Annotated in this window: 444 protein-coding genes, 5 tRNA genes, 2 pseudogenes and 2 riboswitches (2 of these 453 only partly in view); of the genes and pseudogenes, 155 read left to right on the top strand and 296 right to left on the bottom strand. The window is 73.4% G+C overall.

Going from position 1 to position 448,103, the window contains the following annotated elements:
• Nucleotides 1–1,575, bottom strand: partial view of a bifunctional diguanylate cyclase/phosphodiesterase gene (locus QDR37_RS09035; RefSeq protein WP_279713304.1) — the 5' portion only. 720 nt of this gene lie to the left of the window's left edge; the window shows 1,575 of its 2,295 coding nt (coding positions 1–1,575); its start codon is at nt 1,573–1,575; its stop codon lies off the left edge, out of view.
• A 234-nt stretch (nt 1,576–1,809) separates the two neighbouring features.
• Nucleotides 1,810–1,885: riboswitch (cyclic di-GMP riboswitch) on the top strand.
• Nucleotides 1,886–1,898: 13 nt separating this feature from the next.
• Between QDR37_RS09035 and QDR37_RS09030 the strand changes: the two genes are divergently transcribed.
• On the top strand, nt 1,899–2,402 hold the full coding sequence (locus QDR37_RS09030) for a MarR family transcriptional regulator (protein WP_279713303.1): 504 nt from the start codon (nt 1,899–1,901) through the stop codon (nt 2,400–2,402).
• Nucleotides 2,403–2,561: 159 nt separating this feature from the next.
• The gene (locus QDR37_RS09025) at nt 2,562–3,401 is read left to right on the top strand and encodes a hypothetical protein (RefSeq protein WP_279713302.1); all 840 of its coding nucleotides are present in this window, start codon (nt 2,562–2,564) and stop codon (nt 3,399–3,401) included.
• Here QDR37_RS09025 and QDR37_RS09020 read toward each other — a convergent pair.
• Genes QDR37_RS09020 through QDR37_RS08990 form a run of 7 tightly spaced genes read right to left on the bottom strand, consistent with a single transcriptional unit; the run spans nt 3,398 to nt 10,753 of the window.
• Nucleotides 3,398–4,093: an HAD family phosphatase gene (locus QDR37_RS09020; protein WP_279713301.1), complete on the bottom strand. Its 696-nt coding sequence runs from the start codon at nt 4,091–4,093 to the stop codon at nt 3,398–3,400. The two genes, QDR37_RS09025 and QDR37_RS09020, sit on opposite strands and share 4 nt — an antisense overlap.
• 42 nt (nt 4,094–4,135) lie before the next feature.
• On the bottom strand, nt 4,136–5,029 hold the full coding sequence (locus QDR37_RS09015; protein WP_279713300.1) for an acyltransferase domain-containing protein: 894 nt from the start codon (nt 5,027–5,029) through the stop codon (nt 4,136–4,138).
• Nucleotides 5,026–6,066: an ABC transporter ATP-binding protein gene (locus tag QDR37_RS09010; protein ID WP_279713299.1), complete on the bottom strand. Its 1,041-nt coding sequence runs from the start codon at nt 6,064–6,066 to the stop codon at nt 5,026–5,028. Before QDR37_RS09010 ends, QDR37_RS09015 begins: the two co-directional genes overlap by 4 nt.
• Nucleotides 6,063–7,148 carry an ABC transporter ATP-binding protein gene (locus tag QDR37_RS09005; protein WP_279713298.1) on the bottom strand — a complete coding sequence of 362 codons (1,086 nt, stop codon included), beginning with the start codon at nt 7,146–7,148 and terminating at the stop codon, nt 6,063–6,065. Before QDR37_RS09005 ends, QDR37_RS09010 begins: the two co-directional genes overlap by 4 nt.
• Complete coding sequence (locus QDR37_RS09000; protein WP_279713297.1) at nt 7,145–8,077, bottom strand: ABC transporter permease; 933 nt, start codon at nt 8,075–8,077, stop codon at nt 7,145–7,147. Before QDR37_RS09000 ends, QDR37_RS09005 begins: the two co-directional genes overlap by 4 nt.
• Before the next feature lie 2 nt (nt 8,078–8,079).
• The gene (locus tag QDR37_RS08995) at nt 8,080–9,063 is read right to left on the bottom strand and encodes an ABC transporter permease (RefSeq protein ID WP_279713296.1); all 984 of its coding nucleotides are present in this window, start codon (nt 9,061–9,063) and stop codon (nt 8,080–8,082) included.
• A 28-nt stretch (nt 9,064–9,091) separates the two neighbouring features.
• On the bottom strand, nt 9,092–10,753 hold the full coding sequence (locus QDR37_RS08990) for an ABC transporter substrate-binding protein (RefSeq protein WP_279713295.1): 1,662 nt from the start codon (nt 10,751–10,753) through the stop codon (nt 9,092–9,094).
• A 191-nt stretch (nt 10,754–10,944) separates the two neighbouring features.
• Between QDR37_RS08990 and QDR37_RS08985 the strand changes: the two genes are divergently transcribed.
• Genes QDR37_RS08985 through QDR37_RS08970 form a run of 4 tightly spaced genes read left to right on the top strand, consistent with a single transcriptional unit; the run spans nt 10,945 to nt 15,177 of the window.
• Nucleotides 10,945–12,174, top strand: a complete 1,230-nt coding sequence (locus tag QDR37_RS08985) for an ROK family transcriptional regulator (protein WP_279713294.1) — start codon at nt 10,945–10,947, stop codon at nt 12,172–12,174.
• The gene (locus QDR37_RS08980) at nt 12,171–13,133 is read left to right on the top strand and encodes an ROK family protein (protein ID WP_279713293.1); all 963 of its coding nucleotides are present in this window, start codon (nt 12,171–12,173) and stop codon (nt 13,131–13,133) included. Before QDR37_RS08985 ends, QDR37_RS08980 begins: the two co-directional genes overlap by 4 nt.
• Nucleotides 13,133–14,134 carry a Gfo/Idh/MocA family oxidoreductase gene (locus tag QDR37_RS08975; RefSeq protein WP_279713291.1) on the top strand — a complete coding sequence of 334 codons (1,002 nt, stop codon included), beginning with the start codon at nt 13,133–13,135 and terminating at the stop codon, nt 14,132–14,134. The genes QDR37_RS08980 and QDR37_RS08975 overlap by 1 nt, the downstream gene beginning before the upstream one ends.
• Nucleotides 14,131–15,177, top strand: a complete 1,047-nt coding sequence (locus QDR37_RS08970; protein ID WP_279713289.1) for a Gfo/Idh/MocA family oxidoreductase — start codon at nt 14,131–14,133, stop codon at nt 15,175–15,177. Before QDR37_RS08975 ends, QDR37_RS08970 begins: the two co-directional genes overlap by 4 nt.
• A 110-nt stretch (nt 15,178–15,287) precedes the next feature.
• On the opposite strand, the gene QDR37_RS08965 is transcribed toward QDR37_RS08970, so the two are convergent.
• The 4 genes from QDR37_RS08965 to QDR37_RS08950 form a co-directional block, all read right to left on the bottom strand.
• Complete coding sequence (locus QDR37_RS08965; RefSeq protein WP_279713288.1) at nt 15,288–16,907, bottom strand: beta-N-acetylhexosaminidase; 1,620 nt, start codon at nt 16,905–16,907, stop codon at nt 15,288–15,290.
• Nucleotides 16,907–17,950 carry a Gfo/Idh/MocA family oxidoreductase gene (locus QDR37_RS08960; RefSeq protein WP_279713287.1) on the bottom strand — a complete coding sequence of 348 codons (1,044 nt, stop codon included), beginning with the start codon at nt 17,948–17,950 and terminating at the stop codon, nt 16,907–16,909. The genes QDR37_RS08965 and QDR37_RS08960 overlap by 1 nt, the downstream gene beginning before the upstream one ends.
• Before the next feature lie 29 nt (nt 17,951–17,979).
• Complete coding sequence (locus QDR37_RS08955; protein ID WP_279713286.1) at nt 17,980–19,179, bottom strand: Gfo/Idh/MocA family oxidoreductase; 1,200 nt, start codon at nt 19,177–19,179, stop codon at nt 17,980–17,982.
• A gap of 135 nt (nt 19,180–19,314) precedes the next feature.
• Nucleotides 19,315–20,472 carry an ROK family transcriptional regulator gene (locus QDR37_RS08950; protein WP_279713285.1) on the bottom strand — a complete coding sequence of 386 codons (1,158 nt, stop codon included), beginning with the start codon at nt 20,470–20,472 and terminating at the stop codon, nt 19,315–19,317.
• Nucleotides 20,473–20,603: 131 nt separating this feature from the next.
• Between QDR37_RS08950 and QDR37_RS08945 the strand changes: the two genes are divergently transcribed.
• The 5 genes from QDR37_RS08945 (at nt 20,604) to QDR37_RS08925 (ending at nt 26,657) form a co-directional block, all read left to right on the top strand.
• Nucleotides 20,604–21,635 carry a beta-propeller fold lactonase family protein gene (locus QDR37_RS08945; protein WP_279713284.1) on the top strand — a complete coding sequence of 344 codons (1,032 nt, stop codon included), beginning with the start codon at nt 20,604–20,606 and terminating at the stop codon, nt 21,633–21,635.
• 110 nt (nt 21,636–21,745) lie between these two features.
• Nucleotides 21,746–21,886, top strand: a complete 141-nt coding sequence (locus QDR37_RS08940) for a hypothetical protein (RefSeq protein WP_279713283.1) — start codon at nt 21,746–21,748, stop codon at nt 21,884–21,886.
• A gap of 153 nt (nt 21,887–22,039) precedes the next feature.
• Nucleotides 22,040–25,156: an ABC transporter permease gene (locus QDR37_RS08935; protein ID WP_279713282.1), complete on the top strand. Its 3,117-nt coding sequence runs from the start codon at nt 22,040–22,042 to the stop codon at nt 25,154–25,156.
• The gene (locus QDR37_RS08930; protein ID WP_279713280.1) at nt 25,153–25,998 is read left to right on the top strand and encodes an ABC transporter ATP-binding protein; all 846 of its coding nucleotides are present in this window, start codon (nt 25,153–25,155) and stop codon (nt 25,996–25,998) included. The genes QDR37_RS08935 and QDR37_RS08930 overlap by 4 nt, the downstream gene beginning before the upstream one ends.
• On the top strand, nt 25,995–26,657 hold the full coding sequence (locus QDR37_RS08925; RefSeq protein ID WP_279713278.1) for an ATP-binding cassette domain-containing protein: 663 nt from the start codon (nt 25,995–25,997) through the stop codon (nt 26,655–26,657). Before QDR37_RS08930 ends, QDR37_RS08925 begins: the two co-directional genes overlap by 4 nt.
• A 53-nt stretch (nt 26,658–26,710) precedes the next feature.
• Here QDR37_RS08925 and QDR37_RS08920 read toward each other — a convergent pair whose 3' ends face one another.
• Together QDR37_RS08920 and QDR37_RS08915 are read right to left on the bottom strand one after the other, a co-directional pair.
• A complete protein-coding gene (locus QDR37_RS08920; RefSeq protein ID WP_279713276.1) occupies nt 26,711–28,249 on the bottom strand; it encodes an alpha-L-arabinofuranosidase C-terminal domain-containing protein in 1,539 nt (512 codons plus the stop codon).
• A gap of 104 nt (nt 28,250–28,353) precedes the next feature.
• Nucleotides 28,354–29,418: a LacI family DNA-binding transcriptional regulator gene (locus QDR37_RS08915; protein WP_279713275.1), complete on the bottom strand. Its 1,065-nt coding sequence runs from the start codon at nt 29,416–29,418 to the stop codon at nt 28,354–28,356.
• A gap of 257 nt (nt 29,419–29,675) precedes the next feature.
• Between QDR37_RS08915 and QDR37_RS08910 the strand changes: the two genes are divergently transcribed.
• The 4 genes from QDR37_RS08910 (at nt 29,676) to QDR37_RS08895 (ending at nt 34,562) form a co-directional block, all read left to right on the top strand.
• Nucleotides 29,676–31,055: an extracellular solute-binding protein gene (locus tag QDR37_RS08910; protein ID WP_279713273.1), complete on the top strand. Its 1,380-nt coding sequence runs from the start codon at nt 29,676–29,678 to the stop codon at nt 31,053–31,055.
• A gap of 67 nt (nt 31,056–31,122) precedes the next feature.
• Nucleotides 31,123–32,091 (top strand): sugar ABC transporter permease, encoded by a 969-nt coding sequence (locus QDR37_RS08905; RefSeq protein ID WP_279713272.1) that lies wholly within the window; start codon nt 31,123–31,125, stop codon nt 32,089–32,091.
• The gene (locus QDR37_RS08900; RefSeq protein ID WP_279713271.1) at nt 32,088–32,996 is read left to right on the top strand and encodes a carbohydrate ABC transporter permease; all 909 of its coding nucleotides are present in this window, start codon (nt 32,088–32,090) and stop codon (nt 32,994–32,996) included. The genes QDR37_RS08905 and QDR37_RS08900 overlap by 4 nt, the downstream gene beginning before the upstream one ends.
• Before the next feature lie 48 nt (nt 32,997–33,044).
• A complete protein-coding gene (locus QDR37_RS08895) occupies nt 33,045–34,562 on the top strand; it encodes an alpha-N-arabinofuranosidase (protein WP_279713270.1) in 1,518 nt (505 codons plus the stop codon).
• Between the two features lie 85 nt (nt 34,563–34,647).
• Here QDR37_RS08895 and QDR37_RS08890 read toward each other — a convergent pair whose 3' ends face one another.
• On the bottom strand, nt 34,648–35,904 hold the full coding sequence (locus QDR37_RS08890; protein ID WP_279713268.1) for an MFS transporter: 1,257 nt from the start codon (nt 35,902–35,904) through the stop codon (nt 34,648–34,650).
• A gap of 116 nt (nt 35,905–36,020) precedes the next feature.
• On the opposite strand from QDR37_RS08890, the gene QDR37_RS08885 reads away from it, so the two are divergent.
• The 3 genes from QDR37_RS08885 to QDR37_RS08875 all read left to right on the top strand — a co-directional run bounded on the left by QDR37_RS08885 (nt 36,021) and on the right by QDR37_RS08875 (nt 38,910).
• Entirely contained in the window at nt 36,021–36,557 is a 537-nt protein-coding gene (locus tag QDR37_RS08885; RefSeq protein WP_279713267.1) for a hypothetical protein, read from the top strand.
• A 115-nt stretch (nt 36,558–36,672) separates the two neighbouring features.
• Nucleotides 36,673–37,551: a bacteriorhodopsin gene (locus QDR37_RS08880; RefSeq protein ID WP_279713266.1), complete on the top strand. Its 879-nt coding sequence runs from the start codon at nt 36,673–36,675 to the stop codon at nt 37,549–37,551.
• A 9-nt stretch (nt 37,552–37,560) separates the two neighbouring features.
• Nucleotides 37,561–38,910: a serine/threonine-protein kinase gene (locus QDR37_RS08875; protein ID WP_279713598.1), complete on the top strand. Its 1,350-nt coding sequence runs from the start codon at nt 37,561–37,563 to the stop codon at nt 38,908–38,910.
• 16 nt (nt 38,911–38,926) lie between these two features.
• On the opposite strand, the gene QDR37_RS08870 is transcribed toward QDR37_RS08875, so the two are convergent.
• The 3 genes from QDR37_RS08870 to QDR37_RS08860 all read right to left on the bottom strand — a co-directional run bounded on the left by QDR37_RS08870 (nt 38,927) and on the right by QDR37_RS08860 (nt 41,393).
• Nucleotides 38,927–39,628 carry a Type 1 glutamine amidotransferase-like domain-containing protein gene (locus tag QDR37_RS08870; RefSeq protein ID WP_279713265.1) on the bottom strand — a complete coding sequence of 234 codons (702 nt, stop codon included), beginning with the start codon at nt 39,626–39,628 and terminating at the stop codon, nt 38,927–38,929.
• A gap of 58 nt (nt 39,629–39,686) precedes the next feature.
• Entirely contained in the window at nt 39,687–39,866 is a 180-nt protein-coding gene (locus QDR37_RS08865) for a hypothetical protein (protein WP_279713264.1), read from the bottom strand.
• 66 nt (nt 39,867–39,932) lie between these two features.
• A complete protein-coding gene (locus QDR37_RS08860; RefSeq protein WP_279713263.1) occupies nt 39,933–41,393 on the bottom strand; it encodes an FAD-dependent monooxygenase in 1,461 nt (486 codons plus the stop codon).
• A gap of 106 nt (nt 41,394–41,499) precedes the next feature.
• Here QDR37_RS08860 and QDR37_RS08855 point away from each other — a divergent pair, with 106 nt between their 5' ends.
• Together QDR37_RS08855 and QDR37_RS08850 are read left to right on the top strand one after the other, a co-directional pair.
• The gene (locus QDR37_RS08855; protein ID WP_279713262.1) at nt 41,500–41,892 is read left to right on the top strand and encodes a DUF3253 domain-containing protein; all 393 of its coding nucleotides are present in this window, start codon (nt 41,500–41,502) and stop codon (nt 41,890–41,892) included.
• Nucleotides 41,893–41,970: 78 nt separating this feature from the next.
• Nucleotides 41,971–42,432 carry a phage tail protein gene (locus QDR37_RS08850; RefSeq protein ID WP_279713261.1) on the top strand — a complete coding sequence of 154 codons (462 nt, stop codon included), beginning with the start codon at nt 41,971–41,973 and terminating at the stop codon, nt 42,430–42,432.
• Here QDR37_RS08850 and QDR37_RS08845 read toward each other — a convergent pair.
• Both QDR37_RS08845 and QDR37_RS08840 read right to left on the bottom strand, forming a co-directional pair.
• Entirely contained in the window at nt 42,429–43,052 is a 624-nt protein-coding gene (locus QDR37_RS08845; protein ID WP_279713260.1) for a DUF1992 domain-containing protein, read from the bottom strand. The genes QDR37_RS08850 and QDR37_RS08845 overlap by 4 nt on opposite strands.
• A 63-nt stretch (nt 43,053–43,115) precedes the next feature.
• A complete protein-coding gene (locus QDR37_RS08840; RefSeq protein WP_279713259.1) occupies nt 43,116–44,132 on the bottom strand; it encodes a substrate-binding domain-containing protein in 1,017 nt (338 codons plus the stop codon).
• A gap of 167 nt (nt 44,133–44,299) precedes the next feature.
• Here QDR37_RS08840 and QDR37_RS08835 point away from each other — a divergent pair, with 167 nt between their 5' ends.
• Entirely contained in the window at nt 44,300–45,610 is a 1,311-nt protein-coding gene (locus QDR37_RS08835) for an extracellular solute-binding protein (protein WP_279713258.1), read from the top strand.
• A gap of 10 nt (nt 45,611–45,620) precedes the next feature.
• On the opposite strand, the gene QDR37_RS08830 is transcribed toward QDR37_RS08835, so the two are convergent.
• Nucleotides 45,621–46,355, bottom strand: a complete 735-nt coding sequence (locus QDR37_RS08830) for a phosphotransferase (protein WP_279713257.1) — start codon at nt 46,353–46,355, stop codon at nt 45,621–45,623.
• Nucleotides 46,356–46,613: 258 nt separating this feature from the next.
• On the opposite strand from QDR37_RS08830, the gene QDR37_RS08825 reads away from it, so the two are divergent.
• Genes QDR37_RS08825 through QDR37_RS08810 form a run of 4 tightly spaced genes read left to right on the top strand, consistent with a single transcriptional unit; the run spans nt 46,614 to nt 49,998 of the window.
• Nucleotides 46,614–47,510: an ABC transporter substrate-binding protein gene (locus tag QDR37_RS08825; RefSeq protein ID WP_279713256.1), complete on the top strand. Its 897-nt coding sequence runs from the start codon at nt 46,614–46,616 to the stop codon at nt 47,508–47,510.
• A gap of 5 nt (nt 47,511–47,515) precedes the next feature.
• Entirely contained in the window at nt 47,516–48,487 is a 972-nt protein-coding gene (locus QDR37_RS08820; RefSeq protein ID WP_279713255.1) for an amino acid ABC transporter permease, read from the top strand.
• Nucleotides 48,484–49,257, top strand: coding sequence for an amino acid ABC transporter ATP-binding protein (locus QDR37_RS08815; RefSeq protein ID WP_279713254.1), 774 nt, complete (start codon nt 48,484–48,486; stop codon nt 49,255–49,257). Before QDR37_RS08820 ends, QDR37_RS08815 begins: the two co-directional genes overlap by 4 nt.
• Nucleotides 49,258–49,296: 39 nt before the next feature.
• Complete coding sequence (locus QDR37_RS08810) at nt 49,297–49,998, top strand: glutamine amidotransferase (RefSeq protein ID WP_279713253.1); 702 nt, start codon at nt 49,297–49,299, stop codon at nt 49,996–49,998.
• Between the two features lie 10 nt (nt 49,999–50,008).
• Here the strand turns inward: QDR37_RS08810 and QDR37_RS08805 are convergent, their stop codons facing one another.
• Nucleotides 50,009–52,261, bottom strand: a complete 2,253-nt coding sequence (locus QDR37_RS08805) for a glycoside hydrolase family 3 N-terminal domain-containing protein (protein WP_279713252.1) — start codon at nt 52,259–52,261, stop codon at nt 50,009–50,011.
• Between the two features lie 149 nt (nt 52,262–52,410).
• Between QDR37_RS08805 and QDR37_RS08800 the strand changes: the two genes are divergently transcribed.
• The 4 genes from QDR37_RS08800 to QDR37_RS08785 all read left to right on the top strand — a co-directional run bounded on the left by QDR37_RS08800 (nt 52,411) and on the right by QDR37_RS08785 (nt 55,901).
• Nucleotides 52,411–53,502, top strand: a complete 1,092-nt coding sequence (locus QDR37_RS08800) for a Gfo/Idh/MocA family oxidoreductase (RefSeq protein ID WP_279713251.1) — start codon at nt 52,411–52,413, stop codon at nt 53,500–53,502.
• Nucleotides 53,499–54,230, top strand: coding sequence for a ThuA domain-containing protein (locus tag QDR37_RS08795; protein WP_279713250.1), 732 nt, complete (start codon nt 53,499–53,501; stop codon nt 54,228–54,230). The genes QDR37_RS08800 and QDR37_RS08795 overlap by 4 nt, the downstream gene beginning before the upstream one ends.
• A 201-nt stretch (nt 54,231–54,431) precedes the next feature.
• A complete protein-coding gene (locus tag QDR37_RS08790) occupies nt 54,432–55,616 on the top strand; it encodes an MFS transporter (protein WP_279713249.1) in 1,185 nt (394 codons plus the stop codon).
• A gap of 102 nt (nt 55,617–55,718) precedes the next feature.
• Complete coding sequence (locus QDR37_RS08785; protein ID WP_279713248.1) at nt 55,719–55,901, top strand: antitoxin; 183 nt, start codon at nt 55,719–55,721, stop codon at nt 55,899–55,901.
• A 25-nt stretch (nt 55,902–55,926) separates the two neighbouring features.
• Here the strand turns inward: QDR37_RS08785 and QDR37_RS08780 are convergent, their stop codons facing one another.
• Nucleotides 55,927–56,118 (bottom strand): hypothetical protein, encoded by a 192-nt coding sequence (locus QDR37_RS08780; protein WP_279713247.1) that lies wholly within the window; start codon nt 56,116–56,118, stop codon nt 55,927–55,929.
• 201 nt (nt 56,119–56,319) lie between these two features.
• Here QDR37_RS08780 and QDR37_RS08775 point away from each other — a divergent pair, with 201 nt between their 5' ends.
• Nucleotides 56,320–57,120, top strand: coding sequence for a thioesterase family protein (locus QDR37_RS08775; protein WP_279713246.1), 801 nt, complete (start codon nt 56,320–56,322; stop codon nt 57,118–57,120).
• Between the two features lie 16 nt (nt 57,121–57,136).
• Here the strand turns inward: QDR37_RS08775 and QDR37_RS08770 are convergent, their stop codons facing one another.
• A complete protein-coding gene (locus QDR37_RS08770; RefSeq protein WP_279713245.1) occupies nt 57,137–58,246 on the bottom strand; it encodes an acyl-CoA desaturase in 1,110 nt (369 codons plus the stop codon).
• A 167-nt stretch (nt 58,247–58,413) separates the two neighbouring features.
• On the opposite strand from QDR37_RS08770, the gene QDR37_RS08765 reads away from it, so the two are divergent.
• From QDR37_RS08765 to QDR37_RS08755, 3 genes are all read left to right on the top strand, one after another.
• A complete protein-coding gene (locus QDR37_RS08765) occupies nt 58,414–59,724 on the top strand; it encodes a histidine kinase (RefSeq protein ID WP_279713244.1) in 1,311 nt (436 codons plus the stop codon).
• Nucleotides 59,721–60,383, top strand: coding sequence for a response regulator transcription factor (locus QDR37_RS08760; protein WP_279713243.1), 663 nt, complete (start codon nt 59,721–59,723; stop codon nt 60,381–60,383). The genes QDR37_RS08765 and QDR37_RS08760 overlap by 4 nt, the downstream gene beginning before the upstream one ends.
• Nucleotides 60,384–60,452: 69 nt before the next feature.
• A complete protein-coding gene (locus QDR37_RS08755; protein WP_279713242.1) occupies nt 60,453–61,739 on the top strand; it encodes an MFS transporter in 1,287 nt (428 codons plus the stop codon).
• An 18-nt stretch (nt 61,740–61,757) separates the two neighbouring features.
• Here QDR37_RS08755 and QDR37_RS08750 read toward each other — a convergent pair whose 3' ends face one another.
• From QDR37_RS08750 to QDR37_RS08730, 5 genes are all read right to left on the bottom strand, one after another.
• Entirely contained in the window at nt 61,758–61,895 is a 138-nt protein-coding gene (locus QDR37_RS08750) for a hypothetical protein (RefSeq protein WP_279713241.1), read from the bottom strand.
• Nucleotides 61,896–61,970: 75 nt separating this feature from the next.
• Nucleotides 61,971–62,966 (bottom strand): ABC transporter permease, encoded by a 996-nt coding sequence (locus tag QDR37_RS08745; RefSeq protein WP_279713240.1) that lies wholly within the window; start codon nt 62,964–62,966, stop codon nt 61,971–61,973.
• Complete coding sequence (locus tag QDR37_RS08740; RefSeq protein WP_279713239.1) at nt 62,966–63,892, bottom strand: ABC transporter permease; 927 nt, start codon at nt 63,890–63,892, stop codon at nt 62,966–62,968. Before QDR37_RS08740 ends, QDR37_RS08745 begins: the two co-directional genes overlap by 1 nt.
• The gene (locus QDR37_RS08735; protein ID WP_279713238.1) at nt 63,889–65,574 is read right to left on the bottom strand and encodes an ABC transporter ATP-binding protein; all 1,686 of its coding nucleotides are present in this window, start codon (nt 65,572–65,574) and stop codon (nt 63,889–63,891) included. The genes QDR37_RS08740 and QDR37_RS08735 overlap by 4 nt, the downstream gene beginning before the upstream one ends.
• Entirely contained in the window at nt 65,571–67,220 is a 1,650-nt protein-coding gene (locus QDR37_RS08730; protein WP_279713237.1) for an ABC transporter substrate-binding protein, read from the bottom strand. Before QDR37_RS08730 ends, QDR37_RS08735 begins: the two co-directional genes overlap by 4 nt.
• A gap of 135 nt (nt 67,221–67,355) precedes the next feature.
• Here QDR37_RS08730 and QDR37_RS08725 point away from each other — a divergent pair, with 135 nt between their 5' ends.
• Nucleotides 67,356–68,375, top strand: coding sequence for an alcohol dehydrogenase catalytic domain-containing protein (locus QDR37_RS08725; RefSeq protein ID WP_347882095.1), 1,020 nt, complete (start codon nt 67,356–67,358; stop codon nt 68,373–68,375).
• Nucleotides 68,376–68,467: 92 nt separating this feature from the next.
• Here the strand turns inward: QDR37_RS08725 and QDR37_RS08720 are convergent, their stop codons facing one another.
• The 3 genes from QDR37_RS08720 to QDR37_RS08710 form a co-directional block, all read right to left on the bottom strand.
• Nucleotides 68,468–69,430, bottom strand: a complete 963-nt coding sequence (locus QDR37_RS08720) for an aldo/keto reductase (RefSeq protein ID WP_279713236.1) — start codon at nt 69,428–69,430, stop codon at nt 68,468–68,470.
• Nucleotides 69,431–69,513: 83 nt separating this feature from the next.
• Nucleotides 69,514–69,870, bottom strand: a complete 357-nt coding sequence (locus QDR37_RS08715) for a hypothetical protein (protein ID WP_279713235.1) — start codon at nt 69,868–69,870, stop codon at nt 69,514–69,516.
• A complete protein-coding gene (locus QDR37_RS08710; RefSeq protein ID WP_279713234.1) occupies nt 69,867–70,892 on the bottom strand; it encodes an SDR family oxidoreductase in 1,026 nt (341 codons plus the stop codon). The genes QDR37_RS08715 and QDR37_RS08710 overlap by 4 nt, the downstream gene beginning before the upstream one ends.
• Before the next feature lie 162 nt (nt 70,893–71,054).
• Between QDR37_RS08710 and QDR37_RS08705 the strand changes: the two genes are divergently transcribed.
• Nucleotides 71,055–72,263, top strand: coding sequence for an MFS transporter (locus QDR37_RS08705; protein ID WP_279713232.1), 1,209 nt, complete (start codon nt 71,055–71,057; stop codon nt 72,261–72,263).
• A gap of 7 nt (nt 72,264–72,270) precedes the next feature.
• On the opposite strand, the gene QDR37_RS08700 is transcribed toward QDR37_RS08705, so the two are convergent.
• Genes QDR37_RS08700 through QDR37_RS08680 form a run of 5 tightly spaced genes read right to left on the bottom strand, consistent with a single transcriptional unit; the run spans nt 72,271 to nt 76,264 of the window.
• Nucleotides 72,271–72,780, bottom strand: a complete 510-nt coding sequence (locus QDR37_RS08700) for a hypothetical protein (RefSeq protein WP_279713231.1) — start codon at nt 72,778–72,780, stop codon at nt 72,271–72,273.
• The gene (locus QDR37_RS08695) at nt 72,777–74,030 is read right to left on the bottom strand and encodes a DUF58 domain-containing protein (RefSeq protein ID WP_279713230.1); all 1,254 of its coding nucleotides are present in this window, start codon (nt 74,028–74,030) and stop codon (nt 72,777–72,779) included. The genes QDR37_RS08700 and QDR37_RS08695 overlap by 4 nt, the downstream gene beginning before the upstream one ends.
• A complete protein-coding gene (locus QDR37_RS08690; RefSeq protein ID WP_279713229.1) occupies nt 74,027–75,013 on the bottom strand; it encodes a MoxR family ATPase in 987 nt (328 codons plus the stop codon). The genes QDR37_RS08695 and QDR37_RS08690 overlap by 4 nt, the downstream gene beginning before the upstream one ends.
• Before the next feature lie 7 nt (nt 75,014–75,020).
• Nucleotides 75,021–75,515, bottom strand: a complete 495-nt coding sequence (locus QDR37_RS08685; protein WP_279713228.1) for a hypothetical protein — start codon at nt 75,513–75,515, stop codon at nt 75,021–75,023.
• A complete protein-coding gene (locus QDR37_RS08680) occupies nt 75,512–76,264 on the bottom strand; it encodes a DUF4129 domain-containing protein (RefSeq protein ID WP_279713227.1) in 753 nt (250 codons plus the stop codon). The genes QDR37_RS08685 and QDR37_RS08680 overlap by 4 nt, the downstream gene beginning before the upstream one ends.
• Nucleotides 76,265–76,449: 185 nt before the next feature.
• Here QDR37_RS08680 and QDR37_RS08675 point away from each other — a divergent pair, with 185 nt between their 5' ends.
• Nucleotides 76,450–76,656: a cold-shock protein gene (locus tag QDR37_RS08675; RefSeq protein ID WP_279713226.1), complete on the top strand. Its 207-nt coding sequence runs from the start codon at nt 76,450–76,452 to the stop codon at nt 76,654–76,656.
• A 71-nt stretch (nt 76,657–76,727) separates the two neighbouring features.
• On the opposite strand, the gene QDR37_RS08670 is transcribed toward QDR37_RS08675, so the two are convergent.
• The 7 genes from QDR37_RS08670 to QDR37_RS08640 form a co-directional block, all read right to left on the bottom strand.
• Complete coding sequence (locus QDR37_RS08670; protein ID WP_279713225.1) at nt 76,728–77,906, bottom strand: cystathionine gamma-synthase; 1,179 nt, start codon at nt 77,904–77,906, stop codon at nt 76,728–76,730.
• Between the two features lie 16 nt (nt 77,907–77,922).
• Nucleotides 77,923–79,299 carry a cystathionine beta-synthase gene (locus QDR37_RS08665; RefSeq protein ID WP_279713224.1) on the bottom strand — a complete coding sequence of 459 codons (1,377 nt, stop codon included), beginning with the start codon at nt 79,297–79,299 and terminating at the stop codon, nt 77,923–77,925.
• Between the two features lie 77 nt (nt 79,300–79,376).
• On the bottom strand, nt 79,377–80,405 hold the full coding sequence (locus tag QDR37_RS08660; RefSeq protein ID WP_279713223.1) for a 2-oxoglutarate and iron-dependent oxygenase domain-containing protein: 1,029 nt from the start codon (nt 80,403–80,405) through the stop codon (nt 79,377–79,379).
• A gap of 165 nt (nt 80,406–80,570) precedes the next feature.
• Nucleotides 80,571–81,155 (bottom strand): hypothetical protein, encoded by a 585-nt coding sequence (locus QDR37_RS08655; RefSeq protein WP_279713222.1) that lies wholly within the window; start codon nt 81,153–81,155, stop codon nt 80,571–80,573.
• Between the two features lie 11 nt (nt 81,156–81,166).
• Nucleotides 81,167–82,315 (bottom strand): glutathione-dependent formaldehyde dehydrogenase, encoded by a 1,149-nt coding sequence (locus QDR37_RS08650; protein WP_279713221.1) that lies wholly within the window; start codon nt 82,313–82,315, stop codon nt 81,167–81,169.
• 99 nt (nt 82,316–82,414) lie between these two features.
• The gene (locus QDR37_RS08645) at nt 82,415–83,200 is read right to left on the bottom strand and encodes a sulfite exporter TauE/SafE family protein (protein ID WP_279713219.1); all 786 of its coding nucleotides are present in this window, start codon (nt 83,198–83,200) and stop codon (nt 82,415–82,417) included.
• A complete protein-coding gene (locus tag QDR37_RS08640) occupies nt 83,193–83,996 on the bottom strand; it encodes a hypothetical protein (protein WP_279713218.1) in 804 nt (267 codons plus the stop codon). Before QDR37_RS08640 ends, QDR37_RS08645 begins: the two co-directional genes overlap by 8 nt.
• 358 nt (nt 83,997–84,354) lie before the next feature.
• On the opposite strand from QDR37_RS08640, the gene QDR37_RS08635 reads away from it, so the two are divergent.
• On the top strand, nt 84,355–85,305 hold the full coding sequence (locus QDR37_RS08635) for an SMP-30/gluconolactonase/LRE family protein (RefSeq protein WP_279713217.1): 951 nt from the start codon (nt 84,355–84,357) through the stop codon (nt 85,303–85,305).
• 42 nt (nt 85,306–85,347) lie between these two features.
• Nucleotides 85,348–86,781, top strand: a complete 1,434-nt coding sequence (locus QDR37_RS08630) for an MFS transporter (RefSeq protein ID WP_279713216.1) — start codon at nt 85,348–85,350, stop codon at nt 86,779–86,781.
• Here the strand turns inward: QDR37_RS08630 and QDR37_RS08625 are convergent.
• From QDR37_RS08625 to QDR37_RS08610, 4 genes are all read right to left on the bottom strand, one after another.
• On the bottom strand, nt 86,778–87,482 hold the full coding sequence (locus QDR37_RS08625; RefSeq protein WP_279713215.1) for a hypothetical protein: 705 nt from the start codon (nt 87,480–87,482) through the stop codon (nt 86,778–86,780). The two genes, QDR37_RS08630 and QDR37_RS08625, sit on opposite strands and share 4 nt — an antisense overlap.
• Before the next feature lie 64 nt (nt 87,483–87,546).
• Nucleotides 87,547–88,440: a LamG-like jellyroll fold domain-containing protein gene (locus tag QDR37_RS08620; protein ID WP_279713214.1), complete on the bottom strand. Its 894-nt coding sequence runs from the start codon at nt 88,438–88,440 to the stop codon at nt 87,547–87,549.
• The gene (locus QDR37_RS08615; RefSeq protein WP_279713213.1) at nt 88,437–89,306 is read right to left on the bottom strand and encodes a S26 family signal peptidase; all 870 of its coding nucleotides are present in this window, start codon (nt 89,304–89,306) and stop codon (nt 88,437–88,439) included. Before QDR37_RS08615 ends, QDR37_RS08620 begins: the two co-directional genes overlap by 4 nt.
• Nucleotides 89,307–89,375: 69 nt before the next feature.
• Nucleotides 89,376–90,044: a hypothetical protein gene (locus tag QDR37_RS08610; RefSeq protein WP_279713212.1), complete on the bottom strand. Its 669-nt coding sequence runs from the start codon at nt 90,042–90,044 to the stop codon at nt 89,376–89,378.
• Between the two features lie 197 nt (nt 90,045–90,241).
• Here QDR37_RS08610 and QDR37_RS08605 point away from each other — a divergent pair, with 197 nt between their 5' ends.
• The 4 genes from QDR37_RS08605 to QDR37_RS08590 all read left to right on the top strand — a co-directional run bounded on the left by QDR37_RS08605 (nt 90,242) and on the right by QDR37_RS08590 (nt 92,305).
• Entirely contained in the window at nt 90,242–90,736 is a 495-nt protein-coding gene (locus tag QDR37_RS08605; RefSeq protein WP_279713211.1) for a MarR family transcriptional regulator, read from the top strand.
• A 63-nt stretch (nt 90,737–90,799) separates the two neighbouring features.
• Nucleotides 90,800–90,925 (top strand): hypothetical protein, encoded by a 126-nt coding sequence (locus QDR37_RS08600; RefSeq protein WP_279713210.1) that lies wholly within the window; start codon nt 90,800–90,802, stop codon nt 90,923–90,925.
• A 16-nt stretch (nt 90,926–90,941) separates the two neighbouring features.
• Entirely contained in the window at nt 90,942–91,883 is a 942-nt protein-coding gene (locus tag QDR37_RS08595) for a glycerophosphodiester phosphodiesterase family protein (RefSeq protein ID WP_279713209.1), read from the top strand.
• 29 nt (nt 91,884–91,912) lie between these two features.
• Nucleotides 91,913–92,305, top strand: coding sequence for a DUF3054 domain-containing protein (locus QDR37_RS08590; protein ID WP_279713208.1), 393 nt, complete (start codon nt 91,913–91,915; stop codon nt 92,303–92,305).
• Here the strand turns inward: QDR37_RS08590 and QDR37_RS08585 are convergent, their stop codons facing one another.
• Genes QDR37_RS08585 through glyA form a run of 3 tightly spaced genes read right to left on the bottom strand, consistent with a single transcriptional unit; the run spans nt 92,306 to nt 95,466 of the window.
• Nucleotides 92,306–93,235 carry an aldose 1-epimerase family protein gene (locus QDR37_RS08585; RefSeq protein WP_279713207.1) on the bottom strand — a complete coding sequence of 310 codons (930 nt, stop codon included), beginning with the start codon at nt 93,233–93,235 and terminating at the stop codon, nt 92,306–92,308.
• A 9-nt stretch (nt 93,236–93,244) separates the two neighbouring features.
• A complete protein-coding gene (locus tag QDR37_RS08580; RefSeq protein ID WP_279713596.1) occupies nt 93,245–94,123 on the bottom strand; it encodes a tetrahydrofolate dehydrogenase/cyclohydrolase catalytic domain-containing protein in 879 nt (292 codons plus the stop codon).
• Between the two features lie 50 nt (nt 94,124–94,173).
• Nucleotides 94,174–95,466: a serine hydroxymethyltransferase gene (gene glyA, locus QDR37_RS08575; RefSeq protein WP_279713206.1), complete on the bottom strand. Its 1,293-nt coding sequence runs from the start codon at nt 95,464–95,466 to the stop codon at nt 94,174–94,176.
• 74 nt (nt 95,467–95,540) lie between these two features.
• Nucleotides 95,541–95,624, bottom strand: a riboswitch (ZMP/ZTP riboswitch).
• A gap of 35 nt (nt 95,625–95,659) precedes the next feature.
• Between glyA and QDR37_RS08570 the strand changes: the two genes are divergently transcribed.
• The 3 genes from QDR37_RS08570 (at nt 95,660) to QDR37_RS08560 (ending at nt 97,857) form a co-directional block, all read left to right on the top strand.
• Entirely contained in the window at nt 95,660–95,803 is a 144-nt protein-coding gene (locus QDR37_RS08570) for a hypothetical protein (RefSeq protein WP_279713205.1), read from the top strand.
• A gap of 744 nt (nt 95,804–96,547) precedes the next feature.
• On the top strand, nt 96,548–96,730 hold the full coding sequence (locus QDR37_RS08565; RefSeq protein WP_279713204.1) for a hypothetical protein: 183 nt from the start codon (nt 96,548–96,550) through the stop codon (nt 96,728–96,730).
• Between the two features lie 44 nt (nt 96,731–96,774).
• Nucleotides 96,775–97,857, top strand: a complete 1,083-nt coding sequence (locus QDR37_RS08560; RefSeq protein WP_279713203.1) for a hypothetical protein — start codon at nt 96,775–96,777, stop codon at nt 97,855–97,857.
• Here QDR37_RS08560 and QDR37_RS08555 read toward each other — a convergent pair.
• Together QDR37_RS08555 and QDR37_RS08550 are read right to left on the bottom strand one after the other, a co-directional pair.
• Complete coding sequence (locus tag QDR37_RS08555; protein ID WP_279713202.1) at nt 97,805–98,986, bottom strand: DUF58 domain-containing protein; 1,182 nt, start codon at nt 98,984–98,986, stop codon at nt 97,805–97,807. The genes QDR37_RS08560 and QDR37_RS08555 overlap by 53 nt on opposite strands.
• Nucleotides 98,983–99,963, bottom strand: a complete 981-nt coding sequence (locus QDR37_RS08550) for a MoxR family ATPase (RefSeq protein WP_279713595.1) — start codon at nt 99,961–99,963, stop codon at nt 98,983–98,985. The genes QDR37_RS08555 and QDR37_RS08550 overlap by 4 nt, the downstream gene beginning before the upstream one ends.
• A gap of 101 nt (nt 99,964–100,064) precedes the next feature.
• Between QDR37_RS08550 and purU the strand changes: the two genes are divergently transcribed.
• Nucleotides 100,065–100,919 carry a formyltetrahydrofolate deformylase gene (purU, locus tag QDR37_RS08545; RefSeq protein WP_279713201.1) on the top strand — a complete coding sequence of 285 codons (855 nt, stop codon included), beginning with the start codon at nt 100,065–100,067 and terminating at the stop codon, nt 100,917–100,919.
• Between the two features lie 420 nt (nt 100,920–101,339).
• Nucleotides 101,340–101,807 carry an Hsp20/alpha crystallin family protein gene (locus QDR37_RS08540; protein WP_279713200.1) on the top strand — a complete coding sequence of 156 codons (468 nt, stop codon included), beginning with the start codon at nt 101,340–101,342 and terminating at the stop codon, nt 101,805–101,807.
• Between the two features lie 70 nt (nt 101,808–101,877).
• On the opposite strand, the gene QDR37_RS08535 is transcribed toward QDR37_RS08540, so the two are convergent.
• Entirely contained in the window at nt 101,878–103,092 is a 1,215-nt protein-coding gene (locus QDR37_RS08535) for an NADP-dependent isocitrate dehydrogenase (RefSeq protein ID WP_279713199.1), read from the bottom strand.
• A gap of 100 nt (nt 103,093–103,192) precedes the next feature.
• Between QDR37_RS08535 and QDR37_RS08530 the strand changes: the two genes are divergently transcribed.
• Nucleotides 103,193–103,645, top strand: a complete 453-nt coding sequence (locus QDR37_RS08530) for a GNAT family N-acetyltransferase (RefSeq protein ID WP_279713198.1) — start codon at nt 103,193–103,195, stop codon at nt 103,643–103,645.
• A gap of 151 nt (nt 103,646–103,796) precedes the next feature.
• A complete protein-coding gene (locus tag QDR37_RS08525; RefSeq protein WP_279713594.1) occupies nt 103,797–104,120 on the top strand; it encodes an MGMT family protein in 324 nt (107 codons plus the stop codon).
• 133 nt (nt 104,121–104,253) lie between these two features.
• Here QDR37_RS08525 and QDR37_RS08520 read toward each other — a convergent pair whose 3' ends face one another.
• The 9 genes from QDR37_RS08520 to QDR37_RS08480 all read right to left on the bottom strand — a co-directional run bounded on the left by QDR37_RS08520 (nt 104,254) and on the right by QDR37_RS08480 (nt 116,444).
• On the bottom strand, nt 104,254–106,077 hold the full coding sequence (locus QDR37_RS08520; RefSeq protein ID WP_279713197.1) for an ABC transporter ATP-binding protein: 1,824 nt from the start codon (nt 106,075–106,077) through the stop codon (nt 104,254–104,256).
• Nucleotides 106,074–107,822, bottom strand: a complete 1,749-nt coding sequence (locus tag QDR37_RS08515; RefSeq protein ID WP_279713196.1) for an ABC transporter ATP-binding protein — start codon at nt 107,820–107,822, stop codon at nt 106,074–106,076. Before QDR37_RS08515 ends, QDR37_RS08520 begins: the two co-directional genes overlap by 4 nt.
• A gap of 329 nt (nt 107,823–108,151) precedes the next feature.
• Nucleotides 108,152–109,699, bottom strand: a complete 1,548-nt coding sequence (purH, locus tag QDR37_RS08510; RefSeq protein WP_279713195.1) for a bifunctional phosphoribosylaminoimidazolecarboxamide formyltransferase/IMP cyclohydrolase — start codon at nt 109,697–109,699, stop codon at nt 108,152–108,154.
• On the bottom strand, nt 109,696–110,283 hold the full coding sequence (gene purN / locus QDR37_RS08505; RefSeq protein ID WP_279713194.1) for a phosphoribosylglycinamide formyltransferase: 588 nt from the start codon (nt 110,281–110,283) through the stop codon (nt 109,696–109,698). Before purN ends, purH begins: the two co-directional genes overlap by 4 nt.
• A 2-nt stretch (nt 110,284–110,285) precedes the next feature.
• On the bottom strand, nt 110,286–111,467 hold the full coding sequence (locus QDR37_RS08500; RefSeq protein WP_279713193.1) for a DUF6350 family protein: 1,182 nt from the start codon (nt 111,465–111,467) through the stop codon (nt 110,286–110,288).
• A 103-nt stretch (nt 111,468–111,570) separates the two neighbouring features.
• Entirely contained in the window at nt 111,571–112,479 is a 909-nt protein-coding gene (gene sucD / locus QDR37_RS08495) for a succinate--CoA ligase subunit alpha (RefSeq protein WP_279713192.1), read from the bottom strand.
• Nucleotides 112,480–112,497: 18 nt separating this feature from the next.
• A complete protein-coding gene (gene sucC / locus QDR37_RS08490; RefSeq protein WP_279713191.1) occupies nt 112,498–113,661 on the bottom strand; it encodes an ADP-forming succinate--CoA ligase subunit beta in 1,164 nt (387 codons plus the stop codon).
• 75 nt (nt 113,662–113,736) lie between these two features.
• The gene (locus QDR37_RS08485) at nt 113,737–114,162 is read right to left on the bottom strand and encodes a GNAT family acetyltransferase (protein WP_279713190.1); all 426 of its coding nucleotides are present in this window, start codon (nt 114,160–114,162) and stop codon (nt 113,737–113,739) included.
• Nucleotides 114,159–116,444, bottom strand: coding sequence for a UvrD-helicase domain-containing protein (locus QDR37_RS08480; RefSeq protein ID WP_279713189.1), 2,286 nt, complete (start codon nt 116,442–116,444; stop codon nt 114,159–114,161). The genes QDR37_RS08485 and QDR37_RS08480 overlap by 4 nt, the downstream gene beginning before the upstream one ends.
• Nucleotides 116,445–116,557: 113 nt before the next feature.
• On the opposite strand from QDR37_RS08480, the gene QDR37_RS08475 reads away from it, so the two are divergent.
• The 3 genes from QDR37_RS08475 (at nt 116,558) to QDR37_RS08465 (ending at nt 118,748) form a co-directional block, all read left to right on the top strand.
• Complete coding sequence (locus QDR37_RS08475; RefSeq protein ID WP_279713188.1) at nt 116,558–117,112, top strand: hypothetical protein; 555 nt, start codon at nt 116,558–116,560, stop codon at nt 117,110–117,112.
• Between the two features lie 57 nt (nt 117,113–117,169).
• A complete protein-coding gene (locus tag QDR37_RS08470; RefSeq protein ID WP_279713187.1) occupies nt 117,170–117,946 on the top strand; it encodes a Bax inhibitor-1/YccA family protein in 777 nt (258 codons plus the stop codon).
• Between the two features lie 70 nt (nt 117,947–118,016).
• Nucleotides 118,017–118,748, top strand: a complete 732-nt coding sequence (locus tag QDR37_RS08465) for a hypothetical protein (RefSeq protein WP_279713186.1) — start codon at nt 118,017–118,019, stop codon at nt 118,746–118,748.
• Nucleotides 118,749–118,874: 126 nt separating this feature from the next.
• On the opposite strand, the gene guaA is transcribed toward QDR37_RS08465, so the two are convergent.
• Nucleotides 118,875–120,437 carry a glutamine-hydrolyzing GMP synthase gene (gene guaA, locus QDR37_RS08460; protein ID WP_279713593.1) on the bottom strand — a complete coding sequence of 521 codons (1,563 nt, stop codon included), beginning with the start codon at nt 120,435–120,437 and terminating at the stop codon, nt 118,875–118,877.
• Between the two features lie 183 nt (nt 120,438–120,620).
• Here guaA and QDR37_RS08455 point away from each other — a divergent pair, with 183 nt between their 5' ends.
• The 6 genes from QDR37_RS08455 (at nt 120,621) to QDR37_RS08430 (ending at nt 127,453) form a co-directional block, all read left to right on the top strand.
• On the top strand, nt 120,621–121,286 hold the full coding sequence (locus tag QDR37_RS08455) for an NUDIX domain-containing protein (protein ID WP_279713185.1): 666 nt from the start codon (nt 120,621–120,623) through the stop codon (nt 121,284–121,286).
• Nucleotides 121,283–122,755 (top strand): cytosine permease, encoded by a 1,473-nt coding sequence (locus QDR37_RS08450; RefSeq protein ID WP_279713184.1) that lies wholly within the window; start codon nt 121,283–121,285, stop codon nt 122,753–122,755. The genes QDR37_RS08455 and QDR37_RS08450 overlap by 4 nt, the downstream gene beginning before the upstream one ends.
• A complete protein-coding gene (locus tag QDR37_RS08445; protein WP_279713183.1) occupies nt 122,752–123,315 on the top strand; it encodes a cysteine hydrolase in 564 nt (187 codons plus the stop codon). The genes QDR37_RS08450 and QDR37_RS08445 overlap by 4 nt, the downstream gene beginning before the upstream one ends.
• A complete protein-coding gene (locus QDR37_RS08440; RefSeq protein ID WP_279713182.1) occupies nt 123,312–124,298 on the top strand; it encodes an ADP-ribosylglycohydrolase family protein in 987 nt (328 codons plus the stop codon). Before QDR37_RS08445 ends, QDR37_RS08440 begins: the two co-directional genes overlap by 4 nt.
• A complete protein-coding gene (locus QDR37_RS08435; RefSeq protein ID WP_279713181.1) occupies nt 124,295–125,158 on the top strand; it encodes a PfkB family carbohydrate kinase in 864 nt (287 codons plus the stop codon). The genes QDR37_RS08440 and QDR37_RS08435 overlap by 4 nt, the downstream gene beginning before the upstream one ends.
• Before the next feature lie 102 nt (nt 125,159–125,260).
• Nucleotides 125,261–127,453: an acyltransferase family protein gene (locus QDR37_RS08430; protein ID WP_279713180.1), complete on the top strand. Its 2,193-nt coding sequence runs from the start codon at nt 125,261–125,263 to the stop codon at nt 127,451–127,453.
• 21 nt (nt 127,454–127,474) lie between these two features.
• On the opposite strand, the gene QDR37_RS08425 is transcribed toward QDR37_RS08430, so the two are convergent.
• The 4 genes from QDR37_RS08425 to QDR37_RS08410 form a co-directional block, all read right to left on the bottom strand.
• Nucleotides 127,475–127,942: a DUF3817 domain-containing protein gene (locus QDR37_RS08425; RefSeq protein WP_279713179.1), complete on the bottom strand. Its 468-nt coding sequence runs from the start codon at nt 127,940–127,942 to the stop codon at nt 127,475–127,477.
• A gap of 9 nt (nt 127,943–127,951) precedes the next feature.
• The gene (locus QDR37_RS08420) at nt 127,952–128,797 is read right to left on the bottom strand and encodes an SURF1 family cytochrome oxidase biogenesis protein (protein ID WP_279713178.1); all 846 of its coding nucleotides are present in this window, start codon (nt 128,795–128,797) and stop codon (nt 127,952–127,954) included.
• The gene (locus QDR37_RS08415) at nt 128,794–130,452 is read right to left on the bottom strand and encodes a glycerol-3-phosphate dehydrogenase/oxidase (protein WP_279713592.1); all 1,659 of its coding nucleotides are present in this window, start codon (nt 130,450–130,452) and stop codon (nt 128,794–128,796) included. Before QDR37_RS08415 ends, QDR37_RS08420 begins: the two co-directional genes overlap by 4 nt.
• A gap of 164 nt (nt 130,453–130,616) precedes the next feature.
• A complete protein-coding gene (locus QDR37_RS08410) occupies nt 130,617–131,732 on the bottom strand; it encodes a GuaB3 family IMP dehydrogenase-related protein (RefSeq protein WP_279713591.1) in 1,116 nt (371 codons plus the stop codon).
• A 230-nt stretch (nt 131,733–131,962) separates the two neighbouring features.
• Between QDR37_RS08410 and QDR37_RS08405 the strand changes: the two genes are divergently transcribed.
• On the top strand, nt 131,963–133,270 hold the full coding sequence (locus tag QDR37_RS08405) for a glycosyltransferase (protein WP_279713177.1): 1,308 nt from the start codon (nt 131,963–131,965) through the stop codon (nt 133,268–133,270).
• Here QDR37_RS08405 and QDR37_RS08400 read toward each other — a convergent pair.
• The 15 genes from QDR37_RS08400 to groES all read right to left on the bottom strand — a co-directional run bounded on the left by QDR37_RS08400 (nt 133,257) and on the right by groES (nt 153,395).
• Nucleotides 133,257–136,127: a glycoside hydrolase family 2 TIM barrel-domain containing protein gene (locus QDR37_RS08400; RefSeq protein ID WP_279713176.1), complete on the bottom strand. Its 2,871-nt coding sequence runs from the start codon at nt 136,125–136,127 to the stop codon at nt 133,257–133,259. The two genes, QDR37_RS08405 and QDR37_RS08400, sit on opposite strands and share 14 nt — an antisense overlap.
• Nucleotides 136,124–138,220, bottom strand: coding sequence for an alpha-galactosidase (locus QDR37_RS08395; protein WP_279713175.1), 2,097 nt, complete (start codon nt 138,218–138,220; stop codon nt 136,124–136,126). Before QDR37_RS08395 ends, QDR37_RS08400 begins: the two co-directional genes overlap by 4 nt.
• A 70-nt stretch (nt 138,221–138,290) precedes the next feature.
• Nucleotides 138,291–139,226, bottom strand: a complete 936-nt coding sequence (locus QDR37_RS08390) for a carbohydrate ABC transporter permease (RefSeq protein WP_279713174.1) — start codon at nt 139,224–139,226, stop codon at nt 138,291–138,293.
• A 2-nt stretch (nt 139,227–139,228) separates the two neighbouring features.
• Nucleotides 139,229–140,191 (bottom strand): sugar ABC transporter permease, encoded by a 963-nt coding sequence (locus QDR37_RS08385; protein ID WP_279713173.1) that lies wholly within the window; start codon nt 140,189–140,191, stop codon nt 139,229–139,231.
• Between the two features lie 11 nt (nt 140,192–140,202).
• Complete coding sequence (locus tag QDR37_RS08380) at nt 140,203–141,471, bottom strand: extracellular solute-binding protein (protein ID WP_279713172.1); 1,269 nt, start codon at nt 141,469–141,471, stop codon at nt 140,203–140,205.
• 190 nt (nt 141,472–141,661) lie between these two features.
• On the bottom strand, nt 141,662–142,705 hold the full coding sequence (locus QDR37_RS08375) for a LacI family DNA-binding transcriptional regulator (protein WP_279713170.1): 1,044 nt from the start codon (nt 142,703–142,705) through the stop codon (nt 141,662–141,664).
• A 185-nt stretch (nt 142,706–142,890) separates the two neighbouring features.
• A complete protein-coding gene (gene guaB / locus QDR37_RS08370; protein WP_279713169.1) occupies nt 142,891–144,390 on the bottom strand; it encodes an IMP dehydrogenase in 1,500 nt (499 codons plus the stop codon).
• 151 nt (nt 144,391–144,541) lie between these two features.
• On the bottom strand, nt 144,542–146,215 hold the full coding sequence (locus QDR37_RS08365; protein WP_279713168.1) for an APC family permease: 1,674 nt from the start codon (nt 146,213–146,215) through the stop codon (nt 144,542–144,544).
• A gap of 119 nt (nt 146,216–146,334) precedes the next feature.
• The gene (locus tag QDR37_RS08360; protein WP_279713167.1) at nt 146,335–147,111 is read right to left on the bottom strand and encodes an ABC transporter ATP-binding protein; all 777 of its coding nucleotides are present in this window, start codon (nt 147,109–147,111) and stop codon (nt 146,335–146,337) included.
• Nucleotides 147,111–148,025 (bottom strand): ABC transporter ATP-binding protein, encoded by a 915-nt coding sequence (locus QDR37_RS08355; protein ID WP_279713589.1) that lies wholly within the window; start codon nt 148,023–148,025, stop codon nt 147,111–147,113. Before QDR37_RS08355 ends, QDR37_RS08360 begins: the two co-directional genes overlap by 1 nt.
• Before the next feature lie 61 nt (nt 148,026–148,086).
• The gene (locus tag QDR37_RS08350) at nt 148,087–149,073 is read right to left on the bottom strand and encodes a branched-chain amino acid ABC transporter permease (RefSeq protein WP_279713166.1); all 987 of its coding nucleotides are present in this window, start codon (nt 149,071–149,073) and stop codon (nt 148,087–148,089) included.
• A 33-nt stretch (nt 149,074–149,106) separates the two neighbouring features.
• The gene (locus QDR37_RS08345; protein ID WP_279713165.1) at nt 149,107–150,480 is read right to left on the bottom strand and encodes a branched-chain amino acid ABC transporter permease; all 1,374 of its coding nucleotides are present in this window, start codon (nt 150,478–150,480) and stop codon (nt 149,107–149,109) included.
• 102 nt (nt 150,481–150,582) lie between these two features.
• Nucleotides 150,583–151,953 carry an ABC transporter substrate-binding protein gene (locus tag QDR37_RS08340; protein ID WP_279713164.1) on the bottom strand — a complete coding sequence of 457 codons (1,371 nt, stop codon included), beginning with the start codon at nt 151,951–151,953 and terminating at the stop codon, nt 150,583–150,585.
• 109 nt (nt 151,954–152,062) lie between these two features.
• Nucleotides 152,063–153,007 (bottom strand): EamA family transporter RarD, encoded by a 945-nt coding sequence (gene rarD / locus QDR37_RS08335; RefSeq protein WP_279713163.1) that lies wholly within the window; start codon nt 153,005–153,007, stop codon nt 152,063–152,065.
• 91 nt (nt 153,008–153,098) lie between these two features.
• Entirely contained in the window at nt 153,099–153,395 is a 297-nt protein-coding gene (groES, locus tag QDR37_RS08330; protein WP_279713162.1) for a co-chaperone GroES, read from the bottom strand.
• 143 nt (nt 153,396–153,538) lie between these two features.
• Between groES and QDR37_RS08325 the strand changes: the two genes are divergently transcribed.
• Nucleotides 153,539–154,750 (top strand): class I SAM-dependent methyltransferase, encoded by a 1,212-nt coding sequence (locus QDR37_RS08325; protein WP_279713161.1) that lies wholly within the window; start codon nt 153,539–153,541, stop codon nt 154,748–154,750.
• A gap of 3 nt (nt 154,751–154,753) precedes the next feature.
• Here the strand turns inward: QDR37_RS08325 and QDR37_RS08320 are convergent, their stop codons facing one another.
• The 8 genes from QDR37_RS08320 to glmS all read right to left on the bottom strand — a co-directional run bounded on the left by QDR37_RS08320 (nt 154,754) and on the right by glmS (nt 161,278).
• On the bottom strand, nt 154,754–155,077 hold the full coding sequence (locus tag QDR37_RS08320) for a hypothetical protein (protein WP_279713160.1): 324 nt from the start codon (nt 155,075–155,077) through the stop codon (nt 154,754–154,756).
• A 92-nt stretch (nt 155,078–155,169) separates the two neighbouring features.
• The gene (tsaD, locus tag QDR37_RS08315) at nt 155,170–156,228 is read right to left on the bottom strand and encodes a tRNA (adenosine(37)-N6)-threonylcarbamoyltransferase complex transferase subunit TsaD (protein ID WP_279713159.1); all 1,059 of its coding nucleotides are present in this window, start codon (nt 156,226–156,228) and stop codon (nt 155,170–155,172) included.
• Nucleotides 156,225–156,692 (bottom strand): ribosomal protein S18-alanine N-acetyltransferase, encoded by a 468-nt coding sequence (rimI, locus tag QDR37_RS08310; protein ID WP_279713158.1) that lies wholly within the window; start codon nt 156,690–156,692, stop codon nt 156,225–156,227. The genes tsaD and rimI overlap by 4 nt, the downstream gene beginning before the upstream one ends.
• Entirely contained in the window at nt 156,689–157,276 is a 588-nt protein-coding gene (gene tsaB / locus QDR37_RS08305) for a tRNA (adenosine(37)-N6)-threonylcarbamoyltransferase complex dimerization subunit type 1 TsaB (RefSeq protein WP_279713157.1), read from the bottom strand. The genes rimI and tsaB overlap by 4 nt, the downstream gene beginning before the upstream one ends.
• Nucleotides 157,277–157,281: 5 nt before the next feature.
• Nucleotides 157,282–157,737: a tRNA (adenosine(37)-N6)-threonylcarbamoyltransferase complex ATPase subunit type 1 TsaE gene (gene tsaE / locus QDR37_RS08300; protein WP_279713588.1), complete on the bottom strand. Its 456-nt coding sequence runs from the start codon at nt 157,735–157,737 to the stop codon at nt 157,282–157,284.
• A 32-nt stretch (nt 157,738–157,769) separates the two neighbouring features.
• Entirely contained in the window at nt 157,770–158,876 is a 1,107-nt protein-coding gene (gene alr / locus QDR37_RS08295; RefSeq protein ID WP_279713156.1) for an alanine racemase, read from the bottom strand.
• A gap of 181 nt (nt 158,877–159,057) precedes the next feature.
• Entirely contained in the window at nt 159,058–159,414 is a 357-nt protein-coding gene (locus QDR37_RS08290; RefSeq protein ID WP_279713155.1) for a holo-ACP synthase, read from the bottom strand.
• A gap of 7 nt (nt 159,415–159,421) precedes the next feature.
• A complete protein-coding gene (gene glmS, locus QDR37_RS08285; RefSeq protein ID WP_279713154.1) occupies nt 159,422–161,278 on the bottom strand; it encodes a glutamine--fructose-6-phosphate transaminase (isomerizing) in 1,857 nt (618 codons plus the stop codon).
• 62 nt (nt 161,279–161,340) lie between these two features.
• Between glmS and coaA the strand changes: the two genes are divergently transcribed.
• On the top strand, nt 161,341–162,291 hold the full coding sequence (gene coaA, locus QDR37_RS08280) for a type I pantothenate kinase (protein ID WP_279713153.1): 951 nt from the start codon (nt 161,341–161,343) through the stop codon (nt 162,289–162,291).
• A gap of 186 nt (nt 162,292–162,477) precedes the next feature.
• On the opposite strand, the gene glmM is transcribed toward coaA, so the two are convergent.
• The 5 genes from glmM to QDR37_RS08255 form a co-directional block, all read right to left on the bottom strand.
• The gene (gene glmM / locus QDR37_RS08275) at nt 162,478–163,842 is read right to left on the bottom strand and encodes a phosphoglucosamine mutase (protein ID WP_279713151.1); all 1,365 of its coding nucleotides are present in this window, start codon (nt 163,840–163,842) and stop codon (nt 162,478–162,480) included.
• Between the two features lie 22 nt (nt 163,843–163,864).
• The gene (rpsI, locus tag QDR37_RS08270) at nt 163,865–164,347 is read right to left on the bottom strand and encodes a 30S ribosomal protein S9 (protein ID WP_279713150.1); all 483 of its coding nucleotides are present in this window, start codon (nt 164,345–164,347) and stop codon (nt 163,865–163,867) included.
• A 32-nt stretch (nt 164,348–164,379) separates the two neighbouring features.
• On the bottom strand, nt 164,380–164,826 hold the full coding sequence (gene rplM, locus QDR37_RS08265; RefSeq protein WP_279713149.1) for a 50S ribosomal protein L13: 447 nt from the start codon (nt 164,824–164,826) through the stop codon (nt 164,380–164,382).
• 127 nt (nt 164,827–164,953) lie between these two features.
• Nucleotides 164,954–165,841: a tRNA pseudouridine synthase A gene (locus QDR37_RS08260; RefSeq protein WP_279713148.1), complete on the bottom strand. Its 888-nt coding sequence runs from the start codon at nt 165,839–165,841 to the stop codon at nt 164,954–164,956.
• A complete protein-coding gene (locus tag QDR37_RS08255) occupies nt 165,838–166,779 on the bottom strand; it encodes a GNAT family N-acetyltransferase (RefSeq protein WP_279713147.1) in 942 nt (313 codons plus the stop codon). Before QDR37_RS08255 ends, QDR37_RS08260 begins: the two co-directional genes overlap by 4 nt.
• A 93-nt stretch (nt 166,780–166,872) precedes the next feature.
• Here QDR37_RS08255 and QDR37_RS08250 point away from each other — a divergent pair, with 93 nt between their 5' ends.
• Together QDR37_RS08250 and QDR37_RS08245 are read left to right on the top strand one after the other, a co-directional pair.
• On the top strand, nt 166,873–167,925 hold the full coding sequence (locus QDR37_RS08250; protein WP_279713146.1) for an ATP-dependent DNA ligase: 1,053 nt from the start codon (nt 166,873–166,875) through the stop codon (nt 167,923–167,925).
• 76 nt (nt 167,926–168,001) lie between these two features.
• On the top strand, nt 168,002–168,859 hold the full coding sequence (locus tag QDR37_RS08245) for a patatin-like phospholipase family protein (protein ID WP_279713145.1): 858 nt from the start codon (nt 168,002–168,004) through the stop codon (nt 168,857–168,859).
• A gap of 4 nt (nt 168,860–168,863) precedes the next feature.
• On the opposite strand, the gene ligD is transcribed toward QDR37_RS08245, so the two are convergent.
• From ligD to QDR37_RS08095, 30 genes are all read right to left on the bottom strand, one after another.
• The gene (ligD, locus tag QDR37_RS08240; protein ID WP_279713144.1) at nt 168,864–169,886 is read right to left on the bottom strand and encodes a non-homologous end-joining DNA ligase; all 1,023 of its coding nucleotides are present in this window, start codon (nt 169,884–169,886) and stop codon (nt 168,864–168,866) included.
• A gap of 126 nt (nt 169,887–170,012) precedes the next feature.
• Nucleotides 170,013–170,627, bottom strand: coding sequence for a 50S ribosomal protein L17 (gene rplQ / locus QDR37_RS08235; RefSeq protein WP_279713143.1), 615 nt, complete (start codon nt 170,625–170,627; stop codon nt 170,013–170,015).
• A gap of 2 nt (nt 170,628–170,629) precedes the next feature.
• Nucleotides 170,630–171,619 carry a DNA-directed RNA polymerase subunit alpha gene (locus QDR37_RS08230; protein WP_279713142.1) on the bottom strand — a complete coding sequence of 330 codons (990 nt, stop codon included), beginning with the start codon at nt 171,617–171,619 and terminating at the stop codon, nt 170,630–170,632.
• A 175-nt stretch (nt 171,620–171,794) separates the two neighbouring features.
• Nucleotides 171,795–172,196, bottom strand: a complete 402-nt coding sequence (gene rpsK, locus QDR37_RS08225; RefSeq protein WP_279713141.1) for a 30S ribosomal protein S11 — start codon at nt 172,194–172,196, stop codon at nt 171,795–171,797.
• A gap of 57 nt (nt 172,197–172,253) precedes the next feature.
• Complete coding sequence (gene rpsM, locus QDR37_RS08220; protein WP_279713140.1) at nt 172,254–172,634, bottom strand: 30S ribosomal protein S13; 381 nt, start codon at nt 172,632–172,634, stop codon at nt 172,254–172,256.
• A 160-nt stretch (nt 172,635–172,794) separates the two neighbouring features.
• Nucleotides 172,795–172,908, bottom strand: a complete 114-nt coding sequence (gene rpmJ, locus QDR37_RS08215) for a 50S ribosomal protein L36 (protein WP_279713138.1) — start codon at nt 172,906–172,908, stop codon at nt 172,795–172,797.
• Between the two features lie 74 nt (nt 172,909–172,982).
• Nucleotides 172,983–173,204, bottom strand: a complete 222-nt coding sequence (gene infA, locus QDR37_RS08210) for a translation initiation factor IF-1 (RefSeq protein ID WP_087004899.1) — start codon at nt 173,202–173,204, stop codon at nt 172,983–172,985.
• Nucleotides 173,205–173,371: 167 nt separating this feature from the next.
• Entirely contained in the window at nt 173,372–173,965 is a 594-nt protein-coding gene (locus QDR37_RS08205) for an adenylate kinase (RefSeq protein ID WP_279713137.1), read from the bottom strand.
• Between the two features lie 5 nt (nt 173,966–173,970).
• Nucleotides 173,971–175,296: a preprotein translocase subunit SecY gene (secY, locus tag QDR37_RS08200; RefSeq protein WP_279713136.1), complete on the bottom strand. Its 1,326-nt coding sequence runs from the start codon at nt 175,294–175,296 to the stop codon at nt 173,971–173,973.
• 67 nt (nt 175,297–175,363) lie between these two features.
• Nucleotides 175,364–175,879 carry a 50S ribosomal protein L15 gene (rplO, locus tag QDR37_RS08195; RefSeq protein WP_279713135.1) on the bottom strand — a complete coding sequence of 172 codons (516 nt, stop codon included), beginning with the start codon at nt 175,877–175,879 and terminating at the stop codon, nt 175,364–175,366.
• The gene (rpmD, locus tag QDR37_RS08190; RefSeq protein ID WP_279713134.1) at nt 175,879–176,061 is read right to left on the bottom strand and encodes a 50S ribosomal protein L30; all 183 of its coding nucleotides are present in this window, start codon (nt 176,059–176,061) and stop codon (nt 175,879–175,881) included. The genes rplO and rpmD overlap by 1 nt, the downstream gene beginning before the upstream one ends.
• On the bottom strand, nt 176,061–176,771 hold the full coding sequence (gene rpsE, locus QDR37_RS08185; RefSeq protein WP_279713133.1) for a 30S ribosomal protein S5: 711 nt from the start codon (nt 176,769–176,771) through the stop codon (nt 176,061–176,063). The genes rpmD and rpsE overlap by 1 nt, the downstream gene beginning before the upstream one ends.
• Complete coding sequence (gene rplR / locus QDR37_RS08180) at nt 176,768–177,142, bottom strand: 50S ribosomal protein L18 (RefSeq protein WP_279713132.1); 375 nt, start codon at nt 177,140–177,142, stop codon at nt 176,768–176,770. The genes rpsE and rplR overlap by 4 nt, the downstream gene beginning before the upstream one ends.
• Nucleotides 177,143–177,144: 2 nt before the next feature.
• Entirely contained in the window at nt 177,145–177,681 is a 537-nt protein-coding gene (gene rplF / locus QDR37_RS08175) for a 50S ribosomal protein L6 (RefSeq protein WP_279713131.1), read from the bottom strand.
• Between the two features lie 7 nt (nt 177,682–177,688).
• Complete coding sequence (gene rpsH / locus QDR37_RS08170) at nt 177,689–178,087, bottom strand: 30S ribosomal protein S8 (protein ID WP_279713130.1); 399 nt, start codon at nt 178,085–178,087, stop codon at nt 177,689–177,691.
• Between the two features lie 71 nt (nt 178,088–178,158).
• Nucleotides 178,159–178,752, bottom strand: a complete 594-nt coding sequence (gene rplE / locus QDR37_RS08165; protein WP_279713129.1) for a 50S ribosomal protein L5 — start codon at nt 178,750–178,752, stop codon at nt 178,159–178,161.
• Between the two features lie 3 nt (nt 178,753–178,755).
• The gene (gene rplX / locus QDR37_RS08160) at nt 178,756–179,115 is read right to left on the bottom strand and encodes a 50S ribosomal protein L24 (protein WP_279713128.1); all 360 of its coding nucleotides are present in this window, start codon (nt 179,113–179,115) and stop codon (nt 178,756–178,758) included.
• A gap of 3 nt (nt 179,116–179,118) precedes the next feature.
• The gene (rplN, locus tag QDR37_RS08155) at nt 179,119–179,487 is read right to left on the bottom strand and encodes a 50S ribosomal protein L14 (RefSeq protein ID WP_279713127.1); all 369 of its coding nucleotides are present in this window, start codon (nt 179,485–179,487) and stop codon (nt 179,119–179,121) included.
• A 3-nt stretch (nt 179,488–179,490) separates the two neighbouring features.
• Nucleotides 179,491–179,805, bottom strand: coding sequence for a 30S ribosomal protein S17 (rpsQ, locus tag QDR37_RS08150; RefSeq protein ID WP_279713125.1), 315 nt, complete (start codon nt 179,803–179,805; stop codon nt 179,491–179,493).
• The gene (rpmC, locus tag QDR37_RS08145; RefSeq protein WP_279713124.1) at nt 179,805–180,140 is read right to left on the bottom strand and encodes a 50S ribosomal protein L29; all 336 of its coding nucleotides are present in this window, start codon (nt 180,138–180,140) and stop codon (nt 179,805–179,807) included. Before rpmC ends, rpsQ begins: the two co-directional genes overlap by 1 nt.
• The gene (gene rplP, locus QDR37_RS08140) at nt 180,140–180,559 is read right to left on the bottom strand and encodes a 50S ribosomal protein L16 (protein WP_279713123.1); all 420 of its coding nucleotides are present in this window, start codon (nt 180,557–180,559) and stop codon (nt 180,140–180,142) included. Before rplP ends, rpmC begins: the two co-directional genes overlap by 1 nt.
• Nucleotides 180,559–181,302 (bottom strand): 30S ribosomal protein S3, encoded by a 744-nt coding sequence (gene rpsC, locus QDR37_RS08135; protein ID WP_279713122.1) that lies wholly within the window; start codon nt 181,300–181,302, stop codon nt 180,559–180,561. Before rpsC ends, rplP begins: the two co-directional genes overlap by 1 nt.
• Nucleotides 181,302–181,697: a 50S ribosomal protein L22 gene (rplV, locus tag QDR37_RS08130; protein ID WP_279713121.1), complete on the bottom strand. Its 396-nt coding sequence runs from the start codon at nt 181,695–181,697 to the stop codon at nt 181,302–181,304. Before rplV ends, rpsC begins: the two co-directional genes overlap by 1 nt.
• A gap of 24 nt (nt 181,698–181,721) precedes the next feature.
• Nucleotides 181,722–182,003: a 30S ribosomal protein S19 gene (rpsS, locus tag QDR37_RS08125; RefSeq protein WP_279713120.1), complete on the bottom strand. Its 282-nt coding sequence runs from the start codon at nt 182,001–182,003 to the stop codon at nt 181,722–181,724.
• Between the two features lie 11 nt (nt 182,004–182,014).
• Complete coding sequence (rplB, locus tag QDR37_RS08120; protein ID WP_279713119.1) at nt 182,015–182,854, bottom strand: 50S ribosomal protein L2; 840 nt, start codon at nt 182,852–182,854, stop codon at nt 182,015–182,017.
• A gap of 19 nt (nt 182,855–182,873) precedes the next feature.
• Nucleotides 182,874–183,167: a 50S ribosomal protein L23 gene (gene rplW, locus QDR37_RS08115; RefSeq protein WP_279713587.1), complete on the bottom strand. Its 294-nt coding sequence runs from the start codon at nt 183,165–183,167 to the stop codon at nt 182,874–182,876.
• A gap of 14 nt (nt 183,168–183,181) precedes the next feature.
• On the bottom strand, nt 183,182–183,820 hold the full coding sequence (gene rplD, locus QDR37_RS08110) for a 50S ribosomal protein L4 (RefSeq protein ID WP_279713118.1): 639 nt from the start codon (nt 183,818–183,820) through the stop codon (nt 183,182–183,184).
• Nucleotides 183,821–183,822: 2 nt separating this feature from the next.
• On the bottom strand, nt 183,823–184,476 hold the full coding sequence (gene rplC, locus QDR37_RS08105; RefSeq protein WP_279713117.1) for a 50S ribosomal protein L3: 654 nt from the start codon (nt 184,474–184,476) through the stop codon (nt 183,823–183,825).
• A 10-nt stretch (nt 184,477–184,486) separates the two neighbouring features.
• Nucleotides 184,487–184,795 (bottom strand): 30S ribosomal protein S10, encoded by a 309-nt coding sequence (gene rpsJ / locus QDR37_RS08100; RefSeq protein WP_279713116.1) that lies wholly within the window; start codon nt 184,793–184,795, stop codon nt 184,487–184,489.
• 546 nt (nt 184,796–185,341) lie between these two features.
• Nucleotides 185,342–186,247, bottom strand: a complete 906-nt coding sequence (locus QDR37_RS08095; protein WP_279713115.1) for a hypothetical protein — start codon at nt 186,245–186,247, stop codon at nt 185,342–185,344.
• A 218-nt stretch (nt 186,248–186,465) separates the two neighbouring features.
• On the opposite strand from QDR37_RS08095, the gene QDR37_RS08090 reads away from it, so the two are divergent.
• On the top strand, nt 186,466–187,854 hold the full coding sequence (locus QDR37_RS08090; RefSeq protein WP_279713114.1) for an aldehyde dehydrogenase family protein: 1,389 nt from the start codon (nt 186,466–186,468) through the stop codon (nt 187,852–187,854).
• Here the strand turns inward: QDR37_RS08090 and QDR37_RS08085 are convergent.
• The 20 genes from QDR37_RS08085 to QDR37_RS07990 all read right to left on the bottom strand — a co-directional run bounded on the left by QDR37_RS08085 (nt 187,832) and on the right by QDR37_RS07990 (nt 209,890).
• Nucleotides 187,832–188,869 carry a DNA topoisomerase IB gene (locus QDR37_RS08085; protein ID WP_279713113.1) on the bottom strand — a complete coding sequence of 346 codons (1,038 nt, stop codon included), beginning with the start codon at nt 188,867–188,869 and terminating at the stop codon, nt 187,832–187,834. The genes QDR37_RS08090 and QDR37_RS08085 overlap by 23 nt on opposite strands.
• Before the next feature lie 9 nt (nt 188,870–188,878).
• Entirely contained in the window at nt 188,879–189,820 is a 942-nt protein-coding gene (locus tag QDR37_RS08080; RefSeq protein ID WP_279713111.1) for a glycosyl hydrolase family 32, read from the bottom strand.
• A gap of 87 nt (nt 189,821–189,907) precedes the next feature.
• Entirely contained in the window at nt 189,908–191,101 is a 1,194-nt protein-coding gene (gene tuf / locus QDR37_RS08075; protein ID WP_279713110.1) for an elongation factor Tu, read from the bottom strand.
• Between the two features lie 330 nt (nt 191,102–191,431).
• Nucleotides 191,432–193,534, bottom strand: coding sequence for an elongation factor G (fusA, locus tag QDR37_RS08070; RefSeq protein ID WP_279713586.1), 2,103 nt, complete (start codon nt 193,532–193,534; stop codon nt 191,432–191,434).
• Between the two features lie 184 nt (nt 193,535–193,718).
• Entirely contained in the window at nt 193,719–194,189 is a 471-nt protein-coding gene (gene rpsG, locus QDR37_RS08065) for a 30S ribosomal protein S7 (protein ID WP_279713109.1), read from the bottom strand.
• Nucleotides 194,189–194,563, bottom strand: coding sequence for a 30S ribosomal protein S12 (rpsL, locus tag QDR37_RS08060; RefSeq protein WP_120788527.1), 375 nt, complete (start codon nt 194,561–194,563; stop codon nt 194,189–194,191). Before rpsL ends, rpsG begins: the two co-directional genes overlap by 1 nt.
• A 242-nt stretch (nt 194,564–194,805) precedes the next feature.
• Nucleotides 194,806–195,282 (bottom strand): DUF6121 family protein, encoded by a 477-nt coding sequence (locus QDR37_RS08055; RefSeq protein ID WP_279713107.1) that lies wholly within the window; start codon nt 195,280–195,282, stop codon nt 194,806–194,808.
• Nucleotides 195,260–196,375 (bottom strand): hypothetical protein, encoded by a 1,116-nt coding sequence (locus QDR37_RS08050; RefSeq protein WP_279713105.1) that lies wholly within the window; start codon nt 196,373–196,375, stop codon nt 195,260–195,262. Before QDR37_RS08050 ends, QDR37_RS08055 begins: the two co-directional genes overlap by 23 nt.
• Before the next feature lie 98 nt (nt 196,376–196,473).
• Nucleotides 196,474–197,151: a hypothetical protein gene (locus QDR37_RS08045; RefSeq protein ID WP_279713104.1), complete on the bottom strand. Its 678-nt coding sequence runs from the start codon at nt 197,149–197,151 to the stop codon at nt 196,474–196,476.
• Nucleotides 197,148–197,846: a hypothetical protein gene (locus tag QDR37_RS08040; protein WP_279713103.1), complete on the bottom strand. Its 699-nt coding sequence runs from the start codon at nt 197,844–197,846 to the stop codon at nt 197,148–197,150. Before QDR37_RS08040 ends, QDR37_RS08045 begins: the two co-directional genes overlap by 4 nt.
• Nucleotides 197,843–198,889 carry a type IV pilus assembly protein PilM gene (gene pilM / locus QDR37_RS08035; RefSeq protein ID WP_279713102.1) on the bottom strand — a complete coding sequence of 349 codons (1,047 nt, stop codon included), beginning with the start codon at nt 198,887–198,889 and terminating at the stop codon, nt 197,843–197,845. Before pilM ends, QDR37_RS08040 begins: the two co-directional genes overlap by 4 nt.
• A gap of 48 nt (nt 198,890–198,937) precedes the next feature.
• Nucleotides 198,938–199,765: a prepilin peptidase gene (locus QDR37_RS08030; protein WP_279713101.1), complete on the bottom strand. Its 828-nt coding sequence runs from the start codon at nt 199,763–199,765 to the stop codon at nt 198,938–198,940.
• Entirely contained in the window at nt 199,762–201,564 is a 1,803-nt protein-coding gene (locus tag QDR37_RS08025; RefSeq protein WP_279713100.1) for a hypothetical protein, read from the bottom strand. Before QDR37_RS08025 ends, QDR37_RS08030 begins: the two co-directional genes overlap by 4 nt.
• Nucleotides 201,561–202,229: a prepilin-type N-terminal cleavage/methylation domain-containing protein gene (locus tag QDR37_RS08020; protein WP_279713099.1), complete on the bottom strand. Its 669-nt coding sequence runs from the start codon at nt 202,227–202,229 to the stop codon at nt 201,561–201,563. Before QDR37_RS08020 ends, QDR37_RS08025 begins: the two co-directional genes overlap by 4 nt.
• Complete coding sequence (locus tag QDR37_RS08015) at nt 202,229–203,563, bottom strand: carboxypeptidase-like regulatory domain-containing protein (RefSeq protein ID WP_279713098.1); 1,335 nt, start codon at nt 203,561–203,563, stop codon at nt 202,229–202,231. Before QDR37_RS08015 ends, QDR37_RS08020 begins: the two co-directional genes overlap by 1 nt.
• A gap of 77 nt (nt 203,564–203,640) precedes the next feature.
• Nucleotides 203,641–204,096, bottom strand: coding sequence for a prepilin-type N-terminal cleavage/methylation domain-containing protein (locus QDR37_RS08010; protein ID WP_279713097.1), 456 nt, complete (start codon nt 204,094–204,096; stop codon nt 203,641–203,643).
• Nucleotides 204,097–204,486: 390 nt separating this feature from the next.
• A complete protein-coding gene (locus QDR37_RS08005; RefSeq protein ID WP_279713096.1) occupies nt 204,487–205,728 on the bottom strand; it encodes a type II secretion system F family protein in 1,242 nt (413 codons plus the stop codon).
• Complete coding sequence (locus QDR37_RS08000; RefSeq protein WP_279713095.1) at nt 205,725–206,882, bottom strand: type IV pilus twitching motility protein PilT; 1,158 nt, start codon at nt 206,880–206,882, stop codon at nt 205,725–205,727. Before QDR37_RS08000 ends, QDR37_RS08005 begins: the two co-directional genes overlap by 4 nt.
• 33 nt (nt 206,883–206,915) lie before the next feature.
• The gene (locus tag QDR37_RS07995) at nt 206,916–208,442 is read right to left on the bottom strand and encodes a GspE/PulE family protein (protein WP_279713094.1); all 1,527 of its coding nucleotides are present in this window, start codon (nt 208,440–208,442) and stop codon (nt 206,916–206,918) included.
• A 152-nt stretch (nt 208,443–208,594) separates the two neighbouring features.
• Nucleotides 208,595–209,890: a M20/M25/M40 family metallo-hydrolase gene (locus QDR37_RS07990; RefSeq protein WP_279713093.1), complete on the bottom strand. Its 1,296-nt coding sequence runs from the start codon at nt 209,888–209,890 to the stop codon at nt 208,595–208,597.
• 29 nt (nt 209,891–209,919) lie between these two features.
• Between QDR37_RS07990 and QDR37_RS07985 the strand changes: the two genes are divergently transcribed.
• Entirely contained in the window at nt 209,920–211,215 is a 1,296-nt protein-coding gene (locus tag QDR37_RS07985) for an alpha/beta fold hydrolase (protein ID WP_279713092.1), read from the top strand.
• Nucleotides 211,216–211,514: 299 nt separating this feature from the next.
• Here the strand turns inward: QDR37_RS07985 and QDR37_RS07980 are convergent.
• The 29 genes and pseudogenes from QDR37_RS07980 to QDR37_RS07840 all read right to left on the bottom strand — a co-directional run.
• Nucleotides 211,515–211,688, bottom strand: a pseudogene (locus QDR37_RS07980) (carbon storage regulator); the annotation flags it as partial.
• Nucleotides 211,689–211,718: 30 nt separating this feature from the next.
• Complete coding sequence (locus tag QDR37_RS07975; protein ID WP_279713091.1) at nt 211,719–212,867, bottom strand: hypothetical protein; 1,149 nt, start codon at nt 212,865–212,867, stop codon at nt 211,719–211,721.
• Nucleotides 212,842–214,908 carry a flagellar biosynthesis protein FlhA gene (locus QDR37_RS07970; RefSeq protein ID WP_279713090.1) on the bottom strand — a complete coding sequence of 689 codons (2,067 nt, stop codon included), beginning with the start codon at nt 214,906–214,908 and terminating at the stop codon, nt 212,842–212,844. Before QDR37_RS07970 ends, QDR37_RS07975 begins: the two co-directional genes overlap by 26 nt.
• 182 nt (nt 214,909–215,090) lie before the next feature.
• Nucleotides 215,091–215,840: a dienelactone hydrolase family protein gene (locus tag QDR37_RS07965; RefSeq protein ID WP_279713089.1), complete on the bottom strand. Its 750-nt coding sequence runs from the start codon at nt 215,838–215,840 to the stop codon at nt 215,091–215,093.
• Nucleotides 215,841–215,889: 49 nt separating this feature from the next.
• Nucleotides 215,890–216,807 (bottom strand): neutral zinc metallopeptidase, encoded by a 918-nt coding sequence (locus tag QDR37_RS07960; RefSeq protein WP_279713088.1) that lies wholly within the window; start codon nt 216,805–216,807, stop codon nt 215,890–215,892.
• Between the two features lie 18 nt (nt 216,808–216,825).
• Nucleotides 216,826–217,038, bottom strand: coding sequence for a DUF2188 domain-containing protein (locus QDR37_RS07955; protein WP_279713087.1), 213 nt, complete (start codon nt 217,036–217,038; stop codon nt 216,826–216,828).
• Nucleotides 217,039–217,104: 66 nt separating this feature from the next.
• On the bottom strand, nt 217,105–218,181 hold the full coding sequence (locus QDR37_RS07950; RefSeq protein ID WP_279713086.1) for an EscU/YscU/HrcU family type III secretion system export apparatus switch protein: 1,077 nt from the start codon (nt 218,179–218,181) through the stop codon (nt 217,105–217,107).
• Entirely contained in the window at nt 218,181–218,939 is a 759-nt protein-coding gene (locus QDR37_RS07945; RefSeq protein ID WP_279713085.1) for a flagellar biosynthetic protein FliR, read from the bottom strand. The genes QDR37_RS07950 and QDR37_RS07945 overlap by 1 nt, the downstream gene beginning before the upstream one ends.
• Before the next feature lie 10 nt (nt 218,940–218,949).
• Nucleotides 218,950–219,225, bottom strand: coding sequence for a flagellar biosynthesis protein FliQ (gene fliQ, locus QDR37_RS07940; RefSeq protein ID WP_279713084.1), 276 nt, complete (start codon nt 219,223–219,225; stop codon nt 218,950–218,952).
• 8 nt (nt 219,226–219,233) lie between these two features.
• Complete coding sequence (fliP, locus tag QDR37_RS07935; RefSeq protein WP_279713584.1) at nt 219,234–220,058, bottom strand: flagellar type III secretion system pore protein FliP; 825 nt, start codon at nt 220,056–220,058, stop codon at nt 219,234–219,236.
• 26 nt (nt 220,059–220,084) lie between these two features.
• On the bottom strand, nt 220,085–220,687 hold the full coding sequence (locus QDR37_RS07930; RefSeq protein ID WP_279713083.1) for a flagellar biosynthetic protein FliO: 603 nt from the start codon (nt 220,685–220,687) through the stop codon (nt 220,085–220,087).
• A 12-nt stretch (nt 220,688–220,699) separates the two neighbouring features.
• A complete protein-coding gene (locus QDR37_RS07925) occupies nt 220,700–221,425 on the bottom strand; it encodes a FliM/FliN family flagellar motor switch protein (protein WP_279713082.1) in 726 nt (241 codons plus the stop codon).
• 11 nt (nt 221,426–221,436) lie between these two features.
• Complete coding sequence (locus QDR37_RS07920; RefSeq protein ID WP_279713081.1) at nt 221,437–222,324, bottom strand: FliM/FliN family flagellar motor switch protein; 888 nt, start codon at nt 222,322–222,324, stop codon at nt 221,437–221,439.
• A 79-nt stretch (nt 222,325–222,403) separates the two neighbouring features.
• Nucleotides 222,404–223,189: a flagellar motor protein MotB gene (locus QDR37_RS07915; RefSeq protein WP_279713080.1), complete on the bottom strand. Its 786-nt coding sequence runs from the start codon at nt 223,187–223,189 to the stop codon at nt 222,404–222,406.
• A 1-nt stretch (nt 223,190) separates the two neighbouring features.
• Nucleotides 223,191–224,015: a MotA/TolQ/ExbB proton channel family protein gene (locus tag QDR37_RS07910; RefSeq protein ID WP_279713079.1), complete on the bottom strand. Its 825-nt coding sequence runs from the start codon at nt 224,013–224,015 to the stop codon at nt 223,191–223,193.
• Nucleotides 224,015–224,335, bottom strand: a complete 321-nt coding sequence (locus QDR37_RS07905) for a flagellar FlbD family protein (RefSeq protein WP_279713078.1) — start codon at nt 224,333–224,335, stop codon at nt 224,015–224,017. The genes QDR37_RS07910 and QDR37_RS07905 overlap by 1 nt, the downstream gene beginning before the upstream one ends.
• A 200-nt stretch (nt 224,336–224,535) precedes the next feature.
• On the bottom strand, nt 224,536–225,717 hold the full coding sequence (locus QDR37_RS07900; RefSeq protein WP_279713077.1) for a flagellar hook protein FlgE: 1,182 nt from the start codon (nt 225,715–225,717) through the stop codon (nt 224,536–224,538).
• A gap of 178 nt (nt 225,718–225,895) precedes the next feature.
• On the bottom strand, nt 225,896–226,339 hold the full coding sequence (locus QDR37_RS07895; RefSeq protein WP_279713076.1) for a flagellar hook capping FlgD N-terminal domain-containing protein: 444 nt from the start codon (nt 226,337–226,339) through the stop codon (nt 225,896–225,898).
• Nucleotides 226,340–226,355: 16 nt separating this feature from the next.
• Nucleotides 226,356–227,975 (bottom strand): flagellar hook-length control protein FliK, encoded by a 1,620-nt coding sequence (locus tag QDR37_RS07890; RefSeq protein WP_279713075.1) that lies wholly within the window; start codon nt 227,973–227,975, stop codon nt 226,356–226,358.
• Nucleotides 227,975–228,742 (bottom strand): C40 family peptidase, encoded by a 768-nt coding sequence (locus QDR37_RS07885; protein WP_279713074.1) that lies wholly within the window; start codon nt 228,740–228,742, stop codon nt 227,975–227,977. Before QDR37_RS07885 ends, QDR37_RS07890 begins: the two co-directional genes overlap by 1 nt.
• Nucleotides 228,739–229,161 carry a flagellar export protein FliJ gene (locus QDR37_RS07880; protein ID WP_279713073.1) on the bottom strand — a complete coding sequence of 141 codons (423 nt, stop codon included), beginning with the start codon at nt 229,159–229,161 and terminating at the stop codon, nt 228,739–228,741. The genes QDR37_RS07885 and QDR37_RS07880 overlap by 4 nt, the downstream gene beginning before the upstream one ends.
• The gene (locus QDR37_RS07875; protein WP_279713072.1) at nt 229,161–230,489 is read right to left on the bottom strand and encodes a FliI/YscN family ATPase; all 1,329 of its coding nucleotides are present in this window, start codon (nt 230,487–230,489) and stop codon (nt 229,161–229,163) included. Before QDR37_RS07875 ends, QDR37_RS07880 begins: the two co-directional genes overlap by 1 nt.
• Nucleotides 230,486–231,082, bottom strand: coding sequence for a FliH/SctL family protein (locus QDR37_RS07870; protein ID WP_279713071.1), 597 nt, complete (start codon nt 231,080–231,082; stop codon nt 230,486–230,488). The genes QDR37_RS07875 and QDR37_RS07870 overlap by 4 nt, the downstream gene beginning before the upstream one ends.
• Nucleotides 231,072–232,217, bottom strand: a complete 1,146-nt coding sequence (locus QDR37_RS07865; RefSeq protein ID WP_279713070.1) for a FliG C-terminal domain-containing protein — start codon at nt 232,215–232,217, stop codon at nt 231,072–231,074. The genes QDR37_RS07870 and QDR37_RS07865 overlap by 11 nt, the downstream gene beginning before the upstream one ends.
• Nucleotides 232,214–233,863, bottom strand: coding sequence for a flagellar basal-body MS-ring/collar protein FliF (gene fliF / locus QDR37_RS07860; RefSeq protein ID WP_279713069.1), 1,650 nt, complete (start codon nt 233,861–233,863; stop codon nt 232,214–232,216). Before fliF ends, QDR37_RS07865 begins: the two co-directional genes overlap by 4 nt.
• Nucleotides 233,863–234,177, bottom strand: a complete 315-nt coding sequence (gene fliE / locus QDR37_RS07855; protein WP_279713068.1) for a flagellar hook-basal body complex protein FliE — start codon at nt 234,175–234,177, stop codon at nt 233,863–233,865. The genes fliF and fliE overlap by 1 nt, the downstream gene beginning before the upstream one ends.
• Nucleotides 234,177–234,563 (bottom strand): flagellar basal body rod C-terminal domain-containing protein, encoded by a 387-nt coding sequence (locus tag QDR37_RS07850; protein WP_279713067.1) that lies wholly within the window; start codon nt 234,561–234,563, stop codon nt 234,177–234,179. Before QDR37_RS07850 ends, fliE begins: the two co-directional genes overlap by 1 nt.
• Nucleotides 234,563–234,904 carry a flagellar basal body protein gene (locus QDR37_RS07845; protein ID WP_279713066.1) on the bottom strand — a complete coding sequence of 114 codons (342 nt, stop codon included), beginning with the start codon at nt 234,902–234,904 and terminating at the stop codon, nt 234,563–234,565. The genes QDR37_RS07850 and QDR37_RS07845 overlap by 1 nt, the downstream gene beginning before the upstream one ends.
• Nucleotides 234,905–235,046: 142 nt before the next feature.
• Nucleotides 235,047–235,994, bottom strand: coding sequence for a hypothetical protein (locus QDR37_RS07840; protein ID WP_279713065.1), 948 nt, complete (start codon nt 235,992–235,994; stop codon nt 235,047–235,049).
• Between the two features lie 208 nt (nt 235,995–236,202).
• Between QDR37_RS07840 and QDR37_RS07835 the strand changes: the two genes are divergently transcribed.
• Nucleotides 236,203–236,586 carry an HNH endonuclease signature motif containing protein gene (locus tag QDR37_RS07835; protein ID WP_279713064.1) on the top strand — a complete coding sequence of 128 codons (384 nt, stop codon included), beginning with the start codon at nt 236,203–236,205 and terminating at the stop codon, nt 236,584–236,586.
• A gap of 15 nt (nt 236,587–236,601) precedes the next feature.
• On the opposite strand, the gene QDR37_RS07830 is transcribed toward QDR37_RS07835, so the two are convergent.
• From QDR37_RS07830 to QDR37_RS07810, 5 genes are all read right to left on the bottom strand, one after another.
• Entirely contained in the window at nt 236,602–236,901 is a 300-nt protein-coding gene (locus tag QDR37_RS07830; RefSeq protein ID WP_279713063.1) for a hypothetical protein, read from the bottom strand.
• Nucleotides 236,885–237,304, bottom strand: coding sequence for a flagellar export chaperone FliS (gene fliS / locus QDR37_RS07825; RefSeq protein WP_279713062.1), 420 nt, complete (start codon nt 237,302–237,304; stop codon nt 236,885–236,887). Before fliS ends, QDR37_RS07830 begins: the two co-directional genes overlap by 17 nt.
• 11 nt (nt 237,305–237,315) lie before the next feature.
• On the bottom strand, nt 237,316–238,731 hold the full coding sequence (gene fliD, locus QDR37_RS07820) for a flagellar filament capping protein FliD (RefSeq protein WP_279713061.1): 1,416 nt from the start codon (nt 238,729–238,731) through the stop codon (nt 237,316–237,318).
• 98 nt (nt 238,732–238,829) lie between these two features.
• A complete protein-coding gene (locus tag QDR37_RS07815; protein ID WP_279713060.1) occupies nt 238,830–239,660 on the bottom strand; it encodes a flagellin in 831 nt (276 codons plus the stop codon).
• A gap of 131 nt (nt 239,661–239,791) precedes the next feature.
• A complete protein-coding gene (locus tag QDR37_RS07810; RefSeq protein WP_279713059.1) occupies nt 239,792–240,613 on the bottom strand; it encodes a sigma-70 family RNA polymerase sigma factor in 822 nt (273 codons plus the stop codon).
• 272 nt (nt 240,614–240,885) lie between these two features.
• On the opposite strand from QDR37_RS07810, the gene QDR37_RS07805 reads away from it, so the two are divergent.
• Genes QDR37_RS07805 through QDR37_RS07790 form a run of 4 tightly spaced genes read left to right on the top strand, consistent with a single transcriptional unit; the run spans nt 240,886 to nt 244,105 of the window.
• A complete protein-coding gene (locus tag QDR37_RS07805) occupies nt 240,886–241,386 on the top strand; it encodes a flagellar protein FlgN (protein WP_279713058.1) in 501 nt (166 codons plus the stop codon).
• Entirely contained in the window at nt 241,386–242,813 is a 1,428-nt protein-coding gene (gene flgK / locus QDR37_RS07800; RefSeq protein ID WP_279713057.1) for a flagellar hook-associated protein FlgK, read from the top strand. Before QDR37_RS07805 ends, flgK begins: the two co-directional genes overlap by 1 nt.
• Before the next feature lie 3 nt (nt 242,814–242,816).
• Nucleotides 242,817–243,710 (top strand): flagellar hook-associated protein FlgL, encoded by an 894-nt coding sequence (gene flgL, locus QDR37_RS07795; protein ID WP_279713056.1) that lies wholly within the window; start codon nt 242,817–242,819, stop codon nt 243,708–243,710.
• Complete coding sequence (locus tag QDR37_RS07790) at nt 243,707–244,105, top strand: flagellar assembly protein FliW (RefSeq protein WP_279713055.1); 399 nt, start codon at nt 243,707–243,709, stop codon at nt 244,103–244,105. The genes flgL and QDR37_RS07790 overlap by 4 nt, the downstream gene beginning before the upstream one ends.
• A gap of 5 nt (nt 244,106–244,110) precedes the next feature.
• On the opposite strand, the gene QDR37_RS07785 is transcribed toward QDR37_RS07790, so the two are convergent.
• The 3 genes from QDR37_RS07785 to rpoB form a co-directional block, all read right to left on the bottom strand.
• Nucleotides 244,111–244,518, bottom strand: coding sequence for a hypothetical protein (locus tag QDR37_RS07785; protein WP_279713054.1), 408 nt, complete (start codon nt 244,516–244,518; stop codon nt 244,111–244,113).
• Between the two features lie 412 nt (nt 244,519–244,930).
• Nucleotides 244,931–248,779, bottom strand: coding sequence for a DNA-directed RNA polymerase subunit beta' (locus QDR37_RS07780; RefSeq protein ID WP_279713053.1), 3,849 nt, complete (start codon nt 248,777–248,779; stop codon nt 244,931–244,933).
• 53 nt (nt 248,780–248,832) lie between these two features.
• Nucleotides 248,833–252,351 carry a DNA-directed RNA polymerase subunit beta gene (gene rpoB, locus QDR37_RS07775; protein WP_279713052.1) on the bottom strand — a complete coding sequence of 1,173 codons (3,519 nt, stop codon included), beginning with the start codon at nt 252,349–252,351 and terminating at the stop codon, nt 248,833–248,835.
• Between the two features lie 456 nt (nt 252,352–252,807).
• Between rpoB and QDR37_RS07770 the strand changes: the two genes are divergently transcribed.
• Complete coding sequence (locus tag QDR37_RS07770; protein WP_279713051.1) at nt 252,808–253,659, top strand: fused MFS/spermidine synthase; 852 nt, start codon at nt 252,808–252,810, stop codon at nt 253,657–253,659.
• Between the two features lie 97 nt (nt 253,660–253,756).
• Complete coding sequence (locus QDR37_RS07765) at nt 253,757–254,266, top strand: SprT-like domain-containing protein (protein ID WP_279713050.1); 510 nt, start codon at nt 253,757–253,759, stop codon at nt 254,264–254,266.
• On the opposite strand, the gene QDR37_RS07760 is transcribed toward QDR37_RS07765, so the two are convergent.
• Nucleotides 254,256–254,558, bottom strand: a complete 303-nt coding sequence (locus tag QDR37_RS07760; RefSeq protein WP_279713049.1) for a DUF427 domain-containing protein — start codon at nt 254,556–254,558, stop codon at nt 254,256–254,258. The genes QDR37_RS07765 and QDR37_RS07760 overlap by 11 nt on opposite strands.
• Nucleotides 254,559–254,792: 234 nt before the next feature.
• On the opposite strand from QDR37_RS07760, the gene QDR37_RS07755 reads away from it, so the two are divergent.
• On the top strand, nt 254,793–255,305 hold the full coding sequence (locus tag QDR37_RS07755; RefSeq protein ID WP_279713048.1) for a hypothetical protein: 513 nt from the start codon (nt 254,793–254,795) through the stop codon (nt 255,303–255,305).
• Here the strand turns inward: QDR37_RS07755 and QDR37_RS07750 are convergent.
• Together QDR37_RS07750 and QDR37_RS07745 are read right to left on the bottom strand one after the other, a co-directional pair.
• Complete coding sequence (locus tag QDR37_RS07750; protein ID WP_279713047.1) at nt 255,302–255,655, bottom strand: hypothetical protein; 354 nt, start codon at nt 255,653–255,655, stop codon at nt 255,302–255,304. The two genes, QDR37_RS07755 and QDR37_RS07750, sit on opposite strands and share 4 nt — an antisense overlap.
• 51 nt (nt 255,656–255,706) lie before the next feature.
• Nucleotides 255,707–256,249, bottom strand: a complete 543-nt coding sequence (locus QDR37_RS07745; RefSeq protein ID WP_279713046.1) for an NUDIX hydrolase family protein — start codon at nt 256,247–256,249, stop codon at nt 255,707–255,709.
• Nucleotides 256,250–256,309: 60 nt separating this feature from the next.
• Between QDR37_RS07745 and QDR37_RS07740 the strand changes: the two genes are divergently transcribed.
• The 4 genes from QDR37_RS07740 to QDR37_RS07725 are packed head-to-tail and all read left to right on the top strand — an operon-like array spanning nt 256,310 to nt 263,093.
• Nucleotides 256,310–261,055 carry an ATP-dependent helicase gene (locus QDR37_RS07740; protein ID WP_279713045.1) on the top strand — a complete coding sequence of 1,582 codons (4,746 nt, stop codon included), beginning with the start codon at nt 256,310–256,312 and terminating at the stop codon, nt 261,053–261,055.
• Entirely contained in the window at nt 261,048–261,842 is a 795-nt protein-coding gene (locus QDR37_RS07735) for a DNA-formamidopyrimidine glycosylase family protein (RefSeq protein ID WP_279713044.1), read from the top strand. Before QDR37_RS07740 ends, QDR37_RS07735 begins: the two co-directional genes overlap by 8 nt.
• 46 nt (nt 261,843–261,888) lie before the next feature.
• Nucleotides 261,889–262,368: a Cys-tRNA(Pro) deacylase gene (gene ybaK, locus QDR37_RS07730; protein ID WP_279713043.1), complete on the top strand. Its 480-nt coding sequence runs from the start codon at nt 261,889–261,891 to the stop codon at nt 262,366–262,368.
• Nucleotides 262,365–263,093, top strand: coding sequence for an SGNH/GDSL hydrolase family protein (locus tag QDR37_RS07725; protein WP_279713042.1), 729 nt, complete (start codon nt 262,365–262,367; stop codon nt 263,091–263,093). Before ybaK ends, QDR37_RS07725 begins: the two co-directional genes overlap by 4 nt.
• Here the strand turns inward: QDR37_RS07725 and QDR37_RS07720 are convergent.
• A complete protein-coding gene (locus QDR37_RS07720) occupies nt 263,090–263,581 on the bottom strand; it encodes a MarR family transcriptional regulator (protein WP_279713041.1) in 492 nt (163 codons plus the stop codon). The genes QDR37_RS07725 and QDR37_RS07720 overlap by 4 nt on opposite strands.
• A 68-nt stretch (nt 263,582–263,649) precedes the next feature.
• Between QDR37_RS07720 and QDR37_RS07715 the strand changes: the two genes are divergently transcribed.
• The 4 genes from QDR37_RS07715 to QDR37_RS07700 all read left to right on the top strand — a co-directional run bounded on the left by QDR37_RS07715 (nt 263,650) and on the right by QDR37_RS07700 (nt 266,466).
• A complete protein-coding gene (locus QDR37_RS07715) occupies nt 263,650–264,921 on the top strand; it encodes a serine/threonine-protein kinase (RefSeq protein WP_279713039.1) in 1,272 nt (423 codons plus the stop codon).
• Complete coding sequence (locus tag QDR37_RS07710; RefSeq protein ID WP_279713038.1) at nt 264,918–265,070, top strand: hypothetical protein; 153 nt, start codon at nt 264,918–264,920, stop codon at nt 265,068–265,070. The genes QDR37_RS07715 and QDR37_RS07710 overlap by 4 nt, the downstream gene beginning before the upstream one ends.
• Before the next feature lie 68 nt (nt 265,071–265,138).
• Nucleotides 265,139–265,495 (top strand): PRC-barrel domain-containing protein, encoded by a 357-nt coding sequence (locus QDR37_RS07705; RefSeq protein ID WP_279713036.1) that lies wholly within the window; start codon nt 265,139–265,141, stop codon nt 265,493–265,495.
• Between the two features lie 11 nt (nt 265,496–265,506).
• A complete protein-coding gene (locus QDR37_RS07700; RefSeq protein WP_279713035.1) occupies nt 265,507–266,466 on the top strand; it encodes an LD-carboxypeptidase in 960 nt (319 codons plus the stop codon).
• Nucleotides 266,467–266,470: 4 nt separating this feature from the next.
• Here the strand turns inward: QDR37_RS07700 and QDR37_RS07695 are convergent, their stop codons facing one another.
• The 5 genes from QDR37_RS07695 to QDR37_RS07675 all read right to left on the bottom strand — a co-directional run bounded on the left by QDR37_RS07695 (nt 266,471) and on the right by QDR37_RS07675 (nt 272,047).
• Entirely contained in the window at nt 266,471–267,961 is a 1,491-nt protein-coding gene (locus tag QDR37_RS07695; protein ID WP_279713034.1) for an FGGY family carbohydrate kinase, read from the bottom strand.
• Nucleotides 267,958–268,995: an NAD(P)H-dependent glycerol-3-phosphate dehydrogenase gene (locus tag QDR37_RS07690; protein WP_279713033.1), complete on the bottom strand. Its 1,038-nt coding sequence runs from the start codon at nt 268,993–268,995 to the stop codon at nt 267,958–267,960. The genes QDR37_RS07695 and QDR37_RS07690 overlap by 4 nt, the downstream gene beginning before the upstream one ends.
• Entirely contained in the window at nt 268,992–269,897 is a 906-nt protein-coding gene (locus tag QDR37_RS07685) for an NAD(P)-dependent oxidoreductase (RefSeq protein ID WP_279713032.1), read from the bottom strand. Before QDR37_RS07685 ends, QDR37_RS07690 begins: the two co-directional genes overlap by 4 nt.
• Nucleotides 269,897–270,859 carry a sugar phosphate isomerase/epimerase gene (locus tag QDR37_RS07680; protein WP_279713031.1) on the bottom strand — a complete coding sequence of 321 codons (963 nt, stop codon included), beginning with the start codon at nt 270,857–270,859 and terminating at the stop codon, nt 269,897–269,899. Before QDR37_RS07680 ends, QDR37_RS07685 begins: the two co-directional genes overlap by 1 nt.
• A gap of 120 nt (nt 270,860–270,979) precedes the next feature.
• Entirely contained in the window at nt 270,980–272,047 is a 1,068-nt protein-coding gene (locus tag QDR37_RS07675) for a TIGR03617 family F420-dependent LLM class oxidoreductase (RefSeq protein WP_279713583.1), read from the bottom strand.
• 122 nt (nt 272,048–272,169) lie between these two features.
• Here QDR37_RS07675 and QDR37_RS07670 point away from each other — a divergent pair, with 122 nt between their 5' ends.
• Together QDR37_RS07670 and QDR37_RS07665 are read left to right on the top strand one after the other, a co-directional pair.
• Nucleotides 272,170–274,239 (top strand): acyl-CoA dehydrogenase family protein, encoded by a 2,070-nt coding sequence (locus tag QDR37_RS07670; RefSeq protein WP_279713030.1) that lies wholly within the window; start codon nt 272,170–272,172, stop codon nt 274,237–274,239.
• Nucleotides 274,240–274,288: 49 nt separating this feature from the next.
• Complete coding sequence (locus QDR37_RS07665; RefSeq protein ID WP_279713029.1) at nt 274,289–275,722, top strand: LssY C-terminal domain-containing protein; 1,434 nt, start codon at nt 274,289–274,291, stop codon at nt 275,720–275,722.
• Here the strand turns inward: QDR37_RS07665 and QDR37_RS07660 are convergent.
• The 4 genes from QDR37_RS07660 to QDR37_RS07645 form a co-directional block, all read right to left on the bottom strand.
• Entirely contained in the window at nt 275,698–276,231 is a 534-nt protein-coding gene (locus tag QDR37_RS07660; RefSeq protein WP_279713028.1) for a GNAT family N-acetyltransferase, read from the bottom strand. The genes QDR37_RS07665 and QDR37_RS07660 overlap by 25 nt on opposite strands.
• Nucleotides 276,228–277,355 carry an FAD-dependent monooxygenase gene (locus QDR37_RS07655; RefSeq protein WP_279713027.1) on the bottom strand — a complete coding sequence of 376 codons (1,128 nt, stop codon included), beginning with the start codon at nt 277,353–277,355 and terminating at the stop codon, nt 276,228–276,230. Before QDR37_RS07655 ends, QDR37_RS07660 begins: the two co-directional genes overlap by 4 nt.
• 22 nt (nt 277,356–277,377) lie before the next feature.
• Nucleotides 277,378–278,337 (bottom strand): hypothetical protein, encoded by a 960-nt coding sequence (locus tag QDR37_RS07650; RefSeq protein WP_279713026.1) that lies wholly within the window; start codon nt 278,335–278,337, stop codon nt 277,378–277,380.
• 124 nt (nt 278,338–278,461) lie between these two features.
• A complete protein-coding gene (locus tag QDR37_RS07645) occupies nt 278,462–279,346 on the bottom strand; it encodes an NAD-dependent epimerase/dehydratase family protein (RefSeq protein WP_279713024.1) in 885 nt (294 codons plus the stop codon).
• A gap of 84 nt (nt 279,347–279,430) precedes the next feature.
• On the opposite strand from QDR37_RS07645, the gene QDR37_RS07640 reads away from it, so the two are divergent.
• Nucleotides 279,431–280,009, top strand: coding sequence for a helix-turn-helix domain containing protein (locus tag QDR37_RS07640; protein ID WP_279713023.1), 579 nt, complete (start codon nt 279,431–279,433; stop codon nt 280,007–280,009).
• 124 nt (nt 280,010–280,133) lie between these two features.
• Entirely contained in the window at nt 280,134–281,180 is a 1,047-nt protein-coding gene (locus tag QDR37_RS07635; protein WP_279713022.1) for a helix-turn-helix transcriptional regulator, read from the top strand.
• Between the two features lie 10 nt (nt 281,181–281,190).
• On the opposite strand, the gene QDR37_RS07630 is transcribed toward QDR37_RS07635, so the two are convergent.
• The 5 genes from QDR37_RS07630 to QDR37_RS07610 form a co-directional block, all read right to left on the bottom strand.
• Entirely contained in the window at nt 281,191–282,447 is a 1,257-nt protein-coding gene (locus tag QDR37_RS07630) for a DUF2254 domain-containing protein (protein WP_279713021.1), read from the bottom strand.
• Between the two features lie 52 nt (nt 282,448–282,499).
• Nucleotides 282,500–283,651 carry a glutathione-independent formaldehyde dehydrogenase gene (locus tag QDR37_RS07625; RefSeq protein WP_279713020.1) on the bottom strand — a complete coding sequence of 384 codons (1,152 nt, stop codon included), beginning with the start codon at nt 283,649–283,651 and terminating at the stop codon, nt 282,500–282,502.
• Nucleotides 283,652–283,855: 204 nt separating this feature from the next.
• Nucleotides 283,856–285,028 (bottom strand): glutathione-dependent formaldehyde dehydrogenase, encoded by a 1,173-nt coding sequence (locus QDR37_RS07620; protein WP_279713019.1) that lies wholly within the window; start codon nt 285,026–285,028, stop codon nt 283,856–283,858.
• A gap of 34 nt (nt 285,029–285,062) precedes the next feature.
• Nucleotides 285,063–285,824: a hypothetical protein gene (locus QDR37_RS07615; protein ID WP_279713018.1), complete on the bottom strand. Its 762-nt coding sequence runs from the start codon at nt 285,822–285,824 to the stop codon at nt 285,063–285,065.
• A gap of 319 nt (nt 285,825–286,143) precedes the next feature.
• A complete protein-coding gene (locus tag QDR37_RS07610) occupies nt 286,144–287,166 on the bottom strand; it encodes a LacI family DNA-binding transcriptional regulator (protein ID WP_279713582.1) in 1,023 nt (340 codons plus the stop codon).
• A gap of 340 nt (nt 287,167–287,506) precedes the next feature.
• On the opposite strand from QDR37_RS07610, the gene QDR37_RS07605 reads away from it, so the two are divergent.
• The 6 genes from QDR37_RS07605 (at nt 287,507) to QDR37_RS07580 (ending at nt 294,445) form a co-directional block, all read left to right on the top strand.
• Nucleotides 287,507–288,604: a sugar ABC transporter substrate-binding protein gene (locus tag QDR37_RS07605; protein WP_279713017.1), complete on the top strand. Its 1,098-nt coding sequence runs from the start codon at nt 287,507–287,509 to the stop codon at nt 288,602–288,604.
• 136 nt (nt 288,605–288,740) lie between these two features.
• Nucleotides 288,741–289,613 (top strand): sugar ABC transporter permease, encoded by an 873-nt coding sequence (locus QDR37_RS07600; protein WP_279713016.1) that lies wholly within the window; start codon nt 288,741–288,743, stop codon nt 289,611–289,613.
• The gene (locus QDR37_RS07595; RefSeq protein ID WP_279713015.1) at nt 289,610–290,473 is read left to right on the top strand and encodes a carbohydrate ABC transporter permease; all 864 of its coding nucleotides are present in this window, start codon (nt 289,610–289,612) and stop codon (nt 290,471–290,473) included. The genes QDR37_RS07600 and QDR37_RS07595 overlap by 4 nt, the downstream gene beginning before the upstream one ends.
• Nucleotides 290,474–290,536: 63 nt before the next feature.
• Entirely contained in the window at nt 290,537–291,337 is an 801-nt protein-coding gene (locus tag QDR37_RS07590; RefSeq protein ID WP_279713014.1) for a ThuA domain-containing protein, read from the top strand.
• On the top strand, nt 291,334–292,452 hold the full coding sequence (locus QDR37_RS07585; protein ID WP_279713013.1) for a Gfo/Idh/MocA family oxidoreductase: 1,119 nt from the start codon (nt 291,334–291,336) through the stop codon (nt 292,450–292,452). The genes QDR37_RS07590 and QDR37_RS07585 overlap by 4 nt, the downstream gene beginning before the upstream one ends.
• A 139-nt stretch (nt 292,453–292,591) precedes the next feature.
• A complete protein-coding gene (locus tag QDR37_RS07580; RefSeq protein ID WP_279713012.1) occupies nt 292,592–294,445 on the top strand; it encodes a beta-L-arabinofuranosidase domain-containing protein in 1,854 nt (617 codons plus the stop codon).
• 132 nt (nt 294,446–294,577) lie between these two features.
• Here QDR37_RS07580 and QDR37_RS07575 read toward each other — a convergent pair.
• A tRNA-Ser gene (locus QDR37_RS07575) sits at nt 294,578–294,664 on the bottom strand.
• A 95-nt stretch (nt 294,665–294,759) separates the two neighbouring features.
• On the opposite strand from QDR37_RS07575, the gene radA reads away from it, so the two are divergent.
• Nucleotides 294,760–296,085 carry a DNA repair protein RadA gene (gene radA, locus QDR37_RS07570; protein WP_279713011.1) on the top strand — a complete coding sequence of 442 codons (1,326 nt, stop codon included), beginning with the start codon at nt 294,760–294,762 and terminating at the stop codon, nt 296,083–296,085.
• A 115-nt stretch (nt 296,086–296,200) separates the two neighbouring features.
• On the opposite strand, the gene QDR37_RS07565 is transcribed toward radA, so the two are convergent.
• The 6 genes from QDR37_RS07565 to QDR37_RS07540 form a co-directional block, all read right to left on the bottom strand.
• Nucleotides 296,201–298,696: a glycosyl hydrolase family 65 protein gene (locus tag QDR37_RS07565; RefSeq protein ID WP_279713010.1), complete on the bottom strand. Its 2,496-nt coding sequence runs from the start codon at nt 298,694–298,696 to the stop codon at nt 296,201–296,203.
• Entirely contained in the window at nt 298,696–299,457 is a 762-nt protein-coding gene (locus tag QDR37_RS07560) for a beta-phosphoglucomutase family hydrolase (protein ID WP_279713009.1), read from the bottom strand. Before QDR37_RS07560 ends, QDR37_RS07565 begins: the two co-directional genes overlap by 1 nt.
• Before the next feature lie 99 nt (nt 299,458–299,556).
• Nucleotides 299,557–300,066, bottom strand: a complete 510-nt coding sequence (locus tag QDR37_RS07555) for an amino-acid N-acetyltransferase (protein WP_279713008.1) — start codon at nt 300,064–300,066, stop codon at nt 299,557–299,559.
• 101 nt (nt 300,067–300,167) lie between these two features.
• The gene (locus QDR37_RS07550; protein ID WP_279713007.1) at nt 300,168–302,663 is read right to left on the bottom strand and encodes an ATP-dependent Clp protease ATP-binding subunit; all 2,496 of its coding nucleotides are present in this window, start codon (nt 302,661–302,663) and stop codon (nt 300,168–300,170) included.
• A gap of 162 nt (nt 302,664–302,825) precedes the next feature.
• Nucleotides 302,826–303,032, bottom strand: a complete 207-nt coding sequence (locus QDR37_RS07545) for a hypothetical protein (RefSeq protein ID WP_279713006.1) — start codon at nt 303,030–303,032, stop codon at nt 302,826–302,828.
• Nucleotides 303,033–303,146: 114 nt separating this feature from the next.
• The gene (locus QDR37_RS07540) at nt 303,147–303,275 is read right to left on the bottom strand and encodes a hypothetical protein (protein WP_279713005.1); all 129 of its coding nucleotides are present in this window, start codon (nt 303,273–303,275) and stop codon (nt 303,147–303,149) included.
• A gap of 205 nt (nt 303,276–303,480) precedes the next feature.
• On the opposite strand from QDR37_RS07540, the gene QDR37_RS07535 reads away from it, so the two are divergent.
• A complete protein-coding gene (locus QDR37_RS07535) occupies nt 303,481–305,607 on the top strand; it encodes an acyltransferase family protein (RefSeq protein ID WP_279713004.1) in 2,127 nt (708 codons plus the stop codon).
• A 12-nt stretch (nt 305,608–305,619) separates the two neighbouring features.
• Here the strand turns inward: QDR37_RS07535 and lysS are convergent, their stop codons facing one another.
• The 9 genes from lysS to tilS all read right to left on the bottom strand — a co-directional run bounded on the left by lysS (nt 305,620) and on the right by tilS (nt 314,954).
• A complete protein-coding gene (gene lysS, locus QDR37_RS07530) occupies nt 305,620–307,101 on the bottom strand; it encodes a lysine--tRNA ligase (RefSeq protein WP_279713003.1) in 1,482 nt (493 codons plus the stop codon).
• Nucleotides 307,102–307,110: 9 nt separating this feature from the next.
• Complete coding sequence (gene panC / locus QDR37_RS07525; RefSeq protein WP_279713002.1) at nt 307,111–307,983, bottom strand: pantoate--beta-alanine ligase; 873 nt, start codon at nt 307,981–307,983, stop codon at nt 307,111–307,113.
• A complete protein-coding gene (locus QDR37_RS07520; RefSeq protein ID WP_279713001.1) occupies nt 307,980–308,690 on the bottom strand; it encodes a DUF2520 domain-containing protein in 711 nt (236 codons plus the stop codon). Before QDR37_RS07520 ends, panC begins: the two co-directional genes overlap by 4 nt.
• Nucleotides 308,687–310,138 (bottom strand): PH domain-containing protein, encoded by a 1,452-nt coding sequence (locus QDR37_RS07515; protein WP_279713000.1) that lies wholly within the window; start codon nt 310,136–310,138, stop codon nt 308,687–308,689. The genes QDR37_RS07520 and QDR37_RS07515 overlap by 4 nt, the downstream gene beginning before the upstream one ends.
• 5 nt (nt 310,139–310,143) lie before the next feature.
• Nucleotides 310,144–310,653 carry a PH domain-containing protein gene (locus QDR37_RS07510; protein ID WP_279712999.1) on the bottom strand — a complete coding sequence of 170 codons (510 nt, stop codon included), beginning with the start codon at nt 310,651–310,653 and terminating at the stop codon, nt 310,144–310,146.
• Nucleotides 310,650–311,120 (bottom strand): DUF3180 domain-containing protein, encoded by a 471-nt coding sequence (locus QDR37_RS07505; RefSeq protein WP_279712998.1) that lies wholly within the window; start codon nt 311,118–311,120, stop codon nt 310,650–310,652. The genes QDR37_RS07510 and QDR37_RS07505 overlap by 4 nt, the downstream gene beginning before the upstream one ends.
• Before the next feature lie 71 nt (nt 311,121–311,191).
• Nucleotides 311,192–313,210, bottom strand: a complete 2,019-nt coding sequence (gene ftsH / locus QDR37_RS07500) for an ATP-dependent zinc metalloprotease FtsH (RefSeq protein ID WP_279712997.1) — start codon at nt 313,208–313,210, stop codon at nt 311,192–311,194.
• 97 nt (nt 313,211–313,307) lie between these two features.
• Nucleotides 313,308–313,937 carry a hypoxanthine phosphoribosyltransferase gene (gene hpt, locus QDR37_RS07495; RefSeq protein WP_279712996.1) on the bottom strand — a complete coding sequence of 210 codons (630 nt, stop codon included), beginning with the start codon at nt 313,935–313,937 and terminating at the stop codon, nt 313,308–313,310.
• A 15-nt stretch (nt 313,938–313,952) separates the two neighbouring features.
• Entirely contained in the window at nt 313,953–314,954 is a 1,002-nt protein-coding gene (gene tilS, locus QDR37_RS07490) for a tRNA lysidine(34) synthetase TilS (RefSeq protein ID WP_279712995.1), read from the bottom strand.
• 46 nt (nt 314,955–315,000) lie between these two features.
• On the opposite strand from tilS, the gene QDR37_RS07485 reads away from it, so the two are divergent.
• Nucleotides 315,001–315,501, top strand: coding sequence for an inorganic diphosphatase (locus tag QDR37_RS07485; RefSeq protein ID WP_279712994.1), 501 nt, complete (start codon nt 315,001–315,003; stop codon nt 315,499–315,501).
• Between the two features lie 138 nt (nt 315,502–315,639).
• Here the strand turns inward: QDR37_RS07485 and QDR37_RS07480 are convergent, their stop codons facing one another.
• A complete protein-coding gene (locus QDR37_RS07480) occupies nt 315,640–317,034 on the bottom strand; it encodes a C40 family peptidase (protein WP_279712993.1) in 1,395 nt (464 codons plus the stop codon).
• A 246-nt stretch (nt 317,035–317,280) separates the two neighbouring features.
• Here QDR37_RS07480 and QDR37_RS07475 point away from each other — a divergent pair.
• From QDR37_RS07475 to QDR37_RS07465, 3 genes are all read left to right on the top strand, one after another.
• Nucleotides 317,281–317,353, top strand: a tRNA-Glu gene (locus QDR37_RS07475).
• A gap of 31 nt (nt 317,354–317,384) precedes the next feature.
• A tRNA-Asp gene (locus tag QDR37_RS07470) sits at nt 317,385–317,458 on the top strand.
• 30 nt (nt 317,459–317,488) lie between these two features.
• Nucleotides 317,489–317,561 (top strand) — tRNA-Phe (locus QDR37_RS07465).
• A 157-nt stretch (nt 317,562–317,718) separates the two neighbouring features.
• On the opposite strand, the pseudogene QDR37_RS07460 reads toward QDR37_RS07465, so the two are convergent.
• Nucleotides 317,719–318,744 (bottom strand): annotated as a pseudogene (locus QDR37_RS07460) (tyrosine-type recombinase/integrase); the annotation flags it as partial.
• Between the two features lie 608 nt (nt 318,745–319,352).
• On the opposite strand from QDR37_RS07460, the gene QDR37_RS07455 reads away from it, so the two are divergent.
• Nucleotides 319,353–320,618: a PQQ-binding-like beta-propeller repeat protein gene (locus QDR37_RS07455; protein ID WP_279712992.1), complete on the top strand. Its 1,266-nt coding sequence runs from the start codon at nt 319,353–319,355 to the stop codon at nt 320,616–320,618.
• A gap of 44 nt (nt 320,619–320,662) precedes the next feature.
• On the opposite strand, the gene QDR37_RS07450 is transcribed toward QDR37_RS07455, so the two are convergent.
• Nucleotides 320,663–321,220, bottom strand: a complete 558-nt coding sequence (locus QDR37_RS07450; RefSeq protein ID WP_279712990.1) for a CGNR zinc finger domain-containing protein — start codon at nt 321,218–321,220, stop codon at nt 320,663–320,665.
• A 98-nt stretch (nt 321,221–321,318) separates the two neighbouring features.
• Here QDR37_RS07450 and QDR37_RS07445 point away from each other — a divergent pair, with 98 nt between their 5' ends.
• The 3 genes from QDR37_RS07445 (at nt 321,319) to QDR37_RS07435 (ending at nt 325,230) form a co-directional block, all read left to right on the top strand.
• Nucleotides 321,319–322,518 (top strand): Bcr/CflA family efflux MFS transporter, encoded by a 1,200-nt coding sequence (locus QDR37_RS07445; RefSeq protein ID WP_279712989.1) that lies wholly within the window; start codon nt 321,319–321,321, stop codon nt 322,516–322,518.
• A 406-nt stretch (nt 322,519–322,924) separates the two neighbouring features.
• Complete coding sequence (locus QDR37_RS07440) at nt 322,925–324,172, top strand: ATP-binding protein (protein ID WP_279712987.1); 1,248 nt, start codon at nt 322,925–322,927, stop codon at nt 324,170–324,172.
• Nucleotides 324,169–325,230 (top strand): tetratricopeptide repeat protein, encoded by a 1,062-nt coding sequence (locus QDR37_RS07435; protein ID WP_279712986.1) that lies wholly within the window; start codon nt 324,169–324,171, stop codon nt 325,228–325,230. The genes QDR37_RS07440 and QDR37_RS07435 overlap by 4 nt, the downstream gene beginning before the upstream one ends.
• Nucleotides 325,231–325,612: 382 nt before the next feature.
• On the opposite strand, the gene QDR37_RS07430 is transcribed toward QDR37_RS07435, so the two are convergent.
• Nucleotides 325,613–326,485, bottom strand: a complete 873-nt coding sequence (locus tag QDR37_RS07430) for a nuclear transport factor 2 family protein (RefSeq protein WP_279712985.1) — start codon at nt 326,483–326,485, stop codon at nt 325,613–325,615.
• A gap of 245 nt (nt 326,486–326,730) precedes the next feature.
• On the opposite strand from QDR37_RS07430, the gene QDR37_RS07425 reads away from it, so the two are divergent.
• Entirely contained in the window at nt 326,731–327,099 is a 369-nt protein-coding gene (locus tag QDR37_RS07425; protein ID WP_279712984.1) for a hypothetical protein, read from the top strand.
• A gap of 102 nt (nt 327,100–327,201) precedes the next feature.
• Here QDR37_RS07425 and QDR37_RS07420 read toward each other — a convergent pair whose 3' ends face one another.
• The 5 genes from QDR37_RS07420 to QDR37_RS07400 form a co-directional block, all read right to left on the bottom strand.
• Nucleotides 327,202–328,473 carry a YihY/virulence factor BrkB family protein gene (locus tag QDR37_RS07420; RefSeq protein ID WP_279712983.1) on the bottom strand — a complete coding sequence of 424 codons (1,272 nt, stop codon included), beginning with the start codon at nt 328,471–328,473 and terminating at the stop codon, nt 327,202–327,204.
• Between the two features lie 182 nt (nt 328,474–328,655).
• Nucleotides 328,656–329,237 (bottom strand): GNAT family protein, encoded by a 582-nt coding sequence (locus QDR37_RS07415; RefSeq protein ID WP_279712982.1) that lies wholly within the window; start codon nt 329,235–329,237, stop codon nt 328,656–328,658.
• A gap of 30 nt (nt 329,238–329,267) precedes the next feature.
• A complete protein-coding gene (locus QDR37_RS07410) occupies nt 329,268–329,684 on the bottom strand; it encodes a VOC family protein (protein ID WP_279712981.1) in 417 nt (138 codons plus the stop codon).
• Nucleotides 329,685–329,853: 169 nt separating this feature from the next.
• Nucleotides 329,854–330,531, bottom strand: a complete 678-nt coding sequence (locus tag QDR37_RS07405; protein WP_279712980.1) for a hypothetical protein — start codon at nt 330,529–330,531, stop codon at nt 329,854–329,856.
• A gap of 27 nt (nt 330,532–330,558) precedes the next feature.
• Complete coding sequence (locus QDR37_RS07400; RefSeq protein WP_279712979.1) at nt 330,559–331,047, bottom strand: glutathione peroxidase; 489 nt, start codon at nt 331,045–331,047, stop codon at nt 330,559–330,561.
• A gap of 81 nt (nt 331,048–331,128) precedes the next feature.
• Here QDR37_RS07400 and QDR37_RS07395 point away from each other — a divergent pair, with 81 nt between their 5' ends.
• On the top strand, nt 331,129–331,707 hold the full coding sequence (locus QDR37_RS07395; protein ID WP_279712978.1) for a DUF664 domain-containing protein: 579 nt from the start codon (nt 331,129–331,131) through the stop codon (nt 331,705–331,707).
• On the opposite strand, the gene QDR37_RS07390 is transcribed toward QDR37_RS07395, so the two are convergent.
• From QDR37_RS07390 to QDR37_RS07380, 3 genes are all read right to left on the bottom strand, one after another.
• Nucleotides 331,688–332,473: a ZIP family metal transporter gene (locus QDR37_RS07390; protein WP_279712977.1), complete on the bottom strand. Its 786-nt coding sequence runs from the start codon at nt 332,471–332,473 to the stop codon at nt 331,688–331,690. The two genes, QDR37_RS07395 and QDR37_RS07390, sit on opposite strands and share 20 nt — an antisense overlap.
• Nucleotides 332,474–332,550: 77 nt before the next feature.
• The gene (locus QDR37_RS07385; protein ID WP_279712976.1) at nt 332,551–334,101 is read right to left on the bottom strand and encodes a CDP-alcohol phosphatidyltransferase; all 1,551 of its coding nucleotides are present in this window, start codon (nt 334,099–334,101) and stop codon (nt 332,551–332,553) included.
• Nucleotides 334,102–334,162: 61 nt separating this feature from the next.
• Nucleotides 334,163–334,885, bottom strand: coding sequence for a CDP-alcohol phosphatidyltransferase family protein (locus QDR37_RS07380; RefSeq protein WP_279712975.1), 723 nt, complete (start codon nt 334,883–334,885; stop codon nt 334,163–334,165).
• A gap of 78 nt (nt 334,886–334,963) precedes the next feature.
• On the opposite strand from QDR37_RS07380, the gene QDR37_RS07375 reads away from it, so the two are divergent.
• Genes QDR37_RS07375 through QDR37_RS07350 form a run of 6 tightly spaced genes read left to right on the top strand, consistent with a single transcriptional unit; the run spans nt 334,964 to nt 339,282 of the window.
• Nucleotides 334,964–335,944, top strand: a complete 981-nt coding sequence (locus tag QDR37_RS07375) for a zinc-binding alcohol dehydrogenase (protein WP_279712974.1) — start codon at nt 334,964–334,966, stop codon at nt 335,942–335,944.
• Between the two features lie 4 nt (nt 335,945–335,948).
• The gene (locus QDR37_RS07370) at nt 335,949–336,347 is read left to right on the top strand and encodes a 6-carboxytetrahydropterin synthase (RefSeq protein WP_279712973.1); all 399 of its coding nucleotides are present in this window, start codon (nt 335,949–335,951) and stop codon (nt 336,345–336,347) included.
• Nucleotides 336,344–337,339, top strand: a complete 996-nt coding sequence (locus QDR37_RS07365) for a glycosyltransferase (RefSeq protein ID WP_279712972.1) — start codon at nt 336,344–336,346, stop codon at nt 337,337–337,339. Before QDR37_RS07370 ends, QDR37_RS07365 begins: the two co-directional genes overlap by 4 nt.
• Entirely contained in the window at nt 337,336–338,271 is a 936-nt protein-coding gene (locus tag QDR37_RS07360; protein ID WP_279712971.1) for a lysylphosphatidylglycerol synthase domain-containing protein, read from the top strand. The genes QDR37_RS07365 and QDR37_RS07360 overlap by 4 nt, the downstream gene beginning before the upstream one ends.
• Complete coding sequence (locus QDR37_RS07355) at nt 338,268–339,035, top strand: dihydrofolate reductase family protein (RefSeq protein ID WP_279712970.1); 768 nt, start codon at nt 338,268–338,270, stop codon at nt 339,033–339,035. The genes QDR37_RS07360 and QDR37_RS07355 overlap by 4 nt, the downstream gene beginning before the upstream one ends.
• A gap of 49 nt (nt 339,036–339,084) precedes the next feature.
• Nucleotides 339,085–339,282 (top strand): hypothetical protein, encoded by a 198-nt coding sequence (locus QDR37_RS07350; protein WP_279712969.1) that lies wholly within the window; start codon nt 339,085–339,087, stop codon nt 339,280–339,282.
• A gap of 28 nt (nt 339,283–339,310) precedes the next feature.
• Here QDR37_RS07350 and QDR37_RS07345 read toward each other — a convergent pair whose 3' ends face one another.
• Nucleotides 339,311–340,165 carry a DUF1206 domain-containing protein gene (locus tag QDR37_RS07345; protein ID WP_279712968.1) on the bottom strand — a complete coding sequence of 285 codons (855 nt, stop codon included), beginning with the start codon at nt 340,163–340,165 and terminating at the stop codon, nt 339,311–339,313.
• 210 nt (nt 340,166–340,375) lie between these two features.
• Between QDR37_RS07345 and QDR37_RS07340 the strand changes: the two genes are divergently transcribed.
• Both QDR37_RS07340 and QDR37_RS07335 read left to right on the top strand, forming a co-directional pair.
• Nucleotides 340,376–341,191, top strand: coding sequence for a phosphatase PAP2 family protein (locus tag QDR37_RS07340; protein ID WP_279712967.1), 816 nt, complete (start codon nt 340,376–340,378; stop codon nt 341,189–341,191).
• 4 nt (nt 341,192–341,195) lie between these two features.
• The gene (locus QDR37_RS07335) at nt 341,196–342,047 is read left to right on the top strand and encodes a hypothetical protein (protein WP_279712966.1); all 852 of its coding nucleotides are present in this window, start codon (nt 341,196–341,198) and stop codon (nt 342,045–342,047) included.
• A gap of 10 nt (nt 342,048–342,057) precedes the next feature.
• On the opposite strand, the gene QDR37_RS07330 is transcribed toward QDR37_RS07335, so the two are convergent.
• Both QDR37_RS07330 and QDR37_RS07325 read right to left on the bottom strand, forming a co-directional pair.
• Complete coding sequence (locus tag QDR37_RS07330; protein ID WP_279712965.1) at nt 342,058–342,879, bottom strand: SGNH/GDSL hydrolase family protein; 822 nt, start codon at nt 342,877–342,879, stop codon at nt 342,058–342,060.
• 95 nt (nt 342,880–342,974) lie between these two features.
• Nucleotides 342,975–343,835, bottom strand: coding sequence for a nucleoside hydrolase (locus QDR37_RS07325; RefSeq protein WP_279712964.1), 861 nt, complete (start codon nt 343,833–343,835; stop codon nt 342,975–342,977).
• A gap of 61 nt (nt 343,836–343,896) precedes the next feature.
• On the opposite strand from QDR37_RS07325, the gene QDR37_RS07320 reads away from it, so the two are divergent.
• The 5 genes from QDR37_RS07320 to QDR37_RS07300 all read left to right on the top strand — a co-directional run bounded on the left by QDR37_RS07320 (nt 343,897) and on the right by QDR37_RS07300 (nt 347,424).
• Entirely contained in the window at nt 343,897–344,097 is a 201-nt protein-coding gene (locus QDR37_RS07320) for a hypothetical protein (protein ID WP_279712963.1), read from the top strand.
• 81 nt (nt 344,098–344,178) lie between these two features.
• Entirely contained in the window at nt 344,179–344,358 is a 180-nt protein-coding gene (locus QDR37_RS07315) for a hypothetical protein (RefSeq protein WP_279712962.1), read from the top strand.
• A gap of 88 nt (nt 344,359–344,446) precedes the next feature.
• Nucleotides 344,447–345,283 (top strand): undecaprenyl-diphosphate phosphatase, encoded by an 837-nt coding sequence (locus QDR37_RS07310; RefSeq protein ID WP_279712960.1) that lies wholly within the window; start codon nt 344,447–344,449, stop codon nt 345,281–345,283.
• Nucleotides 345,284–345,452: 169 nt separating this feature from the next.
• Nucleotides 345,453–346,046, top strand: coding sequence for a PadR family transcriptional regulator (locus tag QDR37_RS07305; RefSeq protein ID WP_279712959.1), 594 nt, complete (start codon nt 345,453–345,455; stop codon nt 346,044–346,046).
• 106 nt (nt 346,047–346,152) lie between these two features.
• Nucleotides 346,153–347,424, top strand: coding sequence for a M18 family aminopeptidase (locus tag QDR37_RS07300; RefSeq protein WP_279712958.1), 1,272 nt, complete (start codon nt 346,153–346,155; stop codon nt 347,422–347,424).
• On the opposite strand, the gene QDR37_RS07295 is transcribed toward QDR37_RS07300, so the two are convergent.
• The 6 genes from QDR37_RS07295 to QDR37_RS07270 all read right to left on the bottom strand — a co-directional run bounded on the left by QDR37_RS07295 (nt 347,421) and on the right by QDR37_RS07270 (nt 356,578).
• Nucleotides 347,421–347,957: a GNAT family N-acetyltransferase gene (locus QDR37_RS07295; RefSeq protein ID WP_279712957.1), complete on the bottom strand. Its 537-nt coding sequence runs from the start codon at nt 347,955–347,957 to the stop codon at nt 347,421–347,423. The two genes, QDR37_RS07300 and QDR37_RS07295, sit on opposite strands and share 4 nt — an antisense overlap.
• A gap of 2 nt (nt 347,958–347,959) precedes the next feature.
• The gene (gene recQ, locus QDR37_RS07290; RefSeq protein ID WP_279712956.1) at nt 347,960–349,810 is read right to left on the bottom strand and encodes a DNA helicase RecQ; all 1,851 of its coding nucleotides are present in this window, start codon (nt 349,808–349,810) and stop codon (nt 347,960–347,962) included.
• Between the two features lie 116 nt (nt 349,811–349,926).
• Nucleotides 349,927–350,544 (bottom strand): DUF1684 domain-containing protein, encoded by a 618-nt coding sequence (locus QDR37_RS07285; protein ID WP_279712955.1) that lies wholly within the window; start codon nt 350,542–350,544, stop codon nt 349,927–349,929.
• The gene (locus tag QDR37_RS07280) at nt 350,541–352,388 is read right to left on the bottom strand and encodes a DEAD/DEAH box helicase (RefSeq protein ID WP_279712954.1); all 1,848 of its coding nucleotides are present in this window, start codon (nt 352,386–352,388) and stop codon (nt 350,541–350,543) included. The genes QDR37_RS07285 and QDR37_RS07280 overlap by 4 nt, the downstream gene beginning before the upstream one ends.
• Nucleotides 352,389–352,553: 165 nt before the next feature.
• Entirely contained in the window at nt 352,554–353,309 is a 756-nt protein-coding gene (locus QDR37_RS07275; protein WP_279712953.1) for an MBL fold metallo-hydrolase, read from the bottom strand.
• 116 nt (nt 353,310–353,425) lie between these two features.
• Complete coding sequence (locus tag QDR37_RS07270; RefSeq protein WP_279712952.1) at nt 353,426–356,578, bottom strand: efflux RND transporter permease subunit; 3,153 nt, start codon at nt 356,576–356,578, stop codon at nt 353,426–353,428.
• A 237-nt stretch (nt 356,579–356,815) separates the two neighbouring features.
• Here QDR37_RS07270 and QDR37_RS07265 point away from each other — a divergent pair, with 237 nt between their 5' ends.
• Nucleotides 356,816–358,906 carry an APC family permease gene (locus QDR37_RS07265; RefSeq protein ID WP_279712951.1) on the top strand — a complete coding sequence of 697 codons (2,091 nt, stop codon included), beginning with the start codon at nt 356,816–356,818 and terminating at the stop codon, nt 358,904–358,906.
• A gap of 12 nt (nt 358,907–358,918) precedes the next feature.
• Here QDR37_RS07265 and QDR37_RS07260 read toward each other — a convergent pair whose 3' ends face one another.
• Nucleotides 358,919–360,142 (bottom strand): FAD-dependent oxidoreductase, encoded by a 1,224-nt coding sequence (locus QDR37_RS07260; protein ID WP_279712950.1) that lies wholly within the window; start codon nt 360,140–360,142, stop codon nt 358,919–358,921.
• 124 nt (nt 360,143–360,266) lie between these two features.
• Here QDR37_RS07260 and QDR37_RS07255 point away from each other — a divergent pair, with 124 nt between their 5' ends.
• Nucleotides 360,267–360,437, top strand: coding sequence for a DUF3073 domain-containing protein (locus tag QDR37_RS07255; protein ID WP_279712949.1), 171 nt, complete (start codon nt 360,267–360,269; stop codon nt 360,435–360,437).
• Nucleotides 360,438–360,536: 99 nt separating this feature from the next.
• Here the strand turns inward: QDR37_RS07255 and purM are convergent, their stop codons facing one another.
• On the bottom strand, nt 360,537–361,637 hold the full coding sequence (purM, locus tag QDR37_RS07250) for a phosphoribosylformylglycinamidine cyclo-ligase (protein WP_279713581.1): 1,101 nt from the start codon (nt 361,635–361,637) through the stop codon (nt 360,537–360,539).
• Nucleotides 361,638–361,719: 82 nt separating this feature from the next.
• Here purM and purF point away from each other — a divergent pair, with 82 nt between their 5' ends.
• Nucleotides 361,720–363,189: an amidophosphoribosyltransferase gene (gene purF, locus QDR37_RS07245; RefSeq protein ID WP_279712948.1), complete on the top strand. Its 1,470-nt coding sequence runs from the start codon at nt 361,720–361,722 to the stop codon at nt 363,187–363,189.
• A gap of 104 nt (nt 363,190–363,293) precedes the next feature.
• The gene (locus QDR37_RS07240) at nt 363,294–364,679 is read left to right on the top strand and encodes a protein kinase (protein WP_279712947.1); all 1,386 of its coding nucleotides are present in this window, start codon (nt 363,294–363,296) and stop codon (nt 364,677–364,679) included.
• A gap of 295 nt (nt 364,680–364,974) precedes the next feature.
• Here the strand turns inward: QDR37_RS07240 and QDR37_RS07235 are convergent, their stop codons facing one another.
• Both QDR37_RS07235 and QDR37_RS07230 read right to left on the bottom strand, forming a co-directional pair.
• Nucleotides 364,975–365,280 carry a hypothetical protein gene (locus QDR37_RS07235; RefSeq protein WP_279712946.1) on the bottom strand — a complete coding sequence of 102 codons (306 nt, stop codon included), beginning with the start codon at nt 365,278–365,280 and terminating at the stop codon, nt 364,975–364,977.
• Complete coding sequence (locus QDR37_RS07230) at nt 365,277–365,645, bottom strand: sterol carrier family protein (RefSeq protein WP_279712945.1); 369 nt, start codon at nt 365,643–365,645, stop codon at nt 365,277–365,279. Before QDR37_RS07230 ends, QDR37_RS07235 begins: the two co-directional genes overlap by 4 nt.
• 55 nt (nt 365,646–365,700) lie before the next feature.
• Here QDR37_RS07230 and purD point away from each other — a divergent pair, with 55 nt between their 5' ends.
• The 5 genes from purD to purL all read left to right on the top strand — a co-directional run bounded on the left by purD (nt 365,701) and on the right by purL (nt 371,352).
• The gene (gene purD / locus QDR37_RS07225; RefSeq protein ID WP_279712944.1) at nt 365,701–366,966 is read left to right on the top strand and encodes a phosphoribosylamine--glycine ligase; all 1,266 of its coding nucleotides are present in this window, start codon (nt 365,701–365,703) and stop codon (nt 366,964–366,966) included.
• Entirely contained in the window at nt 366,963–367,811 is an 849-nt protein-coding gene (locus QDR37_RS07220; protein ID WP_279712943.1) for a phosphoribosylaminoimidazolesuccinocarboxamide synthase, read from the top strand. The genes purD and QDR37_RS07220 overlap by 4 nt, the downstream gene beginning before the upstream one ends.
• Nucleotides 367,812–367,895: 84 nt before the next feature.
• A complete protein-coding gene (purS, locus tag QDR37_RS07215; protein ID WP_279712942.1) occupies nt 367,896–368,147 on the top strand; it encodes a phosphoribosylformylglycinamidine synthase subunit PurS in 252 nt (83 codons plus the stop codon).
• Entirely contained in the window at nt 368,144–368,842 is a 699-nt protein-coding gene (gene purQ / locus QDR37_RS07210) for a phosphoribosylformylglycinamidine synthase subunit PurQ (RefSeq protein WP_279712941.1), read from the top strand. The genes purS and purQ overlap by 4 nt, the downstream gene beginning before the upstream one ends.
• Before the next feature lie 179 nt (nt 368,843–369,021).
• On the top strand, nt 369,022–371,352 hold the full coding sequence (purL, locus tag QDR37_RS07205) for a phosphoribosylformylglycinamidine synthase subunit PurL (protein WP_279712939.1): 2,331 nt from the start codon (nt 369,022–369,024) through the stop codon (nt 371,350–371,352).
• A gap of 205 nt (nt 371,353–371,557) precedes the next feature.
• On the opposite strand, the gene QDR37_RS07200 is transcribed toward purL, so the two are convergent.
• The 7 genes from QDR37_RS07200 to QDR37_RS07170 form a co-directional block, all read right to left on the bottom strand.
• The gene (locus QDR37_RS07200; protein ID WP_279712938.1) at nt 371,558–372,376 is read right to left on the bottom strand and encodes an MBL fold metallo-hydrolase; all 819 of its coding nucleotides are present in this window, start codon (nt 372,374–372,376) and stop codon (nt 371,558–371,560) included.
• Between the two features lie 87 nt (nt 372,377–372,463).
• Nucleotides 372,464–374,143: a catalase gene (locus QDR37_RS07195; RefSeq protein ID WP_279712937.1), complete on the bottom strand. Its 1,680-nt coding sequence runs from the start codon at nt 374,141–374,143 to the stop codon at nt 372,464–372,466.
• Nucleotides 374,144–374,240: 97 nt separating this feature from the next.
• Nucleotides 374,241–375,443 (bottom strand): MFS transporter, encoded by a 1,203-nt coding sequence (locus tag QDR37_RS07190; protein WP_279712936.1) that lies wholly within the window; start codon nt 375,441–375,443, stop codon nt 374,241–374,243.
• Nucleotides 375,440–376,954: a DHA2 family efflux MFS transporter permease subunit gene (locus QDR37_RS07185; protein ID WP_279712935.1), complete on the bottom strand. Its 1,515-nt coding sequence runs from the start codon at nt 376,952–376,954 to the stop codon at nt 375,440–375,442. The genes QDR37_RS07190 and QDR37_RS07185 overlap by 4 nt, the downstream gene beginning before the upstream one ends.
• Nucleotides 376,951–377,532, bottom strand: a complete 582-nt coding sequence (locus QDR37_RS07180) for a PadR family transcriptional regulator (RefSeq protein ID WP_279712934.1) — start codon at nt 377,530–377,532, stop codon at nt 376,951–376,953. Before QDR37_RS07180 ends, QDR37_RS07185 begins: the two co-directional genes overlap by 4 nt.
• Nucleotides 377,533–377,601: 69 nt before the next feature.
• Nucleotides 377,602–377,925 carry a chorismate mutase gene (locus QDR37_RS07175; protein ID WP_279712933.1) on the bottom strand — a complete coding sequence of 108 codons (324 nt, stop codon included), beginning with the start codon at nt 377,923–377,925 and terminating at the stop codon, nt 377,602–377,604.
• Nucleotides 377,922–378,593 (bottom strand): TetR/AcrR family transcriptional regulator, encoded by a 672-nt coding sequence (locus QDR37_RS07170; protein WP_279712932.1) that lies wholly within the window; start codon nt 378,591–378,593, stop codon nt 377,922–377,924. Before QDR37_RS07170 ends, QDR37_RS07175 begins: the two co-directional genes overlap by 4 nt.
• 103 nt (nt 378,594–378,696) lie before the next feature.
• Here QDR37_RS07170 and QDR37_RS07165 point away from each other — a divergent pair, with 103 nt between their 5' ends.
• From QDR37_RS07165 to QDR37_RS07150, 4 genes are all read left to right on the top strand, one after another.
• On the top strand, nt 378,697–380,211 hold the full coding sequence (locus QDR37_RS07165; protein WP_279712931.1) for an NAD(P)/FAD-dependent oxidoreductase: 1,515 nt from the start codon (nt 378,697–378,699) through the stop codon (nt 380,209–380,211).
• Entirely contained in the window at nt 380,208–381,095 is an 888-nt protein-coding gene (locus QDR37_RS07160) for an alpha/beta fold hydrolase (protein ID WP_279712929.1), read from the top strand. Before QDR37_RS07165 ends, QDR37_RS07160 begins: the two co-directional genes overlap by 4 nt.
• The gene (locus QDR37_RS07155) at nt 381,092–381,925 is read left to right on the top strand and encodes an SDR family NAD(P)-dependent oxidoreductase (protein ID WP_279712928.1); all 834 of its coding nucleotides are present in this window, start codon (nt 381,092–381,094) and stop codon (nt 381,923–381,925) included. The genes QDR37_RS07160 and QDR37_RS07155 overlap by 4 nt, the downstream gene beginning before the upstream one ends.
• Nucleotides 381,926–382,041: 116 nt before the next feature.
• Entirely contained in the window at nt 382,042–383,028 is a 987-nt protein-coding gene (locus QDR37_RS07150; RefSeq protein ID WP_279712927.1) for an NADP-dependent oxidoreductase, read from the top strand.
• Nucleotides 383,029–383,052: 24 nt separating this feature from the next.
• Here QDR37_RS07150 and QDR37_RS07145 read toward each other — a convergent pair whose 3' ends face one another.
• Nucleotides 383,053–384,339, bottom strand: coding sequence for an adenylosuccinate synthase (locus QDR37_RS07145; protein ID WP_279712926.1), 1,287 nt, complete (start codon nt 384,337–384,339; stop codon nt 383,053–383,055).
• 83 nt (nt 384,340–384,422) lie between these two features.
• Between QDR37_RS07145 and QDR37_RS07140 the strand changes: the two genes are divergently transcribed.
• The 4 genes from QDR37_RS07140 to QDR37_RS07125 all read left to right on the top strand — a co-directional run bounded on the left by QDR37_RS07140 (nt 384,423) and on the right by QDR37_RS07125 (nt 389,492).
• Entirely contained in the window at nt 384,423–385,052 is a 630-nt protein-coding gene (locus QDR37_RS07140; RefSeq protein ID WP_279712925.1) for a TetR/AcrR family transcriptional regulator, read from the top strand.
• Nucleotides 385,049–385,669, top strand: coding sequence for a hypothetical protein (locus QDR37_RS07135; RefSeq protein ID WP_279712924.1), 621 nt, complete (start codon nt 385,049–385,051; stop codon nt 385,667–385,669). The genes QDR37_RS07140 and QDR37_RS07135 overlap by 4 nt, the downstream gene beginning before the upstream one ends.
• Complete coding sequence (locus QDR37_RS07130) at nt 385,666–388,026, top strand: YhgE/Pip domain-containing protein (RefSeq protein WP_279712923.1); 2,361 nt, start codon at nt 385,666–385,668, stop codon at nt 388,024–388,026. Before QDR37_RS07135 ends, QDR37_RS07130 begins: the two co-directional genes overlap by 4 nt.
• A gap of 86 nt (nt 388,027–388,112) precedes the next feature.
• Nucleotides 388,113–389,492, top strand: a complete 1,380-nt coding sequence (locus QDR37_RS07125; RefSeq protein WP_279712921.1) for an HNH endonuclease signature motif containing protein — start codon at nt 388,113–388,115, stop codon at nt 389,490–389,492.
• 50 nt (nt 389,493–389,542) lie between these two features.
• Here QDR37_RS07125 and QDR37_RS07120 read toward each other — a convergent pair whose 3' ends face one another.
• From QDR37_RS07120 to clpS, 5 genes are all read right to left on the bottom strand, one after another.
• The gene (locus tag QDR37_RS07120; protein ID WP_279712920.1) at nt 389,543–390,310 is read right to left on the bottom strand and encodes a DUF3618 domain-containing protein; all 768 of its coding nucleotides are present in this window, start codon (nt 390,308–390,310) and stop codon (nt 389,543–389,545) included.
• On the bottom strand, nt 390,307–390,783 hold the full coding sequence (locus tag QDR37_RS07115) for a phage holin family protein (RefSeq protein WP_279712919.1): 477 nt from the start codon (nt 390,781–390,783) through the stop codon (nt 390,307–390,309). Before QDR37_RS07115 ends, QDR37_RS07120 begins: the two co-directional genes overlap by 4 nt.
• The gene (locus QDR37_RS07110; protein ID WP_279712918.1) at nt 390,780–391,820 is read right to left on the bottom strand and encodes a hypothetical protein; all 1,041 of its coding nucleotides are present in this window, start codon (nt 391,818–391,820) and stop codon (nt 390,780–390,782) included. Before QDR37_RS07110 ends, QDR37_RS07115 begins: the two co-directional genes overlap by 4 nt.
• A gap of 245 nt (nt 391,821–392,065) precedes the next feature.
• Nucleotides 392,066–392,542, bottom strand: coding sequence for a DUF2017 family protein (locus QDR37_RS07105; protein WP_279712917.1), 477 nt, complete (start codon nt 392,540–392,542; stop codon nt 392,066–392,068).
• Nucleotides 392,543–392,824, bottom strand: a complete 282-nt coding sequence (gene clpS / locus QDR37_RS07100) for an ATP-dependent Clp protease adapter ClpS (protein WP_279712916.1) — start codon at nt 392,822–392,824, stop codon at nt 392,543–392,545.
• 112 nt (nt 392,825–392,936) lie between these two features.
• Here clpS and QDR37_RS07095 point away from each other — a divergent pair, with 112 nt between their 5' ends.
• The 3 genes from QDR37_RS07095 to QDR37_RS07085 all read left to right on the top strand — a co-directional run bounded on the left by QDR37_RS07095 (nt 392,937) and on the right by QDR37_RS07085 (nt 395,151).
• A complete protein-coding gene (locus QDR37_RS07095) occupies nt 392,937–394,088 on the top strand; it encodes a sensor histidine kinase (RefSeq protein WP_279712915.1) in 1,152 nt (383 codons plus the stop codon).
• Nucleotides 394,085–394,750 (top strand): response regulator transcription factor, encoded by a 666-nt coding sequence (locus QDR37_RS07090; protein ID WP_279712914.1) that lies wholly within the window; start codon nt 394,085–394,087, stop codon nt 394,748–394,750. Before QDR37_RS07095 ends, QDR37_RS07090 begins: the two co-directional genes overlap by 4 nt.
• A 128-nt stretch (nt 394,751–394,878) precedes the next feature.
• The gene (locus tag QDR37_RS07085; protein WP_279712913.1) at nt 394,879–395,151 is read left to right on the top strand and encodes a hypothetical protein; all 273 of its coding nucleotides are present in this window, start codon (nt 394,879–394,881) and stop codon (nt 395,149–395,151) included.
• 76 nt (nt 395,152–395,227) lie between these two features.
• Here the strand turns inward: QDR37_RS07085 and QDR37_RS07080 are convergent, their stop codons facing one another.
• A complete protein-coding gene (locus tag QDR37_RS07080) occupies nt 395,228–395,878 on the bottom strand; it encodes an RNA methyltransferase (protein WP_279712912.1) in 651 nt (216 codons plus the stop codon).
• 29 nt (nt 395,879–395,907) lie between these two features.
• Entirely contained in the window at nt 395,908–396,534 is a 627-nt protein-coding gene (locus tag QDR37_RS07075) for an HAD-IA family hydrolase (protein WP_279712911.1), read from the bottom strand.
• Nucleotides 396,535–396,586: 52 nt separating this feature from the next.
• Here QDR37_RS07075 and QDR37_RS07070 point away from each other — a divergent pair, with 52 nt between their 5' ends.
• From QDR37_RS07070 to QDR37_RS07055, 4 genes are all read left to right on the top strand, one after another.
• Entirely contained in the window at nt 396,587–397,561 is a 975-nt protein-coding gene (locus QDR37_RS07070) for a quinone oxidoreductase (protein ID WP_279712910.1), read from the top strand.
• Complete coding sequence (locus tag QDR37_RS07065) at nt 397,561–398,409, top strand: site-specific DNA-methyltransferase (RefSeq protein ID WP_279712909.1); 849 nt, start codon at nt 397,561–397,563, stop codon at nt 398,407–398,409. Before QDR37_RS07070 ends, QDR37_RS07065 begins: the two co-directional genes overlap by 1 nt.
• Before the next feature lie 202 nt (nt 398,410–398,611).
• Nucleotides 398,612–399,403: an HAD-IIA family hydrolase gene (locus tag QDR37_RS07060; RefSeq protein ID WP_279712908.1), complete on the top strand. Its 792-nt coding sequence runs from the start codon at nt 398,612–398,614 to the stop codon at nt 399,401–399,403.
• Complete coding sequence (locus QDR37_RS07055; RefSeq protein ID WP_279712907.1) at nt 399,400–400,668, top strand: MFS transporter; 1,269 nt, start codon at nt 399,400–399,402, stop codon at nt 400,666–400,668. The genes QDR37_RS07060 and QDR37_RS07055 overlap by 4 nt, the downstream gene beginning before the upstream one ends.
• 13 nt (nt 400,669–400,681) lie before the next feature.
• On the opposite strand, the gene QDR37_RS07050 is transcribed toward QDR37_RS07055, so the two are convergent.
• The gene (locus QDR37_RS07050; protein WP_279712906.1) at nt 400,682–401,635 is read right to left on the bottom strand and encodes an asparaginase; all 954 of its coding nucleotides are present in this window, start codon (nt 401,633–401,635) and stop codon (nt 400,682–400,684) included.
• Nucleotides 401,632–402,183, bottom strand: coding sequence for an orotate phosphoribosyltransferase (gene pyrE, locus QDR37_RS07045; protein WP_279712905.1), 552 nt, complete (start codon nt 402,181–402,183; stop codon nt 401,632–401,634). The genes QDR37_RS07050 and pyrE overlap by 4 nt, the downstream gene beginning before the upstream one ends.
• A gap of 94 nt (nt 402,184–402,277) precedes the next feature.
• On the opposite strand from pyrE, the gene QDR37_RS07040 reads away from it, so the two are divergent.
• Nucleotides 402,278–403,117 (top strand): exodeoxyribonuclease III, encoded by an 840-nt coding sequence (locus tag QDR37_RS07040; RefSeq protein WP_279712904.1) that lies wholly within the window; start codon nt 402,278–402,280, stop codon nt 403,115–403,117.
• Between the two features lie 22 nt (nt 403,118–403,139).
• Entirely contained in the window at nt 403,140–403,694 is a 555-nt protein-coding gene (locus QDR37_RS07035) for a low molecular weight phosphotyrosine protein phosphatase (protein ID WP_279712903.1), read from the top strand.
• Here QDR37_RS07035 and QDR37_RS07030 read toward each other — a convergent pair.
• Nucleotides 403,650–404,570 (bottom strand): AEC family transporter, encoded by a 921-nt coding sequence (locus QDR37_RS07030; protein ID WP_279712902.1) that lies wholly within the window; start codon nt 404,568–404,570, stop codon nt 403,650–403,652. The genes QDR37_RS07035 and QDR37_RS07030 overlap by 45 nt on opposite strands.
• 153 nt (nt 404,571–404,723) lie before the next feature.
• Between QDR37_RS07030 and QDR37_RS07025 the strand changes: the two genes are divergently transcribed.
• Nucleotides 404,724–404,879, top strand: coding sequence for a hypothetical protein (locus QDR37_RS07025; protein ID WP_279712901.1), 156 nt, complete (start codon nt 404,724–404,726; stop codon nt 404,877–404,879).
• 114 nt (nt 404,880–404,993) lie between these two features.
• The gene (locus tag QDR37_RS07020) at nt 404,994–406,355 is read left to right on the top strand and encodes a DUF6421 family protein (RefSeq protein WP_279712900.1); all 1,362 of its coding nucleotides are present in this window, start codon (nt 404,994–404,996) and stop codon (nt 406,353–406,355) included.
• Nucleotides 406,356–406,467: 112 nt separating this feature from the next.
• Here QDR37_RS07020 and QDR37_RS07015 read toward each other — a convergent pair whose 3' ends face one another.
• On the bottom strand, nt 406,468–407,298 hold the full coding sequence (locus tag QDR37_RS07015; protein ID WP_279712899.1) for a DUF3147 family protein: 831 nt from the start codon (nt 407,296–407,298) through the stop codon (nt 406,468–406,470).
• A gap of 114 nt (nt 407,299–407,412) precedes the next feature.
• Between QDR37_RS07015 and QDR37_RS07010 the strand changes: the two genes are divergently transcribed.
• The 3 genes from QDR37_RS07010 (at nt 407,413) to QDR37_RS07000 (ending at nt 410,553) form a co-directional block, all read left to right on the top strand.
• On the top strand, nt 407,413–408,459 hold the full coding sequence (locus tag QDR37_RS07010; protein ID WP_279712898.1) for a low specificity L-threonine aldolase: 1,047 nt from the start codon (nt 407,413–407,415) through the stop codon (nt 408,457–408,459).
• Nucleotides 408,460–408,523: 64 nt separating this feature from the next.
• On the top strand, nt 408,524–409,306 hold the full coding sequence (locus QDR37_RS07005) for a metal-dependent hydrolase (RefSeq protein WP_279713580.1): 783 nt from the start codon (nt 408,524–408,526) through the stop codon (nt 409,304–409,306).
• Nucleotides 409,303–410,553, top strand: coding sequence for an MFS transporter (locus QDR37_RS07000; protein WP_279712897.1), 1,251 nt, complete (start codon nt 409,303–409,305; stop codon nt 410,551–410,553). The genes QDR37_RS07005 and QDR37_RS07000 overlap by 4 nt, the downstream gene beginning before the upstream one ends.
• Nucleotides 410,554–410,555: 2 nt before the next feature.
• Here QDR37_RS07000 and QDR37_RS06995 read toward each other — a convergent pair whose 3' ends face one another.
• The 4 genes from QDR37_RS06995 to QDR37_RS06980 form a co-directional block, all read right to left on the bottom strand.
• Nucleotides 410,556–411,353, bottom strand: coding sequence for an SGNH/GDSL hydrolase family protein (locus QDR37_RS06995; RefSeq protein ID WP_279712896.1), 798 nt, complete (start codon nt 411,351–411,353; stop codon nt 410,556–410,558).
• 48 nt (nt 411,354–411,401) lie between these two features.
• The gene (locus tag QDR37_RS06990; protein WP_279712895.1) at nt 411,402–412,988 is read right to left on the bottom strand and encodes a CoF synthetase; all 1,587 of its coding nucleotides are present in this window, start codon (nt 412,986–412,988) and stop codon (nt 411,402–411,404) included.
• Nucleotides 412,985–414,004 carry a hypothetical protein gene (locus tag QDR37_RS06985; protein ID WP_279712894.1) on the bottom strand — a complete coding sequence of 340 codons (1,020 nt, stop codon included), beginning with the start codon at nt 414,002–414,004 and terminating at the stop codon, nt 412,985–412,987. The genes QDR37_RS06990 and QDR37_RS06985 overlap by 4 nt, the downstream gene beginning before the upstream one ends.
• 106 nt (nt 414,005–414,110) lie before the next feature.
• Complete coding sequence (locus QDR37_RS06980; RefSeq protein ID WP_279712893.1) at nt 414,111–415,163, bottom strand: zinc-dependent alcohol dehydrogenase family protein; 1,053 nt, start codon at nt 415,161–415,163, stop codon at nt 414,111–414,113.
• 134 nt (nt 415,164–415,297) lie between these two features.
• Here QDR37_RS06980 and QDR37_RS06975 point away from each other — a divergent pair, with 134 nt between their 5' ends.
• On the top strand, nt 415,298–415,885 hold the full coding sequence (locus QDR37_RS06975) for a nitroreductase family protein (RefSeq protein ID WP_279712892.1): 588 nt from the start codon (nt 415,298–415,300) through the stop codon (nt 415,883–415,885).
• Between the two features lie 187 nt (nt 415,886–416,072).
• Here QDR37_RS06975 and QDR37_RS06970 read toward each other — a convergent pair whose 3' ends face one another.
• From QDR37_RS06970 to dnaK, 5 genes are all read right to left on the bottom strand, one after another.
• Nucleotides 416,073–418,238, bottom strand: coding sequence for an AAA family ATPase (locus QDR37_RS06970; protein WP_279712891.1), 2,166 nt, complete (start codon nt 418,236–418,238; stop codon nt 416,073–416,075).
• A gap of 78 nt (nt 418,239–418,316) precedes the next feature.
• Nucleotides 418,317–418,742: a MerR family transcriptional regulator gene (locus QDR37_RS06965; RefSeq protein WP_279712890.1), complete on the bottom strand. Its 426-nt coding sequence runs from the start codon at nt 418,740–418,742 to the stop codon at nt 418,317–418,319.
• A complete protein-coding gene (locus QDR37_RS06960) occupies nt 418,739–419,728 on the bottom strand; it encodes a DnaJ C-terminal domain-containing protein (RefSeq protein ID WP_279712889.1) in 990 nt (329 codons plus the stop codon). Before QDR37_RS06960 ends, QDR37_RS06965 begins: the two co-directional genes overlap by 4 nt.
• Before the next feature lie 2 nt (nt 419,729–419,730).
• Nucleotides 419,731–420,330, bottom strand: coding sequence for a nucleotide exchange factor GrpE (locus tag QDR37_RS06955; RefSeq protein ID WP_279712888.1), 600 nt, complete (start codon nt 420,328–420,330; stop codon nt 419,731–419,733).
• Nucleotides 420,330–422,186, bottom strand: coding sequence for a molecular chaperone DnaK (dnaK, locus tag QDR37_RS06950; protein WP_279712887.1), 1,857 nt, complete (start codon nt 422,184–422,186; stop codon nt 420,330–420,332). The genes QDR37_RS06955 and dnaK overlap by 1 nt, the downstream gene beginning before the upstream one ends.
• 225 nt (nt 422,187–422,411) lie before the next feature.
• Here dnaK and QDR37_RS06945 point away from each other — a divergent pair, with 225 nt between their 5' ends.
• A complete protein-coding gene (locus QDR37_RS06945) occupies nt 422,412–423,734 on the top strand; it encodes an MFS transporter (protein WP_279712886.1) in 1,323 nt (440 codons plus the stop codon).
• Between the two features lie 16 nt (nt 423,735–423,750).
• Here the strand turns inward: QDR37_RS06945 and QDR37_RS06940 are convergent, their stop codons facing one another.
• The 7 genes from QDR37_RS06940 to QDR37_RS06910 are packed head-to-tail and all read right to left on the bottom strand — an operon-like array spanning nt 423,751 to nt 429,205.
• Nucleotides 423,751–424,641 carry a rhomboid family intramembrane serine protease gene (locus tag QDR37_RS06940; protein ID WP_279712885.1) on the bottom strand — a complete coding sequence of 297 codons (891 nt, stop codon included), beginning with the start codon at nt 424,639–424,641 and terminating at the stop codon, nt 423,751–423,753.
• Nucleotides 424,642–424,699: 58 nt separating this feature from the next.
• Nucleotides 424,700–425,194, bottom strand: coding sequence for a DUF427 domain-containing protein (locus QDR37_RS06935; protein ID WP_279712883.1), 495 nt, complete (start codon nt 425,192–425,194; stop codon nt 424,700–424,702).
• Between the two features lie 32 nt (nt 425,195–425,226).
• Nucleotides 425,227–426,087 carry a prenyltransferase gene (locus tag QDR37_RS06930; protein WP_279712882.1) on the bottom strand — a complete coding sequence of 287 codons (861 nt, stop codon included), beginning with the start codon at nt 426,085–426,087 and terminating at the stop codon, nt 425,227–425,229.
• Nucleotide 426,088: 1 nt separating this feature from the next.
• On the bottom strand, nt 426,089–426,394 hold the full coding sequence (locus QDR37_RS06925; RefSeq protein WP_279712881.1) for a lycopene cyclase domain-containing protein: 306 nt from the start codon (nt 426,392–426,394) through the stop codon (nt 426,089–426,091).
• Nucleotides 426,391–426,717 (bottom strand): lycopene cyclase domain-containing protein, encoded by a 327-nt coding sequence (locus QDR37_RS06920; protein ID WP_279712880.1) that lies wholly within the window; start codon nt 426,715–426,717, stop codon nt 426,391–426,393. The genes QDR37_RS06925 and QDR37_RS06920 overlap by 4 nt, the downstream gene beginning before the upstream one ends.
• On the bottom strand, nt 426,714–428,324 hold the full coding sequence (crtI, locus tag QDR37_RS06915; protein WP_279713579.1) for a phytoene desaturase family protein: 1,611 nt from the start codon (nt 428,322–428,324) through the stop codon (nt 426,714–426,716). Before crtI ends, QDR37_RS06920 begins: the two co-directional genes overlap by 4 nt.
• A 2-nt stretch (nt 428,325–428,326) precedes the next feature.
• Nucleotides 428,327–429,205: a squalene/phytoene synthase family protein gene (locus QDR37_RS06910; protein ID WP_279712879.1), complete on the bottom strand. Its 879-nt coding sequence runs from the start codon at nt 429,203–429,205 to the stop codon at nt 428,327–428,329.
• Between the two features lie 117 nt (nt 429,206–429,322).
• Here QDR37_RS06910 and idi point away from each other — a divergent pair, with 117 nt between their 5' ends.
• On the top strand, nt 429,323–429,844 hold the full coding sequence (gene idi, locus QDR37_RS06905) for an isopentenyl-diphosphate Delta-isomerase (protein ID WP_279713578.1): 522 nt from the start codon (nt 429,323–429,325) through the stop codon (nt 429,842–429,844).
• Here idi and dcd read toward each other — a convergent pair.
• Nucleotides 429,841–430,446, bottom strand: coding sequence for a dCTP deaminase (dcd, locus tag QDR37_RS06900; protein WP_279712878.1), 606 nt, complete (start codon nt 430,444–430,446; stop codon nt 429,841–429,843). The two genes, idi and dcd, sit on opposite strands and share 4 nt — an antisense overlap.
• 139 nt (nt 430,447–430,585) lie before the next feature.
• On the opposite strand from dcd, the gene QDR37_RS06895 reads away from it, so the two are divergent.
• The 3 genes from QDR37_RS06895 (at nt 430,586) to QDR37_RS06885 (ending at nt 431,912) form a co-directional block, all read left to right on the top strand.
• A tRNA-Gly gene (locus QDR37_RS06895) sits at nt 430,586–430,659 on the top strand.
• A 277-nt stretch (nt 430,660–430,936) separates the two neighbouring features.
• A complete protein-coding gene (locus tag QDR37_RS06890) occupies nt 430,937–431,371 on the top strand; it encodes a DUF4383 domain-containing protein (RefSeq protein ID WP_279713577.1) in 435 nt (144 codons plus the stop codon).
• A 19-nt stretch (nt 431,372–431,390) separates the two neighbouring features.
• Nucleotides 431,391–431,912, top strand: a complete 522-nt coding sequence (locus QDR37_RS06885; RefSeq protein ID WP_279712877.1) for a hypothetical protein — start codon at nt 431,391–431,393, stop codon at nt 431,910–431,912.
• Between the two features lie 8 nt (nt 431,913–431,920).
• Here QDR37_RS06885 and QDR37_RS06880 read toward each other — a convergent pair whose 3' ends face one another.
• The 14 genes from QDR37_RS06880 to QDR37_RS06815 all read right to left on the bottom strand — a co-directional run bounded on the left by QDR37_RS06880 (nt 431,921) and on the right by QDR37_RS06815 (nt 444,162).
• Nucleotides 431,921–433,213 (bottom strand): DEAD/DEAH box helicase, encoded by a 1,293-nt coding sequence (locus QDR37_RS06880; RefSeq protein WP_279713576.1) that lies wholly within the window; start codon nt 433,211–433,213, stop codon nt 431,921–431,923.
• An 8-nt stretch (nt 433,214–433,221) separates the two neighbouring features.
• Nucleotides 433,222–435,174 (bottom strand): cytochrome c oxidase assembly protein, encoded by a 1,953-nt coding sequence (locus QDR37_RS06875; protein WP_279712875.1) that lies wholly within the window; start codon nt 435,172–435,174, stop codon nt 433,222–433,224.
• 137 nt (nt 435,175–435,311) lie between these two features.
• On the bottom strand, nt 435,312–435,611 hold the full coding sequence (locus tag QDR37_RS06870; RefSeq protein WP_279712874.1) for an HU family DNA-binding protein: 300 nt from the start codon (nt 435,609–435,611) through the stop codon (nt 435,312–435,314).
• 103 nt (nt 435,612–435,714) lie between these two features.
• On the bottom strand, nt 435,715–436,020 hold the full coding sequence (gene rpsN / locus QDR37_RS06865) for a 30S ribosomal protein S14 (protein ID WP_279712873.1): 306 nt from the start codon (nt 436,018–436,020) through the stop codon (nt 435,715–435,717).
• A gap of 3 nt (nt 436,021–436,023) precedes the next feature.
• Entirely contained in the window at nt 436,024–436,191 is a 168-nt protein-coding gene (gene rpmG, locus QDR37_RS06860) for a 50S ribosomal protein L33 (protein WP_279712871.1), read from the bottom strand.
• Nucleotides 436,191–436,427, bottom strand: coding sequence for a 50S ribosomal protein L28 (gene rpmB / locus QDR37_RS06855; RefSeq protein ID WP_279712869.1), 237 nt, complete (start codon nt 436,425–436,427; stop codon nt 436,191–436,193). The genes rpmG and rpmB overlap by 1 nt, the downstream gene beginning before the upstream one ends.
• A 168-nt stretch (nt 436,428–436,595) precedes the next feature.
• Nucleotides 436,596–436,976: a transcriptional repressor gene (locus QDR37_RS06850; RefSeq protein ID WP_279712867.1), complete on the bottom strand. Its 381-nt coding sequence runs from the start codon at nt 436,974–436,976 to the stop codon at nt 436,596–436,598.
• The gene (locus tag QDR37_RS06845; RefSeq protein ID WP_279712866.1) at nt 436,973–437,812 is read right to left on the bottom strand and encodes a metal ABC transporter permease; all 840 of its coding nucleotides are present in this window, start codon (nt 437,810–437,812) and stop codon (nt 436,973–436,975) included. Before QDR37_RS06845 ends, QDR37_RS06850 begins: the two co-directional genes overlap by 4 nt.
• Nucleotides 437,812–438,621, bottom strand: coding sequence for a metal ABC transporter ATP-binding protein (locus QDR37_RS06840; RefSeq protein ID WP_279712865.1), 810 nt, complete (start codon nt 438,619–438,621; stop codon nt 437,812–437,814). The genes QDR37_RS06845 and QDR37_RS06840 overlap by 1 nt, the downstream gene beginning before the upstream one ends.
• The gene (locus QDR37_RS06835) at nt 438,618–439,514 is read right to left on the bottom strand and encodes a zinc ABC transporter substrate-binding protein (RefSeq protein WP_279712864.1); all 897 of its coding nucleotides are present in this window, start codon (nt 439,512–439,514) and stop codon (nt 438,618–438,620) included. Before QDR37_RS06835 ends, QDR37_RS06840 begins: the two co-directional genes overlap by 4 nt.
• A gap of 74 nt (nt 439,515–439,588) precedes the next feature.
• On the bottom strand, nt 439,589–440,878 hold the full coding sequence (locus tag QDR37_RS06830; RefSeq protein WP_279712863.1) for a dihydrolipoamide acetyltransferase family protein: 1,290 nt from the start codon (nt 440,876–440,878) through the stop codon (nt 439,589–439,591).
• 10 nt (nt 440,879–440,888) lie between these two features.
• On the bottom strand, nt 440,889–441,869 hold the full coding sequence (locus QDR37_RS06825; protein ID WP_279712862.1) for an alpha-ketoacid dehydrogenase subunit beta: 981 nt from the start codon (nt 441,867–441,869) through the stop codon (nt 440,889–440,891).
• Entirely contained in the window at nt 441,866–442,981 is a 1,116-nt protein-coding gene (locus tag QDR37_RS06820) for a thiamine pyrophosphate-dependent enzyme (RefSeq protein ID WP_279712861.1), read from the bottom strand. The genes QDR37_RS06825 and QDR37_RS06820 overlap by 4 nt, the downstream gene beginning before the upstream one ends.
• Before the next feature lie 65 nt (nt 442,982–443,046).
• On the bottom strand, nt 443,047–444,162 hold the full coding sequence (locus QDR37_RS06815) for a histidinol-phosphate transaminase (RefSeq protein WP_279712860.1): 1,116 nt from the start codon (nt 444,160–444,162) through the stop codon (nt 443,047–443,049).
• A 57-nt stretch (nt 444,163–444,219) separates the two neighbouring features.
• On the opposite strand from QDR37_RS06815, the gene QDR37_RS06810 reads away from it, so the two are divergent.
• Nucleotides 444,220–444,630: a phage holin family protein gene (locus QDR37_RS06810; RefSeq protein WP_279712858.1), complete on the top strand. Its 411-nt coding sequence runs from the start codon at nt 444,220–444,222 to the stop codon at nt 444,628–444,630.
• Here QDR37_RS06810 and QDR37_RS06805 read toward each other — a convergent pair.
• A complete protein-coding gene (locus QDR37_RS06805) occupies nt 444,587–445,999 on the bottom strand; it encodes a lipase family protein (protein ID WP_279712855.1) in 1,413 nt (470 codons plus the stop codon). The two genes, QDR37_RS06810 and QDR37_RS06805, sit on opposite strands and share 44 nt — an antisense overlap.
• Complete coding sequence (locus tag QDR37_RS06800; protein WP_279712854.1) at nt 445,996–446,190, bottom strand: hypothetical protein; 195 nt, start codon at nt 446,188–446,190, stop codon at nt 445,996–445,998. Before QDR37_RS06800 ends, QDR37_RS06805 begins: the two co-directional genes overlap by 4 nt.
• Nucleotides 446,191–446,360: 170 nt before the next feature.
• On the opposite strand from QDR37_RS06800, the gene purB reads away from it, so the two are divergent.
• Nucleotides 446,361–447,743, top strand: a complete 1,383-nt coding sequence (gene purB / locus QDR37_RS06795; protein WP_279712853.1) for an adenylosuccinate lyase — start codon at nt 446,361–446,363, stop codon at nt 447,741–447,743.
• Here purB and QDR37_RS06790 read toward each other — a convergent pair.
• Nucleotides 447,740–448,006 carry a hypothetical protein gene (locus tag QDR37_RS06790; protein WP_279712852.1) on the bottom strand — a complete coding sequence of 89 codons (267 nt, stop codon included), beginning with the start codon at nt 448,004–448,006 and terminating at the stop codon, nt 447,740–447,742. The genes purB and QDR37_RS06790 overlap by 4 nt on opposite strands.
• A protein-coding gene (locus QDR37_RS06785; RefSeq protein WP_279712851.1) for a DUF308 domain-containing protein crosses the window boundary here: on the bottom strand, nt 448,003–448,103 show its 3' portion. Its footprint extends 322 nt past the window's final position; 101 of the gene's 423 nt are visible here — the last part of the coding sequence; its start codon lies off the right edge, out of view — the gene reads right to left on this strand; its stop codon occupies nt 448,003–448,005. The genes QDR37_RS06790 and QDR37_RS06785 overlap by 4 nt, the downstream gene beginning before the upstream one ends.

Below are 448,103 nucleotides of genomic sequence, written 5' to 3'. Positions count from 1 at the left end.
CTCGAGCTGATCCGCGCGCAGCGCCGCGCGGAGGTCCTGGATGGTCTGCAGCCGGTCCGCGGCCGCCGCGTCGTCCTGCATGTCGGCGATGCCGATCGGAGCACGGGCCTGCCGCGCCCTCCGCGACGCACGCTCAGCGCGCCCCAGGAGGAGGTCGGGGTCCGTGCCGCCCCCGGCGCTCGTCGCGATACCGATCGTGGCCATCGCCGCGACCTGCCAGCGGTCGAGCGTCACCGGCTCCTGCAGCGCCGCCTGCAGGGCGCCCGCCGTCTCCTCGGCCTCCGTGCGGGAGGCACCCGGCAGCAGCAGGGCGAACTCGCTCCCGCCGACCCTCGCCAGCCGCGTCCCTGCCGGGGCAGTGCCGACCAGTCGCTTCGCGATCTCCACGATGAGGACGTCGCCGAGGTGCCGCCCGAGCGCGGTGCGCACCTCCCGGACGTCGTCGACGTGGATCAGCAGCACGGCGACCGGGTCGCCTGCCGCGCGCCGGGGCCGGTGCTCGGTGAAGTCGCGGAGGTTGGGGAGCCCCGTCAGCTCGTCGGAGTGGGCCTCGCGCCGGAACACGAGCGCACGCCGCTGCTGCACGAAGGAGATCTGGATCCTCGCCGCCGCGGCGAGCAGGGCCGCCACCGCGAGCACGGCTGCGGGGCCGGCCGATGCGCTCCGTGATGCGACGGCGAGGACGACGACGGCGACGGCGACGACGGTGGAGGCCGCCGGGACGACGACGGCCAGGGACTCCGCCACCCTGGAACGGTCCGGCCGCGAAGCACGACGTCCGAGCCCGATCGTCATCAGCGCCAGTCCCAGGCCCCAGGTCGCGTCGAGCAGGGTCCCGACCATGTAGTCGTCCCTGGCGATGCGCAGGTCGTACACGATGTCACCGAGCAGGAACACGCACAGCCCCGCGAAGAGCGGGGCCAGGGCGACGTTCACCTGCGCGCTCGACAGCGTGGCGATCGCCGCGACCGCGGCGATCAGCACGAGATCGAGCACCGGGTAGGCGAGCGAGATCACGTTGCCCAGCGACAGGGTCCCGTCGGACTCCGCGAAGGTCGGCGCGAGCAGCAGCGCGACGAGCGCCGCGCTCGCGAGGGCGGCGAGCGCTCCGTCGAGCCGGACGCCGCTCCGGCCGCTGCCCGACGAGCGGGCGGACAGGAGCAGGGCGACGAAGACGGCAGGGTAGAAGGCGAGATAGCCGACATCGGCGAGCGACGGCACGGGAAGCCGCGATCCGGCCGCGAGGGCGCTGACGAGGACGAGGTTGCCGAGCGCGAACCCGGTGGCACCGATCGCGGTCCAGACGATCGAGCCGCGCGGTCGGCCGGCGGTCGCCGCCGCCGTCAGCCAGCACACGGCTGCGGGCAGCAGCTGCGTGCCGACGTCGAGGACCCCGTCGACCAGCGGCTCGAACCCCCTGCCGTGCACCAGCAGCAGGACGACGTAGAGCAGGAGCAGCACCCACATCGCGCCCTGCGCGACCCGGAGCGCACGCGAGAGCCCGGCCTCCGTCGGGGCACCGCTGCCGCGCACTGCCGCCGACGTCTTCCCGGCCTCGGTCTCGCGCTCGTCCACGCCCACCTCGTCCCATCGACGCGACCGGTACCGCTGCAGGTGTCAGGCGCCCTTCCGATTGTCCCGCCGCTGCGCGCAGGCGGCCATCCCGTGTGCCCGGGGAATCGTGATCCGCTCGGACGCCCGGAGTGGCGGCCGAGTCCTTCTGGGCCCCGGCAGTAGCGTGCCGCTCGAGTCGTCGCCACCACCGGCCCCCGGTCAGCGGAGCGGACGCCAGCATTTCCTCGCAGCATTCCCCCGAAACGGCAAACCCGGCGCGAGCCGGGGACGCAAAGCCACGGGACCCACGTCGGTCAGCCGGGCTACCGAACGAGAGAGCAGCCATGCCTCCCCTCCGCGACTCCGCGCCGACCTCGGACGCCGTCGCCGTCCTGGTGCACGACCTCCAGGCGCTCGCCCACGAGTACAACGCCCTCGTGCGCCGTTCCTGGCGGCACCTGGCGCTGCGGCCGTCGGAGCTCGAGGCGCTCACGATCGTGGCGTTCGCGACGGAGCCCGTCACGCCGACGCGGCTCGCCGCGGACCTGAACCTCACGACGAGTGCGGTGACCGACCTGCTCGACCGTATGGCCCCCGCGGGCCTGCTCGAGCGCCGACCGCATCCGCAGGACCGCCGCAGCGTCCACATCCGGCTCGCTCCGACCGGGGAGCGACTCGCGGCCGAGCTCGTCGCGGTGCAGGAAGCGGCGGTACGACGAGTGGTCGGTGACCCGTCGCGGGCGGCGGACGACGGACCCCGCTCGCTGCTCGCCCGTCTCGGCTCCGCGCTCCGCGCGGCGAGCGCCCAGGCCCTTCCCGTCGATCCCCTCCTCGTCCGGACGCCATGAGCCCGAGGAGGCGATGGCGCGAGATCGGCGCGAATCCATTTCCGGAATCAACCCCCCGACCGGGATTCCTTCTCGAATATCGAATTCGAATATCCTGAGAACGCATCGGGATATCCGCTGCATCGGGGGCTCCGGGGCCCCTTCACCAGAAAGGTTCCGGTGCGCGTTCCATTCCGGCGGGTGGGGCCGACGATCGTCCTCGCGCTCTGCGTGCTGCTCGCCGAGAGCGCGACCGCTGCCGCCTCCCATCCGCAGACTCCGGGCACGACGGCGGCGCGGCACCGCAGCACGACCGGATGGCGGGATCGGGCCATCACGGTTCCCGCGGCGGCGCAGCCGGTCGGCGCAGCCGGCACGACCGACCTGACGAGCCTGCAGTCCGCCCTCGTCGCGGCGAAGGGCCGCGTGAGCGCCGTCACCGTGCAGCTGAGCGCCGCCCAGGTGCCGGTCGCGCGCCTCACCTCGTCGGTCGGCACCTTCACGGCGAAGGCGGCGGCGCTCTCGCACGACCTCACGTGGGCGACCGCCACGGTCGCCCAGCTCGCACCGCGTGCGGCCGCGCTGCAGGGCCGCATCCAGGCCGACCGCTCCGCCGTCGCCACGGACACCGGGACCACCCAGCAGCGCTTCACCGCCTACAACCACGCCGCTCCCGCCCAGCGCCCGGCCGCGCTGGCGGCGCTGCGGTCCGCCGGCGCGCAGCTGGCGGCCGCGCAGGCCGCGCTCAGCGCCGATGCGAGCGCCTACAGCACGGTCCTGTCCCAGCTGCTCGCCGCTCGGCAGACCGTCGCCTGGGACACACCGCTCCTCGCCGCCGCGGAGGCGAGCGAGGCGTCCTGTGCGACGCAGCTGCGAGCGGCGATCGAGCAGGCGGACCAGCTCGGGCGCGCGCTCATCGTGGCGCAGCAGCAGGTCGCCACGCTCGCGCGACAGGTCGGCGACGCCGAGCAGCGCCTGCGGGCGCTCGGCGCGGCGGGCCGGCCGATCGCCGCCGTCTAGCGCCTCGCGGGCTGCGCTCCGACGCCGTACCGCCCGAGCAGGACGGGCAGCGCGGTCATGTCCGTGAACACCTCCGTGGCGAGCGGCTCGAGCCTCGCCCGCGGCGTGAGCCCGCCGACGTAGCCGAGCACCGCCATGCCCGCTGCCCGGGCCGCGGTGACCCCGGCGACGCTGTCCTCGACGACGACGCAGCGCTCGGGCGGGTACCCGAGCGTCGCGGCGGCGTGGAGGAACAGGTCGGGCGCGGGCTTGCCACGTGCCACCTCGATCGCGCTGAACATGCGCCCGGCGAACCGGGGCAGCAGCCCGGTCAGCGACAGGACGGCATGGAGATGATCCGGCGTGGAGTTGGACGCCACGCACCGGTCGACGTCGAGCCGGTCGAGCGCGTCGAGCACGCCCTCGACGCCCGGCACCGACGTCAGCTCCCGCTCGTAGGCGCGCGTGTACCGGTCGCCGAAGCGCTCGTGCCAGTCGAAGTCGAGCGCGCTGCCGAGGACGCGTGCGAGCTCCGCCGCGAAGTGCTCCCCCGTGCCCCCGGCGAACCGCTCGGCGATCTCCTCGACCGTGAGGTCGACCCCGAGCTCGGCGAACGCCTGCTGCTGGACGCGCGCGTCGACCGCCTCGGTCTCGACGAGCACCCCGTCGCAGTCGAAGACGACGAGCACCCCGTCGGGGCCGCTCTCAGGCATCGTTCGCGCCGCACCGCGCCGGGCGGGCGGGCGGCGCCGCGATCACCGCCACCGGCTCTGGTCGATGGTGCCGTTCCACGAGTTCCAGTGGCCGCCCGCGTCGAGCCGGTCGAGGATCGCGCGCTGCAGCGTGGTGTCGCGGGGCAGGGTCGCCCGGTCGACCTCGCCGCGCTTGCGGAACACGAAGTAGATCGCGTCGGCGTCCGCGACGGTGCCCTCGCCCTCGAGGGTCCACCGCTGCTGGAACCGCACCATGTTCGACTCCGGGTCGAGCACCTCGGCCAGCTGCGGATCGAGCAGCCAGGAGGAGCAGTGGAACCGGTCCGCGGGGCGATCGCTGAAGTGCTCGGCGAAGAAGTCGGTGGCCTGCGCGAAGGACTCGTCGACGGCGGCCGGGGTCAGCGGCCCGGTCTCGGGGATGTGCGTGGAGAGCACCCAGCCGCCGTCGTGCTGCACGAGCTCGTACTGCAGGCGGCCCAGCCAGTAGAGGTTGCCCGACCACGGGAGGGTCTCCCAGTCGTAGGTATCCAGCCCGAAGGCGCCGTACGTGCGCCGGTGCACCCAGATCTGCTGACCGATGTCGGCGAGCGTCCGCTCGGACACCGCCTCCGGGATTCCGCGGGACCGGTGGAAGGCGCGCACGTCGTCGGCCGTCGCGAGCAGCGCGAGCACCGGCAGGACGCCGATGCCGTGCCAGTCGCTCTTGGCGATCGGGGTGTCGAACGGCTGTGGCCCGGAGCCCCCGATCACACCGATGCTCTCCCGGAGCCGCTCCGTCAGCGCAGCGACGTCGGCGAGCCGGTCGTCGTCCTCGAGCGCCGCCGCGACCGCGCGCTGCACGTCGGCGCGGTCGTCCTCCCGGAGGCCCAGCGACTCGAGAGCCGCGTCCTGCGTCGCGTCGACGAGCCGGGAGGACACCTCTGCGGCGGCGCTCACGCGGCGGAGCCCACGAGGTCGGCGGCCCTGCCGAGCTCCTCCGACTCCGCTCCCCGGCCCACCCGGTCGGCCGCGACGTGGCAGGCGACCTCGTGCCGGGGCTGCAGCTCGAGCAGCGGCGGGGTGGTGGTGCGGCACACCTCCTTCGCGAGCGGGCAGCGGTCGGCGAACCGGCAGCCGGGCTTCGGGTCGATCACCTTCGGCGGCTCGCCCGCCGCCTGCTCGGCCGTCATCGTGGGCATGGCGCGCGGATCGGGCACCGCCGCGACGAGCAGCTGCGTGTACGGGTGCTGCGGCGACTGCAGCACCTCGTCGACGGGACCGGACTCGACCACGTGTCCCGCGTACATCACCATCATGCGGTCGGCGATGTAGCGCGCGCTCGCGATGTCGTGCGTGATGTAGAGGAGCGAGACGTGGTCCTCGTCGCGCAGCTTCGCCATGAGGTTCAGCAGCCCGATGCGCACCGAGATGTCGAGCATCGACACCGGCTCGTCGGCGAGGATCACCTTCGGCTTGTAGGCGAGCGCCTGCGCGAACCCGACCCGCTGCCGCTGGCCGCCCGAAAGCTCGTACGGGTACTTCCTCAGCGCCTCGCTCGCGGGCCGCATGCCCACGGCCTCCATGACCCGCTCCGCCTCGGAGCGGCGCCCCTCGGCGTCGAGGTCCGACCGGTGCAGCTTGAGGCCCCGCTCGATGCCGTGCGACACGGGATACGACTGGTTCAGCGAGCTGAAGGGGTCCTGGAACACCATCGGCACCGCGGCGCGGTACCGCATCTGGTCGGCGCGGCTCCGCAGCTTCGTGAGCGGCGTGCCCTCGAAGAGGATCTCGCCCGCGCTCGGCGTGTAGACCTGGGCGAGCAGCCGGGCGATCGTCGACTTGCCGCTACCGCTCTCCCCCACGAGCGCGAGGATCTCGGAGCCTCCGATCGCGAAGCTCGCGTCGTCGACGGCGTGCAGGTCGTGCCGGTTCAGGAACCCGCCGACGCGGAACACCCGGGTCAGGCCTCGCGCCTCGAGGATCGGCGTGCTCACAGGACCTCCTCGTCCGTCACGACGGCGACCACCGGCTGGCCCGCCGGCGGCTGGTGGTCCGGCGAGTGGAGCAGGCAGCGGGCCCGCGACCCGCCGACCTGGTACAGCGCCGGAACGACCGTCTTGCAGTCCTCGTACGCGAACGGGCACCGCGGCTCGTACCGGCACCCGGGCGGCATCGCGTTGAGGGCCGGCGGGGCGCCGGGGATCCCGACGAGCGGCACCTTCGGCCCGCGGATGGACGGGAACGCCTCGAGCAGGCCCTTCGAGTAGGGATGGGCCGGGCGGTCGAACACGGTCCGGGTGGCACCGAACTCCACCTCCTGGCCCGCGTACATGACGAGCAGCCGGTCGGAGAAGTGGCTGACGAGCGACATGTCGTGCGTGACGAAGAGCACCGCGAAGCCGAGCAGCCGCTGCAGCTCCTTGATCTGGAGCATCAGCGAGCGCTGGGCGACCACGTCGAGCGCGGAGGTGGGCTCGTCCATGATGATCAGCTCCGGCGCGAACAGCAGCGCCATCGCGATCATCGCGCGCTGGCGCATGCCGCCCGAGAGCTGGTGGGGGTAGCTGCGCAGGTGGATCCTGTCGATGCCGACGAGGGCGAGCACCTCCTCCGAGCGCTTCGTGATCTCGGCCTTCTCCTTGACCCCGTGCGCGCGCATCGTGTCCGCGTACTGGTCGCCGATGCGCTTCACCGGGTTGAGCGCGTTCATGGCGGACTGCATCACCACGGAGAGGTTCTTCCAGCGGATCGGCGCCAGCTGCTTGTCGTTCATCGCGACGAGGCTCTGGCCGCGGAAGACCACCTCGCCGCCCGCGATGCGGGCCGGCGGGCTGAGCAGCTGCGCGACACCGAAGAGCATCGTCGACTTGCCGCAGCCGGACTCGCCGACGACAGCGACGAACTCCCCCGGGTTCACGGTGAGGTCGACGCCGTCGACCGCGGTGACGGGCCCGCTCGCGGTGTCGTAGACGACCTTCAGACCGCGCACCTCGAGCACGGGGGCGTCCCGCCCGGGCTCGTCGGCGCCCGCGCGCTCCGTCGTGGTGGTCCGGACGTCGGTGCTGGTTCCCGTCACGATGCCTTCCTGGGCCGCCGAACGCGCCGGAGCGCGGGGTTCGAGATCTCGTCGAACGCGTAGTTGAGCAGCGCGAACGCCGCGCCCAGCAGCGCGATGCAGAGGCCGGGCGCGATGATCCACCACGCCTGCCCCGTCTGCAGCGCCTCCGCCGACTGCGCCCAGTGGAGCATCGTGCCCCAGCTGACGGAGTTGGGGCTGCCCAGCCCGACGAACTGCAGGCCGGCCGCGGTGAGCACCGCGTAGAGCGCCGTGCCGAGGAAGTTCGCCGCGATGAGCGAGATCATCGTCGGCAGCATCTCGAAGACGACGATGTAGATCCAGTTCTCGCCGCGCACCCGCGCGGACTCGAGGAAGTCGCGTCGGCGCAGCGACAGCGCCTGCGCCCGGAGCTGCCGGGCGCCGTAGGACCAGCCGGTGACGACGAGCACCGCGATGATGACGGCCAGGTTGCCGCCGTTCGCGTACGCCGCGATCACGATGATGAGCGGGAACGCCGGGATCACGAGGAAGACGTCGGTCAGCAGCGAGAGGGCCTCGTCGGCGACGCCTCCGAGGTACGCCGCCGCCACCCCGATCAGCACCGACAGCACGGTGGCCGCGAGCCCGGTCGCCACCGCGACGATCAGCGTCTCGCGCGTGCCCCAGACCAGCTCGGCCCAGATGTCCTGGCCGAACGCCGTGGTGCCGAGCGGGTGCCCCGGGCCCGGCGGCAGGCTGAGATCGTAGGCGCGCTCGGCCGGGTGGGCGACGCTCGTGAAGAGCTGCGGGAAGACCGCCGCGACCAGGAACACGAGCAGCAGGGCGGCACCGAGGAGCGCCTTGCCGCTGCGGCGGACGGCGTTCCACACGGCGAGCGCGCCACCACCCCGGCGCCGGCGGGCCTTGAGCGCCGGCGGCTTCATCGAGCCGGCTGTGATCGAGACCATGGTCAGCCCTCCGTCCGGGCGCGGGGATCGAGCATCACCGTGAGGAAGTCGCAGATCAGGATCGCCACGAGCACGGTGATCGTGATCATCACGAACATCGCCTGCATGAGCGGGTAGTCCTGGTTGTTGACCGCCTGCAGCAGCATGTACCCGACCCCCGGGTAGTTGAACGTGTACTCGACGAGGATCGCGCCGGAGACGACGAACCCGAGCGACATCGCGAAGCCGGCGAGGTTCGGCAGCACGGCGTTGCGCGCGGCGTAGCCGTACATGATCCGCCGGTTCGACAGACCCTTCGCCCGCGCCATCCGGATGTAGTCGTCGGCGAGGATCGTGACGACGTTGTTGCGCATCGTGAGGATCCATCCGCCGACGGAGATGATGAGGATCGTCACCGCGGGCAGGATCGCGTGGCTCAGCACGCTGCCGATGAAGTCGGCGCTGAAGTCCGGCGCGAGGGTCACGTCGTACGCCCCCGCGTTCGGCAGCACGTTCATCGTGACCGAGAACAGCAGCACGAGCAGCAGGCCCACCCAGAAGAACGGGAGGGCCCCGGTGATCACGAACACCGGTGGCAGCACGCTGTCGAGCACGCCGCCGCGGCGCCAGCCGGCGACGAGCCCGATGAGGGTGCCGACGAGGAACGCGACCACCGTCGTCACCCCCACGAGGCCGATGGTCCACGGCAGCGCGGTGGCGAGCACCTGGCTGACGGGCTGCGGGAAGAACGTGAGCGAGCTGCCGAAGTTGCCGGTGAAGGTGTTGCCGAGGTACTCGATGTACTGCTGCAGCAGCGGCTTCTGGGTGTTGATGCCGAACGCGGCCTCGAGCGCCTTCAGCGCCGCCGGGTTCACCCGCCCGCGGAAGCGCGCCATCATCGCTTCCGCGGGGTTGCCGGGCATGAGCCGCGGGATGAAGAAGTTGATCGTCAACGCGACCCACAGCGTGATCACGAACAGCACCAGCCGGCGCAGGACGTACCTCACGCCGCCCTCCCTCTCCCGCGGCTCAGCATCACTTGCCCTTCAGGTTGATCAGCACCTGCTCGTTGTCCGGGATCGCGTACGGCGCAGGCAGCGCGTACGGGTTCGACGGCGTCGGCCAGCCCGTGAGGCTCTTGGTGCTGTACTGGAACCAGTACGCGGACTGGGTCATCGGGATCGTCGGCACCTGCGTCAGCATGACCTTCTGCAGCTGGCTCACGATGTTGTGCTGCTCCGACTCGGACGCGGCCGAGTAGTCGTTCAGCAGCTTGTCGACCGCCGGGTCGGAGAACCGCATGTAGTTCGTCGTCGCGTTCTGCCCGAGCGGCGCGGAGTTCGCGCTGAGCAGCTCCTGGCGCATCTCGTAGTAGGGCGCCGGGCCGCCGGTCTCCGAGATGTAGGCGAGGTCGAAGTCGCCCTTGTACAGGCGGGTGTTGTAGGTCTGGCCCGCGAGGTCCTGCACCGTGAGGTCGACGCCCACCTGCGCGAGCTCCTGCTTGATCTCCTGCAGCGAGGCGTCCCAGTCGGTGAACCCGCTCACCGTGATGACGTTCAGCTTGAGCGGCTTGCTCGCCGAGTACCCGGCGGAGGCGAGCAGCTGCTTCGCCTTGTCCTGGTTCGGGGTGTAGTCGTACTGCTTGGCGAGGGCGTCGTCGAACCAGGACTGGAACGTCGGCAGCACGATGCCGGACTGGTTCGAGCCCGACTCCTGACCGTTCTCACCGACCTTCGCGACGGTCTTGCGGTCGATCGCGTACGCGAGCGCCTGCCGCACCTTCACATCGCTCGTGACGGGGTGCTTGAGGTTGAACGCGAGGCTCACGTTCGCGACGGCCGGAGCCCAGTAGTGGTTGTGCGCCTTGTCGCGGGCCGCGTAGTACTTGTCGATGTTCGGGATGAACTGCCCGCCCCACTGCGCCTTGCCGGAGGCGAGGTCCTGGTTCGCCGGCGAGTTGTCGGTGTACGCCGGGTAGTTCACCGTCTTCACCGAGGGCTTGCCCTTCATCCAGAAGCCGGTGTTCGCCGCGTACTGGATGTTCTGCGGCGTGCACGACGCGACCTTGTAGGGGCCCGTGCCGACGGGCTTCGAATCGGTGTAGGTCACCGGGTCACCCACCGCGCTGGTCGACCAGATGTGCTGCGGCACGATTGGCGTCTGCCCGGCGATGTAGTAGAGGTAGGGCTGCGACGGCGCCTTGAACTGGAACACGACCTGGTCGGTGCCGGACTTCGTGACCGACTGCAGGCCCGAGGACCAGACCGCGTTGATGTCGAGCCCGGCGTGCTTCTTCAGCAGCTCGAAGGTGAAGACCACGTCGTCGGCGCTGAACGGCTTGCCATCGCTCCACTTGACGCCCTGCCGGGTGGTCACCGTGAGGGTCTTGAAGCCGTTCGACCAAGCCGTCTTCGTCGCCAGCATCGGCGTCTGCGCGGCGTTCTTCAGTGCGTTGACGTAGACGAGGGGCTCGTAGGCGAAGCCGAACGACTCCCCCAGCACCGCCGGGTTGAAGGGGTTGAAGCCGCAGGTCCAGGTCGCGCCGCTCGTGTTGGCGATCGTGACCGAGCCGTTGACACCGCCTGCGCCACCGGAGGATCCGCCGGACGCGCAGCCGGCCGCGAGCAGCGCGACCGCCGCGGCTGTCGCCAGGGCCCCTCCCAGTCGAGGCCAGCGGGGTGTACGGGTGGATCCCATTGCTCGTCCTTCCGGGTTCTGAACGGGCGACGCGCCGGCCCGGGCCCGCAGCGACCTGCGGACACGAAAGCCTCGAACACGTGACCACGTCGGCACGAGCGCACTCTCGCAGCCCCTGCTCCCGGCGGTCAAGTTGCGATGCCGGAATGAAACCTTTCGATGATCGGACTCCGCATGGCTAACATCGCGACATGCATCGTCGCTACCAGGACCGGGCGTCCGCTCCCGGGTCCTTAGGCGACGTGCTGCGCCTCATCCGCTCGCACGGCGCCGTGTCGCGCTCCGGTCTCGCCAGGATGACGGGGCTCGCGCCCTCGACCGTGGCGCTCCGCGTCGACGCGCTCGCGGCGGCCGGCCTCGTGCACGAGGTGGGCTCGATCGGGGCGCTCGGCGACCGCCGCGGCCGTCGCGTGGCCCTCGACGGGTCGCACGGGTTCGTGCTCGCCGTCGACCTCGGCGCGAACCACGTGCGGGCCGCGATCGCCGACCTCACCGGAGCGGAGCTCGCCGACACGGGCGTGCTCGAGCACGGCGTGCCGTTGACGGGTGCCGTGGGGGCCCGCGAGACCGTGGCCCAGCTCTGGCGCCGGTCCGTGACGCTGATGCGGGACTCCGGCCTCGACCCCGCCGCGCTGCGGGCCGTGGCCGTCGGGGTCCCGGCTCCCGTCGCGCACCCGGACGACCGCCTCGTGGCGCCGAGCTTCGCGCCCGACTGGGACGGCATCGTGCTCGCCGACCTCTTCGCCGAGCACACCGCGGTGCCCGTCCTCGTCGAGAACGACGCGAACCTCATCGCGCTCGCCGAGCGGTCCGACCAGCACGAGCCCGAGCAGTCGCAGCTGATCGCGGTGAAGCTCGGCACCCGGATCGGCAGCGGGATCATCGCCCGCGGACGGCTCCATCGCGGCATCGGCGGCGCGGCCGGCGAGCTCGCGCACACCGCCGTCGACGGCACGTCGGCGATCGGCTGCACGTGCGGCGTCCCGAACTGCCTCGAGTCCGTGGCCTCCGGCGGCGCCCTCATCGCGCGGCTGCAGAAGGCGGGGGTCGCGGTGACCTCGACCGCCGACCTCCTCGCGCTGGCGGCGCAGGGCGACCCGGCGGTGGTCGACGAGCTGCGCGACGCGGGCGTCCGCATCGGCCGCGTCCTCGGCGTCGTCGTGAACTTCTTCAACCCCAAGGAGATCGTGCTCGCGGGATCGATGTCCGCCGCTCCCCCGCTCGTGTCCGCGATCCGCAGCGAGCTCTACCGGATGTGCCTGCCGCTCGCGGCGGACGCGCTCGAGGTCCGGGCGAGCCGCGCGGCGCAGGACGCGGCGATCCGCGGTGCGAGCATCCTCGCGCTCGACGAGTTCCTCGCGCCGGCGCGCGTCGACGAGCTCGCCGGTCGTGCCGCCCTGCGGACGGCGAGCGCAGGGTGACGGCGGGCACGCGGGTCCTGATCGCCGTCGACATCGGCGGCACCACCATCAAGGCGGGGCTGTACCCGGAGGACGGCCCGGCGCTGGCCCTGCTCGGCGCCCCGACCTTCCTCGAGGGGACGCCGTCCGATCCTCCCGGCGACCGCGCCGTGGCGGCGGTCCTCGCGGTGGTGGGCGAGCTGGCCGAGCTCGCCGCCCGCGACGGGCACGTGCTCGTCGGCATCGGGGTCTGCTCCCCGGGGGTCGTCGACAGCGGGTCGGGCGTGGTGGTGCTCGCCGTGAACCTCGGCTGGGCCGACGTCCCGATCGCCGCACTGCTCCGGGACCGGTTCGGCGTGCCGGTCGCGCTCGACCACGACGCGCGGGCCGCTTCGCTGGCCGAGCGGCGCGCCCGAAGCCTCCGTGGACGGGACGCGGACGACTTCGTCTTCATCCCGATCGGCACCGGCGTCTCGGCGACCGTCGTGAGCGGCGGCGCCGTCCTCACCGGAGCGGGCGGCGCGGCCGGCGAGTTCGGCCACGTCCCCGTCGTGCCGGGGGGCGAGCGCTGCAGCTGCGGGCAGCGCGGCTGCGTCGAGGTGTACGCCTCGGCGAGCAACATCCTCCGCCGCTACCGCGAGGCCGGCGGCGCCCACGCGGCCGACACCCCTGGCGTCGTCGAGCGCATCGAGACCGACGAGATCGCCGCGCTCGTTTGGCACCAGGCGGTCTCCGCGCTCGCCACCGGCATCGTCATGCTCACGGCGGTGCTCGACCCGACCGCCGTCGTGCTCGGGGGCGGTCTGAGCGAGGCCGGGGACCGGCTGCTCGCCCCCGTGCGGCGCTCGGTGGCCGACCTGCTCACCTGGCGGCCACCGCCGGCGGTCGAGCGCTCGCTCGTCGGCCCCGCGGCCGCACTCGCCGGGGCGGCGCTGCTCGCCGGCACCGCCGCCCGATCCCCTCTGGAACAGGAGACCTGATGTCCCCACCCCGCATCCGCATCGGCCTCGTGGGCGCCGGCGGCATCGCCCGCGCCCACCTGCCGAACCTGCTCCGCCTCGGCGAGGTCGTCGTGCACTCGACCGCCGGCGCCCCCGCTCTCGTCGCGGCCTTCGGCGGCGGCGAGGTGGTGGACTCGCTCGAGGACCTGCTCGAGCGCGTCGACGTCGTCGACGTCGCGGTCCCCACCTTCGCGCACGCCGAGATCGTCCGGGCGGCGCTCGCCGCCGGCAAGCCGGTGATCTCGGAGAAGCCGCTCGCGCTCACCGACGAGGACGCCGCGGACCTCGCCGCGAGAGCGGAGGCCGCGCGGCTGCCGCTCTACCCCGCGCACGTGGTGCGGTACTTCCCCGAGTACGTGCGCCTGAAGGAGGCGGTCGATGCGGGCACCCTCGGCGACCTCGCGGTGCTGCGGTTCTCGCGCTCGGGCGCGTTCCCGATGCACACGCCCTGGTTCGCGGACCACGCGCTCTCAGGCGGCATCGTGATGGACCAGATGATCCACGACCTCGACATGGCCCGCTGGATCGCCGGCGAGGTCGTCCGTGTCTCGGCCGTGACCGCACGGGTCCCGGACGACCGCGACCCCGTCGAGGCCGCGCACGTCCTGCTCACGCACGCGTCCGGCGCGATCAGCCATGTCGCCGGCCTGTGGGGCCCGCAGCACCTGCCGTTCACGACCGAGTACTCGGTGACGGGGACGGGTGGGACCCTCGCCCACTCCTCGGCCGCCGAGCAGAACTACCGCTCCGAGCTCGCCGCGGCGGTCGCCGCCGACGGCTTCCTGCCCGCGGTCGACCCGGCCGAGGACCCGTACTTCGCGGAGCTGCACGAGTTCGTCGACGCGATCCAGGGCGGTCCGACACCTCGCGTGAGCGCCGCCGACGGGGTCGCGGCCGTCGCGCTCGCGAACGCCGCCCGCCGCTCCCTCGAGACCGGCCAGCCGGTCGAGCTCCCCTCGTTCTCGCGGGTCGGCGCATGAGCGCCCTGAGGATCGGCGTGCTGTCGTTCGCGCACGTGCACGCCGTCGGGTACCTCGCCTCGCTCGCCGCCATGCCGGATGTCGAGGTCCGTGGCTCGGATCCGGACGGGACGTCGACCGGCAGATCGGTCGACGAGCTGCGCGGGCGCGCGCTCGCGGACGCACTCGGCGTCGGCTACGCGGACACCTACGAGGAGCTGCTCGCCTGGCGCCCCGATGCGGTCGTCATCACGAGCGAGAACGCCCGCCACCGAGAGCTCGTCGAGCTCGCCGCGGGCGCCGGGGCGCACATCCTGTGCGAGAAGCCGCTCGCGACGAGCTGGGAGGACGGCCTCGCCATGCGCGACGCCGCGGCGTCGGCGGGCGTGCTGCTGATGGTCGCGTTCCCGGTGCGGTTCGCCTCGGTCTTCCAGCGGCTCCGCGCCGAGCACGCCGCCGGGGCCCTCGGACGCCTCGTCTCGGTTCGCGGCGCGAACAACGGCATGCTGCCGACGGCCCGGGACTGGTTCACCGATCCCGCGCTGGCAGGCGGCGGCGCGCTCGTGGACCACATCGTGCACATCGCCGACCTGCTCGACGGCCTGATGGGGTCGGAGCCGCTCACGGTCACCGCCGTCGCGAACCGGGTGCTGCACGCCGGCCGCGCCGCCTCGGAGACCGCGGGCCTCGTGACGATCACCTATGCGAACGGGGTGATCGCCGCGATCGACTGCTCGTGGAGCCGCCCGGACACCTCGCCGGTCTGGGGCGGCCTCACCCTGAGCCTCGCCGGCACGAGCGGCACGGTCGAGATCGACTTCTTCGGTCAGGCCGCGCGCGGCATCGTCGCCGGCACCGGGCGGCCTCTCGAGGCGCGCTACGGGCCGGACTTCGACGACGCGCTGCTCGCAACGTTCGTCGACGCGGTGCGCACCGGGACGCAGCCCCAGCCGGACGTGCACGTCGGGCTGCGCACCCTGTCGATCGTGCTCGCCGCGCAGGAGTCGGCCCGGACCGGGCGGACGGTGCACGTGCTGCGCGAGGAGGCCGCCCCGGCCCCCTGAGCCCCGGGCGTCCAGGCACGGACGCGCTCCTGCCGCGCGCACCGGCCGGACGTGCCCGTCCGCCGCTCGTGCCCGGGGCCCCGCGCCCGGGCACGAGCGGCGAGAGGTGGTCACGACACGATGTTCGCGACCACGCTCCGGATGTAGGCCTCGCGCTCCTCGCGGGTGCTCGGCCGGCCGACGATCCCCGGTCGGCGCTGCCAGGGCAGCGGTCCCGACGACCGGCGGTACTCGACGCCGATCGCGTCGAGTCGCTCGAGGTGCGTCGCGAGCCGTCGCGTGAAGTCGCCGAAGTCGCCGGGCCCCTCCCGCCAGAGCGCCTCGGCCAGCGCGCAGAGGCGCGGGAACACGAGGTAGTCCACGGTCCGCGGGCTGTCCATGTGCTCGGTCCAGACGTTCGCCTGGCCGCCGAGGACGTGGCGGGCCTCGGCCTCGGTGAGCTCCGGCGGCACCGGGTCGAAGCCGTAGACGTCCTCGAGCGACAGGACGATCGACACCGGGATGGGCTCGTCGGGCGAGTCGGACTGCCGGTAGTCGAGGTAGACGAGGTCGTCGGGGCACGACACCACGTCGTGCCCGCGCCGGGCCGCCACGAGCGCCCCCGCACGGCCGCGCCACGACGCGACGGTCGCGCCGGCGGCGAGGCCCCCTTCGAGGATCTCGTCCCAGCCGAACAGCCGGCGGCCGCGCGAGGTGATGTGCTGGTCGAGCCGCCCGATCCACCAGGCCTGCAGCTGCTCCTCGTCGCCGACGCCGAGCTCGCGCATCCGCTCCTGGGTGCGCGGGTCCTCGTGCCACTGGTCCTTCGGGCACTCGTCGCCGCCCACGCCGATGTACGAGGACGGGAACAGCTCCATCACCTCGTCGAGCACGTCCGTGAAGAAGTCGACGGTCGACTCCTCCACGTTCAGCACGTTGTCGTTGATGCCCCAGCGCGTGAACACGTCGTAGGACCTCCCCGCCAGGCCGAGCTCGGGGTAGGCGGCGAGCGCGGCCTGCACGTGGCCGGGCGACTCGATCTCGGGCACGACCGCGATGAAGCGGTCGGCCGCGTACTGCACGATCTCGCGGATGTCGTCCTGCGTGTAGAAGCCGCCGTGCGGGCGCCCGTCCGTCGGCGACTCGCGCGATGCGCCCACCTGGGTCTCGTGCCGCCAGGCTCCGACCTCGGTGAGCCTCGGGTACTTGCGGATCTCGATGCGCCAGCCCTGGTCGTCCGTGAGGTGCAGGTGCAGCGTGTTCAGACGGTGCATCGCCATCAGGTCGATGAAGCGCAGCACGTCGTGCTTCGGCATGAAGTGCCGGACGACGTCGAGCATGACCCCACGCCACCCGAAGCGCGGCCGGTCCTGCACCCGCACCCCGGGGATCCGCCAGGTCTCCCCCGTCACGCGGGCGCGACGGTAGACGGACGGCGGCAGCAGCTGCAGCAGCACCTGGCAGCCGGCGAAGACGCCGGCGGCCGAACCGCCCTCGATCCGGACCCCGGCGGGACCCACCTCGACGCGGAACCCCTCGACGGCGAGTGCCGGATCGATCGCGAGGCGGATGCCGCCGTCGCCGTCGCGCCGGTGCAGCGGCAGGCCGGTCGCGGGCCGGAGGGCCGACTGCAGCCAGGTGAGCACGCCCTCGAGCTCGTCCGAGGCGGCGATGCCCGTGCTCGCGTCGAGGACGAACCCGTCCTCCCCGGTCTCGGACAGCGCGGCGGCCGGGACGAGTGTCGAGACCATCAGATGCTCCTCCCGTTCAGGTGCGCGGGCTGCACGACGGCGCCCGATGCGGCTGCCTCGTAGAAGGCGAGGCAGGCGGACAGGTTCTCCCAGGCGTCCTCGACACCCGCGAGCGGTTCGCCCTCCCGGGCGACGGCCGCGAGGATCGCGTCGACGCCGACGGCGTCGTCCGACGGTGCGGTGAGGTGCACCCAGCCGTCGTACTCGCCGTCCTCGTCGAGCACGGAGAGCAGACCGGTCGCGGTGTCGTGCGAGAGGGCGCCCTTCGTGCCGATGATGCTGGTCGTGATGCGCCACGCGTCGCGCGGTCCGCTCCAGGTGTCCTCGATGGAGGTCATGGTGCCGCCGTCGAAGCGCAGCACGGCGTGGCCCCAGTCCTCGAGCCCGAGGTCGTGATGCACGAGGTTCGCCACCCGCCCGCTGATCTCGGCGACCTCCTCGCCGAGCAGCCAGCGCATCCGGTCGATCTGGTAGAGGCTGTGGTCGATCCAGCCGCCGCCGGGCGCGCGTGTCGGGTCGGTCCACCACCCGGGCGAGTCCGCGCCCGGCCAGGCCTGGGGCAGCGAGCCGCTCAGGCTGAAGGACGCCGAGGTGATGCGCCCGAACCGTCCGCCCGTCACCCAGCGGTGCAGCAGCCGGTTCAGGTCGGAGGTCCGCGACCGCGACTCGGCGGGGACGAAGACGACGCCGGCCTTCCGCACCGCGGCGACGATGGCGTCCGCCTCGGCGAGGCTGCGCGCGAGCGGCTTCACGGACACGATGTGCTTGCCGGCCTCGGCGGCGGCGACGCAGATCTCCGGGTTCTCATCGACGCTCACGAAGCTCGCGATCACGTCGATCGAGGGGTCCTCGATCAGCTGCGCGAGGTCGGACGTCACGGTGCCGGGCCTCGTGCGGGCCGCGATCTCCTCCGCGCGCCCGAGGTCCCGGTCGGCGATGCCGGCGAGCTCGACGTCCGACCGCGCGGCGAGCTCCTCGGCGAGCGGCACGGCCGAGTACCAGTGATCGAGCCCGACGACGCCGAACCGTACGGGTGCGGACATGGTTCCTCCTTGGGTGGGTGCCACGTGCGTCAGAACGTGGTCGCGAGCTCGACGACGCGACCCTCGCGGGAGGAGGTCGTGACGGCGATCATGATCTCGAGCGCGTGCCGGGCGTGCTCGGCGGTCAGCACGTTCGCCTCGCCGTGGAGCAGCACGTCGGCGAGGTGGTCGACCAGGATGGCGCGCTCGAGGAGCGCACGGCGCTCGTCCTCGATCTGCGGCCAGCTCTCGGGCGAGACCCAGCCGTCGAGGCCGGGGGCGATGTCGGTGCGGAACAGGTCGAGCGCGTCGCCCCCGGGGTGGTCGAGGTTGTCGGGTCCGTAGACGTTCAGCACGCCGCGGCGGCCGAAGACCTCGACCTTCGGGCTGCGGGTGGCGAGCACGTTGAAGGTGCCGTCGATCACGGCGAAGGTCGCCCCGCCGAAGTCGAGCATGAAGAGGCAGTTGTCGTCGGCGGTGACGTCGATGACCTTGCCCGCGAAGGGCCCCTCGCCCCGCACGGTGCGGGTCGGCTCGGTGATCCCGGTGAACGCGCTCACCCGCTTCGCCGGCCCGAGCAGGCCGGTGATCTCGTGGATCCCGTACACGCCCATGTCGAACAGCGGGCCGGAGCCGGCCTGGTAGAACCACGACGGGTCGAGCGGCCAGCCCTGGGGGTCGCCGCCCGGGCCGCCGTGCGAGCTGCGGACCCGCGCGAAGGCCACCTTGCCGATCGTGCCGGCGGCGATCAGCCGACGCGCCTCGATGTAGGACCTGAAGAGCATGTCGGGCGGCGCGCAGATGATCGTGAGCCCCTTCGCCCGCGCCGTCTCGATGATCGCGTCGGCGTCCTTGAGGGTCGTCGCGATCGGCTTCTCGACCACGAGGTGCTTGCCGGCCTGCAGGATCTGCATCGCCGTGCGCGCGTGCGCCGGGATGGGCGTCAGGTTGACCACGGCGTCGATGTCCGCGGTCTCGAGCATCTCCTCGAGCGAGCCGTAGCACTCGGGCACGTCGTACTGCCGGGCCACGCGCGTCGCCCGCTCCAGGTCGAGGTCCGCGACGGCGACGAGCTCGACCTTGTCGGCGATGTGGTGCAGGTTGGGCAGGACACCCTCGGGGATCGTGGCGATGCCGCCCGTGCCGAGCACGCCGATGCGCACGCGCCGCGTGGAGCGCGACGCCCCGGTGCGGGGGTCGCCGCCGGCTTCCGCTTCAGCGGGTCCGGCTGAGTCGAGGACGTCGGTCATGGGGTTCCTTCCGTTCGTGATCGTGGAGCGGCGCCCTGCGGGGACCGCGGCGCCGGGTCGAGGTGCGGCGTCAGCCCGGGCAGCGCCGTGCGGCGGTCGTGGTCGTCGCCGGCCGTGCCCTGCCTGTCGCGCGCGTCATGACACCCCGATCAGCGCCGAGAGCACGAGGACCGCGGCACCGAGCAGGACGAGGTCCTCGCCGTCGATCGCCCTGCTGATGCTCAGCTGATCGCTGATGACGGCCATCGTCCGGAGCCGGATCGTCGTGCGGGCGCTCTCGAGCAGCGGCCCCGCGATGATGTCCTCGGGACCGCGCAGCACCACGCGGTTCAGGTTGAGCGCGCTGATCACCGGCGCCAGGGCGATGCCGAGCGCCCGCCCCGCCGCGGCGAGGACCTCGTCGCGCTGCGCCACGCCGGCCACGGACAGCCGCCGCCGGATGTGAGGCACGGCGATCGCCAGCTCGAGGCAGCCGCGCCGGCCGCACACGCAGGGCTCGCCGTCCTCGTCGATCATGACGTGCCCGATCTCGCCCGCCGCCGACTGCTCCCCCTCGAGCAGCGCCCCGCCGAGGACGATGCCCGCGCCGGCGCCCTGCTCGAGGTTGACGACGATCAGGTCGCCGGCGCCGACCCCGCGGAACGTGTTCACCGCGAGGGCGGCGACGTTCGCGTCGTTGCCGACGTGGACGGGCAGCCCGAAGCGGTCGGCGAGCCGGGCGCCGAGCGGGAAGCGGTGCCAGTCGAGGTGCGCGGCCTCGACGATCGTGCCGCCGGGCACGACGATCCCCGGGGTGCCGACCCCGATGCCGAGGACCCGCCGGTCGGTGCGGCCCGCGATCTCGGCGGTGAGCGCGGCGACCTGCTCGAACGCGGCCTGGCCGGTCGCGCCGCCGAGGGAGACCTCGGTGCGGTACGCGACCACCCCGCGCAGGTTGATGACGGCGCCGATGAAGCGGTCGTCGGCCGAGAGGTCGAGCGCCAGGATGTGGGACGAGTCGGCGTCGAGCCCGACGAGCATCCCCGGCTTGCCGACGCCCGTGCGGGCCGCGAGGCCGAGCTCGGCGAGCACGCCCTCGCCGACCAGCTCCGCGACGAGCGTCGACACGCTCGCCCGCGTCAGCCCGCTGGCCCGGGCGATCTCGGCGCGGCTCATCGCCTCGGTCTCGAAGAGCATCTGCAGCACCAGGGACCGGTTGTTGACCCGGCTGTCCTGCGGAAGCGCTTTCGTGGTCACCCGGGGGGCGAGCCGGACGGTGCGTGGCGGCGGGACGGCGCCGAGCGCATCAGTCACGAAGGCGCTCTCCCCTCGGCGTCGTCGCCACGCGACCCTGCTCGGCCGTCGGTGCGGCTAGTACAGCGGGTGAACAAACTCATGTCAAACCGGCTCGGCGTCGTCCCCGTACGCTCGACCGAGGACGACCGATGACCACACAGCCGCAGCAGCACGCCCCGGAGCGGGACGACGCCGTGCTCGTCGCCTGCGCGGGCGACGAGTCCACCGGCGGCCTCTTCCGCCTCTCCCTCCGGGACGGACGGGCGCAGCGCGAGGCGACGATCGCCGCTCTCGCCTGCGTCGTGCGGCACCCCTTCCTCCCCCTCGCCTACACCGTCACCGGTCCGGGAACCGGCGCCCTGCAGACCTGGGCGGTCGGCGACGGGCTCCGGCTGCTCTCGGCACGGCCGACGGAGGGCACGGAGCCCTGCCACCTCGCGGTGCACCCGAGCGGCACGGCGCTCGTCGTCGTGAACTACGGCAGCGGGAGCCTCCTCACCGTCGCGCTCGACGAGCACGGGATGCCCACGGACCCCGCCGCGCTCACCGCGCTGGAGGGCAGCGGCCCCGACACCGACCGGCAGGACGCCGCGCACCCGCACCAGGCCGTCTTCGTCGGCGACGGGCACGTGCTGCTCGTCCCCGACCTGGGCGCCGACCTGCTCCGCGCGTTCGCGCTCGATCCCGTCGATGCGTCGCTCACCGCGATCGGCGCCTCGCCGCTGCCTCCCGGCACGGGGCCACGTCACCTCGCGCTGCCCGCGGAGGGGGTCGTCGCCGTCACAGGTGAGCTCGCGGAGACCCTGTGCGTCGGCGCGCTCGACACGGCGACCGGTGCGGTGACCGCCTGGCGGACGATCCCGAGCACGACGCGGACGCCCACGTCGCGCAACTACCCCGGCGACCTCGTCGCCGTCCCCGGCACGGCCACGGTCCACGTCGCGAACCGCGGCGCCGACACGCTCGCCCGGTTCGACCTCTCGGGCGCCGAGCCGCGCCTGCTCGAGGAGCGGGACGCCGGGGTCGCGTGGCCGCAGCACCTCGCGGTCGCCGGGGACGCGCTGCTCGTCGCGGGAAGGGAGTCCTCCCGGGTCGCCCGCCTGCCGCTCCCGTCCCGAGGCGCGCCGGCGGCGCCCACGGCGCTCATCGAGCTGCCGCGACCCGTGTGGCTCGCGCCCTGAGCGCCTTGCCCGCCACACGCCCGATCGCTGGAGGATCACCTCAGGTGCTGTCGGGCTCCCGTCCAGAACGGGTGGAGGCGTTGCTCAGACCGCCTTCCTACGGTGTCCGGATGCCTGCGACCGAGGTGGAGCGTCTGCTCCTCGCCATCGAGCGGAACCGCGTCCGGCCGTTGCGGTACACGCGGCGGTCGCGTCGCCCCCTGCTCGCGGTCGTCGTCGCGGCGATCGCCCTGCTGCTCCTGCGCCGCTGAACGGATCCGATCGGTCGATCGGCACGAGCGCTCCGGACACGCTGCGCCGCGGACGGCGACGCCCGCTCCCGCTCGATGCTGCATGCTGAGCGATGTCGCTCCTCGCCGACGGGGCCGGGGCGGACGTGCTGAGGGAGGAGGGCGTCCTCCGTCGTGCGGTTGCTGAGTCTCGCCCTCGAGGGTCTGTGGTGGCGCCGGGCCACCTCCGTGATGCTCCTCGTCGTCGCGGCGTGCACGGCCGCCGCCGCCGCTGCCGCGCCGTCCTACGCGGCCTCGGCGAGCGACGCCGTCCTGCGCGCCGCCGTCGCTCGGGCGCCGACGGGCGGCGACGGGACGGGCATCGAGGTGCTGGCGCTGCAGAGCGGTGCGGTGTCGACGTCCGCGCTCGAGTCCGCGGTGCACGACGCCTTCACCGGAGCGGCCGGCACGGCCTATCCGAGGGCCGTGCTGCAGCTCTCCGCGGTGCAGCGACCCGCGGTCCAGCGACCCGGCGGCGTCCAGCGCATCGCGCTCGACAGCCGCAGCGGGTTGTGCGGCGAGCTCCGCGTCCTCGAGGGATCCTGCGTCAGCGAGACCGACCGGACGGGTGTCGTCGTCGAGCGCGCCGTCGCTCGGGCGCTCCACCTCGCCGTCGGGGCGAAGGTCGCCGTCGCGCCGTTCCGCGGGGGTCGCCCGATACCGCTGCACGTGCGCGGCATCGCGGTGCGCCGGGACGCGGCCGCGCCCTACTGGTTCGGCAGCACCCCCGACGTCGGCCAGGTCACCCTCGCCGCGTGGACCCCCGCGTCGTACTTCTCCGCCTTCCGGGTCGAACCGGTCGACGGGGTGACCGCGTCGGCGGAGCTGGCGCTCGATCGGTCGGTCGTGCACGTCGACACGGCGGGGCCGATGCTCAAGGCGGTCGGCGCGGCCGTGCGCCGTCTGCAGGACGGCGGGGCGACGAGCCGGCCGGACGTGACGAGCGCCCTGGAACGGGTCGTGCAGAGCGGGACGGCCGCCGGCTCCCGGCTGATGCTGCCGATCGTGGTGGTCATCGCGGAGCTCCTCGCGCTGGGCTGGTACCTCCTGCACGCCCTGGTCAGCGGATCCGTCGAGGGACGCGGCGCCGAGGTCGCGCTGAGCAAGGTGCGGGGCATGTCCGCGAGCGGCACGCTGGTGCTCGTCCTGCTGGAGCCCGCGCTGCTGCTCGGCGCGGCGATCCCGCTGGGGGTGCTCCTCGCCGCGGCCGGCGAGCGGTGGCTGGCGCCCGCGGTGCTGGGTGCGGGCGTCGACATCCGCATCGGCTGGCTGTCCTGGGCTGCGGCCCTGGTCGCGGCGGCCGGGGGGCTGATCGCGGCGGCCGCCGCGAGCGCCGCCGTGCTCCGGCGCCCAGTGCTCGAGCAGTGGCGGCGCACGAGCCGGGCCGGTTCCCGGCGGAGCGCCGTCGTGGAGATCGTCCTGGTGGCGCTCGCGGCGGCGGGGATCACCCAGCTGGAGCTCTCCGGCTCGCTCGCTGCGGGTTCCGGCGGCGGCATCGCGATCCTCGCGCCGATGCTCCTCATCGTCGCCGGGGCGCTGGTCGCCAGCCGGCTGGTCGTCCTGCTGGCCCGCCTCGGCTTCGGCCCGACGCGCGGCACGGGAGCCGTGTCCGCGTTCGTCGGCCTGCGGCAGCTGGCGCGGCGCCCCGCCGGGCGCCGGACCTTCGGGGTGCTCGTCGTCGCCGTCGCGATGGCCGCCTACGGCGTGAGCAGCGCGGCCGTGCTCGCGCAGAACCGGGACGAGCGCGCGCTCACCGACGTCGGGGCGGCGACGGTGCTGCACATCGCGCCGGATCCGCGCACCGACGCGCGGATCCGCTCCGTGGACCCGACGGGCCGGGCGCTCACCGGCGTCGCCCAGGCGGACATCGGCCTGGCGTCCGACTACAGCGGCTTCGGCACCGCGCCGAGCGCGAACGGCTCGCCGTCGGTGCTCGTCGTGGACCCCCGGACCTTCGGAGCGGTCGCCTACTGGCGCGACGACTTCGGCTCCGCGACGCTCCCCGCCCTGCTGAAGCCGCTCTCCGCGGCCGCGCCGCGGATCGCCGTGATCACCGGCACGCGCATGACCCTCAGCATCACCACGCCGCACGATCCCGGGCTCCTGGGGCTCGCCGCGGACCTGACGGACATCCGGGGCGCGCCGATCACGGCTCGGCTGGGCGTGCTGAAGCGCGGCACGGAGGACTACACCGCCGACGTGAAGGGCTGCGCGGGCGGGTGCCGGCTCCGCCGCATCTACCTCACCCGGCCCATCGACCAAATCGGCGCCCTCGTCATCGACTTCACGATCCGCAGCGTCCACGTCACGGGCGCGGGATCGTCCGCGCAGCCGACGCTCGACGGGATCGGATGGTCCCCGCTCAACCCGACGCCCGTCGGCAGCATCACCGCCGCCGAGAAGGTCACGGCCGAGCCGGACGGGCTCCGCATCGCCGTCTCCGTCGTGGGGGCGCCGAGCGAGACCGCGCCCGGCTTCGGCGTCGTCGCGGGCACCGGGCCCCACCCGCCCGCGCTCGTCGCGGCGCACCTGACGGGCGGTTCCAGCGACGCGACCGTGCAGACGCCGGACGGCGACGCCTTCCAGGTGCAGCGGCACGGTGTCGTCGAGGTCCTGCCCCGGGCCGGGGACGCGGGAGTCGTCCTCGCACGCGACTGGGTGGAGGCGGCGTCGCCCTCCGGGTACTCGCACCTGCTGGAGAACCAGATCTGGGTCGGCCGGGACGCCCCCAGCGGGATCGTCGACCGCCTCCGCGCCGCCGGGGTCCGCGTGCTGTCCGTCGAGACCGCGGCGGATCGCGCGTCGACCCTGGCCTCGACGGGTCCGGCGTTCGCGACGCCCTTCACCGTCGCGGGCGGCGCCGCCGCGGTGCTGCTCGCCGTCGCCGCGGTCGTGCTCGGCATCACCCTGCTCGCGCGGCGCCGGGTGTTCGAGCTCTCCGCCATGCGGGCGCTCGGGATCCGGACGCGCAGCCTGCGCGGATCCCTCCTCGTCGAGCAGGGTGCCCTCATCGTCACCGCGACGGTCTTCGGCCTCGTGCTCGCCGTCGCCGGGGTCCAGCTCGCGCTGCCCGCGCTGCCCGCCTACGTGGACGACCCGGCGTACCCGGCGTTCCTCGTCCACCAGCCGCTCGGGACGCTCGTCGGGGTGGGTGCGGCGATCGCCGCGCTGCTGCTCGTCGCGGTCGCGGCGACCGCCGTCGTCCTCGAGCGGCGGACCTCGGTGGGTGCCCTCCGGGAGGCGGAGCAGTGAGCGTGCTCGTCGACGTGGAGCAGGCGGTCTGCATCCACCGCACCGCGGACAGCGAGGTGGTCGCGCTGCGGGGGGCCGACCTCCTCGTCGAGGAGGGTGAGCTGGTCGCGCTCGTCGGCCCCTCCGGGTCGGGGAAGTCGACCCTCATGGCGCTGCTCGCCGGCCTGCTGCGACCGAGCGCCGGCCAGGTCCGGGTGCTCGGCCGCGACGTCGCCCGCGCGACGGAACGCGAGGCCCTGCTCCACCGGAGCCAGGACATCGGGATGCTGATGCAGGGACCGGAGCGCAACCTGCTGCCCTACGCGACGGTGCGCGCGAACGTCGAGCTCGCGCAGCTGGCCGCCCGCGCGCCCCGCCGGGAGCGCCACCGGCGGGCCGCGGAGCTGCTCGAGGCGGTGGGCATGGGGTCGGCGTCCTCCCGGCGCGCCGGCACCCTCTCCGGCGGGGAGCAGCAGCGGGTGGCGCTCGCGGCCGCGCTCGCCACCGGGCCGCGCCTCCTGCTCGCCGACGAGCCGACGAGCCAGCTCGACCGCGAGAACGCCGCCGGCATCGCCCGCCTGCTGCGGACCGCCCGGGACCGCTGGGGCACCACCGTTCTCGTCGTCACCCACGACGCCGAGCTCGGCGACGCCATGGACCGGCGCCTCACGATGCGCGACGGCCGCATCGGGACGGAGGCCCGCAGCGGCGAGCAGTACGCCGTCATCGGCCGGGACGGCACGGTCCAGCTCCCGGCCGATGTCGCGGACCGGTTCCCCGCGGGCGGGCGCGCCCGGGTCGTCCGCCGGCCGGGCCACATCGAGCTGCATCCGCTGACGGACGAACCGGGGAAGCGGTCATGACCGGCGCGCTGCACGTGACGGCGGCGGGCATCGCGCTCCGCCGCGGTCGCCGGACGATCCTCGACGGCGTCGACGTCGATGTCCCGGCCGGGCGGATCGCCGCCCTCACCGGACCGTCGGGCTCGGGCAAGACCTCGCTGCTGACGGTCCTCGCCGCCCTGCAGGCGCCGGACGGCGGCGAGGTGAAGTACGACGGACGGGTCGTCACGCCACGGTCGCGCGACGACTGGGCCGGGCGGGTGCAGATCGCCCACCAGTCGTTCGGGCTCCTCTCGCTCCTCACCGCCGCGGAGAACATCGAGCTCGCCGCCCAGGGGCTGCCGGGCGCCCGGCGTCCGGGGCGCGCCGCGCTGCGCGCCGCCGCCGCCGACGCGCTGAGCCGCGTCGGCCTGGCGGCACGGGCCGACCACCTCGTCGACGAGCTCTCGGGGGGCGAGCAGCAGCGCATCGCCCTCGCCCGCGCGATCTCCACCGGGCCCGGCCTGATCCTCGCCGACGAGCCGACCGCGCAGCTCGACGCCGAGAACCGCGGGCGCATCACCGACCTGCTGTTCGAGCGGGCCCGGAGCGGCGCCACCGTCATCGTCGCGACCCACGACCGGGAGATCACGGAGCGGTGCGACCTCGTGCTCACCCTGCGCGACGGGGTCCTCCAGTAGCGGATCCCATCCGCCCGCTGCTCGTCGAGCCCTCGCCGGCGCTCCCCTCGGCGTCAGCCGCGCTGCCAGCCACCAGCCAGGCCCGGGTGCCGCCAGCCGGTGCCGGCGGGCGCGGCCGGGAGGCTCGCCTCGAGCCGGCAGAGCGCCACCGAGTGCGGCGGCAGCTCCACCGTGCCGTCCTCCCCCAGCGGGACCTCGACCGGATGCACCGCGTCGGGCGCCGCGACGCCGTTGAAGGCGTCGGGCGAGTCCCCCGCGAGCAGGGTCGCCGGGATGCGGCCGGCGGGCAGCAGGCCGTCGATCCGGATCTCGCACCGGATCGACTGCTCGGGGCTCTTGTTCACGAGCGCGACGGTCACGGCCCGGGTGGCGGAGTCGACGGTCGCGACCGCGTCGACCACCGGCACCTCGTTGCCCGCCGCGAGGAGCGGCGCGCTCCAGACCGCGGTGTCGAGCACCTCGTCGGCGAGCAGGTTCGCGTACATGGCGAGCACGTGGAAGGTGGTGCGCCGTACCACGCCCTCGGGGTGGACGAACAGCGGGCCGCGCGTGTTCACCGTCGGTGCGATGTTCGCCATCCGCACGGAGGAGGCGTGCCGGAGGCACGCGTTCAGGAACGACGCGGAGAAGACGGCGTCGGCCATCGTGTAGGTGCTCTCGTCGTCGTTGAGGTCGCGGGCGGCGATCGACGCGGCGCCGGGCTCCCACGGGTGGTGCCAGCCCCGCAGGTTCCACTCGTCGAAAGCGATGCCGACGTCCTGGCCGCTCGCCCGGATGATCGCCTCCATGCGGGCGATGGCGCGTTCGGGCTCGAGGGTGCGCGCCATCACCTCCTCGTAGCCGGACGGCTCGTTCACCGAGTCGAGGCGGTCCCAGTACCCGTGGATCGAGACGAGGTCGAGGTACTTGCCCGCGCTGCGCAGCAGCGGAAGCGTCCAGTCGAGGTCGTCGAGCGCGGCGGTCATGAGCGTCACGGACGGGTCGGTGCGGCGCATCATCTTGGCCGACTCGGTCACGAGCCGGGCCCAGTCGGGGCCGGACTTCGCGCCGATCTCCCAGTCCCCGTAGTTCTCGTTCCCGATGCTCCAGAACCTGACCCCGTGGGGGTCCGGATGCCCGTTCGCCGCCCGGCGGTCCGCCCACCGGCTGCCCTGCGGCAGGTTGCAGTACTCGAGCCAGTCGGCCATCTCCTCGGCCGTCCCGGTGCCGGCGTTCGTGCAGATGTAGGGCTCGGCACCGAGGCGGCGGCACCACGCGATGAACTCGTCGGTGCCGAACGTGTTCGGGTCCGTCACGCGCCAGGCCTTGTCGTAGCTCGGCTCGCGGTTCGGGCCGACGCCGTCGAGCCAGTGGTAGGCCGACACGAAGCAGCCGCCGGGCCACCGCACGTTGGGGACCCGCAGCTCGCGGAGCGCCTCGAGCACGTCGAGGCGGAAGCCCTGCTCGTCGGCGAGCGGCGAGCCGGGCTCGAAGATCCCGCCGTAGACCTGCCGGTGGAAGTGCTCGATGAAGTGCCCGAACACGTCCCGGCTGTAGCGGACGGAGGGGCGGGCGGCCGCGATGTCGATCCGGGCGGCGGTGGCAGCAGGCATCGGGCTCCTCGTCGTCGAGTGGCCGCTTCCCGACGCCCTGGAGGGGCGGGAGCAACGGCGGCGAGGCGAACGTACAACGTTCTACACGACCTGCCAAACCTTGTTCACGCGCGCGGCGCCGCCGTGGTGCTCCTCGGGACGAGCGTCGGCGCGAGCAGCACGGAGCGCGGCTCGGTGCGCCCCGCCATGCGCTCGAGCAGCAGGTCCGCGGCCCGCATGCCGAGCTCCCCCGCGCCCTGCTCGACGGTCGTCAGCGAGATCGGCGCGAGCATCCCGATGGGCGAGTTGTCGTACCCCGCCACCGACACGACCCCCGGCACGTCGATGCCGCGGGCCCAGAAGTCGCTCAGCAGCCCGAGGGCGGCCACGTCCGCCCCCGCGTGCACCGCGGTCGGCAGCCCCGGACGGCTGAGGAACACCTCCGCGGCGTCGAACCCGCCCTGATGGCTCCAGGCGGTGGTGACGATGTCGATCCGGTCCTCGAGCCCGTGACGACGCATCGCCGCCTCGTACCCCCTCGCCCGCGCGCGGAACGGCAGCGTCGGGTCGTCGCCCGACCAGCCGAGCGTGATGTGGGCGATGTCGCGATGGCCGAGCCCGACGAGATGGTCGACGATCAGGGCGGAGCCGGCCTCGTCGTCCGTCGTGATCGTGTCGTAGCCCTCCGCCGCCCCGCCGCGGGCCACCACGACGACGGGCAGGATCGCGGCGATCCGCTCGAGCTCGGCGCGCGGCACCAGGGGCGTCACGAGGACGAGGCCGTCCATGCGGTGGTCGACCATGCCCTCGACCGCGGCGAGCTCGGACTCCATCGTGGTGCCCGCCGGCGCGATCAGGACCTTGTGGTCGGCGGCGCCGAACACGGGCGTGAGGCCGGACAGCACCTGGTCGTAGAACTGGTTCTGGACGTCCGAGATCACGACCCCGACCGTGAAGGTCTTGCCGCGCATCCCCCGCGCCGAGGTGTTCGGCCGGTAGGACAGCGCCGTCATCGCCTCCTGCACGCGCTCGCGCATCCCGGGGCTCACCCCGTAGGCGCCCCGCAGCACCTTCGACGCGGCCGCGGTCGAGACCCCGGCGCGACGCGCCACGTCGCGGAGGGTCGCACGGCGCGCGAGGCCGGGAAGGTCCGGCACCGGGTCCGCGCCCGTCTCCGCCTGTTCGCTCACGTGCACATATTGCCGCCACCCCGCCGTGATGGAAGCCCCTGTGGACGACGCGCCCCGATCTGGGCCGTTACCGGATCGAGACCTCCGCGAACCCCCGGCCGGGGTGTATGGTCCCGGCGTATAACGTTCTACGAATCGCTTCGGAGGACGCCTCGCGCATGTGGCGGAGGAGCACCGCTCCGCCTCGGCCCCGTAGGAGCAAGCACAGTGACGTGCACGTTGCAGGCGACGTTCACGCCCGTTCGAAGGAGAACGCAGTGAAGCAGACCAGGTCCCTTCTCGCGGCCGCCGCCATCGGCGGCCTCCTCACCGCGCTGGTGGGCTGCTCGCCCAGCGGCGGCGGCGGAGGAGGAGGCGGCGGGGGCGGCAGCGCCGAACACGCCACCAACTGCACCAACAAGATCGTCGTGAAGAGCGCTCCCACCGTCACCGTGTGGGCGTGGTACCCGAACATGGCGAAGGTCGTCGACAACTTCAACAACGCGCACAAGGACGTCCAGGCGTGCTGGCGCAACGCGGGCGCCGGCGGCCCCGAGTACGACAAGTTCCAGACCGCCGTCTCGGCGGGCAAGGGCGCGCCCGACGTGGTCATGCTCGAGGCGGACCACCTCACGAACTTCGAGATCCAGAACGCGCTCGTCGACATCAGCAAGTACGGCGCGGACAAGATCAAGGGCAACTTCAGCGCCGGCGCCTGGAAGGACGTCTCGGCCGGCTCCGCGGTCTACGCGGCCCCGATCGACGGCGGCCCCATGGCGATGATCTACCGCACCGACATCTTCAAGAAGTACGGCATCACGACCCCGCCGAAGACGTGGGCCGAGTACGCCGCCGACGCCGCGAAGGTGAAGGCCGCCGGCGGCCCCGCGTTCGGCGACCTGGGCGGCAACGTCCCGGCCCTGATGATGGCGCTGGAGATCCAGAAGGGCGCGCAGCCCTTCGTCTACGACTACAGCAAGAACCCGAAGGACATCAGCATCAAGCTGAACGACCAGCCGTCGAAGGACGTCCTCGACTACTGGGCCGGTCTGTCGCAGAAGGGCCTCGTCGGCAAGCAGGACCAGTTCACGACCGACTACATCTCGGGCGTCGTGAACGGCAAGTACGCCACCTACATCTCCGCGGCCTGGGCGCCCGGCTACCTCACCGGCGCCGGTGTGGGCAAGGGCACCGACAAGGGCAAGTTCGCCACCGCTCCGCTGCCGCAGTGGGACCCGGCGAACCCGGTCTCGGTGAACTGGGGCGGCTCGGCGCTGGCCGTGACCACCCAGGCGCACGACAAGGCGCTCGCCGCGAAGGTGGCCATGGGGCTCTACGCGGACGACGCCTCGCTCACGGACGGCTGGAAGACGCAGACGATCTTCCCGCTGAACCAGAACGTGCTGAAGTCGAGCGACTTCATCAACGCGAAGATCGACTTCTTCGGCGGTCAGACCGCCAACAAGGACGTCTACGTGCCGGCGGAGAACGCCTACAAGGGCTTCGTGTACCCGCCGTTCACCGTGTACTACTACGCGCAGCTCCAGAACCAGCTGACCGCCATCAACGGCGGGAAGATCGGCGGGGCCGCCGCGGCGGACGCGCTGCAGGCGACGATCGTGAAGTACGCGAAGAGCCAGGGGTTCAACGTCAAGTAGCCCGAGAGGGGCGGGCCGGCATCGGGAGATGCCGGCCCGCCCCGCGATCGGCATCGGAAGGGGACCCATGACTCACACCGCCACCGCGGTCGACACCCGCGGCTCTGCCACCCGCGCAGCCCGCACCACCACCCGGCGCAACCCCTCGCAGCGCCGGGCCGCCCGCCGCCAGGCCCTCATCGGCTGGGCGTTCGTCCTGCCCTTCGCGGTCGTGTTCGCGGTCTTCCTCGTCGCGCCGCTCGTCTACGCCTTCTACCTCAGCCTCTTCACGAAGGGGCTCGCGACCGGCACGCAGTTCTCCCTCGCGGGCAACTACGTGCAGGCGTTCACCGACCCCGCGTTCCTCAAGGGGCTGTGGTTCGTCGTCCGGTTCGTCGTCGTGCTGATCCCGGTCCAGATGGCCGTCTCGCTCGCCGCCGCGCTCGTGCTCGACGCCATCACCACGCGCTTCGCCCGGTTCGCGCGGCTCACGATCTTCCTGCCGTACGCGGTGCCCGCCGTGATCGGGGCGCTCATGTGGGGCTTCCTCTACAGCCCGATCTTCGGGCCGACGCAGCAGCTCGCGGCGCTCGTCGGCGCGAACGCCCCGGTGCTGCTCGGACCCGACACGATCTTCGGGAGCCTCGTCAACGTCGTCACCTGGCAGTGGGCCGGCTACTACATGATCATCATCTACGCCGCGCTCCAGGGCGTCGACGCGACGATCTACGAGGCCGCGCGCATCGACGGTGCGAACGCCTGGCAGCTCGCCTTCCGCATCAAGGTGCCGATGGTCGCGAACTCGCTGGTGCTCATCCTCGTGTTCGCGCTGATCGGCACCCTGCAGTTCTTCAGCGAGCCGCAGATCCTCCGGCCGATCGCGAACGGCTCGATCACGCCGGACTTCACGCCGAACATCTACGCCTACAACGTCGCCTTCTCCTACGCGCAGTTCAACTACGCCTCAGCGATCTCGTTCGCGCTCGGGTTCGTGGTGTTCCTCTGCGTGTTCGTGTTCCTCTTCTTCACGCGCAAGCGAGGGAGTGTCTTCGCATGACCGCCGTCTCATCCAGGGTCCGGCCCGGGGTCGCCGCCCGCGGGTCGCGCGCCCGCCGGCATCCGCGCAACGTCGTCGCGCACCTCTTCCTCGGCGCGCTGATCGTCTACTTCCTGATCCCGCTCTGGTGGCTCGTCGTCGCGAGCTCGAAGGACCCCGTCGCGCTCTTCAGCGGCTCGGGCGCCCTCTGGTTCAGCGGCGCCATCAACTACGTCGCGAACCTGCAGGACCTCTTCACCTACAACGGCGGCATCTACCTGCGCTGGCTCGGCAACTCGGTGCTGTACGCGGTGGCCGGCGGGGCGGGCGCCACCGTCATCGCGGTGCTGGCCGGCTACGGCTTCGCGAAGTTCCGCTTCCCCGGCCGGAACTTCATGTTCGCCGTCGTGCTCGGATCGGTGATGGTGCCGCTGACGGCGCTCGTCATCCCGACGTTCATCATGTTCTCCGACCTGCACCTGACGGACACGATCTGGGCCGTGATCCTGCCGTCCCTGCTCAGCCCGTTCGCCGTCTACCTGATGCGCGTCTACATCGCGGACGCGGTGCCCACCGAGCTGCTCGACGCCGCGCGCGTCGACGGGGCCGGCGAGATCCGGACCTTCGTGTCGGTCGCGCTGCCGCTGCTGCGGCCGATCATCGTCACGGTGCTGCTGCTCGGCGTCGTCGCGACGTGGAACAACTACTTCCTGCCGCTCGCGATGCTGTCCGACTCCGACCTCTTCCCGATCCCGGTGGGCATCGGGCTCTGGGAGGGGCTGGCCGCGAACAACAACGGCGGCGGCCACTCCCTGTGGAGCCTCATCATCGTCGGCTCGCTCATCTCGGTGATCCCGCTCGTGATCGCATTCCTCAGCCTGCAGAAGTACTGGCAGGGCGGGCTGTCCATCGGCAGCCTGAAGTAGCGGCGCGCCGCACCCGACCTCCCGCACCCTCGAACCGGAAGCACAGCCATGCCTGCAGCACGCCTCACCCTCGATCCCGCCTTCGTCGTCACCTCGCTCGACCGCCGCATCTTCGGCAGCTTCGTCGAGCACCTCGGCCGGTGCGTCTACGACGGCCTCTACGAGCCCGGCCACCCCACCGCGGACGGCGACGGGTTCCGCGAGGACGTGGTCGAGCTCGTCCGCGAGCTCGGAGTCTCGACCATCCGCTACCCGGGCGGCAACTTCGTCTCCGGCTACCGCTGGGAGGACGGGGTCGGGCCCCGGGACCAGCGACCGAAGCGCCTCGACACCGCCTGGCACTCCCTCGAGACGAACCAGGTCGGGCTGCACGAGTTCGCGAAGTGGTGCGACAAGGTCGGCAGCGAGCTGATGCTCGCCGTCAACCTGGGCACGAGGGGCGTGCAGGAGGCCGTCGACCTGCTCGAGTACACGAACATCTCCTCGCCGTCGGCCTTCTCGCAGCAGCGGGTGGCGAACGGGGCGGAGAAGCCGTTCGACGTGCGCATGTGGTGCCTCGGCAACGAGATGGACGGGCCGTGGCAGCTCGGCTACCGCAGCGCCGAGGACTACGGCGTGCTCGCGAGCCGCACGGCGAAGGCCATGCGACAGCTGGACCCCGACCTGCAGCTCGTCGCGTGCGGCAGCTCGCACCGGCACATGCCGACCTTCGGCGCCTGGGAGCGCACGGTGCTCGAGCACACGTACGACGACGTCGACTACATCTCCTGCCACGCCTACTACTTCATGAAGGACGGCGACCTCGGCAGCTTCCTGGCCTGCGCCACCGACATGGACGCCTTCATCGAGGAGGTGGCGACGGCCGCCGACCACGTGAAGTCGGTGACGCGCAGCGACAAGACGATGGCGATCACCTTCGACGAGTGGAACGTCTGGTACCAGGAGCGCTACCGCGACGTCGACCGGATCACCGCGCTGGACGAGTGGCCGGAGGCCCCGCGCCTGCTCGAGGACGTCTACTCGGTGGCCGACGCGGTGGTGGTGGGGAACCTCCTCATCTCGCTGCTGAAGCACGGCGACCGGGTCCGCTCCGCGTGCCTCGCGCAGCTCGTGAACGTGATCGCGCCGATCATGACCGAGCCGGGCGGCGCGGCGTGGAAGCAGACGACGTTCTTCCCCTTCGCCCTCACCTCACGCCTCGCGCAGGGCGAGGTGCTGAAGCCGGCCCTCGAGGTCCCGACCTACTCGACCGCGCTCTACGGCGACGTCCCGCTCGTCGACGCCGTGGCGACCCGCGACCCCGAGACGGGTGCCGCGGCCGTCTTCCTCGTCAACCGCTCGACCGAGGAGCCCGTGACCGTCAGCATCGACGTCGAGCGGCTGGGGGCGCTGCGCATCGCGGAGACGCACACGCTCGCCGACGCGGACCCGCTCGCCGCCAACACGCGGGAGGACCAGGAGCGGGTCGCCCCTGCCCCGAACGACACTGCGAGCCTCGACGACGACGGCGTCCTCACGATCGAGCTGCCGCCGGTGTCCTGGACGGTCGTCGCGCTCAGCCGCTGACGGCCGGCGAAGGGCCGGGCACGGATCGACTCCGTGCCCGGCCCTTCGCCGCGTCGAGGCCCCCGACGCTCGTGCCTGAGCGCGGTCAGGCCGCGTCGATCCCCCGGGTGCGGGCGTGCAGCGCGAGCACCGGGAGCAGCAGCACGGCGAGGCAGCCGGCGACGAGGGAGAGCACGGCGTAGCTCGATGCGGCCATGACGACGCCCGAGGCGGCGCTGCCGCCGGCGCCCGCGAGGGCGACGAGCACGTCGATGCCGCCCTGCACCCGCGCGCGATCCGCGTCCGTCGTCGCGTCGACGACCATCGCGGTGCCGGCGATGAGCCCGAGGTTCCACCCGAGCCCGAGCAGCACGAGCGCGAGGATCGTCGACCCGAGGGAGGCGTCGAGGGTCGCCGCCGCGAGCCCGGCGAGCGCCAGGGTGACCGCGCAGGCGACGGCCGTCGGCACCCGCCCGAACCGGTCGACGAGCGCCCCCGTCAGCAGCGACGGCAGGTACATCGCGGCGATGTGCAGGCCGATCACGAGCCCGACCGCGCCCAGCGACTCGTCGTGCAGGCGCATGTGGACGGGCGTCATCGTCATGATCGCCGTCATCGCGAGCTGGCCGACGAGCATCACGGCGGCGCCGGCAGCGACCCCGCCGCGGATGCGGCCGGGAGCCGCGACGGCCGGCGCGGTATCCCCCGTGCGGTCGTGGAGCCGGCGCGCGAGCAGCAGCGGGTCCGGCCGCAGGAAGACGGTGAGCACGAGGCCGGCCGCGAGGTACGCGATCGCCGCGAGCAGGAACGGCCCGACGAGCGCCGGGAGGCCGAGCGCGACGGCGACGGCCCCGGTCGGCGTGACGAGGTTCGGCCCCGCCACCGCGCCGAGCGTCGTCGACACGAGCGCGACGCTCACCGCGGAGCCGCGCCGCCCGGGCGGGGCGAGATCGGTGCCGGCGTACCGGGCCTGCAGGTTCGTCGCGGTACCGGCGCCGTAGACGAGCAGCGACACGAGCAGGAGCACCGGGGAGGCGAGCGCACCGGCGAGCACGACCCCGAGCGCGCCGGCGCCGCCGGCGAGGAAGCCCGCACCGAGCGCCGGGCGCCGGCCGTGGCGCTGCGCGACCCGGCCGACGAGGTAGGCGGTGAGCGCCGACCCGAGCGTGAGGACCGCGGCGGGGAGCCCGGCGTAGCCGGCACCCCCGAGCAGCTGCGCGGCGAGCAGCGCACCGACCGTGACACCGGCGGCGAGCCCCGCACCACCGAGCACCTGGGTCGCGACGACGACGCGGAGCGTTCGGCGCTGCACCGCGGCGGCGTCGACCACGGGCTCCGCCCGCCACGGATCGGTCGTCGTCATCGCACCTCCGCTCCGCAGTGTGCTGCCACGGTTCGGTGCCGTTCAACCCGCGCTCTCGGACGCCCGGCGCACCCTCCCGCCGGGGCCCAGCGCGACCCGGTAGACAGGACCCCGCAATGCCCGTGCTCGCCGTCGTCCTCACCGCGCTCGCGGTGCTCGGCGCCGTGGTGGCCGTGACGGTCGCGCTGCGGGCAGGCAGGTCCGGCGGACGCCCACGGCGCACCGCCACCGCCGAGCGGGGGCGCCTGCGCATCGCCGCGACGGTGCACACCGGCTGGGAGCAGACCGTCCTCGGCCTCGTCCGTGAGATCGGGCTGCCGCTGGAGCCCACCGACCTGCCCTACGGGCGCCTCTACCTGCAGCGCGTGACCGAGGAGCGCACGCTGATCCGCAGCCGCTCCGAGATCGGCCGGGGCTTCCTCGGCGCGATCGACATCACGCCGGCGCGGGGCTCCACGCAGGTGCAGTACGCGATCCTGCGCCTCCCGGGCGACGAGCGGCTGAACACCGCCGTGCTCGACCTCGAGCTGCGCATCGTCTCGGCGCTCCGGCGCGTCGACGCGCACGTCGATGTGCAGCTGTCGGCCGACGCGCTCCGCAACCTCGACGGGGTGCGCCCCACCGACGACCGTCAAGACGGGACCGAGCGGTGAAGCAGGCGCCCCCGTCCGCTGCACAGGAGCCGCCGCTCGGCCGAGGGGCCCTACCCTTCCAGGCGGCCCCAGCACGTCGCCGCGGATCCGCCGCCCGCCTGAGAAGGACCTGCCCATGATCCAGCCGCCCTGGACGCAGTCGCTGTCGCAGTCCGAGCACGACCTCGTGCTGTTCGGGCTCGTCGCCGCAGGGCTGGCCCTGCTCGCCACGCTCGTCCGCATCCGCTTCACCTCCCGCGAGTCGTACGCGACCTACCGGGTCGCGAGCCTCACGGCGAACGCGGTCGTCGCGATCGCCTTCGCGTCGTACGTCGGTCTCGTCGCCGCCTTCCTGCTGGGCTACCGCGCGACCGGGTCGCTCGAGCACGTCGTGTACGTGCCGCTCCCGGCCGCCCGCTACGCGTGGGCGATCCGGTACATGGACTGGGTCGTGACGGTGCCCCTGCTCGTCGTCGAGCTGCTCGCGATCAGCGCGCTCGGCGAGCGCACCCTGCGCAACGCCCGCCGCATCGGGATCGTCAGCGCCATCGGCATGATCGTGAGCGGCTTCCTCGGCGCGTTCGTCATCGCGTCCGGCCGCTCGATCGTCGCCTACACCGTGTTCGGCCTCCTGGGCGCCGCGTTCTTCGGGGTGCTCTACGCGGTGTTCTTCCGCGCGCTCGTGATCTCGCTCCCCCGCCTGCCGCTCGACGCGCGCTCCTCGTACCGCTCCGGGCTCGTGCTGCTGCTCATCACCTGGCTCGCCTACCCGATGGTGTACGGGCTGGTGGGCGCGTTCAGCGGCGCGGTGGTCGTCGTGATCGGGCAGCTCGCGCTGTCGGGAGCCGACCTGATCGCGAAGGTCGGCTTCGGCACGCTCGTGCACCGCACCGCGGTGCTGCTCTCCCGCCACGAGGAGGAGCTCGACCCCGGCCGGCCGCGCCGCCCGCGAGCGCCCGAGAACGAGTCGGTGTACGTGTCCGACATCCGCACCGTCGCGCACGAGCAGGACTGAGCCGTGGCGATGCACGATCCCCGCGCCGGGGACGGTTCCGGCGCGTCCGCGCCGACGGTGCTCGGGGGGCGCTACGAGCTGACCGCTCCGCTCGGCAGCGGCGGCGAGGCGACGGTGTGGGTCGCCCGCGACCTCGTGCTCGGCCGGGACGTGGCGGTCAAGGTCTTCCGCCGGCGGTCCGAGAGCCCCGCGTCCCCCGACCTGCAGACCATCGAGGCGCGGGTCGCCGCCTCGCTGAACCACTACGCGCTCACCACGCTCCTCGACGTCGGCGTCGGAGAGGGCCCGGACCCCTCCCCGCAGCTCTACCTCGTCATGGAGTACATCCGCGGGGAGTCGCTGAAGCAGCGTCTGGCGCGGGGCCCGATGGAGGTCTCGGAGGCGTGCTGGCTCGGCTTCGACGTCGCGGAGGGTCTCGACTACATGCACCAGTCCGGCTACCTGCACCGCGACGTGAAGCCGGCGAACGTGCTCATCGCCGAGGTGCGCAGCGCCCGCCCGGTCGTCGCGAAGCTCACCGACTTCGGCATCACGTCGCGCATCGGCGAGCCCGAGCTCGGCCAGTTCACGGTCGGCACGGCCGCGTACCTGAGTCCCGAGCAGGTCGAGGGCCGCGACGCCACGGCGGAGTCCGACATCTACTCGCTCGGTCTCGTGCTGCTCGAGGCGATCACGGGCCGCGTCGAGTACCCCGGGCCCGTCGAGCGGTCGGCGTTCGACCGCCTGGTGCGCGACCCGGTGGTGCCGGACATCGTCCCGCGGCCGGTGGGCGAGATCCTCGAGCGGATGACGGCGCGGGCGCCGCGCGACCGCATCTCGCTGCACGACGTCGCCGTGGGGCTGCAGCAGTTCCTCGTCGACGACCTGCTGCAGCGGCGCGGGGAGCCGGCGGCGGCCGCCGCAGTGGCGGCGCCGGCCGCGCAGTCCGCGCCGATGTCGCTCGAGGGGCTCACGGCACCCGAGCAGCTCGCACCGCCGCTCGAGCTGGCGACCCTCGCGCTGCGTGCGAGCCGCGCGATGCTCGCCTTCGAGGACGGCACGCTCGTCACCGAGAGCCCGGCCGACGGCAGCCGGATCCGCACCCGCTGGCTGCAGGCCGCGGACGACGCGACCTCGCCCCGGCTCGCGCCGGCGGACCCGGCCGAGCTGCTCGGCGGGCAGGCGGACCCGCGCGGCCTCGTGCTGCAGCGGCCGCTCACCGCCTCGGACGGGCGGCACATCGCCACGCTCACGGTGCTCGGCCGCACCGGGGCACCCCTCGCGCCCGCCGACGACCAGCTGCTCGACCGGGCGCTCGCCGTGCTGCGGCACGACGTCGAGCTGCGCCTCGCGATGCGGCGGGCGCTGTTCCGCGAGTAGCGGGAGGCAGGACCGCTCAGCGGGAGCCGACGAGGGCGCCGCTGCCGTCGAAGTGCAGCCAGTGGCCGCCGGACACCACCTCCGGCTCGGCGTCCGGATCGCGGACGAGCAGCGCACTCGTGTTGTCGAGGTACCAGATCGGGGCGCCGAGCCGCGCCGCCCGCTCCGCCGTCCAAGCGGCGTCCTGGTGGGCGACGAACGGCGCACCGAGATGCGCCAGCAGCACCCAGTCGAAGAGCGGCACCGCCGGCGCGACGGAGTCGAACCCGAACAGCTCGAGCTCCTCGTGGTCGTCGAGGGCGTCGACGGCGGCCGCCTGGTTGCGCGAGAAGATCATCGACCCGGCGCTCATGCCGACGTAGACCTGCGCGTCCAGCAGCTCGCGGAGCACCGGCGAGAGCCCGGACGAGTTCCAGGCGTGCGAGAGCCAGTGGTTGCTGCCGCCGTAGCAGAACAGGACGTCCGCCTCGCGGAGCCGCGACTCGACGAGTCCGCGGGGACCGGCGAACGGGGAGACGACGTCGAACTCGGTCCAGCCGAGGGCGCGGAGGCCCTGCAGGTGCTCGAGCATGCGTCCCTTGTCCCCCGGGAACGGCAGCATCGCGTCGATCACGACGGCGATGCGCGACTCGGCGGTCGGCTTGCCGAGCAGGTCGAGGAACGTCTCCTGGACGGGACCGGGCTCGTTGACGCCGTTGGACGTGAGCAGCATGCGCATGGCCGCATCCTGGCACCCTGCCCGGACGCCCAGGAAGCCGACGACCCCGCGGAACGGGTCAGCGGGCGACTGGTCCGTCGTCCTCGAGGGCGCCGGCGACCGCGCCGCAGCGCCAGCACGGCGCGCGGGCGACCTCGTTGAAGGCGCCGCACCGCTCGCACACGTCCGCGAGCCAGCAGGCGGCCTCGCCGCCCTCCTCCGACGGCGGCAGGCCCACGGGCCGCACCATCCCGTCCACTGCGCCTCCTCGATGCCGGGCGTCCATGGTCGGTCGCGCGGCCGGCGGAGGCAAGGCCGGGGACGGTCAGGACGGCGGGGTGCCGGGACCGAACCACCGCGCGAGCGCGTCGAGCAGGCCCGCGTCGTCGCCGTGCCCGGCCCACGCGACGTGCCCGTCGGGACGCACGAGCACCCCGGTCGGTGCCGGCACCGGCCCGACGAGCGGCAGCTCCCACGGCCCCGCGGCGCGGGCGGCGACCAGCCGCACCCCCGGCGCCCACGCCGGCACCGCCCGGATGCCGCCGCCGAGGTCGAGCAGCAGCGGCCGCGCGTCGTGCAGGAGCGCGTGCACGCGCGTCCGGCCCGCTTCGGTGTCGAGATCGAGGTCCGGCACCCGGCGCCCGACGAGCGGCGACCCGCCGCCGAGGTCGTACGCGAGGTCGAGCCCGTGGATGCGCGCACCGAGCAGCCGCCGGGGCTCGTCGAGGGCGAGCAGCTCGCCGACGGTCGCGGCGAGCGCTGCGGTGCGCGGATCGGCCCGCTGCAGCACGGTCTGCGCCATCGAGTGCTCGAGCGCCCGGGCAGCCGCCGGGTGCCGCTCGGCGGTGTACGTGTCGAGCAGCGCCTCGGGCGACGTGCCGTGCACGACCTGCGCGAGCTTCCAGCCGAGGTTCACGGCGTCCTGCAGCCCGAGGCCGAGCCCCTGGCCGCCTGCCGGGTAGTGGATGTGGGCGGCGTCGCCCGCGAGCAGCACGCGGCCGGCGCGGTAGGTCTCGGCCTGCCTCGTCGCGTCGGTGAAGCGGGAGATCCAGACGGCGCCGTGCACGCCGAAGTCCGTGCCGAAGACCGCGGTGAGCGCACCCCGCAGGTCGTCGAGCGTCGGCTCGTCCGGCGACCCGAGCACCTGCTCGGTCGTCACCACCCGGTACAGGCGGCCGTCGGGCAGCGGGGCGAGGCCGTGCACACCCCGCTCGTCCTGGCGCATCCCCGCGGGCGGCGGCTCGGTGACCTCGACCTCCGCGATCAGGTTGCTCCGGGTCGCGTCGACGCCGGGGAACGGGATGCGCGTGGCCCGGCGGATCGCGCTGCGGCCGCCGTCCGCCCCGACGAGGTACCGCGCGCGCCGGACCGACCCGTCGTCGAGCCGCGCGTCGACGCCGTCCGCGTCCTGCTCCAGGCCGACCACCTCGCGCCCGCGCTCGATCGGAGCCCCGAGCTCCTCGACCCAGCCGGCGAGGATCGGCTCCATCCGGTCCTGCCAGAGGCCCAGCCCGTACGGGTGCCGCGTCGGCAGGTCGCCGATGTCGAGCACCGAGGTGCCGAACCGTGCGGTCTGCGCGATCCGCCCCGCCGCGAGGAACCGATCGGCGATGCCGCGCTGGTCGAGGATCTCGATCGTGCGCGAGTGGAAGCCGCCCGCGCGCGAGCCGACGAGCGCCCCCGTCCCGCGGCGCTCGACCACGAGGACGTCGACCCCGGCGAGTGCGAGCTCGCCGGCGAGCATCATGCCCGTCGGACCGCCGCCGGCGATCAGCACATCGGCCATGGCGGACCTCCTCCGCTGCCCGTGCGCCGAGGGTCGACGCGCGCTCGGCCATGATGCCGTTGCCGGCGCGCGGCAGAAAGCAGCACCGTCCCGCGTTGCAGGAGGCATGGGACGGCAGTCGCGCACGGCGATCGAGGCCTCGGCCGCGGCGCACGCGGAGCGCACCTGCGCGTCGTGCGGGCGGCGGATGCCGCTGTCCGCGGCGCCCGAGTCGACGCACTGCTCCGACGCCTGCCGGCGCCACCGGGTGGACGCGACCGACCGGGCGCTCGAGGCGGCGATCGACTCGCTGCTCGACGCCCGCGCCGCGAGCGCGACGATCTGCCCGTCCGACGCCGCTCGACGGGTCTCCCCCGACGACTGGCGACCGCTCATGGAGCCCGCCCGCCGGGCCGCCCGGCGCATGGTGGCGCGCGGCGAGGCCGAGATCACGCAGGGCGGGTCGGTCGTCGACCCCTCGACGGCGAAGGGGCCGATCCGCATCCGCCGACCGCGCTGACGTATCGGGTGCGAGCCACGGCCTCCGCATCTACGGTGAGGCGAGGGCGCTGCCGCTCGCGCCCGCGAAGGAGCCGTCATGAGCCACACCGTCGACTGGACCGACGTCTCGACCGCGGGACTCGAGTCCTCACCCGTCGCCGAGGCGCTCGCGGGGCTGCGCGCCAACGAGGCGCGCTACTTCAAGAACAAGTACGACCTCGTCTTCACGACCGTCCCCGCCGAGGAGGCGCGGGAGGCGGTCGAGCGGGCCGAGCGCATCCTCAGGGAGGAGCGCGGCATCGAGATCGCGTCGCCGGTGCTCGAGGTCGCCCGCTTCGAGGTCGAGGGCGTCGACTGGACGTACCTCTTCTACGAGAGCGGCCTCTCGATCAACGTGCTCTGGGCGCTCGACGACCAGGGCAAGCGGGCGGTGGGCTTCAAGCTCTCCGACGACATGGAGGTGCCCGAGGAGCTGTCGGCGTTCAAGTTCGCACGGCAGCGCTCGAAGCTCGCGGGCACGATCCGCGGCTCCTACTTCGTGATCAAGGGGCAGTACTAGAGCCGTCGCGGCTCACGGCGCCGCTTCGCCCGCCGGCGCTCCCGCCACGACATCGCGGCGAGCGCCGCGGCCTCCCGCTCGCGCTCCGCGTCGTCCTCGCGCCGGCGCGCCTCGCGGCGCTCGCGGGCCCGCTCGTGCCACGCGGCGACCTCGGCCTCGACGTCGCGGTACGCGACGAGCACGGGAGGGCCGCCGAGCAGCTGCAGCCGCGCCTCGCGCACCCGTCGGTTGAAGTCGACGAGCGCCTCGCGCACCGCGCTCTCCGTGTGGAGCCCGTCGAGCCGCTCGCGGAGCGCCGCGTCCTCGTTGCGCAGCAGCAGGGCGGGCGGACCGAGCCCGGTGAGGCCCTCGCGCTCGATCTTGCGCCGGATCCACCAGTCGGGGTCGTGCACGCGGTCGAGCCCCTCGATCGGCTTGCCCCGGCCGGGCAGGTCCTCGAAGTCGCCACGCCGCATCGCCTGCTGGATCGCGATCTCGACCATCTGCCCGTGCTGGTCGAGCGTCGGCCGGCCCGGATCGGTCTCCTCGCCGGGTGCCTGCTCCTCGGGCGGAGCCGCGTGCTCGACCGCGTAGCGCGCCGCCGCCAGTCGCGCGTCGGGTGGTCGTCGTCTCGTCGTCATGATCGCTGCAGCCCTCGCGGACCACGCTAACCCGGGCGCTTCGACGCCCGGTGCGGGTCCCGCTCAGGCCGCGGGCGGCGCCGTCGACGCCCGGACGACGAGCTCCGTCGCCAGCTCCTCGCGCGGCACGGCGGCGAGGCGACCGGTGCGCACGCGCAGGAGCATCCGCACCGCCGCGGCACCGAGCTCGGCGATGGGCTGCCGCACGGTGGTGAGCGGCGGCGACCCCCACGCGGCCTCCGGGACGTCGTCGAACCCGACGACGCTCAGGTCGTCGGGGATGCGCAGGCCGAGCCGGCGCGCCGCCTCGTAGACCCCGATCGCCATGAGGTCCGAGCACGCGAAGACCGCCGTCGGCCGGTCCGGCACATCGAGCAGGGCCTCCGCCACCAGGGCCGCCGGTTCCCTCCGCCAGTCGGCGTGCTCGACGAGGACGGGGCCGCCGCCGGCCTGCTGCACCGCCGACTGGAAGCCGTCGAGGCGAGCCCGGCTGTAGCGGTGGCCGCGAGTGCCGCCGATCGCGGCGAAGCGACGGTGGCCGAGTGCCAGCAGGTGCTCCGCGGCCACCCGTCCCCCGTCCCAGTTCGTGACGCCCACGCTGGCGACGTCGCTCGGCGGCCTGCTCATCGGGTCGATGAGCACGAGCGGGACACCGCCGGCCCGCAGGGCCGCCAGCTGCGCCGATGTCGGGTCGACGAGCGTGATGATCGCACCCGCCGAGCGTCGCCGCAGCACGTGCTGCACCCACGTCCCGTCGCCACGAGCGATCGTGAGCACCACGTCGTGGCCCGCATCGGTCGCCGCCTCCTCGACGCCCGTGAGGGCCTGGTTCGCCCAGCTGCCGTGGACGTCGCTCAGCACGAAGTCGAGGAGCACGGGCGCGTCCGAGTCCGGGCGCCGGGGCTCGCGGGGCGCGTACCCGACCGACTCGACCGCCGCCATGACCGCGCGGCGCATCGCGAGGGAGACGTCGGTGCCGCCGCGCAGCACCTTCGAGACGGTCGGCACCGACGTGCCCGCGATCGCGGCGACATCCGCGAGCGTCGGCCGCCGGGGCTCGATCGATGAGGGGTTCGGCACGGCCACACGCTAGACGCGCTGGGGAAGTTGCGCAACAAGACGAGCGAGTGTCGGCGTTGCGCCCGCGGATACGAGATGCGAGACTGCCGACGTCGCGGGATACCTCCGTGCCTTGTTTCGCAAGGTCGAGTGGCGACGGCAGTGCTGCCAGCAGAAGGGGAACAACGATGTCCACCTCCAACACCGCACTCTCCCGGCGAGCGTTCGCGGGCCTCGCGGGCGGCTCCCTCGCCTCGCTCGCGCTCGCGGCCTGCTCCTCGGGCGGCGGCTCAGGATCGAGCGGCGGGACGATCCAGTTCTGGAACATGCCCTGGGGCGGCACGGCCTTCAACCCGCTCGACCAGAGGATCACGCTGGCCTACAAGCCGAAGAGCGGGCTGCCCGCGGTGAAGTACCAGGCGATCGCCTGGTCGAACTTCGTCGCGAAGTTCTCCACCTCGGTCGCCTCGCACACGAACCCCGCCGTGAGCAGCGGCGGCGGCACGCAGGCGTTCCAGTTCGCGAAGCAGGGCGCCATCGCGTACGCCGACGACCTGCTGTCGTCGTGGAAGAGCAACGGGCTGTACGACGACTTCCTGCCCGGCACCCTCGAGGCGATGAAGACCGAGCAGGGCACGGTCGCGATCCCCTACAACATCGACATGCGGATCCACTGGTACAGCAAGTCACTGCTCCAGAAGGCCGGCGTGCAGCCGCCCACCGACTGGCAGTCGTTCGAGAGCGCCTGCGCCGCGCTCAAGAAGATCGGCGTGTACGGCCTGGGCCTGAGCGGCGGCTCCGGCGGCAACGCCTTCCAGGGCATCGTCGGCTGGATGATCAACAACGGCGGCGGCATCTTCGACCAGTCCCACAAGCCGAACCTGGTCACGCCCGAGAACATCGAGACGCTCACGTTCCTGCAGGGACTGATCCGCAACGGCTACGCCGATCCGCGCAGCACCGGTTACACGACGCAGAACACGCAGGACCAGTGGAAGGCCGGCAAGTTCGGCATGCAGGTCGAGGGCCCGGGCCTCGCGTCGAACCTCGGCGGCAGGTGGGCGACCGACGTCGTGGTCGGCGAGCCGCTGACGAGCGCGTCCGGCAAGAAGGGCGCGCTCTTCTTCCCGAACAACATCATGCTCTACAAGAACTCGTCGAGCCTGAAGGGCGCCGAGGCGTTCCTCACCTACTACTACAAGGCGATGAAGCCGCTCTGGACGAAGCACACGGGCATCGGCCTGCCGGTGCTCAAGTCGATCGCCGCGACACCCGAGTTCAAGCAGGACCCCAACGCGGTGAAGTGCGTCGAGGCGTGGCAGCCGATCTGCCGCACGTGGGCCGCGCCCGGCGGCCAGGCGCTCTTCGCGAACGTCTCGCTCGTCGACAGCACGACCCCGATGACCGTCTTCGGTCAGGACGTCATGTCGCTGAAGGAGACACCGAAGGGTGCGCTCACGAAGCTGCAGAACACCCTGATGCAGAACCTCAAGGGCTAGGCACAACCGATCAGCACCGCACGGACGCCGCCCACGCGGCGTCCGTGCGATACATCCGGGCGTGCGCGGCGAGCTCGGGCCGCTCCCCCGCGCGCGCCTCCGTGAACGCGGCGAGCTCGAGCAGCCGCTCCGGCACGACCGCGAGCACCGCCTCCGGATCGACGTCGCCGTACGCGGCGCAGAGCAGTGCGAGCCGTCGCCGCAGCTCCGGCGCGGACGGCGCGGGGAGGTCCGGGTTGCCGGGCGACGCGATCGGCACGAGCCGGTAGGCGAGGTAGGCGAGGTCCCACACCCGGGGACCGGGCGACGCGGTGTCGATGTCGATGAGACCGGTGACCCGGCCGTCGACGAAGACCATGTTGTACGGCGCCACGTCGTTCAGGCAGACCACCTCGACGGGCTCGTGCGCCGGCAGCTGCCACGTCCGCCCCGCGAGCTCGAAGCCGGCGGTCGCGTCGTGCACCGCGCGGAGCAGCCGACCGGACGCCTCGAGGTTCTCGTCCGTCCAGACGAAGCCCGGCATCGGGTAGGCGGGCACGACGCCCGGCAGGAACGTGAGCACCTCGCGGCCCTCGTCGTCCATGCCGAGCACCTCCGGGAGCACCACGACGCCCCGGTCGCGGACGTGCCGCAGCAGCGCGTGCACCGTCGGCGTCCACGGTCCTGCGACGCGGTGCACGCGGTCGTCGAACCGGACCGGCGCGTTCATGCTGCCGCCCGCGAGCGGCTCGCCCACCTCCGGCACGTCAGCCCTTCGGGAGGCGCGCGGCGGGGCCCGCCGCGATCCGCGGGACGGTCGGCACGAGGGGCGCAGCGACGGTCATGAGAGGGCCCCGAGCGAGGACGGCAGCGGCATGCGGCCTGTATAGCAACGCGGCGCGCGCACCGCCGCCACGGCCGAGCCGGCGACGGGTGGGCTCCCGCGTGGCACTCCTCGCGCCCGATACGCTCCCCTGGCCCCCTGCATCACATCCCCTGAAGAAGAAGAAGGCCCGACGCACCAATGCGCCCCCGCTCCCTGACCTCCCTCGTCGCTCTGGCCGCCGTGCCCGCGCTGCTGCTCACCGGTTGCGTCGACAACTCGACGCCGTCGTCCGGCTCGACCTCGAACGCGCCCGCGGTGAAGAAGAACACGAGCCTCGCCGACCAGGTGCCGGCGAGCGTCAAGAGCGCCGGCACGCTCTCGATCGGCATGGACGACACGTACCCGCCGAACGAGTACAAGGACGACAACGGCAACCCCACCGGCTGGGAGGTCGACCTCGCGAACGCCGTCGCCGGCAAGCTCGGCCTGAAGGCGACGTTCAACGTCGCGAAGTTCGACAACATCATCCCGAGCATCACGGGCGGCAAGGACGACCTCGGCATGTCGTCGTTCACCGACACCACCGAGCGCGAGAAGCAGGTCGACTTCGTCAACTACTACTCCGCCGGCATCCTCTGGGCCTCGAAGAAGGGGCGCACGATCAACCCCGACGCCGCCTGCGGCCTGAAGGTCGCCGTGCAGGCGACCACGTACGAGGACACGGACGAGGTGCCCGCCAAGTCGAAGGCGTGCATCGCGAAGGGCAAGCCCGCCGTGCAGGCCGTGCGGTACGACACGCAGGACGAGGCCACGAACGCGGTCATCCTCGGCAAGGTCGACGCCCTCAGCGCCGACTCCCCCGTCACGCTCTACGCCATCTCGAAGACCCAGGGCAAGCTGCAGGCCGCGGGCAAGACCTTCGACGAGGCGCCCTACGGCATCCCCGTGCAGAAGGGCTCGAAGCTCGCCCCGGTGCTGCAGAAGGCCCTCCAGGCCCTCATCGACGACGGCACCTACAAGAAGATCCTCGACAAGTGGGGCGTGGCCGACGGCGCGGTGACGAGCGCGCAGATGAACGCCGCCTCCAAGGGCTGACCCGCGTGTCCGAGAGCATCCAGGCGCGGCAGGCGGGCGCGGTCCCGCCGCCCGCCGGGGCTCGGGCCGAGCCCATCGAGGCCGTCAAGCTGCGGCACCCGTGGCGGATCGTCTTCGCGATCGTGCTGGTGCTCGCCGTCGTGCTGTTCCTGATCGACGCGGCGCAGCGCACCGCCTACGGCTGGCCGTTCGTCGGCAAGTACGTGTTCGACAAGCGGATCAGCGCCGCGGCGTTCGTGACGCTGCAGCTCACCGTGTACTCGATGGTGATCGGCGTGGCCCTCGGGCTCGCCCTCGCGGTGATGCGGCTGTCGCCGAACCCGGTCGTGAAGAGCGTCGCCTGGCTCTACGTCTGGATCTTCCGCGGCACGCCCGTGTACGTGCAGCTCGTGTTCTGGGGCCTGTTCTCGCTCATCTACCCGCACGTGTTCCTCGGCGTGCCGTGGACGAGCCTCGGCTACTCGCTGAGCCTCTCGTTCATGCAGAACGCGTTCGTCATCGCCGTGATCGGCCTCGCCCTGAACGAGGCGGCCTACATGGCCGAGATCGTGCGCGCGGGCCTGCTGTCGGTCGACGCGGGCCAGGAGGAGGCGGCCACCGCGCTCGGCATGTCGTGGGGGCAGACCATGACGCGGATCATCATCCCGCAGGCGATGCGCGTGATCATCCCACCGACGGGCAACGAGGTGATCTCGATGCTGAAGACCACCTCGCTCGTCGCGGCCATCCCGCTCACGACCGACCTCTACGGCGTCGCGCGCGACATCTCGGCGGTCACCTACACGCCGATCCCGCTGCTCATCGTCGCCTCGCTCTGGTACCTGCTGTTCACATCGATCCTCATGGTCGGCCAGTACTTCCTCGAGAAGCGGTTCTCCCGCGGCGTGAACGCGCGGCGCCCCGCACGCGGCCGGGCTGCCGGCTCGCTCGCCGCCGCGGGCGCGCCCGACGGCAACGACCTCGGAGGCAAGGGATGACCGCGACCGGCACGCCGATGGTGAAGGCGGAGGGCGTCTCGAAGAGCTTCGGCTCGAACGAGGTCCTGAAGGGCATCGACCTCGAGGTCGGCGCGGGTGAGGTGCTCTGCATCATCGGGCCGAGCGGCTCCGGCAAGTCCACCTTCCTGCGCTGCATCAACCACCTGGAGCGGGTCGACGCCGGCCGGCTGTCGGTCGACGGCGAGGTGGTCGGGTACCGGCAGCACGGGCAGAAGCTGTACGAGCTGAAGCCGAAGGAGGCGGCCCGCCAGCGCCGCGAGATCGGCATGGTCTTCCAGCGGTTCAACCTCTTCCCGCACATGACCGCGCTCGAGAACGTGATCGAGGCCCCGCTGCGGGTGAAGCGCGTGCCGAAGGCGCAGGCGGTCGCCCGCGCCCAGGAGCTGCTCGTGCGCGTCGGTCTCGGCGACAAGGGCTCGTCCTACCCCTCGCAGCTCTCGGGCGGCCAGCAGCAGCGCGTCGCGATCGCCCGGGCGCTCGCGATGGACCCGAAGCTCATGCTCTTCGACGAGCCCACGAGCGCGCTCGACCCCGAGCTGGTCGGCGAGGTGCTCGACGTGATGAAGGGCCTGGCCGCGAGCGGCATGACGATGATCGTCGTCACCCACGAGATGGGCTTCGCCCGCGAGGTCGCCGACGAGCTCGTCTTCATGGACGGCGGTGTCGTCGTCGAGGCGGGCGACCCGCGCGAGGTGCTCGCGGACCCGAAGCACCAGCGCACCCGCGCCTTCCTCTCGAAGGTGCTCTGACCCCGCTCCCCGCCCTCCCCTCAGTCAGGAAGGACCCGCGTGACGCGCACCGCCGTCGTCCTGCAGCACGACCCGAGCATCCACCTCGGCAACATCCGCCCGGTGCTCGAGGAGCACGGCTACACGCTCCGCGTCGTCGACGTGCGCACCGAGGACGTCGACGCGATCGATCCGACCGAGGCCGACCTGCTCGTCGTGCTCGGCGGCGAGATGGGCGCCTACGAGACGGAGGCCTACCCGTTCCTCGCCGCGGAGCAGCGGCTGCTGCGGGCCCGCCTCGGCGCCGAGCGCCCCACCCTCGGCGTGTGCCTCGGCGCCCAGCTCATGGCGGGCGCCCTCGGCGAGCGGGTCTACCGGGGCGACTCGACGCAGATCGGGTTCCGCAGCGTCGAGCCGACCGAGGCGGGCCGGACCTCCCCGGTGCGGCACTTCGCCGGGGTCCCCGTCGCGCAGTGGCACGCCGACACGTTCGAGCTGCCCGCCTCGGCCGTGCGCCTCGCGTCGTCGAACGACTACTCGAACGAGGCGTTCGCGATCGGCGACCACGCGCTGGCGGTGCAGTTCCACCCGGAGCTCACCGACGAGATGCACGAGCAGTGGGTCGCGGACGGCTACAACGAGCTCGACGAGCTCGCCATCGACCCGGACGCGCTGCGCCGCGAGCGCGAGCAGCACTCCGCCCGGATGCAGGAGGCGTCGCGCGCCGCGTTCTCCGAGTGGCTCGACGGGTTGGACCGCTAGCCCGCGGCGCTCACCCCCGGGTGTCGAAGGTCGCGGCGAGGTCCGCGGTCGCGTCGGCGCCCACCCAGACGTCGAACACGGACGCCTCGAGGACGGCGTCGCGCGCGGCGGTCGACCAGTGGCGACGCAGGTCGGGGCCGACCTCGAACCGCACCTCGGCCGACTCGCCCGCGGCGAGCTCGAGGCGCTGGAAGCCCTTCAGCTCGCGCACGGGGCGGATCGCGGAGCCGAAGCGCTGGTGCAGGTACAGCTGCGGCACGGCGATCCCGGCGCGCTCCCCGGTGTTCGTCACCGTGGCCGTGACGATCACGGTGCCGTCGACGGGCACGGAGACGCGGTCGACCGCGAGGTCCGAGTAGGCGAAGGTCGTGGTGGCGAGCCCGAAGCCGAACGGGAACAGCGGCGTGCTCGCCTCGTCCCAGTAGCGCCGGCCCTGGTTCTGCGGCTCGTGCGAGATCGCGTGCGCGTAGACCATCGGCACCTGGCCGACCGTGCGGGGCCAGGTGAAGGGCAGCCGCCCGCTCGGCGCGACGTCGCCGAAGAGCAGGTCCGCCACGGCCGTGCCGCCCTGCGTGCCCGGGTACCAGACGTCGAGGATCGTGGGCACGTGCTCCGCCGCCCAGCGCAGGTCGAGCGGGCGGCCGTTCATGAGCAGCAGCACCGTCGGCGTCCCGGCCGCGACGACGGCCTGGAGCAGCTCGAGCTGCCGCCCGGGCAGCTCGAGCGAGGAGCGCGAGGCGTTCTCGCCGATCATGTTCTGCCACTCGCCGAGCACGACGACGGCGACGTCGGCGCGGCGCGCCGCCTCGACCGCCCGCGCGAGCTCGGCCTGCTCGTCGAAGCCCTCCGGGTCCTCCGGGCGGTTGCCGCCGAACATGTCGAACAGCGACGGGAACTCCCGCTGCACCACGGGGATCCCGCGCGCGTGCTCGACCCGGACGGCGTCCCCGACCCGGTTGCGGATGCCCTCGAGCACGGTGACGGTCTCGTCGAGGTCGAAGTCGAACACCCAGGGACCGATCGTGTCGCGCCTCGAGTCGGCGAGCGGCCCGAGCACCGCGATGGAGGGGGTGCCCGGGTCGAGCGGCAGCAGGCCGCCCTCGTTCTTCAGCAGCACGGCGGAGCGCTGGGCGGCGACCCGCGCGACCTCGCGGTGCGCGGGGTCGCGCAGCACCTCGCGCGCACGCGCCTCGTCGACGTACGGGTCGTCGAGCAGCCCGAGCCGCTGCTTCGCCTCGAGCACGCGGCGCACCGCCGCGTCGAGCGTCGCCTCCGAGACGGCCCCGGACGCGACCGCCTCGGGCAGGTGGTCGAACGCCGGCTCGGCGATCGCCATCTCCATGTCGAGGCCGGCGTTGATCGCGCGCGCCGCCGCGTCGGCCGCGTCCTCCGCGAAGCCGTGGGTCACGAGGCTCTTCACGGCGTTCGCGTCGCTCACGACGAAGCCGCCGAAGCCCCAGCGCTCCCGCAGCACCTCGGTGAGCAGCCAGGGGTTGCCGGTCGCGGGCACGCCGTTCAGGCCCATGTAGGCGCTCATGACGTTGCCGGCACCGGCCGCGACCGCCGCGGCGAACGGCGGCAGGTACACGTTCCAGAGCTGCGGCTCCGACAGGTCGACCTCGTCGTAGTCGCGGCCGCCGAGCGCGGCGCCGTAGCCGGCGAGGTGCTTCGGCCCCGCGATCACGTGCTCGGGCGCCCCCAGCACGTCGCCCTGGAAGCCGCGCACCTGCGCGGCCGCGACGAGGGCGCCGAGGAACGGGTCCTCCCCCGCGCCCTCGATGATGCGGCCCCAGCGCGGATCGCGGGCGATGTCGAGGTTCGGCGCGAACGCCCAGTGGATGCCGACGGCCCGCGCCTCCCTGGCCGCGACGGCCTGCCCGCGCTCGATGGTCTCGAGGTCCCACGACGCCGCCATGGCGATCGGGACGGGCAGGATCGTGCGCAGGCCGTGGATCACGTCGAAGCCGAACAGGGCGGGGATGCCGTGCGGGTTGCCCTCGACCACGAGCCGCTGGAGCCGGTTGATCTCGGCGGGATCCGTCACGAACAGCAGCGAGCCCGCCCCGCCGCGGGCGAGCGCCGCCTCGACCTGGCGCGGCTGCTCGGCCGCGTCCGTCGGGTCGGGCAGCGCCGCGTCGGTGTCGGGCAGCACGAAGTAGAAGTACTGGGTCAGCTGTCCCGCCTTCTGCTCCACGGTCATCGCCGCGAGCAGCGCGTCGATCCGGGCGGCGCCGTCCGCCGTCGTGGTCGAGGGATCCGTCATGGTCGCACGCCCTTCCGCCTCCGCGCGGCCGCGCCGGTGCGCCCGCCCGTCAGCAGGCTCCCACAGCGGGATGGCCCCGCGGTGAGCGCCCGCTCAGGAGCGCACCCCTAGCGTCGAGCGTCGTGCGCCCGATCCCAGAAGGAGCAGCAGTGGCCCTCGAACGAACCCCGCAACCGCTCCGTGTCGGGGTCGTCGGCCTCGGCTTCGCCGGCACCACCGCCCTCGACGCGTTCTCGTCGCTGCCGGGCGTCGAGGTGGTCGCGCTCGCCGGGCAGGAGCAGCCGCGGCTCGACGAGCTCGCGGAGAGCCGCGGGGTGCCGAACCGGTACCACGACTGGGAGGACCTCGTCGCCCGCGACGACCTCGACGTCGTGAGCATCGGCGTGCCGAACCACCTGCACCACCCCATCGCGCTCGCCGCGCTCGGCAGCGGCAAGCACGTCTTCTGCGAGAAGCCGCTCGCCCCGACCGGCGCGCTCGCGCAGGAGATGGTCGACGCGGCCCGCACGGCGAACCGGGTGCTCGAGATCGCCTTCAACCACCGGCGGCGGGCCGACGTGCAGTACATCCGGCGCTACCTGGACGAGCACGACATCGGCCGGATCTACCACGCGCGGTCGAGCTGGCGGCGCCGCGCCGGCATCCCCGGCCTCGGATCCTGGTTCACGAACCGGCAGATGGCGGGCGGCGGCCCGATGGTCGACCTCGGTCCGCACATGCTCGACATCGCCCTGCACCTCATGGACGAGCCCCGGGTCACGAGCGTCAGCGCCGTGGCCTACGAGGAGCTCGGCCGTGCCGGACGCGGCGGCCGCTCGGGCTCGACCACGACCGGCGGCACCCGCACCTTCGAGGTCGAGGACTTCGCGAGTGCCCTGCTGCGCCTCGACACCGGCGGCAGCATCCACCTCGAGACGTCGTGGGCGAGCTACTCCGCGGACGAGGAGGACATCGCCGTCGAGCTGCTCGGCGCCACCGGCGGCGCCCGCCTCTTCGTGCGGAACTACGCCACCGACGACACGGTGCGCCTCTACTCCGACGTCGCGGGCGCGCCCGCGGTGACGGCGCCCGAGGTGCACGTGCCGGCGGGCCACCACCTCGCCGTCATCGAGGAGTTCGTGGCGACCGTCCGCTCCGGCGAGTGGGCGGACGCGTACGGCGACTACGCCCTGCACCGCAGCCGCGTGATCGACGCCGTCTACCAGTCCGCCGCCGAGCACCGGGAGGTCGAGGTCCCGTGAGGATCACGGTCTGGAACGAGCACGTCCACGAGACCCGTGGCGACGAGATCGTCCGCGGCAACTACCCCGACGGCATCCACAGCGCCATCGCCGAGGGACTGCGGGAGCACTTCGGCGCATCCGACGACGTCGTGCGCACGGCGGTGCTGCAGGACCCCGAGCACGGCTTGACCGAGGAGGTGCTCGACGACACCGACGTGCTGCTCTGGTGGGGCCACATCGCGCACGATCAGGTCGCCGACGAGGTCGTCGACCGCGTCCACCGGCACGTGCTCGCCGGCATGGGGCTGCTCGTGCTGCACTCCGGGCACTACTCGAAGATCTTCCAGCGCCTCACCGGCACGACGAACTCGCTGCTCTGGCGCAACGACGGCGAGCGCGAGCTCGTCTGGACGATCGACCACACGCACCCGATCGCCGCGGGCGTGCCCGACCCGATCGTGGTCCCGCGGCAGGAGATGTACGGCGAGCCGTTCGACATCCCGGTGCCCGACGAGCTGATCTTCGTCTCGAGCTTCACGGGAGGCGAGGTGTTCCGCTCGGGCGTCACGTACACCCGCGCGCTCGGACGCATCTTCTACTTCTCCCCCGGCGACCAGGAGTACCCCGTCTACCACCAGCCGGAGATCCGCCAGGTGCTCGCGAACGGCGTCCGCTGGGCGGCGCCCCGGCAGCCGCGGCGCGGCCAGACCGCGATCCACAAGCCCGAGCAGGGCTGGTTCGCCTAGCCGCTGCCGTCAGCGGAGGAGCGCGGCGGCGTCCGGGCAGCACCTCGCGGGCTCGAGCCGCGCCGGGCGGAGCCCCGTGCCGCAACCGGCCTGACGACCGCGGCACGGCGTCCGCCCCGCCTCGTGCGGACCCGACCTCCAGAGCGCGGATGACACCCTGGTGGGGTGCGGCAGCCGACTCGACAGCGACCAGGGGCCGTGGTGGCGGCAGCGGAAGGCCGACGGGAGCGGCTCCCCGCAGCGACCTGGGTGCTCGCCGCCGGCACGTTCCTCATGGGCACGAGCGAGTTCGTCGTCGCCGGGCTGCTGCCCGAGGTCGCTCGCGACTTCTCGGTCGGGATCGCCCAGGCGGGGCTCTCCATCACGGTGTTCGCCCTCGGCATGGTGCTCGGCACGCCGCTGATGGTGCTGCTGACGCTGCGGCTCCCCCGGCGCACGACGCTCGCCGTCGCCCTCGCGGTCTACGCCGTCGGGCATGTGCTCGCCGCCCTGACCGGGGTGTTCTGGGTGCTGCTCGCCGCGCGCTTCCTCACCGCCGTCGCCACGGGCGCGTTCTGGGCGGTCGCCTCGCTCGTCGCGGCGGACACGGCGCCCGAGGGCTCCGGCACGCGGGCGATCGGCGTCGTGCAGGCGGGCGGCATGCTGGCGAACGTCGTCGGCGTGCCGCTCGGCTCCTTCGCGGGGCAGCTGATCGGCTGGCGGGGGCCGTTCTGGGCCCTCGCGGCGCTCGCCGCGGTCGCCGTGATCGCGGTGCTGCGGGTCGTGCCGGCAGGGCACGCGTCGCGCGAGGCGCCGCGGCTCGGACCCGAGCTGCGCGCCCTGCGCTCCGGCCGGCTCTGGCTCGTGCTCGCGACCTGCGGGCTCGTCACCGGCGGGGTGCTCTCGGTGTTCAGCTACATCTCGCCGCTGCTCACCGACCGCACGGGCCTCCCCGAGGTCGCGGTGCCCGGCGTGCTCGTCGTCTTCGGAATCGGCGCGCTGGTCGGCTCGCTCGTCGCCGGTCACCTCGGTGACACGCGACCGGCCACCACGATGCTCGGCACGGCCGCGATCACCCTCCTCACGGTGCTCGCGCTCGCGGCGTGCTCGACGCTGCCGATCCCGACGGTGGCGCTCTTCGCGCTGCTCGGCCTCACTGGCCTGTCGGCGAACTCGATCCTGATCGCCGCCGTCATCCGCTTCGCCGGGTCGGCGCCCACGATCGCCATCGGCATCACCCCGTCGGCGTTCAACGTCGGCACCACGATCGGCACCGGCATCACCGCCGTGGCGCTCGGCGGTCCGCTCGGCGACCTCGCGCCGCTCGTCGTCGGGGCGGTCGCCGCCGCGCTCGTGCTCGTGGTGTTCGGCGGCCTGACCCTCCGCGAGCGGCGCGCGAGCGCGTGAGGTGCCGCACACCGGACGCCCACCGCACGCTCACGCGGGTCGCCGAGACTGCCCGACGGGGTCCGGCACGAGCCGGGCCGCCGCGAACGGAAGGGGATCCCCATGGCCGACTTCGGTGACCTCGGCGGGAAGGCGAACGACTTCCTGCAGTCCGACAAGGGCGAGCAGCTGAGCGACGACGCGCTGCAGAAGGCCGGCGACGCGGTCGACGACCGCACCGGCGGCAAGTTCGACGGCCAGGTCGACAAGGCGGAGCAGGCGGCCGACGACCGCATCGGGCAGTAGCCCCTCGCTGCGGCCCGCACCGTCCTCAGCGGGGCGGTGCGGGCCGCAGCGGTGCCTGCCCCTGACTGACCGCGGACACCGCGGCCGCCACGTCGTGCGTCGCCACCCGGTCGGCCCAGCCGTCGAGCCCGACGATCGACGCGATCACGATGCCGGCCACGATCGCACCGGTGGTGAGCGCCCGCCCGATCCTGCTGCGCGCCGCGATCCTCGTCATCCCTGTCCCTCCCGCCTGCAGCGTGCAGGGGGTCGCTGTGGCGGGTCGATGAGCCGTCGATGAGGAAGCGACGCGTGGACGCCGTCCGCGGGACGACGGCTGGAACGCGCCCCGCCCCGTCGCGCTCCGCGCGCTCCGCGCGCTCCGCGCAGCCTCGTGCATCAGCGGAACCGCAGCGCGCCGCCCACGAGAATGACGACGATGTCCGCTCCCCGCGCCGAGGCCTACTTCGCCCGCACCGGTCCGAACCGCTTCGTCCCCTCCGAGCACGTCGGCGGCGCGTGGAACGAGAACGAGCTGCACTTCAGCCCGCTGGCGGGCCTGCTCACGCATGCGATCGAGCAGCACCCGCGTCCCGCCGGGCTGCTGCTCGCCCGGATCTCGTTCGACATCCTCGGCCGGCTCGACGTCGGCTCCCTCGAGGTCGAGGTCGAGACCGTCCGCAGCGGCCGCACGATCGAGCTCGCCGAGGCGACTCTGCGGCTGCACGGCCGCGCGGCGGTGCGCGCCCGCGCCTGGTACCTCGCGGCGGCCGACACCGCGGCCGTCGCCGAACCGGTCCGGCCGCTGCTGCCGCCGCCCGGCGAGCTCGACCGCAGACCCTTCGACGCGGTCTGGGGCGGTGGCTACGTCGCCTCGCTCGACTTCCGGCCGGTCGCACCGCCCGCGCCCGGCCGCACCACCGCGTGGCTCGCCTCGACGGTCGGCCTCGTCGCCGACGAGGAGGTGAGCGACGTCGCGACCTACCTGGCGCTCGTCGACACCGCGAACGGCATCGCCGTGCGCGAGGACCCGGCACGCTGGCTGTTCCCGAACGTCGACCTCACGATCCACCTGCTGCGCACGCCGCGGGCGCCCTGGGTGGGCCTCGACACCACCGTCACCTTCGGCTCGACCGGGCTCGGGGTGACGAGCAGCGTGCTCCACGACGTGGCGGGACCGGTCGGCCGGGCCGAGCAGTCCCTCACGGTGCGGCCGCGGCCGGCGCCCTCGGCGCCGTAGGCGCGAACGGGCGGGCTCAGGCGGTGCGGAACGCCTGAGCGGCCGGGCAGTCGAACGGATCGGCCGCGCGGATCCCGACGCGGTGCAGGTGCCGGATCACGATGCCGCCGGCGGTGAGCACGTCGTTCTCCTCGTAGGGCACGCCGAGGTCGAGGCAGTGCTGCCGGACGAGGGGACGGACCCGACGCAGGTTCGCGCTCGGCATGTTCGGGAAGAGGTGGTGCTCGATCTGCAGGTTGAGCCCGCCCATGACGTGCTCCATGAGGCGCCCGCCCGAGATGTTGCGCGAGGTGAGCACCTGCCGGCGGAAGTAGTCGACCTTCTCACCGCGCTCGATCACGCGCATACCGGTGTGGTTCAGCGAGAAGGTGCCGCCCATGTAGAGGCCGAAGGCGGCGAGCTGCACAGCCATGAACGCGGCGCCGAGACCCGGACCGAGCAGCAGCACGACGACCAGCGGGAAGCCGAGCAGCCGGATCGCGATCAGGGCCGCCTCCGTGAAGCGGTGCTCGACGTGCTCGCCCGTGACGATCGCCTTGACCGCGTTGATGTGCAGGTCGAGCCCCGAGAGGGCGAGGATCGGCACGAAGTACCACCCCTGGTGGGCCGTGAGCCAGCGCCGCAGGCCGCGCCGCTTCGGCGCCTCCTCCGTGACGAACACGATCGCGCCCGGCACGATGTCGTCGTCGCGGCCGATCGTGTTGGGGTTCGCGTGGTGCCGGCTGTGCTTGTTCATCCACCAGCCGTAGCTGAGGCCGATGCCGAGGTTGCCGATGATGCGGGAGAACGCCTCGCCGACCCGTCCCGAGGTGAAGATCTGCTTGTGCGCGCTGTCGTGCGCGAGGAACGCGATCTGCGTGAACACCACCGCGAAGTAGACGGCCACGAGGAGCTGCCACCAGGTGCGCCCCAGGGTCGCGAGCAGCACGAACCCCCCGGCGAGCAGCGCGGTGAGCACGATCCCGCGCGTGAGGTAGGAGCCGGGGCGCCGCCGCAGCAGGCCGGCCTCCTTCACCTGCTTCGCGAGCGCGGTGTAGTCGCTCGCGTGCAGCGAGCGCGCTTCCCCGACCGGACGCGTTCGGGGCCGGGTGGTGCGCACGCCCGGTGCGTCGACAGTCGTGGTCATGATCGAACGCTACGGAGCGGACGCGTCGGCCGCGTCCCTCCTGGGAGCGCTTCTCTCCCCCTACCCCGGTACTGGGCGGGGGCCGCCAGGAGGCAGAATGGGCTGGCGGTCGACCCGACCGGACGGAGCCCGCGGTGCCGCGCTCGGCTCGCCGGAAGGAGGCCAGGATGGCGGCAGGTGCCGTGCGGCCCCTTCTCGTCCGCGGCCGTCGGCCGCTCGGCGCCGTCGTGAGCGCGGTCGCCCGCGCCCAGCGCGCCTTCGAGGAGACGGTCTCGAGCAGGCCTCTGCAGCGCGTGCGGCTGCGCCGGCTCGCGTTCGCGCTGCTCCTGCTCGCCGCCATCGCGCTGGCCCTCACCGAGCTGCCCTTCGCCGCCGGCGCCTACCGGGTGCCGATCGCGCTCGCGCTGCTGCTCACGGCCCTGCAGGCGGCCTCGCTGCCCCTCGCGGCGCTGCAGCCGCACGTGGCGGCACCGCTGTCGACCGCGGCGTCGCTCGCCCTCGCCGCGATGAGCGCGCGCACCGAGCTCGCGTGGCCGTGGTGGATCGTGCTCCTCGTGGGGCAGGCGGCGGTCCTCGCCGTCGTCGCCGCGCGCGTGCGCTGGTTCCTCGGCCTCGGTCACTGGCTCGTCGCCATGGCGGCGGCCGCAGGGCTGGCCGCCGCGCTCCGCCCGGGGGACGGCGACGAGGTCGCCGTGAACCTCGTCATCGCGGGCGGCGTCACCGGGGCCGTGATGCTGCTGTCCCTGCTGCTGTCCCAGTGGAGCCGCATGGGGGCGCAGCTGCTCGTCGAGCGGCGCGCGAACGAGGGCGAGGTGGCGCGGCGGGTGCTCGCCGAGGAGCGCACCCGCATCGCGCGCGAGCTCCACGACGTGGTCGCCCACAGCATGTCGATCATCACCGTGCAGTCGACGACGGCCCGCTACCGGCACCCGGACCTCGACCAGCGGGCCGTCGACGAGCTCGAGCAGATCGGCGAGCTCTCGCGGCAGGCCCTCGACGAGATGCGCGGGCTGCTCACCGTGCTCCGCGGCGACGACACCGACGCGCCCATGGATCCCCAACCCGGGATCACCGGGGTCCCCGACCTCGTGCAGCAGGCGGAGCGCGCCGGGATGGCGGTGACGCTCGAGCCGCTGCCCCGCAGCGACGCCGCCGCGGTCCCGGACGTGGTCGGTCTCGCCGCCTACCGCATCGTGCAGGAGGCGCTCAGCAACGCCATCCGGCACGCGCCGCACGCCGCGGTCCGGGTGGCCTGCGCGCAGAGCGGCGACACCCTGACGATCCGCGTCGAGAACGGCCCCAGCGCGACACCGCGACTCGTGCCGCCCACACCGCGAGGCCGGGGCCACGGCCTCGTCGGCATGCGCGAGCGGGCGATCAGCGTCGGCGGCCGGCTGACGGCGGAGGCCTCGCCCGACGGCGGCTTCCGGGTCCTGGCCGACCTGCCGCTCCCCGTTCCCGGAGGGACGCCGGCATGACCGTTCGGGTGCTCGTGGCCGACGACCAGGCGATGGTGCGTGCCGGCTTCGTCGCGCTGCTCGCGGCGCAGCCGGATCTCGAGGTGGTCGGCGAGGCGGCGGACGGAGGCCAGGCGGTCGCGCTCGCGCTCGCGGAGCGCCCCGACGTCGTGCTCATGGACGTCCGCATGCCCGTGCTCGACGGCATCGCGGCGACGCGCGCGATCCTCGCGAGCCCGGGCGTCACCGCGCGCATCGTGATGCTCACGACCTTCGACATCGACGAGTACGTGCTCGAGGCGCTCCGCGCGGGCGCCAGCGGATTCCTGCTGAAGGACGCGCGCGCGGACGACCTCGTCGACGCCGTCCGCGTCGTCGCTCGCGGTGACGCGCTGCTCGCGCCGAGCGTCACCCGCCGCCTCATCGAACGGTTCGCCTCCGAGCCGGCCGTGCGGCCCCCGACCACCGACTTCGGGGCCCTGACGCCGCGCGAGCGGGAGGTGCTGACGCTGGTGGCGCGAGGACGGAGCAACGCGGAGATCGGCACCGACCTGTTCATCGCGGAGCAGACGGTGAAGTCGCACGTGTCCCGCCTGTTCGGCAAGCTCGGCGCGCGGGACCGCGTCCACGCGGTGATCATGGCGTACGAGTCGGGCCTCGTCCTGCCGCGCGCCGACTGAGCCGGAGCGAGCGGCCGCACCCACCGCGGCACCGCGTCGCCGTCGGTGCCGCCCGGTACGGTCGAGCGAGTGACCGAGGTGTGGAGCAGCGAGCGCCTCGCGGTCGGGCGCCGCGCCTGGCGCCTCTCGCTCGCCGGCACCCTCGTGTCGTCGCTCGGCAGCGGGCTCACGCTGCCGTTCCTCATCGTGTACCTGCACGCGGTGCGCGGCGCGAGCCTGCCGGTGGCCGGGCTCGTCGTGGCGCTCTCCTCCGTCATCGGCATGGTCTCGAGCGCGGCGAGCGGATCCCTCGCCGACCGCATCGGCCTCGGTCGCATGCTCGCGATCGGCCTGCTGCTGCAGGCGATCGGCACCGGCCTGCTCGCGATCGGCGGCTCCATCGCCGAGGCGGCGATCGCGGTGACGATCAACGGCGCCGGCAACAGCGCCGCATGGCCGTCGATGAACGGACTCGTCAGCAACCAGGTGCCGCCCGAGCGCCGGGCCCGCGCCTACGCGCTGCGGTTCGGGCTGCTGAACGCGGGGCTCGGCGTCGGCGGCATCGTCTCCGGCTCGGTCGTCTCGCTCGAGCACCCGGGCAGCTTCCAGCTCGTCTACGCGGTCGACGCGATCAGCACCGCGGCGTTCGCGGCGATCGTGGTCGTCGGGCTCCGCGGCACCCCCGGCTACCTGCCCGATCCCGGGAGCGTGCACCCGCACGAGGACGCGGGGCCGCGCGGCTACCGGTCGGTGCTCGCCGACCGGCGGTTCCTCGGCTTCCTCGCCTGCGGCCTGCTCTTCTCGACCTTCGGCTACGGCCAGCTCGACGGGCCGTGGGCGGCCTTCGCGACGCTCGTCGCGCACGCGAGCCCGCAGGTCGTGGGCATCGGGTTCGCGGCGAACACGGCCGTCATCGTCGTGCTGCAGCTCGCGGTCGAACGGGCGACGAGACGGTGGCGGCGCAGCCGCATGCTGCTCGTGACCGGCGTGCTCTGGTCGGTCGGCTGGCTCTTCTCGGGCCTCGCCGCGCTGCCGGCCTTCGCGGGGGTGCCGGCGGGCATCGCGCTGGCCCTCTCGCTCGGCGTCTTCGGACTCGGTGAGACCTTCTACAGCCCGGTGAACGGCGCGCTCACGAACGCGCTCGCGCCGGCGCACCTCCGCGGGCGGTACAACGCCCTCGCCTCGAGCACCTGGCCCCTCGGCGGGCTGATCGGCCCGCCCGTCGCCGGCGTGCTGCTCGGCAGCGCGGCGCCCGTGCTCTGGGTGCCGGTCATCGCGGTCGGCACCGCGATCGCGGGTCTCGGCGGGCTCCGCCTCGGCCGCGTCCTGCCGCCCGAGGCCGACCGCCCGCCGCTCGAGCCGGTCGACGCCTCCTGACCGCGCGCCCGGCGGCGCTCAGAACGTCTCGCCGCCCGGGTCGGCGTCGAAGTGGCTGCAGCTGCTGCATTCCCAGAACGGATGCGTGGACCCGCCCAGCCGGCGCATCGGCGCCCCGCAGCTCGGACAGGCCCGGGCCGGGGAGTCGTCGCTCATGGCAGGACGCTACGGCCGCGGGCGCGGCTGCCGACAGTGCGGGAACCACGAACTTCTGAAGGATGCGCGGGCGGCTCAGCCGAGCTGCACGCGGGGGTCGAGCAGGCCGTAGACGATGTCGACGACGAGGTTCGCGATCGTGATGAGGAAGGCGGAGAACAGCGTCACCCCGACGACGACCTGCAGGTCGAGCGCGCCGATCGAGTCGACGAGCAGCGCGCCCATCCCCTGCATCGAGAACACGCGCTCGGTGATCACCGCACCGCCGAGCAGGCTGCCGAGGTCGAGCCCGAAGACGGTCACCACCGGGATGAGGGCGTTGCGCAGGCCGTGCCGCACGATGACCGCCGGCTCGCGCAGCCCCTTCGCCCTCGCGGTGCGGATGTGGTCCTGGCCGAGCTGGTCGAGCAGCTCGGACCGGGTGAGGCGCGCGTAGACGGCGGCGCTGATGATCGCGAGTGCGCACCACGGCAGGATCAGGTGCACGAACCAGCCGGCCGGGTCCTCGGTGAGCGGCTGGTAGCCGCCGGTCGGCAGCCAGCCGAGCCCGAAGCCGAACAGCAGGATCGCGAGCAGCCCGACGAGGTAGGCGGGGGCCGAGACCCCGGCGATCGCGGCGGCCATGACGACGCGGTCGGCGGCGCGGCCGCGACGGATCGCGGCGACGGTGCCCGCGGCGACGCCGGCGAGCAGCCAGAGCACCGCGGCGCCGACCGCGATCGACGCGGTGACGGGCAGCCGGGCGACGATCAGCTCGGTGACCGGGGTGCTGCGCAGGAACGAGTAGCCGAAGCACGGCGCCGCGCAGTCGATCGCGCCGCCGCCCGAGCCGAAGGTGCGGCCGGCGACGATGCCCCTCAGGTAGTCGCCGTACTGCACGTACCAGGGGCGGTCGAGCCCGAGGAAGCGCTTCGCGAGCGCGAGGTGCTCCGGGGTGCACGGCTTGCCGCAGGAGGACTGGGCCGGGTTCGCGGGCAGCAGGAAGAAGATCACGTAGGTCGCCGCGGTGACGACGAGCAGCACGATCACGACCCCGGCCAGGCGGAGCAGCACGAAGCGGAGCAGGCGCATCAGACGAGCTCCTCCGTGGGCACGGGTGCGGTCCGCCGGCGGTGGCTCCCCCGCCTGGAGACGCGCGGGTCGAGCGCGTCGCGGAGGCCGTCGCCGAAGACGTTGAACCCGAGCGTGACGAGGAACAGCGCGGCGCCGGGGAAGACGAGGTAGGCGGGGTCGGTCGAGAACCAGGCGACGGCGTCGCCGATCGATCGGCCCCACGAGGGCGTGGGCGGCGGCACCCCGACACCGAGGAACGACAGGGCCGCCTCGGTGCCGATCGAGGCGGGCACGAGGATCGCGGCGTAGACGAGCAGGGTCGAGAAGACGTTCGGCAGCAGCTGCGTCAGCAGCACGTGCCCGGGGCCGGCGCCCATCGCCTCGGAGGCGACCACGAACGTGCGGCGCTTCAGGGTGAGCACCTGCCCGCGGATGACGCGAGCGACGGCGGGCCAGCCGAAGAAGCCGATGACGAGCACGATGAGCGCGGGCCGCGGGAACGAGGCCGCCACGATCGCGGTCAGCGCGATCATGAAGATGAGGCTCGGGAAGCCGAGCATCACGTCGACGACGCGGCTGACGATCCGGTCGGTCCAGCCGCCGAAGTAGCCGGAGACGAGGCCGACGAGCGCGCCGAGCAGCACCGACACGACGGACGCGGCGATGCCGACCGCGATCGACACCTGCGACCCGTAGACGACGATCGCGAACAGGTCGCGACCGGTGAGCGGCTCGACGCCGAACGGGTGCTGCGCCGAGATGCCGCCGCCGAACCCCTTCGGGGCGCCCGAGCCGTCGAGCGTCGACAGGTGGTAGGTGTACGGGTTCTGCCCGACGACGCCGGTGATGAGCGGCGCGAAGAGGGCCGCGAGCACGAACAGCACCACGACGACGGCGCCCGCGAGGGCCCAGCCGTCGCGGCGCAGGGAGCGCCACACGTTCACCGGACCTCCTCGAGCTGGCGCCACGCCTCGCGCCGCTCGGCCTGCGCGGCCGGATCGGCGACGGGCGCCGCGGCGAGCAGCCGGGCCGTGTACGGGTCGGCGGGCGCGGTGAGCACCTGCTCGGCGGGCCCCTGCTCCACGACACGGCCCTCGCGGAGCACGACCACGGTCGAGGCGAGCTCGCGGACGACGGCGAGGTCGTGGCTGATGAAGAGGCAGGCGAAGCCGAGCCGCGCCTGCAGGTCCTTCAGCAGCTGCAGCACGGCCGCCTGCACCGAGACGTCGAGGGCGCTCGTGGGCTCGTCGGCGACGAGCAGGTCGGGATCGAGGGCGAGGGCACGGGCGATCGCGACCCGCTGGCGCTGGCCGCCGGAGAGCTCGTGTGGGTAGCGGCCGGCGAAGTCGCGCGGCAGCTGCACGTCGTCGAGCAGGCGCGCCACCCGGTCGGCCCGCTTGGCCCGGTCGAGGCGCCCGGCGAGCTGCAGCGGCTCCGCGATGCTCCAGCCGACGGTGTTGCGCGGGTTCAGCGACGAGGCCGGGTCCTGGAAGACGGTGCCGATGCGCCGGCGCACCGCTCGCCGCCGTCCGCGGCCGGCGCCGGCGAGCTCGACACCCGCGACCGTGGCGCGGCCGCCGCTCACCGGCACGAGGCCGAGCAGCGCCCGGCCGACCGTCGACTTGCCCGAGCCCGACTCCCCGACGAGCCCGACGACGCGTCCGGCGTCGACCGAGATGCTCACGTCGTCGACCGCCCGGACGACGGCGCCGCGGCGGCGGTAGGTGACCGAGGCGTGGTCGAGCACGGCGACCGCCCGGTCCGTCGGCGCGGCCGCCGCGGCGCCGGACGCCGCACCGGGTCGCGGCACGGCGCGGAGCGCCGCGAGCGACGGCACCGACGCGAGCAGGGCCTTCGTGTACGGGTGCTGCGGGGCGGTGAGCACCTGCTGCACCGGGCCGCGCTCGACGACCTCGCCGGCCCGGAGCACGAGGACGTCGTCGGCGAGATCGGCGACGACGCCCATGTCGTGCGTGATGAGCAGCACGGCGGTGCCCCTCGTGTCGCGCAGGGCGCGGATGAGGTCGAGGATCCCGGCCTGCACCGTGACGTCGAGCGCGGTGGTCGGCTCGTCGGCGATGAGCGCGACGGGGTCGCAGCTGATCGCCATCGCGATCATGGCGCGCTGGAGCTGGCCGCCGGAGAGCTCGTGCGGGAACGACCGCGCGATCCGCTCGGGCTCGCGGAGGCCGACGGAGGTCAGCAGCTCGACGATCCGCTCGGCCGTCTCGGCTCGGGAGCGCCGACGGCCGTGCGCCGCGAGCGCCTCGGCGATCTGGTCGCCGATCGAGTAGACGGGGTCGAAGGCGCTGCCCGGCTCCTGGAAGACGGTGCCGATGCGGCCGCCCCGCACCTCGCGGAGGGTGCTCGCGTCGGCGCCGAGCAGCTCGCGGCCCTCGAGCCGGATGCTGCCGGTGACCGCGGCCGTCGGAGGCAGCAGCCCGAGCACGCTCATCGCGGTGACGGACTTGCCCGAGCCCGACTCGCCGACGAGGGCGAGCACGCGCCCGGCGCGCAGGTCGAGGCCGACCGAGTGCACCACCCGGTCGGCCTCGTCCTGCCCGAACGCGATCGAGAGGTCGGCGACGGACAGCACCGCCTCGTCCTGCGCGTTCGTGCCGGTCACTTCGTGAGGGTGACCGTCATGTAGTCCGGGTACGCGGGGAACGACGGGATGAAGAAGTTCCCGACGCCCGACCCGTGGAGGAACGACTGCTTCGCGTAGATCAGCGGGACGACCGGGGCGTCCTGCATGATCCGCTTGTCGATCGCCGCCCACTGCGCCTGCGCCTTCGCCTGGTCGACCTCGGCCTGCGCGGCCGCGATCGCCTTGTCGACGCCGGCGTTCGAGTACTGCGAGATGTCGTAGTTGCCGCCGCCGATCTGGTTCGACTCGAACAGCGGGGAGATGTTCGAGTTCGCCGACGGGAAGTCGGGCTGCCAGCTCGTGAGCGAGAGGTCGAACTTCGGGTTCGTGGCGGTGAGGTCCGAGTAGTAGGAGTTCTGGTCCTCCGGCTTGAGCGTCACCGCGACGCCGACGCGCTGCAGGCCCTGCTGGATCGCCTGGGCCTGAGCGAGGGACCCGGTGTCGTTCTGCGTGAGCAGCGAGAGCTTCAGGGCGCCGACGCCCGCGCTCTTCAGCAGCGCCTTCGCCTTCGCGACGTCGCCGCCCGCGGGGGCCGGGTAGAGGTCGTACGGCTGCCGGCCCGCGATGCCGGGCGTGATGAGCGTGCTCGCGAGCACGCCCGCCTGGCTGCCGCCGGAGGCGACGAGGTAGGCCTGCTTGTCGACGGCGTACTCGAACGCCTGCCGCACCTTGAGATCCTTCAGCGCGCCCTTCTGCGTGTTCATCGTGAGGTACTGCAGCGGGCCGGCCTGGCTCGTGGCGAGCCGCGCCTTGGCCGACGCGTTGCGCGTCACGGTCGCGAGGTCGGAGGCGCCGAGGTACTGCACGTCGAAGGCCTTCGCGTACGCGCCCGTGTCCTGCACGAGGTTCTGCACGGCCGTCGTCTGGTTCTGGCCCTCCTGGAACACGACCTTGTCGGCGGCCGCGGTACGGATCGAGTCCGTCTTCCTCGACCAGTAGGGGTTGCGGGTGAGGGTGAGCGCGTTGCCGTCCTTGATGGACTGCACCTTGTAGGGGCCTGTGGTGATCGGCGCCTTCACGTAGGTGGAGGGGCTGCCGTTGCTCTTCTTGACGGGGGTGAAGGCGGGCTGCGAGACGATCCACGGCCAGTCGCCGAACGCCTTGTTCAGGTGGAAGACGATCGTCGTCGCGTCCGGGGTCGCGATCGAGGCGAGCTCCTTGCCGCTGAACGGCCCCTTGTAGGACTCGGCGCCCGCGAGCAGCGTCTTGTGGTACCCGAGGCCGCCCTGCAGCTGGTCGCTGAAGGAGCGCTCGACGCCGTACTTGACGTCGGCGCTCGTCACGGGCGAGCCGTCGGAGAACTTGAGACCGCTCTTCAGTGTGTAGGTCCAGGTCCTGCCGCCGTCGCTGGCAGTGCCGCTGTTCGTCGCGAGGTCGGGCACGACCTTCGCGTCCTTGCCGGGCTTCACGTCCCACGTCGTGAGGCGGCGGTCGAGCAGGCTCAGAGTCGTCGTGGCGAGGTTCTGGCTGGCGGCGGGGTCGAGCGAGATGGTGCTCGCGGGGGTCAGGATCGTCAGCGTGCCGCCCGTGGAACCGGCTTTGCCGCTCGACCCCGTGGGGGAGCAGCCGGCCAGCAGGAGCGTCGCGCCGACGACGGCGGCAGCCGTCGCGGTGAACTTGTGCATGTGTCAACTTTCGCGGATCGCGGCGACGCCTCCGTGCACATGACGACTCATGAAGCGCCTCTGCAGGAACGGAGGATCGCCTTCGGGTATAGGGGGCGAGCGGGTGCGTAGCCTCGGGAGCGGAGCCTTTCGGAGGTGGCGGTGCAGGCGCTCGTGGTGCATGGAGCCGGGGATCTGCGCCTCGAGGAGCGGCCGCTCGAGCCGTCGACGGGGCCGGTCGTCGTGCGGGTCGCGTACGGCGGCATCTGCGGCTCCGACCTCCACTACGTCGCGGAGGGGCGGGTGGGCGCGTTCGCGCTGCGCGAGCCGCTCGTGCTCGGTCACGAGGTCGTCGGGACCGTCGAGGCCGATCCGACGGGCTCCGCGGCGCCGGGGACACCCGTCGCGATCCACCCCGCGACGGCCGACGGCACGTGCGCGGCCTGCCGGTCGGGCGCGCCGAACGTCTGCGTCGCCGGCCGCTACCTCGGCAGCGCGGCGACCCTGCCGCACACGCAGGGCGGGTTCGCCGAGCGGATCGCCGTGCGGGCCGATCAGCTGCGTCCGCTGCCGGACGGGCTGCCGCTCGTCCGCGCGGTGCTCGCGGAGCCCCTCGCGGTCGCCCTGCATGCGATCACGCGGGCCGGCGGGGTCGCCGGACGGCGGGTGCTCGTCACGGGCGCCGGCCCGATCGGCCTGCTCGCGGCCCGCGCCGCGGTCGCGCTCGGCGCCGCGTCCGTGACGGTCACGGACCTGCTCGAACGACCGCTCGCCGCGGCGCGGGCGCTCGGCGCGACCCATGCGGTCCGGCTGCCCGGCGAGGCCGTCGAGCCGGAGTCCGCGGACGTCGTGCTCGAGGCGTCGGGCGCCCCGGCCGCGGTCTCGGCGGCCGTCTTCGCCGCCGCCCGGCACGGCGTCGTCGTGCAGATCGGCATGGTGCCCGGCGAGGCGCGGCCGGTGGCGCTCGCGCCGCTGATCGCGAAGGAGGTCGCGCTGCTCGGCTCGTTCCGCTTCGATCGGGAGCTCGACGACGCGATCGCGCTGCTCGCGCGCGACGGCGGCTTCCACGGCGTCGTCTCGCACGTGCTGCCGCTCGGTGAGGCGGCCGCGGCGTTCGCGCTCGCCGCGGACCCCGCCGCGTCGAGCAAGGTCGTGCTCGAGCTCGCGGGCGGCTGACCGGACGGAGGATCCGTCGCCGCCCTGCCTCGGCATCCGGATCCGGTTCCGTCGGGACGCCGGGTCTTCGTCGTCCGGTCGGTGCCGCTTGTTCAGGACAGCGCGCGGATGAGGCCCTCGGCCTCGAGCTCCTGCCAGAGCGCGTCCGGCACGGCGGCGCGGTCGCGCTGGACCGTCTCGGCGACCTGGTCGACCCCGCGGACGCCGACGACGACCGAGACCACCGCGGGGTGCCGCCGCGGGAACGCGAGGGCCGCTTCCGGCAGGGTCGTGCCGTGCGCCTCGCACACCGCGGCGATGCGGCGAGCGCGCTCGACGCGCTCCGCCGGCGCCGCCGCGTAGTCGTAGGTGGTGTCGTCGGACACGGTCGCCCGGCTCGTGAGGCCCGAGTTGTAGACGCCGACCGCGACCACGCCGACGCTCCGCTCGAGCGCGAGGGGCAGCAGATCGTCGAGGGCGCTCTGGTCGATGAGGGTGAAGCGTCCCGCGAGCATGACGAGGTCGACGTCGGTCTCGCGCACGAACCGGGCGAGCATCGCCGACTGGTTCATGCCGGCACCGACGGCGCGGACGACGCCCTGGTCGCGCAGCTCGATGAGCGCCCCCACGCCGGTGGTCGAGGCCTGCTCCCAGTGCTGGTCCGGGTCGTGCAGGTAGAGCACGTCGAACCGGTCGAGGCCCGTGCGCTCGAGGCTCTGCTCCACGCTGCGGAGCACCCCGTCGCGGCTGAAGTCCCACTCCCGCCGCAGCGTCGCGGGCACCGCGAAGCCCTGGTCGTCGAGCCGGCCGGCGCCGCTCGGGTCCGGCACGAGCAGCCGTCCGACCTTGGTCGAGACGACGACCTCGTCGCGAGGCCGGCGCGCGAGCGCGGCACCGAGCCGACGCTCCGACAGGCCGAGCCCGTAGTGCGGCGCGCTGTCGAAGTAGCGGAAGCCCGCGTCCCAGGCCGCGCCGAGGGTGGCCGCGGCCTCCTCGTCGGTCGCCGCCTCGTAGAGGCCGCCGATCGGTGCGGTGCCGAAGCCGAGCCGTGGGGGACGGAAGCGGTCGGGTCCCATCGGCAGCTCCTCCTCGCGGGCGCCGGCGCCCGGCCCGGCCACGCTACTGGAGGGCGGGTCCGACCGAGCCGGGCGGTCCCCGGTCAGGCGTCCTCACTCCAGGCAGCCGCCAGCTCGGCCGCCGCGAACGTGCTCGCGACCACGCACTGGATCACCGCGGCTCGGCGCCGAGGCGGGTCGAGCAGCGCCAGCAGCACCATCGAGCCGGCGTGCAGCACGTCGACGACGCCGGCCAGCCGGTGCGCGCGGGGTCCGCCGGTGGCGCGGGTGAGCAGCGCCTGCACCACCTGGCGCGCGCCGAGCACGCGGTAGGCGGTCACGGTGACGTCGTCGGCCCGGTGCCCCAGCTCGAGCGGGGCGACCGCGGGCGCGGCGACGAGGTCGACGACGCCGATCGCCGCGCGGACGAGGTCGATGCCGCCCCGCCGCGCGCCGGTCATCGCGCCACCGCCTTCGCGAGCGGCTTCACGACGGCGGGCAGGGCGCGGATGCCGGCCGCGGCGAGCGCCGCGGCGCCCGCGTACACGAGGGGCCGGTGCCGGATCGCCCACGTCTGCGGCGTGATCGACCTCGCGCGCGAGTCGAACCCCCCGTGCGCGCCCCGGTCGCCCGCGTTCGACGGCTCGTAGAGGTTCGGCCGCAGCGTCGTCAGTCCCGGCTCGTCCGTCTGCTGGCCGGAGTAGCCGCTGCGGGCGAGGTACCAGTCAGCGACCCGGGTCGCGAGGCGGTTGCCCACGATCGTGAGCACCGTCGATCCGCCCACCCAGGTGCGGCGCCGCGGGCGCTCGACGACGTCGACCACGACCTTCGCGCAGATCTCGGGCTGGTAGATCGGCGGCACGGGCTGCGCGTGCTTCGGCAGCTTCGACTTCACCCAGTCGAACTGCACCGTGTTCATCGCCGGCATGTCGACCTCCGACAGCGTGACGCCCGACTTGTCGTGCAGCAGCTCGGTGAGCACCGACTCGGTGAAGCCCTTGATCGCGTGCTTCGACGAGCAGTACGCCGACTGCAGCGGGATGCCGCGGTGCGCGAGCGCGGAGCCGACCTGCACGATGGACCCGCGATCCCTGGGCTTCATCCGCGTGAGCGCGGCGCGCGTGCCGTTCACGAAGCCGAAGAAGTTCACGGCCACCGCGCGCTCGAAGTCGTCGGGGTCGGTGTCGAGGAACTCGCTGAACACCCCGGTCATGGCGTCGTTGACCCAGGCGTCGATCGGCCCGAGCTCGCGCTCGACGCGATCGGCGGCGGCCTCGACGGCGGCGCGGTCGGCGACGTCGGTCGGGATCCCGAGCCCGCGGCGGCCCGCCTGCTCGACGTCGCGCACCGCGCCGGCGAGGCCGTCCTCGCCCCGTGCGAGCACGGCGACGTCCCAGCCCCGCGCAGCGAGCTCGCGGACGACGGCCCGGCCGAGACCGGCGCTGCCGCCCGTCACGACGGCGACCCGTGCACCTGCTGTCATGGCACTCCCCTCTCGTGGGCTCCCCATCCAATCCCGTGCGCTTGGGCAACAGTTGCAGAAGGGCGGAGAAAGGCATGGGACGCGGGTGCGCGACCGCACAGCGCCCGTGCCCCACCATTGCAGTGGGGCCGCTCCCGGCGCTCCCCCTTCCCGAGGAACGCCATGACGAAGCACCTGACCGAGCCCTCCCCCGCCCGCACCGGGGTGGCGTGGGGCGCGCTCGCGGTGTTCCTCGTCGCGCTCTGCCTGCGGCCGTCGATCACCGCCGTCGGGCCGCTCGTGCCCGTGATCGGTCACGACGAGCACGTGAGCGAGGGCCTGCTCGGCCTGCTCGGCGCGCTGCCCCTGCTCGCCTTCGCGGCGGTCTCCCCCGTGGTGCACCGCGCCACCGGGCGCATCGGGCCCGAGCGCACCCTGCTCGTCGCGCTCGTGGTGCTCACGGTCGGCACCGCCGTCCGCTCGCTGGGCGGGGTGCCCGGGCTCTGGATCGGCACCGCGCTGCTCGGCGCGGCGATCGCCGTCGGCAACGTGCTCGCGCCGGTGCTCGTGCGGCGCGACTTCCCGCGCCACGTGTCGGTGGCGACCGGCGCGTTCTCGGCGTTCATGGCGATCGCCGCGGCCGTCGCCTCCGCGGTCGCCGTACCGATCGCCACGGCGACCGACTGGCGGGTCTCGCTCGGCATCTGGGCGGTGCTCGCCGCCGTCGTCACCGTGATCTGGCTGCCCCGGGCCCGTGCCCGGGGCGCCGACGACCCCGACGGGCTCGAGCCGGTCGAGCCGCACGCGTCGGTCTGGCGCCGGCGGGAGGCGTGGCTCGTCACCGCCTACATGGGCCTGCAGTCGACGACGTTCTACGTCTTCGTCACCTGGCTGCCCTCGATCGAGCAGTCGCTCGGGGTCGCCCTGCCCACCGCGGGGCTGCACCTCTTCCTCTTCCAGATCGTCGGCATCCTCGGCGGGCTCGTCATCCCCGGCCTCCTGGGGTCCGGCCGTGACCAGCGGCTCGGTGCCGTCGCGCCCGTCGTCGCGGTCGCCGTCGCGGTGCTCGGGCTGCTGCTCGCGCCGCAGCTCGTGCTGCTCTGGGCGCTGTTCGCCGGTCTCGGGCAGGGCGCCTCGCTCGTCGTGGCGCTCACGCTCATGAGCCTGCGTGGGCGGTCGCACACCGACACCGCGCAGCTCTCCGGCATGGCCCAGTCGCTCGGCTACCTCCTGGCCGCGTTCGGGCCCATCGCGGCCGGCGCGATCGCGGAGGCCGCCGGCTGGCCCGCGGCCCTGCTCCTCGTGGCGGGTGTCGTGGTCGCCCACGCGGTCGTCGCCGTGTTCGCGGGCCGTCCGCCGCGCGCCGCCGTCCCGGCCGACGACCGCGCGTAGCCCGGGGTCACCGCGCGACGCGGAGGGCGAGCAGCACCGCGAGACCCGCGAGCACGACCCCGCCCGCGACCGCCGCCACCGGCAGCGCGGCGACGTGCCCGGCCGCGACGAGCACGAGGGCGCCGAGCGCCTGCGCCGGCACCTGCACGAGCACGAGGCCGCGGAGGGAGGGCAGCACGGCCGCGAGCGCGAGCCGTCCGGTCGCCGGGACCGCCGCAGCGAGCGCGGTGAGCACCGCGAGCAGGTGCACGCCGAGCAGCGCGACGAGCAGCGGCCAGCCGATCCGCGGCTGCAGGCCCAGGCCGAGCGCGAGCAGGGCGATGAGCAGCCAGGTCGCGCCGGTGCGCGGCCGGACGGCGGCGACCCCGGTGAGCGCGAGCCCCAGCCAGACGGTGCCGCCGCGCAGCAGCAGGCCGACCAGCACGAGCGCGACCAGGGCGAGCGCGACCCGGAGCGCGACGGCGGGCACGGCGGGTCCGATCGCGAACCGCGGCGCGATCGGCGTCCTGCCGCTCATCGCCGCCCCGGCCGCGCCGCGGCGAGCAGCGCCGCCGCCCGGTCCTCCCCCGCCCACGGCACCACCTCGACGCCGAGCGCGCCGAGCCGGCCGAGTCGCTCGGTCCGCTCGAGCAGCACGATGCGGTGCGCGCTGCGCACGTGCGCGTCGGCGCCGCGCAGGTCGGCCGGCGGCAGCACGTCGATGCCGAGCACGCGGTTGCCGGCCGCGAGCTGCAGCCGCGCGATCCGCAGGGGCTCGTCGTCGAGGAACGTCGAGAGCAGCAGCACGACGGACGCCGAGGGCAGCGGCGGCAGCGCGACGATCCCGGTGTCGCGGGCGCTCGTCGCGGCGACGGCCGCGCGGATGCGCTCGAGCTGCCGCCGGCCGCCGCCCGAGCGCACGGAGCGCGCGCTCGACGCCACGTCGTGGAACGCGACCCGGTCGCCCGCGGCGAGGTATGCGGCGGCGAGCGACACGGCGGCCGACCGCGCGACGTCGAGCGCCGAACGCCCCTTCCGTCCGGCGCGGTTGCGGGACCACTCGGCGATGACGGCGCCGACGTCGACGCGGCTGTCGACGAGGATCACCGCCGCGGCCTCCGCGGTCGCCGCGGTCCGGCGCACGAGCAGGTCGACCGAGGCGAGCCGCGCGGTCGCCCGCCAGTCGATGCGCCGCAGCCGGTCGCCGGGCGTGAACACGGCGAGGTCGCGGAACTCGACGCCCTCGCCCGCGCGGCGCGCGGTGTGGCTGCCGGGGCGGCCGGTGAGCACCGAGGGCAGCGGCAGCGCGGGCAGCGGCTCGGCGTCGACGCCGATCGTGGTGCGGGCGACCGCGGGAGGGAGCACCGCGACCGCGGCGGCCGCCGGCGCGACGAGCGCCGCCTCGGCGCGGAGCACGTCCTGCGGGCCCGAGTGCAGCACCGGCAGCGCGGCGTCGAGGACCGCGTGCGACGGCGGCACGACGAGCACGCGTGGCGGCTCCCCGTAGGCCGCGACCCGGACGACGACGAGCTCGACCCCGGCCGGCGCGACCACCTCCACACGGGCGCGCAACGACCCGCCCGCCCCCTCGACCTCCGTGCGGACGCCGGCGAGCCCGGCCGGCCGGCGGATGCTCCCGGCGGCGAGCAGCACGAGCGGCGCCCCGAGCACCGCGATCTCCGGATGCGCGAGCACGAGGCCCACGGCGAGCAGCAGGACCCCGGTGACCGCGGCCCCGGCCGGCGCGCCCTGCCGTCGCCAGGCCCAGCCGTCCCCGGGTGCCGTCACGCGGGCACCCGGCGTCCGACCGCGGGCGGCCCCGGCACCTCCGCGAGCGCCTGCGCCACGACGGTCGCCGGGTCGGTGCCCGCGGCCCAGGCCTGCGGGGTGAGCGTGAGCCGGTGAGCGAGCACGGGCACCGCGCAGCGCTTCACGTCCTCCGGCGTCACGAACTCGCGCCCGTCGAGCACGGCGAGCGCGCGGGCGACGAGCAGCAGCCCCTGCGAGCCGCGCGGCGAGGCACCCACCTGCACGCGCGTCTGCCGCCGCGTGGCGGTGGCGAGGTCGACGCAGTAGGCGAGCACGTCGTCCTCGACGAACACCGACTCGACGGCGCGCTGCATCGCGGCGAGCGTCGTGGGATCGACGATTGCCTCGACGCTCGTCGCCTCCTGCCGGCGCGCGACGCGGTTGCGCAGCACCTGCGTCTCGCCGTCGCGGTCGGGGTAGCCGACGGAGAGCCGGACGAGGAAGCGGTCGAGCTGCGCCTCCGGCAGCGCGTAGGTGCCCTCGTACTCGATCGGGTTCGCGGTGGCGACGACGTGGAACGGTCTCGGGAGCGGGAAGCTCGTGCCCTCCACCGTGACCTGCCCCTCAGCCATCGCCTCGAGCAGCGCCGACTGCGTCTTCGGCGAGGTGCGGTTGATCTCGTCGGCGAGGAAGAGGCCGGTGAAGACGGGTCCCGGCCGGAACTGGAACTCCTGCCGGTTCGGCAGGTAGACGAACGAGCCGGTGATGTCGGCGGGCAGCAGGTCGGGCGTGCACTGCAGGCGCCGGAAGTCGAGGCCGAGCGCCGCGGCGAGGCTGCGGGCGGCGAGCGTCTTGCCGAGGCCGGGCGCGTCCTCGAACAGCACGTGGCCACCGGCGAGCAGTGCGGCGAGGGCGAGCTCGAGCGGTTCCCGCATGCCGACGACGACGGCGCCGACCCGGTCGAGCACGGTGCGGCCGAGCCGGGCGACCTCGGGCAGCGGCAGGGGGTTCTCGGTCGGCACGGTGCTCCTATCGGATGGGACGGTCGGGATCGGCGAGCACCCGCTCGAGCGCGGCGAGCGCACGGTCGAGCCCCGCGGCGGTGACGGGGCGCGTCCGGTCAGGGCGGAGCACCGCCCAGGCCTCGGCGCCGAGCAGCGCCTCGATCGCCGGCGTGTCCGCGGCGCGTGCGGGATCGAGGCCGGCGTCCTCGAGCCGGCGGGCCGCGAGCCGCTCGACGCGGGTCACGGCCGGCCCCGAGAGCGCGCCCCAGCGCTCGCCGAGCGACCACGCGAGCCGCTCGACCTCGGTGCGGCCACCGGCGGGGCGCTCCTCGGGCGACGCCCAGTCGGCGTCCTCGGCGCCCGCGGTCCGCGCTGCCGCGAGCACCTCGACGAGCGCGCCGGCGGCGGCGCCCAGGGCGACGGCGTGCGGCACGTCGACGCCGATGACGGCGGCGACCGCGAGCACGAGCACGGCGACGAGCACGGCGGCCCCCGCGCGGCCGACCGCGCCGGACCTCATCGGGCCGCCCGAGCGGGCTCGGCGCGCCAGCTGTCCCCGATCGCGGTGAGCGCCTCGCGGGCGGCGGCGGCGTCCGCGGGGGCGACGGGGGCGTCGTCGAACCGCGCCCGCAGGTAGAGCCCGAGCAGGGTGCGCACCGCGGGCTCGTCGGCGCTCGAGCGCGCGAGCACCCGCACCGCGAACTCGGTCGGGGTCTCGGCGGGCGACCGGGCGAGGCCCGACTCCTCCGCGGTCTGCTGCACGCCGAGCCACGCCCGCACGACCGCGTCCCCCGGCTCGCGGTCCTCCGCGAGCACGGCGAGCGCGGCGCGGATGCCGCGGCGGACCGCGGGCGCGTCGACCGTCTCCGCGGCCTCGACGGAAGACCCGCCCTCGAGCGGCGGCGTGCGGGGGCGCCGCCGCAGCCGCGTCAGCCCCTCGAGCAGCGCGCGGAGCAGCACCACGAGCAGCAGGAGCAGCGGGATCGCGAGCAGCAGCCCGAGCAGCGTCAGGAACACCGTCGAGATCACGGGGCTGACCGGGTCGAACGGGATCGGCCGACGTGTCGCACCCGGCAGCCGCGGCACGGCCGGCAGCGCATGGGGCGGACCGTCCGCGCCCCGCATCGTCGGAGGCCCGGCGAGCAGCGCCGCGAGCACGACGACGGCGACGCCCACGAGCACGGCGAGCGGCACCAGCACCCGGCCGGACAGCAGCGCGCGGACTCGCGATCCCCCGCCCGCGCGGGCTGCGGCGAGCGTCTCGGGCACGCGGTGACGCTACCCGGTGGGCCACCGGATCCGGCGGTCGCCGGGAGCGGACGAGATCTGTACCCTGGTCGCGCAAGTCGTGTTGAGCATTCGGTTGGCACGGTCCGGGACCCCGGATCGTGAGGCGGGCGGTTCAGCAGTACTCGAAGCCGCATCCCGCGGCGCCCGACCAGAAGGAGTCCCCGATGCCGAACGGCACCGTCAAGTGGTTCAACGCCGAGAAGGGGTTCGGTTTCATCGCCCCCGACGAGGGCGGCCCCGACGTGTTCGCTCACCACAGCGCGATCCAGACCCGCGGCTACCGCACCCTCGAGGAGAACCAGCGCGTCTCCTACGAGGTGACGCAGGGCCAGAAGGGCCCGCAGGCGGCGAACATCCAGCCCCTGCAGTAGAGCCTCAGCACGAACCGCGAAGCGGCGCGACCCCTTGGGGGCGCGCCGCTTCGTCGTTCCGCGAGGTGGTGTCAGCCGATCGCGACCGGTCTGCCTGCGCCGACTCGCGCCAGCGCGTCCGCGAGGTCCTGCTGCAGATCGGCGACGTCCTCGATGCCGACGGAGAGCCGCACGAGGTCCTCGGGCACCGCGAGCGGCGTACCGCGCACGGACGCGTGCGTCATCGCGCTCGGGTAGCCGATCAGCGACTCGACGCCGCCCAGCGACTCCGCGAGGGCGAAGACGCGGGTGCTCTCGGCGAGGGCGCGGGCCGCGGCCTCGCCGCCGGCGAGCCGTACCGAGAGCATGCCGCCGAACGCGCTCATCTGCCGCGCCGCGACGTCGTGCCCCGGCGAACCGGGCAGGCCCGGGTAGTGCACCTGCGTCACCGCGGGGTGCTCGGCGAGCGTCCGGGCGATCGCGGCGGCGTTCTCGGAGTGCTGCCGCATCCGCAGCGGTAGCGTCTTGATGCCGCGGGTGAGCAGCCACGCCTCGAAGGGCGCGAGCACGGCGCCCGCGGCGAACTGCAGGAAGCGCACCCGCTCGGCGAGCTCCGGCTCGCGGAGCACGACGACGCCGGCGAGCAGGTCGGAGTGGCCGCCGAGGTACTTCGTCGCGGAGTGCACGACGACGTCGGCGCCCTGCGCGAGCGGCTGCTGCAGCGCGGGCGACGCGAACGTGTTGTCGACGACGACGAGCGCGCCGTGGTCGTGGGCCACCGCAGCCACCGCCGCGATGTCGACGATGCGCATCAGCGGGTTCGTGGGGGTCTCGACCCAGAGCAGCCGCACCGGCCGGGCGAACGCCCGCTCGACCTCGTCCGGGTCGCTCAGGTCGACCGCGTCGAGCTCGACGCCGGCGGGCTCGTGGATGCGCTTCAGCAGCCGGTAGGTGCCGCCGTACGCGTCGTTGCCGAGCACGACCCGGTCGCCCGGCTTCAGCACGGCCCGGAGCAGGCCGTCCTCCGCGGCGAGCCCCGACGCGAACGCGACCGCGTCGACGCCGCCCTCGAGCGCGGCGACCTGCTCCTCGAGCGCGATCCGGGTCGGGTTGCCGCTGCGGCCGTACTCGAACCCGTTCCGGAGTCCGCCGATCCCGTCCTGCACGAACGTGGAGGTCTGGAAGATCGGCGGCGTGATGGCGCCGGTGGTGGCATCGGGCGCCTGCCCGGCGTGCACGGCGCGGGTGGCGAAGCGGTGCTGGTCCTCCATCGGGGGTTCCTTCCGTTCAGGCGACGGCGACGTCGAGCAGGTCGGACCGCGTGAGCAGCCCGACGGCCCGGCCACCGAGGGTGACGAGCAGGGCGTCCGCGTCGCGGAGCGCCGCGCGGGCGTCGGCGACGGGCTCGGCGGCGCCGACGAGCGGCGGTCGCGGCCCCGCGAGCGGGCCGACCTCGTCGTCGGCCCCGCCGCCGTCCGAGAACAGGTGGTCGAGGAGGCGGCGCTCGTCGAGGGTGCCGAGCACCTCGCCGATCGCGACGGGCGGCTCGGCGGTGAGCACCAGCAGCTGCGACACCTCGTGCCGGCGCATCGCCTCGATCGCCTCACGGACGGTGGCGGTCGGCGGGACGCCGAGGAGCTCCGGCAGCGGTGCGCGGGCCGCGCGGCGCTTCGCGCGGAGCACCTGGTCGACGTTCGCCTCCTCGGTGAGCTCCTCGAAGCCGTGCACGCGCATCCACGCCGGGTCGAAGATCTTGCCGAGGTAGCCGCGGCCGGAATCCGGCAGCAGCACGACCACGACGTCGTCCGGGCCCAGCCGCTCCGCGAGGCGGACCGCACCGACGACGGCCATCCCGCTCGAGCCGCCGACGAGCAGGCCCTCCTCGCGGGCGAGGCGGAGCGTCATGCGGAACGCGTCGGCGTCGGACACCGGCAGCACCTCGTGCGCCACCTGCCGGTCGTAGGCCTCGGGCCAGAAGTCCTCGCCCACGCCCTCGACGAGGTAGGGGCGCCCCGTGCCGCCGGAGTAGACGGAACCCTCCGGGTCGACCCCCACGATGCGCACCCGCCCGTCGGACACCTCGCGCAGGTACCGGCCCGTGCCGGAGATGGTGCCGCCGGTGCCGACACCGGTGACGAAATGGGTGATGCGGCCGTCGGTGTCGCGCCAGATCTCGGGACCGGTGGTCTCGTAGTGGCTGCGGGGGCCGTTCGGGTTCGAGTACTGGTCGGGCTTGAAGGCGCCGGGGATCTCCTGGACGAGCCGGTCCGAGACGCTGTAGTACGAGTCCGGGGAGTCGGGCGGCACCGCCGTCGGCGTGACGACGACCTCGGCGCCGTAGGCGCGCAGCACCTGCCGCTTCTCCTCGCCGACCTTGTCGGGCACGACGAACACGCAGCGGTAGCCGCGCTGCTGCGCCACGAGCGCGAGGCCGACACCGGTGTTGCCGCTCGTGGGCTCGACGATCGTGCCGCCCGGCCGCAGCCGCCCGTCCCGCTCGGCGGCCTCGATCATGCGGAGCGCGACACGGTCCTTCGCGGAGCCGCCGGGGTTGAAGTACTCGATCTTCGCCAGCACGGTGGGGCGCAGCCCGGCGGCGACGGCGTTCAGCTTGACGAGCGGCGTGTTGCCGATCAGGTCCAGGACGGACTCGGCGTACTGCATGACTTCCTCGATCGGGACGGCGGCGGACGGTGGGCTCAGGTCCCGCGACAGCGTCCGCGCAGCAGCACGAGCCGAGCCTAACCCGCACTCCCCTGCTTCCGCGCCACCAGGTCGGGATGGTGGATCGCGGCGACGTCGGGGTGCGCGCGGAGCCGGTAGCGCAGCGCGTTGTCGCCGTAGACGTCGAGGATCGGGCTGTGCGTCGGGTCGGCGGACAGCCCCCGCGCCTCGGCGGCCAGCTCGGGCGCGAGCGGGATGCGGGGCATCCGGGTGTCGAGCGCCGGGTTGAAGAAGAACGGCACCGAGATCCGGTCGGTACCGGCGGCCGGAGCGACGACCCGGTGCAGGGTGGCGCGGAGGTAGCCGCCCGTGGCGAGCTCGAGCATCTCGCCGATGTTCACGACGAACGCACCGGGCCGGGGGACGACGTCGATCCACTCCCCCGCATGCTCGACCTGGAGCCCCGCCTTGCCCGGTTCGACGAGCAGGAGGGTGAGCACGCCGCCGTCGCGGTGCGCGCCGACGCCCTGCGTGCGGTCGTCAGCCGTCGCCCCGGGGTACCGCACGATCTTCAGCAGGGTGAACGGCCGGGTCGCGAACGCCTCGTCGAAGGCGTCGGCGGGCGCACCGAGCGCCTCGGACCAGGCCCGGAGGAGCCGCAGGGCGACGCGGCCGAGCTCCGCCTGCCAGCGCTCGACGACCGGCCGGAGCTCGGGCAGCGCATCCGGCCAGAGGTTCGGCCCCTCGAGCCGCAGGTAGTCCGGGACGTCCTCGCCCGGGTCGACGGTCGGCCGCTCCGGCGCGATGTCGATCTGCTCCCGCCAGTCGACGTCGCCGTGAGTGCGCTCGCCGCCCACGCGCGTGTAGCCGCGGAACTGCGGGCTGCGCCTGTTCTCGATCGCGAGCTTGTCCTGCTCGGGCAGCGCGAAGAAGCGGCGCGAGAGGCCGAGGATCTCGTCGATCAGTCCGTCCGGCACACCGTGGCCGACGAGCTCGAAGAAGCCGACCTCGTGCGCGGCGCGCCGCAGGTCCGTTCGGAACGCGGCGGCCTCGGCGTCGCCGCGGTCGAGTCGGGAGAGGTCGAGGACGGGCAGCGCATCGGGCACGGGCCAAGCCTGCCCTGGCTCTCCCCGACATCGGGCAGTGTTACGCGCGCGGCACGTCCCGAGCCCCGGCGCGCGACCAGGACACCTGTCCGCCGCCGGGACATCGGTATGGGTTCGAACGCCTGCAGATGTCCCGACGGCATACGGGAGCCCGAGCCGATCGCCTCAGCGGCGCCCCAGCACCGCCTTCGTGAGCCGGTAGCCGACCCAGCCGGAGACGACCCACGGCGCGAGGACCACGACGGGGTCGAGCCACTGGTGCTTCACGTCGGAGCGCCGCTGCCCGAACCGCGAGCGCAGGCCCTCGCCGTGCACCTCGGCAGCGACCACGGCGCCGACCTTCACCGGCAGATCGGGATGCAGCGTCGCGAACGAGCGCACGTGCGCCCCGAACGCCTCGACGCGGTCGCCCACGATGAGCAGCAGCCAGTGCGCGAGCCGCCCCTCGCTGTACCGCGCGTACGCGTACCGCTTGATCGCTCCGGAGACCCCGTGCAGCGGCGCGACCGTGCCGAACACCGGCGGCAGCATGCCGTGCTCGATGGAGCGCTCGCGCGGATACGTCTCCTCCTGACGCTCGGGCAGCTCCCAGTGGGCACCGGTCTCGATGCCGGGCTGCTCCCGCGGGTAGCCCGGCCGGTCCTGCGGGTCGAGGTCGACGCCCCAGCCCGGGATCCGCGCCCGGAGCTGCTCGTTCGTCTCACGCTGCGCCGGCTTGTCCGCCACATAGGGGCGGTGCACCTCGGTCATCTCGGCCTCCTTCAGGCGGCTGCCGGCTCGACGAGCACCTTGATGCAGTTGTCGAGCTTGGCGGAGAACAGGTGGTACGCCTCGGGGATCTCCGACAGCGGCACGCGGTGCGTCACGATCTCGTGCGGCACGAGGTAGCCGTTGCGCACGTGCTCGAAGAGCCGCGGCCACTCCCGCTTCACCGGGGTCTGGTTCATGCGGAGCGTGAGCCCCTTGTTCATCGCGTCGCCGAACTTCACCGCGCTGAAGACCGGGCCGTAGGCACCGGCCACGCCGACCGTGCCGCCCTTGCGCACCGAGTCGATCGCCCAGTTCAGCGCGGTCGGGGACCCGCCCTGCATCTTCAGCTTCGAGCTCGTGAGCGTCTGCACGAGGTCGCCGTCCGCCTCGGCGCCGACCGCGTCGATCGCGACGTCGGCGCCGAGGTAGTCCGTCGTCTGCTTCATGAACACGACGACGTCGTCCACCTGCGTGAAGTTGAGCGTCTCGGCGTAGGCGAACTCACGCGCCTTCTCGAGCCGGTAGTCGAGGTGGTCGACCACGATCACGCGGCCGGCCCCCATGAGCCACGCGGAGCGCGCCGCGACGAGGCCGACCGGTCCGGCGCCGAACACCACGACGGTGTCGCCCTCGCGGATGCCGCCCAGCTCGGCCCCGAAGTAGCCCGTGGCCACGGCGTCGGTGAGCAGCACCGCGTCCTCATCGGCCATCCAGTCGGGGATGATCGTCGGCCCGACGTCGGCGAACGGCACGCGCACGTACTCCGCCTGGCCGCCGTCGTAGCCGCCCGTGGTGTGCGAGTAGCCGTAGATGCCGCCGACCGCCGTCGCGTTCGGGTTCACGTTGTGGCAGTTCGAGTAGAGGCCCCGCGCGCAGAAGTAGCAGGACCCGCAGTACACGTTGAACGGCACCATCACCCGGTCGCCGACCTTCAGGTGCTGCACCGACGACCCCACCTCGTGCACGACGCCGATGAACTCGTGCCCGAACGTCGTCCCGATCCGCGTGTCGGGCATCATCCCGTGGTACAGGTGCAGGTCGGACCCGCAGATCGCGGCGAGCGCGACTCGGATGATCGCGTCGTTCGGATGCTCGATCCGCGGCACGTCCTTCTCCTCGACGCGGATCTTGAACGGCCCCCGGTAGACCATCGCCTGCATGGCGGCCCCTTCCTCCGACCGGACGTCCCGGCTCGTGCCTCGAGCGTCCTCGGGTCCCCTGGACGTCGTCCGGGCTCCCAGCGGATCCGGGCCGAACGGTCAGCGCCGGCGCGACGCCCGGACGGCGCGGACCGCCAGCTGCGCACTGACGGCGAGCAGCAGGATCGCGAAGAGCACCCGGGAGAGGCTCGCGGGCAGCAGGAACGCGAGCGCGGAGCCGCCGATGGACGCGACGGCCGCGGGCGCACCCACGAGCGCTGCGGCGCGCAGGTCGACGAGACCCGCCCGGCGGTTGCGGAGCGTGCCGGTGAACCCGGCGGGCACGATGACGAGCAGCGAGGTGCCCTTCGCGACGAGCTCGGGCAGGCCGAACAGCAGGCCGAGCGCCGGCACGATGAGCACGCCACCGCCCACCCCGAACAGGCCGGAGGCGATGCCGACGGCCAGGCCGACCGCGACGAGCACGACGAGCAGCAGCGGGGTGAGCGGCGCGGGACGTCCGACGGGCACGGCGAGCAGCAGCCGGACGGCGACCGCCACGAGCAGCGCGAGGAACGCCCAGCGCAGCACCGGGACCGGCAGCCTGCGCAGCAGCGCGCTGCCGATCACCGCGCCGACGACCGAGCCGACGATCAGCGCGGCGGCCGCCGGCACGTCGACGGCGCCGCGCGCGAGATAGCTGAGGCAGCCCGCTGCGGACGAGAGCACGAGCGCTGCGAGCGACGTCGCGACCGCCCGCCGCTGGCCGAGGCGGGCCCAGAGCGTGAGCAGCGGCACCATGAGCACGCCGCCACCGACGCCGAAGAGCCCCGACAGCAGCCCGCCGACGAGGCCCGTGAGCACGAGCGGCAGCGGCCGGCCGGCCGCGGGCGCCCCGTCAGGCACAGGGCAGGGTGCCCGAGCGGTCGAGGTGGATCTGCCGCACCGCGGTGGTGGTGCGGCCGACCGCGTCCTTCATCGTGAGCCGGGCGGTGTAGGTGCCCGGCCGGAAGCGGCCGTTCACGAGGGCGTTCCAGTGCACGGAGAACAGCATGCGCCGCACGAGCCGCGGCAGCGGGACCGTGGCGACCGTCGTGCGGCCGGAGGACACCGTCATCGTGCCCGTCGTGGCGAGGGGGCGCTGCGCGGAGTCGCGCATGGTCAGCGGGTGCACGGCCCCCACGTACGCCGGGAAGTCCCACGAGTTCGGGGTCCAGCCGGGGTGGGCGACGGGCGTGCCGTTCAGCACGCTGACGGCCCAGGGCACGTTCCCGCCGCCGCTCGCCAGCACCGTGCAGCCGAACCCCTGCACCGCGAAGCTCGGCGGCAGCACGACGAAGCCCCGCTGCGTGGTCGAGGCGCTGCCGCCGCCACCGCGCGCGACGACGGTGAGCACGGCCGAGCCGCCGGACAGCGTCGAGGTCGGCACCGGCACGATCAGCGAGCCGGTCGTGCTCGAGACGGGGACCGTGGCCTGCGTGCCCCACGTCCGCAGGGTGACGGCGGCGGAGAACGGCACCGGGTCGCCGGCCGCGTCGAGCGCGATCACCTCGACCTGCACGGGGTCCGTCAGATAGGGATCGGCGAGCACCGCGACCACGGAGCGCACGGCGGGCGTCGCCGCGGAGGCCGGCGCGGCCACCGCGGGGCCGGCCGCCAGGACGGAGGCGGTGAGCACTGCCGCGAGAGCGAGTCGGCGCACGGCCTGCCCCTTCCGGACAGGCGTCCCGCTCCTCCCCGGGACGACGCTACGGGCGCGGCGCGGCGGGCCGCTCCCCCACCTTCGGGACGCTCAGCCGAGCGGCGCGACCACGGAGGCGACCACCCACGCGAGCGCGGCGCCCGAGACCGCCAGCACACCGAGCGCGAGGGCCGCGGGGAGGCGATCGGTCTGCTTCACAGGGGTCACTGTGCACCGCGAACCCATAACCCGGCTATGAAGGGCGGGGGAATCGGCTGCGGATCCGAGCGAGCGGATCGCCGGCAGGATCCCGCCTCGGCCGGCGGGGACCCCCTCGCCGTCCTGACCGTCCCGTCCCGCATCCTGCGAGGATCGCCGCATGCAGGAGAGCAGCGGCGCCACCGCCTGGGAGCGCGATCGCACCATCGTCCGGTTCCCCGACCCCGCCATCGAGGTCGTCGACGAGCGCTTCCGGTCGCTCATCGTCTGGCAGGAGGTCGTCGAGCGGCTCTGGACCGGCGGCAGGTGGCTCGAGGGCCCGGTCTGGTTCGGTGACGGTCGTTACCTGCTGTTCTCCGACATCCCGAACGACCGGATGCTCCGCTGGAGCGAGGAGACCGGGCAGGTCACCGTGTTCCGGCAGCCGTCGGAGCACAGCAACGGCAACACCCGTGACCGGCAGGGCCGGCTCGTCACCTGCGAGCACCGCACCCGCCGCGTCACCCGCACCGAGCACGACGGCACGATCACGGTGCTCGCCGACCGCTTCGAGGGCAGGCGGCTGAACGCGCCGAACGACGTGGTGGTCGCCGCGGACGGCGGGATCTGGTTCACCGATCCGGGCTACGGCAGCGACGGCGACTACGAGGGCGACAAGGGGGAGCACGAGCTGCCGCGGTACGTGTACCGGATCGACCCGGACACGCTCGCGCTCGAGCCGGTGGTGCGCGACATGGACCGCCCGAACGGCCTCGCCTTCTCCCCCGACGAGCGCCTGCTCTACGTCGTCGACAAGGACATCCGGGTCTACGACATGGTCGACGGACGACCCGAGAACGGCCGCCGCCACATCGACATGGGCGCCGGCACCTCGGACGGCATGCGCATCGACCGCGCCGGCAACCTCTGGACCGCCGCGTTCGGCGGCGGCGCGGACTACGACGGCGTGCACTGCTTCGACCCCGACGGCGTGCTGCTCGGCCGGATCCACCTGCCGGAGAACACCGCGAACCTCACGTTCGGCGGCCGCAAGAAGAACCGCCTGTTCATCACGGGCGGCCGGTCGCTCTACTCGGTGTTCGTCGACGCGCACGGCGCCCAGACGCCCTGACGCCCTGACGCCCTGACGGTCGCGGGTGGGAGGATGGGACGGTTGCCTGACACCCTCCGCGCCCGGCCCCGATGGGCGCTGCCGCTGCTCGTCGCGGCGGCGTTCTTCATGGAGAACCTCGACGGCACGATCCTGTCGACGGCGGCGCCCGCGATGGGTCGCGACCTGGGGGTGCCGGCCGTCCAGGTGGGCGCGGCGATCACCGCCTACCTGCTCACCGTCGCGGTCCTCATCCCGCTCTCCGGCTGGCTGCCCACCCGGTTCGGCGCCCGGAGCGTGTTCGTCGCCGCCGTGGTCGTCTTCACCGTCGCCTCCGCCGGATGCGCGGCTGCGCCCTCGCTCCCGGTGCTCCTCGTGCTTCGGGTGCTGCAGGGCGCCGGCGGAGCCCTGATGGTGCCGGTCGGACGCCTCGCCGTGCTCGCGGTCACCGAGCGCCGGCACGTCGTCTCCGCGATCGCGTGGCTCACCTGGCCGGCGCTCGCCGCTCCCGTGGTGGCGCCGCTGCTCGGCGGCCTGCTCGTCACGGTCGCGTCGTGGCGGTGGATCTTCCTGATCAACCTGCCGTTCGGCGTCGTCGTCGTGATCGCCGCGCTCGCGCTCGTGCCGGCGGAGCGCGGCGAGGACCGCGGCCGCCTCGACGTGCGGGGCCTGCTGCTGACCGCAGGCGCGATCGCGGCCGTCACCGTGCTCGGCTCCCTGCTCGCCGGTACGGATGTGGACGTACCCGCCGCCCTCGTCGCGGCGGGCGCGGGCGTCGTGCTCGCCGTCGCCGCGACCGTCTCCCTGCTGCGGTCCTCCGCGCCCCTCTTCGACCTGCGCATCCTGCGGGTCGAGACGTTCCGGGTGACGCACGCCGGCGGCAGCCTGTTCCGCCTCGCCGTGAACGGCGTGCCGTTCCTCGTGCCGCTGCTGCTGCAGCTCGGCTTCGGCTGGAGCGCGGTGCAGGCCGGCGCGACCGTGCTCTGGCTGTTCGTCGGCAACCTCGCCATCAAGCCGGTCACGACGCCCGTGCTGGCGCGGTTCGGCTTCAAACCGGTGGTGCTCTGGTCGTCGGCCGGGGTCGCCGCGTCGATCGCGCTGCTCGCCGTCGTCGGCCCGGACGTGCCGGTGGTGCTGCTCGTGCTGCTGCTCGTCGCGGGTGGCGCGGCCAGGTCGATCGGCTTCACCGCCTACAACACGATCGCGTTCGCCGACGTCGAGCGCGCGGAGCTCGTGCACGCGAACACGCTGTCCTCGACCGTGCAGCAGCTCGCGGCGGGGCTCGGCGTCTCGGTGGCGGCCGTCGCGCTGCGGCTCGGGCAGGCCGTGCCGGGCGCCGGGGATCTGCTCCCCTACCGGATCGCGTTCCTCGTGCTCGCGCTCCTCACGCTCGGCGCGGTCGTCGAGGGCGCCCTGATGTCACCCTCGGCGGGCGACCGGATCCGGCCCGCCGCCGGTCGACGCGCCGCTGCCCGATCCGCCGGAACGCGGACCTAGCCCTCCGGCGGCGCGGGGCGCGTCGGGCGGCGCAGGCGGGCCGCCTGGATGGGCTCGGTCTGGTCCGACTCGGACAGCGGGGCGAACAGCCGGTCCATCGCCGCCTGGCGGTCGACGTCGGACTCCTCCTGGACCGGACGCCGCTCGTCACGGCGACGGCGCTCCTCGACCGGCGGCTGGGAGGGCGTCTCGACCGGGCGCTCGGCGCGGCCGAACAGGTTCGACGCGCGCGGCGCGCGGTGCGGCTCACCGGGCTCGGGCTGCCCCGCCTCGGGTCGCGGCGACGGCGCGGCGGTCATCCGCCTCGTCGGCGGCTCCGCGCCGCGGACGGGCTCGGCCGCACGGGCGGGTGCGGGCTCGGCGGGGCGCTCACGCACCGGCTCGGGACGGGCGGGGTCGGCCGAGCGGGTCGGCGCCGGACGCAGCGACGCCACCGGCTCCGGTGCGCGACGCGGCGCGGAGCCCTCGTGCGGGGTCCGCGGCGCGCGCGGCTCGCGCGGCGCGCGCGGCCGCTGCCGGACGGGCCACCAGTAGTGGCGCTCCTCGGCGCCGTGCGACTCCGCCCACACCTGCAGCGCCACGGTGGCGACGAGCATCAGGCGCACGAGCACGATCACCACGACGAGCAGGACCACGAGCAGGATCAGCAGGAACACGAGCCACATGGCGGTCAGCAGGCTCTCGAGCACGATCGGCGGCATGGAGCATCCTTTGAGTCGGAAGGCTCCAGCATCCCACCGGACCCCGCGACATGCCCAGCCGGGGTCAGCTGCCCGCGATCCAGTGGCTCTGCACCTGGGTCGAGGTGAGCACGGTGCTGTTGTAGAACGCTGCGAATCGGACGCTGCCGGTGAAGTAGTTCTTCGTCCCTCCGGTCCAGCCGGAGTCGTCGTCGTAACCGACGCGCCAGTACTGCGAGGACCTGGCCACCAGCGTGGTCGAGACCGGCATCGTGCCGCTCAACGTCATCGTGGCCGCGGCGCCGTCGATGTAGACGGTCGTCGTGCTGCTCGACACGGTGACGACGACGTGGTGCCAGACGCCGTCGTTGAGCTTCGTCTGGGACGTCAGCGTCGCGCTGCTCGAGCTGGTCCTCGCGCCGAAGACGAGGTAGCCGGTGGCGTTCAGGTAGAGCACGCGGTCGAGGGCCGTGGATGTCGAGAGCTTGTTGCTCGCGGACTGGTAGCTGTCACCGATCCCGAGCAGCTGACCACCGTTCGTCGTGCTGGCCGCCGCCTTGAACCAGATCTCCTCACTGAACGGCAGCGCGCTCACGCTCGACAGCGCCGAGTACACGTAGTTGCCCGCGGTGCCGGTCGTCGACACCTGCAGGGCGCCGCCCGTGTCGCGGGCGCACGGCGCGCCCGTCGCGCTCGAGGTGATGGTGGCGCCGTACGTCCCGGCGAGGCTGTGGCCCGACCCGTCGGCGGCGCTCGTTCCCGTGGACTCGTTCAGCGCCCACACGAAGGAGCCGGACGCGGAGCCGTCCGCCGTCGTGGCCCCGGCGCACGTGAAGTACGGCGCGGTGCCGGCGGTGTTCGTGCTGTTCGTCACCTTCGCGACGAACCCGCCCGTCGTGCCCGGTGTGGTGAGCGCGAGGGCGGCGGCGACGACGGCGCCCGCGGCGAGCGCGTAGAGCGGCGCGCGCCCCCGTCTCACGCCGCCTCCCGGTCCGCCTTCGGCGGCCGGATCAGCACCGCGCAGGCGAGCAGCAGCGGCGCCGCGCAGGCGAGCGCGACCCCGGCCCAGCCGACGACCGGGAGGTGCAGGGCGGACTGCAGCGCGAAGTGCCCGGCCGACGCGGTGTCGACCGGGATGTGGAGGCGTCCGACCTGCCCCGGCGTGAGGTCGACGGATCGTCCTCCCCCGCTGACCCGGATGGGCAGCAGGCCGGTGGCGACCACCGTCGCCGTGGCGATCCGATCGGTGACGCCCGTCGAGAGCAGCACCATCCCGGTGAAGGGGTGCAGCCACGCCGCGGCGAGCCCGACGGCGAGGCTGCCGCCGAGCAGCCGGGTCGCGCGCCGGGCGGCCGCTGAGCGGAGCAGGCCGCCGATGAACCAGGCCAGAAGCGCACCCGGGACGATGATCGGCAGCGCGCGGAGGCCCCAACCGATGCCGGGGAGGATCACCGTGACGCGGCCCACGATGTCGCTCGTCCGCAGCTGCCAGCCGTCCGGAGCGCCGTTGATGTCGCCACGGGTCGTGATCGCGCCCGCCGGCGCGATCGCGACGATGCGGTGCGTGTAGAGCTCCTTCGGCGCCGTCGGCGGGTGGAAGGAGACGATGTCGCCCACCGCGACCGCGGCCCGCACCGGCACGTCGAAGACGAGCGAGCCGACCGGCGCCGTGGTGCCCATCGAGGGGGTCTCGACGACGTACCACTGGCCGCCGAGCAGCCGGAAGGTGCCGCCGGCCGCGACCAGCGCGAGCACCACGACCGCGAGGACCCGGAGCGCGACCACGCTGCGCGGAACGGCGCGGGCGTGCCGCACCGCCGCGAGAGCGAGCGTGGTCGCGGTCACCGGTGTCCTCTCAGCCGGAGCGGGAGCGGGAGGAGGGGCGCGGGCCCCTCCTCCCGAGAAGGGGGCGGATCAGCTGTTGAACGTCCAGGTCAGGGGCACCGTGGCCTTGAGGCCCTGGTAGGCGTTCGCGGCGGTACCGGTCCAGCTGTTGTCCATCTGCACGGTGATGACGTAGGTGTTCGAGGTGTTGGCAGCGAGGGTGCCGAGTCCGAGCGCGCCGGTGCCGCCATAGGTGGTCAGCGAGGTCGTCGACGATCCGTACACGGTCGAGCCGCCCTGCAGCGCGATCGTGATGAACATGTGCGCGCAGAGGTCGGTGGCGCTGCCGTTCACCGCTCCGTTGGCGCTCTGCACGCAGGCACCGGGGGTGAGGGTGAACGAGTTCGCAGGCACCGTGCCCGTGTTCTTGATGGTGACGGTCGTCGTCACGATCTTTCCCGGGACGAACTGCAGGTTCCCGCTGAACCCGTCGAGCGTGGTGCAGGTCGCCGAGTTCGTCGACACGGTGGTCGCGTCCGTGCTCGTGCACACCGGCGTCGCGTTCCCGTTCGTGGTCTCCTGCATGGTCAGCACACCGCTCGCGGCGGTGTTCGTGCTGTTCTGGATCGACGCGACGAACCCGGACAAGGTGCCCGTGGTCGATGCGGCGAGGAGGGCGGCGGCGAGCGCGCCGCCGGCGACGACGACCGGTGCGAACCGCAGCCGGCGGAGTGCTGGGCTCTTCGTGAGCTGCGGCATGAGCTTCTCCAAGATGACGGGCCCGAGCGTCGGGCATCCCTGATCGGTGGGCCGAAGGTAGTTCGACGATCGAGCATTCCGGCTCTCCGGCAATCCGTTTCGCGCGCAAACGCCCGTGAACTGGGGGCACGAGGGCGTGTCTCCGCTCCCTAACGTGGACCCGCACGATGCAGGCCTTTGGGGGAAGGGATGCCCGCATGCTGTTCGACACGGTGCCGGTGAGGAACGAGCTCGTCCGCTCGCTCGCCGACTCGGTCCGCACGCTCGACTTCGAGTTCCGGCGGCTGCGCCAGCGGGTCGCCATGAGCGCCCGCATCACGCTCGCCGAGTTCGACGCGCTCGTCACCGTCTCGCAGTCCGACGATCCGGTCACCCCGAAGCAGCTCGCGGCGGTCCTCGGCCTCACGACGAGCGCCACCACCGCCGTGCTCGACCGGCTCGAGGCCGCCGCGCTCGTGGCGCGCCGCCCGCATCCGCACGACCGTCGCAGCCTCGTCGTCGCCCTGCAGCCGCGGGGCGAGGAGATCATGACGGACCTCTACGCGCGCTTCGTCGAGGCCTTCGAGCCGATCGCGGCCGGCGACGCGTGCCCCGGCGACATCGCGGACCTCGTCGCGCTGCTGCGGTGCATCACCACGACCGTCGCCGACGCGCACCTCGAGACCGCCGAGCCCACCCGGCTCGCCGGCTGAGGGTTCTCCCGGCGTTCACACGAGCGACGCGGAGACGACACATGGGTGCACCACGCTTGACGCGTGGACCCGAAGCACACCCCGCCGCCCGTGGAGGACGAGGGCGTCCCGCTTCTCGTCGAGGAGATGGGCCGCCGCCCCCGCGCGCGGCGGCGAGCCCGGGACGACCGCTGGCGCCGGTTCGACTGACCCCGGCGACCCTGCCGTGACTCGGCCCCTCGTGCTCGGGCACCGCGGCGCCTGCGGATACCTGCCGGAGCTCACGTCCCCGGCGCTCGAGCTCGCGCTCGCACAGGGCGCGGACGGCGTCGAGGTCGACGTGGTCGCCTCCCGGGACGGCGTACCCGTCGTGCGGCACGAGCGCGAGCTGTCGGCGTCGACGGACATCGCTGCGCGACCCGAGTTCGCGGACCGGCGGCGAGAGGGCCTCCTCGACGGCGTGCCCGCCGTGGGCTGGTTCGCGGAGGACTTCGACTGGGCGGAGCTCGCGACCCTGCGCGCCCGGGAGCGCATGCCCGCGCTCCGTCCGCGCAGCGCGGCGCACGACGGCGAATCGGCGGTGCTGCGGCTCGCCGACGTCGCCGCGCTCGTCGCGAAGGCCGGATCGCTGCTCGTCGTCGAGCTGAAGGAGCCGGCCTTCTCGGCGGCGCTCGGCCTGCCCCTGCCGGAGCTCGTGCTGGGTGAGCTCGCCGGAGTCCCGGCGTCACCGCGGATCGTCGTCGAGAGCTTCGAGAAGTCGGCGCTCGCGGACCTCGCGGCCCGCGGCGTCGCCTGGCCGCTCGTCTACCTGCTCGACGACCACGGCGCGGCGGCGGACGAGCACGGCCCGGTCCGTCGCACCTACGCCGACGAGCTCGCCGACCTCCGCCCGCTGACCGCGTTCCGCGGCGTGAGCGTGCCCATCCCGCTCGTCACCGACGCGCTCGTCCGCCGCGCGCACGAGGCGGGCCTCGAGGTGTGGACCTGGACGCTCCGACCGGAGAACCGCTTCCTGCCGCACCGCTACCGGCGCGGGACCGACGCCGTCGCCACCGGCGACTGGCGCTCGGCCTGGACCGCGCTGCTCTCCACCGGCGTCGACGCGGTCTTCGCCGACCACCCGGACCTCGCGGTCCGGGCCCGGTCGCACGTGCGCGAGCGCCCCTGACCGTCCGCAGCCCCTGCGAGGATCGGAGCGTGGACCCCCGTATCCGGATCGCCGGCGCCGCCCTCGCCGACCTGGTCCTCGTGCTCGTCTTCGTCGGCATCGGTCGCGAGAGCCACCGCGAGGCGATGTCGGCCGGCGAGCTGCTGGGCACCGCGTGGCCGTTCCTCGTCGGGCTCGCCGTCGGCTGGGCCGTCGCGCGCGCCTGGCGGGCGCCGATCGCGATGGGCCGCACGGGCGTGCCGGTCTGGCTCGGCACCGTCGTCGTCGGCCTGCTGCTGCGGGCGGTCACCGGTCAGGGCGTCCCGGTGCCGTTCCTCGTCGTCGCCACGTTCGTGCTCGCGGCGCTCCTCGTCGGCTGGCGGGCGCTCGTCGAGGTGCTCGACCGTCGCTCCCGTCGGCCGCGGGCGTACCGCCGGTTCTGATCAGGTCGCGGGCAGCAGCCGGATGCCCCACGAGACGACGAGCTGCTCCCCCGGCTCGAGCCAGGTGAGCCCGCGGCCGTTGTTGAGCGCGTCGGGCGCACACGTCATCGGCTCGATCGCGACGGCGTCGATGCGGCCCTCGTCGGTCTCGTAGATGCGGCTCGTGAACACCTGTGCGAAGGCGAACCCCGGGTCGGCGTGCAGCTCGACGGCGCGGCCGTCGGGCGCGACGACGCGGTGCCGCACGCGGCCGTCGACGAGCGCGAGATCGGTGAAGGGGGTGTCGAGGTCGGCGTCCGCGAGCGGGCGTCCCGATCGCAGGTCCTCGGCGGTGCCGTCGACGGGGCGCGTCCCCGTCGGGATGCCACCGTCGGTCTCGAAGACGGTGTCGGCGAGCACCTGCACGGAGAGGTCGCGCATCGGTGTGTCGCCGACCCGCAGGTAGGGGTGCACACCGATGCCGACCGGCGCCCGGCTGTCACCCGTGTTGTGCACGCCGTGGGTGACCGCGATGCCGTCCTCCACGAGCTCGAAGCGCACGGAGACGTCGAGGAGGAAGGGGTAGCCGTGCTGCGGGAAGACGCGCGCCGCGAGGGTGATGGCCGACTCCGAGCGGTCGGTCACCCGGTAGCCGGCGTTGCGGAGCAGCCCGTGGATCGCGTTGCCCGCCTTGGGCTCGGTGAGGTCGAGCTGCTGCGGCTCCCCGTCGAGCGTCCAGCGACCGCCGGCCACGCGGTTCGGCCACGGCACGAGCGTCACGCCCGACGCCTGCGACGGGATGCCGTCGCTCGTGTAGTCCTGCACGATCGGGGTGCCGCCCACCACCAGACGACGGAGGCTGGCGCCCAGCTCGGTGACCGTCGCCGTCACCTCGCCCCCGGCGTTCGGAAGGGTGAGGACGTGCTGCTCGCCGGTCGCCGGGATGCCCATCCCGTCAGCCTAGGAAGGCTCCCCGAGCGCCCGCTCCGCGGCTGACACGACGTTCGCGACGAGCATCGCGCGGGTCATCGGCCCGACACCGCCGGGGTTCGGCGAGAGGACCCCGGCGACGGCGGCGACGTCCGGATGCACGTCGCCGAGCAGGCGCGGGCGTCCCCCCACGGGATCGATGACGCGCGCGGCGCCCACGTCGAGCACCGTGGCGCCCGGTCGGACCCAGTCGGCCTCGACGAGCCACGGCACACCGGTCGCGGCCACGAGCACGTCGGCCTCCCGGGCCACCGAGGCGAGGTCCGGGGTGCGCGAGTGGGCGAGCACGACCGTCGCGTCGATCCCCCGGCGCGTGAGCAGCAGCCCGAGCGGCCGGCCGACCGTGAGGCCGCGGCCGAGCACGACGACACGGCGTCCGGCCACGGCGACGCCGCCGCGCACGAGGAGCTCGAGGAGGCCGGCGGGCGTGCACGGCACCGGGCCGGGCGGCGGCCCGTCGACCGCGAGCACGAGGCGACCGAGGTTCAGCGGGTGCAGGCCGTCGGCGTCCTTCGCGGGGTCCACGGCCTCGAGCACGCGGCGCGCGTCGATCCACGGGGGCAGCGGCAGCTGCACGAGGAACCCGGTGATGCCGGCGTCCGCGTTCAGCAGGTCGACGGCGGCGAGCACCTCCGCCTCGGTGGCGGTGCCGGGGAGGTCGATCCGGTACGAGTCGACACCGACCTCCGCGCAGTCGCGATGCTTGCCGGCCACGTAGGCGCGGGAGCCGGGGTCGTCGCCGACGAGCAGCGTGCCGAGCCCCGGGGCGATCCCCGCGGCGCGCAGCGCGGCGACCCGGACGGCGAGCTCCCGCTTCACCGCCGCGGCGGTGGCGACGCCGTCGAGCAGCCGGGCGCCGGCCCCGCCGCTTCCCGCGGGCGGGACCGGCGCCTCCTGCGTCACCAGTCCTCGAGGCCCTCGTAGAGCGGGAACCGGCCGGCGAGCGCCGCGACCTGCTCGCGCAGCGCGGCGACGTCGGCGCCCGGCGTGAGCGCCTGCGCGATGAGGTCGGCCACCTGCCGGAACTCGGGCGCCGCGAAGCCGCGGGTGGCGAGCGCGGCGGTGCCGATCCGGACACCCGAGGTGGTCATCGGGGGCCGCGGGTCGAACGGCACGGCGTTGCGGTTCACGGTGATGCCGGCCTCGTGCAGCAGGTCCTCGGCAGCGCGACCGTCGATCTCGGAGTCGCGCAGGTCGGCGAGCACGAGGTGCACGTCGGTGCCGCCGGTGAGCACGTCGACGCCGGCCGCGCGGGCGTCGGGCGCCGTGAGCCGCTCGGCGAGCAGCTTCGCGCCCTCGACGGTGCGGCGCTGGCGCTCCGCGAACTCGTCGGAGGCGGCGATCTTCAGGGCCACGGCCTTCGCGGCGATCACGTGCATGAGCGGGCCGCCCTGCTGACCGGGGAACACCGCGGAGTTCAGCTTCTTCGCGTACTCGTCGTCGCGGGCGAGCAGCAGACCGGAGCGGGGACCGCCGAGCGTCTTGTGCACGGTGGTCGAGACCACGTCGGCGTACGGGATCGGCGACGGGTGCAGCCCCGCGGCGACGAGGCCCGCGAAGTGCGCCATGTCGACCCAGAGCTTCGCGCCGACCTCGTCCGCGATCGCCCGGAAGGCGGCGAAGTCGAGCTGCCGGGGGTAGGCGCTCCAGCCGGCGATGAGCACGGCGGGCCGGTGCTCGAGGGCGGCGTCGCGCACGCGGTCCATGTCGATGCGGAACGTCTGCGGGTCGACGCCGTAGGCGACCGCCTTGTAGAGCTTGCCCGAGAAGTTCAGCTTCATGCCGTGCGTGAGGTGGCCGCCGTGCGCCAGCTCGAGCCCGAGGATCGTGTCGCCGGCGTTCGCGAGCGCGGCGAGCACCGCGGCGTTCGCGGTCGCGCCCGAGTGCGGCTGCACGTTGGCGTAGCCGGCGCCGAAGAGCGACTTGGCCCGGTCGATGGCGAGCTGCTCGGCGACGTCGACGAACTCGCACCCGCCGTAGTAGCGGCGCCCGGGGTAGCCCTCGGCGTACTTGTTCGTGAGCACGCTGCCGGTGGCCTCGAGCACGGCGCGCGGCACGAAGTTCTCGCTCGCGATCATCTCGAGGGTCGTGCGCTGGCGGTCGAGCTCCTGCCCGAGCACGGCGGCGATCTCGGGATCGACCTGGCTCAGCGGGTCGGCGAAGGTGGAGGGGCGGACGGCGACGTCGGTCATGACCTGGCTCCTAGGGTTCGAGCGCGAGGCGCTCCGGGTTCGGACGGGATTCGGCGCACGGGTGCGTGCGGTTCGTGGCCGGCCCAGGCGTGCGGCAGGTCCGTCTCAGTCGCTCCCCGGTGGTTTGGTCCACCTGAACGCCAGTCGCGACGAGCCGATCCTACGTGCCCGCGGACGCCGCGCGGCAGGCCGTGTGCGCAGCAGCAGCGACCGCGGCGCGAGCGCGGCCCGAACCCTGGCCGGCAGCGACGCGCGGTCGCGGAAGCCCTCGATCACGGCGTCGACGTCCTCGGGCGCCACGGTCGCGGTGCTGGTGCCGTACGAGGTGCGCTCGTAGGCGCCGCGCACCCGGGCGAGGGCGGGCGCGGCGCGCGGCGCGAGGTCGCGCTGCAGCGCCTGCTCGGCGCCGCGCGGGCTCAGCCCCTTCGGCGGCGGCAGCCCGAGATCGGCACCGGTGTCGAGGATCTCGCGCCAGCCGACCTCGGCGGGCCCTGCCCGTCTCAGCCGGGCGAAGCGGCGGCGCCGCAGCAGCACGCGGAGCAGCGCGGGCAGCAGGAGCAGGACGACCACGCCGGCGCCGATGCCGACGCCGCGGAGCACCGGGAGGACCACGGAGGCCGGGTCGCTGCGGTGGCCGCCGTTCACACCCGAGGCCGCCGCGGTCGGGGCGACGGTCGGCGCGGCGCTGCCGCGCTGCTTCGGGTCGAGGCTCGCCTCGGCGGACTGCTGCGGCACCGGCGCGTAGGTCGGCACCGTTCCCCGCCCGGGTGTCGGCTCGAACCGCACCCACCCGATCGCGTCGAAGTACAGCTCGGGCCACGCGTGCAGGTCGTCGCTCGAGACGGAGTAGGTCGCGGTGCTGTCGACGATGGTGCGCTCCCCCGGCTGGTAGCCGACGACCACCCGGGACGGGATGCCTTCGAGGCGGGCCATGACCGCCATCGTCGACGCGAAGTGCACGCAGTACCCGGCCTTCACCTGCAGGAACTTCGCGATCACGCCGAGGCCGTCACCGTCGTAGCCGTTCTGCGCCGGTGTCTGCTCGTCGTAGAGGAACGTGCCGCTGCGGAGGTGGTTCTGGATGGCGAGCGCCTTGCCGTACGGCGTGCGGGCCGCGCCGGTCCAGCTGTCGGCGGTCTGCCGCACCACCGTCGGCACGTCCTTCGGCATCCGCAGCGTCTCGGGGTCGCCTGACGGCACGGAGGTGCTGGCGCCGCGGAGCGCAGGGGCGCTGGTGTCGACCTCGGCGGTGACGACCGTGTAGTGCTCGATGGGCGCCGACTCGTCGCGCCGCAGGAGGGTCAGCCCGTGGCTGTCCCACGCGAAGCCCTGCACGCCGAGCACCTGCTCGGCCGGGTACGGCAGCGGCAGCCGCTCGCCGATCGCCGATCCGTCGGCGGCGGTGACGCGGGTGACGGCGGTGCGGACGGCCGACTCCTTCAGCAGGCCGGGCGCGGACGGCGCGGCGGTGTCGCCGGCGAAGCGGTCGGCGCCCTGCGGCGACCACGTCGACCCGGTGAAGTCCTCGAGCACGGCGAGCCGCAGGTAGACGTCCTGCTTCGACGTCGTCTCGTACGAGAGCACCGGGGTCTTCGGACCCCGCCGCAGGTTGTCGCCGAGGCGGATGAGGGGGTCGGCGCCCGGCCCGAACAGCGGCTGGAGCGGCAGGCCCTCGGCCGTCTGCACGAGCGGTGCGGGCAGCACGACCTGCGCGAGCAGAGCGAGCACGAGCGCGAGGGCGCCGCCGCCCGCGAGGCCGGAGAGCCGCGGGGCTGCGCCCCGCGCCCAGCGGTCGGCACCGATGACGAGCAGCACCGTCGCGGCGACCGCGACGAGCAGCCAGCCGTTCGTGCCGGTGCGCAACGCCTTGCCGGGCACGATCGCGAGGGCGAGCACGATGAGCATGGCCGGCAGGGGGGCGCGGAGGCCGACGGCGACGAGGTCGACGAGCACCGCAGCCGTGGCCGCGCCGGCCGCGATGAGCAGCTCGATGCCGGGGGTCGCTCCGGCCGGCACGGTGTCGGCGTAGATCTGCGCGGAGGCGTCGGCGAGCGTCTGGTTCACCGTGAGGGAGGACGCCGTCGTCGGCAGCACGAGCAGCAGGCCCTGCCCGGCGCCGTCGACCGCGGTCGCGAGCATCGGGATCGTCGTGAGGCCGAGGATCGCCGCGGCCGCGTGCGTCGCCCCGAGCGCCCGGGAGCCCGCGCTGACCGCGACCGCCACCGCGCAGAAGACGATGGAGAGCGTCCACCAGCCGGTGCCCTGCACGATCGGCAGGAACGAGAGGGTGGCGACGATCACCGCGATGGTGCCCGCGGCGGAGAGCGATCCGGTGCGCTCAGGCACGGGACCACGCCTCCTCCACGGGCCGGCGCGGGTCGAGCACGGTGACCCGCCAGCCGCGCGGCACCCTCACCTGCTGCGACACCGCACCGACCACCGAGACGAGGCCGACGAGACCCTGCCCGGCGGGCGGCAGCTGCTCGAGGTCACCCGCGCCGCGAGCGCCCGTGACCACGTGGAGCACCTGCACGTGCTCGCCGCGCACGCGGCGCACGAGGTCCGCGGGCTTGACGTTGCCGTCGGCGGTGGCGACCGTCGCGAGGGCGAGCAGCGCGGCGTCGCCGTCCGTGGCGATCGGGCCTGCGAGGTCGGTGGCGAGCCGGACGGTCGAGCCGCGGGCATCGACGGCGGCGACGAGCGACGCCACGCACTCGATCGCCCACTCGAACACGAGCGGGTCGTTCCAGATCATCTCGCGCACGTCGAACACGAGCGCGGTCGACAGCGCTGCGGCGGCGGCCTCGGAGCGCACCATGAGCTCGCCTCGGTGGGCGGTGGCCCGCCAGTCGACCTGCCGCATCGGGTCGCCGGCCCGGTACTCGCGAGCGATGATGTCGCGCTGGTCGCCGGTCAGGCCGAACACGGCCACCGCGTCGGGATCGAGGTCGGCGCGGGTCGCGGCGCCGGGGGGCACGAGCTCGTGCACCGTGGGGAGCACGGTGAGGCTCGCGCTGCCGCCGCCCCGCCGCATCGCGACCGCGACGCCGAGCGCGTCGGTGCGCTCGAGGCGCAGCGGCCCGATGGTGGCGATGCCGCGCCGCTTCGGGGTCACGACGTACTCGGCCTCCGTCGCGGCGAGGCCGGCACCGAGGCGCGGCAGGCGGCCCGAGGCCCGGCCGGTGAGCTGCAGCGACACCGGCACGATGTCCGTCCACTCGGATCCCGCGGCCACCGACCCGCCGATCGTGAGCCGCACCGTGACCGGCCGCCGCGGCTCCGTCACGTCGGGCGCGATGCGCCGCTCGACGTCGATGCTGATCGGGGCGAGCATCGTCACGACCACGCCGGCGGCGACCGCGGCGCCGCAGAAGAGGGAGACCGCGAGCAGGGCGGGCCACCCGGCGATGTAGGCGACCAGCAGGCCGACGATCGCGGCGCCGGCGAGCAGCCAGCCGCGCGCGGTGAGCCGTACGGGCGGCAGGTCGTCGAGGCGGGGCCTCGCGAACCGGAGCCTCACTGCAGGGGGACGGGCGTGGTCTTCACCACCCGCTCGACGATCTTGATCGCCGCAGCGGTCTGCCCGTCGCGGGAGTCGACCCCGGTGCGGCGGAGCACGAGCCGGTGCGCGAGCACGGTGGGCGCGAGCGCCTCGACGTCGTCGGGCAGCACGAAGTCGCGGCCGTCGAGCAGCGCGGCGGCCTTCGCGGCGCGCACGAGCTGCAGGCTCGCCCGCGGGCTCGCGCCGAGCCGCACCTCGGGATGCGTGCGGGTGGCGGCCACGATCTCGAGCACGTAGGTCTCGACGGCATGGGAGACGAACACGTCGCGAGCGGCGATCGCGAGCCCGGCGAACCGGCCGGGCGGGAGCACCGGCTCGAGAGCGTCGATCGGGTCGACCCGGTCGTGCGAGCGGAGCATCGCCCGCTCGGACTCCTGGTCGGGGTACCCCATGGAGATGCGGGCCATGAAGCGGTCGCGCTGCGCCTCGGGCAGCACGTAGGTGCCCTCCATGTCGACCGGGTTCTGGGTCGCGACGACCGTGAACGGCTCGGGCAGCGGCCAGGTGGCGCCGTCGACGGTGACCTGGCTCTCCTCCATGCACTCGAGCAGGGCCGACTGCGTCTTCGGGGACGCGCGGTTGATCTCGTCGCCGATGACGACGTTCGCGAACACCGCCCCGGACTTGAACTCGAAGCGTCCGCTGCTCTGGTCGAAGACCGAGACGCCGGTGACGTCGGAGGGCAGCAGGTCGGGCGTGAACTGGATGCGGCTCACGGTGCCGCCGGTGGCGCGGGCGAGCGCCTTGGCGAGCATCGTCTTGCCGACGCCCGGGACGTCCTCGATGAGCAGGTGACCGCCCGCCAGCATGACCGCGAGGGCCGCGCGGATGACCTCGTCCTTGCCGTCGATGACCGTGGCGACCGCCGCCAGGATGCGCTCGGCGATCGGGCGGACGTCCTCCAGCGTCTCGGCATCGAGTGCGGGACGGTCGATGATCGGGCCCTTCTCTTCGTCAGAGTGGGATCACACTAAACGCTCCCGGTGACGCGCCTGCGTCCCACGGATGGAGAAGGGCTGTGGATACAGTGAGCGCCGTGACCGGGAGCACCCACTGGGTCCTGACCCTCGTCTGCCCCGACCGGCCGGGCATCGTGCACGCGGTCAGCGGCGCCGTCGTCGCGGCCGCCGGCAACATCACCGAGAGCCAGCAGTTCAGCAGCGCCGACACCGGCCGCTTCTTCATGCGCCTCCAGGTCGAGTCGGCCGCGACGCGCGAGCAGCTCGCTGCGCACCTCGGCCGGGTGGCCGCCGAGTTCTCGGCCGAGTGGCGGCTCGACGTGGTCGGCCGGCCGCTGCGCACCCTCGTGCTCGTCTCGACCGCGGCGCACTGCCTGAACGACCTGCTGTTCCGGCAGCGCTCGGGGCTGCTGCCGATCGAGATCCCGCTGGTGCTCGGCAACCACGCGACGCTCGCGGGGCTCGCCGGGTTCTACGGGGTCCCGTTCGAGGCGCACGCGGTCGCGGATCCCGCGACGAAGCAGGCCTTCGAGGAGCGCGTGGTCGCCGCGGTCGAGGAGCACGACGTCGAGCTCGTGGTGCTCGCCCGGTACATGCAGATCCTCTCCCCCGCCCTCTGCGAGCGCCTCGCCGGCCGCATCATCAACATCCACCACTCGTTCCTGCCGGGCTTCAAGGGCGCGAACCCGTACAAGCAGGCGCACGAGCGCGGCGTCAAGCTGATCGGGGCGACGGCGCACTTCGTGACGAGCGACCTCGACGAGGGGCCGATCATCGAGCAGAACGTGGTGCGGGTCGACCATGCGCACTCCGTGCGCGAGCTCGTCGCCATCGGTCAGGACGAGGAGAGCCGCACGCTCACGCAGGCGGTGCGCTGGTTCGCGGAGGACCGCGTGCTGCTCGACGGCCGCCGCACCATCATCTTCCGGTGACCTCGGGGCCACCGAGGGGCGGCGCCGGGACGCCGGGTCGAAGGCTGTCCTTCCGGGCCTGCGCCGCGTCCTGAAGCGGGGCGAGTGATCCCTCCCGGCTCGGCCAGGGATCCGGCTCGCGTCCCCGACCCGCTCGACCACGGATGCGGACGACGGCACCCGATCCGGACCCTGGTCCGAATGGGTCGCGGATCCGCCGCTCTGCCGGATCCGCGGCGGCGCGACGCCGTTCCCTCCCGCGGCGCGCCGCGGTCGGTGGCGGCGTCGGCGAGGCATGTCGCTTCAGGAGCGCCTGAAGCATCCTTCGAGTTCGCCAGGACCTGGCACTCCACCACGCCGAGTGCTAACCTCGTGCGTGTTGAGCGAGGTCCGCTCAACCCGGCTCCCACCCCGGGAGCGCAGCGAGCGAAAGGACGAGCAATGGCGATGAACTTCGACCCGTTCCGTGAGCTGGACCGCATGACCACCGCCCTGCTGGGCAGCGCCCAGAGCCCGCGGGTCATGCCGATGGACCTGTACCGCGACGGGGACCACTACGTGCTGAACGCCGACCTGCCGGGGGTCGACCCGGGCAGCGTCGACATCGACGTCGACGGGCAGCTGCTGACCATCCGCGCCGAGCGCACGCTGCGCGACGCGCAGGGCGTGCAGTGGCTCGCCCACGAGCGGCAGAGCGGCTCCTTCCTTCGGCAGCTGAGCCTCGGCGACGGGCTCGACACCGAGCGCATCACCGCCACGTACGAGAACGGCGTGCTGTCGATCACCATCCCGGTGAGCGAGCGCGCGAAGCCGCGGAAGATCGAGGTGTCGAGCACCGGCTCGACCCAGCAGGTCGGCACCCAGCAGGTCGGCACGCAGCAGCAGGGGCAGTCGGCGATCCGGAGCTGACCGCCTCCGACGACGAGCGAGGGCCGGCGGACGCGAAGTCCGCCGGCCCTCGTGCCGTTCCCGTCCGGCCTCAGCCGAGGCGGGTCCTCAGGTTGTCGGCGATCGTCGCGAGGAACTCCTCGGTGGTCTGCCACTGCTGCTCGGGCCCGACGAGCAGCGCGAGGTCCTTCGTCATCGCACCGCCCTCGACCGTCTTCACGACGACGTCCTCGAGCGTGTCGGCGAAGTCGATCAGCGCCTGGTTGCCGTCGAGCTTCCCACGGTGGGCGAGCCCCCGCGTCCACGCGTAGATCGACGCGATCGGGTTCGTCGACGTGGGCTTGCCCTGCTGGTGCTGGCGGTAGTGCCGCGTCACGGTGCCGTGCGCCGCCTCGGCCTCGACGACCTTGCCGTCGGGCGTCGTGAGCACGCTCGTCATGAGGCCGAGCGAGCCGAAGCCCTGCGCCACCGTGTCGGACTGCACGTCGCCGTCGTAGTTCTTGCACGCCCAGACGTAGCCGCCCTCCCACTTCAGGGACGAGGCGACCATGTCGTCGATGAGCCGGTGCTCGTAGGTGAGCCCGGCCGCGTCGAAGCGCTCCTTGTACTCCGCGTCGAAGATCTCCTGGAACAGGTCCTTGAAGCGGCCGTCGTAGGCCTTGAGGATCGTGTTCTTCGTCGACAGGTAGACGGGGTAGTTGCGGGCGAGGCCGTAGTTGAAGCTCGCGCGGGCGAAGTCGCGGATCGAGTCGTCGAGGTTGTACATCGCCATCGCGACGCCGCCGCCCGGCGACTGGAACACCTCGAACGAGCGCGCCTCGCCGCCGTCCTTCGGCTGGAAGCTGATGGTGAGGGTGCCCTCGCCCTCGAACGTGAAGTCGGTCGCGCGGTACTGGTCGCCGAACGCGTGGCGGCCGATGACGATCGGCTTGTTCCAGCCCGGCACGAGCCGCGGGATGTTCGAGATGACGATCGGCTCGCGGAAGATGACACCGCCGAGGATGTTGCGGATCGTGCCGTTCGGGCTGCGCCACATCTTCTTCAGGCCGAACTCCTGCACGCGCGCCTCGTCGGGCGTGATCGTGGCGCACTTGACGCCGACGCCGTGCTTCTTGATGGCGTTGGCCGCGTCGATCGTGATCCGGTCGTCGGTCTCGTCGCGCTTCTCGATGCCGAGGTCGTAGTACTCGAGGTCCACGTCGAGGTAGGGGTGGATCAGCGTGTCCTTGATCGACTGCCAGATGATGCGCGTCATCTCGTCGCCGTCGAGCTCGACGACCGTGCCCTCGACCTTGATCTTCTCCACGCACCGCTCCTTGTCCTGCCGTCCCGCGCATTCGCGGGCGGCGATCACTCTAGTCACGGCGGTGGTGCGGGAACTTCGGGCCCACCACTAGCCTGACCCCATGCCGACGCTCCGCCTCGAGCCGCTCAGCGCCGCGAACATCGTGGCCGCGAACGCGTTGACGCTGAAGAAGGGGCAGGAGGCGTACGCCACTCCCGTCAGCTACTCCACCGCCGAGCACACGGTCAACCCGGCCGCCGCGTGGCCCCGCGTGGTGCTCGACGGCGACGAGGTCGTCGGCTTCATCAAGGGCAACCTCGACCCGGACGAGCCGCGCGAGGAGTTCCGCTGCTGCCTCTGGTCGATCAACGTGAAGGCGAGCGCCCAGGGTCGCGGCGTCGGCCGCTTCGCGGTGCAGGCCCTCGCCGACGAGGCCCGCTCACGTGGGTTCGAGCGCCTCACGGCGATCTGGGAGCGCGGCGAGGGCGGCCCCGAGGAGTTCTTCCTCCGCCTCGGCTTCTCCCCCGTCGGCGAGACGCAGTACGGCGAGGTCCTGGGCGCGACGCACCTGTGAGCAGCGGTCTTCGACGCGTGCACGCGTCGGAGACGTCGTGGGCGGTCCGCCCGGGCTCCCGCGAGGGCCCGGGCTCCCGTTCCCGAGACCGGCTCGCCATCGGGGTTCGGTCGGCGCGGTTCGAGACCAGGGGTGATCCCTCGTGACGCGGGTGTTCTCCGCCTCCGGCGACTACACGGATGCCGTGCTGCAGGTCGTCGCCGAGATCCCGGCCGGACGCGTCATGACCTACGGCGACGTCGCCTGGGTGTTCGGGCGTCCCGGCGCACGCGCCGTCGGCATGGTGCTGCGCTATCACGGCTCCGCCGTGCCCTGGTGGCGGGTGATCCGCGCCGGCGGCCATCCGCCGTCCGGGCACGAGGCCGCGGCGCGTGAGCACTACGAGGCGGAGGGCACACCGCTGCTCCCCGCGCCCACGCCGGCCGGCTACCGCGTCGACCTCGCGAAGGCGTCCTGGTCCCCCGACCGAGCCTGACTCGGCATCGCTCGGGCAGCGGTGCTGGGGGGGGGGGGGGGGCCGGCCCTCCCCAGCCGGGAGCACCGGCTGTGGGCCCAGCGCGGGCCGGGCCGGACTGCTAACGACGTCTTCTGCGCAGAAGACCATGAACTCAGACGAGCGACTCGCGCCAGGCCGCGTGCAGGGAGGCGAAGCGGCCGGTGCCGGCGATGAGATCCTCCGGCGGCCCGTCCTCGACGATGCGGCCGCGCTCCATCACGAGCACCCGGTCGGCGATCGCCACCGTCGAGAGCCGGTGCGCGATGATCAGCGCCGTCCGGTCGGCGAGCAGCGTCTGCAGCGCCTCCTGCACGAGCCGCTCACTCGGGATGTCGAGCGACGCGGTCGCCTCGTCGAGGATCAGCACCGCCGGGTCGGCGAGGAACGCCCGCGCGAACGAGATCAGCTGCCGCTGCCCCGCCGAGACGCGGCCGCCGCGCTTGTTCACGTCGCTGTCGTAGCCGTCCGGCAGACCGCGGATGAACGGGTCGGCCCCGACCGCGCGCGCCGCCGCGACGATCTCGTCGCGCGACGCCCCCGGCTTGCCGAGGGCGATGTTGTCGGCGACGGTGCCCGAGAAGAGGTACGCCTCCTGGGTCACCATGACGACCGCGGCGTGCAGGTCGGCGCTCGAGAGGTCGCGCAGGTCGACCCCGTCGAGCGTGATCCGCCCCTCCGACGGGTCGTAGAAGCGCGCGATGAGCTTCGCGAGGGTCGACTTGCCGGCGCCGGTCGAGCCGACGAGCGCGATCGTCTGCCCCGAGGGCACGTCGAGCTCGAAGCGCGGCAGCACCTCGCGGCCCTCACGGTACGAGAACCGCACGTCGTCGAAGCGCACGTGGCCGTGCCCCGCGCCCGGCACGGACGCGGGCAGCGGCTTCGGAGCGAGCGGCTCGGGGACGCTCGGGCGCTCCTCGAGCACGCCCGACACCTTCTCGAGCGCCGCGGCGGCCGCCTGGTAGGCGTTGTAGAACGTCGCCAGGTCCTCCATCGGGTCGAAGAACCGGCGCGTGTAGAGCACCGCGGCGAGCAGCACGCCGATCGCCATCCCACCGGTCGCGACGCGGAAGCCGCCGATCAGCAGCACCACGGCGACGGTGAGGTTGCCGATGAGCGTGAGGCCGGGGTCGAGCACCGCGAACAGCTTGATCGCGTCCGCGTTGATGCGCCGGTAGTCCTCGGCGAGCGCCCCGTACTCGGCCTCGTTCCGCTGCTCCTTGCGGAACGCCTGCACCGCGCGGATGCCGGTCATCGTCTCGACGAAGAACACGATGAGCTTCGCCGACGCCACGCGCGACTCACGGAACACGGCCTCGCTCCGGCGCTGGAACCAGGCGAGCAGGGCGGCGAGCGGCACGAACGAGCAGGCGAGCACGAGGCCGCTCTCGGGGTCGACGAGCACGAGGCCGACCGCCGTGAACAGCATGTAGAGCACGCTCATGACGAGCTGGTTGATGCCGCCGTCGAGCAGCTCGCGGATGGAGTCGAGGTCGCTCGTCTGCCGCGAGATGATGCGGCCCGAGGTGTACGTCTCGTGGAACTCGAGGCTCAGCCGCTGCGTCTGCAGGAACACGCGCTTGCGGAGGTCGATGAGGATCGCCTGGCTGATCCGCGCGGTCTGGATCGTGTACGCCGCGATGGTGGTGCCCGCGAGCACCCCGGCGACGAGGTAGACGACCACAGCGCCCACGAGCGGCAGCGGGTGCGCCTTCATGAGCGACGGCAGCCCCGTGTCGATGCCCCACGCGATGATCGCCGGGCCGAGCGCCTGCAGCGCCGTGCTCAGCACCACGACGAGCACGGTGAGCACGAGCCGCCCCTTGAGCGGCTGCAGCAGGCTGCCGAGCAGGCGCACCGAGCGTCGGCGCAGCTGCCGTCGCTCCGCCTTCGTCAGGTCCGCGCCGCGCTCCTCGCCGGCGACGCCCAGGACGGTCACGCGCCCACCTCCTCTGGTTCGCGCTCCTCGCGCTCGTCGAAGCTCGAGATGACGAAGCGGTAGCGCTCGCTGCGGGCGAGCAGCTCGGTGTGCGTGCCGACGTCGATGATCCGCCCCTCCTCGAGCAGCGCGACGCGGTCGGCGAGCTGCACGGTCGACGGCCTGTGGGCGACGATCAGCGCCGTCGTGCGGGTCAGCACCCGGCGCAGCGCCGCCTCGACGAGCGCCTCGGTGTCGACGTCGAGCGCCGACAGCGGGTCGTCGAGCACGAGCACGGCAGGATTCGCCGCGACCGCGCGGGCGAGCGCGAGGCGCTGCCGCTGGCCGCCGGAGAGGCTGAGCCCCTCCTCACCGATCCTCGTGTCGAGCCCCTCGGGGAGGTCGTGCACGAACGACGCCTGCGCGATGTCGAGCGCCTCGGCGAGCACGTCGTCGCCCGCGTCCGGACGGCCGAGCAGCACGTTGTCGCGGACGGTCGCCGAGAACAGCGTGGCGTCCTCGAACGCCATCGCGATGTGCGTGCGCAGCTCCTCGCGGGTCAGGTCGCGGATGTCGACCCCGTCGAGACGCACGGCACCGCCCGTCACGTCGTACAGCCGTCCGGCGAGCTCGACCATCGTGGTCTTGCCGCTGCCGGTGAGCCCGACGAGCGCCATCGTCTCGCCCGGGCGGATGTCGAGGTCGACGCCGCGGAGCAGCTCGGCATCCGCCGGCGCGTCCGGGTAGCCGAAGCGCACGCCGTCGAAGGTGAGCCGGCCCCGCGCCTCGGTGAGGTGCTCGGGGCGCTCCGGGTCCGTGATCGTGTTCTCGCTGTCGAACACCTCGTGCAGCCGGTCCGTCGCGGCTCGGGTGTCGAACAGCATGGACATGAGGAAGCCGATCGACTCGAGCGGGAACCGCAGCACGGTGCCGGTCGCGAAGAACGCGACGAGGCCGCCGACCGTGATCGCGCCGAGCGACGCCTGCCAGACGCCGGCGAGCAGGCAGAGCGCGAAGGCGACGTCGGGCACGAGCAGCAGCCAGAGCCAGATGCCCGCGAGCGCCTTCGACTTCTCGATCTCGGTGCCGCGCAGCTCCTCGGCACGCGAGGCGAACTGCTCGAGCGCGGTGCGGCTGCGGCCGAACGCCTTCAGCACGCGGATGCCGTGCACCGACTCCTCGACGAGCGTCGCGAGGTCGCCCGCCTGGTCCTGGCTGCGCCGTGCGACGACCGTGTACCGGCGCTCGAAGCGGAAGCCGTTCACCCAGAGCGGGATGGAGCAGACCGTGAAGAGCGCGGCGAGCAGCGGGTTCAGGACCGCGAGCACGACGACGCCGATCACGACGGTGACGACGTTCACGACGAGGTAGACGACGCCGAACGCGATGAACCGGCGGATGAGGCTCAGGTCGCTCATCGACCGCGACAGCAGCTGCCCGCTCGGCCAGCGGTCGTGGAAGGCGACGGGGAGGTCCTGCAGCTTGCGGTAGAACGCGAGCCGCATCGAGGTCTCGACGCCGGTGGCGGGGCCGATGATGTAGCGCCGCCGGAGCATGTAGAGCAGGGCCTCGACCGCGCCGAGCACGGCGATCAGCACGACCGCGCCGGGCACCGCAGCGGGGTCGCCGGCGCGCAGCGGGCCGTCGACGAGCCGCTGCAGGACCTGCGGGATCGCGAGCGAGACGAGCGAGGCGGCGAGCGCCATCACCATGGCGATGAGCACGCTCGGGATCGCCGGGCGCGCGAAGGGCAGCAGTCGTCGCATCGCCTGGAGGGTCGATGGCGCACGAGGCGGACGGGTCACAGGTTTCCTCTCGTCCTCACCGTGGGCAGGGCACGGCGAGGACCGCTGCGGGACGCCGTCGTCGGCGTCGGCAGGGTGCGCCCGGCGTGGGCGCGGTCGTTCGAGCGAGGGTCGGGCGCTAGGGCCGGACGGGGCGGGCCGCAGCTCCGAGGGGAACGATCATCGCGAGCCTCCTGTCCCTCGGTCGGCCGCGGGCGGCCGGTGCTCCGCACTTCCGGCGAAGCAGCCTTCCACCCTAAGCAGAACCCCCTTCGGGGCACAACCGCGACCAGCGCGGATCGCCTGGGTATTCAGTGGAAGAAGTGGCGCTCGCCCGTGAGGAGCATCGGGATGCCCGCCTGCTCGACCGCGGCGATCACCTCGGCGTCGCGCACCGAGCCGCCCGGCTGCACGATCGCGCGCACCCCGGCCGCGAGCAGCACCTCGGCGCCGTCCGCGAACGGGAAGTACGCGTCGGACGCGGCGACCGCACCACGGGCCCGCTCCCCCGCCCGCCGCACGGCGAGGTGGCACGAGTCGACCCGGTTCACCTGACCCATCCCGATGCCGACGGCGGCGCCGCGGTCGGCGAGCAGGATCGCGTTCGACTTCACGCTGCGGCACGCCTTCCAGGCGAAGACGAGGTCGGCGAGGGTCGCCTCGTCGACCTCCGGGCCCGTCACCTGCCGCCAGGTCGCGGTGTCGAGCGTGTCGAAGCGGTCCGGCTCCTGCACGAGCACCCCGCCGGAGACCTGCCGGAACTCGCGCGTCGGCCGGGCGAAGCCCTGCGGCAGCTCGAGGATGCGGAGGTTCTTCTTCCCCGACAGCACGGTGAGCGCCTCGGGCTCGTACCCGGGCGCGACGATCACCTCGGTGAAGATCTGCGCGACCGCCTCGGCCATGCCGAGCGTCACGGTTCGGTTCGCGGCGATCACGCCGCCGAAGGCGCTCACCGGGTCGCAGTCGTTCGCGCGGCGGTGGGCGGCGGCGACGGGGTCGGGGGCCCGGGGCGGCGCGACCGCGATGCCGCACGGGTTCGCGTGCTTGATGACGGCGACGGCGGGCTCGTCGAAGTCGAGCACGGCGCGGACGGCCGCGTCGGCGTCGACGTAGTTGTTGTACGACATCTCGCGCCCGTGGTGCTGCACCGCCTGCGCCAGGCCGGCGTCGCCGGGGCTGCGCCAGAGCGCCGCGGCCTGGTGGGCGTTCTCGCCGTAGCGCAGCGGCGCGACCTCGAAGCGGTAGGACCCCCGCTCCTCCTGGTCGCCGGCCGGCGCGAACCAGTCGGCGATGGCGCGGTCGTACTCGGCGATGCGGATGAAGGCGGCTGCGGCGAGCGCCCGGCGCTGCTCGAGCGTCGTGCCGCCGGCGGGGAGCGCGGCCACGACGGCGTCGTACTGAGCCGGGGCCGTGACCACGGCGACGTTCGCGAAGTTCTTCGCCGCGGCCCGCACGAGCGCCGGGCCGCCGATGTCGATCTGCTCGACGATCTCCTCGTCGCCCCGCCCCTCGGCGACGGCCCGCTCGAAGGGGTAGAGGCTCGAGACGACGAGCTCGAACGGCGCGATGCCGAGCTCCCGCAGCTGGTCGGCGTGCGCGTCGCGGCGGAGGTCGGCGAGCAGCCCGGCGTGGATCGCGGGGTGCAGCGTCTTCACGCGCCCGTCGAGCGACTCGGGGAACCCGGTGACCTGCTCGACCGGCGTCACCGGGAGGCCCGCGGCCACGAGGGTCGCGGCCGTCGATCCGGTCGAGACGAGCTCGACGCCGGCGTCCGCGAGCGCGCCGGCGAGCGGGACGAGACCGGTCTTGTCACTCACCGACAGCAGCGCGCGGGCGATGCGCACTCGTGCTCGAGTCATGCGGCTCCTTCGAGGTCGAGGGTCCCGTCGGCGACGTCGCGCAGCACCTGCGCGAGCAGCCGCCGCTCGACGGGCTTGATCCGGTCGTGCAGCGTGCCCTCGGTGTCGCCGGGCAGCACCGGCACGCGCTCGCGGGCGAGGACCGGCCCGGTGTCGACGCCGTGGTCGACGAGGATCACGCTCGCTCCGGTCTCGGTCGCTCCGGCCGCGAGGGCGTCGCGGACGGCGTGGGCGCCCGGGAACTCGGGCAGGTAGGCGGGATGCGTGTTGATCAGGCGCGGGCCGAGCGCGTCGACGACCGCATCCGGCAGCAGCCGCATGAAGCCCGAGAGCACCACGACGTCGGGGGCCCACTTGCGGATCTCGCGGAGCAGCGCCTGCCCCCACTCCTCGCGGCTGTCGTAGTACGGGAACGGCACGAGGAAGGTCGGCACGCCGAACTCGTCGGCGTGCACGATCCCCGGGGCGTCACGGTCGGCGCCGACCGCCACGACCCGGGCGGGGAACCCGGCCTCCTCGCAGCGCTGCAGCAGCGCGCGGAGGTTGCTGCCGCCGCCCGAGATCAGGACGACGACCGACAGCACGCTCAGAAGCCTAGCGACGCAGGCTCCTCCGGCTCCGGGGCGGGCGCCGCCGTCCGGACGCGACCGACGAGCGCCCCGAGCGTCGCGGGGATGCCGACCTCGAGCAGCACGAGGCCCGCGACCTGCAGCGCGTCCGGTCCGACGGCGCTGAGCCGGCCGGGCCCGGCGGACCCCGAGGCGAGCGCGGCGAGCACGCCGGCGCAGCAGGCGGCGACGAGCCCGGCGACCGGACCCGTGACGAGCGGCGGGGCGTCGCCGCGGTCGCGGCGCTGCGCGACGAGACCGCAGCCGAACCCGGCGAGCACCGGCACGAGCAGACCGAGCAGCCCGAGCGCGGGATCCGGGTGCGGCAGGGCGCCGAGCAGCGGCAGCGACGGCAGCGGGCCGACCGCGGTCCCGAGCGGCCCGACGGATGAGCCGGCGCCGAGCACGAAGCCCGCGCCGCTGAACCACGCGACGCCCCACAGCACCACGGTGGGCAGGAGCAGCACCTGGAGGGCGGTGAGCGCGACCCCGCCCGCGGGGCCCGCGCCGAGCGACTCGTAGAGCCCGAGGACGGGGGCGAGCGAGAGCAGCAGGAGGGTCGTGACGGCGACGCCCGAGGCGGCGACCACGACGGCGACGGCGCCGGTGCCGGCGCGCAGCCCCGCGCCGAGGCGGCCTCCGGGCAGCAGCGGACCGCGCTCGAGGCGCAGCCCGGCGAGGAGCCCTGTACCGAGCAGGGCGGCCGGCAGCAGCGCGGCCTGCACGAGCGAGGGCCGGACCGCCGGAGCGGTGCCGAGCGCGGCCACGGCGGTGGAGGCCGCGGCGGTCGTGAGCAGGGCGGCGACGGCGGCGGGCGCCGGCGCCCCTGCCGCCGCGCGGCGACCCGCTCGGACCCCCAGCCCGACCGTGACGAGCGCGGGCCCGAGCGCGGCGAGGGTGACCGGGAACGCGTGCCCGGCGACCGTCACCTGGAGGTCGACGCCGTGCCCGAGCAGCCAGGCGTCCGCCGCGGCGCCGACGAACGCGGACCAGGGCGCCGTCGCGCCGAGGGCGGCCCAGGCGATCAGAGCAACGACGACGAGGGCGCCGAACGGAAGGGCGACCGCGGCGAGCGCGTCGACCGCGCCCGCGACGACCGCGAGGACGCGGACGGGCCGGGCGATCGAGGAGCGCGGCGGGGCCGCGAGGTCGGAGGTCACGATGCGGGCGATGCTAGGCAGCGCCCCGCGCGGGACGCGGGACCGACTCCGGCGATGCGCCGATCCGGCCGTCGCTGCTCGCGACGGCCGGATCGCGGCGGCCTCAGGAGGCGGAGGCGCCGATGCCGAGCGAGGCGACGACCTCGCGCATCAGGGAGGCGGTCTCGCTCGGGGTGCGGCCGACCTTGACTCCCGCGGCCTCGAGGGCCTCCTTCTTCGCCTGAGCCGTGCCGGCGGAGCCCGACACGATGGCCCCGGCGTGACCCATGGTCTTGCCCTCGGGCGCCGTGAACCCCGCGACGTAGGCGACGACCGGCTTCGTGACGGACTGCCGGATGAAGTCGGCGGCGCGCTCCTCGGCGTCGCCGCCGATCTCGCCGATCATGACGATCGCCTTCGTCTCGGGGTCGGCCTCGAAGGCCTCGAGCGCGTCGATGTGCGTCGTGCCGATGATCGGGTCGCCGCCGATGCCGACGGCCGTCGAGATGCCGATGTCGGCGAGCTCGAACATCATCTGGTAGGTCAACGTGCCCGACTTCGAGACGAGTCCGATCGGCCCGCTGCCCGTGATGGTGGCCGGGATGATGCCCGCGTTCGACTTGCCGGGGCTGATGACGCCCGGGCAGTTCGGGCCGATGATGCGCGTCGTGCCGCCCTTGCTCTTCGCGAGCGCCCAGAACTCGGCGGTGTCCTTCACCGGGATGCCCTCGGTGATGACGACGACGAGCGGGGTGCCGGCCTCGATCGCCTCGACGACGGCGGCCTTCGCGAACGCCGGTGGCACGAACACGACGGAGACGTCGGCGCCGGTCTCGGCGAGCGCCTCGCGGACCGAGCCGAAGATCGGCAGCGTCGCGCCGCCGATCTCGACGGTCGTGCCCGCCTTGCGCGGGTTCACGCCGCCGACGACCTGCGCGCCCGAGGCGAGCATGCGCGTCGCGTGCTTCGTGCCCTCGGAGCCGGTGAGGCCCTGGACGATGATCTTGGTGTCGGAGCCGATCAGGATCGACATGGTGGTGTCCCTTCCGCCTCAGGCCGCCGCGAGCTCGGCGGCTCGGTCGGCCGCCGCGTCCATCGTGTCGACGAGCGTGACGAGCGGGTGCGCCGCGTCGGTGAGGATGCGCCGCCCCTCCTCGACGTTGTTGCCGTCGAGCCGCACGACGAGCGGCTTGTTCGCCTCGTCACCGAGCTTGGCGAGCGCGCCGACGATGCCGTTCGCGACCGCGTCGCAGGCGGTGATGCCGCCGAACACGTTGACGAAGACGCTCTTCACCTGCGGGTCCGACAGGATCACGTCGAGCCCCGCGGCCATGACGTCGGCGCTCGCGCCGCCGCCGATGTCGAGGAAGTTCGCCGGCTTCACGCCGCCGTGCCGCTCCCCCGCGTAGGAGACGACGTCGAGGGTCGACATGACGAGACCGGCGCCGTTGCCGATCACCCCCACCTGTCCGTCGAGCTTCACGTAGTTGAGGTCGTGCTGCTTGGCCTTGGCCTCGAGCGGGTCGACGTCGCCGGCGTCGGCGAGCGCCTCGTGCTCGGGGTGCCGGAAGGCGGCGTTGTCGTCGAGCGTGATCTTGCCGTCGAGCGCGATGATCTCGCCGGACTCGGTGCGCACGAGCGGGTTGACCTCGACGAGGGTGGCGTCCTCGTCGCGGTAGACGTGCCAGAGCCGCTCGAGGACCGGCGCGACGTCGTCGAGCAGGTCGTCGGGGAACCGGGCCGCGCGGGCGATCTCGCGGGCCTTGTCGAGCGTCACGCCCTCGATGGGGTCGACCTCGACGCGGGCGAGCGCGTCGGGCCGTGTCGAGGCGAGCTCCTCGATCTCCATGCCGCCCTCGTAGGAGGCGAGCGAGAGGTAGGAGCGGTTCGCGCGGTCGAGCAGGATCGAGACGTAGAACTCGCGCTCGATGCGGGCGCCGGCGGCCACCATGAGGCGCTTCACGACGTGGCCCTTGATGTCGAGCCCGAGGATCGCCTCCGCGGCGGCGGCGGCCTCGTCGGGCGAGTGGGCGACCTTGACGCCGCCGGCCTTGCCGCGGCCACCGGTCTTCACCTGCGCCTTGACGACGACGGTGCCGGCGAGCCGCTCGGCGGCGGCCCTGGCCTCCTCCGGCGTGTCGGCGACGACGCCGGCCAGCACCGGTACGCCGTAGTGCTCGAACAGGTCGCGAGCCTGGTACTCGTAGAGGTCCACCGCTGACGTCCTCCCTGCCCGGTTTCGGGCGCCGATCAGCCTAGTGCGCAGCGCCTGCGCCCCTCCTCGGAGGCGTCAGCCGTCGACGACGAGACGCTTGCCGAGCCCGGTCGCGCTGTCGGGGGCGAAGCCGAGGCGGGCGTAGAAGGCGGCGACCGCCTCGTTGCCGCCGCGGATCTGCACGTTCACCTTGGGGCAGCCCATGGCCAGGAGCCGCGACTCGACCTCGGCCATGAGCCGCGTGCCGACGCCGCGGGACTGCAGCTCCGGCAGCACGGCGACGTAGTAGACCCAGCCGCGGTGCCCGTCGTACCCGGCCATGGCGGTGCCCACGACGGCGCCGTCGGCCTCGGCGACGAGGAACAGCTCGGGCTGCACCGCGAGCTTGCGCTCGATGTCGCGCCGCGGGTCGTTCCAGGGCCGGGTGAGCCCGCACGCCCGCCAGAGCGCGACGACCTGCTCGGTCTCCTCCGGCCGGAACGGGCGGACGACGGCGCTCACAGCTTGGTGATCGGCGCGACCTTGATGAGCAGGCGCTTGCGACCGGCCGTGTCGAACTGCACCTCGGCGATGCGCTTCGCCTCGACGCCGGTGACGGCGACGACCCTGCCCTCGCCGAAGTCGTCGTGGCGCACCCGGTCGCCGACGGCCAGCTGGAGGTCGCCGTTGTCGCGCACCTTGCCGGTGACGCGGTTCGCCCACTCGGTCTTCGGCTTCGTCGACGCCGCTTTGTCGCCGGTGCCGCCGGACCACGCGAGGCTGCCGGCGACGCGGGCGCCGGGGCCCGCCATGCCGGGCGCCTGGCGCCACTCGATGAGGTGTCCGGGGATCTCGGCGAGGAAGCGGCTCGGCGCCGACACCGAGGTGTCGCCGAACGTCGTCCTGGTCATCGCGAGCGACAGGTGCAGCCGCTCGCGGGCGCGCGTGATGCCCACGTAGAACAGCCGCCGCTCCTCGGCGGGTCCGCCTGGCTCGTTCGCGCTCATGCGGTGCGGGAGCAGGTCCTCCTCGATACCGGTGAGGAACACGGCCCGGAACTCGAGTCCCTTCGCGGTGTGCAGCGTCATGAGCGACACCGAGCCGGTCGAGTCGTCGAGCTCGTCGGCGGCGGCCACGAGCGAGACGTCGGTGAGGAAGTCGACGAGCGTGCCGTCGGGGTTGTCGCGCTGGAAGTCCTTCGTGACCGCGAGGAGCTCCTCGATGTTCTCGACCCGCGCCTCGTCCTGCGGATCGCGGCTCGCGCGGAGGGCGTCGACGTAGCCGCTGCCCTTCAGCAGCGTGGCGAGGATCTCGAACACCGGCACCGGGGCCATGCCCTCCGCGGGCGGCGCGGTGAGCGCGGTGGCCTCGTCGAGGAGGTCGGACAGGGCGGTGATGGCGCCGGACACCTTCGGCCCGAGGCCGAGCTCGCGGGCGCCGCGCAGCGCCTCGCGGAACGTGAGGTGGTTCTTCTCGGCGTGAGCGGCGAGCTGCGCCTCCGTCGCCGGCCCGATGCCGCGCTTCGGGGTGTTGAGGATGCGGCGCACGGCGAGGGTGTCGGCCGGGTTCGCCACCGCGATGAGGTAGGCGAGGGCGTCCTTGATCTCGGCGCGCTCGTAGAACTTCGTGCCGCCGAGCACCCGGTACGGCACCGCGGAGCGGACGAGGATCTCCTCGAGCGCACGCGTCTGCGCGTTCGTGCGGTAGAAGACCGCGATCTCGCGGTACTCCATGCCCTGCTCGTGCAGCGTCTCGATCTCGTCGGCGACGAACTGCGCCTCGTCGTGGGCCGAGTAGCCGGTGAAGCCGACGATCTTCGCGCCCTCGCCGTCGACCGTGAACAGGTTCTTCGGCTTGCGGTCGAAGTTGTTCGCGATGACCGCGTTCGCCGCGTCGAGGATGGTCTGCGTGGAGCGGTAGTTCTGCTCGAGCAGCACGACCTTCGCGTCGGGGAAGTCGTGCTCGAACTCGACGATGTTGCGGATGTCGGCGCCCCGGAACGCGTAGATCGACTGGTCGGAGTCGCCCACGACGGTGAGCGCGGCAGGCGGCAACCCGGCCGGCGGACGGGTCAGCTCGCGGATGAGGGCGTACTGGGCGTGGTTCGTGTCCTGGTACTCGTCGACGAGGATGTGCCGGAACCGCCGCTGGTACAGCTCGGCGACGTGCGGGAACGCCCGGAACAGGTACACCGTCTGCGCGATGAGGTCGTCGAAGTCGAACGCGTTCGCGGCCGACAGCGTGCGCGTGTACTGCCGGAAGATCTCGAGGAACGTCGCCTCCTGCGGGTCGGCGAGGTTCGCCTGCCGCGCGTAGCTCTCGACGTCGACGAGCTCGTTCTTCAGCTTCGAGATCTTGGCCGCGGTGTTCGCGACGCCGAAGCCGAGCACGTCGGCCTCGAGCTCCTTGATGATCCGCTTCAGCAGCGCGCGGGAGTCGCCCGAGTCGTAGATCGTGAAGCCCTTCGCGTAGCCGAACAGCTCGGCCTCGCGGCGCAGGATGCGCACGCACGCGGAGTGGAACGTCGAGATCCACATGCCGTCGGCGTTCTGGCCCACCAGCTGGCGCACGCGCTCGCGCATCTCGCCGGCGGCCTTGTTCGTGAAGGTGATGGCGAGGATCTGGCTCGGCCAGGCCTCGCGGCTCTCGAGCAGCGACGCGATGCGGTGGGTGAGCACGCGGGTCTTGCCCGAGCCGGCGCCCGCCACGATGAGCAGCGCGTTGCCGCGGTGCAGCACCGCCTCGCGCTGCTGCGGGTTCAGCCCTTCGAGCAGCGCGGACGGCTGTTCGAGGAGCTGCGCCATGGACAGAGATGGTAGGCGCGACCTCGGACGCTCCCGGTCGGGAACCGCTGTCGGCGAACGGTCGCTGCGTGGTGCCGTGGCCGGGACGCCGGCGCCCGGTACCGTTCGGTCCCGTGCCCCGCCTGGTCCCGCGCCGCAACGCGGCCCCGGAGCCGACGTCGCGCCTGCCGATCGCCTGGGGCGACTACTCCGGCCGCTACCTCACCGGCGTCGTGCTGCTCGTCGGCGGCGCGGCGCTCGTCGTGCAGACGACGGCGGCCACGCTCGCCCTCGGGATGCTCGGCTCCCTGCTGCTGCTCGCCAGCTGGGCGGTGCAGCCCGGCCGCCCCCTCGTGCGCGCCGCGGTGGCGCTGCCGTCGTTGCTGCTCTGCTGGTGCACCATCACCGGGCCGAAGTCGATGTGGGTGCTCGCGCTGATCCTGCCGTGCTGGCTGCTCGTGCGCCGCCGGCCGCCCATCACGTACTGGACGACCCTGATCCCACTCGCGCTCGGGCTGCTGCTCGCGTCCTGCACGTCGCTCGTCGCCGACAAGGACGCCACCTTCTGGGTGGTCGTCGGCGGGGTCGTCGCGGCGGCGTGGCTGTCCCGCGAGTACGCCCTGAAGCTCCGGCTGGTTCATACGGATCGCATAGCGAGCCGACCCGGCGGCCGACCCCGGACGCCGTAGAATTCAAGGCTCCCGGGAGCGTGCTCGCTCCCGGATCCCTCCCCTAGAGAAGGAACCATGGCGAATCCCGCCCTCTCCAACAACCCGGCGTTCCGCGGCACCTCCCCGGTGAGCGCGTCGACGCTCGAGGAGATCTACCAGCGCCCGTCGGCGACCCCCGCCGAGACGGGCCGCATGAGCTACGAGGACACCGCGGTCAAGACCGTCGTGCTCTTCGCGGTGCTCATCGCCACCGGCGCCGTCGGCTGGTTCGTGCCCGCGCTCGCGTTCATCGGCGCGATCGGCGGCTTCGTGCTCGCGATGATCAACACCTTCAAGCGCGAGCCGTCGGTGCCGCTCATCGTCGGCTACGCCGCGCTCGAGGGCCTCTTCATCGGCGGCGTCACCGCGATGTTCGAGCGGGCCTACCCCGGTGTCGCCGTGCAGGCGGTGCTCGCGACGCTCGTCACCGTCGGCGTCACGCTCGCGCTGTTCGCGAGCGGCAAGGTCCGCGCCTCGGCGCGCGCCACGCGGATCTTCATGATCGCGTTGGTCTCCTACATGGTGTTCCGGCTCGTCGAGGTCGTCATCACGCTCTTCGCCGGCACGAGCGGCGGCTTCGGCGCCTCGAGCGACGTGCTGGTGTTCGGCATCCCGCTCGGCGTGCTCATCGGCGTCGTCGCGGTCCTGCTCGCGGCGTACTCGCTCGTGCTCGACTTCGACCAGATCCAGCAGGGCGTCCGCCGCGGCCTGCCCGCCAAGTACGGCTGGACCGGCGCCTTCGGCCTGATGGTCACGATCGTCTGGCTGTACGTCGAGTTCCTGCGGATCTTCGCGATCCTGAACCGCCGCTAGGCGGCCGATCCCGAGAGCGCCCGTCCCGGTCCGGGGCGGGCGCTCTCGTCATCCCGGGCGAGGAGGACCGATGCCGGACCGGCGGGACGACCCCCTGCGCGCCCTGCGCGAGCAGGTGTACCGCCGCGACCCGGACCCGGCTGCGGTCGCCCGGTACGCCGCAGCCCTCGAAGCGGCGGAGCGCGAGCGCCCCGGGGCGGACGCCGAGCGGGACGCGCCCGCTCCCCCGCGGCCGCGGCGCCCGCCGCTGCTCGCCGTCGCCGGTGCCGGAGCGGTCGTCGCGGCCGCCGCCGTCGCCGCGTCGATCGCGCCGCACGGCCCCGTCCGGACCACGGCCCCGACCCCCGTCGACACGAAGGTGCTCGTCGCGCCGATCCCGTCGGGGGACGGGCGTGCCGTGCTCCGCACCCAGGTGCTCGGCGACCCGGAGCACCTGGCGGCGCAGGACTACTACGCGTTCTTCCCCGCCGACCTGCCGGAGCCGTTCGGCGTCGCCGGCACCACCCCCCTCGGCTACGAGGCGCTCCACGGCACGGCGACCCTGCCGTTCCCGGTGGCACCGGGCACGACGCAGGCGCTCGTGTCCGTCACCTGCGCCGACGAGGGCGTCGCCTACGCCTGGACCGTGATCGGCCGCGCCGCGAAGAACGCCGGGCAGGAGGTGGTGGCGCACGGCGGGGGCGGGGACTGCCATGCGCTCGCCCCGGCGCCGCTCGCGGTGCCGCGCGGGCTCCGCGACGCCCGCATCGTCGTCACGGTGCCGGACGACGTGCTCTACGCCGTGTCGGTCTTCGAGCACTGAGGCACTGACCGGACGACGGGGAACTCGCGACGCGGGATCGGGATCCCGGGGAGGCGAGCCACGAGGCGCCGGACATCCGCCGAACGGTCGGGGCTCCGCCGCTCCGGGCCGCCGCTCAGAGCGGCGTCACTCCCACTCGATGGTCCCCGGCGGCTTGCTCGTCACGTCGAGCACGACACGGTTCACGTCGGCGACCTGGTTCGTGATGCGGTTCGAGATCCGCGCGAGCAGGTCGTACGGCAGGCGGGTCCAGTCGGCCGTCATCGCGTCCTCGCTCGACACCGGCCGCAGCACGATCGGGTGCCCGTACGTGCGGGCGTCCCCCTGCACCCCGACGCTGCGCACGTCGGCGAGCAGCACCACGGGGCACTGCCAGATCTCGGTGTCGAGACCCGCCGCGGTGAGCTCCTCCCGGACGATCGCGTCCGCCGCCCGCAGCGTCTCGAGCCGCTCCCGGTCGACCGCGCCGACGATGCGGATCGCGAGCCCCGGTCCCGGGAACGGCTGCCGGCCGACGATCTCCTCGGGCAGCCCCAGCTCGCGGCCGATCGCCCGCACCTCGTCCTTGAACAGGGTGCGCAGCGGCTCGACGAGCGCGAACTGCAGGTCCTCCGGCAGACCGCCCACGTTGTGGTGGCTCTTGATGTTCGCGGTGCCGCTGCCCCCGCCCGACTCGACGACGTCGGGGTAGAGGGTGCCCTGCACGAGGAACCGGACCGGCTCCCCCGCCTCGCGCCCCTCGGCGACGATGTCGGTCGCAGCCCGCTCGAACGCACGGATGAACTCGCGCCCGATGATCTTGCGCTTCGACTCGGGATCGGAGACGCCGTCGAGCGCCTCGAGGAACGTCGCGCTCGCGTCGACCACGACGAGGTTCACGCCCGTCGCTGCGACGTAGTCGCGCTCGACCTGCTCGGCCTCGCCGCGGCGCAGCAGCCCGTGGTCGACGAAGACGCAGGTGAGCCGGTCGCCGACCGCGCGCTGCACGAGCGCCGCCGCGACCGCCGAGTCGACGCCGCCGGAGAGCCCGCAGATCACGCGGGAGTCCCCCACCTGTGCACGGATCCGCTCGACCTGCTCGGCGATCACGTTGCCGGCGTTCCAGTCGGCCGCGATGCCCGCGGCGTCGTGGAGGAAGTTCTCGAGCACCCGCTGGCCGTGCGCGGAGTGCCGCACCTCGGGGTGCCACTGCACGCCGTACATGCGCCGCTCGTGGCTCGCGAAGGCGGCGACGGGCGTCCCCGCGCTGCTCGCGAGCACCCGGAACCCGTGGGGCGCCTCGGCGACGGAGTCGCCGTGGCTCATCCAGACGGTCTGCTCGGCGGGCTGCCCCGCGAGCAGTCCGTGCTCCTCGGCCTCGGCCTCCGGCGCGACGCGCACCGCGGTCGAGCCGTACTCGCGGTTGCCGGTGCGGGCGACGCGGCCACCGAGCTGCTGCGCCATCACCTGGAAGCCGTAGCAGATGCCGAGCACGGGCACCCCGAGCTCGAGCACGCCCGGGTCGAGGGCGGGTGCGCCCGGCTCGTAGACGCTCGACGGGCCGCCGGAGAGCACGATGCCGGCGGGCTGCCGGGCCTTCAGCTCCTCCGCGGTGACGCCGTGCGGGACGATCTCGGAGTAGACGCCCGCCTCGCGCACGCGCCGCGCGATCAGCTGCGCGTACTGGGCTCCGAAGTCGACGACGAGCACGGGGTGGGCCTCGCCGGGCGGACGGGCGGGCGGCGGGGTGGGACGGTCCTCGGACTCGGTGCTGGCCACCCCTCCGAGCCTACGGCTCCGTGACGGACGGGGTTCGTGTCAGGGGCACCAGAAGTGCGCTACGCTGCCGTCACTTCGGGTCGATCCGACCCTTACTCCGCTCCGGGAGGTGCGATGGGCGAGCAGCCGGTCGCCGTCGCGGTGTCGACCGTGATCTTCGGGCTGCGGCCGCACGACGGCCGCCTCGCGCTGCACCTGCCCCTCGTCCGGCGCGTGCGCGAGCCGCACCTCGACCGCTGGGCGCTGCCCGGCGGTCCGCTCCTCGCGGAGGAGTCGCTCCGCGAGGCCGCGCGCCGCACTCTGCAGCAGACGACCGGGCTCTCCCCGGAGCACCTCGAGCAGCTCTACACGTTCGGCGCGGTCGATCGCGGCTCCGGCGCGGCCGGTCCCCGCGTCGTGTCGATCGTCTACTGGGCGCTCGTCCGCGCCGACGAGGCCGCGCTCGCCCGCACCGGGGACAACGTCGGGTGGTTCGCCGTGGAGGCGCTGCCACCGCTCGCGTTCGACCACGACGAGATCGTCGGATGGGCCGTGAAGCGCCTCGTCGCGAAGCTCGAGTACACGCACATCTCGCACGCGCTGCTGCCCGACGAGTTCACGCTCGGCCAGCTCCGCGAGGTGCACGAGGCGATCCTCGGCCGGCCCCTCGACCCGGCGAACTTCCGCCGCCGCGTCGAGGCGTCGGGCACCGTCGCGCCCACCGGCGCGCACCAGGCCGGGGTGCGGCACCGCCCGCCCGCCCTCTACCGATCCACCGCCAAGAAGGAGCTCCTGACATGACCGCCGTCGACCCCGCGAGCGCCCCGCCCGCGCCCTCCGGCATCGAGGCCAACGGCCTCAACACGATCGCGGAGGCCGAGCGCAAGGGCCGCGCCCGCGACCTCTTCTGGCCCTGGTTCGCCGCGAACGTCTCGGTGCTCGGCATCAGCTACGGCTCGTTCGTGCTCGGCTTCGGCGTCTCGTTCTGGCAGGCGACCGTCGTCGAGGTCATCGGGGTGGTGATCTCGTTCGCCCTCTGCGGCGTCGTCGCGCTCGCCGGCCGCCGCGGCTCGGCGCCGACGATGCTCCTCTCCCGCGCCCCGTTCGGCGTGCACGGCAACCGCCTCGCCGCGATCATCTCCTGGGTGCTGCTCGTCGGCTGGGAGACGGCGCTCACCTCGCTCGCGGTGCTCGCCACCGCGACCGTGTTCACCGCGCTGGGGCTCGACCTCGGGGCGCTCACGAAGGTGCTCGCGCTCGTCGTCGTGGCTGTGCTCACGGTGGCCGCAGGCGTCATCGGCTTCGACCTCATCATGCGGCTGCAGAAGTGGATCACGGTGATCACGGGCGTGCTCACGGTGGTCTACATCGTGCTCACGCTGCCCCGCGTCGACCTCGGTGCCGTGGGCGCGCTGCCCGCGGGAGGCGTGGCGGCGGTCGTCGGCGCGTTCATCTTCCTGATGACCGCGTTCGGCCTCGGCTGGGTGAACGCCGCGGCGGACTACTCGCGCTACCTGCCGCGCAGCGCGAGCGGTGCGGGCGTCTTCGGCTGGACGACCTTCGGAGGCGCGATCGCACCGGTCTTCCTCGTCGTCTACGGCCTGCTGCTCGCGGGCTCCTCGAAGAAGCTCTCCGACGCGATCGCGGGCGATCCGATCGGCGCGCTCGCGTCGCTGCTGCCCGCCTGGTTCCTCGTGCCGTTCGCGGTCGTCGCGATCCTCGGCCTCATCGGCGGCAGCGTCCTGAACATCTACTCGAGCGGCCTCGCGCTGCTCTCCGCCGGCCTCCGCACCCCGCGCTACGTCGCCGCCGGCATCGACGGCGTGCTCATGATCGCGGGCACCGTCTACGTCGCCTTCTTCGCCCCCGACTTCGTCGGGCCGTTCGAGGGCTTCCTCATCACCCTCGGCGTGCCGATCGCCGCCTGGTGCGGCGTCTTCATTGGCGACGTCGTGCTCCGCCGGCGCCCGTACGCGGAGGCCGACCTGCTCACCGCGCGTGGTCGCTACGGCTCGGTGCGGTGGTCCGCCGTGCTGCTCGTCGTCGTCGGCACCGCCCTCGGCTGGGGCCTCGTCGTGAGCAGCACGCCGGCCTTCGCGTGGCAGGGCTACCTGCTCGGACCGATCGGCGGCCGGAGCGGCGCGTGGGCGTACGCGAACCTCGGCGTGCTGCTCGCGCTGCTGCTCGGGTTCCTCGGCACGCTCGCCTTCACCCGCGGCGCCGTGCGGCGTCAGGAGGAGGAGCCGGTGCGGGAACGGGCCGACGCGTGAGCCCCGCCCTCGTCGGCATCGACCTGCAGGCGGTGTTCGCCGATCCGGCGAGCGCCTGGGCCGCTCCCCGCTACCCGGACGCCGTCGCCGGGGTGCGCCGCCTGCTGCCCGCCTTCGCCGGACGCATCGTGCTCACCCGCTTCGTCGCACCGGCGCGTCCCCAGGGCGCGTGGGTGCCGTACTACGAGCAGTGGCCCGACCAGCTCCGGCCCGAGGACGATCCGATCTGGGACCTCACGGACGGCCTGGGGGCGATCGACGCGCCGGTCGTGACGGCGACGACGTTCGGCAAGTGGGGCGAGCCGCTGCGACGGGCCCTCGGCGACGCCGACGCGATCGTGCTCACCGGCGTCTCCACCGACTGCTGCGTGCTCTCGACGGCGCTCGCCGCGGCCGACGCCGGGATGCCGGTCGCGGTCGTCGCGGACGCCTGCGCCGGCGCGAGCGACGAGGACCACCGGCGCGCGCTCGACGCCATGGCGCTCTACGCGCCGCTCATCACGGTGACGACGGTCGAGCAGGTGCTGCGCGCGCGATCGACCGGCGCCGAGCGCGGGTGACGCCGCGGGAGCGTGCGCTCGGCACCCTGCTCGGGCTCGCGATCGGCGACGCGCTCGGCATGCCCACGCAGACGCTGACCCGCGCGGCGATCCTCGCCGCCGGTGGCGTCGAGGGCATGCGCGCCGCGGCCCCGGACCACCCGCTCGCTGCCGGCCTCCCCGCGGGATCGGTCACGGACGACACCGAGCAGGCGCTGCTGCTCGCCGACGTGCTGCTCGAAGGCGGCGGCCACGCCGACCCGCGGCTGCTCGCGGAGCGCCTCGCGGCCTGGGAGGACGACATGCGGCGGCGGGGCTCGCTCGACCTGCTCGGCCCGTCGACCCGGGCCGCGGTGCAGGCGGTGCTCGCGGGCACCCCGCCCGAGCGGTCCGGACGCGGCGGCACGACGAACGGGGCCGCGATGCGCATCGCCCCGGTCGGGATCCTCATGCCGCCCGACGACCTCGGCGCGCTCGTCGACCGGGTGGCCGAGACGTGCCTCGTGAGTCACGACACGGGCGTCGCGATCGCGGGAGCCGCCGCCGTGGCCGCGGCGGTGAGCGCGGGCGTCGCCGGCGCCGATGCGGACGACGCGGCCGACCTCGCGGCGCGCGCCGCACGGCTCGGCGCCTCCCGCGGCGGTGAGCCGCGCGGGACCGAGGTCGCCGACCGGATCGAGCGGGCGATCCGACTCGGCGCCACGACGCCGGAGGCGGTCCTGCCCGACCGGATCGCGGCGGAGCTCGGCACGAGCCTCGCCACGGCCGAGTCGGTGCCGGCCGCCTTCGCGGTGCTCGCCCGCTTCCCGGACGACCCGTGGCGCGCCTGCCGCGCCGCCGCGGCCCTCGGCGGCGACACCGACACGATCGCCGCGATGGCGGGCGCGATGGGCGGCGCCCGCACCGGTCCGGCGGGGTTCCCCACCGACGTCGCCGCGACCGTGGTCGCGCGGAACCGGCTCGAGCTCTCGTCCCTCGCCGACCGGCTGCTCGCGCTGCGATGACGGGCCGGGTCGTCACGATCGGCAACGCGATGGCCGACGTCGTCGCGGTCGTGCCGCGCCTGCCCGAGCGCGGCGGAGACGTGCTCGCCCGAAGCGGCCGCATCGAGGTCGGCGGCGGCGGGTTCCGTGCCCTGCTCGCCGCCAGCCGAGCGGGCGCCGACGTCGTCTACGCGGGGCGGGTCGGCACCGGGCCCCTCGGCGACCTCGTCCACGTCGCGCTGGAGCGCGCCGGAATCCCCGCGCCGCTCCCGCCCGTGCCGGACGCCGACACCGGGCACGTGCTCACGCTCGTCGAGCCGGACGGCGAGCGCACCTTCGCGACGGTGCCGGGCGCCGAGCAGGCGTCGCCGCTCCCGCTCGACGGCCTCCTCCTGCCGGGCGACGCGCTGCACGTGCACGGCTACGGGCTCACCGCGCCGGCGCGCGCCGCGGCGGTCGCGGCCGTGGTCGCCGCCGTGCCCGCGTCGGTCGTCGTGCTGCTCGACCCGGGTCCGCTCGCGCCGCCCGACGCGCTGCCCCTGCTGCTGCCGCGGCTCGACTGGTGGAGCGGCAACACGCGCGAGGCGGCCGCCTGCTGCGGCATCGCCGACCCGGAGGACGCGGCCCGCGCCATCGCCGGGCGCGTCCGTGCGGGCGCGGTCGTCCGGGACGGCGCGACCGGCTGCGTGGTCGCCGTCCGGGGCGACGATCCCGTGCACCTCCCGGCCCCACCGGTGCGTGCGGTCGACACGACCGGCGCAGGCGACGTGCACGTCGGCACCTTCCTCGCCGCCCTCGTCCGCGGGGCCGGCCCGGTCGACGCGGCCACCGAGGCGAACGCAGCCGCGGCCGCGTCCGTCGCCGCCGTCCGCGAGGGCTAGGGCCGCCTCCAGCGGCGTGTCCCCCGCGCGAGGGACACGGACTGGGCCGACCGCGGCGCGGCGCGGCCGCGCCGCCGCGGCGCTCTTGCAGGATTCCGGCTCGTGACCGTCACCGACCGCCCCCGCACCTCTGCGGCCGCGCTGCCACCGACGACCCGCCCCGTGCCGATCGTCCGGCACGACGCGCACGCTCCCGCGAAGCGGCGCGAAGCCGGCGTCCGGAACGACATCCAGGCGCTGCGCGCCGCCGCGGTCACGATGGTGCTGGTCTACCACCTGTGGCCGAACCGGCTGACGGGCGGCTTCACCGGGGTCGACGTCTTCTTCGTCATCTCGGGCTTCCTCATCACGAGCCACCTGCTCGCGAAGCCCCCGCAGCGGCTCGGCGATCTGCTCGCGTTCTGGTCGCGGCGCATCCGGCGCCTGCTGCCGGCGTCGCTGCTGGTGCTCGTCGTCACGCTCGGCGCCGCGCGGCTGTTCGCGCCGGAGACCGTGTGGAGCACGATCGCGGTGCAGGTGCGCGCCGCCGCCCTCTACGCGGTGAACTGGCGTCTCGCCGACGACTCGGTCGACTACCTCGCGTCGCAGAACGCGCCGACCCCGGTCCAGCACTTCTGGTCGCTGTCGGTCGAGGAGCAGTTCTACCTCGTCTGGCCCGTGCTGATCCTCGTGCTGATCGGGGTCGCCCGCCTGCTGCGCCGCCGCCCTGCCCCCTTCGTGCTCGTCGGGCTCCTCGTGGTCGTCGGCCTCTCGCTCGCCTACTCGGTGCACGAGACCGCCGTCGAGCCGGCCCGCGCCTACTTCGTGACGCCGACCCGCGTCTGGGAGCTCGGCACCGGCGGTGTCGTCGCCGCGCTGCTCTCGCGCCGGGCGCTCGGCCGCACCCGCGACGACGAGGGCGTGCCGCTGCCGCTGCCCGCGCGGTCGCTGCTCGCCTGGGCCGGCTGGGCCGTGCTCGCCGTCAGCGCCGTCGTCTACACGGGCGCCCTGCCCTTCCCGAGCTGGACGGCCGCCGTGCCGGTGCTGGGCGCCGCTGCCGTGATCGCCGCCGCCGCTCGCCCGGGTCGCCTCTCCCCCGACCGGTTCACCCGTCTCCGCCCCGTCCAGTGGCTCGGCGACGTCTCCTACTCCCTCTACCTCTGGCACTGGCCGCTGCTCGTGATCCTGCCGATGGTGCTCGGGCACTCGCTCCGCACCGTCGACAAGCTCGCGGTGATCGCCGGCGCGCTCGTGCTCGCCTTCCTCACGAAGCGGTTCGTGGAGGACCGGTTCCGCACCCCGGCCTGGGGCAGGCCCGTGTGGAAGCCCTACGTCCTCGCCGCCGCGGCGATGGCCGTGGTCGTCGCCGGCGCGCAGCTGCAGCTGACCGAGGTCGCCCATCGCACCGAGGTCGCGCAGCAGCAGCTCGACGCGAAGCTCACCGGGTCGACGGCCTGCTTCGGCGCCGCCGCGCTCGCCGCCTCCTCCGGCGCCTGCCCGGAGATCCGCAGCGGCGCCCTCTACCCCGCCCCGGTCGAGGCGGCGAAGTCGCAGTCCGACGCCTGGGACGTCGGCAGCAGCGGCAAGGACTGCTTCGCGCACCGCCCCTCGTTCCCCGTCACGTCCTGCACGCACGGCGCGGCGACCGCCACCGTGCGCGTCGCCCTCGTCGGCAACTCGCACGCCGCGCAGTGGTACCCGACGCTCAAGGCGGTCGCGGATCAGCGGCACTGGCAGGTGACGACGTTCATCGCCTCGCAATGCGCGCTCGCCGACCTGACGCAGAACATCGACACCCCCGCCCACGACGCGGCCTGCCGGACCTGGGGCCGGAAGGTCGTCGACAAGGTCGTGCACGGCGGGTTCGACCTCGTCGTGATGTCGAACCGGGTCTCGGTGACGGCCGTCGGCGCGGGCTCGAAGCAGGCGAGCCTGCCGCGGTACGAGCAGGGCTACGAGCGGGTGCTGAAGGCCTTCTCCGCCGCGCACCTGCGGGTCGTCGACGTGCGCGACACGCCTGCGCCCGGCGCCCTGATCCCGGACTGCCTCGCGGCGCACACGAGCGACTACACGGCGTGCGACGGCACCCGCGCGACGTGGCTGCCGGCGGACCCGTCGGTGCAGGCCGTGCGGGCGGTGGGCGACCCGCGCCAGCGCGTCGTCGACCTCACCGACCTGATCTGCGGCCCGACCACCTGCCCGGCCGCGGCCGGCTCGGTGCCCGTGTACTTCGACGGCTCGCACCTCACCCGGGTCTACGCCCGGACGCTCGCGCCGTACCTCTCGCCGCGGCTCGCGGCGGCGCTGCAGGGCTGACCCGCCGGGGAACCGCCGGGGTCAGGCGCCGGCGGGCGCCGCGGTCCGCGCGCGCTCCCGCGCCTCGCGCTCGGCGAGGTACCCGGCGACCTCGCGGTGCACCCGCCGCTCCGTGATGAACGACAGCAGCGGCACGACACCGCCCGCCGCGATGACGAGGAAGCGCGTGATCGGGTAGCGCATCACCGTGATCAGCACGAAGTCGCTGACGAGGTAGGCGAGGAACAGGTAGCCGTGCGCGATGAGCACGCCGAGGCTCAGGTTGAGGCCGCCGACGGATGCGGCTCGGCTCGCACCGACGAGTGCGAGAGGACCGAGGGCGCTGCCCGCGACGACCTCGACGCCGAGCAGGTACTTCAGCACCATCTCGAGGCAGACGAGCAGCAGGAACGTGCCCGTCGCGTAGGCGAAGACCTTGTAGAAGAGCAGGCTGCGCCGGATGGTGGGGAAGTCGCGCGTCGGAGGCACGCGGAGCGGTCGGGCTGGCACCGCAGGATCCTACGCTCGGGGCCTCGTCCCGCCGGCCGGGACCGGGTCGTCGAGCAGCTCCTCCTCGTCCTCCGCGGCCCGGTGCTCGAGCTCCCAGCGGTCGCGCACGAGGCGGTACCAGAGGTAGAAGGCGATGCCGGCGAAGAGGATCCACTCGGCCGCGTAGACGAGGTTCTGCAGGTTCAGGGTCACCTGCTCGACGGGTCGCGGCGAGTAGATGGCCGTCAGCCCCGCGGGCGCCCGCGAGAGCGTGAGCACGCCCTCGTAGACCGGCCCCTCGGCGCCGTCGGTCCAGAGGTTCACGAGCTGCGCGGTCGAGACGCGGGTCAGCCGCTCCGGCGGTCCCGACACGCTCGGGCTCGCCGCGTCGCTGTCGATGTAGCGGCCGCGGAGCGGGCCGGGCGCCGGCGGGTCCGCCCGCAGCGCGGCGGCGGCCCGCTCCGCGGCCGTGCGGCTCGCGGTCCAGCCGAGCCCGACGGCGAGCTGCGCCCCCGCCGGCTCGTCGACGATCGCGTGCCCGATCACCCACCAGCCCGACTCGCCGCGGTTCAGCCGGTCGGCGACGACGAGGAAGTCGGGCGCCACCCACCGGCCGGCGGTCGTGACGAGCTGGCCGACGGACGCGTCCGTCTGCTGCGACTGCGGCACCGCGACCGAGCGGAGCGCCACCGCGTGCTCGGTGGGCCGGGCGACGATCGTGCCGTTCTGCACGGCCCGCGACAGCTGCCACTGCGCGAGCCCGGCGAGCCCCGCCGCCACGACGAGCGCGAGCAGCAGCAGCGCGAGCGACCGCGGTCGCACCATCTCCGACAGGAGCGTGCGGCCGGGCCGGCCCGCGGCGGGCGCAGCGGTCACGGCATCCGGACGATCTCGGGCGCCTCCAGCCGCACCCGGTCGGCGGAGATGTCGTCGGGCATCGTCTGGCTGGCCCGCTCGGCGCGGACGCGCTCGAGGTAGGTCTCGACCTCGAGCCGCTCCTGCCGCTCGTCCCAGCCGAGCACCTCGGCCATGAGCCGCGCGGCGACGGGAGCCGCGGAGACGCCGCGGTCCCACGCCTCGATCGAGATGCGGGTGCGCCTCGCGAGCACGTCGTCGAGGTGCAGCGCGCCCTCGTGCGTCGTCGCGTAGACGACCTCGGCCTGCAGGTAGTCGTCGGCGCCGGGCACCGGCGCCGCGAGCTCGGGTCGCTCGTCGATGAGCGCGAGCACCTCGTCGGCGAGCACGCCGAAGCGGTTGAGCAGGTGCTCGATGCGCGCCGGGTGCACCCCGTGCCGCGCGGCGATGGCGGTGCGCTGGTTCCAGGCCGCCTGGTAGCCCTCGGCGCCCACGAGCGCGATGTCCTCGGTCACCGACGCGGGGATCCGCCCGTCGAGCGCCGACACGGCCGCGTCGATCGCGTCCTTCGCCATCACCCGGTAGGTGGTCCACTTGCCGCCCGCGATGACGACGAGGCCCGGCACCGAGTGGGTCACGATGTGCTCGCGGGAGAGCTGGCTCGTCTGCTCGCTCTCGCCGGCGAGCAGCGGCCGCAGGCCCGCGTAGACCCCTTCGACGTCCTCGCGCGTGAGCGGGGTGGCGAGCACCTCGTTCACGTGCTCGAGGATGTAGTCGATGTCGGCCGCGGTCGCCGCGGGGTGCGCCTTGTCGAGCCGCCAGTCGGTGTCGGTCGTGCCGACGATCCAGTGCCGGCCCCACGGGATCACGAAGAGCACGCTCTTCTCGGTGCGGAGGATCATGCCCATCGTCGACTGGATGCGGTCGCGCGGCACGACGAGGTGCACGCCCTTGCTCGCCCGCACGTGGAACTGCCCGCGCTCACCGACGAGGGCCTGCGTGTCGTCGGTCCAGACGCCCGTGGCGTTCACGACCTGCTTCGCGCGGACGTCGAAGCGCTCACCGCTCTCGAGGTCGTGCGCGTGCACGCCGACGACCCGCTCGCCCACCTTGATGAAGCCCTCGACGCGCACGCGGGTGGCGACGTGCGCGCCGTAGTGCGCCGCGGTCCGCGCGACCGAGGCGCCGTAGCGCGCGTCGTCGACCTGCGCGTCGTAGTAGGTGAGTCCGCCGACGAACGCGTCGCGCTTCAGCGACGGGATGGCGCGCAGCAGCTGGCTGCGCGTGAGGTGCCGGTGGTGCGGGACCCCGGGCGGGCGTCCCCCGGTCCAGCTGAAGACGTCGTACATCGCCATGCCCGCGCCGATGTACGCCCGCTCCCACACGTGGTGCGTGAGCGGGAAGAGGAACTTCACGGGCTTCACGAGGTGCGGCGCGATGCGCTGCAGCAGCAGGCCGCGCTCGATGAGCGCCTCGCGGACGAGTGCGAAGTTCAGCTGCTCGAGGTAGCGGATGCCGCCGTGCACGAGCTTGCTCGAGCGGCTCGAGGTGCCCGCCGACCAGTCGCGGGCCTCGACGAGGCCCGTGCTGAGGCCGCGGGTGACGGCGTCGAGCGCGGCCCCCGTGCCGACGATGCCGCCGCCGACCACGAGCACGTCGAGCTCCGTGTCGCGCATCGCGGCGATCGCGGCGCGGCGCTGCTCGGGACCGAGCCCGTCTCGGCCGGATGCGGGGACGACGCGCTGCCGCTCCTCGGCGCCGGCGGGGTTGGCGATTGCCATGGGCGGATCCTCCTCAAGCGGAATGCGAGCGTACCCGCCCCGCATGGACGCACCGCTCGTCAGGCGTGGTACGGCGCGACCACCACCTCGACGCGCTGGAACTCCTTGAGGTCGGAGTAGCCGGTCGTCGCCATCGACCGGCGCAGGGCCCCGGCGAGATTCACGGTGCCGTCGGGGCTGTGCGCCGGTCCGAACAGCACCTCCTCGAGGCTGCCGACCTGCCCCACCCGCACCCGCCGTCCGCGGGGCAGCTGGTCGTGGTGCGCCTCGAGACCCCAGTGCCAGCCGCCGCCAGGCGCCTCGGTCGCACGCGCGAAGGTGGTGCCGAGCATGACGGCGTCGGCGCCCATCGCGATCGCCTTCACGATGTCGCCGGAGTTGCCGAGGCCGCCGTCGGCGATGACGTGCACGTAGCGGCCGCCCGACTCGTCGAGGTAGTCGCGCCGGGCGCCCGCCACGTCGGCGACGGCGGTCGCCATCGGCGCGTGGATCCCGAGCGACGTGCGCGTCGTGGTCGCGGCCCCGCCGCCGAAGCCGACGAGCACGCCCGCCGCCCCGGTGCGCATGAGGTGCAGCGCCGCCGTGTAGGTGGCGGCCCCGCCGACGATGACCGGCACGTCGAGCTCGTAGATGAAGCGCTTGAGGTCGAGCGGCTCGGACGCCTTCGACACGTGCTCGGCCGACACCGTCGTGCCGCGGATGACGAACAGGTCGACCCCGGCGTCGACGACGACCGAGGAGAACTCCTGCGTGCGCTGCGGCGAGAGCGCGGCGGCGACCGGCACCCCTGCGGCGCGCACCTCGGCGAGGCGCTGCCGGATGAGGTCCTCGCGGATCGGCGCGCGGTACAGCTCCTGCATCCGCGTGGTCGCCTCGTCCTCGGGCAGCTCGCGGATCTCGGCGAGCACCGGCTCCGGCTCGTCGTAGCGGGTCCAGACGCCCTCGAGCCCGAGCACCCCGAGGCCCCCGAGTCGGCCGATCTCGATGGCGGTGGCCGGCGAGGTGACCGAGTCCATCGGCGCCGAGAGGAACGGCACGGCGAACGTGTACGCGTCGATCGTCCACGAGGTGGAGACGACCTCGGGATCGCGGGTGCGGCGCGAGGGCACGATGGCGACGTCGTCGAAGGCGTAGACGCGCCGGGCCCGCTTGGCGCGGCCGATCTCGAGGTCCATGCTCACGCGGCCACCCTATCCACGGCCCCCGTCGGTGCCCCGGGCCCCGTCGGCCTCCTCCCTACCGACCGTCGGCACCCCGCCCGCGTGCAGGTGCGACACGCGGGTCCGGGACCTCCACGTGAGCGGATCACCTGCACGCGGTATCCGTCGGGGCTCGCACGCCTCCGAGGGGCTGATCGAGCGGCGCGGCACCCCCGGAACCGGGGGCGCCCGCGGCACGATGGGGTGTGGCCCGCATCCTGATCACGAGCGCCCGGCAGGCGGGGTTCGTGCTCCCGCTCACCGAGATCGCGCGTGCGCTCGTGGCGGCGGGTCACGACGTGCACTTCCTCTCGGGCGAGGCGTTCCGCGGGCGCATCGAGGCCGCGGGCGCGCACTACGTGCGACTGCCCTACGACGAGGGCACGCCGGTGCCCGGCCGCGCTCCCGGCTCGGGCGTGCAGGGCATCGCGAAGCTGCTCGAGTCCCTGTTCCTCGACCCGATCGAGATCGACTTCCGCACGGTCCGCGGACTCGTCGACGCCCTCGGCATCGACCTCGTCATCACCGAGCCGCTGTTCGTCGGCTCCTCGATCCTCGGCCTGCTCCCCCGCGCCGAGCGTCCCGCAGTGCTCTCGGTCGGCCTCTTCCCGCTCATGCTGCCGAGCCCCGACGCGCCGCCGTACGGCCTCGCGCTGCCGCCGATCGAGCCGCCGCTGAACGAGCTGCGCAACGTGCTGCTCGACGCCGCGGCGCGTGCGGTGCTCGCTCCGGTGACGCGGCGCTTCCGCCAGGAGGTGCAGCGGCTCACCGGCGTGCGCCTGAAGGGTCACCTGTTCGAGCTCGCGCTCGAGGTCGACGCGTACGCGCAGCTGACGGTGCCGCAGTTCGAGTACCCGCGCCGGGCGCTGCCGCCGAAGGTGCGCTTCGTGGGACCGCTGCCAGCGCCGGCGTTCGGCGAGCTCCCCGCCTGGTGGGACTACTCGGACCGACGGCCGATCGTCGCCGTCACCCAGGGCACCTATGCGAACGAGGACTTCACCGAGCTCGTCGTCCCGGCGATCCGGGCGCTCGAGGACAGCGGGCTGCTCGTCGTCGTGACGACCGGCGGCCCTCCGCCCGCCGCCGTCGAGGAGGCCTACGGCGGCCCGCTGCCCGAGAACGTCCGCGTCGAGCGCTTCCTGCCCTACGACCACCTGCTCGCCTCCGCGAGCGTGATGGTGACGAACGGCGGCTACGGCTCGGTGCACGCGGCGCTCCGCCACGGGCTGCCCCTCGTGGTCTCCGGCACGAGCGAGGACAAGGGTGAGGTGAACGCGCGCGTGGGCTGGTCCGGCGCCGGCATCGACCTCAAGCAGCAGCGCCCCCGGCCGGAGGCGGTGCGCGAGGCGGTCGACGCCGTGCTCGAGAACGGCCGCTACCGGGCCGCCGCGAGGCGCCTCGGCACGGCGATCGCCGGTACCGATGCGCTGCGCGACGTGCTCGCGGTCGCCGACCGGCTGGTCGCCGACCGCGAGCACGTCGTCGCGCGCCCCTGGTCGCTCAGCGCGGTGTGAACGCGAGCCGCCCCGTCACCCGCCGCGCGTCGAGGCGGTGGCGCGGCAGCACGCCGGGCCCGCACGAGGCGGTGCCGATGCCGTGCTCGGCGAGGTCGAGCACGAGCCGGCAGCGGTCGGTCGCGTCCGGCAGGTCGATCGGATGCGCCGCACCGGCGAGCTCGGCCGACGTCCACGGGCTCGCCGTGAAGCTGAACCCGTCGCCCGTCACGGTGAACCCGCGGCCCGGCGCGCCGACGTCGAGCCGGGTGCAGCCCGAGCGCGACCCGTTCTCCTGCGGCCGCACGTAGTCGGTGTGCAGCTCGAGGAGGTCGCCGACCGTCCACGAGCCGAGGCGCTGCGATCCGCCCGTGTCCGGGTAGCGCTGGCCGGGCCCGTAGCCGTCCCAGGCGATCCCCGCCGGCCGGAACTGCAGCAGCAGCTCGAGCCCGACGCGCGCCCACCCGAAGGGCCAGTCGCCGTGCGGCTCGACCGTGACGTCGAGCCCGAGCGCCGCACCGTCGCTCGTCCAGCGCTCCGTGACGACCACGTGCGCGTCGGTGGCCGCGGGCCCGACGCGGGTCACGACCTCGAGCGCGCTCCCTGCGGCCGTGACCGAGACGAGGCGGCGGCGGAGGCGGTGCAGCGCCTCACGCTGCCAGCCGTCGGCGTCCGACGGGAGTCCCCGGTCGCGGCGGTCGGTGCCGACGCCGCGGTCGTTGTCGGTGGGTGCGCGCCACAGGGTCAGGTCGAGGCCCGGCAGCGGCAGGTCGCCGAGTGCGACGAGACGGCCGGTCGCGCCGTCGAACCGGGCGGGGCCGAGCGTCACCGCGCGGCCGTCGACGACGGGTGCGACGCCCTCCTCGGGCGGCGCGGGCACGGGCTGCGCGCCCGACTGGGCGAAGGTGAGCTCGTGCCCGGCGGGTGCCCAGGGCGACGGCGTCGTCGTGACGAGCCGCACGGTGACCACCCCGTCGCCCCGGGCGGGGTCCGGCAGCGGTATCCGCGCCGTCTCGTGCGGCGCGACGTCCGGCAGCTCGATCGAGCCTGCGGCGTCCGTGCCCTCGACGCGCCACTCGAGCGCGAGGCCCGCGAGGCCGCGGAAGTCGAAGGCGTTCTCCACCGCGACCGCGTCGCCCGTCACGGCGAGGTGCACCGGCTCGTAGGCCTTCTTCACGTCGGCGAGGCCCGGCCGCGGGTGCCGGTCGGCGTCGACGAGGCCGTCGGCCACGAAGTTGCCGTCGTGCAGCGGCTCCCCGAAGTCGCCGCCGTAGGCGAACCACTCCCGGCCGTCGGCCGTGCGGCGGCGGATGCCGTGCTCGAGCCACTCCCACACGAACCCGCCCTGGGCGCGCGGGTACCGGCGGAAGCTCGCCTCGTACTCGTCGATGCCGCCGGGGCCGTTGCCCATCGCGTGGATGTACTCGCAGAGCAGGAAGGGCAGCGCCCGGCGGTGCGCGTCGGCGGCCGCATCGGGCAGCGGCTCCTCCGCCTGCCGGCCGATCGCGTCGACCTCGTCCTGGTGCGCGTACATGCGCGAGTAGACGTCGACGTAGGTGCTCGACCAGTCACCCTCGTAGTGCACGGGCCGCGACGGGTCGAGCTCCTTCGCCCGGCGGGCGGACGCCTCGAGGTTGCCGCCCGTGCCCGCCTCGTTGCCGAGCGACCACAGGATCACGCTCGGGTGGTTGCGGTCGCGGGCGACCGTCCGGGTCATGCGGTCGACGTACGCGGGCTCCCAGTCGGGGTCGTCGCTCGGGTTGCCGCGCCAGCCGACGTGGAGGAAGCCGTGCGTCTCGAGGTCGCACTCGTCGACGAGGTAGAAGCCGAGCTCGTCGGCGAGGCCGGGGAGGTCGGGGTGCGGCGGGTAGTGCGAGGTGCGGATCGCGTTCACGTTCGAGCGCTTCATGAGCAGCAGCTCGTCCCGCATGGTCGCGGCGGGCACGACGCGGCCGGAATCGGGGTGGTGCTCGTGCCGGTTCACGCCACGGATACGGATGCGCTGCCCGTTCACCTTGAGCTGCGCGTCCTCGATCGTGATCGTGCGGAAGCCCGCCCGCAGCGTCGCCGTCTCGGCGCCCGTCGTCACGACGACGTCGACGAGGTCGGGCGTCTCGGCCGTCCACGGCCGCGCGCCCTCGACCCGGTGCGCGACGCCCGGCTCGAGGCCCTCGAGCCCGAGCGACGGGACCGCCACCGTGGCGGTGGCACCGTCCCGGGTGCGGGCGTCGACCCGCAGCAGCCCGGCGCCGTCGGACCAGTCGGCCTGCACGACGACCTCGTCGAGGCCACCGGGGGGCGCGGACTGCAGCGTGACGTCGCGGAAGACGCCCGGCAGCCACCACATGTCCTGGTCCTCGAGGTAGCTGGTCGCCGCCCACTGCGTCACCCGCAGCACGAGGAGGTTCTCCCCCGGCACGAGCGCGGCGGTCGCGTCGAACTCGTGCACGAGGCGGCTGCCCCGGGTCGAGCCGAGGCGGTGCCCGTTCAGCCAGATCTCGCCGGCGGCGTCGACGCCGTCCAGGCGCAGGATCGCGGGACCGCCGTCCCAGGAGAAGGTGCGGCGGAGGTCCCCCACCGGGTTCTCGTCGGGCACGTGCGGGGGGTCGACCGGGAAGGGGAACACCGTGTTCGTGTACGCCGGGGCGCCGTGGCCCGCCATCGGCCAGCTCGACGGCACCTCGAGGGTCCCCCAGGACGAGTCGTCGAACCCCGGATCGCCGACGCCCTGCGGCGCGTCCGCGAGCGATGGGGACAGCAGGAATCGCCACGAGCCGTTCAGCGACAGCACCGGGGCGTCGGTGGTGAATCGGGCGCGCGGCGGCAGGGCCCCGTCGCCGACGATCGAGGCGGGATCGAGCACGGGACCTCCGGTCATGCGGTGAGGGTGAGGAGGAGCGCCTGCTCCGGGTTGAGGATCGGCATCGGCAGCCCGATCTCGGCGAGCACCCGGCCAGGCAGGACGGGCCGGGCATCGATCCAGGCGACGCCAGCGCGCCCGCTGAGCGCGTGCGGGCCCGGCGGCAGCGCGAGCTCGACGCGGTAGGCGCGGTCGGGGTCGAGGCCGCCGAAGCGGACCGGCACGGGCACCTCGTTCAGGCTCGTCGCGAGCGCCGCGACGGAGAACAGCGCCGACGAGCCGTCCTGCGCGACGACGCCCGTGACCTGGAGGGCGGGGTCCGGCGAGTCCATCCGGACCATGCGGCCGGTCGCGATCAGCTCGCGGTGCGCCTTGTGGACGCGGATCGCCTCGGCGAGCCGGGTGCGCTCGTCGTCGCTCGCCTGCCGCACGTCCCACTCGATGCCGAAGTGCCCGAACATCGCCGTGGTCGCGCGGAATCCGATGTCGTGCACGCGCCCCGTGCTGTGCGAGCGGGTCGGTCCCACGTGCGCGCCGACGAGCTCCGGCGGCACGAGCAGCTCGGTCCACCGCTGGATCTGCTGGCGCTCGAGGGCGTCGTTCGTGTCGGAGGTCCAGATGCGGTCCGTGCGGGCGAGGATCCCGAGGTCGACGCGGGCGCCGCCCGACGAGCAGCTCTCGATCTCGACCGACGGGTGGCGCCGCTTCAGCTCGTCGAGCAGCCGGTACGCGGCGAGCGTCTGCTCGTGGGTCGAGGCGCGGCCGCCGGAACCGAGCTCGAGCTGGTCGCGGTTCTGGTCCCACTTCAGGTAGTCGATCGCGTTCTCGGTGAGGATCGCGTCGAGCGCCTCGAGGATGTGCTGCCACGCGGCGGGGTTCGCGAGGTCGACGACCTGCTGGTGCCGCCACTCCTGCGGCATCCGGGTGCCGGGCGTCGAGATCCAGTCGGGGTGCGACCGCGCGAGGTCGGAGTCCTCGTTGATCATCTCCGGCTCGACCCAGAGCCCGAACTGCATGCCGCGGTCCTTGACGTGCTCGATGAGCGGCGTGAGGCCGTCCGGCCAGACCGTCTCGTCGACCTGCCAGTCGCCGAGCCCCGCGCGGTCGTGACGGCGCCCCGTGAACCAGCCGTCGTCGAGCACGAAGCGCTCGACCCCGAGGGACGCCGCCGTGTCGGCGAGCTCCTGCAGGGTGCCGAGGTCGTGGGCGAAGTAGACGGCCTCCCAGGTGTTCAGCACGACGGGCCGCGGGGCCGACGGGTGCGTCGGCCGGGCCCGGAGCCAGTCGTGGAAGCGCGCGCTGACCCCGTCGAGCCCGGCGGGCGACCACGCCGCGTAGACGGTCGGCGCGCGGTAGGTCTCCCCCGGCGCGAGCGCGACCTCGCCCGGCTGCAGCAGCTCGCCCGCGCCGAGCAGGGTGTCGCCGCTGCCGATCCGGTCGACGAAGGCCTCGAAGTCGCCGCTCCAGCCGAGGTGCACCGCCCAGACCTCGCCCGTGCGCCACCCGAAGCCCGCCGTGCCGGCGGCCATCACGGCGGGCGCGTCGTGCCCGGTGCGGCCGTGCCGCCCGCTGCGCACCCAGGTGCCCTGCTGGATCGGCCGGCGCTGCGGCGCCTTCTCACGGATCCACCGGCCGGTGGTGTCGAGCGACTCGGCGGCGTGCGCCGGCACGGGCAGCGCGACCTCGGCGCGGTCGAGCACGTAGTCGCCCTCGCCCGCGTTCGTGACCGCGAGGTCGACGAGCAGCAGCCCGGACGGCGTGAGCGCGAGCCCCACCTCGGCCTCGAGGCGCGTCTCGCCGTCGGCGAGGCGCAGCGTGCACCCCGTCCCGTCGCCCTCGATGCCGGTGAGCGCGAGGCGTGGGGAGAAGTCGCGGCCGCCGCGGCTGCCACGGATCGCAGGCCGCCCCCGCCAGCCGCGGGAGAGCTGCGGCAGCAGGCTCGGGCGCACCGGGTCGTCGAACATCGAGTGCGCGACGGGCGGGAGCAGCAGGGCGGGGTCGAGGTCGACGTCGCCGAGATCGGCCCCCCAGTGCACGACCACGGGGTCGTCACCGGTGGTGTCGAGGTACAGGGCGACGCCGCCGTTCGCCAGGCGGTGCGGTGCGGGCACGGATCCCCCTCGGGTTCGAGCAGCGGGAAGGCGCGGCGGGAACGGATCCCCGCCGCGCCTCCATGGTGGTTCAGCCCTTGTTGGCGCCGAGTGTGAGGCCCGCGATGAACTGGCGCTGCAGCGCCAGGTAGATGATCAGCGTCGGGATCACGGTGATGACCGCCCCGGCCGCGAGCAGGTTGTAGTTCGACAGGAACTGCCCCTGCAGGTTGTTGATCGCCGTCGTGATCGGCAGCTTGTTGCCGGTCTGGATGAGGATCAGCGGCCAGAAGTAGTCGTTGTAGATGAAGATGACCTCGAGCGTGCCGAGGGCCGCGAGCGCCGGCCGGGTGAGCGGCATGATCACCCGCCAGTACTGCGTCCACACGCCCGCGCCGTCGACGCGGGCCGCCTCGGACAGCTCCATCGGGATCGCCTTCATGTAGTTGGACAGCACGAAGGTGCAGAAGCCGATCTGGAAGGCGGTGTTCGCCGCGATCACGCTGTAGAGCTGGTTCAGCAGCGTGCCGGAGTCGGAGATCGAGTACGGCAGCTGCACGAGCTTGAACATCTCGAACAGCGGGGTGGCGAGCACCTGGGGCGGCAGCAGGTTGCCGGCGGTGAACATGATGAGCAGCGTCACGTTGAACCGCCACGAGTAGCGGCTCACCGCGAACGCCATCATCGACGCGAACAGCAGGGTGAGGATCACCGTCGGCACGGTGATGAGCACCGAGTTGCCGAAGTAGGTGATGAACCCGCCCTGGTTCCACGCGTCGATGTAGTTCTGCAGGTTGAACGCGCCGGCGACGCTGAAGTAGCCGTACCTGTCGGTGTCGGCCTTCGGCCGCAGCGACGTGTAGACGGCCCACAGCAGCGGGATCAGCCACATCACCGCCATGACGGTGAGGAACAGGTACGTCGGCCAGACGGTCCCGCCGCGCTTCGAGCGCGTCCGGGCCACCGCCTGGTCCCGCGCGTCGTCCTTCGGCCGCGCGGCGCGGGCCGTCGAGCTGGTGGTCGTCACGGTCACCGCTCCTTCGTGCTGAACGTGCGGGACAGGTAGATCACGATCGGCACGAGCGAGATCACGAGCAGCACCACCGCGAACGCCGAGCCGATGCCGATCACCTGCGTCTCACCGACGAGGTACTGCACGACGAGCACCGACAGCAGCTCGAGCCCGTTCGTGCCGTGGTTGATCACGTAGACGATGTCGAACGCGCGCAGCGACTCGATCACCGTGATCACGACGATGATCACGTTCGTCGGCGCCATGGCCGGGAAGACGACCCGGAAGAACGTCTGCGCCCCGTTCGCGCCGTCGAGCGCCGCCGCCTCGCGCAGCGACGGGTCGACGCCCTTCAACCCCGCCAGGTACAGGATCATGATGTAGCCCGCATGTCGCCAGGTGGCGGCCACGAGCGCCGCCCACAGGTTCACGTGCGAGTTGCCGAACCAGTCGATCGCCCGGGGCGTGCCGGACGTGCCGAGCAGGAAGTTCAGCAGCCCGTTGTCCTGCGAGTAGACGAGCTCCCAGATGATGCCGATGAGCGCGAGCGACAGCATCACCGGCATGAAGAAGATCGTCTGGTAGATGCGCGTGCCGCGGATCTTCGAGTCGAGCAGCACCGCGAGCAGCAGCCCGAGCGGCGTGCCGATCACCGCGAGGAACGCGAGCCACGTGACGTTGTGCAGCACCGCGGGCCAGAACTGCGGCGACTCGGCGAAGACGAAGCGGTAGTTCGTGAGGCCGTTGCCGTGGATGTCGGACAGGGCGAGGCCGTCCCACCTCGCGAACGACAGCGCGATCGACCCGAGCGTGGGCAGCCAGACGAGGACCGCCTGGATGAGCGTCGGGATCGCGATCATCACCCCGAGGACGATGCGGTCCTGGGAGTTCAGCTGGCGCAGGCGCCGGCGCCGGGCCGGGGGCTGCTTGGCCCCCGACCCGACCTCGGTGTCACCGAGCGCGACGAGCGGTGCGGACATCGGCCCGCCGCCTACTGCTGCGCGTACAGCGTCTTGGCCTGCGACTCGATGTTGGCGAGGTTGATCGAGCCCCCCTTGATGAAGTTGAGCATCGCGGGCTCGAGCACGTTCGCCGCCATGGCGGGCAGCGCGTCGCGGTCGAAGAACTGGCTGATCGACTTCGCGTTCGCGATGACGTCGGCCAGCTTCTTCGTGAACGCCGAGTAGCCGGACGTGTCCGCGTCCTTCGCCGTCATGATGTTCGACTTGTCGACCGAGTAGTAGGCCTGCTGGCCGGCGCCGGTTCCGAGGAACGCGAGCATGTCCTTCGCCGCCTGGTTCTGGCCGCCCTTCTTCGACAGCATCAGGCCGTCGATGGGGGCCTCGACCGCGTCGGTGCCCTCGACGGCGACCTCCGGGAACGGGAAGAAGTCGATGTCGTTGAGCACGGCCGGGTCGGTGTACTGCTGCGTGATGAACGAGCCGAGCAGCATCATGCCCGCCTGCTTCTTGCCGACCTTCTGCGCGCCCTCCTGCCAGGTGAGGCCGGCGGCGCTCGGGTCGTAGTAGGGCAGCAGCTCCTTCCAGGTGTCGAACACCTTCTGCACCTTCGAGGAGTTCCAGGCCTCCTTGTGGGCGCAGAGGTCGACGTGGAACTGGTAGCCGTTCAGCCGCATGTTCAGGTAGTCGAACGTGCCGCAGGCGGGCCACTGGTCCTTGTCGGTGAACGCGATCGGGATGATGCCCTTCGCCTTCATCTTCTTCGACACGGCGATCAGCTCGTCGAAGGTCTTCGGGACCGCCCAGCCGTTCTGCTGCCAGAACGACTTCCGGTAGAAGAAGCCCCACGGGTAGTTGTAGTTCGGCACGAAGTACTGCTTGCCGTCGTCCCCGGTCGACGCCTTCTTCAGCGCGTCGGAGTAGTTGCCGCCGATCTTGCTCCACACATCGCTGATGTCGGCGACGAGGCCCTTCTTCGCGTAGTACCGCATGCGGTAGCCGGCGAACCAGGTGAAGGCGTCGTCGGGGCTGCCCTGCAGGTAGTTCGTGATCTTGTCCTGGAAGCCGTTGTGGTCGCTCGTGTTGATGGTGACCTTGTCCTTCGACTTCTTCTCGAAGGCCGAGACGAACGCCGCATACGCCTTCTTCGGCGTCGGGTCGGACGCGTTGGAACCGAAGGTGAGGCTGCCGCCGCCACCGCCGCTGCCGCCGCTGCCGCTTCCCCCGCCACTGCCGCCCGAGCCGCCGGCGCAGGCCGCCAGCGCCGGTGCGCTGATCAGGCCGATCGCCCCGAGACCCATGCCCTTGAGGAGGCTCCGACGGTCGAGGCTTGACCGTCCGGGACCCATCGCTGCCATTGCACTCCCTCGTGATCGCAGTCGCGCCGCCTGTGCCGCGGGCCCGTCAGGGCCTTCGCCACTCCTCTGGGGCGCACCGATGCGAAACGTTCACACCGGCGCTCGCATCATATGACGACGGCCGATCTCCAGGTCAACCGGCGCGGGCGCGCCCATACCCGATCGTGACCTCGGCGGTGCTGCTGCGCACGACCAGGCGGGACGTGAGCGCCGGGTGGCACTGCTGCGGCGCGCCGTGCTCGATCTCGTCGAGCAGGGTCGCGATGGCACGGCGGCCCAGCTCGGCGAAGTCCTGCTGCACCGTCGTCAGCGGCGGCGAGAGGTACCGCGACGACGGGATGTCGTCGAATCCGACGACCGAGAGGTCGCGGGGCACGTCGAGGCCGAGCGCGGCCGCGGCCGCCATCAGCCCGATCGCCATCTCGTCGTTCGCCGCGAACACCGCGGTGACGTCGCGGCCCTCGAGGCCGCGCAGGCCGCAGGCGTAGCCGGAGTCGGGCGTCCACTCCCCCTCCGGTGCGAGGAGCACCTCGAGGCCGTGGTCGCGCATCGTCGCGATGTAGCCGCGGCGCCGCTCCTCGGCCTCCGCCCAGCCGGCGGGGCCCGGCAGGTGCAGGATGCGCCGGTGCCCGAGCCCGATCAGGTGCTCGGTGGCGAGGCGCGCGCCGCCCCGCTGGTCGATGACGAAGCCGTCGACCTCGTCCGGCGAACCCTGCAGCGTGAGCACCGGCACCTCGGCGCCGATGCGGTGGATCGCATCGCGCGCCCGGTCCTGCGGCGCGATCGCGACGATCCCCTCGACACCGTGGGCGAGCAGGGAGTCGAGGGCGCGGGCGATGTCCTCGAGGTCGTCGGAGGCGTTCGGGCTCGCGGACACCGCGTACCCGCGCTCGCGCGCGGCCGCATCGATGGCGAGGAACGAGCTGAACGGCCCGTGCAGGGGCCGGGCGGTGAGCAGCACGCCGATGGTGCGCGACCGGGAGGTGACGAGGGCGCGCGCGGCCCGGTTCGGCCGGTAGCCGAGCTCGTCGATGGCGGTGCGCACCCGCTCGGCCGTCGCGGGCGCGATCCGGGGATGAGCGTTCAGCACCCTCGAGACCGTCTGGTACGACACCCCGGCAGCTTCCGCGACGTCGCGGATGGAGGGCGGCCGCGCCCGGCGCCGTTCCTCGTCCACCGCGCCTCCGCCCTCGGCCCGCATATCCGGTCGCGATGCTAGCCCTGCGGCCGTACCGCCGTCAGCCCTCCCGCGCCGCGCGGCGCACCGGCCTCGCCGATCGCGGATCCGGGCGGCCTCCGACATCCCGGGCGTCGTTCCACGCCCGTCTTGCCGGAACCGGCCCGGATTCCGCGGAGGGAGGGTCAGCGGCGGTAGTTCGGGGCCTCGACGACCATCTGCACGTCGTGCGGGTGCGACTCCTTGAGGCCCGCCGCGGTGATGCGGACGAAGCGGCCGCGGTCCTTCAGCTCGGGCACCGTGCGGCCACCGACGTAGAACATCGACTGCCGCAGGCCGCCGAGCAGCTGGTACACGACGCTCGCCACCGGACCGCGGTACGGCACCTGGCCCTCGATGCCCTCGGCGATCAGCTGCTCGTCGCTCGGCACGTCGGCCTGGAAGTAGCGGTCGCGCGAGTACGACGTCTTCTTGCCGCGGGTCTGCAGCGCGCCGAGCGAGCCCATGCCGCGGTAGGTCTTGAACTGCTTGCCGTTCACGTAGATGAGGTCGCCGGGGCTCTCGTCGGTGCCGGCGAGCAGCGAGCCGAGCATCACGGTGTCGGCGCCCGCGACGAGCGCCTTCGCGATGTCGCCCGAGTACTGCAGGCCGCCGTCGGCGATGACGGGCACGTCGGCCTCGCGCGCGGCGAGCGACGCCTCGTACACCGCGGTCACCTGCGGCACACCGACGCCGGCGACGACGCGCGTGGTGCAGATCGAGCCCGGCCCGACGCCGACCTTCACGGCGTCGACGCCCGCGTCGACGAGCGCCTGCGCGCCGGAGCGGGTCGCGACGTTGCCGCCGATCACGTCGACGTGCGCGGCACGCGGCTCGGCCTTGAGGCGCCGCACGATGTCGAGCACGCCGGCGCTGTCGCCGTTCGCCGTGTCGACGACGAGCACGTCGACGCCCGCGTCGACGAGCGTCATCGCCCGGTCCCACGCGTCGCCGAAGAAGCCGATCGCGGCGCCGACGCGGAGGCGGCCCGCGTCGTCCTTCGTCGCGTTCGGGTAGCGCTCGCTCTTCTCGAAGTCCTTGACCGTGATGAGGCCGGTGAGCCGGCCGTTCGCGTCGACGAGCGGCAGCTTCTCGATGCGGTGCTGCGCGAGCAGGCCGATCGCGTCGCCGGGCGAGATGCCCTCGCGGCCCGTGACGAGCGGGGCCTTCGTCATCACGTCGGCGACCTTCGTCGTCTCCTTCTCGAAGGGCGAGACGAAGCGGATGTCACGGTTCGTGACGATGCCGACGAGCAGCCCTGCGGCGTCGACGACGGGGAGGCCGCTCACCCGGAACTGCGCGCAGAGCCGGTCGACCTCGGCCACGGAGGCGTCGGGCGTCGTCGTCACCGGGTCGGTGATCATGCCCGACTCGCTGCGCTTCACGCGGTCGACGTGCGCCGCCTGGTCCTCGATCGAGAGGTTGCGGTGGATCACGCCGATGCCGCCCTGCCGGGCCATGGCGATCGCCATGCGCGACTCGGTCACGGTGTCCATCGCGGACGACAGCAGCGGGGCCGCGAGCCGGATGCGGCGCGTGAGCCGCGACGAGGTGTCGGCGTCGCTCGGGATGACGTCGGTGTGCCCCGGCAGGAGCATCACGTCGTCGTAGGTCAGTCCCAGGAACCCGAACGGATCGCTCGCCATGCCCCGAGTTTATGAGCCGGGAAGGGCAAGCCCTGCCCGGGCGTCGTGAACAGTCCGGTCGGCCGAACAAGTCGGCCGACCTTCCGGCCCGAAGGTCGGCCGACCTGTGGACTCCGGGGGGTCGGCCGACCTGCTCGACGTGGGTCAGGGCCTAGTGCGCCGGGCCGGGCTCCGACATGAGCTCGTCCTCCTCCATGCGCACCGCGGTCTCCTCGGTGATCCGCTCGATCTCCTCGCGGGAGACGGCCACGTTGATCGCCCAGTAGTAGATGCCGAGGCTGAAGACCGCGACGACGAGGATGTCCCAGCCGAACGTGATCGGCGGGTTCTTGAGCGGGCCCCAGTCGCTGAACAGCACGATGAGGCCGAGCCCGATCAGGTAGACGGGCAGCCACTGCGCCGCCTTCCAGTCGAGGTGGATCGGCGTCGAGTTCAGCCGGAGGACCCGGTTCAGCACGATGACGACGTACCCGAGGATGATCGCGACGCCGAGCTGCCAGTCGGTGGTCCACCCGGTCCACATGATGATCAGGTTCGCGACGATGAACGCGATCGGGGCGAGCACCTGACCCCCGGGCAGCTTGTACGGCCGCTCGACGTCGGGCAGGCGCTTGCGGAACGCACCGAAGGCGAGCGGGGCCCCGGCGTACATGAGCACGGACGCGCTCGTGATGAGGCCGACGAGCGACTGCCAGCTCGGGAAGGGCAGGAAGCAGAGGCAGCCGATGAACCATGCGGCGATGAGACCGAACCAGGGCACGCCGCGGTTCGTGACGGCCTCGAAGATGCGCGGGAAGTAGCCGTTCTTGCTGAGGCCGTACGAGACGCGCGACGTCGCCGTGAAGTAGATGAGGCCGGTGCCGCCGGGCGAGATGACCGCGTCGATGTAGAGGATCGCCGCGAGCCACGCGAGCCCCGCCGCGGTCGCGACGAGCGCGAACGGTCCCGTGAGGAACTGGGCGCCGATGTGCGCCCAGCTGCCCGACATCTTCGACGTCGGGATCGCCGCGATGAAGACGATCTGCAGCGCGAGGTAGATGACGAGGCCGATGACGACCGAGCCGATGACCGCACGCGGGATGTCGCGGCGCGGGTTCGCGCTCTCCCCCGCGAGCTGGTCCGCCTGCTCGAACCCGAGCAGCGCGAAGATGATGCCCGCGTTCGGCATCGCGGCGAGCACGCCCTTCAGGCCCTGCGGGGCGAAGCCGTCGCCGCCGCCGAAGTTGCTGCCGTGGAAGCTGAAGAGGGCGAGCACGAGGATCGCGAAGACCGGGACGCCGATCTTCCACCACGTCGCGGCGCTGTTCGTGTTCGCGAGCGCCTTGACGGACAGGAAGTTGATCGCGACGAACACGATCATGATCACGACGGCGGCGACGAGGCCCGGCGCCGTCAGCACGCCGGTCTTGTCGTCGAGCCAGCCCTTCGCGAACGGCACGTAGCTCGACAGGTAGCCGATCATCGCGCTCACCTCGATGGGCGAGACGGTGACGGCCTGCAGCCACGAGAACCAGCCGAACGACGCCCCCGCGACGCCGCCGAAGGCGAGGTGCGGGAACCGGGCGGTGCCGCCCGCGATCGGGTACAGGCCGCCGAGCTCGGCGTGCACGAGCGCGAGCACGAGGATCGCGGCGCCGCCGATGATCCACGAGAAGATCGCGGCGGGACCGGCTTGGATGATGCCCTTGTCGGCTCCGTAGAGCCAGCCGGACCCGATGATGGAGCCGGCGGAGGCCCACATGAGGCCGATGAACCCGATGTTCCGCTTCAAGCCGGTGTCGGGGACCTTGGTGGCGGCCGGACCGCCGGCGCGTGTGGTGCTCATAGCGAGCGCACTCCTCTCTGAGTGGTCGCTGTCAAGGTCCCAGCGCCTCGGACGGGTGTCAAGTCGGCGCAGCAGGACCGTGGTCTCGGCCCCCGGACACCCCCTCCGAGGACGCCTCGTCAGGCCGGGAGCTCGGTGTCCGTCAGCTGCTCCACGTCCTGCGCGAGGGTACCGAGGTAGAGCTCGATCACCTTCGGGTCGTCGGCGAGCTCCCGCCCGGTGCCGGTGTAGGAGTTGCGCCCCTGGTCGAGCACGTAGCCGCGGTCGCAGATCTGCAGGCAGCGACGCGCGTTCTGCTCGACCATGATCACGGTCACCCCGGTGCGGTTGATCCGCCTCGTCCGGATGAACGTCTCGTCCTGCCGCACGGGCGAGAGACCGGCCGACGGCTCGTCGAGCAGCAGCACCGACGGCTCCATCATGAGCGCCCGCGCCATGGCGACCGACTGCCGCTCGCCGCCGGACAGCCCGCCCGCCCGCTGCCCGCGGCGCTGCGACAGCACCGGGAAGAGGTCGTAGATGGCGTCGAGCCGCTCGGTCAGCTTCTTCGGCCGCAGGAAGAGGCCCATCTGCAGGTTCTCCTGGATGGTGAGCGACGGGAAGACGTTGTTCGTCTGCGGCACGAAGCCGACTCCGGCCTGCACGAGCCGGTTCGCCTTGCTGTTCGTGATGTCGTCGCCGTTCAGCGACACGGTGCCGGAGCGCACCGGCACGAGCCCGAACAGCGCCTTCAGCAGCGTCGACTTGCCGGCGCCGTTCGGCCCGATGATGCCGATCAGCTCGCCGGGGTACGCGGTGAGGCTGCAGTCGTTCAGGATGTTGATGCCCGGCAGGTACCCCGCGACGAGGTGCTGGGCGTCGACGACCGGGGTCCCGATCTGCTGCGTGGCGACCATCAGGCGCGTCCCTCCCGCTCGGCGTCCTCGGCCGCGACCGCCTGACCGAAGTCCTCGTCGAGCAGCGCGTCGTCGCCGAGGTCCTGGTCGTGGTGCGAGCCGAGGTAGGCGTCGACGACGGCCTGGTGCGCCATGACGTTCGCGGGCGGCCCCTCGGCCACGACGCGGCCCTCGGCCATGACGACGACCCAGTCGGAGATGTGCCGCACCATGTGCATGTCGTGCTCGACGAAGAGCACGGTGGTGCCCTGGTCGCGCAGGTCCTGGATGTGTCCGAGCAGCGACTGCGTGAGCGCCGGGTTCACGCCGGCCATCGGTTCGTCGAGCATGATCATCGCCGGGTCGCTCATGAGCGCCCGCGCCATCTCGAGCAGCTTGCGCTGGCCCCCCGAGAGGCTGCCGGCGTAGTCGTCACGCTTCGTGTCGAGCGTGAAGCGCGCGAGCAGGGCGGCCGCCTTCTCGCGGATCTCCGCCTCGCGCTTGCGCCAGGCCGGCCGGAACAGCGCGGTGAGGATGCGCTCCCCCGGCTGGTCCTGCGCGCCGAGCAGCATGTTGTCCATCACCGTCATGCGCTCGAGCGCCTTCGTGAGCTGGAAGGTGCGCACCATGCCGGACTGCGCCACGCGGAACGCGCTCGTCGAGGCGAGCTCGGTGCCCTGGAACACCCACCGCGGCGTGCGCCCCTCCTCCTTCCGCGACGGGCGGTCGAAGCCCGTGATGAGGTTGAAGAAGGTGGTCTTGCCCGCGCCGTTCGGGCCGATGAGCGCGGTGATCGCCCCGCGCTGCACCTCGAGGTGGTCGACGTCGACGGCCGTGACGCCGCCGAAGCGCCGCACGATGTCGTCGACGGCGAGGATCGGCTGGGGCTTCGCGCTGCCGGGCTCCTGCGGCACCTCGGCGAGCTTGCGCCGCAGGGCGGCGCGGTCGTAGTCGTACCCCTCGAGGCGACCGCGAGCGGGGACGGCGGGAGCGGGCTCAGTCACCGAACGACAGCTCCTTCTTGTTGCCGAGGATGCCCTGCGGCCGGAAGATCACGAGCAGCATGAGGCCGATCCCGACCACGATCCAGCCGAACTGCGGGATCTGCTGCTCGTTCATGATCTGCTTCGGCACGAACTGGCTGACCACGTCGTTCAGCCCGATGATGACGATGAAGTACAGCACGGATCCGAGCACCGGCCCGAACACCGTCGCGGCGCCGCCGAGCAGCAGGCAGGTGTACAGGAGGAAGGTCGTCGTGCGGCCGAGGGAGTCGGCCTGCACCGACGACGACAGCACGTAGAGCATGCCGCCGGCCGCACCGATGACGCCGCCGAGCACGAGCGACTGCAGCTTCACGAGGTACACGTTCTTGCCGAGGCTGCGCATCGCGTCCTCGTCCTCGCGGATGCCCTTCACGGTGCGGCCCCACGGGCTGCGCATGAGCAGCCAGACGAGCAGGACGACGATCGCGAGCACGACCCAGCAGACGATGCGGAGGAACCAGCTGTCGCCCGAGGTGAGCGGGTAGTTGTACGGCCCGATCTGGAGCTGCTGGTCCGGGAAGGGCGACAGCGCCGTGAAGGCCCCCTGGTAGACGCGCCCGGGGATGCCCGCGGCGCCGCCCGTCCACTGCGACAGCGACTGGTTGTCACCGACGATCCGGATGATCTCCGCGGCGGCGATCGTGACGATCGCGAGGTAGTCGCCGCGCAGCTTGAGGGTCGGCAGACCGAGGATCAGCGCGAACAGCACCGCCGCGACGAGGCCGACGGCGACCCCGAGGAAGAAGCCGCCGCCGAGCTCGACCGTGATGGCGAGGCCGTATCCCCCGATGAGCATGAAGCCGGCCTGGCCGATGTTGACGAGGCCGGTGTAGCCGAAGTGCAGGTTCAGGCCGATCACGGCGATCGCGAACGCCGCGGTCACCGACGACAGGATCTGCTGCCCGAAGTCGGTGAGCAGCGAGGTGAGGAAGTCCATGCCTTCGTCCTCTCCGTCTTTCCGAGAGCCCGGTCAGCCGACGCGTTCGCGGCGGCCGAGGATGCCCTGGGGCCGGAACAGCAGCACCAGGATCAGGATGAGCAAGGCGGTCGCGTAGCGCAGGTCGCCCGACAGGAACAGGCTCGACACCTGCACGACGAGGCCGATCACGATCGACCCGACGAGCGCGCCGAACGCCGTGCCGAGGCCGCCGAGCGTGGTCGCCGCGAACATGAGCAGCAGGATCGCCTGCCCGGTCGCCCAGTTCACGCCGCCGTAGACGAGGCCGTAGAGGATGCCGGCGAGCCCGGCGAGCGCCATCGAGACGGTCCAGACGAGCCGGATGATGCGGTCGACGTCGATGCCGGAAGCGGCGGCGAGCGCGCGGTTGTCCGAGACGGCGCGGGTGGCCCGGCCGATGCGCGTGCGTTGCAGCGCGAGCCCGACGGCGACGAGCACCACGATCGAGATGAGCATCGCGAGGTACGCGTTCGCGGTGAGGTCGAGCGGTCCGCCCGTCAGCTGGATCGTCGGGGTGAGCGCGTGCACGCCCGCGCCCGCGAAGTACTGGAAGACGTACGACAGCGCGAGCGAGAGGCCGATCGTCACGACCATGAGCTGCGTGAGCCCGAGCCCGCGGCGCCGCAGCGGTCCCCAGATGAGCCGGTCCTGCACGTAGCCGGAGAGGCCGCAGACGAGCACCGTGACGATGCAGGCGACGAGGAAGTTCCACTGCAGCACGGTGCCGAAGGTCCAGGCGAGGATGCCGCCGAGGGTCACCTGCTCGCCGTGGGCGAAGTTCGACAGGCCGGTGGTGCCGTAGATGAGCGACAGCCCGATCGACGCGAGCGCGAGCAGCAGCCCGAGCAGCAGGCCGTTGCTGATCTGGTCCCACAGCATCGTGAGCGGCGTGACCGTCGGGCCGGCGGTGCTCTTCGAGCCGGAGAACGTGCCCGTGAGCGCGAAGGCACCCGGCGTCAGCTGACCGAGCGAGACCTGGACGGTGCGGCTCGGCGCGGCGGCCTTGATGCCCTTCGGCAGGCTCGCGGGCACGAGGGCGAGGCGGTAGGCGCCCGCCTTCTTCACCGTGTAGACGTACGAGCCGTTCGCGTCGGTGCGCGTCGGGACCGCGGTGCCGGACGGCGGCGTGAGTTGGATCGTCACGCCCTTGACCGGGTTGCCGTTGTCGTCGTGCAGGGCGCCGCGCACGCAGGCGGTCGTATCGTTCACGGCGCACGACGCCGTGGCCTCGACGACCGACTGCGTGCCGGAGGTGGGCACGGGGGTGGGTGAGGGGCTGGCGGCCAGCGCGGGCGCGGCGCCGAGCAGGGCGGAGGCGAGGGCCCCCAGCAGCACCGCGCCGGGGAGCGCGGCGAGCAGCCGGCGGGATCGTCGAGGGGAGGGCACGGGGCGTCTGGTCCTTCCGGACGGGCGCGGCGGGGCGCGGCGGGCGGTACGGCCGGGGGCCCGGTCGCTCGGTGCGACCGGACCCCCGGATCCGTCAGCGGATCAGGCGCCGCCCTTGACGGCGTTCACGAACTCCGTCGGGTTGTTGCCCTTGTACCGGTAGACGCTCACGTAGCCCGTGGACGGGTCGTGCTTGTCGTTCAACGGGCCGATGCCGGCGAGGCCCTCGTAGTGGATGGCCTTCTTCTGCTTCAGCAGGCCGACGCACTCCTTGTAGGACTTGCAGACGGTGCCGCCGTTCGCGCCGGAGACCGCGAGCAGGTTCGCCTGGATGGTGGCGGACGACGAGTCGCCGCCCTTCACCGCGGCGAGCGCGAGCAGCGTGGTCGCGTCGTACGACTCCGCGCCGTAGCCGAACGAGGTGATCGTGCCGCCGCCGGCGTTCGAGTACCAGGCCTGGATCTTCTTGCGGAGCTCGGTGTTCGGGTTCACGCCCTGCGCGGTGCCCTGGGCGCCGTTCAGCGTGTTCGCCGGGAGCTTGCCGGTGTAGTCGTTCAGGTTGCCGTCGACGAAGTAGGCCTTCGGCATCTTGAAGCCGGCGGAGACGAGCGCGGGCACGATCTGCGTGGTCTGGTCGAACGCGATGATGACCACCGCGTCGGGCTTCGCCGCGAGCGCCGCCTGGACCTCGGAGCTGAAGTTCGTCTCCTTGCTCGAGAACTCCTGGTTCTTGCCCTTCGCGCCGTAGACGACGGTGCCGCCGTTCGCCTCGATCGCCGCCTGCGTCGAGTCGCGCAGGTTGGTGCCGTACGCGTCGTTGAACACGAGGATGGCGACCTTCGAGTTGCCGTCGGCCACGATCTGCTTGCCGAGCGCGTCGCCCTCGGCCTTGTTCGGGGCCGCGTCGCGGAAGTACCACTTCGAGGCGCCGGAGAGCGCGTCGTCGGTGTTCGCCGGCGAGAACATGACGGTGTTCGAGGCCGACACGGTCGGCAGCACGCTCTCGGTGACGCTCGAGGACTCGGCGCCGAGGATGGCGGAGACCCGCGCCTGCAGCAGCTTCTTCACGTTCGTCGACCCGATGGTCGGGTTGTCGGCGTCGGAGGAGTCGACCGAGATGGAGCAGGCCTTCTGGCCGTTCACGCCGCCCGCGGCGTTGATGTCCTGCAGCGCGAGCCCGCTGCCGCCGATCGCTGCCGGCGCGAGGAACGCGAGGCTGCCCGTGAGCGGCAGGAACGTCCCGAGCTTGAACGTCGTCTTGGGGTCGGAGCCCGACGGGCAGGCCGCGGCGGCGGCGATCTTCGTCGAGGGCGCCGGGGCCGGTGCGGCCGACGTGCTCGAGGAGGAGCTCGAGGACGCCGACGGCGACGATCCGGAGCCCGAGGGCGATGAGCAGGCGGCGAGGGCCACTGCGGTCGCAGCGCCGATCGCCCAAACGGTCGCGAGGCGACCGCGGCGGGGGTGTGCAGGCATTGCACTCCTTCGTCTGGGATCAGGGGCACCGGCCGGGCACGTGCCGCCCCCGCCGGTAGGGGCCAACCTAGGCAGCGGAGGTTCCGAGCGTGTTTCGGGGGCGGCTTCGTTACGGGTCCGTAACCCGGACGGGGGTCAGCGGCACGCGCCTGCGGGCCCGGCCGCCGACGACGAGCCCCTCGACGACCAGCACGAGCAGCGCGATCCAGACGAGCGCGAATCCCGCGAGCCGGGCCGCCGGCATCGCCTCGTGGAGCACGAGCACGCCGACGACGAGCTGCAGGATCGGCGTGAGGTACTGCAGGAACCCGGCGACGCTGAGCGGCAGTCGCTTCGCCGCGGCGGCGAACAGCAGCAGCGGCACCGCGGTGCCGATGCCGGCGCTCAGCAGCAGCAGGGTCGGCGCGAGACCGGCGCGCCCGAACGCGAGATCGCCCGTCGTCGCGACCACGACCACCTGCACCACCGCGACCGGGGTCAGCCAGGCGGTCTCGAGCGTGAGGCCCGACACGACGTCGACGCGGCCGCCGACCCGCTTCTTCACGAGGCCGTAGAGGCCGAACGACGCCGCGAGCGCGAGCGAGATCCACGGCAGCGAGCGCGCCTCGACACCGAGCACGACGACGGCGACCCCGCTGATGCCGACCGCGACCCACTGCCAGGCCCGCAGCCGCTCGCGGAGCACGAACACGCCGAGCAGCACGGTGACGATGGGGTTGATGAAGTACCCGAGCGCCGCGTCGACGACGCGGCCGGTGGTCGACGCGAAGACGTACACCGTCCAGTTGACGTAGATGAGCGCGCCGGCGAGCCCGAGGAGCAGCGTGGCGCGCCGATCGTGGAGCACGCCCGCGAACGACCGCCAGCCGCGGGTGACGGTGAGCAGCAGGGCGCAGAAGACGAGCGAGAAGAGGATGCGCCAGCTGACGATCTCGATCGCGCCCGCGGGCCGCATGGCGAGGAAGTAGACCGGCATCGCGCCCCAGAGCAGGTACGCGAGCAGCCCGAGGCCGAGTCCGGTGCGGGTCTCGGACGGCGCGGGACGGTCGGTCACCGCACGACGCTACCTCCGGCCACCGACGGCACCGGACGACAGAGGGCCCGCACCCCTCACGGGATGCGGGCCCTCTGGAAGGACGGAAGCGTCAGCGGGTGACGACGGCGAGCACGTCGCGGGCCGACAGCACGAGGTAGTCCTCGCCGCCGACCTTGACCTCGGTGCCGCCGTACTTCGAGTAGAGCACCCGGTCGCCCACGGCGACGTCGAGCGGCACGCGGTTGCCGTTGTCGTCGATGCGACCCGGGCCCACGGCGACGACCTCGCCCTCCTGGGGCTTCTCCTTGGCGGTGTCGGGGATGACCAGACCCGACGCGGTCGTCTGCTCGGCCTCGACCTGGCTGATCACGATGCGATCCTCGAGCGGCTTGATGGAGACCGGCACGGTCCACCTCTTCTTTCTTCCGTCGGACGTTCTGCTGGCACCCTAGGCAGCCGAGTGCCAGGAGCCGAGTCTAGGGGCTCGGCTGGCACTCCTGCAATGCGAGTGCCAACGGACCGGCGCGGCCCGGACGTTACGGTGAGGTCGTGGAGCGCGAGGAGCTCGAGCGTCTGCTCACCCCCCGGGTGCTCGCGGCCGTCGACGCGGAGCCCGCTCCGTCCGGCACGGCCGACGTGCTCGCCCGCTCCACCGCGCTGCGCCGCGCGGGCTTCGGCCCCGACGAGACCGCGATCATCCTGACGCAGGCGAAGCTGCGCCGGCGCGCGACGCAGAAGTTCGGCGACTTCGCCGCACGGATGCTCCTCACCCGGGCGGGGCTCGAGCAGGCCACGCGGCTCGACGTGGCGGCGCACCACGCGGCGCGGTTCCGCGCGCTCGGCGTCGACCGTGTCGCCGACCTGGGGTGCGGGCTCGGCGGCGACGCGCTCGCCTTCGCGGCGGTCGACCTCGACGTGCTCGCCGTCGAGCGCGACCCCGTGACCGCCGCGCTCGCCGCGTACAACCTCGCCCCGTTCCCGTCGGTCGACGTGCGCGCCGGCGACGCGGAGGAGGCCGATCTCACGGGGGTCGGCGCCGTGTGGCTCGACCCGGCGCGGCGATCGACGGGTCACGACGACACCCGCCGGATCGCGGCCGATGCCTACTCCCCCTCCCTCGCCTTCGCCTACGGCCTCGCCGAACGCCTCCCGGTCGGGGTGAAGCTCTCGCCCGCGCACGACCGGGCCACGCTGCCCGAGGCGGCCGAGACGCAGTGGGTGTCGTCCGGCGGCGACGTGGTCGAGACCGCCGTCTGGTTCGGCGACCTGCGCCGCGAGGGCGTGCGTCGCGCGGCGCTCGTCGTCACCCCGCGCGGCGCGGCCGAGCTCACCGGCGCCGGCGACGCGGAGGACGAGGAGCCGGGACCGCTCGGCGGCTACCTGCACGAGCCGGACGGCGCCGTGATCCGTGCGCGGCTGCTCGGTGACCTCGCGCGCACCACCGGCACGCATCCGGTGGCCGCGGGCATCGCCTACCTCACGGGCGATCGGCCGCTCGCGACGCCGTTCCTCGCCTCGTTCGAGATCGAGGCGGTGCTGCCGTTCGACCGACTCCGCATCCGCAAGGAGCTGCGAGCGCGCGGCGTCGGCCGGCTCGAGATCAAGAAGCGGGGCGTGGACCTCGACCCGGCCGTCTTCCGCACGTTCCTCGGGCTCTCGGGGGACGCCGAGGCCACGCTGATCGTGACACGCACGACCGAGCGCCGCGTCGCCCTCGTGTGCCGCCGCCTGCCGGGCACCGGTGACCCGGTGCCCGGCTGACGGTCAGTACGAGCCGCTGGAGCGGGCGACCGCGATCCCGATCGCGAAGATGATGACCCAGATGATCGAGAGGGCGATCGCGACGAAACCGGTGATGATGCCGGTGAGCCAGAGCCCCCTCGCCTGCGGCTCGCGCCGGCGACCGAGGAAGCCGAGGACGACGCCCGCGGCGCCGGGCAGGAACCCGGTGCCGAAGACGAACAGCGACAGGACGGCGCCGAGGATGCCGAAGATGATCGCGAGGATGCTGAGGGTCGGCGTTCGCCGCTCCTCGGGGGTGCCGGGGTACGGCGGCGGGGGCGGCGGGACGGGCTGGTAGTCGGTCATGCGGCCTCCTTCGCCGGGCGGGCGCCCGGGCGGCTGCAATGCTCGCGGGCGACCCCCGACGGCGTCAAGACGCGGCGCATCTCCGCGGTCCATCAGACCTGCACGGCGTCGACGGGCAGGGTCGAATCGACGCCGAAGCCGAGGTCGCTCGGCGGGAAGCCGGCCGCGACGCGCATCGCGCCGACGCCCGCGATCATCGCCCCGTTGTCGGTGCAGAGCTCGAACGGCGGGATGCGTACGGCCACGCCGGCGCGCTCGGCGCGCTCGAGGGCGACGTCGCGCAGCCGTCGGTTCGCGACGACGCCGCCCCCGAGCAGCAGGCGGGGCACCCCCGTCTCGGCGCAGGCGTCGAGCGCCTTCGTGACGAGCACGTCGACGACGGCCTCGCGGAAGCTCGCGGCGGTGTCGGCGAGCGCGACGGCGCGTCCGGCGGCCTCCTCGCCCTCGACGTGCCGCGCCACCGCCGTCTTCAGGCCGGAGAAGGAGAAGTCGTAGCGGTGCGCGGCCCGGTCCTTCGCGGCGGTCAGCCCGCGCGGGAAGCGGATGGCGGCGGGGTCGCCGTCCACCGCGGCGGCGTCGATGCGCGGGCCACCCGGGTAGGGCAGACCGAGCAGCCTCGCGACCTTGTCGAACGCCTCCCCCGCGGCGTCGTCGAGCGTCTCGCCGAGCAGCCGGATTCCGCTCGTCAGGTCGTCGACGGCGAGCAGCGACGTGTGGCCGCCCGAGACGAGCAGCGCGATCGTCGGGAGCACGGCGCCGTCCCGCGGGCTGCCGGGCAGGCTCAGCAGGTCGGCGGCGACGTGGCCGACCAGGTGGTTCACGCCGTACAGCGGCTTGCCGAGGGCGGTGGCGAGGCCCTTCGCCGCCCCGACGCCGACCATGAGGGCGCCCGCGAGCCCCGGGCCGGCGGTGACCGCGATCGCGTCGAGGTCCTGCAGGCGCACACCGGCCGTGTCGAGCGCCTGCGTGAGCGCGGGGCCCATCGCCTCGAGGTGGGCGCGCGCGGCGATCTCGGGCACGACGCCCCCGTAGCGGGCCTGCTCCTCCATCGACGAGGCGATGACGTTCGCGAGCACCTCGCGGCCGCGGACGATCCCGACACCGGTCTCGTCGCAGGAGGTCTCGATGCCGAGCACGAGCGGTCCGGTCACGCGGCGCCTCCCGGCGTCAGGTCGAGCCGCATCACCACGGCGTCGACGTCGTCCGGCTGGTAGTAGTGCGGCCGGCGGCCGACGCCGACGAACCCGCGCGTCGTGTAGAGGCGCTGCGCCACGGCGTTGTCGGCGCGCACCTCGAGGAAGACCGTCCGCGCGCCCCGCTCCCCCGCCGCCTCGAGCAGCCCCTCGAGGAGGGCGCGCCCGGTGCCGGCGCCGCGGTCGGCCTGGGCGACGGCGAGCGTGAGCACGTCCGCGTCGGCGGCGCCGCGGGGAGCGAGCACGGCGCCGTAGCCGACGAGGCGGCCGTCGTCCTCGGCGGCGAGCGCGACGGCGTCCGGGCCGTCGAGGGTCTCGCGCATCGCCCGCTCGCTCCAGGCGTCGGTCGGGAAGCTCGCGCGCTCGATCGTCATGATCGCGGCCAGGTCTCCCGGCCGGGCGGGGCGCACCGCGGCGGTCATGGGCGCCTCGCCGAGGACAGCGTCACGTCGGGGCTGCGCAGGTACCGCGCCTCGGGCGGATCGGCGGGCAGGCCGGCGCGGCGACGGAGCGCGGCGACCCGGCCGACGAGCGCCGGGCGGACCGGGCCCCCCGCCTGCGGCAGCGCGGGCGGCTCGCCGACGACCGCGGGCTGCTCGGCCCGGACCGGCAGACCGGAGGCGTCGGCGCCGGAGTAGACGGTCACGTGGTGCTCGCGCCGCTTCGCGTCGGTGACGACCGCGAACCGGCCGGGCGCGCCGTCCTCGATCGCCGCGAGCGCGATCGCGTCATGGCTCAGCACCGGCAGCTCGGGCACGCCGAGCGCGAGGGCCGCGGCACGGGCGGCGGCCATCCCGACGCGGAGGCCTGTGAAGGGGCCGGGCCCGACGCCGTAGGCGACCGCGTCGATGCGACCCGCAGCCGCGGCGAGCACCTCGGCGAGCAGCGGCCCGATCGTCTCCGCGTGGCCACGCGGGTCGTCCGAGACGCGCTCGGCGACCACCGAGCCGTCGTCGCCGACCACCGCGACGCCGGTCGCGCCGGAGGTGTCGACGGCGAGGATCACGCCCCTCAGCCTAGGAGCGGCGCCCCCGCCGCCCAGCGCGGCCCGGTCGCCCGCACCTCGACGGTCCGCGGCTCCGGGGCCTCGTCCTCGTCGTCCTCATCGCCGTGCGCGCCGGCCGGGCGCTCGATGCGGATCTCGAGCAGCGACTCGTTCACGCCCTCGAGCAGCCCCTCGCCCCACTCGACGACGACCACGGCGCCGTCGTAGTCGAGGTCGAGGTCGTCGAGCTCGGCGGCGGAGCGCAGCCGGTAGGCGTCGACGTGGACGAGCGGCGGGCGCCCGTTTGGGGCGGGGTGGGTGCGGGCGAGCACGAAGGTGGGGCTCGTGACCGGCCCGCGCACCCCGAGCGCGTCGCCGATGCCGGTCGTGAGCGTCGTCTTGCCGGCACCGAGCGGGCCGGTGAGCAGCACGAGGTCGCCGGCGCGCAGGACTACGCCGAGCCGGCGTCCGAGATCGCGCATCGCCTCGGCGTCCGGCACCTCGAGGCGCTCGGTCACCGTGGCCGCCGCTGCACGCGGGGCCCGATGCGGGTGACGATCTCGTAGCCGATGGTCCCCGCCCAGGCAGCCCACTCGGCGGCGGAGGGCGCGCCGGTGGCGGGATCGCCGAGGACCACCACCGGCTCGCCGACCCGCACCTCGTCGTCCCCGGTCTCGACGACCAGCTGGTCCATGGCGATCCGGCCGCGCACCGGCCGCCGACGGCCGGCGAGCAGCACCTCCGCCCGGTTCGACGCGGCGCGCGGGATGCCGTCGGCGTACCCCACCGGCACGAGCGCGAGGTTCGTCGGCGCGGGGGCGCGCCAGGTGGAGCCGTAGGAGACCCCGGCGCCCGCGGGCACGCGCCGCACCGCGACGACCCGGGTCGTGAGCGTCATGGCCGGCGTGAGCCCCAGCCGCGCGGCATCGCCGTCGTCGTACGGCGAGACGCCGTAGATCCCGATGCCGGTGCGCACCATGTCGTAGGCGGACTGGTCGCGCCCGATGGCGGCCTCGGTGGCCGCGAGGTGCAGGAGCCCGGGAGCGAGGCCCGCGGCGCGAGCCCGCCGGACGGCGTCGGCGAACCGCTGCTCCTGCAGGGCGTCGTCGTCGCCGGAGGTGTTCGCGAGATGGCTGAACAGGCCGCGCACGCGCAGCGCACCGGCGCGCTCGAGCTCGGCCGCGCGGGCGAACGCGGCGTCCCACGACTCGGGCGGGAGCCCGTTGCGGCTGAGGCCCGTCTCGACCTTCAGCTGGACCGCGGCCCCCGGCGCCGTCGCGGCGATGCGTGCGAGCTGGTCGAGCGTCGAGACCCCGAGGTCGACCGACGCGGCGGCGGCCGGCCCGAAGTCCGCGCCGCCGTCGAGCAGCCAGGCGAGCAGCGGCGCGTCGACCCCGGCGGCACGCAGCGCGAGGGCCTCGGCCGGATCCGCCACGCCGAGCCAGTCGGCGCCGCCCTCGAGCGCGCCCCGGGCGGCGTGCAGGGCGCCGTGGCCGTACCCGTCGGCCTTCACGACCGCGAGCAGCCGCGGCGTGCCCGCGAGCTCGCGCAGGCGCCGGACGTTCGCCGCGATCGCGCCGGTGTCGATCCAGGCGATGCGCTCGGGCTCGCCGACGGTCACGTCGCCCCGAGACACGCGCGCTGGGGCTCGGAGCGACGGCCTGGGCCCACCGCCCCTTCCGGGCGGGGAATCCCGGCCGCTGCCGCGACGCTCCCCGCCCGCACGGCCGCCACGCCGCTGCGCGGCGCGGCGGTACTACCGGCAGGCGCGGGCCCGGCGCTCGGCGCGTGGACGAGCCTGCTCACGACGCCGCCTCGAGCACCACGAACGCAGAAGCGATCCCCGCGTCGTGGCTCATCGACAGGTGCGTGACCGTCGCGCCCATCTCGGCGAGGCGCTCCGCCACGCGGCCGGTGACGCGCAGGCTCGGCCGGCGGTCGGCGTCGCTCGTCACCACCATGTCCTGCCAGCTGAAGCCGGTGGAGTCGCCCGCGGCCTTGATGAGCGCCTCCTTCGCCGCGAACCGCGCGGCGAGCGAGCTGAGCGGCAGACCGCGCTCGCTCGGCGCGAAGATCCGGTCGCGCAGCGGCGGCGTGCGCTCGAGGGAGCGCCCGAAGCGCGCGATGTCGACCACGTCGACGCCGATGCCGAGGATCACGTCGCGCCTACTCGACGGTGACGGACTTCGCGAGGTTGCGCGGCTGGTCGACGTCGAGCCCCTTCGCCGCCGCGAGCTCCATCGCGAACATCTGCAGCGGGGCGACGGCGAGCAGCGGCTCGAACAGCGGGCCGGCGAGCGGGATGCGCAGCACGTCGTCCGCGTACGGCAGCACCGCGACATCGCCCGCCTCCGCCACGGCGAGCACGTGGGCGCCGCGGGCGCGGATCTCCTGGATGTTCGAGATCACCTTCGGGTGCAGGCTGTTGCGGTCGCGCGGGCTCGGCACGACGACGAAGACGCGCTGCCCGGGCTCGATGAGCGCGATCGGGCCGTGCTTCAGCTCCCCCGCCGCGAAGCCCTCCGCGTGGATGTACGCGAGCTCCTTCAGCTTGAGCGCGCCCTCGAGCGCGATCGGGTAGCCGGCGTGGCGACCGAGGAACAGCACGCTGCGGGTGTCCGACATGCTGCGCGCGAGCTCGCGCACCTCGCCGCCCGACTCGAGCACGGTCTGCAGCTGCGCCGGCAGCGCACGCAGGTCGGCGACGAGCCGGCGGGTCTCCTCGGCGCCGAGCGTGCCGCGCTTCTGCGCGAGGTGCAGACCGAGCAGGTAGAGGGCGATGACCTGCGCGGAGAACGCCTTCGTGCTCGCGACGGCGACCTCGGGGCCCGCGCGGGTGTAGAGCACGGCGTCGGACTCGCGAGCGATGGTCGCGCCCTGGGTGTTGCAGATCGACAGGGTGCGGGCACCGCGCTCGGCTGCGTAGCGGACCGCCATCAGCGTGTCCATGGTCTCGCCGGACTGGCTGATCGAGACGACGAGCGTGCCCGCGTCGAGCACCGGGTCGCGGTACCGGAACTCGTGGGCGAGCTCGACCTCGACGGGCACCCCGGCCCACTTCTCGATCGCGTACTTGCCGAGCAGGCCCGAGTACGAGGCGGTCCCCGCGCCGAGCAGCAGGATGCGGGTGATCGAGCGGACGACGTCGTCGTCGATGCCGGGGGCGAGCTCCTCGTCGAGGTCGACCCCGTCGTCGTGGAGGCGGCCGAGCAGCGTCTGCTCGATCGCGTCGGGCTCCTCGCTGATCTCCTTCGCCATGAAGCTCGACCACCCGCCCTTGTCGGCGGCGGAGGCGTCCCACGCGATCTCGTACTCCTCGCCCTGGACGGGCCGGCCCTCGAAGTCCATGAGCTCGATGCCGTCGGGGCGGATCGCGACGATCTCGTCCTGCCCGATGGCGAGCGCCCGGCGCGTGTACTGCACGAACGCGGCGACATCGGAGCCGAGGAACTGCTCGCCGTCGCCGAGACCCACGACGAGCGGCGAGTTGCGCCGCGCGCCGACGACGAGGCCGGGCTCGTCCGCGTGCACCGCGAGCAGCGTGAAGGCGCCGTGCAGGCGGCCGACGACCGCCCGGAAGGCGCCGACCAGATCGTTGGTGCGGCCGTACTCGCGGCCGAGCAGCACCGCGGCGATCTCGGTGTCGGTCTCGCTCGCGAAGGTGTAGCCCTCGGCGGCGAGCTCGTCGCGGAGCGCGGCGTAGTTCTCGATGATGCCGTTGTGGATGAGGGCGAGGCGGCCGTGGTCACCGAGGTGCGGGTGGGCGTTCACGTCCGTCGGGCCGCCGTGCGTGGCCCAGCGGGTGTGGCCGATGCCCGTCTCGCTGCGCGGCAGCGGCTCGGCGACGAGGTCGCGCTGGAGCACCCCGAGCTTGCCCGCCCGCTTGTGCGTGGCGAGCTCGCCGTCCCCGCCGATCACGGCGACGCCGGCCGAGTCGTACCCGCGGTACTCGAGCCGCTTCAGCCCCCCGACGAGCACCTCGATCGCATCGCGTGGACCTACGTACCCGACGATTCCGCACATCGGGGGTCGAGTGTACCGGCGCGTCGGAGGCGCCCAGCGGCCCGTCGGTACGATCGCTCCCGATGTCGGATCGCGCCGGTGGGCTGCACACGGGCCCCCGGAGCCCCTTCCTCGAGATCGAGCGCGCCGACTGGGCGGCCCTCGCGCAGGGCGTGCCGCAGCCGCTCACCGAGGCCGAGCTGCTGCACCTGCGTGGCCTCGGCGAGCCGCTCGACTCCCTCGAGGTGGCGGAGGTCTACCTGCCGCTCAGCCGGCTGCTGAACCTCTACGCCACCGGGGCGCGCCAGCTGCACGCCCGCACGAGCGCGTTCCTCAACTCCTCGACGCGGACCACGCCGTTCGTGATCGGGGTGGCCGGCTCGGTCGCCGTCGGCAAGTCGACCGTGGCGCGGCTGCTCCGCGAGCTGCTCGCCCGCTGGGACGACACCCCGCGGGTCGAGCTCGTGCCGACCGACGGGTTCCTGCTGCCGAACGCCGAGCTCGAGCGGCGCGGACTGCTGCAGCGGAAGGGCTTCCCCGAGTCCTACGACCGGCGTGCGCTGCTGCGCTTCGTCGCGGCGGTGAAGAGCGGCATGCCCGAGGTGCGCGCCCCCGTCTACTCGCACGAGGCGTACGACATCGTCCCCGACGCCTCGGTGATCGTGCACCAGCCGGACGTGCTCATCGTCGAAGGCCTGAACGTGCTGCAGCCGCCGCCGCGCACCGGGCTCGCCGTGTCCGACCTGTTCGACTTCGGCATCTACGTCGACGCCCGCACCAGCGACATCGAGCGGTGGTACGTCGAGCGGTTCCGGCGGCTGCAGACCGCGGCGTTCGCGAGCCCGCGGTCGTACTTCCACCGCTACGCGTCGCTCGACGAGGCGGAGGCGCGGGCCACGGCGTCGTCGATCTGGCACGCGATCAACGAGCCGAACCTGCGCGAGAACGTGCTGCCGACGCGCTCGCGCGCCACGCTCGTGCTGCGCAAGGCCGCGGACCACGCGGTCCGCTCGGTGCTCCTGCGCAAGATCTGACCCGCCCAGCGCCCCGTTCGGGCGGCTTCGGCATGCCCTCGGGACCGCTGCAGGCGGACGAGCGCCGACGAGCGTCCCGACGGCATACGGGCCCCGTCCACGATGCGCGGTAGCCGTGGCGTCGCGCGGTACGCATGCAGACCGCGCGACGCCAGAAGCACCGCGCGACGCCCGCCTCGGCGGCGGTCAGGCCTCGGCGGGCTCCAGGGCCAGACGCTCGCGCACGACGTCGGCGAGGCGCGCGGCCACCGCCTCGGCGGTGTCGTGATCGGCGGCCTCGACCATGACGCGCACCACCGGCTCGGTGCCCGACGGGCGCAGCAGCACCCGGCCGGAGTCGCCGAGCTCGGCCTCGGCGGCGGCCACCGCCGCGATCACGCCCTCGTCGGACTCGACCCGCGCGCGATCGACCTCGCGCACGTTGACGAGCACCTGCGGGTAGATCGTCACGCGCGCGGCGAGCTCGGCGAGCGAGCGGCCGGTGCGCGCCATCTCGGCGAGCAGGTGCAGGCCGGTGAGCAGGCCGTCGCCGGTCGTGGCGTGGTCGCTCATGATCACGTGGCCCGACTGCTCGCCGCCGAGCGAGAGGCCCCGCTCCCCCAGGGTCTCGAGCACGTACCGGTCGCCGACGCGGGTCTCGAGCACCTCGATGCCGGCGTCGCGCATGGCGCGGTGCAGCCCGAGGTTGCTCATGACGGTGGCGACGAGGGTGTGCTCGCGCAGCACCCCGCGCTCCTGCATGCCGGCGGCGAGCACCGCCATGATCCGGTCGCCGTCGATGACCGCGCCGGTCGCGTCGACCGCGAGGCAGCGGTCGGCGTCGCCGTCGTGCGCGATGCCCGCGTCGGCGCCGTGCTCGAGCACCGCGCGCTGCAGCGTCTCGAGGTGGGTCGAGCCGACGCCGTCGTTGATGTTGACGCCGTCCGGGTCGTTGCCGACCACGTGCACCACCTGCGCGCCGGCGAGCGTGAACGCCTCGGGCGAGACCCCCGCCGCGGCGCCGTTCGCGCAGTCGAGCACGATGCGCAGGCCCTCGAGCCGGTGCGGCAGCGTCTCGATGAGATGCACGACGTACCGGTCCTCGGCGTCGGCGAAGCGCCGGATGCGGCCGACATCCGCGCCGGTGGGCGCGAGCGGCGGGCGCTCGAGCGCCGCCTCGATGCGGTCCTCGACCTCGTCGGGCAGCTTCGTGCCGCCGCGGGCGAAGATCTTGATGCCGTTGTCGGGCGCCGGGTTGTGCGACGCGGAGATCATCACGCCGAAGTCGGCGCCGATGTCGGCGATGAGGAACGCGGTGGCCGGGGTGGGGATCACCCCGGCGTCCTCGACGTCGACGCCGGAGCCGGCGAGCCCCGCCGCGACGGCCGCCGCGATGAACTCGCCCGAGACCCGTGGGTCGCGGGCGAGCACCGCGAGGGGCCGACGGCCCTCGGACCGCGGCCCCTCGCCGAGCACGTGGGCCGCGGCCTGCGCGAGCCGCAGCGCGAGCTCGGGCGTCACCTCGCGGTTCGCGAGCCCCCGGACACCGTCCGTACCGAAGAGCCTGGGCATGGAGCGGGTGCCTCGGGTGCGATCAGCGCTTCGAGAACTGCGGCGCCTTGCGGGCCTTCTTGAGACCGGCCTTCTTGCGCTCCTTGACGCGCGCGTCGCGCGACAGGAAGCCCGCCTTCTTGAGACCGGGCCGGTTGTTCTCGACGTCGATCTCGTTGAGGGCCCGGGCGATGCCGAGGCGCAGCGCACCGGCCTGGCCGGAGGGGCCGCCACCCGAGATCTTCGCGATCACGTCGTAGGCGCCCTGCAGCTCGAGCACCGTGAACGGGTCGTTGATGAGCTGCTGGTGGAGCTTGTTCGGGAAGTAGTCCGCGAACTCGCGGCCGTTCACCGTGATGGTGCCGGTGCCCGGCACGAGCCGGACGCGCGCGATGGCCTGCTTGCGGCGGCCGACCGCGGCACCGGGGACGGTGAGCGGCGGCCGGGTGACCGTCGTCTCGGCCGCGGGGGCCGAGTCCGTGGTGAAGGTCGCGGGGGTGTCGATGGAGTCTGCGATGCGTGCCATGTCCGTATGCCTTTTCGAGTCCTGCCGCAGTCCTACTGCGCGACCTGGTCGAGGGTGTAGTTCGTGGGCTGCTGGGCGGCGTGCGGGTGCTCGGGACCCGCGTACACCTTCAGCTTCTTGATCTGGGCGCGACCGAGGGAGTTCTTCGGCAGCATGCCCCGGATGGCGCGCTCGACGGCGCGGGTCGGCTGCGTCTCGAGCAGCTCGGCGTAGCCGACCGCCTTGAGGCCGCCCGGGTAGCCCGAGTGGCGGTACGCCATCTTCTGGTCGCGCTTCGAGCCGGTGAGCGCCACCTTCTCGGCGTTGACGATGATCACGAAGTCGCCCGAGTCCATGTGCGGGACGAACGTGGGCTTGTGCTTGCCGCGCAGCAGGGCGGCGGCGTGGCTGGCGAGCCGGCCGAGCACGATGTCGGTGGCGTCGATGACGACCCAGTCGTGCTGGATCTCGGCAGCCTTGGGGCTGTAGGTGCGCGTCACAATGCGGTCGCTTCCTGGTCGAGGTGGTCGTGAATCCCGCTCCGGTGCTCGTTCCGAGGGCCGGGATCCGGCCGGAACGAGCGGGTGGAGGGCTCGATCGGACCGCGCGGACGAGCCACGCGGACGGTCAAGGGTACCTGATCGCGGGAGCGCCCGGCGCCAGGCGTCTCGCGCGGGCCCGCTCGGCCTGCGCGGCGAGCTCGTCGTCGTCCGGGTAGCCGACCTCGACGAGCGTGAGACCGTGGGCGGGCGCGGTCGCGTACTCGCTCGAGCGACGGTCGGCGTCGAGCAGCTGCGCGAGGCGCTCGGGCGGCAGCCGGCCGAGGCCGACCGCGATCGATGCACCGACGAGCGCCCGCACCATGCCGTGGCAGAAGGCGTCGGCGCGCACGTCGGCGACGAGCACGCCGTCGGGCTCCCGGCTCCAGGTGAGCGCCTGCAGGGTGCGGATGGTCGTCGCGCCGGGACGCGGGCGGCAGTAGGCGGCGAAGTCGTGCAGCCCGAGCAGCCCCTCCGCGGCGGCGCGGATGCGGGCGTCGTCGACCGCGCGCGCGACGGCGAGCGTCCGATGCCGGTCGAGCGGGTTCCGGGCGACGGCCGCGTCGGCGATCCGGTACCGGTAGCGCCGGAACACCGCCGAGAACCGGGCGTCGAAGCCGTCCGGGGCCGGCGTCGCACGGTGCACGACCACGTCGCCGCGCGCGGCGAGCATGCCCGTGAGCCGCAGGGCGAGGCCGCTCACGTCCTGCGGCGGCCGGTCGCGACGGGCGAGGGCGGCGAGCTGCGCGGGCGCGAGGTCGACATGGGCGACCTGACCGGTGGCGTGCACGCCCGCGTCGGTGCGGCCGGCGACGACGAGCCGCGGCGGTTCGCCGCCGGCGCGGGCGGTGGCGGTGGCGAGCGCCGCCTCGAGCACGCCCTGCACCGTGCGCTGCTCCCCCGCCTGCCTCGCCCAGCCGGCGAAGTGCGTGCCGTCGTAGGCGAGATCGAGGCGGACGCGGGTGGCCTCGCTCACTGCTGCAGCGCCCAGACGGTGGCGGCCGAGGCGCGCTCGAAGCCGAGCGACGCGTAGAGCCGATCGGCGTGCGTCGGGCTGTCGCCGTCGACGTCGATCACCACGCACCGCAGTGCGGCGGCGGCGCAGCCCTGCAGCACGTCGGCGAGCAGCGCCCGTGCGGCACCGCGTCCGCGCAGCTCGCGCGCGGTGCCGACCAGGGCGATGTACGCGCGGTCGGGAGCGTCGTCCTCGACCCAGGTCACGACGAAGGCGGCGGGCGAGCCGTCCGGTCGCACGGCGACCCGGGAGAGGTCGCGGCGCAGCTGGGGACCGAGCTGCTTCGCAGCCCAGGTCTCCGGCGTCTCGACGTTCGGCCGCCAGTGGTCGGCGAACACCGCGTTCTTCAGCACCCTGAGCGCGTCGTCGCCGGCCGGCTCGGGAGCCCTCGCGACGAGCCCGTCCGGCAGCTCGGTGGGCGACGGCGGCGGCGCCGCGTCGCGCACCAGGTGCAGGAAGACCCGCTCGGGCACGAATCCGGCGCGGGCGGCGAGCCGGGCGGTCGCGGGCGCGCGCTCCGGCGCCCGCATCGTGAGCGGCTGACCCTCCGGCGCGACCGCCCGGCCGTGCGTCACCTGGGCGGCGAGCAGCGCCCGGCCGATCCCGCGACCCCGCTCGCCCGGCAGCACGCCGCCCGAGAGCCGCACGGGCGACGCGGACCCCGGCCGCTGCACCGCGCCGAAGGCGACGAGCGCGTCGTCCCGCTCGGCGAGCAGCGCGTCCCGCCCGTCGCCCTGCTCGAGCAGTGCCGCGACCGCGCGCTGCGGCGGCACGTTCGCCGGCTCGTCGGCGGCGGCGACCGCGGCGGCGAACGCGGTGACGGCGGCCGTGTCGGCCCCGGTCGCCCGACGCCAGCGCACGCCGGCAGGACCGGTCGGCAGGGGGACGGCGGCGAGCACCGGCCCATCCTGCCCGAGACCTGCGAGGGCCGTCCGCGCCGTCCGCGGAACGCGGGGGCGCGCGGACGGGGGCGAGCGCGCCACGATGGGCGCATGCCGCTCCCCGTGCAGCTCCCCGTCGAACCCATGCTCGCGAAGGCCGTCGCCGAGGTGCCGGTCGCCCCTCCCGACGGGCCGGGGCTCATCTACGAGCCGAAGTGGGACGGGTTCCGCGGCATCGTCGCCTTCGACGGCGAGACGGTGGAGATCGGCAGCCGGGGCGGCAAGCCGCTCACCCGGTACTTCCCCGAGCTGCAGGACGCGCTCGCCCGGATCCTGCCCGGGCCGTGCCTGCTCGACGGCGAGGTGGTCGTGCCCACCGGGGAGCCCGGCGCGCAGCGCCTCGACTGGGACGCCCTCGCGCAGCGCATCCACCCCGCCGCGTCCCGGATCGCGAAGCTGGCGGTGGAGACCCCGGCGTCGTTCGTCGCGTTCGACCTCCTCGCGACCGCGGAGCGGTCGCTGCTCGACGTCCCGTTCGGCGAGCGCCGCGCCGCGCTCGAGGCGTTCCTGCCCGACCCGCAGCCGCCGCTCTTCCGCACCCAGGTGACTCGCGACCCGGATACGGCCACCGCGTGGCTCGCCGAGTTCGAGGGCGCCGGCCTCGACGGGGTCGTCGCGAAGCCGGAGGACCTGCCCTACGCCCCGGGCAAGCGGACGATGCTCAAGGTGAAGCACCACCGCACGGCCGACGTCGTCGTGACGGGCTACCGGGTGCACGCGAGCGGGCACGGGGTCGGGTCGCTGCTCGTCGCCCTGTACACGGTGGCCGGCCGCCTCGCGCAGGTCGGCGGCATCAGCGCCTTCCCGATGCGGACGCGCGACGAGCTCGTCGACGAGCTCGCGCCGCTCGTCGAGCGCGACGAGCACGGGGAGCCGGTGCGGGGCGAGGGCGAGCGCAGCCGCTTCTCCTCGTCGAAGGACGTCTCGTTCGTCCGGCTGCGGCCGGAACGCGTCGTCGAGGTGCGCTACGACCAGATGGAGGGCGACCGCTTCCGGCACACGGCGCAGTTCGAGCGCTGGCGCCCGGACCGCGATCCGCGCTCCTGCACCTTCGCGCAGCTCGAGGTGCCGCACGCCTACGACCTCGGGCGGGTGCTCGCCTGAAGACGGCTCCCTGCCGGTCGCGATAGAACCTCCGGGGCCCGACCGCACCGTGCACCGGGCCGGACGGGAGGACCGGATGCCGGGGACGGCGCTGGTGCTGGGCGGCGGCGGGATCGCCGGCATCGCCTGGGAGACGGGCGTGCTCGTCGGGCTCGCCGAGGCGGGCGTCGACCTGGCCGCGGCGGACGTCGTCGTCGGCACGTCGGCCGGCTCGGTCGCGGGCTGCCTGCTGCGCTCCGGACGGTCCGCGGCGTCCTACGCCGCGGTGGTGGCGGAGGGCGAGCAGGAGGACCGGGAGCACCCGCCCGTCGAGATCCCCGACGTCGAGGGCTTCCGCGCCGCGATGGCCGAGGCCCTGTCGGGCCCCATCGGCTCCGAGCAGGAGGCACGTGCCCGGGTCGGCGCGCTCGCGCTGCAGCTCGACGCCTCGCACCAGCGCGAGCAGGTCGCGGTGTTCGAGGAGCTCGTGGGCGGCGACTACTGGCCCGAGGGCGACCTCAGGATCACGGCGGTCGATGCCGACACGGGCGCCTTCCGCGCCTTCGACCGCGGCAGCGGCGCCGACCTCGCCACGGCGGTCGCGGCGAGCTGCGCGGTGCCGCTCGTCTACCCGGTCGTCGAGCTCGCCGGCCGGCGGTGGATGGACGGCGGCATGCGCAGCGCGACGAACGCCGACCTCGTCGAGGGCGCCGAGCGCGTCGTGGTGCTCGCCTGCAACCCCGAGCCGCCGGTGAGCCCCCTCGGCCCGAGCCTGCCGCAGGCGCTCGAGCGCCTGCGGCGCACCGCCCGGGTGGTCCTGATCGAGCCCGACGCGGGCTCCCGCGCGGCGTTCGGCACGAACTCGCTCGCGCACTCGGTGCGCGTGCCGTGCGCGGTCGCCGGGCACGCGCAGGGGCTCGCCGAGGCCGAGCGGGTGCGGGCGGTGTGGGGCTGAGGCCTCAGACGTTCCGGGCGCGGGACGGCTGGACCCGAGGCGGCTCCCCCGGCATCTTCGGGTAGTCCGGCGGGAACGGCAGCTCGCCGAGCCCGTCCGCGAGGTCCCGCTCCCACCAGCCGAGCAGCACGTCGATGGAGCCGGCGGACTCGTGCATGCCGGCCCACGGGTCGCCGTGCTCGGCGAGCCGGCCCGGCACCGTCCGCACGGTGAACGCCTGCGGATCGACGCCCGCCTCGAGCTCGTCCCAGGAGACCGGCGTCGAGACGGTCGCCAGAGGGAGCGGGCGCGGGCTGTAGGCGCCCGCGATCGTCCGATCGCGGGCGGCCTGGTTGTAGTCGAGGAACACCCGCTCGCCGCGCAGCTCCTTCCACCACGCCGTCGTGACGGTCTCCGGGGTGCGGCGCTCGAGCTCGCGTGCCGCGGCGATCACCGCGTGCCGCACGTCGAGGAACTCGTGCTCCGGCCGGATCGGTGCGTAGCAGTGCAGCCCGCGGTTGCCGGACGTCTTCACGTAGGCGGAGAGTCCCGCCTCGGCGAGCACGTCCCGCATGCCGAAGGCGGCGGACCGCGCCTCCGCGAACGCGGTGCCGGGCTGCGGGTCGAGGTCGATGCGCAGCTGATCCGGGAAGTCGGAGCGCTCGGCCCGGGAGGGCCAGGCGTGGAAGACGACGGTGTTCATCTGCGCGGCCCACACCATCGCGGCCGGCTCGTCGAGCACGAGCTGCGGATGCGTCCGGCTGCTCGGGTACGTGACGACCACCGAGCGGATCCACTGGGGAGCGCCCTTCGGCGGGTTCTTCGAGAAGAACGACTCCCCCGTCACATCGCCGCCGTAGCGCTGCAGGGACACCGCACGGTCGCCGTTCGCCTCGAGGAACGGGCCCGCCACCGCGACGAGGTACTCGGCGAGCTCGAGCTTCGTGACCCCGGCTTCGGGCCAGAGCACCCGGGACGGGCTGGAGACGCGCATCTCGCGCACCCCGGAGGGCCCGTCGACCTCGATCGTGGTCGCCTCGCTCGCCATGAACCGCAGCGTATCGACCCGGCTCCGCAAGTCGGGCAGCACCCGATCGGGCCCCGCTGCGGAACGGCCGGGAGACGGCGACAGGGCCGCCCCGCTGCTGCGGGACGGCCCTCTCGTGGGCGACGGTCAGGAGGCGGCTTTGCCGCTCTCGTCGTCGGACTTCGTGGCGGCGTCGGCCTCGACCTCGGCGGAGGCCGGCGTCGCGGTCTCGGCCTCGACGGGCGCCGACTCCTCGACGCGGTCCGTGGCCTCCACGGGCACGTCGGCGGGCGACGACTCGTCCTCGGCGGCGGCCGGGGCGACCTCCGGAGCGGAGGCCTGCGTCGGGGCGACGTCGCTCGCGGCGGGCTCCGCGGCGCGACGCGCGGGGCGCTTCGCGGTCACGGGCTCGAGCACGAGCTCGATCACGGCCATGGGGGCGTTGTCGCCCTTGCGGTAGCCGGTCTTCGTGATCCGGGTGTAGCCACCCGGACGGTCGGCGACGAGCGGCGCGATCTCGGTGAACAGCTGGTGCACGACACCCTTGTCACCGATGGTGCGGAGCACCCGGCGGCGGGCGTGCAGGTCACCGCGCTTCGCGAACGTGACGAGACGCTCGGCGAGCGGACGCACCCGCTTCGCCTTCGCCTCGGTCGTGGTGATCGCACGGTGCTCGAACAGCTGCGAGGCGAGCCCCGCGAGCAGCAGCCGCTCGTGCGCCGGTCCGCCCCCGAGGCGGGGACCCTTCGCTGGTCTGGGCATGATCAGGCCTCCTCGTCGTCGTAGGCGGAGTAGAAGTGCGCACCGTCGAACCCGGGCACGGCGTCCTTCAGCGACAGGCCGAGCTCGGTGAGCTTGTCCTTCACCTCGTCGACGGACTTCTGCCCGAAGTTGCGGATGTTCATGAGCTGCGTCTCCGAGAGGGCGACGAGCTCGCTCACCGTGTTGATGCCCTCGCGCTTCAAGCAGTTGTAGGAGCGCACGGAGAGGTCGAGGTCCTCGATCGGCATCGACAGCTCGCTCGAGAGCACCTGGTCGACCGGGGCGGGCCCGATCTCGATGCCCTCGGCGGCGCTGTTCAGCTCGCGGGCGAGGCCGAACAGCTCGGTGAGGGTGCGACCGGCCGACGCGATCGCGTCGCGCGGGCTGATCGCGGGCTTCGTCTCGACGTCGACCACGAGACGGTCGAAGTCGGTGCGCTCACCGGCACGGGTCGCCTCGACCCGGTAGGTGACCTTGAGCACGGGCGAGTAGATCGAGTCGACCGGGATCTGGCCGGCCTCGCTGAACTCGCTGCGGTTCTGCGTCGCCGACACGTAGCCGCGGCCGCGCTCGATCGTGAGCTCGAGGTCGAAGCGCGCCTTGTCGTTCAGCGTCGCGATGAGCAGGTCGGGGTTGTGGATCTCGACGCCGGCGGGGGCGGAGATGTCGGCGGCGGTCACCGGGCCCTCGCTCTGCTTGCGCAGGTAGGCGGTGATCGGCTCGTCGTGCTCGGAGGAGACCACGAGCTGCTTGATGTTCAGGATGATCTCGGTGACGTCCTCCTTCACACCGGGGATCGTCGTGAACTCGTGCTGCACACCCTCGAGACGGATCGAGGTGACGGCTGCGCCCGGGATGGAGGAGAGCAGCGTGCGACGGAGGGAGTTGCCGAGGGTGTAGCCGAAGCCCGGCTCGAGCGGCTCGATCAGGAACCGCGAGCGGAACTCCGAGATCGGCTCCTCGGTGAGGGTGGGGCGCTGTGCGATGAGCACTGGTGGTTTCCTTTCGTGTCCGCCATATGACACAGAGGGGTTCCGGCCGAACGCGGCCGGCGCGGATCAGCGCCGAGGCGCTGAAGCGTGCTGCACGCGCCGGTGCGTGCGGAGGATGGACGGCATCGGCCGGCCCCGGCCGCGCGGGCGGCGCGGCGGGGTCGGCCGGGACGCGCTAGACGCGGCGGCGCTTGGGCGGTCGGACGCCGTTGTGCGCCTGCGGCGTCACGTCGTTGATCGAGCCGACCTCGAGGCCTGCGGCCTGGAGGGAGCGGATCGCGGTCTCGCGACCCGAGCCCGGGCCCTTCACGAACACGTCGACCTTCTTCATGCCGTGCTCCTGCGCCTGACGCGCGGCCGACTCGGCCGCGAGCTGCGCCGCGAACGGCGTGGACTTGCGCGAGCCCTTGAAGCCGACGCCGCCCGAGGACGCCCAGCTGATCACGGCACCCGTGGTGTCGGTGATCGAGACGATCGTGTTGTTGAACGTCGACTTGATGTGGGCCTGGCCCATCGCGACGTTCTTCTTCTCCTTGCGGCGGGGCTTGCGGCCCGCGCCGGCCTTCGGTGCTGCCATGAGGTTCTCCTACGAGGTCTGTGTCGGTGCGCGCGGCGGGACGACCGCGCGAGGGCGCTACTTGCGCCCGGCCTTCTTCTTGCCGGCCACGGTGCGCTTCGGGCCCTTGCGGGTGCGCGCGTTGGTCTTCGTGCGCTGACCGCGCACGGGGAGGCCGCGGCGGTGGCGGAGGCCCTCGTAGGAGCCGATCTCGACCTTGCGGCGGATGTCGGCGGCCACCTCGCGGCGGAGGTCGCCCTCCACCTTGTAGGAGCCCTCGATGTGGTCGCGGAGCGCGACCAGCTGGTCGTCGGTCAGGTCGCGGACGCGGACGTCCGGGCTGATGCCGGTAGCGGCGAGCGTCTCGGCCGCACGGGTGCGACCGACGCCGTAGATGTAGGTGAGTGCGACCTCCACGCGCTTCTCGCGCGGGATGTCGACGCCGGCGAGACGAGCCATGCGTCTGCTCCTTGTCGTTCCTGGAGGTGTGAGCGGCGCCGGTGCCCGGGCCTCCGTCCCGAGGTGTCCCCCGCACATGTGCGGGTTCTGGCGCCGCCAGAGTCTGTTCAGTTGTGGAGGGGCTGCTCGGCCCGCGTGCGGTCCGAGCAGCCGGACGCCATCAGCCCTGACGCTGCTTGTGGCGGACGTTCTCGCAGATCACCATCACGCGACCGTGCCGGCGGATGACCTTGCACTTGTCGCAGATCGGCTTGACCGACGGGTTGACCTTCATGGGTTCCTTCTCTCGCTGTCCTCGTACCGGGAGACCCGGCCGTTACTTCTCAGCAGACGAGGTGGTCCGGCCGCTCACTTGTAGCGGTAGACGATGCGACCACGGGTCAAGTCGTACGGGCTCAGCTCGACGATGACCCGGTCCTCGGGGAGGATGCGGATGTAGTGCTGCCGCATCTTGCCCGAGATGTGCGCGAGGACCTTGTGCCCGTTGCTCAGCTCCACGCGGAACATGGCGTTGGGGAGCGCCTCGATCACCGAGCCTTCGATCTCGATGACTCCGTCTTTCTTGGCCATAGCCTCACTTCGTTACACCGCCGTGGACGCGCCACAGCGGACTGCTGGTCATGCGGGGATGATCGCGTCCGATTCAGCCCGGACCCCACGGCCCAGGGCGAGCCGCGCGGATCGCACGGCAGAACGCCGACGGACGATCCTAGCCCACAACTCCGGGGGCAGTGAAATCATTCCGCCGAGGCGGCGCCGCTCCCTCGCAGCACGGCACCGTCGAGGGCGTCGTGGATGCGCTGCGTCACGGTCTCCATCGGCCCCTGCGCGTCCACGCTGAGGAGCAGCCCGCGCTCCGCGTAGACGGCGATCAGGGGATGCGTCTGCTCCTGGTAGACCGCGAGCCGGTGACGGATGACGTCCTCGGTGTCGTCGCTGCGCCCCTGGTCGGCGGAGCGCTTGAGCAGCCGCCGCACGACCTCCTCGGGCTCGACCGCGAGCTGCACGACGACGTCGAGCCCGGAGTCGCTCTGCTCGAGGCACTCGTCGAGGGTCGACACCTGCGCGAGCGTGCGCGGGAACCCGTCGAGCAGGAACCCGTTCGCGACGTCGTCCTGACCCAACCGGTCGAGCACGAGCGCGTTCGTCAGCTCGTCGGGCACGTAGGCGCCCCGGTCGATGTAGTCCTTCGCCTGCAGCCCGAGCGGCGTGCCCTCGGCCACGTTGGCGCGGAAGATGTCGCCCGTCGAGATCGCGGGGATGTCGTAGAACCTCGCGACACGTTCGGCCTGGGTCCCCTTGCCCGCGCCCGGGGGACCGATGATCAGCATCCGCATCAGCGGAGCAGGCCTTCGTAGTGGCGCTGCTGCAGCTGCGAGTCGATCTGCTTCACGGTCTCGAGCCCGACGCCGACGACGATCAGGATCGACGTGCCACCGAACGGGAAGTTCGAGTTCGCGCCGATCGCCACGAAGGCGATGAGCGGGATGAGCGCGACGAGGCCGAGGTAGATCGAGCCCGGCAGCGTGACGCGCGTCAGCACGTAGTCGAGGTACTCGGCGGTCGGCCGACCGGCGCGGATGCCCGGGATGAAGCCGCCGTACTTCTTCATGTTGTCGGCGACCTCCTCCGGGTTGAAGGTGATCGCGACGTAGAAGTACGTGAACCCGACGATGAGCACGAAATAGAGCGCCATGTAGAGCGGGTGGTCGCCGGAGGTGAGGTACGTCTGGATCCAGGTCACCCACGGGGCGGGCGCACCGCCGTTCGCCGGCTGGTTGAACTGCGCGATGAGCGCCGGCAGGTACAGCAGGCTCGAGGCGAAGATGACCGGCACGACGCCCGCCATGTTCACCTTGATCGGGATGTAGGTGTTGTTGCCGCCGTACGTGCGGCGGCCCACCATGCGCTTCGCGTACTCGACGGGGATGCGCCGCTGCGACTGCTCGACGTAGACGACCGCGCCGACGACGAGCACGCCGATCAGCACGACGAGGACCGCGACCTCGATGCTCTGCGACTGCCCGATCGCGATGATCGACTGCGGGAAGCGGGCGGCGATCGAGGTGAAGATGAGCAGCGACATGCCGTTGCCGACGCCGCGCTCGGTGATGAGCTCGCCCATCCACATGATGAGGCCCGTGCCGGCGGTCATGGTGATGACCATGAGCACGACGGCCCACCACGCCTGGTTCGCGATGAGGTTCTGGCAGGCGCTCACGTTCGAGGAGCCGAAGAGCGCCCCGCTGCGCGCGACCGTGATGAGCGTCGTGGACTGCAGCACGCCGAGCGCGATCGTCAGGTAGCGCGTGTACTGGGTGAGCCTCGCCTGCCCCTCCTGGCCCTCCTTGTAGAGGACCTCGAAGCGCGGGATGACCACCCGGAGCAGCTGCACGATGATCGACGACGTGATGTACGGCATGATGCCGAGCGCGAAGATCGACAGCTGCAGCAGCGCTCCGCCGCTGAACAGGTTGACGAGCTGGTAGAGCCCGCTCGCCCCCGTCTGCTGGCTCGAGATGCAGGCGCGCACGTTCGCGAAGTCGACGAACGGCGCCGGCACGAACGAGCCGAGCCGGAACAGGGCGACCAGCGCGAGGGTGAAGAGCACCTTGCGGCGGAGGTCTGGGGTGCGGAAGATCCGCCCGACGGCACTCAACACCAGTGGTTTCCTACGCTTTCGTTCCGCGGGCTCCGGAGGGTGCCGGAGCCCGCGAACGGAACTCCGATCAGCGGACCGAGCCGCCGGCGGCGACGATCTTCTGCTCGGCCGAACCGGACACCTTGTCCACGGTGACGTTCAGCCTAACCGCGATCTCGCCGTTGCCGAGGATCTTGACCCGCTCGTTCTTCTTCACGACGCCCTTGGCGACGAGATCGGCCTTCGTGACGTCGCCGCCCTGCGGGTAGAGCTCGCCGAGCCGGTCGAGGTTCACCGGCTGGTACTCGACGCGGAACGGGTTCGTGAACCCGCGCAGCTTCGGCGCGCGCATGACGAAGTTCAGGTTGCCGCCCTCGAGGCCCGCACGCACGCCGTAGCGCGCCTTCGTGCCCTTCGTGCCGCGACCCGCGGTCTTGCCCTTCGAGCCCTCACCGCGGCCGACGCGGGTGCGGTCCTTCTTCGCCCCGGGAGCGGGACGCAGGTGGTGCACCTTCAGCAGCGAGGCCGGCTTCTCGGCCGGGGCCGCGGCGGGCTTGCTGCTCGAGGCGGCCGGGGCCGCCTTGGTGTCATCGATGTTCGCCATCAGTCGATCTCCTCAACCTTCACGAGGTGGGCGACCGCGCGCACGTAGCCCCGCAGCTGCGGGGTGTCCTCGCGCTCGACGGACTGGCCGATGCGGCGCAGCCCGAGGGTGCGGAGGGTGTCGCGCTGGTTCTGCTTCTCGCTCACCTTGGACTTGATCTGGGTGACGCGCAGGGTGGCCATCAGGCGCTCGCCTTCTGCTCGGCGGCCGCGCGCTGCACCTGCAGGATGCGGGCCGGGACCACGTCGTCGACGTCGAGACCGCGGCGGCCGGCGACCGCCCGCGGCTCCTCGAGCCCCTTCAGGGCCTCGACGGTCGCGTGGACGATGTTGATCGTGTTGCTCGAGCCGAGCGACTTCGACAGCACGTCGTGGATGCCCGCGCACTCGAGGACGGCGCGCACCGGGCCGCCCGCGATGACGCCGGTACCGGCGGACGCGGGACGGAGCAGGACGACGCCCGCCGCAGCCTCACCCTGCACGGGGTGCGGGATGGTCGCGCCGACGCGAGGGACGCGGAAGAAGTTCTTCTTCGCCTCCTCGACGCCCTTGCTGATCGCGGTCGGGACCTCGCGCGCCTTGCCGTAGCCGACCCCGACGGTGCCGTTGCCGTCACCGACGATGACGAGCGCCGTGAAGCTGAAGCGACGGCCGCCCTTGACGACCTTCGAGACGCGGTTGATCGTCACGACGCGCTCGAGGAAGTTGCTGTCGCCGCTGCGGTTGTTGTTGCGGTCGCGGCTGTCGCGGCCGCCGCGAGCGTCGCGCCCACCTCGGCCACGGCCGCTGTCGCGGCTGTCGCGGCTGACGGAGTCGGTGCCCGCAGCGGTCTCGACGGGCGCCTCGTTCAGCGCGTCACCCGCTCCGGTGTTCGTGTTGGTCGTGTCGGTCACAGGCTCAGCCCACCTTCCCGGGCGCCGTCGGCGATCGCCGCCACCCGGCCCGCGTACTTGTTGCCGCCGCGGTCGAACACGACGGAGTCGATGCCGGCCTGCTTCGCACGCTCGGCGACGAGCTCGCCGACGCGGTGCGCCTTGGCCGTCTTGTCGCCCTCGAAGCCGCGCAGATCGGCCTCGAGCGTGGAAGCCGAGGCGAGCGTGCGGCCGCCACCGAGGACGGAGTCGTCGACGACCTGCACGAAGACGTGCCGGGCCGAGCGGTTGACCACGAGCCGGGGCATCGTGGCGGTGCCGGTGATGTGCTTGCGCAGGCGCGCGTGCCGCCGCTCGCGGGCGGCCGAACGGCTGCTCTTCTGGGTAGCCATGCCTACTTGCCTGCCTTCCCGGCCTTGCGGCGGACCACTTCGCCGGCGTAGCGCACGCCCTTGCCCTTGTACGGCTCGGGCTTGCGGATCTTGCGGATGTTCGCAGCCGTCTCGCCGACGGCCTGCTTGTCGATGCCCGACACGGTGAGGCGGTTGTTGCCCTCGACCGTGAAGGTGATGCCGGCGGGCGGCTCGACGACCACGGGGTGCGAGAAGCCGAGCGCGAACTCGATGTTCGCGCCCCGGGCCTGCACGCGGTAGCCGGTGCCGACCACCTCGAGGCCCTTCGAGTAGCCCTGCGTCACGCCGAGGATGTTGTTCGCGATGAGGGTGCGCGTGAGGCCGTGCAGCGACTTCGAGCGGCGCTCGTCGTCGGGACGGGACACCACGACGCGGCCGTCCTCGACCGCCACGGTGAGCGGCTGCGGGACGGTGTGCGCGAGCGTGCCCTTGGGGCCGGTGACGGTGACGTCGTTGCCGTCGACCGCCACGTCGACACCCGAGGGGATGTCGATGGGGAGTCTGCCGATACGGGACATCGTTACCTCACCACACGTAGGCGAGGACTTCCCCGCCCACGCCCTTCTTCGTCGCCTCGCGGTCGGTCAGCAGACCGGAGGACGTGGACAGGATCGCGACGCCGAGGCCGCCGAGCACCTTGGGGATCTCGGTCGACTTGGCGTAGACGCGCAGGCCGGGCTTCGAGACGCGCTTGATGCCGGCGATGGAGCGCTCGCGGTTCGGGCCGTACTTGAGCGACAGCGTGAGCGTCTTGCCCACGCGGGCGTCGGCGACGGACCAGTCGGCGATGTAGCCCTCCTTCTTCAGGATGTCGGCGATGTGCGCCTTCAGCTTGGAGGAGGGGAGCTCGATGGTCTCGTGGTAGGCCGAGTTCGCGTTGCGGATCCGCGTGAGCAGGTCCGCGACCGGATCGGTCATCGTCATGGTGGACTTCTTCCTCGCCCGGTATCGCGCGGATCGCGCGACCTGGAGCGGTCAGGACGCTCTGGGGAGCGTCAGGCGGTCTGGTTGGCGGTGCGGAACGGGAAGCCGAGCGCGCGGAGCAGCGCGCGGCCCTCGTCGTCGGTCTTCGCCGTGGTGACGACGGTGATGTCGAAGCCGCGGACCCGGTCGATGCGGTCCTGGTCGATCTCGTGGAACACGCTCTGCTCGGTGAGCCCGAACGTGTAGTTGCCGTTGCCGTCGAACTGGCGGTCGGAGAGCCCGCGGAAGTCGCGGATGCGGGGCAGCGCGAGCGACAGCAGGCGGTCGAGGAACTCCCACGCCCGGTCGCCCCGCAGCGTGACGTGCGCGCCGATGGGCTGGCCCTCGCGCAGCTTGAACTGCGCGATGGACTTGCGGGCGCGGGTCACCTGCGGCTTCTGGCCCGTGATCTTCGTGAGGTCGGCGACCGCGCCGTCCATGATCTTGCCGTCGCGCGCGGCGTCGCCGACGCCGGTGTTCACGACGACCTTCACGAGGCGCGGGACCTGGTTCACGTTCGCATAGCCGAACTGCTTCGTGAGGTCCTCGACGATGCGGCTCCGGTACTGCTGCTTGAGGCGCGGCTGAACTTTCTCAGCCGGCGCGGCAGGAGTGGTGGTGCTCATGGGTTACAGGTCCTTCCCGGACTTCTTCGCGTAGCGCACGCGGACGTTCTTCGTGACGCCGTCCTTCGTGACCTGCTCGACCCGGTGGCCGACGCGGGTCGGCTTCTTGGTCTCGGGGTCGACGAGCGCGACGTTCGAGATGTGGATCGGCGCCTCGGTCGTCTCGAGGCCGCCCGTGCGCGAGCCGCGCTGGGTCTGGCCGACCCGCACGTGACGCGTCACGAAGTTGACGCCCTCGACGAGGACGCGGTTCTTCTCGACCAGCACCTCGAGCACCTTGCCCTGCTTGCCGCGGTCGCCGCCGCGGGCCTGGGTGGCGCCCGAGATCACCTGGACGAGATCGCCCTTCTTGATCTTCGCCATGGTTCAGATCACCTCCGGTGCGAGCGAGATGATCTTCATGAAGCGCTTGTCGCGCAGCTCACGACCGACCGGCCCGAAGATGCGCGTGCCGCGCGGGTCGCCGTCGTTCTTCAAGATCACCGCCGCGTTCTCGTCGAAGCGGATGTAGGAGCCGTCGGGACGACGGGTCTCCTTGACGGTGCGGACGACGACCGCCTTGACGACGTCGCCCTTCTTCACGTTGCCGCCGGGGATCGCGTCCTTGACGGTGGCGACGATCACGTCGCCGAGGCCGGCGTAGCGCCGGCCCGAGCCGCCGAGCACGCGGATGGCGAGCAGCTCCTTGGCGCCGGTGTTGTCGGCGACCTTGAGCCGGGTCTCCTGCTGGATCATCGGTTACTTCGCCTTCTCGAGGATCTCGACGAGACGCCAGCGCTTCGTGGCCGAGAGCGGCCGCGTCTCGCTGATGACGACGAGGTCGCCGACGCCGGCAGCGCCGGTCTCGTCGTGGGCCTTGACCTTGGACGTGCGGCGGATGACCTTGCCGTAGAGGGGGTGCTTCACGCGGTCCTCGACCTCGACGACGATGGTCTTCTCCATCTTGTCGCTGGTCACGTAGCCGCGACGCACCTTGCGGTAGCCGCGCGAGGTGGCGGCGGTCGCCGTCGCGGTGGCCTGCGGCTCCGCGGGCGCGGGCGTTGCCTTCGCCATTACTTCGTCTCCTCGGGAGTGGTCTCGGCCGGGGCCTCGGTCGCCGACTCGTCGGCGGCCTTGCGGGACCGGGCCTTCTTCGGCGCCGCAGCCGGGGTGGCGGCGGGAGCCGGCGTGGCACGGATGCCGAGCTCGCGCTCGCGCATCACGGTGTAGATGCGGGCGATGTCGCGCTTGACCGCGCGCACGCGCCCGTGCCCCTCGAGCTGGCCGGTGGCCGACTGGAAGCGGAGGTTGAACAGCTCCTCCTTGGCCTTCCGCAGCTCCTCGACGAGCCGGCTGTTCTCGAACGTGTCGAGCTCGGCCGGGGCGAGGTTCTTGGATCCGACGACCATCAGGCGTCCCCCTCCTCGCGCTGGATGATGCGTGCCTTGAGCGGCAGCTTGTGGATGGCCCGGAGCAGCGCCTCGCGGGCGAGCTGCTCGTTGACGCCGGCGACCTCGAAGAGGACGCGACCGGGCTTGACGTTGGCAACCCACCACTCGGGCGAACCCTTCCCGGAACCCATGCGGGTCTCGGCGGGCTTCTTCGTGAGCGGGCGGTCCGGGTAGATGTTGATCCAGACCTTGCCGCCGCGCTTGATGTGGCGGGTCATGGCGATACGGGCGGACTCGATCTGCCGGTTCGTCACGTACGCCGGGGTGAGCGCCTGGATGCCGAACTCGCCGAAGGTGACCTTCGTGCCGCCGGTGGCCTGGCCGCTGCGGCCCGGGTGGTGCTGCTTGCGGTGCTTGACGCGTCGAGGGATCAGCATCAGGCGTTCGCTCCTTCCAGGGCCTGGTCGCGACGGCCGCCGCGACGGTCGCCGCGCTCGGGCCGGCGGCCGGGCTGGCTCGCCTGCTCGCGCGCGAGCTCCTTGTTCGTGATGTCGCCCTTGTAGATCCAGACCTTCACGCCGATGCGGCCGAAGGTGGTCTTGGCCTCGTAGAAGCCGTAGTCGATGTTCGCGCGGAGCGTGTGCAGCGGCACCCGGCCCTCGCGGTAGAACTCGCTGCGGCTCATCTCCGCGCCGCCGAGGCGACCGGACACCTGCACGCGGACGCCCTTGGCGCCGGCGCGCTGGGCGCTCTGCAGGCCCTTGCGCATCGCGCGGCGGAAGGCCACGCGGGCGGAGAGCTGCTCGGCGATGCCCTGGGCGACGAGCTGCGCCTCGGCCTCGGGGTTCTTCACCTCGAGGATGTTCAGCTGGATCTGCTTCTTCGTCAGCTTCTCGAGGTCGCCGCGGATGCGCTCGGCCTCGGCGCCGCGGCGGCCGATGACGATGCCCGGGCGGGCCGTGTGGATGTCCACGCGGACGCGGTCGCGGGTGCGCTCGATCTCGATGCGGGCGATGCCGGCACGGTCGAGGCTCTTCGACAGCAGCTGGCGGATCTTCACGTCCTCGGCGACGAAGTCGCTGTACCGCTGACCGGGCTTGCGCGAGTCCGAGAACCAGCGCGAGACGTGATCGGTGGTGATGCCGAGGCGGAAGCCGTACGGGTTGACCTTCTGGCCCATCAGCGGTTCCTCGCCTTCTTGGGTGCCCGCACGACGGACTCCTCGTCCGGGGTCGCGAGCACGACGGTGATGTGACTCGTGCGCTTGTTGATGCGGAACGCGCGGCCCTGCGCCCGCGGCTGGAACCGCTTGAGCGTGGTGCCCTCGTCCACGAACGCGCGGGCGACGACCAGGTCGCGGTCGTCGAGGTTCGTGCTGGCCGCGTCGGCCTTGACCCGGGCGTTCGCGATCGCCGAGGCGACCAGCTTGTACACCGGGGTGGCCGCGGCCTGCGGCGAGAACTTCAGGATCGCCAGGGCCTCCTCCGCCTGCTTGCCGCGGATGAGGTCGACGACGCGACGGGCCTTCTGCGGCGTGATGCGGACCTGCCGCAGCCGCGCGCTGGACTCAACCATTCGTCTGCTCCTTCAGCCCCCGCGTCAGCGGCGGCGACCCTTCTTGTCGTCCTTCTCGTGGCCGCGGAAGGTGCGGGTGGGGGCGAACTCGCCGAGCTTGTGCCCGACCATCGCCTCCGTCACGAAGACGGGGATGTGCTTGCGCCCGTCGTGCACGGCGATGGTGTGGCCGAGCATCGCGGGGATGATCATCGAACGACGCGACCAGGTGCGGATGACCTGCTTCGAGTTGTTGTCGTTCTGCTTGTGGACCTTCGTCAGCAGGTGCTCGTCGACGAAGGGGCCCTTCTTCAGGCTGCGAGGCATCTCGGCAACTCCTACTTGCGCTTCTTGCCGACGGTCCGGCGGCGGACGATGAGCTTGTCGCTCTCCTTGTTGGGGTGCCGGGTGCGACCCTCGGCCTGACCCCACGGGCTGACGGGGTGGCGACCACCGCTCGTCTTGCCCTCGCCACCGCCGTGCGGGTGGTCGATCGGGTTCATGGCGACACCGCGCACGGTCGGGCGGACGCCCTTCCAGCGCTTGCGGCCGGCCTTGCCCCAGCTGATGTTCGACTGCTCGGCGTTGCCGACCTCGCCGACGGTCGCGCGGCAGCGGACGTCGACGTTGCGGACCTCGCCCGAGGGGAGGCGCAGCTGCGCGTACGGGCCGTCCTTGGCGACGAGCCGCACCGAGGCGCCGGCGGAGCGGGCCATCTTGGCGCCGCCACCCGGGCGGAGCTCGATGGCGTGCACCACGGTGCCGACGGGGATGTTGCGGAGCGGCAGGTTGTTGCCCGGCTTGATGTCGGCCTCGGGCCCGGTCTCGACCGTGTCGCCCTGCGAGAGGCGGGTCGGCGCGAGGATGTAGCGCTTCTCGCCGTCCACGAAGTGCAGCAGCGCGATGCGCGCGGTGCGGTTCGGGTCGTACTCGATGTGCGCGACGCGGGCGTCGACGCCGTCCTTGTCGGCACGGCGGAAGTCGATGACCCGGTACTGGCGCTTGTGACCGCCACCGATGTGACGGGTGGTGATGCGCCCCTGGTTGTTGCGACCGCCGGTCTTCGACAGCGGACGGAGGAGGCTCTTCTCGGGCGTCGACCGGGTGACCTCGGCGAAGTCGGCCACGGACGAGCCGCGACGGCCCGCGCTCGTCGGCTTGTAGTTGCGGATTGCCATTGCTGTTCCTCCTGCGCGCCTAGCCGACGGCCGTGAAGATGTCGATGGAGCCGGACTTCAGCGAGACGATGGCGCGCTTCGTGTCCTTGCGCTTGCCGGTGCCGAAGCGGGTCCGGCGCGTCTTGCCCTGCCGGTTCGCGGTGGTGATGCTCGCGACCTGGACGCCGAAGATCTTCTCGATGGCGAGCTTGATCTCGGTCTTGTTCGCGCGGGGGTCGACGAGGAAGGTGTACTTGCCCTCGTCGATGAGCCCATAGCTCTTCTCGGACACGACGGGACGCAGGATCACGTCACGCGGGTCCTTGTAGTTGATCGCGCTGGTGTCGCTCACGCGCTGGCCTCCTCATCGGTGGTCGCCGCGCCCTGCGCGCCGCCCTTGGCAGCGACGAAGGCGTCCATGGCGGCCCGGGTGAACACGACGTCGTCCGCGAGCAGCACGTCGTAGGCGTTCAGCTGGTCGACGAACAGCAGGTCGACGGTCTTCAGGTTGCGCACCGAGAGGAGCGCGACCGACTCGTCGCGGCCGACCACCACGAGCTGGCGCTTGCCGCCGCGGGTGGCGGCGAGGGCCTCGGCGGCCTGCTTGGTGGACGGGCGCTCGCCGGTGCCCAGGCCCTCGAGCACGTGCACGCGGCCGGCGCGGGCGCGGTCCGAGAGCGCGCCGAGCAGCGCGGCGGCGATCATCTTCTTCGGGGTGCGCTGCGCGTAGTTGCGCGGCACGGGGCCGTGGACGACGCCACCGCCGCGGTGCTCCGGCGCGCGGACCGAGCCCTGACGGGAGCGGCCCGTGCCCTTCTGCTTGAACGGCTTGACGCCCGAGCCGGACACCTCGCCGCGGTTCTTGGTCTTGTGCGTGCCCTGGCGCGCGGCGGCGAGCTGCGCCGTCACGACCTGGTGGAGGAGCGGGACGTTCGTGGGGACGTCGAACAGCTCTGCGGGCAGCGTGCCCTGCGTGACCTCGGCCATGCTCAGGCTCCCTTCACGGCGTCGCGGACGAAGACGAGTCGGCCGCGGGCACCGGGCACCGCGCCCTTGACGAGCAGGAGGCCCCGCTCGGCGTCGACGGAGTGGACGACGAGGTTCAGCACCGTGGTGCGCTCGTTGCCCATGCGGCCCGCCATGCGCATGCCCTTGAACACGCGGCTCGGCGTCGACGAGGCGCCGATCGAGCCGGGCTTGCGGTGGTTGCGGTGCGAGCCGTGGCTCGCGGAGACGCCGCGGAAGTTGTGGCGCTTCATGACGCCGGCCGTGCCCTTGCCCTTGCTGGTGCCGACGACGTCGACCTTCTTGCCGGGCTCGAAGACGTCGACCGCGATCTCCTGACCGAGGGCGAACTCGCCCGCGTTCGCGGTGCGGATCTCGGTGAGGTGGCGGCGGGGCGTGACGCCGGCGGCGGCGAAGTGGCCGGCGGCGGGCTTGTTGGCCTTGCGCGGGTCGATGCGGCCGGCAGCGATCTGGACGGCGCTGTAGCCGTCCTTCTCGGGCGTGCGGATCTGGGTGACGACGTTCGGCGTCACCTCGATGACGGTGACGGGCACGAGCGTGTTGTTCTCGCCCCACACCTGGGTCATGCCGAGCTTGGTGCCGAGCAGCCCGGAGAAGGTCCGTGTCGCGGTGGACATGTGGCGTTCCTTAGAGCTTGATCTCGATGTTGACGTCGGCGGGCAGGTCGAGGCGCATGAGCGAGTCGACCGCCTTCGGCGTCGGGTCGATGATGTCGATGAGCCGCTTGTGGGTGCGCATCTCGAAGTGCTCGCGGCTGTCCTTGTACTTGTGCGGCGAGCGGATGACGACCACCACGTTCTTCTCCGTGGGCAGCGGCACCGGGCCGACGACCTGGGCGCCCGCACGGGTGACCGTGTCGACGATCTTGCGGGCCGAGCTGTCGAGGCCGGCGTGGTCGTACGACTTCAGTCGGATGCGGATCTTCTGTCCCGCCATGGATTCCTCAGCTTCCGTGCGTGCCGCCTGATGAGGGCTGCTCGCCGTTCGTGGGTTGGTTCTCCGGCCGACTCGTGCCCGCACCCGTGCCGGGTGGAGCGCGATCCGCACCGCTGTTCTGCTGTCGGGGCACGGCGCACCGCGGACGGCATGCAGCGCTTCATGCGAATCGGGTTCGCGCGCGTCGATGCCTGCCCGTTCCGCTGCTGCGGAGCGAGGCGCCGAGTGTTCTGCTGTCCGCGGCCTAGCCGGAGGGCTATGCACTGCCTGACAGTGATCCGGGCTCCGACCGCGCTGCGGCAGGTCGTCCCCGGAATGTGGAACTCGAAGATTTTGCCATACCCCCGGAGGGGTTGCAACTCGGGCGTGTCGCGCCCGGGTGCCCGTGCTTCCGAGGGTGCAACGGTCGCGCCCCGCGCGGTGTTCCCGCGCCCGCGCTGCCGTGCCCGCGTCGCCGCGCCCCCGTCCAGGCCGCATCCCGTTCTTCCGCGTCGCGCGGTACTTGTGGCGTCGCGCGGTAGGCATGCGTACCGCGCGACGCCAGAGCTACCGCGCGACGCGCTTCGGCACGCCTGCGGCCACAAGGATGCGCTCAAGGCGCCCAGCACGCAGGTCGCGCCAGTCCCACCGCGCGAAGCGCGGCATCACCCGGCGCATCCGGTTCTCCCGGTTCTTCTCGCGTACGACGACGTCCTCGACGGATCCGCCGAGCCGGTAGCGGTCCTCCCGGTACTTCACCTCGCCGTCGAACTCGCCGAGCGCCCGGACTTCAGGCCAGCCGAAGTCGCCGAACTCGCTGCGCCCGCCGGTCACGACCTCGAACTGCAGCATCGGAGCGATGAACCCCGATTCGTGGATCTGCACCCGGCTGACCGACTCCCCGGGCGAGCCGGACAGCCCGTTCGCAAAGGCGAGCACCCGCGCGAGGCGTGCGTGGCCGCGCCGGTGGCCGTACCACTCCGCGATGTCGGACAGCTGCTCGCGCACTCCTGGGTGGAGCCGCAACGCCGCGTCCGCGACGACCACGGCATCGACGAACGGCCGCGCCAGAGCCAGGTCGAACACGGTTCGAGCCGGCGAGGTGACGAGCACGCCGTCGATCCACACCGGATCGGCCCTCTCGAGTCCGACGCAGTGCCGCCGGATGTCGAGCTGGGACCGTCCTCCCGAGCGGCGCTCCTCGAGGAGGTGGACCTCCCGGGGCCAGCACAGCACGGGCAGGCCGAGCAGGACCGCCGCGGACTCGTGCGAGAAGAGCCGTGGCCCGGCCAGTGTGCGGTCCGCGGCCAGGACATGCCGTCGGTACCGCGCGGCGGCGTCCTGATCGGCGCCGGCGATCGCGTACACGCCCCGCCGCACCCGCTCGAGGCCGGTGCCCGCTGTCCGGTCGGGCCGCTCCAGCCCTGTCGTCGCGAGCGCGCGTCGGTCGAACAGCCGGTCCTCGGATGCCATGGCGGGGATCCTGGTCCGGCGGACTCGCACGCGCACACGCGCGGGTCGCGTCCGGGCCCGCGATGCCTGCTGAACGTCCCTGGGGAGGAGACGATCGGATCGACCTGCACCTATCGCGCGATGGTTGTGGCGTCGCGCGGTAGGCATGCGTACCGCGCGACGCCACAGGTACCGCGTAAGACGGGTCGGCGCGAAGGGCGGGCGCGTAGCGTCGGAGCGTGGCGCAGAACGGGGAGGCGGCCGCCGACGTGGTGGCGCGGCTGCGGCGGGCGCACGAGCGCGGCACGACGCGGCCGCTCGCATGGCGGCTCGGGCAGCTGCAGGCGCTCGAGCAGCTGCTGCTCGAGGAGGGGCACCGGTTCGAGGAGGCGCTGCGCGCCGACCTCGGCAAGGCGCCCCCCGAGTCGCAGGTGACCGAGATCGGCGTGCTGCTGCAGGAGCTGCGGCACACGCGGCGGTCGCTGCGCAGCTGGTTGCTGCCGCGGCCCGCCCCGGTGCCGGCGCAGCTGCAGCCGGCGGCGGCCTGGACCGTGCTCGAGCCCCTCGGGGTGGCGCTCGTCATCGCCCCGTGGAACTACCCGCTGCTGCTCGCCCTCTCCCCCGCCATCGGCGCCCTCGCGGCCGGCGACGCGCTCGTCGTGAAGCCGAGCGAGATCGCGCCCGCGACGAGCGGGCTCCTCGCCGAGCTGCTCCCCCGCGCGCTCGACGCCCGCCTCGTCGCCGTCGTCGAGGGCGGGCCGGCCGAGACCACCGAGCTGCTCGCGGAGCGCTTCGACACGATCTTCTACACCGGCAGCGGTCGTGTCGGCCGGATCGTGCTCGCGGCCGCCGCGACGCACCTCACGCCGGTCACGCTCGAGCTCGGCGGCAAGTCCCCCGCCTGGGTCGATCCGTCGGCGGACCTCGACGTCGCGGCCGACCGCCTCGCGTGGGGCAAGTTCGTGAACGCCGGCCAGACCTGCGTCGCCCCCGACTACGTGCTCGCGACGCCTCGGGTCGCAGCGGACCTCGTGCCGCGGCTCGACCGGGCCCTGCGGCGGCTCTACGGGGACGACCCGCTGCAGAACCCGGACTACGGGCGCATCGTCGACGAGCGGCACTTCGCGCGGCTCTCGGCCCTGCTCGACGACGGCCGCATCGCGGTGGGCGGGGCCACGGACCCGGCCACGCTGAAGATCGCCCCGACCGTGCTCACCGGCGTCGACGGCGACGCGCCCGTGATGCGCGAGGAGATCTTCGGTCCGATCCTGCCGATCGTGGAGGTGCCGGACGAGGCGGCGGCGCTCCGCTTCGTCACCGAGCGGGACAAGCCGCTCGCGGCCTACGTCTTCAGCCGCGACGCAGGCGTGCGCCGCCGCTGGGCGGAGCGGACGAGCTCCGGCGCGATCGGCTACGACGCCCCCGTGCTGCACCTCGCGGTACCCGGGATCCCCTTCGGGGGCGTCGGCGCCTCGGGCTCGGGCGCCTACCACGGCAGGCGATCGCTGCTCGCCTTCAGCCATGAGAAGGCCGTGTTCGCGAAGCCCGGGCGCCCCGAGACGCTCGGGCTGATCGCGCCGCCCTACACCGCGGCGCGGGAGCGGGTCATCCGGCGGCTGCTCCGCTGATCGGCTCGTCCGGCTCCTCGAAGAGCAGGGTCCGCAGCTCGGACTCCGCCGAGCGGACCCGGTCGGGGTCGATCGTCTCACCGGCGCGGTAGTGGTCGACGACCCGCGGGTCGACGTAGCTCGCCTTCGCGATCGTCGGGGTGTTCGAGAGCACCGCGGCGGCGTCGCGCATCGCGTCGGCGATCGCCTGCTTCTGCTTGCCCTTCTTCGGCTCGGGGCCGTGCTTCGCGAGGCTCACCGCAGCCGTCACGCTGCCGCGGAGCGTCCGGAAGTCCTTCGCGGAGAACCGCCCGCCGGTGCGCTTCTTCACGTAGCGGTTCACCTCCTGCGGGGCGATCGCATGCCACGAGCCGTCGTCGTCCTGGTACGACATCAGCCGGTCCTCGGGGGCGTGCTGCTGCAGCTCCGTCAGCACCGCGGCGAGGTCGGCGTCGACGATCGTCTGGTCCCAGACCTTGTGGCTCTTCGCGGGGAAGCGCAGGTGCACGGTCGCGCCGTCGACCCGCACGTGCTCGCGGTGCAGGGTCGTGAGCCCGTAGCTGCCGTTGTCCTCCTCGTAGCGCGAGGAGCCGATGCGCAGGCCGCCGGCGTCGAGCATGCGGAACGCCGCGGCGAGCACGCGCCGCTTCGTCATCCGCTCGTCGCGGAGGTGCTTGGTCACGGTGCGGCGGGCGCCCGGCAGCGCTTCGGCGAGCTCGAGCATGCGCGCGAACTTGTGCTTGTCCTTCCGCTCACGCCACGCCGGGTGGTACCGGTACTGCTTGCGGTTCGCGGCGTCGTAGCCGACGGCCTGGATGTGCCCGTTCTCGTAGGGCGCGATCCAGACCTCGGTCCAGGCGGGCGGGATCGCGAGCGCGTCGAAGCGGGCCCGCAGCTCCGGGTCGCGCACGGTGCTGCCGTCGGGCCCGCGGTAGCTGAAGCCGGAACCGCTGCGCACGCGGGTGTAGCCCTTGCCGAGCGGGTTGCTCTTGCGCAGCCTCGTCCGGGCGCGGGCGGTCGCCACGTCATCGGTCATCCAGCGAGGCTAGGCGTCCCCACCTCGAAGTCCGGCGGGCGGCACCTGCAGCAGCGCCTTGAGCGGGACGGGGTCCGCGATCCGGCCACCGAAGCCCTGCGCGGTCTCGTTCTCGAAGGCGAGCAGCACCGGCTCGCCGCGCCGATCCCGCACGACGCGCCCCGCGTAGCGGGAGGCGTCCGTGATGAGCCGGGCGGAGGCGAGGTCGAACGGCCCGAGGGGACCCGCCGCCGGCGCGACCCAGATGCCGCCCGGGGAGCCCGCGTGGCGATCGCCGAGCTCCGGTGCCAGGCAGCTGAAGACGAGCAGCGACGATCCGTCCACCTCGACGACCTGCGGCACCTCGAGCTGCCCGAAGCCGAGGCCCGGTTCCGAGAGCGGCGGCATGACGGTCCACGACTCGAGGTCGTCCGAGACCGCGTGCCCGAGCACCCCGTCCTCGGTGCTGCTCGCCGCCGGCGCCCGTGCCGTGACGAGCATGTGCCAGCGCCCGTCCGGCCCCCGGGGCACCCAGGGATCACGGAACGTCTCGTCTCCCGCCGTCCGCCCGGTCGCATACCAGCGGGGGTCCGCGACCACGACCGGCTCCGGTCGCCTCGTCCAGGTGACGAGATCGGCGGACACGGCGACCCCGATCCGCTGCGTGCAGGGCACCGGGTCGTCCGAGAGGCCCGTGTAGAAGAGCCGCCAGAGCCCGTCGTCGCCCCGGACCACGGAGCCGGTCCAGGTGGCGACGTCGTCGAACGCGGGCGGCTCCGCCCGCACGAGCGCGTCCGGCAGCCGCCGCCACCGACGGAGGTCGGTCGACACGGCGTGGCCGATGGACGCCCGCCGGTGCCGCAGGTCGGGGTCGCGCAGCGCGCGGGACGCGAAGAGGAAGAAGAGGTGGTGCTCCTCGGCGGTGTCGGCGAGCCACGAGTCCCACACCCACGCGTCCGGCAGCTCCAGCACGGGGCGACGCTAGCCCTGTCGCCGGCGGGAACGACGAAGGGCCGGACCCTCCGGGTCCGGCCCTCGCCGAGCGATGTCGCTAGACGATCACTTGATGATCTTCGTCACCGTGCCGGCACCGACGGTGCGGCCACCCTCGCGGATCGCGAAGCGGAGGCCCTCCTCCATGGCGACGGGCTGGATCAGCTCGACGCTCATCTCGGTGGTGTCACCGGGCATGACCATCTCGGTGCCCTCGGGCAGCGAGATGACGCCGGTCACGTCCGTGGTGCGGAAGTAGAACTGCGGGCGGTAGTTGCCGTAGAACGGGTTGTGACGGCCACCCTCGTCCTTCGACAGGATGTACGCGTTCGCCTCGAAGTTCGTGTGCGGCGTGACCGAGCCGGGCTTGACCACGACCTGGCCGCGCTCGACCTCCTCGCGCTTCGTGCCGCGGAGCAGCAGACCGACGTTCTCGCCCGCGCGGGCCTCGTCGAGCAGCTTGCGGAACATCTCGATGCCGGTGACCGTGGTCTTGAGGCTCGTCGGGCGGATGCCCACGATCTCGACCTCGGTGTTCACCTTGAGCGTGCCGCGCTCGACACGGCCGGTGATGACGGTGCCACGACCGGTGATCGTGAAGACGTCCTCGATCGGCATGAGGAACGGGCGGTCGGTGTCGCGCACCGGCTCCGGCACGAACTCGTCGACCTTGTCCATGAGGTCGGCGACCGTGGCGGCCCACTTCTCGTCGCCCTCGAGCGCCTGCAGCGCCGAGACGCGCACGATCGGGGCGTCGTCGCCGTCGAACTCCTGGCTCGACAGCAGCTCGCGGACCTCGAGCTCGACGAGCTCGAGGATCTCCTCGTCCTCGACGACGTCGGCCTTGTTCAGCGCGACGACGATGTAGGGGACGCCGACCTGACGGGCGAGCAGCACGTGCTCACGCGTCTGCGGCATGGGGCCGTCGGTGGCGGAGACCACGAGGATTGCGCCGTCCATCTGCGCCGCGCCGGTGATCATGTTCTTGATGTAGTCGGCGTGACCCGGGGCGTCGACGTGCGCGTAGTGGCGCTTCTCGGTCTGGTACTCGACGTGCGAGATGTTGATCGTGATGCCGCGCTGGCGCTCCTCGGGAGCGTTGTCGATCTGGTCGAACCGGCTCGCGGTGTTGAGAGCGGGGTACTTGTCGTGCAGCACCTTGGTGATGGCAGCGGTGAGCGTCGTCTTGCCGTGGTCGACGTGACCGATCGTTCCGATGTTGACGTGCGGCTTGGTGCGCTCGAACTTGGCCTTGGCCACTGATGTCCTCCTCAGGACTGTTGGTCGAGGTGTCCCACCTCGGTCGCAGGGCGCGGGAGTGCGCGTTTCGACCGGTCGAGGATACCGGGTTTATTTCGGGAGGGTTTCGCCGCCCTCAGGCGGCGGGGGCGCTCCCGCGCCCTGGTGGGTCATGAGAGCTGGTCGTGCAGATCGTGCTGAGCAGGCGCCGGGCGTTCAGCGCCCGGCCGCCGGCTCATGCCGGCGTGCTGTTCGCAGGGCGCATGAGCGCCCTGCACGTCCCGGCGCGGAGCGCCGGGACGAGGGGTGCGGTCGGGGGCAACGCAGCTGCTCGCGACCGCACCCCTCCGATCACTCGGCCTTGTTCTTCTGGACGATCTCGTCGGCGACGTTCTTCGGCACCTCGGCGTAGCTGCCGAACTGCATCGAGTAGACGGCGCGGCCCGAGGTCTTGCTGCGGAGGTCGCCGACGTAGCCGAACATCTCGGACAGCGGCACCTGGGCCATGATCACCTTGACGCCGGACGCGTCCTCCATCGCCTGAATCTGACCGCGACGCGAGTTCAGGTCGCCGATGACGTCGCCCATGTACTCCTCGGGCGTGCGCACCTCGACGGCCATGACCGGCTCGAGGAGCGTCGGCTGCGCCTTGCGGGCCGCCTCCTTGAACGCCATGGAGCCGGCGATCTTGAACGCCATCTCGGAGGAGTCGACCTCGTGGTAGCCGCCGTCGAGCAGCGTCGCCTTGATGCCGACCATGGGGTACCCGGCGAGGACACCGACCTGCAGGGCGTCCTGGATGCCCGCGTCGACGCTCGGGATGTACTCGCGCGGGACGCGGCCACCCGTGACCTTGTTCACGAACTCGTACGAGGTCTCAGCGGTGACCTCGAGCGGCTCGAGGGCGATCTGCACCTTCGCGAACTGGCCGGAACCACCGGTCTGCTTCTTGTGGGTGTAGTCGTAGCGCTCGACCGCGCGCTTGATGGTCTCGCGGTAGGCGACCTGCGGCTTGCCGACGTTCGCCTCGACGTGGAACTCGCGCTTCATGCGGTCGACCAGGATGTCGAGGTGGAGCTCGCCCATCCCCTTGATGATGGTCTGGCCGGTCTCGCGGTTCTGCTCGGTGCGGAAGGTCGGGTCCTCCTCGGCGAGCTTCTGGATGGCCTGGCCGAGCTTGTCCTGGTCGGCCTTCGTCTTCGGCTCGATGGCGACCTCGATGACGGGCTCCGGGAACGTCATCGACTCGAGGACGACCTGCTCGTTCGGGTCGGCGAGGGTGTCACCGGTGGTGGTGTCCTTGAGGCCGATCACCGCGTAGATGTGGCCCGCGGAGACGCCGTCGACCGGGTTCTCCTTGTTGGAGTGCATCTGGAAGATCTTGCCGATGCGCTCCTTCTTGCCCTTGGTGGAGTTGACCACCTGGGAGCCGCCCTCGATGTGCCCGGAGTAGACCCGGACGTAGGTGAGGCGGCCGAAGAACGGGTGCACCGCGACCTTGAACGCGAGCGCCGCGAAGGGCTCGGAGGCGTCCGCGTGGCGGAGGATGACCTTCTCCTCGTCGCGCGGGTCGTGGGCCTCGATCGCCGGCACGTCGAGCGGGCTCGGGAGGTAGTCCACGACGGCGTCGAGCATCGGCTGCACACCGCGGTTCTTGAACGCGGAGCCGCAGAGCACCGGGTAGATCTCGCTGTTGACGGTGAGCTTGCGGATGGCGCCCTTGATCTCGGCGACCGTCAGCTCCTCGCCCCCGAAGTACTTCTCGAGCAGCGCGTCGTCGGTCTCGGCGACGGTCTCGACGAGGCGGTGGCGGTACTCGTTCGCCTTCTCGACGAGGTCGGCGGGGATCTCCTCGATGGCGTACTTGGCGCCCATCTGCACGTCGCCCTTGGCGTCGCCGCGCCACGTGAGGGCGCGCATCTCGACCAGGTCGACGACACCCTCGAAGGTGCTCTCCGAGCCGATCGGCAGCTGGATGACCAGCGGCTTCGCGCCGAGGCGCTTCACGATCGTGTCGACCGTGAAGTAGAAGTCGGCGCCGAGCTTGTCCATCTTGTTGACGAAGCAGATGCGCGGGACGTTGTACTTGTCGGCCTGACGCCAGACGGTCTCGGACTGGGGCTCGACGCCCTCCTTGCCGTCGAAGACCGCGACGGCGCCGTCGAGCACGCGCAGCGACCGCTCGACCTCGACCGTGAAGTCGACGTGGCCGGGGGTGTCGATGATGTTGATCTGGGTGCCGTTCCAGAAGCACGTCGTCGCGGCGGACGTGATCGTGATGCCGCGCTCCTGCTCCTGCGCCATCCAGTCCATCGTCGCGGCGCCGTCGTGCACCTCGCCGATCTTGTGGGTGATGCCCGTGTAGAAGAGGATGCGCTCGGTCGTCGTCGTCTTGCCGGCGTCGATGTGCGCCATGATGCCGATGTTGCGGACCTTGGTGAGGTCGGTCAGCACGTCCTGTGCGACTGCCACTGTGGTGAGCCCTTTCGTCAGGGATGTTCGAGTACGTCGACATGCACAACGCTCGACGGCGTCGTTTCATGCCGTCGAGCGTGTCGGGGGAGGGACCGGATCGGGATGCCCCGGTGCGGCCGGCCGGTGCCGCGGGTGGGTCCTCGAGGAGGACCCACCCGGCGGATCACCAGCGGTAGTGGGCGAAGGCCCGGTTCGACTCGGCCATCTTGTGCGTGTCCTCGCGGCGCTTCACCGCGGCGCCGAGGCCGTTCGACGCGTCGAGGATCTCGTTCGTGAGACGGTCCGTCATGCTCTTCTCGCGACGGGCCTTGGCGTAGCTCGTGAGCCAGCGCAGCGCGAGGGTGTTCGCGCGGTGCGGCTTGACCTCGACCGGCACCTGGTAGGTCGAGCCACCGACGCGGCGGCTCTTCACCTCGATGGTGGGGCGGACGTTGTCGAGCGCCTTCTTGAGCGTGGTGACCGCGTCCTGGCCGTTCTTCGAGGCCACGTTCTCGAGCGCGCCGTAGACGATGCGCTCGGCGAGGCCCTTCTTGCCGTCGACCAGGATCTTGTTGACCAGCTGGCTGACGACGGGGGCGCTGTAGACCGGGTCGGCGACGACCGGACGCTTCGGGGCGGGACCCTTGCGGGGCATTACTTCTTCTCCATCTTCGCGCCGTACCGGCTGCGGGCCTGCTTGCGGTTCTTGACGGCCTGGGTGTCCAGGGCGCCGCGGATGATCTTGTAGCGGACACCCGGGAGGTCCTTCACACGGCCGCCGCGCACGAGCACCATCGAGTGCTCCTGCAGGTTGTGGCCCTCGCCCGGGATGTAGGCGGTGACCTCGGTGCCGTTGCTGAGCTTCACGCGGGCCACCTTGCGGAGGGCCGAGTTCGGCTTCTTCGGGGTCGTCGTGTAGACGCGGGTGCACACGCCCCGCTGCTGCGGGTTCGCCTTCAGGGCGGGCGCCTTGGTCTTCACGACCTTCGGGCTGCGGCCCTTGCGGACCAGCTGCTGGATGGTGGGCACTGCTCTACTCCTCGTTCCGCCGCGCTCGCACGGCGGCCTGCGCACCGGCTCGGGGCCGACGCGGGGCGGATGTCGTCGATGGTCGGATGGGTTCCCATCCGGTTCGGCCGCCGGCACCGATCGGTGCCGGGAGCGGCACCGCGGGACAGCGGGGCGGTGCGCTGAAGCGGCGCACACACCCCGGCATGTTACCCCACCGGAGGCGCAAGTCGAACCGGGTCGGCGCGCCGCGGGCGGCTGCGTCAGGGCTCGTCGCGTCCCTCCCACGGCCAGCGCGGCCGTGTCGCGCCGAGCGAGCGGGCCCGCAGGACGAGCACCTGCACGGCCCCGGCGACGACGGCGAGCGCGGCGTCGAGCAGCGTGAAGGCGCTCGTGCCCGCCGAGAGCAGGGCGAGCAGCGCGTCGGCGGCGGCGCCGCGGATCATGGCGTAGCCCACCGCCTCGACGACGACGACGACGACGTACACGACGACGCCCGCGACCGGCGCCACCCAGAGGGTCGCCCCCGCCCGCACGCGCGCGAGCAGCACGAGCAGCAGCACGGCCGCGACGAACCCGGCCGTGATGACGAGCACGGGGCCCGCGTCGGGGAGGGCGACGGCCTCGGCGCCCGTCAGGAGGCTGAGGAAGCCGTCGCCCGCGACGACGAAGGCGCCCCAGGCCAGCGCCACGAACAGCGCGAGGCCGGGTGAGCGATCAGGCCGGGGCGCCTGATCCATCCTGCGCCCGCACCTCCTGCTCGTACTGCTCGCGGGCGGCGCGGTTGCGCTGCCGCACGCGCCGACCGCGCGCTCCGATCGCATGCCCGGTCCAGAGCATGACCTCGCGGGCGACGAGCCCGACGATCAGGAACTCGGGATCGACGAGCGCGCGGCCGAGGCTCGCCTCGTTCGCGAGCCCGCCCTGCTGCATCGCGAGGAACAGCACGGTGAACAGCAGCCAGACGACGGCGCCGACCACGAGGCTCGCGACGGTGTACCCGAAGGGCCGGGTGCGGTTGAGCAGCAGCACCGTGAGCTCGAACAGCAGGAAGAACAGCACCACGGGCAGCCACGCGAACTGCGAGCGGAGCACCTGCTGCATCGCCTGCGGCACCGCGCTCGCACCGCCCGCGAGCAGCACGTACAGCGCGATCCCGACGAGGAGCAGCACCTCGAACACGCCGGAGGCGAGCAGCACCCAGGCGGTGCCGGCGAGGCGGTTGCTGCGCTGCTTCGGCGGGGGCGGCGCCGCGGCGGCGTCCATCGGACGCGGCGGGGCGGCCGCCGCGGGCGGCGGAGCGAGGTCGCTGCGCGGCGTCGCGACCGGCGGCGCGACGGGAGCAGGCGGCTCCCCCGCCTCGGCGTCGGGGGCGTCCGCCTCGGCGCGGGCGGCCCGCTCGTCGGCTGCGGCGGCGCGCTCGGCGTCGGCCTCCGGACTGTGGGCGGGCTCGGCGGGCAGCGGCGCCGCTGGAGCGTCGTCCTGCGCGGTCGTGGCCCCGACCGGCTCGTCGGTCGGCGCCGCCGTGCCGGCGTCCTCGGAACGCCGCGCGTGCACGTCCGCCGCGACGGCGGGTGCGGCCGGCGTGCCGACGCCCTCGCCGCTGCCGGTGGCCCCGCTGCCGGCGGCCTCGATCGGGCGCGCGGTCGCGCGCTCCACCGGAGCCGCGCCGGCGTCGGGCTCGCCGGTCGCCGCTGCGTCGGGCGCGGCCGCGCGGGCCGTGGCGGGCCGGTCGCCGTCGGGCGGGATCGGCGCGGCGTGCTCGCCGTGCTCCTCCGCCTCGTCGGCGACGGGGACGTCGGTCCCGTCCCGTCCGTCGTCGATGCGTGCCATGGGCCGTCCTTCCGCTTCGGTCGGCGACGAGCCTAGGCAGCGAGCACGGACGGCGGCTGGACCCCGGGGTCCGGCCGCCGTCCGCGTGTCGCTCGGGCTCAGCCCTTCAGGGCGTAGACGTAGCCCTTCAGGGTCGCGGCCACGCCGCTGCCGGCCGCGCTCTGCGTCGTGCTGAAGCCGTTCACGAGGAAGGTCCGCTCGTCGTTCTGGATGTCGTGCGTGAACTGCAGCGTCTGCGCCATCGTCCCCTGCACGGAGAGGGTCACCGGGATCACGACGAGGTCGCTCGCCGTGATGAGCGGGTCGGTCGCAGCGGTGGTCGGCACGACGGGGGCCGCGGGGGTCGCCGCGCTCGGTGCGGGCGTCGGGGTCGCGGTGGGCGTGGCGCCCGCGACCGCGCCGGTCGCGACCACGGCGGGCGCGGGCGACGTGTAGGCGACGGCGTCACCGGGCACGATCGAGCCGACCTTCAGGCCGTCCCTCGCTGCGACGGCGTTCACACGACGGATGAACGCCTCGGCGTCGAGCCGCGACGGCACCGCGAGCTCCCCCGCGGCCGCCTTCGCCTTCAGCGCGTCCATCTGCTGGGAGGCGGCCTGCAGCTGCGCCAGCTGGAAGCGGGTGAGGCGGGCCTGCTGGTCCGCGCTCGCCTTCGTGGAGTCCGCCTGCGCGGCGGAGGCGAGCAGCGGGGCGGCGCCGAGCACGTACCCGCCGCCGAGGAGGGCGACGATCACGATGACGCCGCCGAGGAGCCAGAGCCGGACCGTGGACCTCACGAGCGCGCCCCCTTCTTCAGCGGCGTGATGTAGAGCGCGTCGGTCACGTGCATCGTCACCGAGACGGTGTAGCCGCTGCCGTCGCCGGCGGTGACCGACGGCGTCGCGTCGGCGTAGCCGCGCAGCTGCGACAGCGCGGCGAGCCAGGAGGGCAGCGCCGTGATCGACGCGGTGTGCGCCGTGATGATCACGGTGCCGACGCGCGCGCCGTCGAGCGGCGTCGCCCCCTGCGGGTACGCGGCGACCGCGGAGGCCGAGTCGGCGGTGATGGCGGTGATCGTGAAGCCCTGCGGCGCGCTCCACGCCACGTGCTTGAGGAACGACTGCCAGTCGATCTGGGGCGACGAGCCGACCCGCTTCGCGGCGTCGGACAGCGCGACCCGGTGCTGCAGCGCCTGCACCTCGGTGTATCGGCCGAGCTGCGCGGTGGCCGCCGCGCTCGCGGAGGTCGCCTGGTCGGCGGCGGACTGCGCGGTGATCGCGTAGGCGCCCGCGCCGCCGACACCGGTGACGGTGACGGCGAGGGCGATGAGCAGCGCCGCGATCATCCGCTGGCGGACGCGCCGCTCGTGCGCCTCGCGCTTCAGCTCCGCGGGGAGCAGGGAGACGCGCGCCGGGCCGAAGCCGCCGCGCTTCACGTGGGGGCGCTTCGCGGCCTCGGGCCGCTGGCGCCTGCTCTGCTTCGTCAGGGTCACGCCGGGCTCCTCATGGTCAGGCCGAGCGCCACGGTCGGGGCCGGCCCCGCGGCGAAGAAGGACTCCTGGTCGACGCGCGGGCCGACCGAGAACTTGACGCCCGCCGCGACGCTCATCACGGGCAGCCCGACGGCCGCGCCGAGCGCGTCGGCGAAGCCGATCAGCGCACCGCCGCCGCCGGAGAGGACGACGCCGCCGAACGAGGCGGCCGGATGCGCGTTCGTGTAGAAGGCGATGGTCGAGCGGACGGCTCGGACGAGCTCCGCGGCGATCTCCCCCGCCACCTTCGCGGCGGTCCGCGCCGCGGGGTCGGTGCCCTCGGCCATGCCGACCCGCCGCTTCAGCGCCTCGGCCTCCGCCTCGTCGATGCGCAGGCGCTCGGCGATCGCCTCGGTGATGTCGGCACCGCCCGCGGGCAGGGTGCGGACGAACTGCGGGATGCCGCCCTCGGCGACCACGATGCTCGTCGACTGGGCCCCGACGTGCACGAGCACCTCGGCGCCGGGACCGTCGTGCTCCTCGAGCTGCACCCGGCTCACCGCGAACGGGATGAGGTCGACGTCGATCACGCGCAGGCCGGCCGCGGCGATCGCCCGCGTGTTCGCGGTGACCGACTCGCGGGTCGCGGCGACGAGCAGCCCGCGCAGCTGCGGGCCCTCCTCGCCCTCGACCTCCTCGAGCGGGAAGAAGTCGAGCAGCGCCTGCTCGACGGGCAGCGGCAGCAGGTCCTGCACGCGGAACGGCAGCGTCTCGCGCAGCTGCTCGAGCGGCATCCGGGGCAGTGCGAGCTCGCGGGTGAGCACCTGCTGGCTGCCGATGCCGATCACGACGGAGCGGCTCTTGAAGCGCGCCTCCGACCAGAGCCGCTTCAGCGCGGCGACGACGACCTCCTCGTCGGCGACCACGCCCTCGTTGATGGCCGAGGCGGGGACGGCGACCTCCGCGTAGCGGTGGAGCTGCGGCCGGCCCTTGGGGTTCGGCTGGACCTCCGCGGCGCGGATCACGCCGGAGCCCAGATCGAGACCGATCAGTGTGCGGGGCATGCGGGCTTCTTTCGAAAGCGGGACTGCGAGGGACGAGGAGGTCTGAGGTCAGGCGAGCCCGGCGAGGGCGAGGTAGGCGGTGGCGAGCGGAGCGCCGAACAGCACGCCGACCCACGCCCCCGCCAGCATCCACGGTCCGAACGGGATCGCCGTGGATCCCGCGCCGCGTCGCGAAAGAAGAATCACGACGCCGAAGAGACCGCCGCCGAGGAAGGCCGCGAACGTGCCGACGACGAGGGCGGGGACGCCCACCTGTCCGAGGAACAGGCCGAGCACGCCGGCGAGCTTCACGTCGCCGTACCCCATCGCGCCGGGCTTCACCCAGGCGAGCGCGTAGTAGAAGGCGAAGGAGCAGGCGGCGCCCGCCGCGGCGGTGACGGCCGCGACCGCGTCGCCGCGGAGCAGGTCGGCGGCGCCGAGGAAGACGGCGCCCACGAGGTAGGCGGGCAGCACGATGCGGTCGGGCAGGCGGCGCACGTCGAGGTCGATCGCGGCGAGCGCGACCGAGATCGCGGCGAGGTAGCAGTACGCCGCGAGCTCGAGCCCGGCGGCGAGCGCGGTCCGCGCGTCGGTCGCCCGCTCGAGCGCGGGCAGGAACGGGGCCGCGGCGACGACGAACGCCACCGCGGTGAGCGCCTCGACGAGCGGGTAGCGCACCGGGATCGGCATCCGGCAGGTGCGGCACGCGCCGCGCAGCAGCGCCCACGAGACGAGCGGGACGTTGTCGCGCGCCGCGATGCGGCTCCCGCAGCCCGGGCAGGAGGACGCGGGCGCGACGACGGAGAGCCCGAGGGGCACCCGGTGCACCACGACGTTGAGGAACGACCCGACGAGCAGCCCGAGCAGGGCGACGGTCGGCAGCAGGACGGCGCTCAATGGGCGCTCCCGTCGGCGTTGAAGGCGGTGGTGGTGGTCGCGTACCGGACGACGCCGTAGGTGATCCTCACCGGCTCGAGGTACCGCGGCGGGGTGGTCAGGGCGAAGCGGGGGTCGTACGTGTAGCTCTTCGCGTAGCCGGTGACCAGCGCGCCCTGCGCGTTCCCGGCGCCGATCTGGCCGCGGTACCGCTGCGCGATCGAGCCGAGCACGGTGAGGGTCCCCCGCACCGAGCCCCATCCGGGGTTCTGCACCATGAAGGTGTGGGCGACCGACAGGATCGCCGCGTCGACGGTGCGGCCGCTGTCGGTGAGCATCGTCTGCGGGCTGCTCGCCGAGCCGGTCACCGGGTTCCAGACGATCACCGCGTTGTTGCCGACGAGGCCGAGGATGTCGCTCGTGGTGCTCGTGTAGACGAGGTCGCCCGTGACGTACACGTAGTTCTCGGCCGCGACCGTCATGGCGCCCTTGAAGGTGCCCTTCACGAACACGTCGCCGTTGCGGCAGCCGTAGGCGGGGTTCGTCGACGTCCACGAGTTCGTGTTCGAGGCCGAGTCGTGGATGAACCAGCCGTCGGCCGGCGCCTCGGTCGAGCCGCCGATCGTGGCCGGGTAGGCGGCGCCCCCGTACGACCAGCCCGCGCCGGAGTAGGTGCAGGTGAAGTTGCTCGGCACCGCCGCGGAGTAGTTCGGGTCGGAGGTGCTCGCCGGCACGTTCTGCACGTAGACGAGGTTGCTCGGCAGCGTCGCGACCGTCGCGCCGCTGCTCGACTGCAGCTGGCTGATCGAGCCGCACATCGCGGGGCTGCTGCTCGCGACACCGCTCGTGTAGGACGGGTTCGTCACCTTCGTCCACGGCGAGACGACCGTCATCGTGCCGCCCGCGTTGAAGGTGATGGTGGTCGGACCGGTGTAGAGGCAGCCGGGCGAGCCGCCGACGGTGCTGCCCGCGTAGGTACCCGCCTTCATCGAGGTGTTCGTCGCGGGCATCGTGACGGGGGCCTCGTAGGTGGGCGCGCCGCCCGCGCCCTCGTACAGGGGCGCGGCGCACCCCGACGGGACGGTCAGCGTGCCGCTCGGCGCGGACGTCGTGACGGTGCCCTTGAAGTCCGTGCCGCAGGCGCTGACCGAGTCGTTGGAGTGCACGGGACCGCGCAGCACGTCGCTCGCGCCGAACTGCACGTTCGTGCACGCCCCGGAGCGCGACGGCGTCGCCCAGAGGTATGCGTTGCAGCTCGACGTGACGCGGCTCACCGCGGGGTCGAGCGTCTCGAAGTCGGTGAAGTAGAGGTAGTCGATGAAGCCGCGCTGGTGCACCGTCGCGATCACGCTGCGCGTCGTGCTGCCGGCGCGGCCCGTCGCCCGCAGGCGGACGAGGCCGCTCGCGGCGTACTGCGTGTTGTCGACCTCGTACCGGAAGGACTCGGTGGCGGACTGCCCGGACGGCACGGGCACGGTCGCCCAGGTGCCCGACGTGCCGAGGCCGAAGGCGGGGTTCGCCGCGGCGCCGGTCGGCAGGGTGACGGCGCTCCCCGCGCTCCACGTGGAGGCCGGGTTGCCGAACGACTCGTAGTCGGCGTTCGAGTTGAGGCGGCTCTGGTACTCCTGCACGCCCGCGTACGCCGCATCGAGCGCCTGCGCGGCCTGCTGGTCCGTGCTCGAGCGGAGCAGGGTCGAGGAGGTGAGCTGCAGGCTCGACGCGACGAGGATCAGCATGACGACGGCGACGCCGATCACGACGAGCAGCGCGGAGCCGCGCTCGCGCGACTCGCGGAGGGCGCGGAGGCGGGCGGCGATCACGAGGCGCTCCCGTTCAGGAGGAGGTTCGGCATCGCGATCGTGCGCACGACGGCGACCTCGTTCGCGGCGGGGATGCTCGGCTTCGACACGGCGAGGTTCACGCGCACCGCGGTGACGGTGGCGAGCTGCGCAGCGGTGAGGGTGCCCGAGCCGGTGCCGACGGTCGCGCCGGTGGCCGTCAGGTAGGTGAGCAGCGGCGTGCCCGACGTGTCGAACGGGCCGTGGAACGTGACGCTGCTGGCGGTGCCGGAGAAGCCCCAGGTGCCGGACCCCGCCACGCCGGTGACCCGCTGCTCGACGAGGTTGCTGCTGCCGTCGAGGGAGAAGGTGACCTGCACGGGCACCGGTGACGCCGCCGCCTGGTCGGGCAGCGCGGTGAAGGTGATCGAGCTCGCGGACGCGGCGCTGATCGCGGGCGTCGGCGTCGCGCTGCCGCTGACCGCGATGGGCACGGCGAAGCCGAGCATGTTGCCGAGCTCGTCCGCGGCGTTCGAGGCGCTGCCGACCGCCGAGCTCGAGTCGCGGCCCGCCGCGGTCGACTTCGTGACGGCGAGGAAGAACGACGCGACCATCGCGAGCACGATGCCGGTGAGCACGAGCGTGACGAGCATCTCGACGAGCGAGAAGCCGGCGTCGTCGTGCCGGACCCGCCTGAGGGCGCGCATCACGGCGTCCTCGGGTCGAGGGTGATCTGGTTGCCCGTCGCGACCGTCGTGTACGAGTTGTAGATCGTGATGTTGCCCGCGGCGACGGGCGTCGTGGTCGCGCCCGAGGTGGCGCCCGTGTAGAGGTTCCACGTGCCGTAGGGCAGCTGGAAGTAGTTGGTGCCGGAGTACGACCCGAAGGTGTAGGTCATCGCCGTCGGGCAGCCGGGTTCGCCGGCCGGGGACCCCGGGCTGTCCTGCGAGACGGCGGTGAGGTAGGCGGCCGAGCCGCTGATCTTCACGCTGAAGCCGCCCATGGGCACCGCGATGCTCGTGCTGCCGCCCGGCGCGGCGGTCACCGGCGCGTTGCGGGCGCCCGCCTTGAGGATGGTGCCGGTGAGGCTCTGGGCCCACTGCGCCGGGTCCACCGCGGGGCAGCCGCCCGACGTCACGGTGCCGAGCGCGCCGCCGATGGCGCTGTAGCCCGACGGGAACGGGTAGAACGTGAGGGCCGCCGACGAGCTGCGGGGGTAGGTCGCCGAGCCGGTCGCGAACGTGAGGTCGAGGTTCGAGGGACGGTTCGCCGCGTTGCTGCCGTTCACCGTCGCGTACGTCGGGCTCAGCGTGATGGCCGCGTCGTACTGGAACGGCGGCGCCGCGACCGTCTGGCCGGCGACGACGGTGACCGTCGTGGACGGCGAGGCGTTCAGGTTCGCGTCGACGTAGCCGCTCTTCGAGACGGCGATCGAGTAGGTGCCGGGGACGACCTGGAGCGCGTAGCTGCAGCCGTTCGCGTCGGTCGCGGGCGGCTGCGAGGCGAGGGCCGCTCCCCCGGAGGTCGGCGACATGCTGACCGTGACCCCGGAGCGCGGCGTGCCGTCGGCACCGAGCACGGAGACCATCACGGTGCCGGTCGACGGGTCCGTGAGGCGCGACGGCGCGGAGACGATCGTGTCGGTCGAGACGCCCGGGGTGACGGCGAGCTTGCCGGCCCAGGTCACCGCGACGTCGACCCGCTTGTAGGTCGGCGCGGTGCCGGTCGCGGAGCAGCCGGTGTCCGTGCCGGCGACCCACGCGACGGTCCGCGTCACCGTGTAGGTGGTCGCACCGACGGTCGTGCTCCACGTCGTGCTGCCGAGGCTCGTCGGGTCGACGGCGCTGCGGACGCTCGCGAGGTCCGACGCGGCGAGGTTCACGGCGACCTCGCGGGCGCGGCCGTCGCGCGAGAAGCCCTGGATCGAGGCGATGCCGGCGACGATGCCGGCGGAGACGAGGGCGAAGACCAGGACCGCCACGACGACCTCGATGAGCGACACGCCCGCGTCGGCCCGGGGGGCCTGGAGCTTGTTCGTCATCATCGCGATCCTCGACACGTGCTTGGACGAAAGGAACGGTGGGCGGCCGTGAGGCCGCCCACCGGAGAGGGTTCCGACTACCAGTTGGTGTCGGCAGCGGGGCAGGCGCCGGAGGCGACCGACCCGGAGCGGGTGATCGAGAACTGGTTGCCGGCGGCGCTCGTCTCGACGATGCAGAAGGCCGTGCCCGACGCGCTCAGCGTGTAGGTGGTGGCCGTGGTGCCGGTGGACGTGGTCCAGCCGTACGAGGCGAGGGTCGAGCCGCCGACGGCGGTCGCACCGGTCGCGCCGGTCGCGGGCAGGGTGCCGTTGTTGTTCGTCGAGGCGGCGACGACGGCGACCTTGTCGTTCGTGAGGTCCGACTTGGCGGCCGAGTCCTTGGCGCTGTTCTGCACGCCGAGGTAGACCGGGATCGCGATCGCGGCGAGGACGCCGATGATGATCACGACGACCAGGAGCTCGATGAGGGTGAAGCCGGCCTCGCGGTCGCGCAGGGCGTCGCGGCGGGCCTCGAGGGCGGTGGAGATGGACATGACGGGTCTGGTTTCTCTTCTCGGTGGATGAGGTGGTTCCGGGTCCCCGGATCCACCGGGAACTCGTCGGGGTACACGCTACGCGCGGGGAAAGTGCCTGATCAGACCCCGTAAGGGGGCGAATCCTCAGGTTCGCGACCCCACTTGGAGGGGCCCCGTGTCCCGACCGGTCCACCCCTTGCCCGGGCCCGGTCGGAGCAGCATGGCGTCAGCGCCCAGCGGCGGATCACGACGCGCCGCGCCGGCGCGGTGCAACGCCCCGAAGTGGGGGCGCGGAGCGCCGGCGCCTCCCGCCGGCCGCTCCCCCGCCCCTCCCCCAGGCGCACGACGACGGCGAGGCCGGGCACCGCGAGCGGGTGCCCGGCCTCGCCGGGAGCTCTCGTCGAGCGTCTAGTGGACGACGCTCGCGATCGTGAAGATCGGCAGGTAGAGGGCGACGACCATGCCGCCGACCACGACGCCGAGCACGCTGATGAGCAGCGGCTCGATGAGGCTCGTGAGGGCGTTCGCGGTGGCCTCGACCTGGTCGTCGAACACGTCCGCGACCTTCGCGAGCATGTCGTCGATCGCGCCGGACTCCTCGCCGACGGCGATCATCTGCACGACCATCGGCGGGAACAGCTTCTCATCGGCCAGCGGCGCGGCCATGCTGCGCCCGAGCCGCACCGATTCGGCGACGCGGTCCGACGCGCGCTCGAGCACGTAGTTGCCCGAGGTCTGCCCGACGACCGCGAGCGCCCGCAGGAGCGGCACGCCGGCGGCGGTCATGTTCGAGAGGTTCCGCGCGAAGCGGGCGACCGCCACCTTGCCCATGAGCGGGCCGAAGATCGGCACGCGCAGCAGCAGCGGATGCACCCGGCGGCGGAAGCCCTCCGTGTCCTTCCGCGCCTTGTAGTACATCGACGCCGCGAAGAACGCGACGAGGAGCACCGGCAGGATCCACCACATCTGGTCCGACAGGACCACGAGGATCTCGGTCGGCAGCGGCAGCTGGCCGCCGAACTGCGCGAACATGTTCTTGAAGATCGGGACGATGAAGATCAGCATCGCGATCACGGCGATGAGCGCGATCGCGAGCACCGCGATCGGGTAGGTCATCGCCGACTTGATCGTGGCCTTGAGCTTCGCCTCCTTCTCGAAGGTCGTCGCGACCGAGTTGAGCGCGGTGTCGAGGAAGCCGCCGGTCTCCCCCGCACGGAGCATGCTCACCATGATCGGCGGGATCTCGAGCGGGTGGTGGGCGAGCGCGTCGGAGAGGTTGCTGCCGGTCTCGACCTCGCGGGCCACGTCCTGCAGCACGGCGGCGAGCTTCGGGTTCGACGTCTGCTCGCCGACGATCGTGATGGAGCGCAGCAGCGGCAGACCGGCGGCCGTCATCGTGGCGAGCTGCCGCGACGAGCCCGCGAGGTCGCCGATCTTCACCTTCTTGGTGAGCAGCGGGATCTCGATCTCGCGGTCGAACCCGGTGCCCGCGATCCGCTCCTGCACGGACACGGGCGAGAGGCCCATGCCGTGCAGGCGCGCGACGGCGACGGTCTCGCTCGGCGCCTCGACGAAGCCCTTGACGAGGCGGCCGCCGATGTCGCGGCTGCGGTGCGCGAACGTGCGCGCGCCGACGGCGGTGGCGCTCACGCGAGCACCGGCTTCCGGGCGCGGCCGAAGCCCTCGAGGTCGTCGTCGAGCGAGCCGATCTTCGGCCGGCCGACGAGCTGGCTGAACGACGCGAGGTCGTGCACCTTCGCCTCGGCGGCGTCGTGCGTGACGACGCCCTCGGCGACGAGCTGCGCGAGGTGCTGGTCCATGGTCTGCATGCCGACGTCCATGCCGGTCTGCATGGCCGTGAGGATCTGGCTCGTCTTGCCGGCGCGGATGAGGTTCGCGACGGCGGGCGTGATCTTCAGCACCTCGGCGGCGACGGCGCGGCCGACGCCGCTCGCGCGGGGCACGAGGGTCTGGCACACGACACCCTGCAGCGTCAGCGAGAGCTGCATGCGCACCTGCTGCTGCTGGTGCGCGGGGAACACGTCGATCATGCGGTCGATCGACTGCGACGCGTCGGACGTGTGGAGCGTCGCGAACACGAGGTGGCCGGTCTCCGCCGCGGTGAGGGCGACCGAGATCGACTCGAGGTCGCGGAGCTCGCCGAGCAGGATGATGTCGGGGTCCTGGCGCAGCACGTGCTTCAGCGCGTTCGTGAAGCTCATGGTGTCGGTGCCGACCTCGCGCTGGTTCACGAGGGCCCGCTTGCTCGTGTGCACGAACTCGATCGGGTCCTCGATCGTCATGATGTGGTCGGCGCGGCGCTCGTTCGCGCGGTCGATGAGCGCGGCGAGCGTCGTCGACTTGCCGGAGCCCGTGGGGCCGGTGACGAGCACGAGGCCGCGCGGCAGGTCGGCGAAGTGGCCGATCGACTCGGGCAGCCCGAGGTCGTCGAGCGACTTGATCTTCGTGGGGATGAGGCGGAACGCCGCGCCCCACGCGTCGCGCTGCCGGTACACGTTCACGCGGAAGCGGGCGTCGGCCGAGAGCGTGTAGGCGAAGTCGAGCTCGAGGTCGCGCTCGAAGCGGTCGCGCTGCGCCTCCGTCATCGCGGAGCCGACGATCGCGCGGACGTCGTCGGCGCTCCACACGTCGCTCGTGTCGAGCGGCTGCAGCGAGCCGGCGAGGCGCACGGCGGGCGGGCGCCCGGCGGCGACGTGGAGGTCGGAGGCGCCGAGCTCGACGACCGCCGTCAGGGCGCGGTCGAGGCGGCTCGTGTCGCCCTCGGCAGGGGTGGTGCGGTCCATTGCGGTTCCCGGTAGGTGGTGGCGCTCCTGTCGTCAGACGATGACGCGGAGCACCTCTTCGATGGAGGTGAGGCCGAGGCAGACCTTGTTCCAGCCGTCCTGGCGGAGCGAGATCATCCCCTGCGCGATGGCGGTGCGGCCGATCTCGGACGCCGTGGCGCGCTCGACGACCTGCCGCTCGATCTCCTCGGAGACCGTCATGACCTCGTGGATGGCGACGCGGCCGCGGTAGCCGGTGTGCGCGCACGAGGTGCAGCCGACCGGCACGTAGACCGTCTCGTCCTCCTCGATGAGCAGGCCGATCTTCGCGAGGTAGTCCTCGTCGTAGGTGGTGGGCTTCTTGCAGCGGTCGCAGAGCCGGCGCGCGAGGCGCTGGGCGACGACGGTGACGAGCGCGGAGCTGACGAGGTAGGGCTCGATGCCCATCTCGACGAGGCGCGTGACGGCGGAGGGCGCGTCGTTCGTGTGCAGGGTCGAGAGCACGAGGTGACCGGTGAGGGCCGCCTCGATCGCGATCTGCGCGGTCTCCTCGTCGCGGATCTCACCGATCAGCACGACGTCAGGGTCGCTGCGGAGGATGCTCCGCAGCGCCGACGCGAACGTGAGGCCCGCCTTCGGGTTCACCTGCACCTGGTTGATGCCGGGCATCCGGTACTCCACCGGGTCCTCGACGGTGATCACGTTGACGCGCGGGTTCGAGACCTCCTGCACGGCCGTGTACAGGGTCGTCGACTTGCCGGAGCCGGTCGGGCCCGTGACGAGGATCATGCCGTTGGGTCGCGTGTAGCCGGCACGGAACGCGGCGAGGTTGCGGCCGAGCATGTTCAGGTCGCCGATCGTGCGGGCGCTGCCGCTCGTGTCGAGGATCCGCATGACGACCTTCTCGCCGTGCACGGTCGGCAGCGTCGCGACGCGGAGGTCGATCTTGCGCCCCTCGTGCAGCACGGCGATGCGGCCGTCCTGCGGGCGGCGGCGCTCGGCGATGTCGAGGTCGGCCATGATCTTCAGGCGCGAGATGACGCCGGCCTGGATCGAGGTCGAGACGGACTGCGTCTCGGAGAGCACCCCGTCGATGCGGTAGCGGACGCGGAGCGCGGTCTCCCCCGGCTCGACGTGGATGTCGGACGCGCGGTCCTGGATCGCCTGCGAGATGAGCAGGTTCACGAAGCGGACGATCGGCGCGTCGTCGTCCTCGGGCACGTCGCCCGAGAGGTCCGCTGCGGCGTCGCTCTGCTCGGTGAGCACGGTGGAGAGGTCCGAGAGCTCGTCGTCGGCGCGGTGGTAGCGGTCGATCGCGGCGGCGAGGTCGTCGGGCGCGGCCTGCACGCGGCGCACCCGGGCGCGGGTGGCGGCGGCGACGTCGTCGAGCGCGACGATGTCGTCCGGGTCGGCCATCGCGACGACGAGGGTGCCGCCCTCGCGGGCGATCGGCAGCAGGCGGTGGCGGCGGCAGAGCGAGGCGCTCACGCTGAGCGCGGCCTCGCGGTCCACGGGGTAGTCGAGCAGCTCGACGAGCGGCACCCCGAACGTGCTCGTGTCGGTCGCGTCGATCATCGACATGGTTCGGCCCTCCCCGCCGGCCTCACGCCCCCCGGCGTGCACCGAGCATGGATGCCCGGTCCGCCTACCGTAGAGATGGCTCGCGGATCGAGGCATTCCCCAGTCCGGGGCGCCCGCGGGCGGGGGCCAGGGGATCCGGGGCGCGGAAGCGGTCAGCCGGTGAGGAGCGCCCGGAAGAACGCGACCCCGGCTTCGAGCGCGTCGACGCGCAGCCGCTCGTCGGTCCCGTGGATGCTCGCGAGCTCGTCGCGGTCGATCGCGAACGGGGCGAACCGGTAGACGGGCCGCCAGCGCTCGGCGAAGAAGCGGGCGTCGCTCGCCTGCACCATCAGGTACGGCACGGCGGTCGCCCGCGGGTGCGAGACGGCGAGCGCCCGGGTGAGCCGGTCCCAGCCCTCGCCCTCGGCCGGCGACGGCGGCGCGGGATCGGCCCCGTCATCGAGCTCGACGGCGACCGCCCGGTCGCGCACCACGCGGCGCAGGCGCCGCAGCACCTGCTCGACCGAGTCGCCGGGCGCGATCCGCACGTTCAGGCGGGCCTCCGCGGTACCGGGCAGCACGTTGGCGGCCGTGCCGGCGGCGAGCCCGGTGACGGCGACCGTCGTGCGCACGAGCGCCGCGGGCAGGCCGCCGGCCCGGCCGAGCACCGGTGCGAGCAGCGCCGCGGTCCGGGCGGGTGGCAGGGCCGCGAGTGGCCGGGGCAGCCGGGGGCCGAGCGCGGCCACCATCGCGGTGAGGGCCGGGTTCGTGCGGGCAGGCGCGGGGCGACGCTCGATCCGGAGCAGGGCGCGGGCGAGCCGGGCCGTCGCGCTCCCCCGCGCGGGTGCCGAGGCGTGCCCCGCCGTCGCGGACGCGACGAGGCGCACCCTGGCGACGCTCTTCTCGGTGAGGCCGACGAGCGCGAGCGGACCCCGCACGCCCGGCACCATCCCCGTGACGACCGCGCCGCCCTCGTCGAGCACGAGCTCGGGGTCGATGCCGCGCTCCGCGAGCAGGGCCGCGACGGCTCGGGCGCCCGCGCCGCCGACCTCCTCGTCGAGCCCGATGGAGACGAGCACGTCGCCGCTCGGCGCCGTCCCGTCGCCGAGCAGCGACTCGACCGCCTCGAGCACCGCGACGAGGGCGCCCTTGTCGTCGAGCGCGCCCCGGCCGTGCACCGCCCCGCCCTCGATCGCGCCGCCGAACGGGTTCCGCGACCACGCCTGGCCGTCGACCGGCACGACGTCGCCGTGCGCCATGAGCACCACCGGACGCCCCGGGCCGCCGCGCCAGGTGAGCAGCAGCGCCCGGGCGGCGACCTCCTCGACCTCGAGCGCTCCGAACGTCCGTGGGTAGAGCCGCTCCAGCGCCGCCCGGAACGCGGCGAACGCGCCCTCGTCGCGACCCTCGGCGCGGGAGACGGTCGGGATCCGCAGCAGCTCCCCGAGGTGCTCGGCCGCGGTCGTCATGCCGCGACGCTAGCGGCCAGGATGAGGCCATGGCCTCGTCGATCCCCGGTCTCGCCGTCACCGAGCACACCGTGTCCGTCCCGCTCGACTGGGCGGGGGACCCCGACGGCCCGACGATCGACGTGTTCGCCCGCGAGGTCGTCGCCGCGCACCGCACCCGCGATGAGCTCCCGCTGCTGCTGTTCCTGCAGGGCGGCCCCGGCGGCAAGTCGCCGCGGCCCCTCGACGCCTCCGGCTGGCTCGGCGCGCTGCTCGAGCGGTACCGCGTCGTCCTGCTCGACCAGCGCGGCACGGGCCGCAGCACGCGCGTCGACGGCGCCCGGATGGCCGGGTTCGACTCGGGCGAGGCGGGAGCGGCGTACCTCCGCCGCTTCCGGGGCGACTCGATCATCCGCGACGCCGAGCACCTCCGCCGCACCGTCTACGGCGGGCGCCGCTGGTCGACGCTCGGGCAGAGCTACGGCGGCTTCCTCACCCTCACCTACCTCTCGATGGCGCCCGAGGCGCTCGCGTCGTGCCTCGTGACCGGCGGCCTCGCCTCCGTGCGGCCGAGCGCCGCCGAGGTGTACCGGCGCACCTACCCGCGGGCGCTCGCGAAGAACCGCGAGTACGAGCGGCGCCACCCGGACGACGTCGCGCTCATCGGCCGGATCGCCGACCGCCTCGCCGCCGAGGACGTGCGGCTGCCCGACGGCGACCGGCTGACCGTGCACCGCTTCCAGCACCTCGGCAACGGGTTCGGCATGGGGCCGGGCTTCGAGGAGCTGCACTGGCTCGTCGACGAGGCGCTCACCGGCACGGGCGGCACCTTCTCCGACACCTTCCTCGCCGAGGTGCTCAGCTGGACCTCGTTCGCGGACGGCCCGCTCTGGGCGGCCCTGCAGGAGGCGATCTACGGCGACCCCGACTCCGGCCCGACCGCGTGGGCGGCCGCGGCGGAGCACGCGCGGCACCCGGAGTTCGCCTCCGACGCCCGCCCGCTGAGGTTCACCGGAGAGATGATGTACCCCTGGATGTTCGAGGAGATCCGGCTGCTGAAGCCCTTCCGGGCCGCGGTCCAGGCGCTCGCGGGGTTCTCCGACTGGACGCCGCTGTACGACCGCGAGCGGCTCGCCGCGAACGAGGTGCCGCTCGCCGCCGCGGTGTACCACGACGACCTCTACGTGCCGGCGGACCTGCAGCTCGAGACCGCGGCGGCCGTCGGCAACGCGCAGGCGTGGGTGACGAACGAGTGGGAGCACGACGGCATCCGCGCGAGCGACGACCGCGTGGTGCGCCGCCTGCTGCAGCTCGTCGACGAGCGGGGCGGCCCGCTGCCCTCCTGACCCCTGCGGGATGCGGGCGCGTTCCGACGAAGCGGGCGCGGAACGACGCCCGGGATGTCCGAAGTCGCCCGGTTCCGGGAGGAGCCGGGTCAGGGGCGCTTCGGCGGGGTGGGCTTCGGGGTGCCGCCGCGAGGCCGCGGGGCGGGCGGCTGCTGCGACGACGCCGGCTGCTGCGACGACGCCGGCTGCTGCGCCTCTGGCGCCTGCTCCGCCGCGCGCCGGCGCGGCTCGCCCTCCGGGCGGGCGGCCGCGGCGAGCAGCCCGACGAGCCGGTCGCCGGCGTCGGCGGTGGTGCCGGCGGCCTGCGTGTTCGCCTCGGTCACCGCGGCGAGCACCTCGGCCCGCTGGATCGGCACGCCGCGCGGGGCGTCGAAGCCGATGCGCACGCCGTCGCCGCGGATGTCGATCAGGGTGATGACGATGTCCTCGCCGATGAGGACCCGCTCACCCTTCTTCCTGGTCAGCACGAGCATGCGGTGTCCTCCCCTGGCTCCCGGCCCAGCCTAGGAGGTCGCGTCCGCCCACGCGGGAGGAAGCCCCAGCGCGGCGACGGGATCCGGTCCGCCCTTGGCGCCGACCCGGGCGACCGCGTCGACCTGCAGCCGGCCGCGCAGCCGCCCGGCCCACGCGAGCGTCTGGTCCTCGGGGCGCGCGCCGTCGACGACGAGCCACGACTGGTCGGAGTCGATCGTGAGCAGCCCGGCGAAGCGCGGGTCGAGCAGGTCGCCGTCGCCGATGCCGTAGGCGACGATCACCGGCTGATCGCTGCGCACCCCGTAGGCCCGCGCCGCCATCGCGCCGCGCCGGTCGTCGACCCGGCGGCGCGTGAAGCCCTCGACCGATCCGCCGTCGCAGACGTAGCCGCGCTGCAGCCGGTCGCGCACCGCGTTCGCGACGCCGACCGCGTCGTCGTGCAGGCCGACGAGCAGCAGCAGGTCGCCGGCTCGGGTGCGCTGCGGCGGCGGCGCACCGGGCACGGTGCGCCCGACCCGGGAGCGCGGCGTCGGCGTCGCCCACACGGTGGCCTGCACCGCCGCGGCCTCCGCCTCGGCGACGAGCGAGGGCGGCGCCACGACCTCGGTGGTCATCCTGAGGGGCGCCGCGGGCGCGATGGGCGGCGCGGTCCGCGGCAGCACGAGCGGGCCGGTGCGTCGCGGCACGAGCGCGGTCGGTGCGGTCTCGGGCTTCGCGGCCCAGTCCGGACGCGCCGTGCTCGGCTTCTGCGGCGCCCGGGCCGGGGTGCCGCCGCCCTGCGTCGGCACCGCCTCCGTGTCGATGCGGAGGGCGTCGAGCACCGAGGCGAACTCGCCGCCCTGCGTCGACACCTCGGGGCCGGCCGCGCCCCCGGGGTTCAGCAGCTCGAACGGGTCCTCGGCGCCGGCGGGACCGAAGTCGCGGGCGTCGGCGTCGTCGAGGAGCGCCGCGAGCCCGACGCGCTTCGCCATGTCGAACTCGTGGCTGCCGTCGACCGCCTCCTTGTCGGGGAGGTCGACCGTGACGTCGACGACCTTGCGCCCGAAGAGCCCAGCGAAGCCGCCGATCACCGTCTCCTCGGTGTCGACGATGCGCGCGTCGGGACCGTACTCGCGGCGCACCTGCTCCGCGAGCCCCGACAGCGTGGGCTTGTCAAGCCGAAATCGGATCGAGGGCACGAACCACTCCAACGGTCTCGATGGTGACGTCGGCGGACGTCACCTCCTGGTACGACAGCACGGGCAGGCCGTTCGTCTGCGGCGCGACGAGGCGGCGCACCGCGGGCCGGAGCGCGGGGGCGCAGACGAGCACCGGCGACCAGCCGCGCAGCTCCGCGGTCTGCACCGCGTGCTTCAGCGACTCGATCACGAGGCCGAGCCGCTGCGGGTCGACGACGATCTGCGTGCCGTGCTCGCTCGGCCGCAGGCCCTCGAGCATCGACTGCTCGAGCACCGGGTCGATCATGATCACCCGCAGGGTGCGGTCCTCGAGGTGCGGCGCGACGACCACGGGGCCGAGGGCGCTGCGGGCCGCCTCGATCAGCCCCTCGGGGTCGGTCGAGACGCGCGCGCGGAGCGTGAGCGCCTCGTAGATGCGGGGCAGGTCGTTGATCGGCACCCGCTCCGCGAGCAGGCCCTGCAGCACCCGGTGCACCTCCGCGAGGGTGAGCAGGTTCGGGATGAGCTCCTCCACCACCGCGGGGCTCACCTTCTTCACGCCCTCGGTGAGCACGCGCACGTCCTCGCGCGAGAGCAGGCGGGCGGCGTGGTCGGTGATGACGCTCGAGAGGTGGGTGACGAGCACGGAGCCGCGGTCGATCACCGTGGCGCCGAGCAGCTCGGCGGAGTGCCGCATCTCGGCGGGCACCCACTTGCCGGCGAGGTTGAAGACCGGCTCGATCGTGGGGGTGCCGGGCAGCGCGTCGAGGCCGTCGCCGAGCGCGAGCACCTTGCCCGGGGGCGCGATGCCGCGGCCGACCTCCACGCCGGCGACGCGGAGCACGTAGGTGGCGGGCGGCAGGTCGACGCTGTCGCGGGTGCGCACGGGTGGCACGACGACGCCGTACTCGAGCGCGATGCGGCGGCGCAGCGACTTCACCCGCGCGAGCAGGTCGTCGCTGACGCCCGAGACGAGGTCGACGAGGTCGGGCGCGAGCTGCACCTCGAGCGCGTGCACCCGCATCTGCTCCATGAGCTCCTCGGGCGTGTCCGACGGCACCGCCTGCTCGGCGACGGCGCTCGCGGCGAGCTCGGCCTGCGCCTTCACCCGCTCGGCGCGGGCGAGCCGCGTCGAGACGAACACGAGCAGGCCGCCGACGAACGCGAAGGGCAGGAACGGCATGCCGGGGATGATCGCCATGCCGCAGGCCGCGACGCCGGCGATGAGCAGCGCGAGCCGCGACTGGGCGAGCTGCTTGCCCGCGGTGGCGCCGAGCTCCGACTCCGCGTTGGAGCGGGTGACGATCATGCCCGTCGACACGGCCATGAGCAGGGCAGGCAGCTGGGCGGTGAGGCCGTCGCCGATCGTGAGCAGCGTGTAGGTGTTGATCGCGTCGACGAACTGCTGGCCGTGCATGAGCACGCCCGTCGCGATGCCGCCGACGATGTTGATGACCGTGATCACCATGCCGGCGATCGCGTCGCCCTTCACGAACTTGCTCGCGCCGTCCATCGCGCCGTAGAAGTCGGCCTCGGCGGCGACGTCCGCGCGGCGCTGCCGCGCCTGGTCCTCCGTGATGAGGCCCGCGTTCAGGTCCGCGTCGATCGCCATCTGCTTGCCCGGCATCGCGTCGAGGGTGAAGCGGGCGCCGACCTCGGCGACGCGCTCGGCGCCCTTCGTGACGACGACGAACTGGATGACGACGAGGATCAGGAAGACGACCGCGCCGATGATGAGCGAGCCGCCGACCGCGACCTGCCCGAACGCGTGGATGACCTCGCCCGCGTAGCCCTGCCCCAGCACGAGGCGGGTCGACGCGACGTTCAGGCCGAGGCGGAACAGCGTCGCGATGAGCAGCAGCGACGGGAAGACCGAGAAGTCGAGGGGCCGCTTGGCGAACATCGTCGTCAGCAGGATCACGAGCGCGAACAGGATGTTCACGGTGATCAGCAGGTCGAGCACGAACGACGGCACCGGCACGACGAGCAGCACGATGATCCCGACGAGGCCGATGGGCACCGCGAGCGGGCCGAGGGTCGACCCCAGCTTTCTTCGGCGCACGGCACTCCTCGTCCCTCGTCGCCGTCCGGCTGCGGCCGGCGACGCCGCGGCACCGGCTCGTCCGGCGCCCCTGTCGCTACGGCCCGGGGGCCGCCCGGCCAAGTCTCCGGCCTGGACCCCGTTCGGGGCGGCTGCGACACCCCTTCGGGGGCTTCCGCGTTCCGGAGGCGGTCGATCCGGGGCTACGCCGGAGGCGCGCTCAGGGCCGTGCGGAGGAAGGCGAGCGTGCGGTGCCACGCGTCGGCGGCGGTCGCCGCGTCGTACGTGTGCCGGTTCGTGTCGTTGAAGAAGGCGTGCCCGACGCCCTCGTAGACCTGCGCCTCGAAGTGGACGCCGGCGTCGGCCATCGCGGAGACGACAGCCGGCAGCGCGGCGACCAGCCGCTCGTCCTTCCGGCCGTAGAAGCCGAGCACGGGCGCCCGGATCGCGGCGACGTCCGTCGCCTCGGGCGGTGCGCCGTAGAAGGGCACCGCGACGCGGACCCGCGGGTCGGCCGCGGCGAGCGCGAACGAGTAGGTGCCACCGAAGCAGAAGCCCACGACGCCGATGCGGCCGTCGACGTCGGGCATCGCGGCGAGCGCGTCGACGCACGAGCGCAAGGAGGCGATCGCCTCGCCGGAGAACCCGGGGGCCCGGGTCGGCGCGAGCGCCGCGCGGAGGCGCGGCTGCCCCTCGCTGCGCACCCGCTCATCGTCGCTGAACAGGATCTCCTGCAGCTCGACGCCGAGGTGCGGGCCGATGCCGACCGGGCCGAGCAGGTCGGGCGCGACGACGCGGAAGCCCTCGGCGGCGAAGCGGTCGGCGACGTCGGTGATGTGGTCGACGAGGCCCCAGATCTCGTGGATCAGCACGAGACCGCCTTCGACCGGCCGGTCGCCGGGCGGGTCCGCGAGGTACGCCTCGACGCCGCCCGGATCCGCTCGGTGCCCCATGGCCGTCCCTCCCGCTCGCCTCGCCGGTCTACCAGCGGCGCGCTGACCGTCAGCCGAGGTCGGCGACGGCGAAGGTGTCGCAGCGACGCGGGTCGCCCGAGCGGTACCCGGTGAGGAACCACTGCTGCCGCTGCGCGGAGGTGCCGTGGGTGAAGCTGTTCGGGTCGACGGCCCCGCCCCCGAGGTTCCGCTCGATGTAGTCGTCGCCGATGCGCGCGGCGGTGTCGAGCGCGCGGGCGATGTCCTGCTGCGTGATGTCCTGGATGAGCGGCGCCCCGGACGCGTCGGGGACGGTCTCGGCGTGCTCCGCCCAGACGCCGGCGTAGCAGTCGGCCTGCAGCTCCAGCCGCACGCTGCCGCCCTTCGCGCCGGTCGCCCCGGCGGGCACCTTCGCGCTCGTGCCGAGCAGGTCCTGCACGTGGTGGCCGTACTCGTGCGCGAGCACGTACGCGTCGGGGAACGTGCCGCCCTCGGCGCCGAACCGGGTGCGCAGCTCGTCGTAGAAGCTCAGGTCGATGTACACCTTCGCGTCGGCCGGGCAGTAGAAGGGCCCCATGCCGGAGTCGGCGGCGCCGCAGCCGGTGCTCGTCGAGCCGGAGAAGAACACGGTGTCGCTGCGGGTGTAGCGCGAGCCGAGCACCCCCGCCCAGTAGTCCTGGATCGACTCGATGTCCGCGACGACCGCGCACTCGCGCTTCGCGTTCGCGTCGGCGCCGGTGCGGCACGACTGCCGCAGGTCGCCCGCGGTGGCGGTCTGCCCCGAGCCGAGCCCCTCGAGCACGCCGGCCTGCTGGCCCTGGCCCGACGAGCCGTCGCCGCCCCCGCCGCCCAGCAACTGCACGAGCAGCAGCACGATCACGCCGACGACGCCGAGCCCGCCGCCCCCGAGGGCGATGGCGCCCCCGCCGATCCCCCGCCGGTCCTCGACGTCGGAGGTGTCGAGGTTCGCGTCGTCCCGGTAGCGCATGCCCTGCTCGCCTCCGGATCAGGCGCCGTCGCCGGACGCGGGGTCGGTGATGTCGCCGGTCGGCTCGGTCTCCTCGACGAGGTGCCGACCGCCGGTCTCGCGGGCGATCGCCCGCCCCGCCTCGATCGCCTCGTCGCGGCTCGTGAAGCCCGCCGAGCGGGCCGGGTCGCCCTCGACCTCGTTCACCCACTGGCCCTGCTTGTCGATCGTCCGCACGTCACCCGCCGACATCCCCGCCCCTTCCGCCGCTGCTGCTGCAGCACTCCAGCAGGTCCGGCTGGGGGAAGGCCGGTCCGGTCAGCTCGCCATGCGGTGGACGCCGAGCGCGGCGCCGCGGCGCTTCAGCGACATGACGAACGCGAGCACCCGCGCGACCGCCGCGTAGAGCTCCTCCGGGATCTCCTGGCCCACGTCGCACGCCGCGTAGAGCGCCCGGGCCAGGGGGATGTCGTGCACCATCGGCACGCGGGCGTCGGCGGCGCGCTCGCGGATCTTCGCCGCGACCGCGCCCGCGCCCTTCGCGACCACCCGCGGGGCCGACTTGCCGGGCTCGTACTTCAGCGCGACGGTGATGTGCGTCGGGTTCAGCAGGACGACGTCGGCGCTCGCCACCGCGGCGATCATCCGGTTGCGGGTGAGGGCGAGCGCGCGGGAGCGCCGCTGCGACTTCACGAGCGGGTCGCCCTCCGTCGACTTGTTCTCGTCCTTCACCTCCTGCCGCGTCATCCGCGTGTGCTTCCGGTTGCGGCGCACCACCACCATGAGGTCGACGAGCGCGAGGCCGATGCCGGCGACGATCGCGGACTGCAGCACCGCGGTGATCACGCCCGAGGCCGTGGCGACGAGCGCGGTGAGGGGCATCGCGCCGCTGCTGCCGAGCAGCGGCATGATCCCCTGGATGGCGAGCCAGACGGCGACACCCACGACGCCCGTCTTCAGCAGTGCCTTCGCGCCCTCCCAGAGGGCCTGCTTGCCGACGAGCCGGCCCGCACCGGTCACCAGGTTGAACTGCTTGAACGACGGCTTGAACGCCTTGACGTGCACCCCGCCCTGCGCCACCACCCCGACGATCGCGCCGGCGACCGACGCGCCGAGCATCGGCAGCACGATCGGGGGCACCGCGCCGAGCGCGGCGAGGAGGTACCGCTCCGCCCCGCCGGCGGTCGGGGCGAGGATCACGGCGCGAAGCCCCAGCACGAGACCGGTCAGCGCGGTGGTGCCGTTGCCGAGCACCGCCGGCAGCACGAGGGCGGCGCCGGCCATCGAGATCCAGCCCGTCATGTCGCGCGAGGTGGTGAGGCGGCCCTCCCGACGCACCTCGCGCATGCGCTTCTCGGTGGCCTGCTCGGTGCGCTCGCCGGTGGTGTCCGCCATCAGTGCAGCGCCCCCATGAGGCCGAGCGCGTCGTCGGTGAGCGTGCCGACGACGCGGGGCAGCGCGAGGAAGATGACGCCGCCGAAGAGCAGCGTGATGAGGATCTTCAGCGGGAAGCCGAGCTGCAGCGCGTTCAGCGACGGCGAGACGCGGGTGAGGATGCCGAGCCCGACGTCCGCGAGGAACAGCACGACGACGACCGGTCCCGCGATCTGCGCGGCGGCGATGAACAGCTGGCCGAGCCCAGGCAGCAGCTTCAGCCCGATCGCCGGGTCGAGCACGCCGGTGACGGGCAGCGCGTCGAACGTGCGGAACAGGCCGTTCAGCAGCAGCTCCGCGCCGCCGGAGACGAAGAGCAGCGCGAGAGCGACCATCTGCATGAGCCGCGTGAGCTGCGCGCCGTTCACGTGCATCTGCGGGTCGTACGCGGAGGAGAGCTGGAAGCCCGCGAACTGGTCGATGAGGTTGCCGGCCGACTGCACGGCGGCGAAGACCATCGCGCAGAGGAACCCGAGCAGGCCGCCGACGACGAGCTGCTCGATCAGGGCGAGCAGGAACGGTCCGGTGTCCATCGACACGGGCGTGCCCCCGGCGGCACGCGGGGCGACGAGCAGCGAGAGCGCGACGGCGAGCATCCCCTTGATGCGCAGCGGGAAGCCGGAGAACGAGAACGGCGGCGCGAGCACCAGGAACGCGATGATCCGCACACCGGCGAGCAGCGCGGCCTCGAGGAAGGCGAAGTCGAGCGGGATGCTCACGGCTTCGGCCCTACTTCGTGCCGAGGTACGTCGGGATGGAGTGGAACAGCTGCTGCGTGAACGTGACGGACTCGGAGATCATCCAGTGGCCGCAGACGAGGAGCGCGATGGCGACCGCGATCGCCTTCGGCACGAACGAGAGCGTCGCCTCCTGGATCTGCGTGATCGACTGGAACACGCTGATCGCGAAGCCGACGACCAGGGCCGTGACGAGCAGCGGCGCCGCCAGCTCGCCGGCGAGCAGCATCGTGTGGAGCGCGAGGTCGATGACCTGGTTCTGCGTCATGGGCGCCCCTACGTCGCGTAGCTCTGCACGAGCGAGGTGACGATCAGGCCCCAGCCGTCGACGAGGACGAAGAGCAGGATCTTGAACGGCAGCGCGATCATCGTCGGCGGGAGCATCATCATGCCCATCGCCATCAGGCCGGACGAGACGACGAGGTCGATCACGAGGAACGGCACGAAGATGACGAGGCCGATGATGAACGCGGCCCGCAGCTCGGAGAGCATGAACGCCGGGATGAGCGTGACGAGCGGCACCGAGGCGGGGTTCGCGGGGTTCGCCCGGCCCGCGGCGCGGGTCATGAGCGCGATGTCGCTCTCCTGCGTGTGCTTCACCATGAAGTGCTGGAGCGGCACGGACGCGGAGGCCACGGCCTGGCCGAAGTCGATCTTCCCGGCGAGGTAGGGCGCGACGGCCGACGAGTCGATCTGCGTGAGCACCGGCCACATGATGAACAGCGACAGGAACAGCGCGAGGCCCGCGAGCACCTGGTTCGGCGGGATCGTGTTCAGGCCGATCGCGTTCCGCGTCATCGCGAGCACCACGAAGATCTTCGTGAACGACGACATCATGAGCAGCAGCGCCGGCGCGATCGACAGCAGCGTGATGCCGAGCAGCACGAGGATCGACGTCGACGGGGCGCCGTCGGGGCCGTTGATCTTGATCGAGATCGAGCCCGAGCCGGCCGACGGGGTCGGCGTCGGCACGACCGGCGCGACCGGGTCGGCGTGCGCCGCGAGCGGCGAGGCGAGCACGAGCCAGAGCACGACGAGCACGCCGATCGCGGCCGCGACGAGCAGCGGCAGGGCTGCGCGGAAGCGCGCCGGCCCCTGCACGGGGCGCGGCGCCGGGAGGGCGCGGCTCACCGCAGGTGCTTCAGGGCGTCGACGGTCTGCCGCCAGGTGGCGGGCGAGAGCACGCTCCCGGCGAGCGGGCCGGTGGCCTGCTGCACCTTGGCCTGCTCGGCCTCCCGGGCGGCGCGACGGCTCTGGTAGCCCGTCGAGGGCGGCAGCGTGATCGTCTGCGTCGGGAGGCCCGCGGGGCCCGCCTGCGGGGGCAGCACGGTGACCTCGCCGGTCGCCGTCGCGATGCGCAGCTCCTCGTCGAACGCGAGCAGCGTCGCGGCGTCGTCGATCGGCTCGACGACGGGGCTCTGGATCGCGACGGGGGCGGTCGACACGACCTGCAGGCCGCGGGCGGCCCCGCCGTCGCCCGCGTCCAGCCGGTCGAGCACCGTCACGGCGTGCTCGGTCACGCCGAGCAGGTAGCGCCGTCCACCCGCGTCGACGACGGCGACACCGGCCTTCGCGCCGAGGCCCTGCCGCGCGACGACGCCGATGGCGCGGGTGCGCGCGGCGCGGCCGCCGCCCTTGCCCTTGACGAACCAGCGGTGCGCGAACCACAGCGCGCCGAACACCGCCGCCAGGGAGACGACGACGCGGAGCGCGAGGAAGACGGTGTCCATGGAGGGTGCGGCTCAGCCCTCGTCGACGGTGTCGAGGACGCGGGTGATGCGGACGGCGAAGCGCCGGTCGACGACGACGATCTCGCCGGTGGCGATGAGCCGGCCGTTCAGCAGCACGTCGGCGTCGGCTCCGACCGCGCGGTCGAGCTCGATGACGGTGCCCGGCTGCGCGTCGAGGAGGTCGGCGACCGAGACGCGGGCACGGCCGATCTCGACGGTGAGGCTCATCTCGACGCCGCTGATGCGACCGAGGCGCGAGGTGACGTCGCGGCGGGGCGCCGCCGGAGCCGCCTGCTCACGCAGCTGCACCGCGAACCAGCCGGCGATGCCGGTCTCGCCGATGAGGTCGAACACGACCGTGTCGGGGGCGTCGAGGAGCGCCGCGGGCACGCCGTCGACGGCCTCGCCGAGCATGCCGCCGCCGATCACGGCGGTGGCGTGCTCGAGCGCGGGGCGGAGCACGTCGACGATGCGCACCGTGGTCGGGTCCGCGCCGCCGGCGGCGAGCAGCTCGCCGCGGTCGAGCAGGATGAGGCCGAGGTCGGCCGAGGCCGCGCCGACGTACGACGCCGAGACGCCGGCCTCGAGCGCCGCGCCCGGCAGGGGCGCGCCGACGTGGCGCTGCGCGAGCAGCGGGGCGCCGGGCAGCGCCGCGACGAGGGCGTCCGCGATGGCGGCCTCGGCGGTGCCGTCGGTGCCGGTGGTCCGGGCGTCGGGCAGAGCGGTCTGGAAGGTCATGGCCGGCCTCCTTACGAGTCCACGACGACGCAGGCGAGGCGGTCGCCAGTGCCCCCGACGGCGGCGCGGACGACGGGGGTGCCGTCGAGCGCGACCGTCAGCGGGCGGTGCTGCGGGTGCGTGAGCGGGATCAGGTCGCCCTCGGCGAGCCCGAGCACGGTGGCCGGGCCGACGAGGGTGGGATCGAACGCGACGGACACCTCGACGGGCGCCTCGGCGACGTGCGCGGCGAGCAGCTCGGCGACCGTGTCGGCGGTCTGCGGGTCGGCACCCGCGCCGATGCGGTCGAGCACGGGCTGCGCGGGGAGCGCCACGGCGAGCACGGCGTCGCCGTCGCGGCGCTGCACGCCGAACGCGGCGCAGAGCATCAGCTCGTCGGGGGCGGTGCGGTCGGCGGAGAGGTCGTAGGCGAACGACTCGACGACGGCCTCGGGGACGAGACCCCGGAGCGCGAGCTGGAGCTCGTCGACGTGGTCCTCGGTCATGCGCCAGACGAGGGCGCGCTCGACCGCGGTGAGGCGGTGCTGGCCGCCGGCCTGGGCTCCGGACCCGCCGACCATGCGGGAGGCCCAGAAGCGGGCCTCGTCCGCGGGCACCCGGTAGACGATGCGGGACGGCTCGTCGTCCATCGCGGCGAGCAGGAAGCAGCAGGGCTCGTCGTCCTGCGCGGCGAAGAGCCCGTGCGGCAGCGCGACGAAGCCGCGGTACTCGAGGTCGACGACCGAGCGCGTCTTCGCGGTGATCTGCAGGCCGGCCTGCCGGGCGAAGGCCTCGAACGCGAGGTCGAGCCGCTCGCGGGCGGTGTCCGAGAGCACCTCGGGGCTCTCGAAGTCGTACGGGCGCGCGTCGACGGCACCGGGGGCGAAGACCCGTGCGCGCGGCGTCCGACGATCGGTCACGCCCGGATTATGGGCAGAAGGGGGTGCCGATCCTCGCACGACACTCGGATGGGGGCCAGAGCGGCCCCCATCCGAGGGGTCAGTGGTGCGCCGCCTCCCCCGCGGCCGAGGCGCTCGGCGCGGGCGAGGGCGCCGGAGCGCCGGATTTCGCCGACACGGCGTGCAGCACGATGTCGACGCGGCGGTTGCGCGTCGCGGTGTTCGCGCCCGAGGTGACCGGCCGGCTCGAGCCGTACGAGACGGCCGAGATGCGGTCCCCGGGCACCCCGTGGTCGACGAGGTAGGTGAGCACGGTCGTCGCCCGGGCCGCGGCGAGCGCCCAGTCGTTCGAGTACTCCCCCGCCGAGCCGTGCGGGTCGGCGTGGCCCTCGACGGTCACGGAGCCGGCCTGCTCGCCGAGCACCGGGGCGATGACCTTGAGCGACGTGAACGCGTCCTGGCGGAGCGAGGCGTCGTCGGGCCCGAAGTAGGCGATCGAGCCGACGAGCCCGATCGTCACCGTCGTGCTCGTCGTCGTGACCTGCGCCTTCGAGGTCGAGCCGGCCTTCTTCAGCGCGGCGTCGAGCTTCGTCTTCAGGTCCTGCGCGATGGCGGTCGTCGTCGTGAAGCCGGTCCCCTTCTTCTTCACGAGGTCCTTCGGCACGACCACGCCCTTCGCCGTGTCGACGGTCTGGCTCGGCGTCTGGCCGAAGCCGGTGGCGAGCGAGTTCGCGAGCGTCTTGAACTTGCTCGCGTCGATCGTCGACATCGCGTACAGCACGATGAAGAGGCACATGAGCACGGTGATCATGTCCGCGTAGGACGTCATCCACCGCTCGTCGAGATGGAACTCGGCGTGGCCGCCCTTCTTCCGTCTGCTGCTCACGTCAGGCCGCCGCGGCGGCCTGCGGCGCGGCCGCCTTCTTGCCGCCGGCCTTCGCCCCCTTGGCCGCACCCTTGCCCTGCTCGTGCACGGGCACCATGGCGAGGAGCTTCTCGCCGAGCACGCGCGGCTGCGCGCCGCCCTGCACCGCGAGGACGCCCTCGATGACGATCGCGAGCCGCTCGGACTCGAGGTCGGTCATCTTGCCGATGCGGCCGCCGATGGGCAGCCAGATGAAGTTCGCGCTCATGACGCCCCAGAGGGTCGCGACGAACGCGCCGGCGATCGAGTGGCCGAGCGTCGCGGGGTTCGAGAGGTTCTCGAGCACGTGCGTCAGCGACACGACGGTGCCGATGATGCCGACGGTCGGCGCGAAGCCGCCGAGCGAGTTGAAGAACTTCGACGAGGCGCGGCCGACGCGGTCGCGGGTCGCGGCCTCGTCCTCCATCACCGTGCGCAGCTCGTCGGCGTCCATCCCGTCGGCGGTGTTCTGCAGCGCCTTCTTCAGGAAGTCGTCAGTGATCTTCGCGGCCTCGGCCTCGAGGGCGAGGAGCCCCTGCTTGCGGGCGACCTCGGCGAGCTCGACGAGCTGGTCGATCGTCTTCGTGGCCGCGACGCGCTTGTAGAGGAACGCCTTCGGCAGCGTCTTCACGGCGTTGATCGCCTCGGGCAGCACGGTGCTCGCAAGGCCCACGCCGATGGACCCGCCGAAGACGAGGATCATCGGCGCCGGCAGGATGAGCGCCATCGGGCTCGCGCCCTCGAGGAACGCCATGACGAGCAGCGAGCCGAAGGCGACGAGGATGCCGCCGATGGTCGCCGGATCCATCAGGACCTCCCTGGCGTGCGCACGGCGGCCTCGGCGCTGCGCGTCGGGGCCTTCGCGCCGTCGACGACGCCGAACCGGCGGCCGCCTCGCGGCGGCGCCGGGACGTTGGCGGACTGCTCGGCGGCCATCGTGTGGGCGAGCGCGATGACGCGGGCGCGGTACTGCGCGATCTCGCCGATGACCTCGTCCACCGTCTCGGTGACGATGTAGGTGGTCCCGTCGACGAGCACGACGGTCGTGTCGGGCGTCTCCTGGATCCGCTCGACCAGGTCCGGGTTGATCGCGAACGTGCTGCCGTTCAGGCGCGTGAGAAGGATCATGGTTTCCCCCCATCCATGGGTCCGGCACGTCCCGTCCGTGGGACGGTTCGATCGCCGTCTCTAGATCTATCGGGAGTTCTGCGCCGGCCGTCAGGGGCCGCCCGACCCCAATACGGGTGAGCACGCCGGGGAAGGGAGCAGAGCGCGGGGGGGGAGGTGCCCGCGCGGCGGAGGGGGGATCCGCGCGGGCACCCGGGGCACTACTGCTTCAGCTGCGTGAGCTGCTGGAGGATCTCGTCCGAGGTGGTGATGATGCGGGCGTTCGCCTGGAAGCCGCGCTGGGCGATGATCAGGTTCGTGAACTCCTGGCTGAGGTCGACGTTCGACGCCTCCAGGGCGCCCGCGACGACCGCGCCGTAGCCCGGCGAGCCGGCGGTGCCGAGCGTGGCGGTGCCGGAGTTCAGCGTGGCGCGCAGCTCCGAGTTGCCGGTCTTCTCGAGCCCCTGCGGGTTGGTGAAGCCCGCGAGCGCGAGACGGGCGAGCGGGATCGTGTCGCCGTTGCTGAAGGTGCCGGAGAGCGTGCCGTCGGAGCCGAGCGACACCGACAGCAGGGCGCCCGCCTTGTTGCCGTTCTGGCCGGCCATCGCGACGGTCGTGTCGCCCGCGTAGCCGGACAGCTTCGAGAGGTCGAGCGTGATGCCGTCGACCACGGGGTTGGTGTCGCCCGTCACCGGGTCGGCCCCGGTCGTCAGGACGCCGCTCGTCGGCGTGCCCGTGCCGTCGTCCACGGAGTAGGACCACTGCTTGCTGCCCGCGGCGCCCGCCGTGAAGGTGATCGCGAGCGTCTTCTGCGAGCCGTCGCCCGCGTACACCGTGATGTCGCGCTCGACGCTGGTGCCGGCGGCGGCGTCCGAGGGCAGGTTGCCGACCATCCGCGCGGCCGTCGTCGTCTTCGCGGGGGCGGTGGTGCCCTGCGGCAGGGTGATGTTCGAGGGCTGCACGCCGGTCTGCACGACGCCGCTCGTCGCGGGCCAGCCCTGCACGAGGGCGCCGTCCGGCGTCGCGAGCCGGCCCTGCGAGTCCCAGTGGAACGAGCCGTTGCGCGTGAAGAGCGTCTCGCTGCCGACGTGGGCGACGAAGAAGCCGTCGCCCTGGATCATCGCGTCGAGGTTGTTGCCGGTGGTCTGCTCCGACCCCTGCGCGAGGTTGGTGCTGATGCCGGAGACCCGGACGCCGAGACCGACCTGGTTCGGGTTCGTGCCGGCTTTGTAGCTCTCGGGGAGGCCCGCGGCGGAGAGGGTCTGCGAGAGGGCGTCCTCGAACTGCACCGACGACGCCTTGAACCCGGTGGTGTTCACGTTCGCGATGTTGTTCGAGGTCACGTCGAGCATCGTCTGCTCGGCCCGGAGGCCGGAGATGCCGGAGTAGAGGGAGCGGAGCAAGGAAGGCCCTTCTGAACGGTCCGCGCGCCGGGGCGCCGGTCGCGTCGGGGGTCGGCCGTCCTGGCCTGCTGATCGCCGTCATGGCTGGTGCCGCGGAAGCCGCGGCGGTTGGAGTCGAGGTGGAGTCTCGCGGGCGTCCGCACCGCGGTGCGGGAGGCCTGCGGGACCAGTTCGGGGGTCAGGCGGCCGAGGCGGAGCCCGTCTCGGTGACGCCGGTGACCTCGGACAGCGACACGGTGGCGCTGCCGACGGTGAGGGTCGGGGTGGTGCCGGTGAAGCCGACCGCGGTCACGGTGCCGGACTGCGCGGAGCCGTCGGCGCCGGTCCACGTGACCTGCTTGCCGAGGACGTTCGCGGCGGCGCTGCGCATCTGCAGGTCGTAGCTGTTCGTCGTGGCCGACGACAGGTTCGTCAGCTGCTCCATGGAGGCGAGCTGCGAGGTCTGGCTGATCATCTGGCCACTGTCCATGGGCGAGCTCGGGTCCTGGTTGCGCAGCTGCGTCGTGAGCAGCTTCAGGAACATCTGGCTGTCCATGGTCTGGTTCGGCTTCGCCTTCGACGTCGCCGAGGTGTAGATCGACGACGCGGCCGGCGCTGCGGTGGCCGGGGTCACGCTGGTCATGGCTGTCCTTCCTGCTCTACGCGAGCACGTCGAGGCCGCCGGCGGAGGCGCCGGCGGGGATGCGGGCGGTGCGCGGGGCGCCGTAGCCGCCGCTCGCCGTCGCCTGCCGCTGCGGCAGGGGCAGGCGGGCGTCGCCGCGGGTCCCGGAGCCGCCGTCCCCGGTCGCGGGGCGGCCGTCGCGGCCGCCGTCGGCCGGGGCGTCACCGGTGCCGAGCCCCAGCGAGGTCGAGCCGGCGCCCGACGAGCCGAGCTCGCGCTTCAGGTCGGGCAGCATCGAGGCGAGCGCGTCCCGCGCCGCGGCCGAGCCGGCGAACAGCTCGACCCGCAGGTCGCCGCCCGCGACGTGGGCCCGCACGGTGACGGGGCCGAGGTTCTCCGGCGTGACCCGCACGGTGACGATGTGCTCGCCGTTGCCGACGGCGCGGAGCGCCGCGATCGGCGGCGCGAGCTGCGCGCTGAGCGGCTGGTCGGGCACCTGGTGGGCCGGCGCGACGGGTGCGGCGGCGGGGGCGTGCAGCGGCGCGGGCGGCGCCGCGGCGACGACGGGCACGCCGAGCGACAGCGGCTGCTGCGACGACTGCGCGGGGTCCGCGGGGAGCGCCTGCTGCGCCGACGCCGCGACGGCTGCAGCGGGATCGGGCGCCGGCGCGGATCCCGGCACCAGCGCGGCACCGAGGCCGTCCAGGGCGCTCGGACGCGCGCGCTCGGAGGTCGAGGCGGCAGCGCTGCCACGGCGGTCCTGCTCGTCGCCCGGGCGGCCGCCGTCGCGGTCGGACGGGTCCTGGCCGGCGACGGGCGCGACGGGCACGCCGGTCCCGGCGGGCGAGGTCGAGACGGCCGTGCCCGTGCCCGGCGCAGCGGCTGCCGCCGGCGCGGTCGGCGCTGCCGGCGGTGTCGGCGGTGTCGTCGATGTCGGCGGTGTCGTCGCTGTCGGCGGTGTCGTCGGTGTCGGCGGTGTCGGCGGCGGCTCGGTGGGCGCCGCGGCGGGAGCGGCAGGGACCGCGGGCGGGAGGACGGCGGGGACCGCGGGGGCGGTCTGCTGGAGCGCGATCGGAGCTGCCGGTGCTGCGGGCGCAGCGGACGCGGCGGACGGCGCAGGCGCGGCCGGTATGCCGGGAGGCAGCGACGCGTCCCCACCCGTGGAGCCGTCCGCGACGGACGTGACGAGGCCCTGGACCCCGGGAGCCGAGGCGCCGATGGCGGTCCCGGCCTGGGCGCGGGCCGGCGCCGGCGGTCCGGCCGGCCCCGTGGCCGCCGTCGGCGGGGTCGGCGGCGCCTGGGGCAGCGCCGCGGCGAGCGCGGCAGCGTCGGGGGTCGCGGCGCCGGTGGTGGCGGCTGCAGCCGCGGGAGGCTGCGCCGCGGGATCAGCGGGCGCCGGGGCGGACGCGGTCGGGGCGACGGTGCTCGCGTCGTCGGCCGAGGGGTCGCTCGCCCCCTCGCCGGCGGTCCGACGAGCGGGCGCGCGGTGGCCGGTGGCGTGGGGCGCGGCGGGATCGGGCCGCCCGGGCGCGCGGTCGGCTCCGGTCTGGGCGTCGAGGACGTCCTGGAACGCGGCGGCGCCGCCGCTGCCGCTCGAGGACGCCGGAACTGGCGCGGGGGCGGCGGGCAGGTCGCGGAGCGCGGAGACGGCGGCCATCAGCTGCTCGCCCCGGCGAGCGCCGCACGGGCGGCGAGCAGCTGCGACGCGGTGCCGCTCGAGGCACCCGAGGTGCCGAGCGAGCTCATGAGCGACGAGAGCGAGAGGCCCGACGAGCCCGAACCGGTCGAGCCGCCGAGCACGTCGGAGAGCTGCGCGAGCGCGGCGGCCTGCGTCGACGAGACGGATGCCGCGTCGGCGCCGGTGCTCGGCACGACACGGCGGATCGAGGTGACGTCCTTGTCGGTGAACCAGATCTTCTCGACGCCGACGGTGCGACCGGCGTACGGCGCCTGGAGGACCTGGTCGTTGCCGGCGTAGATCGCGATGTGGTCGCCGCCGTTCAGCACGATGAGGTCGCCCGGCTTCGCGTCCTTCAGCGAGCCGACCTTCTGGCCGACCGTCGCCTGCTCCTGCGAGGTGCGGGGCACGGAGACGCCCAGGTCGGCGAACGCCTTCTGCACGAGTCCCGAGCAGTCCATGCCGCTCCTCGACTCGCCGCCGAACACGTAGGGCACGCCCTCGTACTGCTTCGCCGCGGCGAGCACGTCCTCGCCGGTGACGCCGGCGTCGATCGTGGTGCCGTCGGTCGATGCGGTCGTCGACCTGACCGGCGCTCCGCTCGAGGCGGAGTCGAGCGCGCTCGCGAAGGACGTCGCGGACGCGGCCGACGTCGCCGGCGAGGCGGTCGGCGCCGCGACGGCGGAGAGCTGCGCGAGCTGGGCCTGGATCTGCTGGATCGACCCGACCATGTCGGTGAGGGTCACGGCTCCTCCGTGGGGGTCCGGCGGCGGGCGGCGATCTCGTCGAGCGCCGCCTGCTCCGCGGCGAGCTCGGCCGCACGGGTCTGCGCGTCGAAGCGCTCCTCGAGCTTCTCGACCGACCGGGTCGCGCGACGGGCGGCGGCATGCGCGGCCTCGGCCTCGGCGACGCGGCGCTCCTCGGTCGCGCGGAGGGCCTCGAGGTCGGCGAGCATCGTGGCGCTCGAGGCACGGGCGGCCGACAGGTAGTGGATGCCCCGCACGTCGCGGGCGTCGTGCCCGTGGTCCTCGAGGGCGTCGAGCAGCTGGTGCCGCTGCCCCGCGAGCTCGGACGCGCGCGACCGGGCGAAGCCGACCTCGCTCGCGGCGCGCTCCTCGGCGAGGCGCCGGAGGCGCAGCAGACCGGCGAGGTTGAACACGGCCATCAGACGGCTCCCATCCGGGCGACGAGGGCACCGAGCGACGCCCAGGCCCGGGGTGCCGGCGTCACGTCGTCCATGGGCTGCGTGAGGAAGGCGGTGATCGCGTCCCCGTGCGCGACGGCGGCGTCGACGCGGGGGTTGGCGCCGTGGGCGTACGCGCCGACGTCGAGCAGGTCCTGCACGTCGCGGCGCGCGGCGAGCACGCGCCGCAGCGCGGTGGCCGCGGCCCGCTGCTCCGCGGTCGTGACGCGGGAGGCGACGCGGGAGACGGAGCCGAGCACGTCGATCGACGGGAAGTGCCCGCTGGTCGCGAGCCGGCGGTCGAGCACGACGTGGCCGTCGAGGATCGACCGCGCGGTGTCGGCGATCGGCTCGTTGTGGTCGTCGCCGTCGACGAGCACCGTGTAGATGCCGGTGACCGAGCCGACGGGTCCGGTGCCGGCACGCTCGAGCAGCCGCGCCAGCAGGCCGAAGACGCTCGGCGGGTAGCCGCGGGTCGCGGGCGGCTCCCCCACCGACAGGCCGATCTCGCGCTGCGCCATCGCGACGCGGGTGAGCGAGTCCATCATGAGCACCGCGTGGGCGCCCTCGTCGCGGAACGACTCGGCGATCCGGGTGGCCGTGAACGCGGCGCGGGCGCGCGTGAGCGCGGGCTGGTCGGCGGTCGAGACGACGACCACGGACCGGGCGAGCCCCTCGGGGCCGAGGTCGTCCTCGAGGAACTCGCGCACCTCGCGGCCGCGCTCGCCGATGAGCGCGATGACCGTGACCTCGGCGTCGCTGCCGCGCGCGATCATCGACAGCAGCGACGACTTGCCGACGCCGGAGCCGGCGAAGAGGCCGATGCGCTGGCCGCGGCCGACCGGCGTCATGGTGTCGAGGGCGCGCACGCCGAGCCCGAGCGCGGTGTCGATGCGCGCCCGCTCCATCGCGGCGGGGGCGTCGGCCTCGACCGGCACGCGCGGCCCGGAGGCGAGCGGGCCGCGGCCGTCGATCGGGCGGCCCGTGCCGTCGAGCACCCGGCCGAGGAGGCCGGCGCCCGTCGGCACCGTCATGCGGCGGCCGGTGGCGCGGACCGGGTCGCCGACGCGGAGCCCGTCGAGCGGGTCGATCGGCATCACCGTCGTGCCGCCGGCGCCGACGGCGACGACCTCGGCGCGCGCGGCGTCCTCGCCCACGAGCAGCAGGTCGTGCAGGGCGGCGGAGACACCGGTCACGCGGACACCGAGGCCGGCGAGCGCGGCGACGCGGCCGACCCGCTCGGGGCGGGCGGCGTCGAGGAGCGCGGCGAGGGCGTCGGGACGGAGCCGGCCGGGAGCGACGGCCGTCACCGGTCGGTCCCCGCGGCGAGTGCCCGGAGGCGCTCGACCGCGGCGCCGATGCGGGCGTCGACGAGGCCGTCGGCGAGCACGGCGACCGCGTCGCCGCGCTGCAGGCCGGGGTCCGCCTCGAGCGGCACCGTCACGTCGGTGACGGCGGCGACGACCTCGAGGTCCTCGGGAGCGAGCCGGATCGTGACGACCGGGGCGGGGTCGGCGGCGGCGAGCGCGCGGCGCACCGCGGCGACCGCTGCCCCCTCCGTGTCGGCGAGCTCGTGGCCGACCAGGGCGGTCGCGAGCGTGACGGCGGCGGCGAGCAGGTCGTCGTCGTGCACGACGAGCGCGGCGTTCGTGCGGGCGTGCAGCCCGCTCGCGGCGGCGGTCAGCGCGGCCGCGGCGGCGCGGACGCGGGCGACCTCGGCGTCGAGGAGCGCGGCGGCGGCCTCCTCCTGCGCGGCGCGGTCGGCGGCGAGGATCCCGGCCGCCTCGCGGCGCCCGGCCGCGTATCCGGCGGCGTGGCCCTGCACGCGGGCGCGCTCGACCGTCTCGGAGACCTCGTCGGTGACGAGCGAGGGGAACACGAGGGGGGCGAAGTCAGTCGACATACTCCTCCTCCGGCTCCGCGGTCGCCTCGTCGTTCCCCTCGGCCTCGCTCACCGCGGCGGCACCGCCCGCGGGCTTCAGGTCGAGGCCGTTCGCGGCGAGGGCGCGCAGCGCGCGGACGACGCCCTGGCGGGCCTCGTCGACGCGGCTCCTGAGCACACGGCCGAGCTCGGTCGTCTCCTCGGCGAGCGCCTCGCGGTTGCGCTCCGACATGTTCGCGCGCACGGCGGCGGCGACGTCCTCGTGCGCGCCCTTCAGCGCGACGGCGAGGGTCGGGATCGCGATGCCGCGCAGCAGCTGCTGCAGGTCGCGGTCCTGGAGGCGCGGCAGGTCCTCGAACGCGAGCATCTTCGCCCGCACCTCGTCGGCGAGCTGCTTGTCGCGGCCCTGCAGGCCGGCGAGCAGCTCGCTCTCGGCCGCGGGCTCGGCGTGGTTCATGATGTCGACGAGCGGCTGCACCCGGAGCGGCGCGGGGGCCTCGGGGTCCTCCTCGTCGAGCGCGGTCGTCGGGGACGCGGCGGCGGCGCGGGCCCGGCGGCGGAGCACGTCGGCGACGATGCCGCCGGCCTCCGGCACGGGCGTGCCCATGGTGGCGACGCACTGCGCGATGTCGAGCTTCCGCTCGGGGTCCTGCAGCATGAGGATCTTCGCGGCCAGATCCGGCCCGAGCTGCACGAGCACGAACGCGACCGTCTCTGCGGTCTCGGCGGCGAGCAGCGGCACGATCGCCGACGGCTCCAGCGACTCGAGGAACGCGAACGACGCGCTCGACTCGCTCGTCGCGATGCGCTCGAGCAGGCCTGCGGCGCGCTCGGGCTCGAAGGTGGCCTGGATGAGGTCGGCGGCGACCTGCTTGCCGGAGCGGGCGGCGGCGCCCGGCGTGCGGCCGGACACCTGCTCCTGGAACTGCCGGATCGCCTCCTCGGCGTCGCGGCCGTCGGTGGAGCGCATCCGCGCCATCTCGGCGGTGATCTCCTCCGCCTCGGCCTCGCCGAAGCTGCGGAGCACGACGGCGGCGCGCTCGGTGCTCATGTTCATGAGCACGAGCGCGGCCTTCTGCACGCCGGAGAGCGTGCGGACCGCGACGTCGGAGCCGGGCCGCGACGGCTCGGGCGCGACGGGGGTGCGCGTGCTCACGAGGCCACCCGGTCAGCCATGAGGGCGCGGAGGTAGTCCGCGGTGCCCTCGGGGTCGGCCTCGGCGAGGGCGTCGACCTCGGCGCGCATCTGCCCGAACGGGCTCGCGTCGTCGGGTCGCGGCTGCCGCGGCAGCGCCATCGTCGGCATCGCGACGGTCGGCAGCTCGGCCGGCCGCTCGGCGGCGGCGAGCCGTACGGTCGGGTCCAGGCCGCCGAGCGGGTCGCCGGCGGGCGAGCCCGGCACGACCGACATGCGGCCGCCGTCGAGCGCCCCCTCGGACTCCGGCCGCTTGAACAGCTTCTTCAGCAGGATGAAGAAGACGATCAGGGCGACGAGGCCGCCCGCGACCCAGATGGCCGCGGTGATCATCTTCGACTGGTTGTCGGCCGACTGCGCGGCCTGCTGCTGGGCGAGCGCGGCCTTCGCGCTCTGCGCGGCGGCGTTCGAGAACGACGCGGCGGCGACCGTGACCGAGTCGCCCCGGCCCGTGTTCACGCCGGCGGCGGCCGCGACGAGGCTCTGGATGGTGCTCGTCGGCACCTTGAGCGCCGCGGAGTTCACGGCGACCGCGATCGTCTGTCGGTTCAGCGTGCCGGGCGTGATCGTCTGCGTCGTCCGCGTCTCGTCGATCGCGTTGTTCGTGACGCCCTGCTTCGAGACGTACGAGCCGCCGGTGCCGGTCCCCGTGCCGTTCGCCGCGGTGGTGCCGTTCGTGGTGTCGGTGCCGAGCACGCCGGACGCCGCGCCCGCGGCGCCGGCACCCGTGTACGTCTGCGTGTTCGAGCTCTGCGACAGCACCGGGTTCTTCGCCGGGGTCGTGTAGGTCTTCGTCGTCTTCGTGCCGCTCGACTGGCTGATGTCGGCCGACACCGTGACGGTCGAGTTGCCCGGGCCGAGCAGGCGGTCGAGCATCGTCTGCACCTGCGTGCGGGTGGTGGCCTCGTAGTCCGCGGCCTGCGTGGAGGCGCTGCCCGCGGCGCCGCCGCCGACGGACGAGAGGGTCTCGCCCTTCTGGTCGACGACCGAGACGTTCGTGTCCTTGAGGCCGGGGTACCCGGCGGCGACGAGGTGGACGATCGCCTGCACCTGAGCGGTGGTGAGCGGCGTGGTCTCGTTGATGAACACGGAGGCCGTCGGGTCCTGCTGGTTCTGCGTGTAGACCGACTGCTGCGGGATCGCGAGCTGCACCGAGGCGGAGGCGACGCCGCCGATCGATTCGATCGTCTTCGCGAGCTCGCCCTCGATGGCGCGCTTGTACGTGACGTTCTGCTGGAAGTCGCTCGCGGTGACACCGAGCGTGTCGAGCAGCGAGTATCCCGTGGTGCTCGAGCTCGGCAGGCCGGCCGAGGCGGCCGCGAGGCGCTCGGCGTCGACCTTGTCGGCGGGGACGAGGATCGTCGCGCCGCCGTCGGAGAGCTGGTAGTCGACCTTGTCCTTCTGCAGCTGGGCGACGACGCCGCTCGCGTCGGAGGACGAGAGGCCGGTGAACAGCGGCGAGTAGGTGGGCCGGCCGAGCCAGCTCGAGAGCGCGAAGCCGCCGAGCGCGAGGATCGCGACGCCGATCACGGCGAGGGTCTTCTGGGCGACGGTGAAGTCGCCGATCGTCGCGAGGAGCCGCCTCGCCGCACCGTTCATGCTCTTCATCAGGCCTGCATGTTCATGATCTGGTTGAACGCCTCGATGCCCTTGTTGCGGACCGCGGAGACGAGCTGCATCGTCACCTGGGCCCTCGTGGCGGCGAGCGTCGCCTGGTGGATGTCGGTGAGGTCACCGCTCGTGACGGCCTTGATGGCCGCGCTGTCGGCGGTCGCCTGCACGGACGAGAGGTTGTCGACGGCGTTCGTGAGGACGTTGCCGAAGCTCGTGCCGGACGTCGGGGAGACGCCGGAGGTGGCGGGGGTCGTGGGGAGCTGGATCCCCGCGGCACCCGAGATGCCGGGGATGGCGGCGATGGCCATCAGCCACGTCCGATCTGCAGGGCTGCCTCGTAGGTGGCCTTGGCCCGGTCGACGACGGAGGCGTTCGCCTCGTAGCCGCGCTGCGCCAGGATGAGGTCGCTCATCTGCTCGCCGAGGTCGATGTCGGGCATGCGGACGTAGCCGTCCTTGTCCGCGACGGGGTTCGAGGGGTCGTAGACGAGGCGGCCGACGGCGCTGCCGTGCTGCACGCCCCCGACGGCGACGCCGTTGTTGCCGGCGACCTCGTTGGCCTGGATGTACTCGGCCTGGAACGCGCTCTGGCTCGGGTTCTTCGCGTCGTTGATGTTCGCGATGTTGTTCGAGAGCGCGTTGAGCCACGCCTGGTGCGTGTTGAGCGCCGTGGCGGCGATGTTGATCGCGTCCATCAGTTCGTCCCGAGGGCCGCGGAGGTCGCGTCGAAGTCCATGTTGATGGCGCGCGTCGCGAACTGGTAGCGGAGCACGGTCTCGATGTTGTTCAGCGTCTCGGAGTCGAGGCTCACGTTGTTGCCGTTCTGCTGCGTCGGGGCGTCGGAGACGGACTCGGTCGCGGAGACCACGCCGCTGCCGTTCGCGACGGAGGCGCTGAGCGCGTTCTCGAAGCTGACGACCTTCGCGTGGTAGTTCGGCGTGTTCACGTTCGCGATGTTGTTCGCGATGACGTTCTGCCGTTCGGCGAGGCCGTCGAGCGCACTGCTCAAGGCGTTGATGGTGACCGAATCGAACACGGGCGCGATCCATCCGAGGAGGAAGAGTGGAAAGCGGCCGAATCCATGGCCTGGGAGAAGCTCCGAGCGATCCGTGCTCCGGAGAGTTGTGGTGACACTAAGCGGCCGATCACGCGGATCCCGGTTGCAACACCGTGCCCCGTTAGCACGTTTTTGACCCCCTCTTCGGGGGCCATGACCCCCGGGCGAGCGCCTCCCGCCGCGACCACGCCCACCACGCCGAGGGGCTGCACGCGGAAGCCCCGGTCAGCGGCAGAACTACGCAGGCAGTGTCGGACCCCCGTGACAGGGTCTGGGCATGGAGTCGACAGCTGTGGTGAAGCGCCTCACGGGCGCTGCGCGCGCGCTGAGCGGCGCCGATCGTCGCTCCACCGACAGCGATCTGCTCGCCGATGCCGCCGCGTGGGAGGAGCTCGGCCGCATCGTCGACGCCCGGCGCATCGCGGTCGCCGCCGAGATCGAGCACCGATCGCGGCCGGCGCTCGGCACCGAGAGCCTGGCGGCCCGGCAGGAGCAGAAGGGCGGCAAGGAGCTGCTCGCCGAGCGGCTGCTGATCAGCACGAGCGAGGCGAAGCGGCGCATCTCGCTGGGCAGCGCCCTCGCCCCGCGGTGGTCCTTCACCGACGAGCCGCTGCCCGGGCGGGCGCCGATGCTGGCGGATGCCGTGCAGCAGGGGTCGGTGCCGCTGGAGTCCGCGCGGCTGATCCTCGTCACCCTCGACAGTGCTCGGCGCCGGGCGGCGGACGAGGACCTCGAGGCCGCGGAGGCATTCCTGACGAATACCGCGCGCACCGCCCCGGTGGATGTGCTCGCGGTGGTGGCACACATGTGGACCCAGGCGCTGGATCCGGACGGGGCGGAGCCGGATGAGCGGGAGCAGCGGCGCAAGGAGTCCCTGAAGCTCGGTCGCGTCCGTGCCGATGGCTCGTCGACCCTGTCCGCCGTGATCTCGGCGCAGACCCGCGCTGAGATCGAGGCGTTCCTCGACGCCCACCGCCGCGGCACCACCTTCGTCCGCAATCCCGACGACGGGGAGGACCTGGAATGGCACGAGGCCGCCCAGGACGGCCGCACCCGCGCCCAGCACCACTCCGACGCCCTCTGGTCGGCCTTCCGCGCCGGCGTGCGCGCCGAGCAGGAAGGCACCGGCGGATCGCCGGCGAGCCCGCATGAGGTGATCACCGTGATCACGATCGACGAGCTCGAGCGGCGGCAGGGCGCCGGCTCACCCCGATGGAGTCCTGGCCCGCTTCTCGGTGCCGACGGTGGAGCGGCTGCAGTGCTCCGGTACTTCGCGCTTGCTCGTCACCGACCTCTCCGGCGAGCCCCTCGCCCTCGGCCGCAGGACCCGGCTGTTCTCAGCGGCGCAGAAGAAGGCCCTCGCCGCCCGCGACGGCGGCTGCGCCTGGCCCGGCTGCACCGCACCGTCCGCCTGGTGCGACGCGCACCACATCGCCTGGTGGAACCGCGACGCCGGCGCCACCGATCTCGAGAACGGCGTGCTGCTGTGCAGCCACCACCACCACCTCATCCACGAACCGCTCAGTCGATGGCAGATCGTGGTCCACGACGGCGACCGGTACCTCATCCCCCAGCTCTGGCAGGGCGACCCGCTCCCGAAGCACCGGATGCAACGCCACCGATGGCACGCGCGAGGCGGACCGGCGACCGAAGCCGCGTAGCCGGTGGTCGACCGGCTAGAGCGCCTGGTCCACGTACACCGCGGGCTTGTCCGCCGCGCGGTAGCTCGCGCGGTGCATGGTGCTGCGGGCGTGCGCGGCCCGCGTGCTGCGGACGCGGAGGACGTCTCCGAGTCGAGCCTGGCGCTCGGCGATCACGGCGGCGCGCGCGGACTCGTCCGCCGTCATCGCCGGCAGGTCCTCAGCCGGGGCCGTCCAGCCGGCAAGACCGGACAGGTCGCCGGCCTCCGCGGCGGCGAGGCGGGCGTCGAGATCGTCGAGGACGATCGCCCAGGCGAGGTCAGCCGGCAACGGCATCGCGGCGGTGCGCCGCCTCGGTCATCGACACCTGCAGCGCGGCCTCGTGCCACGCGGTGCGCAGCGGCTCGAGCAGGCGGATGCACTCGCGGGTCTTGCCGATGTCGCGGCGCACGTTCGCGGCGACCATCTGCTGCTGCACGTACACGTAGAGGGCGAGCAGCGCCGGTCCGCCGTCCCACAGCTCGGGCTTCAGCGACGTCATGAGCTCGGTGACGATGTCCTGCGCGTGGATCAGGTGCGGGCCGGCGTTCGGCCACTCCTCCGCGCGCTGCGCGACCTCGGCCCGCTGCAGGTCGAGCAGCAGCCGGTCGTAGAGCATCGTGAGGATCTTCGCGGGGGACGCGGAGAGCACCGAGTCCCGCTGGTACATGCTGCGGGCGGCGGCGAAGTTGTTGCGCATCGGAGGAACCTTCAGGGCTTGCTGCTGGAGGTGGACAGGCCGTTGATCTGGGATGTGAGCCAGGACGACTGCGCGGAGAGGTTGCTGAGCGCCGCCTCCATCGCGTTGAACTCGTTCGTGTACTGCGTCTGGATCGTCGCGAGGCGGGCGTCCCAGTCGCTGATCTGCGAGGAGAGCTGCGACTCCTGCCCCTGCTCGGAGGTGATCTTCGTCGAGAGGGTGCCGGTGTAGGGCGCGGAGATCGTGTTCGCGGCATCCGCGACCCGCTGCGCGACCGCCTGGAAGGTCGACATCGTGCCGGCCGGGTCCGACTGCATCGCCTTCGTGAAGGCGTCCTGGTCGAACGTGATCGTTCCGGTCTTCGTGAGGTTGATGCCGATCGACGACAGCGAGGCGCCGTTCACCGGCGCGGAGACCGCGCTGAGCAGCTGGCTGTTCACGTCGCGGACGAAGGAGTCGCCGGTGAAGACGCTGCCGCTCGTCGACGTGCTCGTCGTACCGCCGCTCGTGTTCGACGAGGTCGAGATCGCCGACTGCGTCGCGATCGTCGAGAGCAGCGAGACGAGGCTCCCCGTGAGCGACTTGGCGCTCGCGACGGCCTTGCTCGGGTCCGACGCGATGGTGAGCGTGACGGGCGTGCTCGACGTGGTCGTGACCGTGACGCCGACGCCCGTCAGGAGGTTCGAGAAGGTGTTCGACGACGAGGTGACGGTCTGCTGCGCGGCGGTGCCGCCGTAGAGCGTGATGCTCGCGTCGGCGGCGGTGGTGACCGTGGTCGTCGGCAGCGCGGGGCCGGAGGCTGAGCCGCCCTCGGCGACCGAGAAGGCGTTCGCGGTGCCGGAGCTGTTCGAGCGGAGCTGGAGGCGGTACTGCGGGTTGCCGGAGGCGTCCGTGCCGGCAGCGACCTTGGTCGCGGTGACACCCGTCGCACCGCCGTTGATGGCGGCGACCACGTCGTCGAGGTTCGCCGATTTCGCGGTCACCGGGACGGACTTGGCGGTCGCGCCCGTGCCGGTCGTGATGGTGATGCTCGGCGTCGCCGACGAGGTGTCGGGCCAGGAGGTCATCGCATCGGTGACCGACGTCTGGGCGGCGGCGACGGCGCCGACGGTGAAGGTGAGGCTGCCGACGTTCGCGGTCGCGTCGGCGGACGCGCTCACGGTGGTCGAGTCGGTGGTCGCCGTGAAGGCGTTGAGGCCGCCGGGCGTCGACGCGGTGCTGGCCGCGGACGCGATCGAGGCGAGCTGCGAGTTGATGCCCTGCAGGGCGGCTCGGTAGGTGGAGAGCGTCGAGAGCCGGGTCTTCAGCGCCGTCTGCGGCGCCTGCTCGATCGACATGAGCTTCGACACGATGCTGCTCGTGTCGAGACCGCTCGAGAGCCCGGTGAGGCCGAGCCCCGACAGGGACGTGGTCGAGGTCGTGACCATGCGGTGCTCCTCCCCTGCTCCGGGTGGTCGGGTACGTCAGACGACGGTGGCGCGGGAGCGAGCTCCCGCGCCACCGTGCGTTGGTGATGCGGCTGCGACTACTGCAGCAGCTTCAGGATGCCCTGCGTGCTGGCGTTGGCCTGCGCGAGCATGGCCGTGCCGGCCTGCGACAGCACGTTCGACCGCGAGTAGTTGACCATCTCCTGCGCCATGTCGACGTCGGTGATGCGGCTCTTCGCAGCGGACAGGTTGGTGATCGACGTGCTGATCGTCGACACCGCGCTGGCGAAGCGGTTCTCGAGCGCGCCGATGCTGGCGCGCGCGGTGGAGACCGTCCCGAGGGCGGTGTCGATCGCCGTGATCGACGACTGCGCCGCCGACGCGCTGGCGTAGGAGTTGCTGGCGAGCGTCGTCGCGATGCCGCCCAGGTTCGCGCTGGACAGGTTCACCGCGATCTGGTTGTCCGCACCCGCGTCCGCACCCACCTGGAAGGTGAGGGCCGTGGCGGTGCCGTCGAGCAGCGCGGTGCCGTTGAACTTCACGGCGGTGCTCAGGCGGGTGAGCTCGTTGGTGATGCTCGTCGCCTCCGTCTGGATGGCGGTACGAGCCGTGGCGCTGTTCGAGTCGTTGCCCGCCTGCACCGCGAGGTCACGGAGACGGCCGAGGAGCGACTGGGCCTGCGAGAGGCCGCCGTCCGCGGTCTGCACCACCGAGACACCGTCCTGGGCGTTGCGGCTGGCCTGCTGGAGGCCGGACACCTGCGAGCCGAGGGCGGTCGAGATCGTGAGGCCCGCCGCGTCATCGCCGGCGTTGTTGATGCGGAGACCGCTCGACAGCTTGGCGAGGGACGACGACAGCGAGTTCTGCACGTTCGTCAGGTTCCGATACGTGTTGAGCGCATCGATGTTGGTGTTGATTGCGAATCCCATTGCTTCCTCCGTGATGTCTGGGGTTCTGGTGTTGTTGTTCGCGGTCCATCCGTGGTCCGACGCGAATACCGATCGGCTCCGGTTCCGCCGCCGTTAGCGGTTTTCCCGAAGAGGGGTCAACGGCAGCCGATTCATCCCGCCGCGGAGAGCATCCCCGGGGCGGAAGCGGGAGGCGCGGTGCGCATCGCCGCGGTCGCAGTCTCGGCGAGACGTGCAAGGTAGGCGGCACGACGCGCCGGGGCGAGCTTCGAGTGCGCCTCCTCCGCCGGCTGCGCGGCGGCGTAGTGGCGCTCGAGACCGTCGCGCATGAGCCGCACGGCCTCCGTGCGCTGCTGCGAGACGGCGGAATGCGTGAGCCCGAGCTCCTCTGCCAGCTCCCCCACCCCGCGGTCGTGGAAGTAGATCTGCTCGACGATGTAGCGCATCCGCTCGGGCAGCGAGGCGACCGCGGCGCGCACGTACCGGGTGCGCTCCGTCTCCAGCACGACGTCCTCCGGTGTGGCTGCGTCGGCGGCGACGAGGTCGGCCACGCCCTCGTCGAGCGACGCGACGGACCGGGTCGAGTCCGCGATCGCCGACTCGACGCTGCGGCGGTCGACGCCGAGCGACTCCGCCATCTCGTCCGTCGACGGCGCCCGCCCCAGGGCGTTCGTCAGGGCCTCCTGCACCTGTAGCGAGTCCTTGATCCGCTTGCGAGCGGTGCGGCTCGCCCAGTCGGCCGCGCGCATCTCGTCGGCGATCGCGCCGGTGATGCGCCGGCGCGCGTATGCACTGAAGGGGACGCCGAGGGCGGGGTCGAACGACTGCGCCGCGAGCAGCAGGCCGAGGGCGCCGGCCGACGCGAGGTCGTCGCGGGAGACGTGGGGCGCCTTGCGGGCGACCTCCTGGACGATGTAGCCGACGATCACCAGGTGCTCGCGCACCAGGGCGTCGCGCTCGGCGCGTGCGGTCATGGGGTCCCCCAGCGGTGTTCGACGGAGCTGCAGACCGGATCCCTCCGGCGGTCGTGAGCGTAGGAAGCGGTTCGTCAGAGGCGGCGGACGCGGACCGGTTCGGCGTCAGCCCCGCGACTCCCCCAGTTCGGGGACGGCCGCGCCTCCCGGGCCGCGGAACTGCGCGCCTCTACACTCCGAGCGACCGGGGCCGGGCGCGGCGCGCGCTGACCGATCGGCGCGACGTGCCGATAGGTCCCGGGGTACCGCGGAGTCGAGCCGGGAGGAGCGGGATGAGCGCGAACGAGCTGTCGAACCTGCTCTGGCGCGAGCGCGAGCTGCTCGAGCTGCTCGTGTTCAAGCTCGAGGAGGAGCAGCTGCTGCTCACCGCGGGCCGCTCGAAGTGGCTGCACCACGCCACCCGCGAGGTCGAGGCGGTGCTCGGGCACCTGCGGACCGCTGGCATCGAGCGCACCGTCGAGGCCTCCGCCGTCGCGGTGGAGTGGGGCCTGCCCGAGGACGCGACGCTGCGGCAGCTCGTCGAGGGCTCCCCGTCGGACCTGTGGCGCGACCTCTTCTCCTCGCACCTCGCCGCGCTGACGGCGCTCACCGCGCAGATCGCCGACGTGCGCGACACGAACCTCACGTACCTGCGGGCCGCGACGCGCGCGACGCAGGAGACGCTCGCCACCGTCGGCGCGGGCGCGCCCGCGGGCAGCGGCTACGACGGGCGCGGCGCCGCGACCGGCATGCGCTCGGGCGCCTTCGCGCACCTCTTCGATCGGCAGGGCTGATGGCCGGCACGTTCGGGATCCTGGGCACCGCGTACAGCGGCCTCGCCGCCGCGCGTGCGGCGCTCGAGGTGACCGGGCAGAACGTCTCGAACGCGAACACCGTCGGCTACACCCGGCAGCGGGTCGACCAGGCCGAGGTCGCGGTCGCGCCCGCCGCCTCCTTCCGAGGCGACCAGGTCGGGCAGGGCGTCAAGGTGACCGGGATCTCCCGCATCACCGACGAGATGCTGAACGCCCGGGTGCGCACCACGGCGGGCACGAGCAGCTACTGGTCGACGACCGCCTCCGCGGTGTCCTCGGTCGAGGGCTCGCTGAACGAGCCGGGGACCACCGGCATCTCCTCGGCGCTGTCGGACTTCTGGGCCGACTGGCAGGGCATGGCGAACGATGCCGGGTCGACGCAGACCTCGGCGGCGCAGGCGGCCGTGCTGATCGGTCAGGGGCAGCTGGTCGCCAACCGGATCAGCGCCGGCTACACCGCCGCCACGAACGCGTGGAGCGGCTCCCGCACCGCCCTCTCGACCACCGTCGCCACGATCAACGCGGCGGCGAAGCAGGTCGCGACGCTGAACGACCAGATCAACCGCACGCAGCTCTCGGGCGCGGGCGCGAACGAGCTGATCGACCAGCGCGACACCGCGCTCGGCACCCTCGCGACGCTCGCCGGCGCCACGACGCGGGTGAACACCGACGGCACCGTCGACGTCTCGATCGGCGGCAACGCGATCGTCTCCGGCGTCACAGCCCGGTCGCTCCGCGTCGCCGGGACGAACGACCTCGCCGCCGCGGGCACCGACCCGGTGCGGCTCGAGTGGACGGACACCGGACGCACCGCCGCGGTCGACGGCGGCGAGGTCGCCGCGCGCCTCAGCACCCTCGCCGGTCCCGCGGCCGGCGGCTCCGGCGGCGTCTACGCGGAGGCGGCGAAGGTCTACAACGACCTCGCGACCTCGCTGGCGAGCCAGGTGAACGCGCTGCACCAGCAGGGCAGCACCACCTCCGGCGCGACGGGCCTCGACTTCTTCAGGGTCGGCACCACCGGCCCCGCGGCGCTGAGCCTCTCGGTCGTGCCGACCGACGCCACCGGCATCGCGGCCGCCGACCCCGCGAAGGGCACCGCCGACGGCAGCATCGCCGACGCGATCTCGCAGCTCGGCTCGGCCTCCGGCTCCCCCGACGCGGCGTGGACCTCGTTCGTGTCGAAGATCGGCGTCCAGTCGCAGAGCGCGACGGCGCAGTCGAGCCTCGCCGACTCGGCGTCCAAGGCGGCGACCACCGCGCAGACCTCGGAGAGCGGCGTCGACCTCGACGAGGAGACGGCGAACCTCGTGACCTTCCAGCACGCCTACCAGGCCGCGGCCCGGGTGCTGACGACGGTCGACTCGATGCTCGACACCATCATCAACAAGATGGGGATCGGGGCGTAACGCATGATCGGCCGCGTCACCAGCCAGCAGATCTACCAGTCGTCGCAGCAGCGCATCTCGACCGCGAAGGTGCGCCTCTCGCAGCTGCAGGACGAGTCGAGCTCCGGCTCGCGGATCACGAAGCCCTCGGACGACCCGACCGCGGCCGCCGCGGCGCTGCAGGTGCGCGCCCAGCAGCGCGCGACCGCGCAGTACGGCACGAACATCGCGGACGGCCTGGGCTGGCTCGCGACCGTCGACGCGTCGCTCACCTCGTCGGAGAACGCGCTCCGGCAGGCCGTCGACCTGACGGTGCAGGGCGCGAACGGCGCCACCCTGTCGCCCGCGAGCCGCGAGGCCCTCGCGACGCAGCTCGACGGGCTGAAGGCCGACCTGCTCGGGCAGGCGAACACGAAGTACCTCGGACGCACCGTCTTCGCCGGCAACTCCGACTCGGGGGCCGCCTTCGACGGCACGACCTACGCGTACAGCGGCGCGAGCGGCAGCACCGTCGACCGGCGGGTGTCAGCGACCGAGACCGTGCCGGTGTCGGCTGACGGCGCCGCGGCCTACGGCACCGGGTCGTCGTCCGTGTTCGCCACGATCGACTCGATCTCCGCAGCGCTGCGCTCGGGCGACCAGGCGGCCGTGACGAACGGCCTGACGGCCCTGCAGACGGCGACGACGAGGCTGAGCGCCGAGCACGCCGTGGTCGGTGCGCACTACGCTCGCCTCCAGCAGGCCAAGACCGAGAACGGCAACACCTCCACGGCGCTCGAGACCCAGCGCTCCGGCATCGAGGACGCGGACGCCGCTCAGGTCCTCATCGACCTGAAGAGCCAGGAGCTCACCTACCAGACCGCCCTCGCCGTGACCGCGCAGAGCCTCCAACAGACCCTGATGAACTACCTCCGATGAGCCTTTCCGCACCTGTCAGCAACGCCCTGCGCCTCACGTTCACCGCTCCCCCGCCGGGGCTCGCCCCGCTCGTCGAGTTCGAGCTCGCGCCCGTGCCGGGCGGCGTCGGCCTCTACACCCTGCGTGACCTGGCGGGCGCCGACCTGCGCCTGTTCCTCGTCGACCCGCGCTTCTACGTGCCGGAGTACGCCCCCGGCATCCCCGCGGAGCAGCTCGCGCGCCTCGGCGCTGCGAGCCCTGCGGAGCTCGACGTCTACGTCGTCGCGACGCTCGCCGCCGAGGCGCCCGTCGTGAACCTGCTCGCGCCGATCCTCGTGAACGCCGGGTCGGCCAGCGCGACGCAGGTGATCCTCGAGGAGGACTGGCCGCTGCAGGCCGAGCTCATCGCCGCTTGAGGCGGCTACTCGCCGCAGAGCTCCTGCAGCAGCCGGTCGGCGAGCTCCTGCACCCGCGGCTCGACGTAGGCGTCGATGGTGCGGAGGATCTGCGACCGCTGCCGCCCGACGCACGCCGCCGCGTCCGACCGGAGCCGGCTGCGCAGCCCGTCGACGTCGTCCTGGCCGAGGAACGGCTGCAGGGCGAGGGAGCGGCGCACGTGCTCCGTGACGAGCCCGTCGAGGGCGGTCACGAGGGCGTGCAGGGCACCGTGCGGGACGTCGGTCAGGTCGAGCTCGTCCGCCCAGGACGGGCAGGCGGGACAGAGGCCGTCGCGCCGGCGGGCGGCGGCGGGGTCCCAGCGGGGGAGCCACGCGAGCCACTGGGCGACGGCGCGGTCGAGCTCGCGCTCGAGACGGTAGGGACGGAGCATCAGCGGATCCGTCCGGCTTCGGACTGGGGGGCTCGGGACGCGCTCGGGCGAGCGGCACGGGCCACGGGAGGCAGCGTGGTCACGGGGTTTCCGTACGGGGGTAGGGAGCGCGTCGGGGGAACGCGGCATACCGGCTGGGTGACCGGTGCCTCCCCACGCTAGGTGTCGCACCCCTGCGGCTCCACCCCCCAATGAGGTCACATCCCTCTTCGCGGATCCGGACTTCCTGCGCGGATCCGGACTTCTCGGACGACGCGCCGTCCAGAGGGGCGGAGCGGCGGCGTGTCGCGCGATTTCTCCGGATCCGCGAGCCGTGCTGGATCGGCGCACGGCGTGATCGTCTCCGGCAACGGAAAGGGCCCCTGGGAGGCGCTCAGCGCTTCCCAGGGGCCCTCTCGAAGGGAGACCTACATCACTGGTAGGTGCCCGGCGAGTAGTCGTCGCTCGAGAACGAGTCGAAGTCGACGAACGACAGATCGGCCTCGTTGAAGACCGACTCGTCGCCGAAGGACCGCAGCGGGTACCGCTCGGCCTTCGCCTCCTCCGTGGGCTCGACCTTCACGTCGCGGTACTTCGCGAGGCCGGTGCCCGCCGGGATCAGCTTGCCGATGATCACGTTCTCCTTGAGGCCGAGCAGCGGGTCGGACTTGCCGTCCATCGCCGCCTGCGTGAGCACGCGGGTGGTCTCCTGGAACGAGGCGGCCGACAGCCACGACTCGGTCGCGAGGGACGCCTTCGTGATGCCCATGACCTCCTGGCGCGCCGACGCGGTCTTGCGACCCTCGGCGAGCGCCGCCCGGTTCACGTCCTGGTACCGCGAGCGGTCCACGAGCTCACCGGGGAGCAGGTCGGTGTCGCCGTGGTCGACGACGGTGACCTTGCGGAGCATCTGGCGGACGATGACCTCGATGTGCTTGTCGTGGATCGGCACGCCCTGGCTGCGGTAGACGCCCTGGACGCCCTCCACGAGGTGCAGCTGCACGGCGCGGACGCCCTTGACGCGCAGCACCTCCTTCGGGTCCAGGTTGCCGACGTGCAGCTGCTGGCCGAGCTCGACGTGCTGCCCGTCCTCGACGAGGAGGGTGGCGCGCTTCAGCACCGGGTAGGCGTGCGGCTCGTCGCCGTTGTCGGGCGTGAGGATCAGCTTCCGCTGCCGGTCGGTGTCCTCGATGGTGATGACACCGGCGGCCTCGGCGATCGGGGACGCGCCCTTGGGGGTGCGGGCCTCGAACAGCTCCTGCACGCGGGGCAGACCCTGCGTGATGTCGTCCGCCGAGGCGACACCACCCGTGTGGAAGGTGCGCATCGTCAGCTGCGTGCCGGGCTCACCGATCGACTGGGCGGCGATGATGCCGACCGCCTCGCCGATGTCGACGAGCTTGCCGGTCGCGAGCGAACGGCCGTAGCAGGCGGCGCAGACGCCGACCGCGGACTCGCAGGTGAGCACCGAGCGCACCTTGATGTGCTCGACACCCGCCTCGACGAGCTTCGCGATGAGCACGTCGCCGACGTCCTCACCGGCGGCGGCGAGCACCTCGCCGGCCTCGCTCACGACGTCCGTCGCGAGCGTGCGGCCGTAGACCGCGTTCTCGACGTTCTCGCGGGTGGAGAGGTCGAGACCGCGCGACGTGCCGCAGTCGTCCTCGCGGATGATCACGTCCTGGCTCACGTCGACGAGACGACGGGTGAGGTACCCGGAGTCCGCCGTGCGGAGGGCCGTGTCGGCGAGGCCCTTGCGGGCGCCGTGGGTGGAGATGAAGTACTCCGCCACCGTCAGGCCCTCGCGGTACGAATGCACGATCGGGCGCGGGATGATGTCGCCCTTCGGGTTCGACACGAGGCCGCGCATACCGGCGATCTGACGGACCTGCATCCAGTTGCCGCGGGCGCCCGAGGACACCATGCGGTTGATGTTGTTGCCGGCCGGGAGGTTCGCCTCCATGGCCCGCGCGACCTCGGCGGTGGCGCGGTTCCAGATCTCGATGAGCTCCTGGCGGCGCTCCTCGTCGGTGATGAGGCCCGTCTCGTACTGCGACTGGACCTTCGCGGCCTGCTTCTCGTAGCCCGCGAGGATCTCGGCCTTGGTCGGCGGCGTGAGCACGTCGGACAGCGCGACCGTGACGCCGGAGCGCGTGGCCCAGTAGAAGCCCGCGTCCTTGATCCGGTCGAGCGTCGCCGCGACCTCCACCTTCGGGTACCGCTCGGCGAGGTCGTTGACGATCGACGAGATGCGGCCCTTGTCGGCGAGCGCGTCGACGAACGGGTAGTCCGTCGGCAGCGCCTCGTTGAAGAGCGCGCGACCCAGGCTGGTCTCGAGCAGGATCGTGTCGCCGTCGGCGAAGCCCTCGGGGGCCTGGCCCTCGGGCGGCACGATGCCGGAGAGGCGGATGCGGACCTTCGCGTTGAGGTCGAGCGTGCCGGCGTCCTTGGCCATGATCGCCTCGGAGACCGACGAGAACACGCGGCCCTCACCCACGGCACCGGGCTTGATCGTGGTCAGGTGGTGCAGGCCGATGATCATGTCCTGGCTGGGCAGGGTCACCGGACGGCCGTCGGACGGCTTCAGGATGTTGTTCGAGGCGAGCATGAGGATGCGCGCCTCGGCCTGGGCCTCGACGGACAGCGGCAGGTGCACGGCCATCTGGTCGCCGTCGAAGTCGGCGTTGAACGCCGAGCAGACGAGCGGGTGCAGCTGGATGGCCTTGCCCTCGACGAGCTGCGGCTCGAACGCCTGGATGCCGAGGCGGTGCAGGGTCGGCGCGCGGTTCAGCAGCACGGGGCGCTCGCGGATGATCTCCTCGAGCACGTCCCACACCTGCGGGCGCGAGCGCTCGACCATGCGCTTGGCGGCCTTGATGTTCTGCGCGTGGCTCAGGTCGATGAGGCGCTTGATGACGAACGGCTTGAACAGCTCGAGCGCCATCTGCTTCGGCAGGCCGCACTGGTGCAGCTTCAGCTGCGGGCCGACGACGATGACCGAGCGGCCCGAGTAGTCGACGCGCTTGCCGAGCAGGTTCTGGCGGAACCGGCCCTGCTTGCCCTTCAGCATGTCGGACAGGCTCTTCAGCGCCCGGTTGCCGGTGCCCGTGACGGGACGGCCGCGGCGGCCGTTGTCGAACAGGGCGTCGACCGCCTCCTGCAGCATGCGCTTCTCGTTGTTCACGATGATCTCGGGGGCACCGAGGTCGAGCAGGCGGCGGAGCCGGTTGTTCCGGTTGATGACGCGGCGGTACAGGTCGTTCAGGTCGCTCGTGGCGAACCGGCCGCCGTCGAGCTGCACCATCGGGCGCAGCTCCGGCGGGATGACCGGGACGACGTCGAGCACCATCGCGGCCGGCGAGTTGCCGGTCTGGATGAACGAGTTGACGACCTTGAGCCGCTTGATGGCGCGGATCTTCTTCTGGCCCTTGCCCTCGGCGATCTGCTGGTGCAGCAGGTCGCTCTCGGCCTGGAGGTCGAAGGTCTCGAGGCGCTTCTTGATCGCCTCGGCGCCCATGAACGCCTCGAAGTAGGTGCCGTAGCGGTCGACGAGCTCGTTGTAGATCGCGTCCTCGGGCTTGAGGTCGCCGACCTTCAGGTTGCGGAACTCCTCCCACACCCGCTCGAGCTGCGCGACCTGGTCGTCGAAGGAGCGGCGGATCTGCGCCATCTCCTTCTCGCCGACGTCGCGGGTGCGGCGCTTCTGGTCGCTCTTCGCGCCCTCCTCCTCGAGCGCCGCGAGGTCCTGCTCGAGGCGGGCGAGGCGGTCGTTGATGCGGGCGTCGCGCTGGTCGGTGAGCGTCTTGATCTCGAGGCGCAGCTCGTTCTCGAGGTCGGGCATGTCGTCGTGACGGCCCTCGTCGTCGACCTCGATGATCATGTACGCCGCGAAGTAGATGACCTTCTCGAGGTCCTTCGGCGCCATGTCGAGCAGGTAGCCGAGCCGGCTCGGCACACCCTTGAAGTACCAGATGTGCGTGACCGGCGCGGCGAGCTCGATGTGGCCCATTCGCTCGCGCCGCACGGAGGACTTGGTGACCTCCACGCCGCAGCGCTCGCAGACGATGCCCTTGAAGCGGACGCGCTTGTACTTGCCGCAGGCGCACTCCCAGTCGCGGGAGGGCCCGAAGATCTGCTCCCCGAAGAGGCCGTCCTTCTCCGGCTTCAGGGTGCGGTAGTTGATGGTCTCCGGCTTCTTGACCTCGCCGTAGGACCAGCGACGGATGTCGTCGCCGGTGGCGAGGCCGATGCGGAGCTCATCGAACGTGGTGACGTCGAGCACTGAATCTCTTCTCTACTTGCGATTCGAGTCGTTTGTCTTCGGGTGGGCGCGGATCAGATGTCGTCGATCGAGGACGACTCGAACCGGGCGGAGATGTTGATGCCGAGCTCCTCCGCCGCGCGGAACACCTCGTCGTCGGTGTCGCGCAGCGAGACCGCCGTGCCGTCGGCCGCGAGGACCTCGACGTTCAGGCAGAGCGACTGCATCTCCTTGATCAGCACCTTGAAGGACTCGGGGATTCCCGGCTCCTGGATGTTCTCGCCCTTGACGATCGCCTCGTACACCTTGACGCGGCCGAGGATGTCGTCGGACTTGATCGTGAGCAGCTCCTGCAGCGCGTACGCCGCGCCGTAGGCCTCGAGCGCCCACACCTCCATCTCGCCGAAGCGCTGGCCGCCGAACTGCGCCTTCCCGCCCAGCGGCTGCTGGGTGATCATCGAGTAGGGGCCGGTCGACCGGGCGTGGATCTTGTCGTCCACCAGGTGGTGCAGCTTCAGGATGTACATGTAGCCGACGCTCACCGGGTCGGGGAACGGCTCACCCGAGCGGCCGTCGAACAGCACCGTCTTGCCCGTGCTGTCGATGAGACGATCGCCGTCGCGGGTGGGGTTCGTCGAGTCGAGCAGACCCGCGATCTCCTCCTCCGCGGCACCGTCGAACACCGGGGTGGCGAGCTTCGTGCCGGCGGGGGCGCTGTACGCGTCCTGCGGCAGGCGGCGCGCCCACTCGGGCTCGCCCTCGACCTGCCAGCCCTGCTTCGCGACCCACCCCAGGTGCGTCTCGAGGACCTGGCCGAAGTTCATGCGGCCGGGGATGCCGAGCGGGTTCAGGATCACGTCGACCGGGGTCCCGTCGGCGAGGAACGGCATGTCCTCGACCGGCAGGATCTTCGAGATGACGCCCTTGTTGCCGTGACGGCCGGCGAGCTTGTCGCCCTCGGTGATCTTGCGCTTCTGGGCGATGTAGACGACCACGCGCTGGTTCACGCCGGAGCCGAGCTCGTCGTCGTTCTCCGCCGAGAACTCCTTGACCGCGATGACCGTGCCCTGCTCGCCGTGCGGCACCTTGAGGGACGTGTCGCGCACCTCGCGGCTCTTCTCGTTGAAGATCGCGCGGAGCAGGCGCTCCTCGGCCGACAGCTCGGTCTCGCCCTTCGGCGTGACCTTGCCGACGAGGATGTCGCCGGGGCTCACCTCGGCGCCGATGCGGATGATGCCGCGCTCGTCGAGGTCGGCGAGCAGGTCCGGCGCCACGTTCGGCAGATCGCGGGTGATCTCCTCCTTGCCGAGCTTGGTGTCGCGGGCGTCGACCTCGTACTCCTCGATGTGGATCGAGGAGAGGACGTCGTCCTTCACCAGGTTCTGGCTGAGGATGATCGCGTCCTCGAAGTTGTGGCCCTCCCACGGCATGAACGCGACGAGGAGGTTCTTGCCGAGCGCGAGCTCGCCGTTCTCCGTCGCGGGGCCGTCGGCGAGCACCTGGCCGACCTCGACGCGCTGGCCGGCGTCGACGATCACGCGGTGGTTGTACGACGTGCCCTGGTTCGAGCGGTCGAACTTGCGCAGGTAGTACGACTCGGTGCCGCCGTCGTCGAGCTGGACGGTGACCGCGTCGGCCGAGACCTCGGCGACGACACCCGCGTTGTTCGCGGTGACGACGTCGCCGGCGTCGATCGCGGCGTAGCCCTCCATGCCGGTGCCGACGACCGGGCTCTCGCTGCGGAGCAGCGGAACGGCCTGGCGCTGCATGTTCGCACCCATGAGGGCGCGGTTCGCGTCGTCGTGCTCGAGGAACGGGATGAGCGAGGTCGCCACCGACACCATCTGGCGCGGCGAGACGTCCATGTAGTCGACCCGGTCCTTCGCCACGAGCTCGACCTCGCCGCCCTTCGGGCGCACGAGCACGAGGTCCTCGGCGAAGGACATGTCGGCGTTCAGCGGCGCGTTGGCCTGGGCGACGAGGTGCTCGTCCTCCTCGCTCGCCGTGAGGTAGTGGATGTCGTCGGTGACGACACCGTTCTCGACGCGGCGGTACGGCGTCTCGATGAAGCCGAACGAGTTGATGCGGGCGAACGACGCGAGCGAGCCGATCAGGCCGATGTTCGGGCCCTCGGGGGTCTCGATCGGGCACATGCGGCCGTAGTGGCTCGGGTGCACGTCGCGGACCTCGACGCCGGCGCGCTCACGGGACAGACCGCCGGGGCCGAGCGCCGACAGGCGGCGCTTGTGGGTCAGCCCCGCGAGCGGGTTGTTCTGGTCCATGAACTGCGACAGCTGGCTCGTGCCGAAGAACTCCTTGATCGCGGCCACGACGGGGCGCACGTTGATCAGGGTCTGCGGCGTGATCGCCTCGATGTCCTGCGTGGTCATGCGCTCGCGGACGACGCGCTCCATGCGGGACAGGCCCGTGCGGACCTGGTTCTGGATGAGCTCGCCGACCGCGCGGATGCGGCGGTTGCCGAAGTGGTCGATGTCGTCGACGTCGAGCCGCACGTCGACCGAGCCGCCGTCGCGCTGGCCGTCGATCGCGTAGATGCGCTCGCCGACCTGCTTGACGGCCGGGGCGGCCGTGTCGTGCAGGGCCACGAGGTAGCGGATCGTCGCGATGATGTCGTCGACCGTGAGCACGGTGTCGGTCAGCGGCGCGTCGATGCCGAGCTTGCGGTTGATCTTGTAGCGGCCGACCTTCGCGAGGTCGTAGCGCTTCGGGTTGAAGTAGAAGTTGTCGAGCAGCGCGCGGGCGGCCTCGGCGGCCACCTGCTCGCCCGGACGGAGCTTGCGGTAGATGTCCTTGAGCGCCTCGTCCTTCGTGAGGATGTTGTCCTTCTCGAGGGTGAGCTCGATCGACGAGAAGCCCTGGAACTGCTCGAGGATCTCCTCGCTCGTGAGGCCGAGGGCCTTCAGGAACACCGTCACGGACTGCTTGCGCTTGCGGTCGATGCGCACGCCCACCTGGTCGCGCTTGTCGATCTCGAACTCGAGCCACGCGCCGCGGCTCGGGATGATGCGCGCCGAGTAGACGTCCTTGTCGGAGGTCTTCTCCTGGGTGCGCTCGAAGTAGACGCCGGGCGAGCGGACGAGCTGGCTCACCACGACGCGCTCGGTGCCGTTGATGATGAAGGTGCCCTTGTCGGTCATGAGCGGGAAGTCGCCCATGAAGACCGTCTGGGTCTTGATCTCACCCGTGAGGTGGTTCATGAACTCGGCCTCGACGTACAGCGGCGCCGCGAACGTCTTGCCGCGCTCCTTGCACTCCTCGATCGAGTACTTCTTCTCCTCGAGGAACGGGTTCGTGAAGCTCAGCTGCATCGTCTCGCTGAGGTCCTCGATCGGGGAGATCTCCTCGAAGATCTCCTCGAGCCCGCTCTGCGCGGGGAGGTCGTTGCGGCCGGCTGCCTGCGCCTCGGCGACCCGGGCCTTCCAGGCGTCGCTGCCGACGAGCCAGTCGAAGCTCTCGGTCTGCAGGGCGAGGAGGTCGGGGACCGTCAGGGTGTCGGCGATCTTGGCGAAGGAGAGGCGGGACGCCCCTCGGCCGTTCACAGGGGTGGTGGGAGCGTTCGGCGCGGAAACCAAGGAGATGGGACCTTTCGGTCAGGATCGCGGCCGGAGCTGGACGCGGTCCTGATTCCTGTCGTGTCGGTTGAGGAGGGAGCGGCGTGTCCGCGCGCTCGAGACCGCCCGGCGCACCACGCTCTTGCTTCGAGCGAGAGCAGGCGCACGGGATCGCCGACCGCAATATGAGGGCGAGAAGTCGACTGGTGGCAGGGGCCGACCAGTGAGCGCAAGGGACAAGCATAGACCCGGATACGGGACATGTCCAGCCGGATGCTTGACCCCGTCCCCCGGCCTGCGCTATAACCGCGCGCTGCCCGCGATCACTGGGCTCATCCTCGCGCCGCCGCTGCTGCGGCGCCAGGTCGCCGGCAGTCCGGCCGGCCGAGCTGGGCCCACAGCCGGTGTTCCCGGCTGGGGAGAGCGCCCGGCCTCCCGACCCAGCACGCCCCACCGCGCGTCGCCTAATCTCGCGGCGTGGCGACCTCCGACTCGGTGCTCCTCTCCGGCGGCCAGGTCGCGACGATCGAGCGCGACCGCTGGAACCCCGAGCGCTACGAGCTCGTCGTCGACGGCACGCCGCAGTCGAGCGTGAACCCGGTCGATCCCACCGACCTCGCCTTCGAGTACGTCGCGCGCATCGGGCACGTCATCGACCTGCTCGCCGAGCCCCGGGCGCCGATCACCGCGGTGCACTTCGGCGCCGGCGGCCTCACGCTGCCGCGCTACGTCGCGTGGACCCGGCCCGGGTCGCGGCAGCAGGTGATCGAGCTCGAGCGGGCGCTCGTCGACCTCGTCCGCGAACGGCTGCCGCTGCCGAAGGGCGAATCGATCCGCATCCGCTACGGCGACGCCCGCGACGTCGCCGAGCGCATGCCGGAGGGCCTCACCGGTGCCGCGGACCTCGTGGTCGTCGACGTCTTCGCGGGGTCGCGCATCCCCGCGCACGTGACGACGGTCGAGTTCTACTCGCTCGCCGCCCGCCTGCTCGCGCCCGACGGGGTGCTCGCCGTGAACGTCGCGGACGGCGCCGGCCTGCCGTTCGCCCGCGGCCAGCTCGCGACGCTGCAGGCCGTGGTGCCGCACGTCGCGGCGCTCGCCGAGCCGCAGGTCCTGCGCGGGCGGCGGTTCGGCAACCTCGTGCTGCTCGCCTCACCGGGGCCGCTGCCGCTCGAGTGGCTGCCGCGCCTCCTCGCCGCGGGACCGCATCCCGCCCAGGCGGTGTCGGGCGACGAGCTCGACCGCCTCGTCGCGGGCGCGAAGCCCGTGACGGACGCCTCGGCGACCGGATCGCCGGAGCCGGGTCGCGGCGTCTTCCTCGAGCGCTGAGATCCGCTCCTCCCCAGGCACGGGCGAGCGGCGCGCAGCGACACGGGGAGCGCGGCCTGCCCCGGCAGCGACGGAGGGCCGCCGTACAGTACGCGGCATGGTCGACGCCGCGGTCGTGACGGACATCGCCGAGGGGCTGCTCGCCGCGCACCTCGGAGGCGGCGGCTGGTCCTTCGGCTTCGACAACGCCCGACGGCGGGCGGGCGCCTGCGACTACGCGCGGCGACGCATCACGGTCTCGCGGTACCTCGTGGCCAAGGCGTCGGAGGACGAGGTGCGGCAGGTGCTGCTGCACGAGGTGGCGCATGCGCTGGCCGGCCACGCCGCCGCGCACGGCGCCCGGTGGAAGACCGCGGCGAGGCGCATCGGGTACACGGGCGCCCGCCTCCACCCCGGCTCGATCGCCGACGAGACGGCGCCCTGGGTGGGCACCTGCCCGTCGGGCCACGTCCACTACCGCTTCCGGCGGCCGACGGCCCCGCTGTCGTGCGGGCTCTGCGGCACGCGGTTCTCGGCCGCCACCCTGATCGAGTGGCGGCCGCGGCCGGCGCAGGCGCACGCCGCGCCGGCCGCGCGGGCCCTCATCGGATCCGGGTCTAGTCGGTGACCCGGACCTCCTTCCAGAACGCCACGTAGTCGCTGAAGTCCTTGCCGACGCGGTCGAACGCGCTCGGGTACGGGTGCGGGTAGCTCCACGCGCGGTCCTGCAGGCGCTGCCCGTCGCTGCTCACCGTGAAGTACTGGCACTCGCCCTTCCAGGGGCAGGTGTACGGCGTCGGGCTCTTCTCGAGCAGGTCCGACTTCACGCTCGCGGGCGGGAAGTACCAGTTGCCCTCGATGGAGATGAGCTCCTCCTTCGGCGCCTCTGCGATCACGGTGTCGCCCAGCACGGCCTTCATGCGGTTCCTCCTGTCGTTCGCGGCCGGCGCGCGCCGGCCCGTCCGGGGCAACCCCCGTCGTCGCGGCCCGCATTCCCGCGGGGTGTCCCCCACAGCGATTCCGCAGCCCGCCCTGCTCCGGAGCCGTGCCGCTTCGGCCGGCGGGGAGCGGCGAGGATCCGGAGCAGCGGCGGTGATCAGGGGTGGACGGCCGGGGGGACGCGCAGGAGTCGCGCCGATACTGGCCGGATGCGGATGACCGTGATGTTGAAGGAGCGGCTCGAGTGCCGGCCCGACGCCGCGTGGCGCGCCCTGCGATCCCCCACGGTGATGCGCGAGGTGGCGGGGCCGTGGCTCGGCTACACCTCGCTCGAGGACAGCGGCTTCCCCTCGATCTGGGAGCCCGGCGGCCACCCCGTGCGGCTGCTCGCGGGCGGCCTCGTACCGGTGGGCGAGCAGGACATCGACATCCGGCTCGACACGACGAGCCACGACGGCGTGCGCATCGTCCGCGACGCCGGGCACGGCATGGCGGGGGTGCCCGCGACGATCCGCTCCTGGTACCACCGCATGGCGGTCGCGCCGCATCCGGACGACCCGGGCGCCACCCTCTACCGCGACCGGCTCGAGTTCGACGCGGGCGCGCTGACACCGGTGCTGTGGCCCGGCATGTGGAGCCTCTGGCAGTGGCGGGGCGCGCGCATCAAGGCGCTCGCACCCGGGTTCGACGAGCTCCCGTCAGCGGGCGAGGACGAGCAGGCGGCCTAGCCCGGCCGCACCACCGTGAGCACCGCGGTCGCGCCGTTCACGACGACGGCGGCCGCGGTGAGCCAGCGCAGGCCGCCGCGGGCCGAGCGCAGCAGGAGCAGCACGAGCAGCACGACCTCGAGCGGCACCGTGAGGTAGAGCACCGGGATCGTCGTCGAGACGAACGGCTGCACCGGCCGGAACGTCGCGACGAGCAGCAGCAGCCCGAGCACGAGCTCGACCACCGCGATCAGGGCGCCGCTCGCGGGGCGCCGGAACCGGATCGCGGCGTCGGCGACGGCGAGGACGGCGCCCGCGACCGCGGCGATCGGGAGGACGGCGACGGGGATCGTCGGGACGGCGGCGAGCACGGGGAGCGACGCTACCGACGGGCCCGGACTCCGCGCGGCGCCCCGCCGGGCTCAGCCGAGGACGCCCACCGAGGCGAGCGCCGCGCGCACGAGCGATCCGCGGCCGCCCTCCATCTCGGCGGCGACGGAGGCGCTCGCGGCCTCCTCCGGCGACATCCAGGTGAGCTCGAGCGCGTCCTGCCGCGGGTCGCAGGTGCCGGTCACCGGCACGACGTAGGCGAGCGCGACGGCGTGCTGCCGCTCGTCCGTGTACTGGGTCAGGGTGGGCGGCGGGAAGTACTCGGCGACCTGGAAGGGCACGGGGCTCGCCGGCAGCTGCGGGAACGCCATCGGACCCAGGTCCTTCTCGAGGTGCCGGAACAGCGCGTCGCGGAGCGTCTCGCCGTAGAGCACCCGGCCCGACACGATCGTGCGGGTGATCGTGCCGCTCTGGCCGACGCGCAGCAGCAGCCCGACCTCGGTCACCCGGCCCATGCCGTCGGTGCGCACCGGGACCGCCTCGACGTAGAGCAGCGGGAGGCGGCGCCGGATCGCGGCGAGCTCGTCGTCGCCGAGCCAGCCCGGGTGCGGGTCGGGGGTGCGGACCGTGGCCATGCCCCCCTTTCTACAGCCCGACCCGAGGCTGTCTGCTGCGGGGTGCAGAATCACCGGACCATGCACGGGGTGCTCGATCGATTCGGAGCCGCGACCAGGGAGTGGTTCGTCGGCGCCTTCCGCGCGCCCACCGCCGCCCAGGCGGGCGCCTGGGACGCCATCGCGCAGGGCCGTCACGCGCTCGTCGTCGCGCCGACCGGATCGGGCAAGACGCTCGCGTCGTTCCTCTGGGCCATCGACCGCCTCGCCGCCCGGCCCGCCGACGCGGCACCCGGCACCCGCGTGCTCTACGTCTCGCCGCTCAAGGCGCTCGCGGTCGACGTCGAGCGCAACCTGCGCAGCCCGCTCGTCGGCGTGACGCAGACCGCGAAGCGGCTCGGGGCGGTGCCCCCACCCATCCGCGTCGGGGTGCGCTCCGGCGACACGAGCCAGGCCGAGCGCCGGGCGCTGTCGACCGATCCGCCCGAGATCCTCATCACGACGCCCGAGTCGCTGTTCCTCATGCTCACCTCGGCCGCCCGCGAGACGCTGCGCACGGTCGAGACCGTCATCGTCGACGAGGTGCACGCCGTCGCCGGCACGAAGCGCGGCTCGCACATGGCGCTCTCGCTCGAGCGGCTCGACCAGCTGCTCGAGCGCCCGGCGCAGCGCATCGGCCTCTCGGCCACGGTGCGGCCGGTCGAGGAGGTCGCCCGGTTCCTCGGCGGCCGCTCCCCCGTCACCGTCGTCGCGCCGAAGGCGCAGAAGACCTTCGACCTCTCCGTCGTCGTGCCCGTCGAGGACATGGCCGACCCCGACCTCGGCAGCGGCTGGCCTTCTGAGGGCGAGCAGCGCGAGGGCTCCGCGGCCGGCGACGTGTTCGACCCCGACGAGCCGATGCCGCAGCGCACCGGCTCCATCTGGCCGCACGTCGAGAGCGCCGTCACCGACCTCGTGCTGCAGCACCGCGCGTCGATCGTGTTCGCGAACTCCCGGCGGCTCGCGGAGCGGCTGACCGCGCGCCTCAACGAGGAGTACGCCGAGCGCCTCGAGGCCGAGGCGGCCGGCGTCCCGGTGCCGGAGGAGGAGCTCGTGGTCGTGGGCGGCGACTCCTCGGCCCCGAGCCCCAGCGCGCTCGCCCCGCGCGGGACCACCGCCGACGTCGCGATGAGCGCGCAGGCCGGCGCGACCAGGGGTGCCGCGCCGCTGCTCGCGCGGGCGCACCACGGCAGCGTCAGCAAGGAGCAGCGCGCCGACATCGAGGACGACCTGAAGTCCGGGCGGCTGCGCTGCGTGGTCGCCACCTCGAGCCTCGAGCTCGGCATCGACATGGGCTCGGTCGACCTCGTCGTGCAGGTGGGCGCCCCGCCGTCGGTCGCGAGCGGCCTGCAGCGTGTCGGCCGGGCCGGCCACCAGGTCGGCGAGATCAGCCGCGGCGTCGTCTTCCCGCTCCACCAGGCCGACCTCATCCACGCGGCGGTCGCCACCGACCGCATGCTGCAGGGCCAGATCGAGGCCATTCGCGTCCCGGCGAACCCGCTCGACGTGCTCGCGCAGCAGACCGTCGCCGCGTGCGCCCTCGACTCGATCGACGTCGAGGGCTGGTTCGACACCGTGCGGCGCAGCGCGCCCTTCGCCGGGCTGCCCCGCTCGGCGTACGAGGCGGTGCTCGACCTGCTCGCGGGCCGCTACCCGTCCGACGAGTTCGCCGAGCTGCGGCCTCGCCTCGTGTGGGACCGCGACGCGGGCACGCTCACCGGACGGCCCGGCGCCCAGCGGCTCGCCGTCACGTCCGGCGGCACGATCCCCGACCGGGGGCTGTTCGGCGTCTTCCTCATGGGCGGCGACAAGGGCGGGGCGCGCGTCGGCGAGCTCGACGAGGAGATGGTCTACGAGTCGCGGGTCGGCGACGTCTTCAGCCTCGGCGCCACGAGCTGGCGCATCCAGGAGATCACCCACGACCGGGTGCTCGTGCTGCCGGCGTACGGCGAGCCCGGCAAGGTGCCGTTCTGGAAGGGCGACGGGCTCGGCCGCCCGGCCGAGCTGGGCCGGGCGGTGGGCGAGTTCCAGCGCCGGCTCGCGTCGGCGAAGCCCGACGAGGCCCTCGCCGTCGCGCAGCGCATCGGCCTCGACGAGCGCGCCGGCCGCAACCTGCTGAAGTTCGTCTCCGAGCAGGCCGAGGCGACCGGCAGCGTGCCGAGCGACCGCACCCTCGTGCTCGAGCGGTTCCGCGACGAGCTCGGCGACTGGCGCATCGTGCTGCATTCCCCCTTCGGCATGCAGGTGCACGCGCCCTGGGCGCTCGCGGTCGGCGCCCGGCTCGCCGAGCGGTACGGCATCGAGGGCGGCGCGATGGCCGCCGACGACGGCATCGTGCTGCGCGTGCCCGACATGGAGGCCGAGCCACCGGGCGCCGACCTGTTCGCGTTCGAGCCCGACGAGCTCGACTCGATCGTGACCACCGAGCTCACGGGCTCCGCGATCTTCGCGTCGCGGTTCCGCGAGTGCGCCGCGCGCGCCCTGCTGCTGCCGCGGCGCAACCCGGGGCGCCGCTCGCCGCTCTGGCAGCAGCGGCAGCGCTCGGCGCAGCTGCTCGACGTCGCGAAGAAGTTCCCGACCTTCCCGATCATCCTCGAGACCATCCGCGAGGTGCTCCAGGACGTCTACGACCTGCCCTCGCTGAACGCGCTCGCCCGCGACCTCGACGCGCGCGCCGTGCGCATCGTCGAGGTCGAGACCCCGACCGCGTCGCCCTTCGCCCGCAGCCTGCTCTTCAGCTACGTCGGCGCGTTCCTCTACGAGGGCGACAGCCCGCTCGCCGAGCGCCGCGCGCAGGCGCTCGCCCTCGACTCCACGCTCCTCTCCGAGCTGCTCGGCCGCGCCGAGCTGCGCGAGCTGCTCGACCCCGCCGTGCTCGAGCGCACCGAGCAGGAGCTGCAGCGACTCGCTCCCGACCGCCGCCTCGACGGCGTCGAGGGCGCCGCCGACCTGCTGCGCCTGCTGGGGCCGCTCACCGTCGACGAGGTCGCGGCCCGTCTCGAGGGCGGGACGGAGGGCGGCGTCGCGTCCCCGGACACCGCCCGGGCGCTGCTCGACGGGCTCGTCACCGCGCATCGCGCCATCGCCGCGACGTGGGCCGGGCATGAGTGGTACGCCGCGATCGAGGACGCGAGCCGGTTGCGGGACGCGCTCGGCGTGCCCCTGCCGATCGGCGTGCCGATCGCGTTCGTCGAGCCCGTCGCCGACCCGCTCGGCGACCTGATCGGCCGCTACGCCCGCACCCACGGCCCGTTCGCCGCCACCGGCCCCGCCGAGCGGTTCGGTCTCGGCGTCGCGGTCGTCACCGACACCCTGCGCCGCCTCGCGGATGAGCGGCGGGTGACCGAGGGCGAGTTCCGTCCCGGCGGCACCGGCTCCGAGTGGTGCGACGCCGAGGTGCTCCGCCGCCTCCGCCGCCGCTCGCTCGCCGCGCTCCGAAAGGAGGTCGAGCCGGTCGAGCAGGCCGCGTACGGCCGCTTCCTGCCCGAGTGGCAGCACGTCGCCCCGATCGGCGGTGGCCCGGCGCGCGGCGCCCTCCGCGGCGTCGACGGGGTCGCCACCGTCATCGAGCAGCTCGCGGGGGTCCCGATCCCCGCTTCCGCGTGGGAGACGCTCGTGCTGCCCTCCCGGGTGCGCGACTACTCCCCCGCCATGCTCGACGAGCTCACGGCGACCGGCGAGGTCGTCTGGTCGGGCGCGGGACGGCTCGCGGGCAGCGACGGCTGGATCGCCCTCCACCTCGCCGACGCCGTGGCCGTGACGCTGCCCGAGGCCGAGCAGGCCGAGCGCTCGCCGCTCGAGGTCGAGGTGCTCGCCGCGCTCGGCGGCGGCGGCGCGTTCTTCTTCCGTCAGCTCGCCGACGCGGTGGGCGCCACCGTCCCCTACGGCTCGGCCGTCACGTCTCTGCGCGACGCGCCGGAACCGGCCTCCGTGGGCCCAGACTCGCAGCTGCAGGACGCGCTCTGGAACCTCGTGTGGGCCGGGCTCGTCACGAACGACACCTTCGCGCCCGTCCGCGCCCTCACCGGGGGCGGCGGCACCGCCCACCGCACCCAGCGCCGCGCGCCACGGACCCGCGCGTACCGGGGCCGCGGCCGGCCGGTCATGCCGTCGCGGGCCGCGCCCCCGGCCGCAGCCGGTCGCTGGGCGATCCTGCCGCTGCCCGAGTCCGACCCCACGGTGCGCGCCGCGGCCACCGCCGAGGTGCTGCTCGATCGCTACGGCGTCGTCACCCGCGGCGCGGTGCAGGCCGAGCAGGTGCCGGGCGGCTTCGCGGTCGTCTACAAGGCGCTCGCGGCGCTCGAGGAGGCGGGTCGCGCCCGGCGCGGCTACTTCGTGGAGCACCTCGGTGCCGCGCAGTTCTCGACCTCGGGCACGGTCGACCGGCTGCGCGCCGCATCCCGCGACCCGAACGCGGAGGCCGTCGACGCGCCCGCCCTCTGCCTCGCCGCCACCGACCCGGCGAACCCCTACGGCGCCGCCCTGCCGTGGCCGCCCGGCGAGGGCCACCGGCCCGGCCGGAAGGCGGGCGCCCTCGTGGTGCTCGTCGACGGCGAGCTCGTCGCCTACGTCGAGCGCGGCGGCCGCACCGTGCTCGTGCTCGCCGACGACGAGGCCGTCCGCGAACGCGCGGCCCACGCGATCGCCGACGTGGTGCGGGGCGGCGGGGTGCCGCAGCTCACGGTCGAGCGCATCGACGGCGAGTTCGCGCTCGGCACCCCCTTCGGGCAGCTGCTCGAGCGGGCCGGCTTCGCGCCGAACCCGAAGGGCCTGAAGCTCCGTGCCTGAGGGCGACACCGTCTACCGCACCGCCAAGAACCTCTCCTCCGCGCTCGCGGGCTCGGTGCTCACCCGCTGCGACGTGCGCGTGCCGCGGTACGCCACCGTCGACCTCGCGGGGCAGACGGTCGACTCGGTCGCGAGTCGCGGCAAGCACCTGCTCATCCGAGTCGGCGACAGCGTGATCCACAGCCACCTGAAGATGGAGGGCTCCTGGCACCTCTACCGGCCCGGATCCCGGTGGCGCCGGCCCGCCTTCGAGGCGCGGATCGTGCTCGGCACCGCCGAGTGGCAGGCGGTCGGCTTCGCGCTCGGGCTGCTCGAGATCCTGCCGCGGGAGCAGGAGGACGACGTCGTCGGATACCTGGGGCCCGACCTGCTCGGCCCCGACTGGGACGCGGCCGAGGCCGAGCGGCGCATCCGGCAGCAGCCGGAGCGGGCCATCGGACTCGCGCTGCTCGACCAGCGCAACCTCGCGGGCGTGGGCAACGTCTACCGCAACGAGCTCTGCTTCCTGCGCGGCGTGCTGCCGACGCGGCCGGTCGCCGAGGTGTCGGACCTCTCCCGCATCATCGACCTCGCGAAGCGCACGCTCGAGGCGAACAAGAACCGGGTCGAGCGCACGCTCACCGGCGACACCCGGCGCGGGCGGCAGGACTGGGTCTACGGGCGCTCCGGCAAGCCGTGCCGGCGCTGCGGCACCGCGATCCGCGGCGGCACCCTCGGCGATCCGGTGAAGCCCGGCGAGGGCGCCCTGGACCGCGAGATCTACTGGTGCCCGCGCTGCCAGTCGTGACCCCGGGCTCGGGTGCGCCGGTAGACCGCCGGGTAGCGTCGCCGTCGTGAGCAGAGGGCCCGGCACCCCCGCGACGAAGGCCCTCGAGGCGGCCGGCATCCCGTTCACGCCGCGCCCGTACCCGCATGATCCCGCGTCGGCCGACTACGGGAACGAGGCCGCGGCCGCGCTCGGCGTCCCCGCGGAACGAGTCCTGAAGACCCTCGTCGCCGACGTCGACGGGGCGCTCGTCGTGGCGGTCGTGCCGGTGTCCGGGTCGCTCGATCTCAAGGCCCTCGCCGCGGCGGTGGGCGGCAAGCGGGCGGCCCTCGCCGACCCGGCGGTGGCGGAGCGTCGCACCGGCTACGTCGTCGGCGGTATCTCCCCGATCGGGCACCGCACCCGGCTGCCGCTCGTGCTCGACGCCTCGGCGCTCGATCACCCGACGGTGCTCGTCTCCGGCGGTCGCCGGGGCTTCGACCTCGAGCTCGCGCCCGCCGACCTGCTGCGCGCCACGGGTGGCACGACCGCGGCGGTCGGCCGGTGAGGCGGTTCCTGCTCGCCGCCGCGGGTGCCCTGCTCCTGGCGGGAGCCGCGGTGGGGCTCGAGCGCCGGAGGCGCCGCTGGGTGACCGTGCTGAACGCCCGGATCCCCGCGCACCACGTGCACTGGCAGCAGCGCGGGCGCGTCGATCCGGAGGCCGTGCTCTACGTCGCGCTCGGAGACTCGGCCGCGCTCGGTCTCGGTGCCTCCGATCCCGACCGCGGGTACGTCGGCCTCGTGGCCGAGCGCATCGCCGCCGTCACCGGGCGCCGGGTGCGGGTGCGCAACCTCGCGATCGACGGCGCGACGCTCGCCGTCGTGATCCGCGACGAGCTGCATCGGATGCGCGGCCTCGAGCCCGACGTCGTGACGCTCGGCGTGGGTGCGAACGACGTCTGGCGGTTCGAGCCCGGCCGCTTCGAGCGCGAGCTCGACGAGGTCTGCGCCGCGCTGCCGCCGGGATCGATCGTGAGCGAGCTGCCCAGCTTCAGCGTCCTGCCGGTCGCCGGGCGGGTGCGTGCCGCGAACCGCATCGTGCACGAGGTCGCCGACCGGTACGGGTTCTGGGTCGCGCCCCTGCACGCCACCACGGGTGCAGGAGGCCTCCTCGACGCGCTGCTCGGCGCCGCAGGCGACCTCTTCCACCCGAACGACCGCGGTCACCGCCGCTGGGCCGAGGCGTTCCTGCCCGGCGTGCTCGCCGCGCTCCGGGCGAAGGGGCTCGCCTAGGCCGGGACGGGGGCGGGCGCGGCGAGCGACTCGGCCATGCGCCGGAGGAAATCCGTGACGACCTGCACCTCGGCCGGCTCGAGCGACGTGACGACGTCCATCATGCGGCGATGCATGTCGCCGAGCGTGGCGCGCACCTCCTCGTCGGAGTGCCCGGTCGGCACGAGCAGCGCGGCGCGATGGTCGGTGGGGTGCGGCCGGCGCTCGAGGTGCCCGGAGCGCACGAGCCGGTCGACGAGCACCGACACCGACGCGGGCGTGATGCCGAGCCGCCGCGCGAGGTCCTTCGCGGTGACGTCGCGCCCCGCGCTGCGCTCGGCGAGGAGGAAGCGGAGGGCGGCGAGGTCGTTCTCGTTCATGCCCATCGAGTCGCGCGTGCGCCGCCGCATGGCCTGCTCGGCGGAGCGGTAGTCGCGGAGGGCGTTCAGCAGGTCGATCGCCGTCGCCCGGTCCTGCTCGTACCAGTACGCGCCTTCGCCCACCGCCATGTCGTCACCACCTCTCCGCGATCCTCATGTAGTTTACCCAACTAAGCGATCGAGAGGGCCACTGAGTGATGGCGTACCCACCCTCGACGTCCGGCTTCCAGGCCACGGGCGTGAGCGGCACGAGCACGGCCGCGACGGCGCCGGGCCGCTACGAGCTCGGCGTCCGTCTCGGGACGGGCGGCATGGCGAGCGTCCACCGCGCGGTCGACCGCGTGCTCGGCCGCGAGGTCGCCGTCAAGCGGTTCGACCGCTGCCCGCCGGACGCCGGCGCGGCGCGGGTGCGCGACGCGGAGGGCCGGATGCACGCGTCGCTGCGGCACCCGGGCCTCGTGACCCTGCTCGACGCGGGGATCGACGGCCAGGGCGTCCCCTTCCTCGTGCTCGACCTCGTCGACGGCGCCGACCTGCGCAGCCGCATCCGCCGCGAGCCCTTCGACCTCCCGGCGGCCGCGTACCTCGGCCTCGATGTCGCCGAGGCGCTCGACTACCTGCACTCCCGGGGCGTCGTGCACCGCGACATCAAGCCCGCGAACGTGCTGCTCGGGCCGGGCAGCGGCATCCGCCCGTTCCGCGCCCGGCTCGCGGACTTCGGCATCGCGGTGCCCGTCGCCGAGTCGATCGAGGCCGACCCGCAGACGACCACCGGCACCGCCGCCTACCTGAGTCCCGAGCAGGCGAGCGGCCGGCCCGTCGGCCCCGCCTCCGACGTCTACTCGCTCGGCCTCGTGGTGCTCGAGGCGATCACCGGCCACGTCGAGTTCCCGGGTGACGCGCTCACGAGCGCGTTCGGTCGGCTCGAGCGCGACCCCGAGCTGCCGGACGGCCTGCCGGCGGCGTGGCGCCACCTGCTCGCCGGCATGACCGCCCGCTCGCCGCAGCAGCGCCCGACCGCGGGAGAGGTGATGCTCGCCTTCCGGCAGCTCGTCATCGACGCCGACGCCCCGGAGCGCGACGAGCTCGAGGCACCCGGTGCGCTCGGGCGCCTCGCCGCGCTCGCCCGCCGCATCGGCGGGGCGCGCGCGGCGAGCGTGACCGTGCTCGATCAGCGCCGCGCCTGGGTGCAGGTCGCCGCCGACGCCGCGGAGCGGGACCCCCTCGCGGCAGCGGTCGCCGAGGCGGACGCCGCCGGCCTCGCCCTGCACGGGCCCGTCGGGGGAGAGATGCCCGACCTGAGCCTGCCGATCACGGGTTCGGACGGCACGCTCCTCGGCGTCTGCCGCGTCTTCGGCGCCGCCCCCGCGGCGCTTGCGGAGGCGCTGCCGGCGCTGGCCGCGGTGACCGAGATCGCCGCCCACGACGAGGAGCTCCGCCGGGTCGCGCGGCGGCTGATGCGACGATGATCCGCCGCGCCACCGGCGTCGAGCTCGCCGACTGCCCCTTCTGCGGCTTCGCCGTGCGGATGCCGCCCGAGGAGAACGACCTGTTCGGCTGCGCATCGTGCGGGGCCGTCGCCCGTCGCGTCGGCACCCTGCAGCAGCACACCGGTTGAGCGGACGCTCGGACGGCTCACAGCCGCGCCCGCGAACGTGGGCACGACCCCTGGAAGGAACGAACCGCATGAGCTTCCCCGCCGAGAACATCCGCGACTGGCGCAACCACGACGTCGTCGACATGAACGGTGACAAGATCGGCTCGCTCGAAGCCGTGTACTTCGACACGGGCAGCGACCAGCCCGCCTTCGGCACGGTGACGCAGGGGCTGCTCTCGAAGCGACTCGTGTTCGTGCCCCTGAACGGCGCGGTCGTCTCGCCCTCGTACCTGAAGGTCGCGGTCGACAAGAAGTCGGTGAAGGACGCGCCCTCCATCGACCCGGACGGCGAGCTCACCCGCGAGCGCGAGCCGGAGGTGTACGCGCATTACGGCATCGCGTACGAGCCGGGTGCAGGCGGCGAGCGGCGACTCGGCCGACGCTGACCGCGCAGCCGGTGGCGCCGCTGCTGCGTCCCCGTGCGCTCCGCGCCGGGGACGTCGTCGCGATCGCGGCGGTGTCGGGCGGCCTCGAGCCGAACGAGGCGCCGCTGCTCGAGCACGGGCGGCGCGAGCTCGAGCGGCTCGGCTTCGTCGTCCGCGTCTCGCCGCTCGTGTCGCTCGACCTGCGGCACTGGTACGGCCCGGCGACCCCGGCGGAGACCGCGGCGGAGCTGAACGGCCTGCTCCGCGATCCCGCGGTGCGCGCGGTGTTCGCGCTGACCGGTGGGCGCGGCGCGCTGCCCCACCTCGACCTGCTCGACCTCGCGGCGGTGCGCGCCGACCCGAAGCCGCTGATCGGGTTCAGCGACATCGGCGTGCTGCACCTCGCGCTGCACGCCGCCACCGGCCTCGCCGGCGTGCACGGCGACCTCGTCACGCACGGCTTCGGCTACTGGCACGAGGACGAGGCGTGGTCGTCGCGGCTCGCGGCGAGCTACCGCGCCGTGCTGACGGGCGAGGCCGCCGGCGCGCTGCCCGCCACCGGCGCCGAGCAGTGCTGGCGTCCGGGCCGGGCGGAGGGACCGCTCGTCGGCGCGATGCTGAACCGGCTCGTGCGCATGCAGGCCACGCGGTTCGCGCTCCCGCCGGAGCGCTTCGACGGCGCGATCCTCTTCTGGGAGGAGACGGCGGCCGTGTCGCAGGTCTGGAACGACCTGCAGGTGCTGCGTCTCGCCGGCGTGCTCGCGCGGATCGCGGGCATGGTCGTGGGGCCGCTCGCCACGATCGAGGCGCCGGAGGGCGAGCCCTCGGTGCAGGACGTCGTCCTCGCGGCGCTCGGCGACCGCGACGTGCCGGTGCTCGCCGACGTCCCCATCGGTCATGAGCCGCCCGACTGGCCGCTGCCCCTCGGGGTTCGCGCGGCGCTCGACGCCGACGCCCGCACGCTGTCCCTCGTCGAGCCGGCGGCGGTCTGACGGTTCAGCGGAGCGCGGCGAGGTCGCGGAACACCTCGCGGAGCGCCGGGTAGGCGCTCCGGTAGACGGCGAACCGGGCGTCCCCGTCGCCGTTCCCGGCTGGGCGCACGGTCGCCGCGATCCGGCTCATCCGGCGCGCGAGTGCGGCCGGGTCGCCGTACCCGACCCCCGTGCCCGCGAGGATCGCCGCTCCGAGGGCCGCGGTCTCGACCTCGGCGGCCACGGCGAGCTCCCGGCCGAGCGCGTCCGCGACCGCCTGGAGCAGCAGGGCCGAGCGGGCGCCGCCGCCCATCGCGGTGACACGGTCGAGCCGGATGCCGCGCTCCGCCTCGATCGACTCGACCTGCAGCCGCACCTCGAGCGCGAGCCCCTCGAACACCGCCCTGGCGAGGTGGGCGCGCGTCGTGTGGTCGGCGAGGCCGATGAAGGCGCCGCGCGCGGCCGGATCCCAGTAGGGGGTCTCTGCGCTCGTGAGGTAGGGCAGGAACAGCACACCGCCCGCGCCGGCCGGCGACGAGGCCGCGAGCGCCTCCACCTCGGCGACGCCGTCGACCGTGTCGGGCAGGCCGAGCACCCGCTCGCGGAGCCACGCGAGCGACAGCACGCCCGACGCGACGAGGGCCTCGAGCGTGTACTCGCCTGCGATCGGTGAGGTGAGGGTGCGGAAGGCCGGCGCGATCGCGGGGGCGGCCGACGTGGTGCCGAGCGTGATGGAGGTGCCGAGGCTGAGATACGCCTCGGTCTCGCCGACCGCGGCCGCCCCGAGCCCGGCGACCTGGCCGTCGCCGCCTCCGGCGACGACCGGCAGGCCCTCGGGCAGCCCGGTGCGGGCCGCGGCGGCCGGCGTCACCCTGCCGATCGTCGTTCCGGGCGGGACGAGCTCGGGCAGCTGCGACGCCGTCACCCCGGCGAGCCCGAGCAGCTCGGGTGACCAGTCGAGGGTGCGCACGTCGAGCAGAGCGGTGGGATCGGCGCTCGCGACCGAGGTCGCGAAGCGGTCCGTGAGCGAGTGCACCAGCACGGCCCCGGTGTCAGCGATCCGCGTCGTGCGCGCGAGCACGTCCGGCTCGTGCTCACGCACCCAGAGCAGCTTGTAGAGGCTCGGGGTCGTGCTCGGCGGCTTGCCGGACAGCTCGTGCAGGCGCCGCGACCCCGCGCGGGCGACGATGGCGCCGGCGCGGGTGTCGAGCCAGAGGATCGCGGGCCGGACGGGCGCGCCGGTGACGTCGAGGCAGGCGAAGCTCTCGCGCTGGTGGGTGATGGCGAGCGCGACGGGCACCGCGTCCCGCTCCGCGAGCCGGGCGCTCAGCGCGCGCAGCGCCGCATCCGCGGCCGCCGTCCAGTCGCGCGGGTCCTGCTCCGCCCAGCCCGGGCGTGGCGAGGTGCGGCCGAGCGGCGCCCGCGCCTCCGCGACGGCCGAGCCGTCGAGGTCGAAGGCCACCGCCTTCACGGCGGTCGTCGACGCGTCGACGCCGACGAGGACGTCGTCGCTCACCGCACGGGAGCGGGCAGGGCGGCCGCGGCGAGGCGGCCCGCGGGGTCGGCCGCGCCGTCGACGAGCGCCTCGATCGCACCGAGCAGCGGCACGGCCTCGGCCGGCAGCAGCTGCGCGGCGAGCGCCGTCGCCATCCGGAGCGCGGGGACGCCCTCGACGGTCTGCTCCGCGGCCGCCATGGCCGCCAGCGCCTCCGCAGCCCGCTCGCCCCGGCCGAGCCGCTCGCCGTAGGCGCGGTTGCGACCAGACAACGCGGTGACCTGGAGGTCGCCCGTGCCGGCGAGCCCCTGCACGGTCTCGGCGCGACCTCCGGCGGCGACGGCGAGCGCGGCCATCTCGGCGACCGCCTGCGCGAAGACGGCGGACTTCAGGTCGTGCCACGGCTCGCCACCGCGGGCGGTGAGCCCGTCGAGCACGCCGAGCGCGATCGCGTAGACGTTCTTCAGCGGCGCTGCGAGCTCGAGGCCCACGAGGTCGTCGGTGACGGCGACGCGGTAGTCGTCGGTCTGGGCGATGCGCGCCGCGGCGCGGGCCGCCTCGACGCAGCTCGCGCCGTAGACGGTGGCGGTCGGCCGCGCGGCCGCGACCTCGTTCGCCTTGCACGGACCGCCGATGCCGACGAGCGCCGGTGGCCGCGAGAGGCCCGCGAGCGCCTCGCCGACGACGTCGGGCAGGATCCGCACCGGTCCGTCGCCGTCGCGGAGCAGTCCTTTGCTCGTGATGCCGAGCAGCGGCACGCCGTCGAGCGCCGGCGCGGCCTGCGCGATCGTGCCGCGCACCCCCTCGGAGGAGACGGCGAGCACCGCGAGGTCGGCCCCGTGAAGCGCGTCGGCGAGCCGTGGGGCGGGGAAGGTCCGCACGCCCTCCGGTGCGGGGACACCGGTGCGCGGATGGGGCCGTCCTGCCTCGACCGCGGCGAGCAGCGCATCGTCGAGATGGGTGCCCCAGAGGCGTACCTCGTGGCCGCGCACCCGCAGCGGGGTGGCGAGCGCCGAGCCCATGGCGCCGGCGCCGAGGATCGTGACGACGGTCACCGGGGATCCGCCCCGGCCCGACCGGCGAGCGCGGTGATCGAGTCGTCCTCGCTCGCGTAGCCGCGCGCCATCATCAGCAGGTAGGCCTGCTCGGCGGCGGCGGCCACGGGGGCGACCGTCCCGGCCTCGCGGACGAGGTCGTGCACGATCCCCATGTCCTTCGAGATCACGTCGAGCCGCGAGCGCAGCTCCGGCGCCTGCCCCCGGAGCTGCTCGATGATGCGCGGACCGCGGTCCGCGAGCATGAACGAGGCCGCGGCCCCCTGCCCGAGCACCTGGAGCACCCGATCGAGGTCGAGCCCGAGCGCGTCGGCGAGCGCGAGGGCCTCGGCCGCAGCGGCGGTGTGGATGCCGCAGAGCAGCTGGTTGACGGTCTTCATCGTCTGCCCGTCGCCGGGGTTCGGCCCCGCCACGAACAGGGTGGAGGCGAGCCGGTCGAGCACGGGCTCCGCCCGCGAGAGGACCGCATCGGACGCGCCCGCCATGATGAGCAGGTCGCCGTTCCTCGCGCGGACCGCGCCGCCGCTCACCGGCGCGTCGAGCAGGTCGACCCCCGACTCCTGCAGCCGCGCGGCGGCCGCGACGACCGCGCCGGTGCCGACGGTGGAGGTGAGCACCACGACGGCGCCGGGGCGGAGCACGGCGGCCGCCCCCTGCTCGCCGAACATGGACGCCTCGAGCTGCTCCTGGTTGCGCACGCCGATCACGACGACGTCGGCGCCCTCGGCGGCTGCGGGCGCGCTGCCCGCGCGGGTGGCGCCGCCCTGCTCGGCGAGCGCGATGCGGTCCGGCACGACGTCGAAGGCCCGCACCGGCAGCGTCTCGGCGAGCCGGGTGGCCATGGGCAGGCCCATCGCGCCGAGGCCGAGCACGGCGACCTGCGGAGCACGGGTGTCGGTCATCAGCGCACCTCCGGGGACGCGGCGTCGGAGAGGTCGAAGCGGAGGAGCCCCCGCAGGTAGTCGCGGTTGCGGGCGGCGACGGCGAGCCCGTCGCCGCCGTAGTGCTCGACGCAGAACGGGCCGGTGTAGCCCGCCTCGAGCGCCATCTTGATGGCGCGGCGGTAGTTCATGCTGCCGGAGTCCATGGGCGCGGGCGCGGTGAGCACGGTGCCGGACGGGAAGTCCTCGAGGCGCAGGTAGCTCTTCACGTGCCAGTAGTTCGAGTGGGGCAGGCACTTCGCGAGCGCGTCGAGGAACGGCTCGATGGGGCGGTGCAGCCGGTAGAGGTTGCCGAGGTCCGGGTTCAGCCCGACCGCGTCGGAGCCGATGTCGGTGACGAGGCGGACCGCGCTGTCGGCGCTCCCGAGCAGCGTGTCCTCGTACATCTCGAGCGACAGCTGCACGCCGACCGATGCGGCGTGATCGCCGAGCTCGCGCAGTCGGCTGACCGCGCGCGACCAGGTCTCGGGATCGTCCGAGTCGCGGGGGCCGTCGACGGTCCAGAACCAGTGGGCCTTCTGCTGCTCGGGCAGCAGCGGCCGGTGCAGGCCGACGCTCACGACGGCGCAGCCGAGCGCGGCACCCGCGTCGATGGTGCGGTGGCTGTAGGCGAGGTTGTCGTCGGCGCTGTCGGGGTCGATGACGCTGCGTCGGATGGCGCTGATCGCGGGGGCGGTGAGGCCCGCACTCCGGATCGCTCCGGCGAGCTCGTCGAGCCGCTGCGGGGTGAGATCGCCGGGGCGGACCCAGGAGTCGGTGAGGTCGACCTCGGTGAAGCCGGCGTCGGCCACCTCGGCGAGGGCGGCGCCCCAGACCTCGCCGGGGGCGTCCTGCACCGGGGTGCCCGAGGTGGTGGTGCCGAGGAACGGCAGCATCGCCGCCGCGATCGGCCAGGTGTCGGCGTCCGGTCGGCTGTCGCTCATGGTCCTCCTCGGCGGGGGCGCCGCGGCGCGCCTTTGTCGCGGTCCGCAGCATATTGAGGCCGCCTGGAGGGCGGCCCCGGCCGATCTGTGCGTTGCTGCACCAGCGTCCCGCGTCCCGCGTCAGGCGACGGAGCCGATGGCCTCGAGCCACCCGCCGCGGTCCACCCCGCTCGGCACGCCGAGGACCACGCGGTCGGCGAGCCCGTCGTACCGCTGCCGCAGCAGGCCGGGCACGTCGGCGGCCCGCTCGGCGACCACCGCGAACGAGGCCAGCACCTCGTCGTCGACGAGGGCCGCCATCGCGGCCCAGCGTGCGGGGTCCCTGGAGACCGACAGCTCGTGCAGCCGGTCGGCGAGGTTGCCGCGGCCGTCGATCTCGAGCACCCCGCGGTAGGCGGGCGTGCTGCCGTAGAACGCGATCTGGGCGCGGACCGCGGCGGCAGCGGCGGCGCGCTCCGCATCGTCCCTGCCGGTGACGACGAACGCCGGCGCGACGACCGCGAAGCCGTCGCGGTCGCGCCCTTCGCGCGTGAGGCCGCGCGCCGCAGCGGGCGCGACGACCTCCTCGAGGTAGCGGGGCGTGCAGAACACGTGCGCGATGACGCCGTCGGCGACAGCCCCGGCGGTCTCGGCCATCCGGGCCCCGACCGCGGCGAGGTGCACCGGCGGCAGGCCGTTCGGGGCTGGGCCGGGCGAGAACGCGGGGGTCATCAGCGTGTGCCGGTAGTGCTCCCCCTGGAACCGCAGCCTGCCGTCGCCCTCCCACGCCTGCCAGATGGCGCGGACCGCTCGCACGAACTCCGCGATCCGCTCCGCCGGCGGCCCCCACGGCATCGAGAAGCGACGGGTGATGTGCGCCTCGACCTGCGTGCCGAGCCCGAGCACGAAGCGGCCGCCGGAGAGGTCCTGCAGGTCGCGGGCCGCGACGGCGACGCTCATCGGGTTCCGCGCGAACGCCACCGCGATCTGGGTGCCCACGTCGGCGGTCCGGGTGCCGGTCGTCGCGAGCGTGCAGGTGAGGAACGGGTCGTGGGTCAGCTCGGTGGCGTGCACCCCCGCGTAGCCGAGCCGCTCCGCCGTGGCGGCCTGCTCGGGGACGGTCGCGAACGGCTCACCCAGCACGGCGTCGAATCGCATGTCGCCTCCGCGGTCACCGTAGCCCCCGTCCGGGCGCCGCTTTGGAGGGATGCACCAGACCCGGGTGTCCCGGCGGCGCCGGCGGCGTGAGGTCCCCTACCAGCGCTGCGGCGTCCCGTTGTGGATGGGCTACCGTCCCGGCGACGGATTCCAGCGACGGCATGGAGGTCTTCGTGGGCGAGCAGAGCACGACGGTGGACGAGCGCCTGGCGCCCGGTGAGCGGGAGACGATCGTCCTGCCGCCCGAGCCCGCGCCGGCCGCGCACGCGCCCTCCCCGGAGGCGGCGGTACCGCCGGCCGCCCCGCTCGACCCGACTCGGATGCGCGACCTGCTGCTCGGGCGCTGGGCGGAGCGGCGGCTGCCGGCACGGCAGGCGATGCTCGACCCGCGCTTCCACCTCGCCGACGACGAGACGGTGGCGCAGCAGCGGGCGCGGGTGACGGAGGGCCTCTCCGACCTGCTCGCCACCGGCGCCCCGCGGCTGCCGTTCCCGCCCGAGTTCGGCGGCAGCGGCGATGCGGGAGGCAACCTGGCGGCCTTCGCCGAGATCGTCGCCGGCGACCCGTCGCTCCAGATCAAGGCGGGCGTGCAGTGGGGCCTCTTCGCCGCCGCGATCCTGCACCTCGGCACCCGCGACCACCACGAGCGCTTCCTCGGCGACGCCGTCGAGCTGCGCGTGCTCGGCGGGTTCGCGATGACCGAGACCGGGCACGGCTCCGATGTCGCTTCGATCGCGACGACCGCCGTCTACGACCCGGCCACCGAGGAGTTCGTGCTCCACACCCCGTTCCGGGCGGCGTGGAAGGACTACATCGGCAACGCGGCGCTCGACGCCCGCGCCGCCGTCGTGTTCGCGCAGCTCGAGACCCGTGGCGAGCGGCACGGGGTGCACGCGTTCTACGTGCCCATCCGCGACGTGTCCGGCGCGTTCCTGCCGGGCGTGGGCGGCGAGGACGACGGTCCCAAGGGCGGCCTGAACGGCGTCGACAACGGCCGCCTCCACTTCGACGGTGTGCGCGTGCCGCGGACGAACCTGCTCAACCGGTACGGCGACGTCGCGGCCGACGGCACCTACTCCTCCCCCATCGCGAGCGCGGGCCGGCGCTTCTTCACGATGCTCGGCACGCTCGTGCAGGGCCGGGTGTCGCTCGCGCTCTCGACGAACGTCGCGGCGCAGCTCGCCCTGCAGATCGCGGTGCCCTACGCGGACGAGCGACGCCAGTTCGCGGGCGCCGGCACCGACGAGACGGTGCTGCTCGACTACCCCCGGCACCAGCGCCGCCTGCTTCCCCGCGTCGCGACGAGCTACGCCACGTCGTTCGCGCTGAACGAGCTGCTCACCGACTTCCACCGCGTCTTCACCGGGGAGCACGACACCGACGAGGCCCGGCAGGACCTCGAGACGTTCGCCGCCGCGATGAAGGCGGAGAGCACCTGGTTCGCGCTCGAGACGATCCAGGAGTGCCGCGAGGCGTGCGGCGGCGCCGGGTTCCTCGCCGAGAACCGGTTCCCGCGGCTGCGCGCCGACCTCGACGTCTACGCGACGTTCGAGGGCGACAACACGGTGCTGCTGCAGCTCGTCGGCAAGCGGCTGCTCACCGACTACGCGAAGCGCTTCAAGGGCGCCCCGCCGGTCGCCGTCGCCGGGATCCTCGCGAAGCAGCTCGCCGGGGTCGCCGCCGGCGCGGCCGGCGCGACCGCGCTCGCCCAGCGGGTGGCGGACCGCGGCTCGAGCGCGGGCGCGGTCCAGGCGCTGCGTGACCGCGACGTGCAGGAGGGGCTGCTCACCGATCGCGTCGACGTCGCCGTCGCCGAGCTCGCGGCCCGCCTCCGGCCCGCGTCGGGCCTGCCCGCGGACGAGGCCGCCGCGCTGCTCGGGCGCAACCAGCACGTGCTCATCGAGACGGCGCGCGCCTGGGCCCGGCTGCGGCAGTGGCAGGCCCTCGACCGCGCTGCGCGCGGGGCGGGCGCCGGAGCGGAGCGCTCGACGCTCGAGCAGCTCCGCGACGTGTTCGCGCTCTCCGCCGTCGAGCGCGACCTCGGCTGGTACCTCGTCCGCGGCCGGCTGGACCGGCAGCGGGCCCGCGCGGTGCCGGTGGCGCTCGACGCGCTGCTCGCGGCGCTCCGCCCGCAGGCGGGCGCGCTCGTCGCGTCCTTCGGCTACGAGCAGGGTCACCTGCGCGCCGCGATCGCGTCGGGCGCCGAGCAGCGCCGCCAGGACGAGGCGCGCGCCGCCCGGTAGGCCGCAGGAGGCCGAGGAGCGCCATCCGGGCCCCGGGTAGGTTGCCCGGATGGCCGACGACGCACCCGCATCGCCGGGCCTCGCCGTCCGGTGGGAGCGCAGCGACGTTCCCCGGTCGTGGCCCGCGGTGCTCGTCGTGCTCGACGGGCTCTTCTTCCTGCTCGGTGCCGCGGCCGCCGCGGCCCTCGCCGTGCTCACCGTGCGGCGGATCGTCCTCGGCGGCATCGCCGACTGGTGGCTGCTCCTCGTGCTCTGGCTCGTGCTCGCCTACCTGCTGCTGCCGCGGATCCACTCGGCCCTCGCGCTCGTCTACGTGCCCGACTACTTCATCGGGCGCAGCCGCACGTACGAGGGGCTGCTCGCGGACCCGGTGAACGTCGCGCTGCTCGGGACGGAGATGGAGGTGCACACGGCGATGAGCCGGGCGGGGTGGCGCCTCGCCGACGAGCTCGGGTTCCGCAGCGGCCTGCGTACGGTCACGACGACCCTCACCCGGCGCACGTACCCGACGGCGCCGGTGAGCCCGGCGTTCCTCTTCGGGCGCATGCAGGACTTCACGTACCAGCAGGAGGTCGAGGGCACCCCCGCCAGGCGGCACCACGTGCGGTTCTGGCACGTGCCCGACGACTGGTTCCTGCCCGGCGGTGCCCGCGTCGACTGGCTCGCCGCCGGCACCTACGACAAGCGCGTCGGCCTGTCGGTGTTCACGCTGCAGGTCACCCACAAGGTGGCGATCGAGACCGACCGGGAGCGCGACCACATCGTCCGCACGGTGCTCGAGGGGAACCCGGACGCCACCGCCGCCGTCCTGCCCCACTTCTCCTCCGGCTACCACTCCCGCAACGGCGGTGGCGACTCGATCTCGACGGACGGCGACCTGCCGGTGCTCGACCTGACCGCGCTGATCGACGAGCCGGCCGGGCTCCCCGCCACCGCCGTGCGGGTGGGACGCTCGCCCGGCGCCCGGGCCCGCGTGGTGCTGCAGACCGTCCGCGACACCGCGTCGTCGAACCGCATCAAGCGACCGATGACCGTCTACGTCGGCTACGGCCTGCTGCTGCTCCGCGCGGCCGCGGGCGTCACCGCCGCGGTGCTCGGGTTCCTCGGTGTGCCCGGGGTCGGCCTCGCCGCAGTGCTCGACGGCCTGCCGCCGCTGCTCGGGCGCCCCGGCCTCGTCCTCGTCGTGGCGGGCGCGGCCGCGGTGGCGCTCGTCGCACTCGGCCAGCTGACCTTCGCAGGGTCCGCGATCGCGCGGATGCTCGCCCTCACCGCGAGCACCGCCGCCATCCTCGCCGCGCTCCTCGCCGGTCCCGCGGCGTCGGCCGGCCTCGGCGCGCAGGTGTGGCTCGTCGAGCTCGTGCTCGACATCGGGGCGCTCATCACCCTCTCCTCGGGCGACGTGCGCGACTTCGACCTGCGGATGCTCGAGCGGCGCCGCGACCTCCGGGCCCGGAGGCGTCAGCCGCGCAGCGGCTTGCGGTAGACGACGAGCACCGCGGGCACCAGCAGGCGCTCCACGAGCTGCGGGTAGTGCTCGCCGAGCGACTCCTCCGCCGTCACGGCGTAGCCGAGGCGCCGGTACCAGCGGTCGAGCCGGGCCTTGTCGGGCGACGGCGGATCGCTCGGCGTGAGCACCTCGAGCTGCATCGCGGTCCCACCCGCCTCGGTCGTGATCCGGTCCGCCTCCTCGAGCAGCAGGGTGCCGATGCCTGCGCCGCGGGCCGCCGGCTCGACGGCGAGCATCCCGAGCCGGCCGACGCGGTGCTCCACCGCGATCCGCAGGACGCCTGCGAGCCGCCCGTCGACCGTGGCGGCGAGCAGCTCACCCGCCGCGACGGCGTCACGGACGTCGTCGGCGTCGGTGCGCGACGTGCCCGGACGCCAGAAGCCTGCCTCCGCGACCGCGTAGACCCGGTTCACGAGCGCGACGACCTCGTCGACGAGCCCGTCGACGGCGGAGCGCGGGGGCACCGGCGCGACGGTGGCGGTCACCCTTCCGTCCTCCTGGGCCGTTCGCGCGCCACGAGCCGGAGGATCGCGTCCCGCGTCGTGAGGCCCGCGTCGCCGGCGGGGACGAGGATGCGCGATGCGAGCGGCGCGGTGAGCTGCCCGAGCCGCACGGCCGCGCGCTGCGCGCGCTCGTATCCGGCGAGCGCCGCCGGCAGGTCGGACGAGTCGTCGATCGCCGCGGCGAGGATGCTCGCCCCGGCCACGGCCGCGCTCGATCCGTCGCCGAACAGCGACACGCACGAGGCCGCGTCGCCGAGCAGCACGACCGGCCCCCTCGACCAGCGGGGCACCCGCACGCGGGAGACCGCGTCGAAGTACGTGTCGCCGGCGGCGCGATAGGCGGCGAGGAGCTCCGGGACGCGCCAGCGGAGCGAGCCGTAGCGGGCGGTGAGCAACGCGTGCGCCGCGCCGCGGTCGCGGACGTCGATGCGCTCGCGGGACCGGAACAGGAAGAACGCGCCGGGCGTGCCGGCGCCCGGATGCAGCGCAGTCGCCGCACCCGCCGCGTTGTGCAGCAGCACGGTGTCCGGTCGCAGCCGGAGGCCGGGGATCGGCACGGTCGCCGCGTACAGCCCGAGCGACGACACGAACGCCGGCTCGGGCCCGAACACCAGGCGGCGGACCTGCGAGTGGAGCCCGTCAGCGCCGACGAGGAGGTCGAACCGCTCGGGGCCTCCTCGCTCGCAGCGGACCAGCGCGCCCGACCCGTCGGGCTCGACGTCGACGACGGTGTCGTCGAACCGGACCTCGGCAACCGTGCGCGCGGCGTCGAGGAGCACCGCGCTGAGGTCCGCCCGCGGCACCTCGAGCTCGCGCTCCCCCCGGCGCGTCGGCACGCCTGCGCGTGGGCGTCCGAGGTCGTCGACGATGACGAGGCGCCGGACCTGCGTCGCGACCTCGGCGAGCCGCGGCAGCAGCCCGAGCCCCTCGACCACGTCGAACGCGCGACCGCGGACGTCGACCGCGTTCCCGCTCGACCGGACGCCCTCGTCCCGTTCGACCACGACGACGGCGTGCCCGGCGCGGCCGAGCAGCACGGCGAGCGCGGCGCCGGCGACCCCGGCCCCGCAGATCAGCACCCGCAGCGGAGCCCGCGTCGTCGCCATGACCCGATCATCCAACGCCGCTTCAGGTGCGGCGGTAGGTCGCCCAGTAGAACGGCGTGCCGGTGCTCGTCGAGAGCCGCAGGCCGCTCGGGACCATGCCCTTCGGCACGACGACCCGGGCCGTCTGCAGCAGACCGCCGGCGGACGTGCCGAGCACGGCGGCCACGGCCTCGGGCGGGCCGCCCGCCGACGGGACGGCGTAGACGGTCCAGCGCCAGTCGGATCGGTGTCGCAGGATCAGCACGAGGTCGAGCGTCCCGCCGCTCGGCGACCGCCCGCTCACGACGATCGGCGCGCTCGACGGGTTCTCCTCCGGGGTGCCGTCGACGCTCGCGCCACCGACGACCGTCGCACGGGCCGTGATCCCGGGCCCGAGCCGGTCCTCGATCAGCGCGTCGAGCTCGGTGCCCGCCTCCTCCGTCCTGCTCGTGGCCGGCTGCCGGAACGCCTCCGCGACCAGCTGCTCGACCTGGAAGGCGGGCCCCGACCGCACCTGCAGCGCGTGCGCCGACACGGAGGGCACGGGCCGGGCGACGGCATGCGGCAGAGCGACAGCGGCGGCGGCGCCCACCACTCCGACCGCGAGCACCGTGGCACCGATCAGGACGAGTGGGCGCCGCCGAGCGCGGTGCCCGGCTGCGGCGGTTCCGTGCTCCGGCTCGGCCGCCGCCGGCAGCGCCTCGGCGAGCGCCGCCCGCGCGACCTCGCGCTCCTCGCGCAGGCGTCGCTCGAGATCCGCGTACCGGGCTCGGGCTCGGCCGTCGGGATCGGGGCGGTACAGCCCGGCCCGCAGCTCGAGCAGCGCGGCGAGCGGCGGCGGGGCGCCGCTCGGTGCCGCGGCGGCCGGATGCGCCAGCCAGAAGAGCGCGTCCCCCGCGTCGTGCGGCCCGCGGTACGCGGCGCGGAACACGGCGGCGACCCCGCGTCGGCCCAGCACCTCGTCCGTCACCGACGGGGTCTCGAGGTCGTCGTCGGCGGGCACGGGCTGCACGGTAGCCGCTCGCGGCGGAAGCGGCGTGTGCTCCGGATACCGGGCGGCCGGCGACGAACCGCTCGGATCACGAGCGCTCCCGACGCTCTGACTCCTGCTCTGCCGACCGGCCGAGTCACGCGACGAGGTGCTGCTCCAGGTCCTCGAGCAGGCTCGGCCGCGTCGGCACCCAGCCGAGCTCGGCGCGCGTGATCGCGCTCGAGGCGGGCTGGTCCGCGGCGAACACGGGCCCGATCGGCCCGAACGTCTCGACGGGCACCTGCTGGACCTCGAGGCCCAGCTTCCGCCCGATGACCGTCGCGATGTCCTTGACGACGTCGCCCTCGTCCGCGACCGCGTGCCACGCCGTGCCGGCCTGCGCGCGCTCCAGCACCAGCCGGAACAGCACTGCGGCGTCGAGCGAGTGCACCGCCGGCCACCGCTGCATCCCGGTGCCCGGGTATCCGGCGACCCCGGCCTGGCGCGCGACCTGCGCGAGCAGCCCGGCGAAGCCGCCGCCCCCGTTCCTGTGCACGGTGCGGGGCAGCCGGACCGCGGCGGTCCGGACGCCGCGAGCGGCGAGACCGAGCGCGCGAGCCACCGTTGCACTGCGTCCACCGACGGGCCCGTCGATGGGCAGCGGGTCGGTCTCGACCGAAGGGCGCCCCGGGGCTGCGGGGGTGCCCGACACGATCACGAAGGGCCGCCCGCTGCCGATCAGCGCCTCGCCGATCGTGTCGATCGCCGCCGTCTCCTCGGCGATGTCGGCAGCGAGCGCCTGCGGGCTCGAGAAGTCGTTGCCGAACGCGAGATGGACGACACCCTCGGATGCCTCCGCCGCTCGGCGGATGGCCCCGAGGTCGGCGAGGCCGCCCCGGACGACGGCCGCGCCCGCGGCGCGTGCGGCTGCGGCCGAGGAATCCGAGCGGGCGAGCGCGGCGACGCCGTGGTCGTGGCGGAGCAGCTCGGCGACGACGGCGGACCCGATGTTGCCGGTCCCGCCGGTGATGAAGACCTGCATGCGGTTCCTCCTCGAGTGATGCGACCGTTGTCTCATCACGGTAGCACCTGACGGGACAGGTGTCCCATCACCTAGCATGAACCGGTGGGACGCTGGGAACCGGGCGCACGGGAACGCCTCGTGCTGGCCGCCGTCGACCTGTTCCATGAGCAGGGCTACGACGAGACCACCGTCGCGCAGATCGCGGAGCGGGCCGGCGTCACGAAGAGCACCTTCTTCCGGCACTTCCCCGACAAGCGCGAGGTGCTCGTGGCCGGCCAGGCGGCGCTGAGCGCGCTGCTCGCCGAAGGCATCCGCGAGGCGCCCGCAGGCGCGGCGCCGCTCGATGCGGTGGCTGCGGGGCTGCGGCGCGCCGCGACGGCATACGGGCCGGTGAGCCGCGAGATCGCCCCCCGCCTCGAAGCGGTCCTCGCCGCGAGCGAGGAGCTCCGCCGGCGCAACGCCCAGAAGGCCGTCGGGATGGCGGCGGCGATGGAGGAGGCGCTCGTCTCCCGGGACGTCCCGGCGGTCACCGCTCGCCTTGCCGCGGAGCTCGGCGTGCTCGCGCATCACGCCGCCTTCACGCGCTGGGCCGCCGAGCCCACGGCGCCGTCGGAGGCGATGGCGGACTACTCCGTCGAGGCGCTCACCGAGCTGCGCCGAGCCGCCGCCTCCCTGGCCTGACCGGCGGAACGCGACCGCGGCACACCCCTCGAGCAGGACCGCCGAGCCTGCGGCACCGGCGGTCGCCCATGCACAGCCGGGCAGCCGGACGCAACCCCTTACCGGTCCCCTCCTCTGCTCCACCATGGACCTCAGGGCGGTCCGCGATGTCGTGCCGCCCGGGGAGCGCGACATCGCCATCCACGCGGAAGCCGAGCTGGCCTGGCTCGCCTCGACGGCGGGTCCGCTGGCCGACCGCGCCCACGGGATGCTGCTGGCCCTCGGGCAGCTCGTCCCGTTCGACGCCGCGTGGATCGCGGGGCTCGACGGCAACCGCTACGTGTCCCTCGCCAGCACCGGTCTGGACGATGGGATCGTCGACTACCTGAGCGGGCCACGGATGGCCCACGACATCGCGCTGACGGGCGTCAACCGGCACCAGCCGCCGCTCAGCGTCTCCGACCTGACCTACCCGGCGTCGGAGCTGCGTACGTGGTCCGAGTGCCTGCTCCCCGCCGGGCTCGGCGAGGCGCTCTCGGTCGCCCTCTTCGAGCCGGGCGGCCGCCACATCGGGTTCCTCACCGTGCTCTCCGTGGACCCGGAGCCTCCGGCAGCCGCCGCACGGATCGCCCTCGCGAGCGTGTCCGAGCTGCTGGCGCACGGCATCGATCCGCTCACCTCGCTCACGGCGGCAAGCCGGCTGGTCGGGGACGCGTTCGCCGGCGTCCTGCTGCTCGACCACGAGCGGACCGAGGCGCTGCCTGGACTGCCCGGGCACGAGCTGCTCGCAGCGCACTCGGCGATCCTCGACACGGTCCGCGCACGACTGCTCTCCCAGGAGATGCACCTGACCTTCCTCTGGCCGCACACCGCCCACGACGGGAGCACGGGTCACGTGCGTGCCACGTATCTGACCGTGACGAGCGCGCCGTTCCCGAGCCTGGTGGGCGTCGTGCTCCTCTCCCCGGCCGGTCCGCTCCACGGGCTGACCGCGCGCGAGCTCGAGGTGCTGGGGATGATGGTCGACGGCTTCTCGAACCAGCAGATCGCCCGGCAGCTCGTCGTGACCGCGCGGACCGTCGCGACCCACGTGGAGCACATCCTCGCGAAGCTCGGCTCTCCGACCCGCACCCACGCAGCCGTGCATGCGCAGCGGGAGGGCCTCTACGTCCCCCCGACCGCTCGGGGCTGAGCGCCGACCGTCATCCCCTGCCCCTGAGGTCCGAGCCCGAACCGAGGCCCTGCACGTCGGGAACCAGCGGGATGTCCTCCTCCCGGACCTTCGCGATCAGCCGACGCCGCTGCTCCTCGAGCGGAGCGCGGCGCTCGGGCGGCGCCACCGCCACGAGGTCGTCGAACGCGGCGAGCAGGCGCCGCGCGACGAGCGGTGACGAGGCCCCGAGCACGACCGCCTCGCCGAAGGCGATCGTGACGTACCCGTCCCACGAGAGCTCCCGGGTCACGAGACGCAGACTCCCGCCCCCGTCGTGATGCTCCGCATCCGGGAGGCGGCGGAAGCAGAGCTGCCGCACCGCGTCGTGCAGCCGGTCGACCGCCTGCACCGCGGTCGCGGGGTCGTCGTGCGGGCTGGAGGCGATGCTGCGCTCGGTGATGTCGACGAGCTTGCGGAAGCCGTACGCGGCATCCCCGATGTGGCTGCGCGCGTTGTCGAACAGGACCAGCCGCCGGATCGCCGCCCCGTCGAGCGTCCTCCCGCGTCGGCTGCGCAGGAGCGGGGCGCCCCGAGGGACGAAGTCGCCGACCATGACGAGCATCTCGATGCAGTCGTCGGAGCGCCGGGCCAGCTCGACGAGCCCCTCGACGTCGAGCAGCACCACGACCCCCGCCTCTCGCGCGGGGACGGCGCCCTCCTCGATCGGCGCGGCGCCCTGCTCCGGGAACGACCGCTCGATCTCCGCCTGCAGGTTGTCGCCCACGAGATCGACCAGCCCCGCGACACGGAGCGACTGCCCCGCGTGATGGACGTAGGCGACGAGCGTGACGAGGCTGGCGAGCAGCAGCAGGTAGGCGAACGCGACGGTCACGCTCGGCACCGAGTGGCCCGTCGATCCCTTGTCGTTCACCTTCGCCACGGCGACCATGCAGAAGAGGAACGTCCCGGCGAAGAGGCCGTGCGCCAGCTGGCTGCGGCGGTCGTCGAGCAGCGCCCGCACGATGCGCGGGGAGAACTGCTGCATCGCGAGCTGGACGCCGAGCGTCATCACCGTCAGCACGATCGTCGTCAGGGTCAGCATCGACGACGCGGCCGTGCTGAGGATCGTCTGGGCCGCGCTCGGCGTCCCCAGCACACCCTGCGGCAGCCGGTCGTACCCCACGATGCCGTCGAGCGCGAGCGTGAGCGCCGCAGCGACCGCTGCGGCCAGGATGCAGAACAGGGGGACCAGCCACAGGCTGTTCGCCCGCCGCCGGTACGCCCTCAGGTGCCGTCGGCCGGTCACCGGGGCGCCTCGACCTGACGGTCGGCCGCCGCGTCGAGGCGCCCCGACGGCATCAGGCCGCCATCCCGGGCTTCATCACGACCTTCGTCCAGCCGTCGTCGCGCGCGTCGAAGTGCTGATAGGCGTCCGGCGCTCCCTCGAGCGGGATCTCGTGGCTGACGATGAACGACGGCGTCGCCTTGCCGGCCGCGATCAGGTCGCGCAGCTGCCGGTTGTAGCGCTTCACGGGCGCCTGACCGCTGCCGATGTGCTGACCCTTGAACCAGAACATCCCGAAGTCGAACGCGATCTGCCCCTGCTTCGCGAGCTGGTCCGTGGCGCCCGGATCCTGTGGCACGAAGACGCCGACCGTGCCGATCTTGCCCGTGAACCGCACCGAGCCGACGAGCCGGTTCATGGTGAGGTTCGGGTGCTCCTCGCCGCTCGGGTCGTGGGCCTGGTAGCCCACGCACTCGCAGCCGTTGTCGGCGCCGAGCCCCATGGTCTGCTCCAGCACGGCCTGCACCGGGTCGACCTTCGAGTCGTCGATCGCGATCGCGCCGATGGACTCCGCCAGGGCGAGCCGGTCCGGCTGACGGTCGACGACCATGACCTTGCTCGCGCCCCGGATCGTCGCGGACAGCGCGGCCATCAGGCCGACGGGACCCGCCCCGTAGATCACGGTCTGATCGCCCGGCTTCACCTCGGCGAGCTCGGTCGCGTGGTACCCGGTGGGGAAGATGTCGGCGAGCATCACGTAGTCGGTCGACCGCTCGTCCGCGTCCTCGCCGAGCCGGAGACAGTTGAAGTCGGCCCACGGCACCCGCAGCAGCTCGGCCTGGCCGCCGGCCCACGGCCCCATGTCGGCGAAGCCGTACGCGGCCCCTGCCATCGCCTGCTCCGGCTGCGCCGTGAGGCAGTAGTTGGTGAGGCCCCGCTCGCAGTTCTTGCAGTGCCCGCAGGCGACGTTGAAGGGCATGACGACGCGGTCGCCCACCTTCAGCTTGTCGACGCCGTCACCGACCTCGATCACCTCGCCCATGTTCTCGTGGCCGAACCAGCGGCCGGTCTCGAAGTCGGTGCGGCCCTCGTACATGTGCAGGTCCGACCCGCAGATGTTCGTGGTCGTGATCCGCACGAGCGCGTCGGTCGGGCGCTCGATCCGGGCGTCCGGGACGTCCTTGACGGTCACCTTGCGCGGCCCCTCGTAGACGACGGCTTTCATGACGCTCTCCCTTCGAAGACGATCGGCGCGGTGCCGGACGACACGCACCACCGCGGTCGGATCCCCGCCGCGGTCCTCCCATCACAGGGGCCGGGTACGGGCCGGCGCATCGGCAGACCTGCCGATATCGGCGCCCGGTCAGCGCACGCACAGGCAGCGGCGGTCCTGGTTCCCCGGACTGCGCCGCTGCCTGTGGTCCCGCGATCAGGCCGAGAGCACGACCTTCGTGCACTCGTCCTGCTTCTGCTTGAAGATCTCGTAGCCCCGCGGCGCCTCCTCGAGCGGCAGCCGGTGCGAGATCACGAAGCTCGGGTCGATCTCCCCGCGCTCGATGCGGTCGAGCAGCGGACGGGTGTACCGCTGCACGTGGCACTGGCCGGTACGCATCGTGATGCCGCGGTTCATCCAGGATCCGACGGGGAACTTGTCCATCAGGCCTCCGTAGACGCCGATCACGGACACGGTGCCGCCGTTGCGGCACGAGGTGATCGCCTGCCGCAGGGCGGGCCCGCGGTCCGTCTCCGCCCGCACCGCCTGCTTGGCGCGGTCGTAGAGCTGCAGCGGCGCGAGGTCCGTGTGCGCCTCCATGCCGACCGCGTCGATGCACGCGTCGGGCCCGCGACCAGCGGTGAGGTCCTTCAGCACCTCCTCGACGTCGACCTTCTCGTAGTCGATGGTCTCCGCGCCCACCTCGGCCGCGGCCTTCTGCAGGCGGTAGTCGAAGCGGTCGATCGCGATGACCCGCTCGGCGCCCAGCAGGCGCGCGCTCGCCATCGCGAGCAGGCCGACGGGGCCGGCGCCCCAGACCGCGATCACCTCGCCGCCCGTGATGTCGCACATCTCCGCGCCCATGAAGCCGGTGGGGAAGATGTCGGAGAGGAACAGCACCTTCTCGTCCGGCAGGTCGTTCTCGATCTTGATCGGCCCGACGTCCGCGAAGGGCACCCGCGCGTACTGCGCCTGGCCGCCGGCGAACCCGCCCGTGAGGTGGGAGTAGCCGAAGATGCCGGCACCTGCATACCCCCACAGCTTCTCGGCCATGCCCGCGTTCGGGTTCGAGTTCTCGCACACGGAGTAGAGCCCCGCGGCGCAGGCGTTGCAGGCGCCGCACGCGATCGGGAAGGGCACCACGACCCGGTCCCCCGGACGCAGGTCGCCGACCCCGCTCCCCACCTCGACGACCTCGCCCATGAACTCGTGCCCGAGCACGTCGCCCTTCTCCATCGTCGGGATGAACCCGTCGTAGAGGTGCAGGTCCGACCCGCAGATCGCGGTCGACGTGATCTTCACGATCGCGTCCCGCTCGTTCAGGATCGTGGGATCCGGGACGTCCCGCACCTCGACGCTCGTCCGGCCCATCCAGCAGTTCGCTCGCACGTTCTCCTCCTTCGCTCTTCCTCGCCTGCCGGCGCTAGGACTTCGCGCCCACCGGTTCGGCGCTGCGCTGCTTGCGGGTGCGCGGAGCGCTCGTGCCCTCCGGGCTGCCCTCCGACCGCACGACCTCACCGGTCTCGAGCACCTGCTTGAACCGGCGGATCGCGTCCGAGAGCTGCCGCCCCGGGTCGGTGCCGGTGACGGCTCCGACGGCCTTGCCGACCGGGCCGCCCGAGCCCTTGTCGAGCACCGCCCGCACCTCCGTGCCGCGCCCACCGGGCGCGGGGGCGAAGGTCACCGTCGCCTCCGTCGACAGGGGCGGGTCGGCCTCCGGCAACCGGGACCGCACCTCCGCCTCCTCGAGCCGGATCGTCACCGCTGCCTTGAACACCATCTGCCGTCTCCTCTCCTCGCTGTGGGCGCCCGTAGCGGAGCGGGTCGCCCGGATCGCTGCCGCCACGTCGGCCGCCGTGACCGCGACGAGGAAGGCGGTCACGCGCGCCATCCGCGCACGCTCCCCGCCGGACTTCCTCACGGTCGTGACGGAGGCGAGCGGCACGTCGATCACGTCCTGCGCCACGCGGGCCCAGAGCCAGGCGGGCCGTCTCGTCGCGAGCAGCCCGGTGCCGACGGCGAGCTCGCGGACGCCGACCGCCCGCAGCACGCCGCGCACAGGCGGACGCGTGCTGAGCCCGGCGACCCGCGCCACCGCCCGCGGAGCGACCAGGGGCGCGGCGCCGAGCGCGAGGCTGAAGGCCCCGAGTCCGACGTGCAACGCCTGCGTCCCTCTGCTCGCCATGGTTCCTCCTCCGCGCCCGGGCCGCTGATCGCGGCCGGCACCATTGCAAGCCGTGCCCGCTCCCCCGCGCATCGGCAGATCTGCCGATGCCGAGCGATGCGCAGGAACGACGGAGCGCCGGGAGCCGGATCTCCACCGGGGCGCCACAGCCGAGCGAGCTCCAGAGTTGCGCCGACGCCGGCTTACGACGTCGCTTGCGACTCGCCGCTCGCCACTGTGCTGAAGCGCATGGCTCTGGCCCGCGGAGCAGGCGAACGGTGTTCAGCGGCGGCGAGCGAGCGCATGGACCCGCATCGTCGGCGCGCTCCGACGCGAGCGCTTACGAGGACGGAGCGAGCGCGCGCCTGCCCGGAGAGGGGGGCGCGACCGAGGCGCCTTCACGACGGAGGCAGGGGATCAGAAGCTGGGTGGGCGCGCACTCCGGATCCCGCAGCCGGCGGATCAGTGCTTCCGTCGCGCGGCGCCCCATCTCCGCCCCGGGGCCGTCCCATCTCGTGATCGGAGGCTCGAGAAGCGCGACCGCGCCCGTCGTGCTGATGCCGACGACGGACAGGTCCTCCGGGATCCGTACGCCTCGGCGCTGCGCCCAGCCGACGAGGCGAGCGAGCGCTGTCGCGTGCATGCCGATGACGGCGGTCGTGTCCGGCGCCTCCTCGGCCATGCGTCTCAACAGGTCCTCCTGATCCGGCCCGATCGGCGACCTGAGGACCGCGCCGATGAGGCCGCGCCGAGCGATCGCCTCGCGGAAGGTCTGCTCGACCCGAACCGGCGGGCTGTAGCCGGCGAGGGGAGTGCCCGCGAAGTCCTCCAGAAGCAGCGTCAGGTGTCGGTGTCCGAGGTCCGCGAGCTCGTCGACCACGTCGCGCGTCGTCTGCTCGAAGTCCATGTCGACGTAGTCGACGCCGGACACATCGCGCGTGCGTCCGATGAGCGCGAAGGGGGCTTGGTCGGAGCGGAGGTTCGTGACCCGCTCGTCGTCCTGCTGCACCTCGAGCAGCAGGATGCCGTCGGCGATCCCGGCCTCGATCACCGAGGCCACCTCGTGAGCGCCCTCGCTGTTGCGCATGGGCCAGAGCATGAGGTCGTAGCCGGCGTCTCTGGCGGCGTCCGCGGCGGCCGCGATGAACGAGCTGAGGTCGTGGTCGAGGATGGGCAGCAGCAGACAGAGGATGTGCGATCGCCTGCTCGCGAGCGCCCTCGCCATCGCGTTGCGGCGGTACCCGAGGTCGTCGATGGCCTGCAGGATCTTGCGACGGGTCTCGGGAGCGACCGGCTTCGTGCCGTTGACCACGAACGAGACCGTGGAGATGGAGACGTTCGCCCGGTCGGCGACCTCCTGCATCGTGGCCACGTCCGATGCCCTTCTCGTGCTCGCCCCTGACGAAGTATGACAGTCGAACCGAGACATCAAAGCGCTTGACCTGCCGTCGGCTCGTCGCCTACAGTCCCCCGCAAGCACCTGCCGAAGCTTCACCGAGGAACTTCGGCCTCACTTTTGAGTCAGCGGTCAAGCGCTTGACCAGAAGTCAGGCGGCAGGGCCACGCAGCGAAGGAGCTCGTCGATGAAGATGTCGAAGACCGTGGCCGTCCTGGCGGGAGCAGCGCTCGCATCGCTGGCTCTCGCCGGATGCTCGAGCGGGTCAGGAGGGTCCGGACCCGGCTCAGGGGGTGGCAGCAAGTCCTTGACGATCGAGGACTACTACCAGGCGAACTACAACCCGATCTATCAGAAGTGCGCGAAGCAGGTCGGCGCCAAGGTCACGATCAACCACGTCGCCGGCGCGGGACTCATCGCGAAGGTCCTTCAGCAGGCCTCGTCGCGCACGCTGCCCGACGTGCTGATGCTCGACAACCCCGACATCCAGCAGATCGCAGCATCGGGCGCCCTGTCGCCGCTGACCGACTACGGCCTCAGCGGCAAGGGGGATGTTCCGGCCGTCACCGCAGCCGGCAGCTACAAGGGCAAGCTCTACGGCCTCGAGCCGGTGACGAACTCCATCGCGCTCTACTACAACGTCAAGATGCTGAAGGCTGCCAACGTGACGCCGCCGAAGACGTGGGACGAGCTGCGAGCGGCCGCGAAGAAGCTCACCAAGGGCAAGACCTACGGCTTCGCGATGAGCAACATCAACACCTACGAGGGCACGTGGCAGTTCCTGCCCTTCTTCTGGTCCAACGGCGGTGACGAGAAGAACATCGCGACGCCGCAGGCCGCGCAGGCCCTGCAGTTCGACCTCGACCTGCAGAACGACGGCTCGATGTCGAAGAGCTCGATCAACTGGGCCCAGGCGGATGTGAACAACCAGTTCATCGCCGGCAAGGCCGCGATGATGATCAACGGTCCCTGGCAGCTGCCGGCCCTCAAGGCAGCGAAGGGCCTCGAGTTCGCCAGCGTGCCGATCCCCACGCGGACCGGGGATGCGCCGGTGGCGCCGCTCGGCGGGGAGGCGTTCACGGTGCCGCTCACGAAGAGCAAGGACACGATGGCGCTCGCAGGCAGGTTCGTCGGCTGCCTCAACACCCCGTCCATGCAGACGTACATCGCGGGAGTCACCGGCAACGTCCCGACGAACGAGGTCTCGGCCGACGCATGGGCGAAGACCCACTCGGACGTGGCGGCCTTCGTGACCACGACGAAGACCGCCCGAGCGCGGACCGGTGAGCTCGGACCGGACTGGCCGAAGGCGGCCACGAAGATCTACACCGCCGTCCAGGCGGCCCTGACCGGCAAGGCGTCGCCCACGGCGGCGCTGCAGCAGGCCCAGTCCCAGAGCCAGTGAGCCGGTCGGTGGGGGGCGGCGCACCGCCCCCCACCGCTCCAGGGAGGAGGGACCGATGAGCGCGTCGGTCGAGGCAGCGGTCGGGAGTCGTCCCGCGGCCGTCGTGGCAGGACATCCGGGACGACCGAGGGCGCGGGTGCTGAGCAGCCTGTCGCGGTGGCTGTTCATCGCGCCGGCGGTGCTCTACGTCGCCGTGTTCTTCGGGTATCCGGTCGTGAAGAACGTGGTCATGTCCTTCCAGGACTACTCGACCCGCACGTTCTTCACCGGGGAGGCGCCCTGGGTCGGTTTCAAGAACTACGCGGCGACGTTCGGGAGCAGCCTGTTCACGACCACGGTCGTGAACACGGCGCTGTTCACGATCGGCTCGATCGTCGCGCAGTTCGTGATCGGTCTCGGCCTCGCGCTGTTCTTCAAGCGGAGCTTCCCGCTGAGCGGCTTCCTGCGGGGCCTGCTGCTGCTGCCGTGGCTGCTGCCGCTCATCGCCTCCAGCGCGGTGTGGAAGTGGATGCTCGACCAGGACAGCGGGGCGGTGAACCAGTTCCTCGGCCTCTTCGGGATCCCCGCGGTGCCGTGGCTGGTGAGCCCGAACCTCGCGCTCGTGGCGGTGATCGGGGTGAACATCTGGCTGGGGATCCCGTTCAACACGACGATCCTGTACAGCGGCCTGCAGAGCGTGCCGCAGGAGCTCTACGAGGCCGCGTCGCTCGACGGGGCGGTCGGCGTCCGTGCCTTCCGCTACATCACCTGGCCGAGCATCCGGTCCGTCGTGAGCGTCGTGATCGTGCTCGGCGTCGTCTACACGCTGAAGGTCGTCGACATCATCCTCGGCCTCACGGGCGGCGGCCCCGCGAACTCGACACAGACCCTCGCGACGAACGCCTACCACCAGTCGTTCGTGAACTTCCAGTTCGGTGAGGGCGCCGCCGTCAGCAACGTGCTGATCGTCGTGTCGTTCGTCTTCGCCATCGTGTACATCTCCCTCTCCCGGAAGGCGGTCGACGAATGACGACCTCGGTAGGCGCACTGCCGGCGCGCGTCGCCGCTCCGCGCCGTCCTCGTAGCGGGGGCCGCTCGCTGCTGATGAGCGCGCTCGGGGTGCTGTTCCTGGCGCTGATGATCTTCCCCGTCTACTGGATGGTGAACAGCAGCCTGCAGGGGGCCCAGGGTGCTGCGTCGATGACGTGGTTCCCGACGAGCCCGACGTTCGACGGGTACATCGCCGCCTTTCAGCAGCAGAGCCAGAACTTCCTGACCAGCATGATCGTGAGCCTGGGCTCGGTCATCGTGACACTGGTGTTCGCGACCCCGGCCGCGTACGGGCTCGCCCGGTTCCGGATGCGCGGCACGGGAGCGTTCCTGCTGGTGCTGCTCGTGACGCAGATGATCCCGACGATCGTCATCGCGAACGCGCTCTACACGCTCTTCAACGACGTGGGGCTGCTGAACAGCTATCTCGGGCTGATCCTGGCCGACGCCGCGGCGCAGATCCCGTTCTCGATCCTGCTGATGCGGGCGTTCATGGAGTCGATCCCGTCGAGCCTCGTCGAGGCGGCGCTCGTGGACGGCGCGAACAACTTCCGCGCCTTCATCTCGATCGTGGTGCCGATCAGCCGCAACGCGATCGTGACGGCCGCCCTGTTCACATTCCTCGGCGCGTGGGGGGACTTCCTCATCGCGCTCACGCTCACGTCGACGACCGCGGTCCGACCGATCACGCTCGGCATCTACAACTACATCGGCTCCAACGTCACCAACTGGGGTCCGGTGATGGCCACCGCCGTCCTTGCGTCGCTGCCCGCCGCGGTGCTGCTCGTGATCGCGCAGCGCTACATCGCCGCCGGCGCGCTCGGCGGCGCGGTCAAGTAGCTCGGATCCCGTCTCCGGGATCGTTTCCCTTCCAGTCCGTCCATGAAAGGACCAGCGCAGCCCATGCCTGCTTCGAATCGACCGCTCAACGTCCTCGTGTGGGGTGAGAACCGGCACGAGCAGACCGAGCCGCACGTGCGAGAGCTCTACCCGGACGGTATGCACGGCGCGATCCGGGCCGGCATCGAGGAGAACCTCGGCGAGTCGGTCTCCGTGCGCACCGCGACCCTCGACGAGCCGGAGCACGGCCTGAGCGAGGAGGTGCTCGCCGGCACCGACGTGCTCACCTGGTGGGGCCACGCCGCCCACGGCGAGGTCGACGACGAGGTCGTCGAGCGGGTGCACCGCCGGGTGCTCGAGGGGATGGGCCTGATCGTGCTGCACTCGGGGCACTGGTCGAAGCTCTTCGTCAAGCTGATGGGGACGACGTGCACGCTCCGCTGGCGGAGCGAGCACGACCGCGAGCTCGTCTGGACGGTCAACCCGAGCCATCCGATCGCCCGAGGCGTCCCGCACCCGATCGAGATCCCCGAGCAGGAGATGTACGGCGAGCAGTTCGACATCCCGGTACCGGATGAGCTCGTCTTCATCAGCTCGTTCTCGGGCGGCGAGGTCTTCCGCAGCGGCTGCACCTTCCGCCGCGGTAACGGCAAGATCTTCTACTTCAGCCCCGGTGACCAGGACTTCCCGGTGTACCACCACCGGGACGTGCGGCGGGTCATCGCCAACGCCGTCGAATGGGCCGCTCCCACGCGTCCCGAGCCCGCGCTCCCAACGCTGCTCCGCTACGAGACCGGCGACTTCTTCCATGGCCACGGCTACCAGGGCGCCCTCGACGCCGAGCACCGCGGCGGCCAGGCATGACCGCCCCGCTTCCGGTGATCCAGGTCGGAGCGGGGGCGATGGGGCGGGCGTGGCTCGACGCGATCACGCGGTCACCCGATGTCGAGCTCGTCGGGGTCGTCGAGCTCGACGCCGCCATCGCGGAGTCGGCGCTCGCCGAGCTCGGCCAGGACGTACCCGTCGGCACCGACGCCGCCGAACTCGCCGAGCGCACCGGGGCACGGGCCGTCGTCGACGTCACCGTGCCCGGAGCGCACCTGCCGGTCAACCTCGGCGCCCTCCGCGCCGGGCTCGCGGTCCTCTGCGAGAAGCCCGTCACCCCGACCGTCCGCGATGCGCTCGTCCTCACCGCGGCCGCCGAGGTGAGCGGGAAGCTGCTGATGGTGAGCCAGTCGCGCCGGTACTACGCCGCACTCGCGACACTCAGGCAGCGCGCCGCCGGCCTCGGCGGCGTCGAGTTCCTCAGCACCGAGTTCATGAAGGCTCCGCACTTCGGAGGATTCCGCGAGGAGATGGACCACCCCCTCCTCGTCGACATGGCGATCCACGCCTTCGACGTCGCGCGCTACCTCCTCGGCAGCGCCCCCGTGAGCGTCACCTGCCAGTCGTTCAACCCCTCCTGGAGCTGGTTCCGCGGAGACGCGGCCGCCAGCGCGCTCTTCGAGTTCGCAGGCGGAGCGCGCTTCCAGTACACCGGCAGCTGGGTCGCCCCGGGGCTCGAGACCTCCTGGAACGGTTCCTGGCGCGTCGGAGGAGCAGAGGGCACGGCGAGCTGGGACGGCGAAGCCGAGGTCGTCGTGCAGACGGGGTCGGGCGATGCGGAGCGACTCGTCGTCCCACCGGGGCCGGCGGAGTCGATCGACGGCTCGCTCGCCGACTTCGTGCAGGCGGTCCGCACGGGAGGGACCCCGACCTCGGGGGAGATCCACGAGAACGTCCTCACGCTCGCGATGGTCGAGGCCGCGGTGCGGTCCGCCTCGAGCGGCGAACGCGTCGAGATCGCCCGCCTCCTCGACGAGGCGTGGCACGAGGCGTTGCAGCGGGATCTCGCACCCGACCATCGCGCGGCGATGACGAGTTGGGGAAGCGCGGCCGCGCACCTCGGGCTGCGTGACTCGACGGCGACGACTGTATGAGCCGGCGCGAAGGCGCACGGCCCGCACCGATCCGATCTGATCGACCTGCCCGGGCCGGCTCGTCTCATGAGGCTTCGCCGGGCACGTTGCCTCCGTCAGCCACCCCACGCCACGGCTCGATCGAGCCAGGGAGATATCGATGAGCACCGTTCAGGACCTCCGCCACCCGACCGCGCTGAGCACTGACGCAGATGTGGTCCTCCGCCCGCTCGACGTGAAGGACGCCGAGATCACCGGCGGGTTCTGGCTGGACCGGCAAGCGGTGAACCGGGACAGCTCGATCCCCGACGGCCTCCGTCGACTGCACGAGTCGGGCGTGATCGACAACTTCCGGACGGTTGCGACCGGGTCGGGCGAGGCCCGAGGCCCGATCTTCGCGGACTCGGACGTCTACAAGTGGCTCGAGGCCGCGGCCTGGGAGTACGGGCGGCAGCCGGACGAGCGGCTGCTGGCCGAGCAGCTCGAGATCACGCGCATCGTCGCCGCGGCCCAGGAGCCGGACGGCTACCTGGACACGGTCGTGCAGCTGCGACGGGGCGTGCGCTACAGCGACCCGGCCCACGATCACGAGCTGTACTGCGCGGGGCACCTCTTCCAGGCGGCGGTCGCCCAGCGCCGGGCCACGGGCCGCACGGAGCTGCTCGACGTCGCCATGCGGCTGGCGGATCATCTGGTGCGGGAGTTCGGCCCGGGAGGCCGCCCCCACGTGGAAGGGCACCCGGTGGTCGAGATGGGGCTGGTCGAGCTCTACCGCGAAACCGGCCGCGACGACTACCTGCAGCTCGCATCCCGCTTCGTCGAGGAGCGAGGCCATGGGCTCCTCCACGAGCAGGACCCGTCCTTGGACCTCACCTACTTCTCCGACCGCGTCCCCGTTCGAGAGACCAGGAGCCCGGAGGGACATGCCGTCCGGGCGGTCTATCTGGCGGCGGGCGCGGCGGACGTGGCGGCCGAGACGCGCGACCGCGACCTGGTGGATGCGCTGGCGGAGCAGTACACGGGCATGACGACGGCGAAGCAGTACGTGACCGGGGGCCTCGGCGCTCGCTGGGAGGGGGAGGCGTTCGGCGACCCGTACGAGCTGCCGCCGGACCGCGCCTATGCGGAGACGTGTGCGGCGATCGGCGCCGCCCAGTGGGCCTGGCGGATGCTGCTGTCGACCGGCGAGGCGCGCTACGCGGATCAGATCGAGCGGATGCTGCTGAACGCGATGCTGCCGGGGGTGTCCCTCGGAGGCCAGGAGTTCTTCTACGTCAACACGCTGCATCTTCGAGCGGATGCGAGTCCGGACACGGAGCGCAGCGCGGCGAACGGACGCCGCCCTTGGTTCGACGTGGCCTGCTGCCCGCCCAACGTCATGCGCACCGTGGCCAGCATCGCCGGCTACGTGGCGACCGGGTCGGACGACGGCTTGCAGCTGCACCAGTACGCGACCGGGCGCTTCGCCGGCCGCGGGCTCTCGATCGAGGTGCAGACGGGCTACCCGTTCGACGGGACCGTCGACATCGCGGTGCACGAGGCGCGAGAAGGGGCCACGCTCGCCCTCCGCGTCCCTGAGTGGGCGGCCGGCGCGACGCTCGACGGAAGGAGCATCGAGCCCGGCGCATACGCGCTTGTCGACCGGCCCCTGCACCCGGGCGACCGGGTGGCGCTGCAGCTTCCTATGAGGGCCCGCCTGACGGAGGCCGACGACCGGGTGGATGCGGTGCGGGGGGCCGTGGCGATCGAGCGAGGACCGCTCGTCTACGCCCTCGAGCAGGTCGACCAGCCTGAAGGCGTCGTCCTCGACGACCTCCGGCTGAAGGGCCCTCTCGAGATGGCGGAGGTGCCGGGGCCAGGCCTCGTGGAGGGCGACATCGCCCTCCGCTTCGAGGCGGTCCAGATCGGGCGGGGAGGGGCCCCGGATCGCGGGGTGACCGCGACTGCCGTTCCCTATTTCGAATGGGCGAACCGAGGCGTGGGACCGATGCGCGTCTGGATGCCTCGCGTGTGACGCTTGCGGCGCGGGTATGCCCCGCGTGAGGCCGCGCGATCTCCGCCGCACCGCCGCCAGCCGCGCGATCCAGTCCGACGACAGAACCGCCGCGGTCCCCTGATCACTGGGGACCGCGGCGGTTCTGTCCGGCGGTGGCGGTGGGATTTGAACCCACGGTGGAGTCACCCCCACACATGTTTTCGAGACATGCTCCTTCGGCCGCTCGGACACGCCACCGCGGACGAGTGTACGGGAACTCGCGCGGCCGGGCCTCGCGCGGCTCGCCGCGCCGCCCTCCCGGTGCTGTCGGTGCTCGCACGTACCTTCGAAGCATGCCGACCGCACGCACACGCCCCACCCCGCAGGGCTTCCGCTGCTCCGAGTGCGGCTGGCGGACCACCAAGTGGGTCGGCCGCTGCGCCGAGTGCCAGGGCTGGGGCACGGTCGCCGAGGTCGAGGCCGCCCTCGGTCGCGTGCAGCCGGCCGCGGTGCCGCCGTCCCGGCAGGCCCGCCTCATCAGCGACGTCCCGGCCGACGCCATGCGGCGGCGGCCGAGCGGCGTCGCCGAGTTCGACCGCGTGCTCGGGGGCGGCATCGTGCCGGGCGCCGTCATCCTGCTCTCGGGCGAGCCCGGCGTCGGCAAGAGCACGCTGCTCCTCGCCGTCGCCGCGCACGTCGCGAGCAAAGGCGCCAAGGTGCTCTACGTGAGCGCCGAGGAGTCGACGTCCCAGGTGCGCCTCCGGGCCGAGCGCACCGGCGCGCTGCACCCGTCGCTGTGGCTGTCGTCCGACACCGACCTCGCCGTCGTGCTCGGCCAGATCGACCAGGTGCAGCCCGACCTCGTCATCGTCGACTCGGTGCAGACCGTCGCCTCCGCCGAGACCAACGGCTTCGCCGGCGGCCCCGGTCAGGTGCGCGAGGTCGCCGTGTCCCTCACTCGGGTCGCGAAGGAGCGCGACCTGCCCGTGCTCCTCGTCGGACACGTCACGAAGGACGGCCAGATCGCGGGCCCGCGCGTGCTCGAGCACCTCGTCGACGTGGTCTGCCAGTTCGAGGGCGACCGGCAGACGGCGCTCCGCTTCGTCCGGGCTGTGAAGAACCGCTTCGGCCCGACCGACGAGGTCGGCTGCTTCGAGATGACCGGCGACGGCATCGCCGAGGTGCCCGACCCGAGTGGCCTGTTCCTCTCCCGCAGCGTCGGCGCCGAGTCCGGCACCTGCGTCACGATCGCGATGGAGGGCCGCCGGGCCCTCCCCGTCGAGATCCAGGCGCTCGTCATCCCCACGAAGTCCGCGCAGCCGCGCCGTGTCGTGAACGGGGTCGACGGCAACCGGGTCGCCATGCTCCTCGCGGTGCTCGAACGGCACGCGAAGGTCAAGCTGTCCGAGTCCGACGTCTACGTGTCCACCGTCGGCGGGGTGCGGCTCACCGAGCCCGCCGCCGACCTCGCGATCGCGCTCGCCCTCGGCTCCGCGGCCCGCGACGTGGCGCTGCGCACGAACCTCGCCGCGTCGGGCGAGATCAGCCTCGCCGGTGAGATCCGGCCCGCCGCGCAGAGCAGCCGGCGCGAGAACGAGGCACGGCGCCTCGGCTACGGCACGCTGCTCGGTCCCGACATCGCCACGCTGCGCGACGCGATCGGCATGGCGATCGCCTAGCCGCGCCGCGGCCCGCAGGCACGAGAACCGGGGGGGTTCCGACATTCCGGGCGCGAATACTCGCCCGCTTCGTCGGAACCCGCCCGGTGTCTGCGCGAAGGGGTCGGGCCGCGGCTCAGCTCGCGGGGTCGGTACCGCTCGTGCTCCACTCGTCGCCGCCCACGATCGGCACGGTCGCCGTCATGAGCGAGCCGTCGTCGCGGCGCGTCGCGCTGAGCCGGTCGGCGCTCGGCCGTCCGTGCAGCAGCGGCCCCTGGCCGACGAGCGGCACGCGCGCCGGCAGCCCCGCGGCCACCGAGACGCGCTGGCCGCGCACCGTGAACTCGACCGGGTCGCCCGAGAGCACCTGCGCGACGAGCTCCGTGGCCGAGACCGTGACCTTGAGCCGCGAGCCGTGCCACTGGATCCGGAAGCGCAGCTCGGGCCAGTCGGCGGGCAGCCGCGGGTCGAACGTGAGGTGGCCCCCCGCGTCGCGCATGCCGCCGAAGCCGTAGACGAGCGCGCTCCACACACCGCCGGTCGAGGCGACGTGCACGCCGTCGCTCGCGTTGTTGTGCAGGTCGTCGAGGTCGACGAACGCCGCGTGGTGGAAGTACTCGAGCGCGAGGTCCCGGTACCCGATCTCCGCCGCGATGATCGACTGCACGACCGCGGAGAGCGTCGAGTCACCCGTCGTCAGCGGGTCGTAGTACTCGAAGTCCGCCCGCTTCATCTCGTCGGAGAACTCGTCCGAGAGCAGGAACAGCGCGAGCACGACGTCGGCCTGCTTCAGCACCTGGAACCGGTAGATGACGAGCGGGTGGAAGTGCAGCAGCAGCGGCAGCTTGTCCGGCGGCGTCGCCTTGAGGTCCCAGACCTCGCGGTCGAGGAAGTGCACGTCCTGCGGGTGGATGCCGAACGACTCGGAGAACGGGATCACCATCGCCTCGGCGGCGCGCTCCCACTCCCCGATCTCCGCCTCGTCGAAGCCGACGCGGTCGACCATCCGGGCGTAGGCCTCCGGGAACTGGTCCGCGACGATCCGCACCGACTCCGCCGCGTAGCGGAGGTTGAAGCGCGCCATGACGTTCGTGAAGAGGTTGTCGTTCACGACCGTCGTGTACTCGTCGGGTCCGGTCACGCCGTGGATGTGGAACGTCGCCCCGCCGGTGCGGCGCCAGAAGCCGAGCGTCGTCCACAGCCGCGCGGTCTCGACGACGACGTCGATCGCTCCGCGCGCGAGGAAGTCGGCGTCGCCGGTGGCCCGCACGTACTTCGCGATGGCATAGGTGATGTCGGCGTTGATGTGGTACTGCGCGGTGCCGGCGGCGTAGTACGCGCTCGCCTCCTCGCCGCTGATCGTGCGCCACGGGAACAGCGCTCCGCCCTCGTTCAGCTGGCGGGCGCGGCGCCGGGCGGCGGGCAGCATGCGCTGGCGCATGAGCAGCGCGTTCCGTCCGAACAGCGGGTTCGTGTACGTGAGGAACGGCATCACGTACACCTCGGTGTCCCAGAAGTAGTGGCCGCTGTAGCCGCTTCCGGTGACCCCCTTCGCCGGCACGCCCTGCCCGTCGGCGCGGCCCGCGGCCTGCGCGAGCATGAAGAGGTTCCAGCGGGTCGCCTGCTGCAGCTCGGGCTGCCCGACGATCTCGACGTCCGACTTCTCCCAGAAGTCGGTGAGCCAGTCCCGCTGCGCCCGGTGCTGCGCGACCGCGCCGGTCTCGATCGCCCGGTCGAGGAGCCGGTCGCCGCGGTCGAGCAGCTCCCGCGGCGGCACGCTGCGGCTCGTGTGGTACGCCGCGAACTTGGTGAGGCGCACGGGCACGCCGGCGCGGGCGCGCACATGGAACTCGTGCTTCGCGCTGTCGGGGCCGACGGAGCCGGTGGTGCGCGAGTCGTTGTCGGTCTCGAGCACGTGGTCGACCATCACCGAGAGGGTCATGTGCGAGTGCGTCACGCGGTAGCCGAGGCCGCTGCGCGTCCCCGTCTGCCAGTGCTCGACCGGCTGCAGCACGCGGTCGGCGAGGCGCTCCGCCCGGCGCGGGTCGAAGCCGGCGAGCGCCTTGCCGCCGTCCTGCTCGGGCAGGGCGAACTCGTCCTCGCCGTCCTGCCGGTTCAGCACCTGGCTCGAGATGACGACGTTCGCGTCGGCGTTCTCGACGACGACCTCGAACGACATGACGGCGAGGTGCCGCTCGACGAACGACACCATGCGGTCGGAGCGCACGCGCACCCGCTTGCCGGCGGGCGTCAGCCAGAGCAGCTCCCGGCGCAGGACGCCGTCGCGGAAGTCGAGCGCGCGCTCGTACTTCAGCAGCTCGGCGATGTCGAGCACGAGGGGCTCGTCGTCGACGTAGAGGCGGATGATCTTCGTGTCGGGCGCGTTCACGATCGTCTGGCCGACCTCGGCGAAGCCGTAGGCCTGCTCGGCGTGCCGGATCGGCCACACCTCGTGCAGGCCGTTCACGAAGGTGCCGTGCTCGTGCGCGTTGCGACCCTCGGACGAGTTGCCCCGCATGCCGAGGTAGCCGTTCGCGACGGTGAAGATCGTCTCGGCGAGGCCGAGGCGGTCCTCGCTGTAGATGCGCTCGACGAGGCGCCAGGGGTCGATGGGGAACCGGTCGCGGTCCATCAGGATCGGGGTCCTTCCGAAGCAGAGGAGGGGAGCAGGTCGGCGAGGTCGGGCACGACGACGTCGGCGCCCGCGCGGAGCAGGGCGTCCGCGCCGGCGCCGCGATCGACGCCGACCACGAGACCGAAGCCGCCTGCGCGGCCGGCCTCGACGCCGGAGATGGCGTCCTCGACGACGACCGAGCGCCCGGGCTCGACCCCAAGCCGCCGAGCGGCCTCGAGGAAGATGTCGGGCCGCGGTTTGCCCGGCAGGCCGTGCTCCGCGGCGACGACCCCGTCGACGACCACGGGGAAGCGGGGCAGCAGGTGCGCTGCCTCGAGCACGGGGACGGCGTTCTTCGAGCTCGAGACGACCGCGGCGGGCACGTCCTGCTCGGCGAGCCGGTCGAGCACAGCGACGGATCCCGGGAACGCCGCGATCCCCTGTCGCTCGAGCAGCGCGTTGAACACGGTGTTCTTGCGGTTGCCGATGCCGCAGACGGTGTCGGCGTCGACGGGATCGCCCGGGTCGCCGTGGGGCACATCGATGCCGCGGGACGCGAGCACGAGGGCGACGCCCTCGTAGCGGGGACGGCCGTCGAGGTACCGGAAGTAGTCGTCGTCGGTGTACGGCTGCGTGACCCTGAACTGCACGAAGAGCGCCTGGAACATCTCCGCCCAGGCCTGCATGTGCAGCTCGGCGGTGGGCGTGAGCACCCCGTCGAGGTCGAACAGCACGGCGGCCGCCGAGAAGAACCGCGACCGGCTGTCGTCGAGCGCCACGAGCCCTCCTCGCACTGCGGCTCATGGTGGAGCGGCCGGTGACCGCTGTGCCGGGCCCGCGGCGGACAGCCTAAGTCGCCGCGACGCGCCGAGCCCGCATCACAGGTGCTTCAACATGCGGGTGTTGCCGAGCGTGTTCGGCTTCACCCGGGCCAGGTCGAGGAACTCGGCCACGCCCTCGTCGCCCGATCGGGCGAGCTCGGCGAGCGCGTCCGGCGGCACGAGCCCCTCCCCCACGGTCGTGAAGCCGTGCCGGGTGAAGAACTCGACCTCGAAGGTCAGGCAGAACAGCCGCGTGACGCCGAGCTCGAGCGCGTCGACCTCGAGCCGCTCGAGCAGCGCGTGGCCCACCCGGCGACCGCGCCAGGCGGGGTCGACGGCGAGCGTGCGGACCTCTCCGAGGTCGTCCCACATCACGTGCAGCGCGCCGCAGCCGATGACGGTGCCGTCCTGCGCCTCCGCGACCCGCATCTCGGGCACGGCCGCGTAGAGCACGGCCAGGTCCTTGCCGAGCAGGATCCGCTCCGCCACGAGCGGCGCCATCAGCTGCTCGATCCGCCGCACGTCGGCCGTGCGCGCGCGGCGGACGGTGAACGGCGTCTCGGTCATCCGGCCATCCTGCCGAAGGGTCGCGCCGTCCCCGAATCGGGAGGACGACGAAGGGGCGCCCACCCGTCGGGTGGACGCCCCTCTCGTCTGGAGGCGGAGGACTACTCCCCCGCGGGACCGCCGTCCGTGATGACGCCGGCGGCCGCACCGACGAGCTCGTCACGCTTGCCGGTGGTGAACACGAACTCGCCGTTGTCGAAGTCGACCTTCACGTGGTCGCCGCTGTTCAGCTCGCCGTGGAGGATCTTCTCGGACAGCCGGTCCTCGATCTCGTGCTGCACCGCGCGACGCAGCGGCCGCGCGCCGAGCGCCGGGTCGAAGCCGAGCTCGATGAGCCGCTCCTTGGCCGGGACCGACAGCTCGACCGTCATGTCGCGGTCGAGCATGCGCTGCCCGAGCCGCTTGACGAACAGGTCGACGATCTGCAGCAGCTCGGGCTTGCTGAGCTGCGGGAAGACGATCATCTCGTCGACGCGGTTCAGGAACTCGGGCTTGAAGTGGCGCTTCAGCTCCTCGTTGACCTTCGCCCGCATGCGGTCGTAGCCGGTCGAGGTGTCGCCCTCGGCGACGAAGCCGACCGGACCGCCGGAGATGTCGCGGGTGCCGAGGTTCGTCGTCATGATGATGACGGTGTTCTTGAAGTCGACCACGCGGCCCTGACCGTCGGTGAGGCGGCCCTCCTCGAGGATCTGCAGCAGCGAGTTGAAGATGTCGGGGTGCGCCTTCTCGATCTCGTCGAAGAGCACCACGCTGAACGGCTTGCGCCGCACCTTCTCGGTGAGCTGGCCGCCCTCCTCGAAGCCGACGAACCCGGGAGGGGCACCGAACAGCCGCGAGACGGTGTGCTTCTCGCCGTACTCGCTCATGTCGAGCGAGATGAGGGCGCCCTCGTCGTCGAAGAGGAACTCGGCGAGCGCCTTGGCGAGCTCGGTCTTGCCGACGCCCGTGGGGCCCGCGAAGATGAACGACCCCGACGGGCGGCGCGGGTCCTTGAGGCCGGCACGCGTGCGGCGGATCGTCTTCGCGAGGACCGAGATGGCCTCCTCCTGACCGATGACCCGCTCGTGGAGCGCCTTCTCCATGAAGATGAGCCGGCTCGACTCCTCCTCGGTGAGCTTGAACACCGGGATGCCGGTCGCCTGGGCGAGCACCTCGGCGATCAGGCCCTCGTCGACCTCGGCGGTGGTCTTCACGTCACCGGAGCGCCACTGCTTCTCGAGGCGCAGGCGCTCGGCGAGGAGGTTCTTCTCCTCGTCGCGGAGGCCGGCGGCCTTCTCGAAGTCCTGGTCCTCGATCGCGGCCTCCTTGGCGGCGCGCACGAGCGAGATCTTCTCGTCGAACTCACGCAGCTCGGGCGGCGCCGACAGGATCGACAGGCGCAGGCGAGCGCCGGCCTCGTCGATCAGGTCGATGGCCTTGTCGGGCAGGAAGCGGTCGGAGATGTACCGGTCGGCGAGGTTCGCCGCGGCGACGATCGCGCCGTCGGTGATCGACACCTTGTGGTGCGCCTCGTAGCGGTCGCGGAGGCCCTTCAGGATGTTGATCGCGTGGGGGAGGCTCGGCTCCTGCACCTGGATCGGCTGGAAGCGGCGCTCGAGCGCGGCGTCCTTCTCGAAGTGCTTGCGGTACTCGTCGAGCGTCGTGGCGCCGATGGTCTGCAGCTCGCCGCGGGCGAGCAGCGGCTTGAGGATGCTCGCGGCGTCGATCGCGCCCTCGGCGGCACCCGCACCGACGAGCGTGTGGATCTCGTCGATGAAGGTGATGATGTCACCGCGGGTGCGGATCTCCTTCGTCACCTTCTTGAGGCGCTCCTCGAAGTCGCCGCGGTAACGCGAGCCGGCGATGAGGCTACCGAGGTCGAGCGTGTAGAGCTGCTTGTCCTTCAGCGTCTCCGGCACGTCGCCGCGGACGATCGCCTGCGCGAGGCCCTCGACGACCGCGGTCTTGCCGACGCCGGGCTCGCCGATCAGCACGGGGTTGTTCTTCGAGCGGCGCGACAGGATCTGCATCACGCGCTCGATCTCCTTCTCGCGCCCGATGACCGGGTCGAGCTTGCCGTCGCGCGCGGCCTGGGTGAGGTTGCGGCCGAACTGGTCGAGGATCTGCGAGCCCTGGGCGGCCTGCTGCTGCTCGCCGCCGACGGCGACCTGCTCCTTGCCCTGGTAGCCCGACAGGAGCTGGATGACCTGCTGGCGCACGCGGTTGAGGTCGGCGCCCAGCTTGACGAGCACCTGGGCGGCGACGCCCTCGCCCTCGCGGATGAGGCCGAGCAGGATGTGCTCGGTGCCGATGTAGTTGTGGCCGAGCTGCAGCGCCTCGCGCAGCGACAGCTCGAGCACCTTCTTGGCGCGCGGGGTGAAGGGGATGTGGCCGGTCGGCTGCTGCTGGCCCTGGCCGATGATGTCCTGCACCTGCTCGCGCACCGCGTCGAGCGAGATGCCGAGCGACTCGAGCGCCTTGGCGGCGACGCCCTCACCCTCGTGGATGAGGCCGAGCAGGATGTGCTCGGTGCCGATGTAGTTGTGGTTCAGCATCTTGGCCTCTTCTTGGGCCAGGACGACGACTCTGCGGGCTCGATCGGTGAAGCGCTCGAACATGCTCAGCTCCTGAAGGATGTCGGGCCGGCCTGGGCCGGTGCCCGACGACGGGATCACGGTGGAGCGCAGGATGCGCGCCGCGTGGTGTACCGAGGCTAACCAGCGACCCTGCGGGCCTCTGCCGCTGTTCGCCCCAGGCTTAGGGCGTGGCGGGCAGGCGCATCAGCGGCGCGACTCGTCCTCCGGCTGCCGGTCGGCCCGCTCGGCGGCGTGCCGCGCCAGGACCTCGGCCTCGTACCTCGCCTGCGCGGCGCGCTCGGTGCGGTCGGCACGGATGATCGCCCGCATGACGAACCAGAACAGCAGGACCACGAGGATCGTCGGCAGGATGGCCCAGAGCCCCTCGTCCCACCCGCCGATCGCGCCCATGACCTCAGGGTACGTCGCGCGGACGGCGGCGCCGCGCGCGGCTGTCCGCGGCCTCGGCTCGGCGACCGGCTGGGACGGCCTGCGCCCCGCTCGGGGTACCGGCCGTCCGCTCCGTCAGGCGGCGCGGAGCAGGGCGGGCGAGCCGCCGAAGACGAGCAGCCAGCTCAGGTACAGCTCGAAGACGATCTTGCGCACGGTGTCCCCCTCACCCGATCCCACCCCCGCGGGAACGGATATGAGCATCGCGGCATACGACCGAGCGCGCACGATCCCAGTCGGGGTGCGACCCCCGGGAGTGCGACCCCGAGGGGTGCGGCGCGGTCGGGTGCGACCCGGACGAGGCGCCGCCCGTTCCGGGGGCACCCGGCACCGACTGTTCACGCGACGTCAACCGCGGCGTCGACGGCGATGCGACGGGAACGCGCGGCCCCGGTGACACCGTCGAGGGGTGCAGCCGACCGACACCCTCAGCCGACCTGCCACCCCTGCCCGCGGCGCCGCTCCGTCGGACGCCGCGGTCGCCGGCACCGAGCCGGCCGCAGAGCGACCGCGCCCCCTGCGGCTCGAGGTGCAGACCCTGCGGGCGATCGCCGTGACGCTCGTGGTGGTCTACCACCTGCGCCCCGCCTCGCTGCCGGGCGGCTACGTCGGCGTCGACGTCTTCTTCGTGATCTCCGGCTTCCTCATCTCAGGGCACCTGCTCCGCGAGGCCGAGTCGACCGGCGGGGTGAGCCTCACCGGGTTCTGGGCGAACCGGGTCAGGCGCATCCTGCCGGCGGCGCTCGCGACCGTCGCCGTCGTCACCGTCACCGCGTCCATCGCGCTGCCCCGCACCGCCGCGGCCGAGGTCGGGCGCGCGGCCGTCTGGTCCGCCCTGTCGGCGGCGAACTGGCTGTTCGCCGCGCAGTCCGTCGACTACCAGGCGCAGTCGCCCGACGCCTCACCCTTCGAGCACTTCTGGTCGCTCGGCGTGGAGGAGCAGTTCTACCTGCTCTGGCCGCTGCTCGTCCTCGGACTCGCGCTGCTCGCCCGGCGGCGGGCCGCCCTCATCCGCCGGTGGGCGCCGCTGCCGTTCGGACTCGTGCTCGTCGCCTCGCTCGCGTACGGCGTCTGGCTCACCGCCTCGGGGTCCGAGGCGGCGTACTTCATCACGCCGACCCGCATGTGGGAGCTCGCCGCGGGCGGCCTCCTCGCCGCGCTGCTCGGCGAGCGGCGGCTGCCTCCGGCCGCCGCCGCCGTGGTCCAGGCGGGCGGTGTGGGGGCGATCCTCACCGCGGCGATGGTGTTCACCGCCGCGACCCCGATGCCGGGTTGGGCCGCGGCACTGCCGGTGCTCGGCGCCCTGGCGGTGATCGCGGGCGGAGACGCGCCGGTCCTCCGACGCGTCTGGGCCCTCCGCCCGGTGCGGTTCGTCGGAGACGTGTCGTACTCCCTGTACCTCTGGCACTGGCCCCTGCTCGTCTTCTCGCGCGCGCTCACGGGGCACGCGCCCGGCCGGCTGCAGTCCGCAGCGCTCGTCCTCGGCGCGCTGGGGCTCGCCTTCCTGTCGTACCGCTTCATCGAGCAGCCCTTCCGCCGCGCCCGGATCCGGCGGCCGCTCCGGTTCGTCTCGGCCGGGCTCGTCGCCGCCCTCGTCGCGGCCTCCCTCGGCGGCGCCCTCGTCCTCCGCGACCGGATCGCGGCGGACGCGGACGCGGCGGCCGGCCGGGTCGTGCTGACGCCCTCGGCGGGAGCCCCGATCGGCTGGCCCGCGCTCGACGCGGCCGCCGACCGCACCTGGGTGCGCCCGCAGCACGTGACCGTGCCGGAGCCGGCGCAGGCGGGGAACGACATCCCCTTCCCGCGGTGCACGACAGGTCATCTCGATCCCCGCTCGCCGGTGTGCGTGCTCGGCGACCCGAGAGGCGACGTCACGGTCGCGTTCGTGGGCGACTCCCACGCCGTGATGTGGAGCGGTGCGATGGACCTGCTGGCGAAGCAGGAGCACTGGCGGCTGCTCACCCTGATGCACAACTCGTGCCCGTTCAACCTCCGCCCCCGCGAGATGGAGCGCTCGGGGCACTCGAACTGCACCACCGCTGTGCGGTACGGCATGGAGGTCCTGCGCAGCCGGCACGTCCGGGTGGTGCTCACGACCGGCTGGCGCGGGGACTTCCCGCGCGAGGTGCGGGGCGCGGCGGACGGCTACTCCTCGCTCTGGCGCACGCTGCAGCAGGAGGGCATGGCGGTCGTCGCCCTCGGCGACACCCCGGCGCCCCCGTCGGCGACGGGCGGGACCATCCCCGACTGCGTCGCGGCCCACGATCCGGCGACCTGCGGGCGGTCCCGGAAGGCCGCGGAGTCGTTCCAGCCCGATCCGCTGCTCCGGGCCGCCGCCGAGACCCCCGGCGTCGGCGTGCTCGACCCGGTGGACGCGTTCTGCGGCACCACCTGGTGCCCCGGCGTGATCGGCAACGTGCTCGTGTACCGGGACCTGAACCACATCACCGACACCTATGCGCGCACCACCGTCCCGTGGCTGCGGCGCCACCTCGCACCGATCGTGCAGCAGCGGCTGGCGGGCGCGACCTCCTGACCCGGCGCCGCCCTACTTGACGAGCGGGAAGAGGATCGTCTCGCGGATGTTCTCGCCGGTGAGCACCATGAGCAGCCGGTCGATGCCCATGCCCATCCCGCCGGTGGGCGGCAGCCCGAACTCGAGGGCGCGGAGGAAGTCCTCGTCGATCCGCATCGCCTCGGGGTCGCCCTGCGCCGCCAGCGCGGCCTGCTCCACGAACCGCTGCCGCTGGATCACCGGATCCGCGAGCTCGGAGTAGCCGGTGGCCAGCTCGAACCCGTGCACGTAGAGGTCCCACTTCTCGACCACGCCGGGGATCGACCGGTGATCGCGCACGAGCGGCGAGGTGTCGACGGGGAAGTCCATGACGAAGGTCGGACGCTCGAGCGTCTTCTTGACGAAGTGCTCCCAGAGCTCCTCGACGTACTTGCCGCGGATCGGGTGCGGCACCTCGATCTCGAGGCGATCCGTGAGCGCGACGAGCTCGGACAGGGGCGTCTCGGGCGTGATCTCGATGCCGGACGCCTCGCTGAGCGACGGGTACATGCTGATCCGGTCCCAGGTGCCCCCGACGTCGAAGCGGGTGCCGTCGAACCACTCGATCTGCTCGGACCCGCCGGCGGCGAGCGCGGACTGCTGGACGAGCTCCTGCGTGAGGTCGGCCATCCCCTGGTAGTCGGAGTAGGCCTCGTACGCCTCGAGCATCGCGAACTCGGGCGAGTGCGTGGCGTCCGGGTTCTCGTCGCGGAAGTTCCGGTTGATCTCGAAGATGCGCTCCAGGCCGCCGACCGCGGCCCGCTTGAGGAAGAGCTCGGGCGCGATGCGGAGGAACAGGTCGGTGTCGTAGGCGCGCGAGGCGGTGCGGAACGGGCGCGCGGACGCACCGCCCTGCTGGGTCTGCAGCATCGGGGTCTCGAGCTCGATGAACCCGCGACGGGCGAACGTCGCCCGGAGCGACGAGACGGCGGCCGCGCGGGCGTGCACCATGCGGCGGGCCTCGGGTCGCACGATGAGGTCGAGGTAGCGGCTGCGCACCCGCGTCTCCTCGGAGAGCTCGCTGTGCAGGTTCGGCAGCGGCAGCAGCGCCTTCGCGGCGATGCGCCACTCGTCGACCTGGATCGACAGCTCACCGCGGCGGGACGTGATCACGTCGCCGGCGACGAACAGCTGGTCGCCGAGGTCGACGAGCGCCTTGAAGTCCGCGAGCGACGTGTCGCCGACGGAGTCGAGCGCGACCATCGCCTGGATGCGGCTGCCGTCGCCCGACTGCAGCGCTGCGAAGCAGAGCTTGCCGGTGTTGCGGAGGTGCACCACGCGGCCCGCGACGCCCGCGCGCTCGCCGGTGCGGGTGTCGGGCTCGAGCTCCGGGAAGCGCTCGCGGAGCGACCCGATCGTGGTCGTGACGGGCACACCGACCGGGTAGGCCTCACCCTGCTCGAGGAGGCGCTGCCGCTTGCCCAGCCGGACCTCGCGCTGCTCGACGGTGTCCGTGGCCTCGGCGGCGTCGGTCATGCGGCTCCTTCAGGGGCGCTCGGGCTGGGGGGCCTCGCGCAGCACGACGGCGGCGTTGTCGAGCAGCCGCGTGCCGCCGAACCGGGCGGCGAGGAGCACGAGGGCAGGGCCACGATACCGGTCGTCCACCGCGTCGAACGTGGCCGGATCGACGATCGCGACGTAGTCGACGGCGACACCGGCCACGGCCGAGAGCACGGCGCGGGCGGCGTCGGCGGCGGCCTGCGCGCCCTGCGGCGCGGCCTGCGCGGCCGCGGCGAGCGCGTCCGGCATCGCGCGGGCGGCGGCGCGCTCCTCTCCCGACAGGTAGCGGTTGCGGCTCGAGCGGGCGAGCCCGTCGCCCTCGCGCTGGATCGGCACGACGCGCACCTCGACGGGGAGGTCGAGGTCGCGCACCATGCGCTGCACGAGGAACACCTGCTGGGCGTCCTTCTGCCCGAAGAGGACGACGTCGGGCTGCACGATCGAGATCAGCTTCGCCACGACGGTGAGCACGCCGTCGAAGTGGCCGGGACGCACCGCGCCCTCGAGCAGCTCGCCGACGGGCCCGGCCGCGACCCGCACCGTGACGGGGCCGTCGGGGTACATGTCGTCGACCCCGGGCGCGAACACGAGGTCGACCTCGGCGGCCTCGAGGGCGGCGCGGTCCGCCTCGAAGGTGCGCGGGTAGCGCTGGAAGTCCTCGTTCGGCCCGAACTGCAGCGGGTTCACGAACACCGACGCGACCACCGCGTCGGCGGACTCGTGCGCTGCGGCGACGAGGGCGAGGTGGCCGTCGTGCAGGGCCCCCATCGTCGGCACGAGCGCGACGCGGCCGCGATCGCGCAGCGCACGCACGGCCGCTCGTGTCGCGGGGATCTCGTAGACGACCTCGATGCTCACGCTTCCTCCTTCGGTTCCGGCCGGACGCCGCGGGCGGCGACGAGCGCGCGCTCGAGGGCCGATCGCGCGACGGGACCGAGCACCCGGTCGGGCTGGTCGATGCCGAGCCCGGCGAGCAGCCCGGACGCACGGCGCACGGCGTCCTCGAGCGGCGCGGCGACCGTGCTGAGCGCCGCGGCCCACGCCGGTCGGTCGCCCTCGGCGACGACGATGGGTTCGCAGCCCATCTCGACGGCGAGCGCCTGCCCGATCGGCAGCACCGGTGCCGGGGCGGTGACCGCGCACCACGCCTCGCGGAGCCGGGCGAGGTCGATGCTCGTGCCGGTGAACGCCATCGCGGGCGAGAGCGCGAGCGGGATCGCGCCGGCCGCCGCCGCGGGGCGGAGCACGTCGACGCCGCTGCCGGGAGCGGTGTGCACGACGAGCTGCCCTGGCACCCAGGCGCCGACATCGGCGAGGCCGCGCACGAGGCCAGGCAGCTCGAGGTCCGGCACGGCGATCAGGACGAGCTCGCTGCGCTCGACGAGCACCGGCGGGTCGAGCCGCGGGGCGCCCGGCAGCAGCGCCTCCGCGCGGTCCCGGCTCGCGTCGGAGACGGCCGCGACGCCGACGAGCGCGTGCCCCGCTCCCGCGAGCGCGGCGCCGAGCACCGGGCCGACGCGGCCGGCGCCGAGGATGCCCACGCCGAGGCGCCCGGCCGCGGTCACGCCGGTGCCTCCTCGACGCTCGCGGCCCAGCGGTGGGAGGTGTCGGCCGAGCGCGCCTGCTGCCCCTCCACGTCGAGCTGCACGAAGAGGGCCACCGCCCGCGGCTCGTCGATGAGCCCGAGGCGGGTGCGGACGGGACCGTGGACGACGTGCGGCTCGATGGTCGCGACGCCGAGCAGCCGCTCGGCGGGCCCCTGGTGCAGGGCGACGCTCTGGATGCGGGCCTCGGGCACGATCGTGAGGTGCCGACGCAGGAAGCCGCCGCGGAGCAGCACGGCGCCGTCGGTGACGAGGAACCCGGTGCGCCGCCAGGCGAGGGGCCGCAGCCAGCGGGCCCGGCGCGGCGCGGGCACGAAGTCCTCGTCGTGCCCGCGCCCGGTGAGACCGGCGGCGAGCACCGCCCCCGCCGCGGCGAGACCGGGCACGAGGTGCGGCACGAGGGCGAGCACCTCCTCCCGGGACGCGACCGGCGCGATCGAGCGTTCGAGCTCGGCGTTGCGGCGGCCGCCGATGCGGCCCGCGCGGTTGACCGACACGCGCCACCAGCCGGCAGGGCGCCACAGCAGCGGCTGCTCGATGCGGACCGCGTGGATGCGGCCCGGCGGCACGGCCTCGTTGCTCGTGCTGAGGATGCCCGCGCCGATGCGCACGCCGTCCGGCGTGGCGGTCACCGAGTACCGCAGGTTCCGGGCGGTGCGGCGGGCGGCCACCGTGACCGCCGCGATGAGCAGCGGACCGAGGGAGATCCCCGCGGCCGGCGCCGCGCCGACGGCGGTGAGCACGGGGATGCCGATCGCGGTGACGAGCACGACGATGAGGGTCGGCTCCGACAGCAGCACCGAGCCGAGCGCGCGACCGGGACCGATGGCGAGGATCGGGACCCCCGCCTCAGCGGCGGGCTGCTCGGCGACCGCCTGCCGCTGACCCGAGGCGAGCCGCAGCACGTCGCGGCGGAGCTCCTCGGCGGCGCCGCTCGAGAGGTACTCGAGGCGCACGTTCGCGTCGTGGCCCGCGACGTCGAGCTCGACCCGGGCCGCGCCGACGAGGCGCGCGAACAGCGGACGGGAGATCGTGACGCCCTGGATGCGGTCGAGCTTCGCCGTGCGGGTGGTGCGCAGCAGGATGCCGTGCCGCACGGTGACCGCCTCGCCGTCGATGCGGAACGTGCTCGCCCGCCACGCGAACCAGAAGAGCACGATGCCGACGACGAGCACCCCGGCGACGATGAGCGCGCCGATGCCGAGCAGGTGGTGGCGCGAGAGCGCGTCGAGCGGGTCGCCGCCGCTGTCCGGCAGGCCGAAGACGAGGGCGACGAGCCGTTCGCGGAGGTTCGCGCCGAGCCAGAGCAGCACGGCGAGCAACCCGATGCCGCCGCGCAGCAGCGGGGTGGCGGGGTGCAGGCGGTGCCAGGCGCCGTCGAGGTACTGGCCGCCCGGGGCGGCCGGCATGCCGGTCAGAGTCCCACGCGCCGTTCCTCGGCGCGCTCGATGAGCCGGTCCCGCAGCTCGGCGGCGACCGCCTCGGGGAGCCCCGGGATCGTGACGGCCGAGGTGGCCGCCGCGGTCACGAGCCGCAGCTCGGCGAGCCCGAGCAGGCGGGCGACCGGTCCACGGGTGACGTCGACGAGCTGCATGCGCCCGTACGGCACCGCGACGAGGCGCGAGTAGAGGATGCCGCGGCGGAGCACCAGGTCGTCGTCGCGGAGCACGTAGCCGATCGACCGGACACGGGCGCGGGCGATGACGAGACGGATCATCGTGACGACGGCGACCGCGCCGCCGAGCACCCAGCCCGCGGTCGGGTTCGCGAAGCCGACCCCGACCCCCACGGCGACGCCGACGAGCCCGGCGAGCAGGATGCCGGTCACCTCGACGGCGAGGAGCCTCGACGACACCCGGTGCCAGCCGGAGATGCCGGCGTCGAGACCGCGCCGACGGGGACGCCGGGGCGCCTCGAGGGTCACCGGCGCTCCATCACCTGGTCCGGCGCCGCCTCGTGGTCCTCGGGCGGGATGCGGCACCAGCCCTCGACGAGAAGGCCCGCGACCGCGAGCACGAAGGCCGCGACGAGGGCGAGCACGTCGGGCCAGAGACCGGCGGGCACGGCCGCGCGGGTGAGGGCGTAGAGCACGAAGCCCGCGGCGGCACCCGTGAGCAGCGCGCCCGTGAGGCTCGACGCCTTCGAGAACACGACCACGCGCATGGCGACGAAGGGATCGATGCGGCGGGTGCGCTTGCCGTGCATCATCTGGCGGATTGGCCAGCCGAGCCCGATCAGGAGCGCGGCGATGCCGAAGAGCACGACCGACAGCGTCACCGGCGCCACGAGCGTCGGCGAGCCGCCGGCGGCGAGCGCCATCTGGCCGAGCCAGGAGACGACCGCGCCGACGAGGGCGAGCGCGATCAGTCGAGGGATGCTCGTGCGCTGCACCGGGTCCTCACCTCTCTCACACCGTTCCGCGTGCAGGTGCCGGAGCACCTGCACGCGGTCGTGGCCGTGGGTCAGGCCGTGGCCGGCCGCGGCTTGATCCGCGGGGCCCGCTTGCGCTCGGGCTTGGCGCCGTCGCCGGAGTCGACGCCGCCGTCGACCGCGCCGGCGTCGATCGGCGCCTTCGGCTGCGGCACGGCGACCGCCGGGAGGTCGGAGACCGGACGACGCTCGCTCGAGAGCCACTGGGGCCGCGGCGGCAGCTTCTTCACGTCCTTGAAGATCTCGGCCAGCTGGTTCTGGTCGAGCGTCTCCTGCTCGAGCAAAGCGGCCGCGAGCCGGTCGAGCACGTCGCGGTTCGCGGTGATGAGCTCGTACGCCTCGTCGTGCGCCTTCTCGATGAGCTCGCGCACCTCCTTGTCGACCTGCTCGGCGAGCTCCTCGGAGTAGTCGCGGCTGTGACCCATGTCGCGACCGAGGAACATCTCCCCGGACGAGGCCCCGAGCTTGACGGAGCCGATGATGGCGCTCATGCCGAACTCGGTGACCATGCGGCGAGCGGTGTCGGTCGCCTTCTCGATGTCGTTGGAGGCGCCGGAGGTGGGGTCGTGGAACACGACCTCCTCGGACACCCGGCCGCCCATCGCGTAGGCGAGCTGGTCGAGCAGCTCGTTGCGGGTGACCGAGTACTTGTCCTCGAGCGGCAGCACCATGGTGTAGCCGAGGGCGCGCCCGCGCGGCAGGATCGTCACCTTCGTCACCGGATCGGTGTGGTTGAGGCTCGCCGCCACCAGCGCGTGCCCGCCCTCGTGGTAGGCGGTGATGAGCTTCTCCTGGTCCTTCATCACCCGACTGCGGCGCTGCGGGCCGGCGATGACGCGGTCGACGGCCTCGTCGAGGGCCCGGTTGTCGATGAGCTGCGCGTTGCTGCGGGCCGTGAGCAGGGCCGCCTCGTTCAGCACGTTCGCCAGGTCGGCGCCGGTGAAGCCCGGCGTCTTGCGGGCGAGCACCTCGAGGTCGACGCCCGCGGCCAGCGGCTTGCCCTTCGAATGCACCTCGAGGATCTTCTGCCGGCCCTTGAGGTCGGGTGCGTCGACGCCGATCTGGCGGTCGAAGCGGCCCGGGCGGAGCAGCGCGGGGTCGAGGATGTCGGGGCGGTTCGTCGCCGCGATGAGGATGACGTTGGTCTTGACGTCGAAGCCGTCCATCTCGACGAGCAGCTGGTTCAGCGTCTGCTCGCGCTCGTCGTGCCCGCCGCCGAGGCCGGCGCCGCGGTGGCGGCCGACCGCGTCGATCTCGTCGACGAAGATGATGGCCGGGGCGTTCTGCTTGGCCTGGTCGAACAGGTCACGGACGCGGCTCGCGCCGACACCGACGAACATCTCGACGAAGTCCGAGCCGGAGATCGAGTAGAACGGCACGCCCGCCTCACCCGCGACCGCGCGGGCGAGCAGCGTCTTGCCGGTGCCGGGAGGGCCGTAGAGCAGCACGCCCTTCGGGATGCGGGCACCGACCGCCTGGAACTTCGCGGGCTCCTTGAGGAAGTCCTTGATCTCGCCGAGCTCCTCGATGGCCTCGTCGGAGCCGGCCACGTCGTTGAACGTGACCTTGGGCGTCTCCTTCGACACCAGCTTGGCCCGCGACTTGCCGAACTGCATGACCCGGTTCCCGCCGCCCTGCAGGCCGGACATGATGAACCAGAAGAAGACGCCGACGATGATGAGCGGCAGCAGGAACGAGCCGATCGACAGCAGCCAGCTGGGCTGCGGCACCTCGTCGTTGTACTTGACGCCGTACTTCTGTGCCGCGCTGTTGACCGCGTTCACAATCTGCTGGCCGCGCGGCGCGACGTAGTAGAACTGCACCTGCGTGCCGAGCGCCTGGTCCGGCTTGCTCAGCGTCAGGTCGACGCGCTGATCGGTGTCCACGATCTTCGCGGTGGCGACCTTGCCGTCCTTGAGCAGCTGAAGGCCCTGCTCCGTCTGCACCTGACGGAAGCCCGAGCCGGTGAGCAGGCTCGAGCCCACCCACACCACGATGACCGCGATCACGATATAGAGGAGCGGACCGCGGAAGATTCGCTTGAAGTCCATAGTCCGGCTAGGGTAACGCCCCCCATTCCCGGCGGTAGCGGCTGTTCGCTCTGGGCGGCCCTCCTTCGATCACGCTCCGGTAACTCTTGGCGTGTATTCAGCCTTCTCCGGCTGGGACGCCCCCGTCCTCCTGCTCGTCGAGCTCGACGGCGTCCGTCTCCTCGTGCTCGTAGACGTGCCGGGCGAGCACGCCGACGGCCCGCAGGTTGCGGTACCGCTCCGCGTAGTCGAGCCCGTAGCCGATGACGAACTCGTCCGGGATGTCGAAGCCGCAGTAGGTGACGTCGACGGCGATGCGCTGCGCCTCGGGCTTGCGCAGCAGCGCGCACACCTCGACCGACCTCGGCCCGCGGCTGCGGAGGTTCTCGACGAGCCAGGAGAGCGTGAGCCCGGAGTCGATGATGTCCTCGACGATGAGCACCCGCCGGCCGGCGAGCTCGGTGTCGAGGTCCTTCAGGATCCGCACGACGCCCGACGAGCGCGTGCTCGAGCCGTAGGAGCTGACCGCCATCCAGTCCATCTCGACCGGGATGCGCAGCTCGCGCGCGAGGTCGGCCATCACCATGACCGCGCCTTTCAGCACGCCGACGAGGAGCAGCGGCTGCTCGTCGAGGGCGGCCGCGTCGTCGGCCTCGATACGGCGGCAGAGCTCGGCGATGCGCGCCTGGATCTCGGCCTCCGTGTGGAGCACCTTCGTCAGGTCGCCTGCGACGTCCTCCGGCTGCACCGCACCCCCACATGTCTAGGGGCGCGCCGCCCGGAAGACGATGCGCCCGCGCTGGCGCTCCACGATAACGCCGGGGAGGTGCACCGGCCCCTGCCCGTGCCAGTCCGTCGCGAGCCGCATCACGGCGAGCGTCTGCGTCCGGCTCAACGAGGTACCGAACTCGCCCTCCACGGCGAGCCGGACGAGACGGTGCGCGAGGCCCGCCGGGTTCGCCGCGAGCGCGTCGGCAGGCAGCGCGAGACCGCCCTCGGCGAGCTCGACGAGCTCGGGCGCGAGCTCCTCGGCGAGCGCGTCCAGGGCGGCGGCGTCCTCGCGGAGCTGCTCCGCGGTGCGGGCGAGCGCGGCGGCGACACCGGGGCCGAGCGCCGACTCGAGCGCCGGCAGCGCGTCGAGCCGCACGCGCACCCGGGCGAAGCGGCGATCGGCGTTGTGCGGGTCGGTCCACGGGTCGAGCCCCTGGTCGGCGCACGCCTGCACGGCCGTCGCGCGCGGCAGGGCGAGCAGCGGCCGCAGGTAGGGCGGGGAATCCGCGCGCATCCCGGCGAGCGCGTCGGGCCCGGACCCGCGGGCGAGCCCGAGCAGCACGGTCTCCGCCTGGTCGTCGAGGGTGTGCCCGAGCAGGAGCCGGGTCGCGCCCGTCTCCGCGAGTGCGCCCTCGAGCGCCGCACGGCGGGCGTCCCGCGCCGCCGCCTCCGGACCTCCCCGGTCCCCCACCTCGACCTGGCGGACGAGCACCGGCGCGAGCCCGAGGGCCCCAGCCTGGTCGGCGGCCGCCCGGGCGACCGCGGCCGAGCCCTCCTGCAGCGCGTGATCGACGACCACCGCGCCGATCCGGCGGCCGGCCCGCGGCCCCTCGAAGGCGGCCGCCGCGGCGAGCGCCAGCGAGTCCGGGCCGCCGGAGAGCGCGACGAGCGCCTCCGGTCCCTCACCCTCCCCCGCGGGGATCGCGGGCAGGATCTCGCGCACCGCACGGCGGACGTCGGCGACCGCGGGCGTCAGTCGGGGCCGATCCGGCATCCGATAACGTTATGGCCGCTTCCAGCCGAACCCGAGAGGACGCCTCATGGCCGACTACGACGTCGTGATCGAGATCCCGCGCGGGAGCCGCAACAAGTACGAGGTCGACCACGTCACCGGCCGCGTCTACCTCGACCGCGTGCTCTTCACGGCGTTCGTCTACCCGGTCGACTACGGCTTCTTCGAGAACACGCTCGGCCTCGACGGCGACCCGGTCGACGCGCTCGTGCTGCTCGAGTACCCGGTCTTCCCCGGCGTCGGCATCAAGGTGCGTCCGGTCGCGGTGCTGAACATGAGCGACGAGGCCGGCTCGGACGCCAAGGTCATCGCCGTGCCCTACAAGGACCCGCGCTGGCAGCACATCCAGGACATCGACGACGTGCCCGAGCAGACCCGCAAGGAGCTCGAGCACTTCTTCGCCCGCTACAAGGACCTCGAGCCGGGCAAGTTCGTGAACATCGAGGGCTGGGGCGGCGCCGCCGAGGCCGACCGCATCGTGCAGGAGGGCCTCACCCGCCTGAAGGACGCGGGCGCGAACCACTCCTGACCCGGGTCCGCCCTTTCGCGGATCCGGATTCCTTTCGCGGATCCGGATTTCTTCCGCGACACGCCGTGCAGATGAGCGCCGGGACGGCGTGTCGTCGAGTTTCTCCGGAACCGCGAGAGGGCTGGACGTCCGTGGAGGTCAGGCGGTGGGACGGGCGACCATCGACATGAGGTCGTAGCTGCGCACCGCCACCTCGCGCACGGGAACGCCCGCGTACGGCGCCTCGATCATCATGCCGCTGCCCGAGTAGATGGCGACGTGGTAGATGCTGCTGCCGTCGCTGTAGAAGACGAGGTCGCCGACCTGCGCCTGCGAGTAGGGCACGAGCTGCCCGAGCGACGCCGCGTGCTGGTACTGCCAGGTGGTCGAGTGGCCACCGATCGAGATGCCGACCGAGCCGTAGGCGGCCATGGTGAGGCCGGAGCAGTCGTAGGAGCTCGGACCGGCCGACCCGAAGACGTACGGGTCGCCCTCCTGCTCCCGGGCGAACGCCACCGCGGACGCCGCCTGCTGGCTGTTGCCGCCGGAGACCTGGCCTCCTGACGTCCCGCCGGAGGTGCCGCCCGACGAACCGTCCGAGGAGCCCCCGGACCCGGAGCCCCCGGACCCGGAGCCGCCGGAGGAGCCACCGGATGAGCCACCGGATGAGGATCCGCCGGACGAGCCGGAGCCCGACGACGACCCGGACGACGCGGCCTTCTGCGCCGCTGCCCGCTGCGCGGCCGCGGCCCTGCGCTGCGCCTCGGCCTGCGCCGCGGCGACGTCGCGGGCGTGCTGCACGCCGGCGACGTACTGGGCGGCGACGCGCGTGCTGGTGTTCTGCAGGCTCGCGAGCTGCGCGACGAGCTGGTTGGCGTGCTTCTGCTGCTCCGTCACCGCCGCCTGGGCCGCGGATGCGGCCTGCTGCGCCGAGGCGAGGGCCGCGTCGGCCGCGCGCGAGCGCTGCTGCAGCTCGGCCTCCGCGGCGTCAGCCTGCGCGGTGAGCGACTTCGCCGTGTTCTCGTCGGCGACGGCCTTCTTGTAGATGGCCTCGGTCTGGGTCGAGATCTCGGACATCGTGCTCAGCTGGTAGAGCATCTGCTGCGCGCTCGAGCCGTTCAGCATGAGGTTCACCGAGAGGTCCCCGCCGGTGCTGCGCGCCATGTGCGCGGCGAGGAGACCCGCGCGCATCCGCGAGGTGCGCGCCTTCGCGCTCGCCGCGTTCGCCTCACCGACGATCTGGTCGTGCCGCTGCCGCGCGGCGGCCTCCGCGGCCTTCGCGGTGATGGCTCGCTCGGCCGCGATCTGCGCGGTGCGGCCGGCCCGGTCGGCCTTGTCCTGCAGGTCGCCGAGGATCGTCGTGATCCGGGCGACCTCGGCCTTCTTCGCGGCCTCGTCGGCCTTCGCCTGCTGGACGTCCTGCCAGCTCGGGTAGGTGGGCTCGTCGGCGACGGCGGGCGTGATGGTGAACGCGGCGGTGACCGCCCCGAGGGTCACGGCGCCGATCGCGGCGCCCATCGGCGTCCCCATCCGCTTCTTCGTCGCTGCAGCCACGGCTTCCTCCCCCCGAATCGGCCGACGTCCACGGTCGCGCGCTCGCCGTCGAGCCGCACGTCCCAATGGAGGTGGCACCCGAACGCTCCCCCGGGCGGCCCTCTCGGATGCGAAGCGGTCAGGGTACCCCGGCTGTTCCGACGCGCCGGGACTCGGGCGGCCTTCCCCGGCGCGTCGCCACCGCGTTTGGGAAACACGGGAAGTCCTCGTACACTGGTCCGTCGGTGAGCCCGGAGTCGGGATCTCGGCCCCATCGTTTAGCGGCCTAGGACGTCGCCCTTTCACGGCGATAACACGGGTTCGAATCCCGTTGGGGTCACAGCCAACGGGCGAAGGTTCACCACATGCAAGGCCCTGTAGCGCAGTTGGTTAGCGTGCCGCCCTGTCACGGCGGAGGTCGCGGGTTCAAGTCCCGTCAGGGTCGCGGAAGCGGCACCGGAAGGTGTCGCGCCATGGCTCTGTAGCTCAGTTGGTAGAGCGTTCGACTGAAAATCGAAAGGTCACCGGATCGACGCCGGTCGGAGCCACCCTCGAAAGCCCCGGGCGACCGGGGCTTTTTCTTTTGCTTGCGGGCATGTGCGCGGCCGCCGAGGGCGCGAGCAGGCACAAATCAGGCACACCCTCTTGCGACGCCACGCGATCCAGTGCGTCCGCGACGGACTCGAGGTCGTCGTCGAAGAGCGCCGCGTAGGTGTCGAGCGTCATCGCAGCCGACTTGTGGCCGAGCATCCGCTGCACCGCCTTCACGTTCGCGCCTGCCGAGATCGCGAGGGATGCGGCGGTGTGCCGGAGCCCATGCGGCGTGACCTTCGGGAACGTCTCGTCAAGGGCTCGCACACGACGGACCGCCGGATCGAAGACGCGCTGCCGCCAGTTGCCGTTCCGCAGCACGCCGCCGTCGGCGCCGCAGAACACGAGCGCCTCGCGGGCTTTGCCCGTGCACCTCGCCTGCAGCAGCGGCACGAGCAGCGCCGGAAACGCGACCATGCGCCGCTCGTGCGTCTTCGGCGTCGACCACACGAGCACACCGCGGGGATCCGCGACCGCCTCGGCGACCTCGAGGCGCCGGCGGGCGAAATCGATCCGGCCCACCTTGAGTGCGGCCATCTCCCCCCACCTCAGGCCGGTATAAGCGAGGAACCGGACGATGTCCCCATCGCTGCCGACTTCGGCCGCGAGACGGGTGACCTGAGCGTGCGAGAGGTAGGCGCGCTCCGCCTGCACGAGCTTCGGCAGCTCGACGCCATCGCAGACGTTCCGGCTGAGCCGCTGGCTGCGCACGGCATAGGCGAGCATCATCCGCAGCACGAGGAACGTCTGCCGAGCCGCCGAGGGCCCGAGGTGCCGGCTAAGGCCGACTACCCACGCCTGCACGTCCTCGTGCGTGACCTCGGACAGCCGTACGTCCTTCCACCGCGGCAGCACGTGCTTGTCGAGCGAGTGGCGGTACCCGGACAGCGTGGTGGCCTTGCGAGCCGCCTTGCTCGCGTACCAGCTGACCGCCCACTCACCCACCGTCGTCCTCGCGAGGCTCGGATCGATCCAGTCGCCGCGCTCCTTGGACGTCGTCTGCGCCGCGAGATAGGCCTGCGCGTCCCGCTTCGTGCGAAAGCCCGATTTCCGCGCCTGCTGCCGATTCGGCTTCCGATAGCGGACCGAGTAGCGCACCTCACCCGTCGCCGTCGTATACCGCTCGATCGCTCCGCTCATCGCCCGCACCCTCGACGGACACGCACCACCTGCACCTCGTCCACCGCCGCTTCGCCCCTCCGCTCACCAGCCCTACGACCGCACCCGATCACGCTCCTCCGACCATCGCCCCATTTCCGCTCGCTCACCACTCCTCGTCACTCCACCTGACACTTCTGCACCGTCCCCCTTTGCCCATCCCGCCCTTTCCGCTCTCCCCCTTTCATTTCTTCTCTTGCCCTGTTCTGGCCTGCCACCTGCACTCCCGAACCACCCGCTCACAACTTCAAGTTGTGTGTGGGTGGTTCGGGAGCGGCGCCAGCCGAGGTGGCAGGCCAGGACAGGGCAAGACGCACCAAGACCCCTCGCAAGACCCATCGCACCGAACGAGGCATCTCACGAGGGGTCTTGCGAGGGGTCTTCACTTCTGTGCGCGTCGAATCGACACCCATCCGGGAGGACCTGACTTGAACTCCGGCTAATGCAGCCTGGGTTGTCGGAGCGCCGTCAGGTGACCTGTGCAATTCCTGGCTGAAGGTTCCGCAATTCCTCTAGGCTCCGGAACTGCGGGCCACCCACCCGTGTCGGCGCTGTCCGACCTTGGCACTGCCGCCTTCCCCAGGAGCGCGATGTCTCCCCTCGTCCGCCGCACCGCTCTCGTCGCGCTGGTTCTGACCGCGACCGTCTCGCTGATGTCCGGGCTGCCGGCATCCGCCACGACGACCGGCATAGTTCCGACCCATCTGCCGTATCCGACGGGAGGCACGAAGACCGTCGGGCCGGGCATCGACTCCGCAGGCCAGAACGCGCAGCTCGCCGACTCCCTCGGCGCCGCGATCAAGCCGAGCTGGCACTCCGAGCCACCGGTGTGCCCCTCATCGGGCGACACGAACGCTGTCGCGTCCGCCACCGCCGGCTACTACACGGTCGTGGCGTACCGCGAGTACGAGTGCGGCTACGTCGCGGCCTACCGCTCCGATACCGGCGTAAAGGTGTGGCAGCACTCGATCAGCGCCGCGACGAACCCCTACCACTACATCGACGCCGTCACCGGCATGGTCTCGGACGGCACCAACGTGTACGTCGCCAGCCAGTCGTACCTGTACGCCTTCAACATCGTCACCGGCACCCGCCTCTGGACCACGGACTACGTCGGCGGCCTCGGCATCCAGCTCTCGGCGGGCAACGGCCTCGTGGTGTACCAGAACTACGCGCAGGACGCTAAGACCGGCAAGAACCGCTTCGACCTGATGACGCAGATATGGGGCGGCGACTGCCAATCCATGATGGCCGGCACCCGCATCTACTTCAGCTGCGGTGGAGACATCGAGGCGTTCGACCTCACGGGGAAGCGCCTTTGGAGGTACAACACCGGCGACGGCACGAACAGTCGCGTTCCGCAGCTCCACGGCGGCCTGCTCTACATCCCCGGCAGCTGGGCACCGACTCGCATGACCACAGTGCTGAACGCGGCGACCGGGGTGTTCGTCCGCAAACTGGCGCCCAGCAGACTGCCCATCGCCTTCGACGGGCACGTGGGCTTCTTCACCGACATCCCGTGGCAGCCCGGCGCGGCCAGCGTCAGCGCGGTCGACCTCACCACCGGGACGACCTACTGGACCCACACCTTCGCCGTGACCGGAACCAGCCCGAACTTCACCTACACCAACCCGAACGCCGCACCAGTCGTCGAGAACGGGATCGTGTGGGTGTTCCTCGCCCGCGACACGCTCTCACCCGGGCAGATCGCCGCGCTCGACGAGGTGACAGGTGCGACCCGCAGCTTCACGACCGAGGCCGGCACGATCAACAGCGGCGGGGGAAGCTTCGAGATCGCCCGCCACAGGATCTTCGTCGACAGCGGATCCGGGCTCCAGACCTACGTCGCGAAATGAGCTTCGATCAAGCTTCGATCATCTGAAAAGTCGGGGTCCAGCGCTCAATGCCGGGCGGTTCCGGTGGAGGTTCTGGCTGCCCTGCGCTGCATCTTGAGGACGTTGCCGCAGCCCTCCATCGAGCACCATCGCCGTGAGCGGTTGCGAGAGGTGTCGTAGTAGGCCCATAGGCAGCTGGAGCGTTCGCACGCTTTCAGTCGGTCCCAGATCCCGGCGGTCTCGCATCGGCGGACGGCCTCGAGCAGGCGCAGGACCACGAGGTCGAAGGTGGTGTCGCCGGCCGAAACGAGCACGGTGCCACCGAGCCCGAGCGAGGTCATGGGCGCTAGGGAGGCCAGCACAGACTGCATCCGCTCCACCGCAGCGTGGCTTGCTTCGTGCCCCGCGTGCTGCATCAGCAGGCTCCGCAGTCCCTCCCTCAGATCCTTCGCGCGCTGCAAGCACAGTGCGTCGAGCCCATCGGGACCAACGGAGTACTCGTGATCAGCGAGCCACTGCTGCAGCGCGGCGGGCGTTCCCCACGACTCCTCGTCCGTCTGCGGCTCGAAGCTGTTGACGAAATCGCGCACCACCGCCGCTGGCGCAGGAACGGTCACATCCACGCGACTCCTCTCACTTCCACCGTAAGCGGTTGACCGGAACACCTTCGCGCTGCCAAGGTCGACACCAGTCATCCGCAATGACCGGTGTCCGGAGTGGAATGAGCAGCAAACCCGCACGACCGCGGTTTCCCATACGCGTACGGCTGATCGTGGTGCTCGGGCTCGTCGATGCGCTTGGACCGGTCTCCATCGACCTTTACGTGCCGGCGTTCCCCGAGTTGCAACGTGACTTCGGCCTGACCGATCTCGGAGTGCAGCTGACACTCGCATCGATGACTGCCGGTTTCGCGCTCGGCCAAGCGGTTGTCGGAACCTGGAGCGACCGGGTCGGACGCAGACGTCCGCTGCTGCTCGCCACCGGCCTCTACATCGCAGGCGCGATCACCTGTACTACGGCGCCGTCGATTGAAGCCCTGCTGGTGGGACGGGTCGCGCAGGGCATCGGCGCGGCCGGAGGGGCGGTGCTCGTGCTGGCCATCGTGCGGGACCTCACGGAGAACGACCGGTTCGTCACTCTGCTCAGCAGAGTGGTTCTGATCACGACCACGACGCCGCTGCTGGCCCCCGTGACCGGGGCCCTCCTGCTCCCCCTCATCGGCTGGCGCGGGCTCTTCGTCCTGCTCACACTGACCGGCATCGGGCTTCTCTTCGCCGTCGCGACCACGGTCCCGGAGACCCTCGTCCCGTCCAGTCGTCCACCTGCGTATCGACTGAGAGCAGTGCTTAGCGACCGGCAGTTTGGTGCCGCCACCGTGATCGGCGCCTGCACTTACGCCAGCGTCTACACCTACGTAGCAGCATCCCCGCTTCTGCTGCGCACCGTCCTGGGGCTCAACCCTCCTCAGTTCGCCGCGGTCTTCCTCGTCGCCACCGTCGCTCTGATCGGCGGCGTGCAGGCCGGGGCCGCCCTCGTGAAGCGCGTCGGCGCTCGTCCCGTGCTCCTGGCAGCCACCTCACTGGCTCTGATCGTGGCCATCGCGCTCGTCCCCGCTCAGCGCCTCGGCATCGACGGAGTCGCTCCATGCCTTTGGGCCTTCGCAGCCGCCTGCGGCGCTTGCTTTCCCGCGGCAGCGAGTACGGCGCTCGAGAACCAGGCGGATCAGGCCGGGACCGCGACGTCCGTCTACGGATTCACCACGTTCGCCTTCGCCGCAACTGTCTCCCCGATGCCCGGACTGTTCGGGATCACCGGGACCCCGCCACTGGCCATCGTCCTTGCTGCCACCGCCGGGACCGCACTTCTCGTGTCCGCTCTCGCGCTCAGGCAGGCCGAGTCCAAAAGCCCCGTCGAGTCGTGAGGCGGCGTTCCTGGAGACCGTAGTTCGGCCGCGGCCCTGACCACCCTTGACAACAGCGCACCGAGACAAGCCCTGAACACGTGCCACTGGATGGGTCGACCGGGCAGGAGCGCACGCCACTCTCGTGCTCGGTCACCACGACCTCTCGATCTCGCGACAGGCCATTTAACGGTGCGCCACGACCCGATATGTCGGGCTGAGCACGGCGTAGTCCTGCCGATCGAGAGCCAGAGGACGCGTCTGCTCATCCGTTTCAGCGACCTGGGCCGCCGCTAACCCACCTGCGGGCCCGCGCGGTGACTCAGTGACGGCGCTTCAAAGCGGCTGCGGAGCCGCGCAGCCAATCCAGCCTCGCTCCCCGGTCAGGGGTCGTGCGATTGGATGACCGCTTACCTAGCCTCGCCGCGTGGATGAATCACTGATCGATGCGCTCCGGGTCGCAGTGACGGCGAATCCCGAGCAGGTGTCGCTTCGGCTTCACCTGGCACGCCTCTTGCACAAGGCGGGCGACCGGGAGCGTGCCGACGAAGCCGTGGCCGTGGTGGCGGCCGTCCTCGCAGTCGACCCGCGCAACACGGACGCCCGGCAGCTGCTCGCCATGCTCCTCGCGCCGTCGGATGTCGAGGTGCCCACACCCATGTCCGGCCCTGCTTCGGCCCCGATCGATGCCTCGGAGACCTCCGTACCGGGACCGATGCAGCCGGAGCGTGACGAATTCGATTGGCACGCCGCGGAGTTCGACCTCTCCCCCGTATCGACACGGGACGACCGGTTCGACATCGAGCGTCCGGCGACACGCCTCGCCGACGTCGGCGGCATGCGCGAGGTGAAGCAGCGCATCGAGGCCGCCTTCCTCGCGCCGTTGAGGAACCCCGAGCTCCGCGCCCTCTACGGCAAGAGCCTCCGTGGTGGCCTGCTGCTCTACGGCCCTCCCGGATGTGGAAAGACCTTTCTCGCCAAGGCGCTGGCCGGCGAGCTCGACGCAGGGTTTCTGTCGATCGGCATCGCCGACGTGCTCGACAAATGGGTCGGCGCAAGTGAACGCAACCTTCGCGCGGCGTTCGACGCGGCTCGCGCCGCAGCACCGTGCGTGCTCTTCATCGACGAGCTGGACGCCATCGGGCAACGCCGGTCGCAGACGCGCGGCTCCGGCTTGCGCGGCGTCGTGAACGAGTTGCTGCAGGAGATGGACGGGATCGGCGCAGAGAACGAAGGCGTCTTCGTGCTGGCCGCCACGAACCAACCGTGGGACGTGGACCCCGCGCTGCGACGCCCCGGCCGCCTCGACCGCACACTCCTCGTGCTGCCACCCGACCTTGAAGCGAGGGAAGCGATCCTGCGCGACCGCATCGCGGCTCGCCCCGCGGAAGCGATCGACACGCGTCGACTCGCCAATGCGACCGAGGGCTTCTCCGGCGCCGATCTCGCCCACGTCGTCGAGAGCGCCGCCGAGATCGCGCTGCTCGACAGCGTGCGCACTGGCACGGCCCGGCCGATCAGCGTGCGAGACCTCGACACCGCCGTCCGCGCGATCACCCCGTCGACGGGCCCTTGGCTGGAGTCGGCGAGGACCGTCCTCGAGTTCGGTGAGGACGACGGCACCCACGCCGACTTGAAGCGCTACCTCGCCCAGCGGAAGCGGAGCCGGCGATGAGCGACGCAGTCGCGCTCGCGGAGCGCTACCTCGAGCTGAACCGTCCGGCAGAAGCGGCAGCCCGGATCGCTGCGCATCTGGCCCAGGAGCCCGAGGACGTCCGCGCCCTGTGTATGAGTGCGATCATCGCGCTGCGGAACCGCGATGATCTGGGCGCCGAGAGCGCGGCGCGCCGTGCTGCTGCCCTCGCGCCGGAGTTCGAGTGGCCGGTACGCCTGCTCTCGATCGCCCTCAGCCGACGCGGGCGAGCCAGGGCGGCCATCCGTGCCGCTGACCGTGCCGTCGAGATGAATCCGTCCGCCTGGGAGGCGCACGCCAACCGAGCGAACGTAGCGGTGACGGTGGGTCGTGCGGACCGCCGCGCGCTGAGGGCCGCCGAGCAGGCGGTTCGCATCAGTCCTGATATCCCGGACACCCACAACGCGCTCGGGTGGGTCCAGGCGCGCATGCGCCGCCTCGACGAGGCCCGCCGGACCTTCGAGCGCAGCCTCGCGATCAATCCCGCGGACGACGAAGCGAAGCGCGGGCTCGCGTTGATCTCGATCCGCCGGCTGGCGCCATGGCGGGCGTGGCGTCCCTCACGCGACGAACTCGGCCGGAACCCCAACGCATGGGAAGCCGCCGCGGTGCTCCGGCTCGCGGCGCACCGGACGATCTGGGTCGCCGGCATTGCGACCGTGATCTGCGCGCGTATCGGGTACTCCGCCCTGGACCACGCCGTGCTCTACGGTGAACCCTCGAGCGGCACGCTCCCAGCTGTGCTGCTCGCGGCCGTCGTCGCACTCGTAGGTGGCTGGCTCGGGCTCGCTATCGCCCGCTCCGGCGGCGGCTGGAGGGCAGTGCGCGGCGCCGTCCGCGTGCACCCGATCCTCCGCTGGTGGGCACTCATGCTTGCGGTCGCCGTGCTGCTCATGGCCGCACCCGCGATGCTGCCCCCGGCTGAAGGCAGGTCTGCCTACGAGGGAGCGGGGTTCCTCGCCATGGCCGGGATCTGGGTGAGTCTGGCCGGCATGCGCCGCGAGCGTAAGCGGGCGACCTCTCCCCGACGGCCCGCTTAGGCCGGTGCTGCCCTGGCTCGAGTAGGTCGGCTACCGCGAATCCGACCGACCTTTCGATCTCGCGTCAGGGAGCAGACCCTAGGACCAGGCACAAAACAGGCACACTTCTCGCGACACGCCGCGCTATCCAGTGCGCCGACACGATATGTCGGCTGCACCCGAACTCCTGATCAGTGGGCGCTCTCGCCATCTATCGATAACTCGCCGTCACCCTCGGCGGCCTCTGAAAATCGAGAGGTCACGGGATCGACGCCCGTCGGAGCCACCCTCGAAAGCCCCGGGCGACCGGGGCTTTTCCTTTCGCCCCTGGGCCGGTGACGACGGTCGCACGGGCGGAGCGGCACAGAGCAGGCTCACCCGGGCCCGCTGGCTCCCGGCGCTCCTAGGCGAGCCGCTTCCCTGCCCAGTCCCCCCGGGTGGCATGCGTCGCGGTCTTGTTCACGATCTGCCAGATGCCGTCGATCCGGAGGAGCGAGTGCACGTCCAGCCACGAGTCCTCCGGCCCGCCCGGCGCATCGAAGCCCAGGACCACGGTCGCGAGGTCCCCGGCTTGGGTGAGAGCGACGATCCGTCCGCTGATCGGTGTCGGCCAGTGCGCCCAGGGCTCGTAGCCCTCCGTCATCGGTCCCTCGTGGAGCTCGCCCTCGGCGTTCGTGTACGAGATGCGGGCGTGAGGGTGGAACGCCTCTCGGAACATCGCCTCGTCGTCTGCGCCCATCCCGTCGGTGTAGAGATGCACGACGCGGGCGATCGCGTCTCGATCGGGTGCAGCCCCGAGGCCGAACCGCGGCTCGGCACCCTGCGGTTCATCGCCCTGACGCCTGGCCGGTACTCCCGCCCAACCCGCGCGGGTGGCGTGCGTGGCGGTCTTGTTCATGATCTTCCACTCGCCGCCGAGGCGGAGCAGGGAATGCGCGTCCACCCAGTTGTTGGAGTCGGTCTGGTCGAACGCGAGCAGCACGGTCGCGACGTCCCCGGCCTGGGTCAACGACAGCACCCGACCGGAAGCGGTGACATCCGACGCCGCCCATCCCTCGAACTCCTCGGCGATGAGGTTCTCGAAGAGCCGGCCGTCGGGCCAGGTGAAGAAGATCCGAGCCGTGGGATGGAACGCCCGGCGGAACAGCCCGGTGTCGTGCCCACCGAACCCCGCCACGTACTGCTGCACCACCCGGACGATCTCGTCACGGTCCGGCGCCGAGCGTGCGTCGACCCTGGGCACCTCACTACCGCCCTGCTGCTCGGTCGTCGTCATCGACGTCGCCCTCCCGCCCATCGCGTCACGCGGATCGGAGAGGCCGCCCCGTCGGTGCCGCTGCTGAGCGCATGGTCCACCGCTCGGCGCGCCGTGTCCAGGTACCGAAGACCGGTCTGTCGACCGATCTCGGCTCGGGGGCCCGGAGCGGCTCCGCCGCGGGTGCAGACGTTGCCGCACCGCCAGGAGCACGGCCCAGCCTTTGGACCCCTCCCGGGGCGGAGGCCGCCGGTTACCGTCTCGCCATGTCTGCGCCGGAGATCCTTGTGAGCCGGGTGCACAGCTTCGCCGACTCGGCGGGCGGCATCGTCGTGGTCGTGCAATCGGATCGCGATCTCTCCCTCGTGGCCCAGGGCTGCACCACGCTCCGGTTCCGAACCACGCCGGACACGCTTCGCGCGCTCCCGGGAGCACGATCTCCGGAGGGCGCCGACCGCCAGGGGTGGCCACGTCTCGTCCGCGCGGTAGCGGTCGCGCCGGCGGAGCGCAGGTCGGGCTCCCTCTACGAGGCCGTGTTCGACGCGCCCGTGCACCTGACGGGTCCGAGCGACACCATCACCGTGCGCGTCGGGTCGGATCGGCTCGAGGAGGTGGCCGCGTTCGCCAGGCGCTAGGGCACCCGGAATCGCGACCTTCCGATCCGGCGTCACCGAGCGACTGCACGCACCAGGCACAAGAACGGCACGCCGTTCAGGACACGTGACCCGAAGCACCGATCAGTGGTCACGCTCTCCATCTCCGGCATCGTCGGCGAGCGCGGTCGTCGGACCGGTGTCCCGGTGGTCGGCGTCGGGGGGCGCGCCGCGGGCCCGGCCGAGCGACGGCGTACCGCGGAACGGGTCGAGTCGGGCGCGACGCTCCTGCTCCGCGCGCTCCGCCGCCTCTCGCGCGAGCCGGATCCGCTCCCTGCGCGGGTAGTCCTCGCCGAGCCGGATCTGGCGCCCTGCGGCCTCGGCCGCCGCCACCCGCTGCGCGATCCGCAGGTTGTGCGTCTGGTCCCGCAGCGGCACCTGGATCAGGACCTCCGCCTCGATGCCCTGCCGCAGCTGGCGCAGCCGCACCACCTCGGTATCGATGCTCGCGCCGAAGACGAGCACCAGGTTCGACAGATAGAGCCACAGCGTGATGACGAGCGCGCCGGTCAACCAGCCGTACACCCGGTAGCGACCGATGCCCGCCGCGTAGACGGCGAAGCCGGTGCTGAAGATCGCCCATCCACCGATCGCGATGAACGCGCCGTAGCTGATCGGACTCGCGCTGCGGCGACGCACGTTCGGCGTCCAGCGGTACAGGGCGCCGAGCATGAGCGCCAGCACGACGAGCAGGACAGGCCATTTGCCGATCTGCCAGGCGACGTTCAACGGCGGGTCCACCTGCGCCGCGTCGGCGACCGCCGTGCCGATCCGCGGCGTGGTCAGCACGATCGTCGCCACCACGGCTCCGCCCGCGCCGAGGGGCACGCTCAGCAGCAACCCGTTCACGCGCGTCCGCCAGAACGAACGGCCCTCCGCCACCTCGTAGAAGCCGTTCAGCACCCGACCGAAGCACGCCGCGTACGCCGAGATCGTCCAGAGCGTGAGGACGACGCCGATCGCGAGCGCCAGCCCGGGCAACGGGATGCTCGAGAGCTGGCTGAGCGGCCCGCTGAGGGCCTCGACCCCGGCGGGCGGGGCGACGGCGGAGATCACCTCCAGGATGATCCGGTCGGCGCCGGGCCTGCCGGTGATGAGCGCGAGCGCGGACACGGCCGACAGCGTGATGGGGAACAGCCCGAGGAACGACAGGTACGTCAGCGCGGCCGCCGAGTCCACGCCGCGCTGGCGGTCGAAGCCGAGCAGCGCGCGGAAGAGGACGAACCGCCAGTCCGAGCCGCGAGCCAGCACGTGCGCGCGGCGGCGGACGGGTGCGCTGCCGGCGACCTCGCGGGTGGGCACCGCGCGCCGGCCCGCATCCGCGGGCCCGACCCCGTCCGCGTCGTAGGGAGCCACGCATCACCTCACCGGGCCGCGTGTCGCGGGCGCCGCCGGACGTCGCGGGAACCTCGCGCGAAGTGTACGTCCGAAGGGCCGTCAGGCGCGGGGGAGAAGCGAGGGCTCGACGCCGGCCGGAGCCCCTTGCCGAGGCCCCGGGAGGCGGCGGTCCTTCCCGTTCCTGCGGCGGCCGTCGCGCCTCAGTCCCGGCGGAACGGCTCGCGCCACTCGTCGGCCAGCGCGGCGAACCAGAGCACGTCGCATCGCTGGCCCTGCCACACGGCGTGCGAGCGCATGGTGCCCTCGTACAGGTATCCCGCTCGACGGGCGACGGCGGCGGACCCCTCGTTGCCGCTGACGATCGTCAGGACGACGCGGGCTGCTCCCCGCTCGAACAGCCAGGCCGTGAGCAGGACGACGTCGCGGGTCGCGAAGCCGCGGCCGCGTGCCCAGGGGGCGATCCAGTACCCGATCTGCGCGACGTCCTCGTCGTTCCAGCTGTCGACGCCGCAGCACCCCGCCGCGGCCCCGGAGCCGGCGTCCGCGACCACGAACGCCACGCCAGCGGCCGTTCCCGAGGCCTGGAACCGCTGCCAGTCCTCGGTGAACCGGTCGATGGTCGCTTCGGCGCCCGCCGGCGTCAGCGGCGCCGCGGGACGCCCCTCCCGGTCGTGCGGGCCGTTGTACCGACGGATTCCCGGATCCGCGAACGCCTCCGCCATGAACGGTGCGTCGTCCCTCGACCAGGCGCGGAGGGCGACCCGGCCGTCGGACGGGTTCACGGACGGACCCGCCGCGTCTCAGGGGCCCGCTCAGGCGGCCGAGGCGGCGATGTTCACCAGCCAGGTCACTCCGTAGGGGTCGACGAGCATGCCGAAGCGGTCGCCCCAGGGCGACGCCTCGAGCGGCTGCAGCACCGTCGAGCGCTCGGCGAGGCCGTCCCAGTAGCCCTGCAGCTCGGCCCGCTCCTCGCCGCCGAGCGAGACCGCGATGCTGTCGCCCTGCGTGTACGGCATGCGATCCGGCCGGTCCGCGCCCATGAGCACCAGCCCGCTCCTCGTCGTGAGCTTCGCGTGCATGACCAGGTCGTCGTCGCTCGGGTCCTCTGAGGCGTGGAAGTCCTTGAAGGTGGCGAGCTCGAGGTCGCCGCCGAGGGCGTCCCGGTAGTACTCCATCGCCTCGCGGGCGTTGCCGCGGAAGCTGATGTAGGGGTTCAAGACGGTCGACATCGGCGCTCCTCTGCTCGGGTGGGTCCCCCGCAGTCTGGCCTCCGGGCACGACATCGCGGCAGGGGAGGGCGCGAGGTCGGCCCTGCCCGCCGACGAGCAGGGGAACGGCGGTGACCGACCTGCCGTCGCGCCCTGCTACCCGCGCGGCGCCCCCGGCGGCGCCCGCCGTTCACAGCCCCTTCGGCCAGACGAACTTCGCGGGCGGCTGCGGCGTCGCCGCGCCGTGGGTGACGACGAGGTCGATGTCCTCGTGCCCGGTGAGCGCGATCGACCGCGGATCGCCCGTGTAGCGGTGCTGGTTCACGAACACCGTCAACGTCGCACCGTCCTTCCCGTCCACGTACGGGCCGATCGCGTGCTTCGCGAGACGCACGTCCCACTCGGCGAAGACCTGGTCGAGGTGGAAGGTGCGCACCTCGGGCGACTCGACGTGGATGATGCCGGACGCGTCGTGGGTGTGGACGGCCGAGATGCGCTGCGCCTGCTCATCGATGCCGATGAAGGCCGGCACCTGGACGGCCTTGCCGTCCACCGTCACCGTGAGGTGCTGGTGGATGTGCAGCGCGGTGCCCTCGGCGGTCAGCATCCCGAGGCCGGCGGCCTTCACACGGGCCTCGACGTCGGCGGGGGCGCTCCACGGCGGAGGGCTGGTGCGGCCGTCCGCGTTCGCGGCCGGCGACGCCGTGGCGGCGACGATCGCGGCGGTGCCACCGCCGAGCACCGCGACCGCAGCCGCGACGATCGCCGCGATCGTGATGCCGCGCCGCCGTGCGCGCCGCCGCTGCTCCTGCCGGCGCTGCTCGGCCGCGTGGGCCCGCGCCGCCTGCCGCCGATCGGTTCCCGCCATCGTCGTCCCCTCGTCTCGTGCTTCGGATCAGGCGGCCGACCGGAGGGCCGCCTCGATGCGGTCCGTGATCGCTGAGTCGTCGGGTCGCACGGCCGAGCGGAACCGCACGGTCCGACCATCCGGCGTCAGGAGGAACTTCTCGAAGTTCCACCGCACGTCCCCCGCCTCGCCGTCGAGGTCCGCGGCCTTCGTGAGCTCGGCGAAGAACGGATGCCGGTCCTGCCCGTTCACCGCGACGCGGGCGAACATCGGGAACGAGACGCCCCAGGTGGTGCTGCAGTACTCGGCGATCGCCGCCTCGCTGTCGAGCTCCTGCGCGAACTGATCGCTCGGGAAGCCGAGCACGGTGAAGCCGCGGTGGGCGTAGCGCCGCTGCAGCGCCTCGAGCTGCTCGTACTGCGGCGTGAGGCCGCAGCGTGACGCGACGTTGACCACGAGGATCGTCTCCCCCGCGTACTCGGCGAGGGACGTCTCCCGCCCGTCGATCGTGGTCAGGGCGACGTCGTGGAGGCTCATGGCAGCGGAACCCTACCGGGGCCCCGGGTGTTCCCCGGCCGCCGGCGGCTCGGGGGGCGACCGTGATGCCACGATGGCGCCGTGGACGACGACGACGCGAAGGACGCCCTCCTGCACGAGCTCCGCGACGCGCGGCAGGCGCTCGTGACGCAGCTCGACGGGCGCTCCGAGTACGAGGTCCGCAGACCGCTCGATCCGAGCGGCACGAACCTGCTCGGGGTCGTCAAGCACGTCGCGCTGTGGGAGGCGTACTACTTCGGCCCGGTGTTCGAGCGGCCGGTCGCCGGGCTGCCCGACTGGCGCGACGACGCCGCGGTCGACGCGCACCTGTGGGCGGCCGAGCACGAGAGCAGGGCCGAGGTCGTCGAGCGGTACGAGGCGGCCGGGGCCCGGTCCGACCGGGCGATCGCCGAGCTGCCGCTCGACGCCCCGGGATTCGTGCCGTGGTGGCCGCGTCCGCACGTCACGCTGCTGGCGGTGGCCCTGCACGTGCTCAGCGACACCGTCTGGCACGGCGGGCAGACCTTCGCCCTGCTGGAGCGGAACGGTGGCGCGGACATCGGGGCGGAGCCCTCCGCGCATCTCGCGGAGCTGGAGCGCATCGCGCGGGCGATGGGGCGATCGGACGCCGGAGCGGTCTCTACGCCCCGCCGAGCGTGACGATCGCGTCGGTGGCGAACCCCGCGAAGAGACCGGCGAGCACCCCGTACGCGACGAGGTCGTTGCGGTGGGCGCGGGCGGCGATGCCGAGCAGCTGGATGATCACGTAGAGGATCGATCCGGCTGCCAGCGAGAGGAACAGCACGCTGAGCACGGTGCTCGAGTACGCCCAGCCGATCGCAGTACCGAGGAAGGTCGGCACGCCGCCGATGGCGCCGAGCAGCAGCAGGAAGCCCCAGGAGGGCCGCTGGGCGTCGGCGGCGAGCGGCGCGACGATGCCGAATCCCTCGGTGGCGTTGTGCAGCGCGAAGCCGACGACGAGCACGACCATCAGCCCGAGCGCTCCAGCCGCTGCGGACTGGCCGATCGCGAGGCCTTCGGCGAGGTTGTGCACGCCGATGCCGATCGCGACGAGCACCGCGAGTGGCCGGCTCGCCTGGATGCCGTCCGTCGCCGCGGCGCGTCGACGGTTGAGGAAGCGCTCGTACGAGACGACCGAGAGCAGTCCCGCGCTGATCCCGAGGACGAAGAGCACCGCCAGTCCCGCGAGCGAGCCGGTGTGCGTCGCGCCGCTCAGCTCCGCGTCGATCGGCTCCCATGCCGCGGTGAGCACATCCCAGACCAGGAACAGCAGCACGCCGACGGCGCCCGCGCTGAGCAGCACCCGCAGCGACTGCGCCGGCGCCTTGATGCGACCGACGGGCAGGCCGAGGACGATCGTGCCGCCTGCGACGGCGCCGAGGGCCAAGGTGCTACCGAAGTTCACGTGCTGCTCCTTCTTCTGAGGTAAGGCTTTCCTTACCACTGTACGGGAGCGGATCGCCAGGTGCATGCGAGCGGCGCCTACTCGCGGTCGAAGGCGCCCAGGAACCGGTCCCGGAGCGCATCCATCCGCCAGACCGGCCTCGTGTCGGACGGCCGCAGCCCTGCCGACCAGTGCCAGGTGGTCACCGCGCTGAGGACAGCCGGGTCGGATGCGATCAGCGAGACGGGCACGTCGTGGCTCGCCCCGTCACCGCTCACGATCCGGGCGGGCTGATGGTCGCCGACCATCAGCACCACCAGATCACGCTCGTGCGCTGCGGCGACGAAGCGGGTGACCGCGTCGACGGAGTACCGGATCGACCGGCCGTAGAGGGCCCGCACCGTCTCGGGGCGCCGCCACGCGACCTCGGCCGCGAGGCCCTTCGCGGGCATCGGGTCGAACACGGAGCCGTCCCCGAGCGCCGCGGGGTCGACGAGGCGCGGCAGCGGGGTCCACGGGGTGTGGGACGACACGAGGTCGACCTCCGCCATCACCGGCGCGTGCCCCGGGCCCAGCTCGGTCGCGGCGAGGTGCGCGAGCGTCCACTGGTCCGGGATCCTCGCGTAACCGAACCGCGGACCGCGGTAGCCGACGTTCGTCGCGTCGAGCATCCGATCGAAGCCGTAGAAGCGCCGCCCCTCGGGCCACGCTCCGCGGTCCGACGGCACGTCCGAGACGGTGCGCCAACCGGCCTCGCCGAAGGCCCGCGTGAGGGTGAGGCGCCGGCTCGAGAGCAGCCGGTCGTAGGACTGCTGGTCCGGCACCCAGAGGCCGGACTGCAGGGTCCCGTGCGCGAGCCAGCTGACGCCGCCGAAGGTGGGCGACGTGAGCATCGCGCTGCGCGCCGACCATCCCGCCGCGGCGAGGCGCCGGGTGTCCTCAGCGAGGGCGGCGTCGACCGCGCCGGCGATCGAGGAGCGGTGCACCGCCACCTCGCCGTAGCTCTCGACGAACAGGACGAGGACGTCCTTGCCGCGCAGCGGACCCGCCGCGAGTCCGGAGGAGGAGGACACGGGATCCGTGCTCCGCAGCGCGGTCGAGAAGGTGCGATCGGCGGAGGCGGAGGCGACGGCGCGGCCGACGACGCCGGCGGCGAACCCGGTCGTGCCGGCCGACGCGAACGGCGTGCGGGCCGCGGCGAGCACGAGCCACGCGGCCGCGAGCGCGGCGAGCACCCGCAGCGCGCTCGGGCGGTGCTCCCGCAGGACCGCGGCGAGCGCGCGCACGGCCGCGACGAGCGCGACGACCACGAGCACGGCGACGACCGCGGCGCCCGCGAGCACCACCTCGACGGGCACCGAGAGCGCATCGGCGAGCACGCCGGCACCCGAACCGAGGCTGGGCAGGTCCGAGACGAGGTCGAGAGGGCGGCCGAGGCTCGGCTCCACGGCCGCGTTCGCCGCCTTGACGAGCGTGAGCAGCGCGAGCACCACACCGGCGCCGGCGGCCGTGGGCGCCACGAGCCGCCGCGGCAGCACCGTGAGCAGGGCGGCGAGCACCACCCCCTCGACGGGCAGGCGGAGGAACGCGTCCGGTCGCAGCTCCTCGAGCGTCGCCGGGACCAGGAGCGCGGCCGTCACCGCACCCACGGCGGCGACGCGACCCGCGCGACGCAGGATCGGGGCCGACCGCTTCGGGCGGCGAGGCGCGTCACGCATCGACGGGTGCGGCCACGGGAGCCCGCGTCGGCCCGGGCGCGAGCAGCGATGCGATCTGCGTGCCGAAGGACCAGGCGAGCGCGAGCGCTGCCGCAGCCGCCACGCCGACGGCGAGCGGCGGTGGCAGCAGCCCGGAGGCCACCGCCGTGAGCACGATCCCCTGCACGGCGGCGACGGCCTTGCGCCAGAGTCGCGGCGGCGTGGGGGCGGCCAGTCGCGGCACGACCAGCGCCGCGACGAGCAGGAGGTACCGTGCCGCGCCGACGAGCAGCACGCAGGTGCCGACGCGCGGCGCGGCTGCGGCGCTCAGCGCGAGCACGAGCGAGGCGTCGACCTCCATGTCGAAGCGGGCGCCGAAGGCGGAGACCGTGCCCGTGGCGCGGGCGACCCGGCCGTCGATCCCGTCGAGCAGCAGCGCGACGGCGGCGAGCGCGGCGAGCGGGAGCGCCGCGCCGGGCGGCGGAGCGACGGCGAGCGCGACGACGGCGCCGACGAGCACGCAGCGCGCCCAGGTCACCGCGTTCGCCGGGCCGACGCGAACGGCACCGCTCCGCCGCAGTCCGCGGTCGATGAGGGCCGCGCAGAGCACGGCGTAGCCGGCGCCGGCGGCGGCTCCGGCGGGGCTGACGCCGCCCGTCCCGAGGAGCAGCGCGAGCGACGACGCCTGCGCGAGCAGCGCGGCCGCGATCCCGTGTCGAACCGGAGAGCCCTGCATCTCGTCTCCTTCTTCAAGAGGGACCACGAGCGGCTGTGCCGTGCGGTTCACCGGCGGTCGACGGAGATCGGAGCGGAGATGGCAGGCGGCGAACGCGGGTTCTGGATCCGCGAGCCGGGCATCGGCGAGATCCGTTCGGAACCGGCGCGGGATCCGGGCCCGGGCGAGGTCCTCGTCCGCACGCGGTGGTCGGGCGTCAGCCGCGGGACCGAGCTGCTCGTGCACGGCGGACGGGTGCCGCCCTCGGAGCGGGCCCGGATGCGCGCGCCGTTCCAGGAGGGCGAGCTGCCTGGACCCGTGAAGTACGGCTACCTCAACGTGGGGATCGTCGAGCAGGGGCCGGCCCCCCTCCTCGGTCGCACCGTGTTCGCCCTCGCACCGCACCAGACCGCGAGCGTCCTCCCCGTCGCGGCGGTCGTCCCCGTGCCGGCGGAGGTCCCGCCGCGGCGCGCGGTGCTCGCCGGCGTCGTCGAGACCGCCCTGAACGCGCTCTGGGACGTGCCGCCGCTGATCGGCGACCGGATCACCGTCGTGGGTGGCGGCCTGATCGGCTCGTGCGTCGCGCGACTGGCCGTGCGGCAGCCCGCGACCGCGGTGACGGTCGTCGACATCGACCCCGCCCGCGCCGGGACGGCGGCGGCACTGGGCGCTCGCTTCGGCGGTCCCGACGACGCGGAGGGCGAGCAGGACGTGGTGTACCACGCGAGCGGGACGGGCGCCGGGCTCGATCTCGCGCTCACCCTGGTGCGCACCGAGGGGACGGTCGCCGAGCTCAGCTGGTACGGCGACGTCGTGGTCGCGGTCCACCTCGGGGGCGACTTCCACGCTCGACGCCTCACGATCGCGTCGAGCCAGGTGGGCCTCGTGGCGCCCGCGCGACGGGGCGTCCGCACGCCGCACGACCGGCTCGCCCTCGCGCTCGAGCTGCTGCGCGACCCGGCCTTCGACGCGCTGCTCGCCCCCGCGCGGCCGTTCGACGAGCTCCCGGCGCTCCTCGCCGAGATGGCCCGCGGCAGGAGCGACGGCCTCTGCCAGCTGATCGAGTACGGAGGCGGATGACGCCATGTTCAGCATCACGGTCCGCGACCACGTGCTGGTCGCGCACAGCCTCACCGGCGATGCCTTCGGTCCCGCCCAGCGCCTGCACGGCGCCACGTACGTCGTCGACGCGACGCTGCGCCGCCGCTCCCTCGGCCCGGACGGCACGGTCGCCGACCTCGCCGCGGCGGCCGCGCTGCTGCGGGCGGTGCTCGACCCGCTCGACCGCCGCAACCTCGACGACGATCCCGCGCTCGCGGGCGTGAACACGACGACCGAGGTGCTCGCCCGGGTCGTCGCGGACCGCCTGCACGAGCGCATCGCGGACGGTGCGCTCGGCGACGACGGGAGCGCGATCGAGGCGATCGCCGTCACGCTGGCCGAGTCCCCCGTCGCCTCGGCCACCTACGAGCGCGACCGATGAGCGCGTTCACCTTCCTCGTCCCCGCCGGGGTGCACGATCCCCGCCGGCCGAGCGGCGGGAACCGGTACGACGTCGAGCTCGCCGCGTCGCTGAGCGCCGCCGGATGGTCCGGCCGCCTGATCGAGGTCGCGCCCGGCCCGGGAGCGCTCCGGGCCGCGCTCATCGCTGCGGCCCCGGATCGGCCCGTGCTCCTCGACGGGCTGCTCCTCGAGCAGCCCGGTGCGGAGGGGGCGCTGCCGCACGACCACGTCGTGCCGCTGCTCCACATGCCACCGCGCGACGGCACCGTGCTCGAGGGCCTGCGACACGCTCCGGCGGTGGTCACGTCGAGCCGGTGGACCGCCTCGCAGGTGCGCGCGCTGCTGCCGCCCGGCACGACGGTCGCGGTCGCACCGCCCGGGGTGCGGCCGACGCGGCTCGTGAGCACCTCGCCGAGCGGCAGGAGGATCCGGTGCGTCGCCGCCCTGCAGCCGCACAAGGGGCAGGACGTGCTGCTCGTCGCGCTCGGCGGCCTCCGGCGGCAGGAGTGGCGCTGCGAGCTCGTCGGTCCGGGCGAGCCCGAGTTCGTGCAGCGGCTGAGGGCGCTCGCGGGCACGTCCGGCATCGCGGGCAGGGTCGCGATCACCGGACCGCGGCCCGGCAACCCGATCACCGGCCTGTACGCGGGGGCGGACGTGCTGGTGCTGCCGTCGCGGTCGGAGAGCTACGGCATGGTGCTCGCGGAGGCGCTCGCATGCGGCGTCCCCGTGATCGCCGCCGATACGGGCGGGGTCCGCGAAGCGGTCGATCCTGCGGCGACCCTCCTCGTCCGGCCGGGGGATCCGGAGAGCCTCGCCGCGGCGCTGCGCGCCTGGTTGCTCCGTGCGGACCTGCGGCACCACCTCACCGCCGCGGCGCGCGACCACGCGGGGCGCCGGCGGACCTGGGCGGCGACCGCCGAGACCGTGGCCGATGCGCTCGCGGCGACCGCGGTGGAGAAGGCGATCCGGTGAGCGCGGGATGCCGAGCCGCGCTGCGCTGGGCGATCCGCGGCGCGGGGGTCGCGGTGCTCGCCCTGCTCCTCGTCCGCGTCGGCGCCGCGCCGTTCGTCGACGGCCTGCGACGGCTCACCGGGCCGGTGGTGCTCGCCGCCGTCGCCGCGACGGCGCTGACGACGTTGCTGTCCGCGTTGCGCTGGCAGGCGCTCGGCCGTCTCCTCGGGACGCCCCTGCCCCTCGACGCCGCGTTCGCCGCGTACTACCGGTCGCAGCTGCTGAACACCGTGCTGCCCGGCGGCGTCACGGGCGATGTGGAGCGGGCGCTGCGCCGAGCCCCCGCCGGGGAGCGTCTGCGCCGGCTGCGCGTCGTCGCCTGGGATCGGGGTGCCGGCCAGGCCGTGCAGCTGGTGCTGCTCGCCGCGGCGCTCCCGGCCCTCCCTCCCCCGGTCCGCCTTCCCGGCTGGATCGTGCTCCTCGCGGTCGCAGCGCTCGTGGCGGCGGCGCTCGCCGCGTGTGGCGGACGCGCACCCACGGCCGGCCCGGCACGGCTGCTGCGCACCGACCTGCGGCGGCTGGCACGGCGGCCCGTCGTGCTCGCGCTCGTGATCGTCCTGTCCGTGGCGGTGGCGCTGCTGCACGCGGGCGTGCTCGTGCTCGCGGCGGTCGCGACGGGGGCCCCTCCCGATCCGGGTCGGCTCCTGCCGCTCGCTGTCGCCGTGCAGGTGGCGATGGCCGTACCGATCGGGTTCGGCGGCCTCGGTGCACGGGAAGGTGCCGCCGCGGTCGTCTTCGCCGCGGCGGGGTTGGGCACGGCGGCGGGTGTCAGCGCCGGCGTCGCCTACGGGGCGCTCGCCCTGATCGCGGTCCTCCCGGGGATCGTCCCGCTGCTGACCCCCGCAGCGAGGCGGCTCCCGGTGCGGCGCGCCCGGAGCGGAGCGGCCCGATGACCGAGCGCCCGTACACCGTGCTCAGCTGCTGCATCTCGCTCGACGGGTACCTCGACGACGCCACCGACGTGCGCCTTCGGCTCTCGAACGATCTCGACTTCGCTCGGGTCGACGCGCTGCGCGCCGGGTGCGATGCGATCCTCGTCGGCGCCACGACCGTGCGGCGCGACGACCCGCGGCTGCTCGTGCGCGCATCCGCCCTCCGTGCCGCACGGGTCGCCGCGGGGCGCCAGCCCTCCCCGATCAGGGTGACGGTGACCGGCACGGGAGCCCTCGACCCGGGTGCCCGCTTCTTCACCGCGGGCGACGCGGCCCGCGTCGTCTACTGCGCCCACGCCGCGGCGGGCCGACTCGGCCGGCGGCTCGGGCCGCTCGCGACCGTCGTCGATGCGGGTCCGCGCCCGTCGATGGACCGCGTCGTCCGCGACCTCGCGACCCGCGGCGTCGGCCGGCTACTCGTGGAGGGCGGCGGAGCGGTCCTGACGCAGTTCCTCGCCGACGGGCTCGCGGACGAGCTGCAGCTGTCGGTCGCCCCGGTGCTCGTCGGGGACTCCCGCGCCCCGCGCTTCGTCGGCGACGGCCGCTTCCGATGGGCCCCGTCGAGCCGCGCGGTGCTGCTCGACGCCGGTGCGATCGGGGACGTCGCGCTGCTCCGCTACGCCCTGTCGGCCCGCTGCACGCGAGCGGCGTCGACCGCGCCGGGCGGGGCGGCCGTCGCGCCGCTCGCGGCCACCGCTGGCGCTCCCCCGCACCCGGGAGCATGATCGGCATCTCGGCCGCGGCACGACCGCCGGTCGCACCAGGAGGCACGGCGTGCGCAGGAAGCACCGGTCATCGCTCGCGGACAAGCCGTGGGTGCACCTCACGGAGGACAAGCCGTTCGACCAGACCAACGGGGTCGTCGACTTCGACGTCGAGCCGCAGCACGACGACGAGGACGTCGCGGGCGACCTGATGGCCAAGGGCTTCACCTCGAACACCGTCAACGCCGGCTTCTTCGGCGGGTTCTAGCCCGCGGCGGCTGCTCGGGCCGCAGCGATCACCGCATCCGGGCGCGCGCCGCCCGCACGAACCCGTAGACGCCCGAGGCGAGCCAGCCGGCGGCGATCAGCGTGAGCACGAGTCGGCCGGAGGGCAGCTCGGCGGCGGATCGCAGCGCGGCGTCGAGGCCGTTCGCGCGCGCCGGGTCGGCCGTGAGCGCGGCCGCGACGACGAGCGCGCCGACGGTGCCCAGCGCGACGCCGCGCGCGACGTACCCGAGCACCCCGAGCGCGATCACCGGCCGCTCCGGCAGGTCGTCGGGCAGGTCGATGTCGTCGCGGAAGCCGCGGCGCACCCCTTTCTGCACGAGGTAGCCGGCGACCGCGATGACGCCGAAGCCGACGACCGCGAGCAGCGCCTGACCGCCGGGCATCCGCAGCAGCGCGGCGCTCAGGTCGTGGGTGCTCGCAGCGGAGTCGTCGGTGCCACGGACGAGGACCGTGAGCGCCGTGCCGGCGAGCCCGAGGTAGACGAGCGCCTTGAAGCCGTCCCCGAGGCGCAGGCTGCGGGCGCGCCCGCCGGCGGTCGGGCGACGCAGCGCCGCGGACAGCGCGAGCCACAGCCCGAGCGCGGCGAAGCCGACGATGCAGATGCCGAGCAGCAGCGGTCCGCCGGGGGCGCGGGCGATGTCCTCGAGCGCGCCCGACTGATCGGCCTGGCCCTCGTGGGCACCGTAGGCGACCTGGAGCGCGATCACCCCGATCATCAGCTGCACGAGGCCGCTCACGGCGAAGCCGACGCGGGCGGCGATGTGCCACGGCGCGCTGCGGTGGGCCTTCCGCGCCGCTCTGGCCGCTCCGGCGACGACGGCCGCGGGCTCGTCGCGCTCGGCGACGACGGTCTCCTCGCTCACCTGCTCCGCCTCCGCTGCATTCCGATGGGTGCATGGATGCTCGCGCAGACGACGGCACCGCGCCAGGACCCGATCCGGGGGATACGCGCGCAGGCCGCGGGCGCGCAGGATCCGGGTTCGACGCGGGGCAGGCCGCGCCCGAGCTCCTGGCCCTATGGTGCTGCCAGCGCGACGTGCAGCGGTGTCGCCGCCGTCCCGAAGGAGCCGAAGGTGAAGTCGTCCGTCAAGACCGATTCGGGCAAGCGACCGTGGCGGGAGCGGTTCTTCGCCGAGGCCCGTCCTCGCACCGAGGCGCAGCGCCGCCACCTGTTCGTGCTCGCGGCGGTGCTCGCCGTCGTCGGACTCGCCGGCTTCCTGCTGCTCCTCTTCGACGTGACGAACCACACCGGCCTGTCGGTGGTCGACCGTCCGGTGCAGCGGACGATCGAGCACTTCCGCTCCCCCGGCCTCACCGGGTTCATGATCTTCCTCGCGATCATCTTCGGGCCGATCGCGATGCCGATCGTCGTGGCGATCACGGTGGTCCTCTGGTTCCTCATCGGCAAGCACGGCTGGCGTCCGCTGCTGCTCGCCGCGGCGATGATCACGGGGGTCGTGCTCGCCGAGACGATCGCGCACCTCGTCGGCCGCCCGCGGCCGCCGCTCGGGCAGATGCTCTTCGGGCCCGACCACACCGCGTCGTTCCCGTCGGGCCACGTGCTCGGCGTCGCGAACTACATGCTCACGGGCGGGTACCTGGTCGTCTCGAGGATCGGCAACCGCAAGGTGTCGATCCTGATCTACGCGATCGCGGTCGTCTTCCTGCTCACGATGGCCTTCAACCGGGTCTACCTCGGATACCACTGGCCGACGGACACGCTCGCGGCGGTCTCGCTCGCCCTGCTCGAGCTCGGCGTCGTGATCGCGATCGACACGTGGCGCACGGTGGAGACCCCGCAGCACCGGTCGACCGCGGAGACCCGCGGCGCCGAGTCCGAGCCGTCGGCCGGCGCGACGACCGGCTCCGCCACGAACCCCGCGAGCTGATCCCGTGGCCGAGCACGCCGTCGAGGTGGCGGTGCTCGGCCCGTGGTCGCTCGAGACGAGCCGCCGGTTCTGGGAGGGGTTCCGCCCGACGGCGCTGCAGGGCCAGGAGCCGGGCGCGCTGCGGACCACCTTCCTCGTCGAGGCCGACTGGTCCCGGGCGGAGGCCGTGATCCGGCAGGACGGGGACCACGCCCTGCTCGCGCTGTCCGGCTCCGGCGACCTCGAGGCAGCTGCGACGCAGACGGCGCGCTTCCTCGCGATCGACGTCGACGGCGGCGGCTGGCCCGCCGTCGGTGACCGCGACCCGGTGATCGCCGACGCGCAGCGCGCGCTGCCCGGCTTCCGGCCCTGCGGCTTCTTCTCCCCGTACGAGGCGGCCGCGTGGTGCGTGCTGTCGCAGCGGGTCCGCGTCGAGCAGGCCGCCTCGCTGCGGCGGCGCCTCGTCGCGGAGCACGGGGACGACGGCGCCTTCCCGGCGCCCGAGCGGATCCGCGGGCTCGACCTCGGTCTGCCGGGCCGCAAGACGGAGTACCTGCACGCCGTCGCGGACGCCGCGCTGGACGGGCGCCTCGACGGCGCGGTGCTGCGGGCGCTCGATCCCGCAGAGGCGGTCGCCGCGGTGCAGGAGGTGAAGGGGCTCGGCCCGTTCGCGGCCGAGCTCGTCGTCGTGCGGGGCGCGAACGCGCCGGATGCGCTGCCGGCGCACGAGCCGCGCCTCGAGGAGGAGGTCGCCGCGCGCTACGGCGACGACGCGCGGCTCCCGGTCGTCGCCGAGGGCTGGCGGCCGTACCGCACCTGGGCGGCCGTGCACCTCCGCGCGCTGCGCGACGAGCGGCTCGCCGCGACGAGCGGCTGACTCCGGCGTCTCAACCGGCGAACGGCCCCGCGCCCCACGCGACCTGCGCGAGGAGCTTCTGCCCCGCGATGCTCGGGTGGAAGTAGTCGACGGTGCTCACCTGCGCGGTCGTGAACGCGACCTTGTACGTCGCGTAGTTGTCCCACCGGCACTGCGGGTTCGCCCCGCACACCTGGGCGAGCACGTCGTTGTCGGCCTGCAGCTGGGCGAGCACGGTCTGCCGCTGCGCCTCGGTCACGGTGGACCCGAGCATGTTCTGGCACACCCCGTAGATCGACCACGCGAACCGGGCCGACCCGTTCGTGTGCAGCAGCGACCAGAGCGTGTACACGTTCGGGATCGAGGAGACGAACACGGTGGCGTTCGGTCGGGCGTTCGTGAAGTCCGCGAGCGCGGTCGCGAACTCGCTCCTGAAGGTGCCGGTGGGGGTCATGCCGGCGACGGTCTTGCCGCACACGTCGTTCGCACCCATGAGCACCGTGACGTAGTCCGCGTGCTGGGCCGGCGAGGCGGCGGTGGCGAGCTGCGCGTCGAGCGCGGACATGTTCGCGCCCGTCTTCGCGTCGTTGTACACCTGACCCGCGAGGGCCGGGTCGATCGCGAGCAGCCGCTGCGCCTCGCTCTGCACGGTGCCGTCCGTGCCGGTGGACCACGACTCGGCGGGCGCGTCCGAGAGGAAGTGCGACCCGTTCACGTCGAACGCCCGCGTGATCGAGTCGCCGGCGGCGGCCATCGCACCCGGGAGGGGCGCCGTGGCCGCTCTCGCGGGTGCGGCGACGAGCACCCCACCGAGGAGCAGCAGGGAGGTGGCGGCGAGCACGCGACGCAGCATGCGGATCTCCTTCGATCGCACGGATGCGCGCAGCGTGCCCCCTGCCGAAGACGGCCGACCAGGGTCCAAGGACTCAGGGACTGATCGCAGCCGGGTCAGCGCGTCGCGGCGAGGATCCGGGTGAGGATCTCCTCGCGCACCGCATCCGCGTCGAGGTCGACGGCGACCCGGTGCGGGCCCGCCGGATCCTCGGTGAGGGAGACGCGGCCGGCAGCGTCCCCGGCCGTCTCGACGTCGATGCGGCCCCGGCGGAACTCGAACAGGTCGGGCTGCAGCAGGGTGAGCACCGCGATCGGGTCGTGCGGGGAGCTCCTCGCCTCCCCGAGGAACCGCCAGAAGGTGCGGATCTGCGCCGCGAGCAGCTCGCCGAGCAGTCCGGAGGAGGCGATGCGGCCGACCTCCGCCTCGCCGAGCGACACGCGCTCGGTGACGTCGAGCCCGGCGATCGTCAGCTCCAGCCCCGACCGGAGCACGAGGTCCGCGGCGGCGGCGTCCGATCGGAGGTTGTGCTCCGGACGCGCCTCGGGTCCGAAGTCGCCGCCCATCAGCGTCGCGCCGGCGAGCGAGCAGCCCGGCTCCTCGACCGCCGCCGCGAGGTCGGTCAGCGGACCGATCGCGACCACGTGCTCCGCGGCGGCGAGCAGCGCGACCGCGTCGTCGTGCTCGTCGATCCGCTCCTCGTCGAGGCCCTCGAGGCCCTCGCCCTCGTGGCCGGCCCACCACACCTCGCGGCCCGATCGGGGCTGGGCGAGGCCGGGCACGATGGACGGCGGCGTGCGGCCGGCGAGCCGGAAGGCTCGCGCGGCGATCCTCGCCCGCAGCGCCGTGTCGCCGTAGACCGTCGTCACGCCGGTGATCGTCACCTCAGGCGAGCCGAGCAGCACGGCGAGCGCGAGCAGGTCGTCGACGTCGCTGCCGAGGTCGGTGTCGAGGACGAGCGGCGGGAGCGCGGGCATGCCGTCATGCTCCTCCTCCGCGCTCACCGGGCACTCAAGGAGACGGGCGACGGTGGAAGGCATGAGCGATCCACTGCACCGCGACGACGGCACCGGCATCGAGGCGGACGACGCGGACGTGCTCGAGCAGGCCCAGCCCCTCGCTGCCGAGCCGGCGGCCGAGAGCCTCGACCGGGCCGCGACCGCGACTCCAGAGCTGCCTCCGCAGGACGAGCTCGAGGGCTCCGTCGCCGACGGGATCGAGCAGCGCCAGGAGCCGTGACCGGAGCGCCGTCGCGGCCGAGCCGCTCCCGGTAGCCTGGGCGGCGACCGCCGACCGAGCGGCCGGTCGAAGGAGGACCCCATGGGCAACGCCATCGCCGCGGTGATCGCCGTGATCGTCTTCATCGCGGGCGTCGTCATCCTCGGTGCGGGGTTCGGCGCGGCCGACGTGGTGCAGCCGTTCACCTACATCGGTGGAGTGATGCTCATCACGCTGTCCATCGGGGGCCCGATCCTGCTGCTCGACAAGCTCGACCGCTGATCGTCCGCCTGCGGCGCGCCGTGCGAAGGATCAGCGTCTCCTTCGCGCCACGCCGACAGAATGGGGTTCCGCCTTCCGACGGGACCCCATGAACCTCATCTCCGCAGTGATCCTCGGCATCGTCGAGGGCCTCACCGAGTTCCTCCCGGTATCGAGCACCGGACACCTCACGATCGTCGAGAAGCTGCTCGGCCTGAAGGTCGACGACGTCGGCGTGACCGCGTTCACCGCGATCATCCAGATCGGCGCGATCATCGCCGCGATCGTCTACTTCCGCCGCGACATCGTCCGCATCATCACCGCGTGGGTGCGGGGGCTCCGCGACGGCTCCCAGCGATCCGATCCTGACTATCGGCTCGCGTGGTACGTCATCATCGGCACGATCCCGATCGGTGTCATCGGCCTCGCCGCCCGGCACCTCATCTCCGGGCCGCTCCGCAGCCTCTGGGTCGTCGCCGGCGCGCTGATCCTCTGGAGCGTCGTCATGTTCATCGCCGAGCGCGTCGGCACCAAGCGGCGCGGCGAGGCCGACCTCACCCTCAGGGACGCGATCGTCATCGGGCTGATGCAGTGCATCGCGCTCATCCCCGGTGTCTCGCGCTCGGGCGCGACCATCAGCGCCGGCCTGTTCCGCGGTCTCGACCGCCTCGCTGCGACTCGCATCTCGTTCTTCCTCGGGATCCCGGCGCTCGTCGCCGCCGGCGCGTTCGAGGCGGCGACCGCGGCGAAGGACATCTCGCACACCGTGGGCTGGGGACCGACCGCCGTCGCGACGGTCGTGAGCTTCATCGTCGGCTACGTGTCGATCGCCTGGCTGCTGCGGCTCGTCGTCCGGCACCCGATCTCGGTCTTCATCGCCTACCGCGTGCTGATCGCGGTGCTCGTCATCGGCCTCCTGCTCGCCGGGGTCATCACCGCGACCTGAGCCGCGACCAGCGCACCAGGGCCCGGCCTCCGCACGGAGGACCGGGCCCTTCGTCGTTCCGCCTCGGAGAGGCCCGTCCGCTGTGCGCGAACGGGTTGCTTCTTCGACTGTCGCCGATATATCGTGATGCAGCGCCTATAGGAGGCGCAGCGATCGGAAGGACACGACCATGCATGCATTCCCCTGGGATCCCCACGGATCCGACTCCCGCCGCAGCGCGCGGCGGCATCCAGGACCCTCCGCCTGGGAGGGCTTCCCGCACCGCGGACCCCGAGGCTTCGGCCCGGGATTCGGCCCCGGCTTCGGCGCGGGCTTCGGCCCCGGCGGCCCCCGCGCCCGGCGCGGCGACGTCCGCTCGGCCCTGCTCGGGCTGCTCGCCGAGGGCGCCTCGAACGGCTACGGCCTCATCCGCGCGATCGCCGACCGCACCGAGGGCGCCTGGACGCCGAGCCCCGGCTCGGTGTACCCGACGCTCGCGCAGCTCGTCGACGAAGGCCTCGTCTCGCAGGCCGACGGCCCGCGCGGCGCGTACACGCTGACGGACGAGGGCCGGAAGTACGTCGAGGAGAACGAGGACCAGATCGAGACGGCGTTCGAGAACGCGAGCCGCGGTCGCCGTGAGGACGACCTCGGCCTCGCCTTCAAGAAGCTGGCGGGCGCCGTGATGCAGTTCCGCGCCGGCGCGACGCCGGAGCAGCGCGCCCGGGCCACCGCCCGCCTCGACGAGCTGCGCCGCGAGCTGTACTCGATCCTCGGCGAGTGACGCCGGACCGCGGCTCCGCCCCCGCCCTGCCCGACGCAGGCGGGGGCGGCGTCGTCTGCGCGGTCCCGGCAGGAAGCGACGCCGATGCCCGTGGTTGCATGGGCGCATGGACGCCCGCCGCCACATCGACGACCTCGCCGCCTTCGTCACCGCGTCCCCGAGCTCGTTCCACGCCGGCGCCGAGGTCGCCCGGCGCCTGACCGCCGCCGGCTACGCGGCGCTCGACGAGGGCGCCGACTGGTCCGGGATCGTGCAGCCCGGCGCTCGCGTGGTCGTGGTGCGCGACGGCGCGGTCGTCGCCGTCGCGGTGCCGGGCGACGCCACCGCAGCGACGCCCTTCCGCGTGCTCGGCGCCCACACCGACTCCCCCGGCTTCCGGCTGAAGCCCGCGCCCTCGTTCTCCTCGAACGGCTGGCTGCAGGCCTCCGTCGAGGTCTACGGCGGTCCCATCCCGCCGTCGTGGTTCGACCGGGAGCTCGAGCTGGCGGGACGGCTCGTCGACCGCGCCGGATCCGTCACCCTCGTCCGCACCGGGCCCTTCGCCCGCATCCCGCACCTCGCCATCCACCTCGACCGCGAGCTGAGCACCTCGTTCGCGCCGGACCGGCAGCGCGACCTGCAGCCGGTCTACGGTCTCGGCGACGCCGGCGACCTGCTGCCGCACCTCGCCCGGCTCGCCGGTCTCGCCGCCGACGAGGTCGCCTCGTGGGACCTGATCACCGTCGACACGCAGCCGCCGGCGGTCTTCGGCGCCGACGAGGCGCTCTTCGCCTCCCCTCGGCTCGACAACCTCAGCTCGGTGCACGCCGGCGTCGTGGGACTGCTCGACGCCGAGCCGGGCGCGGCGATCGCGGTGCTCGCGGCGTTCGACCACGAGGAGGTGGGCTCCGAGAGCCGGTCGGGCGCGGCGGGACCGCTGCTCGAGCACGTGCTCGAACGCGTCGTCGCAGCGCTCGGCGGGAGTCGCGGCGACCTCCTGCGGTCGCTCGCGTCGTCGTGGTGCCTGTCCGCGGACGCGGGTCACGCGGTGCACCCGAACCGGCCCGACAAGCACGACCCGGTCGACCGCCCGGTCGCCGGGGGCGGCCCGCTGCTGAAGATCAACGCGAACCAGCGCTACACGACCGACGCGGTCGGCGCCGCCCTGTGGGCCCGCACCTGTGCAGCGGCGGACGTGCCGTGGCAGCCGTTCGTGTCGAACAACGCCGTGCCCTGCGGCTCGACGATCGGGCCGATCACGGCGACGCGGCTCGGCATCCCGACGCTCGACGTGGGCACGCCGCTGCTGTCGATGCACTCGGCGCGCGAGCTCTGCGCCGTCGCCGACCCGGTGCGGCTCGCCGCCGCGAGCGCCGTGTTCCTCTCGGCCGCGGCCTAGGCGCGGTCGCGCCCGATGCGGTAGAGCACGTGCGGCCGCATCGGGTGCCCCTCGGGCAGACCCGGGTGGTCGAAGTCGTCGCGCTCGTCGTGCGTCATGCCGATGCGCTCCATGACCGCCCGGGACCGCGTGTTCGCGGGCACCGTGAACGAGACGATCTCGTCGAGGCCCGCGTCGCCGAAGCCGACCGCGAGCGCCGCCCGTGCGGCCTCGGAGGCGTAGCCCGCGCCCCAGGCGGACCGGGCGAGGCGCCACCCGACCTCGACCGCGGGGGTGAAGTGCGCCTCGAACCGCGGCACCGCGAGCCCGGTGAAGCCGAGGAACTCGCCCGTGTCCCGCCGCTCGAGGGCCCAGAGGCCGTAGCCGTGGCGGTCGAAGTGCTGCTCGATGCGATCGATCAGCGCGTCGGACTCCTCGCGGGACAGCCGGGCGGGGAAGTGCCGCATCACCTCGGGGTCGGCGTTCAGGGCGGCGAACGGCGCGCGGTCGTCGTCGCGCCAGCGGCGCAGCAGCAGCCGCTCGGTCTCGGGCACGCTCAGGCCGCCGTGATCGCGAGGACCGCCTCGCCGTAGCGCTCGAGCTTCGCGGCGCCGATGCCGCTCACGTCGCCGAGGGCCGCCAGCGACGTGGGCCGCAGCGTCGCGAGGGACCGGAGGGTGGCGTCGCCGAACACGACGTAGGCGGGCACTCCCTGCTCCTTCGCCTGGCCGGCGCGCCAGGCGCGCAGCCGCTCGAACAGCTGCTGCGCCTCGGGCTCGAGATCGGCGGCCACGGGCTTCGCCTTGCGGCTGCCGCCGCCGGAGCGGCTGCGCTCGAGGTCGTGCCGGAGGCGCACCGGCGACTCGCCCCGCAGCACCTCGGCCGCACGGCTGCCGAGGGACAGCGTGCCGTAGCCGTCGTCGGCGACCGCCACCACGTCCTGCGCGATGAGCTGCCGCAGCACGCTGCGCCAGGTGCGCTCGTCGAGGTCGGCGCCGACCCCGAACGTCTTCAGCTGGTCGTGCGCGTGCTGCTCGACCCGGGGGCTGCGCTTGCCGCGCAGGATGTCGATGATCTGCGTGCCGCCGAAGCGCTGGTTGCGCTCGCGCTGCAGCCGCACGATGGTCGACAGCAGCTTCTGCGCGGGCACCGTGCCGTCCCACGTGTCGACGGGCTCGAGGCAGGTGTCGCAGTTGCCGCAGTCGTCGGCGAGCTCCTGGCCGAAGTAGGCGAGCAGCTGTCGGCGCCGGCAGGTGACGGTCTCGCAGAGGGCGAGCATCGCGTCGAGGTTGGCCGCTTGCCGCCGCCGGTGCGCCGCGTCGCCGACGCCGCGGTCGATGAGCCGCCGCTGCTGCACGACGTCGGCGAGGCCGTAGGCGAGCCAGGCGGTGGCGGGCAGCCCGTCGCGGCCGCCGCGGCCGGTCTCCTGGTAGTACCCCTCGACCGACTTGGGCAGGTCGATGTGCGCGACGAAGCGCACATCGGGCTTGTCGATGCCCATGCCGAAGGCGATCGTGGCGACCACCACCACCCCGTCCTCGCGGAGGAACCGCGCCTGGTTGCGCGCGCGGATACGGGCGTCGAGGCCCGCGTGGTAGGGGATGGCGTCGACGCCGTGCTCGGCGAGCCAGTCGGCGGTCGACTCGACCGACGCCCGCGACAGGGCGTAGACGATGCCGGCGTCACCCTGGTGCTCGCTGCGGATGAACTTCAGCAGCTGCTGCTTCGGGTCGTCCTTCGGCACGATGCGGTACTGGATGTTCGGGCGGTCGAAGCTGGCGACGAACTGCCGCGCCTTCCCGAGGTGCAGGCGGGTGGCGATCTCGCGTCGGGTGGCGTCGGTGGCGGTCGCGGTGAGCGCGACCGTGGGCACGCCCTCCCACCGGTCGACGAGATCGGCGAGCTCGAGGTAGTCGGGCCGGAAGTCGTGGCCCCACTGCGACACGCAGTGCGCCTCGTCGATCGCGAGCACCGACAGGCCGGGGCCCGCCGCGACGCGGTCGAGGAGCCGCCTGGTGCCCTCGAGGGCGAGGCGCTCGGGGGCGATGTAGACGAGGTCGACCTCGCCGGCCTGCAGCGCGCGCTCGACCTCGGCCCGCTCGTCGGGCCCCTGCGTCGAGTTGAGGAACTCGGCCCGCACGCCCACGGCACGGAGCGCGTCGACCTGGTCGTGCATGAGCGCGATGAGCGGTGAGACCACGAGGCCGGTGCCGCGGCGGACGAGGGCGGGGATCTGGTAGCAGAGCGACTTGCCCGCACCGGTCGGCATGAGCACGACGGCATCGCCGCCGTCGACGATCGTCTGCACGACCTCGCCCTGCAGCCCGCGGAACCCCGTGTAGCCGAAGACGCGCTGCAGCACCTCGGTGGCGGAGCCCACCGCGGGGCCCGGCAGGACGCTCGTCACGCCAGGGAGGGTACCGGGGCCTTCGGACAGGCGTGCGTCGTCCGTGCACCCACGGACCGGAGGGCCGGGACGGCGCCCCGCGCGATCCCCACGCGGAGCCGGGAGGTCGGCTCCGCTCAATGCCCGAACGCGCGCTCCCCCACCGGCACGGCCACCGGCAGCACGTTGCCGGCCGGCGCGAGCGGGCAGGCCCACTCCGGGTCGTAGGCGCAGGAGGGGTTGTAGGCGAAGTTGAGGTCGAGCACGAGCCGGCCGTCGCGACCGCCGAGGTCCGCGCCCTTCACGGTGTCGAGCAGGTAGCGCCCGCCGCCGTAGGTGCCGCCGGGCCGTCCCGCCGATGCGTCCTTGACCGGCACGAACAGGCCGCCCCCGTAGGAGCGCAGCGCCCAGACGTCGAGGCGTCCGACGTCCGGCAGGGTCACGGCGCCGATCCGGTCGAACGGCACGACGCCGTCCGTGCCGGTCTCGACGTCGAGACGCGCCGGTTCGGCCGGCTCGAGCACCGCCTCGAAGCGCCAGGCGGCGTCGTACGGCGCCACGTCGAGGCCGCGGAAGCCGGCCCGGTCCTCGGGCAGGAGCGCGGTCACCGGCGACTCCGCGAACAGCCGGTCGCGGCGCATGCGCCACTCGGCATGTGCTGCGGCGGGATCGTCGGACGCCCGCACCGCGGCGTACAGCGCGGCGACCTCCCGCCGCCAGTCGAGCAGCGCGAGCGCGTCCTGCGGGGTGCTCATCGCGCGAGCGCCGCGATCGGGTCGTCGCCCGTGTGCACGGGCACGAAGTCGGCCTCGATGCCGGCGCGGTCGAGCAGCTCGGTGAAGCGGCGACGACGACGGGCCGGCAGGAGCGTGACGACGGTGCCTGCGGCGCCGGCACGGCCCGTGCGACCGGAGCGGTGGAGGTAGGTCTTGTAGTCCTCGGCCGGGTCGGCGTGCACGACGAGCTCGACGTCGTCCACGTGGATGCCGCGCGCCGCGACGTCGGTCGCGACGAGCGCCTTCACGCGGCCCTCGGAGAACCGGGCGAGGTTGCGGCTGCGGCGGGCCTGGTTCAGGTCGCCGTGCAGGCTCTCGACCTCGATGCCCGCGTCGTCGAGCTCGTCGGCGAGCTGCTCCGCGAACGCCCTGGTGCGGGCGAAGACGAGGGAGCGGCCGGTCGACTCGAGCAGTGCGGTGAGCACCCGCAGCTTGTCGCCCTGGTCGAGCACGAGCACGTGGTGCTCCGCGGTGCCGGTGCCCTCGGGGTCGGCGACCTCGTGCACGGCGGGCTCCGGCAGGAACTGCCGCACGAGCTGGTCGACGGCCGCGTCGAGCGTCGCGGAGAACAGCAGCCGCTGCCCGGAGGCGGGTACGAGCGACAGGATGCGCTGCATCGGCTCGAGGAAGCCGAGCTCGGCCATGTGGTCGGCCTCGTCGAGCACGGTCACCTCGATCGCGGACAGATCGAGGCGGCGCTGCTCGTGCAGGTCCTCGATGCGGCCGGGGGTGCCGATGACGATGTCGACGCCCTTCGCGAGCGCACCCACCTGGCGGCCCTGCGGCACCCCGCCGACGATCTGCGTCGTGAAGAGGCCGAGCGCACGCGCGATCGGCTGGACGGTGCGGTCGATCTGGAGCGCGAGCTCGCGGGTCGGGGCGAGGATCAGCGCGCGCGGCGCCCGGCCCATGCGGCGACCGGTGCCGGCACGGCCGGACTCGTGCCAGTTGCGCATGAGGCGCTCGACGAGGGCGGCGCCGAAGGCGATCGTCTTGCCGGAGCCCGTGCGGCCGCGGCCGAGCACGTTGCGGCCGGCGACGGCGTCGGGGATGGTCGCGGCCTGGATCGGGAACGGCGAGGTGGCGCCCAGCTCGCCGAGGGCGCGGATGATGCCGTCGCCGAGCCCGAGGTCGGCGAAGGTGAGGTGGCCGACCTCGTCGGCCGTGACGACCTCGCCCTCGAGCCGCTCGAGCACGACGTCCTCCGGCGGCGTCCACCGCTCGTGGGGCTCGGCGTGCTCGGCGCGGAACGGGCGCTCGGTGCGCGGGCGGTCGTCGAAGCCGTGGCGCGGCCGGTCGCCGGACCGCTCGACGCGAGGCCGGTCGGTGCGGCGCTCCGGGCGGTCGAAGCGGTCCTGCCGGGGACGCTCGGCGCGCTGCGGGCGGGCGTCCCGCTCGACGCGCTGGGGACGGTCGTCACGGTTCGATCGCTCGAACCGGTCGCTGCGGTCGAAGCGCTGCCCGCGGTCGTCGCGGTGGGGTGCGCGGTCGCGGTCGGCGCGCTCGACGCGGTCCGCGCCGGGGCGCTCCGGGCGGCGCTCGTCGCTCGCTCGCTCGCCGTAGCCGCGGCGGGGGCGGTCGTCGCGGCCGAAGCGGTCGCGGCCGCCGGAACGCTCGTCCTGCGTGCGGCGGCGCGGGTCGGTGCGCGGCCCCGGGTACCAGTCGACGCGGCGGTCGGGGCGGGCCGGGCGCGCGGTCTGCTCGTCGGCGGCGGGACGGCGCGGGGTCCGGGCGCCGGGCTCGGCGCGCCGGGCGCGGTCGTCGGCGCTCCAGCGGCGCTTGGCACCGCTCTCGGTGCGGTTGTTGCGGGCACGCGGGTTCATGCGGGCTTCTCTCGGGGGACGGCGCGCGAGGAACCGGATCGCTTCGCAGCGATCAGAAGGCGGCGCGGCCTGGTGGGACGGCGCCCGCAGCGGTGGGCGCCCAGCAGGCCTGATGCGGACACCACAAGCACTGCAGTCCGAGGCCGACGGCCGGAGTCTACCGGATCAGCTCGGACCCGCCGCTCGAGCGCTCGCGACCGCCGCCTCCGCGCCCTGCCTCCACGGCTCGCCGTGCCCCGGCAGCAGCACGCGGGCGCCCGTGGCGGCGAGCTCGCCGAGCGAGTCGAGGGCGAGCGCCGAGTCCGCCGTCGCCGCGCCCGCGACGATCCGCGGTCCGCGGAACCCGGTGTACGGGTCGAGGGTCACGAGGGCGTCGCCCGCGATCACCGCGGAGACGTCGGGCAGCGCCAGCGCGCAGTGGCCGAACGTGTGCCCCGGCGTGAAGAGCACGCGCGGGTGCCCCGGCAGGTCGAGCGTGGCGCCGGGCTCGTAGTAGCCGAGCTCCTCGACGCCGCGGACCGCGAACGCGCCGGCGGCCGCCATCCGCCCGAGGATCGGCACCCCGCCGGGGTGGCGGACCGGGTAGAGCAGGCGCGGGTTCTCGTGGGCGTACGAGTACGGGTGCCGCGCGAGCGACTCCTCGGCGGGATGCGCGAGCACCGGCACCTCCCACTCCTCGCGGATGCGCCGGGCGAAGCCGAGATGGTCGAAGTGCGCGTGGGTGAGCACGAGCGCGCGGACGTCTTCCGGCTTCCGGCCGATGGCGGTGAGCGCCTTGCCGAGCAGGGGCCAGGTGCGCGGGAACGCCGCGTCGACGACGGTGACGGCGTCGGACTCGACGAGCAGGTAGCAGTTCACGTCCGCGTGCCCGAGGCGGTGCACGCCCGGCACGACGTTCCGGGTGAGGGTCGCCCTGGCCATCCGGCGACGCTAGCCACCCTCCCTGACCGAACGACGGACCTTCCGGGACGCGCAGCCGGGCGCGGACCGTCCCGGGGTCGGATCGGACCGCACCCCCGTCGTTCGGTCAGGGCACGTCAGGAGCCGGCCGGGATCGCGGCCGCCGCCGCGGCGCGGCGCTCGGCTCGGCGCTCCCGGCGCACGACCGCGCGCTCGCGGCGGCCCTCGACGAGGAAGTAGAGGGTCGGCAGCACGAGCAGCGTCAGCACCGTCGACGAGACGAGGCCGCCGATCACGACGAGCGCGAGCGGCTGCGAGATGAAGCCCCCGTTGCCCGACAGGCCCGTCGCGGTCGGCACGAGGGCGAGGATCGTCGCGAGCGCCGTCATGAGGATCGGCCGGAGCCGCCGCGTCGCGCCGTCGAGCACCGCGTCGCGCACGGTCTCGCCCCGGGCGCGGTACTGGTTCACGAGGTCGATCAGCACGATCGCGTTCGTGACGACGATGCCGACGAGCATGACGACGCCGATGAGCGAGGCCGCGCCGAGCGGGATGCCCGAGGCGAGCTGCAGCAGGATCGCGCCGGTCGCGGCGAACGGCACCGACACGAGCAGCTCCAGCGGCTGCCGCAGCGAGCGGAACGTGGCGACCATGACCGTGTAGACGATGAGGATCGCGGCGAGCAGCGCGAGCCCGAGCTGCTGGAACGTCGTGTTCTGGTCGCTCGTGAGGCCGCCGAGCGACGCCGAGACGCCCGCCGGCAGGGTCACGCCGGCGAGCGCCTTCGCGACCGCGGCGCTGGCCGCGCCCGTGTTCGACCCGGCCGGGGTCGCGGAGACGGTGGCGCTGCGCTTCGCGTCCGCCGTCGTGATGCCCGCGGGTTCCTTCGCGATCCTGATCGTCGCGAGCGAGTCGAGCCGCTTCGTACCGGTCGGGGTCGGCACGTCGAGCGCCGCGAGCTGCGAGCGCGTCGTCGGGGCCTTCCGCGCGGCGAGGTAGACCGTGAGGTCGTCGTCGCCGATCGTCACGCTGCCGATGGACGCCGGCTGCGACGCCCGCGCCACGACCTGGGCGAGCGCGACCTCGCTGTAGCCCGCCGCGGCCGCCTTGGCGGCGTCGATGTCGACGGCGAGGTACGCCTGCGAGCTCGCGAGGTTGCTCGAGGCCTGCGACACCTCGGGCAGGTGCTGGACGGCGCGGAGCACCTGGTCGGCGCCGGCGCGCAGCGCGCTCGCGGTGCCGGCCGTCACGTCGATCTGGATGTCGGAGGCGGCACCGAAACCCTGGCTCGCCGCGAGCGTGAACGTGCCGCCGCCCGGGAGCGTGTCGACCGCACGGCGGATGCGGCGCTGCAGCGCGTCCTGCCCCGCCTTCGGGTCGGTGGTCACCGAGTAGGTGATGCGGGTGCCGGACGACGCGTTGAAGGCGTCGCGGAACGGGTTGCCGCTCGTGCCCACCGAGGCCTCGACGATGCGGACGCCCGGCACAGCCCGGATCGCCGAGCCCGCGGCGCGGGCGCGCACGGTCTGCACCGCGAGGCTGGTGCCGTCGGGCACGGTCTCGGTGACCGTGAGGGTGTTCTGGCCGCTCGAGCCGAGGTAGTTCGTGGGCAGCAGCGTCGCGAGGAAGCCGCTGCCGGCGAGCACGAGCACCGCGGCGATCGTCGTCAGCCAGGGGTGCGCGAGCGTCGCGCCGAGCACCGGCCGGTACGCGCGCTGGAGGAGGGGCCGCCGCGCGGGCCTCCCGTCGACCCGTCGAGGCCGGAGGAACCAGTACGCGAGCACGGGGACGATCGTGAGCGCCACGAGCAGCGAGGCGCCGAGCGCCAGCGTGACCGTGAGCGCGAAGGGCCGGAAGAGCTCGCCCGCGGTGCCGCCGACGAACGCGATCGGCACGAAGACGGCCACGGTGGTGACGGTCGAGGCGGTGACGGCGCCGGCGACCTCGCGGGTCGCGGCGAAGATCGACGCCCGGCGCCGCTCGGCGGGCGTCCCCTCGTCGGCGGGGTCCTCCTCGTCCTCGCGGAAGTGCCGGGCGATGTTCTCGGTGACGACGATCGAGTCGTCGACGACGCGGCCGATGGCGATGGTGATGGCGCCGAGGGTGAGGATGTTCAGCGAGTAGCCGACCGCCTGCATGCCGATCAGGGTGATGAGCAGCGAGACGGGGATGCTCACCGCGGTGACGAGCGTGGCGCGCAGCGACAGCAGGAACACGAGGATCACGAGCACCGCGAACGCGAGGCCGAGCAGGCCCTCGTCGCGGAGCGAGGCGATCGACTGCTCGATGTAGGGCGCCTGGTCGAACACGGGCGTGAACCGCCCGTTCGGGCCGAGCGCCGGCTGCAGGCGGGCGAGCTCGGCGCGCACCTCGCGGGAGACCGTCACCGTGTTCGCCGACGGCAGCTTCGTCACCGCGACGGTGAGCGCGGGGCGCCCGTTCACGAGGGACACCGTGGTCACGGGGTCGTGGTTCGTGGCGACGGTCGCGACGTCGCCGATGGTCGGGACCCGCGTCGAGGTGCTGAGGGGGCCGTTGTACTGCGCGGCCGTCACGCCCGCGAGCGGGAGAGCGGCGATGTCGGACGTCGAGCCGAGCTCGGTGCCGACCTGGATCGAGCGCGTCGTGCCACCCTCGGTGACCGAGCCGGCCGGCACGAGCACGCCGCTCGCCTTCAGCGTGTCCTCGATCACCGTCGGCTGCAGCCGGTGGTCCTCGAGCGCGGCCTTCGGCGTGATGGTCACGCGCGCCTGCGGGGCTCCGGCGAGGTTCGCGGCGCGCACGCCCGCGAGCTTCTCGAGGTCGGGAACGACGGACGCGCGCAGGGTGGAGGCGAGCTGATCGGCCGAGCGGTCGCCCGTCACCGCGAGCACGGTGACGGGGATGTCCGCGAGGCTGCCGGCGATGATCTGCGGGTCGGTGCCGTCGGGGAGGGTCGCGCGGATGCGGTTGATCGCCGAGCCGATCTTCTGCTCGGCGGCGTCGAGGTCCGTGCCGTAGGTGAAGCTCGCGGTGACCGTCGACGAGCCGCTGCTCGAGGTCGACGCGCTCGACTCGAGACCGGCGATGCCGCGGATCGCCTGCTCGATGGGCAGGCTGACGCGCTGGTTCACCACGGTCGGGGTGGCGCCCCGGTAGGTCGTGACCACGGCGAGCTGCGGGAACTGCACCGAGGGGATGAGCTCCTCCTGCAGCCCGCCGGCCGCGAGCAGGCCGAAGACGGCGGCGACGACCGTGACGAGGGCGATGAGGGCCCGGTTGCGCAGGCTGAACGCCGCGAGCAGGTGCACCGCAGGATCATCCCCCGTCCCGACGACGTCCGCGCGCGTCGGGCCCCGGGTGGCGGGGGCCTCGGCGGGCGCGCGGGCCCCTCCCGGGCGAGGCTGCAGGTGGGAGCAGCCTGAATGGCGCGGGTGATGAGGGCGGCCCAGGTCGGGCCGGCGGTGGACGTGCCGTCCAGGCTTCCCCGCGTCTCCCGCCATGACGGCGGTTTGACAGGGTGCGCGGCGTGAGTACGCTGCCCCGTCGTGACTTCGGCACCCGAGGACGAGGGCCTCTCGGTCAAACGGCTGATCCTCGGCGAGAAGCTGCCGAGCGACAAGCTCGACGACCAGCTCCTGCCCAAGCTGCTCGCCCTCCCCATCTTCGCGAGCGACTGCTTCTCCTCCGTGGCCTACGCGCCGCAGGAGATGATGCTGATCCTCACGCTCGGCGGCCTGTCCTTCCTCTCGTTCACCCCGTGGGTGGCGGCGGTCGTCGTGCTGCTGCTCGTGGTCGTCGTGCTCTCGTACCGGCGGCTCATCAAGGCGTACCCGTCGGGCGGCGGCGACTACGAGGTCGCGCAGAAGAACCTCGGCGAGAAGGCGGCGCTCGTCGTCGCCTCGGCGCTGCTCGTCGACTACATCCTCACCGTCGCGGTGTCGGTCGCGTCGGGCGTCGACAACGTGATCTCGGCGGTGCCGCAGCTCGCGGGGATCCGCGTCGAGATGGCCTTCGCGATCGTCGTGCTGCTCTGCGCGGTGAACCTGCGCGGCGTGCGCGAGTCGAGCAAGGCCTTCGCCCTGCCGACCTACGTGTTCATCGGCAGCGTCTTCCTGACGGTCGTCGTCGGCCTCGTGCGCACGGCGCTCGGCTCCGCCCCCGTCGCGGCGAGCGCGCAGTACACGGTGCACGGCGACCAGGTGGCGCAGGCGGGCCTCGTGCTGCTGCTGCTGCGCGCCTTCTCGAGCGGCTGCTCGGCGCTCACCGGCGTCGAGGCGATCGCGAACGGCGTGCCGGCCTTCCGTCGCCCGAAGATCCAGAACGCCCAGATGACCCTCGTCGCGATGGGCTCGGTCGCGATCGTGCTGTTCGTCGGGCTCGTCGCCATCGCGCTCATCGCCCGCGTGCACTACGTCGAGAACCCCTGCGACCTCGTGGGCTGGAAGCAGTGCGCCTCCGCGCCGCAGCCGAGCCTCATGGCGCAGGTCGCCGCCGCGGTCTTCGGCGGCACGTCGCTGCCGTTCTACATCGTGCAGGCGGCGACCGCGCTCGTCCTCCTGCTCGCCGCGAACACCGCCTTCAACGGCTTCCCACTGCTCGGCAGCGTGCTCGCCCGCGACGGCTACGCGCCGAAGGCGCTGCTCACCCGCGGCGACCGGCTCATCTACAGCAACGGCGTGATCCTGCTCTCGCTCGCCGCGGGCCTGCTGCTCGTCGTCTACCGGGCGAACGTCACGGGCCTCATCCAGCTGTACATCATCGGCGTGTTCGTCTCGTTCACCCTCGGCCAGACGGGCATGGTGCGCCACTGGCTGCGGCTGCTGAAGCAGGGCGTCGACAACCGCACCGAGGTGGTGCAGAGCCTCGTCACGAACGTCGTCGGGCTCACCCTCACCGGCCTCGTGCTCGTCATCGTCACCGTCACGAAGTTCACGCACGGCGCGTGGCTCGTGTTCGTGTTCATGCCGATCCTCTGGTTCCTCATGCTCGGCGTGCACCGGTACTACCGCGACGTCGAGAAGGAGATCGAGGTCGATCCGCACACCACCTTCGGGGCGCAGGGCGACCACGCGGTCGTGCTCGTCGGGCGCATGCAGAAGCCGGTGCTGAAGGCCCTCGACTACGCGATCGCGGCCAAGCACGAGTCGCTCGAGGCCGTGCACGTCTCGATCGACGACGCGGCGACGCAGCGCCTCGTCGAGGAGTGGTCGTCGATGAACATCGCGGTGCCGCTCAGGGTCGTGCCGTCGCCCTACCGCGACATCAGCGTGCCCCTCATCAAGTACATCAAGGCCCGCCGCCTCGACCACGGGCCCGAGGTCGTCACCGTCTACACGCCCGTCTACATCGTCGGCCACTGGTGGGAGCAGCTGCTGCACAACCACAAGGCGCGGCGGATCCGGCAGAAGCTCATGCTCGTGCACGGCGTGACGATCGCCCTCGTGCCGTGGCTGCTCGACTCGTCGCAGCTCGTCTACGGCCGCCGGTCGCGGCCGATCCCCGGGCAGGACCGCCGCGGCGAGCCCGTGCGCCCGAACCCGGTGCCGCGCCGGCACCACAAGGGCCCGGGCGGCACCGCCGAGCCGCAGGGGCGCACGGCGCCCGACGACGACCGCCGCGTCCAGACCCGGGTCTAGCCGCGCCTCGGGTCAGGCGTCGGTGAAGAACCGCGCCATCAGCTCGGCGACGTGGTCGGCGGGCTCCTCGGGCCGGTCCTGCGACGGCGCGTGCGGCCCCGCCACCACGGGCAGCACCTCGGTCGTCGGCGCCTGCACCGGGACTGGTGAGGTCGAGAGGCCGAGCGCGGAGAAGACCTGGCGCGCCAGGGTGCGCCCAGCGCGGTTCGCGCCGATCGTGCTCGCGGTCGGGCCGTAACCGGCGAAGAAGATGCGCGGATCGCGTTCGACGGCGCCCGTCGTCACGGCGACGCCCCCCGCCGCGTCGCGGAGCTTCAGCGGCGCGAGGTGGCGCAGGTCGGGCCGGAACCCGGTCGCCCAGATGATCGCGTCGATGCGCTCGCGGGTGCCGTCGGGCCAGACGACCGCGGAGGGCTCGAGGTGGTCGAACATCGGCCGCTGATCGAGCAGCCCCCGCTCGATCGCCGCGGCGATGCGGCGGGTCCTCGGCACCCCCGTGCCGCTCACGATCGACGGCAGCGCCTTGCCGGCACGCGCGGCCGAGTCCTGCTGCTGCACCGCGTTGACCGCGCTCGCGAGGTCGAGCTCGCCGTGGTCGCGGTAGTCGACGGGGCGCCGGGTCGCCCAGAAGGTCTTCGCGGCGACGCCCTCGAGCTCGAGCAGGAACCCGATGGCCGAGGTGCCCCCGCCGACGACGAGCACCCGCTTCCCCGCGAGCTCCTCGGCCGAGCGGTAGGTGGCCGTGTGCACCTGCGTGCCCTGGAAGTCGCGCATCCCCGGGTAGTAGGGCACGAACGGCGCGCCCCACGTGCCCGTCGCGTTCACGAGCACCCGTGTCGCGACGTCGCCCTGGTCGGTGCGGACCACGAGGTCGGCGCCCCGGTCGAACACCGCCGTCACCGAGGTGGGTCGGCGCACGTCGAGGCCGTAGAAGCGCTCGTAGTAGCCGTAGTACTCGGTCACCACGTCCTTCGCGGGCCGCGTGCGATCGGCGGTCTCGAAGCTGATGCCGGCGCGGCGCATGCCGGGCAGGTCGTGCACGCGGTGCGCCGAACCGAGCCGCAGCGCCTCCCAGCGGTGCTGCCACGCGCCGCCCGCCTCGGGTCCCCGGTCGAGCACGAGCTGGTCGACGCCGGACCGCACGCCGAGACGCTGCAGGTAGTAGGCGACCGACAGGCCCGCCTGCCCGGCACCGACGATGACCACGTCGATCCGAGATGGAAGCGCCACCGGCATCTCGACTCCCCCCGCCCGGTTCCATCCTGCCGCACATGCCCGTGTTACGATGAGCGCCAGTTTTCGCACCTATTTCCCGCGTCGTCACCCACTGCGCGGTGACGATGTTCAGAGGGGGTCACGCATGGGGCGCGGCCGTCAGAAGGCGAAGCACACCAAGGTCGCTCGCGACCTGAAGTACTTCAGTCCTGACACCAACTACTCCGACCTCGAGCGCGAGCTCTCGGGCGGCTCTGGTGATCAGCACGCGGGGTGGTCCGAGGAGGACTTCGCCGAGGAGGACTCCCGCCGCTAGGCGCGAGATCGCTCCCCCGCATCCGGCCCGAGCGGCATCGGACCCGCGCCGGTTCGGCCCGGTCGTCGAGTCGCGCCCGGACGCCGACGCGCTCGGTCGTCAGCGCCAGGTGCCGACGAGCCGGACCGCGCCGCCGTCGACGCCCTTCGCGCCGCGCTCGTAGCCGTCGCCCTCGGGGCTCCCGGCGGTCACGGTCGCCACCGGCGTCGTCGCGATGCCGGTGCCCGTGAGCTCGGCGGCCACCGCGCCGGCCGCAGCCGCGTCGACGACCGCCAGCATGCCGAGCCCGAGGTTCCAGGTGCCCTCGGCCTCCTGCAGCCCGAAGCCGCCGAGCCGCGCGAGCACGCCGAACACCGGGTGGGGCGTCCAGGCGCCGCGGTCGATCTCGGCGGCCGTGCCCTGCGGCAGGACGCGAGCGAGGTTCGCGGCGATCCCGCCCCCGGTCACGTGGCCCAAGGCGTGCACCGCCGCACCGTTCGGGCCGTCGAGCACCTGCAGCAGCGGCATCGTGTAGAGCCGGGTCGGGGTGAGCAGCGTCTCGCCGATCGGCCCGGCGATGCCCTCGACCTCGTCGGTGAACTCGACACCGGCGTCGGCGAGCACGCGCCGCACGAGCGAGAAGCCGTTGCTGTGCAGCCCCGACGACGCCATCCCGAGCACGACGTCGCCCGGCCGCACCCGGTCGGGGCCGAGCAGCGCGTCGGCCTCGACGACGCCGACCGCGGCGCCCGCGAGGTCGTACTCGTCGGGGCCGAGCAGGTCGGGGTGCTCCGCGGTCTCTCCGCCGAGCAGGGCGGTGCCGGTCTCTCGGCAGGCGTCCGCGATGCCGGCGACGAGGGTCGCGATGCGCTCGGGGACGACGTGCCCGCACGCGATGTAGTCGGTGAGGAAGAGCGGGCGGGCGCCGACCACGACGAGGTCGTCGACGATCATCGCGACGAGGTCCTGGCCGACCGTGTCGTGCCGGTCGAGCGCCTGCGCGATCGCGACCTTCGTGCCGACGCCGTCCGTCGAGGTGGCGAGCACCGGCCGCCGGTACGCGGCGAGCGCCGAGGCGTCCCAGAGGCCGGCGAAGCCGCCGATGCCGCCCAGCACCTCCGGGCGCCGCGTCGACGCGACGCTGCGCTTCATCAGCTCGACGGCGCGGTCGCCGGCACGGGTGTCGACGCCGGCGCGGGCGTATGGGTCGTTCGCCAGGATGTCCTCCGTGCAGCAGGGCTCGTCCGAGGTGGCACACTGAACCCCGGCCGTTTCAGCGTAGGGCAGGGGCTTTCTTCCGTTCATGTGCGGCATCGTCGGCGTCTCCGCCGCCTCGCCGGTCAACCAGCTCGTCTACGACAGCCTGCTGCTGCTGCAGCACCGCGGTCAGGACTCCACGGGCATCGTGACCGACGACGGCGGCTCGTTCCATTCCGTCAAGGCGCGGGGGCAGGTGCGCGAGGCGTACCGCACCCGCGACATGCGCAGCCTCCTCGGCAACACGGGGCTCGGCCACGTGCGCTACGCCACCCGCGGCTCCGCGGCGAGCGAGCAGGAGACGCAGCCGTTCTACGTGAACGCGCCGTACGGCATCGTGCTCGTGCACAACGGCAACCTCACGAACACGCGCGAGCTGAACGCCGACCTGTACAACATCGACCGGCGGCACCTCAACAGCGACTCCGACACCGAGCTGCTGCTCAACGTGCTCGCGAACGAGCTGCAGGCGCAGCTGTCGGGCACCGAGCTCGATCCCGACCAGGTCTTCACCGCCGTCCGGCGGGTGCACGAGCGGGTCGAGGGCTCGTACGCGGCGATCGCGCTCATCGCGGGCCGGGGGCTGCTCGCGTTCCGCGACCCGTTCGGCATCCGGCCGCTCACGCTCGGCCGGCGCTCGTCGGACCAGCTGCCGGGCGTCAGCCGCGACGAGTGGATGATCGCGTCGGAGTCGCTCGTGCTCGAGAGCAACGGCTACGAGTACGTCCGCGACATCGCCCCGGGTGAGGCCGCCTTCATCGATGTCGAGGGCACGCTGCACCTCGAGCAGTGCGCGGTGGCGCCGCGGCTCGTGCCGTGCTCGTTCGAGTACGTCTACCTCGCCCGTCCCGACTCGACGATGTCGGGAATCTCGGTCTACGACGCCCGCCTGCGCCTCGGCGCCCGGCTCGCCGACACCGTCGCCCGGTACGCCACGGACGGCGACATCGACGTCGTCATGCCCATCCCGGACAGCGCCAGGCCCTCGGCGATGCAGCTCGCGCAGAAGCTCGGCATCACCTACCGCGAGGGGTTCTACAAGAACCGCTACGTCGGCCGGACGTTCATCATGCCGGGGCAGGCGGTCCGCAAGCGCAGCGTGCGGCAGAAGCTGAACGCGCTCGGCACGGAGTTCCGCGGCAAGAACGTGCTCATCGTCGACGACTCGATCGTGCGCGGCACGACGAGCGCGCAGATCGTCGACATGGCGCGGAACGCGGGGGCGAACAAGGTGCTCTTCGCGTCGGCGGCGCCGCCCGTGCGGCACCCGCACGTGTACGGCATCAACATGCCCACGCGGCGCGAGCTCGTCGCCGCCGGCCGCCGCATCCCGGAGATCGCGCGGGAGATCGGCGCCGACGCCCTGCTCTACCAGGAGGTGGCCGACATGGAGGCCGCGATCCTCGAGGGCTCCGACGTCGACGGGCTCGAGATGAGCTGCTTCACCGGCGACTACGTCACCGGCACCGTCACCCCCGAGTACCTCGAGTGGGTCGAGGCGAACCAGCTCAGCTGACCCCCGGCATCGCTCGATCCGTCACGTACCCTGATCGGGACGGCGCCCGCCGTCGACGGACAGGGCTGGCTCGGAGGGCTCCGCAGCAGCCGGGAGGGGCGTCCATGTCGCTGGTCTCGGACCCCGGCGCGCTGCCCGCCCCGGGCGAGCCCGCCCTCGGCACGCTCGTCGGCGGCCGCTACCGCCTGCTCGGCGTGCTCGGCCGCGGCGGCGCCGCGATCGTCTACCGCGCCGAGGACCAGCTGCTCGGCCGCCCCGTCGCGCTGAAGCTGTTCACCGCGGGCTCGACCTCGGTCGAGGAGCTGCAGGCGCACCAGCAGGAGGCGCGCACCCTCGCGCCGCTCAGCCACCCGGCGCTCGTCACGCTGTTCGACACCGGCATCGAGCGCGGCGGCGTCCTCCCCCGCGTGTACCTCGTGCTCGAGCACGTCGAGGGCACCGACCTGCGTCACCGGCTGCGCACGGGGCCGCTCACGCTGCGCCACGCGGCCCACCTCGGCTTCGACCTCGCCGAGGCGATCGACTACATCCATGGCCGCGGCATCGTGCACCGCGACGTGAAGCCCGCGAACGTGCTGCTCGTCGGCCAGGACGAGGTGCACCGCCCGCGCGCGAAGCTCGCCGACTTCGGCATCGCCGCGCTCGTGGCCTCGACGATCGACGAGGAGTACACGACCGGCACGGCCGCCTACCTGAGCCCCGAGCAGGCCGCCGGCGAGCCCGTCGGCCCCTCGACCGACGTCTACTCCCTCGGCCTCGTGCTGCTGCAGGCGCTCACCGGCGAGGTGGCGTTCCCCGGCGGCGTGCTCGAGTCCGCGCTCGCGCGGCTCGACCGCGACCCGGTCGTGCCCGAGGAGCTGCCGCGGCCCTGGCGCCAGGTGCTGACCGCGATGACCCGGCGTTCCGGCGCCGAGCGGCCGACGCCCGCCGAGCTCGCGATCGTGTTCCGGCAGTTCGTCATCGACTCCGAGACGGCGCCGGAGTCGTCGGAGCAGCTCGACGAGGAGTCGCGGCTCGCGACACTGCAGCGCTACGACCTGCTCGACACCCCGCCCGAGGGCGCCTTCGACCGCATCACGTCGCTCGCGGCGCGCACCATCGGCGCACCCGTCTCGACCGTGAGCATCGTCGACCGCGACCGCATCTGGTTCAAGTCGCACCACGGCATCGACGCCGAGCAGATCGCCCGCGACCCCGGCCTCTGCGCCCGGGTCGTGCAGAGCGGCGAGGTCGTCCACGTCCCCGACGGTCGCCTCGACCCGATCGCGAGCGGCAACCCGCTCGTGACGCAGCTCGGCGTGCGCTTCTACGCGGGCGTGCCGCTGCTCGCGTCGGACGGCCATGTGCTCGGCTCGCTCAGCGTGCTCGGCTTCGAGCCGCGGGTGCTCTCGCCCAACGAGCTCGCGATCCTCCGCAGCCTCGGCGAGATGGTCACGCACGAGATGGAGCTGCGCCTCGCGACCCGCAGGGCCCGCTCGCTGGAGCAGTAGCCCTGCCTCCGCATCGCCGCTCGTCCGCCGTCGGGACGACGGGACGGTTGTAGCCCGACGTCCGCAGACACGCGTCCCGATGGCAGACGTACGCCGACGGGACTCCCGGGCGCGCGGGCCGGTTCGGCCCCGAGGGGCGACTCCTCGCGCTCGCGATGCGGAAGACGTCGCAGACAAGCCCAGCCCGGGCGCGTGTATCCCGCCGGGACACCTGTAGGCGTACGAGCGCGGACGAGCGTTCCGGCGGCAGACGGAAGGGGACTGCCGGAAGCGGCCGACCCGCGGGTGCGGCGGGTCAGGCGTCGGGGTCGCGCTCCGCGGGCTCGGCGTCACGGAACCGCTCGGCCTGCAGCACACGCGCGCGCCGCGACGAGAGGGCGTCGACGGCCACCGCGACGAGGCCGCCCAGCAGAGCGCCGACGGCCGCGAAGATCACGGCGAGGAAGCCGAGCACCTGCCCCGTCGTGTAGGTGCCGCCGGCCGGCAGCACGAAGGCCGCGATCGCGGCCGCGAGCACCCCGGCGACGGCACCGGCGAGCAGGAAGACGCCGAGCCTCGGCGAGCGGCGCACCCGCACCTCACGGCGCTCCGGGGCGCTCACCGCCGCACCGGTGCCCGCCACACCGGCACCCGCCCGGTGAGATCGGCCCGGCTGCCCGAGGCCCGCACCTCGCCCGCCTCGCGGGCATCGGCCCACGGTCGCTCCCCCGTCGCGACGGCGAGCCAGACGGCCGGATCCATCTCGACGACGTTCGGCGGCGTCCCCCGCGTGTGCTTGGGGCCCTCGACGCACTGGACCGCGCCGAACGGCGGCACCCGCACCTCGACGCTGCCGCCCGGGTGCCGCTCCGCGAGCAGCTGCAGCAGGTAGCGCACCGCGGTCGCGAGCGCCGTGCGGTCGCCGCCCGCGAGCGCGGCGGCCACGGCGGCGTCGCCATCGGCGTCCGGGATGCGGGAGCGCGCCATGGATCCAGGGTAGGGCCGCGGATCCGGCACCCGGGCGCTCGCTAGCATCGGCACGGTGCGCATCCTGATCCTCGGCTCGGGCGCGCGGGAGCACGCCATCGCACTCGCCCTCGCCCGTGAGGCCGCGGGGCACCACGTGGTCGTCGCGCCGGGCAACGCCCTGATCGGCCGCGTCGCGACGCTCCTGCCGCTCGACCCCACCGACCCCGCCGCGGTCGCCGCGGCCGCCGCCGAGACCGGCGCCGAGCTCGTCGTCGTCGGGCCGGAGGCGCCGCTCATCGCGGGGGTCGCCGACGCGGTGCACGAGCGGGGCGTGCCGGTGTTCGGGCCCGACCGCGCCGCAGCGCAGCTCGAGGGCAGCAAGGCGTTCGCGAAGCGGATCATGGCCGCTGCGGGCGTGCCGACCGGCCGCGCGCGCGACGTGCTCACGGTCGACGACCTCGACCCGGCCCTCGACGAGCTCGGCGCGCCCCACGTCGTGAAGGCCGACGGCCTCGCCGCCGGCAAGGGCGTCCTCGTCACCGACGACCGCGCGGCGGCCCGCGCGCACGCGCTCACCTGGCTGGAGCGCGGTCCCGTGCTCGTCGAGGAGCACCTGGGCGGCCGCGAGGCGTCGCTCTTCTTCGTCTCCGACGGCACCCGCTGCGTGCCCCTCTCCCCGGCGCAGGACTACAAGCGGCTCCGCGACGGCGACACCGGCCCGAACACCGGGGGCATGGGGGCGTTCTCCCCGCTGCCGTGGCTCGAGGAGGCGTTCGGCGACGAGGCCGCGTTCGTCGACCACGTGCGCACCGCGATCGCGGAGCCCGTGCTCGCGCGGCTCTCCAAGGAGGGCACGCCCTTCGTCGGCCTGCTCTACTGCGGGCTCATCGTCGACGGGCGCGACGTGCGCGTGATCGAGTTCAACGCGCGCTTCGGCGACCCCGAGACCCAGGTCGTGCTCCCCCGCCTCGAGACGCCGCTGTCGGAGCTCCTGCTCGCCGCGGCTCGCGGCACCCTCGACGCCGTGCCGGCGCCCCGCTTCAGCGAGGACGCCGCCGTCGGGGTCGTGCTCGCGAGCGCCGGCTACCCGGACGAGCCGGAGCTCGGCGCAGCGATCCCCGGCGTCGACGACGCGGAGGCGCTCGAGGGCGTCACCGTCGTGTCGGCCGCGGTGCGCGAGGCGGACGGCGCGTTCGTCACGGCGGGCGGCCGCGTCCTCACCGTGGTGGGCACCGCCCCGACCCTCGCCGAGGCCCGCGACCGCGCGTACGCGGGGGTCGAACGGGTCCGGTTCGACGGCGCGCAGGTGCGGGGCGACATCGCGGAGGACGTCCGATGACCACGATCCCCGGTTTCCGTCCCCTCGCCTCCGGCAAGGTGCGCGACCTCTACGTGCCGGAGGACGACGACGGCACGCTGCTGCTCGTCGCGAGCGACCGGGTCAGCGCCTTCGACGTGGTGCTCGAGCCCGGCATCCCGGGTAAGGGCGCGGTGCTCACCTCCCTCACCCGGCGCTGGTTCGCCCTGCTGCCGGAGGTGCCGAACCACCTCGCCGCGGACGAGTCGGCGGTGCCGGAGGACCTCCGCGACCGGGCGATGCTCGTGCGCCGCCTCTCCATGCACCCCGTGGAATGCGTCGTCCGCGGCGTGATCACGGGCAGCGGGTACGCGGAGTACCGCGAGCGCGGGTCGATCAGCGGGGTGCCGCTGCCGGCGGGGCTGCAGGACGGCGATCTGCTGCCGGAGCCGATCTTCACCCCCGCCTACAAGGCCGAGCAGGGCGAGCACGACGAGAACATCGCCTTCGACCGGGTCGTCGAGCTCGTCGGGGGCGACACCGCCGAGGCGCTGCGCTCACGGTCGCTCGAGGTGTACGCCCGGGCGCGGCAGCTGGCGGCCGAGCGCGGCCTGATCCTCGCGGACACCAAGCTCGAGTTCGGCGACGACCCCGCCACGGGCGAGCTCGTGCTCGCCGACGAGGTGCTCACCCCCGACTCGAGCCGCTACTGGGACGCGGAGGCCTACGCGGCCGGGAACCGGGGCGTGAGCTTCGACAAGCAGATCGTGCGCGACTGGTTGAAGGCGCACTGGGACGGCTCGGGTGCGCCCCCTGCGCTTCCCGCGGACGTGGTCGAGCGCACCGCGGGGCGCTACCGCGAGCTGCAGGACCTGCTCGGCGCGTAGTCGCCCCGCGCGCCGTCGGCCCTCGGTGGAACCGCCGGGCTCGGTAGGCTCTCCGGGTCCCGTCCAGGAACGCGAGGAGTCGCCGTGCCCGTGATCGTCGTCGAGGTGATGCCGAAGGCGGAGCTGCTCGACCCCCAGGGCAAGGCCGTCGTCGGTGCGCTGCACCGGCTCGGCAAGGCGGGCTACTCCGGGGTCCGGGTCGGCAAGCGGTTCGAGCTGCAGGTCGACGGCCCTGTCGACGAGCAGGCCCTCGCCGACGCCCGCCAGGTGGCCGAGGAGCTGCTCGCGAACCTCGTCATCGAGGACGTCGTGAGCGTTCGGGAGGCCTCCTCGTGACCCGGGTCGGCGTGATCACGTTCCCGGGCTCGCTCGACGACGGCGACGCCCGCCGAGCGATCCGTCTCGTCGGTGCCGAGCCCGTGCGGCTCTGGCACGGCGACCACGACCTCGCGGGCGTCGACGCGGTGGTGCTGCCCGGCGGCTTCAGCTACGGCGACTACCTGCGCTGCGGCGCGATCGCCGCGCACTCGCCGATCATGCGCGAGGTGATCGACGCGGCCGACGGCGGCCTGCCGGTCCTCGGCATCTGCAACGGCTTCCAGATGCTCACCGAGGCGCACCTGCTGCCCGGCGGCCTCGTCCGCAACGACCACGGCGCCTTCATCTGCCGCGACCAGCGCCTGCGGGTCGAGCAGACGGCAACGGCGTGGACGAGCGGGTTCGAGGCCGGCGAGGAGATCGTCGTGCCGCTGAAGAACGGCGAGGGCGGCTACGTCGCCGACGCCGACACGGTCGCGCGGCTCGAGGACGAGGGCCGGGTCGTGTTCCGGTACGTCGACGTCGACCCCAACGGCTCCGTGCACGGCATCGCCGGTGTCGCGAACGAGCGCGGCAACGTGGTCGGCCTCATGCCGCATCCGGAGCACGCGGTCGAGCCGGGCTTCGGTCCCGACACCGACGCTGCGATGCGCTCGGGCGTCGACGGCCTGCGCGTCTTCCGCTCCGCCCTCGAAGGGGCCCTCGCGCGCTGACGCGTCACTCCGGTCGCACTCCGGGTCGGCATCCGCACCCCGAAGCGACGCCGAGTGCGACCTGAGCCCCGTGGATCGACCCGAGTCGCGACGGGAGCCGGTGTCGGAGCCGCGCCGGAGCGGCCGGCGGCCGCCCGATACCCTGGCATCCGGCCTGCAGAAGGGGACGGACCAGCAGCATGAGCGCCGAGACCGCCGCGACCACGACGCCCGTCATCGACTCCGTGCAGCGCGCGGGCGAGACCCCGGACCGCGTCCAGCCCTACGAGGCGCTCGGGCTCACCGACGACGAGTACGCGCGCATCCGCGAGATCCTCGGCCGGCGGCCCACCTCGGGCGAGCTCGCCATGTACTCCGTCATGTGGAGCGAGCACTGCTCGTACAAGTCGAGCAAGAAGTACCTGCGTCGCTTCGGCGAGAAGGTCACCGACCGCATGCGCGAGCACCTCATGGTCGGCATGGGGCAGAACGCGGGCGTCGTCGACATCGGGCGCGGCTGGGCGGTCACGTTCAAGGTCGAGAGCCACAACCACCCGTCGTACGTCGAGCCGTTCCAGGGCGCCGCGACGGGGGTCGGCGGCATCGTGCGCGACATCATCTCGATGGGTGCGCGCCCCGTGGCCGTCATGGACCAGCTGCGCTTCGGCGCGCTCGGCGACCCCGACACCTCGCGCGTCGTGCACGGGGTCGTGTCGGGCATCAGCTTCTACGGCAACTGCCTCGGCCTGCCGAACATCGGCGGCGAGACGGTGTTCGACCCGGTGTACCAGGGCAACCCGCTCGTGAACGCGCTCTGCCTGGGGGTGCTCCGTCACGAGGACCTCCACCTCGCGAACGCCCGCGGCGCCGGGAACAAGGTGGTGCTGTTCGGTGCCCGGACCGGCGGCGACGGCATCGGCGGCGCGAGCATCCTCGCCTCCGACACCTTCAGCGCGGGCGGCCCGACGAAGCGCCCAGCGGTGCAGGTCGGCGACCCGTTCGCGGAGAAGGTGCTCATCGAGTGCTGCCTCGAGCTGTTCGCGGGCGACCTCGTCGAAGCGATCCAGGATCTCGGCGCGGCCGGCATCAGCTGCGCGACGAGCGAGCTCGCTGCGAACGGCGACGGGGGCATGCGCGTCGACCTCGACGCGGTGCTGCTGCGCGACCCCACGCTCACGGCGGAGGAGATCCTCATGTCCGAGAGCCAGGAGCGGATGATGGCGGTCGTCACCCCCGACAAGCTCGCGGGCTTCCTCGCCGTCACCGAGCGGTGGGAGGTCGAGACGAGCGTGCTCGGCGAGGTCACCGACACCGGCCGGCTCGAGATCACCTGGCGCGGCGAGACGATCGTCGACGTCGACCCGACCACGGTCGCGGTCGACGGACCCGTCTACGACCGGCCGGTGGCGCGGCCGGCCGGCCTCGACGCCCTGCAGGCGGACTCGGCGGCCGCGCTCCCCCGACCCGAGAGCGGCGACGAGCTGCGCCGCACGGTGCTCGCCCTCATCGGCAGCCCGAACCTCGCCGACGTCGGCTGGATCACCGACCAGTACGACCGCTACGTGCTCGGCAACACCGCGCTCGCCTTCCCCGACGACGCCGGCATGATCCGCGTCGACGAGGAGAGCGGCCTCGGGGTCGCGATCGCGACGGACGCGAACGGGCGGTACTGCCAGCTCGATCCGCGGCAGGGCGCGCAGCTCGCGCTCGCGGAGGCGTACCGGAACGTGGCCGTCACGGGCGCCGTGCCGCTCGCGGTCACGGACTGCCTGAACTTCGGCGCGCCCACGAACCCCGAGGTCATGTGGCAGCTCGCGGAGGCCGTCGAGGGCCTCTCCGACGCCTGCCTCGCCCTGGAGGTGCCGGTGACGGGCGGCAACGTGTCGCTCTACAACCAGACCGGCTCGCAGGCGATCCACCCGACGCCCGTCGTCGGCGTGCTCGGCGTGATCGACGACGTCGCGCGGCGCATCCCGTCGGGATGGCAGGACGAGGGCCTCAACCTCTACCTGCTCGGCGAGACGGCGCTCGAGCTCGACGGCTCCGCCTGGGCGCAGGTCGCGCACGGGCACCTCGGCGGTCGCCCGCCGGCGGTGCGGCTCGACGCGGAGCGCGCGCTCGCGGGCCTGCTCGCGGCAGCCGCGGAGGAGGGCCTGCTGTCCGCCGCGCACGACCTCGCGGAGGGCGGCCTCGCCGCGACGCTCGCCGAAGGCGTGCTGCGCTTCGGCGTCGGGGCGCGCGTCTGGCTCGACGGCATCGTCGATCGCGACGGCGTGGACGCCGCGACCGCGCTGTTCAGCGAGTCGACCGCCCGAGTGCTCGTGGCCGTGCCCCGTGAGGAGGACGTGAAGTTCAACGGCCTCTGCGCCGGACGCGGGGTGCCGGCGCTGCGCATCGGCGTCACGGACGCGGCGAGCGGGACGCTCGAGGTGCAGGACCGCTTCGAGATCCCGGTCGAGGAGCTGCGACGCACCTCACGGGCCACGCTGCCGCAGGCGCTCGGCCACGGGGCCACGTCCGCCGGTTCCTGAGCGCCGCGCAGCGGCGGTCAGGCCGAGCCGCTGGGAGAGGTGGCCGCCCGCGGCGAGCGACGGCTGCTGCTGCGGAAGCCGCCCGACGTCGCCTCGGTCCGCGCGGTCGGCGACAGCCGGAGGTCGGGTTCCGGCCCCTCCGGGCGCTGGTCCTTCGCGACGCGCTCGGTGCTGATGCCCGGGAGACCAGGGCGCTCCGCGGGCCTCAGGTGCGGTCGTCGAAGTCGCCCCGCACCCAGCGGATGTAGCGGGCTGCAGAGCGCTGCACGACGGCGCCCGCGTCCTCGCGGATCTGCTGCCCGAAGTTGTCGATCAGCCGCGCGAACCGGAGTGCGCCGAGCGCGTCCGCGATGCGCCCGACGACCGCCGCGGACAGCGGGAGGTGGTTCGGGTAGCTGCGCTGGAAGGTGCACCAGCGGTCGGGCGTGACGAGCACCGTGTCGCCGGAGAGCAGGAGACCCCGGCCGTCGGCGTCGCGCAGGGAGGCGACCGCGCTGCCGGGGAAATGGCCGCCGATGCGGTGCAGCACGACGCCCGGCAGCACCTCGGTGCGGTCGTCCCAGAACCGGACCGCGTCGCCGCCCCGCTGCAGCCACTCGCGGTCGGCAGCAGCGACGTGCACCGGCGCGTCCGCGAAGCGGCGCGACCACTCGAGCTGCACGCCGAACATGTGCGGGTGGCTGGACGCGATCGCGGCGACCCCGCCCCGCTCCGCGACCTGCGCGGCGAGCCGGTCGTCGACGTAGCCCGAGGGCTCCCAGAGCAGGTTGCCCGCGGGGGTCGCCACGAGCAGCGACGTCTGCCCGATGCCGACCTGCGGCTCGATCGTGATCCCGGTGATGCCGGGCTCGAGCTCCGTGAGCACACCCTGGCGTCCAGCGCGGGTGAGCTCGTCGAGCGTGGTCCACACCTGACCGGAGGGCGGCACGTACTGCCGCTCGTCGGCGCAGATCGGGCACACCGCGGGCAGCGACCCTTCGCCGGGCTGCTCGACGGCGCACGTGGCGCAGAGGCGGACCGTCATCGGCTCTCCCGGGATCCGGATCGAGGAACGCCCCGCTTCCCGCCCTGACTCGGTCGAGCAGGGCGGGAAGCGGGGCGTCCGGAGGCCTCAGGCCTGCGCGAGCTGCGGCTCGGCGGCGACGCGGACGTGCTCGTTGGGCACGCAGTGCGTCATCTGCAGGCCGGCGACGTCGCGGGAGCCGTTGTTCCCGAGGTTCGCGAGGCGCTGCTGCTCCTCGTCGGAGAGGGTCTGCGACTGCAGCGGCGGCAGGTGCCGCACGTCGTCCGCGGTGATGCCGAGCCCCTCGCCGACGCGGCGGCCGAGCTCGTCCTCGACGAGGAAGAAGTGCCACACCATGCGCTCCTGCACGGGACGCGTGGCCTGCCCGATCAGGTTCACGAGGTTCGCGACGAGGTCGTCCTGCTCCCACGGCTCGAGCAGCAGGTAGCGCTGGCCCGCCTGCGTGTAGTCGTTCGTCCTCGGGATCCGCTTGCGCGTGAGGCGACCGACGATCTCGGGGCCCTGCTCGTCGTGCGTCGGGTACTCGGCCTCGCGGAGGCCGCCCATGATCGACGGCTCGTAGTTGACGTGCGGGTTCTCGCCGACCTGGTCGACGTAGTAGGCCATCTGGCCCCCCTGCTGGTTCGTGCGCACCTGGGCGTTCTTCGGCCGGTTCACCGGCAGCTGCAGGTAGTTCGGCCCGACGCGGTAGCGCTGGGTGTCGCTGTACGAGAAGGTGCGGCCGACGAGCATCTTGTCGTCCGAGAAGTCGATGCCGTCGACGAGGACACCGGTGCCGAACGCGATCTGCTCGTTCTCGGCGAAGTGGTTCGAGACGTTGCGGTCGAGCACGATGCGGCCGACGGGCTTCGCCGGGAACTCGTTCTCGGGCCAGACCTTGGTGTCGTCGAGCGGGTCGAAGTCGAGCTCGGGGTGCTCGTCGTCGGTCATGACCTGCACGCGCATCTCCCACTCGGGGAAGTCGCCGCGCTCGATCGCCTCGTAGAGGTCGCGCGAGGCGTGGCCGAGGTCACCGGCCTGGATGGCGGCCGCGTCGCGCTCCGTGAGGCTCTTCACCCCGATCTTCGGGATGAAGTGGAACTTCACGAGATGCGTGACCCCCTCGGCGTTCACCCACTTGTAGGTGTTGACGCCGAAGCCCTGCTGCGTGCGGTAGTTCGCCGGGATGCCGCGCGGGCTGAAGAGGTTCATGAGCATGTGCATCGACTCGGGCGTCTGCGACATGAAGTCGAAGATGCGCGCCGGGTCCTGCCGGAACGTGATGGGGTCCGGCTTCAGCGAGTGGATGACGTCGGGGAACTTGATCGCATCGCGGATGAAGAACACCGCGAGGTTGTTGCCGACGAGGTCCCAGTTGCCGTCCTCGGTGTAGAACTTGACCGCGAAGCCGCGCGGGTCGCGCGCCGCCTCGGACGAGTCGCGGCCGCCGATGACGGTGGAGAAGCGCAGCGCGATGTCGGTGCGCTTGCCCTGCTGCTGGAACAGCTTCGCCCGCGTGTACGCCGCGATGGGCTCGTCGCCCCAGGTGCCTGTGGCCTCGAAGTAGCCGAAGGCCACGGCGCCGCGCGCGTGCACCACGCGCTCCGGGATGCGCTCGCGGTCGAAGTGGCTGATCTTCTCGAGGAACTGGTAGTTCTCGAGCGTCGCCGGGCCGCGGGCGCCGACGGTGCGCTGGTTCTGGTTGTCGTAGACCGGGTGCCCCTGCCGGTTGGTGAGCACGGGTCGGTCGTCCCCCGCCTCGGGCGACTGCGATGCGACGTCGGTCATGGCTCTCCCCTTCCCCGGAGGCGTCGCCTCCGGCCGGAACATCCTGAACGGCCCGTCCCGCGGTTTCCTGTGCACCGGCGGCAGGGCTCGCCCCAGGCTAGAGGTGGTCGCGCTCGCCGGACCGGCGAGGGACGAGCGGCAGGGCCGCCGCCGGGGTGGTCGCGACCACGAGGAAGGCGAGCGGGAAGCCGACGAGCGCGACGAGGGCGCCCACGACGGGCCCGACCGCGGCGGCGGCGAGGAACTGGCCGGTGTTCTGCACGCCCAGCGCCCGGCCGGCCCAGAAGCCCCCCGCGGCCTCGGCGACCGCCGTGAAGGCGAGCCCGTTGTCGGCGACCGAGATCGTCGCGGCGAGCACGTAGGCGACCACGGCGACGGCGGTCGGGCCCGTCGCGCTCACCGCTGCGAGCGCGACCATGAGGACGAGGGCGACCAGCGCGACGAGACGGAGCGGGCCGACCCGGCTGCGAGCGCGGTCGCTCAGCGCACCGACGGCGAGGCGACCGAACGCCCCGGTGAACTGCGCGACGCCGACGACGAGCCCCGCCGTGAGGGCCGGCACGCGCAGCGCACCGACGAGCCAGACGAGGCCGAAGGTCGACAGCGTGAACTGCGGCACGACGAGCAGCGCCGAGACGAGGTGCACCCGGAGCAGGAACGCGTCGCGCCGGTACGGGTTCGCCGTCGCGGCGGCGGTGCGCGTCGCCCGGGGCGGGTCGACGACGACGAGGGCGACGAGCACGGCGGAGGCGGCGCAGAGCGCCGCGGGCAGCAGCAGGGCCGCGCCTGGTCCCGCCGCGGCCCCGATCCCGGGCACCGTGAGCGCGGCGATCGTGACGCCGAGGGGCTGGCACATCTGCCGGATGCCCATGGCGAGGCCGCGGCGCTCCCGCGGGAACCAGCCGACGACGACGCGGCCGCTCGCGGCGTTCGCGCAGCCGGACGCCGCGCCCGCGGCGAGCAGCGCCACCCCGAACCCGACCGGTCCGGCGGGCACCGCGGCGAGCAGCGCGCACGCGGTGCTCAGCAGGAGCCCGACGACGAGCACGACCCGCTCGCCGAAGCGGTCCGCCGCCGCGCCCCAGGCCACGAGGGTGAGCACGAGCCCGAGGTTCGGCGCCGCGGCGAGGAGCCCCGCCTGCGGCAGCGGCAGGTGCCGGTCGATCGAGAGGACGGGGATCAGCAGCGCCGGCGCGCTGACGAGCACGGTCGTCGCGGTCTGCGCGAGCACGCCGACGGCGAGCACCGCCCAGGCCCGGCGCGTCGAGATGCGCCGGACCGCGGCGGTGGCCGCCGTCACGCCTGCGTCACCGCCTCCGGCCGCTCCTGGCCGCCCTGCGTCGCAGGGGCGCCCCACGCCGCCATCCGGGGCCGTGCGAAGAACACGACGGCGATCGCGCCGATCAGGATCACGAGGGCGGGCAGGACGAGTGCCTCGGACATCGCCTTCGTGAACCCGTCGTGCAGGAACGCGGGAAGGGTCGCGCCGAGCGTGAAGTCGCCCGACGAGGCCGAGCCGCCGGGTCGGGCCGGCAGGTCGGCGGTGAGCCGCGACTGGATCAGCACCGCGATGGCCGCGCTGCCGATGACCGCGCCGATCTGCCGGGTCGTGTTGTAGACGCCGGAGCCGGCACCGGCCTCGCGCGGTGGCAGGCCGCGGGTCGCGGTGCTCGACACCGGTGACCACGTGAAGGCGTTCGCGAAGCCGAGCACGACCGCGGGCAGCAGCAGCCAGCCCCACGCGATGTCGGGCGCGAGCATGCGGGAGTAGAGGAGCAGGGCGGCGCTGAACAGCAGCAGCCCCGGCACGGCGAGCAGGCGTGGGTGCACCCGGTCGACGAGCCGGCCGACGACCGGCGCGAGCCCGATGTTCAGCACGGCCATCGGCGCGAGCATGAGCGCCGACTGCGTGGGGGTCATGCCGCGGACGACCTGGAAGTAGAACACGAGCGGCAGCGACAGGCTCGTGACCGTGAAGCCGACCGCGGTGATGGCGATGTTCGCCACCGAGAAGTTGCGGTCGCGGAAGAGGTGCAGCGGCACGAGCGGCTCGCGCCGCGTCAGCGCCTGCTGCACGACGAAGGCCGCGAGCACGACGACGCCGGCGACGATCAGCGACCAGACCGAGATCGGGCCGGTGATGGTGCCCCAGTCGTACGTCTGCCCCTCCTGCAGGCCGAACACCAGCAGGAACAGGCCGACGGCCGAGAGCACGACACCGAGCACGTCGAAGCGGTGAGGGTGCGTCTCGAGGGCGGGCACGTTGCGCATCGCGAGCACGAAGGCGACGACCCCGATCGGGACGTTCACGAAGAAGATCCACTGCCACCCGAGGCCGTCGACGAGCAGCCCGCCGAGGATCGGGCCGACGAGCGTCGCCACGCCGGCCGTCGCGCCCCAGAGCCCGAGCGCCTGGCCACGCCGCTCGGGCGGGAAGATCCGCGTGATGACGGCCATCGTCTGGGGCGACATGAGCGAGCCGCCGAGCCCCTGCACCGCCCGCGCCGTGATGAGCAGGCCGATCGTGCCGGCGAAGCCGCACCAGGCGGAGGCGAGCGTGAAGATCACGAGGCCGGCGAGGTAGAGCCGCTTCGGGCCGAACCGGTCGCCGAGGCGTCCGGTGATGAGCAGCGGCACGGCGAAGGCGAGCAGGTAGGCGCTCGTCACCCAGATGACGGTGTCGATGTCGGCGTGCAGGCCCCGCAGGATCGCGGGGTTCGCGACCGACACGATCGTCGTGTCGATCAGGATCATGAAGAAGCCGATGATGAGCGACCAGAGGGCCGGCCACGGCTTCGTCTCGTGCGTCACGGGGTTCCTTCGTTCGGGGGCTCGGGGTCGGGCCAGGGCAGATCGCCCGACTCGATGCGGTCGGCCAGGGCCGTGAGGTGGTCGATCTCGGCGGCGAGCATGCGCCGGGCGAGCGGGAGGTCGACCCAGTACCGCTCCGCGACGGCGCGAGCCGCCACCTCGGTGAGGCCCGCCTCGAGCTCGGCGTCCTGGCCGCGGAGGGCGGCGACGCGACGACGCAGCAGGGTGACCACGTCGGCCTTGGGGAGGTGGTGCGCCGCGCTCAGCGCGAGCGGGAAGCGCGGGTACTCGGGCTCGGGCACGGCGATCGAGCGCCCAACCCAGTCCTGCATCGCGGCGATGCCCGCGGGCGTGATCGCGTACGTGGTGCGCTCGGGACGGTTGCCCGCGCGCTCGCTGCCGATGGGCTGCACGAGCCCGTCCGCGTGCAGCCGGTCGACCACGTGGTACAGCGAGCCCGGCCGCACCTTGACGAGCCGGTCCTCCCACCGCGCGAGCAGCAGCTGGACCATCTCGTACGGATGCATCGGGCGCTCGAGCAGGAGCCCGAGGGTCGAGACGGCGAGCGGTCCGATCACGCCCCCACCTCCCCCGCGCCGATTATTCCGAGTGGAACAATACGGCAGGGTTCGGGCCGGCGGCAGGGGTCAGCTCCGGGCGTGGTCCTCGGCGATGCGCTCGTGGTGATGGATGACCTCGGCGACGATGAAGGCGAGGAACGCCTCGGCGAAGGCGGGATCGAGGTGCGACTCCTCCGCGAGGGCGCGGAGGCGCGCGATCTGCTGCTGCTCGCGGTCGGGGTCGGCGGCGGGCAGCCCGACCGCGGCCTTGAGGTGCCCCACCTTCTGCGTGAACTTGAACCGCTCCGCGAGCAGGTGGACGAGCGCGGCGTCGACGTTGTCGATGCTCGCGCGGAGGGCGCGGAGCTCGGCGACGGCGTCGTCGTCCGCGGGCAGGGGCGCGGCGGTCATGCTCGAAGCGTACGGTCCGGGGCGGGGTAGAGGACCGCGAGCCAGACGCCCGCGAGCAGGTCGAGCACCCCGTGCTCGGCTGGCGCCGGCGACTCCCCCGACACGACCGCGGCGAGCACGCGCTCGTTCAGCAGGTTCAGCGCGAGCGCGGCCTCCCGCGCGTCGAGGCCCGGCGCCGCGGCGCCGCGCCGCCGTTCCCGCTCGAGCACGGCGGCGGTGCTGCCGACCCAGCCCTCGAGCAGGTCGGCCCATTCCGCGCGGAGCCGGGGATTCGTGGCACGGGCCTCCGCGAGCACGCGGGAGACGGCGCGGTGGCCGAGGAAGACGTCGACGAAGACCCCGAGCACCTGCCGCCACCACGCCGGGGCGTCGTCCCCCGGCTCCGGCGGCAGGGCGGCGAGCCGCTCGCCCACCTCCGCCGCCATCCGGTCGAGCAGGGTGAGGAGCACGTCCTCCTTGCCCCCGAAGTAGAAGTAGAAGGTGGGCCGCGAGATGCCCGCGCCCCGGGCGAGGTCGTCGATCGAGATCGCGGCGAGCGGCCGCTCCTCGAGCAGCCGCTCGGCGGTCTCGAGGATGGCGCGCTGCCGATCGTCGCCGGAGGGCCGCCGCTCGTCGCCCCGCCCCACGGGCGCCCGCCGGCCGCGCACCGCGCCGCCCGTCCCGCTCACGACACGAACCTAGCCACCGCCGGCCACCGTGTCGACGCGCCGTCGAATCGCTCGACAGGGTGTTGATACCCTCCGACGCAGCGGAGTCGAGGGGGACGAGGGCATGACGGAGCACCTGGACGTGGTGATCGTCGGGGCGGGGTTGTCGGGCATCGGCGCCGCCGCGCACCTGCAGCGCGAGCGACCCGGCACGTCGTACGCGGTGCTCGAGTCCCGGAGCGCGATCGGCGGCACCTGGGACCTCTTCCGCTACCCCGGGGTGCGCTCCGACTCCGACATGTACACGCTCGGCTACGCCTTCCGACCGTGGACCGATCCGAAGGCCATCGCCGACGGCGACGCGATCCGCCGCTACGTGCGCGACACCGCCGAGCAGGAGGGTGTCTCCGCCCGTGTGCGGCTGCGGCATCGGGTCGTCGCCGCGGCGTGGGACTCGGCGGCGGCGCGCTGGACGCTCACCGTGCACCGCCTGCTGCGGACCGACGGCGAGTGGCGCGAGGGCGACCCCGCCGAGGAGCTGTCGATCACCTGCTCCTTCCTCTTCGTCTGCTCCGGCTACTACCGCTACGACGAGGGGTACACCCCCCAGATCGCGGGACTCGACGACTTCGAGGGCGCGGTCGTGCATCCGCAGCACTGGCCCGACGACCTCGACGTCACGGGCCGCAGGGTCGTGGTGATCGGCAGCGGCGCCACCGCCGTCACGCTGCTGCCGTCGCTCGCCCGGAACGCGGCGTCGGTGACGATGCTGCAGCGCTCCCCCACCTACATCGGCGCGGTGCCGTCGACCGACCGCGTCGCGGACTCGCTGCGGCGCCGGCTCCCCGGGGCCCTCGCCTACCGGGCCGTCCGCTGGAAGAACGTGCTCAAGGCCATGGCGGTGTACCAGCTGTCGCGGCGCCGGCCCGACACGATGCGGGCGCTGCTGAAGCAGGCGCAGGTCCGCGCGCTGCCCGAGGGCTTCGACGTCGAGACCCACCTGACCCCGCGCTACGGGCCCTGGGACGAGCGGCTCTGCGCGGTGCCGGACGGCGACCTCTTCCGCGCGATCCGCCGCGGCCGGGCCGACATCGTCACGGACCGCATCGAGCGCGTCGAGCGGGATGGGCTCGCCCTCGCCTCCGGCGCCCGGCTGCCCGCCGACGTGATCGTCACGGCCACGGGCCTCAACGTGCTCGCGATCGGCGGCATGCGGCTCTCGGTCGACGGCCGGGCGGTCGAGCTCGCCGAGACGCTCGCGTACAAGGGGATGATGCTCTCCGGCGTCCCGAACTTCGCCCTCACCATCGGCTACACGAACGCGTCCTGGACGCTCAAGGCGGATCTCGTCGCCCGGTACGTCTGCCGACTCCTCGCACATATGGAGCGCCGGGGCATGGCGGTCGCCGTGCCGGAGGCCCCCGCGCTCGACCCCGCCTCGACGGTGCCGCTCATCGACCTCGCCTCGGGCTACGTGCGCCGCGGGGCGCACCTGCTGCCCCGTCAGGGTCCCCGGACGCCCTGGCGTCTGCACCAGAACTACCTGCGCGACCTCGCCCTGCTCCGGCTCGGCCCGGTCGGCGACGGCATGCGCTTCGCACGGGCGCCCCGGCCCGCACCGCTCGAGGCCCTGCGATGACGGGGACGGACACGGCCGCCGCCGAGCTGCGCCCGCCGGGCACCGGGTACGTCGAGGTCGACGGGCGGCTCGTGCGGATCCGGCGCGCCGGCACCGGTGAGCCGCTGCTGCTGCTCCACGGCATCGGCCGCAGCCTCGAGGACTGGTCGGAGCAGTTCGACCGGCTCGGCGACCGCTTCGCGCTCATCGCGCTCGACCTGCCGGGGTTCGCGCACTCCGACCGCCTGCCGCAGGCCGCGACGCTCGAGGCCTACGCGGCGTTCCTGCCCCGCCTGCTCGACGCGCTCGGCGTGCACGGTCCGGTGCACGTCGCCGGCAACTCGCTCGGCGGAGCCGTCGCGATGACGCTCGCCGCGTCACGCCCCGACAGCGTCCGGTCCCTCGTGCTCGCGAGCAGCGCGGGCTTCGGCCGCGAGGTGACGCTCGCGCTGCGCCTGCTCGCGATCCCGCCGATCGGCCGACGCCTGCTCGTGCCGAGCCGCGACGCGTCAGCCCGCGCCGAGCGGTCGATCTTCGTCGATCGCACCCTCGCCACCGACGACCGGGTGGCATGGGGCCTCGCGCTCGCCTCCCGCCCCGACCACGCCACGACGCTGCTCGAGGTGGCGCGCTCCCTCGGCACCTTCCGCGGCGTGCGTCCCCGCTGGCGCAGGCGTCTGCTCGAACGGCTCGCGACGCTGCAGATCCCGACCCTCGTGCTCTGGGGCGAGGGCGACCGGGTGCTGCCCGCGGCGCACCTGCCCGCCGCCGCCGTGGCGCTGCCGTCCGCCGAGACGCACCTGTTCGCAGGCACCGGGCACATGCCGCAGATCGAGCGACCGGACGCGTTCGCCGACCTCGTGAGCGCATTCCTCGAACGGCATCCGATCGGAGGCGACCGATGACCCCCTACCGGTACCGCGGCGGCACCGCGCTCGTCACCGGCGCAGCGAGCGGCATCGGGGCCGCGCTCGCCGTCGACCTCGCGAGCCGCGGCAGCGACCTCGTGCTGCTCGACCGCGACGAGGAGGGCCTCACCCGGATCGCGGCGCTGGCGCGCCGGCAGCCGGTCGCCGTCGAGACGGTGGTCGCCGATCTCGCCGACCGGGCGGGCACGAGGGAGATCGGCGCACGCCTCGCGCGCGACTACCCGGAGGTGACACTGCTGCTCAACGTGGCGGGCGTGGCCCTCGGCGGCCGCTTCGAGGACGTCACGCTCGACGAGTTCGAGTGGCTGCTCGACATCGACCTGCATGCGCCGATCGCGCTCACGGCGGCGCTGCTGCCGGTGCTGCTCACGCATCCGGGCTCGCACCTCGCGAACGTCTCCTCGATCTTCGGCATCGTCGCGCCCCCGGGCCAGGCCGCGTACGCCACGGCGAAGTTCGGCCTGCGCGGCTTCACCGAGGCGCTCGCCGCCGAGCTCGCCGGCCGCGTCGGGGTGACCGTGGTCCACCCGGGCGGCATCAGGACCCGCATCGCGGAGTCCGCGCGCCTCGCCGCACGGCTCGACCCCGCCGAAGCGGAGCGGGGCAGGCGGGCGATCGCGCGCGTGCTGCGGATCCCACCGCGGGTCGCCGCCGAACGGATCCTCGAGGGCGTCGAGCGCCGGCGCCCTCGGGTCCTCATCGGTGCGAGCGCGGTGCTGCCCGACCTCGCAGTGCGGATCGCACCGGTGACGACGCAGCGCCTGTTCGCCCGCGGCGTCCGCCGGGCCGGCGCCCCCGGCCTCTGAATGTTGCACAACAGCGACACAGGCGTTCGTCAGCGAACAGCCAGGTCGCTCCGCTCGCTTCTCCGCCTGTCGCGCAGCCCGTCCCGCGACCCTGCCGCAGAGGGAAGGACGCGACCATGCGCGCAGGCAAGGCGGTGGAGTACGACCGCTTCGGCGGAGCCGAGGAGCTGCACTTCGTCGAGCAGGTGAGACCGACGCCCGGACCGGACGAGGTCGTGATCGAGGTCGTCGCGGCGGCGCTCAACCACATGGACGAGTACGTGCGGCGCGGGGACTTCGCGGACGAGGTGCCGATCGCGTTCCCGGCCCGGCAGGGATCGTGCTTCGCCGGCATCGTGCGGGCCAGGGGTTCGGCGGTGAGAAGCCTCTCGGTCGGTCAGGCCGTGCTCGGCCACGACCCGCGCCACGCGGCGCACGCCTCGTACGTCACGGTGCCGGTCGGCGCCGTGGTGCCGAAGCCGGAGTCGGTGCCGTGGGAGGTCGCGGGTGCCCTCTACCTCGCGGGGACCACCGGGTACACGATCGTGCAGTCGCTGCGGCTCGGGCCGGACGACACCGTCGTGATCTCCGCCGCCGCGGGCGGGGTGGGGCACATCGAGGCGCAGCTCGCCCGGCTCGCGGGCGCCCTCGTGATCGGCATCGCCGGCGAGGACAACCAGGACTACCTGCGCTCCATCGGCGCGAAGGCGGTGCTGCACGGCGAGGGGCTCGAGCAGCGCATCCGCGACGCCGCGCAGGGCCGGCCCGTCACGGCGTTCATCGACAACTACGCGGGCTACGAGGACCTCGCCGAGGCCCTCGGGGTGCCGCGGCAGCGTTTCGTGCCGAGTGCCAAGCGACGCGAGGTCGAGCTGCGGTTCTACAACGCGCCGGGCGACGACCCCGAGGTGCGCATCGTGCTCGGGGACCTCGTCGAGCTCATCGCGACGTGGGGCCTGCGGGTGCTCATCTCGGGCTTCTACGCCTTCGACCAGCTGCCCGAGGCCATCGCGGAGCTCGACCAGCGGCACAGCCGGGGCAAGGTGCTCGTCGGCATGCACACGAGCGCTCCGGCATCGTCGTACCTCGGTCAGCGCACCCGGTTCTTCAAGCCCGCCGCCTGATCCGCGGCCACCCGCGATCCCGGATCAGGCGAGCAGGTCGCGCCGCACGACGACCGCGTCGCGAGCCGGGCCGACCCCGATCACCGAGATCGGCGCGCGGGAGAGCTCCTCGAGCGCGAGCACGTAGTCGCGTGCCGCCGGCGGCAGGTCGTCGAACGACCGCGCGCCCGAGATGTCCTCGTCCCAGCCGGGCAGCTCCTCGTACACGGGCACGGCGTGGTGGAAGTCGGACTGCGACACCGGCATCTCGTCGACCCGGCGCCCGTCGATCTCGTAGGCGACGCACACCGGGATGCGCGGAAGCCCGGTGAGCACGTCGAGCTTCGTGAGCACGAAGTCGGTGACGCCGTTGATGCGCTGCGCGTACCGGGCGATGAGGGCGTCGTACCAGCCGGTGCGACGGGGCCGCCCCGTGGTCGTGCCGAACTCGAAGCCTCGTGAGCGGAGGAACTCGCCGGACGCGTCGTTCAGCTCGGTCGGGAACGGTCCGGCCCCGACGCGGGTCGTGTACGCCTTCGCCACGGCGAGGATGCGGTCGAAGCGGTTCGGTGCGACCCCGGAGCCCGTGGCCGCGCCGCCGCTCGTCGCGTTCGACGAGGTGACGAACGGGTACGTGCCGTGGTCGACGTCGAGCATGGTCGCCTGCCCGCCCTCGAAGAGGACGGTGCGCCCCTCGTCGAGCGCGCGGTTCAGCTCGAGCGAGGTGTCGGCGACCATCGGGCGGAGGCGCTCCACGTAGCCGAGCAGGTCGTCGACGACCTCGTCGACCGCGATCGCTCGCCGGTTGTAGACCTTGAGCAGCAGGTGGTTCTTCTGGTCGAGGGCGCCCTCGACCTTCTGCCGCAGGATCCCGGGGTCGAAGAGGTCCTGCACCCGGATGCCGACCCGGTTGATCTTGTCGGCGTAGGTCGGGCCGATGCCGCGGCCGGTCGTGCCGATCTGCCGCTTGCCGAGGAAGCGCTCGGTGACCCGGTCGATGGTGCGGTGGTACTGGGTGATGACGTGGGCGTTCGCGCTCACGCGCAGCCGCGAGACGTCGACCCCGCGGGCCGAGATCGCCTCGAGCTCGCCGAAGAGCACCTCGAGGTCGATCACCGCGCCGTTCGCGATGACCGGCACGACTCCGGGGCTGAGGATGCCGGACGGCAGCAGGTGCAGGGCGAACCGCTCGTCGCCGATCACCACCGTGTGGCCGGCGTTGTTGCCGCCGTTGAACTTCACGACGTGGTCCACGCGGCCCGCGAGCAGGTCGGTGGCCTTGCCCTTGCCCTCGTCGCCCCACTGGGCGCCGATCAGCACGATCGCCGGCATGAGGCTCCCTCCGCGTCAGCACCACAACCCTATGCCCCGTCGATCTTGCACACCTGTGTGCAAGATATGCGTAGGATGCCGGCATGACCGCCGATCGACCGCGCGCACCCCGGCGCGACGCCACGGAGAACCGCGAGGCGCTGCTCGAGGCGGCCCGCCGCATCCTGAACGAGGACCCGGAGGCGTCGCTCGACGCCATCGCGGCCGGGGCCGGGCTCTCCCGCCGCGCCGTCTACGGGCACTTCCCCTCCCGCAACACGCTCGTCGCCGAGCTCGCCGAGCGGGGCGCCGCGCGCGTCGCCGCCGCGATCGAGCGCGCCACCGCGGAGGACCCGGCGCTCGACGTCGCGCTGCTCGGCCGGGTCGTCTGGGACGAGGTCGAGCACGTGCGCGCGATGACGAGCACGATCGTCCACGGCCCGCTCCGCGAACGCATCGGCGCCGCCCTCGGGCCGATCCACGGGCGGCTCGTCGCCGACGCCCGCCGCGCGGGCGAGCAGGGTGGCCGCACCGACCTCTCCCCCGAGACCGTGGCGCGGCTCATCGAGGGCGCGGCCTTCACGGTGCTCGACGAGAGCCTGCGCTCCCCGCTCTCGCGGCGGGACGGCCGCCGGCTCGTCGTGCTCGCCGGGCTCGGTGCCCTGGGCCTGTCGTGGCGCGAGGCCGGCGAGCTGCTCGACCGGAACGCGGCGCTGCTGATGGAGGACCGATGAGGCTCGAGCTCGACGGGATCGGCGTCGGCGACGAGGCGACCCCGGTGCTCGCCCCGCTCACCGCGGTGCTCACGGACGACGCGCCCGCCGTGGTCGCGGTCGACGGCGAGCGCGGGCCCGTCGTCGCCTCGCTGCTCGCGGCGGGCCGGATGCGCGCCGACCGCGGCCGCGTGGTGCTCGACGGCGAGGACGACCCGGCCGCGGTGCGCCTCGCGGTCGCGCTCGTCGACACCCCCGTCGTCGCCGAGCCGCCCGCCGTCCTGCCGGTCGGCGACGTCGTGCGCGAGGAGCTCCGCTTCGCCGGCCTCCGCGCCTCCCGCAGCGACGCCGTCGCGGTGCTCGCCGACCTCGGACTCGAGCGCTGGTACCGCGCGCCGATCGCCGACCTGCCCGGCGCCGACCGGGTCCGCCTGCTGCTCGCCCTCGCGGCGGCCCGCCCCGGCGTCCGCGCCCTCGTCCTCACCGCGCCCGAGCGGCACGGCGTCGCCGCTGCCGACTGGCTCGCGCTCGCCGCCGCCACGACCGAGCAGGGCGTCCCCGTGCTCGTGATCGGGGGCGCCGCCCTCGCCGACCACGCGACCGCGCTCCGCCTCCCCGCCGATCCGGAAGACCGATGACCGTCCTCACCCTCCTCCGCTCCGAGCTGCGCCGGCTCACCGCCACACGCCTCGGCGTCGTCGCCTTCGTCGCCCTCATGGCGGTGCCGCTGCTCTACGGCGGCCTCTACCTCTGGGGTAACCGCGATCCGTACGGCGCGCTGTCGCACGTGCCCGCCGGGCTCGTCGTCGCCGACGGCGGCAAGACCGTCGACGGGCGAGGCGTGGACTACGGGCGGCGGGTCGCCGACCGCCTCGAGCGCGACGGCGCGTTCGACTGGCACGAGCTCTCGGCGGCGGACGCCGCCCGCGAGCTGCGCACCGGCGGCGTCGACTTCGTCCTCACGCTGCCCACCGGCTTCTCGCACGACCTCGCCTCCGCCGCGACGTCCTCGCCCACGCGGGCACGCGTCGAGCTCGCCACGAACGACGCGAACGGGTACCTCGCCGGCACGATCGCGAGCCAGGCCGCGAACGCGGTCCGCGCGAGCGTGGCGCAGCAGGTGGGCTCCGCCGCCGCGTCGCGGTTCCTCGTCGCGCTCGCCGACGTGCGCTCGAGTCTCGCTGCCGCGGCCTCCGGGGCCCACACCCTCGCCACCGGGACCGCGAAGGCGGCCTCGGGCGCCGCCGCGCTCGAGACCGGGACCGGGTCGCTGTCGGGCGGGGCCGCGCAGGTCGCGGCGGGTGTGGGATCCGCGGACAACGGCGCGCGGGAGGTGGCGACGGGAGCCGCCTCGGCCGCCTCTGGCGCCCGCACGCTGTCGGCCGGCGCCTCGTCGGTCGCATCGGGGGCGGCCCGCGTCGCCGGCGGCCTCGACGCGCTGCGCAGCGCCACCGCCGACCTGCCTGCGCAGACCGCCGCCCTCGCCGACGGCGCCGAACGCACCGCAGCCGGCGCGCGGTCCATCGCGTCCGGCGCCTCCGCAGTCGGGAGCGGTGCCACCGCGGTGGCGGGGAGCGCGCGCGACCTCGCCACGGGCGCCTCGGCCGCTGCGACGGGCGCGGGCCGGGTCGCCTCGGGGTCGAGCGACCTCGCGGCCGGGCTCGCCCGGATCGATGCCGGCTCGGCGACGACCGCCGCGGCGCTCTCCGCGCGGCTGAAGGGGGACGGGCTCACCGACGTGCAGGTCGCGCAGGCGCTCGCCGTGCTCGCGCCCGGTGCGGCGGCCGTGCACGACGCGGCCGCGAGCTCGACGACGCTCGCGACCGGGGCGCAGCGCGTCGCGAGCGGTGTCGGCGCCGTGTCGACGGGTGCGAGCCGCCTCGCCTCCGGAGCCGACGGGGTGGCGTCCGGCGCGGCGCGCGTCTCGTCCGGCGCGAGCACCCTCGCTACCGGCGCCGGCCGCGTGGCCACGGGCGCGGCGACGCTGGACCGTGCGGCGCCGGCGCTCGCCTCCGGCATCCGCACCGCGGACGACGGCGCCCGCCCGGTCGCCTCGGGCACGGCGCGGGTCGCGAAGGGATCCGCGGATCTCGCCTCGGGCACGACGACGCTCTCGACCGGCGCCGGCCGGGTCGCCTCGGGGCTCGATGCGCTGCGCACCGGCTCCGCGAGCGTCGCGGGTGGCGCCCGGCAGGCCGCGTCGGGCGCGCGGTCGCTCGCCTCGGGCACCGCATCGCTGCGATCGGGATCCGCCACCCTCGCCACGAGGCTCGCCTCCGGCTCCTCGCGGATCCCGGCCACCACCGCCGACGAGCGCAGCCGTCAGGCCTCGGCGATCGGCGATCCCGCCGCCGTCGCCCGGACGAAGGTGATCGATGCCGGCACCTACGGCGCGGGCCTCGCGCCGTTCTTCCTGAGCCTGTCGACCTGGATCGGCAGCTACGCCCTGTTCCTCATCCTGCGACCGCTCTCCCGGCGCGCGCTCACCGCGGTGCGCGCACCGATCCGCGTCGCGCTCGCCGGCTGGCTCACCCCCGCCCTCCTCGGCGCGGTGCAGGTGCTCGGGCTCCTCGCGATCGTGACCCTCGCACTCGGCTTCTCCGTCGCGCATCCGATCGGCACCCTCGGTGTCCTCGTGCTCACGGCGGGAGCCTTCGCCGCGATCCTGCTGCTGCTGAACGCGGCGCTCGGCAGCGTGGGCCAGTTCCTCGGGCTGATCCTCATGCTCGTCCAACTCGTCACCGCCGGCGGCACGTTCCCGTGGCAGACGCTGCCCGGTCCGCTCGCCGCCGTCCACGCCGTGCTGCCGATGTCGTACGCGGTCGACGGGCTGCGCCAGACGATGTTCGGCGGCGACCTCGCCCGCGCCGCCGGCGACGCCGGGGTGCTCGCGATCTGGCTCGTCGCGGCGCTCGCGCTCACCACGGCGGTCGCCGCGCGGATGACCGCGCACCGCACCCTGCGCGACCTGCAGCCGAGCCTGATCGGCGGTTAGCGCCGCGCCGCGGACGCAAGCGTTGAACCGCTGATCAAGGGGCACGATTACGTAGGACTGTCGGACCCCTCTGACACGATCTCCGCATGGGACGAGCCGCGGCGATACGCCATCTGGCAGCCGCCGCGCGCGCTCTTGCGGCGCCGGATCGGCGAGACACCGACGGCGAGCTGCTGGCGGACGCGGCTGCCTGGGAGGAGCTCGGTCGCCTCACCGACGCCCGCCGGATCGCGGCGGCCGAGGTGGAGTGGCGCTCGCGGCCTGGCATCGGATCCGAGGGCCTGGCCGCCCGCGAGGAGCAGAAGGGTGGCAAGGAGCTGCTCGCCGAGCGGCTGTCGATCAGCACCGGCGAGGCGAGGCGGCGGATCACGCTGGGGACTGCGCTCGCAGGCCGATGGTGGTTCACCGATGAGCCGCTGCCCGGGCGGGCGCCGATGCTCGCGGACGCCGTGACGGAGGGCCGGGTCCCGTTGGAGTCCGCCCGCCTGATCCTCGCGGCGCTCGACAGCGCGCGTCGCCGGGCTGCGGATGACGACCTTGCAGCGGCGGAGGCGTTCCTGACCAACACCGCGCGCACGGTGTCGGTCGATGTGCTCGCCGTGGTGGCGCAGATGTGGACGCAGGCGCTCGACCCGGATGGGGCGGAGCCCGACGAGAAGGAGCAGCGGCGCAAGGAATCCTTGAAACTGGGCCGCGTCCGTGTCGATGGCTCCTCGACCCTGTCGGCCGTCATTTCCGCCGAGACCCGGGCGGAGGTCGAGGCGTTCCTGAACGCGCACCGCCGCGGCACCACCTTCGTCCGGAACCCGGACGACGGGGAGGACCTGGAATGGCACGAGGCCGCCCAGGACGGCCGCACCCGCGCCCAGCACGACTCCGACGCGCTCTGGTCGGCCTTCCGCGCGGGCGTGCGCGCCGAGCAGGAAGGCACCGGTAGATCGCCGGCGAGCCCGCATGAGGTCGTCACCGTGATCACGATCGACGAGCTCGAGCGGCGGCAGGGCGCCGGGCACCCCGATGGAGTCCTGGCGCGCTTCTCGGTGCCGACGGTGGAGCGGCTGCAGTGCTCCGGTACGTCGCGCTTGCTCGTCACCGACCTCTCCGGCGAACCACTGACCCTCGGCCGCAGGACCCGGCTGTTCTCAGCGGCGCAGAAGAAGGCCCTCGCCGCCCGCGACGGCGGCTGCGCCTGGCCCGGCTGCACCGCACCCGCCGCCTGGTGCGAGGCGCACCACATCGCCTGGTGGAACCGCGACGCCGGCGCCACCGATCTCGAGAACGGCGTGCTGCTGTGCAGCCACCACCACCACCTCATCCACGAACCGCTCGGCCGGTGGCAGATCGTGGTCCACGACGGCGATCGCTACCTCGTCCCACAGCTGTGGCAGGGCGCCCCGCTCCCCCAGCACCGCATGCAACGCCACCGGCGCCACGCCCGAGGGCGACCACCGCTCGAAGCGGCGTAGACGACGAAGGGCGCCGCGGCCGAAGTCGCGACGCCCTCCATCGATAGCGATCAGGACCGCAGGTTGTCCCTCGCGTCCTGCGCCTGGCCCTTGAGGTCCTGGCCGGCGCCCTGCGCCTGGCCCTTGATCTGCTGGGCCGCGTCCTGGGTCTGGCCCTTGACGGTCTGGGCGGAGTCCTGCGCCTGGTCCTTCACGTCCTGCGCGGCGTCCTGGGCGGTGCCCTTGACGTCCTGCGCGGCCGCCTGCGCCTCGCCCTTGACGGTCTGCGCCGCGTCCTGAGCGGTGCCCTTGACCGACTGCACCGCGTCCTGCGCGGCGGGCTTCAGGTGCTCGGCGACCTCCTGGCCGGCGTCCTTCGCGACCTCCTTCACCTTGTCGGTGAGCGGAGCGGCCTTGTCCTTCGCGGCGACGGCGAGCCGCTGCTCGGACTCCGTCGAAGGCAGGAGCGAGGAGAGCAGCCAGCCGAGGCCGAAGGCGATGCCACCGACCACGAGCGGGTGGCCCTTCGCCGTGCTCACCGCGTTGGAACCGGCCGCGGAGGCCGCGTCCCGGACGTCGGAGGCCGTGCCGGAGGTGCCGTGACCGACCGAGCGCGCCTTGTCGGCCACGCTGCTGCCGGCGCCGGCGATGTGGTCGCGGGCGTCCTCGACGCTGCCCATGATCGACTCCTGCACGCCGCGGAGGCGACCCTTGACCCGCTCGGTCTGCCGGTGGGCGATCTGGTGCGGGCTCACCTTGTCGGCGAGGGCATCGACGTTCGTGCTGAGGTTCGCCCGCGTCGCTTCGATCTCGGCGCGGATGGTGTCGGGGTCGCTCATGCGTGGCCTCCAGGCTTCAGGGTCGGGGGGATCTCTTTAACGGTCTCGGCGGTCTGGGGCAGACCCTTGATCTCCTGCAGGTCGCGCCGGCCGCGAGCGGCGAGCACGGCCGCGACGATCCCGTAGATCACCGCGACGATCAGGGCGGACCAGATCAGGCCGGCGGGGAACTCGAACAGCACCCCGAGGCCCCACCAGACGAAGATCGAGACGAACAGGAGGGCGAAGTAGCCGGCGACGGCTGCTCCGGTGAGGAAGCCCGCCCCCTTGCCCGCCTTCTTCGCCGAGTCGGTGATCTCGGCCTTCGCGAGCTCGACCTCCTGGCGGATGAGCTGGGAGAGGTCACGGCTCACGTCGGCGAGCAGCTCGCCGATCGGGGTGGTCGCGGCCCGCTCCTCCGCGACGGGATCGGTCCCACGCGGGTTGACCGAGACGGCGGGGTTGGTGCCCCGCGGGTCGCCCGGGATGCTCATCGGGTGCGTCCGGTCGTGCCGTAGCCGTCGTCCTCGGTGCCGTAGCCGGTGCCGGGCAGCACGCCGCCCTCGTCGACCGCGCCGGCCTCGGTGTCGTAGCCGGTGCCGTACTCGGACTCGAGCGGCTGGGCGCCCGTGGCGTAGCCGGTCTCGTACCCGGCGGGCTCGATCGTCTCGACGGTCTCGTAGCCGGCGCCCGCGACGCCCGTGCCGTAGCCGGGCTCGGGCACGATCACGTCGGTGCCGTACGGCTCCGCGCCACCCACGTAGGTGCTGCTGCCGTAACCGGTCTCGTACCCGGTCGCGCCGTAGCCCGTGGTGCCGGACGCGCCCTGGTCGTTGTGCGACTCGGCGACGAGCGCCTTCGTGAGCCGTGCGGCGACGACGCCGGCGGTCGCGGCGAGCGCGATGAACAGGCCGGGGCGGCGGGCGGCGAAGCGGCGCACCTCGTCGACGACCTCACGGGGCTCGCGGGTCTCGAAGAACTCGGCGACGCGATGGGCGCGCTGCGAGAGGTTCTGGACCACCTCGGACGCGAGCCCGGAGTCGACCTGCTCGCCGCGGCCCATCCGCTCGAGGTCGTGGCCGAAGGTGCGGATCGTCTGCGCGAGACGGTCCTGCTGCGTCGAGGCCTGCGAGGACAGCTCGGTCGTGGCCTGCCCGTACAGCTCGCGGGCCTGGTTGATCGCGTCGGAGGCGACGCGCTGCGCCTGCTCCTTCGTGGTCCCGGCGACCTGGCGCCCCGCGTCGGCGGCGGTGCCCGCGACCTGCTGGCCCGCCTGCTTCGCGGTGCCGGCGACCTGGGCGGCCTGCTCCTTCGCCTGGCCCGCGGTCTCCTTGACCGTGCCGGCCGCCTGGCTCGCGGTGCCGGTGACGGTGTCCTTCGCCTGGCTCGCGGTGGCCTTGGCCTGCTCCGTGCGGGAGCCGGATCCGCCCGGCGTCGTGGCGGGCTCGGCGAAGTCCGGGGTCGCGATGACGGCCTCGTCGTAGATGGGGGTCGCCGGGTAGACCCTGTCGTCAGTGGGGTCGCTCGTCATGATGTCTCCTGATCCGAGAGGCGTGCGGGCCGCCGATATGCGGCAGGCAGGCGTGCGCCTCGTTCGACCCCCTACCGGACCATCCCCCTCTGGGTGCCTCCCGACAAGCAGCGGGGAGGCGGGTCCCCGTCGCCTGGACAGTGACTGGGGAGGGGCGTTCTGCGGCGATATCGGCCCAGTAGCGCCGCGGACGCGGCGTCCTGCTGCTCGCCGGAGAAGTCAACGGCCTTGCAGCAGCCGCCCGGTCACGCGTCGACGGCGTCGATGAGGCTGCCCTGCAGCCAGGTGAGCCACGCGTAGAGCATGCCCTGCGGCGTGTGGACGCCGCGCTGCACCTCGTCGATGCCGACCCGTTCGGCGAGCGCGAGCCGCAGGTCGCCGAGCGCCTTCAGCCAGACCACCGCGTCGTCGGGGCCGAGCCGCAGCACCCCGCCCGGGGCCGCCTCGAGGTCGGCGGGCAGCCTGCGCAGCCCCTCGACCTTGCCCTCGGCGAGCCGCTCGCGGGTCGCGTCGGCGAACTCCTCGGCGGCGACGGGGTCGTCCGCGTACGCCGCGGGCAGCAGACGGGCGACGACCGGGTCCTGCAGCGCCCCCGTCCCGCCGACGTCCTCGAGGGCGGATGCGGTGGTGACCGCGAGGTTCGCGATCATGCGGCGCTCCGACTTCGTGAACCGCCGCTCGATCACGTCCCCGTGGCGCTGGAACTCGCCGAGGACCCGCATTCAGTCGACCTGCTGCAGGGTCGCCTGCAGCCCGTAGCCGTGCATCGCCTCCACGTGGCGCTCCATCTCCTCGCGCGTGCCGGACAGGATCGCGGCCTTCCCCTCGGTGTGCACCTGCATCATGAGGCGCTCCGCCTTCGGCTTCGGGAAGCCGAAGTAGCTCCGGAAGACCCACGTGACGTACGTCATGAGGTTCACGGGGTCGTCCCAGACCACGAGCGTCCACGGCTTGCCGAGCTCGAGGCGCTCCTCGAGCCGCGTCTCCTCGAGCACGTCGGTCACCCCTCCAGGGTGGCACCGCCCGGACACGCTCCGCACCCGCTGCTCCCACCGAGCGGTCGGTCTACTCCCTGTGGAGGATGCCGGCGGGGGCGCGCGTCGCTAGCGTGCCGCCGTGGACGCGTGCGCACATCGAGCGGCGACGCCTCCCTCCCCGGATCCCGCGCTGCCGCGCCGGCGGTTCACCTGGCCGCTCGCGCCGGCGCTGCTGCTGCAGGCGGGCGCTGCGGGATGGACCGCCTCGCACGGTGCCCCGGGGCGCGCCGTCGCCTACCTCGCCTGCGCGCTGCTCGGCACCGCGGCCCTGCTCGTGCTCGGACGCCGCGCGCCGGGCCCGGCCGTCGTCGTCGCCGGGACCACCTCGATCGCGGGTCTGCTCCTCGTGCCCGTGCCGCCGTTCGCGCTGCTGCCGTTCCTCGTCGGGGTCGTCGCGGCAGCCGCGCAGGGGGCGCGATGGTGGGCCCTCGCGGCCGCGGGGGGCGCCCTCCTGCTGCCGGTGCTCCAGCTCGTGCTCACGACGGACCCGCTGGCGGCCGTCCGCGCGCTCGGCGAGGTCCTGCTGCTCGTCGTCGCGGTCGGGATCGGCGAGGGCGTGCGCGCCCGCGTCGCCCGCGGCCGGGAGCGGGCGGCAGCCGAGTCGGCGCGGCGCCGGATCGTGGCGGAGCAGGAGCGGGTGCGCATCGCCCGCGAGCTCCACGACGTGCTCGCCCACTCGCTCAGCTCGATCACGGTGCAGGCGGGGGTGGGCCTGCACCTCGCGAGGGCGCGGCCCGAGGCCGCCGTCGAGGCCCTCGAGGCGATCCGCGGCGCGAGCCGCGAGGCCCTCGACGAGGTGCGCGCCGCGCTCGCGGTGCTCCGCGGCGACGAGGACGCGCCGCGGCGCCCAGAGCCCGGCCTCGCGGCGCTGCCGGCGCTCGTCACCGAGTCGGTCGCGGCCGGTGAGCGGGTGACGCTCGACGACCGGCTCGAGCCGCGACCGCCCCAGCCGGTGCAGCTCGCGCTGTTCCGGATCGTGCAGGAGTCGGTGACGAACGCGCGGCGGCACGCCCCCGGGACCGCCGTCGCCGTGGAGCTCTGCCGCGAGGGCGACGCCGCGGTCGCCCGGATCCGCACGAGCGGCGGCGTCCGGCCCGCGCCCATCGCCGAGGGCAACGGCATCACCGGCATGCGCGAGCGCGCAGCGCTGCTCGGCGGGACCCTCGACCTCGACCCCGCGCCCGACGGGCTGCTCGTCGAGGCGCGCCTCCCCCTGCCGGAGGCCTCGTGATCCGCGTCGGGATCGCGGACGACCAGGCGCTCATCCGGGCGGGCTTCCGGGCGCTGCTCGCCGCCGAGCCGGATCTCGAGGTGGTCGGCGAGGCGGCGACGGGCGACGGGGCCGTCGCGCTCGCCCGCCGCGAGCGGCCCGACGTGCTGCTCATGGACATCCGCATGCCGGGCATGGACGGCCTCGAGGCCACGCGGCGCATCGTCGGCGACCCGGCGCTCGCCGGCTGCCACGTGGTGGTCGTCACCACCTTCGAGCTCGACGAGTACGTCGCCGAGGCCGTGCGCTCGGGTGCGAGCGGCTTCCTCGTGAAGGACACCGAGCCGGCCGACCTGCTGCGGGCCGTCCGGGTCGTCGCCGCCGGCGACGCGCTGCTCAGCCCCGGGCCCACGCGGCGGCTCCTCGAGCGCGCCGCCGCCGGGCTGCGGGCGCCGGAGCGGCCGGAGCGCCTCGACGTGCTCACCGAGCGCGAGCGGGAGGTGCTCGCGCAGGTGGGCCGCGGGCTCACGAACGACGAGATCGCGCAGCGGCTCTTCCTCTCGCCGCTCACCGCGAAGACGCACGTATCGCGCATCCTCACGAAGCTGCAGGCCCGCGACCGCGCGCAGCTCGTCGTGGTCGCCTACGAGACCGGGCTCATCCGGGCCGGCTGGAGCGACTGACCCTGCACGCCGTGCTCCCCGGGATGCAGGCCGGATGACTCCCGGCGGCGGATGCCGTGCCGGCGTCGGCGCGGGAGCGTTGCCTCGCGGCCGACCGGTCGCGTCTCGATCTCCCGAAGGAACCGCTCATGCTCCCCCTCGCCGCCGTCCATCCCGGATGGCCCTTCTTCCCCTTCTTCTTCCTGATCCCCCTGCTGTGGTTCACGCTGATCGTCGTGGTCGTCCTGCTCGTGGGCCGGGGTGCGAGGCGCCGCTGGGCGGCCGCCGGCGGCCCGCCGTGGGCGCAGGGCCGCAGCGCCGAGCAGGTGCTCGGCGAGCGGTTCGCGAACGGCGACATCGACGAGCGCGAGTACCGCGCCCGCCTCGAGGTGCTCCGCGGCACCCGCGAGCCGCGCCGCTAGCCCCGCCTCCCACCACTTCCTGCGACCCCGAGGGCCTCCAGGTCGCAGGAGGTGGCGACTCCCTGCGGAGTCCTCCTCAGGAGGGGCGGGCCCAGCGGCGGATCCACTCGTGCATGACGATCGCCGCCGCCGCGGAGGCGTTGATCGACCGGGTGGAGCCGAACTGCGGGATCTCGACGAGCGCATCGGCGCCCGCGACCGCCTCCTCGGTGAGCCCGGGCCCCTCCTGCCCGAAGAGCAGCACGCAGCGCTCGGGCAGCGCGAAGGTCTCCACCGCCACCGCGCCCGGCACGTTGTCGACCGCGACGATCGGCAGGTGGCGCTCGCTCGCCCACGCGCGCAGGCCGCCGATCTCGTCGTGGTGGACGACGTACTGGTAGCGGTCGGTCACCATCGCTCCGCGCCGGTTCCATCGCCGCCGGCCGACGATGTGCACCGTCTCGGCCGCGAACGCGTTCGCGGTGCGCACGATCGAGCCGATGTTCAGGTCGTGCTGCCAGTTCTCGATGGCGACGGAGAACGGGTGCCGGCGGGTGTCGAGGTCCGCCACGATCGCGTCCATCCGCCAATAGCGGTAGCGGTCGATCACGTTGCGGGTGTCGCCGCGCTCGAGCAGCTCGGGGTCGTAGCGCACGTCGTCCGGCCACGCCGCGCGGCCGCCGGGCCACGGTCCGACACCGTGCGTCGTGAGCTCGGGCGTCGGTGCGGGCTGCTCCGGACCGTCCATACGCCGACGGTAATGCGTCCGCGCAGGGCTCAGCGGTCGGCGAGAGCCGCGTGGATCGCCGCGAGCGTGCCGGGGTTGTCCTCGTGCAGGTGCGCGCGGATCCCGAGCGCACGGGCCGCGTCGACGTTGGCGGGCGCGTCGTCGACGAGCAGCACCTCCTGCGGCGCCGCGCCCAGCGCGTCGAGCGCGGACGTGAAGGCCTCGGGGGACGGCTTCACGACGCCGGTCTCGTGGCTGTACCGGATGGGCGCGAAGAGCCGCGAGAAGCCGTACCGCCGCTCCTCCTCCTCGCGGGCGCCGTCGCCGGAGTTCGACAGGATCGCGAGCCCGACGCGACCGCGCAGCGCGGCGAGCGCGGCGAGCAGCTCGGTGTTCGCGGTGCCGCAGTAGGCGTCCCAGAAGTCGGCGCGCATCTCGACGAGCAGCGGGCCCGAGGCGCCGACGGCGGTGCCGAGGCGCGTCCACCACTCCTGCTCGACGCCCGATCGCGTCGTGGAGTCGGGCAGGTGGGCGCCCGCGCGCCGGCGGTCGAACTCCTCAGGAGTCAGGCCGAGGCGGGCGGCCCAGCGGTCGCGGTAGCGGCGCGGCCAGTCCCCGTCGTCGACGAGCTCGAGCACGCCGCCGATGTCGAGCAGCAGCCAGCGGACGGGTGGCACCGGCCGATGCTAGGCGTCGGGCCCCGGCCGGAGCCGCGCCAGACTGGGAGGCATGGCGGAGCGGATGCAGGTGGTGCAGGCGTCGCGGGCGGGTGGACCCGAGGTGCTCGAGGTCGCCGAGCGCGACGTGCCGGAACCCGGCGAGGGGGAGCTGCTCGTCGAGCTCGCGGCGACCGGCGTGAACTTCGTCGACGTGTACCGCCGCACCGGCACCTACCCGGTGGCGTTCCCGCACGTGCCGGGCACCGAGGGCGCGGGCCGCGTCGCCGCCGTCGGCCCCGGCGTGGCGGGCTTCGCCGTCGGCGACCGCGTCGCGACCGCCGAGGGCCGCGAGACCTACGCCCGCTTCGCGATCGTGCCGGCGGCGGCCGCCGCGCACGTGCCGGACGGCGTCGACGACGAGACCGCCGCCGCCCTGCCGCTGCAGGGCCTCACCGCGCACTACCTCCTCACGTCCGTGCACCCCGTCGAGGCGGGTACCACCCTGCTCGTGCACGCCGGCGCGGGCGGCGTCGGGCTGCTGCTCATCCAGCTCGCGAAGGCTCGCGGCGCGATCGTGTTCACCACGGTCGGCAGCGACGCCAAGCGCGACCTCGCGCAGGCGGCCGGCGCGGACGCGGTGGTCGAGTACGACGGCTTCGCGGACCGGGTCCGGTCGCTGAACGGCGGCAACGGGGTCGACGTCGTCTACGACGGCGTCGGTGCCACGACCGTCGACGGGTCCCTCGCGAGCCTCCGCCCGCGGGGGCTCCTCGCGCTGTTCGGCGCCGCGTCCGGCCCGGTGCCCCCCATCGATCCGACGCGGCTCATGCGCGGCGGCTCGCTCGTGCTCACGCGGCCGACCATGGGCGACTTCCTGCAGACGCCGGAGGAGCGTGCCTGGCGCTACCGCGAGCTGTTCGGCGCGGTGACGGAGGGCCGGCTCGACGTCCGTGTCGGCGCGACGTTCGTGCTGCCCGACGCCGGCGAGGCGCACCGCGCCCTCGAGGGCCGGCGCACGACCGGCAAGGTGCTGCTCGAGGGCTGATGCACTGGTCGCCGAACGGCCCGGACCTCGTCGTGCACGGCGACAACCTGCCCGTGCTCACCGCCCTGCCCGACGCCTCGTTCCGGCTCGCGTACCTCGATCCGCCGTTCAACACCGGCGTCCGGCGCGAGCGGCACCGGGTGACGAGCACCCGCTCCGACGGCGGGACCGCGGGTTTCGGCGGCACGGCGTACGAGCGCGTCCGCACGCTCGCCGCCGCCTTCGACGACCGGTTCGCCGACTACTGGGGCTTCCTCGAGCCGCGCCTCGAGCAGGTCCACCGGCTGCTCGACGCCCGCGGCACCCTCTACCTGCACCTCGACTACCGCGAGGCGCACTACGCGAAGGTGCTGCTCGACGCGCTCTTCGGCCGCGACTCGTTCCTGAACGAGATCGTCTGGGCCTACGACTACGGCGCCCGCACCACGCGGCGGTGGCCGCCGAAGCACGACACGATCCTCGTCTACGTGAAGGACCCGGAGCGGTACCACTTCGACGCCGCTGCGGTCGACCGCGAGCCGTACATGGCGCCCGGCCTGCAGACGCCCGAGCGGGCCGCCCGCGGCAAGCTGCCCACCGACGTCTGGTGGCACACCATCGTCTCGCCGACCGGCGCCGAGAAGACCGGCTACCCGACGCAGAAGCCGCTCGGGATCCTGCGCCGCATCGTCGCGGCCTCGTCGGAGCCCGGCGACTGGGTGCTCGACCCCTTCGCCGGCAGCGGCACCACCGGCGCCGCCGCGGCAGCGCTCGGCCGCCGGTTCGTGCTCGTGGACGAGAGCGCCGACGCCGTGGCCGTGATGGCGGAGCGGCTCGGGCAGGTCGCGGTCACCGCAGCGCCGAGGTGAGCCGTGGCGAGGTCGTCAACGGTGACCTGCTTCGCGTGCAGGATCGCCGGCCCGGGGTAGCGGTGGATGCGCACCCCCGATTCGAGCAGGGTGCCGCAGTACGAGTGCTGGGACGAGCATCGCGGACTGCGGATGGCCGGCGAGCGCGCCCATCGCCCCCTGCTGGCACATCGGCCTGCCCGTCCCGCTAGCGTCGACAGCCGTGACCGTGCGGCGCGACGACATCGACTGCTGGCTGACCGACATGGACGGCGTGCTCGTGCACGAGAACCAGGCCGTGCCGGGCGCACCCGAGCTGATCGACCAGTGGACGCGGCAGGGCAAGCGGTTCCTCGTGCTCACGAACAACTCGATCTTCACGCCCCGGGACCTCGCCGCGCGGCTGAAGGCGTCGGGGCTCTCGGTGCCGGAGGAGTCGCTCTGGACCTCGGCGCTCGCGACCGCCGACTTCCTCAAGGCGCAGATCCCCGGCGGCAGCGCGTTCGTGATCGGCGAAGCGGGCATCACGACGGCGCTGCACGAGGCCGGCTTCATCATGACCGAGACGGCTCCGGACTTCGTCGTGCTCGGCGAGACCCGCACCTACTCGTTTGAGGCGATCACGAAGGCGATCCGGCTGATCGATCGCGGCGCCCGGTTCATCGCGACGAACCCGGATGCGACCGGTCCGAGCCCCGAGGGTCCGCTGCCCGCGACGGGGGCGGTCGCCGCGATGATCACCCGCGCGACGGGCCGTGAGCCGTACGTCGTCGGCAAACCGAACCCGATGATGTTCCGCAGCGCGATGAACCGCATCGGCGCGCACAGCGAGAACACCGCGATGGTCGGCGACCGCATGGACACCGACATCCAGGCGGGCATCGAGGCGGGGCTGCACACGATCCTCGTGATGACCGGCATCAGCAGCAGGTCGTCGATCGAGCGCTACCCGTTCCGCCCCGACGAGGTGCTCGACTCGGTCGCCGACCTCGTCGATCCCGTGCCGGACCGGTGAGCCTCCCGCCGCTCCCGCCCGCGCCCGCCGGGCGGCGGCTGCGCCTGCCCGTGGCGCTGCGCGAGGAGCCGCAGTTCCGGCTGCTCTTCACGGGCCTCGCCCTGTCGATCTTCGGCGACCGCGTCACGATGCTCGTGCTCCCGTTCGCCGTGCTCGCCGTCGGCGGCGGGGTGGGTGAGGTCGCCGCGGTGTCGGTCTCGCAGTTCGTGCCGTTCGTGCTGCTCGCCCTGCCCGCCGGCGTCTGGGCCGACCGGTTCGACCGCAAGCGGATCCTCGTCACCACCGACACGGTCCGCTGCCTCGTGCAGGCCGTGGGCGCGGTGCTGCTGCTCACCCACGTCGCCGTCGTGCCGGAGCTCGTCGTGCTCGCCGCGGTCTACGGGGCGGCCGACGCGTTCGCCTCCCCCGCGATGACGGGCCTGGTCCCCGCGGTCGTGGCGCCCCGGAACCTGCAGAGCGCGAACGCGCTGCGCGGCACCACCTACTCCGTCGGCTCGATCGCCGGACCCGCGGTCGGGGGCCTGCTCGTCGCCCTCGCGGGGCCCGGCGCCGGCTTCGCGTTCGACGCCGTCACCTTCGCGGTCATGGTCGCCGCGGTGTCGCGGCTCCGTCCCGCCGCGGTGGCCGCATCGTCGGAGCAGGCGCCGGGGTTCCTGGAAGGGCTCCGCGGCGGCTGGCGGGAGGTGCGCACCCGACCCTGGGTGCTCGCGTTCCTCGCCGGCTGGAGCGCCTACTCGGTGCTCGTGCTGCCCTCGATCTTCGTGCTCGGGCCGGTGCTCGCGGAGCGCGACTTCGGCGGCGCCGCCGGGTGGGCGGTCATCACGAGCGCGTTCGGGATCGGCTCGCTGATCGGCGACCTGGTCCTGCTCCGCTGGCGACCCCCCAGGGCGCTGCGCATCGGCGCCCTGGCGCTGCTCGGCGCCTCGACGCAGGCGGCCGTCATCGGCAGCGGCCTCGGCGTCCCGGTCGTCGCGGCGCTCGAGCTGCTCGCCGGGATCTGCGTGACGGGCTGCTTCACCCTGTGGGAGACGAGCCTGCAGGAGCACGTGCCGCCGCAGGCGCTGTCGCGGGTGTCCAGCTACGACTACCTCACGAGCACAGGGCTCATCCCGGTCGGGAACGTGCTCGGCGGCGGCCTCGCCGCGCTGCTCGGGCTGCGGCCCGCGCTCGTGGCGATGTCGGTCGCCGGGGTCGCGGCAGCGGCGTGCGTGCTCGCCGTGCCGGCGGTCCGCGCCCTGCCGCGCGGACCCGTCGAGGAGGCCTGAACCGGCCGAGGGCCTAGAGGACCTGGATCCTGCCCACGGCACGCCCGCCGCCCTCGACGACGAGTGCCCGGTCGTCGAGGTACGCGTCGGCGTCGTCGCGGTCGATCGCGCCCACGGCGGCGAGCAGCGCGACGGCGATCGCGGCGGGCGCGCGCCCGGAGCCGTCGAGCACCTTGACGGCCGCGGTCGTCCCGTCCGGAGCGACGGCGGCGAAGACGCCCTCGGCCCCCGACTTCGCGACGACGCCGACCGCGGCGATCGCCCGGCTCGTCGGGGTCCCGCGCCCCTCGATCACGTCGGGATGCGCACGGATCGCCGCGGCGAGCGCCCGCTCGCGGGCGAAGAGGCGCCGGTACCCCGCCGCGAGCGCCGTGAGCGGGATCGCCCACACCGGGCCGCCGCAGCCGTCGACGCCCCGATGCGCGGGGCCCACCCCGCCGTGCTCCGCGATCACGTCGCCCGCGAGCGCGTGGATCGGGTGCCCCGGGTCGAGGTAGTCGTGCACGGACCAGCCCGCCGCGACGCTGCCGGCGAGCATCCCGGCGTGGTTGCCGGAGCAGTTCATGACGATGCGGGCGGGGCCGAGGCCCTGCCGCACGCGGTCCCGGGCGGCCTCGGTCGACGACGGCCACGCCTCGGGCGTCTGCAGCGCCGACTCGTCGAGCCCCGCATCGGCGAGCACCTGCCGCACGAGGTCGACGTGCATGGGGGTGCCCCCGTGGCTCGAGGTGACGACCACCGCCTGGGCGTCGGCGAACCGCGCCCCGGCCCGGAGCGCGGCCACGGTCTGGAACGGCTTCAGCGCGCTCCGCGGGTAGACGAGCCGCTCCGGGTCGCCGACGCGGCGCAGCTCGCGGCCGTCGGCGTCCTGCACGACGGCCGCGCCGACGTGCACCGACTCGGGGAAGCCGCTCCGCGTCACCAGGGCGAGCGGTGCCGACGCCCCCGCGTCGAGGGGGCGGGTCACCCCTCGAGGCCGAGGTCGGCGAGGTCGAGCGCTGCGAGGTAGCGGTAGCCGGCCTGCTCGATCACCTCGCGCGCGCCGGTCGACCGGTCGACGACGACCGCGACGGCCGCGATCTCGGCGCCCTCGCGCTCGAGCGCCTCGATGGCCTTGAGCGGCGAGCCGCCGGTGGTCGAGGTGTCCTCGACCACGATCACGCGCTTGCCGCGCACGTCGGGGCCCTCGACCTGGCGTCCGCGACCGTGGTCCTTCGGCTCCTTGCGCACGACGAAGGCGTCGAGAGCGGCGCCGCGGGCGACGCCCTGGTGCAGGATCGCGGACGCGATGGGATCCGCGCCCATCGTGAGGCCGCCGACCGCCGCGACATCCGGCACGCCCGCGACGAGGTCGAGCATCACCCGGCCGATGAGCGGGGCGACGCGGTGGTCGAGGCTCACGCGGCGCAGGTCCACGTAGAACGACGCCTTCTTGCCCGAGGTCAGGGTGAAGTCGCCGTGGAACACCGCCTCGGAGCGGATGAAGTCGATCAGCTGCTCGCGGTCGCTCGGCACGCCCCCATGCTACGGACGACGCCGGACGCGGCCGGCGGGCGCCCGTCAGCCTCCTGGCTCCCCGGTCAGTGCGCGTTCGCTAGCCTCGCGACTCGTGCGCATCGCCACCTGGAACGTGAACTCGATCCGGGCCCGGACCGCTCGTGTCGTCGACTGGCTGCAGCGGGCCGACGTCGACGTGCTCGCGCTGCAGGAGATCAAGTGCCGGGACGACCAGTTCCCGCACGAGGCCTTCGAGCAGGCGGGCTACGAGGTCGTGACGTACGGGCTGAACCAGTGGAACGGCGTCGGGTTCGCGAGCCGCATCGGCCTCGCGGACGTGACGCGTGACTTCCCCGGCATCCCCGGCTTCGGCAAGCCCCTGCCCGACGGCACGCTGCCGATCGAGGCCCGGGCGCTCGCGGTGACCGTCGGTGACGGCGTGCGGCTGTCGAGCCTCTACGTGCCGAACGGCCGCGAGCTCGGGCACCCGCACTACGACTACAAGCTCGAGTGGCTGGCGCGGCTGCAGGAGGACACCCGGCGGCGCCTCGAGGCCGAGCCGCAGACGCTGCTCGCCCTGATGGGCGACTGGAACATCGCGCCGCTCGACGAGGACGTCTGGGACATCCGGGTCTTCGACGGCGCCACGCACGTCTCCGAGCCGGAGCGGGAGGCGTTCCGCTCCTTCGAGGCGCTCGGCCTGCGCGACGTCGTCCGGCCCCTCGTGCCGAAGGGCTACACGTACTGGGACTACAAGCAGCTCCGTTTCCCGAGGAACGAGGGCATGCGGATCGACTTCGTGCTCGGCTCCCCCGCCTTCGCCGGCGCGGTCACGGGCGCCTCGATCGAGCGGAACGAGCGCAAGGGCGACGCACCGAGCGACCACGTGCCGGTGCTCGTCGAGCTCGACGCGGACTCCCCGCTCGACGACGACCGACCGATGATCTTCTGATCCTGTGCAGCCGTACCGCGTCATGACCGTCTGCACCGGCAACATCTGCCGGTCGCCGATGGCCGAGGTCGTGCTCCGCGACCGGTTCGAGGCGGCGGGGCTCGGCGACCGCGTCGAGGTCGACTCCTCGGGCGTCTCGGACGAGGAGTCCGGCAACCCGATCGACCCGCGCGCGGCGAGCGTGCTGCGGGAGGCGGGCTACCCGGTGCCCCGGCACCGGGCGCACGGGATCACGGCCGACGAGCTCGGCTGCCGCGATCTGCTGCTCGCCATGACCGCCCGCCACGCCCGCACGCTCCGCACCCGGGCGGCCGACGGCCCGACGGCCGCCCGGGTGCGCATGTGGCGCTCGTTCGACCCGTCGGCGCCCCCCACGAGCGGCCCGGACGCCGTCGCCGACGAGTCCGACCTCGACGTCGCGGACCCCTGGTACGGCGGCCGCGACCTGTTCGTCTCGACCCTGCAGCAGGTCGAGGCCGCTGCCGACGGGATCGTCGAGTTCGTCCGCCGCGAGCTCGCGGCCCGCGACGGCTCAGGACGGCACGAGGACGGCGACGAGCAGCAGCACCGGCAGTGACCCGAGCGTCGTGAGCAGCACCGTGTCGCGGGCGATCAGCACGCTGCGGTCGTAGCGCATCGCGTAGACGAGCACGTTCTGCGCGGTCGGCAGGCCGGCGAGCACGACCGCCGCGTGCAGGGTGCGCTGGTCGAGCGGCAGGACGAACGTGCCGAGCAGCCATGCCGCCGCGGGCATGCCCAGCAGCTTCAGCGCGGTGACGAGCAGCACGTCGCGCCGCCCGCTGCCCGGCTCGAGCACGCGCTGGCCGTGCAGCGACATCCCGAAGCCCATGAGCATCAGCGGGATCGCGGCGCCGCCGATCAGCACGAACGGCTCGAGCACGGGCTGCGGCAGGTGCACCCGCGTCAGCGCGAGGATCGCGCCGAGCAGGGTGCCGAGCAGCAGCGGGTTGCCGAACGAGCGCAGCACCGTCCGCCACGGCACGCGGCCGCCGCGGGCGAGCTCGAGCACCAGCAGCCCGGTCGGGGCGTAGACGAGCAGCTGCAGCAGCACGACGGGCGCCGGGTACGCGGCGTTCCCGAGCACGTAGATCGCCACGGGCAGCCCGATGTTGTTCGCGTTCACGTAGCCCGCGGCGAACGCCGACACCGTGGTCTGGGCCACGGGCCGGCGCCAGACGAGACGGCTGACGAGCACCGTGACGACGACCACGGTGAGCGCCGAGCCGGCCGACACCCCGAGCAGCGGCGAGACGAGCACGTGCGGGTCCGCCTTGGCGAGCACCGTGAAGAGCAGGCAGGGCGAGGCGGCGAAGAAGACGAAGCGGGAGAGCACCGTGCGGGCCGAGGGCCCGAGCACGTCGGAGCGGCCGAGCAGGTAGCCGGCGGCGATGACGACGGCGATGATCGCGAACCCCGTCAGCACGCCCAGCACGGCGCCCATCCTTCCGCGGTGCCCGCTGCCGTCCCGGCATGCCGACGGTGCCGGACCGCCCGCGGCGGCGCTGGCGCACGTGCTCGCCGGTGCTGATGGTGACGCTCGTCGTGCGGTGCCCGGTCCTCGGCTTCGCCCGGGGCGTTCGACGGCATGCTGTCGGCCTCGTGCGACGGCCGCTGCGACGACGGGCTGCTGCAGGCGGGCGTGCACGTCGCGTCGCTCGGCCAGGTCGTCGTGGCGGTCGCCTCCGTCGTGCTGCTCCTCGGCGACCGCCTCGTGCACCTCGCGCTGCCGGTCGTCGCCTGACCCCCGCCCGGTTCCCCCTGCAGGTTCCTTGCGTGACGGGCAAGGGAGCGCTCGGTGGGTGCAGGAAAACCGCGCCGGACGCCGGATATCGTCGAAGCGAACGATTGGAGACGCATGTCGCTGCTCGAGACCACGCACACCGAGGTCGGTGCCACCACGCCCACGTGGCTCGCGCTGAAGGAGGCCGTGACGGCGTTCCGCCCGCTGCAGCAGCGTGACGGCGCCCTCATCGACGGCGCCGACCGCGACGAGGCCGGCCGGCTGATCGAGCGGGTGCGCGAGGCCGTGCGCGAGCTGGCCCCCGCGTTCCCCGCCGACACGGCCTACCTCGAGGCGCTCGACGTCGACCTCGCCGACTGGGCCGCGAGCGGCTTCGACGTCCCCGACTTCGCCAGGTCGCTCGCGGCGTTCAACCCGCAGCGCGACCGCGTCGACGGCCTCCGGCACCTCGTGGTCTTCCCGATGACGACCCAGAACGGCAGCCCCGACCGGCTGCTCGAGGCCGTGCTCATCGATGTGGTCTGGCCCGAGTTCGTCGACCGGCTCGAGCGCGAGCGGTACTCGAACCCGCTCTTCGTGCCGATCCGGTTCGTCGACTTCACGGGCGGCTACGACACGAACGCCGCCGTGCTGTTCCCCGAGACCGTCGCGATGAAGGAGCTCATCCCGTTCACCTGGGGCGCGATCTTCGCCGACCGCGAGGCGGCCCGCTACCGCCGCGTCGTGAAGGCCGCGGTCGACATCACGAAGCTCGAGCCGACCGACGAGATCCGCCGACTCCTCGAGGACCAGCGGCTCACCGAGGAGACCTTCGTGCTCTGGGACCTCATCCACGACCGCACGCACATGCGGGGCGACCTGCCGTTCGACCCGTTCATGATCAAGCAGCGGATGCCGTACTTCCTGTACTCGCTCGAGGAGCTGCGCTGCGACCTCACCGCGTACCGCGAGGCCGTGCGGCTCGCCCGTGACGAGGAGGTCGACGAGGTCACGCGCGACCGCGCCCGGCTCGGTCAGGTGGCGATCCTCTTCGACCGGCTGTTCCGCTTCCCGCTCACCGGCGGGCGGGTGCGCAACTACGACGGCCTCGGCGGGCAGCTGCTCTTCGCGTGGCTCCACCAGCACGACGTGCTGCACTGGACCGACACGCAGCTCGCGTTCGACTGGGAGCGCGTGCCCGATGTCGTGGTCTCGCTCTCCGACGAGATCAACACCCTCTACTGGGCGTCGATCGACCGGCCGAAGATCGCGCACTGGCTCGCGGCCTACGACCTCGTCCGCTCGGTCGTGCCGCCGCACCCGGCGTCGCGCTGGGCGAGGGGCCTGCCCGACGAGGTGCTGCTCGGCGCCCCCAAGGGCATGACCGACGCCGTGCTCGACGACGAGTTCCCGCTGTCCATGTTCTACGAGGCGCTCGGCAAGAAGCTGCGCCCGACGATCGACTCGACGGCGGGCATCACGGGCGAGACCGCCTGACCCGATCCGCGTCGTCCCGATACCGCGTGTAGGTACTTCGTCCGGGTGTAGGTGCAGAACCGCGTTCTGCACCTACACGAGGGCGGATCACCTACACGCGGTGTGACCGTGTTCAGGCGGGCGTCTCCCCCGCCTCCTTCGGCTCGTCGCCCCCGAAGCCCGCGAGCCAGGCGAGGCCGTACGCCGCGAGCGCCACGACCGCCCAGGCGACGGCTGCGAGCAGCAGCACGAGCGGCCACGGCAGCGCGACGAACAGGGTCGTGCCGACGAGCGCGAACGCGAGCAGCCCGACGGCCCCGAAGGCGGCGCCCCTGGCGTCGTCGCGGGCGCGGGCGGCACCGTCCTCCTGCTTCACGAGGGTGAGGCTCGCGAGCAGGATCGCGGGGAAGGCGAGGAACACGCCTCCCGGCATGGGACCAGCCGCCGCCGAGACGATCCCGGCGATCGTCGACGTGCCCGCGCCGAACGCGAAGCGGATCGCCCAGTCGCGGGGCTTCGCCTCGAGGATCTTGTGCGGCTTCAGCTCGAGGTGCGGCCGCTCGCGCTCCTGCTGCCGGTGCCCGGCTGCCGCGACGGCGAACCGTCCCGCGGAGGCCGGCGCGATCACGGCGAACGCGACCGCGGCGACCGCTGCCCAGCCGAGCAGCGCGACCGCGGCCCCCTTGATCGAGCCGATGCGGCCCATGAGCACCGGTGCGAGCAGGCCGTAGGCGACGAAGCCGAGCGCGCCCGCGACCATGCCGGCGCTCGCGGAGCGGGCGTCGAACGCGTCCTTCATCAGCAGGGTGACCACGAGGCTCGCGAGCGCGATCGACGGTGCTGCGGCGAGCACGCCGGCGAAGCGCTTCGGCGCGAGGCCCTCGGCGAGCAGCGCGAAGACCACCACCAGCACGCCGCCCGCGATCGCCTTCAGCACCACCTCGAGCACCGCCTGCAGCATCATCGCCGCAGCGTAACGAAGATGAACGGCGGGTGAACGGGGGATGAACAGGATCAGGGAGCGGGCGAGCAGCGGCGCGCGGTCCGGGGCGCGCCCGCCGTCCGGAAGGATGGACCGGTGAGACTGCACGACCCGAACGCCCGCACCTTCGCCTCCGACAACTACGCCGGCGTCCTGCCCGAGGTGCTCGAGGCGGTCGCCGACGCGAACGGCGGCCACCAGATCGCCTACGGCGAGGACGTGTACACGGCGCGCCTCGGCGAGGTCGTCCGACGCGAGCTGGGCGAGCAGGCGCAGGTGTTCCCCGTGTTCAACGGCACCGGCGCGAACGTCGTCGCGCTCACGTCGCTGATGCCGCGCTGGGGCGCGGTGATCGCCACGGGCACCGCTCACATCCACACCGACGAGGCCGGGGCACCCGAGCGGGTGAGCGGGCTCAAGCTGCTCGTGGTGCCGCAGGTCGACGGCAAGCTGACGCCGGAGGCCATCGAGACCGAGGCGTGGGGCTGGGGTGACGAGCACCGAGCGCAGCCCCTCGCCGTCTCGATCACGCAGAGCAGCGAGCTCGGCACGGTCTACACGCCCGACGAGGTGCGCGCGGTCGCCGACTTCGCGCACGAGCGCCACATGGCCGTGCACATGGACGGGGCACGCATCTGGAACGCGGCGGCCTCGCTCGGCCTGCCGCTCAAGTCCTTCATCACCGATGCGGGTGTCGACGTGCTGAGCCTCGGCGGCACGAAGAACGGTCTCCTCGGTGCCGAGGCGATCGTGGTGCTCGACCCGTCCCGGGTCGACGGGCTCGTCTACCTCCGCAAGCTCTCGATGCAGCTGTCGAGCAAGATGCGCTTCGCGAGCGCGCAGCTGCTCGCGCTGTTCGAGGACGACCTCGGGGTGCGCACCGCCGCTCGCGCCAACGCGATGGCGCAGCGGCTGCGGGCCGGCCTCGAGCGCATCGAGGGCGTCTCGTTCAGCCACCCCACGCAGGCGAACGCGGTGTTCGCGGAGCTCGACCTCGACGCGGCCGACCGGGTGCGCGAGCGCTACCGCTTCTACGACTGGGACCGCGCGAAGCGGCAGGTGCGCTGGATGTGCGCCTTCGACACGACCGAGCAGGACGTCGACGCCTTCGTGGACGCCGTGCGGGAGTCGCTGCACCGCTGAGCGGAGCGACCTCGGCGCGCCGACCCCCGTCCGGGGCAGCGCGTCATCCACGATGCTGCCCGTGATGGGCATCAACCACGCCACGAGCGGCGCGGCGGTGTGGTTCGCGGCGACCGCGACCCTGCCCGTGCTCGGCACCGACCTGTTCCCGCTCGACCCCGCGGGGGTGCTCGTCGGCGCGTTCGTCTGCGCGGGCGCCGCCCTGCTGCCCGACGCCGACCACCACAGCGGCACGATCGCCCACTCGGTCCCCGTGCTCGGCCGGCTCGCCGCGGAGGCGGTCGAGACCGCGAGCGGCGGCCACCGCCACGGCGCCCACACGCTCGCCGCAGGCGCGCTCGTGACGGCCCTCGCCGTGCTGGTGGGCCGGTTCACGACGGTCGTCCCGGTGCTCGGGCGCGTGCCGGTCGGCCCGGCGATCGCCACCGTGGCCCTCATCTGCTTCGCGCTGAAGGCCCGCGGCCTCGTGAAGCGCTGGGCGACCGCGTGGCTGCTCGGCCTGGCCGCGGCCGTCGCGGTGCTGATGCTCTCCCCGGACACCGCCGTCTGGTTCCCCGTCGCGGTGGGCCTCGGCTTCGTCACGCACATCGCGGGCGACCTGCTCACCGTGGAGGGCGTGCCGAACCCCCTCTGGCCGATCCAGCCGAAGCCCCCGCGCGCCTGGGACGCGACGCCGCTGCTCCGCGACGTGTGGAAGCGCAACGGCTACATCTCCGTGCCGGTGCTCGGGCACGCCGGCTCGGTCCGGGAGACCCTGCTCGGCATCGTGCTCGGGCTCTACTGCGTGTACGCGTTCGGGACGGTCGCGCTCCAGGCGAGTCACGTGCAGCTGCTGCTGTCGTTGTGAGCCGCCTGCGGGGCCTCCTCGCGGCGCTCCGGCCCGACCTCACGCCCCTGAAGGCCTCCCGCGACTACCGCCTGCTCTACACGGCGAGCGCCGTGAGCCTCTTCGGCTCGATGGTGACCGCCGTCGCGGCACCCCTGCAGCTGAAGGAGCTGACGGGCTCGGCCCTCGCGGTCGGCCTGCTCGGCGCGGCCGAGCTCGTCCCCACGGTCGTGCTCGGGCTCTGGGGCGGCGCGATCGCCGATGCGCTCGACCGCCGTCGCGTCCTGCTGCTCACCGAGGTCGCGGCCCTCGTGTGCTCGCTGCTGCTCGCGGGCAACGCGCTGCTGCCGCACCCGACGGTCGCCCTCGTCTACGTCGCGGCCGCGGGCGCCGCGGGCGCCTCCGCCCTGCAGCGGCCGAGCGCGGAGGCGATGCTCGCGCGGCTCGTGCCCGCCGAGCAGCAGGCCGCGGCCGCGACCCTGATCGGCCTGCAGGGCACCGCCGGGATGATCCTCGGGCCCGCGATCGGGGGCGTGCTCGCCGCGGCGAGCCTGCCGGCTGCCTACCTGGTCGACGTCGCGAGCTTCGCCGCGTCGCTCGCCCTGCTCGTCCGGGTCGCACCGATGCGGGTCGTGGAGGGCGCGGAGCGCGTCTCACTCGGCTCGATCGCCGCGGGGCTCCGGTACGCCCTGTCGCGTCGCGACCTCCTCGGCACCTACCTCGTCGACATCGCCGCGATGGCGTTCGCGATGCCCGAGGCGCTCTTCCCCTTCCTCGCCGATGAGCTGCACGCGCCCGGCGCGCTGGGCCTGCTCTACTCCGCCGGCGCGGTCGGCAGCCTGCTCGTCACCGCGACGGGCGGCTGGATGAGTCGCGTGCGCCGGCAGGGCCGGGCGATCGTGCTCGCCGCCGCCGGCTGGGGCGCCGCGATCGCGCTCGCGGGGATCGCGCCCTCGCTCTGGCTCGTGCTGCTCTGCCTCCTGCTCGCCGGGGCCGCGGACGGGGTCTCGGGCGTCTTCCGCGGCGCCGTGTGGAACCGCACCGTGCCCGACGCCCTCCGCGGTCGCCTCGCGGGCATCGAGCTGCTCTCGTACACGACCGGCCCGACGCTCGGCAACGCCCGCGCCGGGCTCATGGCCCAGCTGACGGGGATCCGCCCGGCGATCGCCCTCGGCGGCCTGCTCTGCACCGCGGCCGTGACCGGCGTGACGCTGCTGCTGCCCGCGATCTGGCACACGGACACCGATCGCGAGGCGTCGCCGATCTGAGCTCAGACCGCGAGCAGCCGCTCGAGCCGGTCGGCGACGGCGCGCATGCCCGCCGCGTTCGGGTGGAACGGCGGCCGGCCGTGCGCGCCGGTCACCCAGGGCTCCGCGCTGCCGAGCGCGTGGCCCTCCTCGGCCGAGACCGCGAGCAGGTCGGCGCCGGTCCGTTCGGCGGCACGGGCGAACGCCTCGGCGATCCGGTGGGCGAGCGCGCGGAACGCGGCGATCTGGTCGGGCGAGAAGGGGGCGTCGGGCGTCGGCTTGGTCTCCGGCCCGAGCACGGGGAGGTAGTCGACGAGCACGATCCGGGCCGCGGTGGCGCGGCGGCGCACCTCGTCGACGATGCGGGCGAGCGCGTCGGCCGTGCGCTCGACGTCGGCCGTGGTCGGGACCGGAACGCCTGAGCCGCGGAGCCGTCGGGACGCGGGACGCGTGACCGGCGACACCGCGAGCCGTGCGGCGATCGCGTGGCGCGTCATGCTGCCGATGTAGTCGAGGTCGTTGCCTCCCGCCGTGACGGTGACGAGGTCGGCGTCGGCGGGCAGCCCGCGGATCTGCGGCGGGAAGCGCCGCAGCAGCCGACGCTGCGGGATGTCGAGGACGGTCGCGGTCGTCGCGCCCGAGACGGTGAGGTCGGTGAGCCGCGCGCCGAGCCGCGCCGCGAGCAGCGACGGGTAGTTCACCCGCGAGCGGCCCGCGGAGCGCACGGCCATCGGCCGGATGCCCGGACCCGACGCGAACGAGGCGCCGAGGGCGGCGATGTGCCGGATGCCGCTGCCGGCCTCGCCCGAGCGGATCTCCACGCCGCAAGCCTAGGGAGGGTGCCGCGCTGCTCCCGCCCGGGAGCCGGGTCAGGCCTGCCGGCGCGGCGCCAGGTGCGAGCGGTCGAGCCCCCACTCTTCGACCGCGTCGGCGGGCAGCTGCCAGACGTACTCGTTCTTCAGCTTCGCGCCGTCGCCGCGGAACGGGCCGGTGCGGTAGCCGTAGAAGGCGATGCTCGGCAGCGTGCCGTCGGGGGCCGTCTTGATGGCGTTGTCGAAGTCGCCGTTGCGCCGCCGCAGGTCGGCGAGCACGTGGGCCGACAGCGCCTCGGTGTCGAGCGCGGGGCCGGCGGTCGCCGCCGCCGTGAGCTGCAGGGCGATGTGCAGCTGCCGGTCGCCGCGCTCGTCCTCGAAGCTGATGAGGCGGTGGTTCTCGACGGCCTCGAGCAGCGCCGGCTCGCTGTAGACCACGTCGCGGAGCGCGTCCGGGCCGATGACCGCACCGTTGTAGTCGATCGACATGTCGGACCGGCCGTAGTGGAGCAGCAGCGGCAGGTCGAGGAACTGCTCCTCGATCACCTCGCGGTGCCCGAGCTCCTCGAGGATCGGCGTGAGCTCGCGGATGCGCATCACGTGCCCGCGGTCATGGATGTTGTACCGGATCCGCGGGTTGATGTTCTGGTTCCGCACGATGGTGACGACGAGCTCGCCGGAGGCGTTCGTCTCGACGAGGTAGTCGAACGGGTTGAACTGGAAGATCATCGGCAGCACGCCGTACTCGGCCTGCTTCGTGATGCGCGCGGCGAGCCGCGGGTCGTCGGCGATCGCCCGGCGGAGCGCCACTGTGTACTCCGTCTCGATGCCGAGGTTGATCTCGAGGTCGGAGGCGCCGTAGGAGCCGAAGGCGGTGTGGGCGTACCTGAGGATGTGCGAGCGCATCGTCTCGCTGATGCCCTCGCCGCCGAACGCGGCGACGATGTCGTAGTCCCGCCAGTCCAGGCGGTCGTCGTCGAACAGCGCCTTCAGGAACGGCGGGTAGCTGATGATGATGTACGTGTAGCCGGTGCCGAACTCCTGCATCGTGCGGATGATCTTGTCGCGGTCCGGGCCGATCGACTTGATCATCGTCACCTCGGTGAGCGACGAGGTGACGTTCATCCCGGTCGCCCATGCGCCGAGCGAGAAGGCGTTCAGCACGAACGGCTGCTTCGGCAGCCGTGACGCGGTGCGGGCGAAGCCGACCTGCAGCAGGTGCCGGGTCGCCGAGCGCTCGTGGCGTCCGCGGACCCAGCTGGTCGGCGTCCCCGAGCTGCCGGACGACTCGTCGACGACGACGCCGCGCCGGGGGAGCCGCCCGCCGGTGCTGCGCTCGGGGATGCTCCAGCGCTTGATGTACGAGTCCTTGTCCATCTCGGGCAGCGCGGCGAACGCCTCGCGCACCGAGCCCTCGACGCGCAGGCGTCGCGGCACCCCCCGCTCGCGGAGGAACGCGCGGTAGGCGGGCACCCGCCGCGCGGCGAGCTCGAACGTGTGCCACGCACGCAGCTGGCCGAGCCACCAGCGCAGCGGCTCGATGCCCGGCCCGAGGAGGACCTTGTGCGTGTGGACGCTGACCGTGAGGGGCCGCACGACGGCGTCGACCGCGGTCACGAGCGCGAACGCGAGCGCGCGCCTCATGCTGATGCCGGGAGGAGCATGGCGGCCGCCGGACGGCGGTGCGCGACGGGCGGCGGGCTGCTGTAGCCGAAGCGGAAGAGCATCCAGGCCATCCGGTCGCCGCCCTCGTCGGCCGAGACGGCGTCGGCGAAGACGCGGTGCGAGCCGGGGTTGGTGATGACGGTGCCGAACGGATGCAGGTGCACGTCGGCGGCGGCGAGCGCGAGCCAGAGCCGCATGAACGTGCGGCCCGCCTCGATGTGGTCGGCGGGGGCGCCGAACGGCCCTTCGAGCCAGCCGAGCTGCCGCACGCCGCGCATCGTGTTCAGGTACATGGTCCGGATGCCGGCCCCGACGACCGGCGCGTGCCAGAGGCCCCGGTGCCCCATCGCGAAGCGGAGCAGCGGACCGGGCATCAGCATCGCCTCGGCGGAGAGCCCGTCGGCCCGTTCGGCCGCCTCGCGGCGGCTGAACCGCAGCCAGGTCATGATCTCGTCGTAGACGGCGTCGTTCTCGAGGTCCGAGAAGAGCGTCGCCTGGTTGACGCGGACGACCCGGCGCACGATCGCGGGATCCGAGGTCGTGCGGAAGTCGTGACCGGCCGCGGCGGCGAGCGCGGTGAGCGGTGCGAGCACGTGCTCGGGCACGAGCCGGTCCTCGTACGGCCGCCTCGACGTGCGCCGCGCGAGGAACACGCGCAGCCGCTCCTCGTCCTCCGGCGACACCGTTCTGGGCTCGAGCCGGACGACGCCGAGCGGGTGCAGCCGGTCGGTGCTGCCGAAGTCCATCGGGCGGGTGTCGAGCGACTCGACCACCGTGGAACCGAGCCCAGCGGCGACTACGGCGAGCGACTCGAGGAAGACCCCGGCGCACACGTGCGCGAAGGGGATCCCGAACGACTCCGCCGGCAGCCCGAGGTCGAGGTCGTAGTAGAGCGCGGCGCTCGTGTCGTCGAGGGGCCGGAGCTTGATCGGCTGCGAGTTGTGCGGCGACGGGTACAGGCGTGCGCGCTCCACGATCTCGTCCCAGACCCGCACGCCCCCGCCTCTCCGCTCCGTCGGTGCGGCGTCAGAGTAGGGCAGCGGGCGCCTCGGGCGAGAGCCCCCGTTCAGCCGGTTGAACGGGGGCGGGGCAGCGGCCGGGTCAGGGCCGGAGCAGCACCTTGATCGCGCGGCGCTCGTCCATCGCGGCGTAGGCCTCGGCCACGTCGGAGAGCGGCAGCTCGAGGTCGAAGACCTTGCCGGGCTGCAGCCGCCCGTCGAGCACCTCGGGCAGCAGCTCCTCGATGTAGCCCCGTACCGGGGCCACGCCACCTGCGACACCGACGTTCGAGCCGAACATCGTGCGGATCGGCAGCTCGGCGCCCCCGTTCGGCACGCCCACGTAGCCGACCACGCCGCCGGGCCGCACCGAGCGGATCGCCTGGTCCATCGACTCCTTCGTGCCGACGCACTCGAGCACGGCGTCGGGGCCGATGCCGTCGAAGAGGTCCTTGATGCGGGAGATGCCCTCGTCGCCGCGCTCGGCGACGATGTCGGTCGCCCCGAACTCGGTCGCGAGCGCCTGGCGCGAGGCGTGCCGCGACATGGCGACGATGCGGGCCGCCCCGAGCCGCTTGGCGGCGAGCACCGCGCAGAGCCCCACGGCGCCGTCGCCGACGACCGCGACCGTGGTGCCCGCGGTGACGCGGGCGGCGCGCGCGGCGTGGTGACCGGTGCCCATCACGTCGGAGAGCGTGAGCAGCGAGGGGATCAGCTCGGGGGCGGGCTGGCCGCCGGGCACCGCGACGAGCGTGCCGTCGGCGTGCGGCACGCGGACGAGCTCGCCCTGGCCGCCGTCGGCGAAGCCCCCGAGGCGATCCTGCGCACCCCACCATCCGCCGTGCAGGCAGGACGTGCTGACGCCGTTGCGGCAGTTGGCGCAGGTCATGTCGCAGTCGTAGAAGGGCGCGATGACGAAGTCGCCGGGCCGGATGCGCGTCACGTCGTTCCCGACGGCCTCGACGACGCCGATGAACTCGTGACCGATGCGGTGGGGCTCCCGGGTCGGGGTGACGCCGCGGTAGGGCCACAGGTCTGAGCCGCAGACGCATGCGGCGACGACGCGGACGATCGCGTCACCGCCCGTCGAGAGCTCGGGGTCGGGCACGGTCTCGAACCGGATGTCGCCGGGGGCGTGGATCAGCGTCGCCTGCACGGCCTGGAAGCCTAGGACCCCCTCCCTCGAGGATCCCGACCGCCCTGGGAACACGGGGCAGGATGGATGCGTTCGCATCATCGGACGCAAGGGCGCGTCGACCATCCGCACTCCACAGGAAGGGCACGCGCCGCATGACGCTCCTCACCGACGACCGCCGCGCCGAGACCTCGGCCCCGCTCCACGACCTGCTCGCCGACCGCTGGTCGCCGCGCTCCTTCGACCCGGCGTACGAGGCCGACGAGGAGACCGTCGCCGCCCTGCTCGAGGCGGCCCGCTGGGCGCCCTCCGCGGCGAACCTCCAGGCCCGCCGCTTCGTCGTCGCCCGACGCGGCAGCGAGGCGTTCCAGGCGATCACCGACTCGCTCGCCGAGGGCAACCGCCCCTGGGCGGTCGACGCGTCGCTCCTCGTCGTCACGATCGCGCTGACGACGTCGCCCGAGGGCAAGCCGTTCCGCTGGGCGGACTACGACGCGGGTCAGGCGATCGCGCACCTCACGGTGCAGGCCCACGCGCTCGGCCTGCACGTGCACCAGATGGGCGGCTTCGACCCCGAGGCGCTCGCCCTCGCCTTCGACCTGCCCGACGAGGCGGTCCCCGTCACCGTGACGGCCATCGGGCGCGCCGCCTCCGCCGACCGTCTGCCCGAGCGCTACCGCGACCGCGAGAGCGCGCCGCGCACGCGCCTGCCGCTGTCGGAGCTCGTCCTCGTCCGCGACTGACCGCCCTGTCGCGGATCCGGATTTTCCTCGCGGATCCGGAAGAACCGCTCGACACGCCGTCTCCGGCCCGCTCGGAGGCGGCGTGTCCCACGAGAGATCCGGAACGGGGCAAGAAATCCGGATCCGCGTCAGAGACCGAGAAGGGGCCCGGGAGCAGCGCTCCCGGGCCCCTTCTTCCGTCCGCGGGTCAGCCGACCGGCACCTCGAAGCGGCCCACCACGAGCGCGTCGCCGACCGGCGCGACGTCGACCCGCACGGTGTCGCCGTCCCGGACGTCGCCCGCGAGCAGCGCCCGCGCGAGCCGGTCGTCGATCTCGCGCTGCATCAGCCGGCGCAAGGGCCGGGCGCCGTAGTTCGGGTCGTAGCCGCGCTCCGCGAGCCACCGCCGAGCGGCGGGGGTGACCGCGAGCTCGAGCCGCCGGTCGGCCAGCCGCCGCCCGAGGCGGTCGATGTACAGCTCGACGATCTCGCCGAGCTCGGTCTCCGACAGGGTCTGGAACACGACGATGTCGTCGAGCCGGTTCACGAACTCGGGCTTGAACACCTGCCGGACGAGCGTCTGCACGGCGTCCTCCTTCTGCTCCTGGCTGAGCGTCGGGTCGATCAGGTACTGGCTGCCGAGGTTCGACGTGAGGATGAGGATCGTGTTGCGGAAGTCGACCGTGCGGCCCTGACCATCGGTGAGCCGGCCGTCGTCGAGCACCTGCAGCAGGATGTCGAACACCTCGGGGTGCGCCTTCTCGACCTCGTCGAGCAGCACCACCGAGTAGGGCCGCCGCCGCACCGCCTCGGTGAGCTGGCCGCCCTGCTCGTAGCCGACGTACCCGGGAGGGGCGCCGACGAGCCGCGAGACGGAGAACTTCTCGCCGTACTCGCTCATGTCGATGCGCACCATCGCGTGCTCGTCGTCGAAGAGGAACTCGGCGAGCGCCCGGGCGAGCTCGGTCTTGCCGACACCGGTCGGGCCGAGGAACAGGAACGATCCCGTCGGGCGAGCGCCGTCCGCGATGCCGGCCCGCGTGCGCCGCACCGCGTCCGCGACGGCCCGGACCGCCGCGCGCTGCCCGATGAGGCGCCGCCCGAGCTCGGTCTCGAGGCGCAGCAGCTTCTGCGTCTCGCCCTGCATCAGACGGCCGACGGGGATGCCGGTCCACTGCGCGACCACCGCGGCGATGTCCTCGTCGGTGACCTGGTCGTTCACCATGCGCGGCTCGTCGGTGTGCTCCTCGGCCTGCTCGGCCGCGGCGAGCTCGCGCTCGATCGCCGGGATCTCGCCGTAGAGCAGGCGGGACGCCTCCTCGAGGTTGCCCTCGCGGGCGGCGCGCTCGGCGCGCATGCGCAGCGCGTCGACCTTCTCCTTGAGGTTGCCGACGCGGTTGAGGTCGGCGCGCTCGCGCTCCCACCGCGCCTCGAGGTCGCGGAGCACCGCTTCACGTGAAGCGAGGTCGTCGCGCAGCTTCTGCAGCCGATCCTTCGACGCCTCGTCCTTCTCGCGCTTCAGCGCGAGCTCCTCGAGCCGCAGCCGGTCGACGGCACGGCGCAGCTCGTCGATCTCCATCGGCGCCGAGTCGATCTCCATGCGGAGCCGGCTCGCCGCCTCGTCGATGAGGTCGATCGCCTTGTCCGGCAGCTGCCGCGCGGGGATGTAGCGGTTCGACAGCGCCGCCGCGGCCACGAGGGCCGAGTCGGCGATCGCGACCTTGTGGTGCGCCTCGTAGCGCTCCTTGAGGCCGCGCAGGATCGCGACGGTGTCCTCGACGGACGGCTCGCCGACGAACACCTGCTGGAAGCGGCGCTCGAGCGCGGCGTCCTTCTCGATGTGCTGCCGGTACTCATCGAGGGTCGTCGCCCCGATCATCCGCAGCTCGCCGCGGGCGAGCATGGGCTTCAGCATGTTCGACGCCGCGACGCTGCCCTCGCCGCCACCCGCGCCCATGAGGGTGTGCAGCTCGTCGATGAAGGTGATGATGCGGCCGTCGGAGTCGTTGATCTCCTTGAGGACGGCCTTCAACCGCTCCTCGAACTCGCCCCGGTACTTCGCGCCCGCGACGAGCGCGGCGAGGTCGAGCGACACGAGCTGCTTGTCCTTCAGGCTGTCGGCGACGTCGCCGGCGACGATGCGCTGCGCCAGCCCCTCGACGACGGCGGTCTTGCCGACGCCCGGCTCGCCGATGAGCACCGGGTTGTTCTTCGTGCGCCGCGTCAGCACCTGGCTGACCCGGCGGATCTCGGAGTCGCGGCCGATCACCGGGTCGAGCTTGCCGGCCCGCGCGATCTCGGTGAGGTTGATGCCGTACCGCTGCAGGGCGCTGCCGGACTCCTCCGGCGCGCTCGCGCCACGCATGTTGGCCATGTGCAGTCCTTTCGAAGCCGCTGGACGAGGACGTCCACTCGAGTTGAGTCCGAAGGGCTCAGCGTTATTCCACGCGGGTCAGTCCACGCGCGTCGGCCGCCACACGACGACCTCGGTGCGCCGCTGGGCGCGCACACCCTGGCGCAGCGGCAGCACGTCGCCGTTCGCGGTCGAGGCGAACACGCGCGAGCCGGGGCGGTTCAGCAGCTCGGTGGTGAGCGCCGACTCGAGCTCGCGCACCCGGGTCCGCAGGGCGGCGGCCTCGTTCTCGAGCTCGAGGATGCGGCGGATGCCCTCGAGCGAGACGCCCTCGCCCGAGAGCCGCTGCACCTCGCGCAGCTGCGCGACCTCGCGGAGCGAGTAGCGCCTCGACTTGCCCGCGGTGCGTCGCGGGACGACGAGGCCGAGCCGGTCGTACTGCCGCAGCGTCTGCGGGTGCATGCCGGCCAGCTCGGCCGCGACCGCGATCGTGAGCACCGGGTCGTCGGCGTCCACGTCGATCACCCCCGGGCCTTCGCGAGCAGGTCGTCGCGCGGGTCCTCCTCGGGGCTCGCCGCGGCGAACGCCTCGAGCGCCTCGCGCTGCTTCGCGCTCAGGTGGCTCGGCACCGCCACGTCGAGGCGGACGAGCAGGTCGCCCGTGCCCTTCGGCGTGGTGACGCCGCGACCCTTCACACGGAGCACGCGACCGCTCGACGTGCCCGGCGCGACCTTCAGCCGCACCGTCTCGCCGCCGAGCACCGGCGCCTCGATGGTGGCGCCGAGCGCCGCCTCGACGAAGGTGACCGGAACGTTCACCTTGAGGTTGAGCCCCTCGCGCTCGAACACGGGGTGCGGCTCGACCTTGACGGTGAGCACCAGGTCGCCCGGCTCGCCGCCGTCGGGGCTCGGCTCGCCCTTGCCGCGCAGCTTCAGCTTCTGCCCGTCGACCACGCCCGCCGGGATGCGGGCGGTGACCGGCCGGCCACCCTCGCCCTGCAGCGTCACGGTGTCGCCGCGGGTGGCGGTGAGGAAGTCGATCGTGGTGGTCGCCGCCACGTCGCGACCCGGGGTCGGGCCGCCGAAGCCGCGGAACCCGCCGGTGGTCTGGCCGAAGCCGCCGTTGCCGAAGAGGCCACCGAGGATGTCCTCGAACCCACCCCCACCGGCACCGCGGGACCCGGTGCGGGTGCCGCGGGCGCCGTTGAAGACGGAGCCGAAGACGTCCTCGAAGCCACCGGCCGCACCGGGGCCGGCGGCCGTGAACCGGGCGCCGGACCCCATCGCGCGGACCTGGTCGTACTCGCGCCGCTGCCCCTCGTCGGAGAGGACGCTGTACGCCTCGCTGATCTCCTTGAAGCGCGCCTCGGCCTTCGCGTCCCCCGGGTTGGAGTCCGGGTGGTACTGCCGGGCGAGCCGTCGGTACGCCTTCTTCAGGTCGGCCTGCGAGACCGACTTGTCCACGCCGAGGACCTTGTAGAAGTCCTTCTCGAACCAGTCCTGGCTGGCCATGGTCAGGAGGCGGGGGTGTCGACGACGACCTTGGCGACGCGGAGCACCGTGTCGCCGATGCGGTAGCCCCGCTCGACGACGTCGGACACCGTGGCGCGCTCGACCGCCGGGTTCTCGCGCTGGAAGATCGCGTCGTGCTCGCGCGGGTCGAAGGCCTGCCCGGTCTCGCCGAACGGCGTGAGCCCGAGCTTGCCGACCGCGCCGCGCAGCTTCTGCGCGATCGTGGTGAGCGGACCGCCCTCGGCGAGGTCGCCGTGGGCCTCGGCCCGGTCGAGGTCGTCGAGCACCGGCAGGATGGCGCGCGCGGCGTCGCCCACGGCGCGCTCGCGCTCGACCACGCGGTCGCGCTCGACGCGGCGCCGGTAGTTCGCGTACTCCGCGGTGACCCGGCGCAGGTCCTCGAGGTGGTCCTCGCCCGGGGCGGGGGCCGCAGCCGCCGCCTCGGACGAGAGGCCGTCGAGGAAGGCCTGGTCGGCCGCGCTGAACGGGCCGTCGTCGGTGCTCGGGGTCTCGATGTCGGGCCCCTCGGCTGCGGGCAGGTCGGTCGGGGTGCCCGGCTCGCCGCCGGGCACCTCCTCCGGGTCCTCGTTCCGGTTCGCCATCACGCCGCCGGGTTCTCGTCGTCGACGACCTCGGCGTCCACCACGTCGTCGTCACGGCCCTGCGAGGCGCCGGCGCCGGCGTTCGGGGCCTGCTGCTCGCCCTGCTGCTGCGAGGACGAGTAGATGGCCTGACCGAGCTTGGTCTGGCTCTGCGACAGCCGGTCGAACGCGGTCTTCACCGCGTCGTCGTCGCTGCCCGCGAGCGCCGTCTTCAGCGAGTCGACGTCGCCCTGCACCTCGTCCTTGACGTCGGCGGGGAGCTTCTCGTCGTTCTCCTTGATGAGCTTCTCGATCGAGTAGACGAGCTGCTCGGCCGAGTTGCGCACCTCGGCGGCCTCGCGGCGCCGCTTGTCCTCGGCGGCGTGCTCCTCCGCCTCGCGGACCATGCGCTCGATGTCGTCCTTCGGGAGGCTCGAGCCGCCCGTGATCGTCATCGACTGCTCCTTGCCGGTGCCCTTGTCCTTCGCGGAGACGTGCACGATGCCGTTCGCGTCGATGTCGAAGGTGACCTCGATCTGCGGGATGCCGCGCGGCGCCGGCGCGATGCCGGTGAGCTCGAACGTGCCGAGGTTCTTGTTGTCGCGGGTGAACTCGCGCTCGCCCTGGAACACCTGGATCGCGACGGACGGCTGGTTGTCGTCGGCCGTCGTGAAGGTCTCGCTGCGCTTCGTCGGGATCGCGGTGTTGCGGTCGATGAGCTTCGTCATGATGCCGCCCTTGGTCTCGATGCCGAGCGAGAGCGGGGTGACGTCGATGAGCAGCACGTCCTTGCGCTCACCCTTCAGCACGCCGGCCTGGAGGGCGGCGCCGACGGCGACGACCTCGTCCGGGTTCACGCCCTTGTTCGGCTCCTTGCCGGTGAGCTGCTTCACGAGCTCGCTGACGGCCGGCATGCGGGTCGAGCCGCCGACGAGCACGACGTGGGCGATGTCGGCCACCTTGATGCCGGCCTCGCTGATGACGTCGTTGAACGGCTTCTTCGTGCGGTCGAGCAGGTCGGAGGTGAGGTTCTCGAACTGCGCCCGGGTGAGGGTCTCGTCGAGGTTCGCCGGGCCGTTCTGCGTGAGCGACAGGTAGGGGAGCTGGATCGACGCCGTGGTCGAGCTCGAGAGCTCCTTCTTCGCCTGCTCCGCGGCCTCCTTGAGGCGCTGCAGCGCGATGCGGTCCTTCGAGACGTCGACGCCGGTCGAGTCCTTGAAGCGCTTGATGAGGTGCTCGACGATGCGCTGGTCCCAGTCGTCGCCGCCGAGGCGGTTGTCACCGGCCGTCGCGCGGACCTGGATGGTCGAGAAGCCCTCGTCCTTGCCCACCTCGAGCAGGGACACGTCGAACGTGCCGCCACCGAGGTCGAAGACGAGGATCAGCTCGTCCTCGCGGCCCTTGTCGAGGCCGTACGCGAGCGCGGCCGCGGTGGGCTCGTTGATGATGCGGAGCACGTTGAGGCCCGCGATCTCGCCGGCCTCCTTCGTGGCCTGGCGCTCGGCGTCGTTGAAGTACGCGGGCACGGTGATGACGGCGTCGCTGACCGTGTCACCGAGGTACTGCTCGGCGTCGCGCTTCAGCTTGCCGAGGATGCGCGCCGAGATCTCCTGCGGCGTGTACTTCTTGCCGTCGACCGTGGTGGTCCACGTGGTGCCCATGTGGCGCTTCACGGACGCGATGGTGCGGTCGACGTTCGTCACGGCCTGGCGCTTCGCGGTCTCGCCGACGAGCACGTCGCCGTCCTTCGTGAACGCGACGACGGACGGCGTGGTGCGGAAGCCCTCCGAGTTCGCGATGACGACGGGGTCGCCGCCCTCGAGCACCGACACCACCGAGTTGGTGGTGCCGAGGTCGATGCCTACGGCACGAGCCATGGGATCTTCTCCTTCTTCCGATGACGATCGGGATGGTCTGCGGGAGGACTTGCGTCCTGATGACTCAAGATTACGGGACGACGCCGACGCTGTCGAATCGTCGAGACCGAACTTGAGTTCTCCTTACTCAACCTCAAGGCGCCTGGAACATTCCCGAGGCCCACGGCGACGATCCCCCCGATCGTGGCGGTGACGGGGCTGCGGCGCGCCCCTACCCTGGCGCTCGTGACGATCAGCGTCCCGCCGGTCCGACGTGTCGTGGCCTGGGCGGCCTGGGACTGGGGCGGCGCGGCGTTCAACGCGGTGATCACGACCTTCGTCTTCACCGTCTACCTGACGAGCGACCTCTTCGTCGACCCCGCGCTGCCCGCGGGCTCCGCGGCGTTCCGCGGCGCGAAGGCCGACCTGTCGACGCGCCTCGGCCTCTGGCTCGCGGTCGCCGGCCTCGTCGTCGCGGTGCTCGCGCCCGTGCTCGGGCAACGATCCGACGCCACCGGCCGCCGTCGCCGGCCCCTCGCGATCGGCACGGCCGTGGTCGTCGTGGCGATGCTCGCGATGACGCTCGTCCGGCCCACGCCCTCGGCGTTCCTGGCGGGCGTGCTGCTCGTCGCCGTCGGCACGATCGCCTACGAGGTGGCGACCGTGCACTACAACGCGATGCTGCCCGCCGTGAGCACGCCGCGGTCGATCGGCCGGATCAGCGCCGTCGGCTGGGCTGCCGGGTACCTCGGCGGCATCGTGCTGCTCCTGCTCCTCTACGTCACGCTCATCCCGCAGGGCCCGCAGCTGCTGCACCTGCCCCAGGCGGACGGCCTCGGCGTGCGGCTCTGCGCCCTCGTCTGCGCGGTGTGGGCGGCGGTCTTCGCGGTGCCGGTGCTGCTCGCCGTGCCCGACGAGCGCCCCGCGGCGGATCTGCCGCGCCGCGGGATCCTGTCGGCGTACCGCAAGCTCGGGGCCGACGTGGCGCACCTCTGGCGCACCGACCGGCCGCTGCTCGGCTTCCTCGTCGCGAGCGCAGTGTTCCGCGACGGCCTCACCGGGGTCTTCACCTTCGGCGCGGTGATCGCTTCGACGGTGTTCGGGTTCGGCTTCGGACAGGTGCTGATCTTCGGCGTCGCCGCGAACGTCGTGGCGGGCGCGAGCACGCTCGTGTCCGGCCGGTTCGACGACCGGTTCGGGCCGAAGGCGGTCATCGTCACCGCCCTCACGGGCCTCGTGATCACCGGGCTCGCGGTGTTCCTCGCCCGCGGGGCGGGCCAGGGCGCCTTCTGGATCTGCGGCCTGCTGCTCTGCGTGTTCGTCGGTCCCGCGCAGTCCGCGAGCCGCTCGCTGCTCGCGCGGCTCGCGCCGCCGCAGCGCCAGGGCGAGCTCTTCGGGCTCTACGCGACGACGGGCCGCGTCGCGACGTTCCTCGCCCCGGCGCTGTTCGCGGCGTTCACCGGGCTCGCCGGCGACCAGGCGTACGGCGTGCTCGGCATCGTCGCCGTGCTCGCCGCGGGGCTCCTGCTGCTGCTGCCGATCCGCACGCGGGCCGCGGTCCGCGCCTGACCGCGCGGCGCGGCGGTCATGACGCGGAGAGCGCCGCCAGCACGGCGAGCAGCGCGCTGCCGCCGATCAGGATCGTCTGCGGCGTCCACGGCTTCGGCAGCGGGCGGTCGTCGTTGCGCCGGAGCAGCGCGAGGGCGCCGGCGCCGCCGAGCAGGCCGCCGACCACGGTCGCGAGCCCCGAGCCGCCGAGCAGGAGGATGAGCAGCAGGTTCACGCCGATCATCACGAGGAACCGGGTGCGCGTCGGCACGTCGCTCCAGACGATCACGAGCGTCGCCGCGAACACGCCGAACAGGGGCCCCGAGAGGCCGTAGGCCGCCTGCCCGGACAGCAGCGCCGCCGCGGAGCTGAGCACGGTCGAGACGCCGAGCACCGCGAGGAACCGCCGCACGCCGATGATCCGCTCGGCCTGGGGCGCGGTGAGGGCCCAGAACAGCGCGGTCAGCGCGAAGCCCACGATGCCGCTCAGGCCCGAGGGGGACACGAGGGGCGCGGTCACGAAGCGCCACAGCTGCCAGCCGTACGGCTCGTAGGCGGCCAGCAGGCGCACGGGGAGGTCGGCCGTGACGAAGCCGATGACCCACAGCGCGGCCGCGACCCCGAGCACGGTCCAGGCGGCGGTCGGCCGCCCGCTCCCGCTTCCCGCGAGGACGCGGCGACGGGTGCTCGTCCGCTTCAGGACCGCGGGGCGCCGCTTCGGGGCCGGCCGGGATGCCGCCGGCTGCCACTGCACCGAGCCGCCGGTCTCGGCGACGCACACCGCGCAGTTCACCCCGCCGGGCGACAGGATCTGGCACTCCGGGCAGATCGTGCGCCCGCAGCGGTCGCAGAGCGTCCAGCTCGTCCGGTCCGGATGGCGGTAGCAGGCGGACGGGTCGATGCCGAGCTGGGTGCGATCGGTGCTCACGGCAGAGGATTCTCCCGCCTTCTCACGCGCCCGTCGTGCGGAGCGCCGCGATCCGCCGTCACCAGCCGAAGGTGCCGGCGCCGCCCTTGAAGGGTCCGACGACCTTCGCGGTGATCCAGCCGCCGTAGAAGTCCCCCTCCTGCGGCGTCACGGTCTCGCCGGCGACCTCGCAGCGGTCCATGCGCGACGGGTAGACCGCGATGCGGCCGGCGAGCGACTCGTAGCCGCGGGACGGCGACGGGTACGTCCAGGCGGCGCCCTCGGCCCGGGCGTCGCCCGCCGTGAGCGTGAGGTAGCGCGCGGCGCCCTTGAACTCGCAGAAGCTCGCGCCCGGCGCGGGCGTCAGCTCGGCCGTGAACGCCTCCCGCGGCAGGTAGTACACGGGCGGGTGACTCGTCTCGAGCACCCGCAGCGCGTCGGTCGTGTCGGCGATCACCCGGCCGCCGAGCTCGATGCGCACGCGGTCCGCGACCGGCTCGACCCGCGGCGGCCGCGGGTAGTCCCACACCGACTCCTGCCCCGGACCCGGCTCGACGCGGCGGCGGTTCCCCATGGAACCCATTCTGCGCGCGGGAAGGACCGCGGTCAGCCGTAGACGCTCGCGGCGAGCGCGAGGATCGTGACGAAGGCGCCGGCGCCGTAGTTGATGCCGAGGAACCGCCGCCAGCCGCGGTTCGCCCGCTCGGCCGTGCCGTCGTCGATCGAGAGGAACGGCACCACCATCGCGAGGTAGGGGATCGCGAGGAGCGCGGTGAGGGCGGTCGGCCAGCCGGAGAGCAGCGCGAGGACGCCTGCGACCGCGTAGAGCGACGCGGCGAACGCGACCGTCCGGCGGGCGCCGAGCACGGTCGCGATCGAGTCGATCCCCGCCTCGCGGTCGGCGGGCACGTCCTGCACCGCCCCGAACGCGTGGCTTGCCATCCCCCAGGCGAAGAACGCGGCGAGGAGCAGCAGCGCGCGGGCGTCGAGGGGCCGGTCCGCGAGCGCGGCGGCGTAGACGGCGGGGCTCACGAAGTGCGTCGCCGAGGTGATCGAGTCGAGCACGGGCCGCTCCTTGAAGCGGAGGCCGGGCGCGCTGTAGGCGACGACCGCGAACACGGAGACGAGGAGCACGATCCGCGACGGCCAGCCGCCGAGCAGCAGCAGCGCGACGAGGAACGGCACGTTCGTGACGACCGAGGCGACGAGCACGGTGCGGTGCAGGCGCGGCGCGAGCACGGCGCCCTCGACGCCGCCCTTGCGCGGGTTGCGCAGGTCGGACTCGTAGTCGAAGACGTCGTTGATGCCGTACATCGCGATGTTGTAGGGCACGAGGAAGTAGACGACGCCGAGCACGAGCAGCACCGGGTGAACGGGTCGCTCGAGCAGCAGCAGCGCGAGGGCGAAGGGGTACGCCGTGTTCACCCAGGACAGCGGCCGCGACGAGGTGAGCACCTGCTGCAGCACGTCACGACCTCCGGTGCGCACCGAGCACGGTCCAGAGCGCGGGGATCCCGAGCGCGGCCGCGACGGGGTACGCGAAGTCCTCGACGGGCGCCGCGCCCACCCGGAGGCCGAGGATGCGCGACCCGTCGTAGCCGACGATGCCGAGGCCCACGATCACCGAGTCGAAGCAGGCGGTGAGCACGAGCAGCACGGCGAGCGCCGCGAGCGCCGGCAGGAGCACGGGCCGCCCGGCGCGCACCAGCACGACGAGCGACACCGCCCCGACCGGCACGAGCACGCCGAGCGCGAGGAGCAGGTAGGTGGTCACCGCACGCCGTCCCGTCGCTCGAGCAGCCGGGCGGTGACGGCGAACGCCTCGAGCGCGGTCAGGGTGAGCAGCAGGAGGAAGAACACCTCCTCGAGCGGCAGCTCCGGCGCGAGGTCCACGCCGACGAGCAGCGCCCGGTTCCCCTCGAAGAAGATGCCGAGCGCGATGCCCGCGAGGTCCCAGGCGAGGAAGCCGGCGATCGCGATCGCGAGCACCACGGCCGCACGGCGGGGGAACCGGAAGACGGCGAGGCGCAAGCGCGCGTCGAGCGCGAGCAGGCCCGCGCTCGAGACCGCGAGGGCCGCGAGGTACAGGACGTTCACGGCACGGGCAGCGGCTCGGCGGGCACGACCGCGGAGCGGAGCGGCTCGGGCAGCGGCCCGGCGCTCGTGTCGCCGCGGAGCCGCTTCACCACGAGCTCCGCACTGATGACGCACATCGGCAGGCCGATCCCGGGGATGGTGGAGCCGCCCGCGAAGTAGAGGCCGCCGACGCGGCGGCTCGCGTTGCCGGCGCGGAGCAGCGCGCTCTGCGCCAGCGTGTGCGCCGGGCCGAGGGCGGTGCCGTGCCAGGCGGCGAGGTCGCCGGCGAAGTCGCCGGGCCCGATGGTGCGGCGCACGACGACGCGCTCGCGGAGGTCGGGCACCTCGAGCCAGTCGGCGATCTGGTCGATCGCGGCGTCCGCCACCCGCTCGACCTCCGGGGAGCCGCCGCCGTCGACGCCGCCGCGCCCCATGCCGGGGTCGGCGCGGACGGGGACGAGCACGAAGAGGTTCTCGTCGCCCTCGGGCGCGACGTCGTCGGTGGCGCTCGGGCGGCAGACGTAGAGCGACACCCGGTCGGGCAGCGGCGGCACGGGACGCCCACGACGGGGCATGACCGCGGCGAAGTTCGACCGCCAGTCGTCCGTGAAGAGCAGCGTGTGGTGCAGCAGCTGCGGCAGCCGCCCGCGGACGCCGAGCAGCAGGAGCACGGCGCTCGGGCCGGGGGTGCGCTTCGCCCACCAGTCGGCGTCGTACGTGCGCAGGGCGGGCGGCAGCAGGGTGCGCTCGGCCGCCTCGAGGTCCATCGCCGACACGACGACGTCGGCGGGCAGCTCGTCGCCGTCGACGGTGCGGACCCCTGCCACGACCGGGCGCCCGCCCACGGTGCCGCGGGTGAGGATCCGCGCCGCAGGCGTACCGGTGCGGATCTCGACGCCCCGCTGCACCGCGACCCGCTCGACGGCGTCGATGAGGGCGCGGATGCCGCCCTCCGGGTAGAGCACGCCGCCCTCGAGGTCGAGCGCGCTCATCAGGTGGTACATGCCGGGGGTGTCGTACGGCGAGCTGCCGAGGAACACGGCGGGGTACTGCAGGATCCGGGCGAGCCGGCTGTCGCTGAAGCGCCGCGTGACGAAGCGGTGCAGCGACAGCGCGAGCATCGGCACGAGGCGCGGCAGGCCGCGCACCACCTCCGGCACGAGCAGCGGCTTCAGGTCGGCGAAGGTCGTGTAGAGGAAGTAGCGCTTCGCGGTGTCGTACACCCATCTCGCCGAGTCGAGGTACGCGGCGAGGCGCGGGCCGGCACCCGGCTCGAGCCGCTCGGCCATGGCGAGGTTGCGCTCACGGTCGCCCTCGACGTCGACGACCTCGGCGCGGCGGCCGTTCCCGGGCTCGAACACGACCCGGTAGCCGGGGTCGAGCTTCCGCAGCCGCAGCTGCTCGTCGGCGCTCGTGCCGAGCAGCCGGAAGAAGTGGTCGAACACCTCGGGCATGAGGTACCACGACGGGCCCGTCTCGAAGCGGAAGCCGTCGTGCCGCCACTCGCCCGCGCGGCCGCCGACCGACTCGGCCGCCTCGAGCACCGTGACGGCCCAGCCCTCCTCGGCGAGCAGCGCGGCGGTCGCGAGCCCGCTGATGCCGCCGCCGATGACGACCGCGCGCCGCACGCTCACGAGGCCCTCGGCAGGCGTCCCGCGACGGCGAGCACCGCGAGGCGCGCCTTCACGGGGTCGGGCACCCGGACGCGCCGCCGGCGCAGCTCATGGGCGGGCGTCGCACGGAGCCGATCGGCGAGCTCGGCGAACAGCGCGTGCGCGAGGCCCACGGCCCGGCGTGGTCCGGGCTGCAGCAGCGGCAGGGCGGCGGCGGCCGCCCTGAGGTCGTCGTCGATGTCGTCGAGCAGCCGCCGCTTCTCCGCCTCGTCGAGCCGATCGGGCTCGACGCCGGGGAAGTAGGCGCGCCCGAGCCCGTCGGCGTCGGCCGCGAGGTCGCGCAGGAAGTTCACCTTCTGGAAGGCGGCCCCGAGGCGGCGCGCACCCGACTCGAGCCGCGCCAGCTCGTCGTCGCTCGGCCGTGGCCCGGCGGCGCAGAAGACACGGAGGCACATGAGCCCGACGACCTCGGCGGACCCGTCGACGTAGCGGGAGAACGACTCGGGCGTGTGCGCCGTGAGGTCGACGTCCATGCGCATCGAGGCGAAGAACGGCCGCACGATCCGCTCCTCGATGCCCACCGCGCGGGCCGTCGCGCCGAAGGCGTGCACGACGAGGTTCGTGCTGTAGCCCGTGCGCATCGCGCGGTACGTGTCCTCCTCGAGCGCGTCGAGGGCGGCTGCGATCTCCTCGGCCGGCAGGCCGCACTCGTGCGCGACCCCGTCGACGACCTCGTCGGCGAGGCGGACGAGCGCGTAGACGTTGCGGATGTGCGCCCGCGTCGCCGCGGGCAGCAGCCGCGTCGCGAGCCCGAACGAGGTCGAGTACTGCCGGATGACGACGGCGGCGGACCGGCCGGCAGCGCGGTCGTAGCGCTGCAGAGGACTCCCGCGCACCGGTCAGGCGCCCCGCGCCGGACGCGGACCCGTGCCGGTTACCCTCGGAGGCACGGCGAGCCCCCGACCGGGGGCGCGCCGAGTGGTCACGAGGGCAAGGGTACAGCGGTGCGCACGGTGAGCGGCGGGGAACAGGTGGTGCTCGTCGCGGACGACGGCACGGTGCTCGGCACGACCGACAAGGCGACCGTGCACGGCCCGGACACGCCCCTCCACCTCGCCTTCAGCTGCCACGTCTCCGACGGCGAGGGCCGGCTGCTCGTCACGCGCCGGGCGCTGTCGAAGCGCACGTGGCCGGGCGTCTGGACGAACTCGTTCTGCGGTCACCCCGGTCCCGCCGAGGACCTCCGCGACGCCGTCGCGCGACGCGCGCTCGACGAGCTCGGCGTCACCCTCACCGACCTCGAGCTCGCGCTGCCCGGCTTCCGCTACCTCGCGACCGACGCGGCGGGCATCGTCGAGAACGAGCTGTGCCCCGTCTTCACCGCCCGGACGGACGACGAGCTGCTGCCGGACCCCGACGAGGTCGTCGAGTACCGCTGGGTCGACCCCGGCGAGCTCGCGAGCGCGGTCGCGGCGGCGCCCTGGGCCTTCAGCCCCTGGCTGACCCTGCAGCTGCCGGCGCTCGCGGCCCGCTAGGAGGCGTCGGGCGCGCCCTCGCGCTGCCGCGTGTCGGTGCGCAGGAAGTTCAGGTACGACCGCGACGCGGTCGGACCGCGCTGGCCCTGGTACCGGGAGGCGTACTCGCCCGAGCCGTAGGGGCGCTCGGCCGGCGAGCTGAGCCGGAAGAAGCAGAGCTGGCCGATCTTCATGCCCGGCCAGAGCTTGATCGGCAGCGTCGCCACGTTCGAGAGCTCGAGCGTGATGTGTCCCGTGAATCCGGGGTCGACGAACCCGGCCGTCGAGTGCGTGAGCAGCCCGAGGCGCCCGAGCGAGCTCTTGCCCTCGAGCCGCGCGGCGATGTCGTCGGGAAGGGTGACCGCTTCGTACGTCGACCCGAGCACGAACTCACCCGGATGGAGGATGAACGGCACGTCGTCGCGCGTCTCGACGAGCCGCGTGAGCTCCGGCTGGTGCTCCGCCGGGTCGATGACCGCGTACTTGTGGTTGTCGAACAGCCGGAAGAAGCGGTCGAGGCGCACGTCGAAGCTCGACGGCTGCAGCAGGCCGGGGTCGTACGGGTCGAGGACGACGCGGCCGCCCTCGAGCTCCGCGCGGATGTCGCGGTCGGAGAGCAGCATGCCTGCGAATCTACCGGTGCGGCCACGGGCGGTTCCGGCCGGGACGGCCGACCGTTCCCGCCCGCGGCGGCCGGGCTGGTCCGTCCGCGCCGTCGTGGCGCTAGTCTTGGCGACCGATGCCCGTCAGGGCGTCGCCGTCGCGGGCGTAGTTCAATGGCAGAACTCCAGCTTCCCAAGCTGGTAGTGCGGGTTCGATTCCCGTCGCCCGCTCCACTCACTCCCGCGCCCATGCGGGCTCGCACTGTGGACGGCGGCGGTGCCGCGGCCGCAGAGACCCGATATCGGACCGATATCGATCTCCGAGCGGTCCCCGAGGTTAGCGTTCAGCAACCTTCAACCTTTGCTGCGATCCTTGCCGCCTCATCGACGTTCGTTGGGAGCAAACCGAACACCCGCATGCTCCGAACGCCCTGATGCACGGCCCCTCTGCCGTGCAGACCCCAAGGAGGCAATCCCCATGACCGCAGCGCGAACCGCCACCGGTCCCACCATCGGCTCCTCGCCGAACCGACTGCTCGCGACGATCTTCGGTGCCGTCTACCTGCTGGTGGGCCTGATCGGCTTCTTCTGGACGAGCGGCGTGCCGTTCGCCGGCCCGGGCAACGGCTCGAGCAACCTCATCCTCGGCATCTTCGAGGTGAACCCGCTCCACAACGTGGCGCACCTGCTGATCGGCGCGGCCCTGCTCATCGCCGGCACGAGCAACGTCTCGGCCGCGAAGGCGACCAACACCACCATCGGTGCCGCCTACCTGCTCCTCGGCATCGTCGGCTTCTTCCTGTCGGCGAACCACAGCAGCGCGATCAACTTCCTCTCGCTGAACGTGCCGGACCACTTCCTGCACCTCGCGAGCGCGATCGTGCTCCTCGCCGTCGGGCTCGGCGCCGACCGCGCCGTCCGCGGCTCGCGGGCGGCCACGGTCTGAGGCCGGGAAGGGCACCGGCATGTCCACGCTGATCCGCACGTGGCTCGGACTCGCCGCCATCGGCGCGGGCCTCGTCCACCTCGGCGTGGCCGCCGGTGCCCCCATCCCGACGCTCCTCGTCTACACGCTCCTCGGCGCCGCCGAGGTCGTGTGGGGCGTCGCCGCGCTCGCCCGCGAGACCCTGCCGCTGCCGCGTGCGGCGCTCGGCGGCGCGGCGCTCGCCCTCGTCGTCGAGCTCGTCTCGCTGCTCGCTCCCGCCTCGGCGGAGCACGGCGGCATGCACATGAGCGGTGGCCCGATGGGCGCGGCGGCGCTGCCCACGGCGTCCCTGCTCGGGGCGGCCGTGCTCGACCTCGCCGTGGCCGCGGGGCTCGCCGTCGTCGTGCGCCGTGGGCGCCGCTCGCCGAGCGCCTTCCCGCCGGCGTGGCTGTACCTCGCCGGTGTCGTCGTCGGCGCGGCGATCGTCGCCGCGATCACGACGTCGAGCCTCGGTGCCGCGCCGGTCGGCGAGCTCGCGATGCGCGGCATGCACATGGGCTAGCGTCGGGCCTATCCGCCCGCGGCCGCCTTCGCCGCACGCCGCTCCGCGACCCACCGCTCCACGTGGGGATCGACGAACACGTCGCCGGGCACGAGCGGCCTCGTCAGGTAGAGCCCGTCGATCGTGCGCAGCCGACTGAGCGCCACGTACGTCTGGCCCGGGCTGAAGGCCTTCCGCCCGAGGTCGATCCGCGCCGCGTCGAAGGTGCTGCCCTGCGCCTTGTGGATCGTCACCGCCCAGCCGAGCCGCACCGGCAGCTGCCGGAACTCGGCCACCACCTCGCGCACGAGCTCGTTCTTCTCGGGCGAGTACGTGTAGCGGTGGCGCTCCCAGGTGACGGGCTCCACGTCGTGCCCCACGCCGTCGATCTCGACGGTGAGCCGGCCCGGCCGCAGCCGCGAGACCACGCCGCGCGACCCGTTCACCCAGCGGCCGTCCGCGTCGTTGCGGAGCATCATGACGTGCGCGCCCTCCTTGAGGCGCAGCGCCTCGTCGGCGGGGAAGGAGCGCCCCGTGAACTCGCCCTCGACCTCGGCCAGGCTCGTCGCCTCGCGGCCGGGCAGTGCCGCGAGCGCCGACGCGTTGATCGTCGACACCGTGTCGTTGCGGCTCGCGAGCGTGAGCGGCGGGTCGGCCGGCAGCGGGCGGGCACCGGCGCGGTTCAGCCGCGCCGCCATGTCCGCGGTGACGTGCCCGTGCCGCACGGCGGTGAGCAAGGCCCGGAACTCGTCGTCCTGCTGCCGGTGGATGAGCGCGAGCTGCGCGACCTCGAGGTCGGTCTCCTCCCACACGTGGGCGTCGAAGAACCACATCGACCGGTACTGCTGCGCGTAGAAGGCCCGCTCCTCCGGACCGCCCGGCACCGGGGCGAGCTGCCAGGGGTCGCCGAACAGCACGACGGGGACGCCGCCGAAGGGCTCCTTGCGGTTCCGCGCCATCCGCAGCGAGCGGTCCATCGCGTCGAGCAGATCGGCGCTCACCATCGAGACCTCGTCGACGATGAGCACCTCGATGGCGCCGAGCAGACGCTGCAGCTGCCGGTCCTGCGTGAGCGGAGTCGGCCCGATGAGCCCGATCGGCAGCTTGAAGAGCGAGTGGATCGTCTGGCCACCCACGTTCAGGGCCGCGACGCCGGTCGGGGCGCAGACCGCCACGTTGCGCTTCTCGCCGGCCACGAGATGCTGCAGCAGCGTCGACTTGCCCGTACCCGCCCGCCCGGTGACGAGCAGCGGACCACCCGTCCCCTCGTGGATGCGGTCGACGACGGCCTGCTGCGCCGCGGTGAGCTCGACTGCGGCGATCTCGCCGGTCACGCCCGCCCGCGCTCGAGGTTCGCAAGCATGTCGTTGTACGCCTGCAGCTCGGCGTCGCCGGAGCGGTCGGCGGCGCGGTCGCGGCGGCGGCCCTCGCGCTCGTCGCTGCGCGCCCACGTGACGGCGACGCCGATCGCGAGCACGAGCGTCGGGATCTCGCCCACGCTCCAGGCGATGCCGCCGCCGGTCTGCTGGTCGCTCAGGGCGCTCGTCCCCCAGCCCATCGCGCCGTACCAGCCGGACAGCAGCAGCCCGTCGCCCTCGATCAGCGAGAGCCCGAAGAAGGCGTGGAACGCCATCGTGGCGAGCAGCACGATCAGGCGGAACGGGAACGGCGCGCGCGGCACCGGGTCGACGCCGATGAGGGCCTGCACGAACAGGTACCCCGTGATCAGGAAGTGGGCGGTCATCCACTCGTGGCCGAGGTGGTCGGTGGCGGACCAGCTGAACAGCGGCGAGTAGTAGAAGACCACGAGGGAGCCGGCGAAGAGCACGGCGGCGACGACGGGGTTGGCGAGCAGGTTCGCCACCCGCGAGTGCACGAGCAGCAGCAGCCACTCACGCGGTCCGCGCGTGCCGTCCTTCCGCGCGGGGATCGCACGGAGGGCGAGGGTCACCGGTGCCGCGGGCACGAGCAGCAGCGGCACGACCATCGTCAGGGTCATGTGCAGGAGCATGTGCGCCGAGAAGAGGAACTCCTCGTAGGTCGCGAGGCCGCCGTTCGTGAGGAAGAAGAGCACGATCACGCCGGCGGTCCAGCAGATGGTGCGTCCCACGGGCCAGCGGTCGCCGCGGCGGCGGAGCCGCAGCACCCCGAGCGGGTAGAGCACGAGCAGGAACGCGCAGATCAGCGCCCACAGCACGTCGAGGTGCCACTGGGTGAGGAGCGTGAGCGCTGTCATCGGCGGCGGCAGCGGCAGCCCGGTGAGGATCTCGGCGGGCGACGCGAGCGTCGGCACCGGCAGGTCGGGCGGCGCCGAGAGGCTGAGCGCCGCGGCGAAGCCGGAGGCGACGCCGAGCACGACGAGCTCGCCGGCGACGAAGGCGAGGAACGGCTTCAGCGCGCGCGCACCGGCGAGCCGGGGGATGAGCACCAGCCGCTGGACGGCACCGAACGCGCCGGCCGCGAGCAGCGCCAGCGTCTTCACGACGATCAGGGAGCCGTACGCGGTGAGCAGGTTCCGCCAGGTACCGAGACGGATCGCGGCGGAGAGCACGCCCGTGATGCTGACGACGAGGAAGCAGATGAGCGCGAGCGCGGAGTAGCGGGTCACGAGGTCGGCGAGGCCCCGGCCGCCGGCGCGGGCGGCGAGCAGCACCACCGCGACGAGGCCGCCGACCCACACCGCGGCGCCCGCGATGTGCAGGCCGAACGCGATGATCGCGTTGCCGTGGTCACCGGGGGCGTTCGCGGCGTGCCCCGTCAACGCCATCGGCACGAGCGCCGCGAGGGCGAGGACCGCGAGCACGGCCGCGCCGGTGTGCGAGCGGACGGCGATGACGAGCGCGGTGAGCAGGGCCGCCGCGAGCGTGGTCGCGAGCCAGCACTGCCCGACCGCGATGGACGTGAGGAAGAAGAGGAACTGGGAGCCGAAGTCGGGCGACGTGACGGTGAGCGGCGCGGACTCCGAGAGGAAGGAGAAGAAGCCGGTCGCCGCGGCCGCGACGGTCCAGACGGCCGCGGAGGCGGCGGCCGTGTCGAGCAGGCCGTTCCAGCGGGGATCGCGCGGCGAGAGCGCGAACACGGCCACGACCAGGGGCCCGACCGCGAGCGACGCGGCGAGGTTCACGAGCAGCTGCGCGACCGGCTGCCCGTACCGCACGATCGCGCCGGGGTCGGAGACGGCCTGCGGCGCGGCCCCGCCGCCGATCGCCAGCGCGGCGAGCAGCGACACGAGCGCGGCAGCGGTGAGCAGGGCCGGCGAGGCGACCCGCGCGGCGCGGTTCATCGTGGATCCAGGGTACGCCGCGCCCCACCACCGCCTGCGGCGAAGCGGCGACCGGCGCGAAGCGGCGCCACCGCCGAGAGCACGAAGCGCCGACCCGGTTCCCCGGATCGGCGCTTCGTCGTGCTGGCGGAGCCGACCTACTTGGCGGCGGCCTTCAGCTTGCTGCCGGCGCTGATCTTGACGCCGGTGCTCGCGGCGATCTCGATCGGCTCGCCGGTCTGCGGGTTGCGGCCCGTGCGGGCGGCCCGCGAGGTGGTCTCGACAGCGAGCCAACCCGGGATCGTCACCTTGGTGCCCTCGCCCACGTACTCGGCGAGACTGGTCAGCAGCGCGTCGAGCACGGCGTTGACCGCGTTCTGGGGCTGACCCGTCTCGGCCGCGATGCGGCTGACGAGGTCGCTGCGGTTGGCGGTCTTCTTCTCGGTGGCGGTGCTCATCTAGTCCTCCTCGGACCTGTTCTCAGCCGGCCCCACTCGCAGGAGGGGCCGTATACCTGACGTCTCGGTCCGACGCGGGCAGTGCGCCGCGACCAGGAGCAACCTACCAGGATGACTTCGTGATACCAGGAAGTTCGCCGCGGTGGGCCATGTCGCGGAACCGGACGCGCGAGATGCCGAACATCCGGAGGTTGCCGCGGGGGCGCCCGTCGATCGCGTCACGCTGACGCAGACGCACCGGCGAGGCGTCGCGCGGCAGCTTCTGCAGGCCGACGCGAGCGGCCTCGCGCTGCTCGTCGCTCGAGCTCGGGTCGATGAGCGCCTTCTTCAGCTCGAGACGGCGGGTGCGGTACCGCTCGACGACCTCGGCGCGCTGCTGGTTGCGCGCGATCTTGCTCTTCTTCGCCATGGATCAGCGCTCCTCGCGGAATTCGACGTGCTTGCGGACCACCGGGTCGTACTTCTTCAGCACGAGCCGGTCGGGGTTGTTGCGACGGTTCTTGCGGGTGACGTACGTGTACCCGGTGCCCGCCGTCGAGCGGAGCTTGATGATGGGGCGGATGTCCTGCTGGCGGGCCATCAGATCTTCTCCCCACGGGCGAGGATCGACTTCACGACGGACTCGATGCCGCGCGCGTCGATCACCTTGATGCCCTTGGCCGAGACCGTCAGCGTGACGTTGCGCTTCAGCGACGGCACGAAGTACGTCTTCTTCTGGACGTTCACGTCGAAGCGGCGACGGGTGCGCCGGTGCGAGTGCGAGATGTTGTTCCCGAAGCCGGGACCGGCTCCGGTCACCTGGCAGACTCCTGCCACGATTCCTCCTCTACCGTGAGCCGCGCCGGACGGCGTCGGGCTCACCCAAGATCACTTGTCTGCGGACGGCTCCGAGGAGCAGCCCACTGCCGCGGACACGGCCGACCGTCGAGCCTACACGACCGGCCGCACGGGGCCGTGCTCGTCGTGAAACGCGGGCGTTCCCCCTCAGGAGCAGCGATCGCAGACGGCGAAGACGTCGACGACGTGCTGGGGATCGCGGAAGCCGTGCGCCGCGGCGGTGCGGGCCGCCCACTCCTCGATCGCATCCGCCTCGATCTCGACGGTGCGTCCGCAGACGCGGCAGATGAGGTGGTGGTGGTGCCCGGGTGAGACGCAGGCGCGATAGAGGTTCTCGCCCTCGGCGGACTGCAGGCTGTCGGCGTCGCCCTCGCCCGCGAGGTCCGACAGGGCGCGGTACACGGTGGCGAGGCCGATGGGCGAGCCCGCCGACCGGAGCGCGGTGTGCAGCTCCTGGGCGCTCACGAAGCCGTCGCGGGCGCTCAGTGCCTCGCGGACCGCGGTCCGCTGCCACGTGTTGCGCTTCACGGCGCTTCAGCGTACGCGCGGCCCCGGCGACGGCCGAGCAGCCGGCAGACGAGGTAGATCGCGAAGGAGATCGTCGTGACGTACGGGCTGATGGGGATCGAGCCACCGAGCGCGAGCAGGATCCCGCCGACGACCGAGGCCACGGCGAAGGCCGTGCTGAGCAGGCTCACCGCGAGCGGCCCGGACGCCACGCGCACGGCGGCGGCGGCGGGGGTCACGAGCAGGGCGAGCACGAGCAGCGCCCCGACGGTCTGCACGGCGAGCGAGACGGTGAGCGCGAGCAGCACCATGAACAGCATCGAGAGCCCGCGGACGGGGACCCCGCGGGCGACCGCGACGTCCTCGTCGACGCTCGCGAACAGCAGGGGGCGCCAGACGAGCAGCAGCACGACGAGCACGAGGACGGCGACGACCGCGAGCACGAGCACCTGCGGGGTGTCCACGGCGACGACCTGCCCGGTGAGCAGCCCGAAGCGGTTCGCCGAGCGGCCGCCGTAGAGCGCGAGGAACAGGATGCCGAGCCCCAGCCCGAACGGCATGAGCACGCCGATCACCGAGTTCCGCTCCCGGGCCCGGACGCCCAGCACCCCGATCAGCAGGGCGGCGAGCAGGGATCCGACGATCGAGCCGGTGACGACGTCGGCGCCGATCAGCAGGGCGCCCGCGCCGCCCGCGAACGAGAGCTCGCTGATGCCGTGCACGGCGAACGGCAGATCGCGGGCGAGCACGAAGAAGCCGATGAGGCCGCCGACGACCCCGAGGAGCGCCCCGGCGATCAGCGAGTTGGTGACGAGCCCGAGCAGCGCGCCGTAGTCGGTGAAGTCGAAGAGGCGCATCAGCCGCGCCCCCGGCCGACGTGCTCGTGCTCCTCGTGCCCGCTGCCGGCGCCCACGACGACGATGCGGTCGTGCACGCGGATCACGTCGACGTGGGTGCGGTAGAGGTCCGACAGCACCTCGGAGGTGAGCACCTCGCGCGGCGGGCCGATGCGGAACCGCCCGTCGACGAGGTAGACGACGCGGTCGACCATCGGGAGCACGGGGTTCACGTCGTGGGTGACCATCAGCACCGCCGCGTCCCGTTCGCGTCGGTGGCGGTCGAGCAGGCCGCTCACCACCGCCTGGTTCGCGAGGTCGAGCGAGATGAGCGGCTCGTCGCAGAGCAGCAGGGGCGGGTCGTCGGCGATCGCCTGGCCGACCCGCAGCCGCTGCTGCTCGCCGCCGGAGAGCAGCGCCGCGGAGCGTCCGGCGAAGGCCTCGGCGCCGACCGCCTCGACGAGCGAGGCGACGCGCGCGCGGTCGCCCCGGGAGGGCAGGGGCAGCCCGAAGCGGCCGCCGGAGACGCCGAACCCCACCAGGTCGACGCCGCGAACCGGGGTCGACTCGTCGAGCAGCCGCTGCTGCGGCACGTACCCGATGCGCCGGTCGCCGCGCCGCGGCGGGCGCCCGAGCACCGCGAGCGTGCCTGCGGACAGCGGCTGCAGCCCGAGGACGGCACGGAGGAACGTCGTCTTGCCCGAGCCGTTCGGGCCGAGGACGGCCACGAACTCGCCCGCGGCGACGTCGAGGTCGAGGTCGCGCCAGAGCACCCGGCCGTCGAAGGCGAGTGCCGCCTTCCGGAACGAGACGACGGGCGCGGCGCTCATCGCTCGACCGCCCGGCGGACGTCGGTGAGGGTCTGCGCGATCCACCGCACGTACCCCGTCCCCGGGGGCAGCGTCTCGCGGAAGGCGACGACCGGCACCGCTGCGTCGTGCGCGGTCCGGACAGCGAGGTCGCCGGCGGGGGTGTCGGTCTGGACGTTCTCCGCGAGGAGCGCCACGCGCCGGGCCCGCAGCAGGTCGAGCTGCCGCTGCAGCACGGCGGGGGCCGGATCGGATCCCCCCTCGATCGCCGCGGCGAACGCCGGCGGGGTGCGGTCGACGAGCCCGCACGCGGCGGTCAGGTAGAGGGGAACGGGTTCGGTGATGGCGACGCCGCGGCCCGCGGCGACCCGGCGGATCGCCGCCTCCTGCTCCCCGAGCCGGTCGAGCTGCCGGTCGAACGCCCGCAGCCGGGCGGAGAAGCCCGCTGCCGCGTCCGGCGCACGACGGCTGAGCGCCGTGGCGAGCGCCGCCGCGACCCGGCGCACGGTGGGCAGGTCGTACCAGAGGTGCTCGTTGAAGTCGGCGCCCTGCGGCCGGCCCGACAGCGCGGCCACGTCGAGCACGGTCCTCGGATGCGCGGCGTGCGCCAGCTGCACGAGGAAGTCGTCGTAGCCGCCGCCGTTCTCGAGCAGCAGATCAGCGCGGTCGACGGCGAGCTGGTCGCGCACGCTCGCCTGGAAGTCGTGCGGGTCGCGGCTGGGATCGGCGATGAGGGACGTGACAGCGACCTCGTCGCCGCCGACGCGCTGCGCCACGTCCCCCCACACGTCCGTGGAGGTGACGATCCGGATCCGGGTGTCGGCGGCCGCCGGCTGCTCCGGCGCGCAGCCGGCGAGCAGCACGACCGCGAGCGAGGCGGCGACGACGGCGAGGGGCGTGCGTCGATGCGTCATCCGGTCCTCCTCGCGGTCCGCGTCGGAGGCTACGGCTTATCGAGAACGATTGTCAAAATCGCTCGGCGACGTGCTCAGTCGAGCAGGAGCGCGGGCTCCTCCATGACGCTCGCGACGTCGGCGAGGAAGCGGCTCGCGACGTCGCCGTCGACGACGCGGTGGTCGAAGCTCGCGCCGATCGTGGTCACCCACCGGGGCACGACGACCCCGTCGACGACCCACGGCTTCTGCCGGATGGTGCCGAGCGCCACGATGGCGACCTCGCCGGGGTTGAGGATCGGCGTGCCCGTGTCCATGCCGAAGCTGCCGAGGTTCGTGATGGTGATCGTGCCGTCGGCCATCTCGGCCGGCTGCGTCTTCCCGTCCCGCGCGGTCACGACGAGGGTGTCGAGCGCCTTCGCGAGCTCGCGCATCGACATGGCGTGCGCGTCCTTGACGTTCGGCACGATGAGGCCGCGCGGGGTCGCCGCGGCGATGCCGAGGTTCACGTAGTGGTGCACGACGATCTCGCGGTCGGTCCACGTCGAGTTGACGCTCTGGTTGCGCCGCACCGCCCAGATGACCGCCCTGGCCATGACGAGCAGCGGCGACACCTTCACGCTCTGGAAGTCGGACGAGGCCTTGAGCCGCCGCACGTACTCCATCGTCCGGGTGGCGTCGACGTCGACGAAGACGCTCACGTGCGGCGCGGTGAATGCGCTCGCGACCATGGCGGCGGCGGTCGCCTTGCGCACCCCCTTCACGGGGATGCGCTCCTCGCGGTCGTCCGGCCACGCCGGCGTCTCGACGTTGCGGAACACGCTGCGCTGCTGGTGGGTGCGCAGCACGTCCTCACGGGTCACCTCGCCCGACGGGCCCGAGGGCTGCACCGTCGCGAGGTCGACCCCGAGGTCCTTCGCGAGCTTGCGGATCGGCGGGCGGGCGGGCGCGGCGACCGCGCGCCGCGCGGGCTCCGTGCTGCGGCCCCGACGGCCGGCGCGGCGGCTCGCGGCATGCACGTCGGTGCCGTAGCCGACGAGGACCGACCCGGACGGCTCGGGCTCCGCCGGGTGCTCGCGCACCTGCACCTCGCCGGGCAGCGCGGCCTGCGCGGGCGTCGACAGGGGGCCCGCGAGCTGCTCGTCGCCCGAGGCGACGGCCACGATGGGCGTGCCCACCTGCACGGTCTCGCCCTCCTGCACGAGCAGGGCGTCGACGCGGCCCGCGTACGGCGACGGCAGCTCGACGAGCGACTTCGCCGTCTCGATCTCGACGAGGATCTGGTTGACCGACACCTCGTCGCCCTCGGCGACCTTCCACGAGACGATCTCGGCCTCGGTGAGGCCCTCGCCGACGTCGGGGAGCGCGAAGCGCGAGATGGACATGGTCGCCTTCCTAGTACGCGAGGGCGCGGTCGACCGCGTCGAGCACGCGGTCGGCGTCGGGGAGGTAGAGCTTCTCGAGCTTCGCCGGCGGGTAGGGCACGTCGTAGCCCGTCACGCGGAGCACGGGGGCCTCGAGCGAGTAGAACGCCCGCTCGGTGATGCCGGCGGCGATCTCGGCACCCATCCCGAGGAAGCCGGGCGCCTCGTGGGCGACGACGGCACGACCGGTCTTCTCGACGGACGCGACGACCGGCTCCCAGTCGACGGGCGAGAGCGAGCGCAGGTCGACGACCTCGAGGCTGCGCCCCTCCGCCGCGGCGTTCTCGGCCGCGGCGAGCAGCACGCTCACCATCGGCCCGTAGCCGATCAGGGTGGCGTCCGTGCCGGTGCGGACCACGCGGGAGGCGTGCAGCGGCACCGCCGGCTGGTCGAGGTCGACCTCGCCCTTCGGCCAGTAGCGGCTCTTCGGCTCGAAGAAGATGACGGGGTCGGGCGAGGAGATCGCCTGCTGGATCATCCAGTAGCCGTCGTTCGGGGTCGACGGGGTGACGACGCGGAGCCCCGGCGTGTGCGCGAAGTAGGTCTCGGGGCTCTCCGAGTGGTGCTCGATCGAGCCGATGTGGCCGCCGTAGGGCACGCGGATCACGACCGGGAACGACTGCCGTCCCTCGAGCCGGTTCGTCAGCTTCGCGAGCTGCGAGGTGATCTGGTCGAATCCGGGCCAGATGAAGCCGTCGAACTGGATCTCGCACACCGGCCGGTAGCCGCGCAGCGCGAGCCCGATCGCGGTGCCCACGATGCCGGACTCCGCGAGCGGGGTGTCGAGCACCCGGTCCTCGCCGAACGTCGCGAGCAGCCCGTCGGTGATGCGGAACACGCCGCCGAGGCGCCCGATGTCCTCGCCCATGAGCAGGACCTTCGGGTCGTCCTCCATCGCGCGTCGCAGGCCCGCGTTCAGCGCCTTCGCGAGCGGCATCGACGTGGTGGTCATGCCTGCTCCCCGTAGGACGCCTCGTACTCGGCCTGCCACGCCTGCTCGGCGGCGACGAGCGGGTGCGCCTCCTGGTAGACGTGCGCGAACATCAGCGAGACGGGCGGGTCCTGCAGCGTGAGCACGCGCCTGCGCAGGTCGGCGGCGAGGTCCGCCGCCTCCGCGTCCACGCCTTCGAACAGCTCCCGGCCGACGCCCCGCCCCTCGAGGTGCCGTCGCAGCCGCAGGATCGGGTCGCGCTCGGTCCAGGTCGCGAGCTCCTCGGCCGTGCGGTACCGGGTGGGGTCGTCGGCGGTGGTGTGCGCGCCGACCCGGTAGGTGAGCGCCTCGATCAGGGCGGGACCACGTCCGGCGCGGGCGTCGTCGAGCAGCGCGCCGGTGACCGCGAGCACCGCGAGCACGTCGTTGCCGTCGACCTGCACGCCGGGCATGCCGAAGCCGGCGGCGCGGCGGTACAGCGGCGTGCGCGACTGCCGCTCGACGGGCACCGAGATGGCCCAGTGGTTGTTCTGCAGGAAGAACACCTGGGGCGTGTTGTAGCTCGACGCGAAGACGAGCGCCTCGTTCGTGTCGCCCTGCGCGGTCGCGCCGTCACCGAAGTAGACGAGCACGGCCTCGTCGCGCTCGGGGTCCCCGGTCGCCGTGGCCTTGTCGAACTGCGCGCCCATCGCGTAGCCCGTCGCGTGCAGCGTCTGCGACCCGATGACGAGCGTGTACTGCCGGAAGCCGCCGTGCTCGGCCGGGTCCCACCCGCTGTGGGTGAGTCCGCGCATCATCCGGACGAGGTCGAGCGGATCGACACCGCGCACGAGCGCGACGCCGTGCTCGCGGTAGGCGGGGAAGATCGCGTCCTGCGGGCGCGTGGCGCGACCGGAGCCGATCTGCGCCGCCTCCTGGCCGTAGCTCGGCGCCCAGAGCGCGAGGTGCCCCTGCCGCTGCAGGTTGGCCGCCTCGACGTCGACCGCGCGGGTGCGCACCATGTCGGTGAGCAGGCCGAGCAGCGCCTGCTCGTCGAGGGCGGCGACCCGGTCCACGTAGGGCTCCGCCGGCGGGGTCGGCGCGAGCGCGCCGTCGTGCGACAGGATCCGGACGACGGGATCGGTCGAGGCCACGCTCCTCCTCGCCCCGGCCCGCGTCGAGCGCGCCGGAATCGGGTTCGGGCCGCTCCGGCCCCGCATCACGATATCCGGGGCCCGGAGGACGAGGACTGGAGCATTCCTCCAACCTCCCGCGCCGCACGCAGCAGGTTCTCCACCGACTCCTGCTCCGCGATCGTCACGCGGAGCCCCTCGCCGGGGAAGGCGCGGGCCGTGATGCCCGCGCTCGCGAACACGTCCGCCGCGGCGTCGGTGGCCGCGCCCGTCGCGAGCCACACGAAGTTGCCCCAGGGCCGCGGGACGCGCCAGCCCTGCTCGGTGAGCGCCTGCCAGACGTCGTCCCGGCGGGCCGCGAGGTGCGCGACCCGCTCGAGCAGCTGCGCCTCGTGGTCGAGCGAGACGAGCGCCGCGACCTGGGCCTGGTCGGTGACCGACAGCGGCACCGCGGTGGCGCGGGCGCCGTCGAGCACACGCGGATCACCGAGGGCGTACCCGATGCGGAGCCCCGCGAGCCCCCACGCCTTCGAGAAGGTGCGGAGCACCACGACGTTCCGCTGGAGCCCCTCCCGCTGGCGGATCACGACGGCGTCGCCGTCGGCCCCGCCCGCGCCGGTGGCGAACTCGCGGTACGCCTCGTCGAGCAGCACGAGCACGTCGGAGGGGAGGCCGGCGAGCAGTCGGTCGAACTCGGCCTGCGCCACGACCGGCCCCGTCGGGTTGTTCGGGGTGCAGACCAGCACGACGCGCGTGCGCTCCGTGACGGCGGCGAGCATCGCATCGACGTCGTGCGCGCCGTCCCTGCTGTTCGGGACCGCGACGCTCGTCGCTCCCGCGACCGCGACGAGACCGGGGTACGCCTCGAAGCTGCGCCAGGAGTACAGCACCTCGTCGCCGGGACCTGCAGCGGCGGCGATCAGCTGGGCGAGCAGCGCCACCGAGCCGGCGGCCACGTGCACCCCCTCGACCTCGACCCCGTGCCGAAGCGCGAGCCGTTCGCGCAGCGCGGTCGCGGAGGCGTCGGGGTAGCGGTTGAAGGCCGCGGCGGCCGTCACCGCCTCGACCACCTCGGGCAGCGGCGGGAACGGGTTCTCGTTCGACGACAGCTTGAACCCGCCGTCGGCCGCGGCCCTGCCCTGCCGGTAGGGGGCGAGCGCGGCGACCTCCGGCCGGAGGCGGACGGGGGCGGGATCGGTCACGGCACGGCAGTCTAGGGAGGCCGGGACCCGCGGATCGCCGGATGCCATAGTTGGGGGATGCGTCGGTTCGTGGTGCGGGTGGTCGGCAACGCCATCGCGCTCTGGCTGACGACGCTCGTCTTCGCCGCCTTCGGCCTGAGGACGGTCCGGGTCGTCCCGTACTCGCCCGACCCGATCGGCGTCGTCCTCACCTATCTGCTGCTCGGGCTCCTCTTCGGCATCGTGAACGGCGTGCTCGGCACCGCGATCCGCATCGTCGCCTTCCCCGTCTACCTGCTCACGCTCGGCCTCATCTCGCTCGTCGTGAACGGCCTGCTGTTCCTGCTCGTCGCGTGGATCACCACCTTCTTCGGCTTCGGCCTCGAGGTCGCCGACTTCTGGTGGGGCGTGCTCGGCGCCGTCGTGCTCGGGGTGCTCGGCTGGCTCATCGGCCTGCTGCTGCGGCCCCTCTCGGGCGCGCAGGCCTGAGCGCGGCGCCGGGCACCCGATCCGCCCGCACCTGCAGCGCGACGCCGTGCCGTGCGTCGAGGAACGGCGCCAACCCATGCCGGAAGCGGTCGACCCTGGGGTCGCCCGACCGCTCCGCCAGCGCCGTCGTGAGCACGTAGGAGGCGACGGCGTGCGTCGGCAGCCCGGGTCCGAAGCCGACCGTGCCCGGCATCGTGGGCAGCGTGTCGCCCGCCGCGGACCGCTGCACGACGATCCGTCGTCGGCCCGCCTCCCCGGCGGCGGGCAGCCCGGGCAGCGCCGGGACGAGATCGTCGTCGTGCTCGATCGCGAGCACGGGCACGTCCTCGGGCAGCGCGATCTGCCCGGTCGGTCCGCCGAGCGTCACGACCCCGGCGACCCGGAGTCCGGACGACTGGGCGATGCGGGTCGCGACCAGCGCGCCCTGCGAGTGGCCCACGAGCAGCACGGGGTCGTCCTCGCCGACGCCGGCCTCCCGCATCGCCTGGAGGACCGCCCGCTCCGAGTCGGACGGGCGACCGGCGACGCCCTCCAGGTCGGCGCGGGCGTCGAACGGCTCGTCGCCGGAGTCCGGCGAGAAGGAGACCGTGCCGGCGAGGTAGACGATGAAGCGGCGGCCGCCAGACGGGTCTCCGTAGGCCTCGATGCGGATCTGGGGAGCGCCCGCGGGTGGTTCGGGAACGCGTGCCGCGAGTCCCGCCAGACCACCCGGGCCGGCGACGACGTCGCGGTCGACCACGGTGGTCCGCAGGGTCCCGGGCTGCCGCGGCAGGAGGTCGGCGGCATGCCCGGCGAGCGATGCGGTGCCTCCGGGAGCGTCCGGGTCGTCGTGCGCGAGGTCGGCCGGCGTCTCGTGCGCCTCGAGGCCGCGGAGCAGGTCGTCCGACGACGACACCGCGAGCCGGAGCGCCCGCAGCACCACCGGATCCATCTGGGGCCCCATCCGGCCGGTGGTCGCGATCTCGCCGAGGAGGGCGAGGACGAGGCCCCCGCCGACGAGGGACGACTCGCCGAGCGGCACGACCGGGCCGAGCACGGCGGTCTCCGCGCCGAGCGCCACGGCCTGGACGGCGGCGGTCGTCGTGAGCAGACGGGTGACCGCGTCGTCGGCCGCGCCGTAGCGCAGGGATGCCGTCCGGAGGCCGCCGGCCGCGTCGCTCGCGTACCGCTGCGCCGCCCGGCACTCGCGGAGCGCCGCACCGAGCGGGATCGCGGCGGCCGCCACCTGCGTGGCGGCGGCGTCCAGGCTCGCAGCGAGCCTCGAGAGGTCGTCGGCGGCCCGCTCCAGCACCCGGGCCGCGGCGAGCATCGAGGTCGTGTCGACAGCGAGCGAGCCGCCGCCCGAGATGCGGACGCCGACGTCGGTCATCGGACCGCCGCCTCCGCCGCCGCGATCGCCTCGCGCATCCCGGCGAGCGCCGTACGGAGCCGGAGCACCGCGAGGGCGTACTCCTCGGCGACGAGGGACACCCAGCCGTCGAGCACGAGCGGCGGCTCCGGCACCACGGCGGCACGGGTGCGCAGAGCCGCGAGCTCCGCGCGCTGCAGCACAGGGTCCATGGCGCCTCCCGTGATCGACCGGCGGCATCGTGCCCGCCTCGACGGTCCCGGCCGTCGTCGGGCGCGCAGGAGCCGGGCGCCGCGGCGTCCCGGCGGGCCTGGGGAGGAGCGGATGCCCGGCGGGCGAAGTGGTCCGGGAGAATGGGGATCCCCGACCCCAGGAGGCGCGCGTGCCGCTGATCGATGAGCCGCTGTCCCCCCTCGACGGGCGCTACCGCGCCGCGGCCGCTCCGCTCGCCGAGCACCTGTCCGAGGCCGGCCTGAACCGCGCCCGGATCCGGGTCGAGGTCGAGTGGCTGATCGCCCTGACCGACGCGGGTGTCGCCGGCACGGCGCCGCTCGCCGAGCACGAGCGGGCGTCGCTGCGCGAGCTGGTGGACCGCTTCGGCGCCGACGAGGTGGCCGAGCTCGGCCGGCTCGAGGCGACGACCCGGCACGACGTGAAGGCCGTCGAGTACCTCGTCCGCGCGCACCTGGCGGCGGTCGGGCTCGAGCGGCTCGCCGAGCTCACCCACTTCGCCTTCACGAGCGAGGACGTGAACAACCTCGCCGTCGCGCTCACGGTCCGGGACGCCGTGCACGACGTCTGGCTGCCGGCGGTCGACCGCGTCCTCGAGCGCCTCACCGCGCTCGCCCGCGACTGGGCAGGGGTGCCGATGCTCGCCCGCACCCACGGGCAGCCGGCGACACCGACGACGACGGGCAAGGAGCTCGCCGTGTTCGCCGCCCGGCTGCGGCGCCTGCGCGACAAGGTCGCGGCCGTCGAGGTGCTCGGCAAGTCGAACGGGGCGAGCGGCGACTACGCGGCGCACGTCGTCGCGGCACCCGACGTCGACTGGCAGGCCCTCTCGCAGCGCTTCGTCGAGGGGCTCGGTCTCACGTGGAACCCGCTGACGACGCAGATCGAGTCGCACGACTGGCAGGTCGAGCTCTACGGCCGGATCGTGCACCTGAACGGGGTGCTGCACAACCTCTGCACCGACGTGTGGCTCTACATCGCCTTCGGCTACCTGAAGCAGGTCCCCGTGGCCGGCGCCACGGGCAGCTCGACCATGCCGCACAAGGTGAACCCGATCCGGTTCGAGAACGCCGAGGCGAACCTCGAGCTGTCGAACGGGGTGCTCGGCACGCTGTCGGCGACCCTCGTCACGTCCCGGCTGCAGCGCGACCTCACCGACTCGACCACCCAGCGGAACATCGGCGTGGGCCTCGGGCACTCGCTCGTCGCCCTCGACAACGTCGCCCGCGGCCTCACCGAGATCGACGTGGACGCCGCGCGGATGCGGGAGGACCTCGAGTCGAACCAGGAGGTGCTCGGCGAAGCGGTGCAGACGGTCGTGCGCGCCGAGATCGCTGCGGGCCGCAGCGCGCTCTCCAACCCGTACGAGCTGCTGAAGGACCTGACGCGCGGGCGTCGCATCACCGCGGAGGACCTTCGGACGTTCGTCGCCGGCCTGGGTCTCGAGCCCGCCGCCACCGAGCGGCTCACCGCCCTGACGCCCGCCACCTACACGGGTCTCGCGGCGAGGCTCGTCGAGCACCTCGGCGACTAGCCGCGCGGCCTCCGCGGAGGCTTCGGCTTCAGCAGCACCGGTCCGTCGGCGCCGCGGTCCTGCGGTCCGCTCGTCGAGAGGAGCGCGAGCATGGCGAGGGCGAGCAGCGACACGATGAAGGCGACGAGCGCGAACACGGCGGCGAACTCGAGCTCACCGCGGGTGACGACGACCACGACGACGCCGATGACGACGCCGACGACGGCGGCCATGCCGACGAGCTCGGCGGGCTTCAGGCGCTCCCGCAGCGACGGCGCGGTCATGCGTCCCGCCGTGGGCGGGGCGGCGTGAGCGCGGCGATGCCGAGGTAGACCGCGACGATCGCGCCCCAGGCGGAGAGCACGCCGACCGCGAAGATCG

This window comes from Amnibacterium sp. CER49, assembly GCF_029846255.1.
Lineage (GTDB): Bacteria > Actinomycetota > Actinomycetes > Actinomycetales > Microbacteriaceae > Amnibacterium.
The sequence above is the reverse complement of the archived record's forward strand: the minus strand, read 5'-3'. Positions and strand labels throughout refer to the sequence as shown.

Bases quoted from the DNA above. Each gene is read 5' to 3' on its own strand.
- QDR37_RS07320 (WP_279712963.1), top strand. From the start codon at position 343,897: ATGAGCGATCCACTGCACCGCGACGACGGCACCGGCATCGAGGCGGAC.
- QDR37_RS06800 (WP_279712854.1), bottom strand. From the start codon at position 446,190: ATGGACCCTGTGCTGCAGCGCGCGGAGCTCGCGGCTCTGCGCACCCGT.
- QDR37_RS07015 (WP_279712899.1), bottom strand. From the start codon at position 407,298: ATGATGCTGCAGGCGGTGCTCGAGGTGGTGCTGAAGGCGATCGCGGGC.
- QDR37_RS07070 (WP_279712910.1), top strand. From the start codon at position 396,587: ATGGCGGAGCGGATGCAGGTGGTGCAGGCGTCGCGGGCGGGTGGACCC.
- QDR37_RS07950 (WP_279713086.1), bottom strand. From the start codon at position 218,181: ATGGCGGACACCACCGGCGAGCGCACCGAGCAGGCCACCGAGAAGCGC.
- QDR37_RS07565 (WP_279713010.1), bottom strand. From the start codon at position 298,696: ATGGACCGCGACCGGTTCCCCATCGACCCCTGGCGCCTCGTCGAGCGC.
- QDR37_RS07300 (WP_279712958.1), top strand. From the start codon at position 346,153: ATGGACGCCCGCCGCCACATCGACGACCTCGCCGCCTTCGTCACCGCG.
- QDR37_RS08665 (WP_279713224.1), bottom strand. From the start codon at position 79,299: ATGCAGTACGCCGAGTCCGTCCTGGACCTGATCGGCAACACGCCGCTC.
- QDR37_RS08400 (WP_279713176.1), bottom strand. From the start codon at position 136,127: ATGACCGGAGGTCCCGTGCTCGATCCCGCCTCGATCGTCGGCGACGGG.
- QDR37_RS07615 (WP_279713018.1), bottom strand. From the start codon at position 285,824: ATGGCGAGCAGAGGGACGCAGGCGTTGCACGTCGGACTCGGGGCCTTC.
- QDR37_RS06790 (WP_279712852.1), bottom strand. From the start codon at position 448,006: ATGACCGCGCCGTCGCTGCGGGAGCGCCTGAAGCCCGCCGAGCTCGTC.
- QDR37_RS08465 (WP_279713186.1), top strand. From the start codon at position 118,017: ATGCCGGACCGGCGGGACGACCCCCTGCGCGCCCTGCGCGAGCAGGTG.
- QDR37_RS08720 (WP_279713236.1), bottom strand. From the start codon at position 69,430: ATGGGACCCGACCGCTTCCGTCCCCCACGGCTCGGCTTCGGCACCGCA.
- QDR37_RS08470 (WP_279713187.1), top strand. From the start codon at position 117,170: ATGGCGAATCCCGCCCTCTCCAACAACCCGGCGTTCCGCGGCACCTCC.
- QDR37_RS07380 (WP_279712975.1), bottom strand. From the start codon at position 334,885: ATGCAGGGCTCTCCGGTTCGACACGGGATCGCGGCCGCGCTGCTCGCG.
- QDR37_RS08530 (WP_279713198.1), top strand. From the start codon at position 103,193: ATGCCGACGCTCCGCCTCGAGCCGCTCAGCGCCGCGAACATCGTGGCC.
- rplX (WP_279713128.1), bottom strand. From the start codon at position 179,115: ATGGCGAAGATCAAGAAGGGCGATCTCGTCCAGGTGATCTCGGGCGCC.
- dnaK (WP_279712887.1), bottom strand. From the start codon at position 422,186: ATGGCTCGTGCCGTAGGCATCGACCTCGGCACCACCAACTCGGTGGTG.
- QDR37_RS08760 (WP_279713243.1), top strand. From the start codon at position 59,721: ATGACCGTTCGGGTGCTCGTGGCCGACGACCAGGCGATGGTGCGTGCC.
- QDR37_RS08860 (WP_279713263.1), bottom strand. From the start codon at position 41,393: ATGGCCGATGTGCTGATCGCCGGCGGCGGTCCGACGGGCATGATGCTC.
- QDR37_RS08360 (WP_279713167.1), bottom strand. From the start codon at position 147,111: ATGGTCGCCACGCAGCAGATCGGGACCCCGGTCGTCGACGCCCAGCAC.
- rplR (WP_279713132.1), bottom strand. From the start codon at position 177,142: ATGGCTACCCAGAAGAGCAGCCGTTCGGCCGCCCGCGAGCGGCGGCAC.
- fliF (WP_279713069.1), bottom strand. From the start codon at position 233,863: ATGAAGAGCATGAACGGTGCGGCGAGGCGGCTCCTCGCGACGATCGGC.
- QDR37_RS08875 (WP_279713598.1), top strand. From the start codon at position 37,561: ATGCACGATCCCCGCGCCGGGGACGGTTCCGGCGCGTCCGCGCCGACG.
- rplQ (WP_279713143.1), bottom strand. From the start codon at position 170,627: ATGCCCAGACCAGCGAAGGGTCCCCGCCTCGGGGGCGGACCGGCGCAC.
- QDR37_RS07065 (WP_279712909.1), top strand. From the start codon at position 397,561: ATGCACTGGTCGCCGAACGGCCCGGACCTCGTCGTGCACGGCGACAAC.
- QDR37_RS07960 (WP_279713088.1), bottom strand. From the start codon at position 216,807: ATGCGCTACCGGGACGACGCGAACCTCGACACCTCCGACGTCGAGGAC.
- QDR37_RS07020 (WP_279712900.1), top strand. From the start codon at position 404,994: ATGTCGCTGCTCGAGACCACGCACACCGAGGTCGGTGCCACCACGCCC.
- rplV (WP_279713121.1), bottom strand. From the start codon at position 181,697: ATGGTTGAGTCCAGCGCGCGGCTGCGGCAGGTCCGCATCACGCCGCAG.
- QDR37_RS08385 (WP_279713173.1), bottom strand. From the start codon at position 140,191: ATGTCCGCACCGCTCGTCGCGCTCGGTGACACCGAGGTCGGGTCGGGG.
- QDR37_RS07365 (WP_279712972.1), top strand. From the start codon at position 336,344: ATGAGCGCGTTCACCTTCCTCGTCCCCGCCGGGGTGCACGATCCCCGC.
- rpmG (WP_279712871.1), bottom strand. From the start codon at position 436,191: ATGGCCCGCCAGCAGGACATCCGCCCCATCATCAAGCTCCGCTCGACG.
- QDR37_RS06825 (WP_279712862.1), bottom strand. From the start codon at position 441,869: ATGACCACCACGTCGATGCCGCTCGCGAAGGCGCTGAACGCGGGCCTG.
- QDR37_RS07220 (WP_279712943.1), top strand. From the start codon at position 366,963: ATGACCACGATCCCCGGTTTCCGTCCCCTCGCCTCCGGCAAGGTGCGC.
- pilM (WP_279713102.1), bottom strand. From the start codon at position 198,889: ATGCCCCGCACACTGATCGGTCTCGATCTGGGCTCCGGCGTGATCCGC.
- rimI (WP_279713158.1), bottom strand. From the start codon at position 156,692: ATGACCGCCGCGGTGCGCCCCGCCCGGCCGGGAGACCTGGCCGCGATC.
- QDR37_RS08850 (WP_279713261.1), top strand. From the start codon at position 41,971: ATGAGCCACACCGTCGACTGGACCGACGTCTCGACCGCGGGACTCGAG.
- QDR37_RS08750 (WP_279713241.1), bottom strand. From the start codon at position 61,895: ATGAGCGACGACTCCCCGGCCCGGGCCTGTCCGAGCTGCGGGGCGCCG.
- purH (WP_279713195.1), bottom strand. From the start codon at position 109,699: ATGACTCGAGCACGAGTGCGCATCGCCCGCGCGCTGCTGTCGGTGAGT.
- QDR37_RS07435 (WP_279712986.1), top strand. From the start codon at position 324,169: ATGAGCGACGCAGTCGCGCTCGCGGAGCGCTACCTCGAGCTGAACCGT.
- QDR37_RS07595 (WP_279713015.1), top strand. From the start codon at position 289,610: ATGACGACCTCGGTAGGCGCACTGCCGGCGCGCGTCGCCGCTCCGCGC.
- QDR37_RS07275 (WP_279712953.1), bottom strand. From the start codon at position 353,309: ATGGCCAGGGCGACCCTCACCCGGAACGTCGTGCCGGGCGTGCACCGC.
- QDR37_RS08015 (WP_279713098.1), bottom strand. From the start codon at position 203,563: ATGACGAACAAGCTCCAGGCCCCCCGGGCCGACGCGGGCGTGTCGCTC.
- fliE (WP_279713068.1), bottom strand. From the start codon at position 234,177: ATGGCCATCGCCGCCATCCCCGGCATCTCGGGTGCCGCGGGGATCCAG.
- QDR37_RS08965 (WP_279713288.1), bottom strand. From the start codon at position 16,907: ATGGTCTCGACACTCGTCCCGGCCGCCGCGCTGTCCGAGACCGGGGAG.
- QDR37_RS07125 (WP_279712921.1), top strand. From the start codon at position 388,113: ATGGGACGAGCCGCGGCGATACGCCATCTGGCAGCCGCCGCGCGCGCT.
- QDR37_RS07145 (WP_279712926.1), bottom strand. From the start codon at position 384,339: ATGCCGGCGATCGTGCTGATCGGCGCCCAGTGGGGCGACGAGGGCAAG.
- fliD (WP_279713061.1), bottom strand. From the start codon at position 238,731: ATGGTCACGACCTCGACCACGTCCCTGTCGGGGCTCGGCCTCACCGGG.
- QDR37_RS08675 (WP_279713226.1), top strand. From the start codon at position 76,450: ATGCCGAACGGCACCGTCAAGTGGTTCAACGCCGAGAAGGGGTTCGGT.
- rpsH (WP_279713130.1), bottom strand. From the start codon at position 178,087: ATGACGATGACCGATCCGGTCGCGGACCTGCTCACGCGGATCCGCAAC.
- QDR37_RS07910 (WP_279713079.1), bottom strand. From the start codon at position 224,015: ATGGATCCGGCGACCATCGGCGGCATCCTCGTCGCCTTCGGCTCGCTG.
- QDR37_RS07130 (WP_279712923.1), top strand. From the start codon at position 385,666: ATGACCGTCCTCACCCTCCTCCGCTCCGAGCTGCGCCGGCTCACCGCC.
- QDR37_RS08785 (WP_279713248.1), top strand. From the start codon at position 55,719: ATGGCCGACTTCGGTGACCTCGGCGGGAAGGCGAACGACTTCCTGCAG.
- QDR37_RS06885 (WP_279712877.1), top strand. From the start codon at position 431,391: ATGTCCACGCTGATCCGCACGTGGCTCGGACTCGCCGCCATCGGCGCG.
- QDR37_RS08815 (WP_279713254.1), top strand. From the start codon at position 48,484: ATGACCGCGACCGGCACGCCGATGGTGAAGGCGGAGGGCGTCTCGAAG.
- QDR37_RS07280 (WP_279712954.1), bottom strand. From the start codon at position 352,388: ATGAACCCGCGTGCCCGCAACAACCGCACCGAGAGCGGTGCCAAGCGC.
- QDR37_RS07680 (WP_279713031.1), bottom strand. From the start codon at position 270,859: ATGAGCGACAGCCGACCGGACGCCGACACCTGGCCGATCGCGGCGGCG.
- QDR37_RS08855 (WP_279713262.1), top strand. From the start codon at position 41,500: ATGGGACGGCAGTCGCGCACGGCGATCGAGGCCTCGGCCGCGGCGCAC.
- rplF (WP_279713131.1), bottom strand. From the start codon at position 177,681: ATGTCCCGTATCGGCAGACTCCCCATCGACATCCCCTCGGGTGTCGAC.
- QDR37_RS08700 (WP_279713231.1), bottom strand. From the start codon at position 72,780: ATGAGCGGCAGGACGCCGATCGCGCCGCGGTTCGCGATCGGACCCGCC.
- QDR37_RS07540 (WP_279713005.1), bottom strand. From the start codon at position 303,275: ATGCTCATATCCGTTCCCGCGGGGGTGGGATCGGGTGAGGGGGACACC.
- purL (WP_279712939.1), top strand. From the start codon at position 369,022: ATGAGCGCCGAGACCGCCGCGACCACGACGCCCGTCATCGACTCCGTG.
- flgK (WP_279713057.1), top strand. From the start codon at position 241,386: ATGGCCGGCACGTTCGGGATCCTGGGCACCGCGTACAGCGGCCTCGCC.
- QDR37_RS07740 (WP_279713045.1), top strand. From the start codon at position 256,310: ATGCACGGGGTGCTCGATCGATTCGGAGCCGCGACCAGGGAGTGGTTC.
- QDR37_RS06830 (WP_279712863.1), bottom strand. From the start codon at position 440,878: ATGTCCATCTCGCGCTTCGCGCTCCCCGACGTCGGCGAGGGCCTCACC.
- QDR37_RS07005 (WP_279713580.1), top strand. From the start codon at position 408,524: ATGGGCATCAACCACGCCACGAGCGGCGCGGCGGTGTGGTTCGCGGCG.
- QDR37_RS07025 (WP_279712901.1), top strand. From the start codon at position 404,724: ATGCTGTCGGCCTCGTGCGACGGCCGCTGCGACGACGGGCTGCTGCAG.
- QDR37_RS07810 (WP_279713059.1), bottom strand. From the start codon at position 240,613: ATGACCGCACGCGCCGAGCGCGACGCCCTGGTGCGCGAGCACCTGGTG.
- rpmD (WP_279713134.1), bottom strand. From the start codon at position 176,061: ATGGCCACCCTGCGCGTCACCCAGATCAAGTCCAAGGTGAGCGAGAAG.
- QDR37_RS07410 (WP_279712981.1), bottom strand. From the start codon at position 329,684: ATGTCGACCGTCTTGAACCCCTACATCAGCTTCCGCGGCAACGCCCGC.
- QDR37_RS08050 (WP_279713105.1), bottom strand. From the start codon at position 196,375: ATGGCACGCATCGACGACGGACGGGACGGGACCGACGTCCCCGTCGCC.
- QDR37_RS08835 (WP_279713258.1), top strand. From the start codon at position 44,300: ATGTCCACCTCCAACACCGCACTCTCCCGGCGAGCGTTCGCGGGCCTC.
- QDR37_RS09030 (WP_279713303.1), top strand. From the start codon at position 1,899: ATGCCTCCCCTCCGCGACTCCGCGCCGACCTCGGACGCCGTCGCCGTC.
- QDR37_RS07590 (WP_279713014.1), top strand. From the start codon at position 290,537: ATGCCTGCTTCGAATCGACCGCTCAACGTCCTCGTGTGGGGTGAGAAC.
- rpmC (WP_279713124.1), bottom strand. From the start codon at position 180,140: ATGGTCGTCGGATCCAAGAACCTCGCCCCGGCCGAGCTCGACACGTTC.
- QDR37_RS06970 (WP_279712891.1), bottom strand. From the start codon at position 418,238: ATGGCCAACATGCGTGGCGCGAGCGCGCCGGAGGAGTCCGGCAGCGCC.
- QDR37_RS07165 (WP_279712931.1), top strand. From the start codon at position 378,697: ATGACGGAGCACCTGGACGTGGTGATCGTCGGGGCGGGGTTGTCGGGC.
- QDR37_RS07080 (WP_279712912.1), bottom strand. From the start codon at position 395,878: ATGGACGGTCCGGAGCAGCCCGCACCGACGCCCGAGCTCACGACGCAC.
- guaB (WP_279713169.1), bottom strand. From the start codon at position 144,390: ATGGCGAGCGATCCGTTCGGGTTCCTGGGACTGACCTACGACGACGTG.
- rplN (WP_279713127.1), bottom strand. From the start codon at position 179,487: ATGATCCAGCAGGAGACCCGGCTCAAGGTCGCCGACAACACCGGCGCC.
- QDR37_RS08805 (WP_279713252.1), bottom strand. From the start codon at position 52,261: ATGACGGATCCCTCGACCACGACGGCGGACGGCGCCGCCCGGATCGAC.
- QDR37_RS07260 (WP_279712950.1), bottom strand. From the start codon at position 360,142: ATGCCGGTGGCGCTTCCATCTCGGATCGACGTGGTCATCGTCGGTGCC.
- QDR37_RS08055 (WP_279713107.1), bottom strand. From the start codon at position 195,282: ATGGATCAGGCGCCCCGGCCTGATCGCTCACCCGGCCTCGCGCTGTTC.
- QDR37_RS08775 (WP_279713246.1), top strand. From the start codon at position 56,320: ATGTCCGCTCCCCGCGCCGAGGCCTACTTCGCCCGCACCGGTCCGAAC.
- QDR37_RS07445 (WP_279712989.1), top strand. From the start codon at position 321,319: ATGAGCAGCAAACCCGCACGACCGCGGTTTCCCATACGCGTACGGCTG.
- flgL (WP_279713056.1), top strand. From the start codon at position 242,817: ATGATCGGCCGCGTCACCAGCCAGCAGATCTACCAGTCGTCGCAGCAG.
- QDR37_RS08650 (WP_279713221.1), bottom strand. From the start codon at position 82,315: ATGCAGGCGATGGTCTACCGGGGGCCGTTCAAGATCCGCGTCGAGGAG.
- QDR37_RS07515 (WP_279713000.1), bottom strand. From the start codon at position 310,138: ATGCCGGCCGCCCCGGGCGGCCAGTACCTCGACGGCGCCTGGCACCGC.
- QDR37_RS07255 (WP_279712949.1), top strand. From the start codon at position 360,267: ATGGGGCGCGGCCGTCAGAAGGCGAAGCACACCAAGGTCGCTCGCGAC.
- QDR37_RS08845 (WP_279713260.1), bottom strand. From the start codon at position 43,052: ATGACGACGAGACGACGACCACCCGACGCGCGACTGGCGGCGGCGCGC.
- rplB (WP_279713119.1), bottom strand. From the start codon at position 182,854: ATGGCAATCCGCAACTACAAGCCGACGAGCGCGGGCCGTCGCGGCTCG.
- QDR37_RS08985 (WP_279713294.1), top strand. From the start codon at position 10,945: ATGCATCGTCGCTACCAGGACCGGGCGTCCGCTCCCGGGTCCTTAGGC.
- QDR37_RS07330 (WP_279712965.1), bottom strand. From the start codon at position 342,879: ATGCTGCGTCGCGTGCTCGCCGCCACCTCCCTGCTGCTCCTCGGTGGG.
- QDR37_RS08250 (WP_279713146.1), top strand. From the start codon at position 166,873: ATGCCGCTCCCCGTGCAGCTCCCCGTCGAACCCATGCTCGCGAAGGCC.
- QDR37_RS07455 (WP_279712992.1), top strand. From the start codon at position 319,353: ATGTCTCCCCTCGTCCGCCGCACCGCTCTCGTCGCGCTGGTTCTGACC.
- coaA (WP_279713153.1), top strand. From the start codon at position 161,341: ATGTCGGATCGCGCCGGTGGGCTGCACACGGGCCCCCGGAGCCCCTTC.
- QDR37_RS07105 (WP_279712917.1), bottom strand. From the start codon at position 392,542: ATGCGGGTCCTCGGCGAGTTCCAGCGCCACGGGGACGTGATCGAGCGG.
- QDR37_RS08890 (WP_279713268.1), bottom strand. From the start codon at position 35,904: ATGACGACGACCGATCCGTGGCGGGCGGAGCCCGTGGTCGACGCCGCC.
- QDR37_RS08205 (WP_279713137.1), bottom strand. From the start codon at position 173,965: ATGCTGATCATCGGTCCCCCGGGCGCGGGCAAGGGGACCCAGGCCGAA.
- QDR37_RS08885 (WP_279713267.1), top strand. From the start codon at position 36,021: ATGCCCGTGCTCGCCGTCGTCCTCACCGCGCTCGCGGTGCTCGGCGCC.
- fliQ (WP_279713084.1), bottom strand. From the start codon at position 219,225: ATGACGCAGAACCAGGTCATCGACCTCGCGCTCCACACGATGCTGCTC.
- QDR37_RS08010 (WP_279713097.1), bottom strand. From the start codon at position 204,096: ATGTCCATCTCCACCGCCCTCGAGGCCCGCCGCGACGCCCTGCGCGAC.
- QDR37_RS08745 (WP_279713240.1), bottom strand. From the start codon at position 62,966: ATGCGCCTGCTCCGCTTCGTGCTGCTCCGCCTGGCCGGGGTCGTGATC.
- QDR37_RS07555 (WP_279713008.1), bottom strand. From the start codon at position 300,066: ATGACCGAGACGCCGTTCACCGTCCGCCGCGCGCGCACGGCCGACGTG.
- tilS (WP_279712995.1), bottom strand. From the start codon at position 314,954: ATGCCGGATCGGCCCCGACTGACGCCCGCGGTCGCCGACGTCCGCCGT.
- QDR37_RS06990 (WP_279712895.1), bottom strand. From the start codon at position 412,988: ATGAGGCGCGCGCTCGCGTTCGCGCTCGTGACCGCGGTCGACGCCGTC.
- QDR37_RS07580 (WP_279713012.1), top strand. From the start codon at position 292,592: ATGAGCACCGTTCAGGACCTCCGCCACCCGACCGCGCTGAGCACTGAC.
- rpsM (WP_279713140.1), bottom strand. From the start codon at position 172,634: ATGGCTCGTCTCGCCGGCGTCGACATCCCGCGCGAGAAGCGCGTGGAG.
- QDR37_RS07710 (WP_279713038.1), top strand. From the start codon at position 264,918: ATGATCCGCCGCGCCACCGGCGTCGAGCTCGCCGACTGCCCCTTCTGC.
- QDR37_RS07830 (WP_279713063.1), bottom strand. From the start codon at position 236,901: ATGCCGTTGCCGGCTGACCTCGCCTGGGCGATCGTCCTCGACGATCTC.
- purF (WP_279712948.1), top strand. From the start codon at position 361,720: ATGTGCGGCATCGTCGGCGTCTCCGCCGCCTCGCCGGTCAACCAGCTC.
- QDR37_RS07760 (WP_279713049.1), bottom strand. From the start codon at position 254,558: ATGAAGGCCGTGCTGGGCGACACCGTGATCGCAGAGGCGCCGAAGGAG.
- QDR37_RS07425 (WP_279712984.1), top strand. From the start codon at position 326,731: ATGTCTGCGCCGGAGATCCTTGTGAGCCGGGTGCACAGCTTCGCCGAC.
- QDR37_RS07035 (WP_279712903.1), top strand. From the start codon at position 403,140: ATGACCGTCTGCACCGGCAACATCTGCCGGTCGCCGATGGCCGAGGTC.
- QDR37_RS07545 (WP_279713006.1), bottom strand. From the start codon at position 303,032: ATGGGCGCGATCGGCGGGTGGGACGAGGGGCTCTGGGCCATCCTGCCG.
- QDR37_RS07550 (WP_279713007.1), bottom strand. From the start codon at position 302,663: ATGTTCGAGCGCTTCACCGATCGAGCCCGCAGAGTCGTCGTCCTGGCC.
- QDR37_RS08990 (WP_279713295.1), bottom strand. From the start codon at position 10,753: ATGGGATCCACCCGTACACCCCGCTGGCCTCGACTGGGAGGGGCCCTG.
- QDR37_RS08350 (WP_279713166.1), bottom strand. From the start codon at position 149,073: ATGGACTTCCTCACCTCGCTGCTCACCGACTTCGGGCAGCAGATCCTG.
- tsaE (WP_279713588.1), bottom strand. From the start codon at position 157,737: ATGCGCGATCTCGGACGCCGGCTCGGCGTAGTCCTGCGCGCCGGCGAC.
- QDR37_RS08780 (WP_279713247.1), bottom strand. From the start codon at position 56,118: ATGACGAGGATCGCGGCGCGCAGCAGGATCGGGCGGGCGCTCACCACC.
- QDR37_RS07815 (WP_279713060.1), bottom strand. From the start codon at position 239,660: ATGGGATTCGCAATCAACACCAACATCGATGCGCTCAACACGTATCGG.
- QDR37_RS07925 (WP_279713082.1), bottom strand. From the start codon at position 221,425: ATGACCTTCCAGACCGCTCTGCCCGACGCCCGGACCACCGGCACCGAC.
- QDR37_RS08245 (WP_279713145.1), top strand. From the start codon at position 168,002: ATGCCGGGGACGGCGCTGGTGCTGGGCGGCGGCGGGATCGCCGGCATC.
- QDR37_RS08940 (WP_279713283.1), top strand. From the start codon at position 21,746: ATGCCTGCGACCGAGGTGGAGCGTCTGCTCCTCGCCATCGAGCGGAAC.
- infA (WP_087004899.1), bottom strand. From the start codon at position 173,204: ATGGCCAAGAAAGACGGAGTCATCGAGATCGAAGGCTCGGTGATCGAG.
- QDR37_RS07665 (WP_279713029.1), top strand. From the start codon at position 274,289: ATGGCCGACGACGCACCCGCATCGCCGGGCCTCGCCGTCCGGTGGGAG.
- QDR37_RS08825 (WP_279713256.1), top strand. From the start codon at position 46,614: ATGCGCCCCCGCTCCCTGACCTCCCTCGTCGCTCTGGCCGCCGTGCCC.
- QDR37_RS06975 (WP_279712892.1), top strand. From the start codon at position 415,298: ATGACGCTCCTCACCGACGACCGCCGCGCCGAGACCTCGGCCCCGCTC.
- QDR37_RS07985 (WP_279713092.1), top strand. From the start codon at position 209,920: ATGGCCTCGTCGATCCCCGGTCTCGCCGTCACCGAGCACACCGTGTCC.
- QDR37_RS08625 (WP_279713215.1), bottom strand. From the start codon at position 87,482: ATGCCGCCGATCGTGCTCGAGAGCCTGCTGACCGCCATGTGGCTCGTG.
- QDR37_RS06840 (WP_279712865.1), bottom strand. From the start codon at position 438,621: ATGAGCGCCGCGCCCGTCGTCTCGTTCCGGAAGGCGGCACTCGCCTTC.
- QDR37_RS08870 (WP_279713265.1), bottom strand. From the start codon at position 39,628: ATGCGCATGCTGCTCACGTCCAACGGCGTCAACGAGCCCGGTCCCGTC.
- QDR37_RS07175 (WP_279712933.1), bottom strand. From the start codon at position 377,925: ATGACCGCCGCGCCCCTGCCCGCGGACGACGACGCCGTCGCCGAGCTC.
- QDR37_RS06960 (WP_279712889.1), bottom strand. From the start codon at position 419,728: ATGGCCAGCCAGGACTGGTTCGAGAAGGACTTCTACAAGGTCCTCGGC.
- QDR37_RS06870 (WP_279712874.1), bottom strand. From the start codon at position 435,611: ATGAGCACCGCCACCGAGAAGAAGACCGCCAACCGCAGCGACCTCGTC.
- QDR37_RS07790 (WP_279713055.1), top strand. From the start codon at position 243,707: ATGAGCCTTTCCGCACCTGTCAGCAACGCCCTGCGCCTCACGTTCACC.
- QDR37_RS07805 (WP_279713058.1), top strand. From the start codon at position 240,886: ATGAGCGCGAACGAGCTGTCGAACCTGCTCTGGCGCGAGCGCGAGCTG.
- rpsN (WP_279712873.1), bottom strand. From the start codon at position 436,020: ATGGCGAAGAAGAGCAAGATCGCGCGCAACCAGCAGCGCGCCGAGGTC.
- QDR37_RS07115 (WP_279712919.1), bottom strand. From the start codon at position 390,783: ATGAGCATCCCGGGCGACCCGCGGGGCACCAACCCCGCCGTCTCGGTC.
- QDR37_RS08925 (WP_279713278.1), top strand. From the start codon at position 25,995: ATGACCGGCGCGCTGCACGTGACGGCGGCGGGCATCGCGCTCCGCCGC.
- QDR37_RS07085 (WP_279712913.1), top strand. From the start codon at position 394,879: ATGCTCCCCCTCGCCGCCGTCCATCCCGGATGGCCCTTCTTCCCCTTC.
- QDR37_RS07995 (WP_279713094.1), bottom strand. From the start codon at position 208,442: ATGTCGATGATCGACGCGACCGACACGAGCACGTTCGGGGTGCCGCTC.
- QDR37_RS08410 (WP_279713591.1), bottom strand. From the start codon at position 131,732: ATGGACCTCGAGATCGGCCGCGCCAAGCGGGCCCGGCGCGTCTACGCC.
- QDR37_RS07370 (WP_279712973.1), top strand. From the start codon at position 335,949: ATGTTCAGCATCACGGTCCGCGACCACGTGCTGGTCGCGCACAGCCTC.
- QDR37_RS08880 (WP_279713266.1), top strand. From the start codon at position 36,673: ATGATCCAGCCGCCCTGGACGCAGTCGCTGTCGCAGTCCGAGCACGAC.
- rpsS (WP_279713120.1), bottom strand. From the start codon at position 182,003: ATGCCTCGCAGCCTGAAGAAGGGCCCCTTCGTCGACGAGCACCTGCTG.
- lysS (WP_279713003.1), bottom strand. From the start codon at position 307,101: ATGACCGACGCCGCCGAGGCCACGGACACCGTCGAGCAGCGCGAGGTC.
- QDR37_RS08365 (WP_279713168.1), bottom strand. From the start codon at position 146,215: ATGAGCACCACACGCGCCGGCGGTCCGGCCGCCACCAAGGTCCCCGAC.
- glmM (WP_279713151.1), bottom strand. From the start codon at position 163,842: ATGCCCAGGCTCTTCGGTACGGACGGTGTCCGGGGGCTCGCGAACCGC.
- fliS (WP_279713062.1), bottom strand. From the start codon at position 237,304: ATGCGCAACAACTTCGCCGCCGCCCGCAGCATGTACCAGCGGGACTCG.
- radA (WP_279713011.1), top strand. From the start codon at position 294,760: ATGCCGACCGCACGCACACGCCCCACCCCGCAGGGCTTCCGCTGCTCC.
- rplP (WP_279713123.1), bottom strand. From the start codon at position 180,559: ATGCTGATCCCTCGACGCGTCAAGCACCGCAAGCAGCACCACCCGGGC.
- QDR37_RS08000 (WP_279713095.1), bottom strand. From the start codon at position 206,882: ATGGACCGCACCACCCCTGCCGAGGGCGACACGAGCCGCCTCGACCGC.
- QDR37_RS07850 (WP_279713067.1), bottom strand. From the start codon at position 234,563: ATGGACGCGATCAACATCGCCGCCACGGCGCTCAACACGCACCAGGCG.
- rpsK (WP_279713141.1), bottom strand. From the start codon at position 172,196: ATGGCAGCACCGAAGGCCGGCGCGGGCCGCAAGCCCCGCCGCAAGGAG.
- QDR37_RS08920 (WP_279713276.1), bottom strand. From the start codon at position 28,249: ATGCCTGCTGCCACCGCCGCCCGGATCGACATCGCGGCCGCCCGCCCC.
- QDR37_RS08955 (WP_279713286.1), bottom strand. From the start codon at position 19,179: ATGACCGACGTCCTCGACTCAGCCGGACCCGCTGAAGCGGAAGCCGGC.
- QDR37_RS07895 (WP_279713076.1), bottom strand. From the start codon at position 226,339: ATGACCAGCGTGACCCCGGCCACCGCAGCGCCGGCCGCGTCGTCGATC.
- QDR37_RS07135 (WP_279712924.1), top strand. From the start codon at position 385,049: ATGAGGCTCGAGCTCGACGGGATCGGCGTCGGCGACGAGGCGACCCCG.
- QDR37_RS07705 (WP_279713036.1), top strand. From the start codon at position 265,139: ATGAGCTTCCCCGCCGAGAACATCCGCGACTGGCGCAACCACGACGTC.
- QDR37_RS07285 (WP_279712955.1), bottom strand. From the start codon at position 350,544: ATGAGCACCCCGCAGGACGCGCTCGCGCTGCTCGACTGGCGGCGGGAG.
- QDR37_RS08960 (WP_279713287.1), bottom strand. From the start codon at position 17,950: ATGTCCGCACCCGTACGGTTCGGCGTCGTCGGGCTCGATCACTGGTAC.
- QDR37_RS07400 (WP_279712979.1), bottom strand. From the start codon at position 331,047: ATGAGCCTCCACGACGTCGCCCTGACCACGATCGACGGGCGGGAGACG.
- QDR37_RS07155 (WP_279712928.1), top strand. From the start codon at position 381,092: ATGACCCCCTACCGGTACCGCGGCGGCACCGCGCTCGTCACCGGCGCA.
- QDR37_RS07120 (WP_279712920.1), bottom strand. From the start codon at position 390,310: ATGAGCGACCCCGACACCATCCGCGCCGAGATCGAAGCGACGCGGGCG.
- QDR37_RS08480 (WP_279713189.1), bottom strand. From the start codon at position 116,444: ATGGCGCAGCTCCTCGAACAGCCGTCCGCGCTGCTCGAAGGGCTGAAC.
- QDR37_RS07635 (WP_279713022.1), top strand. From the start codon at position 280,134: ATGGACCTCAGGGCGGTCCGCGATGTCGTGCCGCCCGGGGAGCGCGAC.
- QDR37_RS07150 (WP_279712927.1), top strand. From the start codon at position 382,042: ATGCGCGCAGGCAAGGCGGTGGAGTACGACCGCTTCGGCGGAGCCGAG.
- QDR37_RS08635 (WP_279713217.1), top strand. From the start codon at position 84,355: ATGCAGGAGAGCAGCGGCGCCACCGCCTGGGAGCGCGATCGCACCATC.
- QDR37_RS07720 (WP_279713041.1), bottom strand. From the start codon at position 263,581: ATGGCGGTGGGCGAAGGCGCGTACTGGTACGAGCAGGACCGGGCGACG.
- glyA (WP_279713206.1), bottom strand. From the start codon at position 95,466: ATGACCGACGTCGCCGTCCGCCCCTCCACCTTCGCCGACCCGCTGAGC.
- rplD (WP_279713118.1), bottom strand. From the start codon at position 183,820: ATGGCCGAGGTCACGCAGGGCACGCTGCCCGCAGAGCTGTTCGACGTC.
- rplC (WP_279713117.1), bottom strand. From the start codon at position 184,476: ATGTCCACCGCGACACGGACCTTCTCCGGGCTGCTCGGCACCAAGCTC.
- QDR37_RS07755 (WP_279713048.1), top strand. From the start codon at position 254,793: ATGACCGTGATGTTGAAGGAGCGGCTCGAGTGCCGGCCCGACGCCGCG.
- QDR37_RS08455 (WP_279713185.1), top strand. From the start codon at position 120,621: ATGGGCGAGCAGCCGGTCGCCGTCGCGGTGTCGACCGTGATCTTCGGG.
- QDR37_RS08380 (WP_279713172.1), bottom strand. From the start codon at position 141,471: ATGGGTCTCGGGGCGATCGGCCTGATCAGCGCACCGGCGCTGGCGGCC.
- QDR37_RS07990 (WP_279713093.1), bottom strand. From the start codon at position 209,890: ATGACGACCGCGGCCGAGCACCTCGGGGAGCTGCTGCGGATCCCGACC.
- QDR37_RS08685 (WP_279713228.1), bottom strand. From the start codon at position 75,515: ATGAGGTCCGGCGCGGTCGGCCGCGCGGGGGCCGCCGTGCTCGTCGCC.
- QDR37_RS08435 (WP_279713181.1), top strand. From the start codon at position 124,295: ATGACGGGCCGGGTCGTCACGATCGGCAACGCGATGGCCGACGTCGTC.
- QDR37_RS08710 (WP_279713234.1), bottom strand. From the start codon at position 70,892: ATGACAGCAGGTGCACGGGTCGCCGTCGTGACGGGCGGCAGCGCCGGT.
- ftsH (WP_279712997.1), bottom strand. From the start codon at position 313,210: ATGGACTTCAAGCGAATCTTCCGCGGTCCGCTCCTCTATATCGTGATC.
- sucD (WP_279713192.1), bottom strand. From the start codon at position 112,479: ATGTCGATCCTGATCGGCTCCGACACCAAGATCATCGTCCAGGGCCTC.
- rpsJ (WP_279713116.1), bottom strand. From the start codon at position 184,795: ATGGCGGGACAGAAGATCCGCATCCGACTGAAGTCGTACGACCACGCC.
- QDR37_RS08340 (WP_279713164.1), bottom strand. From the start codon at position 151,953: ATGCCTGCACACCCCCGCCGCGGTCGCCTCGCGACCGTTTGGGCGATC.
- QDR37_RS08945 (WP_279713284.1), top strand. From the start codon at position 20,604: ATGACCACACAGCCGCAGCAGCACGCCCCGGAGCGGGACGACGCCGTG.
- QDR37_RS07195 (WP_279712937.1), bottom strand. From the start codon at position 374,143: ATGACCGACGTCGCATCGCAGTCGCCCGAGGCGGGGGACGACCGACCC.
- QDR37_RS07310 (WP_279712960.1), top strand. From the start codon at position 344,447: ATGAACCTCATCTCCGCAGTGATCCTCGGCATCGTCGAGGGCCTCACC.
- QDR37_RS07685 (WP_279713032.1), bottom strand. From the start codon at position 269,897: ATGACCGACACCCGTGCTCCGCAGGTCGCCGTGCTCGGCCTCGGCGCG.
- QDR37_RS08565 (WP_279713204.1), top strand. From the start codon at position 96,548: ATGGCGAGCGCCTTGCCGTACGGCGTGCGGGCCGCGCCGGTCCAGCTG.
- QDR37_RS07715 (WP_279713039.1), top strand. From the start codon at position 263,650: ATGGCGTACCCACCCTCGACGTCCGGCTTCCAGGCCACGGGCGTGAGC.
- QDR37_RS07870 (WP_279713071.1), bottom strand. From the start codon at position 231,082: ATGTCGACTGACTTCGCCCCCCTCGTGTTCCCCTCGCTCGTCACCGAC.
- QDR37_RS08085 (WP_279713113.1), bottom strand. From the start codon at position 188,869: ATGACCGATGACGTGGCGACCGCCCGCGCCCGGACGAGGCTGCGCAAG.
- QDR37_RS08975 (WP_279713291.1), top strand. From the start codon at position 13,133: ATGTCCCCACCCCGCATCCGCATCGGCCTCGTGGGCGCCGGCGGCATC.
- QDR37_RS08605 (WP_279713211.1), top strand. From the start codon at position 90,242: ATGCTGTTCGACACGGTGCCGGTGAGGAACGAGCTCGTCCGCTCGCTC.
- QDR37_RS07610 (WP_279713582.1), bottom strand. From the start codon at position 287,166: ATGCAGGAGGTCGCCGACCGGGCGAACGTCTCCATCTCCACGGTCTCG.
- QDR37_RS08515 (WP_279713196.1), bottom strand. From the start codon at position 107,822: ATGCGACGACTGCTGCCCTTCGCGCGCCCGGCGATCCCGAGCGTGCTC.
- QDR37_RS07200 (WP_279712938.1), bottom strand. From the start codon at position 372,376: ATGACGGTCCGCCTCTGCGCCACGTGCGCCGTCGAGCAGCCCGGCGAA.
- QDR37_RS07955 (WP_279713087.1), bottom strand. From the start codon at position 217,038: ATGTCGGCGGGTGACGTGCGGACGATCGACAAGCAGGGCCAGTGGGTG.
- QDR37_RS09000 (WP_279713297.1), bottom strand. From the start codon at position 8,077: ATGGTCTCGATCACAGCCGGCTCGATGAAGCCGCCGGCGCTCAAGGCC.
- QDR37_RS08715 (WP_279713235.1), bottom strand. From the start codon at position 69,870: ATGACCGGCGCGCGGCGGGGCGGCATCGACCTCGTCCGCGCGGCGATC.
- QDR37_RS07485 (WP_279712994.1), top strand. From the start codon at position 315,001: ATGGCCGACTACGACGTCGTGATCGAGATCCCGCGCGGGAGCCGCAAC.
- QDR37_RS07405 (WP_279712980.1), bottom strand. From the start codon at position 330,531: ATGGCGGGAACCGATCGGCGGCAGGCGGCGCGGGCCCACGCGGCCGAG.
- QDR37_RS07930 (WP_279713083.1), bottom strand. From the start codon at position 220,687: ATGGACACCGTCTTCCTCGCGCTCCGCGTCGTCGTCTCCCTGGCGGCG.
- rplE (WP_279713129.1), bottom strand. From the start codon at position 178,752: ATGAGCACCACCACTCCTGCCGCGCCGGCTGAGAAAGTTCAGCCGCGC.
- QDR37_RS08970 (WP_279713289.1), top strand. From the start codon at position 14,131: ATGAGCGCCCTGAGGATCGGCGTGCTGTCGTTCGCGCACGTGCACGCC.
- QDR37_RS08655 (WP_279713222.1), bottom strand. From the start codon at position 81,155: ATGACCGAGGTGCACCGCCCCTATGTGGCGGACAAGCCGGCGCAGCGT.
- rpsC (WP_279713122.1), bottom strand. From the start codon at position 181,302: ATGGGCCAGAAGGTCAACCCGTACGGCTTCCGCCTCGGCATCACCACC.
- QDR37_RS07305 (WP_279712959.1), top strand. From the start codon at position 345,453: ATGCATGCATTCCCCTGGGATCCCCACGGATCCGACTCCCGCCGCAGC.
- QDR37_RS07140 (WP_279712925.1), top strand. From the start codon at position 384,423: ATGACCGCCGATCGACCGCGCGCACCCCGGCGCGACGCCACGGAGAAC.
- QDR37_RS06955 (WP_279712888.1), bottom strand. From the start codon at position 420,330: ATGGCGAACCGGAACGAGGACCCGGAGGAGGTGCCCGGCGGCGAGCCG.
- QDR37_RS08320 (WP_279713160.1), bottom strand. From the start codon at position 155,077: ATGACCGACTACCAGCCCGTCCCGCCGCCCCCGCCGCCGTACCCCGGC.
- QDR37_RS07890 (WP_279713075.1), bottom strand. From the start codon at position 227,975: ATGGCCGCCGTCTCCGCGCTCCGCGACCTGCCCGCCGCCCCCGCGCCA.
- QDR37_RS08730 (WP_279713237.1), bottom strand. From the start codon at position 67,220: ATGCACAAGTTCACCGCGACGGCTGCCGCCGTCGTCGGCGCGACGCTC.
- QDR37_RS07645 (WP_279713024.1), bottom strand. From the start codon at position 279,346: ATGCAGGTCTTCATCACCGGCGGGACCGGCAACATCGGGTCCGCCGTC.
- QDR37_RS07110 (WP_279712918.1), bottom strand. From the start codon at position 391,820: ATGACGAGCGACCCCACTGACGACAGGGTCTACCCGGCGACCCCCATC.
- QDR37_RS07315 (WP_279712962.1), top strand. From the start codon at position 344,179: ATGGGCAACGCCATCGCCGCGGTGATCGCCGTGATCGTCTTCATCGCG.
- QDR37_RS08765 (WP_279713244.1), top strand. From the start codon at position 58,414: ATGGCGGCAGGTGCCGTGCGGCCCCTTCTCGTCCGCGGCCGTCGGCCG.
- rplO (WP_279713135.1), bottom strand. From the start codon at position 175,879: ATGGCGAACATCGATGACACCAAGGCGGCCCCGGCCGCCTCGAGCAGC.
- QDR37_RS07430 (WP_279712985.1), bottom strand. From the start codon at position 326,485: ATGACGACGACCGAGCAGCAGGGCGGTAGTGAGGTGCCCAGGGTCGAC.
- QDR37_RS07355 (WP_279712970.1), top strand. From the start codon at position 338,268: ATGACCGAGCGCCCGTACACCGTGCTCAGCTGCTGCATCTCGCTCGAC.
- QDR37_RS07785 (WP_279713054.1), bottom strand. From the start codon at position 244,518: ATGCTCCGTCCCTACCGTCTCGAGCGCGAGCTCGACCGCGCCGTCGCC.
- QDR37_RS06805 (WP_279712855.1), bottom strand. From the start codon at position 445,999: ATGACCGACGTCGGCGTCCGCATCTCGGGCGGCGGCTCGCTCGCTGTC.
- QDR37_RS07625 (WP_279713020.1), bottom strand. From the start codon at position 283,651: ATGAAAGCCGTCGTCTACGAGGGGCCGCGCAAGGTGACCGTCAAGGAC.
- QDR37_RS07905 (WP_279713078.1), bottom strand. From the start codon at position 224,335: ATGATCCTTCTCACGCGCCTGAACGGCAGCACGTTCGCGATCAACCCG.
- QDR37_RS07585 (WP_279713013.1), top strand. From the start codon at position 291,334: ATGACCGCCCCGCTTCCGGTGATCCAGGTCGGAGCGGGGGCGATGGGG.
- QDR37_RS08585 (WP_279713207.1), bottom strand. From the start codon at position 93,235: ATGGGCATCCCGGCGACCGGCGAGCAGCACGTCCTCACCCTTCCGAAC.
- QDR37_RS07240 (WP_279712947.1), top strand. From the start codon at position 363,294: ATGTCGCTGGTCTCGGACCCCGGCGCGCTGCCCGCCCCGGGCGAGCCC.
- QDR37_RS08770 (WP_279713245.1), bottom strand. From the start codon at position 58,246: ATGACCACGACTGTCGACGCACCGGGCGTGCGCACCACCCGGCCCCGA.
- QDR37_RS06810 (WP_279712858.1), top strand. From the start codon at position 444,220: ATGCGTCGGTTCGTGGTGCGGGTGGTCGGCAACGCCATCGCGCTCTGG.
- ligD (WP_279713144.1), bottom strand. From the start codon at position 169,886: ATGGCGAGCGAGGCGACCACGATCGAGGTCGACGGGCCCTCCGGGGTG.
- glmS (WP_279713154.1), bottom strand. From the start codon at position 161,278: ATGTGCGGAATCGTCGGGTACGTAGGTCCACGCGATGCGATCGAGGTG.
- QDR37_RS07655 (WP_279713027.1), bottom strand. From the start codon at position 277,355: ATGGCGACGACGCGGGCTCCGCTGCGGGTGCTGATCTGCGGGGCCGGG.
- QDR37_RS07160 (WP_279712929.1), top strand. From the start codon at position 380,208: ATGACGGGGACGGACACGGCCGCCGCCGAGCTGCGCCCGCCGGGCACC.
- QDR37_RS08705 (WP_279713232.1), top strand. From the start codon at position 71,055: ATGACGAAGCACCTGACCGAGCCCTCCCCCGCCCGCACCGGGGTGGCG.
- QDR37_RS06875 (WP_279712875.1), bottom strand. From the start codon at position 435,174: ATGAACCGCGCCGCGCGGGTCGCCTCGCCGGCCCTGCTCACCGCTGCC.
- rpsI (WP_279713150.1), bottom strand. From the start codon at position 164,347: ATGGCACGCATCGCAGACTCCATCGACACCCCCGCGACCTTCACCACG.
- QDR37_RS08900 (WP_279713271.1), top strand. From the start codon at position 32,088: ATGACCGCCGTCTCATCCAGGGTCCGGCCCGGGGTCGCCGCCCGCGGG.
- QDR37_RS07230 (WP_279712945.1), bottom strand. From the start codon at position 365,645: ATGGCGCGCTCCCGCATCCCGGACGCCGATGGCGACGCCGCCGTGGCC.
- QDR37_RS07880 (WP_279713073.1), bottom strand. From the start codon at position 229,161: ATGGCCGTGTTCAACCTCGCCGGTCTGCTGCGCCTCCGGCGCCTCGCC.
- dcd (WP_279712878.1), bottom strand. From the start codon at position 430,446: ATGCTGCTCTCCGACCGCGACATCCGCGCGGAGCTCGAGGGCGGCCGC.
- QDR37_RS07765 (WP_279713050.1), top strand. From the start codon at position 253,757: ATGGTCGACGCCGCGGTCGTGACGGACATCGCCGAGGGGCTGCTCGCC.
- QDR37_RS07375 (WP_279712974.1), top strand. From the start codon at position 334,964: ATGGCAGGCGGCGAACGCGGGTTCTGGATCCGCGAGCCGGGCATCGGC.
- rpsQ (WP_279713125.1), bottom strand. From the start codon at position 179,805: ATGGCGAAGGCAACGCCCGCGCCCGCGGAGCCGCAGGCCACCGCGACG.
- QDR37_RS06835 (WP_279712864.1), bottom strand. From the start codon at position 439,514: ATGACGCATCGACGCACGCCCCTCGCCGTCGTCGCCGCCTCGCTCGCG.
- QDR37_RS09020 (WP_279713301.1), bottom strand. From the start codon at position 4,093: ATGCCTGAGAGCGGCCCCGACGGGGTGCTCGTCGTCTTCGACTGCGAC.
- QDR37_RS07745 (WP_279713046.1), bottom strand. From the start codon at position 256,249: ATGGCCACGGTCCGCACCCCCGACCCGCACCCGGGCTGGCTCGGCGAC.
- QDR37_RS08450 (WP_279713184.1), top strand. From the start codon at position 121,283: ATGACCGCCGTCGACCCCGCGAGCGCCCCGCCCGCGCCCTCCGGCATC.
- QDR37_RS08670 (WP_279713225.1), bottom strand. From the start codon at position 77,906: ATGGAGGACCAGCACCGCTTCGCCACCCGCGCCGTGCACGCCGGGCAG.
- rpmJ (WP_279713138.1), bottom strand. From the start codon at position 172,908: ATGAAGGTCAACCCGTCGGTCAAGCCGATCTGCGACAAGTGCAAGGTC.
- QDR37_RS08895 (WP_279713270.1), top strand. From the start codon at position 33,045: ATGCCTGCAGCACGCCTCACCCTCGATCCCGCCTTCGTCGTCACCTCG.
- QDR37_RS07965 (WP_279713089.1), bottom strand. From the start codon at position 215,840: ATGGGGCACCGAGCGGATCCGGGCGGCGTCGAGGCGTACCTCGCGGAC.
- QDR37_RS06845 (WP_279712866.1), bottom strand. From the start codon at position 437,812: ATGCGCCTCTTCGACTTCACCGACTACGGCGCGCTGCTCGGGCTCGTC.
- QDR37_RS08905 (WP_279713272.1), top strand. From the start codon at position 31,123: ATGACTCACACCGCCACCGCGGTCGACACCCGCGGCTCTGCCACCCGC.
- QDR37_RS08415 (WP_279713592.1), bottom strand. From the start codon at position 130,452: ATGCGCGACACGGAGCTCGACGTGCTCGTGGTCGGCGGCGGCATCGTC.
- QDR37_RS08020 (WP_279713099.1), bottom strand. From the start codon at position 202,229: ATGCGCGCCCTCAGGCGGGTCCGGCACGACGACGCCGGCTTCTCGCTC.
- QDR37_RS08095 (WP_279713115.1), bottom strand. From the start codon at position 186,247: ATGGCATCCGAGGACCGGCTGTTCGACCGACGCGCGCTCGCGACGACA.
- QDR37_RS07325 (WP_279712964.1), bottom strand. From the start codon at position 343,835: ATGCCCGCGCTCCCGCCGCTCGTCCTCGACACCGACCTCGGCAGCGAC.
- QDR37_RS08610 (WP_279713212.1), bottom strand. From the start codon at position 90,044: ATGCCGCAGCTCACGAAGAGCCCAGCACTCCGCCGGCTGCGGTTCGCA.
- QDR37_RS06935 (WP_279712883.1), bottom strand. From the start codon at position 425,194: ATGGGGAACCGCCGCCGCGTCGAGCCGGGTCCGGGGCAGGAGTCGGTG.
- rpsG (WP_279713109.1), bottom strand. From the start codon at position 194,189: ATGCCCCGCAAGGGTCCCGCCCCGAAGCGTCCGGTCGTCGCCGACCCG.
- QDR37_RS08540 (WP_279713200.1), top strand. From the start codon at position 101,340: ATGGCGATGAACTTCGACCCGTTCCGTGAGCTGGACCGCATGACCACC.